Annotated in this window: 420 protein-coding genes, 2 tRNA genes and 1 riboswitch (2 of these 423 cut by a window edge); of the genes, 225 read left to right on the forward strand and 197 right to left on the reverse strand. The window is 42.2% G+C overall.

Annotation, left to right across the window (positions count from 1 at the left end):
- From J3P43_RS03530 to J3P43_RS03540, 3 genes are all read right to left on the reverse strand, one after another.
- On the reverse strand, nucleotides 1–1,770 hold the 5' portion of the coding sequence (locus J3P43_RS03530) for a mucoidy inhibitor MuiA family protein (RefSeq protein WP_255899097.1). 105 nt of this gene lie to the left of the window's left edge; the window shows 1,770 of its 1,875 coding nt (coding positions 1–1,770); it begins with the start codon at nucleotides 1,768–1,770; the stop codon falls past the left edge of the window.
- A 236-nt stretch (nucleotides 1,771–2,006) separates the two neighbouring features.
- The gene (locus J3P43_RS03535; RefSeq protein ID WP_255899100.1) at nucleotides 2,007–3,608 is read right to left on the reverse strand and encodes an ABC-F family ATP-binding cassette domain-containing protein; all 1,602 of its coding nucleotides are present in this window, start codon (nucleotides 3,606–3,608) and stop codon (nucleotides 2,007–2,009) included.
- 299 nt (nucleotides 3,609–3,907) lie between these two features.
- Complete coding sequence (locus tag J3P43_RS03540; protein WP_255899102.1) at nucleotides 3,908–6,100, reverse strand: hypothetical protein; 2,193 nt, start codon at nucleotides 6,098–6,100, stop codon at nucleotides 3,908–3,910.
- 324 nt (nucleotides 6,101–6,424) lie between these two features.
- Between J3P43_RS03540 and J3P43_RS03545 the strand changes: the two genes are divergently transcribed.
- The 3 genes from J3P43_RS03545 to J3P43_RS03555 all read left to right on the forward strand — a co-directional run bounded on the left by J3P43_RS03545 (nucleotide 6,425) and on the right by J3P43_RS03555 (nucleotide 8,357).
- A complete protein-coding gene (locus tag J3P43_RS03545) occupies nucleotides 6,425–7,009 on the forward strand; it encodes a Crp/Fnr family transcriptional regulator (RefSeq protein ID WP_255899105.1) in 585 nt (194 codons plus the stop codon).
- Between the two features lie 56 nt (nucleotides 7,010–7,065).
- On the forward strand, nucleotides 7,066–7,803 hold the full coding sequence (locus J3P43_RS03550) for an SDR family oxidoreductase (protein WP_255899107.1): 738 nt from the start codon (nucleotides 7,066–7,068) through the stop codon (nucleotides 7,801–7,803).
- An 86-nt stretch (nucleotides 7,804–7,889) separates the two neighbouring features.
- The gene (locus J3P43_RS03555; protein WP_255899109.1) at nucleotides 7,890–8,357 is read left to right on the forward strand and encodes a response regulator; all 468 of its coding nucleotides are present in this window, start codon (nucleotides 7,890–7,892) and stop codon (nucleotides 8,355–8,357) included.
- Nucleotides 8,358–8,597: 240 nt separating this feature from the next.
- Here the strand turns inward: J3P43_RS03555 and J3P43_RS03560 are convergent, their stop codons facing one another.
- Both J3P43_RS03560 and J3P43_RS03565 read right to left on the reverse strand, forming a co-directional pair.
- A complete protein-coding gene (locus J3P43_RS03560; RefSeq protein ID WP_255899111.1) occupies nucleotides 8,598–9,365 on the reverse strand; it encodes a M90 family metallopeptidase in 768 nt (255 codons plus the stop codon).
- Nucleotides 9,366–9,444: 79 nt separating this feature from the next.
- Complete coding sequence (locus J3P43_RS03565; RefSeq protein ID WP_255899114.1) at nucleotides 9,445–10,425, reverse strand: T9SS type A sorting domain-containing protein; 981 nt, start codon at nucleotides 10,423–10,425, stop codon at nucleotides 9,445–9,447.
- Nucleotides 10,426–10,658: 233 nt separating this feature from the next.
- Here J3P43_RS03565 and J3P43_RS03570 point away from each other — a divergent pair, with 233 nt between their 5' ends.
- Together J3P43_RS03570 and J3P43_RS03575 are read left to right on the forward strand one after the other, a co-directional pair.
- Entirely contained in the window at nucleotides 10,659–11,198 is a 540-nt protein-coding gene (locus tag J3P43_RS03570) for a helix-turn-helix domain-containing protein (protein ID WP_255899117.1), read from the forward strand.
- A gap of 100 nt (nucleotides 11,199–11,298) precedes the next feature.
- Nucleotides 11,299–12,714: an amidohydrolase family protein gene (locus J3P43_RS03575; protein WP_255899121.1), complete on the forward strand. Its 1,416-nt coding sequence runs from the start codon at nucleotides 11,299–11,301 to the stop codon at nucleotides 12,712–12,714.
- 117 nt (nucleotides 12,715–12,831) lie between these two features.
- Here the strand turns inward: J3P43_RS03575 and J3P43_RS03580 are convergent, their stop codons facing one another.
- Nucleotides 12,832–13,230 carry a VOC family protein gene (locus J3P43_RS03580; RefSeq protein WP_255899123.1) on the reverse strand — a complete coding sequence of 133 codons (399 nt, stop codon included), beginning with the start codon at nucleotides 13,228–13,230 and terminating at the stop codon, nucleotides 12,832–12,834.
- 115 nt (nucleotides 13,231–13,345) lie between these two features.
- Nucleotides 13,346–13,852 (reverse strand): putative immunity protein, encoded by a 507-nt coding sequence (locus tag J3P43_RS03585; protein WP_255899125.1) that lies wholly within the window; start codon nucleotides 13,850–13,852, stop codon nucleotides 13,346–13,348.
- A 246-nt stretch (nucleotides 13,853–14,098) separates the two neighbouring features.
- On the opposite strand from J3P43_RS03585, the gene J3P43_RS03590 reads away from it, so the two are divergent.
- From J3P43_RS03590 to J3P43_RS03605, 4 genes are all read left to right on the forward strand, one after another.
- Complete coding sequence (locus J3P43_RS03590; protein ID WP_255899128.1) at nucleotides 14,099–15,217, forward strand: glycosyl hydrolase 53 family protein; 1,119 nt, start codon at nucleotides 14,099–14,101, stop codon at nucleotides 15,215–15,217.
- A 501-nt stretch (nucleotides 15,218–15,718) separates the two neighbouring features.
- Entirely contained in the window at nucleotides 15,719–16,819 is a 1,101-nt protein-coding gene (locus J3P43_RS03595) for a Gfo/Idh/MocA family protein (protein WP_255899131.1), read from the forward strand.
- Between the two features lie 517 nt (nucleotides 16,820–17,336).
- Entirely contained in the window at nucleotides 17,337–18,998 is a 1,662-nt protein-coding gene (locus tag J3P43_RS03600; RefSeq protein WP_255899133.1) for a glycoside hydrolase family 28 protein, read from the forward strand.
- A 246-nt stretch (nucleotides 18,999–19,244) separates the two neighbouring features.
- A complete protein-coding gene (locus J3P43_RS03605) occupies nucleotides 19,245–19,763 on the forward strand; it encodes a GNAT family N-acetyltransferase (RefSeq protein WP_255899136.1) in 519 nt (172 codons plus the stop codon).
- 209 nt (nucleotides 19,764–19,972) lie between these two features.
- Here J3P43_RS03605 and J3P43_RS03610 read toward each other — a convergent pair whose 3' ends face one another.
- Entirely contained in the window at nucleotides 19,973–20,314 is a 342-nt protein-coding gene (locus J3P43_RS03610) for a transposase (protein WP_255899139.1), read from the reverse strand.
- Nucleotides 20,315–20,621: 307 nt separating this feature from the next.
- Here J3P43_RS03610 and J3P43_RS03615 point away from each other — a divergent pair, with 307 nt between their 5' ends.
- Nucleotides 20,622–21,392: a glycoside hydrolase family 11 protein gene (locus tag J3P43_RS03615; protein ID WP_255899142.1), complete on the forward strand. Its 771-nt coding sequence runs from the start codon at nucleotides 20,622–20,624 to the stop codon at nucleotides 21,390–21,392.
- 119 nt (nucleotides 21,393–21,511) lie between these two features.
- On the forward strand, nucleotides 21,512–22,039 hold the full coding sequence (locus J3P43_RS03620) for a hypothetical protein (protein WP_255899145.1): 528 nt from the start codon (nucleotides 21,512–21,514) through the stop codon (nucleotides 22,037–22,039).
- A 319-nt stretch (nucleotides 22,040–22,358) separates the two neighbouring features.
- Here J3P43_RS03620 and J3P43_RS03625 read toward each other — a convergent pair whose 3' ends face one another.
- Nucleotides 22,359–22,550, reverse strand: coding sequence for a hypothetical protein (locus J3P43_RS03625; RefSeq protein WP_255899147.1), 192 nt, complete (start codon nucleotides 22,548–22,550; stop codon nucleotides 22,359–22,361).
- An 89-nt stretch (nucleotides 22,551–22,639) separates the two neighbouring features.
- Nucleotides 22,640–23,107: an REP-associated tyrosine transposase gene (locus J3P43_RS03630; RefSeq protein ID WP_369414775.1), complete on the reverse strand. Its 468-nt coding sequence runs from the start codon at nucleotides 23,105–23,107 to the stop codon at nucleotides 22,640–22,642.
- A gap of 261 nt (nucleotides 23,108–23,368) precedes the next feature.
- On the opposite strand from J3P43_RS03630, the gene J3P43_RS03635 reads away from it, so the two are divergent.
- Both J3P43_RS03635 and J3P43_RS03640 read left to right on the forward strand, forming a co-directional pair.
- Nucleotides 23,369–23,743 carry a DoxX family protein gene (locus tag J3P43_RS03635; RefSeq protein WP_255899149.1) on the forward strand — a complete coding sequence of 125 codons (375 nt, stop codon included), beginning with the start codon at nucleotides 23,369–23,371 and terminating at the stop codon, nucleotides 23,741–23,743.
- A complete protein-coding gene (locus J3P43_RS03640; protein WP_255899152.1) occupies nucleotides 23,736–24,095 on the forward strand; it encodes an iron chaperone in 360 nt (119 codons plus the stop codon). Before J3P43_RS03635 ends, J3P43_RS03640 begins: the two co-directional genes overlap by 8 nt.
- 326 nt (nucleotides 24,096–24,421) lie before the next feature.
- Here J3P43_RS03640 and J3P43_RS03645 read toward each other — a convergent pair whose 3' ends face one another.
- Entirely contained in the window at nucleotides 24,422–25,108 is a 687-nt protein-coding gene (locus tag J3P43_RS03645; protein ID WP_255899155.1) for a phytanoyl-CoA dioxygenase family protein, read from the reverse strand.
- A gap of 447 nt (nucleotides 25,109–25,555) precedes the next feature.
- Between J3P43_RS03645 and J3P43_RS03650 the strand changes: the two genes are divergently transcribed.
- A complete protein-coding gene (locus J3P43_RS03650; protein WP_255899157.1) occupies nucleotides 25,556–25,894 on the forward strand; it encodes a hypothetical protein in 339 nt (112 codons plus the stop codon).
- Nucleotides 25,895–25,926: 32 nt separating this feature from the next.
- On the forward strand, nucleotides 25,927–27,306 hold the full coding sequence (locus tag J3P43_RS03655) for a sigma-54-dependent transcriptional regulator (RefSeq protein WP_369414776.1): 1,380 nt from the start codon (nucleotides 25,927–25,929) through the stop codon (nucleotides 27,304–27,306).
- Nucleotides 27,307–27,311: 5 nt separating this feature from the next.
- Here the strand turns inward: J3P43_RS03655 and J3P43_RS03660 are convergent, their stop codons facing one another.
- From J3P43_RS03660 to J3P43_RS03675, 4 genes are all read right to left on the reverse strand, one after another.
- Nucleotides 27,312–29,780, reverse strand: coding sequence for a hybrid sensor histidine kinase/response regulator (locus tag J3P43_RS03660; RefSeq protein ID WP_255899159.1), 2,469 nt, complete (start codon nucleotides 29,778–29,780; stop codon nucleotides 27,312–27,314).
- 368 nt (nucleotides 29,781–30,148) lie between these two features.
- Complete coding sequence (locus J3P43_RS03665) at nucleotides 30,149–30,661, reverse strand: hypothetical protein (protein ID WP_255899162.1); 513 nt, start codon at nucleotides 30,659–30,661, stop codon at nucleotides 30,149–30,151.
- 420 nt (nucleotides 30,662–31,081) lie between these two features.
- Nucleotides 31,082–32,884: a response regulator gene (locus tag J3P43_RS03670; protein WP_255899164.1), complete on the reverse strand. Its 1,803-nt coding sequence runs from the start codon at nucleotides 32,882–32,884 to the stop codon at nucleotides 31,082–31,084.
- 266 nt (nucleotides 32,885–33,150) lie between these two features.
- The gene (locus J3P43_RS03675; protein ID WP_255899166.1) at nucleotides 33,151–33,273 is read right to left on the reverse strand and encodes a hypothetical protein; all 123 of its coding nucleotides are present in this window, start codon (nucleotides 33,271–33,273) and stop codon (nucleotides 33,151–33,153) included.
- Between the two features lie 395 nt (nucleotides 33,274–33,668).
- Here J3P43_RS03675 and J3P43_RS03680 point away from each other — a divergent pair, with 395 nt between their 5' ends.
- Nucleotides 33,669–34,181: a hypothetical protein gene (locus J3P43_RS03680; protein ID WP_255899170.1), complete on the forward strand. Its 513-nt coding sequence runs from the start codon at nucleotides 33,669–33,671 to the stop codon at nucleotides 34,179–34,181.
- A gap of 395 nt (nucleotides 34,182–34,576) precedes the next feature.
- On the opposite strand, the gene J3P43_RS03685 is transcribed toward J3P43_RS03680, so the two are convergent.
- The gene (locus J3P43_RS03685; protein WP_255899172.1) at nucleotides 34,577–34,792 is read right to left on the reverse strand and encodes a DUF1349 domain-containing protein; all 216 of its coding nucleotides are present in this window, start codon (nucleotides 34,790–34,792) and stop codon (nucleotides 34,577–34,579) included.
- Nucleotides 34,793–34,804: 12 nt separating this feature from the next.
- Between J3P43_RS03685 and J3P43_RS03690 the strand changes: the two genes are divergently transcribed.
- On the forward strand, nucleotides 34,805–35,356 hold the full coding sequence (locus J3P43_RS03690) for an REP-associated tyrosine transposase (RefSeq protein ID WP_255899175.1): 552 nt from the start codon (nucleotides 34,805–34,807) through the stop codon (nucleotides 35,354–35,356).
- A gap of 343 nt (nucleotides 35,357–35,699) precedes the next feature.
- On the opposite strand, the gene J3P43_RS03695 is transcribed toward J3P43_RS03690, so the two are convergent.
- The 3 genes from J3P43_RS03695 to J3P43_RS03705 all read right to left on the reverse strand — a co-directional run bounded on the left by J3P43_RS03695 (nucleotide 35,700) and on the right by J3P43_RS03705 (nucleotide 39,769).
- Nucleotides 35,700–36,032, reverse strand: coding sequence for a hypothetical protein (locus J3P43_RS03695; protein ID WP_255899178.1), 333 nt, complete (start codon nucleotides 36,030–36,032; stop codon nucleotides 35,700–35,702).
- A gap of 225 nt (nucleotides 36,033–36,257) precedes the next feature.
- Nucleotides 36,258–37,724 (reverse strand): hypothetical protein, encoded by a 1,467-nt coding sequence (locus J3P43_RS03700; protein ID WP_255899180.1) that lies wholly within the window; start codon nucleotides 37,722–37,724, stop codon nucleotides 36,258–36,260.
- 41 nt (nucleotides 37,725–37,765) lie between these two features.
- Nucleotides 37,766–39,769 (reverse strand): SIR2 family protein, encoded by a 2,004-nt coding sequence (locus tag J3P43_RS03705; protein WP_255899183.1) that lies wholly within the window; start codon nucleotides 39,767–39,769, stop codon nucleotides 37,766–37,768.
- Between the two features lie 655 nt (nucleotides 39,770–40,424).
- Here J3P43_RS03705 and J3P43_RS03710 point away from each other — a divergent pair.
- From J3P43_RS03710 to J3P43_RS03720, 3 genes are all read left to right on the forward strand, one after another.
- Nucleotides 40,425–43,586 (forward strand): ATP-dependent DNA helicase, encoded by a 3,162-nt coding sequence (locus J3P43_RS03710; protein ID WP_255899186.1) that lies wholly within the window; start codon nucleotides 40,425–40,427, stop codon nucleotides 43,584–43,586.
- Nucleotides 43,587–44,640: 1,054 nt separating this feature from the next.
- A complete protein-coding gene (locus J3P43_RS03715) occupies nucleotides 44,641–44,847 on the forward strand; it encodes a hypothetical protein (RefSeq protein WP_255899188.1) in 207 nt (68 codons plus the stop codon).
- The gene (locus J3P43_RS03720) at nucleotides 44,847–45,299 is read left to right on the forward strand and encodes a DUF6036 family nucleotidyltransferase (protein ID WP_255899190.1); all 453 of its coding nucleotides are present in this window, start codon (nucleotides 44,847–44,849) and stop codon (nucleotides 45,297–45,299) included. The genes J3P43_RS03715 and J3P43_RS03720 overlap by 1 nt, the downstream gene beginning before the upstream one ends.
- Nucleotides 45,300–45,321: 22 nt before the next feature.
- Here the strand turns inward: J3P43_RS03720 and J3P43_RS03725 are convergent, their stop codons facing one another.
- Both J3P43_RS03725 and J3P43_RS03730 read right to left on the reverse strand, forming a co-directional pair.
- Nucleotides 45,322–45,807, reverse strand: coding sequence for a hypothetical protein (locus J3P43_RS03725; RefSeq protein WP_255899193.1), 486 nt, complete (start codon nucleotides 45,805–45,807; stop codon nucleotides 45,322–45,324).
- Nucleotides 45,808–45,902: 95 nt separating this feature from the next.
- Entirely contained in the window at nucleotides 45,903–46,544 is a 642-nt protein-coding gene (locus J3P43_RS03730) for a hypothetical protein (RefSeq protein ID WP_255899195.1), read from the reverse strand.
- Between the two features lie 408 nt (nucleotides 46,545–46,952).
- On the opposite strand from J3P43_RS03730, the gene J3P43_RS03735 reads away from it, so the two are divergent.
- Entirely contained in the window at nucleotides 46,953–47,939 is a 987-nt protein-coding gene (locus J3P43_RS03735) for a pyruvate dehydrogenase complex E1 component subunit beta (protein WP_255899197.1), read from the forward strand.
- 261 nt (nucleotides 47,940–48,200) lie between these two features.
- On the opposite strand, the gene J3P43_RS03740 is transcribed toward J3P43_RS03735, so the two are convergent.
- A complete protein-coding gene (locus J3P43_RS03740) occupies nucleotides 48,201–48,677 on the reverse strand; it encodes an Lrp/AsnC ligand binding domain-containing protein (RefSeq protein WP_255899199.1) in 477 nt (158 codons plus the stop codon).
- 366 nt (nucleotides 48,678–49,043) lie between these two features.
- On the opposite strand from J3P43_RS03740, the gene J3P43_RS03745 reads away from it, so the two are divergent.
- Together J3P43_RS03745 and J3P43_RS03750 are read left to right on the forward strand one after the other, a co-directional pair.
- Entirely contained in the window at nucleotides 49,044–49,544 is a 501-nt protein-coding gene (locus J3P43_RS03745) for a hypothetical protein (RefSeq protein WP_255899201.1), read from the forward strand.
- Nucleotides 49,545–49,715: 171 nt separating this feature from the next.
- Nucleotides 49,716–49,988, forward strand: a complete 273-nt coding sequence (locus tag J3P43_RS03750; RefSeq protein WP_255899203.1) for a helix-turn-helix transcriptional regulator — start codon at nucleotides 49,716–49,718, stop codon at nucleotides 49,986–49,988.
- A 197-nt stretch (nucleotides 49,989–50,185) separates the two neighbouring features.
- Here the strand turns inward: J3P43_RS03750 and J3P43_RS03755 are convergent, their stop codons facing one another.
- Nucleotides 50,186–52,021, reverse strand: coding sequence for a TlpA family protein disulfide reductase (locus tag J3P43_RS03755; RefSeq protein ID WP_255899205.1), 1,836 nt, complete (start codon nucleotides 52,019–52,021; stop codon nucleotides 50,186–50,188).
- Between the two features lie 61 nt (nucleotides 52,022–52,082).
- Nucleotides 52,083–53,621 (reverse strand): YifB family Mg chelatase-like AAA ATPase, encoded by a 1,539-nt coding sequence (locus J3P43_RS03760; protein WP_255899207.1) that lies wholly within the window; start codon nucleotides 53,619–53,621, stop codon nucleotides 52,083–52,085.
- 176 nt (nucleotides 53,622–53,797) lie between these two features.
- Between J3P43_RS03760 and J3P43_RS03765 the strand changes: the two genes are divergently transcribed.
- Together J3P43_RS03765 and J3P43_RS03770 are read left to right on the forward strand one after the other, a co-directional pair.
- Complete coding sequence (locus J3P43_RS03765) at nucleotides 53,798–54,436, forward strand: MBL fold metallo-hydrolase (RefSeq protein WP_255899209.1); 639 nt, start codon at nucleotides 53,798–53,800, stop codon at nucleotides 54,434–54,436.
- A gap of 1 nt (nucleotide 54,437) precedes the next feature.
- Nucleotides 54,438–55,667 (forward strand): FtsX-like permease family protein, encoded by a 1,230-nt coding sequence (locus J3P43_RS03770; RefSeq protein ID WP_255899211.1) that lies wholly within the window; start codon nucleotides 54,438–54,440, stop codon nucleotides 55,665–55,667.
- Between the two features lie 13 nt (nucleotides 55,668–55,680).
- On the opposite strand, the gene rfaD is transcribed toward J3P43_RS03770, so the two are convergent.
- Genes rfaD through mqnB form a run of 3 tightly spaced genes read right to left on the reverse strand, consistent with a single transcriptional unit; the run spans nucleotide 55,681 to nucleotide 58,147 of the window.
- Complete coding sequence (gene rfaD, locus J3P43_RS03775; protein ID WP_255899213.1) at nucleotides 55,681–56,646, reverse strand: ADP-glyceromanno-heptose 6-epimerase; 966 nt, start codon at nucleotides 56,644–56,646, stop codon at nucleotides 55,681–55,683.
- Complete coding sequence (locus tag J3P43_RS03780; RefSeq protein WP_255899215.1) at nucleotides 56,643–57,509, reverse strand: menaquinone biosynthesis family protein; 867 nt, start codon at nucleotides 57,507–57,509, stop codon at nucleotides 56,643–56,645. The genes rfaD and J3P43_RS03780 overlap by 4 nt, the downstream gene beginning before the upstream one ends.
- Nucleotides 57,506–58,147: a futalosine hydrolase gene (gene mqnB, locus J3P43_RS03785; RefSeq protein ID WP_255899217.1), complete on the reverse strand. Its 642-nt coding sequence runs from the start codon at nucleotides 58,145–58,147 to the stop codon at nucleotides 57,506–57,508. Before mqnB ends, J3P43_RS03780 begins: the two co-directional genes overlap by 4 nt.
- Nucleotides 58,148–58,228: 81 nt before the next feature.
- On the opposite strand from mqnB, the gene J3P43_RS03790 reads away from it, so the two are divergent.
- The 4 genes from J3P43_RS03790 (at nucleotide 58,229) to J3P43_RS19655 (ending at nucleotide 64,041) form a co-directional block, all read left to right on the forward strand.
- Nucleotides 58,229–58,642, forward strand: a complete 414-nt coding sequence (locus J3P43_RS03790; RefSeq protein WP_255899220.1) for a 6-pyruvoyl trahydropterin synthase family protein — start codon at nucleotides 58,229–58,231, stop codon at nucleotides 58,640–58,642.
- Between the two features lie 10 nt (nucleotides 58,643–58,652).
- On the forward strand, nucleotides 58,653–59,294 hold the full coding sequence (folE, locus tag J3P43_RS03795) for a GTP cyclohydrolase I FolE (RefSeq protein WP_255899222.1): 642 nt from the start codon (nucleotides 58,653–58,655) through the stop codon (nucleotides 59,292–59,294).
- 104 nt (nucleotides 59,295–59,398) lie between these two features.
- The gene (gene fabD / locus J3P43_RS03800) at nucleotides 59,399–60,283 is read left to right on the forward strand and encodes an ACP S-malonyltransferase (protein ID WP_255899224.1); all 885 of its coding nucleotides are present in this window, start codon (nucleotides 59,399–59,401) and stop codon (nucleotides 60,281–60,283) included.
- A gap of 56 nt (nucleotides 60,284–60,339) precedes the next feature.
- Nucleotides 60,340–64,041 (forward strand): sensor histidine kinase, encoded by a 3,702-nt coding sequence (locus J3P43_RS19655; RefSeq protein WP_255899226.1) that lies wholly within the window; start codon nucleotides 60,340–60,342, stop codon nucleotides 64,039–64,041.
- Nucleotides 64,042–64,056: 15 nt separating this feature from the next.
- Here the strand turns inward: J3P43_RS19655 and J3P43_RS03810 are convergent, their stop codons facing one another.
- Nucleotides 64,057–64,971: a DUF8428 domain-containing protein gene (locus J3P43_RS03810; RefSeq protein WP_255899228.1), complete on the reverse strand. Its 915-nt coding sequence runs from the start codon at nucleotides 64,969–64,971 to the stop codon at nucleotides 64,057–64,059.
- Nucleotides 64,972–65,201: 230 nt separating this feature from the next.
- On the opposite strand from J3P43_RS03810, the gene J3P43_RS03815 reads away from it, so the two are divergent.
- The 4 genes from J3P43_RS03815 to J3P43_RS03830 all read left to right on the forward strand — a co-directional run bounded on the left by J3P43_RS03815 (nucleotide 65,202) and on the right by J3P43_RS03830 (nucleotide 71,273).
- Complete coding sequence (locus tag J3P43_RS03815) at nucleotides 65,202–66,770, forward strand: glycoside hydrolase family 10-like protein (protein ID WP_255899230.1); 1,569 nt, start codon at nucleotides 65,202–65,204, stop codon at nucleotides 66,768–66,770.
- A gap of 156 nt (nucleotides 66,771–66,926) precedes the next feature.
- Entirely contained in the window at nucleotides 66,927–68,066 is a 1,140-nt protein-coding gene (locus J3P43_RS03820; protein WP_255899232.1) for a glycosyltransferase family 1 protein, read from the forward strand.
- Nucleotides 68,067–68,080: 14 nt separating this feature from the next.
- The gene (locus J3P43_RS03825; RefSeq protein WP_255899234.1) at nucleotides 68,081–70,288 is read left to right on the forward strand and encodes a family 1 glycosylhydrolase; all 2,208 of its coding nucleotides are present in this window, start codon (nucleotides 68,081–68,083) and stop codon (nucleotides 70,286–70,288) included.
- Between the two features lie 541 nt (nucleotides 70,289–70,829).
- Complete coding sequence (locus J3P43_RS03830) at nucleotides 70,830–71,273, forward strand: lipocalin family protein (RefSeq protein WP_255899236.1); 444 nt, start codon at nucleotides 70,830–70,832, stop codon at nucleotides 71,271–71,273.
- 110 nt (nucleotides 71,274–71,383) lie between these two features.
- On the opposite strand, the gene ffh is transcribed toward J3P43_RS03830, so the two are convergent.
- The 8 genes from ffh to ruvX all read right to left on the reverse strand — a co-directional run bounded on the left by ffh (nucleotide 71,384) and on the right by ruvX (nucleotide 77,708).
- The gene (gene ffh / locus J3P43_RS03835) at nucleotides 71,384–72,727 is read right to left on the reverse strand and encodes a signal recognition particle protein (RefSeq protein WP_255899239.1); all 1,344 of its coding nucleotides are present in this window, start codon (nucleotides 72,725–72,727) and stop codon (nucleotides 71,384–71,386) included.
- Nucleotides 72,728–72,872: 145 nt separating this feature from the next.
- Nucleotides 72,873–73,862 carry a DUF3078 domain-containing protein gene (locus J3P43_RS03840; protein WP_255899243.1) on the reverse strand — a complete coding sequence of 330 codons (990 nt, stop codon included), beginning with the start codon at nucleotides 73,860–73,862 and terminating at the stop codon, nucleotides 72,873–72,875.
- A 46-nt stretch (nucleotides 73,863–73,908) separates the two neighbouring features.
- Nucleotides 73,909–74,232: a hypothetical protein gene (locus J3P43_RS03845; protein ID WP_255899245.1), complete on the reverse strand. Its 324-nt coding sequence runs from the start codon at nucleotides 74,230–74,232 to the stop codon at nucleotides 73,909–73,911.
- Entirely contained in the window at nucleotides 74,229–74,990 is a 762-nt protein-coding gene (locus J3P43_RS03850; protein ID WP_255899247.1) for a peptidase associated/transthyretin-like domain-containing protein, read from the reverse strand. The genes J3P43_RS03845 and J3P43_RS03850 overlap by 4 nt, the downstream gene beginning before the upstream one ends.
- Before the next feature lie 54 nt (nucleotides 74,991–75,044).
- Entirely contained in the window at nucleotides 75,045–75,872 is an 828-nt protein-coding gene (locus tag J3P43_RS03855) for a glucosaminidase domain-containing protein (protein ID WP_255899249.1), read from the reverse strand.
- Between the two features lie 7 nt (nucleotides 75,873–75,879).
- Complete coding sequence (locus J3P43_RS03860; RefSeq protein WP_255899251.1) at nucleotides 75,880–76,554, reverse strand: glucosaminidase domain-containing protein; 675 nt, start codon at nucleotides 76,552–76,554, stop codon at nucleotides 75,880–75,882.
- A gap of 4 nt (nucleotides 76,555–76,558) precedes the next feature.
- Nucleotides 76,559–77,194: an O-methyltransferase gene (locus tag J3P43_RS03865; protein ID WP_255899253.1), complete on the reverse strand. Its 636-nt coding sequence runs from the start codon at nucleotides 77,192–77,194 to the stop codon at nucleotides 76,559–76,561.
- A gap of 94 nt (nucleotides 77,195–77,288) precedes the next feature.
- Entirely contained in the window at nucleotides 77,289–77,708 is a 420-nt protein-coding gene (gene ruvX / locus J3P43_RS03870; RefSeq protein WP_255899255.1) for a Holliday junction resolvase RuvX, read from the reverse strand.
- Nucleotides 77,709–77,837: 129 nt separating this feature from the next.
- Here ruvX and J3P43_RS03875 point away from each other — a divergent pair, with 129 nt between their 5' ends.
- The 3 genes from J3P43_RS03875 to J3P43_RS03885 are packed head-to-tail and all read left to right on the forward strand — an operon-like array spanning nucleotide 77,838 to nucleotide 80,775.
- Entirely contained in the window at nucleotides 77,838–78,989 is a 1,152-nt protein-coding gene (locus J3P43_RS03875) for a DNA polymerase III subunit (protein WP_255899257.1), read from the forward strand.
- Entirely contained in the window at nucleotides 78,990–80,303 is a 1,314-nt protein-coding gene (locus J3P43_RS03880) for a PSP1 domain-containing protein (protein ID WP_255899259.1), read from the forward strand.
- Nucleotides 80,296–80,775, forward strand: coding sequence for a gliding motility lipoprotein GldH (locus tag J3P43_RS03885; RefSeq protein WP_465263374.1), 480 nt, complete (start codon nucleotides 80,296–80,298; stop codon nucleotides 80,773–80,775). The genes J3P43_RS03880 and J3P43_RS03885 overlap by 8 nt, the downstream gene beginning before the upstream one ends.
- Before the next feature lie 34 nt (nucleotides 80,776–80,809).
- Here the strand turns inward: J3P43_RS03885 and gldD are convergent, their stop codons facing one another.
- The 4 genes from gldD to J3P43_RS03905 form a co-directional block, all read right to left on the reverse strand.
- A complete protein-coding gene (gene gldD, locus J3P43_RS03890) occupies nucleotides 80,810–81,391 on the reverse strand; it encodes a gliding motility lipoprotein GldD (RefSeq protein ID WP_255899263.1) in 582 nt (193 codons plus the stop codon).
- Complete coding sequence (locus J3P43_RS03895) at nucleotides 81,391–82,170, reverse strand: shikimate dehydrogenase family protein (RefSeq protein ID WP_255899265.1); 780 nt, start codon at nucleotides 82,168–82,170, stop codon at nucleotides 81,391–81,393. Before J3P43_RS03895 ends, gldD begins: the two co-directional genes overlap by 1 nt.
- A 17-nt stretch (nucleotides 82,171–82,187) precedes the next feature.
- Nucleotides 82,188–82,952 (reverse strand): phosphosulfolactate synthase, encoded by a 765-nt coding sequence (locus J3P43_RS03900; protein ID WP_255899267.1) that lies wholly within the window; start codon nucleotides 82,950–82,952, stop codon nucleotides 82,188–82,190.
- A gap of 89 nt (nucleotides 82,953–83,041) precedes the next feature.
- Nucleotides 83,042–84,445, reverse strand: coding sequence for a tetratricopeptide repeat protein (locus J3P43_RS03905; protein WP_255899270.1), 1,404 nt, complete (start codon nucleotides 84,443–84,445; stop codon nucleotides 83,042–83,044).
- Between the two features lie 281 nt (nucleotides 84,446–84,726).
- Between J3P43_RS03905 and J3P43_RS03910 the strand changes: the two genes are divergently transcribed.
- The 4 genes from J3P43_RS03910 to J3P43_RS03925 are packed head-to-tail and all read left to right on the forward strand — an operon-like array spanning nucleotide 84,727 to nucleotide 87,909.
- Nucleotides 84,727–85,068, forward strand: a complete 342-nt coding sequence (locus J3P43_RS03910) for a hypothetical protein (protein WP_255899273.1) — start codon at nucleotides 84,727–84,729, stop codon at nucleotides 85,066–85,068.
- A 42-nt stretch (nucleotides 85,069–85,110) separates the two neighbouring features.
- Nucleotides 85,111–85,827: a peptidylprolyl isomerase gene (locus J3P43_RS03915; RefSeq protein WP_255899276.1), complete on the forward strand. Its 717-nt coding sequence runs from the start codon at nucleotides 85,111–85,113 to the stop codon at nucleotides 85,825–85,827.
- Between the two features lie 4 nt (nucleotides 85,828–85,831).
- Nucleotides 85,832–86,602 (forward strand): exodeoxyribonuclease III, encoded by a 771-nt coding sequence (locus J3P43_RS03920; protein WP_255899278.1) that lies wholly within the window; start codon nucleotides 85,832–85,834, stop codon nucleotides 86,600–86,602.
- A gap of 2 nt (nucleotides 86,603–86,604) precedes the next feature.
- On the forward strand, nucleotides 86,605–87,909 hold the full coding sequence (locus tag J3P43_RS03925) for a M20/M25/M40 family metallo-hydrolase (RefSeq protein ID WP_255899280.1): 1,305 nt from the start codon (nucleotides 86,605–86,607) through the stop codon (nucleotides 87,907–87,909).
- Here the strand turns inward: J3P43_RS03925 and J3P43_RS03930 are convergent.
- The 5 genes from J3P43_RS03930 to J3P43_RS03950 all read right to left on the reverse strand — a co-directional run bounded on the left by J3P43_RS03930 (nucleotide 87,906) and on the right by J3P43_RS03950 (nucleotide 94,218).
- Entirely contained in the window at nucleotides 87,906–88,394 is a 489-nt protein-coding gene (locus J3P43_RS03930) for a GNAT family N-acetyltransferase (RefSeq protein ID WP_255899282.1), read from the reverse strand. The two genes, J3P43_RS03925 and J3P43_RS03930, sit on opposite strands and share 4 nt — an antisense overlap.
- A complete protein-coding gene (locus J3P43_RS03935) occupies nucleotides 88,394–88,960 on the reverse strand; it encodes a thiamine pyrophosphokinase (RefSeq protein ID WP_255899284.1) in 567 nt (188 codons plus the stop codon). The genes J3P43_RS03930 and J3P43_RS03935 overlap by 1 nt, the downstream gene beginning before the upstream one ends.
- A 21-nt stretch (nucleotides 88,961–88,981) precedes the next feature.
- The gene (locus J3P43_RS03940) at nucleotides 88,982–89,617 is read right to left on the reverse strand and encodes a thiamine phosphate synthase (protein ID WP_255899286.1); all 636 of its coding nucleotides are present in this window, start codon (nucleotides 89,615–89,617) and stop codon (nucleotides 88,982–88,984) included.
- A 5-nt stretch (nucleotides 89,618–89,622) separates the two neighbouring features.
- Entirely contained in the window at nucleotides 89,623–91,281 is a 1,659-nt protein-coding gene (gene pafA / locus J3P43_RS03945) for an alkaline phosphatase PafA (protein WP_255899288.1), read from the reverse strand.
- A 480-nt stretch (nucleotides 91,282–91,761) separates the two neighbouring features.
- A complete protein-coding gene (locus tag J3P43_RS03950; protein WP_369414777.1) occupies nucleotides 91,762–94,218 on the reverse strand; it encodes a TonB-dependent receptor in 2,457 nt (818 codons plus the stop codon).
- A 610-nt stretch (nucleotides 94,219–94,828) separates the two neighbouring features.
- On the opposite strand from J3P43_RS03950, the gene J3P43_RS03955 reads away from it, so the two are divergent.
- A complete protein-coding gene (locus tag J3P43_RS03955) occupies nucleotides 94,829–97,729 on the forward strand; it encodes a DEAD/DEAH box helicase (protein ID WP_255899290.1) in 2,901 nt (966 codons plus the stop codon).
- Here J3P43_RS03955 and aat read toward each other — a convergent pair.
- The 9 genes from aat to J3P43_RS04000 all read right to left on the reverse strand — a co-directional run bounded on the left by aat (nucleotide 97,710) and on the right by J3P43_RS04000 (nucleotide 105,726).
- Nucleotides 97,710–98,357, reverse strand: coding sequence for a leucyl/phenylalanyl-tRNA--protein transferase (aat, locus tag J3P43_RS03960; RefSeq protein WP_255899292.1), 648 nt, complete (start codon nucleotides 98,355–98,357; stop codon nucleotides 97,710–97,712). The two genes, J3P43_RS03955 and aat, sit on opposite strands and share 20 nt — an antisense overlap.
- 162 nt (nucleotides 98,358–98,519) lie before the next feature.
- Entirely contained in the window at nucleotides 98,520–99,665 is a 1,146-nt protein-coding gene (locus J3P43_RS03965; RefSeq protein WP_255899294.1) for an acyltransferase family protein, read from the reverse strand.
- 172 nt (nucleotides 99,666–99,837) lie between these two features.
- Nucleotides 99,838–100,500: a TonB family protein gene (locus tag J3P43_RS03970; RefSeq protein WP_255899296.1), complete on the reverse strand. Its 663-nt coding sequence runs from the start codon at nucleotides 100,498–100,500 to the stop codon at nucleotides 99,838–99,840.
- Between the two features lie 72 nt (nucleotides 100,501–100,572).
- A complete protein-coding gene (gene rbfA / locus J3P43_RS03975) occupies nucleotides 100,573–100,947 on the reverse strand; it encodes a 30S ribosome-binding factor RbfA (protein WP_255899298.1) in 375 nt (124 codons plus the stop codon).
- 16 nt (nucleotides 100,948–100,963) lie between these two features.
- Complete coding sequence (hflX, locus tag J3P43_RS03980) at nucleotides 100,964–102,166, reverse strand: GTPase HflX (RefSeq protein ID WP_255899300.1); 1,203 nt, start codon at nucleotides 102,164–102,166, stop codon at nucleotides 100,964–100,966.
- A gap of 73 nt (nucleotides 102,167–102,239) precedes the next feature.
- The gene (trpC, locus tag J3P43_RS03985; RefSeq protein ID WP_255899302.1) at nucleotides 102,240–103,046 is read right to left on the reverse strand and encodes an indole-3-glycerol phosphate synthase TrpC; all 807 of its coding nucleotides are present in this window, start codon (nucleotides 103,044–103,046) and stop codon (nucleotides 102,240–102,242) included.
- 2 nt (nucleotides 103,047–103,048) lie between these two features.
- Nucleotides 103,049–103,627, reverse strand: a complete 579-nt coding sequence (locus J3P43_RS03990) for an anthranilate synthase component II (protein ID WP_255899304.1) — start codon at nucleotides 103,625–103,627, stop codon at nucleotides 103,049–103,051.
- Between the two features lies 1 nt (nucleotide 103,628).
- Complete coding sequence (locus J3P43_RS03995) at nucleotides 103,629–105,056, reverse strand: anthranilate synthase component I family protein (RefSeq protein WP_255899306.1); 1,428 nt, start codon at nucleotides 105,054–105,056, stop codon at nucleotides 103,629–103,631.
- A 217-nt stretch (nucleotides 105,057–105,273) separates the two neighbouring features.
- On the reverse strand, nucleotides 105,274–105,726 hold the full coding sequence (locus J3P43_RS04000; protein WP_255899309.1) for a cytochrome B: 453 nt from the start codon (nucleotides 105,724–105,726) through the stop codon (nucleotides 105,274–105,276).
- A gap of 132 nt (nucleotides 105,727–105,858) precedes the next feature.
- Here J3P43_RS04000 and J3P43_RS04005 point away from each other — a divergent pair, with 132 nt between their 5' ends.
- The 5 genes from J3P43_RS04005 (at nucleotide 105,859) to def (ending at nucleotide 109,153) form a co-directional block, all read left to right on the forward strand.
- Nucleotides 105,859–106,062, forward strand: a complete 204-nt coding sequence (locus tag J3P43_RS04005; protein ID WP_255899311.1) for a hypothetical protein — start codon at nucleotides 105,859–105,861, stop codon at nucleotides 106,060–106,062.
- Between the two features lie 76 nt (nucleotides 106,063–106,138).
- The gene (locus J3P43_RS04010) at nucleotides 106,139–106,516 is read left to right on the forward strand and encodes a response regulator (RefSeq protein WP_255899314.1); all 378 of its coding nucleotides are present in this window, start codon (nucleotides 106,139–106,141) and stop codon (nucleotides 106,514–106,516) included.
- An 80-nt stretch (nucleotides 106,517–106,596) separates the two neighbouring features.
- Complete coding sequence (gene msrA / locus J3P43_RS04015; protein ID WP_255899316.1) at nucleotides 106,597–107,220, forward strand: peptide-methionine (S)-S-oxide reductase MsrA; 624 nt, start codon at nucleotides 106,597–106,599, stop codon at nucleotides 107,218–107,220.
- 48 nt (nucleotides 107,221–107,268) lie between these two features.
- Nucleotides 107,269–108,516, forward strand: a complete 1,248-nt coding sequence (locus J3P43_RS04020) for a M16 family metallopeptidase (protein ID WP_255899318.1) — start codon at nucleotides 107,269–107,271, stop codon at nucleotides 108,514–108,516.
- Between the two features lie 73 nt (nucleotides 108,517–108,589).
- Nucleotides 108,590–109,153, forward strand: a complete 564-nt coding sequence (gene def / locus J3P43_RS04025) for a peptide deformylase (protein WP_255899320.1) — start codon at nucleotides 108,590–108,592, stop codon at nucleotides 109,151–109,153.
- 81 nt (nucleotides 109,154–109,234) lie between these two features.
- Here def and J3P43_RS04030 read toward each other — a convergent pair whose 3' ends face one another.
- The 3 genes from J3P43_RS04030 to J3P43_RS04040 all read right to left on the reverse strand — a co-directional run bounded on the left by J3P43_RS04030 (nucleotide 109,235) and on the right by J3P43_RS04040 (nucleotide 111,399).
- Nucleotides 109,235–109,870: a carboxypeptidase-like regulatory domain-containing protein gene (locus tag J3P43_RS04030; protein WP_255899322.1), complete on the reverse strand. Its 636-nt coding sequence runs from the start codon at nucleotides 109,868–109,870 to the stop codon at nucleotides 109,235–109,237.
- Between the two features lie 137 nt (nucleotides 109,871–110,007).
- Nucleotides 110,008–110,286, reverse strand: a complete 279-nt coding sequence (locus tag J3P43_RS04035) for a NifU family protein (protein WP_255900191.1) — start codon at nucleotides 110,284–110,286, stop codon at nucleotides 110,008–110,010.
- 42 nt (nucleotides 110,287–110,328) lie between these two features.
- Nucleotides 110,329–111,399: an Mrp/NBP35 family ATP-binding protein gene (locus tag J3P43_RS04040; RefSeq protein ID WP_255899324.1), complete on the reverse strand. Its 1,071-nt coding sequence runs from the start codon at nucleotides 111,397–111,399 to the stop codon at nucleotides 110,329–110,331.
- 149 nt (nucleotides 111,400–111,548) lie between these two features.
- Between J3P43_RS04040 and J3P43_RS04045 the strand changes: the two genes are divergently transcribed.
- The 4 genes from J3P43_RS04045 to J3P43_RS04060 are packed head-to-tail and all read left to right on the forward strand — an operon-like array spanning nucleotide 111,549 to nucleotide 115,217.
- A complete protein-coding gene (locus J3P43_RS04045; protein WP_255899326.1) occupies nucleotides 111,549–113,690 on the forward strand; it encodes a transglycosylase domain-containing protein in 2,142 nt (713 codons plus the stop codon).
- A 40-nt stretch (nucleotides 113,691–113,730) separates the two neighbouring features.
- Nucleotides 113,731–114,285 (forward strand): hypoxanthine phosphoribosyltransferase, encoded by a 555-nt coding sequence (hpt, locus tag J3P43_RS04050; protein ID WP_255899328.1) that lies wholly within the window; start codon nucleotides 113,731–113,733, stop codon nucleotides 114,283–114,285.
- Between the two features lie 37 nt (nucleotides 114,286–114,322).
- On the forward strand, nucleotides 114,323–114,979 hold the full coding sequence (locus tag J3P43_RS04055) for a phosphatidylserine decarboxylase family protein (protein WP_255899330.1): 657 nt from the start codon (nucleotides 114,323–114,325) through the stop codon (nucleotides 114,977–114,979).
- Between the two features lie 22 nt (nucleotides 114,980–115,001).
- Entirely contained in the window at nucleotides 115,002–115,217 is a 216-nt protein-coding gene (locus J3P43_RS04060) for a hypothetical protein (protein WP_255899332.1), read from the forward strand.
- Between the two features lie 65 nt (nucleotides 115,218–115,282).
- Here the strand turns inward: J3P43_RS04060 and rplS are convergent, their stop codons facing one another.
- From rplS to J3P43_RS04075, 3 genes are all read right to left on the reverse strand, one after another.
- The gene (gene rplS, locus J3P43_RS04065) at nucleotides 115,283–115,627 is read right to left on the reverse strand and encodes a 50S ribosomal protein L19 (protein WP_305121717.1); all 345 of its coding nucleotides are present in this window, start codon (nucleotides 115,625–115,627) and stop codon (nucleotides 115,283–115,285) included.
- Between the two features lie 101 nt (nucleotides 115,628–115,728).
- A complete protein-coding gene (locus tag J3P43_RS04070; RefSeq protein ID WP_255899334.1) occupies nucleotides 115,729–116,400 on the reverse strand; it encodes a hypothetical protein in 672 nt (223 codons plus the stop codon).
- On the reverse strand, nucleotides 116,397–116,663 hold the full coding sequence (locus J3P43_RS04075; RefSeq protein ID WP_255899337.1) for a hypothetical protein: 267 nt from the start codon (nucleotides 116,661–116,663) through the stop codon (nucleotides 116,397–116,399). Before J3P43_RS04075 ends, J3P43_RS04070 begins: the two co-directional genes overlap by 4 nt.
- A gap of 138 nt (nucleotides 116,664–116,801) precedes the next feature.
- Between J3P43_RS04075 and J3P43_RS04080 the strand changes: the two genes are divergently transcribed.
- A complete protein-coding gene (locus J3P43_RS04080) occupies nucleotides 116,802–117,143 on the forward strand; it encodes a hypothetical protein (protein ID WP_255899340.1) in 342 nt (113 codons plus the stop codon).
- Here J3P43_RS04080 and trmD read toward each other — a convergent pair.
- The 3 genes from trmD to J3P43_RS04095 form a co-directional block, all read right to left on the reverse strand.
- Nucleotides 117,140–117,817 carry a tRNA (guanosine(37)-N1)-methyltransferase TrmD gene (trmD, locus tag J3P43_RS04085; RefSeq protein WP_255899342.1) on the reverse strand — a complete coding sequence of 226 codons (678 nt, stop codon included), beginning with the start codon at nucleotides 117,815–117,817 and terminating at the stop codon, nucleotides 117,140–117,142. The genes J3P43_RS04080 and trmD overlap by 4 nt on opposite strands.
- Before the next feature lie 85 nt (nucleotides 117,818–117,902).
- Nucleotides 117,903–118,427 (reverse strand): ribosome maturation factor RimM, encoded by a 525-nt coding sequence (gene rimM / locus J3P43_RS04090; protein WP_255899344.1) that lies wholly within the window; start codon nucleotides 118,425–118,427, stop codon nucleotides 117,903–117,905.
- A 76-nt stretch (nucleotides 118,428–118,503) separates the two neighbouring features.
- Nucleotides 118,504–119,109: a 30S ribosomal protein S16 gene (locus J3P43_RS04095; protein WP_255899346.1), complete on the reverse strand. Its 606-nt coding sequence runs from the start codon at nucleotides 119,107–119,109 to the stop codon at nucleotides 118,504–118,506.
- A 207-nt stretch (nucleotides 119,110–119,316) separates the two neighbouring features.
- Between J3P43_RS04095 and J3P43_RS04100 the strand changes: the two genes are divergently transcribed.
- On the forward strand, nucleotides 119,317–120,711 hold the full coding sequence (locus J3P43_RS04100; RefSeq protein ID WP_255899348.1) for a PAS domain-containing protein: 1,395 nt from the start codon (nucleotides 119,317–119,319) through the stop codon (nucleotides 120,709–120,711).
- On the opposite strand, the gene lpcA is transcribed toward J3P43_RS04100, so the two are convergent.
- Genes lpcA through J3P43_RS04125 form a run of 5 tightly spaced genes read right to left on the reverse strand, consistent with a single transcriptional unit; the run spans nucleotide 120,671 to nucleotide 126,816 of the window.
- On the reverse strand, nucleotides 120,671–121,237 hold the full coding sequence (gene lpcA / locus J3P43_RS04105; RefSeq protein ID WP_255899350.1) for a D-sedoheptulose 7-phosphate isomerase: 567 nt from the start codon (nucleotides 121,235–121,237) through the stop codon (nucleotides 120,671–120,673). The two genes, J3P43_RS04100 and lpcA, sit on opposite strands and share 41 nt — an antisense overlap.
- A complete protein-coding gene (locus tag J3P43_RS04110) occupies nucleotides 121,238–123,031 on the reverse strand; it encodes a M2 family metallopeptidase (RefSeq protein WP_255899353.1) in 1,794 nt (597 codons plus the stop codon).
- A gap of 1 nt (nucleotide 123,032) precedes the next feature.
- Nucleotides 123,033–124,007: a 6-phosphofructokinase gene (gene pfkA, locus J3P43_RS04115; RefSeq protein ID WP_255899356.1), complete on the reverse strand. Its 975-nt coding sequence runs from the start codon at nucleotides 124,005–124,007 to the stop codon at nucleotides 123,033–123,035.
- Between the two features lies 1 nt (nucleotide 124,008).
- The gene (locus J3P43_RS04120) at nucleotides 124,009–126,039 is read right to left on the reverse strand and encodes a protein-disulfide reductase DsbD family protein (RefSeq protein ID WP_255899358.1); all 2,031 of its coding nucleotides are present in this window, start codon (nucleotides 126,037–126,039) and stop codon (nucleotides 124,009–124,011) included.
- A 6-nt stretch (nucleotides 126,040–126,045) separates the two neighbouring features.
- Nucleotides 126,046–126,816, reverse strand: a complete 771-nt coding sequence (locus J3P43_RS04125; protein WP_255899360.1) for a biotin--[acetyl-CoA-carboxylase] ligase — start codon at nucleotides 126,814–126,816, stop codon at nucleotides 126,046–126,048.
- A gap of 46 nt (nucleotides 126,817–126,862) precedes the next feature.
- On the opposite strand from J3P43_RS04125, the gene rsfS reads away from it, so the two are divergent.
- From rsfS to J3P43_RS04140, 3 genes are all read left to right on the forward strand, one after another.
- A complete protein-coding gene (gene rsfS, locus J3P43_RS04130) occupies nucleotides 126,863–127,237 on the forward strand; it encodes a ribosome silencing factor (RefSeq protein ID WP_255899362.1) in 375 nt (124 codons plus the stop codon).
- Nucleotides 127,238–127,258: 21 nt separating this feature from the next.
- The gene (gene ftsH / locus J3P43_RS04135; protein ID WP_255899364.1) at nucleotides 127,259–129,352 is read left to right on the forward strand and encodes an ATP-dependent zinc metalloprotease FtsH; all 2,094 of its coding nucleotides are present in this window, start codon (nucleotides 127,259–127,261) and stop codon (nucleotides 129,350–129,352) included.
- 86 nt (nucleotides 129,353–129,438) lie between these two features.
- Nucleotides 129,439–130,080: a LutC/YkgG family protein gene (locus J3P43_RS04140; RefSeq protein WP_255899366.1), complete on the forward strand. Its 642-nt coding sequence runs from the start codon at nucleotides 129,439–129,441 to the stop codon at nucleotides 130,078–130,080.
- 371 nt (nucleotides 130,081–130,451) lie between these two features.
- On the opposite strand, the gene infB is transcribed toward J3P43_RS04140, so the two are convergent.
- The 3 genes from infB to rimP form a co-directional block, all read right to left on the reverse strand.
- Entirely contained in the window at nucleotides 130,452–133,472 is a 3,021-nt protein-coding gene (gene infB / locus J3P43_RS04145; RefSeq protein ID WP_255899369.1) for a translation initiation factor IF-2, read from the reverse strand.
- Nucleotides 133,473–133,553: 81 nt separating this feature from the next.
- Nucleotides 133,554–134,789 carry a transcription termination factor NusA gene (gene nusA / locus J3P43_RS04150; protein WP_255899372.1) on the reverse strand — a complete coding sequence of 412 codons (1,236 nt, stop codon included), beginning with the start codon at nucleotides 134,787–134,789 and terminating at the stop codon, nucleotides 133,554–133,556.
- Between the two features lie 3 nt (nucleotides 134,790–134,792).
- Nucleotides 134,793–135,257 carry a ribosome assembly cofactor RimP gene (gene rimP / locus J3P43_RS04155; RefSeq protein ID WP_255899375.1) on the reverse strand — a complete coding sequence of 155 codons (465 nt, stop codon included), beginning with the start codon at nucleotides 135,255–135,257 and terminating at the stop codon, nucleotides 134,793–134,795.
- 193 nt (nucleotides 135,258–135,450) lie between these two features.
- Here rimP and J3P43_RS04160 point away from each other — a divergent pair, with 193 nt between their 5' ends.
- A complete protein-coding gene (locus J3P43_RS04160; RefSeq protein WP_255899377.1) occupies nucleotides 135,451–135,789 on the forward strand; it encodes a phage holin family protein in 339 nt (112 codons plus the stop codon).
- Here the strand turns inward: J3P43_RS04160 and J3P43_RS04165 are convergent.
- From J3P43_RS04165 to panC, 5 genes are all read right to left on the reverse strand, one after another.
- A complete protein-coding gene (locus J3P43_RS04165) occupies nucleotides 135,786–137,018 on the reverse strand; it encodes a TlpA disulfide reductase family protein (RefSeq protein WP_255899380.1) in 1,233 nt (410 codons plus the stop codon). The two genes, J3P43_RS04160 and J3P43_RS04165, sit on opposite strands and share 4 nt — an antisense overlap.
- Nucleotides 137,015–138,148 carry an acyl-CoA dehydrogenase family protein gene (locus J3P43_RS04170; RefSeq protein WP_255899382.1) on the reverse strand — a complete coding sequence of 378 codons (1,134 nt, stop codon included), beginning with the start codon at nucleotides 138,146–138,148 and terminating at the stop codon, nucleotides 137,015–137,017. Before J3P43_RS04170 ends, J3P43_RS04165 begins: the two co-directional genes overlap by 4 nt.
- 10 nt (nucleotides 138,149–138,158) lie before the next feature.
- Nucleotides 138,159–138,653 carry a D-glycero-beta-D-manno-heptose 1-phosphate adenylyltransferase gene (gene rfaE2, locus J3P43_RS04175; RefSeq protein WP_255899385.1) on the reverse strand — a complete coding sequence of 165 codons (495 nt, stop codon included), beginning with the start codon at nucleotides 138,651–138,653 and terminating at the stop codon, nucleotides 138,159–138,161.
- A 101-nt stretch (nucleotides 138,654–138,754) separates the two neighbouring features.
- Nucleotides 138,755–139,105 carry an aspartate 1-decarboxylase gene (gene panD, locus J3P43_RS04180; RefSeq protein WP_255899387.1) on the reverse strand — a complete coding sequence of 117 codons (351 nt, stop codon included), beginning with the start codon at nucleotides 139,103–139,105 and terminating at the stop codon, nucleotides 138,755–138,757.
- A 60-nt stretch (nucleotides 139,106–139,165) separates the two neighbouring features.
- The gene (gene panC / locus J3P43_RS04185) at nucleotides 139,166–140,005 is read right to left on the reverse strand and encodes a pantoate--beta-alanine ligase (RefSeq protein WP_255899390.1); all 840 of its coding nucleotides are present in this window, start codon (nucleotides 140,003–140,005) and stop codon (nucleotides 139,166–139,168) included.
- 146 nt (nucleotides 140,006–140,151) lie between these two features.
- On the opposite strand from panC, the gene J3P43_RS04190 reads away from it, so the two are divergent.
- The 4 genes from J3P43_RS04190 to J3P43_RS04205 all read left to right on the forward strand — a co-directional run bounded on the left by J3P43_RS04190 (nucleotide 140,152) and on the right by J3P43_RS04205 (nucleotide 145,318).
- Nucleotides 140,152–140,976, forward strand: a complete 825-nt coding sequence (locus J3P43_RS04190) for a glycogen/starch synthase (RefSeq protein WP_255899394.1) — start codon at nucleotides 140,152–140,154, stop codon at nucleotides 140,974–140,976.
- 14 nt (nucleotides 140,977–140,990) lie between these two features.
- On the forward strand, nucleotides 140,991–142,391 hold the full coding sequence (locus J3P43_RS04195; protein WP_255899396.1) for a DUF4270 domain-containing protein: 1,401 nt from the start codon (nucleotides 140,991–140,993) through the stop codon (nucleotides 142,389–142,391).
- Between the two features lie 67 nt (nucleotides 142,392–142,458).
- Nucleotides 142,459–144,294: a glutamine--fructose-6-phosphate transaminase (isomerizing) gene (gene glmS / locus J3P43_RS04200; protein ID WP_255899399.1), complete on the forward strand. Its 1,836-nt coding sequence runs from the start codon at nucleotides 142,459–142,461 to the stop codon at nucleotides 144,292–144,294.
- Between the two features lie 85 nt (nucleotides 144,295–144,379).
- Nucleotides 144,380–145,318, forward strand: a complete 939-nt coding sequence (locus J3P43_RS04205; RefSeq protein ID WP_255900196.1) for a hydrogen peroxide-inducible genes activator — start codon at nucleotides 144,380–144,382, stop codon at nucleotides 145,316–145,318.
- Here J3P43_RS04205 and J3P43_RS04210 read toward each other — a convergent pair.
- From J3P43_RS04210 to J3P43_RS04225, 4 genes are all read right to left on the reverse strand, one after another.
- Entirely contained in the window at nucleotides 145,315–145,485 is a 171-nt protein-coding gene (locus tag J3P43_RS04210) for a hypothetical protein (RefSeq protein ID WP_255899401.1), read from the reverse strand. The genes J3P43_RS04205 and J3P43_RS04210 overlap by 4 nt on opposite strands.
- Nucleotides 145,486–145,553: 68 nt before the next feature.
- Nucleotides 145,554–146,165: a superoxide dismutase gene (locus J3P43_RS04215; protein ID WP_255899404.1), complete on the reverse strand. Its 612-nt coding sequence runs from the start codon at nucleotides 146,163–146,165 to the stop codon at nucleotides 145,554–145,556.
- Nucleotides 146,166–146,242: 77 nt separating this feature from the next.
- On the reverse strand, nucleotides 146,243–146,719 hold the full coding sequence (locus J3P43_RS04220; RefSeq protein ID WP_255899406.1) for a nucleoside deaminase: 477 nt from the start codon (nucleotides 146,717–146,719) through the stop codon (nucleotides 146,243–146,245).
- 6 nt (nucleotides 146,720–146,725) lie between these two features.
- On the reverse strand, nucleotides 146,726–147,061 hold the full coding sequence (locus J3P43_RS04225) for a tRNA-binding protein (protein WP_255899408.1): 336 nt from the start codon (nucleotides 147,059–147,061) through the stop codon (nucleotides 146,726–146,728).
- A gap of 80 nt (nucleotides 147,062–147,141) precedes the next feature.
- On the opposite strand from J3P43_RS04225, the gene J3P43_RS04230 reads away from it, so the two are divergent.
- Nucleotides 147,142–148,326 (forward strand): class I SAM-dependent rRNA methyltransferase, encoded by a 1,185-nt coding sequence (locus J3P43_RS04230; RefSeq protein WP_255899410.1) that lies wholly within the window; start codon nucleotides 147,142–147,144, stop codon nucleotides 148,324–148,326.
- Here J3P43_RS04230 and J3P43_RS04235 read toward each other — a convergent pair whose 3' ends face one another.
- From J3P43_RS04235 to J3P43_RS04250, 4 genes are all read right to left on the reverse strand, one after another.
- Nucleotides 148,327–149,115 (reverse strand): TerC family protein, encoded by a 789-nt coding sequence (locus J3P43_RS04235; protein WP_255899412.1) that lies wholly within the window; start codon nucleotides 149,113–149,115, stop codon nucleotides 148,327–148,329.
- Between the two features lie 316 nt (nucleotides 149,116–149,431).
- Nucleotides 149,432–149,986, reverse strand: coding sequence for an AAA family ATPase (locus J3P43_RS04240; RefSeq protein ID WP_255899414.1), 555 nt, complete (start codon nucleotides 149,984–149,986; stop codon nucleotides 149,432–149,434).
- A complete protein-coding gene (gene pnuC / locus J3P43_RS04245; RefSeq protein ID WP_255899416.1) occupies nucleotides 149,968–150,582 on the reverse strand; it encodes a nicotinamide riboside transporter PnuC in 615 nt (204 codons plus the stop codon). The genes J3P43_RS04240 and pnuC overlap by 19 nt, the downstream gene beginning before the upstream one ends.
- Nucleotides 150,583–150,667: 85 nt before the next feature.
- Nucleotides 150,668–151,189, reverse strand: a complete 522-nt coding sequence (locus tag J3P43_RS04250) for a hypothetical protein (protein ID WP_255899419.1) — start codon at nucleotides 151,187–151,189, stop codon at nucleotides 150,668–150,670.
- Nucleotides 151,190–151,264: 75 nt separating this feature from the next.
- Between J3P43_RS04250 and J3P43_RS19660 the strand changes: the two genes are divergently transcribed.
- Both J3P43_RS19660 and carB read left to right on the forward strand, forming a co-directional pair.
- The gene (locus tag J3P43_RS19660; protein WP_255899421.1) at nucleotides 151,265–152,248 is read left to right on the forward strand and encodes a TonB family protein; all 984 of its coding nucleotides are present in this window, start codon (nucleotides 151,265–151,267) and stop codon (nucleotides 152,246–152,248) included.
- Nucleotides 152,249–152,451: 203 nt separating this feature from the next.
- On the forward strand, nucleotides 152,452–155,271 hold the full coding sequence (gene carB / locus J3P43_RS04260; protein ID WP_255899423.1) for a carbamoyl-phosphate synthase large subunit: 2,820 nt from the start codon (nucleotides 152,452–152,454) through the stop codon (nucleotides 155,269–155,271).
- A gap of 63 nt (nucleotides 155,272–155,334) precedes the next feature.
- On the opposite strand, the gene radA is transcribed toward carB, so the two are convergent.
- The 4 genes from radA to J3P43_RS04285 all read right to left on the reverse strand — a co-directional run bounded on the left by radA (nucleotide 155,335) and on the right by J3P43_RS04285 (nucleotide 159,824).
- Nucleotides 155,335–156,723: a DNA repair protein RadA gene (gene radA / locus J3P43_RS04265; RefSeq protein ID WP_255899426.1), complete on the reverse strand. Its 1,389-nt coding sequence runs from the start codon at nucleotides 156,721–156,723 to the stop codon at nucleotides 155,335–155,337.
- 125 nt (nucleotides 156,724–156,848) lie between these two features.
- A complete protein-coding gene (locus J3P43_RS04270) occupies nucleotides 156,849–158,399 on the reverse strand; it encodes an Rne/Rng family ribonuclease (RefSeq protein ID WP_255899429.1) in 1,551 nt (516 codons plus the stop codon).
- 249 nt (nucleotides 158,400–158,648) lie between these two features.
- Nucleotides 158,649–159,488 (reverse strand): tetratricopeptide repeat protein, encoded by an 840-nt coding sequence (locus J3P43_RS04280; protein ID WP_255899432.1) that lies wholly within the window; start codon nucleotides 159,486–159,488, stop codon nucleotides 158,649–158,651.
- A 6-nt stretch (nucleotides 159,489–159,494) separates the two neighbouring features.
- Nucleotides 159,495–159,824, reverse strand: a complete 330-nt coding sequence (locus J3P43_RS04285; RefSeq protein ID WP_255899477.1) for an HU family DNA-binding protein — start codon at nucleotides 159,822–159,824, stop codon at nucleotides 159,495–159,497.
- A gap of 155 nt (nucleotides 159,825–159,979) precedes the next feature.
- Between J3P43_RS04285 and mutY the strand changes: the two genes are divergently transcribed.
- The 15 genes from mutY (at nucleotide 159,980) to J3P43_RS04360 (ending at nucleotide 174,129) form a co-directional block, all read left to right on the forward strand.
- On the forward strand, nucleotides 159,980–161,029 hold the full coding sequence (gene mutY / locus J3P43_RS04290; RefSeq protein WP_255899480.1) for an A/G-specific adenine glycosylase: 1,050 nt from the start codon (nucleotides 159,980–159,982) through the stop codon (nucleotides 161,027–161,029).
- Between the two features lie 27 nt (nucleotides 161,030–161,056).
- Nucleotides 161,057–161,500 (forward strand): single-stranded DNA-binding protein, encoded by a 444-nt coding sequence (locus tag J3P43_RS04295; protein WP_255899483.1) that lies wholly within the window; start codon nucleotides 161,057–161,059, stop codon nucleotides 161,498–161,500.
- A gap of 430 nt (nucleotides 161,501–161,930) precedes the next feature.
- The gene (locus J3P43_RS04300) at nucleotides 161,931–162,611 is read left to right on the forward strand and encodes a GNAT family N-acetyltransferase (RefSeq protein ID WP_255899485.1); all 681 of its coding nucleotides are present in this window, start codon (nucleotides 161,931–161,933) and stop codon (nucleotides 162,609–162,611) included.
- 3 nt (nucleotides 162,612–162,614) lie between these two features.
- Nucleotides 162,615–163,811 (forward strand): argininosuccinate synthase, encoded by a 1,197-nt coding sequence (gene argG, locus J3P43_RS04305; protein WP_255899488.1) that lies wholly within the window; start codon nucleotides 162,615–162,617, stop codon nucleotides 163,809–163,811.
- On the forward strand, nucleotides 163,801–164,781 hold the full coding sequence (gene argC, locus J3P43_RS04310; RefSeq protein WP_255899490.1) for an N-acetyl-gamma-glutamyl-phosphate reductase: 981 nt from the start codon (nucleotides 163,801–163,803) through the stop codon (nucleotides 164,779–164,781). Before argG ends, argC begins: the two co-directional genes overlap by 11 nt.
- Before the next feature lie 33 nt (nucleotides 164,782–164,814).
- The gene (locus J3P43_RS04315) at nucleotides 164,815–165,171 is read left to right on the forward strand and encodes a four helix bundle protein (protein WP_255899492.1); all 357 of its coding nucleotides are present in this window, start codon (nucleotides 164,815–164,817) and stop codon (nucleotides 165,169–165,171) included.
- A gap of 41 nt (nucleotides 165,172–165,212) precedes the next feature.
- Entirely contained in the window at nucleotides 165,213–166,373 is a 1,161-nt protein-coding gene (locus tag J3P43_RS04320) for an aspartate aminotransferase family protein (protein ID WP_255899494.1), read from the forward strand.
- 69 nt (nucleotides 166,374–166,442) lie between these two features.
- Nucleotides 166,443–167,402 (forward strand): Rossmann-fold NAD(P)-binding domain-containing protein, encoded by a 960-nt coding sequence (locus J3P43_RS04325; protein WP_255899496.1) that lies wholly within the window; start codon nucleotides 166,443–166,445, stop codon nucleotides 167,400–167,402.
- Nucleotides 167,402–168,190 carry an acetylglutamate kinase gene (argB, locus tag J3P43_RS04330; RefSeq protein WP_255899498.1) on the forward strand — a complete coding sequence of 263 codons (789 nt, stop codon included), beginning with the start codon at nucleotides 167,402–167,404 and terminating at the stop codon, nucleotides 168,188–168,190. Before J3P43_RS04325 ends, argB begins: the two co-directional genes overlap by 1 nt.
- A gap of 1 nt (nucleotide 168,191) precedes the next feature.
- Nucleotides 168,192–169,010, forward strand: a complete 819-nt coding sequence (gene proC / locus J3P43_RS04335; protein ID WP_255900199.1) for a pyrroline-5-carboxylate reductase — start codon at nucleotides 168,192–168,194, stop codon at nucleotides 169,008–169,010.
- On the forward strand, nucleotides 169,010–170,071 hold the full coding sequence (locus J3P43_RS04340) for a M20 family metallo-hydrolase (RefSeq protein ID WP_255899501.1): 1,062 nt from the start codon (nucleotides 169,010–169,012) through the stop codon (nucleotides 170,069–170,071). Before proC ends, J3P43_RS04340 begins: the two co-directional genes overlap by 1 nt.
- 21 nt (nucleotides 170,072–170,092) lie before the next feature.
- Nucleotides 170,093–171,424: an argininosuccinate lyase gene (gene argH, locus J3P43_RS04345; protein ID WP_255899503.1), complete on the forward strand. Its 1,332-nt coding sequence runs from the start codon at nucleotides 170,093–170,095 to the stop codon at nucleotides 171,422–171,424.
- Nucleotides 171,425–171,433: 9 nt separating this feature from the next.
- Nucleotides 171,434–172,690: a pyridoxal phosphate-dependent aminotransferase gene (locus J3P43_RS04350; protein ID WP_255899506.1), complete on the forward strand. Its 1,257-nt coding sequence runs from the start codon at nucleotides 171,434–171,436 to the stop codon at nucleotides 172,688–172,690.
- Between the two features lie 292 nt (nucleotides 172,691–172,982).
- Nucleotides 172,983–173,201 (forward strand): hypothetical protein, encoded by a 219-nt coding sequence (locus tag J3P43_RS04355; protein ID WP_255899509.1) that lies wholly within the window; start codon nucleotides 172,983–172,985, stop codon nucleotides 173,199–173,201.
- Nucleotide 173,202: 1 nt separating this feature from the next.
- Nucleotides 173,203–174,129, forward strand: a complete 927-nt coding sequence (locus J3P43_RS04360; protein WP_255899512.1) for a hypothetical protein — start codon at nucleotides 173,203–173,205, stop codon at nucleotides 174,127–174,129.
- An 88-nt stretch (nucleotides 174,130–174,217) separates the two neighbouring features.
- Here the strand turns inward: J3P43_RS04360 and J3P43_RS04365 are convergent, their stop codons facing one another.
- A complete protein-coding gene (locus J3P43_RS04365; RefSeq protein ID WP_255899514.1) occupies nucleotides 174,218–174,934 on the reverse strand; it encodes a hypothetical protein in 717 nt (238 codons plus the stop codon).
- Between the two features lie 52 nt (nucleotides 174,935–174,986).
- On the opposite strand from J3P43_RS04365, the gene J3P43_RS04370 reads away from it, so the two are divergent.
- Entirely contained in the window at nucleotides 174,987–175,694 is a 708-nt protein-coding gene (locus J3P43_RS04370) for an SAM-dependent methyltransferase (protein WP_255899516.1), read from the forward strand.
- On the forward strand, nucleotides 175,691–177,283 hold the full coding sequence (locus tag J3P43_RS04375; RefSeq protein WP_255899519.1) for an FAD-dependent monooxygenase: 1,593 nt from the start codon (nucleotides 175,691–175,693) through the stop codon (nucleotides 177,281–177,283). The genes J3P43_RS04370 and J3P43_RS04375 overlap by 4 nt, the downstream gene beginning before the upstream one ends.
- 25 nt (nucleotides 177,284–177,308) lie before the next feature.
- Here J3P43_RS04375 and J3P43_RS04380 read toward each other — a convergent pair whose 3' ends face one another.
- The 7 genes from J3P43_RS04380 to J3P43_RS04410 all read right to left on the reverse strand — a co-directional run bounded on the left by J3P43_RS04380 (nucleotide 177,309) and on the right by J3P43_RS04410 (nucleotide 182,465).
- Entirely contained in the window at nucleotides 177,309–177,911 is a 603-nt protein-coding gene (locus J3P43_RS04380; RefSeq protein ID WP_369414778.1) for a MiaE family protein, read from the reverse strand.
- A 17-nt stretch (nucleotides 177,912–177,928) separates the two neighbouring features.
- Nucleotides 177,929–178,513, reverse strand: a complete 585-nt coding sequence (nadD, locus tag J3P43_RS04385) for a nicotinate (nicotinamide) nucleotide adenylyltransferase (RefSeq protein ID WP_255899521.1) — start codon at nucleotides 178,511–178,513, stop codon at nucleotides 177,929–177,931.
- A gap of 79 nt (nucleotides 178,514–178,592) precedes the next feature.
- Nucleotides 178,593–179,162, reverse strand: coding sequence for a guanylate kinase (gene gmk, locus J3P43_RS04390; protein ID WP_255899524.1), 570 nt, complete (start codon nucleotides 179,160–179,162; stop codon nucleotides 178,593–178,595).
- A gap of 51 nt (nucleotides 179,163–179,213) precedes the next feature.
- On the reverse strand, nucleotides 179,214–180,089 hold the full coding sequence (locus J3P43_RS04395; RefSeq protein ID WP_255899526.1) for a YicC/YloC family endoribonuclease: 876 nt from the start codon (nucleotides 180,087–180,089) through the stop codon (nucleotides 179,214–179,216).
- 58 nt (nucleotides 180,090–180,147) lie between these two features.
- The gene (gene rnc, locus J3P43_RS04400; protein WP_255899529.1) at nucleotides 180,148–180,876 is read right to left on the reverse strand and encodes a ribonuclease III; all 729 of its coding nucleotides are present in this window, start codon (nucleotides 180,874–180,876) and stop codon (nucleotides 180,148–180,150) included.
- 79 nt (nucleotides 180,877–180,955) lie between these two features.
- Nucleotides 180,956–182,209, reverse strand: a complete 1,254-nt coding sequence (gene fabF, locus J3P43_RS04405; RefSeq protein WP_255899533.1) for a beta-ketoacyl-ACP synthase II — start codon at nucleotides 182,207–182,209, stop codon at nucleotides 180,956–180,958.
- A gap of 19 nt (nucleotides 182,210–182,228) precedes the next feature.
- Entirely contained in the window at nucleotides 182,229–182,465 is a 237-nt protein-coding gene (locus tag J3P43_RS04410) for an acyl carrier protein (RefSeq protein WP_008508386.1), read from the reverse strand.
- 149 nt (nucleotides 182,466–182,614) lie between these two features.
- Here J3P43_RS04410 and J3P43_RS04415 point away from each other — a divergent pair, with 149 nt between their 5' ends.
- The 3 genes from J3P43_RS04415 (at nucleotide 182,615) to J3P43_RS04425 (ending at nucleotide 188,199) form a co-directional block, all read left to right on the forward strand.
- Complete coding sequence (locus J3P43_RS04415) at nucleotides 182,615–183,028, forward strand: IPExxxVDY family protein (RefSeq protein ID WP_255899536.1); 414 nt, start codon at nucleotides 182,615–182,617, stop codon at nucleotides 183,026–183,028.
- A gap of 56 nt (nucleotides 183,029–183,084) precedes the next feature.
- Nucleotides 183,085–184,515, forward strand: coding sequence for a pyruvate kinase (gene pyk / locus J3P43_RS04420; protein ID WP_255899538.1), 1,431 nt, complete (start codon nucleotides 183,085–183,087; stop codon nucleotides 184,513–184,515).
- 378 nt (nucleotides 184,516–184,893) lie between these two features.
- A complete protein-coding gene (locus J3P43_RS04425) occupies nucleotides 184,894–188,199 on the forward strand; it encodes a vitamin B12-dependent ribonucleotide reductase (protein ID WP_255899541.1) in 3,306 nt (1,101 codons plus the stop codon).
- A gap of 130 nt (nucleotides 188,200–188,329) precedes the next feature.
- Here the strand turns inward: J3P43_RS04425 and J3P43_RS19665 are convergent, their stop codons facing one another.
- From J3P43_RS19665 to rplM, 8 genes are all read right to left on the reverse strand, one after another.
- Nucleotides 188,330–188,569, reverse strand: a complete 240-nt coding sequence (locus J3P43_RS19665) for a PLDc N-terminal domain-containing protein (RefSeq protein ID WP_369414779.1) — start codon at nucleotides 188,567–188,569, stop codon at nucleotides 188,330–188,332.
- 23 nt (nucleotides 188,570–188,592) lie between these two features.
- Entirely contained in the window at nucleotides 188,593–190,350 is a 1,758-nt protein-coding gene (locus J3P43_RS04430; RefSeq protein ID WP_255899543.1) for an ABC transporter ATP-binding protein, read from the reverse strand.
- An 88-nt stretch (nucleotides 190,351–190,438) separates the two neighbouring features.
- The gene (gene frr / locus J3P43_RS04435; protein ID WP_255899546.1) at nucleotides 190,439–191,002 is read right to left on the reverse strand and encodes a ribosome recycling factor; all 564 of its coding nucleotides are present in this window, start codon (nucleotides 191,000–191,002) and stop codon (nucleotides 190,439–190,441) included.
- A gap of 23 nt (nucleotides 191,003–191,025) precedes the next feature.
- On the reverse strand, nucleotides 191,026–191,733 hold the full coding sequence (gene pyrH / locus J3P43_RS04440; protein WP_255899549.1) for a UMP kinase: 708 nt from the start codon (nucleotides 191,731–191,733) through the stop codon (nucleotides 191,026–191,028).
- A 156-nt stretch (nucleotides 191,734–191,889) separates the two neighbouring features.
- Nucleotides 191,890–192,729, reverse strand: a complete 840-nt coding sequence (tsf, locus tag J3P43_RS04445) for a translation elongation factor Ts (RefSeq protein WP_255899551.1) — start codon at nucleotides 192,727–192,729, stop codon at nucleotides 191,890–191,892.
- 99 nt (nucleotides 192,730–192,828) lie between these two features.
- On the reverse strand, nucleotides 192,829–193,683 hold the full coding sequence (gene rpsB / locus J3P43_RS04450) for a 30S ribosomal protein S2 (protein ID WP_255899553.1): 855 nt from the start codon (nucleotides 193,681–193,683) through the stop codon (nucleotides 192,829–192,831).
- Between the two features lie 18 nt (nucleotides 193,684–193,701).
- Nucleotides 193,702–194,088, reverse strand: a complete 387-nt coding sequence (gene rpsI, locus J3P43_RS04455; RefSeq protein WP_255899556.1) for a 30S ribosomal protein S9 — start codon at nucleotides 194,086–194,088, stop codon at nucleotides 193,702–193,704.
- Between the two features lie 13 nt (nucleotides 194,089–194,101).
- The gene (rplM, locus tag J3P43_RS04460; protein WP_255899558.1) at nucleotides 194,102–194,545 is read right to left on the reverse strand and encodes a 50S ribosomal protein L13; all 444 of its coding nucleotides are present in this window, start codon (nucleotides 194,543–194,545) and stop codon (nucleotides 194,102–194,104) included.
- Nucleotides 194,546–195,113: 568 nt separating this feature from the next.
- On the opposite strand from rplM, the gene J3P43_RS04465 reads away from it, so the two are divergent.
- Entirely contained in the window at nucleotides 195,114–195,845 is a 732-nt protein-coding gene (locus J3P43_RS04465; RefSeq protein WP_255899561.1) for an acyl-CoA desaturase, read from the forward strand.
- Nucleotides 195,846–195,926: 81 nt separating this feature from the next.
- Nucleotides 195,927–196,337, forward strand: coding sequence for a large-conductance mechanosensitive channel protein MscL (gene mscL, locus J3P43_RS04470; protein ID WP_255899563.1), 411 nt, complete (start codon nucleotides 195,927–195,929; stop codon nucleotides 196,335–196,337).
- A gap of 234 nt (nucleotides 196,338–196,571) precedes the next feature.
- Here the strand turns inward: mscL and aspS are convergent, their stop codons facing one another.
- Nucleotides 196,572–198,317 (reverse strand): aspartate--tRNA ligase, encoded by a 1,746-nt coding sequence (gene aspS, locus J3P43_RS04475; RefSeq protein ID WP_255899566.1) that lies wholly within the window; start codon nucleotides 198,315–198,317, stop codon nucleotides 196,572–196,574.
- A 43-nt stretch (nucleotides 198,318–198,360) separates the two neighbouring features.
- Nucleotides 198,361–199,149: a diaminopimelate epimerase gene (dapF, locus tag J3P43_RS04480; RefSeq protein ID WP_255899568.1), complete on the reverse strand. Its 789-nt coding sequence runs from the start codon at nucleotides 199,147–199,149 to the stop codon at nucleotides 198,361–198,363.
- A gap of 178 nt (nucleotides 199,150–199,327) precedes the next feature.
- Here dapF and J3P43_RS04485 point away from each other — a divergent pair, with 178 nt between their 5' ends.
- The gene (locus J3P43_RS04485; RefSeq protein ID WP_255899570.1) at nucleotides 199,328–200,857 is read left to right on the forward strand and encodes a Do family serine endopeptidase; all 1,530 of its coding nucleotides are present in this window, start codon (nucleotides 199,328–199,330) and stop codon (nucleotides 200,855–200,857) included.
- Nucleotides 200,858–200,922: 65 nt separating this feature from the next.
- Nucleotides 200,923–201,603, forward strand: a complete 681-nt coding sequence (gene pdeM / locus J3P43_RS04490) for a ligase-associated DNA damage response endonuclease PdeM (protein WP_255899572.1) — start codon at nucleotides 200,923–200,925, stop codon at nucleotides 201,601–201,603.
- Here the strand turns inward: pdeM and J3P43_RS04495 are convergent.
- Entirely contained in the window at nucleotides 201,569–202,630 is a 1,062-nt protein-coding gene (locus J3P43_RS04495) for a TlpA family protein disulfide reductase (RefSeq protein WP_255899574.1), read from the reverse strand. The two genes, pdeM and J3P43_RS04495, sit on opposite strands and share 35 nt — an antisense overlap.
- A gap of 267 nt (nucleotides 202,631–202,897) precedes the next feature.
- On the opposite strand from J3P43_RS04495, the gene J3P43_RS04500 reads away from it, so the two are divergent.
- From J3P43_RS04500 to J3P43_RS04510, 3 genes are all read left to right on the forward strand, one after another.
- Nucleotides 202,898–203,695, forward strand: coding sequence for a succinate dehydrogenase cytochrome b subunit (locus J3P43_RS04500; RefSeq protein WP_255899576.1), 798 nt, complete (start codon nucleotides 202,898–202,900; stop codon nucleotides 203,693–203,695).
- A 22-nt stretch (nucleotides 203,696–203,717) separates the two neighbouring features.
- Complete coding sequence (locus J3P43_RS04505) at nucleotides 203,718–205,652, forward strand: fumarate reductase/succinate dehydrogenase flavoprotein subunit (protein ID WP_255899579.1); 1,935 nt, start codon at nucleotides 203,718–203,720, stop codon at nucleotides 205,650–205,652.
- An 80-nt stretch (nucleotides 205,653–205,732) separates the two neighbouring features.
- On the forward strand, nucleotides 205,733–206,500 hold the full coding sequence (locus J3P43_RS04510; RefSeq protein ID WP_255899582.1) for a succinate dehydrogenase/fumarate reductase iron-sulfur subunit: 768 nt from the start codon (nucleotides 205,733–205,735) through the stop codon (nucleotides 206,498–206,500).
- Between the two features lie 76 nt (nucleotides 206,501–206,576).
- Here the strand turns inward: J3P43_RS04510 and J3P43_RS04515 are convergent, their stop codons facing one another.
- Both J3P43_RS04515 and J3P43_RS04520 read right to left on the reverse strand, forming a co-directional pair.
- The gene (locus J3P43_RS04515) at nucleotides 206,577–208,427 is read right to left on the reverse strand and encodes an energy transducer TonB (RefSeq protein WP_255899585.1); all 1,851 of its coding nucleotides are present in this window, start codon (nucleotides 208,425–208,427) and stop codon (nucleotides 206,577–206,579) included.
- Nucleotide 208,428: 1 nt separating this feature from the next.
- Nucleotides 208,429–208,800: a BlaI/MecI/CopY family transcriptional regulator gene (locus J3P43_RS04520; RefSeq protein WP_255899587.1), complete on the reverse strand. Its 372-nt coding sequence runs from the start codon at nucleotides 208,798–208,800 to the stop codon at nucleotides 208,429–208,431.
- A gap of 118 nt (nucleotides 208,801–208,918) precedes the next feature.
- Here J3P43_RS04520 and J3P43_RS04525 point away from each other — a divergent pair, with 118 nt between their 5' ends.
- Nucleotides 208,919–210,319 carry an MBL fold metallo-hydrolase RNA specificity domain-containing protein gene (locus tag J3P43_RS04525; RefSeq protein WP_255899589.1) on the forward strand — a complete coding sequence of 467 codons (1,401 nt, stop codon included), beginning with the start codon at nucleotides 208,919–208,921 and terminating at the stop codon, nucleotides 210,317–210,319.
- Nucleotides 210,320–210,625: 306 nt separating this feature from the next.
- Here the strand turns inward: J3P43_RS04525 and J3P43_RS04530 are convergent, their stop codons facing one another.
- Entirely contained in the window at nucleotides 210,626–211,660 is a 1,035-nt protein-coding gene (locus tag J3P43_RS04530) for a LacI family DNA-binding transcriptional regulator (protein WP_255899591.1), read from the reverse strand.
- Nucleotides 211,661–211,958: 298 nt separating this feature from the next.
- Here J3P43_RS04530 and J3P43_RS04535 point away from each other — a divergent pair, with 298 nt between their 5' ends.
- Nucleotides 211,959–213,305 carry a pectate lyase family protein gene (locus J3P43_RS04535; RefSeq protein WP_255899593.1) on the forward strand — a complete coding sequence of 449 codons (1,347 nt, stop codon included), beginning with the start codon at nucleotides 211,959–211,961 and terminating at the stop codon, nucleotides 213,303–213,305.
- Between the two features lie 49 nt (nucleotides 213,306–213,354).
- Here the strand turns inward: J3P43_RS04535 and J3P43_RS04540 are convergent, their stop codons facing one another.
- Entirely contained in the window at nucleotides 213,355–214,143 is a 789-nt protein-coding gene (locus tag J3P43_RS04540) for a gluconate 5-dehydrogenase (RefSeq protein ID WP_255899595.1), read from the reverse strand.
- A gap of 163 nt (nucleotides 214,144–214,306) precedes the next feature.
- Here J3P43_RS04540 and kduD point away from each other — a divergent pair, with 163 nt between their 5' ends.
- The 10 genes from kduD to J3P43_RS04590 all read left to right on the forward strand — a co-directional run bounded on the left by kduD (nucleotide 214,307) and on the right by J3P43_RS04590 (nucleotide 228,489).
- On the forward strand, nucleotides 214,307–215,080 hold the full coding sequence (gene kduD, locus J3P43_RS04545; protein ID WP_255899598.1) for a 2-dehydro-3-deoxy-D-gluconate 5-dehydrogenase KduD: 774 nt from the start codon (nucleotides 214,307–214,309) through the stop codon (nucleotides 215,078–215,080).
- A 31-nt stretch (nucleotides 215,081–215,111) separates the two neighbouring features.
- On the forward strand, nucleotides 215,112–215,942 hold the full coding sequence (kduI, locus tag J3P43_RS04550; protein ID WP_255899601.1) for a 5-dehydro-4-deoxy-D-glucuronate isomerase: 831 nt from the start codon (nucleotides 215,112–215,114) through the stop codon (nucleotides 215,940–215,942).
- A 320-nt stretch (nucleotides 215,943–216,262) separates the two neighbouring features.
- Nucleotides 216,263–217,930 (forward strand): glycoside hydrolase family 28 protein, encoded by a 1,668-nt coding sequence (locus tag J3P43_RS04555; protein ID WP_255899604.1) that lies wholly within the window; start codon nucleotides 216,263–216,265, stop codon nucleotides 217,928–217,930.
- A gap of 12 nt (nucleotides 217,931–217,942) precedes the next feature.
- Complete coding sequence (locus J3P43_RS04560) at nucleotides 217,943–219,847, forward strand: glycoside hydrolase family 88/105 protein (RefSeq protein WP_255899607.1); 1,905 nt, start codon at nucleotides 217,943–217,945, stop codon at nucleotides 219,845–219,847.
- Nucleotides 219,847–220,944, forward strand: coding sequence for a pectate lyase (pelA, locus tag J3P43_RS04565; RefSeq protein ID WP_255899609.1), 1,098 nt, complete (start codon nucleotides 219,847–219,849; stop codon nucleotides 220,942–220,944). Before J3P43_RS04560 ends, pelA begins: the two co-directional genes overlap by 1 nt.
- Before the next feature lie 90 nt (nucleotides 220,945–221,034).
- Nucleotides 221,035–222,687 carry a UxaA family hydrolase gene (locus J3P43_RS04570; protein ID WP_255899612.1) on the forward strand — a complete coding sequence of 551 codons (1,653 nt, stop codon included), beginning with the start codon at nucleotides 221,035–221,037 and terminating at the stop codon, nucleotides 222,685–222,687.
- A gap of 50 nt (nucleotides 222,688–222,737) precedes the next feature.
- Nucleotides 222,738–224,138: a glucuronate isomerase gene (gene uxaC, locus J3P43_RS04575; RefSeq protein WP_255899615.1), complete on the forward strand. Its 1,401-nt coding sequence runs from the start codon at nucleotides 222,738–222,740 to the stop codon at nucleotides 224,136–224,138.
- Nucleotides 224,139–224,264: 126 nt separating this feature from the next.
- The gene (locus J3P43_RS04580; RefSeq protein WP_255899617.1) at nucleotides 224,265–225,284 is read left to right on the forward strand and encodes a sugar kinase; all 1,020 of its coding nucleotides are present in this window, start codon (nucleotides 224,265–224,267) and stop codon (nucleotides 225,282–225,284) included.
- Nucleotides 225,285–225,457: 173 nt separating this feature from the next.
- Nucleotides 225,458–226,903 carry a tagaturonate reductase gene (locus J3P43_RS04585; RefSeq protein WP_255899619.1) on the forward strand — a complete coding sequence of 482 codons (1,446 nt, stop codon included), beginning with the start codon at nucleotides 225,458–225,460 and terminating at the stop codon, nucleotides 226,901–226,903.
- Nucleotides 226,904–226,998: 95 nt separating this feature from the next.
- Nucleotides 226,999–228,489 (forward strand): UxaA family hydrolase, encoded by a 1,491-nt coding sequence (locus J3P43_RS04590; protein WP_255899622.1) that lies wholly within the window; start codon nucleotides 226,999–227,001, stop codon nucleotides 228,487–228,489.
- A 315-nt stretch (nucleotides 228,490–228,804) separates the two neighbouring features.
- Here the strand turns inward: J3P43_RS04590 and J3P43_RS04595 are convergent, their stop codons facing one another.
- Entirely contained in the window at nucleotides 228,805–229,254 is a 450-nt protein-coding gene (locus J3P43_RS04595; RefSeq protein WP_255899625.1) for a NanQ anomerase/TabA/YiaL family protein, read from the reverse strand.
- Between the two features lie 90 nt (nucleotides 229,255–229,344).
- The gene (locus J3P43_RS04600) at nucleotides 229,345–230,370 is read right to left on the reverse strand and encodes a sugar kinase (RefSeq protein WP_255899628.1); all 1,026 of its coding nucleotides are present in this window, start codon (nucleotides 230,368–230,370) and stop codon (nucleotides 229,345–229,347) included.
- A gap of 228 nt (nucleotides 230,371–230,598) precedes the next feature.
- Between J3P43_RS04600 and J3P43_RS04605 the strand changes: the two genes are divergently transcribed.
- The 4 genes from J3P43_RS04605 (at nucleotide 230,599) to J3P43_RS04620 (ending at nucleotide 239,709) form a co-directional block, all read left to right on the forward strand.
- A complete protein-coding gene (locus J3P43_RS04605) occupies nucleotides 230,599–231,258 on the forward strand; it encodes a bifunctional 4-hydroxy-2-oxoglutarate aldolase/2-dehydro-3-deoxy-phosphogluconate aldolase (RefSeq protein WP_255899631.1) in 660 nt (219 codons plus the stop codon).
- 20 nt (nucleotides 231,259–231,278) lie between these two features.
- Complete coding sequence (locus J3P43_RS04610; RefSeq protein WP_255899634.1) at nucleotides 231,279–232,643, forward strand: MFS transporter; 1,365 nt, start codon at nucleotides 231,279–231,281, stop codon at nucleotides 232,641–232,643.
- A 269-nt stretch (nucleotides 232,644–232,912) separates the two neighbouring features.
- On the forward strand, nucleotides 232,913–234,535 hold the full coding sequence (locus J3P43_RS04615; protein ID WP_255899636.1) for an NADP-dependent glyceraldehyde-3-phosphate dehydrogenase: 1,623 nt from the start codon (nucleotides 232,913–232,915) through the stop codon (nucleotides 234,533–234,535).
- A gap of 209 nt (nucleotides 234,536–234,744) precedes the next feature.
- Nucleotides 234,745–239,709 (forward strand): LamG-like jellyroll fold domain-containing protein, encoded by a 4,965-nt coding sequence (locus J3P43_RS04620; protein ID WP_255899639.1) that lies wholly within the window; start codon nucleotides 234,745–234,747, stop codon nucleotides 239,707–239,709.
- Nucleotides 239,710–239,809: 100 nt separating this feature from the next.
- Here the strand turns inward: J3P43_RS04620 and uxuA are convergent, their stop codons facing one another.
- Nucleotides 239,810–240,973, reverse strand: coding sequence for a mannonate dehydratase (gene uxuA / locus J3P43_RS04625; protein ID WP_255899642.1), 1,164 nt, complete (start codon nucleotides 240,971–240,973; stop codon nucleotides 239,810–239,812).
- A gap of 1 nt (nucleotide 240,974) precedes the next feature.
- On the reverse strand, nucleotides 240,975–241,787 hold the full coding sequence (locus J3P43_RS04630; RefSeq protein ID WP_255899644.1) for an SDR family oxidoreductase: 813 nt from the start codon (nucleotides 241,785–241,787) through the stop codon (nucleotides 240,975–240,977).
- A 192-nt stretch (nucleotides 241,788–241,979) separates the two neighbouring features.
- On the opposite strand from J3P43_RS04630, the gene J3P43_RS04635 reads away from it, so the two are divergent.
- The 3 genes from J3P43_RS04635 to J3P43_RS04645 all read left to right on the forward strand — a co-directional run bounded on the left by J3P43_RS04635 (nucleotide 241,980) and on the right by J3P43_RS04645 (nucleotide 245,883).
- On the forward strand, nucleotides 241,980–243,029 hold the full coding sequence (locus tag J3P43_RS04635) for an Ldh family oxidoreductase (RefSeq protein ID WP_255899646.1): 1,050 nt from the start codon (nucleotides 241,980–241,982) through the stop codon (nucleotides 243,027–243,029).
- Nucleotides 243,030–243,106: 77 nt separating this feature from the next.
- Nucleotides 243,107–244,036, forward strand: coding sequence for a glycoside hydrolase family 43 protein (locus tag J3P43_RS04640; RefSeq protein ID WP_255899649.1), 930 nt, complete (start codon nucleotides 243,107–243,109; stop codon nucleotides 244,034–244,036).
- Nucleotides 244,037–244,209: 173 nt separating this feature from the next.
- Nucleotides 244,210–245,883, forward strand: coding sequence for a sodium/sugar symporter (locus tag J3P43_RS04645; RefSeq protein ID WP_255899652.1), 1,674 nt, complete (start codon nucleotides 244,210–244,212; stop codon nucleotides 245,881–245,883).
- A 69-nt stretch (nucleotides 245,884–245,952) separates the two neighbouring features.
- Here the strand turns inward: J3P43_RS04645 and J3P43_RS04650 are convergent, their stop codons facing one another.
- Both J3P43_RS04650 and J3P43_RS04655 read right to left on the reverse strand, forming a co-directional pair.
- Complete coding sequence (locus J3P43_RS04650; RefSeq protein ID WP_255899655.1) at nucleotides 245,953–246,393, reverse strand: hypothetical protein; 441 nt, start codon at nucleotides 246,391–246,393, stop codon at nucleotides 245,953–245,955.
- A gap of 167 nt (nucleotides 246,394–246,560) precedes the next feature.
- Nucleotides 246,561–246,953: a rhodanese-like domain-containing protein gene (locus J3P43_RS04655; RefSeq protein ID WP_255899658.1), complete on the reverse strand. Its 393-nt coding sequence runs from the start codon at nucleotides 246,951–246,953 to the stop codon at nucleotides 246,561–246,563.
- A gap of 297 nt (nucleotides 246,954–247,250) precedes the next feature.
- Here J3P43_RS04655 and J3P43_RS04660 point away from each other — a divergent pair, with 297 nt between their 5' ends.
- Nucleotides 247,251–248,984 carry a cellulase family glycosylhydrolase gene (locus J3P43_RS04660; RefSeq protein ID WP_255899661.1) on the forward strand — a complete coding sequence of 578 codons (1,734 nt, stop codon included), beginning with the start codon at nucleotides 247,251–247,253 and terminating at the stop codon, nucleotides 248,982–248,984.
- A gap of 46 nt (nucleotides 248,985–249,030) precedes the next feature.
- Here the strand turns inward: J3P43_RS04660 and J3P43_RS04665 are convergent, their stop codons facing one another.
- The 14 genes from J3P43_RS04665 to J3P43_RS04730 form a co-directional block, all read right to left on the reverse strand.
- Nucleotides 249,031–250,539 carry a carbon-nitrogen hydrolase family protein gene (locus J3P43_RS04665; RefSeq protein ID WP_255899664.1) on the reverse strand — a complete coding sequence of 503 codons (1,509 nt, stop codon included), beginning with the start codon at nucleotides 250,537–250,539 and terminating at the stop codon, nucleotides 249,031–249,033.
- Between the two features lie 109 nt (nucleotides 250,540–250,648).
- Complete coding sequence (locus J3P43_RS04670; RefSeq protein ID WP_255899667.1) at nucleotides 250,649–252,022, reverse strand: alpha/beta hydrolase family protein; 1,374 nt, start codon at nucleotides 252,020–252,022, stop codon at nucleotides 250,649–250,651.
- Nucleotides 252,023–252,115: 93 nt separating this feature from the next.
- Nucleotides 252,116–253,411, reverse strand: a complete 1,296-nt coding sequence (locus tag J3P43_RS04675; RefSeq protein ID WP_255899670.1) for a sensor histidine kinase — start codon at nucleotides 253,409–253,411, stop codon at nucleotides 252,116–252,118.
- A complete protein-coding gene (locus J3P43_RS04680; protein WP_255899673.1) occupies nucleotides 253,395–254,576 on the reverse strand; it encodes a sigma-54-dependent transcriptional regulator in 1,182 nt (393 codons plus the stop codon). The genes J3P43_RS04675 and J3P43_RS04680 overlap by 17 nt, the downstream gene beginning before the upstream one ends.
- A complete protein-coding gene (locus tag J3P43_RS04685) occupies nucleotides 254,560–254,769 on the reverse strand; it encodes a response regulator (RefSeq protein ID WP_255899676.1) in 210 nt (69 codons plus the stop codon). The genes J3P43_RS04680 and J3P43_RS04685 overlap by 17 nt, the downstream gene beginning before the upstream one ends.
- Nucleotides 254,770–254,778: 9 nt before the next feature.
- Complete coding sequence (locus J3P43_RS04690) at nucleotides 254,779–255,924, reverse strand: ABC transporter permease (RefSeq protein WP_255899679.1); 1,146 nt, start codon at nucleotides 255,922–255,924, stop codon at nucleotides 254,779–254,781.
- 17 nt (nucleotides 255,925–255,941) lie between these two features.
- Nucleotides 255,942–257,195, reverse strand: a complete 1,254-nt coding sequence (locus tag J3P43_RS04695) for an ABC transporter permease (protein WP_255899681.1) — start codon at nucleotides 257,193–257,195, stop codon at nucleotides 255,942–255,944.
- A gap of 104 nt (nucleotides 257,196–257,299) precedes the next feature.
- Entirely contained in the window at nucleotides 257,300–257,968 is a 669-nt protein-coding gene (locus J3P43_RS04700) for an ABC transporter ATP-binding protein (protein WP_255899684.1), read from the reverse strand.
- A gap of 159 nt (nucleotides 257,969–258,127) precedes the next feature.
- A complete protein-coding gene (locus tag J3P43_RS04705) occupies nucleotides 258,128–258,412 on the reverse strand; it encodes a hypothetical protein (RefSeq protein ID WP_255899687.1) in 285 nt (94 codons plus the stop codon).
- Nucleotides 258,413–258,446: 34 nt separating this feature from the next.
- Entirely contained in the window at nucleotides 258,447–259,904 is a 1,458-nt protein-coding gene (locus J3P43_RS04710; protein ID WP_255899690.1) for a TolC family protein, read from the reverse strand.
- A 23-nt stretch (nucleotides 259,905–259,927) separates the two neighbouring features.
- Nucleotides 259,928–261,172, reverse strand: coding sequence for an efflux RND transporter periplasmic adaptor subunit (locus tag J3P43_RS04715; RefSeq protein WP_255899693.1), 1,245 nt, complete (start codon nucleotides 261,170–261,172; stop codon nucleotides 259,928–259,930).
- A gap of 285 nt (nucleotides 261,173–261,457) precedes the next feature.
- A tRNA-Pro gene (locus J3P43_RS04720) sits at nucleotides 261,458–261,531 on the reverse strand.
- A 104-nt stretch (nucleotides 261,532–261,635) separates the two neighbouring features.
- Entirely contained in the window at nucleotides 261,636–262,643 is a 1,008-nt protein-coding gene (locus J3P43_RS04725; RefSeq protein WP_255899696.1) for a patatin-like phospholipase family protein, read from the reverse strand.
- A gap of 262 nt (nucleotides 262,644–262,905) precedes the next feature.
- Nucleotides 262,906–264,723: an AsmA family protein gene (locus J3P43_RS04730; protein ID WP_255899699.1), complete on the reverse strand. Its 1,818-nt coding sequence runs from the start codon at nucleotides 264,721–264,723 to the stop codon at nucleotides 262,906–262,908.
- Nucleotides 264,724–264,889: 166 nt separating this feature from the next.
- Between J3P43_RS04730 and miaB the strand changes: the two genes are divergently transcribed.
- The 9 genes from miaB (at nucleotide 264,890) to J3P43_RS04775 (ending at nucleotide 273,967) form a co-directional block, all read left to right on the forward strand.
- Nucleotides 264,890–266,302, forward strand: a complete 1,413-nt coding sequence (gene miaB, locus J3P43_RS04735) for a tRNA (N6-isopentenyl adenosine(37)-C2)-methylthiotransferase MiaB (RefSeq protein ID WP_379125799.1) — start codon at nucleotides 264,890–264,892, stop codon at nucleotides 266,300–266,302.
- Nucleotides 266,303–266,360: 58 nt separating this feature from the next.
- Nucleotides 266,361–267,590 (forward strand): sigma-54 interaction domain-containing protein, encoded by a 1,230-nt coding sequence (locus J3P43_RS04740; RefSeq protein ID WP_255899701.1) that lies wholly within the window; start codon nucleotides 266,361–266,363, stop codon nucleotides 267,588–267,590.
- Nucleotides 267,591–267,593: 3 nt separating this feature from the next.
- A complete protein-coding gene (lptE, locus tag J3P43_RS04745; protein ID WP_255899705.1) occupies nucleotides 267,594–268,109 on the forward strand; it encodes an LPS assembly lipoprotein LptE in 516 nt (171 codons plus the stop codon).
- A 32-nt stretch (nucleotides 268,110–268,141) separates the two neighbouring features.
- Nucleotides 268,142–269,977 carry a DUF8458 domain-containing protein gene (locus J3P43_RS04750; RefSeq protein WP_255899709.1) on the forward strand — a complete coding sequence of 612 codons (1,836 nt, stop codon included), beginning with the start codon at nucleotides 268,142–268,144 and terminating at the stop codon, nucleotides 269,975–269,977.
- Between the two features lie 8 nt (nucleotides 269,978–269,985).
- Nucleotides 269,986–270,315 carry a preprotein translocase subunit SecG gene (secG, locus tag J3P43_RS04755; protein WP_255899712.1) on the forward strand — a complete coding sequence of 110 codons (330 nt, stop codon included), beginning with the start codon at nucleotides 269,986–269,988 and terminating at the stop codon, nucleotides 270,313–270,315.
- A 212-nt stretch (nucleotides 270,316–270,527) separates the two neighbouring features.
- Complete coding sequence (locus J3P43_RS04760) at nucleotides 270,528–270,803, forward strand: co-chaperone GroES (RefSeq protein WP_255899715.1); 276 nt, start codon at nucleotides 270,528–270,530, stop codon at nucleotides 270,801–270,803.
- Between the two features lie 136 nt (nucleotides 270,804–270,939).
- Nucleotides 270,940–272,583: a chaperonin GroEL gene (gene groL, locus J3P43_RS04765; RefSeq protein ID WP_255899718.1), complete on the forward strand. Its 1,644-nt coding sequence runs from the start codon at nucleotides 270,940–270,942 to the stop codon at nucleotides 272,581–272,583.
- Nucleotides 272,584–272,731: 148 nt separating this feature from the next.
- The gene (locus J3P43_RS04770; RefSeq protein ID WP_255899721.1) at nucleotides 272,732–273,121 is read left to right on the forward strand and encodes a GxxExxY protein; all 390 of its coding nucleotides are present in this window, start codon (nucleotides 272,732–272,734) and stop codon (nucleotides 273,119–273,121) included.
- A gap of 60 nt (nucleotides 273,122–273,181) precedes the next feature.
- A complete protein-coding gene (locus tag J3P43_RS04775) occupies nucleotides 273,182–273,967 on the forward strand; it encodes a mechanosensitive ion channel family protein (protein ID WP_255899724.1) in 786 nt (261 codons plus the stop codon).
- Here J3P43_RS04775 and J3P43_RS04780 read toward each other — a convergent pair whose 3' ends face one another.
- Genes J3P43_RS04780 through J3P43_RS04805 form a run of 6 tightly spaced genes read right to left on the reverse strand, consistent with a single transcriptional unit; the run spans nucleotide 273,968 to nucleotide 280,020 of the window.
- Entirely contained in the window at nucleotides 273,968–275,314 is a 1,347-nt protein-coding gene (locus J3P43_RS04780; RefSeq protein ID WP_255899727.1) for a DUF58 domain-containing protein, read from the reverse strand.
- Nucleotides 275,315–275,329: 15 nt separating this feature from the next.
- Nucleotides 275,330–276,307, reverse strand: coding sequence for an AAA family ATPase (locus J3P43_RS04785; protein ID WP_255899730.1), 978 nt, complete (start codon nucleotides 276,305–276,307; stop codon nucleotides 275,330–275,332).
- Nucleotides 276,308–277,489, reverse strand: a complete 1,182-nt coding sequence (locus J3P43_RS04790) for a DUF4350 domain-containing protein (RefSeq protein ID WP_255899733.1) — start codon at nucleotides 277,487–277,489, stop codon at nucleotides 276,308–276,310.
- A complete protein-coding gene (locus tag J3P43_RS04795) occupies nucleotides 277,489–278,154 on the reverse strand; it encodes a DUF4129 domain-containing protein (RefSeq protein WP_255899736.1) in 666 nt (221 codons plus the stop codon). The genes J3P43_RS04790 and J3P43_RS04795 overlap by 1 nt, the downstream gene beginning before the upstream one ends.
- A gap of 50 nt (nucleotides 278,155–278,204) precedes the next feature.
- The gene (locus J3P43_RS04800) at nucleotides 278,205–279,068 is read right to left on the reverse strand and encodes a hypothetical protein (RefSeq protein WP_255899739.1); all 864 of its coding nucleotides are present in this window, start codon (nucleotides 279,066–279,068) and stop codon (nucleotides 278,205–278,207) included.
- The gene (locus J3P43_RS04805) at nucleotides 279,052–280,020 is read right to left on the reverse strand and encodes a stage II sporulation protein M (protein ID WP_255899741.1); all 969 of its coding nucleotides are present in this window, start codon (nucleotides 280,018–280,020) and stop codon (nucleotides 279,052–279,054) included. Before J3P43_RS04805 ends, J3P43_RS04800 begins: the two co-directional genes overlap by 17 nt.
- Before the next feature lie 91 nt (nucleotides 280,021–280,111).
- Here J3P43_RS04805 and J3P43_RS04810 point away from each other — a divergent pair, with 91 nt between their 5' ends.
- Nucleotides 280,112–280,849 carry an RDD family protein gene (locus J3P43_RS04810; RefSeq protein WP_255899744.1) on the forward strand — a complete coding sequence of 246 codons (738 nt, stop codon included), beginning with the start codon at nucleotides 280,112–280,114 and terminating at the stop codon, nucleotides 280,847–280,849.
- Here J3P43_RS04810 and J3P43_RS04815 read toward each other — a convergent pair.
- The 3 genes from J3P43_RS04815 to J3P43_RS04825 are packed head-to-tail and all read right to left on the reverse strand — an operon-like array spanning nucleotide 280,822 to nucleotide 282,528.
- Nucleotides 280,822–281,109, reverse strand: coding sequence for a DUF2752 domain-containing protein (locus J3P43_RS04815; protein WP_255899747.1), 288 nt, complete (start codon nucleotides 281,107–281,109; stop codon nucleotides 280,822–280,824). The genes J3P43_RS04810 and J3P43_RS04815 overlap by 28 nt on opposite strands.
- Nucleotides 281,110–281,141: 32 nt before the next feature.
- The gene (gene lipB / locus J3P43_RS04820; protein ID WP_255899749.1) at nucleotides 281,142–281,843 is read right to left on the reverse strand and encodes a lipoyl(octanoyl) transferase LipB; all 702 of its coding nucleotides are present in this window, start codon (nucleotides 281,841–281,843) and stop codon (nucleotides 281,142–281,144) included.
- A complete protein-coding gene (locus J3P43_RS04825; protein ID WP_255899751.1) occupies nucleotides 281,833–282,528 on the reverse strand; it encodes a 4'-phosphopantetheinyl transferase family protein in 696 nt (231 codons plus the stop codon). Before J3P43_RS04825 ends, lipB begins: the two co-directional genes overlap by 11 nt.
- 123 nt (nucleotides 282,529–282,651) lie before the next feature.
- On the opposite strand from J3P43_RS04825, the gene dcd reads away from it, so the two are divergent.
- From dcd to J3P43_RS04905, 16 genes are all read left to right on the forward strand, one after another.
- The gene (dcd, locus tag J3P43_RS04830) at nucleotides 282,652–283,188 is read left to right on the forward strand and encodes a dCTP deaminase (RefSeq protein ID WP_255899753.1); all 537 of its coding nucleotides are present in this window, start codon (nucleotides 282,652–282,654) and stop codon (nucleotides 283,186–283,188) included.
- Between the two features lie 98 nt (nucleotides 283,189–283,286).
- Nucleotides 283,287–285,998, forward strand: coding sequence for a carboxypeptidase regulatory-like domain-containing protein (locus tag J3P43_RS04835; protein ID WP_255899756.1), 2,712 nt, complete (start codon nucleotides 283,287–283,289; stop codon nucleotides 285,996–285,998).
- Nucleotides 285,995–286,756, forward strand: a complete 762-nt coding sequence (locus tag J3P43_RS04840; protein ID WP_255899759.1) for an enoyl-CoA hydratase/isomerase family protein — start codon at nucleotides 285,995–285,997, stop codon at nucleotides 286,754–286,756. The genes J3P43_RS04835 and J3P43_RS04840 overlap by 4 nt, the downstream gene beginning before the upstream one ends.
- A 40-nt stretch (nucleotides 286,757–286,796) precedes the next feature.
- The gene (locus J3P43_RS04845; RefSeq protein ID WP_255899762.1) at nucleotides 286,797–287,093 is read left to right on the forward strand and encodes an ATP-dependent Clp protease adaptor ClpS; all 297 of its coding nucleotides are present in this window, start codon (nucleotides 286,797–286,799) and stop codon (nucleotides 287,091–287,093) included.
- Nucleotides 287,094–287,197: 104 nt separating this feature from the next.
- Nucleotides 287,198–289,663, forward strand: a complete 2,466-nt coding sequence (locus tag J3P43_RS04850) for a TonB-dependent receptor (protein WP_255899765.1) — start codon at nucleotides 287,198–287,200, stop codon at nucleotides 289,661–289,663.
- A 155-nt stretch (nucleotides 289,664–289,818) separates the two neighbouring features.
- Nucleotides 289,819–291,102 (forward strand): L-fucose:H+ symporter permease, encoded by a 1,284-nt coding sequence (gene fucP, locus J3P43_RS04855; RefSeq protein ID WP_255899767.1) that lies wholly within the window; start codon nucleotides 289,819–289,821, stop codon nucleotides 291,100–291,102.
- A 5-nt stretch (nucleotides 291,103–291,107) separates the two neighbouring features.
- Nucleotides 291,108–291,872: an SDR family NAD(P)-dependent oxidoreductase gene (locus J3P43_RS04860; protein WP_255899770.1), complete on the forward strand. Its 765-nt coding sequence runs from the start codon at nucleotides 291,108–291,110 to the stop codon at nucleotides 291,870–291,872.
- Nucleotides 291,873–291,889: 17 nt separating this feature from the next.
- Nucleotides 291,890–292,747, forward strand: a complete 858-nt coding sequence (locus tag J3P43_RS04865) for a fumarylacetoacetate hydrolase family protein (protein ID WP_255899772.1) — start codon at nucleotides 291,890–291,892, stop codon at nucleotides 292,745–292,747.
- Nucleotides 292,734–293,570, forward strand: a complete 837-nt coding sequence (locus tag J3P43_RS04870; protein ID WP_255899775.1) for an amidohydrolase family protein — start codon at nucleotides 292,734–292,736, stop codon at nucleotides 293,568–293,570. The genes J3P43_RS04865 and J3P43_RS04870 overlap by 14 nt, the downstream gene beginning before the upstream one ends.
- Nucleotides 293,571–293,591: 21 nt before the next feature.
- Nucleotides 293,592–294,380 (forward strand): L-fucose dehydrogenase, encoded by a 789-nt coding sequence (locus J3P43_RS04875; protein ID WP_255899778.1) that lies wholly within the window; start codon nucleotides 293,592–293,594, stop codon nucleotides 294,378–294,380.
- 12 nt (nucleotides 294,381–294,392) lie between these two features.
- Nucleotides 294,393–295,409, forward strand: a complete 1,017-nt coding sequence (locus J3P43_RS04880) for a zinc-binding alcohol dehydrogenase family protein (RefSeq protein WP_255899781.1) — start codon at nucleotides 294,393–294,395, stop codon at nucleotides 295,407–295,409.
- A gap of 602 nt (nucleotides 295,410–296,011) precedes the next feature.
- Nucleotides 296,012–297,298, forward strand: coding sequence for a PQQ-dependent sugar dehydrogenase (locus tag J3P43_RS04885; RefSeq protein WP_255899784.1), 1,287 nt, complete (start codon nucleotides 296,012–296,014; stop codon nucleotides 297,296–297,298).
- A gap of 9 nt (nucleotides 297,299–297,307) precedes the next feature.
- Nucleotides 297,308–297,760 carry a c-type cytochrome gene (locus tag J3P43_RS04890; protein ID WP_255899787.1) on the forward strand — a complete coding sequence of 151 codons (453 nt, stop codon included), beginning with the start codon at nucleotides 297,308–297,310 and terminating at the stop codon, nucleotides 297,758–297,760.
- Between the two features lie 10 nt (nucleotides 297,761–297,770).
- The gene (locus J3P43_RS04895) at nucleotides 297,771–298,754 is read left to right on the forward strand and encodes an aldo/keto reductase (RefSeq protein WP_255899790.1); all 984 of its coding nucleotides are present in this window, start codon (nucleotides 297,771–297,773) and stop codon (nucleotides 298,752–298,754) included.
- 50 nt (nucleotides 298,755–298,804) lie between these two features.
- On the forward strand, nucleotides 298,805–300,019 hold the full coding sequence (locus tag J3P43_RS04900; protein WP_255899793.1) for a multidrug effflux MFS transporter: 1,215 nt from the start codon (nucleotides 298,805–298,807) through the stop codon (nucleotides 300,017–300,019).
- A 98-nt stretch (nucleotides 300,020–300,117) separates the two neighbouring features.
- Entirely contained in the window at nucleotides 300,118–301,089 is a 972-nt protein-coding gene (locus J3P43_RS04905) for a pectinesterase family protein (RefSeq protein ID WP_255899795.1), read from the forward strand.
- Nucleotides 301,090–301,099: 10 nt separating this feature from the next.
- Here the strand turns inward: J3P43_RS04905 and J3P43_RS04910 are convergent, their stop codons facing one another.
- The 4 genes from J3P43_RS04910 to J3P43_RS04925 all read right to left on the reverse strand — a co-directional run bounded on the left by J3P43_RS04910 (nucleotide 301,100) and on the right by J3P43_RS04925 (nucleotide 305,867).
- A complete protein-coding gene (locus J3P43_RS04910) occupies nucleotides 301,100–302,167 on the reverse strand; it encodes a branched-chain amino acid aminotransferase (RefSeq protein ID WP_255900203.1) in 1,068 nt (355 codons plus the stop codon).
- Nucleotides 302,168–302,261: 94 nt separating this feature from the next.
- Nucleotides 302,262–303,530, reverse strand: a complete 1,269-nt coding sequence (locus J3P43_RS04915) for a chloride channel protein (protein WP_255899797.1) — start codon at nucleotides 303,528–303,530, stop codon at nucleotides 302,262–302,264.
- 26 nt (nucleotides 303,531–303,556) lie between these two features.
- On the reverse strand, nucleotides 303,557–304,849 hold the full coding sequence (locus J3P43_RS04920; protein WP_255899800.1) for an HAD-IB family phosphatase: 1,293 nt from the start codon (nucleotides 304,847–304,849) through the stop codon (nucleotides 303,557–303,559).
- A gap of 46 nt (nucleotides 304,850–304,895) precedes the next feature.
- The gene (locus tag J3P43_RS04925; protein ID WP_255899802.1) at nucleotides 304,896–305,867 is read right to left on the reverse strand and encodes an NAD-dependent epimerase/dehydratase family protein; all 972 of its coding nucleotides are present in this window, start codon (nucleotides 305,865–305,867) and stop codon (nucleotides 304,896–304,898) included.
- A 157-nt stretch (nucleotides 305,868–306,024) separates the two neighbouring features.
- On the opposite strand from J3P43_RS04925, the gene J3P43_RS04930 reads away from it, so the two are divergent.
- Together J3P43_RS04930 and J3P43_RS04935 are read left to right on the forward strand one after the other, a co-directional pair.
- On the forward strand, nucleotides 306,025–307,209 hold the full coding sequence (locus tag J3P43_RS04930; RefSeq protein ID WP_255899804.1) for a formimidoylglutamase: 1,185 nt from the start codon (nucleotides 306,025–306,027) through the stop codon (nucleotides 307,207–307,209).
- A gap of 6 nt (nucleotides 307,210–307,215) precedes the next feature.
- Complete coding sequence (locus J3P43_RS04935) at nucleotides 307,216–308,352, forward strand: TlpA disulfide reductase family protein (protein WP_255899807.1); 1,137 nt, start codon at nucleotides 307,216–307,218, stop codon at nucleotides 308,350–308,352.
- On the opposite strand, the gene J3P43_RS04940 is transcribed toward J3P43_RS04935, so the two are convergent.
- Both J3P43_RS04940 and purD read right to left on the reverse strand, forming a co-directional pair.
- Nucleotides 308,345–308,923 carry a hypothetical protein gene (locus tag J3P43_RS04940; RefSeq protein WP_255899810.1) on the reverse strand — a complete coding sequence of 193 codons (579 nt, stop codon included), beginning with the start codon at nucleotides 308,921–308,923 and terminating at the stop codon, nucleotides 308,345–308,347. The genes J3P43_RS04935 and J3P43_RS04940 overlap by 8 nt on opposite strands.
- 163 nt (nucleotides 308,924–309,086) lie before the next feature.
- A complete protein-coding gene (purD, locus tag J3P43_RS04945; RefSeq protein ID WP_255899813.1) occupies nucleotides 309,087–310,361 on the reverse strand; it encodes a phosphoribosylamine--glycine ligase in 1,275 nt (424 codons plus the stop codon).
- 68 nt (nucleotides 310,362–310,429) lie between these two features.
- Here purD and J3P43_RS04950 point away from each other — a divergent pair, with 68 nt between their 5' ends.
- From J3P43_RS04950 to J3P43_RS04965, 4 genes are all read left to right on the forward strand, one after another.
- Complete coding sequence (locus J3P43_RS04950) at nucleotides 310,430–310,933, forward strand: hypothetical protein (RefSeq protein ID WP_255899816.1); 504 nt, start codon at nucleotides 310,430–310,432, stop codon at nucleotides 310,931–310,933.
- Between the two features lie 172 nt (nucleotides 310,934–311,105).
- On the forward strand, nucleotides 311,106–314,414 hold the full coding sequence (gene secA, locus J3P43_RS04955) for a preprotein translocase subunit SecA (protein ID WP_255899818.1): 3,309 nt from the start codon (nucleotides 311,106–311,108) through the stop codon (nucleotides 314,412–314,414).
- A gap of 110 nt (nucleotides 314,415–314,524) precedes the next feature.
- Nucleotides 314,525–315,709: a M20 metallopeptidase family protein gene (locus tag J3P43_RS04960; protein WP_255899821.1), complete on the forward strand. Its 1,185-nt coding sequence runs from the start codon at nucleotides 314,525–314,527 to the stop codon at nucleotides 315,707–315,709.
- Between the two features lie 24 nt (nucleotides 315,710–315,733).
- Complete coding sequence (locus J3P43_RS04965) at nucleotides 315,734–316,687, forward strand: hypothetical protein (RefSeq protein ID WP_255899823.1); 954 nt, start codon at nucleotides 315,734–315,736, stop codon at nucleotides 316,685–316,687.
- Between the two features lies 1 nt (nucleotide 316,688).
- On the opposite strand, the gene J3P43_RS04970 is transcribed toward J3P43_RS04965, so the two are convergent.
- A complete protein-coding gene (locus J3P43_RS04970; RefSeq protein WP_255899825.1) occupies nucleotides 316,689–317,153 on the reverse strand; it encodes a hypothetical protein in 465 nt (154 codons plus the stop codon).
- Between the two features lie 55 nt (nucleotides 317,154–317,208).
- On the opposite strand from J3P43_RS04970, the gene dnaG reads away from it, so the two are divergent.
- From dnaG to J3P43_RS04985, 3 genes are all read left to right on the forward strand, one after another.
- The gene (gene dnaG, locus J3P43_RS04975) at nucleotides 317,209–319,137 is read left to right on the forward strand and encodes a DNA primase (RefSeq protein ID WP_255899827.1); all 1,929 of its coding nucleotides are present in this window, start codon (nucleotides 317,209–317,211) and stop codon (nucleotides 319,135–319,137) included.
- A complete protein-coding gene (locus J3P43_RS04980; protein WP_255899829.1) occupies nucleotides 319,137–319,493 on the forward strand; it encodes a YraN family protein in 357 nt (118 codons plus the stop codon). The genes dnaG and J3P43_RS04980 overlap by 1 nt, the downstream gene beginning before the upstream one ends.
- Nucleotides 319,494–319,581: 88 nt before the next feature.
- Nucleotides 319,582–320,565 (forward strand): glutaminyl-peptide cyclotransferase, encoded by a 984-nt coding sequence (locus J3P43_RS04985; RefSeq protein WP_255899831.1) that lies wholly within the window; start codon nucleotides 319,582–319,584, stop codon nucleotides 320,563–320,565.
- Nucleotides 320,566–320,679: 114 nt separating this feature from the next.
- On the opposite strand, the gene J3P43_RS04990 is transcribed toward J3P43_RS04985, so the two are convergent.
- The 7 genes from J3P43_RS04990 to J3P43_RS05020 form a co-directional block, all read right to left on the reverse strand.
- Complete coding sequence (locus J3P43_RS04990) at nucleotides 320,680–321,105, reverse strand: QcrA and Rieske domain-containing protein (RefSeq protein WP_255899833.1); 426 nt, start codon at nucleotides 321,103–321,105, stop codon at nucleotides 320,680–320,682.
- Nucleotides 321,106–321,108: 3 nt separating this feature from the next.
- A complete protein-coding gene (locus tag J3P43_RS04995) occupies nucleotides 321,109–322,041 on the reverse strand; it encodes a DUF5777 family beta-barrel protein (RefSeq protein ID WP_255899835.1) in 933 nt (310 codons plus the stop codon).
- Nucleotides 322,042–322,048: 7 nt separating this feature from the next.
- The gene (locus J3P43_RS05000; protein WP_255899837.1) at nucleotides 322,049–322,606 is read right to left on the reverse strand and encodes a YceI family protein; all 558 of its coding nucleotides are present in this window, start codon (nucleotides 322,604–322,606) and stop codon (nucleotides 322,049–322,051) included.
- Nucleotides 322,581–323,792 carry a porin family protein gene (locus J3P43_RS05005; RefSeq protein WP_255899840.1) on the reverse strand — a complete coding sequence of 404 codons (1,212 nt, stop codon included), beginning with the start codon at nucleotides 323,790–323,792 and terminating at the stop codon, nucleotides 322,581–322,583. The genes J3P43_RS05000 and J3P43_RS05005 overlap by 26 nt, the downstream gene beginning before the upstream one ends.
- Nucleotides 323,789–324,358: an RNA polymerase sigma factor gene (locus tag J3P43_RS05010; protein WP_255899843.1), complete on the reverse strand. Its 570-nt coding sequence runs from the start codon at nucleotides 324,356–324,358 to the stop codon at nucleotides 323,789–323,791. Before J3P43_RS05010 ends, J3P43_RS05005 begins: the two co-directional genes overlap by 4 nt.
- A 378-nt stretch (nucleotides 324,359–324,736) precedes the next feature.
- Entirely contained in the window at nucleotides 324,737–326,395 is a 1,659-nt protein-coding gene (gene pgi / locus J3P43_RS05015) for a glucose-6-phosphate isomerase (protein WP_255899846.1), read from the reverse strand.
- Nucleotides 326,396–326,443: 48 nt separating this feature from the next.
- Nucleotides 326,444–327,232 (reverse strand): COG3650 family protein, encoded by a 789-nt coding sequence (locus tag J3P43_RS05020; RefSeq protein WP_255899848.1) that lies wholly within the window; start codon nucleotides 327,230–327,232, stop codon nucleotides 326,444–326,446.
- A 156-nt stretch (nucleotides 327,233–327,388) separates the two neighbouring features.
- Here J3P43_RS05020 and prfB point away from each other — a divergent pair.
- Nucleotides 327,389–328,463, forward strand: a protein-coding gene (gene prfB / locus J3P43_RS05025; protein WP_255899852.1) for a peptide chain release factor 2 whose coding sequence is annotated in 2 segments (ribosomal slippage) — nucleotides 327,389–327,448 and nucleotides 327,450–328,463 — 1,074 coding nt in all. Because the reading frame shifts where the segments join, the coding sequence is not laid out codon by codon here.
- Nucleotides 328,464–328,505: 42 nt separating this feature from the next.
- Here prfB and J3P43_RS05030 read toward each other — a convergent pair.
- Nucleotides 328,506–329,372, reverse strand: coding sequence for a transglutaminase-like domain-containing protein (locus J3P43_RS05030; RefSeq protein WP_255899854.1), 867 nt, complete (start codon nucleotides 329,370–329,372; stop codon nucleotides 328,506–328,508).
- Between the two features lie 104 nt (nucleotides 329,373–329,476).
- Between J3P43_RS05030 and J3P43_RS05035 the strand changes: the two genes are divergently transcribed.
- Nucleotides 329,477–330,262 carry an O-methyltransferase gene (locus tag J3P43_RS05035; RefSeq protein ID WP_255899856.1) on the forward strand — a complete coding sequence of 262 codons (786 nt, stop codon included), beginning with the start codon at nucleotides 329,477–329,479 and terminating at the stop codon, nucleotides 330,260–330,262.
- A 44-nt stretch (nucleotides 330,263–330,306) separates the two neighbouring features.
- Nucleotides 330,307–331,683 (forward strand): OmpA family protein, encoded by a 1,377-nt coding sequence (locus tag J3P43_RS05040; RefSeq protein ID WP_255899859.1) that lies wholly within the window; start codon nucleotides 330,307–330,309, stop codon nucleotides 331,681–331,683.
- A gap of 27 nt (nucleotides 331,684–331,710) precedes the next feature.
- Here J3P43_RS05040 and J3P43_RS05045 read toward each other — a convergent pair whose 3' ends face one another.
- On the reverse strand, nucleotides 331,711–332,841 hold the full coding sequence (locus J3P43_RS05045; protein ID WP_255899862.1) for a BamA/TamA family outer membrane protein: 1,131 nt from the start codon (nucleotides 332,839–332,841) through the stop codon (nucleotides 331,711–331,713).
- Between the two features lie 161 nt (nucleotides 332,842–333,002).
- Here J3P43_RS05045 and J3P43_RS05050 point away from each other — a divergent pair, with 161 nt between their 5' ends.
- The 19 genes from J3P43_RS05050 (at nucleotide 333,003) to J3P43_RS05140 (ending at nucleotide 352,816) form a co-directional block, all read left to right on the forward strand.
- Entirely contained in the window at nucleotides 333,003–333,977 is a 975-nt protein-coding gene (locus J3P43_RS05050) for a deoxyhypusine synthase family protein (RefSeq protein ID WP_255899864.1), read from the forward strand.
- A gap of 297 nt (nucleotides 333,978–334,274) precedes the next feature.
- The gene (locus tag J3P43_RS05055; protein WP_255899866.1) at nucleotides 334,275–335,636 is read left to right on the forward strand and encodes a c-type cytochrome; all 1,362 of its coding nucleotides are present in this window, start codon (nucleotides 334,275–334,277) and stop codon (nucleotides 335,634–335,636) included.
- Between the two features lie 44 nt (nucleotides 335,637–335,680).
- Nucleotides 335,681–338,737, forward strand: coding sequence for a TAT-variant-translocated molybdopterin oxidoreductase (locus tag J3P43_RS05060; RefSeq protein ID WP_255899869.1), 3,057 nt, complete (start codon nucleotides 335,681–335,683; stop codon nucleotides 338,735–338,737).
- A 29-nt stretch (nucleotides 338,738–338,766) separates the two neighbouring features.
- Nucleotides 338,767–340,230 carry an NrfD/PsrC family molybdoenzyme membrane anchor subunit gene (gene nrfD, locus J3P43_RS05065; protein ID WP_255899871.1) on the forward strand — a complete coding sequence of 488 codons (1,464 nt, stop codon included), beginning with the start codon at nucleotides 338,767–338,769 and terminating at the stop codon, nucleotides 340,228–340,230.
- Between the two features lie 2 nt (nucleotides 340,231–340,232).
- Nucleotides 340,233–340,769, forward strand: coding sequence for a DUF3341 domain-containing protein (locus tag J3P43_RS05070; RefSeq protein WP_255899875.1), 537 nt, complete (start codon nucleotides 340,233–340,235; stop codon nucleotides 340,767–340,769).
- Nucleotides 340,762–341,349: a c-type cytochrome gene (locus tag J3P43_RS05075; protein ID WP_369414781.1), complete on the forward strand. Its 588-nt coding sequence runs from the start codon at nucleotides 340,762–340,764 to the stop codon at nucleotides 341,347–341,349. Before J3P43_RS05070 ends, J3P43_RS05075 begins: the two co-directional genes overlap by 8 nt.
- Before the next feature lie 19 nt (nucleotides 341,350–341,368).
- Nucleotides 341,369–342,604 (forward strand): quinol:cytochrome C oxidoreductase, encoded by a 1,236-nt coding sequence (locus J3P43_RS05080; protein WP_255899879.1) that lies wholly within the window; start codon nucleotides 341,369–341,371, stop codon nucleotides 342,602–342,604.
- Nucleotides 342,605–342,640: 36 nt separating this feature from the next.
- On the forward strand, nucleotides 342,641–343,951 hold the full coding sequence (locus J3P43_RS05085; protein ID WP_255899882.1) for a cytochrome c oxidase subunit II: 1,311 nt from the start codon (nucleotides 342,641–342,643) through the stop codon (nucleotides 343,949–343,951).
- Nucleotides 343,952–343,967: 16 nt separating this feature from the next.
- Complete coding sequence (locus J3P43_RS05090; protein WP_255899885.1) at nucleotides 343,968–345,860, forward strand: cytochrome c oxidase subunit I; 1,893 nt, start codon at nucleotides 343,968–343,970, stop codon at nucleotides 345,858–345,860.
- 76 nt (nucleotides 345,861–345,936) lie between these two features.
- Nucleotides 345,937–347,007 (forward strand): COX15/CtaA family protein, encoded by a 1,071-nt coding sequence (locus tag J3P43_RS05095; RefSeq protein ID WP_255899887.1) that lies wholly within the window; start codon nucleotides 345,937–345,939, stop codon nucleotides 347,005–347,007.
- Nucleotides 347,008–347,880, forward strand: coding sequence for a heme o synthase (gene cyoE, locus J3P43_RS05100; RefSeq protein ID WP_255899889.1), 873 nt, complete (start codon nucleotides 347,008–347,010; stop codon nucleotides 347,878–347,880).
- Nucleotides 347,881–347,882: 2 nt separating this feature from the next.
- Nucleotides 347,883–348,479 (forward strand): cytochrome c oxidase subunit 3, encoded by a 597-nt coding sequence (locus J3P43_RS05105; RefSeq protein WP_255899892.1) that lies wholly within the window; start codon nucleotides 347,883–347,885, stop codon nucleotides 348,477–348,479.
- Between the two features lie 99 nt (nucleotides 348,480–348,578).
- Nucleotides 348,579–349,280, forward strand: coding sequence for a cytochrome c oxidase subunit 3 (locus J3P43_RS05110; RefSeq protein ID WP_255899894.1), 702 nt, complete (start codon nucleotides 348,579–348,581; stop codon nucleotides 349,278–349,280).
- A gap of 19 nt (nucleotides 349,281–349,299) precedes the next feature.
- Complete coding sequence (locus tag J3P43_RS05115) at nucleotides 349,300–349,653, forward strand: cytochrome C oxidase subunit IV family protein (protein WP_255899897.1); 354 nt, start codon at nucleotides 349,300–349,302, stop codon at nucleotides 349,651–349,653.
- A complete protein-coding gene (locus tag J3P43_RS05120) occupies nucleotides 349,646–350,359 on the forward strand; it encodes an SCO family protein (protein ID WP_255899900.1) in 714 nt (237 codons plus the stop codon). The genes J3P43_RS05115 and J3P43_RS05120 overlap by 8 nt, the downstream gene beginning before the upstream one ends.
- Entirely contained in the window at nucleotides 350,359–350,898 is a 540-nt protein-coding gene (locus J3P43_RS05125) for a DUF420 domain-containing protein (RefSeq protein ID WP_255899903.1), read from the forward strand. The genes J3P43_RS05120 and J3P43_RS05125 overlap by 1 nt, the downstream gene beginning before the upstream one ends.
- A 95-nt stretch (nucleotides 350,899–350,993) precedes the next feature.
- Nucleotides 350,994–351,269, forward strand: a complete 276-nt coding sequence (locus J3P43_RS05130) for a hypothetical protein (protein WP_255899906.1) — start codon at nucleotides 350,994–350,996, stop codon at nucleotides 351,267–351,269.
- A 42-nt stretch (nucleotides 351,270–351,311) separates the two neighbouring features.
- Entirely contained in the window at nucleotides 351,312–351,974 is a 663-nt protein-coding gene (locus J3P43_RS05135; RefSeq protein ID WP_255899909.1) for a DUF2461 domain-containing protein, read from the forward strand.
- Between the two features lie 8 nt (nucleotides 351,975–351,982).
- Entirely contained in the window at nucleotides 351,983–352,816 is an 834-nt protein-coding gene (locus J3P43_RS05140; protein ID WP_255899911.1) for an OmpA/MotB family protein, read from the forward strand.
- A gap of 151 nt (nucleotides 352,817–352,967) precedes the next feature.
- Here the strand turns inward: J3P43_RS05140 and rfbC are convergent, their stop codons facing one another.
- From rfbC to J3P43_RS05155, 3 genes are read right to left on the reverse strand one after another with little or no spacing between them, the layout of a single operon-like run.
- The gene (gene rfbC / locus J3P43_RS05145; RefSeq protein WP_255899913.1) at nucleotides 352,968–353,516 is read right to left on the reverse strand and encodes a dTDP-4-dehydrorhamnose 3,5-epimerase; all 549 of its coding nucleotides are present in this window, start codon (nucleotides 353,514–353,516) and stop codon (nucleotides 352,968–352,970) included.
- Nucleotides 353,516–353,818, reverse strand: coding sequence for a DUF4286 family protein (locus J3P43_RS05150; protein ID WP_255899915.1), 303 nt, complete (start codon nucleotides 353,816–353,818; stop codon nucleotides 353,516–353,518). The genes rfbC and J3P43_RS05150 overlap by 1 nt, the downstream gene beginning before the upstream one ends.
- Before the next feature lie 26 nt (nucleotides 353,819–353,844).
- A complete protein-coding gene (locus J3P43_RS05155) occupies nucleotides 353,845–355,659 on the reverse strand; it encodes a tetratricopeptide repeat protein (protein ID WP_255899918.1) in 1,815 nt (604 codons plus the stop codon).
- A 241-nt stretch (nucleotides 355,660–355,900) separates the two neighbouring features.
- Between J3P43_RS05155 and J3P43_RS05160 the strand changes: the two genes are divergently transcribed.
- From J3P43_RS05160 to J3P43_RS05170, 3 genes are read left to right on the forward strand one after another with little or no spacing between them, the layout of a single operon-like run.
- Nucleotides 355,901–357,790: a S9 family peptidase gene (locus J3P43_RS05160; RefSeq protein ID WP_255899920.1), complete on the forward strand. Its 1,890-nt coding sequence runs from the start codon at nucleotides 355,901–355,903 to the stop codon at nucleotides 357,788–357,790.
- 8 nt (nucleotides 357,791–357,798) lie between these two features.
- The gene (locus tag J3P43_RS05165) at nucleotides 357,799–359,475 is read left to right on the forward strand and encodes a sensor histidine kinase (protein ID WP_255899922.1); all 1,677 of its coding nucleotides are present in this window, start codon (nucleotides 357,799–357,801) and stop codon (nucleotides 359,473–359,475) included.
- Between the two features lie 2 nt (nucleotides 359,476–359,477).
- A complete protein-coding gene (locus J3P43_RS05170) occupies nucleotides 359,478–360,167 on the forward strand; it encodes a response regulator transcription factor (RefSeq protein ID WP_255899924.1) in 690 nt (229 codons plus the stop codon).
- A gap of 35 nt (nucleotides 360,168–360,202) precedes the next feature.
- On the opposite strand, the gene J3P43_RS05175 is transcribed toward J3P43_RS05170, so the two are convergent.
- The 9 genes from J3P43_RS05175 to J3P43_RS05215 form a co-directional block, all read right to left on the reverse strand.
- On the reverse strand, nucleotides 360,203–361,105 hold the full coding sequence (locus tag J3P43_RS05175; protein ID WP_255899927.1) for a UbiA prenyltransferase family protein: 903 nt from the start codon (nucleotides 361,103–361,105) through the stop codon (nucleotides 360,203–360,205).
- A 23-nt stretch (nucleotides 361,106–361,128) separates the two neighbouring features.
- Nucleotides 361,129–362,385 (reverse strand): metallophosphoesterase, encoded by a 1,257-nt coding sequence (locus J3P43_RS05180; protein ID WP_255899929.1) that lies wholly within the window; start codon nucleotides 362,383–362,385, stop codon nucleotides 361,129–361,131.
- 29 nt (nucleotides 362,386–362,414) lie between these two features.
- Nucleotides 362,415–363,917, reverse strand: coding sequence for a MoxR family ATPase (locus J3P43_RS05185; RefSeq protein ID WP_255899932.1), 1,503 nt, complete (start codon nucleotides 363,915–363,917; stop codon nucleotides 362,415–362,417).
- A gap of 53 nt (nucleotides 363,918–363,970) precedes the next feature.
- Nucleotides 363,971–365,068 carry a vWA domain-containing protein gene (locus J3P43_RS05190; RefSeq protein WP_255899934.1) on the reverse strand — a complete coding sequence of 366 codons (1,098 nt, stop codon included), beginning with the start codon at nucleotides 365,066–365,068 and terminating at the stop codon, nucleotides 363,971–363,973.
- A 76-nt stretch (nucleotides 365,069–365,144) separates the two neighbouring features.
- A complete protein-coding gene (locus J3P43_RS05195) occupies nucleotides 365,145–366,023 on the reverse strand; it encodes a carbohydrate kinase family protein (RefSeq protein WP_255899936.1) in 879 nt (292 codons plus the stop codon).
- A gap of 118 nt (nucleotides 366,024–366,141) precedes the next feature.
- On the reverse strand, nucleotides 366,142–366,666 hold the full coding sequence (locus tag J3P43_RS05200) for a fasciclin domain-containing protein (protein WP_255899938.1): 525 nt from the start codon (nucleotides 366,664–366,666) through the stop codon (nucleotides 366,142–366,144).
- Nucleotides 366,667–366,825: 159 nt separating this feature from the next.
- On the reverse strand, nucleotides 366,826–367,962 hold the full coding sequence (gene hemW, locus J3P43_RS05205; protein ID WP_255899940.1) for a radical SAM family heme chaperone HemW: 1,137 nt from the start codon (nucleotides 367,960–367,962) through the stop codon (nucleotides 366,826–366,828).
- 110 nt (nucleotides 367,963–368,072) lie between these two features.
- A complete protein-coding gene (locus tag J3P43_RS05210) occupies nucleotides 368,073–368,417 on the reverse strand; it encodes a YgaP family membrane protein (protein ID WP_255899942.1) in 345 nt (114 codons plus the stop codon).
- Nucleotides 368,418–368,717: 300 nt separating this feature from the next.
- Nucleotides 368,718–371,231 carry an AsmA family protein gene (locus J3P43_RS05215; RefSeq protein ID WP_255899944.1) on the reverse strand — a complete coding sequence of 838 codons (2,514 nt, stop codon included), beginning with the start codon at nucleotides 371,229–371,231 and terminating at the stop codon, nucleotides 368,718–368,720.
- A 139-nt stretch (nucleotides 371,232–371,370) separates the two neighbouring features.
- Here J3P43_RS05215 and J3P43_RS05220 point away from each other — a divergent pair, with 139 nt between their 5' ends.
- From J3P43_RS05220 to J3P43_RS05230, 3 genes are all read left to right on the forward strand, one after another.
- Nucleotides 371,371–371,778, forward strand: coding sequence for a hypothetical protein (locus J3P43_RS05220; protein ID WP_255899946.1), 408 nt, complete (start codon nucleotides 371,371–371,373; stop codon nucleotides 371,776–371,778).
- A gap of 60 nt (nucleotides 371,779–371,838) precedes the next feature.
- Entirely contained in the window at nucleotides 371,839–372,816 is a 978-nt protein-coding gene (locus J3P43_RS05225) for an alpha/beta hydrolase (RefSeq protein WP_255899948.1), read from the forward strand.
- 146 nt (nucleotides 372,817–372,962) lie between these two features.
- A complete protein-coding gene (locus J3P43_RS05230) occupies nucleotides 372,963–374,477 on the forward strand; it encodes a malate:quinone oxidoreductase (RefSeq protein WP_255899950.1) in 1,515 nt (504 codons plus the stop codon).
- Nucleotides 374,478–374,580: 103 nt separating this feature from the next.
- Here J3P43_RS05230 and J3P43_RS05235 read toward each other — a convergent pair whose 3' ends face one another.
- Nucleotides 374,581–375,291, reverse strand: a complete 711-nt coding sequence (locus J3P43_RS05235; RefSeq protein ID WP_255899952.1) for an arylesterase — start codon at nucleotides 375,289–375,291, stop codon at nucleotides 374,581–374,583.
- A 105-nt stretch (nucleotides 375,292–375,396) separates the two neighbouring features.
- Here J3P43_RS05235 and J3P43_RS05240 point away from each other — a divergent pair, with 105 nt between their 5' ends.
- The 4 genes from J3P43_RS05240 to J3P43_RS05255 are packed head-to-tail and all read left to right on the forward strand — an operon-like array spanning nucleotide 375,397 to nucleotide 379,546.
- Nucleotides 375,397–376,083: an ABC transporter ATP-binding protein gene (locus J3P43_RS05240; RefSeq protein WP_255899954.1), complete on the forward strand. Its 687-nt coding sequence runs from the start codon at nucleotides 375,397–375,399 to the stop codon at nucleotides 376,081–376,083.
- Nucleotides 376,084–378,633, forward strand: coding sequence for an ABC transporter permease (locus J3P43_RS05245; protein ID WP_255899955.1), 2,550 nt, complete (start codon nucleotides 376,084–376,086; stop codon nucleotides 378,631–378,633). It begins immediately after the preceding gene.
- Nucleotides 378,634–378,646: 13 nt separating this feature from the next.
- Complete coding sequence (locus tag J3P43_RS05250) at nucleotides 378,647–379,135, forward strand: YdeI/OmpD-associated family protein (RefSeq protein ID WP_255899957.1); 489 nt, start codon at nucleotides 378,647–378,649, stop codon at nucleotides 379,133–379,135.
- Nucleotides 379,136–379,144: 9 nt separating this feature from the next.
- Nucleotides 379,145–379,546: a hypothetical protein gene (locus J3P43_RS05255; protein WP_255899959.1), complete on the forward strand. Its 402-nt coding sequence runs from the start codon at nucleotides 379,145–379,147 to the stop codon at nucleotides 379,544–379,546.
- A 5-nt stretch (nucleotides 379,547–379,551) separates the two neighbouring features.
- On the opposite strand, the gene J3P43_RS05260 is transcribed toward J3P43_RS05255, so the two are convergent.
- Entirely contained in the window at nucleotides 379,552–379,782 is a 231-nt protein-coding gene (locus tag J3P43_RS05260) for a hypothetical protein (protein WP_255899961.1), read from the reverse strand.
- A 112-nt stretch (nucleotides 379,783–379,894) separates the two neighbouring features.
- On the opposite strand from J3P43_RS05260, the gene J3P43_RS05265 reads away from it, so the two are divergent.
- The 8 genes from J3P43_RS05265 to porN all read left to right on the forward strand — a co-directional run bounded on the left by J3P43_RS05265 (nucleotide 379,895) and on the right by porN (nucleotide 389,826).
- Nucleotides 379,895–380,407, forward strand: coding sequence for an ExbD/TolR family protein (locus J3P43_RS05265; RefSeq protein ID WP_255899963.1), 513 nt, complete (start codon nucleotides 379,895–379,897; stop codon nucleotides 380,405–380,407).
- Nucleotides 380,408–380,571: 164 nt separating this feature from the next.
- A complete protein-coding gene (locus J3P43_RS05270; protein WP_255899965.1) occupies nucleotides 380,572–383,109 on the forward strand; it encodes a PAS domain S-box protein in 2,538 nt (845 codons plus the stop codon).
- A 94-nt stretch (nucleotides 383,110–383,203) separates the two neighbouring features.
- On the forward strand, nucleotides 383,204–384,217 hold the full coding sequence (locus tag J3P43_RS05275) for a DUF4271 domain-containing protein (RefSeq protein WP_255899967.1): 1,014 nt from the start codon (nucleotides 383,204–383,206) through the stop codon (nucleotides 384,215–384,217).
- Between the two features lie 3 nt (nucleotides 384,218–384,220).
- Nucleotides 384,221–384,988: a uroporphyrinogen-III synthase gene (locus J3P43_RS05280; RefSeq protein WP_255899969.1), complete on the forward strand. Its 768-nt coding sequence runs from the start codon at nucleotides 384,221–384,223 to the stop codon at nucleotides 384,986–384,988.
- Between the two features lie 197 nt (nucleotides 384,989–385,185).
- Nucleotides 385,186–386,499, forward strand: coding sequence for a T9SS ring complex lipoprotein PorK/GldK (gene porK, locus J3P43_RS05285; protein WP_255899971.1), 1,314 nt, complete (start codon nucleotides 385,186–385,188; stop codon nucleotides 386,497–386,499).
- Between the two features lie 56 nt (nucleotides 386,500–386,555).
- Nucleotides 386,556–387,377: a type IX secretion system motor protein PorL/GldL gene (porL, locus tag J3P43_RS05290; RefSeq protein WP_255899974.1), complete on the forward strand. Its 822-nt coding sequence runs from the start codon at nucleotides 386,556–386,558 to the stop codon at nucleotides 387,375–387,377.
- Between the two features lie 42 nt (nucleotides 387,378–387,419).
- Nucleotides 387,420–388,952: a type IX secretion system motor protein PorM/GldM gene (gene porM, locus J3P43_RS05295; RefSeq protein WP_255899976.1), complete on the forward strand. Its 1,533-nt coding sequence runs from the start codon at nucleotides 387,420–387,422 to the stop codon at nucleotides 388,950–388,952.
- Nucleotides 388,953–388,959: 7 nt separating this feature from the next.
- A complete protein-coding gene (gene porN, locus J3P43_RS05300; RefSeq protein ID WP_255899978.1) occupies nucleotides 388,960–389,826 on the forward strand; it encodes a type IX secretion system ring subunit PorN/GldN in 867 nt (288 codons plus the stop codon).
- Nucleotides 389,827–389,863: 37 nt separating this feature from the next.
- On the opposite strand, the gene uvrC is transcribed toward porN, so the two are convergent.
- The 4 genes from uvrC to ade form a co-directional block, all read right to left on the reverse strand.
- Nucleotides 389,864–391,717 (reverse strand): excinuclease ABC subunit UvrC, encoded by a 1,854-nt coding sequence (gene uvrC, locus J3P43_RS05305; protein ID WP_255899980.1) that lies wholly within the window; start codon nucleotides 391,715–391,717, stop codon nucleotides 389,864–389,866.
- Between the two features lie 16 nt (nucleotides 391,718–391,733).
- Nucleotides 391,734–394,058 (reverse strand): penicillin-binding protein 1A, encoded by a 2,325-nt coding sequence (locus J3P43_RS05310; RefSeq protein WP_255899983.1) that lies wholly within the window; start codon nucleotides 394,056–394,058, stop codon nucleotides 391,734–391,736.
- 1 nt (nucleotide 394,059) lies between these two features.
- Nucleotides 394,060–396,840, reverse strand: coding sequence for a type IX secretion system periplasmic lipoprotein PorW/SprE (porW, locus tag J3P43_RS05315; protein WP_255899985.1), 2,781 nt, complete (start codon nucleotides 396,838–396,840; stop codon nucleotides 394,060–394,062).
- Nucleotides 396,841–396,956: 116 nt separating this feature from the next.
- On the reverse strand, nucleotides 396,957–398,594 hold the full coding sequence (gene ade / locus J3P43_RS05320) for an adenine deaminase (RefSeq protein ID WP_255899987.1): 1,638 nt from the start codon (nucleotides 398,592–398,594) through the stop codon (nucleotides 396,957–396,959).
- An 18-nt stretch (nucleotides 398,595–398,612) separates the two neighbouring features.
- Here ade and J3P43_RS05325 point away from each other — a divergent pair, with 18 nt between their 5' ends.
- The 9 genes from J3P43_RS05325 (at nucleotide 398,613) to J3P43_RS05365 (ending at nucleotide 405,781) form a co-directional block, all read left to right on the forward strand.
- On the forward strand, nucleotides 398,613–398,906 hold the full coding sequence (locus J3P43_RS05325; RefSeq protein ID WP_255899989.1) for an AtpZ/AtpI family protein: 294 nt from the start codon (nucleotides 398,613–398,615) through the stop codon (nucleotides 398,904–398,906).
- Nucleotides 398,903–399,310 (forward strand): hypothetical protein, encoded by a 408-nt coding sequence (locus tag J3P43_RS05330; protein ID WP_255899991.1) that lies wholly within the window; start codon nucleotides 398,903–398,905, stop codon nucleotides 399,308–399,310. The genes J3P43_RS05325 and J3P43_RS05330 overlap by 4 nt, the downstream gene beginning before the upstream one ends.
- Entirely contained in the window at nucleotides 399,307–400,455 is a 1,149-nt protein-coding gene (gene atpB, locus J3P43_RS05335; protein ID WP_255899993.1) for a F0F1 ATP synthase subunit A, read from the forward strand. Before J3P43_RS05330 ends, atpB begins: the two co-directional genes overlap by 4 nt.
- 31 nt (nucleotides 400,456–400,486) lie before the next feature.
- Nucleotides 400,487–400,702, forward strand: coding sequence for an ATP synthase F0 subunit C (atpE, locus tag J3P43_RS05340; protein WP_255899995.1), 216 nt, complete (start codon nucleotides 400,487–400,489; stop codon nucleotides 400,700–400,702).
- Nucleotides 400,703–400,820: 118 nt separating this feature from the next.
- Nucleotides 400,821–401,330 carry a F0F1 ATP synthase subunit B gene (locus tag J3P43_RS05345; protein WP_255899998.1) on the forward strand — a complete coding sequence of 170 codons (510 nt, stop codon included), beginning with the start codon at nucleotides 400,821–400,823 and terminating at the stop codon, nucleotides 401,328–401,330.
- Between the two features lie 46 nt (nucleotides 401,331–401,376).
- The gene (atpH, locus tag J3P43_RS05350; protein ID WP_255900000.1) at nucleotides 401,377–401,913 is read left to right on the forward strand and encodes an ATP synthase F1 subunit delta; all 537 of its coding nucleotides are present in this window, start codon (nucleotides 401,377–401,379) and stop codon (nucleotides 401,911–401,913) included.
- A 145-nt stretch (nucleotides 401,914–402,058) separates the two neighbouring features.
- Complete coding sequence (gene atpA / locus J3P43_RS05355) at nucleotides 402,059–403,633, forward strand: F0F1 ATP synthase subunit alpha (protein ID WP_255900002.1); 1,575 nt, start codon at nucleotides 402,059–402,061, stop codon at nucleotides 403,631–403,633.
- A gap of 88 nt (nucleotides 403,634–403,721) precedes the next feature.
- Nucleotides 403,722–404,603: an ATP synthase F1 subunit gamma gene (gene atpG / locus J3P43_RS05360; RefSeq protein ID WP_255900004.1), complete on the forward strand. Its 882-nt coding sequence runs from the start codon at nucleotides 403,722–403,724 to the stop codon at nucleotides 404,601–404,603.
- 185 nt (nucleotides 404,604–404,788) lie between these two features.
- The gene (locus tag J3P43_RS05365) at nucleotides 404,789–405,781 is read left to right on the forward strand and encodes an aldo/keto reductase (protein ID WP_255900006.1); all 993 of its coding nucleotides are present in this window, start codon (nucleotides 404,789–404,791) and stop codon (nucleotides 405,779–405,781) included.
- Between the two features lie 49 nt (nucleotides 405,782–405,830).
- Here the strand turns inward: J3P43_RS05365 and J3P43_RS05370 are convergent, their stop codons facing one another.
- Entirely contained in the window at nucleotides 405,831–406,004 is a 174-nt protein-coding gene (locus J3P43_RS05370) for a DUF6496 domain-containing protein (RefSeq protein ID WP_255900008.1), read from the reverse strand.
- Between the two features lie 107 nt (nucleotides 406,005–406,111).
- On the opposite strand from J3P43_RS05370, the gene J3P43_RS05375 reads away from it, so the two are divergent.
- Both J3P43_RS05375 and J3P43_RS05380 read left to right on the forward strand, forming a co-directional pair.
- Entirely contained in the window at nucleotides 406,112–406,330 is a 219-nt protein-coding gene (locus J3P43_RS05375; RefSeq protein WP_255900010.1) for a hypothetical protein, read from the forward strand.
- Between the two features lie 78 nt (nucleotides 406,331–406,408).
- Nucleotides 406,409–407,047 (forward strand): hypothetical protein, encoded by a 639-nt coding sequence (locus tag J3P43_RS05380; protein WP_255900012.1) that lies wholly within the window; start codon nucleotides 406,409–406,411, stop codon nucleotides 407,045–407,047.
- Here J3P43_RS05380 and gldB read toward each other — a convergent pair.
- Nucleotides 407,044–408,075, reverse strand: a complete 1,032-nt coding sequence (gene gldB, locus J3P43_RS05385; RefSeq protein WP_255900014.1) for a gliding motility lipoprotein GldB — start codon at nucleotides 408,073–408,075, stop codon at nucleotides 407,044–407,046. The two genes, J3P43_RS05380 and gldB, sit on opposite strands and share 4 nt — an antisense overlap.
- A 57-nt stretch (nucleotides 408,076–408,132) precedes the next feature.
- Between gldB and J3P43_RS05390 the strand changes: the two genes are divergently transcribed.
- The 5 genes from J3P43_RS05390 to J3P43_RS05410 all read left to right on the forward strand — a co-directional run bounded on the left by J3P43_RS05390 (nucleotide 408,133) and on the right by J3P43_RS05410 (nucleotide 413,434).
- Nucleotides 408,133–408,738 carry a porin family protein gene (locus J3P43_RS05390; RefSeq protein ID WP_255900016.1) on the forward strand — a complete coding sequence of 202 codons (606 nt, stop codon included), beginning with the start codon at nucleotides 408,133–408,135 and terminating at the stop codon, nucleotides 408,736–408,738.
- Nucleotides 408,739–408,752: 14 nt separating this feature from the next.
- Nucleotides 408,753–410,393, forward strand: coding sequence for an NAD+ synthase (locus tag J3P43_RS05395; protein WP_255900018.1), 1,641 nt, complete (start codon nucleotides 408,753–408,755; stop codon nucleotides 410,391–410,393).
- Between the two features lie 58 nt (nucleotides 410,394–410,451).
- Nucleotides 410,452–411,219 carry a TatD family hydrolase gene (locus J3P43_RS05400; RefSeq protein WP_255900020.1) on the forward strand — a complete coding sequence of 256 codons (768 nt, stop codon included), beginning with the start codon at nucleotides 410,452–410,454 and terminating at the stop codon, nucleotides 411,217–411,219.
- Nucleotides 411,220–411,264: 45 nt separating this feature from the next.
- Nucleotides 411,265–412,317: an asparaginase gene (locus J3P43_RS05405; RefSeq protein WP_255900022.1), complete on the forward strand. Its 1,053-nt coding sequence runs from the start codon at nucleotides 411,265–411,267 to the stop codon at nucleotides 412,315–412,317.
- A 76-nt stretch (nucleotides 412,318–412,393) separates the two neighbouring features.
- Nucleotides 412,394–413,434, forward strand: coding sequence for an arabinan endo-1,5-alpha-L-arabinosidase (locus J3P43_RS05410; protein ID WP_255900024.1), 1,041 nt, complete (start codon nucleotides 412,394–412,396; stop codon nucleotides 413,432–413,434).
- 13 nt (nucleotides 413,435–413,447) lie between these two features.
- Here J3P43_RS05410 and J3P43_RS05415 read toward each other — a convergent pair whose 3' ends face one another.
- From J3P43_RS05415 to J3P43_RS05445, 7 genes are all read right to left on the reverse strand, one after another.
- Complete coding sequence (locus J3P43_RS05415) at nucleotides 413,448–415,535, reverse strand: xanthine dehydrogenase family protein molybdopterin-binding subunit (protein WP_255900026.1); 2,088 nt, start codon at nucleotides 415,533–415,535, stop codon at nucleotides 413,448–413,450.
- A 6-nt stretch (nucleotides 415,536–415,541) separates the two neighbouring features.
- On the reverse strand, nucleotides 415,542–415,994 hold the full coding sequence (locus J3P43_RS05420; protein WP_255900028.1) for a (2Fe-2S)-binding protein: 453 nt from the start codon (nucleotides 415,992–415,994) through the stop codon (nucleotides 415,542–415,544).
- A 151-nt stretch (nucleotides 415,995–416,145) separates the two neighbouring features.
- Nucleotides 416,146–416,235 (reverse strand) — tRNA-Ser (locus J3P43_RS05425).
- Between the two features lie 83 nt (nucleotides 416,236–416,318).
- The gene (locus J3P43_RS05430; RefSeq protein ID WP_255900030.1) at nucleotides 416,319–419,534 is read right to left on the reverse strand and encodes an error-prone DNA polymerase; all 3,216 of its coding nucleotides are present in this window, start codon (nucleotides 419,532–419,534) and stop codon (nucleotides 416,319–416,321) included.
- Between the two features lie 10 nt (nucleotides 419,535–419,544).
- Nucleotides 419,545–421,047: a Y-family DNA polymerase gene (locus J3P43_RS05435; protein ID WP_255900031.1), complete on the reverse strand. Its 1,503-nt coding sequence runs from the start codon at nucleotides 421,045–421,047 to the stop codon at nucleotides 419,545–419,547.
- Between the two features lie 9 nt (nucleotides 421,048–421,056).
- On the reverse strand, nucleotides 421,057–421,803 hold the full coding sequence (locus tag J3P43_RS05440) for an ImuA family protein (RefSeq protein WP_255900033.1): 747 nt from the start codon (nucleotides 421,801–421,803) through the stop codon (nucleotides 421,057–421,059).
- A 212-nt stretch (nucleotides 421,804–422,015) separates the two neighbouring features.
- A complete protein-coding gene (locus J3P43_RS05445; RefSeq protein WP_255900035.1) occupies nucleotides 422,016–422,903 on the reverse strand; it encodes a PepSY-like domain-containing protein in 888 nt (295 codons plus the stop codon).
- 211 nt (nucleotides 422,904–423,114) lie between these two features.
- Between J3P43_RS05445 and J3P43_RS05450 the strand changes: the two genes are divergently transcribed.
- Together J3P43_RS05450 and J3P43_RS05455 are read left to right on the forward strand one after the other, a co-directional pair.
- On the forward strand, nucleotides 423,115–424,086 hold the full coding sequence (locus J3P43_RS05450; RefSeq protein WP_255900037.1) for a polyprenyl synthetase family protein: 972 nt from the start codon (nucleotides 423,115–423,117) through the stop codon (nucleotides 424,084–424,086).
- Between the two features lie 4 nt (nucleotides 424,087–424,090).
- Nucleotides 424,091–425,161: a TerC family protein gene (locus J3P43_RS05455; RefSeq protein ID WP_255900039.1), complete on the forward strand. Its 1,071-nt coding sequence runs from the start codon at nucleotides 424,091–424,093 to the stop codon at nucleotides 425,159–425,161.
- Nucleotides 425,162–425,207: 46 nt separating this feature from the next.
- On the opposite strand, the gene J3P43_RS05460 is transcribed toward J3P43_RS05455, so the two are convergent.
- The 3 genes from J3P43_RS05460 to recJ are packed head-to-tail and all read right to left on the reverse strand — an operon-like array spanning nucleotide 425,208 to nucleotide 429,185.
- Nucleotides 425,208–426,725: a GH3 auxin-responsive promoter family protein gene (locus J3P43_RS05460; protein WP_255900041.1), complete on the reverse strand. Its 1,518-nt coding sequence runs from the start codon at nucleotides 426,723–426,725 to the stop codon at nucleotides 425,208–425,210.
- Nucleotides 426,712–427,476: an LPS export ABC transporter ATP-binding protein gene (gene lptB / locus J3P43_RS05465; RefSeq protein ID WP_255900043.1), complete on the reverse strand. Its 765-nt coding sequence runs from the start codon at nucleotides 427,474–427,476 to the stop codon at nucleotides 426,712–426,714. Before lptB ends, J3P43_RS05460 begins: the two co-directional genes overlap by 14 nt.
- Nucleotides 427,473–429,185 (reverse strand): single-stranded-DNA-specific exonuclease RecJ, encoded by a 1,713-nt coding sequence (gene recJ / locus J3P43_RS05470; RefSeq protein WP_255900045.1) that lies wholly within the window; start codon nucleotides 429,183–429,185, stop codon nucleotides 427,473–427,475. Before recJ ends, lptB begins: the two co-directional genes overlap by 4 nt.
- A gap of 97 nt (nucleotides 429,186–429,282) precedes the next feature.
- Here recJ and J3P43_RS05475 point away from each other — a divergent pair, with 97 nt between their 5' ends.
- The gene (locus tag J3P43_RS05475) at nucleotides 429,283–430,053 is read left to right on the forward strand and encodes an MBL fold metallo-hydrolase (protein ID WP_255900047.1); all 771 of its coding nucleotides are present in this window, start codon (nucleotides 429,283–429,285) and stop codon (nucleotides 430,051–430,053) included.
- A 65-nt stretch (nucleotides 430,054–430,118) separates the two neighbouring features.
- Here J3P43_RS05475 and J3P43_RS05480 read toward each other — a convergent pair whose 3' ends face one another.
- A complete protein-coding gene (locus J3P43_RS05480; RefSeq protein ID WP_255900049.1) occupies nucleotides 430,119–430,706 on the reverse strand; it encodes a YceI family protein in 588 nt (195 codons plus the stop codon).
- A gap of 101 nt (nucleotides 430,707–430,807) precedes the next feature.
- Complete coding sequence (pruA, locus tag J3P43_RS05485) at nucleotides 430,808–432,442, reverse strand: L-glutamate gamma-semialdehyde dehydrogenase (RefSeq protein ID WP_255900051.1); 1,635 nt, start codon at nucleotides 432,440–432,442, stop codon at nucleotides 430,808–430,810.
- A gap of 132 nt (nucleotides 432,443–432,574) precedes the next feature.
- Here pruA and lpxK point away from each other — a divergent pair, with 132 nt between their 5' ends.
- Genes lpxK through J3P43_RS05500 form a run of 3 tightly spaced genes read left to right on the forward strand, consistent with a single transcriptional unit; the run spans nucleotide 432,575 to nucleotide 436,474 of the window.
- Nucleotides 432,575–433,627, forward strand: a complete 1,053-nt coding sequence (lpxK, locus tag J3P43_RS05490) for a tetraacyldisaccharide 4'-kinase (protein WP_255900053.1) — start codon at nucleotides 432,575–432,577, stop codon at nucleotides 433,625–433,627.
- A complete protein-coding gene (locus tag J3P43_RS05495; protein ID WP_255900055.1) occupies nucleotides 433,608–434,423 on the forward strand; it encodes a purine-nucleoside phosphorylase in 816 nt (271 codons plus the stop codon). Before lpxK ends, J3P43_RS05495 begins: the two co-directional genes overlap by 20 nt.
- On the forward strand, nucleotides 434,423–436,474 hold the full coding sequence (locus tag J3P43_RS05500) for a putative porin (protein WP_255900057.1): 2,052 nt from the start codon (nucleotides 434,423–434,425) through the stop codon (nucleotides 436,472–436,474). The genes J3P43_RS05495 and J3P43_RS05500 overlap by 1 nt, the downstream gene beginning before the upstream one ends.
- 9 nt (nucleotides 436,475–436,483) lie before the next feature.
- Here the strand turns inward: J3P43_RS05500 and J3P43_RS05505 are convergent, their stop codons facing one another.
- Nucleotides 436,484–437,665, reverse strand: a complete 1,182-nt coding sequence (locus J3P43_RS05505; protein ID WP_255900204.1) for an asparagine synthetase B — start codon at nucleotides 437,663–437,665, stop codon at nucleotides 436,484–436,486.
- 199 nt (nucleotides 437,666–437,864) lie between these two features.
- Here J3P43_RS05505 and J3P43_RS05510 point away from each other — a divergent pair, with 199 nt between their 5' ends.
- Nucleotides 437,865–438,302 (forward strand): peptidylprolyl isomerase, encoded by a 438-nt coding sequence (locus J3P43_RS05510; RefSeq protein ID WP_255900059.1) that lies wholly within the window; start codon nucleotides 437,865–437,867, stop codon nucleotides 438,300–438,302.
- An 86-nt stretch (nucleotides 438,303–438,388) separates the two neighbouring features.
- Nucleotides 438,389–438,886, forward strand: a complete 498-nt coding sequence (locus J3P43_RS05515; RefSeq protein ID WP_255900061.1) for a DUF5606 family protein — start codon at nucleotides 438,389–438,391, stop codon at nucleotides 438,884–438,886.
- Nucleotides 438,887–439,035: 149 nt separating this feature from the next.
- Here J3P43_RS05515 and rlmH read toward each other — a convergent pair whose 3' ends face one another.
- Nucleotides 439,036–439,509, reverse strand: a complete 474-nt coding sequence (gene rlmH, locus J3P43_RS05520; RefSeq protein WP_255900063.1) for a 23S rRNA (pseudouridine(1915)-N(3))-methyltransferase RlmH — start codon at nucleotides 439,507–439,509, stop codon at nucleotides 439,036–439,038.
- Nucleotides 439,510–439,623: 114 nt separating this feature from the next.
- Here rlmH and J3P43_RS05525 point away from each other — a divergent pair, with 114 nt between their 5' ends.
- Together J3P43_RS05525 and J3P43_RS05530 are read left to right on the forward strand one after the other, a co-directional pair.
- Entirely contained in the window at nucleotides 439,624–440,097 is a 474-nt protein-coding gene (locus J3P43_RS05525) for a methionine-R-sulfoxide reductase (protein WP_255900065.1), read from the forward strand.
- A gap of 93 nt (nucleotides 440,098–440,190) precedes the next feature.
- The gene (locus J3P43_RS05530) at nucleotides 440,191–440,550 is read left to right on the forward strand and encodes a septal ring lytic transglycosylase RlpA family protein (RefSeq protein ID WP_255900068.1); all 360 of its coding nucleotides are present in this window, start codon (nucleotides 440,191–440,193) and stop codon (nucleotides 440,548–440,550) included.
- A gap of 48 nt (nucleotides 440,551–440,598) precedes the next feature.
- Here the strand turns inward: J3P43_RS05530 and J3P43_RS05535 are convergent, their stop codons facing one another.
- Together J3P43_RS05535 and yidD are read right to left on the reverse strand one after the other, a co-directional pair.
- Nucleotides 440,599–441,129 (reverse strand): hypothetical protein, encoded by a 531-nt coding sequence (locus J3P43_RS05535; protein WP_255900070.1) that lies wholly within the window; start codon nucleotides 441,127–441,129, stop codon nucleotides 440,599–440,601.
- Nucleotides 441,130–441,138: 9 nt separating this feature from the next.
- A complete protein-coding gene (gene yidD, locus J3P43_RS05540; RefSeq protein WP_255900072.1) occupies nucleotides 441,139–442,299 on the reverse strand; it encodes a membrane protein insertion efficiency factor YidD in 1,161 nt (386 codons plus the stop codon).
- A gap of 231 nt (nucleotides 442,300–442,530) precedes the next feature.
- A riboswitch (cobalamin riboswitch) is annotated at nucleotides 442,531–442,669 on the forward strand.
- Between the two features lie 108 nt (nucleotides 442,670–442,777).
- Between yidD and J3P43_RS05545 the strand changes: the two genes are divergently transcribed.
- The 5 genes from J3P43_RS05545 (at nucleotide 442,778) to J3P43_RS05565 (ending at nucleotide 449,461) form a co-directional block, all read left to right on the forward strand.
- A complete protein-coding gene (locus tag J3P43_RS05545; RefSeq protein WP_255900074.1) occupies nucleotides 442,778–443,749 on the forward strand; it encodes a ribonucleoside-diphosphate reductase small subunit in 972 nt (323 codons plus the stop codon).
- Between the two features lie 100 nt (nucleotides 443,750–443,849).
- The gene (locus J3P43_RS05550) at nucleotides 443,850–446,228 is read left to right on the forward strand and encodes a ribonucleoside-diphosphate reductase subunit alpha (RefSeq protein WP_255900076.1); all 2,379 of its coding nucleotides are present in this window, start codon (nucleotides 443,850–443,852) and stop codon (nucleotides 446,226–446,228) included.
- A gap of 39 nt (nucleotides 446,229–446,267) precedes the next feature.
- A complete protein-coding gene (locus tag J3P43_RS05555) occupies nucleotides 446,268–446,504 on the forward strand; it encodes a cysteine-rich CWC family protein (protein ID WP_255900078.1) in 237 nt (78 codons plus the stop codon).
- Nucleotides 446,505–446,560: 56 nt separating this feature from the next.
- Nucleotides 446,561–447,304 (forward strand): 3-oxoacyl-[acyl-carrier-protein] reductase, encoded by a 744-nt coding sequence (gene fabG, locus J3P43_RS05560; protein ID WP_255900080.1) that lies wholly within the window; start codon nucleotides 446,561–446,563, stop codon nucleotides 447,302–447,304.
- 51 nt (nucleotides 447,305–447,355) lie between these two features.
- Entirely contained in the window at nucleotides 447,356–449,461 is a 2,106-nt protein-coding gene (locus J3P43_RS05565) for a hypothetical protein (protein WP_255900082.1), read from the forward strand.
- A 2-nt stretch (nucleotides 449,462–449,463) separates the two neighbouring features.
- On the opposite strand, the gene J3P43_RS05570 is transcribed toward J3P43_RS05565, so the two are convergent.
- From J3P43_RS05570 to carA, 4 genes are all read right to left on the reverse strand, one after another.
- On the reverse strand, nucleotides 449,464–449,733 hold the full coding sequence (locus J3P43_RS05570) for a hypothetical protein (protein ID WP_255900085.1): 270 nt from the start codon (nucleotides 449,731–449,733) through the stop codon (nucleotides 449,464–449,466).
- Between the two features lie 220 nt (nucleotides 449,734–449,953).
- On the reverse strand, nucleotides 449,954–450,256 hold the full coding sequence (locus J3P43_RS05575; RefSeq protein WP_255900087.1) for an FtsB family cell division protein: 303 nt from the start codon (nucleotides 450,254–450,256) through the stop codon (nucleotides 449,954–449,956).
- Between the two features lie 221 nt (nucleotides 450,257–450,477).
- The gene (eno, locus tag J3P43_RS05580; protein WP_255900089.1) at nucleotides 450,478–451,773 is read right to left on the reverse strand and encodes a phosphopyruvate hydratase; all 1,296 of its coding nucleotides are present in this window, start codon (nucleotides 451,771–451,773) and stop codon (nucleotides 450,478–450,480) included.
- A gap of 167 nt (nucleotides 451,774–451,940) precedes the next feature.
- Nucleotides 451,941–453,050 carry a glutamine-hydrolyzing carbamoyl-phosphate synthase small subunit gene (gene carA / locus J3P43_RS05585; protein ID WP_255900091.1) on the reverse strand — a complete coding sequence of 370 codons (1,110 nt, stop codon included), beginning with the start codon at nucleotides 453,048–453,050 and terminating at the stop codon, nucleotides 451,941–451,943.
- A 259-nt stretch (nucleotides 453,051–453,309) separates the two neighbouring features.
- On the opposite strand from carA, the gene panB reads away from it, so the two are divergent.
- The 8 genes from panB (at nucleotide 453,310) to hemH (ending at nucleotide 459,910) form a co-directional block, all read left to right on the forward strand.
- Nucleotides 453,310–454,125 (forward strand): 3-methyl-2-oxobutanoate hydroxymethyltransferase, encoded by an 816-nt coding sequence (gene panB, locus J3P43_RS05590; protein ID WP_255900093.1) that lies wholly within the window; start codon nucleotides 453,310–453,312, stop codon nucleotides 454,123–454,125.
- Nucleotides 454,126–454,133: 8 nt separating this feature from the next.
- A complete protein-coding gene (locus J3P43_RS05595) occupies nucleotides 454,134–454,847 on the forward strand; it encodes an RluA family pseudouridine synthase (protein ID WP_255900096.1) in 714 nt (237 codons plus the stop codon).
- An 8-nt stretch (nucleotides 454,848–454,855) separates the two neighbouring features.
- Entirely contained in the window at nucleotides 454,856–455,467 is a 612-nt protein-coding gene (locus J3P43_RS05600; protein ID WP_255900098.1) for a 1-acyl-sn-glycerol-3-phosphate acyltransferase, read from the forward strand.
- 3 nt (nucleotides 455,468–455,470) lie between these two features.
- Nucleotides 455,471–456,562: a glycosyltransferase family 2 protein gene (locus J3P43_RS05605; RefSeq protein WP_255900100.1), complete on the forward strand. Its 1,092-nt coding sequence runs from the start codon at nucleotides 455,471–455,473 to the stop codon at nucleotides 456,560–456,562.
- Nucleotides 456,559–457,197 (forward strand): carotenoid biosynthesis protein, encoded by a 639-nt coding sequence (locus tag J3P43_RS05610; protein WP_255900102.1) that lies wholly within the window; start codon nucleotides 456,559–456,561, stop codon nucleotides 457,195–457,197. The genes J3P43_RS05605 and J3P43_RS05610 overlap by 4 nt, the downstream gene beginning before the upstream one ends.
- Nucleotides 457,198–457,229: 32 nt before the next feature.
- On the forward strand, nucleotides 457,230–458,078 hold the full coding sequence (locus J3P43_RS05615) for a 4-hydroxy-3-methylbut-2-enyl diphosphate reductase (RefSeq protein ID WP_255900104.1): 849 nt from the start codon (nucleotides 457,230–457,232) through the stop codon (nucleotides 458,076–458,078).
- A 36-nt stretch (nucleotides 458,079–458,114) separates the two neighbouring features.
- On the forward strand, nucleotides 458,115–458,783 hold the full coding sequence (locus J3P43_RS05620) for a fatty acid desaturase (RefSeq protein WP_255900107.1): 669 nt from the start codon (nucleotides 458,115–458,117) through the stop codon (nucleotides 458,781–458,783).
- Between the two features lie 80 nt (nucleotides 458,784–458,863).
- Complete coding sequence (hemH, locus tag J3P43_RS05625; RefSeq protein WP_255900109.1) at nucleotides 458,864–459,910, forward strand: ferrochelatase; 1,047 nt, start codon at nucleotides 458,864–458,866, stop codon at nucleotides 459,908–459,910.
- Here the strand turns inward: hemH and J3P43_RS05630 are convergent.
- A complete protein-coding gene (locus J3P43_RS05630; RefSeq protein ID WP_255900110.1) occupies nucleotides 459,900–461,129 on the reverse strand; it encodes a 3-deoxy-D-manno-octulosonic acid transferase in 1,230 nt (409 codons plus the stop codon). The genes hemH and J3P43_RS05630 overlap by 11 nt on opposite strands.
- A gap of 130 nt (nucleotides 461,130–461,259) precedes the next feature.
- Here J3P43_RS05630 and J3P43_RS05635 point away from each other — a divergent pair, with 130 nt between their 5' ends.
- On the forward strand, nucleotides 461,260–461,373 hold the 5' portion of the coding sequence (locus J3P43_RS05635) for a UDP-glucose dehydrogenase family protein (protein ID WP_255900112.1). It continues 1,200 nt past the right edge of the window; the window shows 114 of its 1,314 coding nt (coding positions 1–114); it begins with the start codon at nucleotides 461,260–461,262; its stop codon lies off the right edge, out of view.

Here is a 461,373-nt window from a genome sequence, read left to right on the forward strand (position 1 = left end):
TGTAGCCGGATCAAGCTTGCCGCCCGATAATTCCTCGCTTTCAACCGTTACTTCGCTGGTGTTCGAGACCGGTATCTGGTCTTCGACAGTTAGCTTTATCGGATATGCTTTTCTGCTGAGAACGTCAAGAGAAAATGACCGTACAGCTTTCTGGTTCGATCCCATAAAACTTTTCTCGTTCTGACCTTTCTGCGCAACCCGCTTTACAAGTACATTCTTATCTGCCCCAAGAGAGATTACTAGTGTATCATTTGTATTCTCAATGTTGATGAGTGTTTTACCCAGAAAAGCGCCATCAAAAAACACATTGGCCTCGCCGCTTAGAAGATTAAGGTCGTTGATACCTGTGACAGAAGCAGTGAGATAAGCCTCTTGTTTGATTTTAGGTACGGCGTGGTACCGGTAATCGGCAGGCAGCTCATGCTCGGCAATCTCTACGGTTAATTGCTTGCCATCGCTATAAATTGAATAGGGTTGAGCGACTTCAAACTGAACGTTCGTCTGACTTTGCTGAACCTGCACTTCTAAAGGCACTGATTGTTTTATAAGAGAGGATGTTCCCCTGATTTGCACACCGGCTACGCTACCTGTTAGTTCCATTTTTCGTTCTGCACCATAACCCACAACTGCCACCTCGTTTAAAGACTTTGAATCCTGGTTCAATCGTACATTCATTTCGCTGGAATAAGCCACCTGTTCATGGCTTACGTAGCCAATGTAAGAGAACTGCAGAGTAGAGCCTGGTGCCGGGACACTTAAGGTATAATTGCCGTTAACATCGGTGTTCGAACCGATCGAGGTCCCTTTAATGCGTACGCTCACCCCAATCAGAGGGGCGCCGTCTTTTGAATCAGTAACCTTACCGCGAACGCTTGTGAGATCTGCAGCAGGTGTATGCCTGCTGATATTGTATCCAACCTGGTACGGTCTTAGAGAGGGTTTTCTGCCACCAACTGAAGGGTCTCCTGAAGAGAGGGTAAGTTTTACATCCTTCCATTCTTCTCCGCTTTGTTGGGAAATATTGGCTCTGTAAATCAGATTGATGGGTTTATTCACATCAGTAGCACGCAGATCGTAAGTAGGGTACCAGCTTGCATTCTTCACCAGATAAGTGAGGACGAAGCTACCGGAAGTGCTTGTTCCGGACGACACCTTAACCACTATGTTACTTGTTTTATTACCAGGTTTTCCGGCTTCTTCATTTAATTGGTTTTCGAGCTTTTTGATCCCGATATTCAATCGTTGAATTTCTTTCCTGGTGCTTAGTTGTTTAACCTTGTTTTCTGAAAGACGTGCTTTCTGGAAGTCGAGCGCCTGCTTTAACTTGTTCAGGTCTAGTCCGGCACCACCATTGCCAACACTCTGGTTGCTGGCCAGCATATCTTCTTCCTTCTTCAGTATTGCGATAATGTTGTCCTGAATTTCCCTCTGGTCGCGTAATTCTGCAATCTGGTCCTGTAGCCGGGTTAAGGATCCTCTGAGTTCCTGCTCCTGCAGAAAATCTGTCTGCTTGTTTACCGCCAGAATTGTGAAGTTACCTGCACCCTTAACCTGGATGCTTTGCTCATCAATTTCCGCTGAGAGGCCTCTGAAGGTAAGTAATGATGTTCCGGCCGGTATCTGTGCCTGAGCACTACGCTCGATTTGCGCCCCCTGAAGGAAAACAATTACACGCTGGATTTTAGAATCGGCAGTTACTGCTTTTTCTTGCGCCTTAGATAACGAACCCGAGAAAAGGAGGTATAAGATTGGAATATAGATCTTAGTCATAAGGGATAGGTTTAGTACAAGTATATGATTTAAGATTCAACAAGGTGCAAGATTCCATAAATCCTGGTGGAGTTTGTATTGAGGAGCCTAATTAATGAGCTCCGCCCCGCTCTCTTGCCTGGCTTAGTCCCTGGCTTTGATATTTTCTAAAGAGTTCGCCAATGCTTCCTGATTTCCGGTTTCTAAAGACGTGGACTCGTCTACAGCACCTGCTATCTCATTCTAATTCCTATACATTAATTCCTTACTTCATTTAAATCAATAACCCTTTCTATTCCTACCTGTTCCAGGAATAATTCGTCGTGCGATATTACGATAAGCGTTCCTTTATAGTCGCTGACAGCGGTTGTCAGAATTTCAATGTTCTGGATATCGAGGTTGTTAGTAGGTTCGTCGAGCACTATGATGTCGGGTGCCTGGTTGCTGATGGTTAAGCAGCAAAGCATGAGGCGCATTTTCTCTCCGCCGCTAAGAGAGCGGCAACACTTGTTCCAATCGTCTTTAGCGAAGAGGAAACGGCTGAGCCGGATCTTTACTTCATGTTCTTGCAGAGCGGCGAGGTTGAAGCGCTGCGCCTGTTCATAAACACTGATGTCATTTCTGATCAATGAATAATCCTGATCGATATAAACGGATCGATGAGCTGTATGCCGGATGCTTCCGGATGCAGGTTCGAGCTGACCCAGGAGGAGTTTTATAAGTGTGGTTTTACCCGAGCCATTGTCACCTTTAAGGGAAATGCGTTCTCCGCTTTTAATCCAGATGTTCAGAGGCCTGGTCCAAAGCGGCTTATCGCCGAAACGATAATTGATATCCACTGCAGTAAACAGGGTTTTGCCCTGATGCAGGGTAGCATCGTCGAAGCCAAGTTTTATCTTGTCAATATGGGGTAGCTCCTTACGTAATTCACTGAGATCCTGCGATATAGAACTCAGTTTTTCGGTATGCACTGCTTTGAGTCGCGAGGTGCTGTTTTCTGCATTATTACGCAGCGTATTCATCATGATTTTAGGAACCCCTGCTTTTTCCTGCTTTTTCTTTCCGCGGGCGTCGAGCTTTTGCTGCCGCTCAAGGGTTTCGCGTTCTGCTTCCCTGGCCTTACGCAGGGCCTTTTCCTTGCTTTGCAGGCTCATGTAGAGGGCATTCTGCTCAATTTGCTTCTGATTCTCGTAGAATTCATAATTGCCGCCATAAAGAGTGATTCCGACGTTGCTTAATTCGTAAACAGAATGGAGCAGATTGAGCAGTTTACGGTCATGACTTACCACTACCATCGTAGCGTTGCTTGTGCGGATAAAATTGTAGAGCGCCTGCCTTGCGGCCTGGTCGAGATGGTTGCTGGGTTCGTCCAAAAGCACTATTTCCGGGTGGTGAATAGAGATTCCGGCAAGGAAGACTTTGGTCTTCTCTCCCCCGCTTAGCGAAGCCATAGTTTGGCTCAGTTCAAGGCCTTCCAATTGCCACCGTGCGAGGGCATCTGCGCATCGCTCTTCAACGCTCCAATCGTCGTTAAGGGTGGCGAAATTCTCATTGCTGGCGTTGCCTTTAAGGATTTCTTGTAAAGCATTAAGTTTATCCTCTACCTGCAACGCAGCGGCAATAGTCAGATGATTATACTGCCCAAAGTGCTGAGGGATGTAATACGGTTTCGAGACTACTTTTAAAAGGCCGCCTGATGCAGGCAGCGCGCCCGCCATGATCTTTAGCAGCGTGGATTTTCCGGCACCGTTGTTGCCAATCAGGGCAATTTTATCGTGCTTGTTAATAGCCAGGTTGATGTTCCCGAATAGCATTTCTTTATCCGGGTGGATATACGTAAGTTCTTGGGTAATAAGCATAAAACTTCTTTCCAGGGAGTGAATAATTTAAGCCAATGGATGTTACCGGCTTTGTTTTATTTGCTGAAAGAAATTAAATCCTACATGAGTATGATGATTGGTGTGAGCTGCAAATTTAATAATTTGTTTTGGTCTGAGGAAACTTGGAGTGGCGCAAGGGTGTTAGTTCTGGTTTAAGAGTTTAGGGAAGATCTTAAACGGTTGAGCAGGTGTATGCAGCAAGCGCGATGAGTTCTTGTTTGACATCAGGTTACAGATGAGAGAATGATGGGGTGCAAAGTTATGAACCTTCGCCAAGTTCAACGGGCTTTAACCTCAAAAATAGTGCTCCCTGAAATAGGACCCATGTTTTCCGTTACACCCTCAACGAGCACTTTAATTTTGTGAGGTAGTGTAGAGTTGAAAAACGAAAGTTGTACTTCACCTGCGTCGCTGGTAATCACATTTGGCTCCCAGTGAATAGTTGTTCTGATGTCTGAGTGGACGTTTAGATTTTCATAGTCAGGAGTATAAAAGTCACGGCCGGTATAAAATGTATTTTCAAGCTCCTTGAGGGCGTTTAAAGTGTTACGTGACACTGCACTGTTGGAGGTCAGGAACATAACAACAATATCCTGTATCTCAATAACACCATATGGGTCAGAAGTAGTGAGTGCAGATTCTGAGCGATCGATACCACGCTTAATTTCTATTTTCTCAAAAGCATCAATGGGCATGTTGAGGTATTTCTCGTAATAGCTATTCCTTGTCGCATCGTCGGTGAACGGCAAACTAACGCCATCAACAACCAATCTGGGATAGAGAACCTTTCCGCGCCTTCCTGTAAAATATACATTAAGTTCATTGTCTGTAAGGACAGAAGGCGAGTAATGAAGCAAAAAATGTCTGAGATTCTTGTGATCGTAATCTTTAGGCTCTACGAAAAACACCTCGCCAGGGGCAAAGGGAACAAACGATTGATCCAGCAAGCGAACGGATTGCCGACCTTTTATAACCACCTCCTTCAAGATAGTACTATCTTTGGATACCAAAGGGATAACTCTTTCAGGCTGGCCCCTTAAAACAATTTGATCCTTATGCCGATTCTCATCGAGATAACTTTCCTTCTTTACTCTCGTCTCCTTATCCAGCAGCCGGCGCCAAATAAAATCTCGCCATCCCTGAGTTAATAAAAGAAAATCAAGTTTTTTATCGCGTTGGGGATTGCTCTCGTCGAAGTACTGATTAACATTTTCAATCTCGCCTTTTAGTTCTGATTTTAGTTGGAGGTAGCTTAGAATGTTTGTTTGGTTCTCCCCCGCAGCTTCTGCATCGATAACAGCGATTGACAAATTGGCTAAAACCGGCTTACTATCTTCGTCTACAACTTTAATAGAGACAGTTGCTTTTTCTTTAGGATTGTACCTTACTTTATTCGTGCTTACTGACACGCGGGGTTTTTGGGCGGTCTCAATATAAACTAAGCGCTCACAATGCGGCCTGGAGGTAGAATCGGCAAGTCTGATTTCTGTTATTCCGGCGGGCAGATTGCTTTTTTTAATTTGTATAAGAAGTTCGGCTTGGCGTAAAACGATCTTGCTTGTGTGACTAATTCTACCTTTGGACCGAAGAGAAATCGAGAAGCTCCGGTTCAAATTCTCATTGAGGAAAGTATCATTCGTTTTCAAGGTTATAGCCAAAACAGAATCTTTGTTTTCTGCATGCAAAACAATCCCCTTTTGCAGCGCAGGGGGAAGAACAACATGAAAAGACTCTCCACTTTGAAATTTACCTCTGACATAATACGTCATGTTTGAAAGAGGCTTCAGAATAAATACACCCTGGCCTGAGTTATCGCTTTCTAAATTCAAGATAAGTTGTCCGGAAGAATCAAAAACTTGTCCAGAGGCGGCCATCCCCTTGCCTCCTTTTTTTGTGGTAAATGCTACCATTCCTGGCACATTCTCTACCATCGATCCACTTTCCGGAAAAAACTTTACAGCAATTTTCTGGGAAGCAGTAATAATCTCTTCCCATGCGGATGATACTACAGCAGAATTCCCACGGGCCGTTTCTGAAATGGTCGTTGCTCCTGTAGGTTTTGAGATCTGAATTTTTTTTTCGAAAAGAAGATTATCGCCAAAATAACTTATTAAGGTAGTATAAGCCCTGAGCAGATAGGGGCCTGACTGTAAGGTCGGGTCTAGTTTAAAGTCGCCTTTACCAACGCCGTTTTTTAAATAAATCTTCTCCTGTGCAATTGTGACAGATTCGTTGTTTATGAGTTCTACCACTAAGGCATTGCTTGACCCGGAAAGCATATTAGTTTGACCATTTAGTAAATACGCTTTAAACCAAAGGTTTTCGCCGCTCCAAAAATGTTCGCGATCGGTATGCAGATACACTTTTTCAAAAATAATGCTTGGGAGAGGCTTAGCGGCTTGCTGACATATAGCCTCGTGAGTGAACAGGAGCAGCAGGGGCGTTATTTTAAGATAAAATGTCCTTATCATGGATGCAACGTATACCCACTAAAAAAATGCAAATCGAACGTGAATTTACAATTTCTTTTGAAATACGGGACGGTTAGAAGATCCAAATTTAGCTAGATAAGATCTTGATCTTCTTTCTGGTTTAAAAGGTCAGCGGAGGTGCTCTTAAATCATTTTTTGAAATCACGACTCCGCCCGGCGGGTTAGAAAAAAGTCTTTCTGACTGTCTCTGTTGTAAACAGGATGGATGTATCTACACATGAGTGAACAACACACTCATTATAACCTGGACACTTGCACGGCATTTATCAATTTGTATCTTCGGGCTAACAAGAATGTCATAGTATGTCCGGGAAATCAGATCTTGAAGAACTTCTGGTAAAAGTTACCGGCCTGAAGGAAGCGGAAGTAACCGCACTGTTCGGCATTTCAAAACCCCTGAGCCTGGCAAAAGGAGAGCGTTTTATTGAAGCGGGCCAGATTCCGAGATATATGGGATTTGTAGTTAAAGGGCTTTTTCGTTATGTGTATCTGGATGATGAGGGTAATGAATTCACCAAAAATTTCTTAGCCGAAAATAGCTTCATCACCTCGTACTCTGCCATGGTGCAACAGCAGCCCTCCTGGTTTTCTATAGAGGCGCTTGAGGATTCGGAAGTACTAAAGTTCGATTTCCTAAGCTGGAAAAAGATAAGCCAAAATAATCCCCAATGGGACCGGTTTCTACTGCAAATGCTGGAAAAGGCTTTCATTATTAAAGAGAAACGCGAGCGGGAACTTCTATTGCTTGACGCTGAAAGCAGGTACAGAATTTTCAGAGAAGAATTTCCGGGACTCGACAAGCGGGTTAAGCAACACATCATCGCTTCATATCTTGGAATCAAACCCGCATCCCTTAGTCGCATCAGAAAACACGCCGCGTTAACATAGGTTAATGTTTCCTGCAAAAGCTTCCTGTAGTATTGCAGCTGGTTTAAATGAGCAACATGAAACTTACAGGAAATACTATTCTGATTACCGGCGGCTCGTCGGGCTACGGCCTGGCTTTGGCCAAGAGGCTGGCTTTACACAACAAAGTGCTGATATGCGGACGAGATCTCCACAAACTGGAAGAAGCAAAACGGGCGGTCCCCCAAATCGATTTTCTGCAATGTGATATTTCCCAATCCGCCGAAATCTCGCGGCTAGTAAGCTGGGTGAATACTGATCACCCTGAATTGAATGTACTCGTCAACAATGCTGCTGTTGTTCACCAGGAAAACTTCCTCACAGATGATGAGACGCTCGACAAAGCCGAGCTTGAGTTCGCCGTCAACCTGCTTGCACCTATCAGGTTAAGTAAATTACTTCTGCCAGTACTTTCCGGCAACTCATCGCCGGCGATCATAAATATCACGACCGGTCTTGTTTACATTCCCAGGGTTAAATACACTTACTACAACGCCTCGAAAGCGGCACTTCATTCTTTCAGCCAGGTTATAAGAAGCCAGTTAAGTGCATCTCTGGTTAAAATAATCGAGATTTTGCTGCCCGTAGTCGACACACCCTGGCACCAGGGCAATCCTCCAAAAATTGCGATCAGTGCCGACACCGCCGTCGCGCTGTCTCTTAAGGGCCTTGAAAAAGGGAAACTGGAGATCCGGGTAGGAAAAGTAAAGTTACTCTACCTGCTGGCCCGCATGGCTCCGGCATTTGCCTTTCGAAAATTAAATGCGCTTGAGTAGCGTACCTGCTGAACAGCGGGGTGAAGATTTATTGGTCGTACCGATGATTAAAACCGGAAGGAATTTTTAATCAATTGCGAAAACTCATGTTATCTTCATCTTCGCCGGATATTTTTACAGCACAAATTGAAAGGAGAGACAAGATGTGTCAGGTATTAATAGTTGATGATGATCCGGTCCACCATTATCTTGCGCAGTATCTATGCAGGAATCATCCGGAAATTAGCAGTCTGAAATGTTTTTTGAAGCCGGCTGATGCCCTTGATTTCATTACAAAGGGATTGTTAAACAGATCTCAGGTACCACAGATAATTTTACTCGACGTCAATATGCCTGATATGGACGGCTGGCAATTCTTAGAAAGCCTTCACAATATTTGTAATAACACCGAAACCCCTATTAAAATTTTCATGCTTTCGGCGGCCCCTCATTTCAAAAGTGAGCAGCTTAGATCTCAGTACCGATTTGTGAAGGGCTATTTTACAAAGCCTCTAACTAAAAATATGCTCGATCGGTTGCTTGTACCCGAATATAGCCCTAAGGAGTTTCATTAATCTTAGCGTGGTATGATGGCATACGATTTTGTGTTTAGTTCCGTAACCCGGCTCTGCCTGAATTATTCTCTCTTCTAAATAGGTTTAATCGTGCTTTTACTGATGGCTTTGGCTCGTCCTGGGTATGGTCAGGGTAAAGGCATCCTACGTTCATCCTACGTTTTAGGCAGGATGACGCCTGGTAGGTGATGGAATAGGGATAACGCCACGGAGGGGAGTGCAGGGTTGGAAGAGTTGAAGTTAAGGAACCGGATTATACATTTTATCAGCAAAGGAATACAATTCCGGATATCTTCTTTTCATCTTTTCCGGCTTCTCGAAAAAATATTCAGAAAGTACTGCAAAGAATTCCGCATCGTTTGTAAGAGCGTAGGGGTCTATATCTGATTTACCCTTTTCAATACGCTTCATTTCTTTGTGGATGGCTTTAATCCAGGGACTGAAGTAAGCGCTGCTTAACAGAAGTTCAGGAACTCCGTCGACGTCTCCGTCGGCCATATCCAGCAAATGAACAAACTCATGGATAGCTGTATTCCTGGCGTCATTATCGATCCGGAATCCCTCCCTCAGCGCATTTTTTGAAAGAATCATCTGCCCGTGCATAAATCCGGTTCCAACAACACCAAGGACCGTGCGGTCTGCCCCCTGGAACTGAAAATCCTGATTAAATGTATCGGGATAGAGAATGACGCTGGTCAGATTGCGGTACTCCCAGTTTCCGAATTTAAATATTGGGATAATGGCACTTGCCGCTACCAATATCCGGTCCACATCCTCTACTTCGGTGCCTACCCCTTCGATATATACCTTACTGATGAAGGCTGATATCTTCTGTTCGAACTTTATTTTTTCGTCCTCATCGAGCTTGCGGTAAAATGCTATATGATCATTAAGAAGCGAAGCGATATGTTCTGGCAGCGCGGGATTTTTCGGGTTCGCCGCCCCGGGCTTCTTCCATACAAAGAGTAAAATCAGGGCAACTGCAAGTATCAGGGCGGCAATAAGCATTAACTAAGATAGTAAATACCAGGTGTCAAAGAAATCTAATTGGCTTTGAATGGTAAATTTCTCCAGGCCGATTGCTCATTTATTGTTTAATAACGGTGCGACTCATTACTCTTCCGTCTGCCAGTTGAGTTTTTAACACGTAGCTGCCGGGAGGGACATCTGCATATATTGGGATAGTGTGGACTCCGCTCAGTAATCTTTTTGTATGTTGCTGAAGTACAGAGCCTTTCATATCTATAAACGAAATTATTACGGTTTGTTCTTTGTCGAGTGTAAAACCGACGCTTAAACTATTCTGGAATGGATTAGGGAAAACTACAAATGGCTCGTTCGCAGACAAAGCGGGATTTTTTAGATTGCCGAGATCAGAAGCAAATATTCTGGCACTATCCGGAGCAAAAGGTTTAGCTGCTGACTTTTCCTGACGAACAACAATTTTATCTATTTCCCACGCAGACTTTAAACACTGCTGAAAACCTATGGTATTCCCCGGGATTGGTTTGGTAAATTGCTTTAAGATCTCCTGGTCATTAACCTTGAGAATGACAAAGCCGTTGTTCTGGATGATCTCATATTTGTTAGTGTTTGTGAAGTCGAAGTCTTTCAACAGTACAGGGTTGATATCCTTCCTGACAAAATACGACCATTGAGTATCGAAATAATCCAGATCAACTCTACCCTGGCGGTGAAAAGATAGCTGATAAAGACCTCCGGTTATATTTCCAGAAGCCGACCTGTTTCTGGAACCCCATTGAATATCAATTAATTCTAAAATATCACCTCCACTCACGAATCTGGCAAAAAGAGTAATTGAAAAATTTTTTAAAGTATTAAGCTGTGGAATAGTTTTACTATACCAGAGGCAGCCATTCCTTTGGCGGTTCTTCTCGAATTTTTCAAGATGAAGTACACCACCATTTATTTCTACTAAAAAATCGGAATTCTTTTTTAGCGCCCATTTATTCTTATTGTCTTTGAAATCTTCTCTCAACAGAATTCTGCCCTGGCTGAAAGCCTGGCACTGGGAAAAAATTAAAATCAGGAGGAAAATTCTTTTCATGTAATGAAGATATAAAAAAGAAATATATCTCATGTTGGCACAAGTATGCAGCGCTGGGCCGTGGGAGGGGCCTATTTGACCCGGATTTAGTTCAATGATGGAAGCCTTAGGGAGACATCAGCCAAGCAGGGATCATCGTTTTGTTGGTGGGGCACAAACAAAGGAAAAAGTGTCCATAAATCAGTGAACCAATATTATTATCTTACCCCGCCGTTCGGACGTTTGCATTTTATATGTCGAAATTACTTGCCATAAGACAGAAGCAAAATTTAACTCAGGAAGAGCTGTTTGAAAAAACGGGGATTTCCGTACGAACCATTCAACGTATCGAGGCTGGCACCACTCCTAAAGGGTATACTCTGAAAGCGCTGGCGAAAGGATTGGGCGTAAGTGAAGATGACCTGGTTGAAAAAGAAGAAGTAGCTTCCCCGGATGAAACTAAATGGCTGAAACTGATCAACCTTTCTGCTTTGCCCTGCATGTTTCTACCTCCTTTAAACATCGTTGCTCCGCTGCTCATCATGCTTATGAAAAAACAATTTACACCTGTCACCCGAAAGGTTGTAACCATTCAGATTGTTTGGACACTCATAGCACTAATCCTGATCTCCACAGTGATGATGCTGAACGACTGGTTTGGGATTAGAAGTAAATACATGATGCTCATACCCGTAGTCTGGCTTCTTGTAAACAGCCTGGTGATACTTCGAAATGCGGCCGAAATTGATAAGAACAATAGGTTGCGCATATCAACAGGTTTCAGCCTGATATAGCCTTTTTTACGAATTGGCAGGGGTTTGTCGGGTTTTTGGCGGCCCCTAAGTAATAGGCGGCCCTAAAATTTTCTATTTCTTTGGTGCAAATAAAAAACCGATGAATAAGATCGAAATCATGTTAAGAGCCGCGGCCGCCGTGAAACTATTTACGTTTACTCTCGCAATGTTGATATGCCTAACTTCTTTTGGGCAGGTACCAGAATTTGACCTTGTTATAAAGAACGCAAAAGTGTTCGACAGCAGAACAGGAGCCCTTTTACCGAACCGGACGATTCTAATCAAAGGCGGAACCATTATTAAAGTAAGCAGAAGCAGAAATAAGTATTCAGCTGTGAAAACCATCGACGCAGCCGGGAAACTGGTAACGCCTGGATTTGTCGACACTCATATTCATCCCACTGATGTTTATCGCTCTTTTGGCGCCCTGCCTGAATACTTTCCAAAAGACTCTCTGGAATTATTCAGAAAGCGACTTTCAGATACTTATTTGCCATATGGCGTGACAAACGCAATGATTATGGGACACTCTGAAAAGTGGTTGCCACCGATACTTAGCTGGCAAGCTGACCCTCGGCCAAACCACCTGAATATCTACACCGTAGGTGGTGCCCTGATTTCAAACGAAGGTCGAAAACCATATATTAACCACACTATTGTGAGTTCTCCTTCAGCCGCAAAACAGAAGGTGGTAGAATATCACAATTCAGGCATAAGGCATATAAAACTTTATTGGAAGCTGCGAAGACCAGAATTTGAAGCGGCTTTTAAAACTGCCGATAGCCTGAATATGAAAATATACGGGCATATTGACCAGAATGTAATGTTTATAGATTCAACCTTAAGTATTGGTTTGCGTAACTATGAACATCTTTTGACCCTGGTGAACAGCGTTCTGCATATGAAAAATGACGGCAAAGATTTTCAGTCGGAAATGCAGAGGCAGTACCGTCCGGGTGCTGCAAGAAACGGTCAGTTAGAGCGCCTGGAGATGTTTCGATTTATTCACGACAAAAAGCCGGGACTGATTGATGCCCTGATAGACAAGCTTTCGAAAAGCAATGCTACTTTTTCTACATCGATCCATTTGATGGCGGAGCCATTTGGACTAACTTATTTTCCAGGCAAGCAGGATACTTCGTTATCCGCAGTGCAATTAGACAGATGCAAAGAGAACGTTAAATTATTTATGGGCTTTGTGAAACAGGCATCCGACAAAGGAATACAACTTCGGATAGGCACTGATTGGCCAAGTGGTGGTAAGGCCTTTATTTCTGAGCAACTGCTTTTATCGGAATATGGGGTTAAAATTCCTAAAATTCTTCAGATTTCAACAATTAACGGAGCAAGGGCTCTGGGGCTAGAGAATACCTATGGCTCAATTGAAAAGGAGAAGAAAGCAGACCTGCTTATCTGGGATAAAAGTCCGTTTGATAATTACAGGAATTTTCTTGCAGAAAAGATCATTATTAAAGATGGGGTAGTTTTCAAAAATGAGAACGAAATTCAGTTATAAAAATAACGGCCCTAACTCTTCTCCCGCGGTTATTGGTGTTGTTGTTTGCTTATAGGTCTAAGTTCATAAATGGCAGTTATCGGCTTGTGGTAATAACGCCCACAAGCCAGATACTGGTCACTTTCTGTGAAGCAGCATCCACGAGGTTCCAAATCTGTCGCGCAGCATAGCAAAGCGATGCGCAAAGAAAGTCTCTTCCATCTTCATGAAGATTTCACCTCGGTCGGACAACAAAGCATAGATTTTTTCAGCTTCTTCTATACTATCCAGTGTAAGTGAAAGGTAGGCGCTCCTCATCGGCTCAGCGTGTGGAATGTCTGCTCCCATGAGTGCTGTCCCGCCTATCTCGATCTCTGCATGCATTATCTCATCTTTTCTTTCTTCAGAAATATTGGCGTTTTCCGGCAATTGTCTGAAGGTGGCAATGGAGGTAATTTTACCACCAAGGTATTGTTCATAAAAGAGAAATGCCTCCCGGCAATTTCCTTTGTAGTTGATATACATGTCAAGTTTCATGCGCCATTGTATTAGTTATTATAAAGCTAGAAAATTGACATAACAGTTTTATTTTCCAGCGGTTTTAATTCTGCCATCAGCGCAAGACCAAAAGAGTGGTGAGAGCTTAAATCCATTACATTTTGAAGCTTTCTGCCTTCTTCGTCATTGTTTTTAAGACAAGGCTTGCAACATCTGCAGGCAGGATCTTTTGTAATGACTTTCTTTGCCACTCCCGCTCTTCTTCTACTGCTTTACCGGCACGATTAAGGGCTCTTAAAGCATACAACGCTGCACCCATTGAATGATCGGCCATATGAGCCGTAGCTACGCCTTGTCCGATAGAACGTGCTACTGCAATTTCAACAGCGTCTGAGCTTTCTCTGGCTACTGCATGTGCTGCTAACGAAGCTTTCATTGCAACCCCTGTTGGTACCTTATTCTTTTCCCAGTGTTCAGCTACTTGAAGGGCGTAAATCAACCGGCTGTCAACTGTTTTGATGAGGGGCAATACCCGCCGGGCACACTCTCTGGCCCATCCCATTAACCTACGATGATTTTGTTTAGAAAGAGGACCTCCCCGGTGCTCTGCTATAAATGGATAACGAGCCGACTGCTTTGCTGCCTGATTATTAGGTCTCATTACTTTCATTCTTAATAGGTTTTGACAACGCGGGCTGTTTCCTTTCCACAAGTATCTCCTTTATGGCTTGATAATGGCAACACAACAAAAAGCGGAGGTATTTGAGCAAGAAAGTTACAAACTTTCCTGCATAGTAAAGCTAATTTAGGCCATCAATGGGTACGCAACAAGCCTGGATCAGAAGTAGTTCGTTAAATTTATAGTTGTATATTTCATCCCGGGCAAACCAACAACCAATTAAACAGCATGAAAATACGCCAAAGAATTTTTAGCAAGCCCTCAATCTTCAGCTTGCTGTTTTTTATTATTTCATCCACTATTTCGGCTCAAAACCTGCCGTATCAGAATGATTATGCGTTCGGGCTTGATTTGTCTTTTGTGAAATCCCGGGAGGACAGAGGAGAAAAATATTTCGACATAGATGGCACACAGAAACCTGTCTTGCAAATCTTCAGAGATCATGGCTACAACTGGGCCCGAATCATGATCTGTAACGAGCCTGCCCGGCTTCCCCAGGATCTGAAATACGTCATCGCAGCCGCTAAAGATGTGAAAAAGTACAATTACCATTTTACGCTTGACATGATGTTTTCAAATGACTGGTCTAACCCGATGGTGCAGCCAACACCATCGTTATGGGCGGGTATGACACATAAGAAAAAGGTGGAGGCCGTTTATGAGTATGTGCATCACGTAGTTTCGTCCTTAAAGGCAGAAGGTGTGTTGCCAGAAATCATTCAAATAGGAAATGAGATTGGAAATGGCTTTCTGTGGCCGGAAGAACGCATAAACTATGCGAAACCCGCGGAGAGTAAGTGGCAAAATGTTGCGGATTACCTTAAGGCAGGGGCCAAGGCCATCAGGGATGTCGATGGCAAGGATAAAAAGGTCAAAATTATGATCCACGTTGACCATGGGGGAGATATCGAGTTCTCAAAGACATTTTTTGACAATATGAAAAAATCGAAGGTCGATTATGATGTCATCGGATACTCTTTCTATCCCTGGTCTCACGGCAATTTAATGGATTTGAGAGAAAATCTGAGAATGACGGCATTGCGTTATGGAAAAGAGATCATTGTAATTGAAACAGGTTATTACTGGAAGAAAAATACATCCCACGAAGATGTCGCTTTTCCCTTTCCAGAAACTCCTGACGGCCAGAAAGAATGGTTTCAGGCGGTTAATGATGTGGTTATGAATGTACCCAATGGTCTGGGAAAAGGCGTGTTCTGGTGGGAACCGATGCAGCGGGGCAGAGGTTTTTTTGACGATCAAACACGTATAGGCAAGCCCATTTTAAAGGCTTTCGAAAAATATGTGTTTCCTGCTCGCAGGTCGGACAAGCAAACGAGGATACAATAGAGTTTAATGAAGATTGGGCTTCCTTCCAGGTTTCGCTGAAGTTAGTGTCTAGTGCTGATTTAAGTCGCCCTTCGGAAGAGTTGAACCAGGGGGAGTGCGACATTTTTCATTCGCGGTTTATCTATCAAACTCTAAATGGCCACTACCAACCATCCGTTTTTTATAAACTGTAATGGAAGTATTGATGAACTCACAGTACTCACCCGCTAGCCCGACAGAGGCTAAAAGTTCTGGCAAATTGATTAGGTAATACGGCGTTTAATGGCTTGTTGGTGACAACACCAACAAGAGCAGAGATTCGTTACAGAAAAAGCTTAATTATTAGAAAACCGAATGGCTAATACTATATTTATATTCATTATAGCCAGACAGTTTCATTGACAGCAGCCGGAAGAGTAGCAATGCCATGCAAATATCGCCATAAGGCATACAACACTAACTGATCGGCAAATTGGAACGAAACTGAACCTGGTTAGGGACTTACTTTATAAACCCTTACTTATGACCTATTCAAGAAGAGACGCCATTAAAACTATGGCTTTAGCAAGCTCGGCACTGATATTTTCTCCGAATTCATTATTAGCTGCAACAAGACCCGGAAAAGAGAAATTAGGTGTCGCACTTGTTGGCCTGGGCTATTACTCTAAAGATTTGCTGGCTCCCGCCTTACAGCAGACAGCCAACTGCTATCTGGCGGGAATTGTTACCGGAACTCCTTCGAAAGCAGAGGATTGGAAACAGAAATACAACATTCCCGACAAAAATATTTACAATTATCAAAATTTCGATTCAATAGCCAACAACCCCGACATTGATGTGGTATATGTAGTGCTTCCGCCTTCAATGCACCATGAGTATGTATTAAGGGCCGCAAAAGCCGGGAAGCATGTGTGGTGCGAGAAGCCCATGGCAATGACTGCCAGAGAATGCCAGGAAATGATTGATGCTTGCCGTAAAAACAAGCGTTCCTTAGCGATCGGGTATCGTCTGCAGCACGAGCCCAACACCCAGGAATACAGAAGAATAGTAAACAATAAACTTTTGGGCAAGGTAAGAAAAGTTGAAGCTGCTGCGGGCTATCACGATAACAGGACCAATCATTGGAAGCAAAGCAGGGAAATGGGTGGTGGTGCTCTTTACGATATGGGAGTTTACGCTATTCAGGGGGCAAGACTTGGAACGGGAATGGAACCGCTTGCCGTATTATCTGCCGAGACATCTACCACCCGCCCGGAAATCTATAAAAATGGGCTGGATGAAACTGTTGTAGCTTCGCTGGAGTTTCCCGGGGGTGTAATTGCTGATATCAAGACCAGTTTTGGCGAGAATGTCAACTTCCTGAATATCCATTGCGAGAAAGGCGATTTAAACTTAGCACCCTATTCGGGATATAGTGGAATCAGGGGAACGAGTCCATTGGGTGAAATCAGATTTCCTTATCAGGTTCCGTGGCAGCAGGCGAAACAAATGGATGATGATGCCCTCGCCATTATGCAGAGTAAAAATGTTATCGTGCCGGGAGAAGAAGGGTTGCGAGATATCAAAGTGGTTGAAGCTATCTACAAATCGGCTGCAACCAGGCAGAGAGTGAATCTTTTGTGATACTGCTTGATTTCGGCTGCCAGGAACAGAAAGCAATGCCACTTCATCGCTCCACAAATCAACGCTTAAAGAATTACGTTTCCTCAAAGGAGTCAGAAAAGCACCTGCTGTGAAGAATTGTGGATGGTAGGTAATTTGATTGCTTCTGCATGTTGTCTTTGGGCTTGTGGAAATTAAAGCCGGACGAGTCCTGGTTTTCATGGTAAATATTTAAGCCGCCCGCGGAAAACTTAAACCAGAGAGGGTGAAATAATTAATCGAGAATCAAGTTTATAAGAATTGGGACAAGAGATTGTTGAGTATATCGAAAAGGTTAGCGAAGGGATGTGTACAGAAGCACTAAGGCATCAAGAATGTGTATGATCCCTAAACAATTTCAATTGAATTACCAACCGGCTTGTTTCCGTGCTTAATTTCGTTATCTGTAAATAATATAGAATTTGTTAGATTACGCCAGCTGCTTTTATTACGTGGATAGTATAAAATTCAGTAACTCTAAGGGCTGTTAAAGATCCATATGAAAAGAAATCATCCAATACAATCCGCTTCAATATTATTTCTACTGCAATCCTTCCCTGCTAAGTTGAAGGTGGTAGCCAAATTAAGAACGCTCAGTTCCATTTTTGCCCTATTTGCCGTTATGCAAAGCAGCTTTGCACAAGGAAACAATTCTCTTAATTCAATTCCCACAAAAGATGAAGTAGGTGCGTTAAGAATGCCCGATGAGATTGCACCTGTACATGCACCATTTCCTATGCCTCAATTCAGAAAGCCCACTTTTAAATCTCTAACAATGAATATTACGGAGAAGGGAGCAAAGCAGGGCGTCATGACTACAAAAGCGATACAAACTGCTATTGACGAGGTACATAGTAAGGGCGGCGGTACCGTGGTTGTTCCAAAAGGGATTTGGAATACCGGCCGCATTATCCTGAAAAGTAATGTAAACTTTCATATCTCTGAAGGGGCCGAACTGCGTTTCAGTGGCGAGATTAAAGACTACTTACCTGTAGTATTTACGCGTAGTGCAGGTGTTGAGGGGATGTCGCTGGGAGCTTGCATTTATGCAAACGGTCAGCAGAACATCGCCATTACAGGTAAAGGTAAGTTGGTTGGGCCTGCTCCGGGATCTGTAAGAAAACAGAATATAGGGTATGGAACATTTGAAGAAAGAGTACCTTTTGAGAAGCATCCAACGCAGCGGATATTTGATGGAAGTAACGGAGGCCCGATCTTCCTTCCCACTTTTATTGGCCCGATTAATTGTAAAGATGTCTATATAGAAGGCATTTCATTGAGAGAAACAGCTTTCTGGAATATTGTTCCGGTGTATTGTGAAAATGTCATCATCCGCGGTGTGGACGTTTATTCAGTTGGTATTCCAACGGGTGATGGAATGGACATAGAATCCTGCAAAAATGTTTTGATAGAATACTGTACGCTGGCGGCGGGCGATGACTGCTTCACCATCAAGTCTGGAAGAGGAGAGGATGGGATGCGTGTTAATAAACCTTCGGAAAATATAGTGATAAGATATAGCCTTGCAAAGCAAGGTCACGGAGGCGTCACTACGGGGAGTGAAACTGCAGGCATGATCAGGAACGTGTATGTGCATGACTGTGTTTTTGATGATACCGATACCGGTATACGTTTTAAAACACGGAGGCCAAGAGGTGGTGGTGGAGAAAACTTGTATTACGAACGAATCAGGATGAACCTGAGGGGAACTGCCATTAATGTAGACATGTTAGGAAGCAGTATGTATGTAGGTGCCCTTGCAAGCAGGGATAATTCGGTTGTAAATAAGTTAACGCCCTTATACAGGAATATTAGTGTAAAAAATATTATTGTAGAACAGTCATCACAGTTTCTGAAGGTTAATGGTCTGCCGGAATCACCTTTAAGCAATTTATTAATTGAAAATGCCACTATTCGTTCTAAAAAGTTAATCACGCTAAACGATGCAAAGGGTGTTGTTTTGAAGAATATAAAAATAAGCAGCGACGATAATCTTATCCAGGTACTGGATAGCAAGAATATTGCATTCGAAAACGTGCATTTCGATGTGCCGGGGAATGAGGTGGTGACAGAGATTAAAGGCGATAATGCCGGCAATATTGAGTTTAAGGATTGCATACCCCCAAAGCCACGAGACTGGGAAACATCATCTCATCAGTAATGGTAATGCTTTAGCTTTTCAAAAAGGATATTATCGTATGAAGAAAAAGCGGGTTTGCTGAAGGTTGACCTGTTGTAGGCAACATGCCGGTCATCGTAAAGATTATGTAGTCATTCGATAGACCTAAACCGGTGAGAACCAAACAAATCCACTTGAAACGACTTAATTAACATACAAAGGAAACACTGTATGTCAGTAAAAATTGCCCTACCATCGGATGAAGCTCAGGCTATCGATACATTAACTTTGGCATTCAGCACTGATCCAATGGTGCGTTGGTCACTACCCGACCCGGCAAAATATCTGGCAGTTTTCCCTTTAATGGCGAGGGCTTTCGGCGCAAGCGCATTCGAGAGGGGGACGTCTTATGTCGCTGATGGCTTCGCCGGCACAGCCCTATGGTTGCCCCCTGGTATTGAACCCGACGAGAAAGCCCTTCTGAGGCTGTTAGACGAAAACGCTCCCAACGATATCAAAGACGATATGCCCCGGATTTTTGAGCAGATGCAAAAATATCATCCAACCGAACCGCATTGGTACTTGCCGTTGATAGGTGTCGATCCTGTGTATCAGGGTGCCGGAGTCGGCTCGGCGCTGATGACTGAAGCGCTCAAGGCCGTTGACCAGGACGGATTAATTGCATATCTGGAATCTTCGAACCCCAGGAATATTTCCTTGTATGAGCGTCACGGGTTCGAAGTTATTGGCGAGATTCAATCTGGCGGCTCTCCCGTTGTACACCCCATGCTACGAAGAGTACAATAAATAATCATCCTATAGATTCCATCGCGTTGGTTCGTGTCTCGCGAACCGGTAATCACTTTTGCCTTTGTTGGTGTTGTCACCGACAAAACCACTAACCGTTGAAGTGCGTCACTAGATTAAACTCGTCTGAACCGTCGACATAAAACCGAGCAGATGAGTATTTATAATCTTCCGGATGTTCAGTTAATTTCCATTTCTCCTGAACGGGATTATTGTGAATGTACACCATTTTGCATAAACACTTCATCGCTCCACAAATCAACGCTTAGTGAACTACGTTTCCAGAACTGGTACTTTCTGTCGGTGGAATTTACAAGAAATTCGTTCAGCATTGGGTTTGCAGAATCTGCCAGTCTGAACTTCATCTGCTGAGATGTGAATTTAAGAAAGCGCATCTGTACTACATCTCTTTTGAAGCCATCTTGTATTTGCCAGATTAAGTGAATATGATTTGGCATGATTACATAGCTGTGAATGATAATGCTGCCTTCTTTCTTTAAGAATTGAAGGCTTTTGATGACGAGGTCTTTGAAGTCATCCTTTTTAAGCAAATGTTTCCATTCGAAGATCGTTGCTGTGAGAATTGTGGGTGGTAGGTGTAATTGAGTGAATCTATCAAAATTCTGGCAAATTTGTTAGGCAATACGACGTTTATCGGCTTGTTGTTGACAACACCAACAAGAGTGAGGTGGTTACGAAAGTTGCAAATTTCTTTATCGGACAAAGCAGCTAATCTCTGAAAGAGCTACAGCAGGCTTCAATTTAGCAAGCACATTTGTGTAACAATTATGATGATTATTGACATTGTTACAAATGGAAAACCTCTTAATTCGCAACACTAATTAATTAAAAACCTATATGAAAAAACAAAACTTAATGCCAAGGGCAACCAGGAAGGTTGCCTTCGGAGCGGTTGCAATGATTCTATTTGCTGGCTCATCAGTATTAACAAGCTGTAAAAAGGAATCAGCAGATGTAGAGGAAGAAATGCATGCTACCCAAAATGCTTCTAAAGCTAATCCTACTGTCAAAACCTACCAGTCGGGTACTCACAACGGTTTTTTCTGGTCGCTTTGGAAAAGCGACGGAGCAACCGGCACCGCTAACTACACCAATGGTTCCGGCGGTAATTACGCGATTTCATGGAGCGGCTTCAATGGAAATTTCACCTGCGGAAAAGGGTATAATGCGGGTTCCCCAACGCTTAAAATCGGCTATAATTTAGGAGCTTATACCAACTCCGGCGGTGGCACCTTCGGTTGGTACGGATGGAGCAGAAGCCCTTATTATGAGTACTATGTTAACGAAACCTGGGGAACTCATTCACCTCACGAGGGAACTTTCCTTGGCGCTTTCAACAGCGATGGCACCGCGTATAATGCCTGGACAGTTTGGAAAACCGGACAAAACATTGATGGTGGCAACGGGTTCAGACAAATTTACAGCTCCCGCGTTTCCAAAGTTCCTGTACCTAGCGGAAACCGTACGATTACTTTTGCCAATCACTATAACTACTGGAAGAGCAAAGGCTATACTCTTGGACAAATGAACATCCCGGCGATTATGGTTACCGAGACATGGGGTTCTAATGTTAGTGGTTACTCTAACTGCACTATCTGGGGACTTTAAACACCGATTGTTTTCTAGCATGTAAATACTGCCCGGTGGTAATAGCCGGGTAGTATTATCTAATATGTTATCGCCTGTTGGGGGTAAACTTCCTTTTAATAGTATTCAATATTAGTACAATGAGATCATTCTTATTTTATTTTCTTGTGATTACCATCTTTGCTCTCTTTTCCTGCGAATCAGAGAGTCGTAAAACCGCTGAACCAGAAGACCATAACATATCCTTGCTCGGAAAATGGTATAGATTTTCAAGAGAAAACGGATACACCGAATTTGATATAGATTCGCAGAACGTAGTGTTTTATAATCAGAAGGTAGGCAGGTTTGAGCTGCCTTATACCGTAGAAAATGATTCTTTGAAATACCTCACCAATAAGTACGCAGGTAAAATTACACACTATGGCGATTCCATACATCTGGAAGGGAATGACCAAACTACAGCCAGTTTATACCGGTTTAAAGACCCAAATATTCCATTTAACTCTATACCGGAGGAAACAGATTCTCTATCATTCAGATCATATCAAAAAGGATTCGATGAAAGACTGGTCCGTGAGTTTGAGAAAGCAGGAATAGAGATTTCTGATGGAATGGGAAGATCTGAGGATACCGGATATGAAGAATTGCTAAAAAAGAAAGTTCGGTAGGTCAGCTAGTTAAGTGGGAGAGTAGATATTTGCGGATCATGATAATTATGCTGGCGGTTGATCATTATGAGCAAAGAATGTATCGCTCATTTACAATTAGCGTTTCGCAGTGTATAGTCAATTTACAAATAATTCAACTGTAGATTAAAAGCCGGACAAGACCACTTATATAACTATTTTAGGGTAAGACAGGGTAAGACACAGGACGAGACAAAATCATACACTCCTCATACACTATCCATACTTGAACTATACATAAGCTATACGGAGCGAGAGCGAGTGTCGGTTTGTTGGTGACCATTCCAAACAGGAGCAGAGACTAAAGTGCTTTCGCGAGGAAAACAATGCCCGCTATCAGGCACATGATAATCAGCATCCATGTCCGAAATGAACGCATGCTATTTATTCCGTCAGCAAGTTCTCCTTCGTACTTGTCCCAACTGCGTATTTTATAAAGGATACCCGCCCCTAAGAGAAAAGCAATCCCTACTAACAGAGTTTTAGCACCCATCTACTAGATCAATTATTTGAACAATCCTTGCTCTTCGACATGTTCTGCAAGGCATGTCGAAGAACAGATAAAAGAGGATTTGTAATCCTCTAAACCGCCAGCTCTAGTAAGCTTTTCCTTACTCCATAAATTTCACCGCAACTGCTATAGAGAAACTCTTCTTCCTTCTCTACCAATCCAGCACGAACCGGATTTAAATGGATATAATTTAATTTGGTATCAAAAAACTCCTGCGAGAAGATTTCTTCACCATGATACCCTTCTTTCCAGAACCAAATTTTATCTTCTTTCTTTAAGAGCCAAAGCAACCAAGATTTTCTGCTTTCTCTCGGATTATCTTTAATGGCTTCGAAGATCTTCTTGGAAATGTATTTCTTAAAATCTCGGATTATATCACTCAGGCTATCTTTGTTAGTGCTCACAATCATATGAATATGGTTGCTCATCAGAACCCAAGCATAAACTTGCAGGCCTTTTGTTGCCTGACAAAACCGAATGCTCTCGAGTAAGATGTCTATATATTCTTTTCTTGTAAACACGTCTGCCCATTGATGCACGGTACAGGTAATAAATATTGGCCTTGTTGATTTTTGATGGTATAGGCAGATCCCATACTTCGAATATGAGATTTATATAGGAATTTTTCTATACCGGGATTGCAAATCCCTTTTTATCTAGAGTTCGACATGCCCTGCGGAACATGTCGAACAGCGGCAATTGCCGCTAAATACCCTTAAATTGTCGTAAAACCCCTGCTGATAACTATAACATCTTTAGCAGTTTTGGAGCATAATAAAATTATAAACAAGGGAACGTAAATGAAAAAGAACAAAATTATTTTTTGGGCATCTACAGGTTTTATTTTTCTGTTTGAGGGACTTATGCCACTAAGCACTTTATTGTTTGCCCCTCAGTATTTTAATGCAGGAACTAAACCGCTTGGTTATCCCGACTACTTTGCCTATGCTCTGATAATATTTAAGGTACTGGGAGCAACAGCGCTGATAATTCCAAAGCTACACTCTAAGTTGCGAGAGTGGGCTTATGCAGGCTTGACGTTCAATTTAATTTTTGCGTTAATAAGCCATATTGTAGTCGACGGAGAACTTGGAAACATCTTGACTCCGGTTATAATCGCTGTGATATTGGCGATCTCATATAGTTATAACGAAAAAATCAGAAACAATGGCTAAAACGGACTTTAAAACAATTGACGAATATCAGTGCAGTTTTCCTGCTGAAGTTCAGGAAAGGATGCAAGCAATCCGCGAGATTGTTCACCAAGTGGCACCCGAAGCAGAGGAAGTGATTAGCTATCAAATCCCCGCCTTCAAAACGGGGAAGAAATTCTTGATATATTATTCAGCCTATGCAAAACATATTTCGCTGGCAAGTCCCTGGAGTGAAGCGTTATTAAAGGAATTCGCGAAAGAATTAAAAGGGTTGAAAGTAAGCAAATCCGCTATACAGTTTCCAAACGAAGAGCCCTTGCCATTAGGTCTAATAAAGCAAATTGTGACGTTTAGAAAGAATGAAGCAGGCTAGGGGAGCTGCTACACGAGCGGTGTAAATTGGTGAAAGACACTGTCATTTCGCAGAGGGATGCATAACTTTCTTCTCCGAGTCTCTCATCCGGAATTGCAATAGGTGGTCAGGAGACTCAGGGGAAGGAACGAGCAGCTTGCTAAAGGTTGAGCTTTTGTAAGTGGCAAGCCGGACGGAGCCATGGGTTTTTATGGTAAAGATTTATTCGCCCTGCGGAAGACTTAAACCAGAGGGGACCACCAATTTAATTGGGTAACGGACTACCGCGAGGACTTTTAAGTTACTCGTTTTGTTGGTGGGGACACCAACAAAGGGGGAGAGGGTGGTCAATGCCATTGGAGTCCATTCCCCAGGTTGTATCCATATTCAATTTGAAGTATCCTACGGGATCTGCTACATGTTGAATACGGTGAATCGTGTAAGATCAGAGGATTCATAAACATTATTCCAAACCTTTTTACACGGCAGAGAACTTTTGTGCTGCGTTCAAGTATCGATGGTATCTCTCTTTGCGGAATGATGCCTTTAACGTGACTGCCAGGAATTACATTTATCGCTCCATTGGTCTCATCGCAATCATCAAGATGTAAGCGCAAGGTAACCAACTTGCTCATCACTTCTGCAGGTGGCTGTACGTGAGGAATACCCGCCTCGACCGACCAATTCTTATACCCTTGAGTTTCTATCTGTTTACTAACCGCAATTTTCAAGTCCTGATGCCAGGGAATAATCCAATTATTTTCTGGTGTTTTGTCCAGAATAAATGCTTTAACAGGAAACATCTCCTCCCGACAAAGCTTCCGTAGAAATTCCCGGATTTTATCACAATTTGCCAGGTTGTACACAGGTTCACAAGAATCTAAAAGGCTTGATGAACTTACTTTATTATTGCAATAATCAAAGGCACCCAGTCTAACCAGAGCAGTTTCTAAGTGCAATATCTGCGCTCTTTCCAGAAATTGGTTGTCTATTACAAACCCCTTCTCGTTTAACTTTGATGTAATGCTTTCCATGCTTGCCAACAAATATACATGCTAATTTACTCCAAACCTGCGACTTGAGTTTGCTGAAGGTTGAGCTTTGGTAAGTGGCAAGCCGGACGGAGCCCTGGTCTTCATGGTAAAAGATTTAAGTCACCCCGCGGAAGACTTAAACCAGAGAGGGATGGTAGGTGTAAATTCTGGCAAATTCATTAGGCAATACAGCGTTTATCGGCTTGTTGGTGACAACACCAACAAGAGCAGCGAGAAAAGCTAGACGGATAGGAGTTTCGATGATCGATGGTGCTTTACGTTAACATAATCTGCTGACTTCTCCCCCAGCATGTAGAGAAATTCCACAAATTATTTTAACAACGATTGGTGTTAATCAATTGGCTGTTAGGGTATTAATAGTTTTGTGCCAATTCTGGCACTGTTCTGTACTATAAGAGAGCAACAATACATTAAGTAATCTAAATTATGAGAAAATTAATTTTATCAGCAGCCTCAGTAGCAGTATTGGCTTTCGCCGGAACAACAGTTAAAGCAAATACTTTAAGTCGTTTTGAAACTACCAACCTTAGTATTCAGGATAGTCTCGCCAAAGACGAAAACCTTACTAAAACCGCTGTTAAACTGGAAGAAATACCGGATGCCGTAAAAGCAGTTTTAAAATCTGAAAAGGTGAAAGAGTGGACTCCCTCGGCAGCGTTTTTAGTTAAAACCAAAGAGGGTCGGGAATATTATCAGATAGACGTGGCGAAAGGTCAGGAGAAAGGAACCCTGAGAATCGACAAGGACGGCAAGGCAGTTCAGTAACACACCCTTATATACAATTAAATATAACCTTTATGAAAGCCGGAAATGTTCCGGCTTTTGTATTTTTGCGGGCAGGCAAAAGATCTATGGCAAAAATTCTGGTTATTGAAGACGATCTGACTTTTTCTCAGCTCCTGGAGGGCTTCCTGAAAAAGAATGGTCATGAGGCCGACCTCCGCCATGATGTGAAGAGCGGTATAAAAGCGCTGGATCAACAGCAATATGATCTGCTATTGGTCGACTACCGCTTACCTGATGGTACAGGCCTTGAGGTATTAACTGCCAGCAGAGAAAAGTCCTACGGCAATCCTGCAATTATAATGACCAGTTTCAACGATGTGCGTACTGCGGTAGAGGCTATGCGTTCTGGAGCTTTCGATTATATCACTAAGCCGGTAAATCCCGATGAGCTGCTCATGAGAATCGGCGAGGCGCTGGCACCTAAGAAAGACAAATCCTTTACACCACACTCATCTGCCGAATTTATACAAGGCAGCAGTCCGCAGGCTGCAAAACTAAAGGAATATGTTGATCTGGTAGCCCCTACCGATATGTCGGTGATTATACAGGGCGAAAGCGGAACAGGTAAAGAGTATTTTGCAAGGGCTATTCATCAGCGTAGCAAGCGATCTCAAAAGCCCTTTATAGCGATAGATTGTGGCGTGCTTTCAAAAGAACTGGCCGTCAGTGAACTCTTCGGTCATGTGAAAGGAGCTTTTACAGGCGCATTAACAGATAAGAAAGGAAAGTTTGAAGTAGCCGGGGGCGGTACAGTTTTTCTGGATGAAATTGGTAATCTTGACTATGAAGTACAGGTAAACCTGCTTCGGGCTTTGCAGGAAAAAGTAGTTGTGCCTTTGGGAAGCAACCGGCCGGTGTCTGTAGATATCCGCATCATAGCTGCTACCAATGATGATTTGCTGACTAGTGTAAGCCAGGGTAAATTCAGAGAAGACCTTTATCACCGGCTCAATGAGTTTAAAATGCACTTACTTCCACTTCGTGCAAGGGGCAAAGACCTTGGATTATTTACGAAGCATTTTATTGAAGTGGCTAACAGCGAACTCAACCGCGATGTTACACGTCTTTCTGACGAAGCATTGGATGTTTTTCAGCGTTACGACTGGCCCGGAAATTTACGCGAGCTCAAAAATGTAATTAAGCGGATGGTTCTTCTCAGCAAAACCCGAGAAGCGGGGATAGAAAGCCTTCCCGACGAGATGATGTTTTCAATTACTCAGTCGCCTAAAGTAAGCGGAACGGATCTGAAAGCGATTAATGAGATGAATGAGAAAGCACTTATTATGGAAACACTGCAAAAGGTAAAGTATAACAAGTCGATGGCGGCTAAATTGCTGAATATAGACCGTAAAACGCTTTACAGTAAAATTGAGAAATACGATTTAGAGTGAAATTCTCAGGCATGCTGAGTAAGCGTACCGGCCTTCATTTCAATATCTATTACGTTTATCAATTCTGCCAGTTCGTTTAGCTGATCTCTCATTTCTTGCTGACGGAGAATACCATTTTGTGAATCGATTTCAAGTTTTCTGAACGCTAGTGCAAGTTCTTTTGCTCCCATCTGCGCAGTTCTGCCTGCAATGCGATGCAATACGAGGCTTAGCTGATTTTTATCTTGTTTTTCCTCTGCGACTGTGAGAAGTCGTATATCCTCCTCCGAATCTACTATGAAACGCCCGACCACTTTTTTCAGTTGCAGCTCGTCTCCAAAAGTCATTTTCTGCAAGGCCTCTATATTCCAGCGATTCTCTGTTTCCTGATGATAGTTTCCTGATCGGAGTAAGTTGAGAAGCTCTTCTTCCCTGAACGGCTTCATCAGCAGGCCATCAAATCCTTGCGACATGACCCATGCACGCTCTTCGGGAAGCACCTGTGCCGTTACCGCATAAATTTTCACCTGGGCGGGAATCTTGCTTCGCAGAATAGCACAAAGTTCTGCTCCGTTCATACGTGGCATGCGGATATCCAGTAAAATGCAACATACTTCTTCATCCCAGGGAGCATCAAGAATCTTTTCGGGAGCATCAAAGCATACATGTGAAATTTTATGGTTCTCCAGTAGTGATGAACAGAGCTGGAGGATAAAAGCATCATCATCCACTACCCATACCTTGCCTTTAAGCAAGGGTGTGCTTTGAACGTTTAGCGGCTGTCTAAAGGCTTGACTTTCTGTTAACTCAAACCTTAAGTATAAAGTGAAACAACTTCCTTGTCCTTTTTTACTTTTAACATAAATTCGTCCTCCCAAGCCTTCGGTTATCGCTTTTACAATGCTAAGACCAAGTCCCGAGCCAGAAGATATTTGCTTGTCGGAAGAACTTCCCTGATCAAATTCATTAAACACCCGGTTTAGGTCCTCCCCGGCAATTCCGATACCTGTATCTTCCACGCTAAACATCAAAAAAGCGCTTCCGTTATGGCGCTTGCTGGATACACGGAGCGTAATCTTTCCCTTATCGGTGAATTTTATGGCGTTACTCAGTAGATTATAAAGAATCTGCTTTAACCTGAAAGCGTCTCCATTTAAGTGTTCTGAAGGTGGCAAGTCAAATTCGGTATGCAGCTCGAGTGATCTTTCATGGGCAGATAAGCGCATTACAGATACCACCTCTTTCAAGAGTTCTGTCAGATTAAAAACGGTATTGTCAAAGCTGAGCTTACCCGAGATGATCCGGCTGTAGTCAAGCACTTCATTAACTATTTGCGAGAGGTGGGTTGACGAGTGGTAAATGGCATCAATAGTATGATCACTGTGTTTCCCCTTCTTCAGGAGATCTGTGTAACCAATGATAGCCTGCAGAGGAGTTCTGATCTCATGACTCATGTTAGCTAAAAACCGCTGCTTTGCCGAACTATGGTATTCGGCCTCATCTTTTGCAATCTCCAGCTGCTTACGATAGGCGTTGCTCCTCGAAATGTCGGTCAAAATAAAGAACATCAGAACAGCGGTAAGGAAGAGGAAGGTTACTAGAATGATGTTAATATATTTAACACTAAGACCAACCACTTTCTGGGCACGCAGATTATTTAAAGCCGACTGGTTCATCGCGTCTTCTTCAACCTGTTGCAGAATACTCAGCATTTGGTTTGTAAGATTATTGCTTGCAAGAGCAAGTTGCGTCTCACGGTTAACAAACTTCTCACTTTGCTGATGCTGTTTCTTTTCCATGCTCAGCACAGCCTGCTTAACTGTCTTTAGTGTGTAATCCTGGCCGGCCGGAGTTATGGTATCTATTGTAATAGCCAATTCTTCGTTAATCACCTTCTCCTGACTTTTCTTTTTTCCAAAAAGCCGAGAGAAGAACCCCTTTTGAGCCTCTCTTTCAACAGGTAATACCGTGGTGGTAGAAACTTTTTTCTGGGTGGTATGAACAGTTGCACTATCCTTTTTATTAATCTTATCCGAAAGTATTCCGTTTAGAGATTCTAGCTGATAGGCTAGTTCATCATTATTTACAAGCTGCTCCCTGATATGCAGGTAATCTAAGAACAACTTATTACGCTGTGATAATAACTGTCGAAGAGAGTTGATGTGTTTTACCTGGGTGGGATTATCCTTGTAAAGCCTGCCAAGTGTATCGAGAGTAAGGCCTAGTTTGCTAAACTCTTTTATAAATGTACCCTGATAGGTTTTTTTATCAATCGCCATTGTTCTTTGCAGCTGGTCCATACGGGTTACTCTACCTGATAGATGGCTGACAATGGTTAGCTTTTCATTCGGCGCAGATAGATCTTCGACGGTTTGAAGCATCTCACTAAAGGTGTACTTGCTTATGTTCCAGGCTAAAGCAAGTGCAATACAAGCAATAGTAAAAGCTATTATCACTTTGCCTTTTACCGGAGTGTTAAAAAAGATATTTTTCATCTAAACAAGGAAAGCCGTTTTATTTAACGCCTGGAAGCTCAATTTATTGATAACTAACAAAGAGTTTTTTGACAGGATAGTTTTGGTTACTGGTAGCAACTCACAGCAGAGCTTTGCTGCCAAGTTATCAAATGGCATAAGAACAGGGACAAGTCAGCTTGCCTGGACGGACCTGATTCGAAACAGATTCGGTGATCTTACGTTTGTGAGCGTAGGATGTCCGAATCGTTCCCGAATCAGACCTGAATCTATTAAGACAAAGACAGATCGAAGAACCGTAAACAAAGTTCTTTCATTAGGACATGATACTTGGGTCAAACTGGGGGGAAGACTTAAACCAGAGAGAAGGAAATCCCTCATAGCTTTAATTACTTTGGCCAAATCTTCCCACCAAAGTCTGTGGTGACAGAATCTGCCTCAGCGAGATAGGAGCTTTTGAATTTTGTGGTGTTTACAAACTCCTTTAATTGCATAGTAAGGCGTTGTTTTACTTGCTCAACGCTTAAATTTGAATATTCGGTTTTAGGTAAAACGAAATACATGTTTTCTGGTTCGTAATCAACCCGGGTGGAAGAGCTATTTTCATTGGTGTACTTATTTAATCCCACGAAGAAGATGGTATGCTCGTCTGGTGACTCGAAAAGTCCAAAGTTGTAATTCTTAACAGGTTTCGTTGGAGGCTCATTTTCACAGATATTCGTTAGCCAGTCATCAAGGTTATCAAAGTCCGACTTAAATTCGGGTGGAGGAGGTATTACTTCATAAAGTTCCTCGCCTTCTATCACTACGTGCTCTGTGGTTACCTCTTCCACATTTTTCTTTGAATTACATGCAGTGAAAAAAGGAGCGATTAGTATAAAGGAAATTAAAGTTAGTTTCATAGAAGCGTAGCATATGACAATACCTTGGCGTACAAGGTAGAAAAAAGCATTGAAATCTAGCAGCACAAGCGGGTGCCTTGGTTCGTGTTGTCACACTACAAAATTCTGGCAAATTGCTGAAGTAATAGGATGTTCATCGGCTTGTTGGTGACAACACCAACAAGGGCGGAGTTACTTGTTTTGTTGGTGGGGACACCAACAAAGGGGAAAGACTTAATTCGCCTTGCGGAAGACTTAAAAACAGAGCGAGCAAATTCGTGGGTAATACGACGTTTATCGGCTTGTTGGTGACAACACCAACAAGAGCAGAGAGAAGCCGACCATGTAGTGAAGACCCAAACCAGAGGCGGAAATAAAATAGGATTGTTCTACTCATCAGGCATCCGTTTTTGTAGGAAGTTGTAATCTTCTCGTGCACGTTCACTCTGCCTTGTTTTTCTTCGAAATTTCCTTCAGGGCCGAAATAAAGGACTCGATTTGTATAGGTTTAGACAGATAGCCATCCATTCCGGCGGCAAAACATGCTTCCCTGTCTTCGGGAAATGCATTGGCCGTCATTGCGACTATCTGAGGCGCATACTTTCCTTCACTACGGATTCGCCTGGTTGCTTCCAGCCCGTCGATATTGGGCATAAGAACATCCATCAGGATAAGGTTATACTCCTTTCTTTTCAGCATTTCGAGCACTTCTGATCCATCATTTGCTATATCTGGCTGATAACCTAGCTTACTCAAAATCTTCACCGCAAGTTTTTGGTTAATAAGATTATCTTCTGCCAATAGAATGGCCAGGGGGGTTTCTGCAGCAAATTGTTCATCAAAAACCGAGGAGCTTTTTACAGGTTGCTTTATCAATTGCATTTCACTGGCAAATTGTTGCTGTAACAGGGTGAACGCTTGCTGGGGCTTGACAGGTTTAGACAAGATCGTTGTTTGCGATAGGTGTTCTTGTTTTTTGAAATTTCCATCGTTGGCCGCAGCCATCAGAATTACCGGCGATCGAAACTGTATCTTTTTAAGTTCCTTCATTAATCCCTGTCCGTCCATTTCGGGCATATTGAAGTCCGTTATAAGCAGGTCGACCGGATTCTCAGTTTTTACAAGGGCTAAACCCTCTTCAGCCGAGGAAGCTGACAGCACACCAAGGCCCCATTCTTCCAGCATAAGTTTCATATTAGAACGGCTGGTTTCGTTATCGTCTATTAAAAGCACCTTCTTGCCCCTAAAATCCTCCGCTATTCCTTTATCGACAGTTTCTGTTTTGGCTACCTGTGTCCGGATCGTAAACGTAAACGTTGTTCCCCTCCCTACTTCGCTCTTAACACTTATGGTACCATTCATTAAATTAATCAGCCTTTCGCTTATTACCAGCCCTAAACCGGTGCCTCCATATTGGCGGGTGGTTGAAGAGTCTACCTGCGAAAAAGCCTTGAACAGTTTTGCTAATTTTTCTCCTGGAATCCCAATTCCTGAATCGCGTACTTCGAACTTCAGTTCTATCTCCTCTCCGATTTTCTGAACCAATGAAACACCAATAAAAACATCTCCCTTCGGGGTGAATTTGATCGCGTTCCCGGTAAGATTTATGAGTATCTGCCTAAGCCGCAGGTTATCGGCATGCAAACGGTTTGGAATTTGTCTGTCAATACGATAAACGAGGTCAATATTTTGTTCTGAGGCTTTAAGTGAGAACAGATCGAACACCTCTTCGATACAGTTGCTTAGAGTAAAGTTCGCCGGATCCAGCTCCATATTACCGGACTCAATTTTGGAGAAGTCGAGAACGTCATTGATAACATTTAACAGGGCCTTTCCGCTATTCCTGATAATATCCGCATATTCCTGTTGTTCTTTATTCAGATCCGTTTCCAGAAGCAGATCGGCCATGCCGAGCACTCCATTCATCGGGGTCCGTATCTCGTGGCTCATTGTGGCAAGGAAAGTGCTCTTGGCAAGATTAGCCTGCTCAGCTTTTTCCCGTTCTTCAGTTAGCCGAAGGTTCAGACTGTATAAATGTTCGGCCTGCGACTTAAGTTCTTCAGACTGGGCCTGTAGCTCTTCATTCAAGTCCTGCAGTTTTTCAGCTAGCTCTCTAACGGTGTTTTGTGCCTCCTTTTCGGCAGTTATATCCCGGGAAATGGTATGGACTCCAATAACCTCTCCATCGAGAATTACAGGCACCTTAGTAACATCAATGTAGTGCACAATGCCTATGCTTTCCATAAGTAGTGTCTGCTCAAACTTAGTGGCATTTCCTTTCAAGGCTTCTCGCTATTCGACATGTTCTGCAAGGCATGTCGAAGAACAGATAAATGAGGATTTGTAATCCTCTAAACCGCAAGCTCTAACAAACCTTTCCTCACTCCGTAAATTTCACCGCAGCTACTGTAAAGATATTCTTCTTCCTTTTCTACCAACCCCGCACGAACCGGATTCAAATGAATGTAATTCAATTTCCGCCTTTGTTGGTGTTGTCACCAACAAAACGACTAACCCTTGTAATGCGTCACCAGATTAAATTCGTCTGAACCGTCGAAATAAAATCGTGCAGATGAAAATTTATAATCCTCGGGATATTCAGCTATTAAGCCGGATGGATTCCTGGTTTTCATGGTAAAGATTTATTCGACCTGCGGAAGACTTAAACCAGAGGAGACTTAGCATTTAAGTAAAAGGTCCGAGCTGCAAGCTCGAACCAGCACGCGCCTTATGCTCGCGGTAGCTGGGGGGAATTTAAATCCACGCTGGTTTAAGGTTCAGCGCAGCGCTCTTAAACACCATAATTGAAGTCAGGACTCTGTCCGGTGACTTAGAAAAATTTATATTTTAGCCGGACCTTATCTTTTACCTATGCTACCCGATATCGGTTTGGAGATAATTTGAAACCTCACTTTATTACTTTTGCTGTTAATAGGTCCGAACTGCCAGCTCAAAGCAGCACACGCCTATGCTCGCTACCTGGGAAATTTCAACTATATTAGACCTCCAAAATCTTAACCCCCAATAAATGAAGATTGCCACAGTTCTTTTTATTTTAATTTCGAACGCAAGCTTCTCACAAGCGATCCTGTGGAAAGAGAATTTTAAGTTAGATTGGAAAAACTTTAAGGGACCAACTGAAGATCAAGATGTTGCTGCAGTTACGCATTGTGGAATCAGGGTCAAGCCAACCGTGAAGGTATTGGTTAAAGGAAAAGCGACTTACACGGCGTTTGCCGAATTTACTTGCGACTCATCTTTTTACTTCCCTCAAAAAGTAGACTCGTTGGTACTTGCACACGAACAACTGCATTTTGATATAGCCGAGCTATTTGCGAGAAAGCTACGCCAAAGATTTACTGACAGGGGTTTCATCACTCCAGTAGAAGCCCGTAACCTATTTAATAAACTTCATAAAGAATACTTCGATTTCCAGTCCAGGATAGAGGAAGAGACTTCACACGGGACAAAGCTTGAAGAAGAGAAAAAATGGGAACAATTCGTAAGCAATGCGATTAGAGAACTTAATAAATATAAATAGGTCACAAACATCTAATCAATGGAGCCCTCGTTTTCAGGGTAAGATTTATTCGCCCTGCGGAAGACCCTTTACTGGTTTAAGAGTTCAGCGCAGCGCTCTTAAATCATCCTTTGAAAAATCAGGACTCCGTCCGGCGATGTAGAAAAATATTTATTTAGCCAGACCTTTTCATTTACCTATGGCTACCTGATACTGTTTTGGAGATGATTCAAAACCTCACTTTATTACTTTTGCTGTTAAAAGGTCCGAGGTGCAAGCTCGAACCAGCACACGCTTTATGCTCGCGGTAGCTGGGAATTTAGCCAAAACGAATTCATGAAAAACAGATTTTAACCTTCCAAGAACACGAACTTTTTGAATCGTCAGACGACCGTTTTTTGGTAAGAATTTTTTTATTACTTACCTAGCCTGAAGTCGGTTACGCTTTTTTGACTTAGACTTAGTTCTTCAAAGATAGATGAAGACCCGGCCTTATCCACAGGACATTGAGTACTTATACCTACATACAAAATCTCGGGATAATCATTTTCATGCAGACGTACCATTTGCCATTTCTGGTTATCAAGAGAGTAATAACAGGCAATAGTTTTAGTATCAGATGATATCTTCATATATACAAATGGTTGCTCAACGATAATCGGTTTGGAGATAATACCAAGCCCCATTTTATTACTTTTTCCGTTGTAAACTGGATTGACGTTTTTACACGTGAATCGTACAAGCAACTACTCATTGAAAGTCTGGACTTCTGTATTAAAGAGAAGGGCCTAATACTACATGCCTGGATTATCATGAGCAACCATGTTCATTTAATTGCATCGGCTAAAGGAGGTTTTGAGCTTGCTGCCCTTATCAGAGATCTCAAAAAGTTCACCAGCAGGATGATTATTGAAAGTATTGGATCAAACGGGCAGGAAAGTAGAAAAGAGTGGATGATATGGATGTTCAAGAGAGCAGGTGCAGCAAACAGCAATAATAAAGTTTACCAGTTTTGGCAACAGGATAATCACCCGATTGAATTAAGTACAAATGAAATGATGGACCAACGGTTAAACTATCTTCATGAGAATCCTGTACGGGCTGGTATAGTTAATTTTGCTAGCCATTACAAGTACAGCAGCGCAGTTGATTATTATGAAGAACGACTTGGCTTACTAAACGTTGAACTATTATAGGTGGCAAGCCGGACGGAGTCCTGGTTTTCTGGTGAAGATTTAAGTCGCCCTGCGGAAGACTTAAACCAGTAGGGGAATTTTTCTATACCGGGATTGCAAATCCCTTTTTATCTAGAGTTCGACATGCCCTGCGGAACATGTCGAACAGCGGGAAGCTGGGGGTACCTTAATTATAGCTAAGCCTGACTTTAGTAGCTCCGTTTCTGGAATAGCACTTTAAAATAGTTTCTAACGCTGTTATATCCTTGGTAAATGCGCTAGTACTTAAATATCCAGAATCATTTGGATAACCAAACATAGGATGCTTTTGATGATCTTGCTGCGTCTTGTTCATCCTTTCGTTCTACGCCGAATCAGTGGAAAAGCCATAGATTGCGTCAACAGGGTTGTATTTCACATGTTTGTGATAATTGGGGTTGGCTCTTATCTTACTTTTTAGACTAGATAAAAGCCCCTGCATCTTTCTAATTTCTAACCAATAAGCGCTTGATGGTTTAGGGTTATCAACAAAGTCATAATGCTGGAATAATGAAAGGTCGATTTTAAGAACCTTCTCGACTTGTGATGCCATACTTTTATCGCCGTATCCACCTATCTGCTCAAAAAAGTGAGATAATCCCTCTGGGAATTGGCCCTCACAAGAGGTTTTGACATTCGCTTCTATAGAATAATACATGCCTCTGCACCCTGAAGTATTTGTACTAAAGGAGGCATTCAGACTAAATAGAATTAGCAGGAAAAATTTCACGTAAGAAGATAATGCCTAAAGATAATATTTTTCGGCTTTATCTGGTATTCGACATCTCCTGAGGAACATGTCGAATACCGGGGGTGTTAGTTGTGCAACAGCCACGACACGCTCGAACCAGCAAGTTGAACACGCTCGCGACAGCTTGGGAATTTATTCCCTCTCCTTAATTATCCTTTCCCATTCGTCATTGTGTTTTTGAACATATTTTTCTAGTCCGTCAATTGGGTAATATTCATATGTGAAGTTGTAAGTTGCACTTTCTTTATTCTCAAGGTTAGAAAAAAGGAAGTGGATATACTGGAAGTGAAACTTCGAGCTTAACTCTAAACCTAACCGTTGTTTTTCTTTGTACATCTCTCCATTGAACGTTTGGAGGAATTGGCAGTAGTAATATAATCCTTCGAGATAATAGTACTTAATATGGGAAAGGTTAAATAGCGCGTTTTCAAAGTGCTTAGTTTTATCTTCCTTGCTTGTTGACGCGAATGCATACATTAACTCTTTTAATCCCCTCGTATAAGGGTTCGTCACAACAAGTTTCTGAATGACTTTTTTGTCTAATTTTTTTACCTTGGATAAGGTGTATGTGCATTGCATTATCTCTAAATGCTCATCTAAATAAAGTGAGTTGATATACTGTTCCAAGTATGGAATATTAAGCTTTTTAAACATCAACTCATATTCAAAGTGGTAAAAGCCATCTTTTTTTCTCGAGATATTGCTAATAATCCCTAGATAAAAGAAATGTGCGTCTAGATATATGTAACAATCGTCATTTATTATGCATGAATTAATCCTTTGTAAGGTATACCCTTCCATACTATGCACATTCGATATAATGTTTTTATATCGTCTTTCAATAAAGTCTTCCTCACTAAATACTCTACTCTCCATCTCCTCCACGGATAGTAACTCTGCTAAATTATTATAGGACACGTCAAATTCATTATGATAAAAGGTCATATTATAATTCAAGACATTAATTAATAACTCGGCATTAGGCAGATCCGCAAAGTATTCTAGTGTATCGTCTAGCTTTCTTTGAAACTCTTGGATCTGTTTTTCATTCACGATAAAATCCTCCAAATTATAGATATAATTTAAAAGCCACTTCTTTTCAGAAACAGGTCCCCCTTCAATTATTTCAATATCTTGAATATATGTGAGTACCTTTAGCAGATTGTTCTTATACAAGCTATAGAACTTTAGGGCTTCCGACCGAGATCTGCGCTTCTCTAAAAACTCGATGATGTCTAAAATATAGCAATTAAATGCGTATGCGTCCAAGCAGTACTTCTGTTTTATTTCTTTAGGCCTTTTCGAGAATTGATGCTCAGCAAAGCGGCGTATAATCGGCTGAAGTTGAAGCGTTCCATTATAGTCTTCTACTAATGATTTGTCTCTTAAAGTTCTTAATTCTTTATCGCTAATGCTATTCGAAGAGTTGTTTTTTTCAAAACATCTTTTAAAATTTGATAAGCTTATACCATCAGGGAATAAATTAAGGAGTTCAAATGCTAATTTTTCTTTGTTGTTTAATGTAGTATATGAATAGTTTATGGACTGATAAATGGATTTGGTCCTTTCAATATTTAAATCTGCGTTGTTTTTGAACACATGATTATAGTCCTCATTAGTGGATTCAAAAAAGTGCTCTTTTAATTGCTCCTTAAGCTGATCTTTTTAAAGCTAGTTCTAGATTTCGTAACTAGCTTAATTGCGAGAGGATTATTATTTAATAAGTCTTCTAGAATTTCGGTTCTCAAAATTCTGATTTCTTGCTCACTCGTTACAACCCCATAATATTTTATAAATAAAGATAAAGCGTCATCCGTAATTAAAGGTGTAAGCGAATACACATCTTCAAAATCCTCTGATGGACTCAACTTTTCTCGAGAGGTTATCACGATATTAGCATAGTCTGTTGCAAACTTCAAGAGATCGATAACTTTTTGATAGTCGTCCTCATTTATCGAGTTAACTACCGTTTCGAAATTGTCTAAAATAATAAGTAAGTCGATTTTTGAAAAGCTGTAATTTTCAACTAAGTACTCTCTGAAATTTAAGATATTAGTTAAATTAAAGCCACTAATAAGGATTTCCTCGAAATCTGCATAGCTCTTTACATTCTCGCATGATTTGAAGGTTACTCCTTCGTGGTAGTATCCCCGGTTGTAAAGTTCATAGGCTACCTTTTTTATTAGAGTTGTCTTTCCTGTTCCTCCCGATGCTTTTACATTTAAAAATTTATTCGATTTACCGATGCTTATTAACTTCAGCGCAATCGCTGATTGCTCTTCAACTCGCCCGATTATGTTGCTCAAACACTTTTTCCCAATAGATAAATCTTTTAGGTTTCCGTAGATAGATGATATAATTGCGGAGCCCTTATCCACGTTGCTATCTAATAATTTAGTCAACCCGATGTTAATGTCGTTGTCGATTATATCCAAATCCCCATTCTTAATGGCTTTATAGATAAACTTATTTAGAACGGCAGTTTTGAAGGAAGAAATATTTACTAAGTTGAACTCTGGAACCAGTTCTACTTTCTCATTAGTAATTAAAATTATAGAAATTTTATCGTTGGGTATGCTTGATAAAATCTCAAATGGACTTAATAAATCACTTTTTAGATTATCATCTTCGACATATAGTTTAGATTTAAAAACTTTGGTCACAATGATTAATAAATCGTAATCTTCAATTGTGGACAACGTTTTTAAGTTTAATGTCCCTAGATACAAATTGGCATCTAAAGCATCTAAGCTATTTAAAACTTTTGAGATGTCGTCCTTGAAATCAAGGTCAAGCGGATCAGGGGAAAGAATGGCAAATTTATGTCTGGCATTAGGCTTCACCTCAATTTGGGGGGCCTTAGGTGAACTAATTAGTAGATTTTTATAAGTGATACATGTATCAAGGAAGAAATCTACTTCGTCGTAATTGTTCAAGGTTATAGTCTCCAAAAAGGCATACTTCTGAAACTTTAATGGCTCTGTCGATAAAATAAAATGCTTGTTGTTATTAACAAAAACTCTGTCTAATGTGTCGAAAATCAAATTTATGTCCGGGTCATTAAAGCTGAAGCCTATAAATAAAATTGTCTTTTCTGCAAAGATAGACTTAAGTTTTTCCTTAGCGGCTGTGACTACGGAATATAACTTTTCATATTGCTCCTTAAATAATATGCAATTATCAGGTTCAGAAAAACTACCATGTAATTTGAAGATATAAGGCTTATTACTTTTATTTATTTCACTGATATTATAAGTTGAAGTATAAATTGAAGGTATTATGGAATTGTCCGAGGCTTTTTCAAATGCATTGTCAAAGTTTGTTGTGATTATTTGACCGGATAGTAAAAGAAGCTTCTTGTGCAGGGCTAAATCCCCTTCCTGAATGTTAAAGTTTGAGGAAACATATTTGTTTATTTCGTGGTGCTCCGCCCGAAGTTTGTCCAGTACATCACTAGCGGACATAAGTTTATTTCGTAGCAATGGAATAAAAAGCTTATAATCTTCACGACCTATTGCGGTTATAACGTCTTCTACTAACTTGCTCCAATTAGGAAGGTTAAACTTTTCGGATAACCCAGCTCCTGCAAAAATGATTAGGTTATTCGCTTTAATTGCGTCTTTAATTCTTTGAGGTAATTCCATTAGTAATGTGAAGGTTAAATGTAGCCAGAAATCGGTTCGATGCAAATATGTCAAAACATTTTAAACAATTATCAAGTTAATGTGTATCGGAGGAATTATTGTTATTTACATTCAAGTCTTCTTCTTGGCGCAACGGCTAGGTCCATATGAAGATGACTTACCCGTGATTTCAATGAGGTTACAACCGCCTTTGTTCTTCTACAATCATTTTAACTCCTCAATGCCTCTTCTTTCCTTATAAGTAAATGAATACAATAAGTGATCGAAAGTATTAGACGGAATTACGATAGGCTGATTAATATTCTACAATAGGAATGTTTCGTCAATTCTAAATGCCTTAGAACAGAGCAATCGCCTTCGTTCATAAACCCGGGTGCAACGGATACCGGCCTCCGCGCCTAAGGCCTGCAGGCGTATGAGTGAAACACGGGGCTTCCAGAACATAGCAGCAGCTGCCTCCCGTTTCCAAATCCTTCTTCTAAAAAACAAAAGTCATAGTAGGTTTCTACATCCATTAGATTTCTCCCTCTGGTCGAAATGACAAAGGCGCCGAGATGACAATTGAAATGACGAGTGCCGTAACCACCCAACCGCACCCACCCCCTTTTTACACTCCCCTACCAAAATCCCCAACATTTCCCTACCTTCATACTCTATGCAAATCCTCTCAAAATACAACGAGAACTTTCAAAAGGCCCTTTCGCGATTAAACGAGAACCAGCTAAAGGCGGTGAATCGGATTGATGGTCCGGTGCTGGTGATTGCCGGTCCCGGGACGGGAAAAACGCAGATTCTGGCGGCGCGGATTGGTAAAATACTGCTGGATACGGATACGCAGCCTCATAATATTTTGTGCTTAACGTATACTGATGCGGGTGCGGTGGCGATGCGGAAGCGGCTGTTTGAGTTTATTGGTCCGGAGGCGTACCGGGTGAATATTTATACCTTCCACGCGTTTTGTAACGACATTATACAGGAGAACCTGGACTATTTCGGCAAGCTGGAGCTGGACCCGATTTCGGACCTGGAGCGCATCGACCTGTTCCGCCGGCTGGTAGACAGCTTTGGGAAGGACCACCCTTTGAAGCGTTTCCGCGGGGATGTGTATTTCGAGATTAGCCGCCTGCAGGAGCTGTTTTCGATTATGAAGCGGGAAGACTGGAGCGCCGCGTACATTGAGGAAAAGATTGAGGAGTTTAAGGAGCTGGTGGGCAGCTGCGAGCCGGATTCGATTTACTATAAGATTTATAAATACGCTAAAAAGTACCTGAATAAAGAGGCGGGTTCGCTAAAGCCTGCTTATACGGAGCTGTGTGAGAAACTGACGCTGCTGAAGGCGGCGGTGCATGAGTATCCGCGTTATCAGAAGATGATGCAGGAGGCGGGCCGCTATGATTACGACGACATGATCATTTGGGTTCTCGACGCTTTTAAAAAGGACGAGAATTTTCTGCTGAACTACCAGGAGCGTTACCAGTATATTCTGGTTGACGAGTACCAGGATACGAGCGGTGCGCAGAATGAGCTGATCAGCCTGTTAATCAGCTACTGGGAAAGCCCCAATATTTTTGTGGTGGGCGACGATGATCAGTCGATTTTCCGCTTCCAGGGGGCCAATGTGCAGAATATTACGGATTACAGCTCGCGTTATGCGGATGCGCTTTACCATGTGATGCTGACGGATAATTACCGTTCGAGTCAGCATATTCTGGATACGGCGCGGGTGCTGATTGAGCATAATACCGAAAGGGTGAATTTGCCGGGGCTGAGCAAGTTTTTGCTGTCTAAAAATGAGCTGCACATCAACAGCACTGTATTGCCGGAGATTAAGGCTTACCAAAGTCAGTTTCATGAGTTTGCGGCCATTACGGATAAGGTTTCGCGACTGATTGAAGATTGTGTTTCGCCGGAGGAGATTGCGGTGATTTACAAGGAGCACCGTTCGGGACAGGAGCTGGCGAGGTATTTCCATTTAAAAGGCATCCCGGTGAATACCAAGCGGAAAGTGAATATTTTAACGGAGCCTTTCGGACAAAAGATTGTGAATTTGCTGCGCTACATGGCGATTGAGAACGAGTTTCCGTTTAACGGGGATGAGCTGCTGTTCCAGATTATGCATTATGATTTTTACGACATCGCCCCGATGGATGCGGCTAAGATTAGTGTGGAGGTAAGCGATTACAATAAGAACCATAAAGACAAGACTTCGATCCGATCGAAGATTCAGCAGATTGCGGCTAAAACCGGTTTGACCTTATTTGATACCGAGAGCCATAAGCAGATTAAGCGCCTGAGCGATGATCTGGAGTTTTGGATCAAGGAGGCAAATAACCTGACACTGCAAAACCTGTTCGAGAAGATTATGGTGCGGGGCGGGATTTTGGCATATATTCTGAAGTCGCCGGATAAAACCTGGCTGATGCAGGTGATTTCGTCGCTGTTTAATTTCCTGAAGGAGGAGACGCGGAAAAAGCCAGATTTGAAGCTAAAGGATTTTATCGTCCTGATAGATTTGCTGGAAGAGAATGATCTGTCGCTGGAGCTGAACCAAACGATTTTCCACCAGCAGGGGGTGAACTTCCTGACCTGCCATGGTTCCAAAGGTTTGGAGTTCGAGCATGTATACCTGATTGGTAGCAACAGCAAAGTGTGGGAGAAGAAGAAGAGCCGGAGCATGGGCTACAAGCTACCGGATACGGTGTTTTCGTCGATGCCTTCGTCGAACCATGAGGAGGAGCTGCGCCGTTTGTTTTACGTGGCGATTACGCGTGCGAAAAAGCATTTAACGATTTCTTTCCCTGAGCTGGATACCAAGGGCAAGGATTTGGAGCCTACGGTGTTTATCGGGGAGATTTTGTCGAAAACGGATCATACCATTGTTCGGGAACCGGTTAGCGATGCGGTGCTCACGGAGTTTTTTGTGCTGCAGTTTACCGAGGATGATAAGCCTTCGATCGGCCTGATTGATACCGAATATGTGAACCAGCTTTTGCAGAACTACTCGCTGAGTGTGACGCATTTGAATAATTATTTGGATTGTCCGCTGAAGTTCTATTTCCAGAACTTAATTATGGTGCCGAGCGGCAAGAATGAAACCATGACGTTTGGATCTGCGGTGCATTGGGCGCTGAATAAGTTGTTTCGCAGTCTGCCGGAAAATGGGAATGTGTTTCATGGCTTGCCTCAGTTCTTAAAGGATTTTGAGTGGTACATGAAGCGCAACCGCGAAGCCTTTACAGATGAGCAGTTTAAACGCAGAATGGAGTATGGCGAGAAAATTCTTCCGGAGTTCTATAATAAGTATGTGGAAAGCTGGGAGAAAATTACGGTTACGGAGTATGCGATTAAGCAGGTGGAGGTTGATGGTGTGCCGATTAAAGGGGTGCTGGACAAGCTGGAATTTCATGGTTCGCAGGTGAATGTGGTGGATTATAAAACGGGGAACTATGAACGGGCACGGGCTAAGTTTGCTGCGCCGAATGAGAAAGATCCGGTTGGCGGGGACTACTGGCGGCAGGCGGTGTTCTATAAGATCTTAGTGGAAAACGACCGCAGGAAGAACTGGGAGGTGGTGAGTACGGAGTTTGATTTTATTGAGCCGGTGAAGGAGGAGTATGTGAAGCATAAGGTAGTGATTGAGCCGGAGCACCTGGCTGTGGTGAAAGGGCAGATTAGGGAGACGTATCAGAATATACTGGAGCATAAGTTTACGGGGTGTGGGAAAGAGGATTGTAGCTGGTGTGGGTTTGTGAGATCGAATTTTACGAAAGAGGTTGATTTGGTGGATGGGGATGTTGATGAGTTGGAGGAAAGGTAGGCAGCTTGTACTCCTCTCCAACGGGAGGACTTGTCCCGATTTTCGGGAGAGTGCGTTGGGGTTGTGAAGTGGCGGGTGAGGGTTCTTGTTTGGTTATACTTCCCAATATCTGGTATCAAAGACTACTTAGTGGATGCTTCCTGAAACACGATTTTAGGATCCGCTCATGGCCGCGGAGAGGCCTAGTTACTTTCCCTTGATGGAAAGTAACCAAAGATCAAGAACAAAAAAATGCTCGGCCGCCTTTTTGTTCGGGCCAGCGCTCGTGCTTCGGTTACTTTTAAAGAAAGTTTTAGGGATGTCTTTCTTGGGATTTGAGGTTTCAGGGTGCTGAATTAAAGATTTGCAGGGGAAAAGTGGATTGTTTTGGCGTGGGTTTGTGAGGAGTAATTTTGTGAAAGAGGTTGATATTGTGGAAGGGGTTGAAGAGGAAGAGAAATAGGCGTTTTGCTTATGCGCCCTGTACTCGTCTCCAAGGGGAGGACTTGTCCCGATTTTCGGGAGAGTGCGTTGGGGTGGTGTAGTGGCGGGTGAGGGTTCTTGTTTGGTTATACTTCCCAATATCTGGTATCAAAGACTACTTAGTGGATGCTTCCTGAAACACGATTTTAGGATCCGCTCATGGCCGCGGAGAGGCCTAGTTACTTTCCCTTGATGGAAAGTAACCAAAGATCAAGAACAAAAATATACTCGGCCGTATTTTTGTTCATCCCAGCGCTCGTGCTTTGGTTACTTTTAAAGAAAGTTTTAGGGATGTCTTTCTTGGAATTTGAGGTTTCAGGGTGCTGAATTAAAGATTTGCAGGGGAAAAGTGGATTGTTTTGGTGCGAGTTTGTGAAGAGTAATTTTGTGAAAGAGGTTGATTTGGTGGATGGGGTTGAGGAGGAGCCTCGCCCTTGATCCCTCTCCAAAGGAGAGGGGTTGGTGCTTTAGCATGGCTGAGTGAATTAAGTTTAGAGTTTTTTAAAAAGATTATAAATGAATTACCAGCCAAGTACTCCCTTCTCCTTTGGAGAAGGGTTGGGGATGAGGCATAAAAACCCTATTTTTGAATATGTCACAATTCAGGTTAGACAGAACAGCATTTAAGGGTCAAACAGCGGAGGAAGCTTCAGCTTCTCACGCTAAGTACTATAAAACACTTACCTGGCAGGAAAGGCTTAGAATTGCCAATTATCTGAATAGCATAGCTTATAATTACCCGGAGAATAATCCGCCACGTTTAGACAGAACTAAATTTAGTGTAAGGGCAAGAGGCTAATGGGTAATGTTTTCAATGAAGATTTCAGGGATTTCATCAAGGCACTTAACACAAATAATGTACGGTATATTCTGATTGGCGGGTTTTCAGTTATTCTTCACGGCTATTCGAGAACCACCGGAGACATGGATATTTGGGTGGAGAGAACTCATGATAATTATGCGTTATTAAAAAGAGCTTTTTCGGACTTTGGAATGCCTGTGTTTGATATGACGGAAGAAAACTTCCTTCATCATACAAACTGGGATGTGTTCACCTTTGGGGTTCCTCCTTCTGCTATTGATGTTATGATTAATGTAAAAGGCCTGAATTTTTCGGAATGCTACGAAAAATCAGTTTATTTTCATGAGGACGATCTCGAAATAAGAACAATTCATGTTAGTGATTTAATTAAAGCTAAACAGTCATCGGCCAGACCTAAGGACCTGGATGATTTGCAAAACCTGGGGTGATAGGATCCTGTTTAAGTACGCATCAGTTTTGTGTCGATACTCCTTCCTCTGCCAAAAATCTCTCAATCCCTATCTTAAATAACGAATCATTCAAATCCCCTCTTGGGATCACCTTTTCAACCTTTACCGTGAACAGCAGATAATGCCCTTTGGTATGAGATGGTTTCATCACATTCAGGATGGTTTGCATGGAATCGAAGTTCAATTTGAAGGTGGCGCTGTCGCCTTCGCTTAGCATGGAAAGACCGCTGAAGATGTCTCCTTTGAAAAAAGGTTTCTGCTGCTCAAGCAAGGCGGGTTTGCCTGATTTAAATGAATTTGCGATAACGGAATCTTCTTCGGTGCGGTGAATGAAGTTAACCGAAAGAAAATCGCCGGGTTTAATGGATTGGCCGGGTTTGTCGGTATGGATCAGGTATTTCATATCGGCCGGACCGTTTTGATATCCGCCACATGAATGTAAGACGATCAAAATAATACTACTGAGATAGATAAATAACTTTTTCATAGGTGTTTGAATTAGAAAAACCGCCTCATTACCAAGGCGGTTCTCTATTACAATTTGATTCAGGCGGGTGCCTGATGGGCTTAATTTGTTAATGATTATACGCCGTCCCGCTGGAAAGCTCCTACAAGACGGGCATTTCTCTGTCCGTTTACTGTAGTCCACTCGCTTTCGTAGTTTAGTCCATAAGGCCAGAAAGAATGGCCGTCTGCGCTGATAGTAGAGCTTGGGCTTTCGCCCACAAAGCTTCTGATCATTTGCAGGCCATAGTATCCGGTGTATTTTCCGTTGCTGCGAAGTTCGTTCCAGCGGGTTGTAGTTCCAACGCCCTGGGTGTGTGCAATCTCGTGCATGGCGCAGCGCTGGGTCATGTAGGCGCGGTTCGCTCCGAAGCGGATTGTTCCGTTAGAGTTTCCGTCGGCAGTGGGTACACCAGTGTTATATTCTACGCGGAGATTTCCGCTGCAGTAGGTAGTTTGACCGTTATACATTGACACGGCAGCGTTCATAGCAGATGTGATCCTGTTATAAGCATCTATCTGATCGGCGGTAGGGTTAGAGGCCCGCACCAGGTACCAGGTTATCGTTGCTTTTGTTTCGGCGCTGCTTTTTTGCGAGGTCGCAACCGATCGTTCGGAAGGGGCAGCGGTTTCTTGTTTTTTGCAACCTGAGAAGCTAAGGCCGCATGCAAGCAGCACTGTACAGATTAATTTGAGGTTTGAAATTGGTTTTAAATTCATCGGTTTTGTTGTTTGTTTTTAAAATAGGTTTTTTGGACTGCCCATAAATTGTAAAGTTTTTATCCCAATAGGGTGCTTTTCATAGTCTTGTTTTTCGGTGCAGGCTCCGGGGGGCTGCTTAGGTATATTGCAAGTGTCGGATAATAAGGCCGTGATTATGAGGGGTTAACTCGGAAAAAGTAAGGGGCGTTCAGGTTTCGGGATGAAAAGAACTACAAAAATGTCTTCGCAAGACTGCTAGGCACGTAACAGGAGGGCGCCCCAGCTTTTAAGGAATCCGGTATCTGAAAAGATGGTTTTAGGAGAAAACTTGGAAAACCGCTAAAATTTATCCAAATCTCATCCCAAAACCACCTCTTTTTTTCAAACTTTAAGATTATATTTGCCCCCGAATTTATTTTACATATAATGAGAGAAATACAGTTCAGAGAAGCACTTCGCGAAGCATTAAATGAGGAAATGCGTAAAGATGACAAGATCTTTTTAATGGGTGAGGAAGTTGCTGAATATAATGGTGCCTATAAAGTGAGCCAGGGGATGCTGGAAGAATTTGGTCCCAGGCGTGTAATCGATACTCCTATTGCTGAGCTTGGCTTTGCTGGAATCGGCGCTGGTGCTGCAATGAACGGTCTGAAGCCTATCATTGAATTCATGACTTTCAACTTCTCTTTGGTTGCGATTGACCAGGTAATTAACGGCGCTGCTAAAATTCTTTCGATGAGTGGTGGCCAGTTTGGTTGCCCAATTGTGTTTCGTGGCCCGACTGGTAATGCCGGTCAGCTTGGAGCGCAGCACTCACAAAACTTTGAGAACTGGTATGCCAATACTCCGGGATTGAAAGTGGTAGTTCCATCTACACCTTACGAGGCAAAAGGGTTATTAAAATCATCTATCCTTGATCCTGATCCGGTGATCTTCATGGAATCTGAAGTAATGTACGGTGATAAGGGAGATGTTCCGGCTGAAGAATATTATATCGAAATAGGTAAGGCCAATGTATTGAAAGAAGGTACCGATGTTACCATAGTAACGTTTGGTAAAATGCTTTCAAGAGTGGTTAATCCGGCAGTTGAAGAATTAACGAAAGAAGGAATCAAGGCAGAAGTGATCGACTTACGTACTGTTCGTCCGATTGATTATGATACCATTATCAACTCTGTTAAAAAGACTAACCGTTTGGTGATAGTTGAAGAAGCATGGCCATTAGGCTCAATTGCTACTGAAATCACCTTTAAAGTACAAAAAGATGCGTTCGATTACCTTGATGCTCCGGTATTGAGAGTAGTTTGCGCAGACGTTCCTCTTCCATATGCTCCAACCCTGATCAAAGAAGCTTTGCCAAGTGCAGAGAAAGTGATCAAAGCGGTGAAGAGTGTTTTGTACCAGGAGAAATAGTATTAGCTTTTAAGCGAAGTGAAAGGTCAATCGAATAGGTTGACCTTTTTTGTGAATGCTGCCCTTGGATTGCAGCGCCCTTTGTCATCCTGGGATTTTGTGCTATGACGCCGGTAACTTTCCCAAAAGTTCCAAATTTTTGGAAAGTTTAAACATCCAGTATTTCGAGAGCTCTTCGACTCCGCTCAGAGTAACACAATTTTAGTATACAAAAAAAGGTCAATCTGGTTAGATTGACCTTTTTTAATGATTCAAATTTTTTTACGACTCCAGGCTTATTTGCCGTTTAATGCTTTCCTCCAGAGAAATAAATGTTTCGGTTCTCTGTATCCCTTCAACCGCCTGAATACTGTCGTTCAGTACTTCACGTAAATGGTTGGTATCTCTGCAAATTATCTTGGCAAACATACTGTAAGCTCCTGTACAATAATGAAGCTCGACAATTTCTTTTACTTTTTTAAGCTTCTCTACAGCATCTTTATATATAGAGCCCTTCTCCAGAAAAATCCCCAGGAAGGCACAAACATCATAACCTATTTTTTGTGCATCAATTAACAGGTTTGAACCTTTTATGATACCGAGGTCCTGCATTTTCTTCATCCTGACGTGTATGGTACCGCCGGATACTATTAAACGCTTGGCAATCTCTGTATAAGGAATGGTCGCATCTTCCATTAACAGAGCAAGAATCTGCATGTCCAGATTATCAATTTCTAAATTTGGGCTTCTTTTTTCCATACAAATTTTAAAAGATATTAATTAAGCGTCTAAGTAAATAAAAAGTTAACAAAAATTAAAATATATTGTTGGAATATTTGCAACAAAGATGCATTTTATTTTAAATTTGTACTAAGTAACGTAAAAATAGTTACAAAACACTGTAGGGTGGTGAAACAGGCAGACACACCTCCTTGTCTCGGTGGCGGAGATTCTGGGAACGCCTTAACGGTTCAACCACTCCTTGAAGGTTCGATTCCTTCCCCTACAGCTCCTTTCGTTTAATTTAGGTTTATAATTGGTTAGTTTTTAAGCTCCTGCACACCAGGGGCTTTGTTTTTGGGGATTGGCCGGGAAAGCTTACCTTTAAGAATCAATGTAATTCTTATGAACCAGTCACGACAGCTTTCTCAAACTCCCGCAAAGTTCTTAATGACCATGTCTATTATATTCTTTGCGATGCTTGCCGCTCAGATTCTTTTTGCCCTGGTGGTTAGCTACCTTAATAGTAACCGGGATATGGAAGCTCAGGCGTCTGACCGGCCCTTTTTATACGTAGTGCCCATAATGGCTGTAGTTTGCTTCATCTTATCTAAAGTGATGTTTGATCAGATTCTGAAGCAGGCTAAGCTTAAGGAGGCTTTAAACGAAAAAGCAATGGTATACCAGGCCGCTTTTCTTACACGTCTCGCCCTTCTTGAAGGAGCATCGCTCTTCGGCATAGTTACGTATTTTCTAACCGGGAATATCTTTCTCTTGAGTGTTTCTGCCTTAGTGATATTATATTTTTTAACGCTGCGCCCCACAAAAGAACGTGTCAGCAGTAATCTTGCCCTCGACTATCATCAGCAAAAGCAGTTCGACAATGCTGATGAAATAATGCAATAGGCTTAATTTTTCCGTCAATTGAGTTTTAAAGGAGCTTCTTAGCGGGTATTCTTATATCTAATTCGTATTCGGCTTAAAAACAGCCGTTTGGGAAACCAAGGATAATAGTTAATTTTGAGTTAGAGTTTTAGATGATATAACACTTGCTGATTTTTAATTCAGCGCTCTTAAATGGAAAGATATTTCAGTAAGAAAATAAAAACCGTTCGGCTAAAGCTGGGATACAGTCAGTTTGATTTTGCGAAATTGCTCCAGATGAGCCAGATCGAATTGCATAAAATCGAAAGTGGCCAAATAGCACCCAGAATAGAAATATTAAGCAAGTTTGCCGAGGTAGCTTTTTATGAAATTATATCTCCTTTTAGAAAAAAGGGGAAAGGGAAGGAGGATGAGCCGGAGCCGTTTACTGTCATCCCGGGTGAGGAAGAAGATATAAACAAATAAAAAAAGCCAGGTAATACCTGGCTTCTTACTTATGAAAACATCCCGTTTGAGAAGGATAGTCTGAGATAATAACTCCGTACCAAAGGAAAAAGTATATCAAGTATGGCTGATTGTGAAATTATTTTTTACCCTGCCATGCTATCCCTGTCCAAACTCCTGTAATGGATAGCCTCTGCCAGATGCTCCAGTTTAGAATTTTACTTTTGAGTAAACAGTTTAGGTAATTCTTTTTCCAGGTTGGACATCGGAAAATCATCATTTAAGACCTGCCCCTCCTGATTAATTACAACGTATCTCGGTATTCCGTTAAATCTGAACAATTGACGGAGATATAAAAAGTCATCTGATTTTAGGCGATAGGTATTCACAAGCTCCTGGTCGCTTACAAAAGCGTTATAGGCCTTCAGCGGAGATTCATTATCTGTTGTGATGAAAATAAACTCCAAATCCTTTTTTCCTTTATATGTCTGACGTGTGATTTTGTGATGTTTTATAGATGCTATGCAAGGCGCACAAGTGGTGGCCCAAAAATCAACTATAAGCACTTTACCCTTGAAAGGGTCAATGATTTTTCGAAATATTTCTGTGCCTTTTTGATTAGGCAATTCGTATGCTTGTTTTGCGTTTTCGGGGTATGACTTATGGAAAAATATTTCTGCTTCCTGAATGATAGACTGATGACTAAATCCCTTTTCAAGCTGTGTTAAATAGGTACGGGCCATATCTTTTTGCCCTTTCATCTGTCCGAAATTGAAATTCAGGGATCGCACTTTAATGATATCGTACACCAGATTCGGCTTTAGCTGAAAGATATTCGCCATGATGGAATCTTTGTATTTCCATCCTTTATGAAGGGAAGCTACACGCGCTTCATTTGCCATATTTTGATATTTACGGTTGTATTGATCAAAATACGTGCTGTATTTTTTTTGGAGCGCAAAGTTATTGATATTCATCTGTTTAAGCAACTCGTCTTTTTCTGTTTTTTCTTTGCTTGCATCATATTTAACTCCCAGTGCTTGATTCGCTTTAATATACACGGAGTCATCTTCAGAGAGCACTATCTTTATATCGGTCGATAAAAAGTGGTGGAAGGGTTTTTTCCTTACTTCAGAGCTTCTTCTAAAATGCAGCGGATTACTAAATTCGAACCGGTTGACGAATGTGGAAAATCCCGAGGTCACTAACAGAGCCGGATCGTTTAAAGAAAAGTTTTGTAGGAAGTTAAAAAACGACTTCTCAACGGGAGCTTTCAAAATCTTAGATGCAGTGTCGTTTCTCGCACTCGACTCTCTGTATGAAAGGTAGTTAAAAAAAGAGGTAGCATACATCAAAACGATTTCTTTCCGTAGTATATTTTCGGCCTGGGGACTGAAATGCTGCTTTCTGAAATCTTGTTCAAGTTGTTTTTCACTTTCTTTCCAGGAGGCGAGCAAGCTTTCCTTAAACTCTGCAGGGCTAAGTTTATTGGCGCTTCGTACTAGGTCGCGGTCGGGGGTTTTTAATGTGATTTTAGATAATCCTTCGCTGATTTCGGCGGATGGCCCTCTGTATTGGGTAGTCCGGAATTTAGAATTGTCTTCGGTCAATGGACCATTCCAATCTAATATTACGGCAAGTGTTTGCCCTGGTTCCACATAAAAGTTGAACATCCTGCCTTGAAAGAGAGCATGCGTATGTTTAGGGTGGTTCATCTGTATTTTGGCTTCAAATCGACCATCCTCCTTAACTATTATAGCAATCGGGGTATCTTCATTTGTAATATTGTTACCGGCGTAGCTAATACCGGTTGTGAATAACTTGCGGTCGTAATTTTTGATATAGCCTATGATTCTTGCAGTATCCCTTGTGAAAAAAGCCGAAGAATTATAATCAACCAACGTCTTAACTTTTCCCTTTGCAAGTTCAGCGTCCAGCCAATTTTGGATGCTGTCAGGAATCTCATTTGCGATTACGATGCGGGAGGCTTTCGCCGAATGGGCTAGCGACAATTGGGTGAAAATTATCAGTGCGGTAAGTAAATATTTGCTCATGTGATTAGTTGGGTGGTTGTTAATTAAGTGATATGATGAAATGGTATTATGCTATGACGTATTACCCTGCCCAACTATCTCTGTCTAAACTCCTGTAATGTATCGCTTCTGCCAAATGTTCCAGCGTAATCTCATCGCTCGAATCCAGATCGGCAATCGTTCTTGATACTTTTAAGATCCTGTCGTATGCTCTGGCCGAAAGCCCTAGTTTCTCCATTGCTTTTTTAAGGAGTTGCTGCCCGGCATCGCTGATCCTGCAGATCTCTCTCACCGTTTTTGGGCTCATCTGGGCGTTAGCGTAAACATCAGCCTTGTCTTTAAAGCGTTCTGTTTGAATTTCGCGGGCTCTGATAACACGTTCGCGGATTAGCACACTGGCTTCCGCCTTTCTGTCGGAGGATAACTCATTAAAATCTACGGGAGTGACTTCCACATGCAGATCTATTCTGTCTAAAAGTGGTCCTGATACTTTACTAAGGTACCGCTGCACTACCCCTGGTCCGCAAACACATTCTTTTTCGGGATGATTATAGAACCCGCAGGGGCATGGGTTCATCGAAGCCACCAGCATAAAACTTGCGGGATAATCCACGCTAAATTTAGCCCGGGATATTGTTACCCGCCGCTCTTCGAGCGGTTGCCGCATCACTTCGAGCACGGTACGTTTAAACTCAGGTAATTCATCCAGAAACAGAACACCATTATGTGCCAGTGAGATTTCTCCGGGTTGTGGATGTGCGCCGCCGCCAACCAGCGCGACATCACTTATGGTGTGATGCGGCGAACGAAATGGCCGGATCGTCATCAGCGAATCTGCAGCTGCAAGTTTACCGGCAACCGAATGGATTTTGGTGGTTTCGAGGGCTTCATGCAGATTCAGGGGAGGAAGCACCGTTGGCAGTCTCTTGGCAAGCATAGTTTTTCCAGCGCCGGGCGGACCGATCAGAATGACGTTATGGCCGCCCGCTGCAGCAATTTCTAATGCCCGTTTGATATTTTCCTGGCCTTTTACATCCGAGAAATCGCTTTCATAATTGTTGATGTTATATAAAAACTCATCACGGGCATCTACTACGGTAGTGCTAAGTGAGGTATCGCCGTTAAAAAACTCTACTACTTCTTTGAGGTTTGTTACTCCGTAAACCTGCAGATCTTTAACAATTGCTGCCTCGCGGGCGTTGGCTTTCGGAATAATTAATCCCTCAAAGCCATCTCTCTTTGCCTGGATAGAAATGGGCAGAGCGCCTTTTACCGACTGGATATCGCCATCGAGCGAAAGCTCTCCAAGGATGAGATATTTGTCCAGCCGAGCGTTTTCAATCTGGCCCGATTCAGCAAGTATCCCGATTGCAATAGCAAGATCGTAAGACGAGCCTTCTTTGCGAATGTCGGCCGGGGCCAGGTTTACTACTATTTTCTGGCGCGGCATGCGATAGCCGCAGTTGGTGATGGCGCTTTCAACCCGCAGCAAGCTTTCCCGCACGGCGTTATCGGGTAATCCTACTATGAAATATTTCGTACCGCTGCTGATATTAACTTCAACGGTGATGGTAGTGGCTTCAACTCCATAGACAGAGCTTCCAAAGGTTTTAACTGGCATATAAGGCAGGTTTCAGTTGCCCGAATATACATTTAAATATAAAATCAAGAAAATCTGGACTTTACTGCCGGGTAATACATACGCCGGCGGGTATAGGCATAAAACAATCCTGCGCCCGTATCATTATAATCAAAGATACTCTCTCGTTTGACGCATTTGTTATTACTTTTGAAACCATGATAGAAGTCAGATCCTTTGTTTGCAATCCCTACCAGGAAAATACTTACCTGTTATTTGATGAAACAAAAGAATGTGTGATTATAGATCCCGGAATGTATACCGGGGCAGAGCAAAATGCTGTTTTGAATTTTATAAAAGAAAAGCAACTCAAACCGGTATTGTTGTTGAACACACACTGTCATATCGACCATGTATTGGGTAATAAGTTTGTTCATGATACTTTTGGACTTTTGCCTCAATTTCATCAAGGAGAATTGCCTGTATTAACTGCGGTACCAGCATATGCGCCTCAAATGGGAATCCGTTATGATGTTTCTCCAATGCCTCAAACCTTTCTCGAAGAAAGCGGATCCATCACCTTCGGCCACAGTACTCTCGAACTGATATTTGCGCCAGGCCATTCTCCTGCACATTTATGCTTTTACAGCAAAGCTGATGCGTTTTTAATAGGTGGCGATGTACTCTTTTACGGGTCTATCGGGAGAACCGATCTGCCCGGAGGCAACTTCGATACTCTTATGAAAAGCATTAAGGAAAAACTGCTGGCCCTTCCGGATGATTGTGTCGTTTATCCGGGGCACGGAGGCGAGACAAGCATAGGGTTTGAAAGAGTTAACAATTATTATTTAAGATAATTTGAGTACCTCCTTTTACATAGCCAAACGATATCTCTTTTCAAAGAAGTCGCTTAACGCGATAAACTTTATTTCAAGCATCTCTATGCTTGGCGTTTTTGTGGGAAGCGCTGCACTGGTGATCATTTTATCTGTTTTTAATGGTTTTGAGAGCGTGGTGCTATCGATGTACAACAATTTCACACCCGAGATAAGAATTGAACCAGCAACGGGAAAGACCTTTAATCCCCAGACAGCGGCCTTCAAACAGCTCAGGGCAGATAAGCGAATTGAAAACTACACCGAAGTATTGCAGGAACGAGCCTTGTTGAGATACGGGGATGCACAGTATATAGGTTTAGTAAAAGGGGTGAGCGAGGATTTTTTTAAACGAAAACGCCTGGACAGCACCCTGGTGGAAGGGGATTATCGTCTAAAAGAGAACGACAGCACCTTCTATGCGGCAATCGGCTCCGCAGTGAAGCTTTACCTCACAGTAAATATTCACGACGACTTTTTGGATTTGCAGATTTTTTCGCCCAGGAAGAATGCAGGGAATTCTATAAACCCGGCCGACGAATTTATGGCAAAAGCGATTCACCCGGTAGGTGTTTTTCAGATACAGCAGGCTTTCGATGAATCGGTACTGGTACCCATCGAGTTTGCCCGCAACTTGCTGGAGGAAGAAACCAACGTATCATCCATCGAAATCTATTCCAAACCAGGCGAAGACATCGACGATCTGCAGGAAGACATTGTGGAAACGCTTGGTAAAGATTTCTTAGTTAAAAATCGTATTGAACAAGATCAGCAGCTCTATAAAACGTTGAATATGGAGCGTTGGGCAATATTCTTTATCCTCACGTTCGTGGTAGTTATTGCCATCTTCAATATTGTGGGCACATTGACCATGCTGGTGATCGACAAAAAGAAAGACATAGCAATACTGAGCAGTATCGGCGCCAGCACCGCATTGATACGCAAAATATTTTTCCTGGAAGGAATGATGATTGCGCTTGTGGGTTGTATTGCAGGTATGCTTACGGGGCTGATATTTTGTTTAGCACAAAGGGAGTTCGGCTTTATAAAAATGGGCCAGGACTCTTTCATTACGGATGCTTACCCTGTCGGATTAAATATCAGCGACTTTATCCTGGTATTTTTAACGGTTACCCTGATCTCTATCATCGCTTCGGGAATTTCATCGCGTTTAAGCGTAAATAAGATCTACGACCTGAAGGAGGATCTGTAAAGACCAGCTCCTTCTATAAATATTCGCCTTTGCTCAGGTAATTCTGTACGTAATCCTCTACCCCTTCTTCAAGTGAGTGGAAAGGCTTATGGTAACCGATAGATTTCAGTTTATCCATTTTGGCCTCTGTAAAATACTGGTATTTGTCGCGGATGTCCTCAGGCGTTGGAACAAAACTGATTTTAGGCTCTTTTCCTAAAGCTTTAAACGTGTTTGTTGCCAGGTCGAGGAAGGTTCTGGCCGTACCCGAGCCGAGATTGTAGATTCCGGAATCCTTACGGTGATGCATCAGAAAATACATTACTTCAGTAACGTCCTTCACATACACGAAATCGCGCATTTGTTCGCCGTCTTTAAAATCAGGGTTGTGCGATTGGAAAAGCTTCATCTCGCCTGATTTCATGATCTGATTATAGGTATGGAAAATCACCGAGGCCATCCTTCCTTTGTGATATTCATTCGGGCCGTATACGTTGAAGAATTTTAATCCAGCCCAAAAGAAAGGCTTCCGATCTTGTTTTAACGCCCAGATATCGAAATCATTTTTAGATTCTCCGTAAGGATTCAGAGGCTTTAATTGTTCAAGCCTGGTTTCATCGTCATCGTAGCCCACCTCACCAAGGCCGTAAGTAGCGGCCGAGGAAGCGTACACCAGCGGCAGCCCGAACTCAACACAAGTGTTCCAAACATCTTTAGAATAGTCGAGATTGAGACGGTTAAGCAAAGCATAGTCAAATTCGGTGGTATCGGTTCTCGCACCTAAATGAAAGACAAATTGCACATGAAGCTGATTTTCTCTTAACCAGCTAACAAAATCCTCGCGATCAACCTGTTTGGTGAAGCGTTTGCCTGCGAAATTTTTATTCTGTCCGGCGTCTGAAAAGTCGTCGACCAATACCAGATCGTGATAACCTTCACTATTAAGTTTCTGTACTAAACAACTTGCTATAAACCCTGCTGCACCTGTAATAACGATCATAATTTGAATAGCCCTTTAAAAGGCGAATGATTTAAAAATAAGTCTTCTTTAATTTCGGGAATCACACCCAGGCTCCGGGCTTTTTCAAAAAGCGTTTCAATCGCCTTCCTGCCTTCCTGCCCCAAATCTATAGAATATTTGTTTACGTAAAGCTCAATATGTTGATACATCACTGCTTCATCCATGGTTTGTGCATGCGAGCGGATGTAGGCAATTCCAGATTTTGGGTTGGCAAATGCAAATTCAACACTTCGTTGTAAAACACGATTAACTTTGAGCTTAACCTCTTCGGGGAGTTCCCGTTTGATCACTATTCCGCCGAGAGGGATTGCTGCACCTGTTTCTTTTTCCCAATATTCGCCCAGGTCAATTACTTTATGCAGTCCTTTATCCTGATAAGTAAAGCGGTTCTCGTGAATAATCAAGCCTAAATCAATTTCGTCTTTTAGCAATGCATCTTCAATTTCTGAAAATCGCATTTCAATTTTATTCTGGAGACTGGGGTAGGCAAGACTTAACAGGAAGTTAGCCGTAGTATATTTTCCGGGGATGCCTACACGAAGGTTTGACGCATGTTCGGCAGGAGATGTGTCGGGGTGCTTGCTTATTAAAAGCGGCCCCACTCCGAAACCCAGTGCGCTTCCCGAATCGAGCAGGGCATAGTGGTCTGCTACGTAGGCAAAAGCATGAAAACTAAGTTTGGTGATATCAAGTTCTGAGCGAAAAGCTTTTTGATTAAGCGTTTCCACATCATCGTAAAAAACTTCAAATTCCAAACCTTCTGTATCTATTTTATGATGGATTAAGGCATCAAAAATAAAGGTGTCATTGGGGCATGGAGAAAATCCTAAAGTCAGTTTCATGGCAGATCGTTTAATAGTTCTATCAATACGGCGTTTAAGTTCTGTATGGCTAAAGGTATTTTCCAGGTATCGCGGTTACGCCGCTCGACATAATTGGATATAGCTCTTACTTGCAGGCAGGGAAGGTTAGACTGGTTGCAGGCATAAAAAAAAGCTGCGCCTTCCATACTTTCCACCTGCGGATTTAGCCGTGTAACGGTTGTATAAATGCTTTCATCGTTCCCGTGAACTTTGTTAACCGTTATTCCTTTTGCTTTTTTTAAAGCGTCGATGTTGCGGTGTTCAAAGGTATGTTCGGGTTTCACGCTTGATCTGCCAAAGCCCAATTCATCTATCGTTAAAAAATCTTCGCCATCTTCTGCTCCGAGTTCTGCAAAGCAATCGAGGGTAACCGCTACAACCTCGGCTGTCTTTAGTGAGCGGTCGAAAGCGCCTGCTATACCTGCATTAATGGCCAGATCGTATTGGTTTAAACCAAGGGCTCTGCCCATTGCGAAGGCTGTGGCAGTCATACCCACGCCCGTAACAAGGATGTCCAGGCTATTTCCTTTAATGGTTCCGCCATTCTCAATGATATTGAAATGCGATAGAAGAGGTTCAATTTCTGATGCAGTTGCCGCTACCAGCAAGATTTTCATGGCGCAATTTACAAAATGCAGATATTTGAATTGCCATGCTTGGGTACAGTTTAAGTATATTTGCGTCCTTAACTGTAAAAAATGATATACATTACACGCAGAGAGCGGTTTAGTTCTGCGCACAAATTATTCAGACAGGAATGGAGCAATGAAGAAAACCTGGAGGTTTTTGGAAAATGTTCAAACCCCAACTGGCACGGACACAATTACGAACTTTTTGTAACTGTGAAAGGTGAGATTAACCCGGAAACCGGATTTGTGATTGATTTGAAAGTTCTTAAACAGATTATCTTAACCTACGTTACCGATAAGCTTGACCATAAAAATGTAAACCTCGACGTGGATTTTATGAAGGATAAAATGGCTTCTACAGAGGTACTTGCCGTAGAGATATTTAATCAGCTAAAACCACATGTAGAGGCGCTTGGGGCACAATTGCATAAAATTAAACTATGCGAGACCGAAAATAATTATGTTGAATATTTTGGCGAGTAAATCTTAAAATATGGACGAAGACCAGATACACCAAATTGCTAAAGGAAACGAACTTGACGGTTATTCAAAAATAGACAGATATAATCAGGAGAAGATCGACCGGATTTCTAGCCATTACGGTGGAATTTTATCAGATCTGGGTGAGGACCCATCCCGTGAAGGACTTCTTAAAACACCAGAGCGCGTGGCTAAGGCACTGCAGTTTCTAACCCATGGCTATGATCTAAAGCCGGAAGAAATTTTGCGTAGCGCGATGTTTCGGGAAGAGTACAGCCAGATGGTTGTTGTAAAGGATATTGAAGTGTATTCTATGTGCGAACACCATATGCTCCCTTTTTTCGGTAAAGCTCATGTTGCGTACATCCCCAATGGACATATTGTGGGTTTAAGTAAGATTCCAAGAGTAGTGGACGCTTATGCGAGAAGATTACAGGTACAGGAACGCCTGACCAATGAGATAAGAGATTGTATCCAAAGCACGCTCGAGCCTATGGGAGTTGCCGTTGTAATTGAATGTAAACATCTTTGCATGTCGATGCGTGGTATTCAGAAGCAGAACTCGGTTACTACAACATCAGCTTTTACGGGTGCTTTTGTGAACGAAAAAACAAGAGCAGAGTTTTTAAGATTGATAACGGCTAGTTTAGATTAGTCCTGGCCACAAAGGCACAGGCAAAGTATCATTATAAGAATAAACCACCACATCGATAGAGGGCATACTTGGCGCCTTTGACTCTTTGTGGCAACAAAAAATACATGAACGCATACATTTTTCCGGGACAAGGAGCACAATTTCCAGGCATGGGCAAAGATCTTTACGAAAGTTCTGACCGTGCAAAAGAACTGTTTGAACAAGCCAATTCTATTCTTGGCTTTAGGATCACCGACGTGATGTTCAATGGAACCGAAGAGGATTTAAAGCAAACGAATGTTACTCAGCCAGCCATCTTTCTTCATTCTGTAATTCTTGCAGACTCGCTCGGTAAGGATTTTAAGCCCGATATGGTTGCAGGCCATTCCTTAGGTGAATTCTCGGCATTAGTTGCTGCAGGGGCCCTGTCTTTTGAAGATGGTTTGAAACTGGTTGCAGCAAGGGCAAATGCCATGCAGAAAGCTTGCGAAATTCAACCTTCTACCATGGCTGCAATTTTAGGCCTGGATGATTATACGGTAGAAGAAGTTTGCCAGCTGGTGAGTGAGATTGTAGTTCCCGCGAATTATAATTGCCCCGGCCAGCTCGTTATATCAGGAAGTATTGAAGGTGTTGATAAAGCCTGTGCTCTTTTAACCGAACGCGGAGCTAAGCGTGCATTAAAACTCAACGTGGGTGGCGCATTTCACTCGCCTTTAATGGAAGCCGCCAGAGCTGATCTCGAATCCGCTATCGAAGCTACGCAAATAAAAGAGCCGGTTTGTCCTGTGTATCAGAATATTGATGCAAAGCCTTATCGCGATCCGGCAAGTATAAAGCATAATCTTACCGCGCAATTAACAGGTGCAGTTCGTTGGACACAAACGGTTAAAAAAATGCTTGAAGACGGTGCAACGTCGTTTACAGAAGTAGGACCTGGAAACGTTTTACAAGGATTGGTGAAAAAAGTTGACCGGGCAGTTGAAACTAAAAGCGCTACGTTGAGTTAAGCAGTGTAAAGGATAGAGCCAAACGCAGGCTCAGTTACCTATTAACCTAATCATTTGTGAGTGCTACCTTTAAAATAAGGCTTTTGCTTTTTATGCTTACGGTGAGTTTTGCCGTAACTGCTATCACTATAAATTTCACCTTTAACAAGGAGGAAATTTTAGAGTTCGATGCTAAAATTATCGAGAGCAATCTTCATAAAAAGGAAAGATTCGTAAAAGACTATTTGAGCGGTCCGCTTTTCGACTCTTTACGTAACATTCATAATAATCCCGGATATGCGGTAAAGATCATTTCTGAATTCAGAGATGAGAGGATAATTTATCTGCATACCTATAACAATCATCAGCTTGCATTTTGGGGGGGCATTAGAATTGCCCCTGTTACGGACGCTGGTTTGAGGGAAGGAAGCAATCTGCTTAGTACCCAAAACGGCTATTATGAGGCTATTAAAAGAACTTCCGGAAAGTTTTCGGTAGTGGCAATTATCCCCCTCAAAGCTCATTACAGTTATCAGAACAAGCATCTTCGCAACGAATTTTCGAGGGATTTAATTACCGAAAATAATCTCGACATAGCCACCATCAATGATGAAGACACTTATAACATCCGGAACATTGATGGAATCTACCTCTTCTCTGTTAAGCTAAAATCCGCTATTACCAATTCATTCTATTCAAAGCTTGAGTTGTGGATGTGGATCTTCGCCGTTTTTCTGGGTACCATTTTTATCAACTACCTCTGTATCTCTTTAGCCAATAAAGGCTTTGTAAAGTGGTCTATTCTAGTCTTTTTTCTATATTTTCTGGGCCTCAGAATACTTACTCTTGAGTATGCCTGGATCGATACTTATTTCAACCTGCCAATTTTCGACACCAGACATTTTAGCGCCGGTTATTTTTTTCCTTCACTGGGAGACTTTTTACTGAACGCTATTATGGTAAGCTGGTTTATCGGGTTTATACACAGTTACCGGTACGACATTGAGCTATCAAAAGGGCGGGTAAATAAAACCGGAGCGTCTCTGATTTTCATCCTGTTAGGTGCGATCATTTATCTGGTAGCTTTTCAGCAGAATGAAATCTTTTTTCAGCTGATCACCATGTCGGATATTAATTTCGACGTTACCAATATTTTATATCTTAACTCTTACAGCTGGCTTGGCATCCTTTTAATGTGCGTGGCTATCCTCAATATTTACCTTCTCATAGAAATTACGCTGGTAGTTGGCGAACAGCTGCCCCTGAGTAACCAGTTGCGATTCAGGATATTTATTACCTGCACAGCAGTTTTGTTTCTCCTGGCCTCAGCACTTGGGGGTGCCAGTATTTTTATCCTGTTATTTGCAATAATCATAGCCCTGCGAGGCTGGGCTTTCTATTACAAAAACCACAGCTATAAACTTGCGATCTTTCTGTTCAGTTTATTACTTTTCTCTATAATTTCCTCTATCAAGCTGTCTACCTTTCAGTTTATCAAAGAACGCGAAGACAGAAAGCAGATCGCTTTTCAACTTCAGTCGGCAGACGATCCCAACGCGGTACTTCTGTTCTTCTCGCTTGAACAGGAAATATTGAAGGAAGAGTTTATCCGCCAGTTTTTTAAGGCCGGCTCCACCGATCGAAATGCCCTTAAGCAAAAATTGCGGAATCTGTATTTCGATGGGTATTTGTCCAAGTATGAGATTACTGCACTGCCTTTTAATCCCGACGAAAAATCTTTTTTCAACGATAGCACCAGTTTGCAGTCAGTTAAGAATCTTGTCGTAAACGGGTCTATTAAGGTTTCTGAAAGTTTTTACAGGGTGGCTAACACCTTTGGCTTTCAACACTATTTTGCCATTTTACCGGTCAGGGAGGGCGACAGAAATCTGGGTACTCTGGTTGTTCAGCTAAAAGCTAAAACCTTCGAAGACCCCGCTTCCTTTCCCGAAATATTAGCGGATGGCAAAGTAACTCCAAATCCTAAATTAAACGATTACTCCTTTGCCTTTTATCGCGCAGGCCGGCTAATCAGTCAGAAAGGCGACTATAACTACACTCTTGCCAACCTCCATTTTAAAGGTGAGAAGAGCCAGTTTATTTTCACAGAACGAAATGGCTATAATCATGTGATCTACCAGCCAAATGACAGCAAACTGATTGTTGTAAGTAAACCCTCAACAACCTGGATAATGAAACTGGCGTCGGTTTCGTTCTTGTTTCTTGTTCTTATTACTTTTTCGGTTATTATCGTAATTGTTTACCAGCTGTGGGTGGTGTTTCACGACGACAATTTCCGCCTTAATAATTACAGCTGGGATTATCTTTTGTCCAGAAACCGGATACTATATAAAACCCGTATTCAGGCCTCGATGGTTATAGCCATTATTTTTACCCTGTTAGTGGTTGGAGCTATTACTTATTTCAGTATAGGTAATCAGTTTAGAATGCAGCAGGAGGACGACTTGCTGACTCATGCATCCCGGATAAATGAAGCACTGGAGAACAACGATGCTTATGCAAATATTCAGTTAACAACAAACGAGTCTCTTTTAAATTCCTTTGCAAACATTAACGCTACCGATTTAAACCTGTATGCGTTAAACGGGGCGCTCATCTATTCAACACATCCGAAAATATACGAGCAGCATTTGATTGAAAGACGGATGAACACGATGGCTTACGTATATCTCAATAAATACCTGCGCTCTGAATACCTTAACTACGAGCGTATAGGTGATATGGAATACATAGCCGCTTATAAACCGGTTCGGAATAACAACAACGAAACGGTAGCTTATATGAGTTTACCTCATTTCTCGAACGAACAGGAATACGAGCAACGGATAGGATCGTTTTTAAATGCGCTTATTAACGTATATGCTCTGGTGCTTCTTATTATAGCGTTGTTCGGCGTTTTTCTGGCAAACCAGATTACCCACCCTCTTACTATTGTGGCTAAGAACCTGAGCGAAATAGCGATTGGCAGCAAACATGAGCCTATCCAGTGGAAGAGTAACGATGAAATAGGTTCTCTGATTCAGGAATACAATAAAATGATTGCCGCTCTGGAAGAGAGCGCTCAAAAACTTGCCCGGTCTGAACGTGAAAGTGCCTGGCGCGAGATGGCGAAGCAGGTTGCTCACGAAATCAAAAATCCGTTAACTCCTTTGAAGCTCGGAGTACAACTCCTGGATAAGTCATGGCGCGAGAAAGACGTTAACTTTGATAAGAAATTCGAGAAGTTCAGTAAATCGTTTATCGAACAGATCGATAGTTTGAGCCTGATTGCGTCAGAGTTTTCGAACTTTGCTAAAATGCCTGATACCCCTTTCGAGAATGTAGATTTAGGTAAGCTGATCGAAAAAACGATCAACGTTTTCGATCAGACAGAAGATCTGGAGATTATCTATACCGTAAATGCCGATAGGGACGTAATTGTTAGAGGCGGCAAAGACCACCTGCTGCGAATCTTTAATAACCTGGTTAAAAACGCCATCGAAGCTATTCCCGATTTTAGAAAAGGGGTAATTAGGATCAAACTCGAGACAAAAGGTAATAATGCTTTGATTGAAATCTCAGATAATGGTAAAGGTATTCCTGATAAGCTTCAAACAAGCATCTTTAACCATAATTTCACTACCAAAAGTTCGGGTACCGGATTAGGGCTTGCGTTTGTTAAACAGGCGATAGAAAATATGTATGGCTCGATAAGTTTTGAAACAGAAACAAACAAGGGAACCACATTTTATATTGTGCTTCCCCTGGCTAAATCGTGATATTTATTTTTTAGATTATTTCAAAGTAAGAGTGCTCTTTCCCATGGTATACCCATCGGCATAAAGTACAATGGTGTAAGTGCCTTTTTGAAATTTGTATGGATTAGTCCAGTCAATATTATAAACCTTTCCATCGTTCGCAAACTCAATTGCGGTTTTATAAGTGTACTGTAGTTCCTCGCCATCGGCAGAAAAAAGGCTGCTATTGTCTGAGATTACAAGGTTTCCGCTTGGATCAACAATGCGCATGTAAATGTCATGCATTCCTTTTTCGGCAATCGGATTGTCTGCTGCCGTAAAACTTACACGTAGTTTTTTTGCTGTGCTCGCCTTGCTTACATCAGTTTCTTTCCCGCTGTTGCGTATTCTTAACGGAGTTACGCCGATGTTCGCCACTTTAAGCGCTGAAGCTACTTTTACCTTCGAGCTAAGTTCTGTGTTTTTCTGCTCAAGTTCGGTTGCTCTGGCCGATACGTTGCCCACGGTAGTTTTGAGACTGTCGCGTTCAAACGATAACGCTCTGTTTTCCTTTTTTAAAGCGTCTATATCGGCGGTGTATCGGTTCACCAGGTATTTTAACTGTGTTACGTCCTTTTTCGCTTTTGCAAGTTCGCCCTGAGTTAACTGTCCCTTTTGGAGCTGGTCGCGCAGTTCAGAGATTTTTTGGCGGGCCAGATCCTGTTCTTCCTGCATGCTGGCAGTAAGTTGGATATTAGCGTTGGTAGCTTTATCAAGTTCAGCTTCGATCTTGTCGATCTCTACTTCCATCTTTGATTTTTCGTCGGTTATCGTAACTACCAGATCGTCTTTTTTTCGGTCGCGGTAAGCCATATAGACATTGGTTCCCAATAAGGCAGCGATCACAACGATCAGGAAGTAAATTTTATTCGAGTCTTTTTTTGGAGTTTGTTCTGGATATGTATTTTCCATGTTGTAACAAAGTTAATGTCGGTCTGGCAAATAGATTTATGCTTTTATAACTTTCAAAAGAGCCGATTATTGCATAATAATTACAAACCCCGCTAAAGTTATCAGCAAAGATAATATTTTATCTATACGCAGATGCTGATTTCAACGCCGGAGGATGCACAAAATGTGATTTTAGATAATAAAACTCGGTTCTGGTTGTTTCATAAGTATATCTTTGTACACTTTAAATTATGTCAAAAAGCGTCTTTTCTGCAATACTGTTTGTTTTTTTTGTGGCCAATTCTTCATTTGTATATACGCCATCAGAGAGCATTCAGCGAACTTTAACATCGCCCGAGGTTTCACAAAAGAGAGAGTTCAGAGGGGTTTGGGTAGCTACCGTGGTTAACATAGACTGGCCGTCAAAAGCCGGTTTGAGTTCTGACATGCAACAGCAGGAAATGATTGATCTGCTCGACGCACATCAGCGCTCGGGCTTAAATGCAGTGATGTTCCAGGTTAGGCCAAGTGCTGACGCTTTTTACGGAAAAAGCCGTGAGGTTTGGAGTAAATGGCTCACTGGCGATCAGGGACGTGCTCCTTTACCATACTATGATCCTTTAGAATTTGCGATAACTGAAGCGCATAAACGTGGTATGGAACTGCATGCATGGTTTAACCCTTATCGTGCAGCTTTTAGTTTATCGGATAAAGTACATCCCGACCACATCAGCAGGAAGAAGCCCGAATGGTTTTTCAACTACGCCGGTAAGAAGCTTTTTAATCCGGGTTTACCCGAAGTGAGGGCCTATATCGTGCAGGTTATCCTGGATGTTGTAAAAAATTATGATATAGACGGAGTTCATTTTGACGATTATTTCTATCCGGGTCAGGAAGGTGGTCGGCCAATACCCGATACCGAAGCGTACATCGCATATGGACGGGATTATAAGAACATCAAAGAATGGCGTCTTAGTAATGTGGATACGCTGATCCATACTTTAAGCGATAGTATAAGATTTGCTAAAAAACATGTAAAGTTCGGAATTAGCCCGTTTGGTATCTGGCAAAACAGAAGCCAGCATCCGGAGGGATCTTTAACAAATGGAGGCTCGTCTTACGTGGAGATGTATGCTGATACCAGGAAATGGTTGCAAAAAGGTTGGATAGACTATATCAATCCTCAGTTATACTGGCCTTTTGAGCATCGGCTTGCAGCGTTTGAAATTCTGCTCGAATGGTGGAGCAACAATGCTTACGGACGACATTTATATATAGGGCAGGCTGCTTACCGGACAATGGAGAACGTGCAGGGCTTCAGAAATAAAAGAGAGCTTCCGAGCCAGGTACGTGCCATAAGAAATAACCCCCGGGCTCAGGGAAGCGTCTATTTCAGTTCAAAGTCTTTAACTAATAACCTTGCCGGATTCCAGGATTCATTAAGGAACGATCTTTACCGTTACCCGGCTTTGCCTCCTCAGATGCTTTGGAAAGACGATATCGCTCCCCAGTCGCCTACGCAGCTAAAAGCTTATTTGGCCAGTCCGAATACAGCTCAATTAACCTGGGAAGAACCTTTAAAAGCCCGTGATGGAGAAACCGCTTACGGCTATGTAATTTACAGGTTTGATCAGGGTGAAGAAGTAAATTTGGGTGATGCTTCAAAGATTCTGAAGATCAGTTTCGATAATACAATCAGGTCGTACCGCGATAATACTCTAAAAAAAGGTGTTGGTTATCAGTATATTGTAACTGCTATAGACAGGTTAAAGAATGAAAGTTTACCATCTAACTCAGTGGCGGTTCAAACTTTTAACTGATGTTTCAACTTCTGAGGTTGATGTTTCGTAAATAGAACAAGAAGGTTAGTTGTGGTTAATAAAATTTAAAACCTAATTTATTTTTCAATATTTGGTGTAAAACGTCAAACGTTTTTTTGCGATTCGTGTTAAATCTCTTACAAAAACAATGAATCAATGAAACGTGTACCTGAAAACCTACTTGTATTTTCTCATTTAAGATGGGATTTTGTTTTCCAGCGCCCACAACATCTATTGACTCGCTTCTCAAAAGAATTTAATGTCTACTTCCTTGAAGAACCGATTCACGATGTTCCGGAAAATGAGGATAGCTACCTATCTGTCAGTAAACGCGCTGATAAATTATGGGTCTTAGTGCCACATCTACCTCAGGGTATAGATAAAAAGCAAAGTTTAAAGATCCAGAAAGAAACTTTAAAAACGTTTTTAACAAATAAATCCTTATCCGATTTCATTTTCTGGTACTATACACCAATGGCTTTGGAGTTTTCGGGCGACTACAACCCTGACATCACCATTTACGATTGCATGGATGAGTTATCTGCATTCAAGTTCGCACCTCCAGAGCTGATACATCTTGAAAAAGAATTGCTAACCCGTGCCGATGTGGTGTTTACCGGCGGGCACTCTTTATACGAAGCAAAAAAACATCAGCATCAAAATATACATCCTTTCCCAAGTAGTATAGATAAGGCACATTTTGGCCAGGCCCGTAAGAATATGGAGCAGCCGGCTGATCAGAAAAATATAGCGGGACCTAAGTTTGGGTTCTATGGCGTAATCGATGAGCGCTTCGATTATGAACTAATTGGAGAGGCAGCGAACTTGCGTCCCGACTGGCAGTTTGTTTTAATTGGTCCAACCGTAAAAATTGACCCTGCAGTTCTTCCTAAAAATAAAAACATTCATTATTTAGGCGGTAAATCATACGATGAACTCCCTGCTTATCTGGCAGGATGGGATATTGCTATGATTCCGTTCCTGTTGAATGAATCCACCCGCTTTATCAGCCCTACAAAAACCCCGGAGTATCTATGTGCCGGAATTCCTGTCATTTCAACACCAATTCGTGATGTGGTTAATCCTTACGGCAAAAAGAACCTGGTGAGTATTGTAAGCAATGCCAGCGAGTTTGTTGCTGCAGCAGAAAATGCCTTAACGGGACCTAAACAAGAGTGGCTTCAAAACGTAGATGCTTTCCTTGCAAAACGTTCATGGGATCAAACTGCATCAGATATGATGGAGATGATTCGCAAAGCGATGGGCAGAAAAGTATCTGTGCCGCTTAGTGCTTAACTAAACTGAAATCTATGAGTATAACATCAGATGTAGAGGTCTGGGCAGGAATCGAATGTACGATTAACCGGGTACGAGACTCTTATTTTGATCAACTCAACTATGCTGATCATTATAAACGCCAGTCAGATCTTGATCTGTTTGCCGATCTGGGAATTAAGAAAATCAGATATCCCATTTTATGGGAAAGGCATAAGCCAGAGGCAGATACAAATATCAGCTGGGATGCAACCGATAGATCTTTAAATAGATTGAAGGAATTGGGCATTCAACCAATTGCCGGGCTTGTGCACCATGGAAGCGGCCCGTCGTATGCGTCGATAGAAACAGAGCAGTTTGCTACCGGGCTGGCCGAATTTGCCTTGCAAGTAGCACAAAAGTTTCCCTGGATCGAATATTATACACCGATTAATGAACCGCTCACTACTGCGCGGTTCTGCGGCTTATATGGGTTTTGGTATCCGCATCAAAATACCGATAAAGACTTTATCAGGTTACTGATGCACGAAACGAAAGCTACTGTGCTGGCAATGCGTGCTATCCGAACCATTAATCCCCAAGCAAAACTAATACAGACCGAAGATCTGGGAAAGACATACAGCACCCCATTATTGAAATATCAGGCTAGCTTCGAAAACAAGCGTCGCTGGCTGAGCTTCGATTTATTATTGGGCAGAGTAGATAAGGAGCACCCTTTGTACCGCTATATCACAGTGAAATGTGGTGTGAAACCCGAGGAGTTGCAGTTTTTTATCGATAATCCTTGTCCTCCGGACATTCTCGGATTTAATCACTATCTGACGTCCGAAAGGTATATTGATGAGAATCTAAAGAAATATCCCCGACATACCCGTGGGGGCAATGGCCGTCATAAGTATGCCGATGTTGAAGCCGTTCGTGTTGACCTGGATGAGAAAACCGGAGCTTATCAATTGCTTCGAGAAGCCTGGGATCATTTTAAACTTCCTATGGCTATAACGGAGGTTCATCTGGGTTGTACCCGCGAGGAACAACTTCGATGGGTAAAGGAGATGTGGGATACCGGCAACCAGTTGAAATCAGAAGGTGTGGATATGCGGGCCATCACTGCCTGGGCGGTTTTGGGTTCTTACGGATGGAACAAGTTACTTACAAAGCGTAAAGGGAAATATGAACCTGGAGTATTTGATCTGAGGGCCAGCCAGCCGCGGCCTACTGCACTTGCGAAATTAATAAAATCTTTATCAACGGGCGCCGAGTTCAGCCACCCTGTGCTCGAAAGCAAAGGATGGTGGCGAAAGGATTTTAGAGTGCTGTACTTCCTTAATAATATCCGAAAAATTAGTAATGAATCGAAAACATCGCAACCGCTGTTGATTCTGGGTAAAACCGGCACTTTGGGCAATGCATTCGCCAGGGTCTGCGAATTGAGGGGAATTCATTATCAGTTGCTGGATAGAAAGGATTTTAACCTGGTCGATCTGGCTGAAATGGAAAGTGTGATAAAAGAAAAGCGACCCTGGGCCATTGTAAATGCAGCAGGTTATGTTCGCGTAGACGATGCTGAAACCGAATGCAGCAATTGTTATACCGCGAATACTCATGGACCCGCAAATCTGGCCATCTTATCGTCACGCTATCATTTCAAGCTGTTAACATTTTCGTCTGACCTGGTTTTTGACGGATCGAAAAACCAGTCGTACCTGGAAAGCGATCCGGTAGCTCCTTTAAATATTTATGGGATTAGCAAAGCACGGGCCGAGCAATTTGTTTTAGAACGCGATCCTTCTGCGTTGATCATACGGACAAGTGCTTTTTTCGGTCCATGGGACAAGTATAACTTCGTTACAAATGTCTTGTCGTCGTTAAAAAACCAGCAATTTGTGAAGGCTGCTAGTGATGTCCTTATTTCGCCAACCTACGTACCCGACCTGGTGAACACCAGTCTTGATCTTTTGTTAGATGATGAATCTGGCATTTGGCACCTGGCCAACCGCGGCGAAACCACCTGGGCCTCACTTGCAACGCAGGTTGCCAAACTTGGCGGATTTGATTCAAATCTGGTGACGCAAACGCCGCTGGCAGACTTTAACTACCCGGCCAAACGGCCAAGATATAGTGTGCTGAGCAGCGAGCGGGCGCTTCTTATGCCCGATTTAAGCGACTCGCTTACCCGATACTTTTACGAAAGAAAGGTTAATAGCAGTGCCGATGACTTGGTGATTAGTACAAAAGCGGGTTAAATCCCCGCTTTTACCTCATTTTCCTCTCAGGAAGATAAATGTTCAAAAAAGTCTGTTCCGATCAAATAATAGGGTTCTTTACAGCAACTTCTTAAACGGTATTGGACCGGAAGATTGGGAAACATCTCGCTAACTTACAAGACTATCAGATTCTTTAGCGATACATGATTTTTAATTAGGTCTTGTGTGTTTAGTTTTTTTTGCCTATAAAATCTGTCTCGTTCAAACAGAACTTCCCTTTAATGGTTATATAAGTACATTAAGTTTATGGAAAAAACTCTACAACAAACCCGTTTGACGTTGACGTACAAAGGCTTATAACCCATAGCGTTGACGTAAACAGTATAAGTTAAGGAAGGTTACATTTTTATCTCATCGCTCTCAGATAAAAATTCCTTATTCAATGCTGTTTAGCAAAAACTTCTAAGTTATTGCCTGAATAAGGCCGGTATGCATTGCAGCGAACGTTGTATTGGGATTCTTGTGAGCAAATTCCAGCGAAATGTTTATTAATCTATTTACAAACACTTAAAAAAAACACATGAAACGATTAAAACTTCTACTATTAGCAACTACCATTGTAGCTATTGGGCTAACAACCAGCTGCCGGAAGAAAAAGAATGAAGAAGCGCCAAAAGTTGACACTCAGGCTCAGATTGAAGCCAAGTCTAAGATTACCGGAAAATGGTTTATAAAGAAAGCCGTATTCACTTATCCAAACACGCCGGAGCCGGTAATTTATGATCACTACGACGCGACGCAGTTTTACCAATTTAGCTCGGATGGGAACCTATTAATATCATATGAGGAGAAGCAAGGCACTTTCACTTATAAATTTAGCGAGGATGCCAGCACCTTAAGTATTTTTAATCCTCATCCAAATGATGTCTATAAGGTGAAAGTGTTGACTGCAACAAATCTGGTTATCGAGAAGGAACACACTATAGATCCTATAATGACCGAAGAGATCACCCTAAGCAAATAAGTTAAAAATAAGAGGCTGACTTAAATTCATTCAGTTACTGTGCTGACCTATCGGGAATTAGTTTGGCGAAAAAGTCAAAGTCATAGCTGGTTTTTAAGACAGCCCCTTATTTATCTTTTTCCGAATGGCATTTTCGGCATGCCCTTCATCATCTTAGCCATTTGCGCCGGGTTGCTAAACTGCTTCATCACCTTCCGCATATCCTCAAATTGCTTGATTAATTTATTTACTTCAGTCAGGTTGCTTCCAGATCCTTTGGCAATTCTGGCTCTGCGGCTTTGATTAATGGTATCGGGATTTTCACGCTCAAACGGCGTCATAGAGCGGATAATAGCTTCAATAGGCTTAAAAGCATTATCATCGATATCCATGTCCTTAACCGCTTTTCCCACTCCGGGAATCATGCCCACCAGATCTTTCATATTACCCATTTTCTTAATCTGCTGGATCTGACCAAGAAAATCGTTAAAATCGAATTTATTCTTCCTTATTTTTTTCTGAAGTTCGGCAGCTTCTTTTTCGTCGAACTGCTGTTGAGCACGTTCCACAAGGGATACAACATCACCCATTCCCAGAATTCTGGAGGCCATCCTGTCCGGATAGAACACGTCGAGAGCGTCCATTTTTTCGCCGGTACCAATAAACTTGATGGGTTTATTTACAACAGATTTGATTGATAGAGCAGCTCCACCACGGGTATCACCATCAAGCTTCGTTAACACGACACCAGAAAAGTCGAGTCTGTCATTAAATGCTTTAGCCGTGTTTACCGCATCCTGACCGGTCATCGAATCTACTACGAATAGAATTTCGTGAGGATTGGTACTTTGTTTAACCGCAGCAATTTCATTCATCATTGCCTCATCGATGGCAAGGCGGCCCGCGGTATCAATAATCACCACATTGTTCCCGTTGCGTTTAGCTTCGGCAATTCCTTCCTGTGCAATCCCGACAGGATCTTTTGATTCAAGGTTAACATAAACTGGCACATCGATCTGGCCGCCTAACACCTGTAATTGGTCTATGGCAGCCGGGCGGTATACGTCGCCTGCTACTAAAAGTGGTTTTTTCCCTTTTTTCGTTTTTAAGAAATTGGCCAGTTTTCCGCTAAAAGTTGTCTTACCGGCTCCGTTTAAACCTGCTATTAATATGATGGTGGGATTTGCATTGGTTTCCAGTTCGCTGGCCGAGCCGCCCATAAGTTCGGCAAGCTCATCGTTCATTATTTTAGTAAGAAGCTGACCAGGAGAGACCGCAGTCAATACGTTTTGCCCTAAAGCTTTTTGTCTTACATCATCAGTAAAAGCTTTGGCGGTTTTATAATTTACGTCGGCATCAAGAAGGGCTTTTCTAATTTCCTTCATGGTTTCGGCCACGTTAATCTCGGTAATTGTTCCCTGCCCTTTTAGAACCTTAAATGCTCTGTCGAGTTTATCCTGTAAGTTTTCAAACATGTTTTTTCTGCTTTAAACAGCCGGCAAATTTAACGATTTTTAACCTCCTAACTAATTTATTTGTTGCAGATTGGGCTAAAATGCATACCGGGCTTTTATATCAATTAAGTTTTGGATTTCTGCCGCTCTGGCAGCGCACAAACTGTTATTTCGGAATTTTATACATGATGCCAAGAGAGAATGTCTGGCTTGCCTGAATCCGCGTGCTGGCATCATCATCATACACGGCAATTCCGGCTACGGTTACATTTACCACTTTATTGATTTTGGCCAAAAGTGTAACGTCGAGGCGCTGATCGATGCGTCGGAGCTGTTCGTAATTCGCAAACATGGAGTAACGGCTCTTTAAGCTCATATTTGTCGCAATGTCGCGTTCAAAATTGGTCACCAGCTGAAAGGCGAGCTCATTTCTGAAATTTTGTCCGGGAGTAACCCCAAAGTTTTTGGGATTGGTAAGATATAGATCTTTATCAAGTACAAACGTTTGTCTGGCTGTTCCGGTACCGATCCGCAGCCAGAATGATTTGGATGTCTTATACTCGAAACCAATGGATTCTGTGAGATACCCCGGCGACATAAACCGCGAAATAATGGTTTGTATTTCCTCACCCTCTTTATCTTTTTTGAACGAATAGCCGAGATCAAATTGGGATTCGAAATTCAGGGAACCGAAAAACGACCAGTGCTTGGAAAGCTTCAGGGCGACTTTGTTATCCCAAAAAATCCTGTCGTTGGTTTTTCGTTGTAATTGCCCTTTGTTCTTGAGTTTACCATATTGCAAGATCACTTCAGTCACAAAGTTTTTATCGTCTTTTGTGTAGTCTGCTTTAAAATTGCTTTGCGCACCAAACGCAATAGAGTTAACCCCCCCGCCCCGCCAATTTTCGCTAAAGGCCGCCTGGTTCATATTGATGCCAAAGGCTGTCCAGTTCTTCCAGTAATTAATTTTGAGTTTCAGGTCCGATTCGGCAGATTGAACTGGCAGGAGCTGTAAAGTCGGTCTTCTAACCGGAAGGATATTCTTTTTGGGATACAGCCTCAGATTCTCAAGACCGCTGGTATCAGCTTCTGTTTTCTGGGCAAGCGCTTGAAGAGATAAACAACTTAACAGGAAAAAGATCAGAATACGACACATTGTGACAAAGAAACTCAAAAATTGCGAATTTTGAAAGTTTGACCGACTAGAAGAACCTGATCCACTGGCAGTAGCTTCTTTGTGTCAGATACTCAAGGTCGGATTCTTTTGAATAAGCTTCCTTCTCAAATACGATATTGCGATATGCGCGGTCGTGGTTCAAGTAGCGCATGAGATTGTAAAAATAATGTAACAGGTAAAGAAGGTAAAAAACAACGAAAAGTAATTCGATCTGCTGGACCAGATGTATCTTTTCATGGTTAATGAATACCTTATCTTGCTTATACCGGCCTTTTTTGATCAATATAAACGGGAAAATTGCCATGCCTGCGATTGGCAGAAACGAAATACGTACGATTGGAAACTTCATTGCCCGGGTTGTGGTACCAAAGGGGGGAGTCTGTTCGCCTCCGGGTCTTTCTTATAGCGCTGAAACGTCGATTTAATATATTCAATCAAGGCGTAATCGTTTGCTGCCATTATAAAATTATACGAAGGCCGGTACTGTTGCATAAAATCCTTCAGGGATGGGCCGCTGAGGCCGGTAGTACTACCAACCAATCGGGCCGAATAGCGATAGTTAATCAACTGGTCGTGATAATCGCGTTCAATAATTTTTTGAAGATATCTTGCGTTCCTTCCTTCGCGGCTGAGCAAACTCCAAAGGGCATCAATACCTAAACCTGCGCCTCCGGTACCATTGGCGCCACCTATCTGCAGAATGTCTTTGGTACTACCCTTCCGGTATGCGTCTTTATTTTCTTCCCGGTTCCGGGCCAGTCGTTCTTGCGGGCTTAATAACGTGGTATCTGTTATCGTTACCTGGTCAAGCAAAATGCTGTTTCGCTTTAAGTAAAAGAGGATTGTCGATTCTGACCTTACCTTTATGGTGTCTACGAGGTAGCCAGGCAGTGCGGCTATTAATATATCGCCCGGAGAGGCGATGGTGGTAAATTCACCTTTACTGTTATTATAAAAACCCTTGTCGGTATTGGTATTGTAAATGTATACGCGAGACAGACGTTGCTTGCTATTTGCATCAAATACAATTCCCTGCACCTGGTTTTCCTGCGAAGAAACCTGGTAGACGTTGCAAAGAAAAATTATAAAAAGAAATGCGCGTTTCAAGCCTTAAAGCTAAGTTTCTTTGCAGAGAAAAACTGCGGTTTAACAAAAATTAACTTATTTTGAAACCAGTAAAAGCTGCCCTAGTTTTACCTCGGCGACCTGTAATGAGTTCAAAATTTTGATATCGTCAACTGTTAAACCAAAACGGCGGCTGATGGAATAAAGTGTATCACCTTGCTTCACCTCGTAGATTTTCATGGCAAGTGGTGTTTTTTCCGCATCAGTTATTGGCTTTTTAGGCTCTTCTTTTATAATCTCGGTTATTACTTTCTCCTCGCGTGTCGATTGCGCTAAGACGTTCTTTTCTGCTCTGTCATATTGATCAAGCTGATAGCGCTCGATCAGATCGATCAAAAGCTGCGCATATTTTGGATTGGTAGCATAACCAGCCTGTTTCAGACCGTGTGCCCAGCCTCTGTAGTCATTGCGGTCAAGCTGAAACAATGAAGTATAGCGGGCGCGCTTAAGAAATTCGGTATGGTCCCGATAAGACTCTTCGGCACTTTGGTACACTCTGAAACATTCGCCTGCAGCATCATCATCTTTAAGAATCGTTGGACCCGTCCAGGTAGTGTTACACTTTATACCGAAATGGTTATTGGCTTCGGTGGCAAGCGTGCTGTTGCCGCTGGCCGATTCAAGCAGGCCCTGGGCAAGTGTAATGCTGGCAGGGATACCGCTTTTTAGCATTTCTTCGATTGCGATTCCTTTATACTGCTCTATGTATTGGAGCGATGTAAGGTTTTTAGTTAGTGTGTTTGTTTTGAAAACCTTAACCGGCTCCCTGGTGGGCTTACTGGTTTCTTTCTTTACAATTACTGCTTTGGTTGTTGTACAGGACATTGAGAGCGCCGCACAAGCTATTAAAATATAAATCCTCATCAAATCTTTAAAAATACAATTGCTGCCCTATCGAGAGCATCGATGTTTTTAATCCGTTTTTTTGTTTAATCGCTTCTACAGATGTTTTAAAGCGTTTAGCTATAAGTTGCAGAGTGTCGCCTTTTTTTACGGAGTACACTACCGTTTTGTTTCCTTTATTATCCTCATTCTGAGACGTTTTTTGTTCTGCAAAGATCATTGGACTGCCTGCCGAATCAAATTCGTACAGCTTATATGTTTTTATGATGGCCATTACCTGACTTGCCCAGGTTCCGCTGGCGGCGTACCCGCCTCTTTGAATGCCGTAAACCCAGCTTTTATAGTCGTTTATGGGGTATCGTGTAAACAAACCCGAAAATCTTCTTTTTAACAGGCCGGCGAAGTCTGTGTATGACTGATCTACGCTTTCATATCCTTTGTAGGCCGATTTGATGGGTTTGGGGCCACTTTTGCCTTTCATTCCAAAGTGATTGTTCAAATTTCGGGCTATTTTACTGTTTCCACTGGCAGATTCGTGTATGGCTATGCCAAGTACAATGCTTGCTGGAATTCCATATTCATTCATTGTACGTATAGCAGCTTCTTTGTATAACTCAACGTATTTTCTTGCTGCCGACTGTGCTGATGCTGTTATGCTGATGCATAATACTGATAAGCAAATGATTAGAGTTTTTTTAATCATGATTTTACAGTTTACGGATTATGAATAAACCATCGCGCACTGGAAGAATTAACTTTTCTGTACGGTGGTCGTTAGTTACTCTGTGGTTAAATTGGCGAATGTTTTCAGTGTCTTTGTCATTCGCATCCGAAGTGATCTTTCCACTCCATAGTACATTGTCTACTATGATGAGGCCGCCCTTTCTTACTTTATCAAATACTAAATCATAATAAGTCTGATTGTTCTTTTTGTCTGCATCGATAAATACAATATCGAAGGTTTCGTCTAATTCCGGAATGATTTTTGTCGCATTCCCGATGTGATATTTTATTTTGGTGTTGAAACGTGAAGTGTTGAAAAATTGTTTCACACGGTCTTCAAGTTCCTCGTTGATGTCTATTGTGTGGATGATGCCTTCTTCGCTTAATCCTTCAGCAAGACACAAGGTGGCGTATCCCGTGTAGGTTCCGATTTCAAGTATACGGGAAGGAGAGGTGATTTTGCTTAAAAAACTTAGGACACGACCCTGGTAATGCCCTGAAAGCATTCTCGGCATAGGTACCTTTAAATGCGTTTCACGGTTTATGTATCTCAGCAGCTCCGGTTCGGGTTCACAATTCTGCTCGAGATAGGTCTGCAGTCCCTCGGTAAGCAGTTCCATCGGCCGCAAATATATGACTTTTCACCTCGCGACCAAGTAAAAATTTTACAAAACGCTGATTATCAAGCTAGAACGAAAATTGCTTTCTTCTGAATTAAGAACTTTGTTTTATCTGAAGGTAGTATTGGAGGATGATAGTAGCCGAAATGGTATCAATACGTTCCTTGTTTTGCCGGTCAGATTTTTTAAAGCCGCTTTGAGCGATAGTAGCGGAGGCCATTTTGGAAGTGAATCGCTCGTCTACAAGTTCAATCTTAATTTGGGGGAAGTTTTTTTTCAAGGTTGTAACAAATCCCTTTACGTGCTGAGCTGATTGCGAGGGACTTCCGTCCATTTGCTTTGGTTCACCCACCACAAAGCACTCCAGCTCTTCTGCCGCCAGATATTTTTTTAAAAATTCAACGATATCTTTTGGATGAATAGTAGTGAGGCCGGTGGCTATAATCTGAAGGGGATCGGTGACGGCTATACCAATTCGCTTAGTGCCATAATCAAAAGCCATTATTCTGGACATGGAGTGAGATATGAGATTTGAGACATTAGATTTGAGAGAATCAGAGTATAGCTAGAATGCGTGAGTCTCACATCTCAAATCTAACATCTCATATCTATTTCCTCAAATCTATTTCCTATTTTGCAACCTATGCAGTTTTCTGAGATTGTAGGCCAGCACGCGGTGAAACAACATCTTATTCAGTCGGTTCTTGAGAACAGGGTTAGTCATGCTCAACTGTTTTTATCACCCGAAGGTTCGGGTGGCTTACCTCTGGCATTGGCTTATGCGCAATTCATTTCCTGCCAGAACCGTTTGCCGGATGATAGCTGCGGGGAATGTTCGTCTTGCAGAAAATATAAAAAGCTCATCCATCCCGATTTACATTTTTCATATCCTTTCTTCGCTAAACATAAGGATGATACTTCCTTAAGCTTTATCGAAGAATGGCGTGAGGCATTTCTTTCCAACCCTTATCTAAGTCTTGACGAGTGGCGAAGCCAGGTCGAAGCAGAAAATAAGCAAGCCAATATCAATATTGCCGAATGCCATCAGATTATAAAAAAACTTAGTATGAAGCAATTTGAAGCTGAGTACAAAGTTTTGATTATGTGGCTGCCCGAATATCTGGATAAAGCTGGTAACACCTTGTTGAAGCTGATTGAAGAGCCACCACACAAGACATTGTTCTTATTAGTTGCCCAAAATCAGGATCAGATTCTCAATACAATTTTATCCAGAACTCAGCTTGTTAAGGTTCAGCGCTTGTCTGATAAAGATATTACAGAGTATTTGGTAGAAAAAAAGGGGTTTAGTGAAGAGCAGGCAGCCAGGATCGCTTATTTAAGTGAAGGAAATCTTCAAACAGCGTTGACCTTAAGTGCTGAAGAGGGCAACAACAACTTTGGTGTTTTTTCGGATTGGCTGAGGATGTGTTTTTCTAATAAGGGTATGCAGGTGATTGATTTTGCAGAGAATGCGGCCCGATTTGGGCGCGAAAATCAAAAAAACCTGCTTAAGTATGGCATCAAACTTCTGCGCGAGTCGATGATGGTTTTATCAGGTGCAGAACATCTTGTGCATCTTCCTGGTAATGAAAAGGAATTTGTTGTTAACTTTAGTGCCACGCTAACTATGGCAAAAGCCGAATCAATTATCAACGAGCTCGAAAAAGCTCACTATCATATAGAGAGGAATGCAAATCCTAAAATCTTATTTTTAGATGTATCTTTGCAGTTTATAAAGATTTTAAAGTTTAATACGCTTCCGCTGGTTGGCGGAACTCAACATATATATAACTAAATGGGATGTGGTTCATGTTCAACGGGCGGATGTACGCCTGCTGGCTGCAAAAGTAACGGCTCGTGCCTTACTAACGGTTGCAGCAAACTAGATGTTTACGACTGGCTGTCGCATATGGACATGCCATCTAACTATAAAGCTTTCAACATCGTTGAAGTCAAATTTAAAGGTTCAAGGAAGGATTTTTATATCAATCATGAGAACCTGTACCTCGAAAACGGCGAGCTGGTAGTTACCGAAACGGCTACCGGGGGTTATGATATCGGCCATATTTCTCTTACCGGAGAGCTGGTCCGTATACAGATCAAGAAGAAGCATATGCGACTGGATGATATCGCCAAAAAAATAATTCGCCGTGCTACCCCTGCCGACGTAGATAAGTGGAAAGCAGCAAAGGATCTGGAATGGGAAACCATGCACAAGGCTCGTACCCTGGCTATAGCGCTGGGACTTTCTATGAAACTAAGCGACGTGGATTATCAAGGCGATAAAACCAAAGCTACCTTCTATTATACCGCCGAAGGTCGCGTTGATTTTCGCGAGCTGATCAAGAAGATGGCTGAAACCTTCCGGATAAGGATTGAGATGCGCCAGATTGGAATGCGCCAGGAAGCCAGCCGCTTAGGCGGAATTGGATCCTGCGGGCGCGAGTTATGCTGTTCTACCTGGTTAACCGATTTTAAAACAGTGTCAACTTCTGCGGCCCGGTATCAGAATCTATCGCTTAACACACTGAAATTAGCCGGACAATGCGGGAAGCTGAAATGCTGCCTTAATTACGAGCTCGACACTTATATGGATGCTCTGAGGGACATCCCTGATGAAGTGGAAAGGCTTGAAACCGTTAAGGGTACTGCAAGGCTGCAAAAAACTGATATTTTCAAACGTTTAATGTGGTTTAGTTATCCGAAGGAAGAGAACTGGATTCCGGTAGAGATTAAACGGGTTAAAGAAATTCAAAAGCTGAACCGGGAGGGTATAAAGCCCGAGGATTTGCGCGACGAAGCGGTTGACTTACAGGCAGCGCCAGTGTCTAAAGTTCTGGATTATGAGAACGTGGTGGGGCAGGATAGTATTACCCGGCTGGATGAAAGAAGGAATAATAATAACCGCAAGAAAAAGAAAAAGAGCGGAGGAGGCGGCCGGCCACAGCCTGAAGGTGCACCAGCGGCAAAATCGGCTGATACAAATGTGGTAGCCGAAGGTGTGGTGAAGGCAGAAGGAACCAATCAGCCGAATCAACAAAATAGAAACCGTAATCGTAATAAACGCCGATTTAACAACAATAACAACAAGCCGAAGCCGAATGAATAGGTCGATTGCTGTTTTAAGGTTAATGATTTCTTTATTTGTGGTCGCGGCTCTTCAGGGCTGCACAGATAATGCTGTAATAGACGTTAATCATGAGATTAGCAACCGGAGGTGGAGTTATATCAAGAAAGTGTCTATCCCGGTTAAGATCGAGGACAATAGTAAGGCCTACAACGTTTATATGAATTTGCGCCATACTGCAGATTACCGATATTCCAACATCTTTGTATTGATTCATCAGAGATCGCCCGACGGGAAGAAAGTTACCGAGCGTAAAGAATTTCAGTTGGCCTATCCCGACGGTGAATGGCTGGGTAGCGGATCGGGTAATCTCTATACCTACCAGTTGCTGTTTAAAGAGCGATATCGTTTCCCTTCTCCCGGAACTTATATTTTTGAGTTTGAGCAAAATATGAGGGATAATCCTTTGCGGGAAGTGCGGGATGTTGGGATACGGGTGGAGCCAGCGGAATAGTAAAAGATTCCTTCTCAACAAGGCTGAAAAAAACTCAATTCTTCCACCTAAAAGACTTGATCAAAACATCAATATCCTTCTTTACAAAATCCAAAACTGGTTGTATCGAATCCTGGCGGGGCTGCTCATGAAAGTACAGTGCGCCACGTAAATAGTTTTTGGTACTATCCGTTAGAAAGAATTGGATAGACGAGGCGGTGTTTCCCTTGATGGTATAATAGATGCCGTAAACCCTGTGGTCGGGGTAATTAATATAGGCTTCATCAATCGCGGTAGCTTTAACGGTATGTGTAAAGGCAAGTTTTCGGGCGTCTTCCACAAGAGCATTAAAAGTCTCTGTCGACGTAAATGGCTGGTAGCTTAAATGAATCCGGCTATTAAACTGCGGGAAGGCTACATTTAACCAGCACGGCCGGGCATTTTTTGAACTATCGGCAAATACGGAGGCATAAACGGGGTAGTCAAACGTGTAGTTACAGGTCCCCTCATATTTCTGATAGGCCTTTTCCGGCAGGTCTATTTTAAAGTATCCTCTCGGTTTCGGCGTATAATCTCCACCAGAAAAACATCCCGTAAGGATGATAGCTATCAGGCATATGGAGAAAATATATTTCATTAGTTATTCCAGATTTCCCAGGCTTTTTCTGCCTGAAGATAAAGCATTTCCTCGCCATTTTTTATGGTGGCTCCGCTTTCTCTGCCCCGTTTTAAGAATTCAGTCTCGGCAGGGTTATAAACCAGGTCGTATAATACATGCCGGTCTGTGATGTATTCATAAGGAATTGCCGGACAGGATGAAATATCTGGTGCCATCCCAAGCGGAGTGGTATTTATGATCAACAGGCTCTCTTTCATCAACTGCTGGTTGAGCTGCGCATAGTTGATTTGTCTGCGGGTAGCTTTCCTGGATACGATGGTGAAATCAATGTTTAATTTATCCAGCACATAGGTTACTGCTCTGGCTGCTCCGCCATTTCCGAGCACCAGGGCTTTGTTGTGATACTTTTTAAGCAGTGGCTTTAACGAAGCTTCGAAGCCATATGCATCTGTGTTATGACCCTCAAGTCTAACCTTCATCGAGGTAATTTCACCTGTAAAAAAAGATTCGACCGGCTTTTGCTTGATTATCTTTATGCAGTTAACGGCATCAATAGCTTTGGCTTCGGGTGTAACTTTATCAAGATAATACATTATCCCGATTTTATGAGGAATAGTTACGTTTAGTCCGCATAAATCTGGATTGGCCGTGATTAAGCTTTGAACATCGCTAATATTTTCAAGCGGAAAAAGCTCATATGAGCAATCTGTCAAGCCCTCACGTTCAAACTTCTCGGTAAAATATTTTTTCGAAAATGAATGTCCTAATGGGAATCCGATCAATCCAAACTTCTTCATTGCCTTTCCGGATAAAATTATAATGTACCGAGGAAGTGATTAAATGTGTCGCCCCGCAAACCTAAACGAATAGTTTCCAATGGAATAACCTCTGCCGGGGCAATATTTCCCAGATTAACGTTAGCACCTATTAATTTGATGAACCAAACCTGCTGGTCTTTCTGAGGTGCTTCCCAGATAATCTTCTCTTGTGGAATCTGGGTTAAAATTTCGTCGATCAATCCCTCTCTTACTTCCCCGGAATCGCGGTAGATACCAACGTTCCCACCCTCTCTTGATTCTGCGATCAATTTCCATGAACCCGCTTCAAGTTCGGCATTCATCAGCTTGATCCATTTATATGGAGCAAATATCTTTTGCGCATCCTTAGACCCTACTTCCGATATTACAGTAACTTGCTCGCTCAGTTTGCTGATATATTCACATTTCACCTCGTGTGGGATATCAATAGATCCATCTGATACTTCGGCGAACTTCATACCAAACTTATCCAGCGTACGGCGGTAATCGTCAAATTGATTGCGAATTATAAATGCTTCAAAAAGTGTCCCGCCGAAATATACGGGGATATTAGCGTCGTTATAGACCTTAAGCTTATCAACAAGATTTGGTGTAACAAAGGAAGTAGACCATCCTAGCTTAACAATATCGCTGTGCGGGCCTGCGACTTCTAAAAAATTTTCAACTTCCCTGATACTTAAGCCCTTGTCCATAACCATGGTTATCCCATTATCACGTGGCTTTAACGTACGCTGAGGAATGTCGTTTAAACTATAATTCATATTTATCGCGAATCTCAAAAAAAAATCCAATCCCGGATTTGCGCCCAAAGGTATTGGATTTCTTTTATACTTTAAATATTAATGCTCAATCAGAGCAAGTACTTGTTAATTACATCAACAATTATTTTGTTGTTCTGTAGTTGCGGTAAATATTCAAAAAGGATCTCGTGTTTCGACGGATCGATCTTTAATGCCAGTTCCAGAAAGTTCAGCGCTTCTTTGGACTGGCCGTCAGCAAATAAGTAAGCTACCATTCGATAATAGAGCTCGGCTGCATCGGGATTGTTTTTTATCGCGTCAGAAATGGTTTCGATAGCGCCGATAAGATTATTTTGCTCATATAAAATAGAGGAGTAATCAAGCCAGGCCTCTACGTCAAGAGGATTGAACTCTAACACCTTTTCATAAGCTTTTTCGGATTCTTCGAGTTTTCCTAATTTATATTGTGCATCCGCGATAGCAAACCAGTAATCAGGGTTTTTGTCGTCAAGAGCCAGTGCTTTTTTGTAAAAATGTAAGGCCTCAAAGTTCCTGTCTTCGAAATCGAGCGTAACGCCAATACCAAACCACGCGTCTGCAAGCTTAGGATCAAGCTTTACAGCTTTTTTGTAATAAGAGCGGGCTTCTTCCATCTGTTCAAGCTTCTCATAACATTCGCCAATAGCGCAATATGTGTCTGCGTTAGGCGGTTCGTATTCAAAAGTTTGTTTATAGACTTCAATAGCTTCGGTAAATTTATCCAAATGCACCAGGCAGTTTCCTTTATTGAAGTAAGCCGATGAAAAGTTTTCCTTTATTAGGATAGCATAATCGTAGGCATCAATTCCTTTCTCGTAAAGGCCCATTTTATGATAGGCATTCCCAAGGTTGTACCAGGCAGCATACGAATAAGGCTCCGTGTCGATATACTGGTGGTAAAACTGGATGCTTTCTTCCTGCTTATCCAATACATCATAACAAAAAGCAAGTTCGTACAACGCGTCCTGGTTTTCCATGTTTTGCTCCAGGCATTTTTTAAGGTAAGAGATAGCGTTCTCATACTCACCCATATTCTGGAAAACAAGTGCAATTTGCAGCAAGATATCATCTGTGTGCTCGGCTAATTCCAGTGCTTTCTGGTAATTCTGCAGTGCCTCCTCATGGCGCTCGAGTGCTTCGAAAATATTTCCCCTGATAATATAAATATCCGCTTCAGAGGGTTCGAGTGTTTCGGCCTTCCGAAGTGCTTCGAAAGCTGTGTCGAGCTGGTTGGTAACTACAAAAAGCTGTGCCTGCTTTATAAAGAAAACTGCAGCAAAAGGGTGCTGATTGACCGCATATTCTACCACCTGAAGTGCTTTAATAGGGTCGTTTTTCTCTATATAATAATCGATTATATTTTCAAAGGCCTGTGCATCAAAAAAATACTGATCCTGATTCCGGATCATTTCCTCATATCTTTCTACTGAAAATTTAGGATCTTCAGAGAACTCAAATTCAAAATCTTCTTCCATTCAACAAAAGTTAAGAACAATCCTGAGAGCAGGTAATAAAAGAACCCCAAAACTTAGGCTCGGTTTTTAAACCACTATTAAATTAGCTTTTAACCTAATTAAGCATTTAATTATTTATCAACATATTCCGAACTGTTAGATAAAATAATTGAAACACTATTAATAGCGATATAATTTAAAGTGAATAAGTTTTCTGTTACCAGTGTGTTCTTTAAATTAAATATACAAAAACTCAGCCAAGAATCCTACTTAAGAATCTGCTTAAGTATCTTTGCAGAATTATGACGCCAGCAGAAATAAATATTAAATGGAAAGCCTTACAAGAGCAAATCGCGAGGGATTTTGATTCTGAAGAACCCGACTTAAAAGTGATGCTGTTTTTGATTGGTGTACAGGAACTGGGAAAAGGGCCCCGCAAATTTTCAAAACGTCAGAAAGAAGAGCTGATGCACATTGCTAACTGCCGGTTATTTAGTGAAATGGGCTTTTATGAGCTTGAGGGCCTTGATCAAGATGGCTGGCCACACTGGAAACTGGCTAAACCAATTCCTAATTATACCTTACTTGAACAAGAGATGATCCTGAAGTCGCTGGTTATAAACTACTTTGAAGAAAATACCTGATCCCGGATTTTTACGTTTCTAATCCACACACAATAAATACAAATGAAAAGGCTTTTATTACTGATTTTATTTTTTTCTGCCACTTTAGCATATGCTGCCAAACCAAAGACGTACTACGTTCGGATTAAATCTGATAAAGGTGAATCAATTGTGCGGCTGTATAACGAAACACCGAAACATCGCGACAACTTCGTAAAGCTGGTTAAGAGGGGGTTTTATAACGGCACATTATTCCATCGGGTGATTAAAGATTTCATGATTCAGGGTGGCGACCCGGATTCAAAAGGAGCCGCTCCGGGCGTAATGCTTGGCAACGGAGGTTTGCCTTATACTGTTCAAGCTGAGTTTAACCCGTCGTTATTTCATAAAAAGGGAGTATTGGCCGCAGCCAGAGATGATAATCCAGCTAAAGCGTCGAGTTCAACACAGTTCTATTTAGTTCAGGGGCAGGTGTTCAGCGATGCCAAGCTGGATGAGATAGAGAAGTTTAGGCTCCAGGGAAGAAAGATACCTCAAAGTCACCGGGAGGCGTACAAAACCATCGGCGGCACTCCTCATCTGGATCAGAATTATACCGTTTTTGGCGAAATTGTGAAAGGCGTTGAACAATTGGATGCTATTACCGCTGTTGCTACCGATTCAAATAACCGGCCGGTTTCTGATGTGAAAATGCAAATCACTCTGTTAAAAAAACGCGAAGTGAAAAAACTCGAGAAAGAGCTGATTAAGGCATCTTTCAAGAAAAAACTTATCATGTAGGCAGATGAAGATTGTAACCTATAATGTAAATGGAATTCGCTCTGCATTTAGTAAAAACTGGCTTTTATGGCTCCAGACGGTAGATGCTGATGTAGTTTGTCTGCAGGAAATCAAAGCAAATCCGGATCAGCTGGCTGAGCTTTTAACCCATATAGAGCTTATGGGATACGAGCATTACTGGTATCCGGCACAGAAGAAGGGATATAGTGGTACCGCAATTTTAACCAGGCAAACGCCGCTAAAAGTGGAATATGGCTGTGGACACTGCGATTACGACTTCGAGGGTCGTATTTTGCGCGCCGATTTCGAAGGGCTTTCGGTAATGAGCACCTATTTTCCGTCCGGCTCAAGTGGTGATATCCGTCAGGATTTTAAATATCGTTTTCTCGAAGACTTTCAGCAATATATCGACACGCTGAAACAGGAGCGTCCAAAAATGGTTATCTCTGGTGACTATAATATTTGCCACAAACCTATTGATATTCACAATCCGAAATCAAATGCCAACTCGTCTGGTTTTCTACCAGCCGAGAGAGAATGGATGGAGAATTTTGTAAGTACAGGTTTTATCGATTCGTTCCGGTATTTTAACCAGGACCCGCACCATTATACCTGGTGGAGTTTCAGAGCGGGAGCGAGAAAGAAGAACCTGGGCTGGCGTATTGATTATAATATGGTAAGCAAAGAGCTTGAGCCTCATCTAAAACGTTCGGCTATTCTGTGTGAGGCGGTACATTCTGACCATTGCCCGGTTTTGCTCGAATTAAATATCTAAACATGAAAGTATTTTCTCTGATGGTTTTCGTGCTTTTTCTGTCTTCCTGCGTTTTGCAGAAAGATGTTGAACGCCTGGTGAACCAGAAAGATGTAGAAAGAATTATTCGCACGCTTGCGGCCGATGATATGCAGGGCAGGGCCGTATTCTCGCCAGGTATTGAAAAGGCAGCAAAGTTTATCGAGACTGAATTTCAGGCTATTGGTTTACAGCCGCTGGATGGATTAAGCGATTTCAGGCAGGATTTTTCTATGCTGAATATCTCGCCTTCTTTGATTAGCGCCACTGTGAATGCTGAGCCTGTAGAAGAAGATAATATTGTAGTGGTTACCGATCAGCCTGCATTGAACTGGACGCAGGCTAGCGGAGTCGCGGTTCATTATATCAAAGAAGGAGAATCTTTTACATCCCGGTACGGAGATATTATGAAGCAGGGCAAACCTGCGGTTGTTTTTGTTGCCAACGAGTTTGTGAGTTCTTTTAAGCAGATGCACCGTTATTTTATGGGCGACAGAGTAGTAAAAGAGCAGGTTAAAAAGCCTGAGATGGTTTTTATTTTGGGTGCTCCGGATGTAAGCGAATTTAATATCCAATTTGCCAATAAAATAGAGAAGTCGCCTCTTTTTAATGTAGCGGGGGTAATTCCAGGAAAGACAAATCCTGATGAATACGTGATCTTCTCTGGTCATTATGATCATATAGGGATTATCGAAGAAGCAGCCGGAGACTCGATTGCTAATGGTGCCGACGATGACGCATCTGGAGTGACTGCGGTTATCACGCTGGCGCGTTATTTCAAAAAGTTAAACAATAATGCACGCACTTTAATATTTGTGGCCTTTACGGGAGAAGAGTCTGGAATGCTCGGTTCACAATATTTCTCAACCCAACTTAAGCCCGAGCAGGTTACGGCCATGTTTAATATAGAAATGATAGGCAAGCAGTCTAAATTCGGCCCCAACACCGCATTTATTACAGGCTTCGAGCGATCGGACTTCGGAGCTATTTTACAAAGAAATCTCAGCGGCACCGGCTTTGCTTTTCATCCCGATCCTTATCAGGCGCAAAACTTATTTTACCGCAGTGATAATGCATCCCTGGCAGAACTCGGCGTTCCTGCCCATACCATTTCGACGGTTCAAATAGATCAGGACAAATATTATCACACTGTAGATGACGAAGTAGAAACTCTCGATATCGGCAATATAACGGCAACGATAAAAGCCATTGCATTGAGTTCCAGGTCGATTGTGGATGCTGTAGAAACACCGAAGCGGGTTGCATTAAGGGAAAGAAAGACTCCCTAAACAGGCATTCTCATAATATAATCGTTGAGGAAAAACGTGTGATAAGGGATATCTACTTCCTTCACAATTGAGAATCCATACTTTTTATAAAATTCCAATGCGGGATTGGCGCGGTTAACATTGAGCTCCATTATCTCTCCGGCTCGATCGATAATTTCTTCCCTGATATAGTTCAGCAACTTTTTGCCAGTGCCTTTCCCTTGTTCCTGAGGTAAAATATATAGCTTGTGGATTTTATAAACCGCAGGATTCGATTCAACTAAGGAATAAGAAGCGAACGCCACAGCCTGCTCTTCTTTCTCGGCAAGGAGAAAATGTACATCCTGATCAAACTGTTCGCTCAGACTTTCAAGAGAATACATGTCATTTAACATGAATTCTATCTGAGATGCCGAGAGGATTTCGCGGTAGGTGTTTTTCCAGATAGTGTTGGCGAGGCGATTAATTGCAGGGATGTCGGTTTTTATTGCAGTGCGAATTATCATTACAACGTTTCGGCAATAAAAGTAAAAGACTGGTCGAATGTCATGGTATAAAACCCTTCTTTTTCAGTTTCGAAAACATGTTCGGTGATCGGAATCAAACCATCAACTCTGAGGTTGTTGGCTTCGAGCAGGATTTCTATTTCTTCGCCTGCTGTTTGCCATTTACTAAATCCCGGTTTCACCGGAAAGATCTTTTTAAAGGGCGTAAACACAACAATATCGATCCTTTCGACATAGAGTGCATAATCTTTCGCAACAAATGTATCTGTAATGATATTGACCGCCGGGTATTGTTCACCAGTCAGAAATTTCAATGCATCCTGCAAGGGATTATCTTCGGTGTGGATAACAACTGTTTGGGGTTGGGCGATATACGACTGACTCTTGCTTATCACCCCATCTATTTTGATCCCCAGAGAATCAACCGCTTCAAACATCGCCTCATCAACGATCACGGTAGGGCTCCACTCCAGCAACTGTCCCAGGTTTTCATGGTCAAAACCCTCGAAGTTCATGATGAGTAACGCAGGCTCCTGTTTCTCCCGTATGATATGGTGCGACGACATAGAAGCTAAAGTACTGAAGTCTTAATATAGTTTTCGATAAATTTCTTTGAAAGCAGCAGCAGGATTTTCTGCTTTACTAACTGCGGCGGATATCGCTACGCCAAATACACCTGTTTCTGCTATTTTTTCCACGTCCTCTATTCGCACTCCGCCTACCGCTAAAACAGGAATTTTGATGTTGTTTTTCGCCATACTTTCAGTGATAGATTTATATCCTTCGAGCCCTAACACAGGGTAATCGTTTGGCTTAGTATCCGTTAGGCTAAACGGCCCGCAACCAATATAGTCTACCGCCTGGCTGGCGGCTATTCGTAAAATGTCATCAAACGTATTGGCAGAAGCCCCCAGAGTTTTCTCTGTTCCAATGGCTTGCCTGATGGCTTTGAAATCAGCCTGCATATCTTCTATATGTACGCCTTGAATATCAGCCTTGTCGAGCAGATGGATATGATCTGTTATAATAAGTGTTGCTCCCCAGTCGTCGCAGATGGCAGCTATTTGATGTGCTTCGTCCAGAAGTTCGTCATCATTTTTTGTAAAACAGCGGTATTGCACCCATTTGCAGCCCGCTTCGCAAGCTAATTGTGCCTGAGTTATATGGCTTCTGTTCTCTAAATCCTGGGTTAAGTAATGCAGTTTGGAAATGAATTTTTTCAATGCTGTTATTTTAATACTTCTGTGATAGGTTGTCCGATATTTCCGTTAGGTTCCTGGATATGTAGCAGCGCTGATAGAGTTGGCGCAACATCACTCATGCTTACCAAACGATGCGTTTTTCCTTTTTTTACTCCCCAGCCCATAAAGATTAATGGAATGTGCGTGTCGTACGGATTCCAGGTGCCGTGAGTGGTGCCCGTTACCTCGGTGCCGTAGCCCTGATAGTAACCCGCATTCAAAATAATTTGAATTTCGCCGCTGCGCTTTTCGTTGTAACCGTTTATAATACGTTGCTTTAACGCATCGGGAATAGGCTCATTACCGATGTTTTTCAGATCTACAACATACGTTACGGCTTTTTGGCTTTTATAATACGCAATAACATCCTTTTTTACGGCGCTTAAGTCGATCCCTTTTTCGCTTATTAGAGGATAATTGAAATGTACCTGATAATTAAAAAGGTTCCTGACGATTTTGTCGCTGCCATATTTCTTTGCTAACAAGTCGTTTAATTCGTTAAGGCCACGGCTGGAGTTGTTAGTTCCGTTCCACAATCCGCCGGGAATTTTATGGTCGTTTAAAAAGTTGGGATTGTGTGCTGCACCATGGTCAGCCGAAAGAAAAAGAGTATACTCACCCTTCCCAATAGCTTTGTCGAGATAGGTTAAAAAGTCGGCTACATCCTTATCAAGTCTCAAATACATGTCTTCAACCTCCACCGAATTGGGACCGAACTGGTGTCCAAGATAATCTGTTGACGACAGGCTAACGGCCAGAAAATCGGTAAATCCGGATGCCCCTAATTTCTCATTTTGAACGGCTGCTTTCGCGAAATCCAGCGTAAGCGTATTGGCAAATGGTGTATTTCTGATGGTATTCCAGTCGCTGCTCCGGTTTACCGGAATATCGTGAGGAAAAACAGGGGCCTCTTCGTTCTTGTATTTCCCTTCGTATCGCGGCGAATTGTCCGGCGAGCTTTGTTTATATGTTTCTATGGGATATAAGGTGGTCCATTTTTGAGTAAGATATTTTTCGACCAGCTTCTGCCCGTTAAAGGCTTCCACCCATTGGGGAAGGTTGGCCCGGTAGTAGCTGCTGGTTATCCAGTTTCCTGTTAAGTCGTCGTACCAGTAGGCAGCATCAGCAGAGTGTCCGGCCGGCAAAATTCCGCCTCTGTCTTTCAATGCAATTCCAATAGCTTTTGAGCGGAAGTTGGTAGCCAGTTTAAGTTCATCTGCCACGGTTGAAGTAAGCATATTTCTGGGCGACATTTTTCCGGCGTTCGATGTGGTGCCGACTGAAGTTACGGTAGAATCTGATGTGCAATACATGCGCTTGCCGGTATTTTGCTCTATCCAGTCGTTGCCTGCAATGCCGTTTATTGAAGGCACAGAGCCGGTATAAAGACTGGCATGGCCACATGCGGTGTAAGTAGGTATGTAAGTGATCTGGGTGTTTTCGCAATTGAATCCCTCAGCAATCAGGCGTTTAAATCCCCCCGAGCCGTAGCGATCGAAGTAGCGGTAAAGAAAGTCCCAGCGCATCTGGTCAACAACCAAACCCACCACAAGCTTTGGCCGGGGTACACTTGTTGATTTTTGTTGAGAATATGAGGCCGCGTAGAATGTTACTAAAAGGGCTAAAAGGCAATATTTCAATTTCATTGATTACAAATAACGTTAACACAAATCTCGGCTTTAAGATTTAATGTAGTGTTAATTTTGAGATATTATAATGATTCAGGCAGTTTATATCTTGAAGTTAGGCCTGTGAGACACAGGCGCCGGAATATCCGCACGTCAAATCAGCGAAAGGACTGTTGTTTTTGCTTCCTATCCATATTCTGTGTTCACGAACATCCACGGTTCAATGGTCTGTGAGACACAGAACACGGGAGAGATACCTCCGCCCACGGTCTGTGTCTTCAAAGAACGTTTACAATGCGGATATAACAGCTATAGTGAGACACAGACCAGGATTATAGGAAAGCCACTTATGCATCCAGCTAACACGCTATCCTCCCCTCCTTTTTTCAAGGAGGGGACTAAGGGGTGGTTTCTTCGCTTGTGATTTGTGTCTTTCCTACGATTAACAAACAGGCTTCAGATCTACAAAACACGCATCATCCTGGTTGATCCTACCCATTAAAACTTCACGCTCAACGATAACAGAAAGTTAGTCCCCGCCTGCGGGTAATAGTAATTCTCGGCAACCAACGTCCCTGCATAAATATAACTAAAAGCGTAGCCATTGCTCTCATAGCGCTCATTCAGAAAGTTGTTGATTAAAAGAGCCAATCCAACATCCTTTAATCCTTTATACGCGGTATTATATCGCAGGCGAATATCATTCACAAAGAATGCATCGAGTCTCCGCGATTCATTTTGCGTATTATCCAGGTACTGCTTATCGACATATTTACTCAGGATTGCAATTTCTGCATTCCTGAAGGGTTTGTAAGCAAGTTCGCTTGAGCCGATAAAAGAGGGCGAGAAAGCAATATCCTTGTTTTCGAAAACATTGCGTTGTTCTGTTACCGTGCCATCCTCGTTATATACCGGAATCGCTTCTACGAAATTTTCGTTCTTGTTTCTGCTCAGAGCCGCGCTAAAATTCCATTGCAGCGCCGGTATTATCCTCCACTGTCCGTCAAATTCCAGACCCAATCTGTAGCTCTTGTCAACATTCTGACGGATGGGTTCACCCACATCATTTATTTTTCCGGTGAGTACCAGCTGGTCGTTATAGAACATACCATATGCATTTAAACCGGCGCTATAGTTTCCGCTGTTGCGACGATAGCCGAGCTCTATGTTTTTGAGATTTTCAGATTTCAAACGGGTTGCCGAGTAGATATAATCATCACGGTTGGGCTCTTTGTTGGCTACCGCGATAGAAGCATACACATTGCTAAGTTGATCGATTTGATACGTTAATCCAGCTTTCGGGTTAAAAAAGTGAAGCTTATCTTTTTGATTTAACTCCCGGCGATATTTGTCGGTCCCCGTTATGGTATAGCGCACGCTGCGGGTTTGAAGGTCGGCATACAGATTGAACTTGTTCAGCTGATAATTTACCCTCCCATAAACATTAAAGTCAGTCTTAAATCCATTACCATCATAATATTTTTCACGAATGTTGCTGTTTGGGGAGTAGCTCGACCAGATTACTTCTCCAAAATGCTGGCCGTCGTATTCATTATATGCTCCGCCAAGGCTTAAACTCAGATCGCTCGAAGGATTGTAATTTAAAGAATAGGTCACTCCATAAAAATCGTTATCCAGCCAGCGGCGACGGATCAGGTCCGTTTCAGAAATGGTAGTACCACCGATAATCAGATCCGCCAGGCCATAACTTTCAAAGGCCTGCGAGTTTTTGAATTCTTCGAAATAGCCTCGTCCATAGGTATAATGAAGGGCGGTGTTTACGTTTAATTTATTTGAGAAGGTGTGGGTGTATAGAAGCTGATAATGGTCTTGAGTATAATTATCAGTCTGATCATCGTACAGAAATTGGCTGTATTTTCTGGGGCCGGAGTCAAAAAGATTGATAGAATCGGCTATTGTATGATAAGCCGAGCCAAGATTATTGTAGTAATGATTTAACAGGGCGTCCTTATCGCCTCGTAATTTCGCTTCGGGTACCCCATTCCAAACCTGGAAAGTTTTTTCTGAGCCCGAAAACACGTTTGCACGGATCAAATCTTTCTTGCCATAGTATCCTCCGCTTAAAAAGTACGAACGTAGTTTTGACGAACCCCGGTCGATGTATCCGTCCGACAAAATCCGCGAAAGCCGGCCATCGAAGGTGAATTTTCCTTTTATCAAGCCGGTTCCCACCATTACGGTATTTTTAACTGTGCCGAATGAGCCGGCCGAATTATTCAGCTCGGCATATGCCGAGTCGCGCAGGGTAGTGGTTTGAATGTTCAAACTTCCGCCAAAGGCACCTGCGCCGTTCGTCGAAGTGCCCACGCCGCGTTGGATTTGAATGTTATCAACCGACGAAGCAAAATCAGGCATGTTTACCCAGAAGGTACCCTGACTTTCAGAGTCATTGTACGGAATTCCGTTCAGCGTAACGTTTATCCGGGTGGGGTCGCTTCCGCGGATACGGATTCCGCTGTAGCCGATACCGGCGCCTGCGTCTGAAGTCACTACAACAGAAGGAGTTTGATTTAGCAGGTAAGGCAGATCCTGTCCCAGATTGTTCTTTTCGAGTTCATTGCGGTCCACGTTGCGGTAAGTGGTGGCAGAATTACTTGTGGCCCGCGTAGAACGTACTATAACTTCGTCGGTTACTACGCCGCCGCGTTCTAAAGAAACCCTTAACTTCTCGTTAGAATTTAATACTACCTGCTGACTGAAAGTACGATATCCCAGGTATGAGATGGTTACTAAGTAGGTGCCTGCTTTAAGGTTCGGGATGTTAAAATCACCCGATGGGTTTGATACTGTTGTAAGGCCTCCCGCAGCAACACTTGCTCCGGCTAAAGCTTGTTGGGTCGACCGGTCAGTAACTGTTCCGCTGATAGAAAATTGGGCTAAAACCAGTTTTGGCAAAAGCATTGCCAGCATGGCGAAGATGTGAATAGTTTTCAATTGAATGTGTTTAAGTTAAACCTGATATACGGCGGGGTTCGCATATCTTAACTTGTTTTACCTCCCTACGCCGGCATTACCCGGATCAGGTGCTCCTTGAAGGTCGAAGGGTTAAGGGCCAATGGTAAAGGGGATAACCTTTTACCTTTCAGCTTTTACCTTTTAGCTTCTTAGATGGGTGTAATCTCAGCCTGTTTTTGTGCTTGGGAATAATTGCAAGCAATCATTCTTTACAAACAAGGCACCCCTTATGATGGGGCAAAGGTAGAAATTTCCTGCTTAGATACGAACTGGGTTCCGCACTTTTATCAATAGGCTTCTGTATTTTATCGGTAAGCCTCCGCGTTTTATCAATAAGCATCCGGGATTTATCAATAAGCTTCCGCACTTTATCATCAGGCGCCCGCGTTTTATCAGTAGCCCCCGCATTTCATCAATAGCCGCTCCTGGTTTGTGAGCAGGCCGGGTTTTACCAGGTTAAGGTGCATAAGTTCACAACTTTACAGTTCAGCTACAAACTTTGTAATCTCCTCTTTGCTTTTCACCATAATTCTCTTTAAGTTTATCATTTTTTATCTGCTTACTTAGACAACTTTTTCACCATTTGTCAATGTTACGCGTAGATAGCTCCAAACCCTGTAAACTAGTTTATTCACTCTGTAAACACGATTTCTTAGGTTATTTAATCGAACCTCACGTGGTGCAGCTCAATCAGGACGGAGATTTCTCTCTTACTCATCAACGTTTATTCTCTACTACTGCCAAAGAGTTTTCTAATATCCTCGACGAGACCGATATTAAGCTAATTAAGATCCTGGAAGAAACAGAGCAGGGCCATATTATCCGCCGTTATCACAAAAAGCCGGTCAGGCCGGTTGAGTTTTTCAGTAAGACTTTTGATCAGAAACTTTACGATATCATCAGGCCCAAGATTGAAAAGCGAATGGTAGAAGCGTTCAGGCTTTTAACCGATAGAGCCTTGTTTTCTATGAGTAAGGAAGGCTGGCCGGTTGAGAGGAAGATTCAGATAGCCGATGAGGCTGCGTCCGTACTTTTCCATTTTAGAAAGGGTGAAGAAGAAACCCGGTACTTTCCAACCATAAAGTTTAAAGGCATCAGGATCGAGTTTATGTTTAAAGATGCACAGGTGGTGTGTAACGAACCCGGCTGGCTGCTTTTAGAAGATGTTCTGTATTTCTTCGAGGGGGATATTGAAGGAAAGAAATTACAGCCCTTTCTGAATAAACGGTTTATATCTATCCCCAAATCGTCAGAAAAGGCGTACTTCCAAAAATTTGTAGGGCCTCTCATTGAAAAGCATCACGTGTACGCCGAAGGGTTTACCATCAATACTGAAAAGTTCGATGCTATCCCGGTGCTCAAGGTGATTTTTATCCCTGGCGGAATCTCTCAGCTTCAACTTTACTTTAAATACGGCAGTTACGTCTTCCCGGCTGGTAGCACTACTAAAGTTACGGTACGCCTGGAAATGGAAGGCGATAATTATGTTTTCCATCGCATAAAGCGCTCCCTGAGTTGGGAGAAGTCTAAACTTGATGAAATTATTGGCCTTGGTTTGGAAACCGCCAGTTCTTTATTTCTCAACCTGGAAGTGAAAAAGGCTTTTGCAGAGGATGAAGACGCATCTTTTAGCGTGATCAACTGGTTAAACGAAAATCATGAAGAACTTAAGCAGAAAGGCTTTGAGATTGAACAGCCCGATGGTAATAAACGCTTCTTATTTGGAAGCAGTAAGGTAGATCTGGAGTTTAAGGAAGGTAACGACTGGTTCGACCTGAACGCCGTAGTGCATTTTGGGCCTTATCAAATTCCCTTCATGGATTTGCGTCATCACATTCTTCACAAGATCAGGGAATTTACTTTGCCTTCCGGCGAAGTTGCGGTCATCCCCGAAAAGTGGTTCGCTCAATTCGGTAACCTCCTTAATTTTACAGAAAAGGGCGAACAAGGGTTAAAGCTTAAAAAGCATCACATTGGCCTGATAAACGATTTCGCAAACAGCGACCTCGCATCTGTTACAATGGACAGGAAACTTCAGAAGCTGGCCGGTTTTGAGGAGATAGAGGATGTTGAAGTGCCGAAAAACTTTAAGGGACAGCTGCGCTCGTATCAAAAAGCAGGTTATAACTGGTTTCAGTTTTTGAGGAATTATAATTTTGGCGGCTGTCTGGCCGATGATATGGGGTTGGGAAAAACCGTACAAACGCTGGCATTACTTCAAAAAATAAAAGAAGAGCATGCCGAAACCGGAACACCAAGTACTTCCTTAATCATTATGCCAACCTCTCTGATCTATAACTGGGTGAAAGAGGCCGAGAAATTTGCGCCTTCCTTACGCATTCTGGAACATACCGGCACTTTCCGAAGTAAAGATGTAGAGCGTTTTATGCGTTATGATGTGGTTTTTACAACCTACGGAATTACCAGGGTGGATATTGATTATATTAAAAACCTGTATTTCAATTATATCATCCTCGACGAAAGTCAGAATATCAAAAATCCTGCATCAAAGGCATATAAAGCAGTAAAACAGCTTAAATCAAAAAATAAACTTATTCTGAGCGGTACTCCGGTAGAGAATTCGGTAAACGATCTGTGGACACAGATGTCGTTCATAAATCCTGGTTTGCTCGGCAACCAGCACTTCTTTCAGAATGATTTTGTAACGCCTATCGAAAAAAAGAGAGACGAAGAAGCCGCAAAAAAGTTGCAGGCGCTGATCAAGCCCTTCGTTTTACGGCGCACTAAAGATCAGGTAGCTACTGAGTTGCCACAAAAAACGGTGCAGTTATTTTACTGCCAGATGGGCGAGGAGCAGGCACAATATTATGAGGATGTAAAATCAGAGTACCGTAACGACTTATTGCGTTCACTTGAAGATGGAACCTTTGCAAAGTCTCAGATTCAGGTTTTGCAGGGATTAACCAAGCTACGGCAGATAGCTAACCATCCTTCCATGATTGATAAGGATTATGAGGGCGAGTCCGGAAAGTTTGAAAACGTTATTCATACGCTTCAAAACGTGTTGTCGCGAGGACATAAGGTATTAGTGTTTTCTCAGTTTGTAAAGCAGCTGGAAATTTACCGGAACCATTTTGATACAGAGAAAGTACGCTATGCTTATCTTGACGGCTCAACACAAAACCGGGGTCAGGTGGTCGAAGAATTCCAAACCAACAATGAAATTAAGCTGTTTTTGATCTCATTAAAAGCCGGAGGCGTGGGATTAAATCTTACCGAAGCTGACTATGTATTTATGCTCGATCCCTGGTGGAACCCGGCCGTTGAACAACAGGCGATCGATCGTACGCACCGTATCGGCCAGACCAAAAAAGTATTTATTTATAAGTTTATCACCAAGGATACTGTGGAAGAAAAGATCCTGGCGCTTCAAAACAGAAAACGTTCAGTTGCAGAGTCACTGATTACCACAGAGGAGAGTTTTGTAAAATCTTTAAGCGCCGAAGATATCAGAGAGATCCTGAATTAGGGCCCAATATCTGCATATATTCTTTTCGTGAGATAAATTCCGCACCCATGCTTTCCAGGTGCGGTGTGTGGAACTGACAGTCAATCAGGGAGTATTTTTTGTTTTGACAAAGCCAGGTAAGTGCTGCTTTCGAAGCATTGCTAACCCGGCTAAACATACTCTCACCACAAAATACATTTCCTGATTTTACGCCATAAAGCCCGCCAACCAACTCCTCATCCTCCCAAACCTCTATCGAGTGGGCAAAGCCTGTTTTATTTAAACGGATATATGCCTCTTGCATTTCTGGTATTATCCAGGTACCATCCTGATCTTTTCTCTTGGCCGCTGCACAATTTTTTATCACGTCCTTAAATGCAGTGTTTTCGGTGATCCTGAAAGTGCCTGACTCAAGTATCTTACGCATGCTCTTCGAAATTTTTACCTTTTCGGGGAACAATACAAACCGCTCGTGCGGAGAATACCAGAGGATTGGGGTATCTTCAGAGTACCAGGGAAAGATTCCGAGACTATAGGCCAGTTGCAGACGTTCTACCGAAAGATCGCCGCCAATGGCCAGAAGCCCGTCCTTTTCGGCCAGTTCGGGATCGGGAAACAGGAGCAGTTTGTTTTCGAGTTTAAAAATCACAATTAAAATTGAACCGAAGTTAAACCATCAGCCGGATAAACAGTCAAAAATTAAAGTAGATTTTAGAGATACATTTAGAAAAGTTTTGGGGTTATAGTTTAGATTTAGTTTTAATGCAAAACGGCCGATGCGAATCGGCCGTTTTGTTTTCTTAAAGTTTTCTTACGCCGCCTCGGTCTCAACAGCAATCCTGCGCTCCTGAGCGGAGACCTGGATCGGTGGAAATGCTTCGGAAATCACTTTCTCCGGTTTCTTTAGTCCTATCATCCATGAAAGGTTGGAGCTTTGTAAGGCTTTAACAGCCACAAACGTCAACGTATACACCAGAAAGAATCTGGTAAACTGGTACTCATACATGTCCATGATGCTGAAACTGGCAAGTGTCCTGATATCGATCTCCCCCATCACTAAAGGAAGGAAACTAAATACCAGGATATAATGAATGAGTGAAATGCCATAGGTGGTTTTCCGTGGTTGAAGAAAGCTCAGCCAGTTGAAGTTTTTAACTCTCAGGATCAACGCAAATGCTGACAGAGAAAAGATAATATTGCTGATACGTAAGGTGTTAATTGGGTCTATACTTTTTACAGAATATAAATATGCAGCTTCCTGAACTCCCAAAAACACAGTGATAGCTATAAGCAGTACGAACCAGCGGCGGGAAATTTTCGTTATGAATTCGTCGATTTTACTTAAATGGAGATTTATTTGTACTCCAAGCCAGTAGAAAAATACAAAGCCGAATATTGCCATGGTATGTAGTGGCATAATCCATTCGGTGTACACATTAACGCTGTAAAAACTTGTCAGTAAAAAGAGTGCAAACCCAAATTTCCACGAACGTATCATGTTTTTGCTTAAAAGCAGTACGGCAGTGCAAAAAAGGAAGTTGATAATAAACCAATAATTAGAATGCAGATATACGGTTTTCGCTCCCCACCAAACAGTAGAGATAGCCAGCTTTAGAGAAGCACCCGAATTTAGATGGATTATAGCTGGGATAATGGCCAGTATGGACAGAAACGCCAGCGACCAGAAGAGCCATGGCTTGAAGATGTTATGAATCCGGCGCTTTAAATAGTCGGCAGCGCGATACCGTTCGCTATTCTCCGCAAACAGGAACCCCGCGATAATAAAAAAAGAAATAGTACCAAACTTTACCAGCTGAATGCTTGTCAGATAGGCCCAGAAGGTTGCTGAATCTGGTGTATATACATAAGAACCGATATAGGAAGTATGCTCTGTCACAATTGAGAGCATTGCAATGCATCTGATATTATCAACGAACTGATAGGCCGGTTTTGCCATTAAATTTTAAGATTGATCGAAAAACTAAAACAACTTGAGAGCGCTCTAGATGTGATAAATCTGTAACTTGATGGTATACGCAGCCCGAAGCGGAAAAGTTTAGTTTTTAGTTAATATTCTTCTCATCTTTTTGGGTAAGCCACATTTAAACGAAAACCATAGGAAGATGTGCTTATTGACAATGCTCAGCTAAGATTTGATCAGCTTTGTCGCTTCCTAATTTCCGAACAAGATTAAAATCCTCACAAGCAGATTCCTTGTCGCCCTGACGAAGTTTTTGTTGCGCCTGCCTGATCGTGCGGTCAAAAAAACGATCATCGTAACCTAATTGCTGTTTCAACTCGAGAATTCTTGCTTCGTCTTCGGCAGAATAGGATCCGCCGGATTTCTTATCGTAAAAGTTAATCACTGCTTTGGTGAGATCCTGCTTTGCCTTGTAAGCGACTATGGCATCCCTGATGTCTTCGGCCGACCGTTCGTTGCAATTATATTCTTTTAGTGCGAAGTTGATCGGAATAACGATGGATTGCGTGGTGTCGAATGCAGCCGGAACCTTCCATAAGCCAGACGTGAGCCGAACGATCCTTAAAGCCTCGATATCTAAGTCGACACCAAAGCCTTTTTGAACTTTAGATCCGAAAATTTCCCCTTTTTTTGTCAGTTTAAAACGGATATTCACCGTTCCTTGAAGGCAGTTTTGCTTTGCGTATTCGGGATAAAGCATATTCCTGGCGATAAAGAGGTTCAACCCTCTTTGGCCTCCCTTGAATTCGGGCACATTAGTAAAATTACCCGGGGTGGATAGCCAAAGAATCAGTGCCAGAATTAAATTCATCACCTAAAGATAACGAATAAGATGCGGCTTTAGTTGGAGATGTACCCAAGAATAATTTAGGCGTTCCCAATATTATTCTTCCGTGTCGGGCTGTCGCGGCTCCTTGCTGATTTTATCAAATATTTGATCCATCCGCTCTACGTACGAGTTAGTATCGTCTAGGAAAAATTCAAGCTGCGGTACAATCCTCGCCTGGTTTTTAATCCTGGCGCCTAGCTTATACCTGATCTCGCTTGCGTGAGCCTTGATAGTATTCAGAGCAAGCGTTGTATTGGCGTTATTAAAAAAACTTAAAAAAACCCGTGCAATGGCGAGGTCGGGTGTAATCCGAACTTTGGTTATCGTAACCAGGGTGTTCGGTAGAAAGTTCATCCCTTCGCGTTGAAATATTTCTGCTAAATCTTTTTGAATAACCCCTGCGAACTTCTGCTGACGTTTTGATTCCATAGTGTAATTCTTAATTTTAGTTTTCGCCTTCTATATCAGGATATAACAAGGCATCGTAAGGGTATCTTTCCTGATGGATAGCTTTTACTTTGGTATACAGTAAATTGCGGAACTCATCGATATTCTCTTTGTTGATCGCCGAGATAAATATTGCAGGACTATTATGTTTTCCCATCCAGCTATTCCGGAACTCGTCAAGACTTAGAGTTTCTCCGGTTTCCATATCCGGCTCGGGCCTGTAAGCATCTATTTTATTAAATACCGTAATCACCTCCTTGTCTACCGCCCCGAGATCTTTTAAGGTTTCGTTCACCGTTGTAATCTGATCCTCAAAAGTCGGGTGCGAAACGTCCACTACATGTATCAGGATATCAGCCTCGCGTACTTCGTCCAATGTTGATTTAAAGCATTCTACCAGGTGATGCGGCAATTTACGGATAAACCCTACAGTATCCGAAAGCAAAAAGGGAAGATTTTCGATCACCACTTTTCTAACAGTAGTATCCAGGGTTGCAAACAGCTTGTTTTCTGCAAATACATCCGACTTGGACAACATATTCATGATGGTAGACTTACCTACGTTTGTATAACCTACAAGCGCAACCCTAACCAATTGTCCGCGGTTTTTTCGCTGGGTTTCGTTCTGCCGGTCTATAATTTTCAAGCGTTCTTTAAGAAGCGCAATTTTATCCTGGATAATCCGCCTGTCCGTTTCAATCTGGCTTTCACCAGGTCCTCTCATTCCAATTCCACCTTTTTGGCGTTCAAGGTGAGTCCACATCCTGGTTAATCGCGGAAGCAGATATTGTAGTTGAGCCAATTCCACCTGCGTTCGGGCTTGAGAAGTTTGGGCCCTCGAAGCAAAAATATCGAGAATGAGATTACTTCTGTCAAGGATCTTAACCTGCAATTCACGTTCAATATTTCTAAGCTGCGACGGACTTAATTCATCATCAAACACCACAATGTCGATCTCCTCTGCCTTTACATATTCAGCAATTTCTTCCAGTTTACCGGTGCCTACAAAGGTCGCGCGGTCGGCTCGCTGCATTTTTTGTGTGAAAGTTTTCTCTGTTATCCCGCCCGCAGTGTCTACCAGAAATTCAAGCTCCTCCAGATACTCGCGCTCTTTCTCCTCCGTTTCGTTTGGGGTAATTATCCCAACCAAAACAGCTCTTTCGGGTTTTACTGCGGTATCAAAGAATTTTTGTTTGCCCATATTTTATACATCTATTTGGTGATTGCTGCACATTAAGGTAACAACAAAACGGGAATACTGATTTAGCTAATCGTTATGCGTTTATTTGTGCGACAAAATCTTTCATCGCCTCACCTGGATTTGCTTCTCTCATAAAGTTTTCGCCAATCAAAAATCCATTAAAGCCAGCCTGCTTCAGATCGCGAATGGTTTTAGGGTCACTGATTCCGCTCTCTGATATTTTCAAAAAATTGTCTGGAATAAGGTTCACCAGGTCGTAAGAATGTTGTAAGGATACCGAGAAGTCGGCCAGATTCCTGTTGTTCACACCCACTGCGTCCAGGTCGTCGCAAACACTGCGCTCAAGCTCTTCCTGATTATGCACTTCGAGTAAAACACTTAGTCCCAGATTTTTAGCCGTATTCGCAAATTTCGCAATAGATTCAGGTGTTAAAATTGCTGCGATCAACAAAATGATGTCTGCACCAATAGCTTTTGCTTCAATTATCTGGTACTCGTCCAGAATGAACTCCTTTCGCAAAATCGGTATTGTATTCGCTTCCCTTGCTTGGAGAAGATCATTTATCCGGCCTCCGAAGAACTGCGAGTCTGTTAAAACTGATAAGGCAGAAGCGCCCGCATCTGCATAGCCCTGAGTAACATTCGCTGCACTGACCTGATCGTTTATTATTCCTTTTGACGGCGATGCACGTTTAAATTCAGCAATAATTCCTGTCTTCTCGGGCGATAAAACAAATTCCCTTAGTGAATAGCATTCACGATGGAAAAGGTCTTCTTCTTCAAAACGGCTAATTGGAACTCGGGCCCGCGCTTCAGCTATCTCCGTTAATTTATGCTTTACGATTTTATCGAGAATGGTTGCACCTGTTTTTTCTGCCATGATTAATTAGTTGCAGGGTTATCTAACCAGTTTTTTATCATTTGTTTACCGTTTTCGGTAAGTACAGATTCGGGGTGAAATTGTACCCCGCGAACGTCGTATTTAAGGTGGCGAAGGCCCATGATAACTCCTTCAGTATCTTTTGCCGTTACCTTTAAATCGTCGGGTAAGCCCTCGCGGCTAACGGCCCAGGAGTGATATCTGCCCACATTAAAAGTATTCGGAAGCTGGTCAAATAAGCGTTCGCTCTGATCCAAAACCTGCATAGCGGTTGCCCTTCCGTGAACCGGGTACGAAAGGTTATAAAGGCTTCCCCCGAAAACTTCTGCTATGGCCTGTACCCCAAGGCAAACTCCCAGGATGCTTTTGGTGGTCGAATAGGTTTTTATAACATCAAGTAACAATCCAGCCTCTGACGGGATGCCTGGACCCGGAGATAAAACAATTTTATCAAAAGCTTCTATGTCTGCCAACTCAAATTTATCATTCCTCCAAACCGTAGGTTCATGGCCGCATTCATTTAGTAAATGAACCAGATTAAAGGTAAAGGAATCATAATTATCTATTACTAATATCTTCATTTTAAGCCTTTTCTAAAGATGGTACAATTGTCTCCGCCAGTTTAATGGCCATCCGGAGTGCCATGATCTTATTGTTTACTTCGGTTAGTTCACTTTGCGGGTCAGAATCTGCCACAATTCCCGCACCAGCCTGGTAGTGAAGTACATTGTTTCTGCTCATAAGCGACCGGATCATGATGGCATGATTGAAGTCGCCATTAAAGCCCATAAAACCGATGGCTCCGCTGTAAAAACCGCGTGGTCCTTTTTCGAACTTATCTATCAGGGTCATGGCCATATATTTCGGAGCCCCGCTCAAGGTGCCTGCCGGGAAAGTGTCGCCCACAACGTTAAAAGGATCCGAGCCGGGTTTAAGCTGCCCTGTAACTTTTGACACAAGGTGAATAATATGTGAATAATATTGAACCTCTTTGAAGGCTCTTACCTCTACGTTCCGGCAATGTCTGCTAAGGTCGTTTCGAGCCAAATCTACCAGCATTACATGTTCTGCACTTTCTTTCGGATCATTTTCCAGCTTTTCTGCCAGTTCGGCATCCATAATATCGTTGCCGGTACGCCTGAATGTACCTGCAATCGGGTAAATGGTAGCTTCGTTATTTTTTATAGTGAGCTGCGCCTCAGGAGAAGAGCCGAATAGCTTAAAATCTCCATAATCAAAGTAAAACAGATACGGCGAAGGGTTTATTGAGCGTAATGCCCGGTATACATTAAATTCATCCCCTAAAAACGATTGTGAAAACCCTCTCGAAGGAACGATCTGGAAGACATCACCACGATATATATGCTTCTTTAGGTCGTCAATAACCTTTAGAAATTCGTCATCTGTAAAGTTCGAACTCTCATCGCCCTTGCTCTCAAAACGATATTCGGGAAAGTTTTTATTTTGGATAAGATACTGGATTTTTTCTATGCCCGAATCTTCATCGGCCGAGGTACGGTGTTCGAAAAGATAAAGTTCATTTTTGAAATGATCTATTGCAATTACATATCGGTAAACATGATATTGCAGCAGCGGAATATTTCTTGGTCCCGAGCGGTCGGTTTGTAGTTTAATGTCTTCAAAATGTTCGATGCTCTCGAATGTAAAATAGCCGAACAAACCATTCGAGATAAATTTAAAAGGTGTTTCTTCTGTCGACGTAAAACTGCTTCTGAACGAAGTCACCTCCTGCATTAAATCCAGTTCGGGGCTTGCCTGTTTGCTAACAGTGGTGCCGTCTGGATAGTAGCACGATAAGGTGCCCTCATTCATAGATATTCCGGCAATGGGGTCGCAGCAAACATAGCTCATGCTGTTTTCTCTGCTGTGATAATCAGAGCTTTCTAAAAGAATACTGTTCGGAAATACATCCCGCATCCGAAGATAGATACTCACCGGGGTGGTGGTATCTGCCAGTAACTTTTTATAAGAGGTATGTAATTTGTACATAGTATTTAATTATTCCTTCCTTAACAGAATAGGATAGACCAAAAAAAACCCGACGGAATTCGTCGGGTTGATATATAATGTCGTTTTAGTGCTTTTTACGAAACATATCTTTACCAGACGCGAGTTGCATCCTGCCACCACCAATTTCTGATATGTTTAAAATTCATCATGAGCACAAAAATAGAAAGAAAAACAAAACTGTCAATAGTTTTCCCCATTATCTTATTTGCCATGCTTCTCTGTCGCCTATCATGGTAATGGCCACAAAAATAATGATTAGTGCGATGCTATAAAAAATGGCCACTTTTCGGTGTTTTGCAACACTATCCAGCAGTTTTTTCGATTTTGAATGTCCGATCGTGATTAACGCGATTGCAATGAGCATCATCACAGTATGCTCAACCGTCCAGTAACGCAGATTAGAATCTTTCATCGCTACAGACATATCGCCGGCTTTGGCAAGCGGACTCATGAAATACAATATCAAACCCAGAAGAAATTGGATATGTGCACTAATCAGCGCAAAGAGATTGATTTTTCTATTTCCAGGGCTGTAGTTTTTTTTGCCTAACCATCCGGCAAGGCTGGAAAGGATTGCAATAACCAAGGTTATCAGAACAACATATCTCCAACCCGAGTGAGCCTTTAAAAGCAAAGAGTAATATTCCATAGCTGTATTTTTTTTTCGAAATTAAGAAAAATGATCAGTTATTAAGACGTGATCCATAATTAACAAAGCCTTGATATCAACTTCGTTTTAATTTAAAAGACCGCGCATACTTTTGTGATAAATACGTCTGCTATGTTAGTTTTCACACCATATAAAGATATTGAAGAAGTACTTAAGTATTTTATCGACTTTCTCCCTGAGCCTCAATCCAAGGGAATTTCCTCAGTTGTAAAATATGCCAGAATCGACAACGAGAATGTGATTTTACGCGCAAAAAAAAGCAAATCGTATCTTGGTTTTTCCTGGAACTTCGAAATCACAGTCGGCGGCGTCTAAGGTCTTTTTCCATTTCTTATTTTTACAAACAAGTGCTGCCGGCTATTGTATTATAGATGCAACACTTAAGATAAACATGGACAAAAGAATACTAGTTATAGAGGATGAGGACAATGTGCGGGAAACGCTTGATCTGATTTTAACGAACGCCGGCTTTAGCGTACAAACCTCTGCTACGGGAATTAACATTTTTAATATCATTGAAGAATTTAAAGCGGATGTTATTCTGCTGGATGTAATGCTGGAAGAGCTTGACGGACGAGATATTTGTAAAGCCATCAAACAGAATCCCGCAACTACCCATATTCCCGTAATTATGCTTTCTGCTGTGCCAGATATTTACAATGCGATATCGGATGTGGGAGCGAACGATGTGATATCAAAGCCATTTGACGAGAAAATACTTCTCAGCCGGATTGAAAGGCAGCTGACGAATTCAAATATTCATTTATAGGAGATTACCGATCTGTCAGGATTTTTTTTGCGTACTTAGGGAATATATTATTTTCTAAGATTTTTCGTTTTTAATCCGATATGAGATATTTTTTGATCACTATTCTTTTTGCAGCATTATTTGCCTGCAATTCTACCGGTCAACCCACAAAACCTGTGCAACTGCCTCAGATGCAATCAAAAGCTGTTGCAGTTTTTGCTGAAGGATGTTTTTGGTGTTCAGAGCATATTTTTGAGGAGATTGCCGGGGTAGATTCGGCCGTTTCCGGGTATACAGGCGGCCGGACAAAAAATCCCACCTACGAAGAAGTGTGCACAGAGACCACCGGCCATGCAGAAGCTGTGATGGTATACTATGATCCTAAAAAAGTTTCCTACACTGATTTACTTGACGCTTTCTTTACATCGCACGATCCAACCACCAAAAATCGGCAGGGACCCGATGTTGGAACATCTTATCGTTCCGCCATATTTTACAATACACCTGCAGAAGAAGAGATGGTTCGAAAGGCTATTATGAAATGGACTCCAGCATTTAAGAATCCTATAGTAACCGAGGTTTCGCCGCTGAAGGTATTTTACAGAGCAGAAGAGTATCATCAAAATTATGCTGCGGTAAACCCCGGTAACTCATATATACAAAACGTATCGATGCCACGTTTCGAGGCGTTTAAGCGAGAATGTAAATTAAAGCTAAAGGAATAAATAATATCGAACATCCATTACTCTGATATTATTTATCTTGCATCCCACATGGATTATCAGGTCTTCAGCCTGCCCAACGGCATCAGGCTTCTACATAAATCAACCCCTTCGTTATTATCGCATGCGTGTATCATTATCAACGCAGGTTCGAGAGATGAGAAAGCCGGTAAAGACGGCCTGGCCCATTTTATTGAACACCTTCTTTTTAAAAAAACAGAAAAGCGAAGTACAAATCAAATTCTCAACCGATTAGAGCTTGTAGGCGGCGATTTGAACGCCTATACGACCAAAGAATATACCTGCATACACGCCTCTTTTTTGAATGCTTACCTTGAAAGGGCAATAGAACTTTTTCAAGACCTTGTTTTTCACTCGGTATTTCCTGAAGAAGAATTAGTTAAGGAGAAAAGTGTAATTCTTGATGAAATTGCATCGTATCAGGACCAACCAGAGGAAGCTATTCAAGACGATTTTGAAGACCTCTTATTTGCCGGACACGCCCTTGGCCGTAATATTTTGGGAACAAGTGAAACGGTAAAAAACCTTCAAAGGCCAGATATTCTGAACTTCATCGAAAGTAATTACAATACTCATGAGATTGTAGTGGGCGTGTTAGGTAATTACGATTTCAAAAAGCTTTGTAAAGTCTTTACTAAGCTGTATTCACACATTCCTGAAAACAAAGTGAGCCTGACACGGGCCCCTGTTGCTGGCTACCAGCCTCAATTACAACGCTTAGAAAAAACGATCACTCAAACGCATTGTATTATCGGTAACCAGGCCTATTCTATTCACCATAAAAATAAAACCGGATTATTGTTGCTGAACAACCTTCTTGGAGGGACTGGAATGAGTTCGAGGCTAAACCTGCAGATCCGCGAAAAACATGGTATAGCCTACACTATTGAATCAAATTATACCGCTTTCACAGATACAGGAATATTCTCCATTTACTTTGGAACTGATGCAGAGAAGTCAAAAAAAGCCCATGCATTGGTGATGAAAGAGTTGAAGAAGCTTAGAGAGAACAAGCTGTCGGCCGTGGCTTTGCACCAGGCGAAGCAAAAGTTTACCGGGTTAATTGCTTTGGGCGAAGAAAACCGGATCGGCTTGATTATATCGATGAGTAAGAGCCTTACAGACTATGGGAAGGCCGATACGCTGGAAGAGATCTATGCTAAAGTTAACGCAGTTACCTCAGATCAGGTCCTTGAAATTGCAAACGAAATATTTGATCCATCTAAACTAACCACCCTTGTATTCGAGCCTTCGGATGAAATGGCTTTGCAAGAGTGATCTCAGCAAGGAAACATACTTTTTGAGATAGCCGCTTAGTGTCCAATCCACGCCGATTTATTATTTTTGTATCATGAAGTTACCGATTATCGCATTTGGAGATCCTGTATTGAGGAAAAAGGCTGTAGAAATTACAAAGGACTATCCCAATCTTAAGGAAGTGATCGACAATATGTTTGAGACCATGTATAATGCCAGCGGAGTTGGAATTGCGGCGCCCCAGGTAGGACTTTCCATAAGACTTTTTGTGATTGATTTAACAGATAAGGAAGAGCCTGATTTGAAAGACTTTAAGAAAGTCTTTATAAACGCACAGATCTTAAAGGAAGAAGGAGATAAGTGGAACTTCAATGAAGGATGTTTAAGTATACCGGACATCAGAGAAGATATTAGCAGGAATCAGACGGTTACTATTTCATACTTCGATGAGAACTGGAATCAACATACGGAAACCTTCTCCGGGTTTAAAGCACGTGTAATTCAGCATGAGTATGATCATATAGAAGGGAAGCTCTTTACAGATAAATTGAGCCCTTTGCGTCGGGCGATGATTAAAAGTAAACTTGATGCAATTTCAAAGGGAGCTGTGAAAGTAGATTATAAAATGAAATTTCCGGCAGCTTCTAAAAAGCGCTAGTGTCAGCTCAATAATATATGACGTGTATTTTAAGTGTTACGTTAAAATTATTGAGTTTTGCCTTTTTTAATTTTGACTTAACTAGTTGTTAGACCGGCTTTTATCACCACGCATTATCTGCTGGATTAATGCTCCCCATGCGAAAGGATTGGTAAGAGCGTTAGCGCCCTGCATATTCATATTCTTATTGCTCAGTGCAATATGGTTGTTTTGAAAGTTAAGGCCATTCATTTCAATCGCATCACGCGGAAGTGTTTTAGCCATAGCCAATATTGAAGTGCGGGCTACATTCTTTTTGGCAATTTCCAGGTCATCGTCTGCAAATTTCATCGACATAAACGCTCTGTTAAAGTCGTCGAGACTTGCCCAGGGTAATACCCGAACCATCGGAAGGTTAATGGCCTCCGCTTTCATTTTTATTATTACCGTATATCTTTTATCAGTATTTCTCGGAATCACGAGTGCTTCGCGGCGGTAACCAATAGCGCTAAATACTATAGTGTCGCCTTCGTGGGCAACAAAAGAAAAATATCCCTGGTGGTTGGCAGACACTACTTTTCGTTTATCGGTCATATTTGTTACCGAAACGTAAGGTACTACCACATTAGAGTCAACATTATATATCACGCCCGAAAACTGCACAATAGGGCGGTCCTGGCCTCTGGAAATTCCAGTAAGCGCGAAAAGAAAGATCAATATGGAAAGCAAGTGCTTCATCAATGTAAACCTAACAATAATTGTGCGAGAGTTATGTTAAAAACTGTTAAGATAAGCTTGCGGATGCCCGATAGAATGTCACATAAAAAAAGCGATACCGTTTTATAACGCGATCGCCTTTGCATTATTTTAAATATTTAACTCACCGTTTGAGGCATTACAGCATTTGGATCATCCATATCTGTAAGGTTCACAGCCTCTACACCTTCAATTTCGGGCACCGCTTTCTTAATTGCCTGTTCAATACCTGCCTTAAGGGTCATGATACTCATGGGGCATGAACCGCAGGCTCCAAGCAATTTAAGCTTTACTATATTTTCGGGAGTAATCTCCTCTACAGACACATTGCCGCCATCAGCCTCTAAATAGGGGCGGATAGAATCCAGAGCACTTTCCACTTTTTGCAACAAATCCATCATTAATCTTTTTATAAAATTACAAAAATTTATTTTTTAAACCTATTCTGCCGGCGCCTTGGCATTTACGATCGACACCTGTTGCGCTACCCTTTCTGCCAGATCTAAAAAGGCTGCCGACATAGGGTTATGTTCATCTAAGATTACTGGACTTCCCGAGTCTCCAGCATCGCTGATGCTCTTAACCAAAGGTATTTCACCTAAAAATGCAGTGTGGTACATCTCCGCAAGCTTTCTTCCGCCGCCTTCACCAAAAATATAGTATTTGTTATCAGGAAGCTCGGCCGGCGTGAAATACGACATGTTTTCTACAATCCCCAATATAGGAACATTAATCGCTTCCATTAAGAACATTCCAATGCCTTTTTTAGCGTCCGACAAGGCAACATTTTGCGGTGTTGTGACAATTACAGCCCCTGCAACCGGGTAGGTCTGTGTGAGTGTAATATGGATGTCCCCGGTGCCTGGAGGAAGATCGACTACCAGGTAATCAAGCTCACCCCAGTCTGCATCGTTGAATAACTGCTTAATGGCGTTTGATGCCATTGGCCCGCGCCATGGTATTGGTTGATTAGGGTCAGTAAAAAAACCAATTGACAACAGCTTTATGCCGTATTTTTCAATAGGCTCAATTCTGGTTTTGCCTTCCGGGGTTTGAGTGGCATTAGGCCGGGCCGTTTCGAGTCCAAACATTATTGGAATGGAAGGCCCATAAATATCTGCATCTATAAGCCCAACGCGGGCACCGCTTTTCGCAAGTCCAAGCGCCAGATTTGTCGAAACAGTAGATTTTCCCACGCCGCCCTTTCCTGATGCTACCACGATAATGTTTCGTATATTACTTAGCGGCTGATTCTTTTGAGTCGTGACCCTGGAAGTCATTTTTACATCTACTACTATCTCCTTGCTTATAAAATGACCAATAGCATTTCGACAAGCGTTTTCAATTAAGGCCTTCAGCGGGCATGCCGGTGTTGTTAGAACCACCGAAAACGTGAGGTGATTGCCCTCGATAATAATATCTTCGATCATGTTCAGGGTTACCAGGTCTTTCTTCAGGTCTGGCTCTTCAACATGGCTTAATGCGCTTAAAACTTGTTCTTTTGTAATCATTAAGGAGTTATGAGATGCAAATTTATGAAACCTATGCCTATTATACTTGTTTGCATAATGATTTTGCAGATATTTACACTCTGGAAATAAAACTCTTCCTTAATCGTTTTTTAAGTTCTGTTTAATGAGATACAAAGGCTTGCTTATACATGCGTAACCGGATTTCCCCTAAATACATTAAGATCATTGTTATCTCTCTGTTATGCCTCCTGTTGTTGTTTTTTATCGGAATTTTTATCGCCTACTCCAAACGGGAAGCGATATTAAATGCGGTAATTGCAAAAGCGGTTATTAAGGCTAAAAGAGATTACAACTTAAACGTAACGATTAGTGATCCCCATTTCGAAGGGTTGACCAAAGTGGCATTCTCCAATATTTCCGTCGTGCCTCAGGGGAGGGATACGCTGGCCAACATTAACGACTTGCATGTGGGTGTTAAGCTGTTTCCGCTAATTAGTGGTGATATTAAGCTTGCGAGCCTGAGCATAAAAAACGGCCGGATAAATCTGGTGAAACGAGACAGTATCAGAAATTACGATTTCCTTTTCAGGAAGAAAAATCGCGACAGCACAAAAACATCAAAAGCAGATCTGGCTGCTCTGGCTAATCGGCTGCTTAACCAGGTTTTGCATAAGATTCCGGACGAAATGTCTGTGGCAAACCTGGATGTGGTGATTAACCATGATGAGGACAAGCTGCGATTTTTTACCACTTCGGCTACGATTGATGATGGCCAATTAAAGTCGAATATCAGGGTAAATGATACTGAAGCATTATGGCACCTTGATGGTACGGTAGAACCCGGCGACAAGCATCTGGCATTTAAGTTGTATGCCGAAAGGACAAAGGTAGAGCTGTCTATGATTGAGAAGAAGCTTGGCCTGAAGCTTAACTTCGACACCGTTTCTGCGCAGTTGAAAAAAGCTGTAAAAGACGGCGACCAGTTCCGGATATATGGATCCTGGGCGATCAAAAACCTGCTGATTAACCATCCTAAGCTGGCGGCTAATAATATTGTTGTTCCAAGCGGTGCCATTGATGCAGATGTTGTGATCGGAGAGAATTTTATTGCGCTCGACAGTACTTCGGTTATTCACCTCAAGAACATTAAAGCTAATCCGTACATTAAATACACTAAAACTCCCAAAAAGACATATGCTTTAAAGCTCAAAACTGATGATCTGAATGCTCAGGAATTATTTAATTCTTTCCCGGTAGGGTTGTTTGAATCGCTTGAAGGGATTAAAGTAGCAGGGAAGCTTCGCTACAACCTCGATTTTTTCCTGGATTCTAAAAATCCTGACGCCGTTCGTATCAATTCATCGTTACACAAAAGCAAGGATTTCAGGATATTGAAATGGGGAAAAACCAATTTGCAAAAAATTAACGCGCCATTTGTGTATACGCCTTATGAGTATGGTAAACCGATGCGGAATATAACTATTGGTCCGCAGAACCCTGATTATGTGCCCATTGGCCAAATCTCTCCAAATCTTCGAAATGCCCTTTTAACTGCTGAAGATCCATCGTTTTATAGCCATAATGGTTTTGTTGAAAAAGCTTTCCAGCGGTCTATTGCCACCAATTTTAAAGAAAAGGCGTTTAAAAGAGGTGGAAGTACTATTTCTATGCAGCTGGTAAAAAACGTTTTTTTGAGCCGCCAAAAAACCCTGGCTCGTAAAGTGGAAGAGATTTTAATTGTATGGCTGATTGAAAATAATCGGATCTCGTCTAAGCAAAGAATGTTTGAAGTGTATCTCAATTTGATTGAATGGGGAAACAACGTTTATGGAATTGGTGAGGCCGCGAGATATTATTTTGGAAAGCACCCCTCTGAGCTTAGTCTTGGGGAGAGCATCTTCCTGGCAAATATAGTACCGAGGCCTAAAAAAGGGCTTTATTTCTTCGAAGCGGATGGTAGTCTGAGCCAGAGCCTGAGAGGTTATTTTAAATTAATCGGTGGTTTAATGGCCAGGCGTGGGTATACCAGCCGAGATACTAACGCCTATGGATTTTACGGCGTTCGCTTAAAAGAAAGTCTGCGTCGCAGAGTGGACCCGGTAGACTCGATCGCAATCGATTCTTTGTATGACGATGAAGGCGTTCAATATAAAAGCGAAGGCGGATTTTTCAGGAGTTTGTTTGGTCGCAGAAATCAGGATACGGTACAAATAGATCAAAAAAATCGCACTTTTATTAAAAAAGATAGCATCGCATCGCCAGCCGAGTTGAGACAGCAACGGCGCGAGCAACGCCGCAGAGAGCGTGAACAGCGAAAGAACGGCTCTTAATTTACTAACTTAGTTGACGGAAGACCAATCACATTGTTGAATGAAAATTGAAATAGAAGACAAAGAATTTGATTTGCTTTTGGAGTATGATCAAATTAAGAAGAGAACGAGATTTCTTGGCATTCAACTTAATGTAGATTATGAAAACCGGGTGCCAATATTTTTGGGGGTTTTAAATGGCAGCTTTATCTTCATGGCTGATCTGGTGAAACAAATTAACATATCTTCGGAAATCAGTTTTGTTAAAGTGTCATCATACAATGGAAGTGACACCAGCAGCGGAGTTGTGAAGGAAGTGATCGGACTCGATTTAAACTTAAAAAATCGCGATGTAATCATAGTTGAGGATATTGTAGACACAGGAATAACCCTGCGCTATCTTCTTGACAAAGTAAATGAACAAGAGCCTGCATCTGTTTCAGTTTGTACTTTACTGTTAAAGCCACAATCTTTAAAGGTTGATATTGAGGAAATTGGCTATGTTGGCTTCGAAATCCAGAACGAATTTGTGGTTGGTTACGGCCTTGATTATAAAGGTTTGGGCCGAAATTTAACCGATATTTACCGCGCAATATCTATTCCTTCTGAAACCTAATTGGTAATATTTTAGCATCTTTGAAAAATTTTATACAATGACAATCCACAAAGAAGGCTATACCTCACTCGCTTTAACTGTTCTGGTTATTTTTATCGCAAACGCTTTTGTGCATTACTATTCACCAGATGCAGAATGGTTACGCTGGTTGGTTTACATTATCTCTTTTATTCTTTTTATCACTATCCTGCAGTTTTTCAGAAGCCCAAGTCGTAAATGGGCTCAAAACGATAAACATATTATCTGCCCGGCAGACGGCAAAGTAGTAGTAATTGAAGAAACCGAGGAAATAGAATACTTCAAGGATAGAAGAATTCAGGTGTCCATTTTTATGTCGCCGATTAATGTGCATGTAAACCGCAACCCCATTTCCGGGATTGTAAAGTTTGTGAAGTATCATAAAGGAAAATACCTCGTAGCATGGGATCCTAAGTCTTCTACCGATAATGAGCGCACAACGATTGTTATCGAAAGCAAGGAAGGTATACCGGTGTTATTCAGACAGATTGCAGGAGCTCTTGCACGTCGGATTGTTTGGTATGTTAAAGAAGGTGATGAGGTTAAACAAGGTGATCAGTTCGGATTTATCAAGTTTGGATCCAGAGTTGATGTGTTTCTTCCTTTAGGTACAAAAATTAATGTTAAGATAGGCGATACTGTACAAGGCGGTATCACCGTTTTAGGAGAATTCTGAGTTTTAGATTAATTAGAAAAGAATGAAAAAGATTTTAATTGCATTAACATTGTTTGCGTCTGTAACGGTTGCTTCGGCTCAGACAAAGAAACCAGCTCAAAAAGCTGCTGCTAAAAAGGAGTGCTGCGAAGTTAAAAAAGAATGCTGTGTAAAAGAGGAGGTAGCTGGTTGCTGCAGTCCTGGCAGCAAAGCTAAGGCGATCGTGTCTGCTAAAAAAGTCCCTGCAAAAAAGGGGTAATAACTTTAGCGGGCATAAAAAAAAGCGTCTCGATTATTCGGGACGCTTTTTTTATGTTCTGTAAATTATCTTTTTGATTTGATACGAGCAGCTTTACCTGTTAATGCACGTAGGTAGAATAATTTAGCTCTACGAACTTTACCACGGTTATTTACTTCCACTTTCTCGATGTTTGGAGAGTTGATAGGAAATATACGCTCTACACCCACACCGTTCGATACTTTACGTACAGTAAAAGTTTCGTTTGCACTTACACCATTGCGCTGGATCACAACACCCTGATAAATCTGGATACGCTCTTTATTTCCTTCGCGGATTTTATAGTGTACACTTACAGTATCTCCAGATTTGAATGCAGGAACTTCTTTTTTTGCAACTGCCTGCTCTTCAACAAATTTTACTAAATCCATGATTTTAAGCTCTTAATACGATTTTTATTCCCTAAAAATCGGACTGCAATATTAGGGAATTTATTTCAATAATAAAAGTGAGATTTAAAATTATTAAACATTCAAATGTTTTTAATCACAGGGATACTGAAATATAGTTTTCCGCCCGATTTTTCGCAACTTTCTGACCATAGGTTGCCTCCATAGAAGTGCAATATGTCATAGCATAACCGGAACCGATCCGCGACTTGAGATGGAGGGTTAGGGCCTTGGCTGGCCGAAAGCCCTTCAGCCATGCTTTGATATGTTGCGGGTTTAATTCCGGAGATGCAAATGATAACCTCATCTTGTTTATGGGATGAATGAAGTAAAAGGTTCTCCGATGAAGAAAACTCCAATACGATTGTCAATAACTCGTGGAGCATGAGGCCAAAAAGACTGAGGTTAATCTTAGCGCGCCTTAAGTTCTCAATATTGCTGATTATCACCCCATTTACACCGGCACTCGAACTAAGTATTTTTGTGACAAGATCTGCTTGAAATTTTATGTTTGCCGAATAAATTACATCACCCAGCAAATAGGCCTCGCTCCATTCCATCAGCTTTTTACATACCAGCGAAGAGGAACTCAAATAGACAGTTATTTCCGCCAGTATTTCATGGCAACCATCTGTTTGGGTTATTTCTTCACCCAGTTTTTTTAAACAGCGGTCTAGTTTTTGCACCGGGTTTTGAAGCTCACTTGCCAATACTAATAGTCTGAAGTAAATTGACCGGTGTTTTTGATCAATCATTCCTTGCATTCTTTTAGTAACTCCTTTAGTGGTTTAAATTCTGGTGTAAAGTTTTCAAGTTCGCCGCTTTTTAATCCGAGTATTTTTTCCAGGAGAACCACTTTCTGATGTGGAATATCCTGTGGATCGGTGAGTTTAATATTCCGATAGTTTGAGAATGTGTTTAATGAAACATCAATTGCTTTTGGTATAACTTTCAACGCTTTGCGATAGTCCTTCATCGGAAGCTGTAATAGAATGTCGTTGATGCGATACTTAAACATAAATTCAAAAGTTTGTATATTTATACCAAAATATTGGGTGACACATCTAAATATTTGAGGCAACTCTAATTTTTATAGGTAATAATTACCAATAAAATTAGCAATTAGAATTGATAAATAAAATTTTTGTTTATTTACATGGAGTTAAAAAAAATTGTGGATACGGCGCTTAAAGATCAAAACCGATCTTTGAGCTGGCTGGCGGGAGAAATGAACAAAACTTTTGACGGCTTAAAGCTGAGTTTGGTTAAAGGTTCATTAAAGTACACCGATATTAAAAAGATGGCGGAGATATTGAAACTTCCTGCGGGTTATTTTTTTGGTGAAGATCGTTTTTCAGGGAATATAGTAGAGGAAGAGAAAGGGGACTATACCGCACAAAAAGGCGAGTTGAATGCTTGCAAAGAGCTTGCTGCTACTCTAAAAAGTCAATTGGCTGATAAGGAAAAAATAATAGAGTTACTGAGTCAAAGCCGTTAATCATTGAGAAGGTCCGGCCTGCGCTGCTTAGTACGTTCCAGTGCCTGCTCATCTCTCCAGGCATCAATCTTAGCAGCATTACCGCTTAAAAGAACATCAGGAACCTTGTGCCCCTTCCAGTCAGCTGGTCTGGTATAAATAGGTGCATCCAACAGATCGCCCTGGAAAGAATCTGACAACGCTGATGTTTCATCCGACAATACTCCAGGAAGCAGCCTTACCACGGCATCTACAAGTACCGCCGCTGGCAATTCACCTCCTGAAAGCACATAGTCCCCTATAGAGATTTCGCGGGTAACAAAGATGTCGCGGATGCGCTGATCAATGCCTTTATAATGTCCGCAGAGGATAATTAAATTCTTTTTCGATGAAAGGTGGTTGGCAATGCTCTGAGTCAGGACTTCTCCATCCGGACTCATAAAAATCACCTCATCATAATCACGTTCTGCTTTAAGCTTTTCTATGCATGCGGCGAAAGGTTCAATAGACATCACCATGCCGCTCCCGCCGCCGTAAGGGTAGTCGTCAACGCTTTTTTGCTTATTGGTTGCGTAATCTCTAAGGTTGTGAACCACTATCTCCGACAAGCCTTTTCTCTGCGCGCGTTGTAAAATGGAGTGGGCAAAGGGACTTTCAAGTAAACCAGGGAGGACTGTGATGATGTCAAAACGCATATTGCAAAGATAAGTACAGGGTAGGAACAAAACTTAAAAGCTTTTCAAAGGCTTTTAGTAGTGACGAATAAACCCGAAGGTATGCTTAGTTTGTGTAAATCTCAATTAAACCGTCTGGTAATATCACTTTGACAATTCCAGCTTCCTCATCAATCTCTTGGATAATATCCTCATTTAATGGAAACATAATCTCGGTAAACTTATACGGAACCACGGCAATAAATTGCTGTGGATACTCATGCACTTCGATAATTTCGCCTAGTTCACCGTGGTTTTCATCATGTGCGATGAATCCTTTTAAATCAGTATAGAAAAACTCACCTTCTTCTCGTTCCGGCATTTTTTCATTAGGCAAATAGACTTTTTTTCTAATCAGTTTTTCAGCTTTCTCGATAGTGTCCACATCTTCGAAGTAGAAATAGCCAGTCCTGTTAGCCTGGATTTTGTAACTGGAAACGAAGAATGGAATAAGCTTGTTATTTATTTCGAGAAACACAGATTCGAGCTCGAGATCTTCGAACTGATCAAACTCAAAATACACTTGCACCTCCCCTTTAAGACCTTTGGTTTTAGTGATATATCCGATATAAAATCCGTCTTCAATTTTCATTGTTTTTCAATTTGGGACCTAAAATAAAAACGCCACTACGATGATTCGTAATGGCGTTCTATTGAGCTTAGAAAAATTATTCTGCTTTTTCTGCATCGTCAGCTGGAGTTGCCTCCGCTTCTGCAGCAGGTTCAGCAGCAACTTCCGGTGCCGCTTCAGTTTCCACTGCTTCTGCAGTTGGTTCAGCATCAGCAACAGCTTCTTCTTCCACTTCTTCGGCAACAGGAGCATTTTTTGCAGCTAATGCAGCAGCCCTGTCTTGTTTTTTCTTAGACTCGGCAGCCAAAGCAGCTTTTCTTGCTTCTTCTTTTGCTGAGGTCAAAGTTTCTTTTTTGCCTTCAATTTTAGCACCTTTTCCTTGTAACCACTCGTTAAATTTAGCTTCGGCCTGCTCTGCAGTTAAAGCACCTTTTTTAACGCCTCCTTCAAGGTGTTTTTTGTAAAGTACACCTTTATAAGAAAGTATAGCGCGGCAAGTGTCAGTTGGTTGAGCACCACTGTTTACCCATTCTAATGCTTTCTCAAAATTGATGTCAATTGTAGCTGGATTGGTGTTTGGGTTGTAAGAACCTAAACGCTCAATAAACTTTCCATCGCGTGGAGAGCGAGAATCTGCTACTACTACATGGTAAAAAGGCTTTCCTTTTTTACCAAATCTCTGCAATCTGATTTTAGTTGCCATTGTTTATGTATTCAACATAGTTCCCGGAGTTCATTCTGCGGGGCTGCAAAAGTAGGTATTTATATTAAATTAAAAAAGACAAATACTTATTTTTCAGCATGGTAAGAAGATTTGGACATTTTTTATTATTATTGAATGTTATAAACCTTTTTTTATCACATTAGAGTGCGTGTATAGCACCCGATCGTAGATCGAACAACAATCTTCATGCAAAATCTTGGTAAAATCTTATCGTCGATAAATGATGCGGTTTGGTCGTTCGACTTAACAAGTAACAAGTTCATTTACATCAACAACCGGCTTGCAGAACTTTATCAAATACCTTTAGACACTATTGAAGAAAGTTCGTCATTCTGGTTAAAATATGTTCATCCTGATGATCGCTTATATGTGCTGACCGAAAGTGCACCGGCTTTTACCGGCAGGAACGTAGAGATTGAATATCGATTGCTCATAAAAGACCAAATAAAATGGGTTTGCGATAAACGGGTTGTTCTGCTTGATGATGCCGAAAAGCCAATAGCTATCACTGGGATTCTATCAGACATCACTTCAAAGAAGACTTCTGAACTACGATTATCTGATGCTAAAAAAGTATTCAGATATCTGTTTATTAACAACCCCAATCCTCTGTGGATTTACGACCGTAAAACCCTCAGATTCCTCGCGGTAAATAATGCAACAATAGCCCGCTACGGTTACTCGAAAGATGAGTTCTTATCAATGACGATTGGTGATATTCGGCCTCAGGAAGATTTACCAGAACTATTTGAACACGTATATAACGTAAAAAATGCTTTTTCTAATCCGTCACGATATTGGCGGCATAGGAAGAAGGATGGCAAAATAATATACGTTACTATCTCTGGCCATGGGATAAATTACAACGGATATGATGCAGAAATGGTGATGGCAACTGATATGACTATTGAAGTAGAGAGCAGAAATTCTATCGCCCTGGCTAAGGAGAACCTCGACGCGTTAATTAATAGCATTGCTGAAGACATATGGTCTATTGATACGGAGTACCGCCTTATATCCGCAAATAACTCTTACAAAAAAACTGTTGAAGAAGCGCTTGGCAGGAAAGTCACTTTGGGTGAATCAGTCCTTATGCCGGAATACCATTTGTACGATGCATCCCAATGGAAAAAATATTATGATAAGGCTTTAAAAGGCGAAAGCTTTTCTTTTACCGAGTTTATTAAGCTTCCAGGCAAGGAAACATTTTGCGCCGAAACAAAATTAAATCCGATTAGAAGTGAAAGCAAAATTATTGGTGTAGCCTGTACTTCCGCCAATATTCAGGAAAGGATTGATGCACATAATTTTGTGATTGAACAAAATAAAAAGCTTCGCGAGCTTATATCCATTGCTTCTCATGAGATCAGAGGGCCTGTTGCAACCTTATTAGGACTCATTTCAGTTTTTAACCGGGACAACCCTACAGATCCCTTCAATTTGGAAGTGATGCATCTAATGACGGACGTGACCCGGAATCTGGATAGTGTTCTGTACAAGCTGGTTGATAAAAGTTATTCTTTACGCGAGAATCGAAAATCTACACATGCTTCTCCACATAATCGATCAGAGAATGAATAACTTTTATGTGTATTTCCTGGGCTCTGTCAGCAAACTCAGAATAGGGTGCGCGTATTTCGACATCGCATAATGCCGCCATTTTTCCACCATCTTTTCCCGTCAGACCTATAACTTTCATACCGCGTTCTTTTGCGGATGTGATAGCATTCAAGATATTTTCTGAATTGCCGCTGGTGCTTATGGCAAACAGTACGTCACCTTCCCGACCAATGGCTTCAACCATTCTGGAAAATATAAATGCATATCCGTAATCATTGCTTACGCATGAAATATGTGATGGGTCGGAGATTGATAAAGCCGGAAGCGCCCTTCTGTCTCCCCGGTAACGTCCCGAAAGCTCTTCAGCGAAATGCATGGCATCGCACATGGAGCCCCCATTTCCACACGACAATATTTTTTTATCATTCTTTATGGCATTCGCCAGTATTTTACCAGCTTCTCCAAGTTTACTGAAGTTTTCTTCGGATGACAGAAAAGTGATTAACACACGTTGTGCTTCGAGAAAGTGTTGTTTGATTAGATCCATTTAAACAGATTCTGATAAAGTGTGTTTCCTGCCTTTATTTTGCGTTTTTAACCATTGCACTAAAGGTTCAAAATAATCGAGCATAGGCTTGGCGCTTAATTCTGATCCCGTCTTCTCTTTCAAAACGCTGTTCCAGTCTTTGCTGGCTCCGGGGTACATTATCTCTTTCAGAAAATTGCCAACTTCTTTATTTCCGTAGTAGTTCGTTGCTCTCGGGTTTTGCTTCAGAATGTTTTTGGCGATATGGTCATGCAACTGAAAAAGGGTGATGAAAGATAACGCATAATCATAGTATTGGGCTGCATCGTCATTAATGTGAGTTTTTGAGGCAGCGTCACAGTATTCCTCGCCACGCGCAGCGGGGGGAACAATGCCCTGGTATTTTTTTGCCAATTCCCACCATTTTGCATTAAATTTATCAGGAGGCAGGTTGCCAGCGTATAATTCTTTTTCAAATTCGGTCATAGTGCCGGCAGAAAAAGGAATGAATACCGCATAATTCAAAGCTTCTTTCAGCAAAGACCGGATCTCATCGGTTTTACTACCCGGCGCTATTAGTCCTTTTGCTTCCAGATAAGGCTTTTGTTGAGAAGCCAGGCCCATCAAGCTTCCCATAGCTTCATGATACGCTCTGTTAGCCCCTTCCCGTAGCAAAGGAGGGACGTCTTTATTCGTATAGGTCATGTAGTAATAAATATGCCCCAGTTCATGGTTCGACGTTTCGTGCCATTCAGAATTGGGTTCAACGCTCATTAAGCTACGAACATCGTTTTGAAGATCCATATGCCAGGCAGAGGCGTGATTATTCTTTTTGTAACCAGCATTAGCGGGCAGGGGGTAGAGACTTGATTTTTGCCAGAAGGATGCAGGTAATGAAGGGAACCCAAGGCTCTTATAAAAATCTTCACCATCTTTTACGATCCATTCTGCCGACTTGGTTTTCAGCACCGAATCCGTATTCATTCCCTCAACAGTAACCATAGCGCTCCAGTCTTGTGCCCAACGGTTTGGCAGCCAATGGGCGGGCAGGTAATCCGGAACTTCGGCCTGACCGTACTTTTGTGCTAATTCGTAACGTGCATAGGTGTGGAGCTCACGGTATAAGGGGCGAAGCTCTTTATTCAACCTTTGGATCAGGTTCATCATCTCTTCGGTTGTCAATCCATAATCAGATACCTGATACTCAAAATAATTTTTGTAGTCTAAAGCCTGAACGGTTTTGTTTCGCAGTTCGCGAAGGTTAACCAGGCCCGTTTTAAGGCCCGTGCCTACCTCTTTACTTGCTTCCCAGGCTTTCAGACGCTTTGCAAGATCTTTTTCATCTTTTAGAATCGCGTCTATTTCATTCGTGCTTACTTCTTTATTGTCGATTTTAAAGGTAAAGCCAAATAGCTTCTCTGTTTGAGCATTTTCCGCTTTAATACGCTGTTTTACCAGATCAGAGACGGTTTCAGGATTGTCGGCAGCGATGTATATGATCTTCTTTAGCTGTTTAACCTGCAGTTCCGTCAGATCGCTTTCTTCGGTCAGAAGTTTTTTCGCGGTCTCGATGTTCTCGCTGCTTCCTGTAAAGGCGGCGAAGGCCTCCCCTGTGCGTTCCACCAGCCTTGCGTTGGTGCTGTCGCCTTCAACGATCTTAGTGTTAGCCCCCCACTCTGCTTCGGCAGCTGCAGCCGAAAGTCGCATATATTCTTTGGTATACTGATCTAAAAAAGATTGAGCCTCTTTCTGCTTTTCTTTATTTGAACAAGCAGAAAATACAAGGAAAGCGAATAAATAGATCAGTTTTTTCATGTTAGAGAGATAAAATATCGACTATTTTTAATAAGTAGGGATTTACTTCCGAAATATGTTTAATCGCATTATGGAAAGGGGTATAATGAATATTGCCGTTTACGCTTCCTATCATTTCGCCTTTGCGGCCATTAAGCAATGCTTCAACGGCAGCAACACCTACACGACTGGCTAAAACCCGGTCGGCGCAGGTTGGGCGTCCGCCTCTTTGAATATGTCCTAAGATAGAAAGGCGGGTATCGTAATTCGGGAATCTTTCTTTGATTAAGGAAGTGATTTCAAATCCGCCCATGTTATCACCTTCGGCTACGATTATAATTTTAGAAGCCTTGTCTTTTCGACCTTCTTCCAGGCGCTTAAACAGACTTTCTATATTGGTTCTCGACTCGGGAATGAGGATAGCTTCGGCACCGGCGCCAATACCGCTTCGCAAAGCGATAAGGCCCGAATCTCTTCCCATCACTTCTACTATAAAAAGCCTGTCGTGTGATTCTGCGGTATCCCGGATCTTATCAACCGCGTCAATCACGTTATTTATAGCGGTATCGTAGCCAATAGTATAATCTGTACCAATCAGGTCGTTATCTATAGTTCCCGGGATCCCAACGATCGGGACATTATATTCCTGAATAAACGCATGTGCGCCTGTAAAACTTCCTTCACCCCCAATTACGACTACCGCATCGATTTCGTTTTTCTTTAATTGCTCATACGCCTTGGCTCTGCCCTCGGTTGTTCTGAAAGCCTCACTTCTGAAAGTCTTTAAAATAGTACCGCCACGCTGAATGATATTAGCTACAGATTTGCGGTCCATATTTATGAACTCGCCATTTACCATTCCTTCGTAGCCGCGCATAATGCCGGTTACTTTTAAGTTATAATAAAGTCCAGATCTCACTACAGCTCTGATCGCAGCATTCATTCCCGGAGCATCACCTCCCGAGGTTAGAACACCTATGTTTTTTATTTCGCTCATATTACAGTTTGTTGAAGGCAGCTTTACCACTCTCAAGGAAATTTATGTAATTTTTTATATCTAAATTAAATGCTTGCGGCGGAACCAAGGTTTCGCCATCAGGGTTTACGATAACATAATAAGGCTGGGAATTTGTTTTAAACTTCTTTGCCTGTAAATCGCTCCACTTATTGCCCAAAGTTTTGATTTTTTTACCGCTTTCTGAAACATATTTTTCGTTTTCGGCCAATTCTGTTTTATCATCAACGTATAATGAAATTAACACGTAATCATTTCTGATGATATTATCTACCTGAGGGTCGCTCCAAACACTTCCCTCCATTCTGCGGCAATTGGTGCAGGTGTGTCCTGTGAAATCGATGAGGGCCGGTTTATTAACCTTTCTCGCATAAGCTAGCCCTTCTTCAAAATCGTAAAAAGCCTCAAATGTGTGGGCCGGGTGAAAAACGCCGGCATATTTTTTGGGGATTTCACTGGTCTTCGGTTTTTGGCTGTATAAATTAAAGTCCTGGGTTCCGATCGGGGGTAACCAACCACTTAGTGTTTTTAATGGAGCTCCCCACAGTCCGGGGATCATATAAAGGGTGAAACCCAGTACCAGCATGGCAAAAAAGAGGCGGGTTAATGAAATGAAGCCGACTTCTACATCATGGGCCAGTTTGAATTTTCCTAATAGATACAGTCCCCATACGCCAAACACCACAATCCAGATAGCCAGGAATATATCTCTGTCGAGGACGTTCCAATGGTAGGCGAGGTCTACGTTTGAGAGAAATTTAAAAGCAAGCGCCAGTTCCAAAAATCCTAAGGAAACTTTCACCGTGTTCATCCATCCGCCTGATTTTGGAAGCTCCTTTAACCATGAGGGGAAAATTGCGAAGAGCGTAAAGGGGATGGCCAGAGCGGTAGAGAAGCCCAGCATACCCATAGCAGGGCCCAGGTACGTCCCATTTGACACTGTTTCGACCAGCAATGTTCCAATAATAGGGCCTGTGCACGAAAAAGATACCAGGGCCAGGGTGAACGCCATGAAAAATACCCCGATTAAACCACCCTTATTTGATTTTTCATCCATCTTGTTAACGAGAGATGAGGGCAGAGTAATTTCGAATGCTCCAAGGAACGAAATCGCGAAAATTAACAAAATAGCGAAGAAAATCAGATTGAATGTCGCACTACTGGCGGCTTCATTTAATGCTGAGGCACCAAATGCAATAGTAATTAAGAGCCCGAGAGCAACATAAATAACAATTATCGACAGGCCGTAGATTGTAGCGCTTTGAATTCCTTTAGACCGGCTGCCAGTTTTTTTCGTGAAGAATGACACGGTTAAAGGTATCATCGGGTAGATACAGGGCATAAAAAAGGCCAATAAGCCTCCTAAAAATCCTGCAATGAAAATCCCGGCCAAGGTATTGTCTGCTTGCGTTGCTGCAGTAAGGCTGACAGCATCCGGGCTGTCGGTTGCGTCGCCGGCCGGCGACGCAACCGTATCGCTGGTTGATGAATCCGGTAGAGGTACCGCCGTATTGTCTGTAGCTGGATTAACGCTTAATTGGGCTGGAACCGGAGCAGCAGCAGCTTTTACAGATACCGGAATATTAAATTCAACTTCCTCTGGCGGCAGACACTTTTCATCGTTGCAGACCATAAATTCTAGAACACCCTTTACGGATGTAGCACGCTTAACTTTTATGAGTTGCTTGAAAATTACCTGTTTCTCATGCCATGCGATTTGCATGTTAAAGTTCTTGTCAAAACTGCTGGTCGCTTTGGGACTCTCGATCACCTTGCCACTTAAAGAATAATCTGCTGATGGGCTAAATTTAAAACTGGTAGGAACAGGTCCTCCTTCGGCAATAAATTGTGAGTAAACATGCCAACCTGGCTGAATATCAGCTTTGATAATTAGCTCCGCCTTTTCTTCGTCAACTGCATTCGACGAAAACGTCCATTTAACCGGGTTTTCGATCTGCGAAAAGGTGTTGAGGCTACAAATTAATAGTCCCAGTAAGGTAAGTAAGTTCTTCATTACATTCTAATTGTGTACAAACGCAATCTCTTTAAAATTAAACCTGCGTATTTCGCCGGCAATCAATATTTCCAGCAACCCATTTTTGTCCGTTCCGGTGATGGTGCCATCCACTTCCTCTTTACCAATCCTAAATCTATGACTTTCGTTTAATCGGTAGAGACTTTTGATATAATCCTGATCAATACGATCAATTTTACCAGCTCGCAGCTGGAGATAACGCTGTTCGATGGAATTACAAAGGTCATTTAGCAGGTCGTTTAAATCATAATCCTTTTGTAAGATTTTCTTTAGAGATGTAACATTCTTAACTTCTAGGGGGAAATCGGTCTGATTAACATTCAAACCGATCCCGATCACAGAATACTTTAAGGTGTTGCCGCGTAAAATGTTCTCTATCAGAACGCCGCCGATTTTTTCATCCTTAAAGTAAATGTCATTTGGCCATTTAATTTTTACGTTTTCTCCAATAATACTTACAAGTGTATCGTTAATAGCAATACTAACAGATTTGTTAAGCAAGAATTGGCTGTCTGGATTTAAGAAAGTGGGAAGCAGTAATAAACTGAACGTTAAATTTTTACCCGGTTCGGCGAACCAGGAATTGTTTACCTGTCCTCTTCCGGCAAATTGTTCTTCTGCCAATATAACAGTGCCTTCAGGTAATGGCGTGGATTTTGTCAATTCATTCTTTAGAAAATTGTTTGTTGAGTCAACACGCTTTAACGTTACCAGATTTTGGCCAACAAATAGTCTTGAAAAAGTGTTATTTTGCAAACTAATCGGGAGTAAATTTTAAATTTATCAAAACTAATTTTTTTTAATGTTAAAAAACAAAGCAATTAATGAATCCACTTTCACTTCAGAGCTTGCTATACATGGCATACAGGAAAAGAAGGGAAATGAAATTGTGAGATTAGATTTAAGAAATATAAACAGTTCGGTTGCAGATTATTTCGTAATCTGCCACGCCGAGTCTTCAACCCAGGTAAAGGCGATTGCCTCAAGTGTTGAAGAGGAAGTTTTCAAAGCATCAAAGCAGCATCCGTACAGGATCGAAGGACTTGAACATGGAGAGTGGGTTTTACTGGATTATATAGATGTGGTAGTACATATCTTCAAAACAGATAAAAGAGAATTCTATGGAATAGAGGATTTATGGGGTGATGCCGAAATGAAATATTATAAAAGCGCCTAAGCGCAACATCTATAATTTAAAATGAAAGAAGTAAAACCAGAAAATAAAAAACCGGCACGTAAACGCCCACCAGGGAAAAAGATAGTTCCGGCACCTCCAAAATTTAACATAATGTGGCTTTATGTAGCCATTATTATCGCATTGTTTGCGGTGCAGTATTTTTGGAATAGTTCCACCACTAAACAGATAAACTATCAGGATTTTGAGACTAAAATGCTTGCAGCACGCGACGTGCAGAAGCTGGTTGCTTACAAAAGCAATGACCTGGTAATTGCTGAAGTCTACATTAAACCAGACAGGCTTAAGCTTCCAAAATATAAAGAGGTCCGTGGCGAGGGAAACAATTTTAATATGTCTCCCAATGGCGGTCCTCAGTATAAATTCAACATTGGCTCGATAGAAAGTCTTGAGAAGAAGATTGCGGAAGCAGAAAAACACCTTCCTCCAGATCAACGGACACCCGTTATTCCGGAAAGCAGAGATAATTTCTGGGCAAGCTGGTTTATGTCGATCATTCTGCCGGTATTACTACTTATCGGTTTTTGGGTATTCATCATGCGCCGGATGGGCGGCGGAGCCGGTGGTGGCGCAGGCGGCCAGATCTTCAATATAGGAAAGTCAAAAGCGACCCTGTTTGATAAAGAATCGCAGGTTAATGTAACATTCAATGATGTAGCAGGCCTGGAAGAAGCCAAGTTAGAGGTTATGGAGATTGTCGATTTCCTTAAGAACCCTCAAAAATATACTAATCTGGGCGGTAAGATACCTAAGGGTGCATTGTTAGTAGGTGCCCCGGGTACAGGAAAAACCTTGCTTGCAAAAGCCGTAGCAGGTGAAGCCCAGGTTCCGTTTTTCTCTTTATCCGGATCAGACTTCGTAGAGATGTTTGTTGGGGTGGGGGCATCACGCGTTCGTGATTTGTTCCGCCAGGCCAAAGACAAAGCGCCATGTATCATCTTTATTGATGAGATAGATGCCATCGGACGTGCCAGAGGAAAGAATAATATTGTTGGTGGCAACGATGAACGCGAGAATACACTAAACCAGTTATTGGTTGAGATGGACGGGTTTGGTACCGATTCTGGTATTATTATCATGGCAGCTACCAACCGCCCCGATGTGTTAGACTCAGCGCTTTTACGTCCGGGACGATTTGATAGACAGATATCAATCGATAAGCCAGATTTAGTAGGCCGCGAACAAATCTTCAAGGTTCACCTTGCGCCGATAAAGCTGGCAGAAGAAGTGGATCCTAAAAAACTTTCGGCTCAGACACCGGGTTTTGCAGGTGCAGAAATAGCTAACGTTTGTAACGAAGCTGCTCTCATTGCCGCTCGTAAAGATAAACCGGCTGTAGATATGCATGATTTCCAGGACGCTATCGACCGCGTGATCGGTGGTCTGGAGAAGAGAAACAAAATTATCTCTCCTGAAGAGAAACGAATTGTTGCATATCATGAAGCCGGCCACGCAATTGCCGGATGGTTCCTGGAGCATGCCGATCCTTTGGTAAAAGTTTCGATCGTTCCGCGCGGTGTTGCTGCACTCGGTTATGCCCAATATCTTCCCAAAGAGCAGTTCCTGTATACTACAGAACAACTTATTGATGGAATGTGTATGACGATGGGCGGCCGGGTTGCCGAAGATATTGTGTTTGGTAAGATCTCAACAGGTGCTCAGAACGATCTAGAGCGTATTACCAAACTATCATATGCCATGATCACCCTTTACGGGATGAATGACAAAGTAGGTAATATCTCTTTTAACGATCAGCAGGATCAGTTTAATAAGCCATATTCCGAAAAAACATCCGAACTTATCGATGATGAAGTACGCAGCTTAATCAGCTCAGTATATGATCGTACCAAGGATCTGCTGAATGATAAGCGGGATGGATTGGAGAAGCTTGCTCAAAAGCTTCTTGAAAAAGAGATCCTTTTCCAGAGCGATTTGGAAGAAATACTCGGTAAGCGTCCGTTCGAAAACCGTACAACTTATGACGAGTTTGTAAATGGTGACGACAGCGGAAACCAATCTCTGGTAGCAGAAAATCTGCATCCCGAGCCAGTTGGCGACACGACAGAGCCCTTGAAAAGCTCAGACACCGATTTATAATAAATCATTTTAAAAGCTGAAAGCCCTGGAATTACCGGGGCTTTTTCTTTGAAATAAGCTTTATATGCTTCACTTTTGTAATCGAAATGAAAGAAACCACCTCCAGAGAAAAGATGCTCAAGAAGATACGTAAGGCTTTGTTGGAAAAGCGCGACAATCCGTATCCAAATTTAGAGGAAACACCTTTATATGAAGATTACTCTGACTTGCTGGAAGTTCTTTTTGCCGAACAGCTTACCCTGGTTGCCGGTAAGTTCATTTTTTGCGAAGATGAGGTGCAGTTCATAGAAAATCTTCTTTTACTAGCCGACGAAAAAAGCTGGAGGAAAATTTATTGCTGGGAGCCGCCACTTCAGGAAGTGCTGAGTCAGTATGAATTTCCATTTTATAGCACCGACACCGACTTTTTGCAGGCAGAGGTAGGAATTACGCTGTGCGAATCTCTTGTAGCCCGTAATGGTAGCGTTTTGGTCTCTAACGGGAATGCGGCAGGCAGGCGTTTGAGCATTTATCCGCATCACCATGTTGTGGTAGCTTACACGTCGCAATTGGTGTTAGATTTGAAAGATGCCTTCAGGAATTTGAAAGTAAAATATGATGACAAGCTCCCCACCATGGTCTCGAACATCACTGGCCCAAGTCGTACCGCCGATATTGAGAAAACACTTGTATTAGGCGCCCATGGTCCTAAAGAACTTATCGTGTTCCTATTAGACGACTCGATGTAATATTTGGAAGGGTTCTGTATACTGCTTCGTTTTCTGCGGCCCGGCTATCCACTATAGTTTTTATTTGGCAGCCCTCCTCCTCGGCAATAAAAAGCTGCCGTTTCTATCCGGCTTAAAATGTTACAGTGCTATTCTATCGGATACTTCTATCAAGTCCTCCGCTCGTCGGGACTTGTAATCTTAGGTCTTAATTTGGGACTTACAATCCCCTACATACAAACCAGACAGTCAAACACCGACTCCTCGCTACCGCTGATTGACGGCTACTGTTGCTGCCCGGTTCATACGCCCAGACCAGTACCAAAATCGCCTAAAAGGACAAAAGGCGATACAATTTTGTTGCACCGCCTTTCTCTATATTTACAAACGCGTTAGAGTTTCCTCTTAACTTCCACCTGTTCGTAGGCTTCAACAATATCGCCTTCTTTAATATCATTAAAGTTTTGGATGTTCAAACCGCACTCATATCCTTTAGAAACCTCTTTCACGTCGTCTTTGAAACGTTTTAACGATGCAAGCTCGCCAGTGTAAACTACTACGCCATCGCGTATGATTCTGATCTTACTGTTCCGGTTAATTTTACCGTCAAGTACCATACAACCGGCAATCGTACCAACTTTGCTAATTTTGAAGGTTTCGCGAATCTCAACGTTCGCCGTGATCTGCTCTTCAAACTCAGGCGCAAGCATACCTTCCATGGCAGCCTTCACTTCGTTTATCGCATCGTATATGATAGAATATAAGCGGATGTCGATCTCTTCCTGCTCAGCAAGCTTACGTGCGCCGCTTGACGGACGAACCTGGAAGCCTATGATAATCGCGTCAGAAGCTGAAGCCAGCAACACATCAGATTCTGAAATCTGACCTACCGACTTATGGATAATATTGACCTGGATCTGCTCTGTAGACAACTTCAATAAAGAGTCTGACAATGCCTCGATAGAACCGTCCACATCACCTTTTACAATGATATTAAGCTCCTTAAAGTTGCCGATCGCCAAACGACGGCCAATTTCATCAAGGGTAATATGTTTCTGAGTACGCAAGCCTTGTTCGCGCTGTAACTGCAAACGTTTATTTGCAATCTCTCTCGCTTCAACCTCACTAGCCAGCGCATTAAATTTATCACCTGCGGTAGGAGCGCCTTGCATACCAAGAACCTGAACCGGAGTTGAAGGCCCGGCCTTGTCAACTTTCTGACCGCGTTCGTTGGTTAAGGCTTTTACTTTACCACTAAAACTTCCTGCTAAAATTGGATCGCCCACTCTAAGAGTTCCGGCCTGGATGAGAACTGTTGTTACTATACCACGCCCTTTATCTAAAGCAGCTTCAATCACTGTACCTGTAGCCCGCTTGTTCGGATTAGCTTTGAGCTCTAAAAGCTCTGCTTCCAGCAATACTTTTTCAAGTAGTAAATCAACGCCCATACCTGTTTTACCAGATATCTCTTGTGATTGATACTTTCCGCCCCAATCCTCTACCAGGATATTCATTGCAGATAACTGCTCACGGATTTTATCAGAATTGGCACCGGGTTTATCCACCTTACTGAAGGCAAATACAATCGGAACTCCTGCTGCCTGAGCATGATTTATAGCTTCGCGCGTCTGAGGCATCACTGCATCGTCTGCTGCAATTACAATAATTACAATGTCGGTTACCTGAGCACCACGAGCACGCATCGCCGTAAAGGCTTCGTGACCTGGTGTATCCAGGAATGTTATTTTACGGCCGTCTTCAAGAGTCACCTCATAGGCGCCGATGTGCTGTGTTATACCACCAGCTTCGCCACCCAGAACGTTGGTTTTACGTACAAAGTCGAGTAGAGATGTTTTACCATGATCCACGTGGCCCATCACAGTTACGATTGGAGCGCGTGGTATTAAAGCCTCTTCGTTATCTTCCTGCTCCAGGCTGGCTTCTTCATCTTCAGGTTTAACAAACTCGATGACGTATCCAAACTCATCGGCTACAATGGTTAAGGTCTCTGCATCCAGACGCTGATTGATCGATACGAACATACCCAGGCTCATACATGTAGAGATTACCTGGGTTACAGGAACGTCCATCATGCTGGCCAGTTCATTTGCCGTTACAAACTCGGTAGTTTTAAGAACTTTGGATTGCAACTCGTTTTCTAAAGCAGCATCTTCAGCAGATTGAGCTACGTCATCACGTTTTTGACGACGGAATTTGGCCCGCTGAGCAAACTTTCCAGATTTACCAGCGCCGCTTAAGCGTGCCAGAGTTGCTTTAATCTGATCTTGTATTTCTTTTTCTGATGGTTCTTCTTTCGAGCCGCTTGCCGCGCGCTCACCCATTTGCTGTTTTCTGCCTCTGAAGTCAGGACGTCCGGGGTGTTGTGATTTGTTTTCAGAACCTGGCCCGGTGGTTGGGCGTGTTCCCGGCTGACCCGGAGTGGCAGGACGAGGCGTCTGACCTTGTCCAAATTGTCCCTGAGGTGCTTGTCCCGGCTGCCCTTCTTTACGTTTACGCTTACGTTTATGATCGTTACCCGTTACGTTCGAAGATGAAGCTACAGGCTGATCTTTCCTGCGATTTGATTGTTGCGATGATAGATCAATTTTACCGATAACGTTAGGCCCGCTAAGGCGTTGTGCCTTCGCCCGGATTACATCATCTGCTTCGTCTTCAATTGGCGCGGCAGGTGTTGCAGGTGCTGCAGGTGCTGCAGTCTGTTCAGCCACCGGAGGTTCCGGTGTAGCCACTGGTTCGGGCAGGGGAGTTTCTTTAACAGGCTCTTCGACCGCTTTTGGCTCTGCTGCGGGTTCCGGCGTAACTATTGGCTTAACCTCTTCCTTAACAGGTTCCTGTTTAATTTCGGGCTCTGGTGTTGGTGCTGGCTCTGGTGCTTTCGCTTCAGGTTCAGGACTGGCGACAGGTTTTTCCCCTTTACCTTCTTCTTTATTCTCAGAACGCCCTTTGTTATTAAGGGCGTCTAAATCTATTTTACCTACTACTTTAACTCCAGGCAGTGAACTTTCGTCCTGAGCTGGTTTTGGCTCTGGCTCTGGCTTTGGTTCCGGTTTTGGCTTTTCGGATGGTGACGGGATAAAAGAACCTGTATTTTTAATCAGGATCTCCTCATGTTCAAAATCACTTCCCCGGCGAGGTTCTTGTTTTTCAGGTGCAGAAGGCGGCACATCGTCACGACGTATTTTTCCGATAACAATTTGTCTCGCTTCCTCCCGAACGATTTTATCGCCCTGGTACTCTTTCAAAAGAGCTTCGTACATCTCCTCGGTGAGCTTCGTATTTGGCTTAGGATCTACCTTATAGCCCTTTTTTGTTAAAGACTCTACCGCGGTTGACAAGCCGATATTCAGCTCCTTTGCAGCTTTGAGTAAGTTTATGCTTTTACCTTCTGACATTAAAAAAAATTACCTCTTAAAAAATTTGTACAAAAGTACGTTTTTATATTGTTATTGAACAGCTAAACATGCCTAAAGTGTTTATTCAAATTCGGCTCTCAATATTGCTACTACTTCTTTTACTGTGCTTTCCTCTAAATCGGTGCGTCTTACCAGTTCGTCGACAGATAGCTCGATAACTGATTTGGCGGTATCTAAGCCGATTCTCTTAAATTCATCAATAATCCAGCCATCAATTTCGTCTGAAAATTCTTCTAAGTCTACATCTTCGTCATCTACGTCAGATTCTCTGTAAACATCAATCTCATAACCGGTAAGCTTACCAGCAAGTTTGATATTATGGCCGCCTCTTCCAATGGCTAAAGAGACCTGATCGGGCTTCAAATATACAGCCGCTCTTTTATCTTCATCATCCAGTTTTATTGTCGTGATTTTTGCAGGGCTTAACGCACGTTGAATATATAAAGAATTGTTATTGGTGTAATTGATCACATCAATATTTTCATTTTTAAGTTCGCGCACTATCCCGTGTATACGCGAGCCTTTCATTCCAACGCAAGCTCCAACAGGGTCTATTCTGTCGTCGTAAGATTCAACCGCAACTTTAGCGCGTTCGCCTGGTTCGCGGACGATCTTTTTGATGGTGATTAACCCGTCGAATATTTCGGGAACCTCCATTTCGAATAATCTTTGCAAGAATTCCGGAGCAGTACGCGAAATGATGATTTTAGGATTAGCGTTGATCATCTCAACCTTCGAGATCACTGCACGAAGCGAATCGCCTTTTTTGAAATAATCGGCAGGGATTTGCTCTGTTTTCGGCATGATCAACTCGTTGCCCTCATCGTCAAGCACCAATGTTTCTTTTTTCCAAACCTGATAAACCTCGCCGGTTATTATTTCACCTACTCTGTCTTTGTATTTTTTAAAGATCTCGTCTTTCTCAAGCTCAAGAATTTTTGATACCAGAGTTTGACGGGCAGCCAGGATTGCCCGGCGGCCAAAGCTCTCTAGAGTTATTTGTTCTATAAAATCGTCGCCAACTTCTAAATCAGGATCAATTTTATGTACTTCAGCAAGTTCAATTTCCAGATCATCATCCTCAGAAAATCCATCTTCCATCACGGTTCTAGTACGCCAGATCTCCAAATCCCCATTGTCAGGATTCACAATTACGTCGCAATTCTCATCAGTTCCGTACTTTTTACGGATCATGCTGCGAAAAACTTCCTCCAGAACGCTAATAACCGTCGGCCTGTCAATGTTTTTGAAATCTTTGAATTCCTGAAAGGAATCAATTAAATTAATATTGCTCATTTTCTACTTAAATGAAATTAAAACCTTTGTTTCTGTTATCTCATTAAAAGGGATAAAACTTTCTCTAAGTTCAGCTTTCTTCCCTTTTTCTTTAATCTTTTCTTCTATGATAATGCCTTCGTCGTTAAAACTTACGAGTTTTCCCTCGCGTATTTTCGAATCAAGCGACTTAACGCCAACGTTACGGCCTATGTTTTTTTGATATTGGCGCATTAATGTTAAAGGAGTATCAAGTCCCGGAGATGACACCTCCAGGTTATAGGCCTCCTCAATTACGTTCTCTTCTTCCAAATGATATCCAACATGGCGGCTTATTGCTGCACAATCGCCTACCGCAATCCCATTATCGCCGTCGACCAGAATTATAAGCTTTCCGTTTGGATGCATTTTAACATTTACCAGGAACAGCTCGGGTCTGTCGGCAATTTTCTCTTCAACTAAATCAATTACCCTTTGCTCAATATTCATTTAATGCCTACAAAAAGTACCTAAAATAAAAGAGGGGACACACGTCCCCTCTCTTCAGATATGCAAATATAAAATTTTTTATTGGTACAAAGAGAATTTTTGATACGCAAAATTTTGACGGACTGAACTAATTAAAGGCTTAGATCTTAAACTTAAACGAAATTTATATGTTGTACTGTAAAATAAAGCTGCAATGAAACTAATTATTGAAATTTTATTAATGGGCGTGGCAGTGGCAGTTGCCGCCTTTTTATTGCCCGGTGTACAGGTAAATGGTTTTTTAAGCGCTATTATAGCCGGAGTGTTGATTGCTCTTGCCAATGCAACCATCGGCACCATTTTGAGACTGCTTACGTTTCCCATCAATATTTTAACGCTGGGGATAATGTCTTTTATTATTACGGTGTTGATGGTGTTGCTGGTAGATAGCCTCATGGACGGATTTAACACCGATGGTTTCTTTTCAGCCTTGCTTTTCGCGATTGTGCTGGCGCTAATCAAAATGGTTTTCGGAATGTTCAGCCGCGACTAGCCTTCCTTTAGCAAAAGCTGTATCCGCTTTTCAAATTCGGCTGTAAGATCGGTATAGTGCTTGCCTGTCCCCGGGCCGCTAAAACCGGTATGAATAGTGCGCACCAGCCCTTTTTTATCTATTATAATAGTGGTAGGAAATGCCTTGAATTCGTTTAGCGAGGGCATGCTTTTTAATACTTCTTTATTGGTAAACCCGGTAACAAGCAGCGGGTAGCCGATGTTAAACCTTTGTTTCAACTGTTGTACCCTGGTTTTGGCTGTTTGAAAATCAGAGCTGCGCTCGTAGGCCAGGCCTACGATCTCTACACCCTTAGTTTTGTATTCTCTGTAAAAGGGGGCCAAAAATGCTGTTTCGTCCATGCAGTTGGGGCACCATGAACCGAGAAATTGAATGATAACAACCTTGTTTCTGAATCGTGGATCACTTAGCGAAACTTTATTTCCTTCGAGGTCAGGAAATGTAAAGGAGATCCTGTTTTCGCCCGGCTTTAACTTTGTCAGCGAATAGGCATCGGGGAGGCTTGCGTTTTGATCCTTTTCCGCCTGCCAGTTTTCGATTGAGGTCAGTCCGGAATGAAACTTTCCATCCACAATCCTGTCGTTCTTAATAGTGCCTGTGAAAAGATAGGCATTCGAACCATCGAAGGTAGATAAGTATACTTTATTGTCGCGTATTGTACCTTCAAGAAAGCGGTAATCTCCGGTGCTTGTTAGAAACGTGCCAGTGAGTTTTTTGCCTTCGTAAGTAAATTCGCCTACAGCAAGTGTAGAATCGCTTCCTGCGGGATCCTTAAATATGGTAGACCAGCGGCCCTGGATATCGACTTCAGGTGTCAGGTTTTCTTCTTCAAAAAAGCGCCATTCGACCCCTGGTTCTGCACTGAATTTCATCGCAGGATGTTTGTTAGGAAGATATTTTATCCATTTGCCCTGTAATCCATCGCTTGAGAACTTTGCCCTGATCTCAGAATCAAAAAGCGGTAATTTTACGAAAAGTGAATCGGCGGTTCGTGTGATATTTTCTACTTTAAACCGGTCTTTGCCATTAATAATATGGATAGTCGGGCTGTCATCAGGACCGCTAAGTTCGAAGTTAAATGGAATCTCTGTCCCGTTGCTGGTTTCTAATACGGCTCGCCAGATGCCTTTGTGTAGCTGATCAGAACTGTTGCAGCCTGCAAATATCAGACAGATAAGAAGGATAAAAAAGGCCGGTAGTGCTTTCATCTTAACAGGTTACGCGAAATGATTAATTTTTGAATTTCTGACGTCCCTTCGTAGATCTGCGTCACTTTTGCATCACGCATCATTCGCTCGACGTGATATTCTTTGACATAGCCATAGCCGCCATGGATCTGAACCGCCTCGATGGTAGTTTTCATAGCCACTTGCGACGCGAAGAGCTTTGCCTTGGACGAAGCGGTGGCGAAAGGCAGATTTTGGTCTTTTAACCATGCCGCTTTCAAGCATAATAAGCGCGCGGCTTCTATGTCGGTTGCCATCTCGGCCAGTTTGAAGCGGATAGCCTGATGGTCGGCAATTGGCTTTCCGAACGCTTTTCGATCTTTTGAATAAGCCAGCGCCAGTTCATAAGCGCCCGCAGCAATTCCAAGTGCCTGCGCGGCAATACCTATTCTTCCGGCTTCAAGTACCCGCATCGCAAATTCGAATCCAGAACCTTCAGATCCCAAAAGGTTTTCTTTTGGAACTCGGACGTCAGAGAACATCACCGAATGGGTGTCTGAGCCGCGTACGCCCATCTTGTTTTCTTTCTGGCCTACCGAGAAACCATCCATTTCTCTTTCAACAATCAAAGCATTCATATCCGAATCACCCGGGCCGGCTTTCGCAATGACTAAATAAATGGAAGCGCTGTTTCCGTTAGTGATCCAGTTCTTCGTTCCGTTCAGGAGGAAATAGTCGCCATGGTCGGTAACCCGTGTGCTCTGCGCCTGTGCATCGGAGCCTGCTTCGGGTTCAGACAGGCAAAATGCCCCGAGTACTTCGCCGGTAGCCAGGCGTTTTAAATATTTTTCCTTTTGAGATTCTGTCCCAAATTTTTCGAGGCCATAACATATCAGGGAGTTGTTTACCGACATGATAACGGCCGTTGATGCATCTACTTTTGAGATCTCTTCGATAGCCGAGATGTAGGAAATGGTATCGAAGCCAGCGCCATGATATTCGGGCGAAACCATCATCCCCAGAAAACCCAGTTCGCCCAATTTTTTTATTTGTTCTGCAGGAAACTTCTGGAGTTCGTCCCGCTCAATTACACCCGGCTTTAATTCAGTCTGCGCAAAATCCTTTGCCGCCTGTTTTATCATCAATTGCTCAGATGTAAATTGAAACAGCATGCGTTTTTATTTAAACTGAATTTCGAATTTTTTGCTCAATGGCAGAGGTGGAGTATCCGGCAATATAATCGATAGTTTTCACTTCTCCACCATTAGCTGTTACCAGATCGGCACCTACTATTTTGTCAATAGTGTAATCAGCGCCTTTAACCAGTACATCAGGCTTAATTGCTTTTATAAGCTCGTAAGGAGTTTCTTCATTGAACAAAACAACCGCATCCACAAAGAAAAAAGAGGCCAGAAGTTGTGCACGGGATGTTTGATCAGTAATTGGTCTGTGAGGCCCTTTTATTGAGGAAGTGGAGCTGTCGCTGTTTAAGCCGATGATCAGTTTATGGCCGAGATCAGATGCTTTAGCCAGGTAATCTACATGTCCTCTGTGCAGCAAATCGAAGCATCCGTTAGTGAATACAGTTTTTTTGTCCTGAAATTTCCAGATACTTAAAAGTGGGAAGAGCTTGTCAAGGGTAAGTATTTTGTTTTCAATTAAAGTAAGATTGTCCATTTAAATATTTTGATTTTTACCGGTAACGAAGTAAATCAGTTTTTTTGGTAAAATGATCAACTCGTCAGGTTTCTTGAAAATAAATTTCTGGACAGAAAGTTTTACTTAATCAGCCGATTGTTGTCATCTGGGAACACCAATATAGGATTATACTTCCTGGCCTCCTCCATAGGAAGATGTCCGTAAGACATTATAATCAAAATATCGCCTACCTGAGCAAGTCTTGCGCATGACCCATTCAAGCAAACTTTTCCGGAACCGCGTTCGCCTTTAATTACATATGTTTCAAACCGTGCTGCGTTGTTATTATTAACAATCTGGACTTTTTCATTCGCAATGATATTCGCTGCGTCCATTAAGTCCTCGTCAATAGTGATACTTCCCACATAGTTCAATTCCGCCTGCGTAACCCGCACCCTATGTATCTTTGACTTTAATATCTCAATAACCATATACAAAAGTAAAAAAGATTAAATTATCCCGGGCAGATAATAGATTAAGCTACAAAGCATTTACTTTAAGATTATATTATCGATTAACCTGGTTTCGCCAACTTTTGCCGCTACCAGGGCGATTATCGACCTGGTGTCCTTCGACGGTGTGGGTAAAAGTGTGTCGGCATCGCATATTTCGAAATATTCGGGCACCACACCCGGCTCCGAGTCAAGCATCAGCCATGCGTTCTCTTTGAGTTGGTTGATGGTCAATAAATCGAAATGTTTTTGTACATAAAATAATGCTTTTGAAAGCGAAAGGGCCTGTTGTCGTTCGGTTCGGGATAAATGCACATTTCTTGAGCTGAGAGCCAGTCCGTCATCGTCGCGAACAATCGGGCACATAACCAGTTCGGAAGGCAGTTCGAGCGCTTTGACCATATGTTCCAGTACCATCACCTGCTGAAAATCTTTCTGACCGAGAAAAACAAAGTCGGGGTTAGCGATATCAAGCAGTTTTTTCACGATTTGAGTAACCCCCTGGTAATGGCCGGGGCGGAATTTACCTTCGAGTGTATTTTCGAGATAACCCAGGTCCAGATTCCAGGATTCCTCGCCGGTGTACATTTCATCTACCTCGGGGAGGAAAAGTATATTGCATTTTGACTGCTGAAGCAGCTTTATATCACTTTCGACCGGGCGTGGGTACTTTTGGAGGTCATCGGAGTTATTGAACTGCGTGGGATTGACAAAAATACTGGCTACAACCACATCCGTCAGCTCACCTGCTATTTTAATGAGGGTCATATGCCCGGCATGTAAAGCCCCCATTGTTGGCACGAAACCGATAGTTTTATTTGTTTGCCTCAATTCTTGAAGGGCTTCGGCCAGTTGGGCCTTAGAGGTGAGTATTTCCAATGTATATCTTCCGGTGAATATCCGGCAAAGGTGAGCATTCGCAAAAAAATATCAAAGACACTTGCGTAATTCGTTGATATATCATAAGATAATGCTTATATTTGCAGTCCGAAACACTATTCTATTTTTTTATCTAACATTTGGAGATGGCAAAAACGAAGTTACTGTTTATTACCCACGAGATGTCGCCTTTCCTCGAGTTAACAAAAATTTCTGAAATAACAAGGCAGTTACCACAGGCAATGCAAGACAAAGGTTTGGAGATCCGAATCCTTATGCCTCGCTTTGGAAACATCAACGAACGCAGAAATCGCCTTCACGAAGTTATCCGTCTTTCAGGAATGAACATCATAATTGATGAAAATGATAACCCGCTGATTATTAAGGTTGCTTCTATCCCTGCCGCGAGAATGCAGGTGTATTTCTTAGACAATGAAGAATATTTTCAGCGAAAGCAGGTTTTTAGAGACAATGGAAATAAATTCTATGCCGATAATGACGAAAGAACAATTTTTTTCTGCAAAGGCGCATTAGAAACTGTAAAGAAATTAGGCTGGTCGCCTGATGTGGTTCATTGCCACGGATGGATGAGCTCTCTGGTTCCGGTATATCTTAAAACCACTTATAAGGATGACCCAACTTTTAAAAATGCAAAAGTTGTTTATTCTGCATACAATAACTGTTTTACAGAGAAGTTAAGTGCTGATTTTCCGAAAAAAGCAATTATGAATGGTATGACAGCCGAACATACTGAGGCTTTCAACGCCTGCGATAATGATGCGCTACATATAGGTGCAATATCCTACTCAGATGCTGTTGTTTTCGGCGATGCTGAAGTAAGTGCCGAAGTGTTAAAGTTTGTTAAAAGCAGTCAGAAACCAGTATTGCAATACGAATCTACTTCAGATTACGAAAATTATTACAACCTTTACGAAGAAATTGCAAACGAAGAACTCGTTTCTTTAGCTTAACAGGGAAATTAAACATGAAATATTTTAAACTGGACTTATTAACCTTGTTAGTAAGTCTTTTTATTTTTAGCAGTTGCGAGAAAGATGGAACGATAGGGCTTGATATAGCTCCTCAGGATTCCATAAAGAGCATTTTTACGGATACAGCAACAGTTAATACGCTAACAGTTGCCGAAGATAGTATCATTACTTCCGGGATCGCTCAAAATGCGTTCGGCTATCTCAAAGATCCAATATTTGGAACAACCGAAGCTAACCTTGCACTGGGTTTGAGTCTTCCTTCCGAAAATTATAGTTTTGGGAGCAATCCAACTTTAGATTCTGCAGTGCTGGTACTTAAATATGGTGATGAATTCTATGGTGATTCTATCTCATCCAAGTATGTAATCAACGTTCATCAACTGCAAAAAACCTTTAATTCAGCTGCAAGTTATTCAAACCGGGCAAATTTCGAATATGACGGAACGGGAATTGTTGGCGAACTTGGGAGAATTAATGAGGTGCGTGCTTTTAAATGGAACGATAGTACTTTGATAAATGGAATTATAAAGGGTGCCCCAGATAAGCCCACGATGGTTGCTCCGCAACTTAGAATTCCTTTAAAATCCACTTTCATCAATGATAATTTCATCAATGCTGATCCGAGTAAGCTAAAAACCAATGCGGCCTTTTCAAATTTTATAAAAGGTTTATTTGTTACGATCAGTAAATCCGAGTCTACAGGTAACGGCGGTATTGTATTTTTTAATCTTCAGCCAGCAAATGTAACTGGCTTAGAGATTTATTATAAGACACTAACTGGTACTGTTAAGGATACCTTGGTGGCTAAATTTGGAGTAAACGGCGCATCGCAAATCAAGCATGATTATACGGGAACTCCGATTAAGACGCAAATAGATAATCCCTCTCAGAGCTATTCTACCGTTTACGTTCAACCCTTAGCTGGCGTAAGAACAAAACTTAAGTTTCCTCATATAAAGGGATTAGCTTCTAAAGGAAAAATCTCTATCAACAAAGCAGAATTAGTTATTCCGGTTATCGCAGGTACGTATAATGCGCTTAAACCTGCACCCAGACTTACACTGTATAGAACGGATATTGCTGGTCAGAGGAGGCCCGTTCCTGATAATGCGATTAATCAGGATCCGAGGTTTTTAGATGAGCGCACGTTCGGCGGTTTTTATAATGCGACTGATAAGACCTACACTTTTAACATAACTTCCTATATTCAGGATTTAGTTACCCGGGAAAAGGTGATACAGTACGATACCTATATTGCACCGATCGATTTGCCCTTTACGGGGCAGGCTAATGTCTTTCCATCTGCAGTAACTGCTGCCAGGTCAGTGCTTGGCGGAAAGGGAAATGCAGACTCACCGATCAAGTTGAAAATTACTTATACAAAGCCGAACTAACATTCGGCTTTTTTTCTTTTACAGATTTCTAAATTTCGTAGCTTAGTAGGCTAAATTTATTTCTATCATGTGTGGAATAGTTGGATATATAGGGCATAGAAATGCCTGGGACGTAATCATAAAAGGCCTTCACCGTCTGGAATATCGTGGATACGACAGCGCCGGAGTCGCTTTGATGAATCACGATCTAAAAATTTACAAGAAGACCGGAAAAGTTAGTGAACTTGAAGGCTTTGCTAAGGATAAGGACGTAAGCGGAGCTATTGGAATGGGGCATACCCGCTGGGCAACGCATGGTATACCGTCTGATTATAACTCGCATCCACATACTTCGGGCGATGGTCGCCTTTCGATCATTCATAATGGTATTATCGAAAATTATGCGGTTTTAAAGGAGGCACTTAAGCAAAAAGGGCATGTTTTTGAAAGCGATACCGATACTGAGGTTCTGGTTCATTTCATCGAAGAAATTCAAAAAGCGAATAAGATTGATCTGTGCGAAGCAGTGCGTGTGGCTCTTCATGAGGTTGTCGGCGCTTACGCGATTGTAGTGATGAGCAAGGATGAACCAGATGTATTGATTGCTGCCAGAAAAGGCAGTCCGATGGTGATCGGCGTTGGTCAGGATGAATATTTCATCGCATCAGATGCATCGCCTATTGTCGAATATACTAAGAACGTAATTTACCTTAAGGATAGCCAGATCGCTTACATCAAAAGAGATGAACTGGTGATTAAAGGTATTGACAACCGGGTGGTATCACCTTATATCCAGGAGCTTGCTTTAGAGCTCGAGATGTTAGAGAAAGGCGGATACGACCATTTCATGCTGAAGGAGATTTACGAGCAGCCACGATCAATAAGAGATTGTATGCGTGGCCGTATTTACCCTAACGAAGGTAAGGTTCAGTTGGGCGGAATTAAAGATTATGCCGATAAGCTAAAAAATATCGACCGTATAATTATTGTTGCTTGCGGTACCTCGTGGCATGCCGGATTAGTTGGTGAGTATTTGATCGAGGAATATGCCCGCATACCTGTTGAAGTCGAATATGCATCAGAATTCAGGTATAGAAACCCGATAATTTCAGAGAAAGATATTGTAATAGCTATTTCACAATCTGGTGAAACTGCCGATACGATGGCGGCTATCGAACTTGCTAAAGAAAGAGGCGCAACGATATTCGGGATATGTAATGTAGCAGGGTCATCCATCCCCCGTATTTCTGATGCGGGAGTTTATACACATGCTGGTCCGGAAATAGGGGTAGCGTCTACTAAAGCATTTACAGCGCAGGTTACTGTACTTACTCTGATGGCCTTCTTTATGGCACAACAACGCGGCACAATAAAAGAAAGTGCGCTGGTAAGTCTGCTGACAGAGTTAGATTCAATTCCTGACCTGGTTGACAAATGTTTGAAAGCAGATAATCATATCATCGAAATTGCAACGGCTTTAAAGGATTCTTCCAATTGTTTGTTTTTAGGCAGAGGCAGTGGTTTTCCGGTGGCTCTGGAAGGAGCGCTAAAGCTCAAAGAAATCTCTTACATACACGCTGAAGGATATCCTGCGGCAGAAATGAAGCATGGCCCTATTGCACTGATTGATGCCGAGATGCCGGTTATTGTAATTGCGACCAGAAATTCATCATATGAAAAGGTTATCAGCAACATTCAGGAAGTGAAGGCGCGTAAGGGTATCGTGATTGCGATCGTTACCGAAGGGGACAAAGAGGTGAGGAAAATGGCTGATTATGTAATTGAAATTCCGGATGCCAATGAGGCTTTTTTACCCCTGTTAGCTACTATACCTTTGCAGTTGCTATCTTATCATATTGCAGTAATGCGGGGTTGCAATGTGGACCAGCCAAGAAATCTTGCAAAGTCGGTGACAGTAGAATAGTTACAAAAAGGCAGGCAACTGCCTTTTTTTTGCCTTTGTCTTATAGATAAAAACAATATTATTTGATATTAAATCATTTATGAGTATGACACTTGTTCAGTTGGAGTACATCGTAGCGGTTGATACACACCGAAATTTCGTGCTTGCGTCTCAAAGCTGTTTTGTAACGCAACCCACCCTTAGCATGCAAATTCAAAAACTTGAAGAAAATCTGGGGATTAAGATTTTTGATCGTAGCAGGCAACCGGTTGTACCAACAGAAATTGGCCAACAGGTAATTGCTCAGGCGAGGATAATTTTGAACGAAAGCAGACAATTAACCGAGTTGATTAAGGTGTTTAATAATGAGCTTTCGGGCGAATTGAAGATAGGGGTTATACCTACGGTAGCGCCGTATTTGCTCCCTCAAATTATCCCTGGTTTCAGCAAAAAGTATCCTAAGGTGCAGCTAATGATTTGGGAATATACCACAGAACAGATCATTCAGAACCTCAAAGTCGGACTTCTTGACTGCGGAATATTGGCGACGCCTTTAGAAGAGCCGACTTTATTTGAAATCCCCCTTTTTTATGAAAGCTTTGTAGTTTACCTCTCGTCCTCAAGCCCTTTGATGAAGAAAAAGGAGATAAGTAATAAAGACATAGACTTTGACGAACTCTGGCTGCTTAATGAAGGTCATTGCATGCGTAACCAGGTTCTTAATATTTGTCAGCGAAAGAAAGCCGGAGAGAGTAACAAACAATTTGAATATAATACCGGAAGCGTTGAAACGCTGAAGCGGATGGTAGATCTAAACAGTGGTATTACTATCCTGCCAGAACTTAGCCTGAAGGATTTATCGGAAGAACAAATCAGTCGTTCCCGGCGTTTTGTGTCACCGGTGCCGGTAAGAGAAATAAGTATCGTTACGCACCGGAATTTTTTAAAGCGCGGAGTTATCAAGGCTCTGGAAAACGAGATTTTAGAGGCGGTTCCTAAAGAGATGCATGAAAAAAATAAGCGAAAGGTTTTGGATACCTTTTAAGTTCTTCTTCTGAAAAAACGAAGTATCCAGATAATTACTGCGATAATAGCTACAACAATAAAAATCCCTACGTATATCCCTGCCTGAAAGATGTCGGCTATAGCTTCGCAACCAGAAAGCAGAGTAACTGTGAATGCTGCAAGAGTTAAGATCAGTGTGTTTTTCATAGTCTGCAAATAAAAAAAGTAGTGTATATTAAATACACTACTTTTAAAGAAATAGTTTTTATTACAGATTATTTCTTGGCTGCAGAGTAGCGTTCAGCTACTGCATCCCAGTTAATCACATTAAAAAATGACGCGATGTAATCAGGACGACGGTTTTGATAATTCAAGTAATAAGCATGCTCCCAAACATCCAGTCCTAAAATTGGAGTTCCTTTCACATCAGCAACATCCATTAAAGGATTATCTTGATTTGGGGTTGAAGACACTTGCAGCTTTCCATCAGCGTCAACGCTTAACCAGGCCCAGCCGGAACCAAAACGTGTTGCTCCAGCTTCGCTGAATTTCTTTTTGAAATCTTCGAATGAACCAAACGCTTCATTAATCGCGGTAGCTAATTCTCCAGAAGGCTGACCGCCACCATTTGGGCCGATCACTGTCCAGAATAAACTGTGGTTATAATGACCGCCTCCGTTGTTGCGAACGGCAGGAGCATATTGCGAAATGCTCGCCTGCAGATCTTCTAATGATTTCGATTCTGCATCAGAACCTGCAATTGCGTTATTGAGATTGGTAACATAAGCATTGTGGTGTTTTCCATGATGGATCTCCATTGTTGCTTTGTCGATATGAGGTTCTAATGCGTCGCTTGCGTAAGGTAACGCTGGTAATTCAAAAGCCATAATATTATCGTTTTAGAGGTTAAAAATTTGAAAGACACAAATATAACTTATGCTTAAAATAATTGTTCAGCGGGATGTCAAGTTTTATTTCTTTTAGACAAAAAGAAGTCTTTTACCAGCGATCCACATTCCAATTCTTTAATCCCACCTATAATTTCGGTTTTAGGATGCAGGATGTTGTGGTTTATCCGGCGAAAGCCGCGCTGGACATCCGGGGCGCCGTAAACTATCCGGCTTATTTGGGTCCAGTATGATGCGCCGGCGCACATTACACAAGGCTCGATGGTAACATAAAGAGTGCAATCTTTTAAATATTTTCCCCCTAAGTAGTTAGCTGCAGCAGTAAAGGCCTGCATTTCTGCATGGGCTGTTACGTCATTCAGCTTCTCGGTAAGGTTATGTCCTCTTCCAATTATTTTGCCATTTGAAACTATTATTGCCCCGATAGGCACCTCGTCGAGACTTAAAGCTAGCTTCGCTTCTTTAATAGCCTCAGTCATAAAAAAATCATCGGGCGCCATCGTGGGTTCATCCACAAAGCTTACGTATCTCATAAATATCTAAACTAATTTGGCGCCGTTAGGAACCGGTTTTTCAACCGAAGCCAGAACTATATCGCCGTTTTCGTCGGTAAATCCGGTAACCAGAAACTCCGACATAAATCTTCCTATTTGCTTTTTGTGGAAGTTGACCACCCCTACAATCTGCCGGCCAACCAGGTCATCTTTTGTGTAATGTTTGGTTATTTGAGCGCTGCTCCACTTAATGCCGAATTCACCAAAATCGGCTTTTATTTTAAACGCAGGTTTTCGGGCTTCCGGAAACTCCAGTACTTCTAATATTGTTCCGGCTCTTAATTCAACCTTTTCAAAGTCGTTCCAGGAGATTATTTCCATGGCTTCAAAAATAGGAGGTCTCAAGGTTAAATATCCCTAAAAGTTCTAAACTTTTTGGGCTTTTAATATAGATTTGCGGCATGGCGGAAGCACGGTTAAAAAAAGGAAAGGAAAAAGCAGTTAAACAGTTGCATCCCTGGGTATTCTCAGGTGCTCTGGAATCTATCAAAGGAAAACCTGTTAACGGAGAGGTTATTTCGGTAACTGATGCAAATGGGGATTTCCTCGCGAAGGGATTTTATAATAGCCAATCGCGTGTAGCTGTAAGGTTGCTGGAGTGGAAGGACGTTGAAATTGATGAAGTTTGGTGGCGCAGCAGGATCGCCAACGCCGTTAAATCGCGTGAAGGCCTACTGCATTCTGCTAATACTAATGTATGTCGCATTGCCTTTAGCGAGGCAGACTACCTTCCGGGATTGATAGTTGATAAATATGCGGATTACCTGTCTGTTCAAATTCACTCTTCAGGGATTGAGCGGGTAAAAGCGGTGTTGCTGGATGAACTTGAGAAGCAATTGCAGCCGAAGGGAATCTATGACCGGAGCGATGCGTCGGCACGTGCCCATGAAGGCCTGGATCCATCCAGCGGCATTTTATCAGGAGAGAACCCACCCGAGTATGTTGAGGTGCTCGAAAACGGGATAAAGTATTTAATCAACATATCTGAGGGCCAGAAATCAGGCTTCTTTTGCGATCAGCGGGATAACCGGAAGATTGTTGCCAGCTATTCTGAAGGGAAACGAGTATTAGACTGTTTCTCATACTCGGGTGGTTTTTCGCTGAATGCACTGAATGCTGGCGCCGCATACGTCGTAAGTGTCGACAGTTCTGCGCTGGCTATTGAAACCCTGGCCCGGAATATAGAATTAAACTGCTCTGATCGTTCTAAGCATCAATCTGTCCAGGCAGACGTTAATAAGCAATTGCGTGCTTTTCGCGATGCGGGGGAAAAGTTCGATATCGTGGTTCTCGATCCACCGAAATATGCTCCAAGCCGTTCGGCCTTAGATAAAGCTTCCAGAGCTTACAAAGACTTAAACAGAATGGGCATGTCTTTGCTAGACAGCGGCGGATTGCTCGCGACTTTTTCCTGTTCTGGTGCTGTGGACATCAACCTTTTTAAACAAATTCTGGCTTGGGCAGCTCTTGATGCTGGCAAAGAGGTTCAGTTTATAACCCAGTTTTGCCAGCCCGAAGATCATCCTGTAAGAGCATCCTTTCCCGAAGGTGAATACCTCAAGGGATTGCTTTGCCGTATCGTTTAGTTATTCCCGGTAATCGGCATTACCGGGGCTATTGTGTAACTGAACAGGTTTTGATTTTGCGCGCATTTTAAGATTAAGCATTTCTACCAGTACCGAAAAGGCCATCGCAAAATAAATGTATCCTTTCGGGATATGTTGTTCAAAGCCTTCGGCCAGTAATGACACTCCTATCAGTAACAAGAAGGATAGCGCAAGCATTTTAACTGTAGGGTGCTGATTGACGAACGAACTGATACCTCCTGCGGAAACCATCATGACAATTACCGCGATTACTACCGCAGCAATCATTACCAGAATTTCATCGGCCATACCTACGGCCGTGATTACTGAATCGAGTGAGAAAACTATGTCGAGTATTAGTATCTGGAAAATTACGCCGCTAAAAGAGTGAACTTTCCCGCCCTCAACCTGGTGGTCTTGACCTTCAAGTTTTTCGTGGATTTCGCTGGTGCTTTTATAGATTAGAAATAAACCGCCGATAATCAGAATTAAATCTCTGCCCGATATCGCCATTTTTTCGAGGAGACCCTCTTTAGATACGCCGATCCAATCACCAGGATTAAACAGGGTGGCCGTCAATCCCATTACCCAATTTAAAGATAGTAGGAGCAGTACGCGGGTGATCATTGCCAGAGCTAGTCCTAATTGCCGGGCTTTTTTCTGCTGATTTTCAGGTAATTTACCAGACAGTATCGAGATAAAAATGATATTGTCGATGCCTAGTACAATTTCAAGCACTGTTAAAGTTACAAGAGAAATCCAGATCTCCGGATTAGATAGCAATTCCATATTTTGTTGTTAAAGTTTAATCTGCGAATAAACAAAAAAACCCTCCAAATGCTGGAAGGTTTTTTAATCATTAATTTAAAAAGAACGTATGTATACTTAGAAGGACTAAGTCGATTGAAAACGGGCTCTAATTCCTGCACTTTTAACCGCCTTTGAGCCGATGATTTTTAATTAGAGTGGCGGTTACCTTTGTTGTTACAAAAAACTATACCAGTTTTTTTTTCTTAGTGGCAAACATACACTAATTGTCGAGAATTGTTTGTTAAATTTTGTTAAAAGATAGTTAAGTAACCTTTACGATACCCGGAGGCGGCAATTATTGCTTAGGTTTTAATTTATCTTCAAGAAGGTATTCGTCAATAAAATCGATGGCGTTTTTAAGTCGCTGAGAATCAGTGCCTGAAATTGTGGAATATTTTGCACTAAGCGAGTTTAATTCCATATGCCAGACTTTCATAAAATACTCACGCAGGTGGGGGAAATCTCGCAAAGGGTCGTCTTGCCAGGGAAGATCGATATCCATCAGGAGATATAAATCGTACGGGTGCCGGGGGAGCTCATCAAGCACTTCCTGAGGCGCTTTACCAAAGGTATAGTCGCTCCAGATTTTAACGGTTATAAAAGTTGTATCACAAATTAAGATGTCTTTAGCTTCAGATATTAACTGCTTTTCAAGCTCAAGCTGGCCTTTAAACATATTCAATTCATCTTCCCAGGTGCAGGGGGCAGTCAGCTTTTCGCAGTATTCTCTGGCAAATTCAGGCACCCACACCGTGTTATAATGTTCTGCCAGCTGCGCCGAAATAGTAGATTTACCGGTAGATTCCGGCCCCACTACCGCAATTTTCTTTATTAGGCAGTCTGCTTCCATGATCGCCTCCAGTCTAAATAGCCGATAGTTGCCAGCCCGAGATATAACGTATATAAAACCGCCGTAAGGGCCAGGTTTTTGTAGAGGAACAAAGGAATGTAGCAAATGTCAACCACAATCCATAAAATCCAGTTTTGCAGCACCTTCCGCGTCATCAGCAGTTGAGCAACGAAGCTTATTGCGGTGCATGTGCCATCGATATAAGGGACGTCTGTATCGGTAAATTTGTCGAGGAAAGCGCCAAGGCCGAATGAAAGGATCACGATTGCGGTAACCACCATCAGATATTCAGTTTTACCCAGAGATACTATCGGTTTCTGGTGTTGCTGTTTGCGCCGCACCCAATAATACCAGCCATAGACGCATGTGCCTAAAAAGTATAATTGGAGGAGGGCATCACCATAAAGTTTATATCGGTAAAATATCACTACGTAAGCCAACACACTTAATATCGCAACCGGCCAGTTCAGAATATGTTGCCTGGCGGCGAGATATACGCAAATAAAGCCGGTAATGGTTCCAAACCACTCAAGACCAGAAGTTTGTACTAACTGGGTCCAAATAAGTTGCCAGAAAGTAGCTTGGCAGAATATCACGGTAGCAAATTTAGCTTTCTAAGGCGTATAAAAAAACCCTCCTGATAATCAGGAAGGTTTAAATTGTTATGAGAACCTTAAAAAATTATTGAGTAGTAGCAGGAGTTGAAGTAAAGTTTAAGGTAGCCCGAACGCTAACATCTGTGTTCAAAGTATTCCGGAGGGTGTATTCCATTCTCACGCGGGCAGTCGAACTTTTAATAACATCATCCAAAAAGCGTGAATTATCTATGTCGAGAACAATGCTTGAACCTGCATTGGCAGATACGTCGTTACGTGTGGCAACCAGCACTTCACCAGAGCCGTCTCCCTTTGACAGATATAATCTTATCGTGCTAAACACTCCAAGGTTCTGATTCGATGGACTGCTAGCGTCGATTTTCGCATTGCTTATTCTTACTTCTTTGATTTGAGCATTAGAGCTTCCGCCGAAAATCTGATCGGCGCTGCTGGCCGGGCTTACTGCAGAGCGCATGCTTCCTGTGCTCGTCCCTGCCGGAATAATCAGGGTTGCTGTATAAGGGAGGGTGGAGCGGACGATAGATTGCACCGTAGCACATGCAGAAAGTATGGAAACCGCAACAAAGCCTAAAATTAACTTTTTCATATTCGTGTGTTTTCATGTGTAACAGTTATGCGGTTAAAAGGTTTTTTTGTTAATTTGAAGGAAAAAGTCGCTATTGTGAAACATTTACTCTTTTTGGTTCTACTCGTAAGTCTGTCAGCCTCAGCTCAGAAAATTAATACCTTTTATTTTAAAAAAGAGGATGTTTTTGTTGGCACAAAAGATGAAGCCGATTATATACGGATCATAACAGTGGCACTAACAAAAGGGGAATTTTCGGACGTTAAAGAGTATTACAGAAATGATCTTTTGAAGCGGGAAGGAAAAAGTTCTTCATCCGGGCCGCATATTTCCTGGGAAGGGAACGTCGTTTCATACGATACTACAGGAACTAAGGTGTCAGAAATCACCTATAAAAAGGGACTTCTTTCAGGAGAGGCTTCATTTTATTATACTAACGGCCAGTTAAAAAAGACTTTGGTTTATGGCGTTGATATGGGAATGGACAAAGTAATTGATATAAGAAGAACTATCAAATATAAGCTGGCAAATTATTATGCCCCGAACGGTACAGAGCTTCTGAAAAACGGTAATGGTTTCATATCCGAAGTTGACACCGAAAATGATTTAGCCGAGGAAGGAAATTATGTAAATGGATTGAAGGATGGAATTTGGAAAGGTGTGTTTAAAAAAGACAATGCCTATGAAGAAGTATTTAAGGACGGAGAGTTTGTTTCCGGTAAGGTTAAACTGGCAGATGGAACAGTGAATGAATATAGCAAAGACGCCGAGCTGCCTGACTATCGCGGAGGGATGACGAAGTTTTACGAATATTTCGCACGGAACTATAAATATCCTCCGATGGCCCGAGAGGGTGGTATTGGTGGTAGGCTTTTAATCTCATTCGTAGTAGAGAAAGATGGTAGTCTGAGCGGTATTAACCTGCTTAAAGATTTGGGGTACGGCACCGGAGAGGAAGCTTTGCGCGTAATCCGCGAAACGCGAAGATGGGTTCCGGGGAGGCAGCATGGCGTGCCTGTAAAGGTGTCGTTCACATTGCCCATCCAATTACAGATGACCAGCTCACCTTCAAGAAAATAAGCTTGATTGATTTCTTTTTGAGTCTGAATCCGAATTCCTTGGGTTACTGCGACGAATATTAATAATCGAGCAAAAAAAGTATTTAAAATACCCCTTCAAATTTATACCTTTGCATCCCGACAATAAAGTCGGGATTTCGGTCAAACGCTCCCCGGCAGTTTAAATCATATTTTAAATTTTGACTTACAATTTTCCCCTGTAAAATGCCAAAAGACACTTCCATTAAATCAGTATTGATTATCGGTTCAGGACCAATTATTATCGGTCAGGCTGTAGAATTTGATTATTCAGGTTCGCAAGCTGCTCTCTCCTTGAAGGACGAGGGGATTGAGGTTTCCATTATAAACTCCAATCCGGCTACTATTATGACTGATAATGTAATTGGTGACCATGTTTACTTATGGCCCTTAACCTGCGAAAGCGTTGAGAAAATATTACAGGAACGTCATATTGATGCCGTATTACCTACTATGGGTGGGCAAACAGCATTGAACCTTGCAAAGGAAGCAGAAGAGCGCGGAATCTGGAAAAAATATGGTGTGCGGATTATCGGTGTAGATATTGCTGCAATTGAAAAAACCGAGAATCGCGAAGAGTTCCGCCAGTTAATGGTCGATATCGGTGTAGGTGTAGCTCCTTCAAAAATTGCTAACTCTTTTCTGGAGGGAAAAGAAGCAGCCCAGGAGATTGGCTTTCCACTGGTTATTCGTCCTTCCTATACCATGGGAGGATCGGGAGGTGGTTTCGTTCACAAAAAGGAAGATTTCGACGTAGCCTTAAGCCGCGGTTTACAGGCGTCGCCAACTCATGAGGTATTGGTTGAAAAAGCCGTAATTGGATGGAAGGAATACGAGCTCGAATTGCTTCGTGATAACAAAGACAACGTAATTATCATTTGCTCCATTGAGAATTTCGACCCGATGGGAATCCATACCGGCGACTCGATAACTGTTGCTCCGGCAATGACATTAAGCGACCGCTGTTACCAGGATATGCGTAACCAGGCGATAACGATGATGCGTGCCATCGGAAATTTTGCCGGCGGTTGTAATGTTCAGTTTTCTGTTAATCCCGCAGATGAGTCTATTATTGCTATCGAAATTAATCCAAGGGTATCACGCTCTTCGGCTTTAGCATCAAAAGCAACGGGCTACCCGATTGCAAAGATTGCTGCCAAGCTGGCGATCGGGTACAACCTCGATGAAATAGAAAATCAGATAACCAAAACCACATCTGCATATTTCGAACCAACTCTCGACTATGTCATCGTAAAGATCCCTCGCTGGAACTTTGATAAATTCAAAGGGGCCAACATGGAACTAGGTTTGCAGATGAAGGCGGTTGGAGAAGTTATGGCAATCGGCCGTACATTCATAGAAGCGTTGCAAAAAGCTTGTCAGAGCTTGGAGATCGGGCGGGCAGGCTTGGGCGCTGATGGACGGCAGAATCGTAACCTCGACGAAATCATGTACGGCCTGGAGCATCCTAGCTGGAACCGTCTGTTTTTGGTGAAAGATGCGATGACGCTTGGTGTTCCGATGGAATCCATCCGTAAAGTCACTAAGATAGATAAGTGGTTCCTGTTGCAAATTCAGGAACTTGTTCAGCTTGAGCAGGAACTAAAACGCTACTCTCTAAACAATATCCCTAAAGAATTTTTCTTCACTCTTAAGCAAAAAGGATTTTCGGATGTCCAGATCTCCTGGTTACTAGGCAATGGAACTACCGAGGATGAAGTTTACGAGCGCAGAAAGGAGCTGGGAATTAAGCGGGTATATAAAATGGTAGATACCTGTGCTGCTGAGTTTCCAGCACAAACGCCATATTATTATTCAACCTTCGAAGACGAAAATGAATCAACTCCAAGCGATAGAAAGAAAATTATTGTTTTAGGATCCGGCCCGAATCGGATTGGTCAGGGTATCGAATTTGATTACTCTTGTGTGCACGGATTATTGGCAGCTAAAGAAAGCGGCTTTGAATCGATCATGATTAACTGTAATCCTGAAACGGTTTCAACAGATTTCAATATGGCTGATAAGCTTTATTTCGAGCCTGTTTTCTGGGAGCACGTTCGTGAGATTATAGAGCTTGAAAAGCCGGAGGGTGTAATTGTTCAGCTGGGTGGTCAAACTGCTCTTAAAATGGCTGAAAAGCTCCATCAGTACGGGATAAAGATTATTGGTACATCTTACGATAATATGGATATTGCTGAAGATCGCGGCCGTTTCTCCGATTTATTGAAAGATTTGGGAATTCCTTATCCAAACTATGGTGTAGCAGAGGATGCTGAAGAAGCATTGGTAGTGGCAAAGAAAGTGGGTTATCCGGTATTAGTTCGTCCGAGTTATGTATTAGGCGGACAAGGGATGAGCATCGTGATAAACGATGAAGATCTGGAAACTGCTGTAGTTAAATTACTAGGCGACCTTCCGGGAAACCGCGTTTTAATTGACCATTTCCTTGACCGTGCAGAAGAAGCGGAGTCTGATTCAATATGTGATGGCGAGGATGTGCATATCGTAGGATTAATGGAGCACATTGAGCCTGCCGGTATTCACTCAGGCGATTCAAGTGCTGTATTGCCACCTTTCAACTTGTCGGATAATGTGATTCGTCAGATGGAGGAATATAGTATCAAGTTAGCGAAAGCATTAAATGTGATCGGCTTGTTAAACATCCAGTTTGCAATAAAAGACGAGAAGGTATATGTAATTGAAGCGAATCCAAGAGCTTCGCGTACGGTGCCTTTCATCGCGAAAGCGTATGATGTGCCTTATATCAACATAGCTGCTAAAGTGATGCTCGGTGTTAATAAGTTGAAAGACTTTAAGATTGAGAGGAAGCTTGTTGGTTATGCCATTAAAGAGCCTGTATTTTCTTTCGATAAATTCCCTGAGGTTGAAAAACAGTTAGGACCGGAGATGAAATCAACAGGCGAGGCGATAAGGTTCATTAAAGATCTGGAAGACCCTTACTTTGTTAAGTTATACAAAGAGAAATCAATGTATTTGAGTAAATAATATTGAAAGCCGGTTGAGAAACCGGCTTTCTTTTTTGAATACATTTTTATTGGCGATTATAAATTACCCAAACAACGAACTGAACACCTCCTCAATCTTCGAAACACTTTTTATTTCAATGGAAGAATAGCGCTTCACATCCAAGCCTTTTTGATTGTATTTAGAAATGTAAATCTGCTGAAATCCGAGCTTCTCAGCTTCCGCAATTCTCTGCTCTATTCTATTTACTGCTCTTATCTCGCCAGAGAGGCCAACTTCGGCTGCAAAACAGACTTTCGTAGATACCGATATGTCTTCATGAGATGAGATAATAGCGACTACTACGGCCAGATCAATCGCCGGATCCTCTACTTTCAGCCCACCCGCTATGTTTAAAAATACATCCTGCGCACTTAACCGAAAGCCACAACGTTTTTCGAGAACGGCCAGCAACATATTCATACGTTTGGTATCAAAGCCCGTGGCAGATCGCTGAGGGGTTCCGTAAGCAGACACGCTGACCAAGGCCTGGGTTTCGATCAGCATTGGTCTGGCGCCTTCCAGCATCGCCGATATGGTGATTCCACTTAATTCCTCATCGCGTTGTGAAAGCAGGATTTCGGAAGGATTTGAAACTTCCCGGAGGCCGCTGCCCTGCATTTCGTAAATTCCCAGCTCGGAAGCAGAACCAAACCGATTTTTAATAGCCCGCAGAATGCGATATACATGATGCCTGTCGCCCTCAAATTGCAAAACGGTGTCTACCATGTGCTCGAGGATCTTAGGTCCTGCAATGGCTCCATCTTTCGTAATATGGCCTATCAGGAAAACTGGCGTTGAGGTTTCTTTTGCAAAGCGAAGAAGCTCTGCAGTACATTCGCGAACTTGTGAGACGCTGCCAGGGGTAGATTCAATATGAGCAGAATGTAAAGTCTGGATAGAATCAATAATTACAGCCTGCGGTTCGAGAATCTCTATTTGTTTAAATATGTTTTGGGTTGAGGTCTCTGTTAGAATATAGCAATCCCCACCTTTTCTTTTTGATAAGGGAGCTAGGCGTTCGGCACGCATTTTTATTTGTTGTTCGCTTTCCTCGCCTGAGACATAAAGAATTTTCATCCCCGGAAGGTTAAGAGCTAATTGCAGCATCAGGGTGGATTTTCCGATTCCCGGTTCTCCGCCTATAAGTACCAAAGATCCCGGAACGATGCCTCCGCCTAACACCCGGTTAAATTCTGAATCGGGAGTAATTAATCTGCTCTCTTCTGCAAATACAATTTTATCAATCGCCGAGGGTTTCGCTACTCTTGAATTCCCGGAAGCGGTTTTCCATTCGGGCACAGAGCTGTTCCCTTTCTGGATAACTTCTTCCACGAAACTATTCCATTGATTACATGAGGGGCATTTACCCAGCCATTTGGCGGATTCGTACCCACAACTCTGACAAAAATATGCTGATCTGGTTTTAGCCAACTGATTGATGTGAAAATGTGTTATGTGCAAATGTGCAGATTATCCGTGCAAATGGAAAAGATTAAGAAATTAAAATGTGCAGATGTTCGCATATTTGCTCATCTGCACATCTGATAATTTGCACATTATAATTTAATCTCTTCTTCCTTAGAATTCAGGAAGTGAAACTCGGTGAGGTAGTAAGAAGGCTCGCCTTTTACTTTAATTCGTTTACCATATTTGAAGAACCACTGCCACTGGCGTGAGTAGATGCCTTTTTTAATGTAGGCTTCAATGTATGGGTGCACGCAAAGCGTAATATTTTTCTCGTTTTGCTCATTGAGGATGTAGTTGAGATTGTTCTCAATATCATCCATTAAAATGATGCTGGCTTTGATTTCTCCTGTGCCGTCGCAGGCCGGGCATTTTTCGTTGGTAACGATGTTCATTTCTGGTCGAACACGTTGCCTGGTAATTTGAACCAATCCAAACTTACTTGGGGGCAGAATGGTGTGTTTTGCCCGATCAAGAGACATTTGTTCCCGCAGGTATTCAAACAGTTCTTTCCGGTTGGTTGGTTTGTGCATATCGATAAAATCGATCACAACAATTCCACCCATATCGCGTAAACGCAATTGTCTGGCAATCTCTTTAGCGGCTTCTTTATTTACCTGGAACGCATTTTCTTCCTGGTTTTCCGGATGAGCAGTTCGATTTCCACTGTTTACATCGATTACGTGTAGAGCCTCTGTATGCTCTACCACAAGATAGGCCCCACCCGGTAAATTAACTGTTTTGCCAAAAGCTCCCTTAATCTGTTTATCAACTCCGAAGTGTTCGAATATCGGCTCTCTTTGCTTATAGAACTTTACAATGCGTTCTAGCTCCGGAGAGATTCCCTGGATATAAGAGCGAACCTCTTCGTATATGGTTGGATCATTAACGTGGATATTTGCAAAGTCTGCGTTTAAAATATCCCTCAGAATGGTAGAGGCTCTGCCCATTTCTCCGAGCACTTTTTTAGAAGGTTCGGTAAGAGGTAGCCGGGTGGCAAACGATTCCCATTTTGCGATGAGATCAAGTAGATCCTTCTGGAGTTCGGCAACGCCTTTTCCTTCAGAAACAGTTCGGATAATTACTCCGAAATTTTTTGGTTTAATGCTTTCAACAATCTTTTTCAGGCGATTTCTCTCAGAATTATTTTTAATTTTTTTCGAGATAGAAATCACGTCAGAAAAAGGCACTAACACTACAAATCTTCCCGCAATGGAAAGATCTGAGCTTAAGCGCGGGCCTTTTGTTGAAATAGGTTCTTTAGCAATCTGAACCGGCAACAACATATTGCGATTCAGAATTTCAGAAATTTTGCCGGACTTGTTTATATCCTGTTCCAGCTTAAAACTATTTAGCAGTTTCTCTTTGTAACTGCCATTCTTTACAATCTTAGTCAGCTTAATAAGCGACTGCACCTGTGGCCCCAGGTCAAGATAATGCAGAAAAGCATCTTTTTCATAGCCCACATCCACAAAAGCAGCATTTAGCCCGGGCATGATCTTTTTGATCCTGCCAAGGTAAATATCACCAACAGCATAATTGTTGTTAATGTGCTCTGTGTTGAGTTCTACGAGTTGCTTGTCCTGCAGTAAAGCTATAGTCACCCCGTTGGGGGTTGAATTGATGATTAATTCTTTTACCAACAGCTACTCTTTTATGGCGGGGGTTCCCGCCAGGGTACAACACCAAATGAATTATAAACACAAGAACCTCCTGACGCAATGCGTGGAGGGTAATATTTATATGCTCCATGGTTAAACCATGGGCCTATAATTATTTCTTCTTATGTCTATTCTTTCTTAAACGCTTTTTGCGTTTGTGGGTAGCCATTTTATGTCTTTTTCTTTTTTTACCGCTTGGCATAACTTGAGTTTTTAAATGTTTTTATTTAATTATTTCTTTAATTCTTGGATTTTGTGGTCAACAAACCTGCTTAAATCAGGGTCGGCAGCCAGCTCTTTACTTTTTTCGTAAGCTGTAATGGCCTCGTCTTTTTGTCCCAGGTTTTCGTACGCTGAAGCTAAATAGAACCATGCATCTGGCGTTGGTTTAACTTCAATCACGGTTTTAAATCTGTTGACAGCTTTATCAAATTGGCCTGATTTAATTGAGAAAAGTCCCAGGTTTAAATTGGCCTTCACATTCTTTGGATCTTGCTTCACAACATCTAAAAGTAATGTGATCCCCTGCATTGGGTTAGGTGTTCCGCTTACATAAGCAACCCCTAATCCTGTTTTTGCATCCAGGCTGGCAGGTTGCAATTCCAGTGCCTTTTGATATGTTTCAATAGCTTTTTGTACTAAGGCAGGTTGTGTTAAGCTATCCTTTTCAGCCTGGTAAGCATCCGTAAATAAATCACCAGCTTTGAGCCAGTCTGCATAATTGTTGCCTGTCTGTGCAAGTATTTCGTAATAAAATGCACCTGGAGCGGGCTGATTGATGTCAACCCATTTTGTCGCAAGTTGTCTTTGCAGCTCAGTTTTCTCAGACGCATCGGCAGCTTTGAGCTGATTCTCGAGTTCTGTGATTTGCTGAGCAAAATTTGCGTTCAGTTTTTGTTTCGCAGTTTCAGAAACCGTTTGAATGGTTAGAACAGAAACTTTGGCTGCATTCTCCGCCTCTTCTCCCGAGTGTTGCCCTTCTTCTTTAACTAACCCTTTAATATCTAAAGAAAGCAAAAGGCCCATCAGAACCACTACTAATCCAACAACTGCTATTTGCTTTCTTTTCATTTAAAATTATGCTTCTGCGCCAGCTGCTTCTTTAGCTGCAGCTTCTAATTTCGTTACATTACCGTTTTTTACTTTCTCGACAAACACTTTGGCAGGTTTGAAACTTGGAACGAAATGTTCCGGGATAATAATTGCTGTGTTTTTTGAAATGTTACGTGCTGTTTTTGTTGCCCTTTTCTTAACTACAAAGCTCCCAAAACCTCTAACATATACATTCTCACCTTCTACCATAGAAGTCTTCACCACTTTAAAAAACGCCTCTATCGCTTCTTGTACATCTAACTTCTCAATTCCAGTCTTACTAGATATTTCTGCGATAATCTCTGCTTTAGTCATGTCTAATTTAATTAAACTTTATTTGTAAATACTTAATTGTTTTGGGGTTGCAAAAGTATTGCTTTAAATTGAATTCGGGAAATAAATCAAAAAAATATTACGCTGTCCCAACTCGCGCTCCGTAATTACCTTTGCAGTATTCTTAAATTTTATAGATGAGCTTTATCGATGAAGTGATTGGATGGTATCTTGTAAATAAACGCGATTTGCCTTGGCGGAATACCACAGATCCGTATATAATCTGGTTGTCGGAGATTATTTTGCAGCAAACAAGGGTTGAACAAGGCTTGCCCTACTTCTATCGCTTTGCGGAAAAATATCCAAGCGTATCTGAGTTTGCTGCTGCCACGGAAGATGAGATATTGAATCTGTGGCAGGGGTTGGGTTATTACTCGCGCGGCCGGAACATGCACCGCACGGCGCAGATGGTTATGGAAGACCACGCAGGCTATTTCCCTAAAAAGTATGATGAGCTGATAAAATTAAAGGGTGTAGGTGAATATACGGCAGCGGCCATTTCTTCCTTTGCTGCTAACGAAGCAAAGGCAGTAGTGGATGGAAATGTTTTCAGACTACTTGCCCGGTACTTCGGTATTGAAGAACCGATCAACTCTCCGAAAGCTAAAAGGGTTTTCACAGCGCTGGCAAACGAGCTTATTGATGAAAAAAATCCTGCAACAAGCAACCAGGCTTTAATGGAATTCGGGTCCTTACAATGCAGGCCTAAAAATCCTTTGTGTGGTTCATGTCCGCTGCAGCCTGACTGCGAGGCATTTAAAAAAGGTTTAACAGATATCCTTCCGCTTAAGCTGAAAAAGCAAGTATCCAGAAACCGATACTTTTCTTATGTTTTGCTCTTATCTGACGGGAAAATATTGTTGAATAAACGGGGGCCGAACGATATCTGGCAAAATCTGTATGAACTTCCTCTTATTGAAACCACTGAAGCGGAAGACGCTTTAAATATAGTAAGTACCCAAGGGTTCAGAGATATGTTCGGTAGGGCTGAGATTAAGAGTGTCTATGGGCCGGTGAGGCACGTTTTAAGTCACCAAAAAATCCACGCACAGTTTATTGTAATCGATACGATAGCAGGCCAGGTTGATTTAAAAAAAGACAGTTTGTTTTTTGCAGATATCGCCCAGCTCGAACATCTGGCGCAACCAAAATTAATTTTTTCTTTCCTCAAAAAATTTCTAAATTGAAGTTTAATTCATTTGTAAACTAAATCAATGTCAGGAGTTAATAAAGTTATTTTAGTTGGACATTTAGGCAAGGATCCTGAAGTTCGGCATCTGGAAGGCGGCACTACTTTAGTTAATTTTCCATTAGCTACGTCCGAGACGTATAATAAAGATGGGAAGAAAATTGAGCAAACCGAATGGCATAATATCGTAATGTGGCGGGGCTTGGCCGATGTTGCTGCAAAATACCTGCAAAAAGGCAAGCTGGTATATATTGAAGGTAAAATCCGCAGTCGAAATTACGAGGATAAAGAAGGCAATAAAAGATATATTACCGAGATTATTGCTGAGAATTTCACAATGCTTGGCCGCAAAAACGACAATGAAAACAATGAAGGTCATCAACCAAATAACCACGTTCACACGAATGCTAAGCCAGAGAAGCAGCTGGTAGATTTTAATGACGATGGCTCTGATGATTTACCTTTTTAGACGATATTCATTCAGCAAGCGAGTGGCTAGCTGAATGAATGTTTTTCATCCCTTTCTCTGCATCTCCTCCTCTGACCCAAAAAACATACATTAAATTTACATTACGTGTTGTGTTTGTTGATTTTAATTCAATACTTTTGCATGCTTTAAACCGTTTAATACACTGTAAGTCAAAGCATAGAAATGAACGTATTCATAACCATAACTACAGAGCAGCTTCCATACACTAATGGGTATGTAAGCCGTATGGTACGTGAGAATAACAGCAGTGAACGTTTAGTGCTTAGACACCGACGACCCTTCATGCCAAGGGTTTGATCCCTGGCATCCCACCCGGCTCTCCATTTAAGTGGAATTTTAAACAACAAATTTTCCTGAAAACTGTAAAAGCGTAATGCTTTTTTGTCCGCCAAGCGGATTTTTTAAAAAAATGAACGAAAACGATTTCTCTATAGTAGTAGCATCTGAGGCCCATGCAGGTTATGCGCAGCAGATATGTGATGAGATGGCTGAGTCAGCGAAAGCCCGGGGAACTGGTATTGCCAAACGCAGTCCGGAATACGTGGCTAATAAAATGCGCGAAGGAAAGGCTGTAATTGCTCTACACAAAGACGGTACCTGGGCGGGGTTTTGCTACATCGAAACATGGGACGGCGAGTTTGTAGCCAACTCGGGATTGATCGTAAATCCTATCTATCGTAAAGCCGGACTGGCTAAAGCAATTAAGAAAAGAATATTTGACCTTTCGAGAGAAAAGTATCCTGATGCAAAAATATTCGGGCTGACTACCGGTTTAGCTGTAATGAAAATTAATTCTGAACTGGGATATGAGCCGGTTACTTACTCTGAGCTTACCAAGGATGAAAATTTTTGGAGCGGTTGCAGAAGTTGCGTGAACTTCGATATTTTGACGATGAAGGAGCGCAAAAACTGCCTTTGTACCGCGATGCTTTATGATCCGGTTGAGAAGAAGAAAGATGCGGAAGAGAAAGCAAAAAAAGACATGACCCATAAGGCCTCATTGTTAGAGCGGATTGAAGAAACAATTAAGAAATCTTTGAAAGTGGTTGCGGTTTATATTAATCTTGTACCCAAATTCTTACACTTATAAATAATGAAGAAGAAAGTTGTTTTGGCCTTTAGTGGCGGTTTAGATACATCATATTGTGCAATCTATCTGTCTAAAGACCTTAATCTTGAAGTGCATTCCGTGATTGTCGACACCGGTGGTTTTAGTAAAGAAGAGCTCGAGTACATCGAAAAGCGTGCTTACGCCCTGGGAGTAGCATCTCACCATGCTGTTGATGCGGTTAAAGGATATTATGAAAGTTCTATCCGTTACCTGATTTATGGAAACGTACTGAAGAATAATACTTATCCACTTTCTGTAAGTGCCGAACGAGTTACACAGGCTACCGCGATTGCAGAATATGCGAAAAAAATCGGTGCAGATTATGTTGCTCATGGTTCGACGGGAGCGGGTAATGACCAGGTTCGTTTCGACATGATTTTCAATATTCTTTGTCCGAATGTTGGAATCATTACACCAATCCGCGATTTGAAATTATCCCGCGAAGCCGAAATAGAATACTTAAAAGCCCACGGAGTTGAGTTTAATTTCGAAAAAGCTCAGTACTCCATCAATAAAGGTATCTGGGGAACTTCGGTAGGCGGAAAAGAAACGCTTCAGTCTAAAGGCATTCTGCCTGAAGAAGCATGGCCGACTCAAGTTACTAAAACTGATGCTGAGCAGGTTGAAATAGAATTTAAGAAAGGTGAGTTAGTTGGTATAAATGGTCAGCAATATTCACATCCTGTTGATGCTATCCAGGCATTGCAAGCAATAGTAGGCCCTTACGGAATAGGTCGCGATATCCACGTTGGTGATACTATCATCGGAATTAAAGGCCGAGTAGGATTTGAAGCAGCTGCCCCAATGGTGATTATAAAAGCTCATCATCAGCTAGAAAAGCACACTCTTACCAAATGGCAGTTAAGCTGGAAAGATCAGCTTGCGATGTTTTATGGTAACTGGATGCATGAAGGGCAGTTTCACGATCCGATTATGCGGAACATGGAAGTTTTCCTCGCTGATACTCAGAAAACGGTTAGTGGCAAAGTATTCGTTCAGCTAATGCCCTACCGTTTCCAGGTAATCGGCATAGAATCTAAACACGATTTAATGGCCAGCAAGTTCGGTAGCTATGGCGAAATGAACGAAGGCTATACAGGAGATGATGTAAAAGGCTTCTCTAAGATATTTGGCAACCAGGTAAAAATTTACCACAGCGTGAATCAGGATGAAAATTAAAGCTGGAATTGTCGGCGGCGCGGGTTATACAGGAGGAGAATTGCTTCGCATTTTGGTAAATCACCCAGATGTCGAAATTTCTTTTGTGCACAGTAACAGCAACGCAGGCAATTATATCTACGATGTTCATTCAGATTTAATTGGTGACACAAATCTGAAATTTACAAGTCAGCTCTCGCAGGATATCGACGTGCTTTTTCTATGTGTTGGACATGGCGATGCAAAGAAGTTCCTCGATGCGAACTCGATTGATGACCGAATTAAAATCATTGATCTGAGTCAGGATTTTAGACTGAGTCAAAATTCAAAATTCAAAAGTAAAAACTTTGTTTACGGCCTGCCGGAACTAAATAGAGAGACGATCAGATTAGCCCGGAATATTGCAAATCCTGGATGTTTTGCCAGTTGCCTGCAATTAGCAATGCTTCCGCTTGCTAAAGCTGGATTGCTGACAAACGATGTGCACATTTCGGCAACTACCGGATCTACCGGCGCAGGACAAAGCCTTTCTCAAACTTCCCATTTTAGCTGGAGGAATAACAATCTTTCTGTTTATAAGGCTTTCGGTCATCAGCATTTAAACGAGATCGGCGAAAGCATCAAACAGCTTCAGCCATCGTTTGACGCCGAAGTGAACTTTATTCCCTATCGGGGGGATTTCACACGAGGCATTATGGCCTCTGTATACACCGAATGTGAATTGAGCCAGGAAGAGCTGGACAATTTATACCAACAGTACTATGCCGAACATGAATTTACTCATGTCAGCAAAAAGAATATCGACTTAAAGCAAGTCATAAATACAAATAAGTGCCTGGTACATGTCGAGAAACATGGAAACAAAGTCATGATACTGAGCATAGTTGATAATTTATTAAAAGGGGCATCAGGGCAGGCAGTTCAGAACATGAATTTGATGTTCGGCTTTGACGAGAGAGCAGGACTGAGGCTTAAAGCACAAGCCTTTTGAGCAGAAAGGGTGAAAGCTTAAAGCAGAAAGCTCATGCGAGACTATAAAAAACTTGAAGTATGGAAAAAGGCACATCAACTAAACTTGTTTGTGTACCGAGATGTACTTCCTTTATTTCCAAAGCATGAAACGTTTAGCTTAGCTTCTCAAACTAAGCGAGCAGCTTATTCTATTCCGATGAATATTGTTGAAGGGTGTGGTAAGTATACCGAAAAGGACTTTACTAATTTCCTCGATATAAGTTTAGGCTCAACGCATGAACTGGAATATTGCTGTCTGTTGTCCAAAGATTTAAATTATTTGCCAGAGGAGTTATTCGTAAGTGTAAACAATGAAGTAAATCAGGTGAAAGCAATGCTTATAGGCTTAATCAAGTCTATTCGCGGCTAGAAGCTTTATGCTTTCAGCTTTTACCTTTAACCTTGAATATCATGAAACTATTTGACGTTTATCCCATAAACAATATTGAAATTGTTAAAGGACAAGGAAGCCTTGTTTGGGATAAAAATGGCCAGGAATACCTGGATCTTTACGGCGGTCATGCTGTAATCTCTGTCGGACATACTCATCCGCATTACGTTAACCGTCTTACCGATCAGTTAAATAAGCTTGGTTTCTATTCAAACTCAATTGAAATACCCCTTCAAATTGAATTAGCTGAGAAGCTTGGCAAAGTTTCCGGAAGGGAAGATTACCAGTTGTTTTTAATTAGCTCGGGAGCAGAGGCAATAGAAAACGCTTTAAAGCTGGCTTCATTTTACAATGAACGGAAGAAGATAATCTCTTTTACAGGTGCTTTTCACGGCCGGACCTCACTAGCAGTAGCGGTTACTAACAATCCAAAACTTGTAGCTCCGGTAAACGAGAATGAAAATGTAATTTTCCTTCCTCATAACGATGAGGCCGCTTTGGAAAAAGCCTTTGCAGAATCAGGAAACGAGATATGTGCGGTTATCATTGAAGGAATTCAGGGCGTTGGTGGAATTAAGGTTGCAAGCGAAAGCTTCCTTCAAAAAATCCGTTCGCTTTGTGATCAGTATAACTCTGTATTCATTGCCGATTCGGTTCAATGTGGATACGGAAGAAGTGGCAAATTTTATTCTCAGGATTACGCAGGTGTCGATGCTGACATTTATACCATGGCAAAAGGGATGGGCAACGGTTTCCCGATTGCAGGAATCTCAATTGCTCCAAAGTTTAAGGCATGGCATTATATGTTAGGTACCACTTTCGGTGGAAACCATTTAGCTTGTGCGGCTGGTTTAGCAGTTCTTGAAGTGATGGAGCAGGAGAATCTGATGCAGAATGCCGCAGAAGTGGGAAGTTATTTACTAACTGAGTTGAAGAAATTCGACAGAATTAAAGAAGTACGGGGCCGGGGTCTAATGATCGGTATTGATTTGCCAGATGAATTGAGTCATGTTAAAAAGGAGCTTTTGTTTAAGCATCACATTTTTACAGGTGAAGCTAAGCCAAATGTGATTCGTTTGTTGCCTGCACTGAACTTAAGTAAGGCTCATGCTGATAGATTCCTTGAGGCATTTAGCCAGGAGCTAAAAGCAGAAAGTCTAAAGCAGAGAGCTACTGCATAAGCATATATATATATAAGGCGATTTTTAGAAAGCTTTCAGCTTTCAGCTTTTACCTTTAACCTTATAAAGATGAAACTATTCACTTCAGTACATGATGTTGCCAATGTTCCTGCTATCGTAAAAGAAGCACTCGAACTAAAGGCAAATCCTTTTGCTCATCAGGAGCTTGGAAAAAATAAGACAATCGGGTTGATTTTTCTCAACCCCAGTCTGCGTACCCGCTTGAGCACACAGAAAGCTGCGCTCAATTTGGGTATGAATGCTATTGTAATGAACATCGACAAAGAAGGCTGGGCTTTAGAAACCCGCGATGGAGTTGTGATGAACGGAACAACCGTAGAGCATATTCGCGAAGCAGCCGGTGTAATGGGAGAGTATTGTGATATTCTGGGTATCCGTTCTTTCCCAAGTTTGAAAGACAAGGAGGAGGATTATACCGAAGACATTTTCAACAAGTTCATTAAATACTCCGGAATTCCTGTGATAAGTCTGGAGAGCGCCACGCGTCATCCTTTGCAAAGCTTCGCCGATCTAATCACCATCGAAGAGCATAAAAAAACAGCGAAACCTAAAGTTGTTCTAACCTGGGCTCCGCATGTTAAGGCACTTCCACAGGCTGTTCCGAATTCATTTGCAGAATGGATGTGCAAAGCGCAGGAAGAGGGAATGATTGATTTTGTGATCACGCATCCGGAAGGCTATGAACTGGCTGAGAATTTCACCCCAGGTGCTAAGATCACGTATAATCAGGACGAAGCTTTATCGGGTGCTGATTTTATTTATGTGAAGAACTGGTCCAGCTATGAGGATTACGGCAAAGTTTTAACTGAGGGCGAAGGCTGGATGATGACACAGGAAAAGCTTAAAATTACCAATAAAGCAAAGGTAATGCATTGTCTTCCTGTTCGTCGCGATTTAGAATTAGGTTCTGATATTTTAGATAGCGAAGATTCATTAGTGATTAAAGAAGCTGCTAACCGGGTTTGGGCTGCCCAGGCTGTTATAAAGGGAATTTTGGAGGAACTGTAATGAAGTCACTTTACGTCATTAAAATTGGTGGAAATGTAATTGATAACTCGGAGAACCTTTATAATTTTCTGAACGACTTTGCTGGAATCGAAGGACATAAAATTCTGATTCATGGTGGCGGTAAGCTTGCGACCGACCTATCTCATGCCATGGGCGTTGAGCCAAAAATGGTTGATGGCAGGCGAATCACAGATATTGAAACCTTACGTATCGTGACCATGGTTTACGCTGGCTTAATTAATAAAAACATCGTTGCGCAGTTGCAGAGATTTGAATGTAATGCTATCGGCTTAACTGGTGCAGACGCAAATTTAATTCGTGCAAACCCTCGTCCTGTTAAGGAAATAGATTATGGCTTTGTAGGCGATTTACATGAAGGCTCTGTTGCCTCGGGTAAGTTAAGTGATATCCTGGAAACAGGTTTAATTCCGGTATTCTCAGCTATCACCCACGACGGTGAAGGCCAGCTATTAAATACAAATGCAGATACTATCGCTTCAGCTATTGCGATTGCGTTATCTTCGATATACGAGGTAAGTCTCGTATATTGCTTCGAGAAAAAGGGAGTGCTCACAAATGTTGCTGATGATGAATCGGTTATCCGCGAGATAAGTTCCACTGAATTTGAAAAATTAAAGTCTGATGGAATCATCGCCGGTGGCATGCTCCCCAAGTTGGAGAATGCTTTTAAGGCGATAAATAGCGGAGTGAATGAAGTTTATATCGGGAAATCCGATGAACTGGCACTTCTTAACGAACAATTATTCGGTACACGATTATTTGCATAATATGGAGACGAACGGAAATATAGCCATACTTGGCAGCGGTAATATGGGTTTGGCTTTCGCCGATGGATTAGTTAAATCTAATACCTATAAACCGTCTCAGATCATTCTGACAAGAAGGAGCATCGGTAATCTATCGAAGCAGGCTGAGGAAGGATATCAAACTACAACAAATAATTTTGAAGCTGTTCAACAGGCTTCAATCGTTGTGCTTGCTGTTCTTCCTCAGCAAATCGATACGCTTTTAGCTGAAATTTTACCGGCTATCAGTGCTGATAAACATTTGGTGATTTCAGTAATCACGGGTGTTTCTTGTCATGCCATCAAAGCAAAACTTGGTGAAAATGTTCAAGTGGTCCGCGCAATGCCGAATACCGCAATTTCCATTGGACAATCGATGACCTGCGTAACCACCGAAGACGCGAGGCAGGAAAATGTTGATCTTACTAAAAAGCTTTTCGAAACCGTAGGGTCTGTGGTTCAGATCAATGAAGATTTAATGTCGTCTGCAACCGCGCTGTGCGCCTGTGGTATAGCATTCTTTCTGCGTGCGATACGGGCGGCATCGCAAGGAGGAGTAGAGATAGGTTTCCATGCAGAAGATGCCTTAAAGATGGCTGTCCAAACAGCCAAGGGAGCCGCAGATCTATTACTGATCCATGGAACCCATCCCGAACACGAAATTGATAAAGTAACATCGCCGAAAGGCTGTACTATCGCAGGATTAAACGAGATGGAGCATCAGGGTTTTAGCTCTTCGCTAATCAAAGGGATAAGATTATCTGCTTTAAAAGCAGGAGGTTTATATACTGAATCCAAATAATGACTGAAACGCTCGCAGAAGAAAGTATTGAGTTACTGAAACGGTTAATTTCTATTCCTTCCATTAGCAGGGAAGAGAATAAAACCGCGGATACAATTGAGCTTTTCTTCAATGAGTGTGGCCTTAATCCCAAGAGAAGTCAGAACAATATCTGGAGCGTTAACCAGTTTTACGACGCTTCAAAGCCAACGATCCTTTTAAACTCCCACCACGATACCGTAAAGCCGAATCCCGGTTACACTCGGGACCCTTTTTCGCCTGATGTTGAAGATGGGAAGTTATATGGATTGGGAAGTAATGATGCAGGTGGCTGTTTAGTATCGCTGATTGCAACCTTCCGATACTTTTATAACCAGCCAGATCTTAAATATAACCTTTGTGTTGCTGCAACAGCAGAGGAAGAGATCTCCGGAAAAAACGGCATTGAATCTCTGGTACCTGAGCTGGGTCCTCTGGATTTTGCTATAGTGGGGGAGCCAACATTGATGGATCTTGCTATCGCAGAAAGAGGCTTAATGGTTCTTGATTGTGTCTCACATGGAAAAGCTGGCCATGCTGCCCGGGAAGAAGGAGAGAATGCCATTTATAAGGCCTTAAAAGATATTGAATGGTTCAGGATGTTTAAGTTTCCGAAGGAATCGGAAGTTTTTGGTCCTTTGAAAATGTCAGTTACCGTAATTAATGCGGGTTCGCAACATAACGTGGTACCAGCAAAATGTGATTTTGTGGTTGACGTTCGCGTAACAGACACTTACCGGAACGAGGAAGTAGTTGAAATTATAAAACAACACGTTGAATGTGAAGTAACTCCACGTTCAACCAGATTAAAGCCTTCGTCGATCAGTAAAGATCATCCTTTTGTTCAGGCAGGATTAGCTCTGGGAAGAAAAACATACGGCTCACCCACAACAAGTGATCAGGCGCTGTTAGATATCACATCAGTAAAGATTGGCCCTGGTGACAGCGCCCGTTCACATATGGCTGATGAATTTATTTATATTAATGAAATCCATAAAGGAATTGAGTTGTACATTGCGATGCTCGAAGAGCTGCTAAAGTAAGCTCATCAAATACTATTTATAATGAAGTTGTGGCAAAAAGATAAGCAAGTAGAAAAGTCCGTAGAAACCTTTACGGTAGGAAAAGATCGTGAGCTCGATGCCGAGATGGCGGCTTTCGATGTTCTTGGTTCCCTTGCTCATACCCGTATGCTTGAAAGCATAAATTTACTTAGTAAAGAAGATCTGGATACCGTTCAAAAGGAGCTGAAAAATATCTATAATGAAATTGCTGCCGGCGAATTTACCATCGAAGATGGGGTCGAAGACGTTCATTCACAGGTAGAATTACTGTTAACTCAACGCATTGGCGAAGCCGGCAAAAAAATCCATAGCGGCCGGTCGCGTAACGACCAGGTGCTGGTAGACTTGAAACTATATTTCCGTAGCCAGATTCAGCGCACAGTCGAAAATACTGAAGCATTATTTCGGCAATTGATCACACTTAGCGAGGAGCACAAGAACAAGCTGCTTCCGGGATATACGCATCTCCAAATTGCCATGCCTTCGTCCTTCGGATTATGGTTCGGCGCTTATGCCGAAAGTTTGGTGGATGATTTAGAGTTGATGCTTGCTGCATGGAAAGTGTGCAATAAAAACCCTTTAGGGTCAGCAGCGGGATATGGTTCGTCATTTCCGTTGAACCGTACCATGACTACGGAATTGTTAGGCTTCGACTCATTAAACTACAATGTTGTTTACGCCCAAATGGGACGTGGAAAAACCGAACGCATCCTGGCGCAGGCAATGTCGTCCATAGCGGCAACTCTTGCAAAGCTTTCCATGGACGTAACATTATTCATCAATCAAAACTTCGCATTTATCAGTTTCCCAGATGAACTGACCACAGGTTCGAGCATTATGCCTCACAAAAAAAATCCTGATGTTTTCGAACTGATGCGTTCACGTTGCAATAAAATTCAGGCTTTGCCAAACGAAATTGCCTTGATGACAACAAACCTTCCTTCAGGTTATCACCGAGATTTACAGTTGCTTAAGGAGAACCTTTTCCCGGCTTTTCAATCTTTAAATGAATGTTTGGAGATGGCTGTATTTATGCTTCAAAATATCTCTGTTAAGGATGATATCCTGAAGGATGAAAAGTACCTCTATCTTTTCAGTGTAGAGGCAGTAAACGAAGAAGTTTTAAAAGGTGTTCCTTTCCGGGAAGCATACAAAAAGGTTGGTCTGGAGATCGAAAAAGGAGAGTTTAAAGCTCCGGAAAAAGTACAGCATACACACGAAGGAAGTATCGGAAATCTTTGCAATAAAGAGATTGGTGCTGCTTTTCAATCCACGTTAAGTTCTTTTAATTTTAATAAAGTAGAGCAAGCCATTCAACAGCTTGTTTCATAATATAACACCATGTCAGTATCGCGTTTAGCACAAAATCTTAGAGGGTCTGAAATTATAAAGATTGCAGGCGAAATAAATGAGTTAAAGAAACAGGGACAAAATATCGTCAACTTAACCATTGGCGACTTTGACGCTAATATATATTCTATTCCGGAAGAGCTTCAGCAAGGAATTGTTGAGGCATACGCTGCTCATCAAACCAATTACCCTCCCGCAGATGGAATGTTGAATCTCCGGGAAAGCGTAAGCGGCTTTTTAAAAGAAGAGCTGGGATTGAGTTATGCAAGCAATGAAATATTAATTTCGAGCGGTTCAAGGCCTATTATATATGCCACATACCTGGCTTTAATAGATCCGGGAGATAAGGTGTTGTTTCCTGCTCCGTCATGGAACAACAACCATTATTGTGATCTAACCAGTGCGAATGGTGTCGCAATTCCAACCAGGGCCGAAAATAATTTTATGCCTACGGCCGATGATCTGCGCCCCCATATTTCCGGCGCAGCCATGCTGGCTTTATGCTCCCCGCTAAATCCTACCGGAACTATGTTTTCCAAGAAAGATTTAGAAGCGATCTGCGACTTGGTTCTGGAAGAAAACCGCAGTAGAAAGGCTGGTGAAAAGCCGCTCTATATTCTGTACGATCAGATTTATTCCATGTTAACTTTCGGCGAGCATCAGCACCACGATCCTGTTACTCTGCGGCCAGAGATAAGAGACTATGTGGTGTATGTCGACGGAGCTTCAAAATGCTTTGCCGCCACCGGAGTCCGCGTTGGCTGGGGTTTTGGTCCAGGCAATGTAATCGAAAAAATGCGCTCTATTGTGGGGCACATGGGTGCCTGGGCTCCAAAGGCCGAGCAAGTGGCTATGGCCGAGTATCTGAAAAAGAAAACGGCGGTGGCAGATTTTTTAGGCAACTTCAAACAAAGAGTTACCCAAAGCCTTGATGCGCTTCATAAAGGTTTTCAGCACTTAAAAGCCGAAGGATTCGATGTGGATTCTATTGAGCCTATGGGCGCTATCTATCTTACTTTAAAACTCAATTATTCCGGCAAAACTACTCCCGATGGAAAAGTTCTGAATAACAGTAACGACATCAATTTCTATTTAATAAAAGAGGCTAAAGTTGCGCTTGTTCCCTTTTCATCATTTGGTACCGGCCCCGAAGTGAACTGGTTCAGAGCGTCTGTTGGGGCTTGTTCCTCCGAAGAGATTGCAGCAATGATTCCTCGCGTAAAAGAGGCTCTGAGCAAGCTGAAATAAATTCAGTTCCAAGCTTTCCAAAAGCTCTAAGCTTTTGGAAAGTTGTTAGATAGACTCTTTTGAAAACGTCGGCCGGCATTTCATCGCTTCGTGCAGCCCCGTTTTTCGTTGCAAGTCCGCCCTTTCGCTCTGCCCAATTCGGCGGGCTTTACACTGCAACCGGGTTTAACGGGTCCTTTTTCTTTTTCATCGCTTCCAGACTCCGTCGCATCCTTCAGGATACAAACTTTCGGGTATTTTTTGTGTTTAAATATTAAGGCTTTTAATTTAAAAACAAGTCAACCCTCAAAACATGAAAGTTATAAAGTTTTACTATGGTCTGCTAATCTTGCCTGTGGCATTAATACTAAGCTCCTGCTCTAATAATTCCGCCAAGGCAGATGACCCTAAAGTATTAGTAATGGACTCCATTTCGACCGAACTGGAGAGTACAAACAAGGAGCTGGATGAAAAGACCTCAAAATTAGAGGAATCTTTAAAGAAAGCTGAAGAATTAGAAACCAAGAAATAATATGGAAGCGAAAAATATTTTGAAGATCGCCATGCTTCCGCTTGTACTATGTGCAATCATGGCGTTTACCAGTTTCCCTCCCCAGGGGAAGGGAAACAACGAGGACAAGGGAAATAAATCTCAAGGGCAATCGCAGGATAAAGGACACGGAAAAAGCGATCAGGGGCAAAAAGGTAACAAGTCCGAAACAGACCGTAGTCAGTCGCCACGCAAAGGCCATTCAAATGCAGATAATCCTGGCAACAGAAATAACTCGCGCGCTGAGGCGGACAACCGCGACAGTCGCGGAAATAGCGACAACAGGGGTAAGGTCGGGAATGACAACGGAAATAGCCGCGGCAAGGCTAATGGGAATGACGCGGGATTTAATCGTGGAAATGGCAACTCAAATGCCGACTTCAAATCTCGTGGCAACGGCAACAGCCGTAACATGAATGGAAAGAGAGATGTAGATATAAACTGGAATCTAAATGATTTTGATAACAGATGGAATCCAAAAAATAGCAAAAAGGTAACTATCTGTCACAATCCCACTGGAGATTCCAATAACGGAGTTACTATCAGGGTTTCCGAAAACGCTCTACAGGCACACCGTAACCACGGTGATCAAATAGGCGAGTGTAATATCAATTATTCTGATCGCTGGTCGGGCGATTATATCCGGTCGCGCGAGAATGTTTATAATACTTATGAGCAAACCTGGGAACGAATGTCGTACGGTGAGGCTTTGCTGAGGTTAGCCGCTGCAAAGATCCTTGGTTTAAGAACAGACCTCGACAGAAATCGCGCAACCTGGTCTGCATCTGAAATACAGCGCCGCGAAACTCTTATTTACGATCTGGAAAACAATAGCGTGGCGCTTGACAATCAGCTGGAGCTAAGCCGGCAAAGGCTCGACTCCGACGTTAATATAATTATCAGTTTGTAAGAGAAACGAATATATTCTATCTAATACGTTGCCGTCTAAACATACCTAATGAAAAAGGTGCTTCACCAGTGGTAGAGCACCTTTTTTGTTAAGCGGCTGTGGAAATATGTTTAACTAAACTCCGTTTTGCCAAGGGCAGCAAAGTTTGCTCGAGGGGGAAGGTGATATCGCTTTCTACATGATATACCGCCGGGTTCGGAAACTCTCGCCGCCTAACTATAAGATCGTTTTTTATTCCTTCGGGAGTGTAAACGAAGCTCCTTTCGTAGCTTGTTATAAAAGCGGTATTTATTCCCCTGTATTTTTCATCTTTCCCTTCGAAAATAGTCACCTGGTATTCGTAGACATTTGTCGAGCGCTCATCACCATTTCTTAGTAAAAGATATCCCTGGTAAGGATATAAAGGCAATACGCCAATCGGCTCAATGCTTAAGCGACTTTCCACGAAATCATAGATCTCTTTCCCTTCGGCTATAGCGGGATCAAGCTTATTCAACGAAAATCCAATGATGGTTTCGATCTCATGCATCAGCGAGTCATCTTTTACCATTTTTTCGTAGGTTAGCTTAACCGCTTCGATATCTGCATGCGACAGGCGCTCGGGGAAAGCTTTTTGCAGCGCAGTCTTGTTCTCTTTGAATTTTAACAGGTTGTTATAATGAAACACCAGATCATTCAAGTCCGGATACAATCTGGTTTTATGAAAGTGCTGATTGATCTGTTTTAAATAAGCAAGCAATTGATACTTCTTGCGTTCAAAATCCACCGAGCCTTCTATAAACCAATTTACACTTAATGAATTCATATATTCTCCTTTCCTGTACAATAAATAAAGAAAAAAAAGCAAATTTGCAAGGATGCCTAAAGGAACTCTATTTCTGATTCCGGTGCCTTTAGCCGAAAACTCGGCTGATAAGGTCCTCACAAATTATCACTCCGACCTTATAAACAACATTTCTGTCTATATAGTTGAGAACGAAAAAACCGCCCGTTTCTGGTTAAAGAATATGGGATTAAAACTTCCGCAAAGCGAACTGCTGATTCATGTTTACGGCAAGCATTCGGAAAAGGTTGATATGAGAAGCTATTTTATTGAGCTTGAAGCGGGTAAAGATGTAGGTTTGATGAGTGAAGCCGGTTGCCCCGCGGTAGCCGATCCCGGCTCTGATATAGTCGCCGAAGCACATAGACGGGGAATAAAAGTTGTTCCGATGGTTGGGCCGAGTTCGATTATTCTTGCGTTGATGGCATCTGGATTCAACGGACAGAGTTTTACTTTTCATGGTTATTTACCGATTGATAAAGCTCAGCGCAGCAAACGAATAAAAGAGCTCGAAAATAGTGCTCTAAGACATCGTCAAACCCAGATATTTATCGAAACGCCTTTCCGGAATAATCAAATGCTTGATGATATTCTGAAGACTTGCGGTACGCGAACACGTGTCTGTGTGGCTTGCAATATCACCGGGGTAGATGAACAGATAATCTCACAACCTGTAGAACAATGGAGAAAGCAAAAGGTTGACTTTCATAAAAAGCCGGCAATCTTTTTGATCTCAGAATGAACAACCTACCAGCCCATAGTCCCGTAATTATCGTAGGGGCCGGCCCTTCGGGTTTAATGATGGCTGCACAGTTATTACGCTTTGGAATTCAACCTGTCATTATCGAAGCAAAAACTGCATTAAATACTGAGTCGCGCGCGTTGGCAGTACAGGCCAGGTCCCTGGAGATCTTTAGACAAATGGGCTTGGATAAAGTGGCTTTAGACCAGGGAAATGTGGCTAAAGGGCTGGAACTTTATCAGGATACAGAGAGAATAGCTGATATCGAGCTGTCAAGTTTGGGGGAGGGAATAAGTTTTTTCCCATTCGCGCTCATACTCGAACAAAGTAAAACCGAGCGTATTCTGGTAGATTATCTCACGGGTAATGCCTGCCCCATTTATTGGGACACACAAGTTCTGGGCCTTTATCAAACCGATAAGGTGGTGAGCGTTAAAGTTAAACGTTCTGCAGGGGAAGAGATTATTTCCTGCGACTGGCTTATCGGAGCCGATGGTGCCGGCAGCAAGGTTAGAAAGTCGTTGAATATCTCTTTTTCAGGGGGCACTTACGAAAATAAATTCTTTCTGGCTGATATGAAGATAGCCGGCGAGAAATCCACTGATTATATCCGTGTTTTTTTGAAAGATAAGGGCTTTACAGGAATATTCCCTATGAAGGATTCCAGTTATCGCTTTATCGGAACAATCCCTGCAGCCCTGCAGGCTAAACCAGATATTTCCTTCGATGATTTACGGCCTTATCTAACCTACGATCTGGGTTTTTCCCTCGAGGGCGATCGCTGTAATTGGTTCTCTACTTACCAGCTGCACCATAGAATGGCAGAGAAATTCAGAAATCAACGTTGTTTTCTGATTGGCGATGCTGCGCATATTCATTCGCCGGCGGGAGGACAGGGAATGAATACCGGTCTGCAGGACGCATATAATCTGGCCTGGAAGCTGGCGGGTGTAATTAAAAACCGTTATCCCGATTCCATTTTAAATACATACGCAGAAGAGCGAATGCCGGTAGCTAAGACTTTACTTAAAACCACCGACCGTCTTTTTGGTATTGGTATTGGCCAAACCTGGCTGATAAGGAAGCTTAGGCGTTGGTTTCTTCCCTTGATATTGAATCGGATCCGGAAAACTGAACGGATAAGCCGCCAACTATTTGGAGTAATCTCCCAAACCGGCATCAGTTACCGTAACGGTTCTCTATCTGTTCATCACGGTGGGTCTAAGGCAGTGAGGGCGGGCGACAGGCTGCCGTTTATAAAGTTTTTTGATGAAAAACTGAAGCAGGAAACCGACCTCCATGCCTGGTGCGCGCAAACAGGGTTTACGTTAATTGTAATAGGTAACTTGGGTCAGAGAGATATTCTGGCTATTGCGAAGTGGATAAAGCTCAGTTATCCCTTGGATCTGAACTTCTTTTATCTGCCATATTCCGAGCGTAACCAGCCTTTATTTGATTGTTTTGAAATGAATGAAACCAGTAAGAAAGCGATTGTAGTGCGTCCGGACATGCATATAGGCTATATCAACGATGTGGTGGATGTAGAGTTGTTAGCCGGATATTTCCAAGAAATTGTGAGATGGAAATAGTGCTGTGCTTTAACGAAATCGTAGATCAGCCGTGTATCGTTTCACTCTTGCCATAATTTTGGATTACCTGCGCTTCGTAATTAAGCAGTTCTTCCCATCGTGTATCTACATCAATTGTTTCTGCATATTTTTTCGCCAGTTTGATAAACATGGCATAATGACCGGCTTCACTTATCATCAATTCATGATAGAAGTCAGAAAGCTGTGGATCATTTATATTTTCGGACAATACTTTGAACCGCTCGCAGCTACGTGCTTCGATCATTGCCGAGAAAAGTAAGCGGTCGATAAGCTGTGCCTCACGGCCACCGCCTTTAATCACGAATTTTGCGAGTTCGTTCACGTAGTTATCCTTTCTTTCGCGACCTAAAACATAGCCCCGCTCTAAAATGATATCGTGTACCCGCTTAAAGTGGTCCATCTCCTCCCTAACCAGTTCTGCCATTTCCTGAACAAGATCTGAGAGATTGGGGTTTTGTACAATCAGCGTGATCGCGTTGCTGGCAGCTTTTTGCTCACAGAAAGCATGGTCTGTAAGAATTTCTTCGATATTGCTCTCTACCACGTTTTTTACCCACTGCGGATCCGTCGGCAGCTTTAGTTTAAGGATTGTTTTTTCGTTACTCACGCTATAAATTTAATTACTTAAGCCCCGATCCGGCGATATAAATTTTTTGCTTCAATGAAGTTAAGTACTGCGTCGGGCACAAAGAATTGAACGTTTTTACCATTTTGAATACCCTTCCGGATAAAAGTAGATGAAATTTCCATTTGAGGCGTATCGGTTATAGTAACCGCGGGGTGCGAGGTTAGCTCCAGGTTTTCAAATCCCGGTCGGGGATAAACGAGGATTTTATAATCTCGCAGGATGATCTCGTAGTTTTTCCACTTCTTTAATGATGCGAGATTATCCGAACCCATAATAAGATGAAACCGGTGTTCGGGATACCGTTCGGTTAAATGGCTTAAAGTATCAATAGTATAGGATGGCTGGGGAAGCTTGAGCTCAACATCGCTTACTTTAAGATTTTCGGCATGCTCTGTGGCGAGCTTGGTCATTTCCAGTCTGTCGTACATATTGATCAGATCTCCCTTGCTTTTTAAAGGATTATGAGGCGACACAACCAACCATACCTGATCCATAGATGTATAATGGGCAATATAGTTTGCAATGATGAGATGCCCTATATGAATGGGGTTGAATGAACCGAAGAAAAGCCCTATGTCCATAGTACAGATCAAATTTTCTTAATAAACAAAACGCCGGGCCTTCCGGATGGTTTTCCGTTAAGGCATGAGGGCAGAACGGTTAGCTCGATATAAAATTTCTAACAATATCTTCCGCTTCTTTGCAGGCTGTTTGCAGGTCGTTATTACGGAGAATGATATCAAATTTATCGGCATAGGCCAATTCTTTTCCCGCCTTATCAATACGTTCTTTCAGTTTTTCTGCGCTGTCTGTTCCCCTGCTTCCCAGCCGCTGAATCAAGATTTCGAGAGACGGCGGTTGTACGAAAATGGCTAAGGCCTGTTCTCCAAATTTCTTTTTTAGCCTAAGGCCGCCTTCTACGTCAATATCAAAAACTACTACTTTGCCTGCACTCCAGATACGTTCGATTTCAGATTTTAGTGTGCCATAAAACGTGCCCGAATACACTTCTTCAAACTCGATGAACTCGTGTTTGGCTACTTTGTGCAAAAACTCTTCTTTGGTGATGAAATAGTAATCCTTGTTATTGATTTCCTCGCCGCGGCTCTGTCTGGTTGTGGCAGAAATAGAAAATTCAAGCTCGGGGAATTTATTTAACAGATAGTGTACAATAGTGGTTTTACCCGCGCCCGAAGGAGCCGAAAATATAACGAGTTTGCCGTTATCCATGTATGATGAGTTTAATTGGCTGCAAGATGCACACCGGTTTCTCCTTAGGGTTTATAATACGTTTAGTAATTGTTCTTTTACCTTTTCCAGTTCTTCCTTCATGCCCACCACGATCTGCTGGATTTGCGCATCATTAGCCTTCGAGCCTATCGTGTTTATTTCTCTGCCGATTTCCTGGGAAATAAATCCAAGCTTCTTTCCGTTGGCATCCGGCGATTTCAGGGTTTCTAAGAAGTAGTCGCAATGGCTGGTTAATCGTATTTTCTCTTCAGTGATGTCAAGCTTATCAATATAAAATATCAATTCTTGCTCCAGGCGATTTTGATCATAATTCTCCTTGCCTACATTCTCTTCGAGTAAAAGTGTCAGGCGCTCTTTGATCTGTGGAATGCGTTTTGGTGCGATCTCTTCTATTTTTCGCAACGAGTCGTATATGCTCTTTACTCTTGCTATCAGATCCTGCTGCAAGACACCTCCTTCGTCGCTTCTGAATTTCTGAAAATCAAGCATTGCCGCGTTAAAGGTTTTATGCATTTGAAGCCATTCTTCATCGGAAATCGTGTCTTCATCGTATTTAACTACATCAGGGAAGTTAAGCGCCATTTGCAGAAGGTTGCTTCCTGAATCTCCTAATTCATCCGCAGCTTCGCGTAGTTGTTTATAGTAAGCTTTTAGCAGCCCGCTATCAATCGAAGCCGATTTTTTTTGCGTTTCCGAATACTCGACAGTTACAGCCACATTTACCTTTCCACGCTCAATTTGCTTGCTGCATTCATTCCTAAGAACGAACTCTTTGTCTGAAAAAGATTTTGGAAGCTTGAGTGCCAGTTCAAGAAATTTGCTGTTTAGAGATTTAATCTCGACAGTATATTTGGCGTTTGCAAAATCGGTTACTGCGATACCATAACCGGTCATTGATTTAAGCATTGGCAAAGATATAATTTATTAATTAACCTAAACCAGTGAAAGAAGTTCTGAGAGAAGCCTAAATACAAAGGGCTTCGCAGGCTTTTTCTGCCGCGAGTTTTTCTGCGTTTTTCTTATTATAGTCGCGGCCCGAGCCCATATTCTCGCCATCAACAGATACTTTTATAGTAAACAGTTTTGCACTGTCGCCTTCGGCATTAGCAATAAGTTCAAAGGTGACATCCTTCCCGTGTCGCTGGCACCATTCTATCAGTTTACTTTTGAAGTTAGTTTCGGTGTTTTCGAGGGTGTGGATGTCTATATGGGGTTTTATAATATGATTTAGCAGGAAATTTTGAGTGAAATTGTATCCCTTGTCTAGGTAAATTGCACCGATGAGCGCTTCAAATGCATCGCCAAGCAATGATCCCTGTTTGTTGGGGTAATTGACGATCCGGTTGTCGAATTCAATTAATTCGCCCAGCCCAAGTTTTCTGGCAAGCTGATTAAGATTTGCCCGGTTTACGATTTTCGAGCGCATTTCGGTGAGAAAGCCTTCGTCTTTATAGGGATAACGTTTAAACAGCTCTTCGGCAATAACCGATCCAAGTACGGCATCGCCTAAAAACTCCAGCCGTTCATTGCTGTTTTTGGTTCCATTTTTTAGAACCACGGCTATAGAACGGTGCCGAAAGGCCATTTTATAGAGCTTAATATTTCCCGGAACGAACCCTAAAAGATTAGTCAACCTTTTAACATACTCTCGGTGAGGAGAAAAGTAAAGCTTATAGACTTTCGAAAACAGCATCGTTATGTTAATAAGATAATATTAACCAGTTTGGGAATAAATAGCAGTGTTATTATTTGATATAACACTGCTATTTTAATTATGCTTCATATTTTTTGAAGATAACTGATGCATTGTGTCCTCCGAAGCCAAACGTATTGCTTTGTGCTGCTCTAACGGTACGTTTTTGAGCAACATTAAACGTTAAGTTCAAACTTGGATCTATTTCAGGATCATCAGTAAAGTGATTTATTGTAGGTGGGATAATGTCATTCTGAATCGCTAAAATACAAGCAATACTTTCAATGGCGCCGGCAGCACCTAATAAATGCCCGGTCATTGATTTAGTAGAGCTGATATTCAGCTTGTATGCATTTTCACCAAATAAATCGATAATGGCTTTTGATTCGCTGATATCGCCCAATGGCGTTGAGGTACCATGAACGTTGATATAATCGATATCAGCAGTGGTTAAACCGGCATCGTGCAAAGCATTCGTCATCACCAGACGTGCACCTAAGCCTTCCGGATGTGGCGCTGTAATATGATTGGCATCGGCACTCATGCCTCCTCCAATAATTTCAGCATAGATTTTTGCTCCGCGGGCTTTTGCATGCTCCAGTTCTTCCAGAATTATCGCGCCTGCGCCTTCACCTGCAACAAAGCCATCGCGATCCTTATCAAAGGGGCGGGACGCAGTTGCCGGATCGTCGTTACGCGTAGAGAGGGCATGCATGGCGTTAAAGCCACCCATTCCAGCCTCGTTTATAATCGCTTCAGAACCACCTGAGATAATTACATTGGCCATTCCGAGCCTGATGTAATTGAACGAATCTATTAGTGCATTTGTTGAAGATGCACAAGCAGAAACGGTTGAAAAATTTGGTCCGCGAAGACCGTATTTGATCGAGATATGACCCGGAGCTATGTCCAGAATCATTTTTGGAATAAAGAAAGGATTGAATCTGGGGGTGCCATCACCCTTAGCGAAATTCACCACTTCATCCAAAAACGTTTTTAATCCTCCAATACCTGAACCCCAGATTACTCCAATACGATTGGTATCTAACTCGCCAAATTGCAGGCCCGAATCTTTTACAGCTTCATCTGTAGCTGCAAGTGCATAATGCACAAAAGGGTCTAACTTTCTGGCTTCCTTGCGATCTAAGAAATCTTCGGGATTGAAGTTTTTTACCTCACAGGCAAACTTTGTTTTAAAGTTTGTAGTATCGTATTTGGTAATTGGAGCGGCTCCGCTTACTCCATTAATCAACCCGTTCCAGTATTCCGAAACGGTATTTCCTATGGGAGTAAGCGCACCTAACCCTGTAACTACAACTCTTTTTAGCTCCATTTATACTGAGGCAGCGAGATTATTTTACGTTTTTTTCTAAGTATGCGATAGCCTGACCTACTGTGCCGATAGTTTCAGCCTGGTCATCAGGAATAGCAACATTGAACTCCTTTTCAAACTCCATGATCAATTCCACGGTGTCTAAAGAGTCAGCACCAAGATCGTTAGTAAAAGATGCTTCAGGCGTCACTTCACTTTCATCCACACCTAATTTTTCTACGATAATTGCTTTTACTCTTGAAGCGATATCAGACATAGTTTCTATATTTTAATGGTTAAATAATTCTGTGCAAAGAAAAATAAATTCTAATTAATATCAAACCTTTTTGTTTTTGCCTAAAAACTGGCCTGACATGCTCATTCTGCGGGAATCTTTATTAATTTCGTTTTTCTAAAGATTTAAAATTGAATCGGCTTACTCTAAAATACGAACTCGACCTTGATTTTGTTTTAATTGCCATCACTTCACAACTGAAAGATTATATGCTTTGTTTTAAATTAAACAGGCAACTGAACATTAATTTATACAAGATAGATGAACTTGTAATCGAAAGCAATTCTAATGAAATATTTTTTTCGCGATACCAGTATCAAATACCTGAATCAGAAACGGATGTATATTTGTTGGCAAATAAAGGTGATCAGGGATATTTGATTCCGGAAATGAAGCGGGTTGATTATTTTATTTTGATACGCAATTATATCAGCGAAGAGGAAGTTGAACAGATGATTGACGATATAAATAAGCTTCCGGAAATCCTTGCTGCGATAGAAGTTGATCCAAGAAAGTTGAAATCTAAAGAAAATCTGATATTTTAGCCGAAATTATTAATAGTGTATTAAATACACCAATAGAAGTAAAATTGAAATAAATAATGAAACAAATACATAAACGGACCAAAATAGTTGCCACGTTGGGCCCGGCATCGTCGAACAAAGAGGTATTACTTAGTATGATTAAAGCCGGAGTTGATGTTTGCCGCTTAAATTTTTCTCATGGAAATCAGGCAGATCACCAGGCAACTATTGATACTATTCGTGAAATAAATAAACAATACAAAACCCATATTGGTATCCTGGCGGATTTGCAAGGTCCTAAAATCCGCATAGGAATGGTGCAGGATGGAGGCATTCACCTGATAAACGGCAGTAAAATTGAAATTACTACCAACGAATTGCTGGGTAACGACAAGCAAATTTATATCACTTATCAAAGCTTTCCGAGAGACGTAAGGGCCGGAGAGATCATTCTTTTGGATGACGGTAAGATTCAGATGCGTGTTATCAGTACCAACAATAAAGATACCGTTACCTGTGAGATCGTTCACGGCGGTATTCTTACTTCCCGCAAAGGCGTAAATCTTCCCAATACAAAAATTTCTATTCCAAGTTTAACGGAAGAAGATTTAAGCAATCTTGAATTCGCTTTGCAGAATGATGTGGAATGGATCGGTTTATCGTTTGTTCGTACGGCAGAAGACATCATAGAGCTAAAAAGAATTATCACACGCAGTGGTAAAACTGCACGTGTTATCGCTAAGATTGAAAAACCGGAAGCGATTGATAATATAGATGCAATCATCTCGGTTACGGATGGTTGTATGGTTGCCCGTGGTGATCTTGGAGTTGAAATGCCAATGGAGCAGGTTCCCGTATTGCAGAAAATGATTGCCCGTAAATGCCGCGAAGCATCTAAGCCGGTAATCGTGGCAACGCAAATGCTCGAAAGTATGATTACTACTCCGCGCCCAACACGTGCAGAGGTGAACGACGTGGCAAACTCGGTGTTGGATGGTGCAGATGCGGTGATGTTGAGTGGTGAGACATCCGTAGGTGAATTTCCGGTGATTGTTATTGAAACGATGAGCAAGATCATCAAGAATATTGAGGATTTTGCTTATCCGTACCAAACTCCTAAAAAACTTAATCCTAATTCTCCAACTTATATTGCTGACGCAGTTTGTGGTTCGGCAGTTTACCTGGCCGAAAAAACAAATGCAGTTGGATTGGTCTCGATGACTTCTTCGGGATATACTGCTTTCGAGATATCGAGTCATCGTCCAAAAGCCGGCACATTCATTTTTACCAGTAATCGTACTTTATTAAATACTCTTAGCCTGCTTTGGGGAGTAAAAGGTTTTTATTATGATAAATTCGAAACTACTGATAAATCTATCAGTGATGTAAATCGCATCCTTAAAGAAGAAAGAATGGTAGTTACAGGTGAGGTGGTAATCAATACCGCCGCAATGCCGATCGAGAAAAAAGGGAAAACAAATATGATCAAAGTGACTGTGGTCGACTAAGAGAATATCATTCAATATGAAGACAAGCCGGACACAGTTCCGGCTTTTTTTATGGGGTTCCGGTTTGGCCGGGTGAGTCCCGCTAAATAAGGGTATCTATCCAATCTCTTTCCCAATACGTTTTCTGGCGCATTTTGCGTTTCATATAGGTGTTTGTTTTTTTAAAAAAAATAACCTGGTTTTTGAAGTTATCAACATAATAAATATCTAATAACCATGGCCTTATCTATAAAAGTTATCACAATTAAGGGCACACCAACAACCTGTGGAAAAGTCTGATTTCAATTAAGAAGGGCAGACAGATAAATTTGATAAAAACTCCTTATAGTTTTTTCAGGTGAGGAAATAGTTCAATACCAACAACATAATATTACAGAGATGGGCAAAAATAATGCAACCAAAAAGGGAACTGGGAAAGGCTTACAGTTTCAACGCTACTTCAGTAAGGAAGGCGTAAATGTTTATGATTTGTTTCAATATGAGAAACGTTCATCGGTAATCCGGAATCCTGCAGGTGATGCGGTGTTCGAAATGAACGATGTTGAAGTACCGGGATCATGGAGCCAGGTTGCAACCGATATTCTTGCTCAGAAATATTTCCGTAAAGCAGGTGTTCCTCAGCCTGACGGAACCACCGGTTCTGAAAAAAGTGTAAAACAGGTTGCCCATCGTATGGCGCATTGCTGGAAAAGCTGGGGCGAACGCTACGGCTACTTTGCTTCAACTAAAGACGCTGATATTTTCTACGATGAGTTAGTATATACTATCGTAGGTCAGCTAGCCGCTCCAAACTCGCCTCAGTGGTTCAACACCGGACTGCATAGTTCATATGGCATTACAGGAAAGCCTCAGGGGCATTATTATGTTGACCCGGAAACCGAAGTGCTTAGCAAGTCAACTTCTGCATACGAGCGCCCTCAGCCTCACGCTTGTTTTATTCTTTCTGTAACCGACGATTTAGTAAACGATGGTGGTATCATGGATCTTTGGGTTCGTGAAGCACGTATCTTTAAATACGGTTCTGGTGTAGGAACCAATTTCTCAGCTATTCGCGGAGAGAACGAAAAATTATCCGGAGGTGGCTATTCTTCAGGCTTGATGTCGTTCCTTAAAATCGGCGATCGCGCCGCAGGTGCAATCAAATCTGGTGGTACAACCCGTCGTGCTGCTAAAATGGTGTGTTTAGACTTAGATCACCCCGAAATTGAAGGTTTTGTGAACTGGAAAGTAGAAGAAGAGCGCAAAGTTGCAGCATTGATCGCTGCAGGTTATTCTTCTGATTACGAAGGCGAAGCTTATCGTACTGTTGCCGGACAAAATTCAAATAACTCGGTTCGTATCCCTAATTCATTCTTTAAAGCGCTTGAGAGCGGAAAAGAGTGGGATTTAATTGGCCGTACGAACGGTAAAGTGGTTAAATCAATTTCTCCCGATAAATTATGGCAGGATATCGCTTTTGCTGCATGGGCTTGTGCTGATCCGGGTGTTCAATATGATACAACCATCAACGAATGGCATACCTGCCCTGAAGGTGGACGCATTAATGCATCGAATCCATGTTCGGAGTACATGTTTTTAGATAATACTGCTTGTAACCTTGCTTCAATCAACCTTGCACATTTCTTTAACCCGGAGACTTTAGTGTTTGATGTTAAAGGATTTGAGCATGCTTGTCGTGTGTGGACAGTGGTTCTTGAGATTTCTGTTTTAATGGCTCAATTTCCGTCTAAAGAAGTTGCGCAGTTATCGTATGATTACCGCACACTTGGTTTAGGTTTCGCTAACCTGGGCTCTATGTTAATGGTTGCTGGTATTCCTTATGATAGTGAAAAAGCGCGTGCAATTGGCGGTTCTATTTCGGCTATCATGACTGGTACTGCTTATGCAACTTCTGCTGAAATGGCGAAAGAGCTTGGTTCTTTCAAACGCTACGAAGACAATAAAAAGCACATGCTTCGCGTAATGCGCAACCATCGCTATGCGGCTTATAACGCAACTGATGCTTACGAAGGATTGGAAATTGCGCCTCCGGGAATTGATCAAAAATATTGTCCGGATTACTTGCTTTCTGCCGCCTGCAACGCATGGGATAAAGCAGTTGAATTAGGCGAGAAATATGGCTACCGTAATGCTCAAACAACTGTTATCGCCCCAACCGGAACAATCGGTCTGGTAATGGATTGCGACACCACAGGTATTGAGCCAGACTTCGCTTTAGTGAAGTTCAAGAAATTATCTGGTGGTGGTTATTTTAAAATCATTAACCAGGGTGTTCCATCCGCTTTGCGTAACCAGGGTTATAAAGAGCATGAGATTGAAGCAATTGTTAACTATGCTAAAGGTGCTGCTACTTTAAAAGGCGCCCCTCATATTAATTTCGACAGTCTTGCGGCAAAAGGATTCACTCAAGATGAGTTAGAGAAAATCGATAAATCTCTTCTTGCAGCGTTCGAAATCGGATTTGTGTTTAACCAGTGGTCATTAGGTGAGGATTGCTTGAAACGTCTCGGATTCAAACCTGAGCAATACAATTCTCCAGACTTTAACATGTTGCGTGCCTTAGGCTTTAACCGTCAGCAGATCGCAGAAGCAAATGAGTTTATTTGCGGAACAATGACGATTGAAGGTGCTCCATATTTAAAGGAAGAACATTATCCGATCTTTGATTGTGCTAACAAGTGTGGATCAAAAGGTCAGCGTTACATCCATGCAAGTGGTCACATCAAGATGATGGCTGCTGCTCAACCTTTCTTGTCAGGTGCGATTTCTAAAACTATCAACCTTCCGAACGAAGCTACTGTTGAAGAGATTAAAGAGTGTTACGAGCTTTCGTGGAAATTAGCTTTAAAAGCTAATGCGCTTTATCGCGATGGTTGTAAACTATCTCAGCCGCTTTCAACCAAATCTTCTGATTCTAAAGAGGATAAAATGGATGCAATTGAAGAAGTGTTGGGTGAAGCGGCTAATGTTAAATTAAGCGATCTTACGGCTGATCAGGTTTTGGAAGCAGCTCGTGCAATACTTGAAAAGTCGACTGATACCAAATTCAAACGTCAGTTGTCTTCTGTAGTTGAGCGTAAAAATCTACCATCTAAACGTGGAGGTTTCACGCAAAAGGCATCAGTAGGCGGACAAACAGTATTTGTTCGTACAGGAGAATATGAGGATGGGACTTTAGGAGAGATCTTCGTGGATATGCACAAAGAAGGTGCAACTTTCCGCTCGCTGATGAACTGTTTTGCTATTGCTATATCTGTGGGCTTGCAGTATGGTGTTCCTCTTGAGGAGTTTGTTGATAAGTTTACATTCACTCGTTTTGAGCCATCTGGTATGGTTGCGGGCCACGACAACATCAAGAGCTCGACTTCGATTATTGATTATATTTTCCGCCTATTAGGATACGAGTATCTGCAACGTACAGATTTAGTTCATGTGATTACAGAACAGAATGCTGTATTAGGAAATCCTCAAATGGAAGATACCGACACCAATCCACAGGATAACAATTATTCGGATGTTAAATCTGATAAAGTATCGGGGGATAAAGTATTGAAACCAGTTTTGGATATCTCTGGTGGTGGTCAGTCTGACGCTCCGGCCTGCGGTAACTGCGGACACATCATGGTTCGTTCAGGAACTTGCTACAAATGTTTGAACTGCGGTACGCAGGGAGGATGTTCGTAAGGTTAAAGACGAAAACTAAAAAGTTAAAGCCCTGCCAGATAATGGTGGGGCTTTTTTATTGAGGAAGTTTGCAGTTAAGACGGGTTAGGTCTAAATCGTCGCTGCAATACAAATTCCAGAATGGTCTGTCTTATTTTCTTGAGTCGGATAGTATTTTTTGATTTCTTCCTATAAGCAAATAGATCAAGGAGCCTAGCATGGGTAGAAAAAGCACGATCAAGATCCATATTAGTTTACTTGTCGAGTCCTTAAACTCTGATCTCACAATATCAATTATGCAAATAAGCATTAATATGAAGGGGATGCCAGCAGTAAAAAGGATTAACAGGATCTCTGGCAACCCAAGGCCAAGAAATAGTAGATAGGTCATATTAAGTTTTTATCAAGATAGTATTAATTAAGCTCAAATACTTCTTTCTCTCCAATCTGTTGCCTCCACATCGCATAATACAATCCTTTCTCTTCCAAAAGTTCAGCATGTTTCCCAGATTCGATGATGTTTCCACGTTCGAGAACGAAGATCTTATCAGCATGCATAATTGTAGAAAGACGGTGGGCGATGAGGATCGTAATTCTCTCTTCCATATTCGAAACATCCCTGATCGTCTTGGTAATTTCTTCTTCGGTTAAAGAATCAAGCGCTGAGGTCGCTTCATCGAAGACGAGAATATCCGGCCTTCTTAGTAATGCTCTTGCTATTGATAAACGCTGCTTCTCTCCGCCGGAAACTTTTACACCACCTTCTCCGATCACGGTGTCCAGGCCTTTATCAGCCCGAGCTAGTAAGGTATGACAAGCTGCTTTATTCAACACGTCCATACATTCCTCATCACTTGCATCGGGTCTGACGAATTGAAGGTTCTCACGAATGGTTCCCGAGAAGAGCTGGGTGTCTTGCGTAACGAAGCCTATGCGCTCGCGTAAGCGATCTAAATCAATTTCTTTAGAAGATGTATTGTTGTAAAGTACATCGCCCTCCAGCGGCTGGTATAAGCCTACCAACAGTTTCACCAAAGTTGTTTTTCCTGATCCAGATGGTCCGACAAAAGCTACTGTCTCTCCTGCATCTGCTTCGAAAGAGATATTTCTTAACGCATTTGTGGTTGCTGTTCTGTGCTTAAAGCTTACGCCATCAAAAGAGAAACGATTAATACGCTCAAAATGAACTGGTTTTGCTGGTTTGATATCAATGGGAGTCTCTAAAATGTTTCTAAAATTTGCCAGCGAGACTTCGGTCTCCCTCCAGGTCAGGATTACATTTCCTAACTCTTGCAATGGTCCGAAAAGGAAGAATGAGTAAAATAGAAATTGGAAATATTGGCCCGGCGAAATAGAGTTATCGAAAATCAATATTAGCAAAATAACTACCATGATACTTCGTACCATATTTACAGTAGTGCCCTGCACAAAGCTCATACTTCTTACATATTTTACTTTCTTAAGCTCTAGCCCAAGAATCTTGTAAGTAGTATTATTCAGGCGTTTTATCTCCTGGTCGGCTAAACCGAGACTTTTTACCAATTCAATGTTTCTTAATGATTCTGTAGTTGAACCTGCAAGTGCAGTAGTTTCGCCGACGATCTTCCTTTGAAGGGTTTTAATCTTTCGGCTAAGCACCAGACTTAAGATTGCGATCACCGGAATGGCAGCAAAATAGACAAGTGTTACTTTGTAACTTACGGTTAGGGAATAGACAATAACGAAGATCATCCCAATCAGGCTCACATAGAGGATACTGATAAAGGACGTAATGAATTTCTCTACGTCCTGACGTACTTTTTGCAAAATCCCCAAGGTTTCACCACTTCTCTGGTCTTCAAACACCTGATATGGTAGTTGCAGAGAATGCTGCAAACCATCCGCATACATTTTTGCCCCCACTTTCTGAACTATAATGCTCGTGAAATAATCCTGAAAGTTTTTGGCTATGCGTGATACCATGGCTGCACCGACAGATAAGCCGACCCAGGTTAGCGCCAGCGAGATGTAAGCATCACGTGTAAGCTCGTCTTTCTTTTCAATCAATTCGTCGACAATTCTGCCTGTGATATATGGATCGAGTAAAGAAAAACTTTGATTGATGGCTGCAAGAAAGAGCGCTAAAAGCACCACTCCGCGATGCATGCTTAAATACTTTACGAGTAGTTTCATTATATACAAAAATGAAAAAAGGAACGAGCTAATTAACTCATTCCTTTTATTTTGACTTTTAGATTAAATATTAGTAACGCTTCCGCGTTTAAACAGTCATAATGTCTTTTTCCTTGATCTCCACCAGTTTATCCACTTTAACAATATAGCTGTCGGTTAATTTTTGAACCTCAGCCTCGCCGCCTTTAATCTCATCTTCCGATACACCCTCTGATTTCAGGCGCTGAATTTTTCCGTTTACGTCTTTGCGGATGTTCCGGATGGCGATGCGTCCTTTTTCAGCTTCTTCCTTGGCTTTTTTGAAAAGGTCTTTACGACGCTCTTCGGTTAAAGGGGGAACATTTAAACGAATCATTACGCCATCATTCTGAGGGTTTAAGCCAACATTTGAATCTATGATTGCTCTTTCGATAGGGCTCAATAATGATTTCTCCCATGGCTGGATTACAAGTGTCCGGGCGTCTGGAGTGGTAACGCTTCCAACCTGCTGCAATGGAGTGGGGTTGCCATAATAATCTACCATAATGCCGTCAAGCATGGCCGGTGAAGCTTTGCCTGCACGGATTTTTGTTAATTCAGCATCGCAGTGATCAACAGCTTTGTCCATTGTGGTTCTGCAATCGTTCAACTGCTTCTTTATAAGTTCATTCATCGTTCAGTATATGAGATTTATAATTATCCTTTAACCAAAGTTCCAATAGAGTCGCCGTTAGCTATACGCATGAAGTTTCCAGCTTTGTTCATGTCAAAAACAATAATTGGAAGCTTATTTTCCTGGCATAAAGTAAACGCTGTCATATCCATTACGTTTAAGTTATTATCGTAAACCTCCTGGAATGTAATGTTTTCATACTTCGTCGCCGTCGGATCTTTTTCCGGATCGGCAGTGTAAATACCATCAACGCGTGTTCCTTTTAATACAGCATCAGCATTAATTTCGATGGCGCGAAGCGAAGCAGCTGTATCGGTGGTGAAATACGGATTTCCTGTTCCCGCGCCGAAGATTACGATCCTTCTTTTTTCCAGGTGTCTTACAGCCCTTCTGCGAATAAAGGGCTCGCAGATCTGCTCCATTTTAATAGCAGTCATTAACCGGGTTTTAACGCCTGTCTTTTCCAGAGCATCCTGTAAGGCCATACTGTTAATAACGGTAGCGAGCATCCCCATATAATCGGCCTGCACACGGTCCATTCCGCCCTTTTCAGCACTTAGTCCCCTGAAAATGTTTCCGCCCCCTATCACGATAGCTATCTCTAAACCTGTATCGTGAACTGCTTTAATATCCTGGGCATATTGCAAAACACGGTCGCTGTCTATACCATACTGTTTATCACCCATTAATGATTCTCCACTTAACTTCAGGAGGATGCGCTTATACTTCATCTACGACAATATTTTGGCGAATTTAAGAAAATAGTGGGTTAGTTAATTAACGATTGGCGAATTAGTCGGCTAAAAAAAAATGCACATGTAGAGATGAAACAAAAAATCCCCGCCAGTACTGGCAGGGATTTTCCTTAATTCTTAGTTAATCGGCTATTAAGCACCTAACTGCACACGCTTAAACGCAGTGACAGTTAAACCACTTTGAACGCTATTTAAAAACTGAGCAACAGTTTTTGAAGGATCTTTAACAAACTCCTGATTCAATAAAGTAGAATCTTTATAGAATTTGTTCAATTTACCAGCAGCGATTTTTTCAACCATTTCTTCAGGCTTACCTTCAGCACGGATTTGCTCTTTGGCAATTTCAAGCTCACGCTCGATAGTTTTTGCATCCACATCACCTTTATCTAAAGCAACCGGATTCATCGCAGCAATTTGCATTGCAACATCCTTACCGGCAGCATCAGCGTCGGCAGCGTTAGCACTTAAAGCCACTAATACACCTAAGCGGTAGTTACCGTGGATGTAAGCGATCACTTTTTCACCGGTAACAGTTTCAAATTTAGAAACGCCGATTTTCTCACCGATTTTACCGGTTTGATCTAATAGGGCATCAGAAATTTTAGTTCCGTTTAAGTCAAGGCTGCTTAGCTCTTCAACAGAAGAAACATTTTTGTCGATCGCTAATTCAGCAATGCTGTTGGCAAAAGCGATAAAATCAGCATTCTTAGCCACGAAATCAGTTTCGCAATTCACTTCAACAATAATTCCGCGTTTTCCATCGGCTGTAGTTTTAGAAATAACCACACCTTCGTTAGACTCACGATCCTGACGGCTTGCAGCAACTTTAGCACCTTTTTTACGAAGGTAATCTATCGCAGCTTCAAAATCACCGTTAGATTCTGTTAAAGCTTTTTTACAATCCATCATACCTGCACCTGTTTGCTGGCGCAGTTTATTTACGTCTGAGGCAGAGATTTGTACTGTAGACATGTGTTTTTGTATTTAACCTCAAACCTCCGCCGGTGGGCGGAGGTTGAGAAGATTTAAATTTTATTTGTTTGATTATCACAAACCCTTAGGGCTTGGGGCTTACTCAGCGCCTTCAGCAGCCGGAGCTTCGCCTTCTGCAGTAACGTCAACCGCAGCAGCTTTACGCTCACGACGACCAGATGATGCGCCTTCTTCTTTCACCTCAGGAGCATCAGCTTTCGCTTTAGCTACTGCAGCTTCTTTTTCAGCTTCGTCTTCTTTCTCACGTTTACGCTCATCCAAACCTTCCTGGATAGCTTTGATAATGATATCAGTAATCAATTGAATTGATTTCGTAGCATCATCATTTGAAGGAATAGGGAAATCGATGTTTGAAGGATCTGAGTTAGTATCTACCATTGCAAAAGTAGGTACATTCAGTTTCAATGCCTCAGAAACAGCGATGTGCTCTTTCTTAACATCGATAAGGAACAATGCAGCAGGAAGACGATTTAAGTCAGCAATACCTCCTAAAAGGGTTTCTAACTTGATACGCTCACGCTGAATCATTAATTTTTCTTTCTTAGAAAGTACATCGTAAGTTCCGTCTTTAGTCATCTTGTCGATGTTAGACATCTTTTTGATCGACTTACGTACAGTTGCGAAGTTAGTTAACATACCACCTAACCAACGCTCGGTTACGAAAGGCATGTTTACCGAAGCAGCCTGTGCAGCAACGATATCCTTAGCTTGTTTTTTGGTAGCTACGAATAACACTTTACGGCCAGATTTAACGATTTGTTTAATCGCGGCAGCAGCTTCTTCTAATTTTGTTAAAGTTTTATTTAAATCTATGATGTGGATGCCATTACGCTCCATGAAAATGTACTGAGACATTTTTGGATCCCATTTGCGGGTAAGGTGACCAAAGTGTACACCTGCATCCAATAAATCCTGATATGTTGTTCTTGCCATTGTCTGATCCTCCTGAGATTAACGTTTACTAAATTGAAATTTCTTACGGGCTTTCTTGCGTCCTGGTTTTTTACGCTCAACCATACGCATGTCACGTGTTACTAAGCCTTTAGCTCTCAATGAAGGTTTTGTTTCCGGATCTAATTCAACAATAGCTTTTGCAATTGCTAAACGAACTGCTTCCGCTTGTCCTTTAACACCACCACCAGCAACGTTTACAGTAACGTCAAATTTTCCGGCAGAACCAGAAACCTCGGTAGACTGTGTAACGATGAATTGTAATGGTAAGGTTGGGAAGTACTCTTTGTAATCTTTACCGTTAACGGTAATGCCGCCGTTACCATCTTTAAGATAGATACGGGCAACTGCTGTTTTTCTTCTGCCTGAAGTGTTTGTTGTTGACATTTCTTTCTCTTAATTAAAGTTTAACTTCTTTTGGACTTTGTGCTGCATGTGGGTGAGTAGTACCCGCATACACATGTAGATTTTTGTACAAAGCACGTCCCAAACGATTTTTAGGCAACATACCACGTACAGCTTTTTCAACTATACGCTCAGGATGTTTAGCCAATAACTCTTTCGGAGAAATGAAACGCTGACCGCCTGGATAGCCTGTGTAACGTACATAGGTTTTATCACCCATTTTGTTACCGGTCAGTTTAACTTTGTCTGCATTGATAACAATCACGTTATCGCCGCAGTCTACGTGTGGGGTGTACGAAGGCTTATTTTTTCCTCTGATCACCATAGCGATCTTAGATGATAAGCGCCCCAAAATCTCGCCTTCAGCGTCAACAACTATCCATTGTTTGTCGACGTTTGATTTGTTAGCAGAGACAGTTTTGTAACTTAACGTATTCACTTGCTTGATATTAAATTAATTAAAAATTTTAGTATACCCCTCAAAAAGGGATTGCAAAGATAGGAGGAATTAAGTTAAGGGCAAAGTAAAAAGAGAAAAAACCTCACCCGCCTTTGCGCGGGGGCTGAGGCGCCCTCTCCTGAAGGAGAGGAGTCTGGGTGGCCTGTATAGCGTATAAGTAGTTAGATATAATAGGTAAGCTATAAATCCTTCAAAGTCCTCTCCTTCAGGAGAGGGTTTAGGTGAGGTAAATGCACCTTCCGTCTTTGTAGAAAATGTAGCCCCGCTTTCTGCTCCAAATCCTCATTCACCGCTTTTAAGGGCGGTTCACTCCGGGTTTTCCGCGGCAATCGGGTTTAAGATGTTGGGGCGGTTCTCCGTAGGAAGGGTTTAAACTTGCCAAAGTTCAGAACTTTTGACAAGTTAGTCGGCCGTTCTTATCCTCTCAAAGTCATTAATTCCAATTATTAATTTTTAATAAACCAAGATTCTTACTTTTGCGTTTTATATCCGAGATGCCGAAAACAGCAGCCTCTTATAAATTGAATCTCTATTAATTTTTTTATTTGTGATTATTCTAATCTTCTTTCTTACCCATTGGTTCCTGTCTTTATTTTTTCAGACCTTTTTTCTTCACCGTTACGCATCGCATAAAATGTTTACTACCAGCAAGTTCTGGGAGCGCACTTTTTATATCATGACCTGGGTTTTTCAGGGGGCATCTTTTTTAAACCCTAGAGCTTACGCTATACTTCACCGTATGCATCACGCCTATAGCGATACCGAAAAGGATCCGCACTCGCCACACTTTTTCCGTGACGTGTTTCAAATGATGTGGCATACAAAAATTATTTTTCAGGAGTATGTAAAATACAACCGAGAGCCGGAAACCCGTTTTAAAGGAAACTATCCTGAATGGAGAACGGTAGATATTATGGCGTCATCCATGTGGTCGCGGTTGGGCTTTGTGGCTTTTTACATTGCTTTCTATGTCATCTTCGCAACAAGCTGGTGGATGTTCTTGTTACTTCCCATCCATTTCGTAATGGGGCCGCTACACGGAGCACTAGTAAACTGGTGTGGGCATAAATATGGATATTCAAATTTCGACAACGGCGACCATTCAAAAAATACTACACCGTTTGACTTTTTTATGTTAGGTGAATTATTTCAGAATAATCACCATATGCACCCAAATAGTCCAAACTTCGCTAAACGCTGGTTTGAGTTAGATCCGGTTTATCCAGTACTGAAGTTTATGCACTGGGCAAGGATTATCAAGCTTAGAAAAGCGATATGATTTTAGACAACCTCCTCAACGGAGGTTTTTTTATGCTCTTTATTTTTTTTATGAGTAGCTTAGGATATTAAATCACAGATTATGGTAATCATTAAAGAATTTAAAGAGTTTGCTGTTCGCGGCAACGTAATCGATTTGGCTGTCGGTGTTATTATCGGGGCTGCTTTTGGTAAAATTGTTACATCTCTGGTCGATGATATTATTATGCCGCCGCTAGGCTATATCATGGGTGGGGTTGATTTTGCCGATAAAAAGATTATTCTTAAAGCAGAAGATGCTGCCAATAAAGTAGCCGAGGTTTCAATTAAATACGGAAACTTTATCAATGCGTTAATTCAGTTTCTGATTGTTGCGTTCTGCATTTTTTTGATTGTAAAGTTTATCAATACTCTGAAAAGGAAGGAAGAAGTTGTAGAGGTTGCTGTTGTGCCTGGCAAAGAAGAGGCTTTGTTGAGTGAGATAAGGGATATTCTTAAAAGTCAGAAAGGATAGATACAGGAATTTGAGGAATCGGTCTACGTAGTGAGCGTTTAATATAAGTACTTAGCTCGTTGTAGTCCCAAGGCAGGGTGAAGGGATGCTCATCCTCCGTTCATCCTACGTATTTGCAAAGATGGAGGATGGGCCTAAAAACGTGAGGTCGCATTTTTTGCGACCTCACGTTAAGAAATAACGCCTCTAGTCATCAGATGTTGGCAATCCGTCTAAGCCTATAACTAACTATTTCTACACCGTCGTCTTTATACTCAACTCCTTCAACTGCTCATCCGAAATAGTCGACGGCGAATCAATCATTACATCCTTACCAGAATTGTTTTTCGGGAATGCTATCACATCGCGGATAGAATCTAAACCGGCAAAGATTGAAACCAAACGGTCAAATCCGAATGCGATACCACCATGCGGTGGCGCACCAAACTCAAACGCTTCCATTAAAAATCCGAATTGTTTTTGAGCTTCCTCCGGAGAAAATCCGAGATGCTTGAACATTAGACTTTGTAGTCCTCTGTCGTGGATACGAATAGAACCACCGCCAATTTCGGTTCCGTTGATTACCATGTCGTAAGCATTGGCACGAACTTCTCCTGGTTTAGTATCGAGCAGACCGATGTCTTCCGGTTTTGGAGAAGTAAAAGGATGGTGCATGGCATGGTAGCGATTGTGTTCTTCATCCCATTCTAATAAGGGGAAATCAACTACCCAAAGCGGTGCGAATTTATTTTTATCGCGCAAGCCTAAACGGTTGCCCATTTCAAGGCGTAGCTCATTTAATTGTTTGCGAACCTTATCAGTGGTTCCAGCCATAACTAAAACTAGATCTCCCGGCTCAGTTTGAAAGGCTGCCGACCATTGCTTTAAGGCTTCTTCGTTAAAAAACTTATCTACAGACGATTTTAAAGAGCCATCGGCATTGTGACGCATATATATAAGGCCGGTGGCGCCAATTTGAGGCCGCTTGATGAAGTCTGTTAACTCGTCCAGTTGTTTACGGGTATATTCAGCACAACCTTTGGCATTGATACCAACAACCAGTTCTGCATTATCGAACACCGGGAAGCCTGCGCCTTTGGCAATCTCGTTTAACTCAACAAACTGCATCCCGAAGCGGGTATCTGGTTTGTCAGATCCATAAAGGCGCATCGCATCAGCATAATCCATACGTGGTACAGAACCAATGTCTACACCTTTTACTTTTTTGAATAAGTGATTAATCAATCCTTCAAACAGATTTAAGATATCTTCCTGCTCAATAAAGGCCATCTCGCAATCAATCTGAGTGAACTCAGGCTGACGATCAGCACGCAGATCTTCATCGCGGAAGCACTTTACAATCTGAAAGTAACGGTCGAAGCCCGATACCATCAACAACTGTTTGAAGGTTTGAGGCGATTGTGGAAGCGCGTAGAACTCACCTGGATTCATCCTGCTGGGTACCACAAAATCCCGGGCCCCTTCCGGAGTGGATTTAATAAGAACCGGTGTTTCAACTTCCAGGAAGTCTTGCTCGTCCAAATATTTTCTAATCTCCTGCGCCATTTTATGACGAAGGATTAAGTTATTTCTAACTGGTGTACGGCGCAGATCAAGGTACCGATATTTCATTCGTAACTCATCGCCCCCATCGGTCTCGTCTTCGATCAAGAAGGGAGGAAGCTTTGCTTCATTTAATATCTCAATAGAAGAAACTTTTATTTCTATATCCCCGGTAGGCATCTTTGGATTTTTGCTGGTCCGCTCAATTACCTTTCCGGTAACTTTAATCACATATTCACGTGACAGGCCGCGGGCTTGCTCACACAGATCAGCATCTTCATCCATGTTTACCAGGAGCTGGGTAATTCCATACCTGTCGCGAATGTCGATAAAAGTCATTCCACCCAGGTCGCGTGATTTTTGCACCCATCCTGCAAGGGTTACATCTTTGCCTAAATCATTGATAGTTAATTCACCGCAGGTATGTGTTCTATGCATAAAAATATCGTTAGGGATGCAAAAGTAACTTTTTTGGAGGAATTTATATCAAATTGACATATCCTTCAAAAACAAACTTTGCCGGCCCCTCCAGAAATATATTATTGAACACTTTTCCATCGTAATTAAAGCGGATATTTAAGTTGCCGCCTAATACTTTGATCCTCGTGTTGTTCTCTCCAGTATGATTTTTGTGTTTAGCCATGGCCAACGCTACAGCAGTAACTCCGGTTCCGCAGGCGTAAGTTTCGTTCTCAACCCCACGTTCATAAGTTCTTACGAACAAATGATCTCCAAAGTCCTCAATGAAATTCACATTTATACCTTCCGACCGGTAATTGTCGGAATTTCGGATCGCTTTGCCCTCGCTAAATACATCTTTATCAGCCAGGTTGGTTGTGCATTGCACATAATGAGGAGATCCGGTGTTTAAAACATAAGCATCTCCGTCTTCGTCAATGTCTTTAACGTCAATCATTTGCAAGCTCACCCAGTCGCCGGCCTCTGAAATTTTGGCATAATGCCAACCATCGACTGCCAAAAAGTTGGTTTCATCTTTAAAGATGTTCAGATGTTTTGCGAAGGCTACAATGCATCGTCCTCCGTTGCCACACATACTGCTTGGTTTACCATCGGCATTATAGTACACCATTTCGAAATCAAAGCCCTCAGTGTTTTGAAGAAACATAATTCCATCGGCTCCAATGCCGAATCTCCTGTCGCACAAATCGGCAAGAATTTGCGGCTGTTGGTGATTAAACGTATTTTGTCGATTATCTACTAAGATAAAATCGTTGCCTGCGCCCTGGTATTTAAAGAAATGTAGTTTCATTAATACAAGATTACGAAATTGTGGAAGGTTTTTTGTGCTCATTAAATCACCAGCGGGTAAATTCTTAAACTCTGTGTTTAACAATTTTTAACAGATTTGCCGATATACCAGGGTTGCATTTCACGTTTAACTGGTATTACTTTTGACAGAAGAAAAAAAACTAAGAAATAATAAATATATGAAGAAGATAGGGATAACACTTTTAACTGCATTTATTGGCGGAGCAGTTGCGATTGGTGGTTATAAACTAATCGAGAATCAGAACGCTGAGAATATGACGCTTGAAGAGCGGCAAAACGTATATTTCACGAAAAATCCTCAAAATATTTCTTCGGCCGGAGATGTGGATTTTGTTCAGGCGGCTGCTGCGGTTACACCGGCGGTAGTTCATATCAAAACTACATACGACGGATCCTCATCGTCAAGAAGTATGGAAGACCCTTTTGGCGGCATGTTTGAAGAATTTTTCGGCACTCCAAGGGGAGGAGGTCGCCAAAGAATGCCTCAATCGGCGTCTGGTTCTGGTGTGATCGTAACCCCAGACGGTTACATAGTTACCAACAACCACGTAGTTGACAAGGCTAGTAAAATTGAGATTATTTTGCCAGACAATCGCTCGTACACCGCCAAGGTTATCGGAACTGATTCAAATACCGACCTTGCATTAGTTAAAGTGGAAGCTAAAAACCTTCCAGTTATAAAACTCGGTAATTCTGATAATGTTAGAGTAGGCGAGTGGGTTCTGGCAGTGGGGTATCCTCTATCTCTTCAGACTACGGTTACAGCCGGTATTGTAAGCGCAAAAGGACGGAGCATTGGGATTTTAAACGAAAATAATCAACGTAATTATCCTAACCGTGAGCAGCAAACCAGCCCGGTGGCAAGCTCGGCTATTGAATCATTTATTCAAACAGATGCTGCAATTAATCCTGGCAACAGCGGTGGAGCTTTGGTGAACACAGAAGGCGAGCTTATCGGAATAAATACTGCTATCGCTTCTCAAAGAGGAGGGTATGAAGGATATGGTTTCGCTATTCCGATAAATCTTGCCAAAAAGATTATGGACGACTTTATCAAGTTCGGCTCGGTTAAAAGAGGATTTATTGGTGTTACTTTTAGAGAATTAGACGCCAGTGTGGCTAAAGAGCTTGGGGTAAATCAGATTAGCGGCCTTTATGTAAATGAAATAATGGAAGGCGGTGGCGCTGAGGCAGCAGGTTTGAAAAAAGGTGATATTATTACAAAGGTAGATGGTAACAAGATTCTTTCCTCTTCGGATTTGCAGGAGAAAGTTGGGCGCTTACGTCCCGGCGATAAAGTACAATTGAGCTATTTGAGAGACGGGTCTGAGCGAAGTACTAGCGTCACGCTAAAAGGTGAAAGCTCTGTTAATATAGCATCCAACTCTAATGCAGCCAACAAAATTATTGCAGCATTAGGTGGTAACTTTGCATCGTTGACACCGGCTCAAAAGCAAAAATATCGTGTTAATAACGGCGTAGTTGTTACCGGTGTTCGTCAGGGCGGGTTGTTGCATGAGAACCAGATTACCAGGGGAACTATCATTACGCATATTAATGGAAAGGCAGTTAATTCTCTGGACGATATTCAGGCTGCAGTGCTAGCTTCCAACAGCAATATTATGCGCATTGACGGTATTTCTACCGATGGTGTAAGATTCTGGGGAACATTTGAAATCGCGCGATAATTAGCAGCATATATTAAAACTCTAAGCCCTTCGTTTTAACGGAGGGCTTTTTTTATTTTTACAGAATGAATCTGCAGGGGCTGCGCTGGGCTTTTTTAAATCAACAACTTATCTTTCTGCCACAAAAAGCTATCTTCTGGGAAGAAGAAAAGGCTTTGATTATTTCAGATCTCCATATCGGAAAGGTTGGCCATTTCAGAAAGGCTGGTATCGCCATCCCGAAGCTGCTGGAACAGGAAGAGCTTGCCGTTCTTTCAGATCTGATACACCAGTATCGCCCCAGTCAACTAATTTTTTTAGGAGATCTGTTTCACAGCGATATAAATAACGACTGGAATTGGTTGCAGTTGTGGCGTGAAATGTTCCCCGCGCTCAGAATGCTTCTTATCCAGGGAAATCACGATGTTCTCCACCGCGATTATTACGAACAGGCTAATTTTGAGTTGTATGATAAGCTGGTTATTGGGCCGTTTTTATTCGTACACGATAAGTCTGATTATGATAAGACCCCGCCAGAGAATGCTTATATCTTAAGTGGCCATATTCATCCTGCGGTTCGTTTGCGTGGAAAGGCCAGGCAAAGTGTATTGCTGTCGTGTTTTTCATTTGGTAGAAATGCAGCAATTCTACCCGCTTTTGGAAAGTTTACAGGGAAGTGCTGCTTAAAGGAAAGTGAGGGCGATACCGTTTTCGGAATCCTGAAAGACAAGGTTATTCTATTGAAGCCTGTTTCAGAAAGTCATTAATATAAATATTTACACTCTCCACCGGGACGTCAAAGTCGACTATCTTTAAGTCTGGTCCGATAATTATATAACAGGGGAGTTTGTTAGTGTAAAAGTTTTCAAAGTTTTTTGAGTAGGCACCTTTAAAATCTGCCACATGTAACCAGCTTAAGCCATTTGCCGCAATTGCTTTCTTCCACCGCTCTTCTTTTTTATCAATAGCGATACCGAGTATTTCGAAGCCGTTAGTATGATTTTTATCATAAAGGAATTTCAAATGCGGAATGTCATTTAAGCTCGGATTATTCCAGCTTGCCCAGAATGTTAACAGGGTCAGTTTGCCTTTTAGCAGATTCCTGTTAAACGGTTTTCCATCTGGCATGCGGCCTTCGATTTTTGGCATAGGGGCGCCCGGCCGGATTCGTGTATATCCTTCAATTTTATTCTTTGCATTTTCTGAATACGCTGTTTCGGTTACTTCAGGATCAAGGAGGCGAAATAATTTATCATAATAGCCTGGGTTCTCTCGCATATCTTTCTCACTAACTTGATTTAGAAGATATCCTGATACCGGCGATTTAGAATGTTTTCTTACAAAATTCTCCAGGTTTGAGAGGTCAGGTAAATCTGACAAATAAAAGTAAGATAGCTCATTTTGAAACTTAACCTGAGTTTTTACAAGAGGATACCTTTGGATACTTGCCGAATCTAACACAAAATTGTATTCGCCCTCTGCAAGATAAATTGGATACTCCACAGTTTTATTTTTGCCACCGCTAAACAATATTTTCAATTTAAAGAACTCTGCCCGGTCCGGTATGGCTGATATCTGGAATTTTTCGTCGACGATATTTGCATCCCACAACTTACCATGCCCGCTGATTTCTATTACTGCATTTTTGATGCCTTTTACGCGGCCATTTATGGTCGTTTCTTTTTGATGACATCCGGTTAGTAAGGATAAAATAAAAATTGCCCATGCATAAGGGATGATTGTTTTCAAAATAAATGGGTTTTCTAGCTTAGTGTTTAGTTTTTGAATAGTCATTTTTTGTGATTCGTAAAATCTTTGTATTTAAATCGAAAAAAACGATATTTTTCGAGTTTAAAAATGATTTTATTAGGCGATATATGCGATGAATTCAATTTATTTTGAATGATTTTTCCAAATTCACTAAAAACTATAATTAGTCATTTTCTTTTTTAGAACGTTTCTAAATAAATCAAAACTCTTTCGAAAGCTAAAATTGGTTATATATGTAAGCCCATTTTGAATACTTTTGCATCTCTTAAATATTAAATCTAACAAAAAGTAATGAGCAGTTTCACTAAAACTTTCTCCACCACCATGGGAAAGAAATTGATTATGAGCTTAACGGGTCTTTTTCTGGCCCTGTTTCTCGTCGTCCATCTTATCGGAAACTTACAGCTGTTTAAGGATGATGCGGGTAAGGCCTTCAATGAGTATTCATATTTTATGACTCATTTTTTACCAATTAAGATCATTTCGTATGTTCTTTATCTTTCAATTGTGTTGCATGCGCTTTATGCTCTGTTCATCACTATAAGGAATAACAAGGCCCGGCCTGTAGGCTATGCGCAATATAATGGCTCGGCAAACAGTTCCTGGAGTTCAAGAAATATGGGAATATTAGGTACCATACTTCTAATCTTTATTGTGATTCACATGAAAAGTTTCTGGTGGGAATATCACAATGGAGATCTTCCATATGCCCGTTACGAAATGAGTTTATCGAATCCTGCGGATGTAACTTTCACTCCGCTGCCCTTTGATGGAAACCCGCTTGTACATTCAGAATATGTAGACAGTCAAAGCGGCAAAGAAGTGGTTGTAGCAAAAGATCTTTATAAGATTGTGGTTGACGCCTTCGGTCGCTTATGGTATGTTATTCTTTATGTATTATCCATGATTGCTATGGGCTTTCATCTTTACCACGGTTTTCAAAGTGGCTTCCAAACATTAGGGTTTGATCATAACAAGTATTTCCCTGCAATCAAATTTCTTGGCTTATGGGTGTTTAGTATTATAATTCCTGCCCTGTTTGCTGCAATGCCTATATATATATATTTAAAACAATTCGGCCTTATTTAGGCACATAAAATAATTTTCTGCGATGATTTTAGATTCTAAAATACCAGAGGGACCTTTAGCTGAAAAGTGGTCCAAGCATAAATTCAACTTAAAACTTGTTAACCCTGCCAATAAGAGAAAATATACTGTTATTGTAGTTGGTAGCGGTTTAGCAGGTGCTTCGGCTGCTGCTTCCCTGGCAGAGCTTGGTTATAACGTAAAAGTTTTCTGTTTTCAAGACAGCCCTCGCCGGGCGCACTCTATCGCCGCGCAAGGTGGTATCAATGCTGCCAAGAATTATCGTAACGATGGTGATAGTGTTTATCGCTTGTTTTACGATACCATTAAAGGCGGTGACTACCGTGCACGGGAAGCAAACGTTCACCGTTTAGCTGAAGAGTCGGTCAATATTATTGATCAATGTGTGGCTCAGGGTGTACCATTTGCACGCGAGTACGGCGGATTACTGGATAACCGTTCTTTTGGAGGTTCTCAGGTATCACGTACGTTTTATGCTCGCGGCCAAACCGGACAGCAACTGTTGCTAGGGGCATATTCTGCTCTGAACCGTCAAATTCATGAGGGTAAAGTGAAAATGTACAACCGCCACGAGATGCTTGAGCTGGTGGTAGTTGATGGTAAAGCTCAGGGTATAATTACCAGAGATCTTATTTCAGGGAAATTAGAAACTCATGCAGGCCACGCGGTTCTTTTAGCCACTGGTGGTTACGGAAACGTATTTTATCTTTCTACAAACGCCATGGGTAGCAACACTACTGCAATCTGGCGTGCACATAAAAAAGGCGCTTTCTTCGGAAACCCTTGCTATACGCAAATTCACCCCACCTGTATTCCTGTAAGTGGTGATCACCAGTCTAAGCTTACGCTGATGTCTGAGTCGTTGCGTAACGACGGACGTGTTTGGGTTCCAAAAACCCAGGCAATGGCCGAGCAGATCCGTAAAGGGCAATTAAAGGCGAGTGATGTGAAGGAGGATGACAGAGATTATTTCCTGGAGCGCAAGTATCCATCTTTCGGAAATCTTGTTCCCCGCGATGTTGCTTCGCGTAATGCCAAAGAAGCAGTTGATGACGGACGTGGTGTTGGTGGGTCGGGTAAAGCAGTTTATCTTGATTTTTCTGATGCGATTCAGCGCTTAGGGCAGCCGGCAATTCAGGCCAAATACGGTAACCTGTTTGATATGTACTATCAGATTACCGACGAAAATCCTTACGAGTTACCAATGCGTATTTATCCTGCGGTTCACTACACGATGGGCGGCCTTTGGGTAGATTATAATCTTCAGACTACTATCCCGGGATTGTATGCTTTGGGTGAGTGTAATTTCTCTGACCACGGAGCAAACCGTTTGGGAGCTTCTGCTCTGATGCAAGGCCTGGCCGACGGATATTTTGTGATACCATATACTTTAGGCGATTACCTTGCGGGAATTGGTCCGAAGCCGGTTGATACCAGTCATCCCGCTTTCGCTGAAGCGCAAAAAGCTGTGGAGAACAGGTTAAACACCCTTTTATCACTAAAAGGAAATAAAACCGTGGATGAATATCACCGTGAGTTGGGTAACATTATGTGGGAATACTGCGGTATGGCACGTAACGAAGCCGGACTTACGAAAGCTAAAGGTCTTATTCAGGCTTTAAAAGCAGATTTCTGGAAGAACGCAATTGTGGTAGGAAAGAATGAAGAATTGAATATGTCGCTTGAAAAGGCCGGCCGTGTTGCAGATTTTATCGAACTTGGTGAGCTTATGGTTGACGATGCCTTGCATCGCAGAGAATCATGCGGAGGCCACTTCCGTGAAGAAAGCCAGACCGAAGAAGGTGAAGCACTACGCGATGACGATAATTTTGCTTATGTAGCCGCATGGGAATTTACAGGCGAAAATATGCCAGAGCAATTGAACAAAGAGCATTTGGTATACGAAAATGTTAAGTTGACACAACGTAGTTATAAATAGAATCAAGATATAAGAAACAGAGACAAGAAGGAACGGATTAGTCTTGATTCTAGCTTCTTGACTCTCAAATCTAACAACAGATGAGCGGAAACATGAATTTAACCCTTAAAGTCTGGAGGCAGGCAAATGCCAGCGACAAGGGAGGATTTGTTACTTACAAAGCAGAAAATATTTCTCCGGATATGTCATTCCTGGAGATGCTTGACGTAGTAAATGAAGATTTATTAAAAAAGGGTACAGACCCTATCCATTTTGACCACGATTGTCGCGAAGGTATTTGCGGAATGTGTTCATTATATATTAATGGTCGCCCGCATGGGCCAAAGCGTGCAATCACCACTTGCCAATTGCATATGCGCAGTTTTAAAGACGGTGAAACCATCACTATTGAACCATGGCGTGCAACAGCTTTCCCGGTTATTAAGGATCTGGCGGTTGATCGCTCTGCATTCGACAGAATTCAGCAGGCTGGTGGTTATGTTTCGGTGAATACTGGCGGTGTGCCTGATGCTAACGAAATAGCTATTCCAAAAGTGATAGCGGATGAAGCGTTTAACTCGGCGACCTGTATTCAATGCGGCGCTTGCGTAGCGGCTTGTAAAAATGCCTCTGCGATGCTTTTTGTTTCAGCTAAGGTATCTCAACTGGCATTATTACCTCAGGGACAGCCAGAGCGTTACCGTCGTGTACAATCGATGGTTGCGCAAATGGATGCCGAAGGATTTGGTGGTTGTACCAACACTGGAGCCTGCGAAATTGAATGTCCGAAAGAGATCTCAATGACGAATATAAATCGGATGAGACGCGACTTTTTCACGGCTAAGCTTTTTAAAGAAGAAGAAATTTAAGTAGTTTTGTTGCCACGAGGCAAGGAGGAAATTTAAAGAGCCCTGAGGTGAAAACGTCAGGGCTCTCTGCTTGTAGTTACTTTTTTGAAGTAATAATTATGACGCCGTTTTTGCCTTTTTCACCGTATATCGCGGTAGCTGCGCTGTCTTTTTGTACTGAAATGGCTTCGATACGGGATGGCTGGATCTTTTGAAATTGTTCTGATGTTATTTCCTTTCCATCCAATATATAAAGAGGTTTCTCCTTAAGGTTAGATCCATTAATTCTAAGGCTCAAATTATGTGAGGGGTCCGGTTTCCAAATACGAACGTTCTTCCCTTTTATTCCCTCTGCAGTAGTAATAGAAAGGGTGCCATTTGTTGAGCCATCATCATTCTTAGTTACCGATATGCTTCGGATATCCGAGGCTTTAATTCCAAGTAAGTCGGCATATTCAGCTTCCGTAGCAGTTCCAAAATTGAAGCCGGAAGGTATATCTTTTTGAAATCGTTTACCGTCAATAAAGATCACCGGGTTAACCCCCGCTCTGAATACTGGACCGTTCGGCTGACTGGGTGTACTTAAGCCTTTTTTGTCCTCAGAGTTCTTTTCGTTTGATTCGTAATTGAGCATTAGAGGCAAGGTATACTGTACCCGCACAGGTTTTCCATTTTGGATCCCCGGAAGCCATTTTTGTGAGCTTGATAGCAGTCTAACGGCCTCCTCTCCGGTGCCATGTTTTAAATCCCTAAGCACGCGGATATTGGTGAGTGTTCCATCTTTCTCGACTACAAAAGTGACTATTAGTCTGCCTGAAACTTTTGCTGTCTGTGCCTCTTTTGGAAATTTATACTCCTTTCCAATCCATTTGTAAAATGCTTCCATTCCGCCAGGATACCGGGGCATTGTTTCAACTTCGGCTACCCCAAGTAAGCTACTATCCCGATCAATTTCAGGCTGAATGATTTCTGCTAATCGCGGCTTTTCTGACTTTGCTAAAATATCCTCATTAGAAACTGCCTCAGTTTGGACGGTACCAGCTGTGCTTTGAATAAAAATTTCTTTGTTGCCAGTTATTTTAAGTTCACTCGCGGCCTCTATTGAGCTTTCAATTTTAGTAAGGCTTTCCGACTTGATGGTCGCCGAGGAAAATATGACCATCGAAGCAAACAGCGGAGCAGCAAGCCCATATTTTAGCAGTGCCGTTTTTCGGGATTTGGTTTTGTAAAGCATCATGACTCGTTTTTTTAGGAGTGACTGGTTGAAAAAATTGTTCGTTAGTTGTTCTTTCCGGATTCCAAAGACGTTGCTTACCAGGAGAAGAGCATAGTCAGATTTCCCCTTCTCGGCCGAGGCCACCTCATCTGCAATAAATTCGTGGATAAATTTTACAGATCTTTTGTATCCATATACTACCGGGTTAAACCAGTTTATAATATTGATAAGCTCAAAAAATATAACGTCTGCAGAATGTAATTGGGATGCGTGAACTTTTTCATGCTTTACAATCGATTCCCTTGACGGAAGATCTTCCGATACTTTTATTTTAGTGAAAAACGATTGAGCCCGGCTCCCCTCCTTAAAGCTCCTATTAACTTTCGATAGCTGCCATATAAACCGGCAAAGGAAGAAAAGAGCTCCACTCAGATAGATGATGCTTAGCCATTCCATCAAACTGAGGTTACTATCTGTCGCTGCAGGTGCACTTAAAGTAATTACCGGCGATACTGCAATTACATAAGTTACCTGTTCAATTTCTTTGGTTACAAACATGGATCGCACCCAATCCGACTGCACAGCCGGTATGATAAACGATAGTACACCCGATGCCAGCAGGAATATCCTGTTCCATTTAAAGAACGTCTCATTCTTTAACACAAGTTCATAGAATGCGTAAAACAAGATCAGGTAGATATTTACCTGGATGAGGTAGGATGGCCAATTCATATTATTTTTTCTTTAGGTTTTGAATCAGTTTTAAGATCTCGTCGGCTTCCTTTAAGTCGATCTTTTCTTTCTTCACAAAGAATGAAAACATGTTTTCTACAGAGTTGCCAAAGTATCCGCTAAGAAGCTTTTCGGTGGCGAAGCTTTTATATTGCTCTTTACTTACCACCGGGAAATATCTGTGACTCTTGCCAAAAGCTTCGTGCTCAACAAATCCTTTAGTCTCTAATATTCTGATGATGGTAGAAACTGTATTGTAAGCAGGCTTAGGCTGGGGTAGCTCATCTATCACCTCCTTCACAAATGCTTTTTCCAGCGCCCATAATATCTGCATGATCTGTTCCTCGGCTTTTGTAAGTTCTTTCAATTCCATAATATTCATCTTCTTAAACAAACGTAAAACTAATTATTTAGTTTTCAAAACTATTTTGTTAGTTTCTTTGAAAAAACATCTAAATGCTTTTGATGTTAAGTTAACACATACATTTCAAATGACGATAACCTTTCACGGTGCAGCCCAAAACGTTACAGGGAGCAAGCACCTAATACAATTACAGAGCGGCACACAAATATTACTCGATTGCGGAATGTTCCAGGGACTAGGAGAAGAAACCGATGGCCTCAATGAGCATTTCGGCTTCAGACCCGATAAAGTGAATTATTTAATCCTTTCACATGCACATATTGATCATTGCGGGTTAATACCTCGTTTGGTTGCCGAGGGCTTTAAGGGGACAATTTACAGTACTGCGCCGACTATGGATTTAGCGCGGATTCTGTTAAACGATTCGGCGCATATTCAGGAGCAAGATGCCGAGTTTAGCAATAAGAACCGCGCCCGTAAGGGACTACCCTTGGTCGACCCATTGTATACTGAAGAAGATGTGATGGAGACAATGCGGCTTTTTAAGATAGTTGAGTATAATGAAGACTTCGAGATCGATCCGAGGATAAAATTAAAATTTACCGATGCCGGCCATATTCTCGGCAGTGCAGCAGTGCACCTTACAATCATTGATGAAGGAAAGGAATATCGGATAACATTTAGTGGAGACGTTGGACGGTATGGAGATCCCTTGCTACAGAGCCCTCAGACATTCGACCAGGCAGATTTCATACTTCTGGAATCGACCTATGGCGACTCACTGCATAAAGATTTAGAGGCTATCGAAGGCCAGCTTCAGGAGGTTATCCAGGAAACATGCGTGATTAAGAAAGGAAAGCTTATTATCCCGGCATTTAGTGTTGGTCGTACCCAGGAGCTGTTATATGCCTTGAATGCACTTGAGATTAAAGGCACTCTGCCAGATCTGGCTTATTACGTAGATAGTCCCCTTTCTGAAAAAGCCACTAACGTGCTTAAAGAACATACCGAAGTTTTCAACAAAAAGGTTAAGGAAGTTTTGAAAAGCGACGACGACGTATTTCATTTCAAAGGACTCAAGTTTATTCAATCGGTAGAAGAATCAAAAGCGCTGAACGAAGATCCGCGCCCCTGTGTAATCATTTCTTCTTCGGGAATGGCAGAAGCAGGAAGGGTAAAACATCACATAAAGAATAATGTTGAAAATTCTAAAAATACCATTCTTATTGTGGGTTATTGCGAGCCCTCGTCTTTGGGTGGGAGACTGGTAGCCGGAGCTAGGGTTGTAAGGATTTTCGGCGATGAATTTGATGTCAGAGCTGACGTAAGAGTTATCAAATCGATGAGTGCGCACGGCGATTATGAAGACCTGTTGCGGTTTTTATCGTGCCAGGATCCAAAAGAAGTAAAAAAAATATTTCTCGTGCACGGCGAATACGATGTGCAGCAAATATTCAGGCAAAAGCTTGTTGATGCGGGTTTTTCGACAGTAATCATCCCTGAACAACATCAATCAGAGTACCTGTGATGTTAAAAGCACGTTTTTATAACTCCTTTTAAAGAGGGAATTTGAAAGCGAAGGCTTGCTTGTTGTTTGCCGGGCGCTATTTCGATCGTGTCTTTGCTTTTATATCCAATTATCAATAAGGCAGGAATCAATAGAATCAAAAACGGTGATATTGCTTGTGTCTTTTTCATGGCGTTCATCTTGTATATCAAATTAACAGGATGATTTCGGTGTGTGAAAACTAATTAGACTAAGAGGGTGATGTTATAGATAAACCGGTTCTTTTAAAGGGCTAACGTTCGTCGGTTAATCTGGGGTGTTCGAAGATTAGAGCTTCCGGTTCGTCGAACTATGGGTGATAAGCTGCGTATTTAAGGTTTTGGTTTCAAATTCAGTTACCGGATGTTTGCTTTCAATTAACTTAATAAGCAGTTGAGTGGCCTGTTGTCCCATTTCAAAAGCAGGTTGTCTCACTACTGTAATCGGGGGCGAGAACAGAGGCGCAACATTCGAATTCGTGAAGCCCGAAATTCCGATCTTGCAGCCGTATTCAAGGTCCAGTTTTCTAAGTGCCAGCAAGGTACTTGTAGAAATTTTGTCCTGGGCGATGAACAGCGCGTCGGGTCTTTCTTTCAGTTTAAGGATATCTTTAACTGCAGCATCAATCTCGTCCTGAATTAAGCCACTGTAACTGCAATATTTAACATACGACTCGTTAAAAGGAATTTGATGCTTCTCCAGAGCCGCTTTATATCCTTCCAGTCGCTCGCGTGTAATGGAAAGGTGCGCCGCGTTGGTGAAATGCCCTATTTTAGTGTATCCCGATTTAATAAGAAACTCGGTAGCTTCAAAACCTCCCTGAAAATTATTCGCTATTACTTTGTGGGTGTTTATCTCTTCGCTCACGCGATCGAAGAATACGATCGGTAGACCTTTTTCATGCAAAGATTTCAGATATGAAATATCGTTACTTTCTGATGATAGCGAAATCAATAATCCATCTACCGACCTCGAAGCAAGATGTTCTACGTTCAGCACCTCACGTTCATGGTTTTCGTTGCTTTGAGTAATGATGACATGGTAGCCTGAATTGTAGGCAATAGACTCAATACCGTTAATGGCCTGTGAAAAAAAATTATTCGCAATCTCGCAAACCACTACGCCGATAGAATGACTCCGCCTCTCTTTTAAACTTAAGGCTATTGGGTTTGGACGGTAATTGATTTTTTCGGCATACTCCAGAACTATCCGCTTGGTTTCTTCACTAATTTCGTAACCGCCTCTAAGTGCCCGCGAAACCGTGGATGTAGAGAATCCTAAAGCTTTCGCGATGTCTTTTATAGTGGTGGTTTCAAACCGCATTCGGTGTTTTATTTACTTGTCGAAGTTAATGAAATGAAGGTAAGAATAACAAAGTGATTTGGGGAAAGTTTCTGCCTACATCGTTGCCGGGAACGATTGCATTTTTTTTTATAACCAGGCCTGCAAAACTTTAATAAAAAGTGTTTAAACTTGTTATTAGATAAACCCAAGTAATAACCAGTTACTTAGGCGGTGGTAACCGCAAGAAATCTTTCTTATCCTAGCAAATCACGGGTAACGTCACAGATTCGGCGAACGAGCGTTAAGATAATTACTGACGCCCAAATCAAATAACAAAATGAATAGAATTATAATCATCGCTGCCGCTTTTCTGCTTTGTAGTTGTGCTCCGCAAGTTCTGAAAACAGCCAGCGACGGGCAACCCATTGCTTTCCCCGGTGCTGAAGGCTTTGGGAAGTATACCACCGGTGGTCGTGGAGGCAAAGCAATCATTGTATCCAACCTTAATGACGCTGGAGAGGGAAGTTTACGAAAAGCCATCCAGGCTAAAGGGCCGCGGACGGTGGTATTTGCGGTCTCGGGCACCATAGCTTTAGAATCTCCTCTGGATATAAATAATCCGGATATTACCATCGCGGGTCAATCTGCTCCGGGGGATGGAATTTGTTTAAAAAATTACTCACTCAATGTAAAGGCTGATAATGTTATAATACGTTATCTCCGGGTGAGGATGGGCGACGAGAAGAAATACCAGGGAGACGCTCTGGGAGGCGTTAAAGGCAATTCGAATATCATCATCGATCATTGCTCGGTAAGCTGGGCCACAGATGAGACTGCTTCATTTTACAATAACAAAAATTTCAGCATGCAATGGTGTATTATATCCGAGAGCCTGAATGCTTCGGCTCATGCTAAAGGCGAACATGGTTATGGCGGCATCTGGGGAGGCCGTGGAGCTAGCTTCCACCATAATTTATTAGCGAGCCATAAAAGTCGTACGCCGCGTTTTAGTGGCTCCTCAACTACTAAAAATACGCCCGACGAGCTGGTAGATTTCAGGAATAACGTGATTTACAATTGGGGTGAAAATAATATTTATGGCGGTGAGGAGGGGAGATATAATGTTGTCGCCAATTATTTCAGGTCGGGCAAGGCAACCGATTCATCTAAAAAGAACCGGATGTTGCAGCCATGGTCGCCATATGGTAAGTTTTACGTTGCCGGAAATGAGATCAGTGGTTATCCGGCTATAAGTGATGACAATTGGAGTGGAGGTGTTCAGGCAGATCATCCCGATTCGGCAAAGGCAGATGTGGCTTTTCAGGCGGTGCCCATCACCCAGCACACCGCGAGGAAGGCATTCGACCTGGTGCTGGCGCATGCCGGGGCCAGCCACAAGCGTGATATTGTAGATTCAAGAATAACCCAGGAAGTTAGAAACGGAGTATCGGTATCAGGAAAAGCAAATAATGGGATCATTGATTCGCCCAATGATGTAGGAGGATGGCCCGAACTGAAATCTCTGACGGCTCCGTTGGATTCTGATAAAGACGGAGTGCCGGATGATTGGGAGAGAAAAAATAAACTTAATCCGAATGATCCCTCAGATGCTGCCAAAGTAGCTGCTAAAACTTTCTACACTAATCTGGAAGTTTATTTAAACAGCTTGATAAAAAGTATTTAAAAAACATCCTATAAGCTGATTAGCTTACAGGATGTTTTATTGCTTTATATTATTCATTAGCCGCTTTTCCAAGCGTAGCTAAGATACCGCCGTCAACATAAAGAATATGCCCGCTTACAAAATCCGAAGCTTTAGAAGCTAAGAAGATAGTGGCTCCTTGTAAATCTTCGGGTTCTCCCCATCTTGCTGCCGGTGTGCGGCTGATGATGAAGTCGTTAAAAGGATGTCCGTCTACGCGGATAGGTGCAGTCTGCGTAGTTGCAAAATAACCCGGACCGATACCATTTACCTGAACATTGTATTGAGCCCATTCTGTCGCAAGGTTTTTTGTAAGCATCTTCAATCCGCCTTTTGCAGCAGCGTAAGCGCTCACCGTTGCTCTTCCAACCTCACTCATCATAGAACAGATGTTGATGATTTTGCCAGATTTGCGCTGAACCATAAATTTACCTACCTGTTTCGACATGATAAATGGTCCTGTAAGGTCGATTTTGATTACCTGCTCCCAATCGGCGACTTCCATTTCTAAAACGGGGATGCGTTTAATAATACCTGCGTTGTTAATCAGAATATCGATCGGGCCAACTTCTTGTTCAATTTGAGCAACACCTTTAGCAACTGCAGCTTCGTCGGTTACGTCGAAAATATACCCGTGACATTTTATGCCGTTTTTAGCATATTCTTCAATTGCTGTATCGAGCTTTTGTTTATCAATGTCGTTGATAATTATTTGCGCTCCAGCTTTGGCGAGCCCGGTTGCCATAGACATCCCCAAACCATGGGTTCCGCCTGTAATAAGGGCTCTTTTTCCAGTTAAGTCAAAAAGAGATAGTGACATGTTATCGTGTTATTTAATGATGGTTTGAATTAGAAGATGCAATGTTATGAAAATTGCTCCGGATAAAAAACCTTTTAACCCCAGAGCACTTAAACGAAACAAAACTGCTACATCCTTTTTAAATCTTATCAGGAAAGAGTAATTTGCGGCATTCCGTATAAAAATGACAAACACACCTCTATTATTTAGCTTAGAAGGAAAATTGGCGCTTGTTACCGGGTGCAATCGTGGAATCGGCAGAGCGATGGCTGAAGCGCTGGCAGAAGCAGGCGCTGATATTATTGGGGTGTCTTCATCTCTTGTCCAAACCGGCAGCGAAGTGGAAAAATCGGTTCATTCGTTCGGGCGGACTTTCAAGGCTTACCAATGCGATTTCGGCGATAAAGGTCAGGTAAAGCAATTCCTGGAAAAAGTTTTGGCAGAGAATCCAAAGATCGATATCCTGGTTAACAACGCCGGGATAATTTTGCGGCAGCCTGCCGCCGAGCATTCTGACGATTACTGGTACAAGGTTATAGATGTGAATCTTAATAGTCAATTCATTATTACGCGCGAGATTGGCGCCAGTATGCTGAAAAACGGATCGGGTAAGATTATATTTACTGCATCTTTGTTAAGTTTCCAGGGTGGCGTAAATGTTCCGGGATATGCCGCAAGTAAGGGAGCCATAGGTAGTTTGGTAAAAGCTTTTTCCAACGAGTGGGCAGCGAAGGGATTGAATGTAAATGCTATTGCGCCCGGGTATATCAGCACGGATAACACCGACGAATTAAGGAACAATCCGGAAAGAAGCAAATCAATACTCGACCGCATACCAGCCGGCAGGTGGGGTGAGCCCGAAGATTTCAAAGGGCCTGTTGTTTTCCTCGCTTCAAAAGCTTCTGATTATGTTCACGGAACCATCTTAACGGTAGATGGCGGATGGATGGCACGATAAATATAAACTCAATTTATAATACTATATGTTAATGAACCAACGATATGCTCAGGGCCCAAAAGAGGTTGCGGGCCTTAATACAGCAGAGCTGAGAGAAAACTTCCTGGTAGATGATCTGATGCAAAATGATCAGTTCAACTTCACATATTCGCATTTTGACAGGGCGATTGTTGGAAGTATTGTGCCTGCAAGCAAGGAGCTTGAATTACCTACTTACGATAACTTACGTTCAGATTATTTTCTTGAGAGAAGAGAACTTGGAGTGATTAATGTTGGCGGCAACGGGGAAATAGTTGTAGATGGAACCGCTTATTCATTAACGAAGCTGGATGCACTTTATATAGGTAAAGGCGCTAAATCTGTAAAGTTTAAAAGCCTTTCGGCAGATAGCCCGGCCATGTTCTACATGTACTCAGTTCCTGCTCACAAGGAATTTCCGGTTCAGTTAGTTAAGAAGGAAGACGCATTTCCGACAACTATTGGCAGCAAAGCCACAGCTAACGAGCGTACAATTTACAAATATATCCACCTGGAAGGAGCGAAAAGCTGTCAGCTGGTAATGGGATTAACCGTTTTACACGAAGGCAGCGTGTGGAATACTATGCCTTCGCATGTACACGACAGAAGAAGTGAAATTTATTTTTATTTCGATGTTCCGGATAATCAAGTGGTTTTTCACATGATGGGTCAGCCGCAAGAGACGCGACACCTTATCATGCACAACCATCAGGCAGTAATTTCTCCACCCTGGTCTATTCACTCGGGAGGTGGAACGGCCAACTATGGCTTTATCTGGTCGATGAGCGGCGAGAATCTCGTTTACTCGGATATGGATGCCGTAGCCATGAGAGATTTGAGATAAAGACCAAAATGCATACAACTCTTAATGGTATCCCGAATCTGAGATGTTAGAGTTGGTCATGAAAAGGTTACAGAGGCTGGTTATATCAATAACCGGCCTCTTTTTGAATCTAGCAAGCCGCTGAGCCGTTTTCGGGAACGATTGCGTAAATATTCTTCTTCAAATCCTGTTGCTTTTGCCTTAATCTTGCTAAACTTGTTGATAAGTTGGCAGCAAGAAATACACTAACTGATAAAGCCGGTCCAGAATCTGTTTCCCCAAAGCTTTTTAATGTATTAAAACTGCAGCTGGTCCGTTATAAGATCAAACTTTAATTTATAATGAAACATACACTTACTATATTATCTCTTACTGCTCTCGTTTTTGCATCGTCGGCAAGTTATTCTCAGCAGGGAGCTAAACCCTGGCCATCTAAACTGCCTGTTGTTAAAGCGCCGGTATTTAAAAAAGACACACTCAGTATTGTAAGCTTCGGAGCCGTAAGCGACGGTATTACATTAAATACTAAAAGTATCAATGATGCCATCGAAACCAGCTCAAAAAAAGGGGGGGGCGTAGTTGTGGTGCCCAGGGGGTTATGGCTTACCGGCCCTATCGAATTAAAAAGCAATGTTAATCTGCATTTGAAAGCAGATGCCATGCTTTCCTTTACTAAGGATTTGTCGCAATACAAACTGCTATCAACCAACTGGGAAGGTTTAGCCGCCATTCGCAATCAATCTCCCATTTCCGGCACTAATCTGGTAAATATAGCCATCACCGGAAAAGGGATAATAGATGGCAGTGGTGATGCCTGGCGCATGGTTAAGAGGGGGAAGCTGACCGAGAGTCAATGGAAAAATCTGGTAGCGTCAGGTGGTGTTTTAAGTGATGATGAACAAATCTGGTATCCCACAGAGAGTTCTCTGAAAGGATCAAAAGTTAAAGCAGCGGGGGTTATCGCGGGTGGCAAAACAGCTGATGATTTTGCCGAAATAAAGGATTTTCTCCGTCCGAATTTAGTGGTACTGGCTAAATGTAAAAACATTTTATTAGAAGGTGTTACCTTTCAAAACTCACCGGCATGGAACATCCATCCGTTAATGTCCGAGAACATTGTGATCCGCGACATTTATGCTAAAAACCCCTGGTATGCACAAAATGGCGATGGATTGGATATAGAATCATGTAATAATGTTCTGGTCGAAAATAGTGTATTTGATGTTGGAGATGACGGGATATGTATTAAATCCGGCAGAGATGCAGAGGGGCGTAAACGGGCAATGCCAACTCAAAACGTGGTGATCAGAAATTGTGTGGTTTATCATGCTCACGGAGGTTTTGTAGTAGGCAGTGAAATGTCTGGAGGCGCAAATAATATTTATGTTTCAGACTGTACATTCATCGGAACAGATATCGGACTTCGTTTTAAAACCACTCGTGGACGCGGTGGTGTGGTAGAGAACATCTTCATCAAAAACATCAGCATGAAAGACATTGCCGGCGAGGCATTGTTATTTGATATGTACTATGCGGCTGTTGATCCGATTCCGGCCGCCGGCGAAAATCGTCAGGCACCTAAGGTTCAGGTCCTGCCGGTTACAGAAGAGACCCCATCTTTCAAAAATATTTATATCAACAACGTGGTAGCAGACGGAGCCGCTAAGGCAATATTTATTCGCGGTTTACCCGAAATGAATATTCACAATATCTTCCTTGAAAATATGACTTTGCAAGCCAATAAGGGGATAGAAGTGGAGGAGGCACGAAACATCCACTTTAAAAATGTCAATGTTATCAGCAAGGACACAAAACCGGTTGTAAATATTCTTAACAGCAATTCTATTTTCTTCGACGGGTTTAGATATAAAGAAGGTGCGGCCTTGCTGTTTAATGTAAAAGGTGATCGCAGCGCTAATATCTCTGTTGCCAATACTAATGTTAAAGGCGCCGTTAATCAAACAGAATTTTCTCAGGATGCTAAAAACCAGTCGCTGACTATAAAATAGACCTTATTAATAATGAAAAGAACTTATTCAATATTCGTTTTATTATCACTTTTAAGCTTTCAGTCCATCTCACAAACTAAGCCCGTTTCCGAACGTATGGCTGCTACCGTTATGGATATTTGGGCAGATTCTCTTTGGACGGGCCGCCCCTTTAAGTGGACATACGACCAGGGAACCATACTCGAAGGGATCTCGGCAATCTGGCACCGTACCGGCGATGGAAAATACTTTAACTACATCAAGAAAAGTATGGACCATTTTGTACAGCCCGATGGAACGATCAGAACTTACTCCAGTGATAGCTATAACATAGACAATATTAAAAATGGCCGCGCCTTGATCTTGCTATACAAAGTAACGGGTCAGGAGAAATACCTTAAGGCTGTTCAGTCATTGCGTCAGCAGTTGAGTACCCATCCGCGTACTGCCGAAGGTGGGTTCTGGCATAAAAAAGTTTATCCGCATCAGATGTGGCTTGACGGATTGTATATGGGCCAGCCTTTTTATGCCGAATATTCAGCTATGGCCCACGACTGGTCGGCGTTTAACGATATCGCTACCCAGTTTATCCTGATGGAAAGAAACTCCCTCGATCCTAAAACAGGGCTTCTTTATCACGGTTATGACGAATCCAGGGAACAAAGATGGGCCGATCCGGTAACGGGCCGTTCACCTCATTTCTGGGGTCGGGCAATGGGCTGGTACGGAATGGGACTTGTAGACGCTCTTGAATATTTCCCGGCCAACCACCCCAAGCGCGATTCTGTGATCGCCATATTGAACCGTTTTGCAAAAGCAGTTCAAAGTGTTCAGGATCCCAAATCAGGCGTTTGGTACGACATCCTCAATATGCCAACAGGTAAGGGGAATTATTTAGAATCTTCTGCTTCCGGAATGTTCGTGTATGCTTTGGCGAAAGGTGTGCGTCTGGGTTTTCTTCCCGAAAACTATATGAACGTCGCGAAAACCGGATATAATGGGATGCTGAAAGAATTTGTTGAAACAGTAAATGCCGACAAAGTAAATCTGACTAAAACGGTGAGTGTGTCTGGTTTGGGTGGCAATCCTTATCGGGATGGTAGTTATGAATACTATTTGAGAGAAAAGGTTATCACCAACGACCCTAAAGGAGTTGGAGCATTTATGATGGCTGCCAATGAAATGGATCTGGCTGCACTATCCAAAACCGGCAAAGGAAAGGTAGTAACTCTTGATACCTACTTCAACAACGAGATCCGTAAGGATGTACTTGGAAAAAATTATAAATACCACTATACCTGGGATGACGCAGCTAACAGCGGATTTCGGGTACTTGGTAACCTGTTTAACTATGCGGGGGCAAAAACCAATACCTCAGCTGTTGCGCCTACAGCTGCGAATCTGAAAAACTCTGACGTTTATATTATTGTTGATCCGGATACTGAAAAGGAAACTGCAAAGCCAAATTTTGCCACTGCGAAGGATGCCGACGAACTTTATAAATGGGTAAATGACGGTGGTGTGCTGGTGTTGATGACCAATGACTATACTAATGCAGAGCTGGTGAAATTTAATACCATTGCCAATCGCTTCGGGATCCATTTTAATCAAGACATGATTAATGCGGTTAAGAACGATGCTTATGAGACAGGAGCTTTCGTTATTCCTGCAAAGCACCCTATATTTAAAACCTCTAAGAAAGTTTATATCAAAGAAATCAGCACTCTGAAGCTTTCTCCGCCGGCCAGGCCTGCCTTCACGTCAGGTAAAAATGTGGTTATGGCTACCGCGAAAGTTGGTAAAGGAACTGTATTTGCAGTTGGCGACCCATGGTTATATAATGAATACGTTGATGGCCGCAAATTGCCGGCACAATATGAAAATTTTAAGGCCGCAAACGACTTGGTGAACTGGTTACTTGCTCAATCAACAAATTAATGAAAACTAAATTAGGTTTGGCAGTTCTTCTGATTGCACTGACAGGTGCAGCAGGCCATTTGAATGCACAGGAAAAAGACAATGTAAAGCCTGGAGAAGGGAAGAGCTCACAGGCTGGTCAGGAGCTTATAGCGAAAAACATGCTTGCCTATCAACGCAGCAGTGGCGGCTGGCCAAAGCACATCAATAATGTTAAAGTAGACTACACCAGGAAGCTGTCGGCTGGTGATGAAGCCGCTGTAAAAGACGATGCTTCCCGAAATGATGCTACCATCGATAATGGAGCTACGGTTAAAGAAGTTCGCTTTTTGGCAGAACAATATAAACTCAGCGGAAACAAGGCTTATTTAGACGCCGCGGAAAAAGGAATTTCCTACCTTTTAAAAGCCCAGTACAATAACGGCGGCTGGCCTCAATTCTTTCCCGATACCAGCGGATACAGAAAGCATATTACTTACAATGATAATGCGATGATCAATGTCCTGAATCTTCTAAATGATGTAAGTGCTGGTGCGGGAGCTTTATCCGCTGTTGATAAAACTTTGTCGGCAGCATCCAAGATCGCTGTTGAAAAAGGCATAGAATGTATTTTGAACACTCAGGTAAAGGTTGGTGGAAAGTTAACAGCCTGGTGCGCCCAGCACGATAAGAATACTCTGCTTCCCGCCAAGGCAAGAAGTTATGAATTAGTATCCTTAAGCGGCAGTGAGTCTGTAGGAATTCTTCAGTTCCTATTGAGTCAGCCCAATCCTTCGGAAAGGATGAAAGCTGCTATAACAGCTGGAGTAAATTGGTTAAATGCTGTTCAAATTAAGGGCATTAAATATGAGGTTGTACCCGATGCTACGAAGGCGAGGGGGTACGACAGACTTCTGGTTAAAGATCCGTCAAGCGTGATATGGGCGAGGTTTTATGAGGTAGATACCAACGAACCTTTTATATGCGGTCGCGATGGAGTTAAGATAAAAGACCTGAAGGATTTGGAGTATGAGCGGCGGGCCGGCTATGCCTGGTATGGAACTTGGGCGAAAAGTCTTTTAGATAAATACCCTGCCTGGGCAGCTTTAAATGTTATAAATTCCACGCCAGCTAAATAATAATAAATAAGTTTGCGACATATTTAACCTTAGGCAGAAGAATTAAGTACAGTCGAATCTTAGCCTGCCTGTTGTCATATCCACTATAAAATGAAACAACGAGTTTTAAAAGTACACCCTCAGGATAATGTGTTAGTCGCTTTGACTGACTTAGAACGTGGAGAGGTTATAACTTTTGAAGACAAGGAATATCTATTGCAAGACAGAGTTCCTGCCAAGCATAAATTTTCTACCGGGGCTCTTGAGCCCGGCGACGAGGTTACCATGTACGGGGTTTTAGTCGGGAAAGCGCAGTCTGCGATTCCTCAGGGTGGATTGATATCTACAGCTAATCTGGTACATGCAGCCAACGACTTCAGCATCGGCGAGCGAAAAGCCGAGTGGAATGCCCCCGATGTTTCAAAATATAAATCAAAAACATTTTATGGCTTTCATCGTCCCGATGGAAGTGTAGGAACGGCAAACTATTGGCTGGTTGTCCCCATGGTTTTCTGCGAAAATCGCAACCTGGAAGTTCTTGAAGAGGCGCTGGTTAAACAGTTAGGTTACGGCCGAAATGAAACCTACGCTAATCAGGCCAAACAACTGATCAATTTGTATAAGTCAGGATCGGATGTAGACAGCATTCTAAACAGCCAGCTTTCGGAAGTTGACTACGTTTCCAAATCAGAGCGGCTATTCCCTAATGTTGATGGCGTGAAATTCCTTAAACATGCCGGTGGCTGTGGCGGTACGCGTCAGGATGCTATTGCTTTATGCGGACTTTTGGCCGGATACGTTACACATCCAAATGTGGCCGGTGCAACCATCATGAGTTTGGGATGTCAGCATGCTCAGGTCGACATTTTAAATGAAGAGATAAGGAAACGTGATCCAAATTTCAGCAAACCGCTGTATGTTCTCGAACAGCAAAATATTGGTTCGGAGTCGGAGATGCTGAGCTTAGCCATCAAGCAAACCTTTGCGGGATTGGTGCAAGCCAATCAAATAGAACGCCGGCCAGCGCCATTAAGTAAGTTATGTGTTGGGTTAGAGTGCGGTGCGTCCGATGGCTTTTCGGGTATTTCTGCGAACCCTGCAATGGGCTATACGTCAGATTTGCTGGTTGCCCTGGGCGCCTCAGTTATCCTGGCAGAGTTCCCTGAACTTTGCGGCGTAGAACAGAACATAAGCGACCGCTGCGTCACTACTGAAAGTGCCGAGCGCTTTTCGCAGTTAATGAAAATTTACGCGCAGCGAGCGGAAGAAGCCGGTTCAGGTTTTGACATGAACCCTTCTCCCGGAAATATTAAAGATGGCTTGATTACTGACGCCATTAAGTCGGCAGGTGCTGCTAAAAAGGCCGGAACATCTCCGGTTGTTGAAATTCTCGATTATCCCGAAAAGGTAACTAAGCCGGGTTTAAACTTGTTGTGCACACCAGGAAATGATGTCGAATCGACTACAGCCGAGGTGGCATCCGGCGCTAACATTGTTTTGTTCAGCACGGGCTTGGGCACACCTACCGGTAACCCGGTAGCACCTGTTGTGAAAATAGCTACTAATTCACCTCTTTATAAAAAAATGAATGATATCATTGATTTGAACACTGGGACAATTATAGAAGGTGATGAAACCATTGAGCAGGCCGGTGAACGTATTCTCGACTATATTATTCGGGTGGCCAGCGGCGAGGTTGAAGTTAGTGCGGTAAGGCACGGACAAGACGATTTTATTCCCTGGAAACGAGGGGTATCATTATAGTTTAAAATTTAAAAACGTAATATCGCTTTCGCGATGAAAGCACTTTAGTTATGAAGAAATTTTTAGATCAGGATTTTCTACTGAATACAGAAACAGCGAAGCAACTTTATCATGACTTTGCTAAGGACATGCCTATTATCGACTATCACAATCATTTGATACCCGATCAGATAGCGAATGACATTAATTTCGAGAATCTAACCCAGGTTTGGCTTTACGGCGATCATTACAAATGGCGCGCCATGAGAACCAACGGTATTGATGAAGCCTATATCACCGGCAATAAAAGTGATTATGAGAAGTTTGAAAAATGGGCAGAAACTGTGCCCTACACTTTGCGTAATCCGCTTTACCACTGGACTCACCTGGAGCTTCAAAGGTACTTCGACGTTCATGGGGTTTTAGACGGCAAGTCGGCCAGAAGAATTTATGAAGAATGTACCGCAAAGCTTCAAACCAAAGAGTATTCGGTTCAGGGCTTGCTTAGAATGCGGAAGGTTGAAGCAGTTTGTACTACTGATGATCCTATTGATTCGTTAGAGTGGCACCAAAAATTAGCTAAGGATGGCAGCGATATAACAGTTCGTCCTGCATTTCGTCCCGATAAGGCAATGGCTGCGGATGATGTAGCCGGGTTGAATGCCTACATTGCTAAGTTAGAAGCGGTTACAGATATATCCGTCGGCGATTACGATACCTATCTTTTAGCAATTAAAAAGCGCCATGATTACTTCGCGGCCAATGGTTGTTCGATATCGGACCATGGTTTAGAGCAAATTTATGCTGAAGACTATACAGATGAGGAGATAAAGGCGATTTTTTCTAAAATTCGTGCTAATCAGGCGATCACTTACCAGGAGGTTTTGAAGTTTAAATCAGCTATGCTTTTCCAGTTTGCCATCTGGGATCATGAAAAAGGATGGGTTCAGCAGTATCACCTTGGCGCATTACGCAACAATAATACACGTATGTTAACTCAGCTTGGTCCGGATACGGGCTGGGATTCCATAGGCGATTTTAGCCAGGCCAGACAGATCTCTAAATTTCTGAATAAGCTTGATACTGAAGACAAGTTGGCTAAAACGATCCTATACAATTTAAATCCGGCTGATAACGAATTGATGGCTACAATGATCGGAAACTTTAATGATGGTTCTGTTGCCGGAAAAGTGCAATGGGGTTCTGGCTGGTGGTTCCTTGACCAGAAAGACGGGATGATTAAGCAAATGAATGCACTTTCTAACATGGGCTTATTGAGCCGTTTTGTAGGAATGCTAACAGATTCACGCAGCTTCCTGTCTTTTCCCCGTCATGAGTATTTCAGAAGGATTCTGTGTAATTTGTTTGGTGATGATATCGAGAACGGAGAAATTCCAAATGATATCGAGTGGGCTGGAAAAGTAGTGAAGGACATCTGTTACTATAACGCCAAGAATTATTTCACGCTGTAGAAGTGTTGCCGGTAGAACTTTCCAAAAGTTCTAAACTTTTGGAAAGTTGCGCATCCGGTTTAACGTTCGCAAGTTGAGCTTTAAAAAAACTTAACAGGCCGCCACTGCAGCCATTAATATTGAATTGTGATAACTAAAGTTTTGTGTTTCGGAGAGCTGCTGTTACGTGTCTCTCCAGCACCCAATGACGAAGCAGAAAAGAACCCTTTCCTCCTGTATATGGGAGGAGCAGAGGCTAATACTGCTACGGCCCTGGCAGGTTGGAATGTGCCGGTTAAATACTGCACGGTTTTGCCTGACAACTTTATGTCTGATTATATTATTGATTATTTAGAATACAGGGGAATTTATACGTCCTCAATAGTGAGATCGGGCAGCAGGGTAGGTGTTTACTACCTTAACCGCGGTGCCGATTTGAAAAGCAGCGTAGTTTATGATCGGGACCGCTCGTCGTTTTCGGAGTTAAAGCGGGGGATGATCGACTGGGACAAGGTTCTGCGCGACGTATCCTGGTTCAACTTTACGGCTATTAGTCCTGCGCTGAATGAAAACGTGGCAGATGTATGCCTTGAAGCACTGGAAGCAGCGTCGCGAAAAAATATTACTATTTCTGTTGATTTAAATTACCGTTCGCGGTTATGGAAATACGGCAAAGCCCCAATTGAAGTAATGCCTGCCCTGGTAGAGCATTGCGATCTGGTGATGGGAAATATCTGGTCTGCTAACAGTCTTTTAGGAACTTCGATTGATGATAATATTCACGAGAAGGGGACGAAAGAAGCATACCTGGAACAGGCCAGAGCAACGTCGCTCGAGATAATGAAGAAGTTTCCAAAGTGCAAGTCGGTGGCAAACACTTTTCGTTTCGACAACGATCAGCAGAACTTGTTGTATTATACCAGTTTGTTTACCGATGGGAAGCAGCTAAACTCGCAGGAGTTTAGAACAAAGGGTGTGATTGACAGATCTGGGAGCGGTGATTGTTTTATGGCCGGACTGATCTACGGATTTTATAATAAGCACAACACGCAAGATATTGTTGACTATGCTACAGCTGCTGCTTTTGGAAAATTGCAGGAGCAGGGCGATGCAACCGAACAAGATGTGTTTGGGGTGACCAAGCTTAGGACGGAAAACAGAAAGTAGGCCGATTGGTGGAATCCAGCCAAGGGCTGAACTTTCCAAAAGTTCTAAACTTTTGGAAAGTTGTGGGTTCGCCCGCGTGAGGGATTGAAGCAGTTAGCCCGGTTCGCCAGTTGGCGGAGTGCTCCTGGTTATAGATTTTGAATTTTAACTTTTGAATTTTTAAATATTATACAATGCTATTAAACAAAACCACGTACACAGGATACAAAGAGCGTCCTGAAAAAATTCTTCAGTTTGGTGAAGGTAATTTCCTTAGGGCTTTTGTTGACTGGATGTTCCACGAGTTAAATAAAAGCGGAAAATTCGACGGCTCTGTGGTGGCGGTACAGCCTATTGCTAATGGTATGGCCAACATGCTCAACGATCAGGATGGATTGTACACCTTGTACTTGCGCGGATTGAAAAACGGAAAGCCGGAAAGCACGCACGAAACTATTGATGTGATTAGCCGTGCGATTAATCCATATGAAGACTTTGACGCCTATTTGAAGACTGCCGAGCAGCCTGAAATGCGCTATATAATATCGAACACCACCGAAGCAGGTATCGCTTACGATGATGCAGACGTAGCAACCGCAACGCCGCCAAATTCCTATCCGGCTAAACTTGCTGTTTGGTTAAACCACAGATATAAAACCTTTAACGGCGACGCTTCGAAAGGTGTGCATATCATTCCCTGCGAGCTTATTGAAAAGAACGCAGATAATTTAAAGCGTATTGTACTTCAAATTGCTGATACATGGGCTTTGGGCGACGGTTTTGTGAACTGGTTAAATTCTGCATGTACCTTTAGTAATACATTGGTTGACCGCATTGTTCCCGGGTACCCGAGAGAGCGTATCGCAGAAATTACTGAAGAGCTTGGTTATGAAGATAAGCAGGTGGTAGAAGGCGAGCACTTCCATTTATGGGTAATTGAGGCTCCGGAATCGCTTCAGCAGGAATTGCCTTTTCCTTCCATCGGACTAGACGTTAAATACGTGACGGACATGACCCCTTACCGTACACGTAAAGTTAGAATCCTGAACGGTGCACATACTACTTTGGTTCCTGTTGCATACTTATATGGCTTGGATACCGTTAGAGAATCAGTAGAGCATCCGGTAGTAGGTAAGTTTATTAAGGATGCAATTTTTGAAGAGATCATTCCAACCTTAGACCTGTCAAAAGAAGAATTGGAGCAGTTTGCAAACGATGTAATTGATCGTTTCAGAAATCCTTATATCAAACATTTGCTGATGAGTATTTCATTAAACTCGTGGTCTAAGTTTGAAACAAGGGTATTGCCTTCGCTTCTTGAATATAAAAACAGACACGGCGCCGTTCCGCAAAAGCTATCATTTGCTCTTGCTGCAACTATCGCTTTTTACAGAGGAAAACGCGGCGAGGAAGCAATTTCTTTAAATGATGATGCCGTTCTTTTAGAATTGTTAAAAAATGCATGGTCGAGATACGATGGCAGCGACGAGTCTTTAGAGTCGGTTGTTGTTGAAGTACTGGGCTTTGAGAAGAATTGGAAAATGGACCTGAACAAAGTGGAGGGCTTAACTGCAGCTGTTACTAAGCATTTGCAAAGCATTGTAAACAGCGGGATGGAAAAAGCCATTGAAACTGTTTAAATAGTAACACTTTTAAGACAGAATTCAGCGTCAATTATCTTATTTTTGTAGGGTAAACTACTGATTTACTGTTGGTAAGAAATATATGAGATACAATGAAAGAGTTTATTAAAATACATTCGCGCGATAATGTGATCATTGCACTAAAAGATTTTAGTGTAGGTGATGTGATTGAAGTTGAGGGCAAGCGCATTATCGTGTTAAACGATATTGAAAAGGGGCACAAAATAGCTACTGAAGAGATCGCTAATGGAACCGATATTATAAAATACGGTTATCCTATAGGTCATGCTACTGCCGATATTAAAATGGGCGAGCATGTTCACGTGCAAAATGTGAGAACTAATCTAAAGGATGTATTTGATTATAACTATAATCCGAACTTGATTGAGCAGCTTCCTCATCCAAACCGAAATCTTACGTTTAACGGCTATCGCCGTAAAAACGGAGATGTGGGTATTCGCAACGAAATCTGGATTGTTCCGACAGTAGGTTGTGTAAACGGTATTGCCGAGCAGATTATCCGTGAGTTTAAGATGGAAGAAAACCCAACTGACATTGACGGTATTGAGGTGTTTAAGCATAGTTATGGATGTTCGCAACTAGGTGATGATCATGAAAGTACTCGTTTAATCCTTGGCGACATTGCCCTGCACCCCAATGCCGGTGGTGTTTTAGTTCTGGGTTTAGGATGTGAGAATAACAAGATCGACGAGTTTATGATCTCCTTAGGAGATTACGATAAAAGCCGGATCAAGTTTCTTTCCAGCCAGAGTACTTCTGACGAGGTGGAGGATTCAAAAGCATTATTAAAAGAAATATACGAGCAAATTCGTCAGGATAAACGTGAGCCTATTCCGGTTTCTGAACTTCGGGTTGGCTTAAAATGTGGTGGATCTGACGGTTTATCCGGTATTACAGCTAACCCTTTGGTGGGCTATTTTTCTGACTGGTTAATCAGCCAGGGAGGAACGACTATTCTTACTGAGGTTCCTGAGATGTTCGGTGCTGAGCAAATTTTGATGGATCGTTGTGTGAACCCAGAAGTTTTTGACAAGACCGTTCACCTGATCAATGACTTTAAACAATACTTTATAGATCAGAAGCAACCAATTTACGAAAACCCGTCTCCGGGAAATAAAGCAGGCGGTATTTCCACCTTGGAGGACAAGTCGTTGGGCTGTACTCAAAAAGGTGGTATTGCTAATGTAGTCGACGTATTAAAATATGGCGAGCGTTTACACAAAAAGGGGTTGAATTTATTATCTTCTCCGGGTAACGATTTGGTTGCTACCACAGCTTTAGGTGCATCTGGCTGTCATATCGTATTATTTACCACTGGTCGCGGAACACCGTTTGGAAGTTTTATTCCAACTTTAAAAATTGCGACTAATTCTGAGCTGGCTACCAAAAAGCCTCATTGGATTGACTACAATGCAGGCCCATTAGCGGAAGACAAAACTTTCGACGAGGCTTTAGAAGAATTTGTAGATAAAATTTTAAGAGTAGCCAATGGCGAGAAAGCGCATCATGAAAAAAATGGCTTCCGTGAGATTGCGATTTTCAAGACTGGGGTGACTTTGTAAAGAAATTAAATATCATTTTAAAAGGAGTATCATGAAAGTGGTGCTCCTTTTTTTGTAACGTAAGTTTTGGGCCTACTAGGCTGAAGAGCGCAAGATGGGAAAGCTTACTGCCTTCGCGTCTTTGTAGCATAGAGTAAAGTTGCCACAAAGGCTCTAAGGCGCAAAGAAGGAAAACTTCGTGCCCTGACGTCTTTGTATACAAAATAAATAGCCGCCGACACTCTACGAGCGGAGAGCTCCCGCCTTGGTAGCCAAAAAAGGAAAAGGGATACACCCTCAAGCATATCCCTTTTCCAACTGAGAAAGCAATTTTTCTTATATCTTCACCTTCACCACTAACTTCTTGATCACTCCATCCCCAATCATCGGTGCGTGCACATCCTCAGGGAAGAAAATTCCGAATTGATTATCAGTTAACTGGAAGTACATATCAGGCGTTTCATTATAAAAAGTTACGTCTTTTTCAGGATTATACTCCGCTCTAAAGTTCTGACATTTGGAAATGGGTTTCCAGCCAATAGTTTCTGTTCCGCTAATGCAGAGCTGAATATCAATGGCTTTTTGATGGCACTCAAATTTCTCAAGCGATTCGGCAGCTGTTTTACCACCTTTCGTGCTCATAATAGCCTTCAACCCGTCCTGGATTTGGTAATTTCCATCTTCAAGGGTGGTCAGGTCCTGATTGCTTATCCACTCAAACGCTGCAGAGAAAAGCGGGTTCAGGCTATTGTATTTTGCTGAGTTTTCTAATGAATCTATTATCATGGTTATATTTTAATTAGTTAAACAAAAAATCCGTCTTACCAAGCAGTAAGACGGATAAGCTCTATACTTCCCCCTTCAGGGGGTAGGTGGTTATCTTTGCACCCTGCCAGAAGCATCACCTTTCATCAAGGTTGCAACTTCAGAAAGTGTAGCATGGTTTAAATCACCAGGAATGGTGTGTTTCAATGCCGAAGCCGCAACACCAAATTCAGCAGCGTCTGCCATAGACATGCCGGTAACTAAGCCATGAATTAAGCCTGATGCGAATGAATCTCCAGAACCAACACGATCCACGATACGTACTTCGTATTGTTTTGTGTGGTAGAACTCATTGCCATCATAAACCAAAGCAGACCATCCGTTATCTGATGCGCTGTGGCTCTCACGTAAAGTAGAGGCAATGAATTTAAAGCCGAATTTTTCCTTCATTTGTTTGAATACAGATTTGTATCCGTCAAGGTTTAATTCGCCTTTAGTAATATCAGTACCTTCAGATTTAAAACCTAAAGTAGTTTCAGCATCTTCTTCGTTACCGATACAAACATCAACATATTTACAAAGCTCAGTCATTACCGATTGTGCTTTTTCTTTGCTCCAAAGTTTTTTACGGTAGTTAAGGTCGATACTGGTAGTGATACCTTTCGCTTTAGCCGCTTTTAATGCATCTAAAGTTAAAGCAGCAGCTTTGTCGCTCAATGCAGGAGTAATACCAGTTGTATGGAACCAATCTGCACCTTCAAAAATAGCATCCCAATCAAATTCAGAAGCATCAACTTCAGAGATAGCAGCATCCGCACGGTCATAAATTACTTGAGAAGCTCTGGCAGAAGCACCAGTTTCAAGGAAATAAATGCCTAATCTTTTTCCACCGCGAGCCACATATTGTGTATCTACACCATAGCGGCGTAAGTGATTAATTGCAGCCTGTCCGATAGCATTATCAGGAACTTTGGAAACAAATACTCCGTTAGAACCATAATTAGTTACAGCTACAGCAACGTTTGCTTCACCACCGCCATAAGTTACATCAAAGCTATCGCTTTGTACAAAACGCTCGAATCCCGGAGTCGACAAACGCAACATGATTTCTCCAAGGGTTACTACTTTTTTAGACATAGTGTATAATATAATTTTTTAAAGAGGTTGATAATTTCAAATTATGAAAGGCCAAAAATACACTTATTTAGAAGAGTGTAAGTATAATTCTACCAATAATTTGCGATAAATTGCCGGGAACGATTGCGTAAAATTATTCAGACACCAATTTCTATCTTCGTGTTTTTAAGGTTTAATTTCTATTTTAGCCCGAATTACATAACCTTAAATAATAAAATTTTTTTTAGCATGGATAAGAAGGCTGAACTTTTAAAATTAGTGCCAGAACAGGGTATTCTTCCACTTTATTTTCATAAGGATACACAGGTGAGTATTGAACTTTTGCGAGCACTTTACAAAGCGGGCGTAAAAACCGTAGAGTACACTAACCGTGGCGAGGCGGCTCTGAATAACTTCAGAGAAATGAAAAAAGTCTGTGAAACTGAATTAAAGGGTATGTATTTAGGTGTTGGGACTATTAAAAATGCCGAGTCTGCGCAGGCTTTTATAGACGCTGGTGCCGATTATATTATTAGTCCGGGCCTGGTAGAAGACGCAGCCGAAGTTGCCGATAAGAACAATATGCTTTGGGTTCCGGGATGTATGACACCAACAGAAATTATCAGAGCTGAGAAATTGGGAGCAAAATTTGTTAAATTGTTCCCTGGAAATATTTTAGGACCATCTTTCCTTTCGGGAATTAAGGCTCTTTTTCCCGATTTATTATTTATGCCTACAGGCGGTGTAGATACAAGTAAAGAGAATATATCTGGTTGGTTCAAAGCTGGTGTATGTGCAGTGGGTATGGGAAGCAATTTGGTTACTAAAGAAATTATGGAAAACCAGCAGTACGATTTGCTTACGCAAAACACTATTAAAGTATTAGAAACAGTTAAATCTTGTAAATAAATTAATTTAACAACCCAAAAATGAACCACGAAAAGATCGGGAAATACAGATGGACGATATGCGCCATGCTATTTTTCGCCACAACTATTAACTATTTAGACAGACAGGTATTAAGCCTATTGCAGCCTTTGCTGGCCGACGAGTTCGGCTGGTCAAATACCGATTATGCGAACATTGCAGCAGCTTTTCAGTTCGTATATGCTATTTCAATGCTGTTTGCCGGTCGGTTAATCGACCGTTTAGGTACTAAATGGGGATTTGCCCTGGCACTTATTATCTGGTCAATTGGCGCCATTATCCACGCTTATGCGGTGAATATTGGTACTCTGTTTACTCCGTTGGCAGCAATACTTGGCTTCTCTACTGTATCTGTTTCCGTTCTGGGATTCATTATTGCCCGGGCTGTTCTCGGATTTGGAGAATCAGGAAACTTTCCAGCAGCTATTAAGGCAACAGCCGAGTATTTTCCTAAAAAGGAGCGCTCTTTCGCTACCGGTATCTTTAATTCAGGTTCAAATGTTGGCGCTATCCTGGCTCCGCTTACAGTTCCATGGATTGCGGCACACTGGGGTTGGGAATTCACCTTCTGGATTATCGGAGCGATTGGCTTTTTATGGCTTATTTTCTGGTTTATTTACTATGAAACTCCTGCTAAGCAAAAGCGTTTAAGCCAGGCTGAATACGCCTATATCCATAGCGATGTAGAGCCTGTGCTAGAAGCCGATAGTACAGCTTCGGCAGAAAAAGTGTCCTGGTTCAGCCTGTTGGGATTCAAGCAAACATGGTCATTCGCTTTCGGTAAGTTTATGACGGATGGCGTATGGTGGTTCTTTTTGTTTTGGCTGCCCGCTTATCTCAAGGCCCAGTACGGTATGGTCGGAACCGATATCATGCTTCCAATTGCGGTACTTTATAGTATGACAATGTTCGGAAGTATAGGCGGCGGATATTTTCCAACCTATTTCATAAATAAAGGTTACAAACCGTACGATGGACGTATGAGAGCCATGCTAGTTATCGCCCTAATTCCTTTAGTGGTATTGGCGGCTCAACCGCTCGGACATATCAGTTTCTGGTTCCCGGTTATTTTAATCGGTATTGGAGCTTCTGCTCACCAGGCCTGGTCGGCGAATATCTTCACAACCGTTTCTGATATGTTTCCTAAAAAAACCGTGGCCTCCGTTATTGGTATTGGTGGTATGGCAGGTGGTTTAGGCGGCGTGTTTATGACTAAACTAGGTGGTTATATTTTTGACAAATACGAGGCTTTAGGTGATATTGAAACCGGGTATACGATCATGTTCGCAATTTGTGCATTGGCTTACGTAATTGCCTGGTCTGTTATGAAAGCGCTTGTTCCAAAGATGAAAGCAGTAGAGATCTAAGTTTATCTCCACTTTCTATACAGTTTTTCACAGAAGCCGCTTCGATTAATCGAAGCGGCTTCTGTATTTATGAGTCTTTGCTGCCTGGATGCGTTAATACTTTACTTCAAATGTTCAGCGAATTTTAATATTTTGACACTCAGATGCTTTCCGAAATGTGAAGCATTCGCTCAAAATTGTATGTTTGCTGCCGTTAAAGCATCTCACAGTATGTCGCAAATGTTCCCTGTGGCATCTGTCAGCATTAATTTTAATAAATTATAAATACATTGGAAACAACTTTAAACCTAGAATCTGTCTTTGTAGAAGAAAGCCAGATCCCCCAAGAATTTCTGATTGAAGAAATTCATCAGAGAGAATTTCTGAGTTGCGGTGAATTAAAACCCTGGAACGGTGAGGTTCACTCCGTTTATTCTCCCGTTTGTGTTCACACTTCAGAAGGCCTCAAACGAAAGCTTATCGGAACTTATCCTGTATGTACCCAAAAAGAAGCTATCGATTCGTTGGATGCGGCGGTTGAGGCTTATAATAACGGACGTGGGGTATGGCCAACCATGGGTGTTCAGGAAAGAATCGCTTGCGTAGAGAATTTTACTCACAAGATGATTGCGCAGAAAGACATTGTTGTTAAATTAATTATGTGGGAGATTGGCAAATCCTATGCCGATTCTATCAAGGAATTTGACCGTACGGTCGAATATATCTATGCTACGATTGATGCTCTAAAAGATATTGACCGCGATTCTTCCCGCTTCCAGATCGAGCAGGGAATTGTGGCACAAGTGCGCAGGTCGCCCTTAGGCGTAGTGTTGTGCATGGGGCCATTTAATTATCCCCTGAACGAAACCTTCACCACATTGATTCCTGCCCTCATCATGGGTAACACCATTTTATTTAAACCACCTAAGCATGGTACATTATTGTTCTACCCTTTGCTTCAGGCTTTCAAAGAGAGTTTCCCCAAAGGAGTTGTCAACACCATTTATGGCCGTGGTCATAATATTGTTCCGGTACTAATGCAATCAGGAAAAATTAATGTATTGACCCTTATAGGATCAAGCAAGGTGGCCGACGAACTGAAAAAGATGCATCCCAAGGTTAACCGGCTACGTGCGATTTTGGGCTTAGATGCTAAGAACGCCGCCATTATTACCCAGAACGCCGATGTGAAGTTAGCCGTGAGTGAAACTGTGCTTGGTTCCCTTTCTTTCAACGGGCAACGCTGCACTGCCCTCAAAATAATCTTCGTACATAAATCTATTGTCGACGAGTTCTTAAGTCAGCTGACTGCCGAAGTGGAAAAGTTGAAGTACGGTATGCCCTGGGAAAAAGGCGTGGCTTTAACTCCTCTTCCAGAGCCGCATAAACCTGCCTACCTTAAAGAGTGTATTGATGACGCTGTTGCAAAAGGTGCGCGGGTGGTGAACGAAAACGGCGGTGAAACATGTGAGTCTTTTGTTTATCCGGCTATTGTTTATCCCGTAAATAAAGAAATGAAGCTTTATCGGGAAGAGCAATTTGGTCCGGTGATACCTGTGTTGGCCTTCGACGACTTAGAGGAGCCGATCCAATACCTTATCGAGTCTACACATGGCCAGCAGGTGAGTGTTTTCAGCAACGACGCGGAAGAAGTGGCTTCGTTAATTGACCCGCTGGTGAACCAGGTAAGCAGGGTAAACGTAAACTGCCAGTGCCAGCGCGGACCGGATGTGTTTCCGTTTACGGGCCGTAAGGACAGCGCAGAAGGTACCTTATCGGTAGTTGATGCTTTAAGGTCTTTTTCTATCCGCTCACTGGTTGCTACGAAACTGAACGAGAATAATAAGCACCTGCTAAATGAGATTGTGAGCGCCGAAAATTCAAACTTCCTAAGCACGAAATTTATATTCTAAATATCGACACTTGATAGCTTAAGCCCCTTTTTCATAAGGGGCTTTTTTTGTAACGTTTTTTTTACGTCCAGAGGATACAATAAATCGCCAAAACCATAACTCTACAGGTTGCCGCTGTGTAGTTTATCTGTTAAGTTAGCAAAAGTAAACCTGTTCCCCGGCAATCGACCTTGGGAATTATTTTGCGCTAAACCAATAAACGCCTTTATATGAAAATTTCTACTTTATTGTCCTGGCAGCAGTTTCTGCTCGTTATCATGATTTTTTGTTTGCAGTTGGGAGGCCAGGCTAATGGCCAGACGCTTGCGTTTCCGGGTGCAGATGGCTTTGGGCGGTACGCTCAGGGTGCGCGTGCTTCTGCAACAAAGGAAGTGTACATTGTTACTAATTTAAACGACAGCGGGGCTGGTTCTTTCCGGGATGCGGTTAGTAAACCCGGTCGGGTGGTAGTTTTTGCGGTTGGCGGGATCATTCGTCTGGCTACCGATGTAGTTGTGGCTGCTAACACCACCATAGCAGGCCAGACTGCTCCTGGCGACGGGATCGTAATTGCCAATAAGCGTGTAACCTTCACCAGTTCTAACAATACGATTGCGCGATTTTTAAGAATCCGTTTAGGGGCCACCGGTAATTCGGGAAAAGATGTTTCCGGACTAGCCAGCGGCGCAAATATGATTTTTGATCACATGTCTTTTACCTGGGCAATGGATGAGGTTTTCTCTATCAACTATGATGGAAAAGGTACTTCGATAGACAATATCACTATTCAAAACTCGATTATCGGGCAAGGCTTGCATCGTGAGAACCATTCTGCAGGCGGGTTAATCCAGACTCCGGATGGTGGCAAAATTAGTTTGCTTAAGAATCTATATATCAGTAACAAAACCCGCAACCCGAAAGTTAAGGGCGTGAACGAATTCGTCAACAATGTAGTTTATAACTGGGGTAACGGAAACCGTCTGGGTGATCAAATGAATTATGGCTGGTCTGGAGAGGGGTACATCATGGGTGGTTCTTCGGGTGTTTCTGAAGTGAATATTATCAATAATTATTTTATGAGCGGGCCACTCACTCCTCCAAGTGAACAGAGTCCGTTTTCAAGAGGTACAGGGTCTTTTTATTTGTATGGCTCAGGTAACTATTTCGATCACAACAAAAACGGAGTTTTAGACGGAACAGAAGTTCCTTATGACAGCACTGCGGTTGGATATCCTGGTATTACGTCAAACGCATTTAAAACACAACCTTTCCCTTACCCTGCAGCCAATCCAACATTAACTGCAGCGCAAGCTTATCAGCATGTAATTGACAATGTAGGTGTAACTTACCCGCACAGAGATGAATTAGATGCTTTTTTGGTTGATGAAGTAAAATCAAAAGGCACGAAGGGCTTTTATGTATACAGAGAGACGGATCTTCCTTTAGCAAATGGGGGACTGGGCAACGTATTCGGTGCTACAGCGCCGCAAGATACTGATAGCGATGGTATGCCTGATGCATGGGAAGATGCTCATGGCCTTGACAAAAATAATAAAGCCGACGCCGTGGCTATGAGCAGCACGGAGGGTGGCTATATGAATATCGAGGTTTATGTAAATCAATTGGCTGTGAGCACCCCTACCACTTTTCTAAGGCCTCCTTCCAATCTGGTAGCCGGGGATATCACACAGAACTCTTTAAAATTGAGCTGGACTGATAATTCTGACTCGGAGACAAACTTCATCCTTGAGCGTTCTATCAACGGAACAAGCTTTAGTGTTATTGATACAATTGCTCCAAACATTACTACATTCAGCGATTCTGGTTTAGAACCTAACAAAACTTATTATTATAGAATAAAAGGCATCACTCTGACAGAGGTTTCTGAATACGCTTCACTTACTACCAAGACAGCAACGCCTCCTTCGGCACCGGCTGTTCCTGCCTCCCCTTCGCCGGCTAATGGCGCAACAGGTATTGATACTCTAAGCCGCAACCTTACCTGGACGGGAAGTCTCAATACGCTTTCATATAAAGTGTATTTCGGCGCCGATACAGGTAACCTCGCATTTAAAGGAGATGTTACTACAGCGTCTTTTCCTATAACAGGCCTGGCAGAAAATACCGTCTACTTCTGGCGTGTGGATGCGGTGAACGACTTAGGAACCACGACCGGAGATGTTTGGTCGTTTAAAACGATGAAGGTTTTTCCAATGGGAATTATTGGAGACTGGCGCTTTGACGAAACAATCGGAACTGTAGCCGCCGATAGCAGCGTGTATAATAACGATGCTGAAGTAAGCGATGTTCCCGATTATGATTGGGAAGCCGGAAAGATTCATAACGCCATTAATCTGAAGACTATGACAGCGGCTTCGGGTGTCCTGGTCCCTCATCAGGATCATCTCTTATTGGACCGAAACTCCTTCACTTTTGCTTTGTGGGTAAAGGGTCCTGCTCAATCTTCCGTATCGAAGTATCTTTTCCATAAAGGGACATTTATAAAGAATACTGCAACCGGCGCCACCGGTAAGTGGTTTGGAGTAGAGTTAAAAGATGGAAAGCTGAATTTTTCGGTGGATGATGACGTAACGAAAAGTAGCGTAAGCGCAAATACTTCGGTGTTTTTTAATAACGAGTGGAATCACCTGGTGGTTGTAAGAGACGTAGCCGCTAAAGAGCTAAGAATTTACAGTAATGGAGTTCTTATTGCCGAAACTGCTGATAAAACAGTCGGAGGCATAGGAGGCGACGAGCCATTGGTAATTGCCAATACAAATTCTTTTAATGCTCCTTTTGCTGGTATGCTCGATGAGATGAAGGCATTTAATTATGTCTTAGCTGAAAATGACATACTGCGTCTTTATCACACAAGTCCTTTGCCCTTGAAAGCATTCGCTCCAAGCCCGGCAAATAGTTCAACCACTACGACTACTACTCTGGCTAACACCAGCTGGAAAGGCGGTATCAACACCTCATTATACAAGCTTTATTTTGGCACAGCAAGTGATAGCCTCACCTATCTGGCAGATGTGGATGTAACTTCACCTTCTTATCAGTTAGCCCGTTTAACTCCTAACACCACCTACTTCTGGCGGGTAGATGCTATTGGCCCTAACGGTATTGCAGAGGGTGATGTCTGGTCGTTCGAAACACCATATCCGCAAGGCTTAGTCGGAGACTGGAAGCTTGACGCTACCTCAGGTACAGCTATTACAGATAGTTCGCCTTATCAGGTAAACGGAACATTGCAAAATATTACAGACTATGCATGGGAAGCAGGAAAGGTAAATAACGGCTTAAATCTGAAGACTGTTACAGCCAGTTCGGTGATAAAAGTTCCGCATAAAGACAATATTGGATTTGATAAGAACTCCTTTAGTGTGGCACTATGGGTTAAAGCTTCTCAGCCGGCAGTGCCTACAGTATCGTCTTACCTGTTTCATAAAGGTACGTTTGCCAGAAACACAAGCACTGGCGCAACGGGTAAATGGTTTGGGGTTGAAATTAAAAACGCGAGACTTACCTGGAACGTTGACGATGATGTAACAAAGAGCTCCACTTCTTCTACCTTAAGCAGCAGTACGTTTTTAAATAATACCTGGGTGCATATGGTATTTGTGAGAGATGTAGCCGCCAAAAAATTAAGAATATACAGAAACGGAGCCCTTGTAACGGAAGCTAACGACAATACCGCTAATGGTATCGGCGGAACCGAACCTTTAAATATTGCGAATTCTAATGATCTTAACTCTTCATTTAAAGGAATGCTGGATGAAATTAAGCTGTTTAACTATGCTTTAACCGCATCGGATATCGCTGGTTTGGCTGCCACGAAAGAAGCTCAGACCATTACCTTCAACGCGATTGATCCCAAAAAAGTAGCTGATGAAGATTTTGACGCTGGCGCCGCATCAACGTCAGGCTTGCCGATAAGTTATACCAGCTCTAACACTAATGTGGCGACCATTGTAGATGGGAAAGTTCATATCCTCGCAGCGGGCTCGTCCACTATCACTGCGTCACAACCGGGTAATGCTTCGTACATCGCTGCCTCGCCGGTAAGCCAGGTTCTTACCGTTACTAAAAGAGAACAAAGCATCAGTTTTACAGCCCTTCCATCAAAGGTTTACGGAGAACCTGATTTTACAGTTTCTGCTATCGCGACATCCGGACTGCCTGTATTATTCAGCAGTTCAAATCCGGCAGTAGCTACCATTGAGAATGGCTTGGTACACATAACAGGAGTTGGCTCGACGGTGATCTCAGCGTCTCAACCTGGCGATAGCACCTATAGCGCTGCCGCGTTTGCAAATCAAGGTCTGATTGTAGTGGCTGATACTATTGCTCCAACGGTTCCTGCAAATATTGCCGCAACAGCAACAGATTCGACTGTTACACTTACCTGGGAACCATCTACCGACTTTATTGGTGTAACAGGCTATAAGGTTTATAAAGATGGAAGTCTGGCAGATTCAGCCTTAATAAATGGAACTACCTATACTGTTCGGGGATTAAGCCCGTCGGTTATGTACGCGTTTACAGTTATCGCTACCGATAATGCCGGCAATTTATCAGCCCCGGCAAGCATATCAGTTACCACTCCAGACACACAGGCGCCTTCTGTTCCTGCGGCATTGCAGGCAGATAAATCAGTGGCGCACAAAGTAGCTTTAAACTGGGGAGCATCAATGGATAATGTAGCTGTAATTGGCTACCATGTTTTCAGAAACGGCGTTCAGCTAACCTCTGAATTAGTAACGGCAAACAGTTTTCTGGCAGAGCGCCCCACAGGAAAGAATGTTTATGAGTTCACGGTGAAAGCAGTTGACGCTGCCGGCAACATTTCTTTAGCCAGCAACAGCGCTGTATCGGCAAATGGTGTGATAAAAGATAATTCTGTTGCCTCTGTTAGCTGGGCTGCTCAAACTCCCGTAGCTCTCGATTCAGAAGGGATTATGACCTATCCAAATCCATCACAGGGTAGCTTTAAGCTGAATGTAAACAGCAGTCAGAATGGTAAGATTGTTATTTCTGTATTCAATACATCCGGCACTTTAGTTCAAAGTATCAGCGATGTCAAAAATGGATCTTATCAGAAAGATCTGTCACTTACAGGGCTGTCTGCCGGAACTTATATTGTGCGAGTAAATGTTAACAGCTTTGTGCAGTCGAAAACGATCATCATTAATTAACCCATACTCATTTAAAACAAGAAGAGGACGTGCATGCACGTCCTCTTCTTGTTTTATTGGGTCAGGTCATCACTCAAACAACCTGCTTCTTCGCAATAAATTATATCGACCTGGCAATCCCCATTTCCAATCCCCTCAATTCAGCCAAGCCTCTTAATCTCCCAATTCCCGAATAGCCCGGATATGTCTTTTTCTTAAGGTCATCCAGCATTTGGTGGCCATGGTCAGGCCGCATCGGGATTGACACATTTTTTCTCCGCATCAACAAAACCAATTCCTTCATTACAGAGTACATGTCTGCATTTCCTTCCAGATGGTTAGCTTCATAAAAATTGCCTTCTTCATCTCTTTGTGTACTGCGCAGGTGTATAAAATGAATATTGTCGCCCATGCGCTTTACCATGCCGGGTAGGTCATTGTCGGGCCTAACCCCATACGAACCGGTGCAGAAGCATAAGCCGTTTGCTTTTGAAGGCGCTGCTTCAAGCAATTCTTTTGCGTCTTGTTCAGTACTTACAATTCTGGGTAAACCTAAAATCGGATAGGGAGGATCATCGGGGTGGATTGCCATTTGCAGCCCTTCTGCCTCAGCAACCGGAACTACCTCACGGAGAAAATGGAATAGATGTTCTTTCAGTTTTTTGGCATCAATGCCTTTATACGTATCCAGGGCTGTTAAAATTTGCTCTTCAGTAAAACGCTCTTCACTTCCCGGCAAGCCTTGCAGGGCGGTATTGAATAAAGTATCACGTTCTGCTTCAGTCATTTTTTCGAAGCGTTTTTTCGCTTTTTCAATCTCGTCAGTGGTATACTCCTTTTCAGCTCCCGGCCTTTTAAGAAGAAACAGATCAAAGGCAATAAAAGCAGATTTCTCAAAGCGAAGGGCTTTGCTGCCATCTTCAACAACGTATTCCAGATCGGTACGCATCCAATCTAAAATCGGCATGAAATTATAAGTCACTACCTTTAAACCACAGGCAGCCACATTTTTCAGGCTTACCTTATAGTTTTCAATATACTGCTGGTAATTTCCTAATTGTTTTTTGATGTCTTCGTGTACAGGCAAGCTTTCAATTACGGTCCAGGTTAAACCGGCTGCTTCTACTTCTGCCTTACGCTTGTTAATTTCTTCAACTGTCCAGATTTCACCGACCGCAATATGGTGCAGTGCAGTAACAACTCCGGTGCAACCAGCCTGTTTGATATCAGATAAACTAACCGGGTCAATCGGCCCGTACCATCTCATTGTATGTTCTAAATTCATATTAAACTCCGCTAAATGCGTTAAACCCTCCGTCAATGTTTATTATTGAGCCGGTAACAAAGCGCGATGCATCGCTAAGCAGCCATACCAAACAACCGCTCAATTCTTCGGCATTGCCAAAACGTTTAAAAGGTGTCTGTTTTAAAATTGTATTTCCTCTGTCGGTATAACCCCCATCTTCTGTGGTAAGCAAGGTCCTGTTTTGTTCAGTTAAGAAAAAACCCGGTACAATTGCATTCATACGAACGGCATCCCCATATCTGTTGGCCAGCTCCACTGCAAACCATTTAGTATAAGAATCTATTGCCGCTTTGGCCAAGCTGTAACCCATTACGCGGGTTAACGTCCTTTGCGCACTAACAGACGAAATATTAACGATACTACCCTTACTCTCTACCAGCGACGGACCGAAAATTTGGGTTGGAATTAATGTTCCCATCAGGTTTAAGTCCATTACCTCTTTCATTCCTTCCATATTTAGCTTGAAAATATCATCGCCGGGTTGTACTACTGCGCTGGGCCTGTTTCCGCCAGCTCCGTTTACAAGTCCATCTATGCGTCCGTACTCGCTAAGCATCTTATCGCGGGCTGCGGTCAATTGTGCCTCGCTGGTAACGTCGGCGATAAGCGCAACTGCCTTCCCGCCCTTTTTTATGATCGCTTCAGTACGCTCCTTAGCAACAGCTTCATTCCTTCCCAAAACCCCGACAATCCCACCAGCTTCGGCAATGCTGTTGATAAACGAATGACCCAGTACACCGGTAGCACCGGTAACAACTATAACTTTATCCTTTAATGAAAACGGATTCTCCATGTGTGTTTAATAATGGTTGTGAAAGTTTTGCAAACATATTAATTTGAAATCACTTAGCGACAGTTTAATATGAATTTGAAAACGGCGGGACACTATTCCATCCGTGGCTGCAACCCCCGTTTACGTTAGAGGTTTTAGAAAAGGAAAAACATTATTCCGCAACACGAAGTATTTGTATTTTCGAAAGAGATAATGATACCCTCAATACATAAATTTAAACCAGAAGAGCTCGCTGCTTTTGCTTCTTCCGTACTGGATACAGTTGGCCTCGAGGAAGAAAAATCGGCGATTGTTGCCGAAATTTTGCTCGAGGCCGATTTGATGGGTCATACTACTCATGGCTTGCAGCTTTTACCGGCCTATGTGAAGGCGCTCGCCGATGGCACTATGTTGAATAGTGGAGAGCCCGAAGTTATCCGCGACGCACAATCGGCAATCACCTGGAATGGTAAATATTTACCAGGCCCGTGGCTGGTCCGTAAAGGAATTGACCTGGCATTAAAGCGGATTAAAGATCATCCTGTTGTAACCGTAGTTATCCAGCAGAGCCACCATATTGCATGTTTGGCAGCGTATATGCAGAAGGTTGCAGAAAAGGGACTGATGATTATGCTGTCGTGCTCTGATCCGGTTAATAAAACTGTAGCTCCATTTGGCGGCACAAAAGGTGTTTACAGCCCAAATCCAATTGCAGCCGGAATCCCGACACACGCGCAACCAATTATTTTGGATGTAAGTATGTCTGTAACATCAAATGCAAACATCAAACGCAGTTACGACGAAGGTAAAGGGCTCCCGCATCCATGGCTTTTGGATAGCCAGGGCGAGGTAACAGATAATCCATCGACCTTCTATGATGATCCGCCATCTACCATCTTGCCCCTTGGCGGGATGGATTCGGGATACAAAGGCTTTGCACTCGGAATTCTGGTGGAGGCACTAACCTCTGCTTTGGCGGGACACGGTCGTGCGGACGAGCCTTCAAAATGGACCGCATCCGTTTTTCTACAGATTATCGATCCTGCTGCCTTTGGCGGGACAGAAGCCTTTTTGAAGCAGACACAGTTTTTAAAGGATTCCTGCGCCGGATCTTCCGACCAAGTCAGAATGCCAGGAGAGAGAGCGCTGAACCTACGCAGCGAGCAGTTAAAAACCGGAATTTGGTTATATCCTGCGACTGTAACAGCACTTGAAGCACTCGCCGCAAGGTATTCCGTCTCGTTTCCCAAAGCGCTCAATTAAATCTACTTGAAAAATAAATTTTGAAGCAAAGATGCTTAGAAGCATTATATTTATCCTTGCAAACACACTGTATTGTCATGATGCGTAATTTACTTCTTACATTTTCTCTTTGTGCAACGCTGTTTTCCTGCTCTGTAGCGCAAAAGAAGTCGGCCTATGTTTTTTCTTATTTCAAAGGCAACGGGGCGGATGGTTTACACCTGGCCTACAGCTACGATGGACTCACCTGGAAGGCGCTAAAAGGCGATAGTTCGTTTTTAAGACCTCTTATAAGTAAGGACAAATTAATGCGTGATCCCTGCATAGTCAAAGGAAAAGACGGCATATTTCATATGGTGTGGACGGTGAGCTGGACCGCAAAAGGCATTGGATACGCTAATTCAAAAGATCTGATCACCTGGTCTGAGCAAAAATATATCCCGGTAATGGAACATGAGGTAGGTGCCAGAAATTCATGGGCCCCTGAGATAACTTACGATAAGAAGAATAAGCAATACATGATTTATTGGGCAACTACCATTCCTGGGCGTTTTCGGGAAACTCAAGTGACTGCTGACGATGGCTTAAATCACCGGATATATTACGTAACCACCAAAGATTTTGAGACTTTTAGTCAGACGAAGCTTTTGTACGACCCCGGTTTCAATTCGATTGATGCTACTATTGTAAAGGATGGTAAGCGCTGGGTAATGTTTATAAAAGATGAAACACGTGAGCCGGCTCAAAAAAATTTAAAAATCGCTTACGCCAGTACGCTTACCGGACCATATTCAAAAGCAAGTGAGCCATTTACTGATAAGACATGGGCGGAGGGCCCCACTACATTGAAAAAAGGGGATACCTGGATAGTATATTATGATAAATACACCTCTCACACGTACGGTGCCCTAAGTTCCACAGATTTGAAGAACTGGACTGATATTTCTAATAAAATTTCGCTGCCCAAAGGAATACGCCATGGCTCGATCTTGAAAATAAGCAAAAAAGAGCTTGCCAAGCTGCTTTAGAGGCTTTTTTGTGATAAGCGGCTTCAAAAAAAATTATTATAAATATTTAAAGAAATATTTATACTTTGAGCACCGCAAATATTAAGTGTTTTAATGACACTAAGTAGCTAGAAAATAATCACATTGTAAATGCATAAAGCTTTAATAATCAAAAAGTAATAACCTAACCAAATATGAATACACTAGACACGAAAGATTACATTGTTTTTTTAATTTACTTTGTTATAGTGGCAGGCTACGGCTTGTACATCTATAATAAGAAGAAATCTGAAAGCAGTGGCTCTAAAGATTATTTCCTTGCCGAAGGTTCTTTAACCTGGTGGGCAATCGGAGCATCCCTTATCGCTTCAAACATTTCTGCCGAACAATTCATCGGAATGAGCGGCTCCGGATTCAAAATGGGTCTGGCTATTGCTACTTACGAATTAATGGCCGCTATCACCTTAGTGATTGTTGCCGTTTTCTTCATTCCGGTATATCTCAAGAACAAGATCTTTACTATGCCTCAGTTCCTGCACCAGCGCTATAATGGCACGGTTGCAATGATTATGGCCGTTTTCTGGTTGTTGTTGTACGTTGTTGTAAATTTAACCTCGATCCTTTATCTGGGTGCACTGGCAATTAACAGTATTTCCGGACTTGATTTAACCATGTGTATGTATGCACTGGCTATCTTCTCTATTGTGATCACTTTAGGTGGCATGAAGGTAATTGGTTATACAGATGTTATCCAGGTATTCTTCCTGATTCTGGGAGGTTTAGCCACTACTTACCTTGCATTAAACCTGGTTGCAGAGCATTACGGAGAAGTTGGAGTGTTGAAGGGGTATAGCTTAATGACTACTAAAGCGGCCGATCACTTCGATATGATCTTCGACCAAAGCAATCCTAATTTTATCGATTTACCCGGACTAACGCTTTTAGTTGGTGGTATGTGGATTGTGAATCTAAACTATTGGGGATGTAACCAGTACATCACTCAACGTGCATTAGGCGCGGATTTGGAAACAGCACGCGGTGGTATATTATTCGCGGCTTTCTTGAAATTGTTAATGCCGGTTATAGTGGTATTACCTGGTATTGCGGCTTATGTATTATACAGAGAAGGCGCTGGAAGTTTCCAAACCGACATGATGCATGATGGTGAGCTTAACCCTGACAGAGCATATCCTGTTCTTCTTAACTTGCTTCCTACAGGATTGAAAGGTTTATCATTTGCGGCCCTTACAGCTGCAGTTGTGGCATCTTTAGCCGGTAAAGCAAATAGTATTGCAACCATCTTTACTTTGGATGTTTATAAAAAATTATTCAATGAAAATGCCAGCGAGAAAAACCTTGTAAACACAGGTAAGATCACCGTTATCGTTTCTATGATACTTGCTGTAATCATTGCACCGCATCTTGGTATCGACAAAAAGGGGGGGTTCCAATATATTCAGGAATATACCGGCTTCGTGTCGCCCGGTATTTTTGCGATGTTTATTCTAGGTTTCTTCTGGAAAAAAACTACTTCAAACGCGGCGTTGTTTGCAACTATAGGTGGTTTTGCAATGTCATTAATACTCAAGTTCCTGCCGGGATGGACCGATTTATCCTTCCTTGAGCCAGCAGGCTTCGCGGTGGCTGTAAACGGAGTTTACGAAATTCCTTTCCTTGATCGTATGGGATTTGTATTTATATTCTGTATCATCGGTATGTACATCATCAGTATGATTGAGAACAGCAAAGGCTTACGTCCAACTGGTTTGGAAGTGGACACTACCATGTTCAAAACTACTACCGGTTTTGCAGTAGGATCTCTGATAATTATTGGTTTACTGGTAGCGATCTACGGGATCTACTGGTAGGAAGATAACTTTCAAAGGAAAGCCTTCTCCCAAACGGGGAAGGCTTTCTTCGTTTCTGTAGTTTTTTTATTATTTAGCCAGCACTTCGCCTGTAATCCATAAAGGTCCTTTACAGTCATCGTTCACAAATTGCGATAGCATTTTTTCTGAACTGGAACCCAGAGCGGTTACCTGTCCTCCGCTAAGTTTAATTGTATCGCCCACCCTTGCGACTATAATCCCTTTCTTATTTAGTATGTTAACCTTAGCCTCCTTTGTTTGCATCGAAAAACCATATGGCCATACAATAAGGTTTTCTCCTACTTTCAAACATTTCTCCTCCAGTTTTAATGGCCCCGATAACCAGGCTTGCATCGATGCTTTTGCCGGCGTTTTTTGTACGGGGAAGAATGGGACGGAAAAAGACGACTTAAACAGACTTTTACTATTGTTGGGGTGTGTAAAGATAATCAGACATATAACAGTGATGATTCCCAGTCCAATCACCGAATTCTTTTGATTCTCACTCATCTAATGCGAATATAGGAGTAAACGTATTTTCCCTTCAATTCATTACACGCTTGTCTATACTTGCAATAAAAAATCTCAAATGTTTGCAGGACTGGTTTGTGCTCGGGCTCGGACGGACCTTGAAACCCGGCATGCAGTCGGTAAGCAACAGGGGTTAGAACGTGTTATTAGCAGGCACAGCTGAGTTCCTGGCCGGCGCTGGATTCTGTTCCTTCGGTTGCATAACCATCTAACTTCCACCATTCGATGCCGCCTATAAGTTCTTTTACTTTAAAGCCCAGTTTGCTCATGTTAAGTGCCCCTTTTGTAGACGCGTTGCATCCTATTCCGTCACAATACACTACGTAAATAAAATCTCTGTTCAAAAGCCTGGTTGTTTCCTCATTCATTTCGCGGTGCGGGATATTAATGGCGGCAGGGATATGTTCAGACTCAAAAGCAAAAGCTTTCCTTGCATCCAGGGCCAGGATTTTTTCTCCGTTGTTAAGGGCTTCAAACAGATCAGAAGGATCCATTTCAAATGCGAGTTTGTTTTCGTAAAAAGTAATCTGGGCGGTCATCTGATATTTATATTGATGTATCGTAAAGTTACATGACAAATTGCTTCCAGAAAAATAATTCCTCATCTACTATAGTGCATTGTTAGAATCTTTAAAGCTGATACTTGGGCATTTTTTTTCTACAAAATACCCAGCGCAATACTTCTCGAAGGTATTACCCACTTCCAAAGCTTACATTTTCTCCTTACAACATTTGTAGCCCCATTTAGAAACAATTTGGTACCCGTTACGACTACCAAAATATTTATTTTTGTTCGTAAACCGTTCAAATAAACTGCTACACCAAAGCTACTTACAATGAAAAGACTGATTTCTGTTTTTTGCCTGTTAATTATACTTTCATCGTGTAAAAAAGACAAGCCGGATAGTATAAATACGCTCACTGTAAGTTCAAATCAGGTAGCTTTTGGCGAACAAGGGGGAAGCATAGACATTGCCATCCAAACTAACGCCGGCTCCTGGAATATTAGTAACCCGGCTACCGAATGGCTAAATCTTTCTGCAACAAGCGGAGCAGGAAGCAATACATCGGTTACCATTACTGTAAGCTCGAAAACGCTTACGGCCAGAACCGCTACGCTTGTACTTACTGCTGGTGATGCCCAGCCCGTTCAGATAACTGTGTCGCAGGCTGCTTCAGGACACCTTTATGCCGTGGAGGCGGATTTTAGCAACATTAGTTTTGATAAAACAGGTGGCTCGAAATCATTGAAAATCACAACCGATGCTGTAAAATGGGAGCTAAGTGCGGGAACTGCCGACTGGCTACAGTTTAGTCAGACGACCGGCAATACCGGAATCACCACTATTACTGTAACTGCCCTGGCAAATGCGGGTAGCGCCAGAACCGGAACCATAAGTCTGGCCGCCACAAACGCTGCGACGGTTCAAATTTCAGTATCGCAAGACGGTACTTTGTACCCCAGTTATAACACTTCGGCCCTGCCGGCAGATGCCACCGGTATGAGCAGTACAGCCTCTCAAATCGCAGCAAAGATCAAATTGGGATGGAATATTGGAAACTCACTGGAAGCCACCGGCAGTGAGACTGCATGGGGTAATCCGCGTGTTACAAGAGAGTTAATTCAGTTGGTAAAGCAAAGCGGCTTTAATGCGATAAGGATTCCTTGTTCCTGGAACCAGTATATGGAAAATACAGCAACTGCAAAGATCAAGGCTGATTGGCTGAACCGGGTTAAAGAGGTAGTTCAGTATTGTGTGGACAACGACATGTACGTGCTGTTAAATATCCATTGGGATGGCGGATGGCTCGAAAACAACGTTACCCCCGAAAAGCAGTTTGCGAACAACGCTAAACAAAAAGCATTTTGGGAGCAAATAGCCACCCACCTTAGAAATTTCGATGAGCATTTACTGCTGGCGAGCGCCAATGAACCGAATGTTGAAAATGCCAGCCAAATGGCGGTACTTCAGTCTTATCATCAAACTTTTGTTGATGCTGTTCGCTCTACGGGGGGTAGAAACAGCCATCGAGTGTTAGTAGTTCAAGGTCCGTCTACAGATGTGGAGAAAACAAACACCCTGATGTCTACGCTGCCAACTGATCAAATCCAGAATAAGATGATGGTGGAAGTTCATTATTACACTCCCTATCAATTCGCCTTGATGACAGAAGATGCCGGCTGGGGCAAAATGTTTTATTACTGGGGCAAAAACTTTCATTCTACAACAGATATACAACGTAATTCAACATGGGGTGAAGAATCTACCGTGGATGCGATGATGGGGCTAATGAAAGCCAAATTTGTGGACAAAGGGATTCCCGTAATACTGGGTGAATATGCTGTTGGACGCCGTACTTCTTTAACAGGCAGTAATCTTACCCTTCATCTGGCCTCCAGAGCCTATTATTTAAAATATGTTACCCAGCAGGCTAAGGCAAATGGTATTATCCCTTTCTACTGGGACGCCGGCGGCATAGGAAATAATGGTTCAGGCCTGTTCGACCGAAGTAAAAATATGGTGTTTGACCAACAGGCTCTGGATGCGTTGATTGATGGCGCAAAGTAGATTTTAAAGAATCCCGTCGTGACTTATACAAGTTAAAAGGGTCCGGCTATTTTAACAGCCGGACTTCATAAAGGTCTTTTCGCCTGTCTTTCAAAATTTTAACAGTGCCAAAGTGGTGCAACTCGTCAAGCAAGTGCAGGTCTACATCAACCACAAGCATCATCTCGGTATTTGGCGTGGTTTCAGCTTTGACGGCATTGGTGGGAAATGCAAAATCAGACGGGGTAAACACAGCCGACTGAGCGAACTGGATATCCATGTTATTTACTTTTGGCAGATTTCCAACGCAGCCCGCTATTGCTACATAACATTCGTTCTCAATAGCCCGTGCCTGGGCGCAATGCCGTACTCTGGTATATCCGTTTTGTGTATCCGTTAAAAAGGGTACAAATAAAATCTGCATTCCCTGGTCTGCATAAATTCTGCTTAGCTCAGGAAATTCAACATCATAGCAAATGAGGATGCCTATCTTTCCGCAATCGGTGTCGAATACCTGAATCTTATCGCCACCAACCATTCCATAGTATTTTTGCTCATTTGGGGTTATGTGAATCTTTCTATACTCCTCCGTTTTGCCTGTCCGGTGGCATAAGTAGGTGGCATTATAGAGTTTGCCATTGTCCAGAATTGGCATGCTTCCGGAGATAATGTTGACATTATAGGAAACAGCATACTCGTGAATTTTCAAAACGATCTCTTCCGTCAGTTCCGCAAGTTTCCGCATCGCCTCCATTTCTGGCAAGTGATTATACGGCTGCAACAAAGGCGTATTAAATAGTTCAGGGAACAGAATGAAATCCGATTTATAGCCGCTCACCGCATCTACAAAAAATTCTACCTGCTCGTAAAATGTTTCCATGTCTGGGAAAAGACGCATTTGCCATTGCACGAGGCCGATGCGGATCGTTTTTGCCGAACGTGCAGAGGCGTCTATTCCCTGGTAATAGATATTATTCCACTCAATAAGCGTAGCGAAGTCTTTTGATTCGTGATCGCCGGGAAGATAGTTTTTAAGTACTTTTCTAACGTGGAAGTCATTCGAAAGCTGAAAAGTTAACGTCGGGTCATACAATTCCTTCGCCTTTACCCTATCGATATACTCCCTTGGGCTCATGGTATCGGCATGGGCGTGATAACCGGGGATTCTACCGCCAGCTACAATGCTTTTGAGGTTAAGCGTCTCGCACAATTCTTTTCTTGCTTCATAGAGTCTCCGGCCAAGCCTTAAGCCTCTGTATTCTGGCGACACAAAGATTTCTATGCCATATAACGTGTCGCCGGTTGGATCATGGGTAGAAAAAGTGTATTCTCCCGTGATTAATTTATAAGTATGTTTATCGCCGTATTCGTCATAATCTACAATGATAGATAGCGAACAAGCCACCACCTTATTATCAACTGCAATACATAATTGGCCTTCCGGGAAGAGTTTAAGCAATTTCGCAATGGTTTGCTTGCTCCAGATCTGCCCGCCGAGCGTATCATATGCCTGCAGCATTGATTCTTTCAGGTCTTCATAATCCGCCAGTGTAAGCTTTCTCGTTTCGATATTCATAATACAATTCTACTCTTTAATGAACACATAAGAGCTAAAAAAGTATTGTCAATAACGAAATTAGTATAACAGGTGCTGATGTGGGGGCAAACTAACTTTACCGAAGATGTTAATTTTTATTTGTCTGACTGATAATCCAGCGTGTCATTTCATTTAATACAGCCGGCGAGAATGTTTCTTCGATCTCTCCATATTCGGTTGTTAAGCAGGTTCTGCATTGTTGAAACAGGTGATTTAACGTTGCATATTCTTTAATAGTCACTTTCTCGTTCCCACCTACAGCCAGTGCATTTTTTATTCCGGCAAGGTTCTCCTGAGCGGGAACTTGTAAGTCTTTCTCCCCATTTAAAGCTAATACCGGGATTTTAACTTTTTTTAATACCGGGATTGGATCATACCTAAGTAAACCTACCATCCATGGATTAACCAATTGCCGGGTGATGTCGTTTATTTGATTCTCCGGAACTTGATTGCCTAGCTGAGTTTTGAAGTAAGCACTAATTTTAGTGGAGAGTGTTGAATCATTAACCGAAGATTTCAAGATAATCTCATAAGCACCTTTAAATAATTTCTGGCTCTGCAGAATTGCTGTTTCGGGAATTCCCATTTGCTGCTCTATTCTTTCTTTTTGCAGAAGCATTAAGTCAGATCCTCGCATCCCGGGCCCAGCCAGCAACACTATAAAGTTTACATCGGGAGATTTTACTGCCACTTGAGGCGCAATGATACCACCTTCGCTGTGACCTATTAAACCTATTTTCTGTTTGTCTATTTCTTTTCTTGTTTTTAAATAGGCAACAGCGCTTTCCACATCGGATATAAAGTCTGCAATTGTTGCTTTTTGAAAGTCTCCCTGAGATTTTGCGAATCCACGATCATCGTATCTGAGCACTGCTATCCCATTCTTTGTAAGATGATCAGCTATTACCAGAAATGGTTTATGTCCAAACAACTCTTCGTCTCTATTTTGAGGGCCGCTTCCGGAAATAAGGATCACAGCGGGATAGTTTCCCTCTTTCCGGGGTAGCGTTAAAGTTCCAGCCAGCGAAATATTGGCTTTGGTGTTTTTAAATATAATTTCTTCTGAATGGTAAGAATAAGGCATGATGGGATCTTGTGGTCTTTTGTTTGCCTGTAGTTCTCCTTTTGATAATTCCAATGGAAACTCGTGTCCTGCCTGTTTAAAAGTTCCCTTTAGAATATTGCCACTTAATACGCCATTATATTCTATTTGGGCACTTACAATCTCCAGTCGTAATTTAGAATCTTCAAAAGTTGTTGTAGTTACAGGAATACCCCTGGCTCCCTGATCAGGGCTATCCATAGTTGAAGTAAAGCCTGCTCCGGTTTTATTTATATTGAAGACGATCCTTAGTTGGCTTGCGCCGAATTTTAGTGCTCCGTTCCACCGACCGGTAATATCTTGTCCATGGGTGGAAATTATACTGAGGAGCATAATTATAAAAGTGGCTGTTGTTTTCATGGTTTTGTGATTAGAGCTGATATGCAGCAGGTACTAAGTAATGCAAATGTGTTTAAACGACAAATATTTCATAAAGATCCGAAAGAATCTAACTTACCCGAAAAAGATCTTGAACTCCGTCCAGTGCGCATCGCTTTCCAAAGAAAAGCGGAGGTTGTGGTTATATAATATTTCCCTGGTAAGCATTAATCCAATTCCCTGCCCATTCTTCTTGGTGCTAAAGAAAGGAGAGAATAATTGATCACTTACTTCTTTTGAAATACCAGAGCCGGTATTAGAGATTGTAATAATCCCGGCACCACTTGATACGTTTACGCTGACCTTGCCGGCGTTTTCAACCGCCTCGATAGCATTTTTAAAAATATTGATAAACACCTGTTCCATTTGCTGGTAATCTACAGCGAAATAAAACTCACCCGATTCAAGCTCCCACACCCATTCCACATCTTTTATTTTAGCCGCGGGTTCCATCAGGATTTGAACGGAACGAAGTAGAGAGACAAGGTCGGTTTCAAGCTTCGTTGGTTCGGGTACTTTAATTACTTTCGAAAAGTTAGACATTACGTCGCTCAAATTTGTATTCCTTTTAATGGAAACAGATAAGGCATTAGCATAATCGTTCCGGTCATCGTCTACCAATTGATCTTTATAATTAAGGCAGCTATTTAAAATCGAATTGATGGCACCAATCGAATTATTTACCTCATGCGACATCATCTTGATTACCTTCTCATAAGCGTTCTTTTCTTTGAGATAAATCTCTCTGGTTAATTCTTCTATGGTGATGAAAGCTCTTTGGTAACCTTTATCAATGAAAATGGCTTTATGGCATTTATAAGATTTAATCCCGTTAAGGTTGATTACTCTTGAAGCGTTAAGCTCCAGTGAGACAATCTCCTGGGATAATTTCCCTTCAAGGTCTTCCAATCGCTTTCCCGAAACATTTTGTTGCTGGCCGATGATCTGGGCCGCAACTGGATTTACAGAAGTAATATGCCCTTTAAAGTCTAGAATTATAATCCCGGAAGGGGACGCCTCGATCAACTTCTCGAGGAAACTGCTTTTTTCAATTTGTTGTAATCGTTCACTCCTTAACTGATCAATCATGAGATTGTATACCGAGATTAGTTCATCCATTTCCTGGTGTCCAACCGTATTTAACTTGGAGCTGAAATCTTTGTCTTTCAAGGATTCGATCCCTGAAGATATAATATCAAAGGGGCGACTGATTGATCTGTAAAGCCAGAAGGAAGTGATCAGGGAAATCATGATCAATGCTTCTGCTATAAAAAATGAGTTCCTGTTTTCAGCATAAAGCCCCACCGCCAGGTAAATAAAAACCGCGTGGATCACTAGGCTAAATAGCAGGAACTTAGTTTTGAGTTTCATAGGGGATATTATATTTTTCAAGCTTTCTGTATAAAGTACCCCTGCTTAACCCCAATGCTTTTGCCACCCTGCTAATGTTGTTTTGATGGAAGACCATGGCATTTTTAATCATTGATAATTCCATTTCGTCGATGGAAAGCGTGCCAACCGGGAGGCCGGAAGAAAGATTTGCAGCTTGCCGCTGTTCAAGATGCTGCTCAAAATCTTTCACTTCGAGTGTGTCCTTTTCGCTCAATAAAACTGCGCGCTCAACGAGGTTTTTAAGTTCGCGAATGTTCCCCGGTAGGGGAAGATATTTTAACCAGTTAGACGCTTTTGTGTCAATTTTCAGATTTGGACGATCATAAATTTCTTTCAGGTTTTTGAGAAAGTAGTTTGCTAATAACGGAATATCGTCAGCCCTTTCCCGGAGAGGCGGGAGGCGAACGATAATTAAGTTAATACGATAATAAAGATCCTCACGGAATTGATTTTCGGCAACCATCGCTTTGAGATTCCGGTTTGTTGCGCAAACCACACGTACGTCTACAGTTTTGCTTCGGCTGTCACCCAAAACTTCGTAGGTCCTATCTTGTAAAACTCTGAGCAGTTTTACCTGGCTGTTTAGATCCAGATCGCCAATTTCGTCCAGGAAGATAGTTCCCTTGTTGGCCAATTCAAATCGGCCCACTCTGTCGTTTCTGGCATCAGTAAACGCACCCCGTTTATGGCCAAACATCTCACTTTCAAATAAGCTCGATGAAATCCCGCCCAGGTTTACCTTTACAAAGGCTTTGTGACTACGATTACTGTTATTGTGGATTGCTTCTGCAATCAGTTCTTTCCCTGTTCCGCTTTCGCCCATTATCAGCAACGAAGCGTCAGTTTTGCTTACTCTGGCGATGGTTTGCAAGATCTCGATCAACTGCGGATCCTCACCCACGATATTTTCAAAGCCATACTTTTCATTTAGCTTTTTGCGGGTTAATGTGCCTGGGCTTTCAGGTTCGTCTGATAAGTTTAAAGCAGTTTTTAGGGCCTGCATCAGGTGTTCATTATTCCAGGGTTTATTGATAAAGTCGGATGCTCCTCCTTTCATTCCTTCGACAGCTAAATTGATAGAACCCCAGCCCGTCATTAGGATCACTGGTAAGGAAGGTTTTCTCTTTTTAATCTGTTGAAGCATCTCTAATCCAATCTTTACCGGTTGTATCCATCGAAAAATTCATATCGAGTAACACAGCTTCGATTGGTTTTTCCGCAAGGTGTTTTAAAGCTTCATCCTGGTTTTCGGCAGTAACGGATTTAAAGCCTCCCTGTTTTAAAAGGAGGCTTAATGAGGTGCGTACTGCTATATCATCGTCAATAATTAAAATCATATTCAATAACTAATCTTCATGCAGGGCTGTTGCAGGTTGAACTTTAGCTGCTTTTAAACTTGGATAAAGAGCGCAGCTTAACATCAATAAATATAAGAATAGAGCAGACAGAATAAGGCTCAAAGGTCCGTAATAACCTTCCATGTACGATCCGAAATACTGCATTATTAGTAATTGGGTTGCAATTAACACTCCCGGCACAATGCCTAAGGTAGTAAGAACCATTGTTTCTCCGAGAAACTGCTTTAAGATGGCGCTTGAGCTTGCACCCATGGCTACACGCAAACCAACCTCCGCTTTTCGTTTTGACAGGTTGTAGGTGAATACTCCTGAAACTCCTAAGAATACATTTAGTACTAAGAATGCAAAAACAATTAATGCAACGCTTAGCTGGATATAATCAAGCTTGTGGGCATATTTCTTCAACCAGATTAAAGGCTGATTTCTAGAGATTTTAAATTCAACAGGAAAGTTTAATTCTTTTCTGATCTTGGCATCAAGTGAGAGGAAGTCTGTATTATCCCGGGTTTTAAGTACAAACCTCGATACTGTTTTATCATCTGCTAACCGTTTGAAAAAGCCAGGTTGCACATCTGCGGAAGTGTTTTCCTTAAACGATTTTGAAACACCTATGATCACTGCCTGAGTCTCCCCAAAACTGAATGTCTGACCCAGAGGGCTGGAACTTCCAAACTCACGCTCGGCCAGGTCTTTTGTAATTACCACCGGAAGTTTAGCCGCTCCATTATCTTTTGACGAAAACCACCGACCTTCCAGTAGCTTGATATCCAAAGCTTTTTGATAATTATCATCGACCTCAAAAGACATCGCCTTTGAAACTTGATTTTTATACTTTACATCTTCTTCTTTACCCCAGCGGTAAAAGGGAATAGCTTGTGCCACACTTACCGTTTCAATCTCCTTTACGGAGGTTAGTTTTTGTTTAACAGCGTCAATAAGCTCTGCCTTTTGTGCCTCTGTTGCGTTCGGGAACTCCATTTCAAGCACCCATGCATTTTCATAAACATAACCCAGAGGTTTAAAGTAGTTACTGAATTTTTTAAGGTTTAGCCCGATAAAAAGAAACAGGGCCAAAAAGGATACAAAGAGTTGAAGTAAAAGGAAAGAGTTTTTCCCTTTTCTTTTCCATATCATTTTAAAAAGGTGCGAGATCATAAGTTGTTTCCTCCTCTTAAGGCTTTTATAACATTTAAACGCGATATTTTCCAGGCAGGATAAACTCCCGATAATAGACCGAACAACAGGCAGCTGAACAGGCTGGATGCAAACACTCTCCAGCTCAATATAAGAGACCCCTCGGGGATTTTAAATAAGGGATCGAAAGAATTTATTACAACAACTAAGAGTTGTGAAGCATAAATTGCTAGTCCTAAGCCCACGAGGCCCCCTACCAAAGTAATAATGATGTTCTCAATAACTAACTGATTAATTACTGCCCTCGAAGTAGCGCCAAAAGATTTCCTGATGCCAATTTCTTCGGCCCGCTCGCCAATGCGGCTTAAGTTTAAGTTGATCAGACTGATAGCTGGAATCAGCATAAAGAGTATTAGTACCACGATTAGAGCGATGGCAGTTTTTCCATACTCGGGTTCATCATCTCTAAAAGAACTGCTTTTCGAAAATTGCTCAAGAGCAGTGAATGCATATGCTTTTACGGAGTCGACTCCCGAAACATGGTTTCTTATTTTTCGCATACGGCCTCTAAGCTCAGTCCTAACTTTTTTTAAGTCCGAAGTTTTTGCCAGGAGCATAGCACAATATGAACCGCTGATTTCGTTGGGTTTACTGTAAACCGAAGTGTCTGTGGTTAAGGGTAAATAAATATCAGCGTATGCTTTGCTATATCCAACTGCAGGTTCAACCACTCCGATCACTTTGTAACTATTGCCGTAAACCGCGATGCTTTTGCCTACAGCTTGCTGATCGTTAAAGAAATACTCTTTGGCCTTTTCGGTAATTACAGCAACTCTTGCTCCTGTTTTAACTTCTGTTTGGTGAAAAGGCTTTCCTTCTAAGAAATCAAAAGTCATAATCTTCCAGAAGTTTTCGTCTGTAAGCTTGAGATGATGCCCTTGAAGTCTCCCATTTACATCCGACACATAGCTTATGTCAGTAAAGGCCGATACATATTCAGTGCTTTCGAGTCCGGCAACATATTTTTCGATAAATGGATAACTTGGTGCAGACGCTGTCTCTTTACCCGCCTTATACATCGAAACTTTATCGAAAATCAGGGTTCTATTGCGATTCACTTCTGTTGCATTGGCTCCAATTACTGAATCGATGAACGAAGCGAATACAGTGACCATCATTATGGTGAAACTTATTCCGATTAGACTGAGCGCCGTGTAATACTTCTTTCGAAGCATTACTTTAAAGGCGATTTTTATATAATTTTTCATCATATTTTTATTGTTTTTTAATGGAGATGAAGCTATCATGGGTATTCCATTTCTGTTTTGAGTGGCATACTCATGATGGTTTTAACATGATTTTTCAGTTTGATCTGTTAGTTTACTTGCTGGCCATCAAAGAAGCGGATGATCCGCTGAGTTTTGTTAGCCATGTGCTCATCGTGGGTTACCATTACAATGGTAGTTCCGTCAGTTTTATTTAGGTTGAGAAGGATATTGATCACTTCTTCTCCCATCACGCTGTCCAGATTTCCTGTTGGTTCATCAGCTAGAATAATCTCCGGATCTCCGATAATGGCACGAGCTATTGCAACGCGCTGACGCTGCCCGCCGGATAGCTGGTTTGGGTAGTGCTTCATGCGGGCGCTTAGACCAACTTTTTCCAACGCTTCCATTGCACGTTTGCGTCTTTCAGATCCTGATACTCCGTCTCTGTAAAGCAGCGGAAGTTCTACATTATCGAGCACTGATAGATCGTTGATCAAATGATAGCTCTGGAAAATAAATCCAAGCTTTTTATTTCTGAAGTTTGCGAGCTTTTTATCTCCAAATGAAGTAACGGCTTGTCCGTCAAGGCTGATCGTGCCTGCAGTTGGTGAATCCAATAAGCCCATTATATTTAAAAGTGTACTTTTTCCACATCCCGAAGGTCCCATGATGGCTACAAACTCACCTTTGTTAATTCCTAAATTCACTTTGTTAAGCGCAATGGTTTCGATGGTTTTTGTGCGGTATACTTTTTCTATGTTTGATAATTGTATCATATTCTTAATGCTTAGGGTGCTACTATTTTACGATTTTATAATCAGTTATCAGAAAGTGCAGTTCAGCTCCTGGGGGTCGAAAAGTTACTTTTAACTTTCCGTTTACGCCCTCTAAGGTGATTGATGCGTCATCTTTTGGCCCATCTGGTCCTTTGCTGCTCAGTACTTTGTATTCCGTTTTGCCGGTACTAAGAAGTGTGTCCCATTACATTCAGTAATTGATTGAATGGTGCCTTCGATGCTCATCTCTCTTCCATTTACTGAGCTTTTAATTATAATGTTCTCTTTGTCGAAAGTGATGGTTCCTTCTGCTTTTATTGGAGTTGCCGAACCGCCTCTGATCTCGCTGAGACCATTAAAATTTGTTGTGATGTTTTTGTCGCATTGTGCGAACGAGAAAGCTGCGAAGAAAGCGAATACAGCCGTTAAAATTTGACTTTTCATTTTTTTGAGTTTGGGGTTAAAATTTATGGTCTGTTTAGTTTGTTATTCTTTTGTTGTTTGCAAAGTCGTAGAGTGTAAGTACGCGGAGGCCGAAGTAGGCATTCCAAAAGCTTTTAAGCGATTGGATATAATCTCTGCGGGCTTGGTCTTTTTCCTGTAAAGCGATGTTTAGGTCGGTGATACTCAGGTCGGCTAACAGATATCTTTTTCTTGCAATTTCGAAGCGCTCTGCAGCTGTTTTATCTGCTTCGGCATTGGTTCCCATTTGTTCTTTGATCATTTTTAACTGCCTTACCTGGGTGTAGATTTCCTGATCGAAATCAATTTGAGCTTGTTTTACTGAAGCTTCTACCAGTTTCTTATTAGCCTGTGCCGTTTTAATTCTGGAAGCTGATCTGCCCCAGTCCATGATGGGGATTTGAAATCCTAGCTTAATCACCTGCTGATCTTTTGCGCTTCTGTAAATGCCTGGCATATCAGCAGCTGCATTGGTTAATCCAAAAGTTCCGAACAGATTAGCCTTTAAGCCGTTCTCTCCCTTTGCTTTGGCGATGTCTTTATCAGCTTCTAATAATGAGCGTTGAAATTCTACCGTTTGCTGGCGATTGTTTCTTGCCTCACGTAGGGCAACTTCCTCAGCCACATCAAAAGCGACCAGTTTTTCAGGAAGGATAAGTTTTATAGGATTAGCAGAAGACAATCCAATGAAAGATTTAAGCTCAAGAATCGCGGTTTCGGCATTCACATTGGCCTGACCTACAGCTTTTTTTGCATTTAAAACGCCTAGCTTCAAGCGAAGTAACTCGTCTTTAGATAGTCTTCCAAGTGTCACTTTAGTCTCGCCAATTTTAAAAAGCGTTTCATGGTTAACCAGATTCCTGGCAGCGATATCAGAGTTGATTTGAGCGATAAGTAGGTTAAAGAAGTATTCCGATGCATCACGTGCAATTATTTCAACATCCTGAACATATTTTCTTTGCGAAGCATCAAAACGTAAAGGCTCTATCTTTTTATCCCATGCAAATGGATTGAAAGCAAACAGTGGCTGATTGAATCCTACGATCAGAGGATTTCCATTGAAGCGGGTCTCTCTGCGATCGAAGTCTCTGAACCGAAGCATGTTCGAGCCAACAAAGATCTGCCCGCCGGTTAAACCAATGTTTTGAGTGATGCCTAAGTTTAATTGCGAATTATCGTTCATCACAGATTTAAACTCTACCGCACCGTTTGGCTGCATTACCGGAATGTTTGTTTTGCTAAACTGTGGCAACACACCATCAAGGCTTAATTGCGGATTGTAGTTTGACTTGAAAGTTTTGTACTCCCAATATTGAGTTTCGCGGATAGTAGCAGCCTGTACTGCTGCAGTAGAGTTCGCTTTAGCAATCTCGATAACCTGCTGTAAATTCAGTTTTACTGTATCAGCAGTGCTCTGGCTTTTGCTAAGAACGGGCATAGCTATCCCGGCAAGTAGTATAATGGACTTGAGCATGGCGTTTTCTGGATGTAGGGTGATTATTTTACTTCGATTGATTTAAGGTGCATGTATTCCTGCATATCTGAAGTGATTACGCGATCGCCGGCTTTGATACCCGACAGAACTTCAACATAATCTGAGTTTCTTTCTCCGAATTTCAGGTTTCTGATCTCAGCGTTTTTGCCATTCATCACAAAGATCTTTTGTTCTTCTGAGCCGTTAAATGCAGTGCCATTTTTTACTCTGATTGTGTTGCCTGTGTAAGAGGTAACAACAAACACATCAGCCTTTAAATTCGGGCGAAGCAGTTCGGAGTTTTTATCGTTTAGGGTAATGGAGAATTTCACTGTTCCATTTTGGACTGCAGGTTGTACATTGATGATTTTCCCGCGAAGGTCGGCGTTATTGATGCGGACAATCGCGGTTCTTCCAGCCTTAACTTCATCAGCATAAGTTTCAGAGATAGTCGCTTCAACTTTAAAGCTGCTTAGGTCTGCAATTCTTACTAACTCCGCACCTTCCGCAATCTCCGCACCAACTTTATCATTGATCCAGGTGATCACTCCACCGCGTGGAGATGAAATTGAAGCTTTTCTTAACTTATCGCTTATCTGATTGATGTCTTTTTCACGAATGTTGATTTCATAGCCCAGGCTTTTTAAGTCTGCCTTCATCATAGCCTGCTGGTTATTAATCTGATTTTTGATCTGTTTTAATTCGAGCTGAGCAACACTAAGGTTGAGGTGAGCTTGTTTTACATTTTCTTCTGTGCTTCCGCCGATGTTTAATAAAGACTGCTCGTGTGCAAGTGCGGTTTCGAGACTGCGAATTCTGATCTGTTTGATTGAGTATTGAGTTTTTAAATCGTCCAGATCTTTTTCCAGGGCCAGCGCCAACTGATTGATTTTATTCCGGTTTACCCGCTGCTCCTCATTTAATTTTTCGTAAATAACCAGAGATGATTCTTTAGTCAGTTGCAGGATAGATTCACCTGTGCTTACCGACTCACCTGCATTACGGAACACTGTTTCAATTTTTGAATTGATAGGAGCGGTGATCGATACTTCATATTCTGGGATGATCAATCCTGATGCAGGAACGGTTGCTTCAATTGCTCCAGACTCGGCAACCGAAATAGTTATTCCACTGTTTTTAACAGTTGGAGAAACGAGGTTTTTGAATTTTACAAATCCGAAAGTGATTACTGCGATAATTACTAGTGCAACGAGATAGATTTTTCTTCTCTGTTTGATTTGTTGGTGCTTTGATATTTGGTAGTCCATGATTGGTATTTTGGAACTATATATTCAAGGCAAATGCCAAATATAAATTATTGACTATCAGGTAGTTTTTATTTTTTGGTCTAGGTGACCTGTTCAAAAATGGACAGTATGTTTTAAGGTGGACAGGAAGTCTAGCCGTGCAGTAAATGTAGTTACCTGCGAGGCATATATCGAGGTGCAGAGAAGATACATCAGAAGGTATACAACGTTATTTTTTAAAAGCGAAAAAGCTCAAAATATTTGGCTAAGAACCTTCACTTTGAGCTTGTTTTTATACTTTTTTAGTCGGGATGGCCGGATTTGAACCGACGACCTCCAGCACCCCATGCTGGCGCGATACCGGGCTACGCTACATCCCGAATGATGTTTGGTATTGCGTTGCAAATATACTATTTCAAGCTAATTTCAGAATATTTTAAGGAATTACCGAAATCGTCGTAATTTTTCGCCGATGCTGGAAATCCTAGTTCATCTCCTCAATAAATTGGCGGGCGCTTTTTCTCCCGCTGTTTAGAAGGCTTTCTTTTTGCGTAGCTGAAAGCTTTTTTACACGTGGCCCTATATTGGCCGATGATACGGAGATTGTTCTCTTCCAGTCGGCATCAGTAAGCGCATTACGATTGAGATTTTCAAGAACCATTACATAAAACGCTTCCATATACACGCTGAACCCCGTGATTCGGATTGGTGCCAGTTCTTTGGTTTTGGTATCGTATTCGATCTGTGTATCTGAATCTATTCTTATACCAATCGTTTCGGGATTAGGAACCCTGCCAGCCGCATCGGTATGGTCAAACATTTGGATTGGAAAGTTGCCAATTATTCCTCCGTCAACAACAACGTCAAGATCAGTTCTCTTCCCCGGCTTTTTTATTACCGCACCGCTACTGTCAATAAATACTGCCTGAAAATAGAGCGGGATAGACATAGAGACTCTTACTGCGTCTTTCACTTTCATATTCGGGTACGTCTCGTGCGAAAAAATCAGAAGTTTTTGCTTGTTTAGACAGGTAGCCGTGATATAAAGATCTTTATAGCCCTGCGTATGAAGTTCGGAAAAGGTAATTTCTGCGTTCCCGGTTTTTCTGGCAATAAGTCTACCGAGCCAGTCGCTAAATTCATCTCCCCGGTACCAGCCGTAATGTTTTTTCATCCGGTGAATGCCTCCGAAAAAAATGAAACGGCCATCATTAAACTTATTAAAATCGGTAGTGTAAATAAGGTTATTTATTTCGGCCGCAGAATATCCCAGCGCAAGCGGCAACGCAATGATAGCACCCGCAGAAGTGCCGCCTACTTTCTCAATGTCGTCGAGAAGCGATGCTTTTTCAAATTCTTCCAATATCCCTGCATAAGCAATACCTCTGATGCCAGCGCCTTCAAATACGAGATTTTTATAAGGGTAAACCTGGGCGTAAGAAAATGTAGAAACGAGGCCTAATAAAATTGCTAAAGTTCTAAATGGTTTCAATGTTTTTTCCTTTTATATAGAATAAAGCAGAATAAATATAACGTTTAATAGATTAATACCGGTATAATGGATTCCCATAAAGAATCCCCCTTCCGTGTGTGCCAGCATATACACGACCGTACTTTTTAGGATCGCCGGTAACTTGAAGGATTTGTCCGCATCGATCTAATGTTGCGTAACACCTTTAATAGAGCATTCGCACCATTAGGCGATTCTATGGTTTTCCGGAACCATTTTTACCAAAAAATCAGGGTTAATTTAGTCATCGTTCCAGGCTGTTACTTTTTCGCCGCTTTCTCCGCTCTTCGCGTTGAAGCTTTCGAACTTCTCTGTTTTTTTCAGGCTGTGCTTGTTTGATTTTTTCAAACTGATCTTTGAGGGCCTTCTCCCTTTCAGCGGTCATTCCGATATTTTCTTTGATGCCGCTGAAAAGGGTTTTCCAGATCATACTGTAAAATGATACTGAATCGGGACGGGTGTAGCGAATGGTACCGGTTCGCAGCGGTTCGCCTTTAGATGGATTGTCTTCTTTAAGCAAAAGGTTATTCGCTACCAGGGATAAAATGGTGCTTCGCTGAAGCCTTTTATTGCGGTTAAGTTTCAGGATTCCGATGTTTAAGTCGCGATAAAAAATGGTCATGGATCCCAGGGCATTCCGGTAGTCCCCTTTTACCGAGAATATTGCGGAGTCTGCCGCTCCGGAACTTATATCAAGCAAGGCTAATGGTCGGGTGATCTGGTTGAAGTACTTCGCCTGCATTTTATGGAGTTTGCCTGCATAGTTATATTCCTGCACCGGCGAATTGAGGTTAAAGTTTATGTTAAAATCAATACGGCCTTTGCCGTAAAAGTAGGCACTGAACTTCCCCCTTGCCCAGCGGTTCTTTCGCAGGGCTGCAGAGTCGTTCGTGATGTTCAGGATGTGTCCGTTTAAAGCTGTAAACGAAATTCTTCCGGTTTTAGCCGTGAACGGATCGTATTCTGAGTAAGTGAGTCGTGACTGGCCGATTCTGACCGTATCAATTACAGAAACCAGTCGCAGGCTTTTGACCAAAAGCTGGGGGAAATTTTCTCCCAGGTCGCCTTTTGGTTTAGGCTGTTGCTTATTCATAAAAACATCTAGTTTGGCACCATCAAGCTTAAATGAAGAGGCGAGCAACTGCCGTTTATCTGTTAAGCTTTTATAGTCTATTCCATTCAGTCTCGCCTCGTCTACAGCAATCCGATACCTTGCTTTTTTAAAAGGCCATTTTAAAGAAAATTCTATTTCAGGATACTTGGGGATAACCTGAAGGCCGCTAACTGAGGCGTATTTATCGAAGGTCGACATCTCCAGCTTGTCGAACTTTACGGTATACATGCCATCATTGCTGGTAAACTGGTTGTTCAGAATTTCAACCTGCACATCCTTTGTGTGATACAGCCGCGATTTGTCGAGATGACTTAACGAATCAATTAAAATATCCTTAATCGTGATAGACAGGTTTTGGACACTATTGATCTCAATTTTTTGTAGTCGCCTGTCGATATATTTGAAATCAATATCCCGGAAGGCCACCCTCTCTACTTTAATGGCATGTAAATATTTAGATAAGCGCTGCCAGGTGGTACGTGTATCCACTTTGGATGAATCTTTGCCGAAAGTTTTCTCATAATAAACCCGTATACTGGGATTCTCAACAAGGATGGCGTTAATAACCAGATCACGCTTCAAATACACTTTTAAGGGATGGACACGTTTTAGTCGAAGCACTTTTACCTTAATTTCATACAAATGGCTGGGGCTTATCTTATCTCTTTTAAAACGCTCATATACCGCAGGGTCGGCTTTAAAACTGATGTTTTTTAAGGTGACATTTCCACTGAACGGATTGATAGATAATTTGGAGAAGGAGATGCTGTATAATCCGTTGGTGGAAGTTTTAATGGTTTCTTTAAGGCGGGCAGCAACCAGTGGCTCGATCTGATAATAAATATAAACAGAGACGCAGAGCATGATAGATATCAGTATGGCAGACAGTATTGATATCCATTTTATCTTCTTTGCTAATTGTTTTTTCGCTTCCGGACTTGTTTGCATCCCTTCGGGTCATCTGCTGTTCCTAAACATACATTTTTTACATGAAAAACAGAACTGCCATCCTGTCATTATTAAAATTGTAGTACTTTTGCAGTCCAAAATAATGATAATGCTTACAGGTGAAAAAGATATTGCCCCTATGTTTGAGATGAAGGAACCTGCCCGAATGCTGGCAGGCGGGCATGATGAAGCAAGACAGGGCGAGGCGCTATTGCTGGAAACTGCTCCGTTAAAACATAACGGTCGCAAGCTTTATATCGAAAGTTACGGTTGTGCGATGAATTTTTCAGATAGTGAAATTGTCGCATCTATCATGACGGATATGGGGTTTCAAACCACTGCAAATTATAAAGAAGCCGATGTTGTTTTCATAAATACTTGTTCAATCAGAGAAAATGCTGAGCAAAAGGTTCGTAACAGGCTGCGCGAGTTTGGCGCGGTAAAAAAACAGAATCGCGGCCTTATAGTAGGGGTGCTTGGATGCATGGCCGAGCGTTTAAAAGCAAGATTTTTGGAAGAAGAAAAATTGGTTGACGTAGTTGTTGGTCCCGATTCTTACCGCGATCTCCCAAATCTTATCGGAACAGTAGACGATGGAAATAAAGCTGTAAATGTATTGCTTTCGCGGGAAGAGACTTACGCCGATATCAGCCCCGTTCGATTAAATTCAAATGGAATAACTGCCTTCGTATCTATTATGCGAGGCTGTGATAATATGTGCTCATTTTGTGTGGTGCCTTTCACCCGCGGAAGAGAAAGAAGCCGTGATCCGCATTCAATTGTACAGGAGGCGCGCGATTTGTTTAATGAGGGGTATCGCGAAGTAACTTTGCTTGGACAGAACGTGGATTCATATAAGTGGTCTGATGAAGCAGGTACAGAACGAGTAAATTTTGCAGGATTATTGGAGCTTGTTGCTTTAATCAGTCCAGAGCTTCGTGTTCGTTTTTCAACGTCACATCCTAAAGACATTACTGATGAGGTGCTGTTCACTATCGCGAAGCATGAAAATATTTGCAACTACATTCATCTTCCTGTTCAATCCGGAAACTCAAGAGTTCTTGATCTGATGAACAGAACTTACGATCGCGAATGGTATATGGAGCGGGTGAGTGCCATCAGAAGAATCATTCCTGAATGCGCGATTTCAACCGACGTGATCACCGGCTTTTGTACAGAAACCGAAGAAGAACATCAGGAAACTTTAAGTATGATGGACTACGTAGGCTATGATTTCGCTTATATGTTTATGTATTCAGAACGTCCCGGGACTCTGGCCGCAAAGCGATATAAAGACGATATTCCAGAGGATGTGAAATTACGACGCCTGCAGGAAGTAGTTGCAAAGCAGCAGCAACATTCTCACGAACGATTAAAACTACAGCTAGGCAAAGTTCAAAAGGTGCTGATAGAGGGCTTTTCAAAAAAATCAAAGCAACATTATGCCGGCAGGAACGACCATAACGCTATGGTCGTGTTTCCGGTAAACGAAAAATACAAGCCGGGCGAGTACGCGTATGTTCTTGCTGAGGAGTGTACTACGGCTACTTTGCTCGGTACTATCGTAGATCCCTCTTAGTTAGGGACGGTGCAATTGCATCTGCAAATTTGCACATCAATTCATTTGTACATTTAAAATGGATATACAAGACATTAAAAATCGTTTCGGAATAATAGGAAATTCACCCCTTTTAAACCGGGCTATTGATATTGCGCGTCAGGTGGCGCCAACTGATATTTCGGTGTTAATTACAGGTGAGAGTGGGAGCGGTAAAGAAGTTTTCTCCCACATCATTCATCAGCTTAGTGCCCGTAAACATGGTCCTTTTATAGCAGTAAACTGCGGGGCCATACCCGAAGGTACTATTGACTCAGAACTGTTTGGTCATGAAAAAGGCTCTTTCACCGGCGCTCACGAAGCACGTAAAGGATATTTCGAAGTAGTAAACGGAGGAACAATCTTTCTTGATGAGGTTGCCGAACTGCCCCTGGGCACACAGGCCCGTCTTCTCAGGGTTCTCGAATCGGGCGAATATCTGCGCGTAGGTTCTTCTAAAGTTCAGAAGACTGACGTGAGGGTAATTGCTGCGACCAATGTGAATGTATTTGATGCGGTTCAGAATGGAAAGTTCAGGGAGGATCTGTATTATCGCTTAAATACCGTTCCTTTAAAAATACCTGCTTTGCGAGAACGAAAAGAGGATATTCACTTAATATTCAGGAAGTTTATCGCAGATTTTACCAATAAATATCGCAGCCCTTCGGTTCAGCTTGACCCGGATGCACAGCAAATGCTTATTAATTATAGCTGGCCGGGTAACGTAAGGCAGTTAAAGAATGTTGCAGAGCAGATTGCAGTTCTTGAAAAGGACAGAAATCTCACCGTTCAAAGTTTAAAGCAGTATATTCCGCAAGAAAGTGGTAATTTGCCAATGCGGGTAAGTCAGGATAAAAAAGAGGATATCTCTGAGCGCGACATATTATATAAAGTGCTGTTCGATATGAAGCGCGATATGGTAGAATTAAAAAAGCTGGTTGCAGAGATTATTCAGAATGGAGGAAACGCCGCAGCTATTGCCGAAAATCCTCAACTTATCCATCAGTTGTATAGTGATATCGATCTGGCTGGTCCGGCTACAAATCCGCCGATTGTAACCATTCATCGCCCGGAGCATGACAGTAAAAATTTCGACTACAGTCATCATACCGAAGAAGTAGAGGAATCGTTATCATTGATAGAAAAGGAGTCTGATCTTATAAAAAAAGCCTTGAAAAAGCATAAAGGAAAGCGCAAGCTTGCAGCCCAGGAACTGGGAATATCCGAAAGGACTCTGTATCGAAAAATCAAAGAGTTAGATCTTAATTAATGCATGAAATATATTAAAAAAAGACTTTTCGTACTGTTTATTCCAATGGTATTGGTATGCCAGTCGTGCTGGTTGTACAAGTTTGGTACGGCAAATATTCCCCCAAATATGAAGACCGTATCTGTGGGTTTCTTTGAAAATGTTGCGCCAATTGTAGTGCCGACTCTCAGTCAGGCTTTTACAGAAGAGTTGAAGACTCGAATCAGAACGCAGAGTGAATTAAATATTTTAAGAGAGAATGCCGATGGGCACTTTGAGGGGAGTATCACAGATTTTAGCTATACCAACGTGGCAGTTACCGCGAACGAAAAGGCTAACCTGGTTCGGCTTACCATCACCGTTAAAGTAAAGTATACTAGTACCCTGGATGATGAGCAAAGCTTCGAACAAACCTTTAGTCAGTTCGAACAATTTTCGCTCGACAATGGTTCTATTCAATCACAAGAGCGCACAATTATACCAATCGTAACCAAAAGACTTACCGAAGATATTTTCAATAAAGCTTTTGCAAATTGGTAATGCGTTTATTAGTTTCATCTTTTTATTAGGAAGTGGCAGATTTAAGTTTTGTAAATACCCGCGAGTTCTCAAGGTTGATATCTAAGCCTTCCACTTTAACGGTCTTTGATATGAGCATGTTAGAGGATCTGGTAGAACTATATCCTTTTTCATACCCGCTTCATATCTCCTATGCATTTGCATTAAGAAAATTTAAACCAGAAAAATTCGACGACTACCTTTCCAAGGCTGCCATTCATACACCCGACAGGGCGGTACTTTATAAAGTAATAAATAATATTGATGAGTTCGAGAGCCGGTCAACCAGTGGCGTCTCGAGCTCGTTACCAAGTCTCATTCCAGACGAATCAATTTCTGAAGATACCACAGATACCACCAGTCAACCAGTTGATGCGGAAGAAAAAGGCACAGTACCAGATGAAGCCGTAGAGCCAGTTTCCGAAACGGAGCCTAAAGAGCATGATACAGAAGAGCTCAATCCGGTGGTGGAAGAGTTTGCCGGGATTGAAACTCCAGAAGCAACTTACCGGGAAGAGGAAACAGGAGAGGATGCCAATTTAGAGCCTTCGGCAATTGAATCAGAATCTGTAACCGATCTCGTGTTGGAGGAGAAAAAGGAAGACGAAACCGAAGCGGTTGAAATTCCTGAGCAGGCTTCGGAAGAAGAAACCACAGATCAGGACGAAGCGTCTGAGTCAGAAATCCATACCGATGCCGAAACTTTGGAATCAACCGAGACAGAAGCAGAAGAAGATACAACAAGAGAATCGGAGCCTGATGAAGTGATTTTGGAAGAATCTGGTTTAACCGAACCTGTGTACGCTGAGGAGATTTTGGTTCAAAGTTTGCAAGAACCAGAATCTGCACCTGAGATTGAAACAATAGAGACTGCCGAAAGCGAGTTTTACTTTGACCTCGAGACCGATGCTGAGGTGGAAAGCAAAGAAGAGGAAGATCAGATGTCAGATCCGAATCTAACAGCAGAATCCAGCGAGACAGGTGCTGTCGGGACTGAGGAAGGTGATGAAAGGTCAGGTTCTTTCAGCCCTGCTTTACAATATTTTGATAATACGATCGAAACGGTTATTCCGCACTTCGAACACCCGGAATTTGAGGGAATACAAAAAGAAGACCCACAACAGACAGAAGCGAATTTCTCGCCGGCAAATCAAGCCGGGGGTGAAACAGCGGAACCTGCCGCAGCACAAAATGAAATTATCGGAAACATTGCTTCCACAGACTATTTTGTGTTTGATAAATCGGTAATTGATCCTTTACAAAAAGATGATGATGTAGAGCAGGAAACATATTCCGAAACGGGATCAGCGGCTGTACCTCTGGGAAAAGAAACCATTACCCGCTACGACGACGATAAACTTCCCTTTTCCTTTCTATGGTGGCTTGATAAAACCCGTAAAGAACATGCGGACATTTATCAGCCCTATGCTCCTTCAAAATCCATTATCACGCCTCAGGCGGTTAAAAAGCGTGGTGCCGGGCAGCTAGACCAGCAGATCATGGAGAATATCTTTCACATTCAGCCAGAGATCAACGTTTTCGAAAACCAGCCAGGTCAGCCGGTACATTTCGGTATTAAACGGCGCGAGGATCAGATCATAGAAAAGTTTATCACAGAAGACCCACAGATTCGTCCGCCTAAAGCTGAACGTCTGGATACAGAAAATAAGGCTAGAAAAAGTTCGGAGGATAACCTCGACCTTGTTTCTGAAACTCTGGCCAGGATATATACTGATCAGATGCTTTATCATAAGGCAATTGATATCTACCAAAAATTAAGTTTTAAATTCCCGGAAAAAAGCGCTTACTTTGCAACCCAAATTCGTGAAGTAGAAAAGAAATTCAATTAAAATATAAGATGTATATCACACTGGTTATTCTTGCAATTATTGTTTGTGTACTGTTGGCTCTGATTATTCTGATTCAGAATCCGAAAGGCGGTGGCCTGTCTTCTGGTTTTTCCGGTTCAAACAACGTAATGGGCGTTCAACGTACAGGCGATTTCCTTGAAAAAGGAACCTGGGTGTTAGTTATTTCCTTAATGGTTATAGTGTTGGTATTGAACATGGTGCCTCCGGGTGGTTCTGCCAATTCAACTGAGTCGATTCAGAATGAGGTTTCAAAACCTGCCGGATCTTCGCCAATGACACAACCTCTTCCAGGGATAGGCGATACAACGAAGAAGTAATTTGCTTAACTTTTATATGAAGGCTTCCTGATAAGGAGGCCTTTTTTTATGGCTGACATTTCACTGACAGCATGACATTGAGTAGGTTAAATGCATATTAAGCTTTCGTTTAAAAATGCAATTTTGACAAGTTAAATATCATTTTTTCATATTTCGGGGCTTTGGCACAGAAAGTGAGCAAAAGGGAACAGAAACAAAATAATATCAAAACTATGGCATTAAATATTAAACCAATTGCAGACCGAGTAGTGGTGGAAGCTGCTCCTGCAGAAGAAAAAACAGCATCTGGCATCTATATCCCCGATACGGCTAAAGAAAAGCCTCAAAGAGGAACTGTAGTAGCTGTGGGTGATGGCAAAAAAGACGAGCCTTTAACTGTGAAAGTTGGTGACGAGGTTTTATATGGCAAATATGCCGGTACTGAAATTACCCATGATGGTAAAGAGTACCTTATCATGCGTGAATCTGATATTTACGCGGTACTTTAAAAAGAGATGTGAGATTTGAGAGATCGGAACAGATCAGTCATTAAATCTCCATTACGATACAAATTGAAGCAATAACACGAGAATTAGGAGGCATAAGTCTCACATTTAATATCTCAAATCTAAAATCTAAAAGACAATGTCAAAATTAGTAAAATACAATGTTGATGCACGCGACTCACTGAAAAGAGGAGTTGATATCTTAGCAAACGCGGTTAAGGTTACTTTAGGTCCTAAAGGCCGTAACGTAATTATCGATAAGAAGTTCGGTTCTCCATCTATCACAAAAGATGGTGTTACTGTAGCTAAAGAGATCGAACTAAAAGATCCTATCGAAAACATGGGAGCACAAATGTTGAAAGAAGTTGCTTCTAAAACTGCTGATATCGCGGGTGACGGAACAACTACTGCAACGGTTCTGGCTCAGGCTATCGTTACAGCAGGTATAAAAAACGTTGCTGCGGGTGCAAATCCAATGGATTTGAAACGTGGTATTGATAAAGCTGTTTCTGCTGTTGTTGCGAACCTTAAAACTCAATCTCAAACTGTTGGCGAAGACAACAACAAAATCAAACAAGTTGCTTCTATCTCTGCAAACAACGACGAAGTTATCGGTTCGTTAATTGCTGAAGCAATGGGTAAAGTTGGTAAAGACGGTGTGATCACTGTTGAAGAAGCTAAAGGAACTGAAACTGAAGTGAAAACTGTAGAAGGTATGCAGTTTGACCGTGGTTACCTTTCTCCATACTTCGTAACCAACGCAGATAAAATGGAAGCAGAATTAGAGAATCCTTACATTTTGATCTACGACAAAAAGATCAGCAGCATGAAAGAATTGCTTCCTGTTCTTGAAAAACAAGTTCAAACTGGCAAGCCTTTGGTTATCATTGCGGAAGACTTAGACGGAGAAGCATTGGCTACATTGGTAGTTAACAAGATCCGTGGCTCACTGAAAGTGGCTGCAGTTAAAGCTCCAGGTTTCGGCGATCGTCGTAAAGCAATGTTAGAAGATATCGCTATCCTGACTGGCGGTACTGTTATCTCTGAAGAAAGAGGTTACAAATTAGAAAATGCCGACCTTTCTTACTTAGGACAAGCTGAAAAAATCATCATCGACAAAGATAACACTACAGTTATCAATGGCGCTGGTAATCCAGAAGATATTAAAGCTCGTGTTAACCAGATAAAATCTCAGGTAGAATCTACTACTTCTGATTACGATCGTGAGAAATTACAAGAGCGTTTAGCTAAACTTTCTGGTGGTGTTGCAGTACTTTACGTAGGTGCAGCTACAGAAGTTGAGATGAAAGAGAAGAAAGACCGTGTTGACGATGCTTTACACGCAACCCGCGCTGCGGTTGAAGAAGGTATCGTAGCTGGTGGTGGTGTTGCTTTCATCCGTGCAGTTGAGTCGTTAAAAGACCTTAAAGGTGTTAACGAAGACGAAAATACTGGTATTCAGATCATTCGTCGTGCTATCGAAGAGCCACTTCGCCAGATTTGCGAAAACGCAGGTATTGAAGGTTCTATCGTAGTTCAAAAAGTTAAAGAAGGAACTGCTGACTACGGTTACAATGCACGTACTGATGTTTACGAAAATTTAATCGGTGCCGGTGTTATCGACCCAACTAAAGTTTCTCGTGTAGCTTTAGAGAATGCGGCGTCTATCGCAGCTATGTTATTAACTACTGAGTGTGTACTTGCTGACGAGGCTGAAGAGTCTGCTGCAGGCGGTCACGGTGGTATGCCTCCAATGGGCGGCGGCATGGGTGGAATGATGTAACAAAATTTCACGCAGAATATTCTCAATAGCCTCGAAGCCTAGCTTCGGGGCTATTGTTTTTGGCAGGATTTTCAGGATGATAGAATTTTCAGAATGTTGGCGATATGCTTAACTTTCGCAAAAAAACACGATCATCCGTTCTGCTTCAGTGGAAAAAGACAAATTAACATATGCTGTAATTGGGTGTGCCATGAAGGTACATAACACACTTGGCAACGGCTTCCAGGAAGTAATATATCAACGCTGTCTGGCGATAGAATTGAATAGAGCTGGCTTGGATTTTCAAAGAGAATTAGAGCAAACTATTTACTATGATGGCATTGAAGTGGGAACGAGGAGAGCTGATTTTATTGTGGAAAACACAATCGTCGTTGAATTGAAAGCTTTGTTTGAACTTGAAAATGTCCATTTTGTTCAAACCAAAAACTATCTTATAGCATATGGATTTAAAAAGGGATTGCTGATAAACTTTGGAGGAACCAGCCTTCAATATAAATTGGTTTTTAATACAAACAATATCTATAAGTGTTCCAGCTAAGCGATCACATCAATTCTATCATTCTAAAATCCTGTAAATTCTGAATTAAGACAATTACGCATGAACTGGGATAAATTCTACGACAAAGCCTACGATTTCATTCTTCTAAACGGCCCGAAGCTTATATCGGCGATCATTATACTCTTTATTGGCTTATGGCTAATAAGGCTCATCAAGAAGTGGCTGATCGCAGGCATGCAAAAGAGAGATCTGGACCCTTCGCTGCAGCCTTTTTTGCAAAGTATGATCATTATCTCGTTGCAGGTAATGCTGATCATCGGAATCATGCAAATCGCAGGTTTTACGCTTACCATTTTCACCACGGTGATCGGTGCATTTGGCGTTGCAGCGGGTCTAGCATTGTCGGGTACGCTTCAGAACTTTGCAAGCGGAGTCTTGATCCTTGCCTTGAAACCCTTCAGAGTCGGTGATAATATTATAGCGCAAGGGCAGGAAGGAACGGTGAATTCTATCCAGATATTTTATACCGTAGTAACCACATCCGACAATAAAACGGTGATTATTCCGAACAGCAAATTATCCAATGAAATTATCATCAATACCAGCAGGGAAGGTAAACGCCGCCTCGATATAGAACTCAAACTAAATTACAAAACTGATTTTAACGAGGTAAAGCCGATAATTGAGGAAGTAATTAAATCTTCAAAAAGTATTCTGAAAAGCCCGGAATCAAAGATTGGAATATCTGCTCTCGAGCCTGACGGATACAAAATAACCGTCTACATCTGGGTTAATCCACATGGCTTTACAGACTCGAAACTTAAGTTTCAGGAGAAGCTGATAGACGATTTGAAAGTTGCTGGTGTGTTGTTGCCCGGGATGTAATCAGATCGTTTGCCTTACTTTGATTTCGAGGTAACGGTTAATAGTATTTATGGTAAGGTTTTGAGGGGATGTCAAAATGGACTGGATACCGTGCCGGGCAAGTTCGAGCACAATCTGCTTTTTTTCGTAGGCAAACTTATCTGCGATGGTTTTGATATAAATTCCCTCGACATCGCTCGCTGGCTCTTCACTCAGCTTTTTCAGTTCCGTATTCTCAAAAAATACGATAAGCAGTAAATGGAAACGCGCAATCTTTTTCAGATATGGTAATTGCCTTTCCAGCGATGACATGCTTTCAAAGTTGGTAAAAAATACTACCAGGCTACGCTGTTTTATAGTATGCCGCACCGTAAGGTATAAGGCTTCCATATTAAGTTCGAGGTAGCGCGTTTTCTCTTTGTAAAGAACATCCAGAATTTTATTTAGTTGGGCAGGCTTACGGTCGGCGGGAAGTACCGCCCCGATCTTTTCTGATACGGTGATAATGCCTGCCTTATCATCCTTAAGCATTGCGATATTAGAAAGGGCAAGCGTGGCGTTGATCGAATAGTCCAACAGGCTTAGGCCTTCAAAAGGCATTTTCATCGACCTTGATTTATCGATAATACAATAAACATTCTGCGACTTCTCATCCGTAAACGAGTTTACCATTAAATCTCCCCGGCGTGCACTGGCTTTCCAGTTAATGGTTCTATAATCATCTCCCGATACATAGTTTTTGACGCGCTCAAATTCCATACTATGGCCTAATCGGCGTATTTTTTTTATCCCTGCCTCAAGAAGGCGGTTGGAAATAGCCAATAATTCAAACTTCCGCATTTGGAGAAAGGATGGATAAACTTTCAGGGTTTTGCTTTCCTCAAATGTAAAGCGCCTGCTGATTAAACCCAGCGGTGATCTGGTGTAAATGTGAATATCGCCAAAATCATATTCTCCCCGTTTTAAGGGTTTTAGTGTGTATTCAATTATTTTTTGCTGTCTGGGAGCCAACCTGCTTTTAAACCAGATGTCTCTTTTTTGAAATTGGAAGGGAATTTCATCAATCACGCCAATTTTAATTGGAAACGGATAGAAGTTTTCCAGGTGGATTATAATCTTATTATCATCGCCATTGCTTAGTCGCTCAGCAGTGTTTCTCCTTGCAAATATTCCCGATTCGATCCTGTAAAGCAGGACGATATCAGTGACAATCAGTAAAATAATCGCTAAGAATACTACAAGGGGGATATCTCCCAGCCATGGGAAGAAAAAAGATAGAACAAACAAAATCACGACAAAAGTCAAACTGGCAAACAGCAGGTTTGTCAGAAACAGCTCTTTATAGAATTTGGAATAGAAGTTATTCAATGTTTGGGAATTAGACTATCTCGGAACTTCTATTTTGTGAATGATCTGGGCCAAAACATCGTCGGGTGATACTCCCTCCATTTCTTTGTCGGGGGTCAACATAATACGGTGGCGTAAAACAGGGTTTACCGAGCGTATTATATCATCCGGAGTTACGAAGTCTCTTCCATTCATAGCTGCCAAAGCTTTGGCGCTGGTTACCACGGCAAGTGTTGCGCGCGGCGATGCTCCCAGATAGAGAGATTTGCTACTCCGCGTATCGTGAATAATCTGTGCAGTAAACTGAAGTAATTCTGGTTTTACATAGAGCTGTCTTACCTGGCGTCTTAACTCAATAATTTGCTGAATGCTTAACACAGGCTTAATTTCCTGCAGCTTCTCATCTGTTTTTTGCTGATGTTGCTGAACTAGGATCTGAGTTTCTTCTTCCAGGCTCGGATAGCTCACTTCAATCTTAAACAAAAACCTGTCTAACTGTGCCTCGGGTAGTCTATAGGTTCCTTCCTGTTCGATGGGGTTTTGGGTGGCCAATACCATAAAGGGTTCATCCATTTTGTAAGTTCGGCCATCCATCGTGATTTGCCGCTCTTCCATCACTTCAAACAGGGCTGATTGGGTTTTTGCCGGAGCCCGGTTTATTTCATCAATCAAAACAATATTCCCGAAAACGGGACCCTTTTTAAACTCAAAAGAGGCGTCTTTCGGGTTAAACACCGAAGTTCCTAACACATCGGAAGGCATCAGATCCGGAGTGAACTGAATTCGTGAAAAGTTAGCGTCGATACATTTGGCGATTAGTTTTGCTGTGAGTGTTTTCGCTACTCCCGGAACCCCTTCTATCAGGATATGGCCGTCGGCTAAAATTCCTGCAATGAGAAAGTCAATCATCTCACTCTGGCCTATAATTACTTTGCTCAGCGAGGTTCTGATAGTATTTACTGCCTCGCTTAGCTGACTCAGGTCGGTTCTGTTCTCAAAAATGTTTTCTTCCATTTATTGCTTTGATTGATATTGAAACTCTTCGATAGTATTGTTTAATGTAATAAGTTGCTGGTCGCTGATTTTACTTTGTGCCTGCAATTCAAGGATATATTTTAAAAGACGATGAATCATATCCTGATCCACGCCGGATTTTGCCGAAAGTAAAATTGCGAAATCCTTATTCAGTGTATTCGTTTTAAGTCCATATTTCGACCGGATTTCTTCAAGGAAGTAAGTGACCTTTTTCTGGGCAATGTTTGAATTGTTGCGCTGCTGATAATAAACCTGGCCCACAACTTTCACAAACTCGACGGATGAATTTTTCAATGGCTCAATAACCGGGATGATTCTCTGCCGGCGCTTAATTTCGTATAATACAAATGCCATTAAACTAAAGAGGGCTATATAATATGCCCAGCTAAGAGCCGGATAGGAGAAAAAGACCCTTAAGGGTGACTGCCCCTCATCAATAGCTCCCAAAGCAGAATATTCGTCCCAAATAATTTGTGGTTTTTGCGGCAGATGAGAGAGTGCTTTAGCTACATATTCTGCACCGTCGGGCTGTAACATGTTATAATTGGTGAAAAACATGGGGCTGGCTATTATATATAAAGCTCCGCGCCCGTATTGGTATTTTATAAAATTGGCATGTTTGTTCCCATTTACGCCTAACACCACGGCTTTTGAAGTGTCGTAGCGACTGAAATATTGTTCGCCAATACCTTTATCGAATGTGTGTTTTTTGGCGGGGTTAAGTGATGTATTCGTAAAGCTCACTGGTATTCGGCCGCTTGCCAGCTTACGTTCGCTATTTACCTTAAGATTCAAACTGTCGGTTAAGTAGGAACTCAGATTGAAGGATGCGATGAAAACGTTGCTGCCTGCGTTCATGTATTTCCGCATTTCCTTAAAATCATATTCGTCCAGCTTAACATCCGGCGCAATCAGAATGTAGTTGCCCTGGGCCTTTTCGTCTTCCAGTATCACATAAGGCGCATCCCGCAGAGGCCGGACTTCAGCCTCAGGAAAAATATCGTGTAGGCGGTTGTAAAGAATGTAGGTTCCGAACGGGATTTTATCTTTTTTATCAAAGGTAGGTTTCCAGTTTATCGGTTGGGGGCGGTTATATTGAGCAATAATATAAAACGTCAGCAGGCTAAAAGCAATTACCAGATAAATCTTCAGGTCTCTCATCACAAAGTGGCGTTAAAATCCTGAAACGAACGATTGATCTTTTCATAAAGCGGGGCGTCAATCCGGAAGCTTCCATACCAAATATATTCAAACCGGTGGGTTAGCCTTCTAAACTCTTCCTTATGGATTGGGTTCTGCAATTCCTGGATATAATGGCTGTTCGTTTTATCCAGTTCCCATTTTATTCTTCCGCGACTGTTGAGTGTTTTGAGCGTTCTTAAATACAAAAGACGGACGGCCAGCCGGAGGTCGTTATTTTTCAACGCCCGGTCGAGTTCTTCCTCAAAAGAGATCTGGTGAATATTTTCAAGACTCTCGGCATATGGCACTTCAATTTCTGTGGATTTTCCCGTGAATAAATGCGCAAGATCCATCCCCGATAGTTTGATGATCAAAAATATCAAAGCCGCTATTCCAAGTCCGATCATCAAGTATTGCAGGAACGTGCCGGTTCCCGAATTGGTAACCGTTTCTTTGAAAAGGCTCCAGAACCAATCCCAGAATTGGTCCCACCAACTGGGTGAAATGTCCGGCTGAACTTCTCCGTAGTTAAATTCTTTATTAAGACGGTACTCTTTGATAGCATTGGAGTCGAAGTTTCTTAAGGTAACGCTGCCCTCTATCGCCGAAGCGGACTTCCTCTGCGAGAAAACCGGAAATGGCATTGTCAAAGCCAGTAAATAAAGGATAGAGGTGCTCAGATTGCGCATAAAGACTAATATTGCTCTTCAGGCAAGTCACTGTCGGGTTTATTCTGGCCGATCATATCGACTCTGTCCATCAAACCTGTTCCTTCTTTCAATTCTACCAGATTAAAATAGCAGAGTGCCACAGCAACATAAGGCAAAAAGTAAAAGATCTGGACCGCCGTTTCTAATACAGTATTCAGTATCACGATAGGTCCAGAAACGTCGGTTTTGGTGATGAACACAGATCCTGCAGTTAATAATGCAACGGGCAAAACCACGACCATTGTGGCAGCTACCATTACCAGCATAACAATAAACATGGCGCCAAAGGTCGTCCACCAATGGTCTTTAACCAGTTTAAACCCACGATCGAATGCGTAGCTGAATGATCCATTTTCGAACACAATAATTGCCATAATGATGGATGTAGGCGGCCATAAATAAATTCCTGGAATCACGCAGAGCATTAAACCCACAACAAGTAAAATAGCGAGCAGAACACCCGAACCCAGTACCCGGAAAAAGAAGTATTTTACGCTTTCCCAAACTTCTTCAACCGCGGGCGCCTCATTGCCCTTCTGTACGTATAAATTGATAAAGCTGAAAACGGTTGCCGAAATAGATGTGTAAAAGAGCAGCATAAAAACCATACTGACAGCATACTCCCACCCCAGAACCGTTTTTGGGCTTTCCGCTTCACCGCTGGCAACGCCTTCTTGCACCCGCAGGGCATAAAACGTTGCGGCTACAATACTGGCTACCAAAAAGAATCCGCAAATAATAAAAATGGATTTTAAAAGCGGTTTAAGATTCTGTTTTGAAAATACGAATGTATCGTTAACAAGCTGGCCGAAATCACGGACCTGGCGAAATTCAATGTTCTCTCTCATTAAGGTTTGGGTTAGTTTTTTGATATATAAGGTTAGGATAAATTACAACATACCAGATAATAAAGATGAAGGATGCCGCAAGAATAGAAATACTTAGCCATACAGGCATCTCGGTATGGCGGGTGATGTAACCTTCAAGAAAGGCCGCGCAAAGAAAAATCGGAACCAGGCCGATAATAATTTTGGTGCCTTCTTTTGCGCCGCGTTTCAAAGACTCGACACGCGTAAAGGTTTTTGGAAAAAGAATACTGTTTCCAAGCACCAGTCCGGCGGCCCCTGCTATTACAATGGCCGAGATCTCGAGAGTTCCGTGGATCCAAATAACCAAGATCGACTGCCAGCCCAAACCATGACTGAAGAAATAATATTGGAATGCACCCAACATGATACCGTTCCTTAGCAAGGCGTATAGCGTGCCAACAGACAACAAGCAGCCCAGTACAAACATTGTGAATGACACATAAATATTGTTCATAGCGATGTAGATGAACATGGTAAGCGAATCGTGCTTTTTATAAACGCCAAAAGGATCGCCTTTTTCAATGTTATCGTTGGTCATGTTCACATAGCCGTCGCCCAGAATCAGCCTTACGAAAGTATCGTCGTATTTCGCAGAAAGTGCCCCTATAGCGGAAAAAGTTAGAAAAAATAGGAGGGAGTAAAGTAAGGGTTTCTGATGATTCTTAAAAAGCAGGGGTAATTCGGATTTCCAGAAGAGAAAGAAGCGATTGCTTTTTTCTTTCTTATTGCGATAAATAGACTGGTGGTATCTGGAGGCCAGGCCGTTTAAATAAGCTGTGGTTTTTGATTTGGGATAGAATGTTTTGGCAAAAGCTAAGTCATCAGTTATGCTGATAAACTGTGATGCCATCTCGTCGGGATTCTGAGTATGTAATTTTTCATACTTCTCCCATTTACTCGAATTTTGTTTAACAAACAGGGCTTCCCTCATCGTAATTCCAGGCAGGAATAATTTCAGTTAAAATAGTTACAATATTTAAATACGCAACAAAAAAATTAAATTAGGGGATTATATTTGATATATGCACACTATCCGGATCACAACCCCTCAAAATATTGACATTGACTATGAATATGCTGGATTAGGAGAGCGGATCTTGGCAAGGTTAATTGATCTTGGAGTCTTCTTTGTGCTGTTCCTCGCTGCAGCTGCGTCAGAAGGAGTCTTTCATCAATTCGATAATCTTTTCAAAGGATTTCCAATTGCGATGGCATTTTGGCTTTTGCTGCTTGCTTTCTATGATTTAATATGTGAAGCTTTTTTTAACGGACAGAGTGTTGGAAAACGAATAATGAAGATAAAAGTCATCAGCCTCGACGGTTCTCAGCCCTCTTTCGGGCAGTATCTGATGAGATGGCTTTTTAGGATCGTTGATTTTGGAATTACCTTTCAATTAGGAGCGTTGGTTTCTGTTGTCCTTACCGAAAAAAATCAGCGAATTGGCGATCTCGTAGCCGGCACTACTCTCATCCGGACCCATCCAAGAACAAACTTCAATCAGGTAGCTTTCGCTCCTGTAGATGAAAATTATCAGCCCGTTTTTCAGGAAGCCAGTCAGCTGCGTAACTCGGAGATTGTGCTTATTCACGAGGTAATTGAGAATGTAAGAAGAAGCGATAATTTCCCCTTGTTGTATCAAACGGCAGCACGACTTAAGCAGCACTTAAATATTGTAGCTCCGTATGGCATGGACGATCTGGCTTTTCTCGAAACCCTGGTTAAAGATTATAATTACGCCGCTGTAAGAGAAGAAGTTTGATCGATCAATTTGATCGTATAAGAAAGAATAATAACCCCGGCCGACGCGTATAAAAGCACTTTTCTCAGCATTTGTAATTCCTTAACGGGATAGAAAATCTCGAAAGCACTGACCAAGGACAAAATCAAAATGAGTACCGCTGCTGGGTACAGCTGCAGACTGATAACATAGTCTCCTCGAAACAATGCCATCACAGAGCGCTGGAAACCGCAACCCGGGCAGTCGAGTCCTGTGATATGTTTAAAGAAGCAGGGCAGCATGCTTGTGTCTTATTTCCGAAAATAAATATTTTCTATTCATCGAGCTCCATTTCAAATAAAGTGGCTATGTTTTTTTTTAGTTTAGCAGCAACCTCCTCCATATCGGGTTTATAACCAAGTTCCCTCTCCATAGAGGTTACGTCTTTGTCATCAATTCCGCAGGGAACAATGTTTTTGAAATAATTTAAGTCGGTATTTACATTAAATGCGAAACCGTGCATGGTTACCCAGCGGCTGCATCTAACGCCCATTGCACATATTTTTCTGGCTTTCTCATTGTCGGCATCCAGCCATACCCCCGTGAAACCGGGAAATCTTCCGGCTTCAATGTTATATTCTGCAAGCGTCAAAATGATAGCTTCTTCCAGCGTTCTTAAATATAAATGGATATCCGTAAAGAAATTATCGAGGTCTAAAATCGGGTAACCTACAATCTGCCCGGGACCGTGATACGTGATATCTCCGCCGCGGTTTATTTTGTAATACGTTGCGTCAGCGTTCTTCAGGCCTTCGTTATCAAGTAAAAGATTTTCTTGCTTGCCGCTTTTGCCGATGGTGTACACATGCGGATGCTCGACAAAGATTAGATAATTTGCTGTTGGCTGGTCCGAGTCATGCTTCCGGTTAGCGATCTTCGATTCTACTATTGCACTGAAAAGTTCTTCCTGGCGGTCCCAGGCTTGCTGGTAATCTAATAATCCCCAGTTCTGAAAATAGGCTTTCTTATTTTTCATTGACCTGGGTTTCGGTTATATCTGGTATCGAAGTTAAAATCTCGCTGCAGCCTGCTACATAGCCTATCATATAATTCTCAAACTTTTCATAAAAAACGTCGAAGGTTTTACACTCCTGATCGGCTTCCAATTTTGCTTCAAAGCTTCCCTTTTGGTTGAAAGGAAATGGCTGTAGCCGGATATGGTCTTTAAAAGATACATTCCGCTTGCCTTGTAATTTGTAGACGGCTTCCTTGGCGCACCAGCAAATGTATAAATGCTCAATTTTGTGTTTGTCTTCAATAAAATCCAGTTCCTCTTTTACTAAGAATTTCTTTGCAACCCGTTCAATTTTATCTTTAATGATTTCTATGTCTATGCCCACCGGTTTATCTTTACTAATCATTACTGCAGCATAGTCAAAAGAATGGCTGAACGAGATATGATAAGGTGAGCCTGGTAAATATGGTTTTCCGTGCTCGTCTACCTGGCAATCAATATAATGTTTGGTATTGAGGAGCTGTCGTAAAAGAGTTCGCGTACTCAGCCAGTGCAAGTTTCGTTTGCCATTGTTCAGGCCGTTCAATACTTTTTGCTCGTGATCGCGAAGTTGTAGCTGGGCGTATAATTCTTCCGCCGACTCCTCTATCTTCCAGATAGCAAATTCGGTGCTGTCGTCAAGTTTTTTGTGGTAGGCAAGTGCCATGATTCAAAATCGAATACTAAATATACCTGTTAGAGCGCTTGTTTGTTTAACAGTTTCTGAATATCAAAAAGCTCGTAAAATTATCTTAAAATAATCATACTTTAGGCCAAACCTTCCGTAATTATGATTATTTCAGATAAACGCATTCTAGAGGAAATTGAAAAAGGAACTATCATTATAGAACCTTTCAAAAGAGAGTGTCTTGGCACCAATTCGTACGACGTTCACTTAGGGAAATATCTGGCAACCTATAAAAACAGAGTGCTTGATGCCAAGGTTCACAACGAAATAGAACATTTCGAAATTCCAAAGGACGGTTTTGTTTTGCAACCCAATACTTTGTATCTGGGCGTTACGGTAGAATATACAGAAACCCACAACCATGTGCCTTTTCTCGAAGGCAAATCGAGCACCGGGCGTCTGGGAATCGATATTCATGCTACCGCGGGTAAAGGTGATGTAGGTTTTTGTAACACCTGGACACTCGAAATTTCTTCTACACAGCCGGTACGTATCTATGCCGGAATGCCCATCGGTCAACTTATTTATTTTGAGGTAAGCGGAGAGATTGATACTTTCTATAATACCAAGGGAAATGCTAAATACAACAGGAAAACAACCAAGCCTGTAGAAAGTATGATGTGGAAAAATACCTTTTAGAAAATTTACGTTATTGTTTGTGGATATCAGACTCATTTTTAGTAAATTGAGATTGATATACCGGTTGCCTTCAAGACATTCCGCTTAAGCATTCTCCGATGAAACAACGATACGTAGCCTTTCTGTTGATGCTTTTTTGCTCAGGATTAAGCTATGGTGTGGTTAACGATGACGATCCCTTAAAAGCATTTCTTCAAAAGCTTGAAGAATACCGAAACAAGCATCAGTCGGAAAAGATCCATATCCACACAGATAAGCCCTATTACAGTATCGGAGATACCATCTGGTTTAAATCGTATGTAGTAAGTGCAGAAAGTAATCAGCTCTCTGCCCTGAGCAAGGTTGTTTATGTGGAGCTTATAAACGAAAGAGACTCGGTGAAAAAAGCCCTGCGCCTGCCGCTTGTTGCAGGGTTGGCCTGGGGAGATTTTACTTTGTCCGATTCATTGTCTGAAGGGAATTACCGTTTGCGCGCCTATACCAATTGGATGCGTAATTTCGATGAGGCATATTTTTTTGACAAGGTTATTAAGATTGGTAATTCTTTTTCGAGCGAGGTAGTTAGCGACGTTAGCTACAGCTATTCAAAAACCGGAGTTCGCGAACATGTCGACGCTAATATAACCTACAAAACTTTAAAGGGTGAGCCTTTACAGAACAAGGATGTAAGCTACAATATAGAACTCGATCATAGAAAAATATTGAGTGGTAGCGGCAAAACCGACAATCTTGGCAATCTTAAAATAAGGTTTACAAACGCACAGCCTTTCATTCTCAAATCCGGAAAGATTAATACACAGCTTAAGATCGATGATAAAACGCTGGTTAGTAAATCTTTTCCTGTTAAAGCTACATCTTCTGATATTGATGTTCAGTTCTTCTCCGAAAGTGGCAGTCTCGTAACAAATATTCGCACAAAAGTGGCCTTTAAGGCCATGGGCGCCGATGGCCTGGGAAAGAAAATTACCGGCTATGTAAAGGATAGCGAGGGGAACAAAATCGCCGAGCTAAACTCCGAATACGCCGGGATGGGAAGTTTTTCATTCACTCCCCTTTCGGGGAAAACCTATGAAGCGATAGTGAGTTTTGAAGACGGGACAGAAAAAACCATCAGTTTACCCCGGGCTACCAGCGAAGGCTATGTTATCAGCGTAAGCGATACCGACGACGAAAGCATCAGTATCAGAATCCTTGCCTCGGTTAATGTTGATATGGCACAAGAAGACATTATACTGCTCGGGCAGCAGAATGGGGTTGTGCATTATATGTCGAGAAACAAGCTGAATAATAGTTTAATGTCGGCTAAGCTTTCAAAGAAGCGCTTCCCTTCGGGCATTATACAATTTACTTTGTTTAATAAAGCTTTTCAGCCCCTGGCCGAGCGCCTGGTTTTCATTCAGCATCCGCCCGGGCTTACCATGAAGGTGAGTACCGAAAAAGAGGATTACAAGGCCAGGGAAAAGGTGAATATGTCTTTTTTGGCTGTTGATTCGGTGGGAAAAGCCAGTCAGGGCGCATTTTCTGTATCCGTAATCAACGAGAGTCAGGTGCCATTTGACGATGTGAACGAAACGACCATTCTTTCGAACCTTCTGTTGAGTTCTGAACTTCGCGGCTATATTGAAACTCCCAATTATTATTTCGTTGATGCTACACCGGCAAAGCGGCGGATGCTCGATAATCTGATGCTTACACAAGGATGGAGAAAGTTTGCTTGGAAAGATATTACATCGGGTAATTCACCACATTTAGTATTTAAGCCTGAAGTAAATCTGAGTATAACCGGCCGGGTGGTAAATTATAACGGTACACCCGCGGCAGGAGCTAATGTAACCTTGTTAACTTCCGCCGGAACTGTGATCGTCATGGAGAAGACAACGGATGCATTGGGAAGGTTCGCTTTTAGCAATTTAAGCTTTAATGACAGCACGTCGTTTATTATACAAGCAAGAACGGTTAAGGGAAAAAAGAATGTTGATATAGAAATAGACCGGATTCCGCGTGCTATTGTGACTAAGAGTGTAAATGCAGCGCAGGTAGAAGTAAACGTAAATCAGTCGTTAATGCCGTATCTCGCTACACGAAGCGAGCAATTTGCCGAGATGCGGGAAAAAGGTTTGTTGGGCCGAAGCATTCTACTTGCTGAAGTGAAGGTTATAGACTCAAAACCTAAAGCAAAAAATTCGAGTAACCTTAACGGCGCCGGAAATGCCGATGCTATACTTACCGCCACAGATTTACGTGACTGTCAGAGTTTAGTCCAATGTATTCACGGAAGAGTTGCCGGTCTGATAGTTCAAAACGGGATTGCATACTTAACACGAAATATGCAATCATCATTTTCGGGACCCGTACCCATGCAGCTTATTATCGACGGGATGTACGTAGAGCCAGGGTTTCTATCGTCCATATATCCCGGAGATGTAGAAAGTATCGAAGTGCTTAAAAGCATTGGTAATACCGCCATTTATGGTATTCGCGGAGGCGGGGGTGTATTGATAATTACTACCAAGAGAGGTGAACGTAATCTGTCGGCCCGTAACACTGCGCCTGGAGTAGCGTCTTTTTCTCCACAGGGACTCTATGCTGCCAGACAATTTTATTCTCCAAAGTATGACCAGCCGTCTATAAGCTTGCCCGATTGGCGGTCGACAATCTTCTGGACTCCTAACATATTAACGGATACAGAGGGCAAGGCCTCGGTAGAGTTTTTCACAGCCGACAAACCAGGTACTTACAAAGCTGTTATAGAAGGTCTGGATTTGAAAGGTTCTTTGGTCCGCCAGATATATCGATTTAGCGTAAAATGAATTTAATTAAGGTTACTGTAAAAGAAAAAATTGCTCTGATAACTCTGGATAAGGGGAAAACTAATGCCATTAATTTAGCAATGGTAACAGAGCTTAAGGATATATTTCAGAGTATTGAAAAAGATGATAATGTTTCGGGAGTTATTTTAACCGGGCACGGCGACTATTTTAGCGCCGGCCTTGATCTGGTAGAACTTTTTGACTATACGGAAGACCAATTAAAATTGTTCTGGGAACAGTATTTTTCACTTATTTACATCCTCGCATCTTTTAAGAAGCCACTTATTTCGGCTGTAAATGGACATGCGCCTTCCGCCGGAACAATACTTTGTTTGTGCAGCGATTACCGGGTAATGGTTGAGGGTACGTATTCTATTGGTCTAAATGAGATAGCATTAGGCATCATTGTGCCCGACAGCTTTTTCCAATTATATACCTCATGCATAGGCAGAGGTAAAGCTAATCGCTATCTGCTCGAAGGCAGAACAATGCAGCCGGCAGAAGCCCTGGCAATTGGCCTGGTGGATGAAGTAGTAGACAAAGATGTTCTGATAAACACCGCAGTAAGGCAAATGCAGAAGTATCTTCAACTAAATCGCGCAGTATGGCAGGAAAGTAAGCTTAACCTCAGGAGAAACCTCACTTTTGCGGTGCAACCCCATCAGCCCGACCTGATAAAGAAGATTCTCGAAGAATGGTGGGCACCCTACAACCGCTCTATTTTGCAAACCATTATACAGAATTTCAAAAAAGCTTAAATTTGTGCAGTCAACTTAATTGATTGCTTAGCATTTCAACATGAACATCTATAGTGCCGGAACAGAAACAGAAGTAGAATCGTTTACCCTCGAGGAGATTTTGGCGGGGATCAAGGTAAATCACCGTTTAATACTTTGGAACGACGATGTCAATACCTTTGAACATGTTATTTACTGCCTGGTTAAATATCTTGATTATAACCCTTCACAGGCCGAAAAGATAGCTTGGACAATTCACAACGACGGAAAATGTGCTGTTCTGGAGGGGTCGTTTACTGAACTGGAGGTGTACCGCAAAATTTTGCAACAGGAAGGCCTTACTGTATCTATCGATTAATCAGCCCTCAAACCACACAAATATTACCGTAATAAAGTGGTTACTACCGCTTTTTTTATAAGGGTTAGCTTTTCTTTGCACGTTCTTTGTGAGAACACAGCGAAATGAAGCAAATAATAAATATAATAGCATCAATAGTACTCTTGTCCCAAGCCTCTCTGGCACAAACGGGCTCTTTAAGCGGCAAGGTTGTCGATTCAAATACTAAGGCAGCGCTTGACTTTGCAAGCATTGCTCTTGTAAATTCAAGCGATGGTCAGACAGCCAAAGTTTCTCAAACCAATCTCGAAGGTAATTTCAACATTTCAGATATCGCGATAGGAACCTATCGCCTAAAAGTAAGCTTTGTGGGATATCAGCCTTTCTCAAGTGATATCATTACAATATCTTCCGAGGCTCTGCAGGTCAATCTTGGCCAGATCAACCTCATCCAAAATAAGGCTAATGTGCTAAAGGAAGTGGCTATTCAGGGTCAGCGAAGCGCAATGCAGTTGGGAGTTGACCGAAAAGTTTTTAGTGTCGACCAGAGCCTGGTAAGTGAAGGCGGTTCTGCAACCGATCTTCTTGCTAATGTGCCAACTGTTTCTGTAGATATAGACGGCAACGTTAACTTACGAGGATCAGGAAGTGTGCGGGTGTTAATTGATGGTAAGCCATCTGCCATTGGTGGGGGCGATATTTCAACAGTGTTGCAATCTTTACCCGCAAGTTCGATTGAAACTATCGAACTTATTACCAACCCGTCTTCTAAATACGATGCAGAGGGCCAGACCGGGATTATCAATATCGTCTTAAAGAAAAACAAGAAAGTCGGAATTAATGGCGCCGTTGCCCTGTCTGCCGGAACCCAGGAAAATTATAACGCAAATACCAGCTTAAGCTACCGCGATGGTAACGTAAACCTATATGGCAATTATAGCTTTAGATATGGCACCCGTATTGGTGGGGGCTTCAATAATACTTCGTTCATCAATAGCGGACAAACGTTTAACAATTCAACAGGATCCAGAAATAACGTTGGCAACAATGCCAAAGTAGGCGTCGATTTTTATCTGAATAATAAAACGACGATTGGTGCTTCGGCGAATTTTAACGTTCGTGACAGCGAAGACAGCGAAGATATCAGTTACATCTACCAGAACTACAGCCTGGGTAAAAATGGAACGAGTTTTCGCAAATCAGAAGAAGAAGGGATAGATAAAGGCTACGATTTGACGCTTGATTTTAGCCGAAAGTTCAAGAAAACCGGACACGAACTGATCGCAAACTTTAGCTTTGGCGAAAGCTTTGAAGACGAGGGCTCTGTTTTGAATCAGGATTTCTTCGACACTCAGGGTTTTCGAAAAGATACACTCGACAGGCGGATTACCGACAATACCGAAAAACGCAGCAATTACAACATTCAGGTAGACTATACCCTTCCGCTGACAACGGAACAAAAGTTCGAAACCGGATACCGAACCACCATCGGCTTGGGAGAAGATGGGCAGAACTCAAGAAGGTACAACCTTCAAACTTCAAGTTTTGAGCAGGATTTTTCATTAACGAATGACTTTAACTCTGAAGATATTGTGCATGCTTTGTATGCAAACTACCAAAATCAGGTGTCAAAAGGCTTCGGATTTCAGGCGGGATTGCGGGCAGAACAGGCCTATCTTAATACAGAGTATATCGGCCGCGACCGAACATCCTTAGCTGAAACAAGATCGCCTGGTAAGCTCGATTATTTAAGGGTTTATCCCAGTATTTTCCTTACACAAAAGTTTAAAGGCGAAAATCAACTGCAGTTAAGCTATACTCGTCGTGTAAATCGGCCCAGAGGCTGGCAGGTAAATCCGTTTCTGGATGTTACCGATCCGAATAACCAGCGCAAGGGAAACCCGAATCTAAAACCTGAGGATATTCATTCAGTTGAATTTTCCTATATGAAATACTGGAAAGCAATAACCTTAACCTCCACGCTTTTTGCCCGCCAGGTAAATGATGTGGTGCAAAGTTATCGAACCAGGCTTAACGGAGATACAACGTTATCCCAGTTTATAAATATCGCCAAAACCCAGGCTTCCGGTCTTGAAATTATTTCGAGGGCCGATATTGCCAAAGGCTTTAATGTTACCGCCAATGTCAATGTCTTTTATAACAGGTTCTTCGGAAACGAGGAATATAACTTGAAGTCAAACGATGGTTATAACTGGAATACTAATCTGAGTTCAAATTTTCAGCTTCCTTATAATTTGTCGGGCCAGATTAACATGCATTACATGGGTCCGCGGATAACCGCTCAGGGCCGGGGAAAAGAAATGTTTGGTTTAGATGCGGCGCTAAGATTGGAGATGTTGAAGAAAAAGGCGAGTCTGTCGTTCAATATGCGCGATGTGTTTAATACAAGAAAATGGGGGATGATCACTCAAACAGATCAATTGGTATCTGAGTTTCAGCGGAGAATGCAGGGCCGCCAGGCAACGCTTACATTCAGTTATCGATTCGGCCAGTCTGATTTGCCACAACGCAACAGGCGCAACGATCGCGATCAGCAGCAAGCCCCACAAATGGAAGAGCCGGTGTTTTAATCAGGACTCCATTATTAAATGAAGCTGATGCGTTATCCAAGTATTAAGGCATATATTCCATTCTGCTTGAAATAATAGAATATATAAGAATAAAATTCAATATTCGCTCAAAGATTCTTTAATTGCAGCATCAATTAAAGTAAACCCAAAAGTCGATGTCAAAAAAAAATCAATACTTGTTTCCATTAATATTGGTAACATCCCTGTTCTTTTTATGGGCATTTCTGCACAATATTAATCCAATTCTCATTCCGCATTTAAAGAAAGCATGTCAGTTAACAGACACGCAATCTTCGTTTATCGACATTTCGGTGTCGCTCGCCTATTTTTTAATCGCTATCCCCGCCGGGATTTTCATGCAAAAATTCGGGTACAAAAAAGGAGTTTTGTTCGGGTTAGCATTATATGCGATAGGCGCATTATTGTTTATTCCGGCAGCAGATTCAAGAAATTATACCTTCTTTCTTGCAGCCATATTTATTGTTGCAAGCGGAGCCACTTTTCTTGAGACTGTTGCGAATCCATACATCACTGTCTTAGGCGATAAGGAAACCTCCGAGCAGCGATTAAATTTCGCCCAGTCTTTTAATGGCGTTGGTGCTTTTCTGGCGCCAATCATCGGCGGACAAGTAATCTTGTCGGGGGTTGAATATTCGAGAGAGCAGCTTAATGCGATGAGCCCTGGGGCTTTAAATGCTTATCTGCAAACCGAGGCTGATGCAGTTAAAACGCCGTACACCGTAATTGGCCTTGCCGTAGTTGTATTAATCATCCTGTTTCTGTTCACAAAACTCCCCGAGGTAAAAGCAGAGGATAGCGAAGAACATATCGGGAGTAGTAATTTCTCTCTAAAAGTTCTGAGACATCGTCATTTGAAAATGGCTGTGCTGGCTCAGTTTTTTTACGTAGGTGCCCAGGTTGGCGTAGGGAGTTTTTTTATACGATATGCCCGTTATGTTGCAGACATGAGTGAGAAAAATGCAGCCTTTGCTTTCGGCTCCATCGCGATGGTGGGATTTATGGTCGGGCGTTTCTTTGGAACATTTATGATGAAGTACATGAAACCAGCTAAGTTATTAAGTCTGTACTCTGCTATAAATGTGCTGCTCCTTCTTGTCGCTGTACTGGCAGATGGGAAAGTTGCCTTATATTCTGTAATGGCGATACCGTTTTTTATGTCGATCATGTTCCCTACTATTTTTGCCCTGGGGATAAAAGGGCTGGGCGAAGAAACGAAGATTGCTTCTTCATTTATCGTGATGGCGATTATCGGGGGGGCGGTAGCGCCTGTGTTGATGGGCTTGATTTCTGATCAGACAGGAAGTATTCAAGTTGCCTACATCGTTCCGCTGTTATGCTTTTTGGTGATTCTGTATTTTGGCTTGGAGGGACATAAAGTGAAGGAGCCCAGGCCGGGTGTTGATTTGGATAAAATATAATTGAAATGTTTAGTCTTAAGGAAAAAAATGCAATAATTACAGGCGGCGGAAGCGGCATCGGAAAGGCCATCGCCCTGCTTTTCGCACGTCAGGGTGCAGTTGTTCATATCATCGAACTAAATTCTGATAATGCACAACAGGCAGTTGACGAAATTAAACAGCAAGGAAACGAAGCTTTCGCATATAGCGCCGATGTGAGCAAGCAAGATCAGGTACTTGCAACTATTCAGCAGATCGGCAAAGTTGATATCCTTATAAATAATGCCGGTATTGCACATGTTGGCAATGTTGAAAATACCAGTCCGGCAGATTTTGACCGGGTTTACGATGTAAATGTCAAGGGGGCTTACAATTGCTTGTATGCGGCAATTCCCCTGATGAAAGCACAAGGTGGCGGCGCTATTTTGAATATGGCCTCAATCGCGTCTTCTGTGGGTATAGCCGACAGATTCGCGTATTCGATGAGCAAGGGAGCAATTCATGCTATGAGCATGTCGGTTGCCCGCGATTATTTGAAGGATAAGATCCGAAGCAATTCTATTTCACCTGCGCGCGTTCATACTCCCTTCGTCGACGGATTTATAGCGAAAAACTATCCCGGTAAGGAGGAAGAAATTTTTGAAAAGTTGTCAAAAAGCCAGCCTATAGGGCGTATGGGACAGCCAGATGAGGTAGCAGCATTGGCGCTTTATCTTTGTTCTGACGAAGCCGGATTTATCACAGGGTGTGATTATCCCATTGATGGAGGATTTATAAAACTAAATAACTAAGGCAGCATTTATACGATATGAAACTTATAAGATTCGGAGAACTGAACAAAGAAAAACCAGGGGTAATAATCGATGAGGTATACTACGATGTATCGGCTCTTGGCGAAGATTTTAACGAAACCTTTTTCGAAAGCGACGGGATAGCCAGGCTTGAGAACTTTTTGGAGGTGAATCGGGGTAAGTTGCCGAAAATTCCCGAAGGAAGCCGTATTGGTTCTCCGGTAGGAAGGCCCTCAAAAATCGTATGTATCGGTTTAAATTACGCTGATCATGCCAAAGAAACAGGTGCACCTCTTCCGCCAGAGCCTGTAGTATTTATGAAAGCGAGTTCTGCGTTGGTCGGTCCGTTTGATAATATTGTTATTCCTAAAAATTCCGAGAAAACGGATTGGGAGGTTGAATTGGCTTTCGTAATCGGTAAAAAGGCCAGTTATGTGGAAGAGTCGGAGGCTATGGAATACGTTGCCGGATATTGCCTGCATAATGATGTTTCTGAACGTGCTTTCCAGCTTGAACGTAATGGTACCTGGGATAAAGGAAAAGGTTGCGATACATTTGCGCCAATTGGTCCGTTTTTGGCCACTAAAGATGAAATCAGTGATCCGGATAACCTTCGCCTTTGGCTAAATGTTAACGGCCAGAAGATGCAGGACGGAAACACCAAAACGTTTATCTTTAAAATACCTTTCCTCGTTTCATATTTGAGCCAGTTTATGACGCTTCTACCCGGAGATATCATTTCGACAGGAACGCCTGCCGGCGTAGGTTTGGGATTTAATCCTCCGGTTTATTTAAAGCCTGGCGATGTAGTTGAACTGGGGATCGACGGATTAGGAACTTCAACTCAAAAAGTTGTTGCGTATGAAAAAAATTGATTCTCATCAGCATTTCTGGCGCTTTGATCCGGTAAGGGATTCGTGGATAACCGATAACATGAAGGTTGTTCAGCGGGATTTTTTGCCGGCTGATCTGGCTCCGGTTTTGATGGAGAATGGCATCGACGGTTGTGTAGCAGTTCAGGCAGACCAGTCTGAAGAACAGAACGCATTTTTGCTCGAACTGGCGGCAGATAATTCTTTTATAAAAGGGATAGTAGGCTGGGTTGACCTACGGGCAGAAAATATAAAAGAGACGCTCGAGTTTTACAAAGGATATGATAAAATGAAAGGCTTTCGCCATGTTCTGCAGGGCGAGCAAGACCGTTCACTAATGCTACGAGATGAGTTTAAGAGAGGTATTTCTATGCTCGAAGGGTTTGGATATACTTACGATATCCTAATATATACCGATCAGATAAAATATTCTGAAGAATTGGTAACGGCATTTCCCGATCAGAAATTTGTAATCGACCATATCGCAAAGCCCGACATTAAAAATCAAAATATTGATGACTGGGCCGCTGATATGAAAGCACTTGCAGGACATGAAAATGTTAGCTGTAAGATATCCGGCATGGTAACCGAAGCAGACTGGCAACATTGGAAAGCCGCTGATTTTGAACCCTATCTCGACGTAGTATTTGAAGCCTTTGGCTCTGGGCGGGTAATGTTTGGTTCTGATTGGCCTGTTTGTGAAGTTGCTGGCGGATATGGAAAGGTGATTGGACTGGTGCAGGGTTATACCTCAAAGTTGACTCAAATCGAACAAGAGCTTTTCTGGGGCGGAAATGCCATAAAGTTTTATAATTTAACGAATTAACATCCGCTCTGCGGAATAATTATGGATTTACAGCTTAAAGATAAAGTAGTTATAGTTAGCGGCGGGGCCAAAGGTATTGGCGCCGGTATCGTAAAAACTCTTGCGAATGAGGGTGCTATTCCGGTTATTGTCGGCAGAAATGCCGAGGATAACAAACAAACTCTGGCTGAGATTGAAACTGCCGGAGGAAGCGGATTTCAGGTGGCTGCAGAGCTTACTAAGCCGGAGGAATGCCAGCGGGTGATTAATGAAGTGATCGCAAAGTTTGGAAGAATTGACGGCCTTGTAAATAATGCAGGGGTGAACGACGGCGTTGGGCTCGAAAATGGAACGTATGAAAAGTTTATGGAGTCGTTGCATCGCAATGTTGTTCATTATTACTTATTAGCTCACTATGCTTTACCCGAGCTGAAAAAAGTGAAAGGGTCAATCGTAAATATTACATCGAAAACTGCCGAAACAGGCCAGGGGGGAACATCAGCTTACGCCGCCGCGAATGGGGGCCGCAATGCTTTAACCCGCGAATGGGCAGTTGAGTTGTTAAAATATGGCATCCGTGTAAATGCAATCGTAGTAGCAGAATCCTGGACACCGGCGTACGAAAAGTGGATAAAGACACTTGCTAATCCCGAGGAGAAACTGAAGGAAATTACGGATAAGATTCCATTAGAGAATCGCATGACCACGCCCGAAGAATTGGGTAATACAACCGCATTTTTGTTATCGCCCTGCTCAAGTCATACAACAGGTCAGTTAATTCATGTTGACGGTGGTTATGTGCATTTAGACCGTGCACTGGCAAACGCATAAGAGAGAGATATCATGAAAACCTTAGTTTGTACAACCCCTGGGTCGTTTGAATATCAGCAGGGTGAGCATCCAGCGCCGACGCCGGGGCATTCTATTTTAAAAATTAAGAGAATTGGCATTTGCGGGACAGATTTGCATGCCTTTGAAGGGACACAGCCTTTTTTTGAATACCCCCGCATTTTGGGTCACGAACTTGCCGCCGAGTTTGTAGAAGGAGATAATGCTGAAGGCTTTCAGCCGGGCGAAGCCGTTACTTTTATACCTTACTTTTACTGTGGGGAATGTATTGCCTGCCGCTCTGGCTTGCCAAATTGTTGCGCAAGTATTAAAGTTTGCGGTGTGCACGTGCATGGAGGAATGGCCGAGTATCTTTCAGTTCCGTCTTATTCATTAATTCATGGCGAAGGGCTGAGCTTTGATGAGCTTGCCTTGGTAGAACCTCTTGCTATTGGGGCACATGGCGTTAGAAGGGCGGATGTGAAGAAGGATGAATATGTTTTGGTTATTGGAGCAGGACCTATAGGACTGGGAATAATGGAATTCGCAAGAATTGCCGGTGGAAAAGTGATAGCGATGGATATAAACGATCAGCGTTTGGCTTTTTGCAGTGAAAAGCTGAATGTTCATCATACCATAAACGCTATCCAAGACGATGTGGTTGCCAGGCTTAAAGAAATTACTAAAGGAGATTTCCCTACTGTAGTAATTGACGCAACGGGAAGTCTCAAGGCCATAAATAATGGCTTTCAGTATATGGCTCATGGAGCACGCTACGTGTTAGTCGGTTTACAGAAAAACGAGATCATAATCAGTCACCCTGAGTTTCATAAGCGCGAAGCAACTTTAATGAGCAGCAGAAATGCCACGCGTGATGATTTCGAACATGTTATTGCGTGTATGAAAAACGACCTGGTTAACCCTGCCACTTACATTACGCACAGGGTTGGTTTTGATCAGGTTAAAGACGAATTTAAAGGCTGGCTTGATCCTGCAAATGGCGTTATTAAAGCCATGATCGAGGTCGATTAAATAGAACCGACAGGCAGATTATACTATTCATCTCGTTATCGCTCTGGTTTTAGATGAATAGTATAATTTATTTTGCTAAAAAACGGAGATAGACGCATATCTTATTGGTGGAAAGTCTAATGACCACCGCACATGGTGTCTCAAGAAGCTGTAAAAAAATTAAGGAATTAATACGTCAGTTATTACTAAGGGCATTTACTTCCAGATGTCCGCACAGCAGAGGCCGTAGTTAAGTATCACTTATTTTGTTTATTAATTTGCATTGTACAGGCTTATCAATACATTTGCTATTCAACAAAGTTGAATCTTGTTCAATTGAAGTGAGAGGGTGCCAGCTAATTGTTTGTGAAACGGCTTCAAAATACTAATCCGCTTCGCTCTAAACGCAAGTTAACGAATATTGGAAAGATTGAAATGGCAATTCCGTATATAACCTGCCAATTATAGGCCGTATTTTTGATAGAAGGATAGCGTCATTTAAACCGGCAGTCGGATAATAAAAGATCGGAAAACTTAGGAATAAACACTAAAACTAATTAATAGCAGTTAAAATAACATTGACTTGGAAAAAAGTAGTTTTTGTTGAGGCTGGATTATAAATAATGAACATATTTGAAAAATTAGACTACACGATTTTGAACTATAAAATTAATTTATCGGGCGCCGTAATCGGCTGTGCGTTACTTGCCTTAGTTTCACATCAGACCAAGGCCCAAACTGCTGGCTTAACAATGCCAGCTGGTTTCAAAGCGGAAATTATAGCGGAAAATACAGGCCGGCCGAGGCATATTACCGTTACTAAAAAAGGAGACATCTATGTTAAGCTTTTTAGAAAAGTTGACGATAAAGGAATCCTGATGTTGCAAGATAAAGACGGCGACGGCAAGTACGAATCAAGAACCAGCTTCGGAAATTATATCGGTACGGGTATTTATTTAAAAGATTCATATCTCTACGCCTCTTCAGACGAAGGAGTCTTTCGATATAAACTTGATGCCAACGAGCATGTTATTAATCCGGATAAACCGGATACACTGGTTAAAGGCCTTGTAAGCCGCCGGCAGCACGAAACAAAATCGTTGGTGCTTGATAATGATGGAAACATGTACGTGAACATTGGTGCGCCATCAAACTCTTGTCAGGTCAACGACCGCCAGCCGGGTTCGCCAGGGCAAGTCAATTGCCCGATTCTTGAAACGGCAGGTGGCATCTGGCAATTTAAAATCGATAAGATGAATCAGAGCTATGCTGAAGGAGTAAGATATGCCACCGGACTGCGAAATGTGGTTGGACTTGACTGGAACAAGCAAAACAATGCTTTATTTGTGATGCAGCACGGAAGAGATCAACTGACTATGTTCCCCGAATATTACGACGTTAAGCAGTCGGCAGAGCTGCCCGCTGAGTGTATGTATATGATAAAACAAGGGGATAATGCGGGCTGGCCATATAGTTATTATGACCCATTTCAAAAGAAAAATATTCTTGCTCCCGAATATGGCGGCGACGGTAAAAAAGAGGCCGATAGTAAGTTTATTAATCCAGTAGCTGCTTTCCCTGCACATATGGCGCCAAACGGATTGCTTTTTTATACTGGAAATATGTTTCCCGAACGATATAAAAACGGAGCGTTCGTAGCATTTCATGGTTCATGGAACCGCGCTCCCGAGCCGCAGAAGGGCTTCCTCGTTGCGTTTATTCCGTTTAAAGATGGCAAACCTTCCGGCGAGTGGGAAACGTTTGCTGATGGCTTTTCGGGTTCTCCTGAGAAAACTGCTTCGGGTCGGGCAGATCATAAGCCTTGCGGGCTTGCTATGGGGCCAGATGGGGCTTTATATGTAACCGATGATTCTAAAGGCGCTATTTATAAGATTTCGTATAACAAATAATCATTCAACGTGAAAAGAATATCATTAACTCTGCTTATAATTTCAGTTTTTATATCAGTTATTGCGCAGACGAAAAAGCCTGTCGCAAAAAAGCCTGCGTCTAAGGCTAATGCAGCTTCTGCCGCTGTCAGTCCTGCTGTCATGGAAAGAGGAAAAGTGGTTTATAACACGTATTGCGTGGCATGTCATCAGCCTGATGGAGGGGGGGTACCCAGCATGAACGCACCAATTGTAAAAACCCCCCATGTGTTGGGTGCTAAGCCCGCATTGATCGATATTATTCTTAAAGGTATGCAAGGGGTTGATATTCTGGGTGAAAGCTATTCAAATGTAATGCCTGCTCATAATTTTTTAACAAATCAGCAAATTGCTGATGTTCTTACTTATGTTCGTAATAACTTTGGCAATAAAGCCAGTGGAGTTACAGCAGCAGAAGTAGCAGCGGTTAGAAATAAAAAATAGAGTAATTACAATGCATTACAGAAAGTTCCGGAATGTCTCGGTATCCGAAGTGGGATTGGGCACATGGCAGTTAGGCAGTGCCGATTGGGGAAATATCAGAGAGGAAGACGCCTTTGCCATCCTGAATCGTTTTGTCTCATTAGGAGGGAATTTTATTGATACCGCGGATGTATATGGAATGGGTATCAGCGAAAGCTATATCGGAAAGTTTTTAAAAACTACCGACAGGGAACTTTTCGTTGCCAGTAAGCTGGGAAGGCGAGGCGATGGCACGAACGGCTGGCCTCAAAACTTTTCTTACGACGGGATGCGCTCGCATATCGAATCGTCATTAAAGAATCTTGATCTGTCTTCCCTTTTTTTAGAGCAGTTGCATTGTATTCCAGAAGATGAACTTCGTAAGGGAGTCGTTTTTGGCCACTTGAGAAAATTTCAGCAGGAAGGCTTAATTCAAAATTGGGGAGTTAGTGTTGAAACTGCAGAAGAGGCTTTATTATGCCTCGAACAGGAAGGGTTGGCTTCACTCCAGATTATTTTCAATATTTTTCGCCAGCACTACGCTGATGAGTTTTTCGAAAAAGCTGCCGAAAAGGGTGTCGCTCTGATTGTGCGGGTTCCTCTTGCCAGCGGCTTGCTTAGCGGGAAGTATAATCTGGGCTCATTTTTCGCAAAAACCGACCATCGTAATTATAATGCCAACGGCGATTCGTTTAATGTTGGCGAAACCTTTTCTGGTATCGAATTCTCAAAAGGCGTCAAGTTGGCTGATCATATTTCGGGCATGCTTCCGGATGGCCGCACAGCGCAATGGGCTATTCGCTGGATATTGGATCACCCACAGGTAACAACTGTTATTCCTGGTGCAACCCGGGTTGCTCAGGTAGAGAGTAATATTGCTGCTTCAGACCTGGTACCTCTTCCAAAAGATACGCACAGGCAGCTTCAGGAACTTTATGAAGATGAGATCAAACCTTTTATCCGGGGACGATTTTAATCAGATTTTCAAACCAGTATGGCAGCTTGAGCCTTAATAGGCTTAATCAGATGCAGAAAAAGACTTCCACCGCTCTTATTTTAACGCTCGGTCTGCTTAGTGCAACAAGTTCTTTATCGATCGACATGTATTTGCCGGGCTTTCCGGCTATTGCAGAAGACCTGAATACTTCGATCCCACAAGTGGCGCTATCTCTAACCAGTTATTTTGTTGGGATAGCGGCAGGGCAGTTATTCTTTGGACCTATAATCGACCGCTATGGTAGAAAAGGCCCGCTGATGTTCGGCGTTGTTTTGTATTTTCTTTCTTCCCTCGCGTGCGCGCTTACCACTTCGGTGGAAGGCTTAATAATCTTTCGTTTTTTGCAGGCCCTTGGCGGCTGTGCCGGCATGGTTATTAACCGTGCCATGGTACGCGATCTGTACGACAACTCAGAAACAGCACGGATCTTTTCGATCTTGATGTTAATTATGGGAGTATCACCCATAATTGCCCCTACATTTGGGGGCTACATTACAGCGGGTTTTGGCTGGCGCTATGTTTTTGTCACTATCACTTTTATCGCCCTGTTACAGCTTATATCATCGTGGCGGGTCTTGCCCGAAACCCGCGGAGCCGACCGATCTGCTTCGCTGCTGCCCAAGCCGGTTATCAGCCGTTTTTGGTTAGTGTTTAAGCAACCCCAGTTCTTAACTTATGCGCTCACAAGCGGATTTGGCACTGCGGCTATGTTCGCTTACATTGCAGGCTCTCCTTTCGTTTTTATGGAGCTCTTTGAGGTTTCAGAAACTCAATATGGCTGGATCTTCGGGGGAAATGCTTTTGGGCTGATTTTCTGCAGCCAGTTCAACAGGTATCTTTTGCGGCGATACACCAGTAAGCAGATTATTTTACCTGCCGTGATCTTCCAATTCCTTAGCGGAGTACTTTTGGCGCTGGGTGTCGTTACCGGATATGCGGGTGCCACCGGTGTCTTTACTTTAATATTCCTGTTCGTAATTATGCAAGGCTTCATCACACCCAATGCCACCTCGCTATTGATGGAACCTTTTGAAAAAAATACCGGAATTGCCTCAGCCCTCAGCGGGAGCATGCTCATGATCTTTGCCGGACTGTCTTCGGCAACGGTTAGCAGCCTGCATAACGGTACAACCTTGCCTATGGCGGGTGTAATTGCGGGTTTTTTGGCGGGAAGCTTTTTTTCGATTGTGTTAGGGAGATTGATGATTAAGAAGGCAAGAGGACAGGCGCAAACCGAGCTTTGATAGCTGTAAAAGCTTTCTTTAGAATTTATTTAATACCTCGTTTCAGGCTCATAGAAACTTTGTAGCGGAGCTTTAAAAAATTATAGCTTATTTTGAGAATGACATTGCAATGTAAATCCCCAATCTTATTCTTTATCGCTCTGCTATTAAGCTCTCAGGCCTTATTCGCTAAGGTTGTGGCCTACGATTTTGTGGTGGCTCAGGATGGCAGCGGGAATTTCAAAACTGTGCAGGAAGCCATTAATGCTGTTCCTGATTTTAGAAAAAGGATAACGACTATTTACATAAAAAAGGGAGTTTACAAAGAGAAGTTAGTACTCCCTGGTTCGAAGCAGCTTGTTAAATTGATTGGAGAGGATGTGCAGCAAACCATCCTTACTTACGACGATTTTGCGCAGAAGAAGAATCAGTTTGGCGAGGAAAAAGGTACTTCCGGCTCATCTAGTTTTTATATCTACGGTGATGGCTTTACGGCAGAAAATATCACATTTGAAAATTCATCAGGGCCGGTGGGGCAAGCGGTAGCTGTTTGGGTTGCCGGCGATAAGTCTGCTTTCAAGAATTGCAGGTTTCTTGGTTTTCAGGACACACTATATACTTACGGAAAAGGCAGCCGGCAGTATTATAAGGATTGTTATATCGAAGGAACGGTAGATTTCATTTTTGGATCCTCAACGGCTTTGTTCGACGAGTGTGAAATTTTTGCTAAGAAGGGCGGCTACCTCACGGCTGCTTCTACGCCAGATACTACCAGGTTTGGTTACGTATTTCTCAAGTGTAAAATTAAGGGCGATGCTCCCGACAATAGTTTTTACCTCGGCCGGCCTTGGCGCCCTTATGCAAAAACCGTTTTTATAAAGTGTAATTTGGGAAAGATAATAAAACCTGAAGGTTGGGATCATTGGGGCAAGGAAAGCAACAAGCAAACTGCTTTTTATGCAGAATATAAAAGCAAAGGGCCCGGAGCGGCCCCGTCAAAAAGAGTGAGCTGGTCACATCAGCTTAGGGATGAAGAAGCTAAAACTTACACGATTGATAATATCTTCAGAGGTTGGCAGCCTTTTAAATAACGAAGGCCTTTCAGGATATTACATAATTCCAGCCCATTTCATCCGGTCCGTACCCGTAACGAATATCATTTAAGGTTTTAAGTACCTTGTTTGAAAACTCGGCCTGAGACTGATCGGGTAAGGTGTAAAGCTGACCTTCGTACCCTATGCTTGCTATTGGAGCTATTGTAGCTGCTGTACCAGCACCAAAAGCTTCGGTAAGTCTTCCGCTTTTCAGTCCTTCAATCACTTCAGTTACAGAAACTCTGCGCTCTTCAACCGGCACGCCCCATTTACGGGCAAGCGTTAATACACTGTCTCGTGTTACACCTTTTAAAATGGTATCTCTTGTAGAAGGAGTTACAAGCTTTCCGTCAATTACAAACATTACATTTGCTGCGCCAAGCTCTTCTACAAAAGCATGCTCACGGCCATCGGTCCAGATGATCTGGTCGAAACCTTCTTTTAACGCTTCCTGAGCAGGAAACAGAGATCCGCCGTAATTACCGCCCGCTTTCGCGAATCCAAATCCTCCTTCACTTGCGCGCGAGTATTTAGTTTCGATTTTAACTTTTAAAGGCTTGCTAAAGTAAGCGCCTACCGGGCAGGTTAAAATGATGTATTTATAAGTTTTAGACGGTGCAACGCCAAGATACGGGTCTGTAGCGAACATGTATGGTCTAATGTAAAGCGAATGATGGGCGGCCTTAGGAATCCAGTTTCTGTCAATATTTACCAATGCCGCAATGCTTTCAAGAAAGATTTCTACCGGTAGCTCGGGCATGCACATACGCTGTGCCGAAAGATTGAATCGCTCTGCATTTTTCTCGGGCCGGAAAACCACTATTTTGCCGTCGGGATGACTATATGCTTTCAAGCCTTCAAAAAACGTTTGCCCATAATGTAATGATGCGATAGCAGGACTTAGCGATAAGTCCCCGTAAGGCATTATCTGAAAATTTTTCCACTCGCCGTCTGCATAATCGGCAACAAACATGTGATCGGAGAAAATATGCCCGAAGGGTAGGTTGTTAAAATCTGTTTCCTGCAGGCGTGAAGCAGTAGTTTTTGCGACTTTTATATCAAGCGTATTTTGCACGGTTCCGTCTTTAAAATCCAACAGGTACAAATAAACAGATTTTGCACGATTTTATGCCAATGGTTTTTTAGATATCTTACTAATAAAGATTTATTTACAAATCTTTGAGGTGTTTCCCTTTTTGCGCTGTCCAGAGAAGATGTTTTGGAGTTCCAATAAGTTGCGAGGTATAGATTCCGCTATGTCCCGAAAATAGATAAGCTGTCATACAAACAATAGCAATAAAAAGAGCGTGTTCACCCCCAAATAATTCAATTCCCATGAAGACGCAGGCAAGGGGAGTGTTGGCGGCGGCGGCAAAGACCGCGACAAAACCCATGGCGGCCAGAAGGTCCGTTGGGAGTGGTAAAAACAGCGAGAGGGCGCTGCCTAATGTTGCACCAATAAAGAACAGAGGAGTAACCTCGCCTCCTTTAAAACCTGAACTTAAAGTGATGGCCGTCAATAAAATCTTAAGGAAAAATAAATGCGAGGGTTGCACGGCGGTAAAGCTTTCCACAATCGTTGGTAATCCTAAACCGGCTAATCGGAAATCGTTTAAGCTCAGCAGAAGAATAAGAATAATTATCCCTCCGGCAAATGGTCTGAGTGGAGGATAGGGTATTCTATTAAAATATGCTTTCAGAAAGGGAATAAGTTTATTGAAAAGCCAGCCTGCCATGGCGAAAATAATACCGGCCAGGATGCAAAGGAGAAGGTTTTTAAAGGAGATCGTGCTTGTAGACAGGATGGAGTATTGTAAATGCTCTGCTCCCCACATGTCGCAAACCAGATCGGCCACGACTGCTGCGAAAAGCGATGGAACCAAAGCTTCATAGCGCATTTTGCCTATGATGTATACTTCGAGGGCAAAGACGGTTCCCGCCAGAGGGGTGCCGAATACCGAAGCGAAGCCGGCACTTATACCACAAATCAACAGTATTTTCCGGTCTGCCGCTCTAAATGGGAATAACTTATTTAACTGGTCGGCGAGAGCCGCACCCATTTGCACAGCTGTTCCCTCTCTGCCTGCTGATCCGCCTCCAAGGTGTGTTAAAAGTGTGCCCAGCAGAACCAGCGGAGCCATGTGCCACGAAATTACTTTTTGCGGCTGAATAATCTCATCTATGATCTGGTTATTGCCTTTTTCTACGGTTGTTCCCAGGTAATGATAGATCAGTCCGATAATAAGACCAATTACAGGTAAAAGATAGTAAAGCCAGAAATTTTCTTCTCTAAAGTTAGTTACCCCGTCTAATGAGATGAGAAATAGTGCAGATGCGCTGCCTGCCAGACCGCCTGCAATGGCCGCAATACAGAGCCACTTCAAGGTAAAGCTGTACAGGTGGAAATACTTCGATGAAACCAGATTGGAGAAATTCATCTAAAAGCTTTTCGTCATGTTTAAATCTAATACAGAATCCTAAACTTTATAGTATCCGAGATCTCTTTTAATTCTTTAAGCACTTGTTTGTCGTACTGAACGCTCACATCCGTGATTACATAGCCAATTGTAGAGTTAGTCATTAAAAACTGGCTAAGAATATTAATGTTATGGTTTGCGTAAATCTGATTTATCTGGGCGAGTATACCTGGTACATTTCTGTGAATATGCAACAGGCGGTGTGCATTTCCTACTTTAGACAGTTGAAGATTAGGGAAGTTTGCACTTAGGTAAGTATCGCCCCGGTTGATAAAATCAGACATTCGTCTCGGAATAGACTGAATGTTTCTCGGATTATCTCTCGGGTCATCAAACACTACAATTCCCATTTCTGTTGCCAGTTTATGCGAGAATTGTTGTTTGCTGTTCCCCAGATATCCGATGGTTTTTAGCTTTATCGCCTCTTTGAGCTTCGCATCTTCAACTTTCTCTCCTTCAGCCAACAATAGCATCCCCACATCAGGTACATATTTTTCTTCAAACGTGGATTTATGGCGAATTGAAAAACCATCTTTTTTCAAGATCTGAATAGATTCGTCTGGAACTTCGCCTACAATCAGACAAAGGATACGGTTTTTGGGATATGAGATAGCCCTTGGTAACTGATTGATATATAAAAATTCATCGAAGCTTGGCGTTACGTGGTCGGCTTTTTCAAGGATGCTCTGGCGGGCAATATTTTCGGTAAAAGCATAGAACTTTTGGATGAGTCCTGATTCTTTCAATTGAAAGTCTGAATAGCCGTCGCCAATACCAAAAATATTTCCTTCAAGCTTTAGCTGCTTTAAAAGTTTTACTTTTCCACCTTCTTCAGACAGTGGATTACTGTCGTCGTAGCCAACAATTTTGCCGTCTACATCGAAAAGGAAAGTGTTGGCATAAATATTCTCTTTCTTAATCCCGTAAGGAAGAACTACTGGCGTAATAAACTCTTTAAATCCGCCTGATACGATTAAAACATCATCAGGATGGTTTTTGAAAAAAGTTTTGTTTCTCGAAAATGACGAAGAAACCAGTTTCTTGAGTCGTGACACCAGCAACTTTAAGTGATCGCGATTAGCTTCAAGTACTTTTACTCTTTGAGTCAGGCTTTCGCGAAATGAAAGGCGGCCTTCCATCGCAGCATTGGTTAGATCCTCTATTTGTTTATAAATAGCTTCACGGTTGGGATTATCCTGAAGTGAAATTCGCGCGAGTTCATCTAAAGCCTCTACCTGGGTAAAAGTGCTGTCAAAGTCAATTATATAGTAATTCTTCATTGTGTGGAAAGCCTCCTTTAAATCGCTGCAAATGTAGTAAACCTCTTTATTTCTTTAGGGCATCACATATCTCTTTAATACTGATTTTAATCGGCTTGTAAGTAAAATCCGGGAAAAGTTGTCCGAATTTCGCGTTTGAATAAGCACTTTTCTTAAAAGCATTGCGGGCGGTATCCTTAGTAAGGCCATATTTTTTGCCGTTAAACAGGGATAGCAGTCCTGCTCCGCGCCAGGCTAGTTCCATCATCCAGGGTTTGGCGTTTATGGCCGGCGGCGTATGATCAAAATTTTTAGCAGCCTCAGTTAGAATTTCTTTGAGGCTCCGGTTTTCTGCGTTGATTATAAAACGTTCTCCGGAAATATCGCTTTTCATCAGTAAGATCATCGCTCTGGCCACGTCTTCCACATCAACAAAGCCGTTCGTTCCGTTGGTGTAAAATTTTATTCCTTTTCTGACCGTCTCAAATATCTGACCGCTTCCTTTGGTCGCGGCATTTTTGCCAATGATGATAGATGGGTTAACGATCACTGCGTTCAGTCCTTCAGCCATTGCGCGCCATACTTCCATCTCGCTTTCGTATTTCGAAACCGAATAGCCTTGCTGGGTTCCGTCAAACTGCCATTGATTTTCTTCAGTGATCAGCGAACTGTCTTTCGATTCGCCGACTGCGGCCACCGAGCTCACGTGTAACAGTTTTTGTATGTTTTTGTCGAGGCAAAGATTTACTATGTGCTGAGTGCCCTCTTTATTGATGGTTAGTTGTCTCTTTTTGTCTTCGGCCGTAAACGACAACAGTGCAGCGCAATGATACACTTGTGAAATGCCATCCAGAGCCTCCTCGAGTGCAAAATAATCGAGAATATCGGCTTCGAACCATCGGATAGACTCACAGTTTTGTAAGATCTGAGGAATAGATGATCCGGACCTTTTTAAGGCACGCACATTTTCGCCGCTATCCAGCAGTTGTTTAACTAATTCAGAACCTAAAAACCCAGTAGCACCGGTAACCAGTATCATCCAAGACGGAATTTTGAAATTTAGTTCAAACTTACAACAATTTATTTTCTGAAAGGGCAGCATGGGGACTGGAGCGAAAAGCATTTTGATAGATGGATTTATCCGAATAAAGCAGATATTTGACCGAACAAGTTTGTGAAGCTCAATAAACCCTTACATGTCTTTATCCGATTTCTTTACACCTGTAGATTCTAATAAGGTAAGTTCTCATGCAGAATTTTTTACCAGTCAGTTAGGCGCACTCAGCGAAATATATCTCCAGGAATTTCCCGATTTAGAGGCCGAGAAGTTTGATATTGCCATTTTTGGTGTGCTTGAAGACAGAAATGCGGTGAACAATCAGGGGTGTGCTCTTGGCCCTGATTATGTGCGCGAGAAGTTTTATGCTTTATACCAGGGCCCATATAACACACGGATTGCAGATTTAGGAAATATTAAGGCTGGAAACACTGTATCTGACACTTATTTCGCCGTTAAGACCATAGTGGCAGAACTGGTGAAAAAGAACATCCTTCCGCTAATAATAGGCGGTGGTCAGGATCTGACCTATGCGCAATACATGGCTTACGAGGCGCTTGAGCAAAAAGTTGATCTCGTTGTTGTTGATCCCAAATTCGACCTGGACGACTCGGAACACGATACTTCTGTTGAAACCACTTCGGCATCTTATTTAAATAAAATATTCCTTCATCAGCCCAACTATCTTTTTAACTATAGTAACATCGGGTATCAAACCTACTACGTTAATCAGGAAAGTTTACGCGTGATGGAAAAATTGCTGTTTGATGTAAATCGTTTGGGAGAGTTTTATGGTAATGTTACGATGTCGGAACCCATTGTCAGGAACGCAAATCTCCTTAGTTTCGATATTTCAGCCATTCGGTCTTCGGATGCCTGCGCAAATGCCAACGCCGGCCCCAATGGCTTTTACGGGGAAGAGGCCTGCCAGATTTGCAGATATGCCGGAATGAGTGATAAGCTATCATCCGTCGGGTTTTATGAATTTAATCCTGCTTACGATGCCAACGGGCAAACAGCAACCCTACTGGCGCAAATGATATGGTATTTTGTCGATGGTTTTTATCATCGTAAAAAGGACCTGCCCTTACAGCCGAAATCGCAATATCTTATTTACAGAGCTGCATTGAAAGATAATACTCATGAACTGGTATTTGTGAAGAGCAAAAAGACCGACAGATGGTGGATGCAGGTGCCCTATCCGGTAGGCGCTTCAAAGAACGAACGTTATCATTTAGTCCCCTGCAGATACGAAGATTATCAAATTGCCGTTTCAGGAGAGATGCCAGATTTATGGTGGCGTACATATCAGAAACTTAATTAGCAACAAATGCGATTTAACTTATTTTTTCTTTTTCTTTTTCTTTTTTTATCGGCCACATCGAGCTTTGCCCAAAAGCAGAAATTCGAGCTTAAAGGTACAATTGACCCAGAGCTGTTAGAAGGAAAAAAATTATATTTCAGCCGGGTGAAAATGTACGGCGCCTCTAAACCCGATGTAATGACAGTGTCTGTAGCGGGTGGGAAATTCCTGGTGAAGGGTGAGATTGAGGAGCCTGAACAAGCAGTTTTGTCTTTTAACAAGGAGGCTAAAGCTGATTCGTCGGCATTGTCGTTTCTGATTGACAAAGGTACATTGTCGGTAGCTATCGGCGATAAGCTGCCATCTGCAAAGGTGGTAGGTTCTAAAGCTGATCTCGATTTCAAAGCATATTTAAAGAAGCAAAGTTCTGATACCAATGAGTTTAATGAACTTTATCTGCAACTGATGGAGCAGGCAAAAAAAGGAGCCAGCCGCGATTCGCTTCAATTGGTTTTCCAAAATGCCTACGAGATATATAAAAAGGAGATTCAAAATATCCGGCTGGACTTTATTAAATCTAACCCAACAGCATTCATCAGCGTACTGCTTTTGCCGGAGGTTGCCGAATATTCGCAGGACTATAAGATGGTTGATGCTCTGTTTAATCAATTAAGCGCAGATGTTAGAAAAACCCCATCTGCTAAAATTATTCACGAACGTTTCAGCAAGGATAGGCAGCTTGCTGTCGGCTCGGTTGCTCCGGAATTTTCTCAGGCTGACGTTGATGGAAAGCTTGTTAAACTGACAGATTTTAGAGGGAAGTACGTACTGGTCGATTTTTGGGCTTCGTGGTGCGGGCCCTGCCGGCAGGATAATCCTAACATTGTTCGGGTTTACAACCAGTATAAAGAGAAGAACTTTACCGTATTAGGAGTTTCTTTGGACCGTGCCGAAGGCAAAGCAGCCTGGTTGAAAGCAATTAAGGATGATAACTTAACATGGCCCCAGGTATCTGATCTGAATTTCTGGAAGAATGAGGTTGCTTTGCTGTATAATGTTACCTCAATACCTCAAAACTTCCTTCTTGACCCTCAAGGTAAAATAATTGCAAAAAATTTGAGGGGCGAACAGCTGGAAAATGCGTTGTCGGAAATTCTTAAATAGAATAACCGATTATTACAAACACCAATCCGGCAAAAGAGATAAGCAGGGCCATTTTTCCAAAGAGGATTCCGAGAATTACCCCCACAACAATGAGCATAAAACCTATCCACAGATAGGTTCTTGATGCCTTAATATCATTTGTCGGCGCTACAATATTATTCTCGTCAATTACTTCTGCATGTGCGATTTCCTCATGAGCATCGGCAGAGGTCGATTTAACAGTTGTTTTTGACTTATCAGGACTTACAGCTTTTTTAGACCGAGCTTTTGAAGGTTGTTCCGTCAGACTTCCTGAATTTTTCTGACTTGGGGTTTGATTTTTTGAGTTCGATGACCTCACTGTCGATCGGGCCCTCAAGCTCGGGGCTCTCGTTGCCGCAGGCTTAGAAACCGGTTTTGTCACCTCGCGGCTTTTTACAAGGCTATCAAAACTTAGTTCTTTGGGCTTTTCTGCCGCGATGACTTTGATTGTAACTTGTTTTACAGAATCTTGAACCAGGCCTTTACCATTTAAAGCATAGGCGGGCTGCAGAATCCCCGCAAGCAATATAAAAAGGTATAGAATTCTCAATTACAATTTTTTACAAATATACACTATAACATTGTGCCAAAGTATACCCACAATTGGGTATTGGCTATACAAGGCGTTTACCACCGTTTAAATTTCGTCTCAAAATTCAAAAATTGATCCTAAAATGGGAAAATCCTCAACAGTTGTTGAATGTGTTTCTCGTTTAAAGCAAATCGAAGCCTATATCCAGTCTGAAGTACCGCCCGTCATAGTAAATCCTGCCGGCATCGGCAACCGCCTGTTGTACCGCATCAAACATGGTGTCCTGTAAAGAGGTTACCGCAAGCACACGGCCTCCTGCGGTTTTAACTAAGCTATCATCCAGTACTGTACCGGCGTGAAAAACGTACGACTCTCTGATGTTTTCCAGCCCTGTAATAACTTTTCCTTTCATGTATTCGCCCGGATAGCCGCTCGAAACAAGCATAATGGTAGCAGCAGTTTTAGGAGAGATCTTCAGCTCCTTTTCACCCAAATTCCCCTGGGCCACACCTAATAACAGGTCCAGGAAATCACTTTCTATCCTAGGAAGCACACTTTCCGTTTCCGGATCGCCCATGCGTACATTGTATTCGATTACCTGGGGCTCACCGTCATCGTTCATCAGGCCAATAAAAATAAAACCTTTATAAGGTATATGATCATCTTTTAATCCTTTGATGGTAGGCTTTACTATGGTTTCCTCCACTTTTTGCATAAACGCGGCGTCTGCAAACGGAACCGGGGAGATTGATCCCATTCCGCCGGTATTCAAACCGGTGTCGCCTTCACCCACCCGTTTGTAGTCTTTTGCTTCAGGCAGTATTTTGTAGCTATTCCCGTCCGTCAGAACAAAAACCGACAATTCGATTCCCGATAAAAACTCCTCAATTACTACTGTGCTGCTTGCCTCTCCAAATTTGGCGTCCTGCAGCATCGCGACCAATTCTGTCTGCGCTTCTTCAAGGGTTTGACATATCAATACGCCTTTTCCTGCCGCCAGACCATCAGCTTTTAATACGATGGGAAGTCTGTGTGTTTCTAAATAAGACAGGCCTTCACTCAAAGAATTTTTAGTAAAGGTTGCATAGGCTGCCGTGGGTATATTGTGCCTCTTCATAAAGGACTTCGAGAAGTTTTTGCTTCCTTCAAGCTGGGCGGCCTGCTCTTGTGGTCCGATTACCGGGATGGATTTTAAATCGCCGTCAGCCAGGAAATAGTCATGTATTCCTTTTACAAGAGGCTCTTCTGGTCCTACAATGACAAGATTGATGGCATTTTCTAATACGAATTGGCGAATTCCTTTAAAATCAGTGATGGATAAATTAATATTTTTTCCAAACTTGCCCGTTCCGGCATTTCCAGGGGCGATATATAGTTGCTTACAAAGTGGACTCTGAGATATTTTCCAGGCAAAAGTGCTTTCTCTTCCGCCAGAACCTATTAAAAGAATGTTCATTTCGCAAAGATAAAATTCTATATTGTTAAAGGGAATTATGGATATTGTATTTACCAACACCTCGACCGATGTTTGACGAAATCGAAAAGTTGCCCGTTTATCAAAAAGCGCGCGAAATCTTAATACTTGCGGAGCATATTTGTGATTCGTTAAAAGACGATGACCAGAAGGAGCATATTGAACATCAGATATTAAGTAATGCCTCTGTTCTTGGAGCGAAGATTGCCGGTGCAGCCGGATGTGAGTCGTATACTTTGAAAATGGAAAATCTCCTGAAAATTAAATTTGCCGTAAGGGAAATGTTTGAAGGGATTCTTTTCGCACGCTTGATCAAAATTAATCCCAATGATTACGTTCAATTAATGCGTGATGCTATTGAAGAGTTTAGAATAGAGTTTGTGAAGTGGATAAGAACGTTCGATCCGACCGGTGATCTGAAAGACGATTGGGCCATACGGTATGTGGTCGACCGCTCCGACGATTATACGGTAAAAATGGTCTCAGATGAAGTGAACCCAGATCCTGATGATTCAGGCAGCACCTGGTTTGATTGGGATGATGATGATTTATAATACTGATTCCATTTAAAGCAACAACTTCCTCCCGCTTTCTTATTATTTAATTGATTGCTTTTCTAGGCGATAATTCGCCAAAATAAAATTAATTTTGCTTGCTTTATGTCATAATGACTTGCTTGGCGGTCATGGCGTAATTATTGATTAATACACGATTCAATCTGTAGACATGTTAGGTTTTTTAAATAAATTATTCGGAAGCAAATCCGAACGTGATATAAAACAAATTCAGCCGCTGGTAGAACAAATTAAGGCGGAATACTCTAAACTGGCTTCGATAAGTGATGACGAGTTAAGGCAAAAAACAGCCGACTTTAAAGCAAAGATCGCAGAAGCACTGGCCGCGGTTGATAAAGAGATTGGGGAATTAAAATCAGAGGCCGAAAGCTCTGATATATCGATCCACGAAAAGACGGATATTTACGAAAAAGTTGATAAGTTAATAAAGGAGCGTGATAAGCAGCTTGAAGTTGTACTGATGGAGATTCTGCCTCAGGCTTTTGCGGTAGTTAAAGAAACAGCCCGGCGTCTTACCGAAAATAAGCAACTGGAAGTAACCGCTACCGACTTCGATCGCAATCTGGCGGCAAAAAAAGCCAATGTGGTTATCAACGGCGATAAAGCTATTCACCACAATACCTGGCTGGCAGCCGGGACAGAGGTGGTGTGGAATATGATCCATTACGATGTACAGCTAATCGGTGGTATTGTATTGCATCAGGGAAAAATTGCCGAGATGACAACGGGGGAAGGAAAAACCTTGGTGGGAACCCTTCCCGCATATCTTAATGCCCTTTCGGGACAAGGGGTGCACATCGTAACAGTGAACGATTACCTGGCCCGTCGTGACTCAGAGTGGAATGGTCCTTTGTTCGAATTTCATGGCTTAAGCGTTGATTGTATCGACAGGCATCAGCCGAATTCCGATGCCCGAAGAAACGCATATTTAGCAGATATCACTTTCGGAACCAACAACGAATTCGGCTTTGATTATTTGCGGGACAATATGACGCAAGCGCCTGAAAGCCTGGTGCAGCGCAAATTACATTTCGCCATGGTGGATGAGGTCGATTCTGTATTAATTGACGATGCCCGTACACCATTGATTATTTCCGGCCCGATACCGCGAGGCGATGAGCACGAGTTTTATGAACTGAAGCCACGTATCGAACGCCTGGTAAACGCTCAGAAGACTTTCGTGAATACAGCCTTGAACGAGGCTAAAAAACTGATCACCGAAGGAAAACCGGGCCCTACAGAAGGCGGTTTGGCGCTTTTAAGGGCACATCGAGGCCTGCCTAAAAGTAAAGCTCTGATCAAATTCCTTAGTGAGTCTGGAAATAAACAGGTCCTTACCAAATCCGAAAACTACTACATGCAGGATCAGAATAAAGAGATGCATAAGGTAGATGAAGAGCTTTATTTTGTAATAGACGAAAAGCAGAACCAGGTAGAGCTTACCGAGAAAGGAATTGAACTAATAACGACTGCTGGTGAAGATGCTCATTTCTTTGTAATGCCCGATGTGGGAACGGAGATTGCTGAAATTGAGAAATCAACCTTGAGCACTGAGGAGAAATTGGCTAAAAAGGATGCTTTAATGCGTGATTTCTCGGTGAAGTCTGAGCGTATCCACTCCGTGAATCAGCTTTTAAAAGCATATACACTTTTTGAAAATGATGTCGAATACATCATCGACGAAGGAAAGATAAAGATTGTTGACGAGCAGACCGGCCGGGTGATGGAAGGCCGTCGTTATTCTGATGGTTTACATCAGGCTATCGAAGCAAAAGAAAATGTGAAGGTCGAAGATGCATCCCAGACATATGCTACCATCACGCTTCAAAACTACTTCAGAATGTATCATAAGCTTGCCGGTATGACCGGAACGGCTACAACTGAAGCAGGTGAGCTTTGGCAGATCTATAAACTGGATGTAGTGGAGATTCCTACCAATGTTCCAATGCAGCGTAAGGATATGGAGGATAAAGTTTATCGGACCATGCGCGAAAAATACAACGCAGTAACCGACGAAATTGCTTCATTAACCAAGGCTGGGCGACCCGTATTAGTTGGTACAACATCGGTCGAGATTTCTGAGTTGCTTAGCCGGATGTTAAAGCTCCGCGGAGTACGACACAATGTGTTAAACGCCAAGCTTCACCAAAAGGAAGCGGATATTGTTGCCGAAGCAGGTAAAGCAGGTACAGTAACCATCGCCACCAACATGGCAGGACGTGGTACCGATATTAAACTTGGCGAAGGCGTTAAAGAAGCCGGAGGTTTGGCAATTGTAGGTACAGAACGACATGAGTCACGTCGTGTAGACAGGCAATTACGTGGTCGTGCCGGACGTCAGGGAGACCCGGGTTCTTCTCAATTCTTCGTATCTCTTGAAGATAATTTAATGCGTTTGTTTGGTTCTGAAAGAATTTCAAACATCATGTTAAGGATGGGTATTGAAGAAGGTGAAGTGATTCAGCATTCGATGATCACCAAATCTATTGAGCGTGCGCAACGAAAAGTTGAAGAAAACAACTTTGGTATCCGTAAACGGTTGCTTGAATACGATGATGTGATGAACTCGCAGCGTTCGGTTATTTATGCAAAGCGTAAAAATGCTCTGTTTGGCGAGCGTTTAGAAGTAGATTTAAGCAATACATTTTACGATACTGTTGAAGATATCGTAACAGAATACAAAGAGACTGCCAATTTCGAAGGCTTTCAACTGGAATTTATCAGGATCTTTTCGGTAGACCCGGAAATAGATGAAAATGAGTTTTCAACTACATCTATTCAGAAATTAACCGATCGGATTTTCCAAAAAGTAACGGAGTTCTATCAACGTAAAACTGAAGCCATTTCGCAGCAAGCATATCCTGTACTCAAACAGGTGTTTGAAGAGCGGGGTGAGTTTATTGAAAATATCATCGTTCCGTTTACAGATGGTTTGAGAGGAATGCAGGTCGCTGCAAATCTTAAAAAAGCGGTGGAGACCAAAGGTATTGAGGTCTTTAAGTCTTTCGAGAAAACAGTGGTTCTGGCGCTGATAGATGAGGCCTGGAAAGAGCATTTACGTGAGATGGATGAGTTGAAGCAGTCTGTACAGAATGCGGTTTACGAGCAAAAGGATCCATTGGTGATTTATAAGATGGAAGCCTTTAACTTGTTTAAACAAATGCTGGTGACTGTGAATAAAGACGTAGTAAGCTTCTTATTCAAAGGTGGAATCCCATCTCAGGAATCTGAAGAGGTGCGAGAAGCTCGTCCAAGGCCTAAGCAGGATCTGTCAAAATTAAAGGTTTCAAAGCCTCAGCTTGCTGCAGTAGCAAGCGGAGGTGGTGCTCCGATGGAAGACACCCGCGAAATTCAAAAGACGATGCCTGTTCGAGCAGAAGTTAAAATCGGGCGAAATGACCCTTGTCCTTGCGGAAGCGGAAAAAAATATAAAAATTGCCACGGAGCAGGTTTGGAATAGACTTAAATAGCCCGTTTGTAATCTCGACGATAGGAGAGACCTCTTGAGGTAACAAAATTCTTCTGCCTTCGCGGAAGATAATGTCAGGCAAACAAACGGGGTAATAAAATATGTTGAAAGAAAAAATTCAGGCGTTAGCAGAGAGTATTCATAATGACGTGGTAAGTCTTAGACGACACTTACATCAAAATCCTGAGCTTTCATTCGCCGAATATCAAACCTCGGCGTTTGTGAAATCACAATTAGATACCTTGGGTATTTCATGGACTGCTATGGCCGATACCGGGGTGGTTGCATTAATTAAGGGCGATAAGCCTTCTGATTCTGTAGTAGCTTTGCGTGCAGACATGGATGCTTTGCCTATTGTCGAGGTTAATGATGTTCCCTATAAATCTAAAAATGAAGGTGTGATGCATGCTTGCGGACACGATGTTCATACTTCTTCCTTATTAGGTGTTGCAAAGGTGCTTCAAGCTTTACAGCCAGAATTTGGTGGAACCATAAAGCTTATTTTCCAACCAGCCGAAGAGAAACTTCCCGGCGGAGCGAGTATTATGATTAAAGAGGGGGTTCTCGAGAATCCTAAGCCTCAGGCCGTCATCGGCCAGCATGTAATGCCCTTAATTGATGCCGGAAAAATCGGAATCCGGTCGGGGAAATATATGGCATCCACAGACGAGCTGTATGTCACCGTGAAAGGAAAGGGCGGGCACGCTGCGCAGCCTCAGCAAAATATCGATCCTGTTTTAATCACCTCGCACATAATTGTTGCTTTGCAACAGATAGTAAGCCGGGTTTCAGATCCTAAGCTTCCTACAGTTTTGTCATTTGGTAAAGTGATCGCTAACGGAGCTACAAACGTTATCCCAAACGAAGTTCAGCTCGAAGGAACCTTTAGAACCATGGATGAAGAATGGCGTGCCGAGGCTCACAGAAGAATGAAAAAAATGGCCGAGGGCATAGCCGAAAGCATGGGTGGAACTTGTGACTTTAAGATTGTGAATGGCTATCCTTTCCTGGTAAACGAAGAGCAGCTCACCGAACGAGTGCGCAACTTTGCAGTAGAATACCTTGGCGCAGAAAACGTCGAGGATCTGGATATCTGGATGGCGGCAGAAGATTTTGCGTACTATTCTCAGGCAGCCGACGCCTGTTTTTATCGCTTAGGAACCCGGAACGAAGCAAAAGGAATTGTATCATCAGTGCATACTCCGACGTTTGACATAGATGAAAATGCTTTAAAAACCAGTGTCGGATTAATGACTTACACCGCGTTAAGGCAGCTGGGTAATTAGAAGCCCAAAAACGGGTTGGATGAGATGAAGAAAATTTTTATAACGCTGCTTTTTTTTGCCGTTGTGATTTCTGCGAAAAGTCAGCAAATTCCACGTTTTAATCCTGATACAGTTATTACTATCACCCTCGATTCGGCTATAAATATCAAGTCGAAGAGAATAAGTATTGAAACTTTTATAGATAAAATCATAACCGATACCAGCTTCTATGAAGCTTTTCGGGACATGAAAAAGTATAGTTTCACTGCCGAAAACCGGGTGTTTACCTACAATAAAAAGAACCGGGTAGAAGGGAAGATTTACAGACGTATTTTCCATAATAACGACGGCCCTTACAAAATGCAGCTCCTTAGTAAGCAGGATAGTGGCAAGTTGTTTAAGAAGAACGGAAAGTACCAGTTGTATACAGTGGAAATGTTTGACTACATTTTCATGAATGCCTATAATTCCGATTTTGTGCCTTCTGCATCATCTGGTTCCGGAAAAAAAGCCGGTGGTAGTAATGAGTCGTATAAAGACAAACTAAAAACTCTCATTTTTAGTCCCGGGCGACCGATAAAAGGCGTTCCCTTTATCGGGAATAAAACGGCCATCTTTACGCCGAATATGCGTCAGTATTACGATTATTCTTTCTTTAGCAGCACCTATCTTGATACTATACCGGTGTATAAATTTGTAGTTAAGGTTAAACCCGATCTATCTAACTGGACGAAAGATGGATTAATGATAAAGGAGCTGACTACTATTTTTGATAAGCGGAATCTTCAAATTATGGGTAGGTACGTCGATATGAAATACGACAATCTTGCGTTTGATTTTGATGTTCAAATGAATATTGAACTTGGATATTTTGATAATAGAGAGGTTCTTCTTCCTACAAAAATTAGTTATCAGGGCAACTGGGATATTCCTTTGAAAGCTCAGGAACGGGCAAGCTTTTTGATTTTACACAAGGGCTACCGATTAGGGAAAAAATAAATTACTTTTTCCATTCAGGCGGTGGAACAAAAATGTATTCCTGCAGAGAAGCTTTAAGGTTGGTGGTGCTGTCGATGGTAATCTTTTTGGTAGCTTTTTTAAAGGAAACGTCCATCGCTGCACAGAACACTATAATACCGGCGCCTATTCCTGCTGTTTTTAGTCCTTCAGAAAGATTGGACTGAAAAGGACTGGCTGCGATGAAGCCTAAGCCCACCCATGAAGGATAAAAGTAAAATGGAGATTTTTTTTGGCGAAATACTTTTATCTTTCTCAAGTCGCAGTAACACATGTTATATGTTTTTCCCCTATATACCAACGTTGCAGAAGTATCGTTGAGTTCTGTTACAAAGCCTTTAATACTTTTCGAGTTAGACGAGTAGGCTTCAATGTAGTAGTTTTGCTTTTTTTGAGAACTCGCGGTTAGTACTGACAGGACCAGCACTATCAGGCAGAGATTTTTCATTGATTTTAATATTGGACAGGTAAAGTATAAAAAAATACTTAAACTCGTAACGCTGATGATTGCCAAAGAAACCGTCGATAAGATTTTAGATACCGTTCGCATTGAAGAGGTAGTAGGCGACTTTGTGCATCTCAAAAAGAGAGGTACGAGCCTGATTGGTAATTGCCCCTTCCATAATGAAAAAACGCCTTCATTTCACGTCTCGGTAAATAAAGGGATTTATAAATGCTTTGGATGCGGTAAAGGCGGCGATTCTACCCGCTTCATCATGGATCATGAGAAATATTCATATCCAGAAGCATTAAAGTACCTCGCCAATAAATACAATATCGAAATTGAGGAGATCGAAGCCTCTCCGGAGCAGCAAATTGCCGATAGTCGTCGCGAAAGTTTATTTGTTATTTCGACTTGGGCAGCGAAGTTCTTCAGCGAGACCATGTGGGAAACCCAAGCAGGTCAAACTATCGGACTGGGCTATTTCAAAGAACGTGGGTTCCGTGATGATATCATCAAAAAATTCGAGCTGGGCTATTCTCCTGACGAATGGGGTGTTTTAGGCGAGAAGGCAATCAGAGAAGGCTTTAAGGAAGAGTTTTTAGAAGAAACGGGGCTGTCTATCCGTAGCGATAAAGGTGGACTTTATGACCGCTTCCGCGGAAGGGTGATGTTCCCGATTCATAACTTTACCGGGAGAATTATTGGATTTGGCGGTCGGACTCTTAAAACCGATAAAAATGTTCCAAAGTATGTAAACTCACCGGAGAGTGAGATCTATCATAAATCAAACGTTCTTTACGGTCTCTTTTTCGCGAAAAAAGCCATTCGCGATCTAGACAACTGCTACCTGGTGGAAGGTTATGCAGATGTTCTTTCGGTGCAACAAGCCGGAATCGAAAATGTGGTGGCTTCTTCGGGAACCTCCCTTACTATAGAGCAAATCAGGTTAATTTCGAGGTTTACAAAAAATATCACTATCCTTTTTGACGGCGACGCAGCCGGGATTAAAGCCTCACTTCGTGGTCTGGATATGATACTGGAGGAAGGGCTGAATGTGAAAGTGGTGCTCTTCCCGGAAGGAAATGATCCTGATTCGTATGTGCAGAAGCTGGGAAGTGCCGCCTTTAAAACATTCCTGGAGAAGAATCAAAAAGATTTTATACTCTATAAAACATCCATTCTTTTAAAGGATGCAGGTAACGATCCAATAAAAAAGGCGGGCATTATTCATGATGTAGTAGATAGCATCGCTAAAATACCTGATGGTATAAAGGCCTCTGTCTTTATCCGTGAGTGCAGTTCTTTAATGCAAATTGAAGAGCGCGTTTTAATTGCTGAACTAAATAAGCTAAGGCTTAACAAGAATAAAAAGGAAAGCAGCCGGGCTGAGCCGCCATCTGGCCAGCCGGAAGAATTGCCACCACCAGATGGGTTTTTAGATTCGGATAATTATACCGACAACGACGAGTTTCAGGAAAGGGAAATTATCCGTCTGTTATTAAACTATGGTCACGAACTGGTGCACTGGGACGGTATAACCGACACTTACATTGCACCTTATGTAATTTCCAACCTGGCCGACGTCACCTTCGATAATCCTCAGTGTAAAGCAATTCTGGAACAATATAATAAGCAAATCGAAAACGGGGAGTTGCCGACTGTTCAGGATTTTATTCAACACCCTGATCCTAAAATATCCGAGATGGCTATTTCACTTGTTTCTTCTCCGCATAATTTAAGTGAAAACTGGTATCTCAAACGTAAGATTTATGTGCGTAATGAATCTGAGAACATGAGGGCGACCATTCTGGGCGGTATATTTCATTTGAAGAAACGTAAGATTGATCGCATTCTTAAGAATATACGGCAGGAAATCCAGCAGGAGACGAACGAAGACAATCAAACGATATTAATGCAACGTTACATGCGTGTAAAGGAAGTGGAAAAAGGGATATCAAGTTTTCTGGGATCTGTGATTTTAAAATAATGGCGGTTCACAATATTTTAGGCCAGCAAGGCGAAACCATCGCCAGAAAGTTCCTCGAAGAAAACGCCTACGAAATCCTCGACGAAAACTGGTGCTTTGGTAAAGCCGAAGTCGACTTGATAGCCTATCGCGACAAGCGTATTGTTTTTGTTGAAGTAAAAACCCGTACCACTACAGGTTTCGGTCAGCCCGAAGATTTTGTCAATGAATCTAAACAAATTCTTTTGCAAAAGGCAGCAGAAGAATACCTTTACCTTATGAATTTCAAAGGTGAAATTCGTTTTGATATTATTTCTATTCTTTTCGGAAAGAATGGAGAATATAAACTGAAACATATTGAAGATGCTTTTTGGTAGATTAACACAACGGCTTTTTTTTCTCTGTACGATAATAGCTTCAATAATCAGTTCTTGCAAGAGATCGGATAGCCTGCCCATTTCTTTTGTGTCTCCAACCGAAGGCGCCCGGGTAGTTTCAGGTGAAAGCGTTATACTTAAAACTAACGTAGAGCCCGGCAAATTTGATTCTATAAAGTATTTGGTTGATAACGAGTTGGTTGGCAGCCGAAGAGACACTCAAGGGGTTAAGTTTTCAACGTCGGGTTATCCATTTGGAGGTCGCTTGTTAACGGCCATCATCTATGCTGGTACAGATTCAACCGAGATAACATCAAATATTCAGTTGCTGCCTTCAAAAGCTCCTAGTAAGTACAGTTACGAAGTGGTGAATACATTTCCCCACGATACTAGTTCGTATACCCAAGGACTGGAATATCATGATGGTATTTTATTTGAAAGTGACGGAATGTACGGTGAGTCAAGTCTGCGTAAAGTGGATTTGAAGACAGGGCGCGTTTTACAAAAAGTGGACATTCCGGCTCAAACTTTTGCTGAGGGGATAACGGTGATAGGCGACAAAATTATTATGTTAACCTGGCAGGAGCGTATCGGGTTCGTTTATGATAAAAATAGCCTTAGTAAAGTATCCGAGTTTCCACATAATTCAGGGACAGGTGAAGGTTGGGGCCTGGCTTTTGACGGGAATCATATTTTAAGTACTGACGGTTCAAATATTATTTATTTGTTAGACAAAAACACCTATCAAAGAGAAGGTATAATACAGGTATACGATAGTAAGGGTCCTGTTGACAGTCTGAATGAGTTAGAATATATTGACGGTAAGATCTACGCAAATATCTATCAGCAAGATCGAATAGTTATTATTGACCCTAAAACCGGTGGTGTAGAAGCCGAAATAAATTTGCAGGATCTGGCCCCGTATGCAGACCGGCTTGAGACCGGGTATGTTCTTAATGGCATAGCCTGGGATGCTCAGGGCAGGCGTTTATTTGTAACCGGCAAAAAGTGGAATAAGCTTTTTGAGATTAAGGTAAATAAACCGGGGGCGACGGTTGCAAGCAATCTCTAACTACAGTGGTTGGTCTGAGTACTTCGACGGCTCAGCATGCGCCATCAAAGTTAATGCAGCATCCACCTAATACGTTATTCTCTCTCCTTTTTAAGGGCTGGGTTTATCGATTTATCAACTTTTGGTCGCTATTAACGTCGTGCCGGTTAGAGTCACCGGATATACCCTTAATGGTGTAGTAGCAGGGCCTAATAATATAGTTCCCGCACTGCTAAACTCTGCACCATGATTCGTGCACTTTATTCTATTCTCTGCCTGTACCCAAATCAGCTGTCCTGCTTCATGTGTACAAACAGGTGCAGTTGCAATAAAAGAATTCACACTGTTGCTTGCAGCTATTCTGAAGAATAAGATCCCATTAGCAGTTACTTTACTCCCGACTGCTGGTAGAGAAGCAATTTCTACACTGGCTGTGGTGCCGGTACCCGTCCCAGGATCCTGATCTCCATCACCTTTCTTTCCACAGGCCTGAAAGCATGTACCTGCACATACCATTGCAAAGCTGATTCCCAGGGTTTTTAAAAATTCATCTCTTTCCATATGCTAGTAAATTTTAGATTGAATATCAGGGTTTTTCGATTTGCGAAGGCTAAAATTTCTTGACATGGTGAAGCCAAAACGCACTCCACCATTGTTCCACGATTTTTGAGTGTCTGGTATAAAGCTGTTTTCAATGATATACTCCGAGTTCATGAAGTTCAGGGAAAAAACATGGCCCCCAGTTTCGATTTCAAGCCCAACTCCTAAAGGGTTAAAATAATGGTCAAATAGTCCTTCAGGTCTCCCAAAGGCATTCACCAGTTGATAATCGCCAACCAGCGACAGTCGTTTGCTTAGCTTAAATCGTCCGGCGAAACCAAGGCTAAAAAGATTTTGATTGTCGCCAGTGCCAACATGAAGAGATCTTAGTAAATAAGTTGGCGATATTTGAACTGAAAGGCGTTCAGAAAATTTTCTGGAAATTAGAGCCTGGAAAACATAACTGGTTCTCGTGGAATCGTCGTTAAATTCATTCTCAAACTCTTCTTCTCTGGTGATGATTCCTGCCTGCGCCAGCAGTGTAAGCGTTACGGGGGAGGCTCCTTTACTCTGGCCAATTGCTTTTTGCTTTGCAAAAAAATTAAACAGTTCATTGTGCTTGCTTCGTCCTATACCGAGCGTAAGCCGATCGGTTAATCCATAATCGAAGCCGATGTATAGATCCGTGGCTACATCTAGTCCGTAAAGTGTGTGCGAACCTCCGAAATTCCCTCCAACATCGCCAAAATGATGCCGGATCCTGAGATCGAGATCATATTTCTTTTGTGTTTCGGTCGAGTGAGATAATACTATTCTGGTAGATTTAAATGTAGCTGAAGCTTGGTTTCCCAGGTATTTTGATGAGTCCAGCGAGCTTAGCAATGAATCAGCGTCCTGTGCCCGCACAGCCGGAGCAAGAAAGATCAGACCGAGTACGGTGATGAAAAGTTTGTTCATAAAGGTTTTAAGGTTTTAGTGTGGCGTCTATATTCACTTTAATAACTTCGGCTATTTTGGTCATCACCAGCTTAGGTATTTTAATGTTATGGTCAGCGCAGGCTACATCAAAGCCGGCGATCAATTGTACTGTGCCATTTGTAATCCTTATTTTCCCTGGAATAGTGCGTTGCTTCGGTACTCCGTGAATGAGGAGTATTCCGGTTGCAGTTACATTATATTCGCCTTCTTTACTAAAGTCTATTGACTGATTTATCTTGCCATTAAACTTCGCATAAGGATATTTGTCGCTTTCCATGTAGTTCTCATTGAAATGTTCCTGCATCAAACCCTTCGAAAACTCAAAGCTTTTAATGGCAACCTGGAAAGCAATGCTCGCGGTTTTTCCGATTAACACTGCTACGCCATTGTCAGAGGCGGCCTTGATATCCTCAATCGGTGTAGAGGAAAAGAAGCGCACTCTGGCATTTTTACTGGTGAAGTTTTGTGCTAAGGCAGGCATATTTAGTCCTGCCACTATTACTAAAGCTAAAAGCAACTTACTTGATTTTTTTACTGATATCATAAGTTAGATTTAATGAGATTCCACTTGATTTCAGGCGCACGTTTCCCTCGCCCACACCGCCCAAAGGTAGTTTTAGATAAGGTTCTATACCCACACGGATGCCGGATGGTTTCGGCCTTATTTCGTAACTGCCAGAGAGGGTAAGGACACTTAAGTAATGTTGGTTTTCATTGTTTTTTACCAGCAGATAGTCTTTATAGCCAGAATAATGGTTATACCGGAAGTTGTATTCCTCCCTTAGCATCAGGTAAGATGAAAGCCCTGAAGCCACACGTATTTGTTTATTGCCTGTTTTTACCAATGAGTAGGATACTTGTAAAGGAATCTCGAGAATATTGCAAGAGGCATCAATGCCTTCAACTTTACTGGCACGGGAAGAATTTTGCATATGGTAACTATAGCCATTTGCAGAATAATTTTTGGGCCCGTATTTAACTCCGGAGCTCAAAGTAATTCTGTCAGAGATTGAAGCATTGAGCAAGAGGCCGAAGTTTAGAGTGCCTTTGCTGCCCTCAAAAGATTTGATGGCGCTAAAGTCGGGTCCGGCCATCGCAGTAACGCTGAAGGTCAGTTTTCTGCGTTTCGGAATAGCTTTATCGTTGGCTGTTTGAATGCTGTCGATAGAGGCGGCGTTGGGGTTCTCTTGTGTAACTAACTCTGGTTCGGTTGTAGTGACTGGGGGCGCCGAGGATTGTGCAATAACCACAGAGCTGTCTGAACTCATAGGTTGCGGGTCTTGAGGCACCGAACTGTAGACAAAGACGTTATTCTTTGTAAATGCTTCATGATTTTTTATACCTCTCAGGGGGATATTAGTTTTGACACGAGGTTCAGAATCAGTGAAGTCCGTGTTAACAGACGGTTTTTCTCCCGATTCTGTCCTTGTAGTAACTGATACGGATGTGTTCATATCGGCAGATTTAGTCTTCTGCCCGATGTTTTTCGGGTGTTTAGCAAGCTTGTTTTGTTGATCTTTAATTGCATTATTATCGAATAGCAAGTAAGCTCCTCCGCAAAGCAGTAAAAGTAAAACCACAAAGCTGCTGTTTCTGATAAAAACAATTCGGTCCCTTCTCCGGAGCTTTTGCTCCATTTTATTCCAGGCAGATTCGTCGAAATCATAATCAAATGATTCCGTTTTTTGCTTCAATAGCTCATCGAACTGCTTGTCTGATAACTCTTTCATGATATTTTATACATCCGCGTTCCCGCCTCATCGTCGTCAACTGCATTCAACATTTCTTTCAATCTATGGCGGGCCTTAAACAGGTTCGATTTTGATGTCCCTACTGAAATGGAAAGCATAGCAGCAATTTCCTCATGAGTATATCCATCTATTACGAACAGGTTAAAAACCGTGCGGTACGTAGTAGAAAGCTTCTGTACCAGTTTGATTAAATCGTCATAATTTATCCTTGATAAAATATGCTCTCTTTCTTCGAGCTCATGACTGCTGTTTAGTTCCTCCATCTTCGTACGTCGGATTCTTTTCCTGTAATAATCTATCGAGGTATTAATCATGATGGTGCTAAGCCAGGAATTGAAGGGCCGGGTGTTATCGTATTTTCCAATATTGGTGAATACTCGCATAAACCCATCATTCACAATCTCAACCGCTTCCTCCCTATGTTCGGCATACCGAAGGCAGATTTTTATGGAAAATCCAAAATATTGACGGTATAGATCCTTCTGACTTTTTCGGTCTCGGGATTTACAGCCGGATATAATTTGTTGAAGTTGAGATGAGTCCATCAATAATTAACTCAATATAACCAGAAGTACGGAGTTTATTATGGGGTGGTTGCTTCGGGAGGGAATTTTTTTAATGAAGGAGGCAGTATTTCACTTGTAGAAGACGGCTGGAATATCAACTTATGTTAAGCTGGCGATGGCTTCTAAGCCAGACTAGCCCCCTACCCTGGGTTTGCCTAAAAGTATTGTTTACTTTTTATGGGGCTTTTATTTCAAAGACGTTCCATCTCGCACTTAAACCTGATGGCAGGGAAAAGCCCGGAATGAAGCCTCGGTCAGCGCGCCGAATGAGGACTTGGACCGAACAGCAGGACTACAGAATCTACAGAGACCGGCTGTTCGTTTTCAAATTATCAAAAAATCACCACAGTGCTGTGCTTATTTCGAATCTCTTCGCCAGCTTTTATACTGGTTTATTAAACCGTTTGTGGATGCATCGTGTGAGTCGATTTTAGTATCGCTCTCCAATTCTGGTAAAATCTTGTTTGCCAGTTGTTTCCCCAATTCTACGCCCCACTGATCGAAACTGAAAATATTCCAGATGATGCCTTGTACAAAGATTTTGTGCTCATACATGGCGATAAGCGCACCCAGAGTTTCGGGGGTTATTTTCTTTACGAGGATGGAGTTGGTTGGACGATTCCCCTCAAATACCTTGAAGGGGGCTAGTTTCTCTATTTCTGCTTCTGATTTTCCTGATGTCTTTAATTCTGCTACCACCTCTTCATATGTTTTGCCATTCATCAATGCTTCGGTTTGTGCAAAGAAATTGGATAACAAAAGGGTGTGATGGGAGCCGATTTTGTTATGCGACTGAGCCGGCGCGATAAAATCGCAAGGGATCAGCTTTGTTCCCTGGTGAATTAACTGATAAAATGCATGTTGCCCGTTTGTTCCGGGTTCACCCCAAATCACTGGTCCGGTTTGATAATTGACGGCCTCGCCATTCCGGTCTACATTTTTACCATTGCTTTCCATGTCGCCTTGCTGGAAATACGCTGCAAAGCGGTGCATATATTGATCGTATGGCAAAATAGCATGGCTTTCTGCTTCGAAGAAATTATTATACCAAATACCAAGTAAAGCAAGAATCACTGGCATGTTCTGCTCGAATTCTGCTTTACGGAAATGTTTATCCATTTCGTGTGCACCTTTTAACAATGCTTTGAAATTGTCGAAACCTATCCCTAACGCAATTGAGGTACCTATTGCACTCCATAATGAATATCTTCCTCCTACCCAATCCCAGAATCCGAACATGTTTTTGGTATCTATTCCGAACTCCGAAACTGCTTTTGCATTGGTAGAAAGAGCGGCGAAATGTTTGGCAACACCTTCCTGTGCCCCCCCGTTGTTCAAAAACCAGGCACGAGCGCTGTGTGCATTGGCCATCGTTTCTTGTGTAGTAAAGGTTTTAGAGGCGATTAGAAATAACGTTGTTTCGGGATTTACTTTCTTTAAAGTTTCGGCTATATGTGTGCCGTCTACATTGGATACAAAGTGGAGGCTTAGGTGGTTTCTATAAGCCTTTAATGATTCATACACCATTACCGGACCTAAGTCAGAGCCGCCAATGCCGATGTTCACAATGTCGGTAATTGCTTTGCCGGAGTAGCCTTTCCATTCGCCCGATATCACAGAATTGCAAAACATTTCCATTTTATCCAGAACTGCTTTTACATCGGGCATCACATCAACTCCATCCACTACAATGCGTTCATTTCCCTGATTTCGCAGAGCAATATGTAACACGGCACGTCCTTCAGTTTCATTGATTGGTTCAGCAGCGAACATAGCGTCAATAGCTTCTTTCAAATTACACTCTTTAGCCAGCTGCGTTAACAGAGCCATGGTTTTATCAGAGATCCGGTTTTTTGAATAATCTAAAAGAATATCGTTAAACTGAAGCGAGAACTTGTTGAAACGTTCAGAGTCTTCTGCAAAAAGACTGCGCAGATGCTGATTGCTTACTTCGATAAAATGATCGGTTAAATATTGATAGGCTTGAGTTTCTGTGAAATTTATTTTAGGAAGCATACATTAAAATTTGGACGAAGATAAAAATCTTGGCTGATTTAGCGGCGGCTATTGATTCATCACCACCTTATCGCCCTTTTTTATGGCGCAGCCTTTAAGGGTTTTTCCGCTGATGGTAGCCTGAGCCGAGTAGTTATACTTTCTGTCGGACATGCCGTCGCTGCAGGTTTCTTTTGTAATAAGGATTTTGATCGACTGCTTTTTGTCGTTCGTGGTCTGGTAAATTAATGTGTTTCCGGACGCTTTTGCGGCTTTATATGGGAATACATAGGTTTTTTCGCTGCCAACGTCCTTAAGCGCAATTATTTTCTCGGAAGGAATAATATCAACTGACCAAAAAGGCTCATTTCCCAGCGCAACAAACTCATATTGAAAGCAATCTGTGCTGAATGATTTTTGTTTAGCAGTTTTCACTTCTGTTACCGCAAGTACATTTTCATATTCTGCAGCATAGCCAACTGTTGATTTGCCTTTTAGATAGCCTTTAATCTCTACGTAAATGCTCTCATAAGGATAAGAAAGAAAGCCTTCCGTTTGTTTGTAACTGGCGTTCAGCTTATTGCTTTTATCTTCCAGCCAGTAAACTTTTGAAAGGTTGTTACAGTCGCGAAAGGTGCTTACTTCATTGCCAGACGTGTATAGGCCCTTGAACAATTTTATTTCTTTGGAAATTGGAGTTTGAGTGGATGCAGGAGTTAAGGGGGTATCCTCAATCGTACCGTCTGATTGCAGGCTGTCAGTTACCGAGGTGTCTCCGGGGTCTAGGGAAGCTGATTTGTTTGCCGGGCCGCATCCAATCCAGATAATCAGAGCGGCGATGAGGGATAGCATTTTCATTTTCTTTGTTTTCGGCCGGCAATCCGGGGCAATCTAGATTAATTATATAACAAAAAAGGGTGTAATTGTTCGGCTTTTTTTTGAATTGTTAAGCTCGCTCATAAGGTTTCTAAACCTTATAGATATACATTCCATCCTTTTCTATACTTTTGCGACATGACTAAAGAGCAGTTACAGGATTTAAGGGACAGAGTAACGTCCCTGAGGAGGCATCTTTGACATCGACAAGAAGCTTGATGAACTCCATATCGAACAAGAGCTAACCCTCACCCCCGACTTCTGGGATAAACCCAAGCAAGCTGAAAAAGTTCTGCACTCCATCAAAGCAAAGAAGGTCTGGACAGACGGCATTGTTGAGGTCGACTCGGCTGTAGAGGATGCTGCCGTGATGTATGAGTTTTTTCAATCTGGAGACGCTACAGAAGATGAACTAAAAGAACAATATCAGATAGCACTTACTAAACTCGAAGAACTTGAGTTTAAAAACATGTTGAGCGCCGAGGAAGATCAGTTTAATGCGGTTCTTCAAATTACGGCTGGTGCGGGTGGTACAGAGAGCTGCGACTGGGCTCAGATGCTGATGCGAATGTATATCATGTGGGGAGAGAAGAATGGATACAAGGTAACTGAACAGGATTTCCAGGAGGGGGAGGTTGCCGGAGTCAAATCGGTAACTCTTCAGATAGAAGGTGAATTTGCCTATGGGTACCTGAAAGGCGAAAATGGAGTTCACCGCCTGGTGCGGATTTCGCCCTTCGATGCAAATGCAAAACGTCACACATCATTTGCCTCTGTGTATGTTTATCCCTTAGTTGACGATACTATAGAAATTGAAGTAAATCCGGCAGATATCGAGTTTGAAACCTTCCGCTCTGGTGGTGCAGGCGGGCAGAATGTAAACAAGGTGGAAACAGCCGTTCGATTATATCACAAACCTTCCGGAATCATTATCAAGAACCAGGAATCTCGCTCACAACTTCAAAATAAGGAAAATGCAATCCGCTTGCTGAAATCTCAGTTGTATGAAGCCGAGATGCGGAAACGCCAGGAGGCTTCTGCGGCGATAGAGGGAAGCAAGAAGAAGATAGAATGGGGGTCGCAGATCAGAAGCTATGTTTTGGATGATCGGCGGGTAAAAGATCACCGAACAAATTACCAAACCTCTAACCCCCAGGCGGTGTTAGACGGTGATATAAATGATTTCATTAAGGCGTATTTAATGGAATTCTAGCATGCTTAAGCTTTCCAAAAGTTCCAGACTTTTGGAAAGTTTTTATTTCTCTGTTTCTACAACAGCGAGCAACTCTTCAATCTCTTTTACCTTATCGTCATATCCTAACTTCGAATAGGAAGAAATCAAATTTCTCAATATCCTTCGAATGATATCCTCGTTTTTACAGGGTTCATAATACTCTTTCGCCGGTGTGAGGTTCAATTGCTTCAGGAAGGAATCCACGTCTTTTCTGCTAAAAATGAACCCCTTGTTAAAGGCATTGATATAAAACAAAACACCTTCTTCCGATATGTATTCTTTCGCCTCGTCGATATAAGCAAGGATAAAATGTTGCGGTAAATTTACCCCGTAAATCGGGATGTCAAGCTTCTGCGCAATTACCGAATAAATAATGGCGAGCGAGATCTGGTTCCCTTTTTTGCTCTCAAGTACCTGACTGATGTATGAGTTTTGAGGGTCCTGGTGATTGGTGGTATTCCCCGAAAAATTATAAATACTGTATAAAACATGATTAATAATTTTTACCTTCTCAATGGCGCTCATATCGTACACCATCTGCAGCCAGATCTCCCTCTTTATTTCCTCAATCTGGTTGATTATTTTTAGAGGATCCATATCAGGGTACTGGTATTTATTAAGGATGATAACCCCCTGAAGCAAATCGAAAGCGCCTCCATGATACCATAGCTCCAGCTCTTTTTTAACCGAGTGATACTGGATTTTATGCACAAGATTCTCGATCCGCTCTTGCAGAACCGCATCGAAAGATTGCTCCCAGGCGCTTTCCAGATATTCTATTACCTCGTTCCCATAAGATAGCAGCTTTTCTTCGACATGCTGCGCTATCTCTTCATCCGGATCATCAAGCAATTTTATTAAAGATTCGAGTTCCTTATTATTAATCATCTTTTACTAAAATATAAAAATGCCTGATACAGTTTACGCCGGCTGAACTTTTTTTGACAACTATCATAATGATATCGCTATAGATTTATCTAATTTTGGCGCACATGATTAATTGGCAATTGCTCAAATCGTATATCAGGCATAGGTTAAAAGCGAAAACTCGCCATGGAATTCATTCCCCTTTTGTATATAACCTGGTCGATAAAGTTATTTATGACTTTAAGTCCCGCAGGGAATATGAACCGCTTGAGTCTTTAAGACAAGCGTTATTATCAGACCCCCGCCAGATTACTATCACCGACCTTGGAGCGGGTTCGCATGTAAACAACAACAAACAAAAGCAGGTGAAAGAACTTGCAAAAAATGCACTTAAGCCTAAAAGACTGGCCCAATTAATTTATAGACTTGCTAACGATCGCCAGCCAGCGAATATTATTGAGTTAGGTACTTGTTTGGGTTTAACTACTGCATATCTTGCCAAAAGCAGTCCCGAAGCCCAAGTTACCAGTATTGAGGGATGTCCTCAAACAGCAGCGCTTGCCCGCGAGAATCTGGATAAACTGAAAATTGAAAATGTCAAGCTGCTAACAGGCAACTTTGATGCGTTGATGCCTGGGCTCATTGAACAAACAGAATCGCTCGACTTTGTGTTTGTAGATGGAAATCATAGAAAAGAGGCCACGTTGAATTATTTTAACTGGTGTCTTGCCCGGGTGAACGACAATACTGTGCTCATTTTTGATGACATCTATTGGAGTAAAGGGATGGAAGAGGCCTGGGATGAAATAAAAAGCCACCCGAAAGTGAGTGTAACAGTCGACCTTTTTTGGATTGGATTAGTTTATTTCAAAAAGGGTCAGGAAAAAGAGCATTTCTATATTAAATATTGAAAGTACGGGTTATATTTAACCGCCAAAACCGAATTTTAAACCATATGCGCTCACGTTTTTTCTGGATATTTTTCTGCGCTCTTGTTACCGGATTAAGCAGCACTGCTCAGATACGTGTATCGCGTATCGACATCAACAAATGGGTAAAGGACAATTTTGCCGGGCAGGGAGTTGTAATTGGTAATATCAAGGTGCATGGCAACCCACTTTCGATGGGTGCATTTAGTAGCTCTAATAATGCTATTGAAATTCAAAAAGGCCTTATTCTGTCTACCGGTGCAGCGTCTTCTGTAGCCGGATTAAATAATAAATCCAACCAATCTTATTCTTTCGGTGATGCCGAAAAGGATGCCGATCTTCAAAAATACATCAAGCCCAATTTATACGACGTAAGCATGATCGAGTTCGATTTTGTTCCGCTTGCAAATAAACTTCAGTTCAGATATCAGTTCGGATCTGAGGAGTATCCGGAATACGTAGGGTCGACTTATAACGACGTTTTTGGTTTTTTCGTTTCGGATGACAGCAGTAAAACAAACATCGCTTTAATCCCTGGGAAGAACGTTCCGGTAAGTATTAATACAGTGAATCATCTTACCAATGCCCAGTATTTTATTGATAACAACGTTTTTTTAAATACTAACAAAAGGGAAGCGCCGGTTGTAGAAGAGGAACCGCGCCGGGGTGTTTTTGGCAATATCTGGAAGGGCTTTAAAAGCATATTCGGTGGAAGTAGAAGCGATGAGGCAGGCGATAACGCCATCCGGAATAATCCGGCACTTTATAAAAAGACGAGGACTTCCGTATACAGATACCTTCAGTTTGATGGGATAACTAAAAAGTTAACGGCAAGTACCTATGTTATCCCCTACCAAAAATATCACATGAAAATCATCATCGCCGATGTGGCCGATAATATATTCGATTCGGGTGTTTTTATGGAGGATAAAAGCTTAACGGTTACTCAGGATACATCGCATGTCACATATGCCGATTACTCGGGCATTTCGAAAGTAGCCAACACCACACAGTTAATAGCCGGAAAAAAACTCCAGGATATCTTGCCTGACACGGTTTACATCCCAAACGCCACTATTTACTTTAAATCGGACAAGGCAGATGTCCTTCAATCTGAAATGAAGAAGCTGAAAAATGTGGCAGCCCTGTACGACAGAATCAAGGAACGGTATGTTATAAGAGTTGCAGGGCATACGGATAGTATAGGCAATCTGCAGTATAATATGGCGCTTTCGCGGAAGCGGAACGAATCTGTGATGGATGCATTACAACAAATGCGGGATATCGAAGTGCCTATAGAAATTACCGAAGATGCGTTTTTAAAACCCGTGGCTAAAAATGATACAGAAGAAGGGCGTATGAAAAACCGGAGAGTAGAAATATTCTTTGTAAAGCGGGATTAGTAGAACGACTTTAATGAAGGTGCTGCATCAAAACGCTTCCCCCAAAGCCAGATAAAAACCTTTCTGTCGTTCTTCACCATTTCGCTTCTCACCAAAGCCGTAGTCCATTCGTAAACTTAAGCCTCTTACCGTGTCGAAGAAGTAGCGTAACCCGGCACCATAACTGGGTTTAAATCTTTCAAAGTCTAAACGGGTGTTGTAAACAGTACCCGCTCCGGCAAAGCCCACAAAGCCAACTCTCGGAATTGGCCGGTATCTAAGTTCTATTTGGGTAGCAAGCAGATCATTGTTGCGGTAACGACCGGTATAATATCCACGCATCATCGCATCATTGCCCAGTTGCGGCAGCAGATAAAATGGTGCAGAGCCTCCTCCCAAAGTTTGATAATTCAGGTTAAAGCCCAGAACGGTTTTCGGGTTATAGCTTTTAAATGTTCTGAAATCTAATTTTACCAGGCTTCCTGTATAATTTTCACCGCCAAAAATATCGGGAGCATACGAGTAATTAAATTTTAGGAAGGTTCCTCTTGTTGAATAAACATTGGAGTTTCGGGTATCAATTATCTGTGAAAGTCCAAGGAAAAGAACTTCGCCACCATCTCTGTCCCGGATACCTGGACTGGTTTGATAAATTCCCCCGGGTTCCTTATCGCTAAACTGGTGATTTTCATAGCTGATATTCAGGCCGGTATAGCTGCCTCTCCTCATTAGTTTTTCAGCTTCCAGGCCTATTCTCACAAGTTTTTGAGTGATTTTTTCCTCATCGGCTTGTGTTGTTCTGTCGCCAATTCCATAAAAGTTAAAGGGGAAATTTTTATATCGCAAATCGCCAATATAATGATAGCGGTTTTGCTTTGACCAAATATCTGGCTTTAGCGTTACCATCGATTGTTTTTTGGTAGTAAACGAAATCAGGCCGGCAACGCTTGAGTTTCGTGTGCTGGTGTCTTTATCCGTATAAAAAGATGCAAGCGATACTAACCCATAATTGAATCCGGTTTCCTGAGTATAGCCAAATGCCGGCAAAATGAGAAAGCGACTTCTTTGAGTACTGTCGTTTTTATCCGAAAGAAAGCGCTCCAGTATCTTTTTTTGACTGAAAGCATTACAAATTTGCAGACAAAAAAATATTGCGATTGAAAATAAAAATTTCTTCATCGATGCGAATATAGCTTTTGTAAAAAAAAGATGAACAATTACCGGTGGTTTTCATTAATACAGCATGATTCGGAAGCGGTTACGTTGAGGCTACTTCGTGCAGCTAATAAAACAATTTTACTCTAGGAAAAATAGTAATTTTAGCGCTTTAAAAATTTACAATGGAAAGAGGACCTATATCGAAATTTATAGAGCACAATTATCGCCACTTTAACGCAGCGGCTTTGGTTGACGCCGCAAAAGGCTACGAAACGCATTTGCTTGAGGGCGGTAAAATGATGATCACCCTTGCCGGCGCCATGAGTACTGCCGAATTGGGTATTTCTCTGGCGGAAATGATTCGTCAGGGAAAAGTGGACATCATCTCTTGTACCGGAGCCAACCTGGAAGAGGATGTGATGAACCTTGTGGCGCATTCGCATTACAAAAGGGTTCCCAATTACCGCGATTTAAGCCCCCAGGAAGAGTGGGACTTGCTCGAAAATGGTTATAACCGGGTAACAGACACTTGTATTCCTGAAGAAGAAGCTTTCAGGCGTATCCAAAAGCACATCCATAAAATCTGGAAAGATGCTGAGGACAAGGGCGAGCGTTATTTTCCTCATGAATTTATGTATAAGCTCTTGCTTAGTGGGGTGATGAAAGAGCATTATGAGATTCCGGTTGAAAACAGCTGGATGATTGCCGCAGCTGAAAGAAATCTGCCGATCATTGTTCCCGGATGGGAAGACAGTACCATGGGAAACATCTTTGCATCGTACGTTATTAAGGGCGAGCTTAAAGCCAGCACCATGAAGAGCGGTATTGAATATATGGCTTGGTTATCAGACTGGTATCAAAAGAACTGCAGTGGCAAAGGCATTGGCTTCTTCCAGATAGGAGGTGGGATTGCCGGCGATTTTCCAATCTGTGTGGTGCCAATGCTTTATCAGGACCTGGAAATGCATGAAATTCCTTTCTGGAGCTATTTCTGCCAGATTTCAGACTCTACCACTTCCTACGGGTCATATTCGGGCGCCGTTCCCAACGAAAAGATTACCTGGGGTAAGCTTGATATCCATACTCCCAAATTCATTGTTGAGTCTGACGCGACCATTGTAGCGCCACTTATTTTTGCCTGGATTTTAAAACAGTAAGTTTGGTTTGCAATAGCATAAACTGTATTACAACGAATGACCTGTATCATTATATACACAACTCTGATCAAAAATCAAAAAAGTGTTTAAACGGACATTCGACATTTTCTTTTCAAACCGCCTCAGAAAAAATTCTGGGGCGTTTTTTTAATAATTTAGAATGATTATAAATTAGTATTATAGGTCATTGCAGTGTCATGCATCGACTAATTAATTATACTTTTGTCCTCCGAAAATGTTGGGGGAATCTCATTCAGCTTTCGTATACATATCAAATTTTAAAGAGTAAAATATAATATGAGGAGCATCTCATTGTTTTTTAGAAGTGTTGCAAAATCATTATTCCTAGTATCTTCTTTAAGTATCGGTATCCATGCTTATGCACAAAATAACACGGACGCCAATGCTGCTGCGGGGCAGGCTACATCAGGATCGGCAGCTGCCGGAGCGCCTGTAGTTGCAGCTGCTACAGCAGGAGATGCAGGTGCTGGCGGAGCTATTTTCAAACAGAAATGTACCAGCTGTCATGCTATTGACCGTGCGGTGGTTGGTCCCGCATTGAAGGGTATTTCAGAGCGCCGCGACAGGGAATGGCTGACTAAGTGGATAAAGAACTCGCAGGCATTAATTGCTTCCGGCGATCCGGAAGCTGTTAAGCTGTTTAACGAGTATAACAAGTTAGTGATGACTCCATTCCCCGAGTTGTCTGATGATGATATCAGCAATATCCTTGCTTTTATCGACGCAGAAGCAAATAAGCCAGCCGAAGCGGCAGGTGGAGCTGGAACCGCTGAAGGAGGTGCCGAAGGTGGTTCTGAACAAGGTGTCAGCGATTGGATGTTAGGCGGGATAATTGTCCTTGTTCTGGTAGCTTTATTTGTAATCCTTGTTTTAAACCGGGTAATCAAAACCCTGGAGCGCCTCTTGCTTCAAAAACAAGGTGTAGTGGTAGAGGAAGTTGAATCTGAGAGCACCGCTGTGCGTTTCAGAAGATTGGCTAAAAACAAGAAGTTTGTTGGTTTTGCAGTATTGCTTCTTGTCATCTTCCTTGGTTCTGTAGGATGGAAAGCGATGTGGGAAACTGGTGTTCACCAGGGATACCAGCCCGAGCAGCCAATTAAGTATTCTCACGAGTTACACGCCGGCACATTAAAGATCGATTGTCAGTATTGCCACTTTGGCGCTTACAAATCTAAAAATGCCTCTATTCCTTCGGCCAACGTTTGTATGAACTGCCATAACTATGTTACCGCAAGCGATAAATACAATGGCGAAACTTCTCCGGAAATAGCTAAAATATATAAGGCTTTAGATTACGATCCTCAGTCTAAAACTTATGGAGACAATCCAAAACCAATTCAATGGATTAGAATTCACAACCTTCCTGATTTGGCTTATTTCAATCACTCCCAGCACGTAACGGTTGCTGGAATTAAATGCCAGGAGTGTCATGGTCCTATTCAGGGCATGAAGGAAGTTTATCAATATGCGCCACTTACGATGAAATGGTGTATCAACTGCCACAAAACAAAAGATGTGAATTATAAAGGAAATGCTTACTACGATAAGATAGTAGCTGTTCACGATCAATTGAAAAAAGGTGTTCAGGTAACTCCTGCTATCCTGGGCGGTATCGAATGCGGTAAATGCCATTATTAATAATTTTATAAAAAGAACTTAGCACAACAGTTTATATAGCTTAAATGGAAAGCAATAAAAAATACTGGAAAGGTTTAGAAGAGCTGAAAACAACTCCCGAGTTTGTGGAGAATAACAAAGGCGAATTTGCCGAGTCGTTGCCAATAGAAGAAATATTAAGTGATGCGGGCTTAAAAGCTCCAACTCCACGTCGTGATTTCTTAAAAGCGATGGGTTTCGGTTTAGGTGCTGTTACTCTTGCAGCTTGTCAGAAAGCTCCTGTTCATAAATCAATTCCTTATTTAATTAAACCTGAAGAGGTTACTCCCGGCGTAGCTAACTACTATGTATCAAGCTACAAAGGCCATGGTATATTAGTTAAAACCCGCGAAGGCCGTCCCATAAAATTGGAAGGAAATCCTGCGTGTATCCTAGGCGAAGGTCGTCTTGATGCCGTTACTCAGGCTTCAATTCTCGATTTGTATGATGTATCTAAACTAAAAGACCCCAAGTTAGATGGTAAGGACGCTACCTGGGCTTCGGTTGATACTTTCGTTAAAGGTGAATTGAATAAGATCCAGGCTGGCGGAAAAAAGATCAGAATCGTTTCATCGACAGTAAACAGTCCGTCTACAAATAAAGTAATCGCAGATTTTGTAGCAAAATATCCTAATACAAGACATGTTCAGGTTGATGCTGTTTCTTACAGCGGAATTCTTGGAGCAAACCAGGCTAGCTTCGGCAGGGCGGTTTTACCTCATTATCATTTCGACAGAGCTGATGTTATTGTGAGTTTCGGTGCAGACTTCCTGGGTACCTGGATCTCTCCGCTAGAATTTAACCGTCAATACGTTGTTAACCGTAACCTGGCGTCTTTAAAAAATAAAAAAATGTCGCGCCATGTTCAGTTTGAGGCTGGAATGAGCATGACAGGTACAAATGCCGACGTTCGTGTGGCATTGAAGCCGTCTGAAGAAGGACTTGCATTGTTAAACCTTTACGCAGTTCTTGGCGGCGGCGGCTCAGCTCCTAAATTATCCAATGCAAAGGCTGCAACAGCTTTAGGATTGGTTGCCAAAGAGCTTCTTGCAGCAAAAGGCAGAGCTTTAGTGGTAAGTGGATCTAACGATATCGCTACTCAAACTATTGTTAATAATATCAATACCTTATTAGGTAGCTATGGTACAACCATTGATATTACTAATCCTTCATACCAGTATTTAGGTAATGACGCTGACTTCGTAACTCTTATAGCTGAAATGCAGCGAGGTGAGGTTGACGGAATCTTCTTCCTGGACAGCAACCCTGCGTATAATTCAGTACTTCCGAAGGAATTTGCTGAGGGGTTATATAAAGTAAAACTTAAAGTTTCTTTTTCAGAGCGTCTTGACGAAACTGCTGCATTATGTAATGTGATTGCTCCGGTTCCACATTTCTTAGAAACGTGGGGAGATGCAAACGCGGTTGCCGGATACTATACTATTGTTCAGCCAACTATCAATCCGGTTCACAACACCCGTCAGGCCGAGCAAAGCTTATTAATCTGGTCTGATAACGCAATCAAGAACTATTATCAGTATGTAAAAAATAACTGGGAAACCAGTATACTTCCCGGCGCAGGCCTAAGCTGGAAGCAGTTATTGCAAACCGGTGTTGTAAATTCTGGCGCTGGTGCCAATGCTCCGGCCGCAGCAAGCAATGCTGCTCCTGCGGTTAACGCCGGAAATGCTGCTCAGGCAATCCTTGCCGCTTCTGCTGCTCTGGCAAAAGGAGGCGAAAGCGTTACCGAGCTTACCATCTATGAATCAGTAGGCTTACGCGATGGTTCATATGCAAATAATGCATGGTTACAGGAGCTACCTGACCCGGTTTCTAAGGTAACATGGGACAATTATGTTGCCTTAAACCCTAAATATGCAGATAAGTTAGGTGTTACGGAGTTCGATTTAGTTGAAGTAAAGGCAGATAATTATTCGGTTGTTCTTCCGGTTCTTTACCAACCGGGACAAGCCATCGGAACCGCGTCTATCGCAGTTGGTTATGGCCGCACCAAAGCAGGTAAAGTTGGGGATGAAGTAGGTAAAAATGCCTATCCTTTCCTTAAGCTTCAGAATGGTTCGTTACAAAACGCTGTTGCGGTAACAATTTCTGCAGCAGGAGGTAAACGCGAGCTCGCTCAGACACAAACACACCACTCCTACGAAGGACGGAATATCATCCGCGAAACAACTTTCAATAAATACGTTCAGGATCCTCATTCAGGAACCGGAAAGCACGGAGAGCATCCAACATACGATCTTTGGCCTGAGCATAAGCAAATAGGACACAGCTGGGTAATGGCTATCGACTTAAATGCTTGTACTGGTTGTGGCGCATGTGTGGTTGCTTGTAATGTAGAGAATAACATTCCTGTTGTAGGTCGTGATGAGGTTATCAAACGTCGCGAAATGCACTGGATCCGTATTGACCGTTATTACAGCTTCCAGGATGATCAGGGTGCCAGTCTTACCAAAGAAGACCAAATTGGTGATCTTGCAGAGGGCGATAGTACGCTTGAAGACGTGACAGTGATCAATCAGCCAATGTTATGTCAGCATTGCGATCACGCACCATGTGAAACGGTTTGTCCGGTTATTGCTACCATGCACTCTTCAGATGGTCTTAATCACATGGCTTATAATCGTTGTGTAGGTACACGTTATTGTGCGAACAACTGTCCGTATAAAGTGCGTCGCTTCAACTGGTTTAACTACTGGAACGATTCACGTTTCGATAACTACATGAATAATGAATTTACACAGTTAGTTCTTAATCCTGATGTTACTACACGTTCACGTGGGGTAATGGAGAAATGTACGATGTGTATTCAACGTATCCAGGGTGGAAAACTACAGGCTAAGATTGAGAAACGTCCTTTAAGAGACCTTGAGATCCAAACTGCTTGTCAGCAGACCTGCCCAACTAATGCTATTATTTTCGGAGACAGGTTTGATCCAAACTCGGCAGTAAGCAAAGCATTGGGTAATGAGCGCACATACTATGTGCTAGAAGAACTGAATGTTCAGCCAGGAATCGGATATCAAACAAAAGTTAGAAATACAACGGAAGCACAACAAGCTTAATTGATTAATATTAAGAGTTTTACAAGATTATGTCAGCACATAACGAATCAATATTAAGAGAGCCATTAATCACGGGTGAGAATATAACCTATTCTAAGATCACCGATGATGTATTGGTTCCGGTTGAAAATAAGCCCAATAAAGCCTGGTGGATAGGATTTACCGTTGCAGCTTTATTCGCACTTTTATGGGTGGTATCAGTAGGGTATACATTTTATGTAGGTATTGGTGCTTGGGGATTAAATAAAACAGTAGGTTGGGCATGGGACATCACCGGTTTCGTATGGTGGGTTGGTATCGGTCACGCCGGAACGCTTATTTCTGCGGTACTTTTGCTGTTCCGTCAAAACTGGCGTAACTCCATTAACAGGTCTGCGGAGGCGATGACAATTTTCGCGGTTATCTGTGCAGCAACCTATGTTGTGTCTCACATGGGGCGTCCATGGTTGGCATACTGGCCGTTACCGCTTCCGAATCAGTTTGGTTCGCTGTGGGTTAACTTTAACTCACCACTTGTTTGGGACGTATTTGCAATTTCAACTTACTTCTCGGTATCCCTTGTTTTCTGGTATACCGGCTTATTACCTGATATCGCTACTATCCGTGATAGAGCTGCAGGAGTTCGTAAGAAAATTTATACTATCCTTTCTTTCGGATGGGCTGGATCGGTTAAAAACTGGCAGCGTTTTGAAGCAGTCTCTTTAATTCTGGCTGGTATCTCTACTCCGCTGGTACTTTCGGTACACACCATTGTATCTATGGACTTTGCAACATCACTTGAACCGGGATGGCACACTACCATTTTCCCTCCCTACTTCGTTGCAGGAGCGATTTTCTCTGGTTTCGCCATGGTACAAACGCTTTTGCTGGTGGTAAGAAAAGTAATGAACTTCGAGAACTACATCACCATGTTCCATATCGAGTCGATGAACAAGATCATCATCGTTACGGGTTCTATAGTGGGTGTAGCCTATTTGACTGAGTTATTCATTGCCTGGTATTCTGGTGTAGAATACGAGCAGTATGCATTCTTAAACCGTGTTAGTGGTCCATACTGGTGGGCTTACTGGAGTATGATGACCTGTAACGTGATATCTCCGCAGCTTTTCTGGTTCAAGAAGATACGTACAAGTATTACGGCATCATGGATTTTATCCATTGTGGTAAATATCGGTATGTGGTTTGAGCGTTTCGTAATTATCGTTACTTCTCTTCACCGCGATTATCTGCCATCAAGCTGGGTAATGTTTTATCCGTCGATAGTGGATGTTTGCGTCTTCCTCGGTTCTATCGGGTTATTCTTCACATTGTTCTTGTTATTCTTAAGAGTATTGCCTGCTATCGCCATAGCGGAGGTGAAATTGTTACTGAAGAGTGCTAGTGACCAGGTGAAACAAAAACAGATTGCTGAAGGACATGTGAAGAAGGAAGAGGGCGAGGCGTACCAGGAATCATTAACAAAATACGATAGTGTAGATTACCTAAAGGTTTAACAATGAGCAACACGAAATATATTTTAGGTCATTTTGCAGATCCTGATGATATGATGCACGGGATTGAAAAACTGCAGGAAAATAATATCAGCATCTATGATGCATACACGCCGATGCCGATACACGGTATCGAGGCAAAATTGGGTTATAAGCGGTCGCGTTTGCCGATCGCCGCATTCTGCTTCGGAATTACCGGAACATGCGCAGGGTTCTCTATGATTTATTATATGCTGGTTTACGACTGGCCGATGAACATAGGTGGTAAGCCGGCTTTCGCAATGCCAAACTTTGTTCCAATTTGTTTTGAGCTTACAGTATTGTTCGCCGCTTTCGGAATGATGGCTTGTTTTATGTATGCGAACCATTTCTTCCCGGGACGCGCTCCGAGGGTAATGGATTTGAGAGCCAGTAATGATAGGTTTGTTCTTGCTATTGATGCAAAAACAAATCCATATCCTGAGAAAATTGTCGATTTATTAAATGAAGCCGGTGCAGTAGAAATACTTCACAACGAAAGGAAATATGTTAGTTATGAATAAGCTTAGGATCTTAAGTCTGACTTTTTTAACTGTTGCATCTGCTGCCATTATTTCGGCCTGCGGAGATAGCAAAAGCCAGGGATGGGAGTATGCCCGTAATATGTACGATCCTATTGCTTACAATCCGGATCAGCCAAATAAGAATTTTTCGAACCAACAAACAGCACAGTTGCCACCCGACGGAACAACACCTGTGGGTTACGACAGAGTAGTTGAAGAATATCCTAATACACTTGAGGGATATAATGCAGCAGGGGCAAGTTTGACAAACCCGGTACCTCGTACTCCGGCTTCTTTGAAAGAAGGTAAAGCATTGTACAAGAATATGTGTGCACATTGCCATGGGGCTACCGGAAATGGTGACGGCAGCGTCGTTACTGTAGGAAAGTTTCCTCCTCCTCCGTCATACTCAACCGGTAATTCATCCCGGGGCGGTGCCATGAGTGCATTAACAGATGGAAAGATTTTCCATACCATTACCTACGGTGTAAACCTTATGGGCCCTCATCGTACACAACTGTCTCCTACAGAGCGATGGAAAATCGTAATGTATGTTCATGAATTGCAAAAAGCTCAATAGTTAAAGTTTTAGCCAAAAAATGGGAACTCACAATCATACAACACATAATTTCAACGAACAATTCGAATTCTCGGGTAAAGCTAAAACCTGGAGTTTGGTTGCTATGCTCATTGGTATAGTAGCAATTGCGTATGGATTCTTAATCGATTCTTCCGAGCATCATTCTGAACGTACCTTTGCAAACCTACTTTTAATGGGATACTATTTTACTTGTATCTGCGCAGCTGGAGCTTTCTTTTTGGCTCTTCAGTTCGTCGCTCAGGCAGGTTGGTCGGCTGGTTTACTTCGTATACCGCAGGCTTTTGCAAAAGTTTTGCCGGTTGCTGCTTTTATCCTGATCCTGATCATCATCGCGGGTCTGTTCAGTCACAATTTATATCACCATTGGCATCTGGAAGGAATATCTGATGAGAAACATGCAAACTTTGATCCCATCGTAGCAGAAAAATCTAGTTTCTTGAATGCGCCATTTTTCCTGCTGCGTCAGGTAGTGTTTTTATCTATATACAGCATCTTCGCAGTATTACTTACCAGGTATTCAAATGCAGAAGACAAATTAGGGGGATTAGCGAATTATAACAAAAGCATCAAAGTAGCTACTATATTTCTGGTGATCTTTGGATTTACACAACCCATCTGGTCATTTGATACCATTATGTCTATCGAGGCTCACTGGTTCTCAACCATGTTCGGATGGTACAACTTTGCGGCTCTTTGGGTGAGTGGCTTATGCGCTATTACTTTAACCATTATCCTGTTAAAGAAATCAGGACATCTTACCTGGGTTAACGAAAATCACTTACATGATCTTGGTAAGTTCATCTTCGCGTTCTCTATCTTCTGGACTTACGTATGGTTCTCTCAGTTTTTATTGATCTGGTACGCAAACATCCCTGAAGAAACGGTTTACTTCTACAAAAGATGGGAAGATGAGTACAAGTTCTGGTTCTGGTTAAATATCGTGATCAACTTCCTTGCGCCAGTTCTGATTTTAATGACCAGAGATGCAAAGCGTCAGACAAATACACTGATGTTCGTTTGTATCCTGTTACTATGCGGACACTGGTTGGATTATTACATGATGATTATGCCTGGAAGCCTGGAAGAGCATCGCGATTTTGGAATCACGGAAATAGGAATAGCGATTGGTTTTGTAGGATTGTTTACATTTTTGATGTTAACTAAACTTGCCAGCAAGCCTTTAGTGCCTCAAAACCACCCATTGTTAGAAGAGAGTTTACATCACCAGATTTAAGGTTGAGGTATATATTAACGAATTGCAGATAAGAAAATGAAGCTTAATAAATTTATAAAACTCAGAGTATTTTTCATTGCAGCGTTCCTTTTTATGGCAGCTGTTACGGGATCTGCTTTTGCACAGGGCGCATTAGAGGAAACTACTCCCGGCGATCAGGTGGCAACTGATACATCTCAACAAATAAATTCTTCAACAGGCTCTATTGGTGATACTCCCGTAGAAATTATTGAATCTGCTGAAGACGATGAAAGCACTGTTGAAGCGGTTGTGGAAGTGAAAGACAACTCTGAATTATACAAATCAGTAAGTTATTACCTCCTTTTGTTTTTCTTGCTATGTGTATTTCTTGCCATTATTGGTAAAGTACTTAAGGTGTACGAACTTACCAGTGAGATACATGGAAAAACCAAGAAGCTGAACTGGGATAAGATCCAGGGTGTATTATTTGCCATAACTTTGGTTCTTGGACTTTACGGAACCTACTGGTCTTATAAAGTTTGGGGTAACATGGCTTCCGGAGAATCTGCTTCAGAACATGGCTTAGTGCTTGATTCAATGATGATGACAACCATTATCATCACTACCATTGTCTTTGTAATAACCCAGATCCTTTTATTTGGATTCGCATATAAGTATTCATCGAACGAAAAACGTAAGGCTTACTTTTATCCTCATAACAATACCATCGAACGGTTGTGGACGATCATCCCGGCTATAGCTCTTACAGTATTGGTATTATACGGGTTCTTTACCTGGCGGGCAATTACCAATCCTGCCGATGAAGAGATAAAACGCGCAGTGAATATCGAAATCACCGGCGAGCAGTTTAAGTGGAATGTTAGATATGCAGGTGAGAATAATCAATTTGGAGAAAGAAATTATAAGCTTACCAGTCCGACCAACGCGTTGGGAATAAATTTCAAAGATCCGAAAAGCTGGGACGACAAGCTGGGTGGCGAGATTGTGCTACCCGTAAACAAGCCGGTTCGTTTCACTATTCGTTCTAAAGATATTCTGCACAGCTTTTATCTTCCGGATTTCCGTGCTCAGATTAATGCTGTACCAGGAATGCCTACATACTTCCAGATGGTTCCGCGTCTGACTACCGAGCAGATGCGCGAGAAGACTAATAACGCAGCATTTAATTACACGCTGTTATGCGCAAAAATTTGCGGTGCAGGACATTATAACATGCAATATACAGTTAGAGTTGTGAGTGAGAAGGAATACGCAGAGTGGCTGGCTAAACAACCTCTTTTCTTTACTGATGATGTAAAGAAAGAATGGAAAATAGCCGGGAACAACGAAGCTGCAGAGAACAATAAATTAGCATTAAATAAATAATTCGATAAAACGAGATATGGCAAGCACAGCGATTCAGCATACATTAGAGCATTCTGGACACAGCCACGATGATCATGGGCATCACCATGAGACTTTTCTGACTAAATATGTTTTTAGTCAGGACCATAAAATGATTGCAAAGCAATTCCTTATCACCGGTATTATTATGGCGGTTATCGGGATGCTTCTTTCTATACTTTTCCGTATCCAGCTTGGCTGGCCTGATCAAAGCTTTCCTTTACTGGAAACATTTTTAGGCAAATGGGCAGAAGGCGGAAGGATAAAGCCTGATTTCTATCTCGCTTTAGTTACTATCCACGGTACCATCATGGTATTCTTCGTCTTGACGGCAGGATTGAGCGGTACCTTTAGTAATCTATTGATCCCTTTACAACTAGGCGCCAGGGATATGGCGTCGCCTTTTGTAAACATGTTGTCTTTCTGGTTCTTCTTTACCGCCTGCGTTATCATGATGGCTTCTTTCTTTGTTGAGAGCGGACCTGCAAGTGCCGGATGGACTATTTATCCGCCTTTATCGGCCCTGCCGCAAGCCATTTCTGGTTCGGCAGCCGGTATGACCTTGTGGTTAATAAGTATGGTGTTTTTTATCGCTTCTTCTTTAATGGGAGCATTAAATTATATCAGTACTGTACTTAACATGCGTACTAAAGGAATGGATATGTGGAAAATGCCTTTAACCATCTGGGCGTTTTTCCTTACCGCAATTTTGGGCGTTTTATCTTTCCCGGTACTTGTATCAGGGGTAGTGCTTTTGATATTTGACCGTAGCTTCGGTACAAGCTTTTACTTGTCTGAATTAGTAGTTCAGGGACAGGTACTTCCGCAACAAGGTGGTAGCCCGATTTTGTTCCAGCACTTATTCTGGTTCCTGGGGCACCCCGAGGTGTATATTGTTATTATGCCGGCGATGGGTATCGCTTCTGAAGTAATGGCTACAAATTCTCGTAAGCCAATCTTCGGGTACCATGCAATGGTTTATTCATTAATTGGTATCAGTGTTCTTTCATTTATTGTATGGGGACACCACATGTTCGTTACCGGGATGAACCCTTTCCTGGGCGGAGTATTTATGATCACTACGCTCATTATTGCGGTTCCATCGGCGGTGAAAACATTTAACTGGCTTGCAACTATCTGGCGCGGTAATATTCGTTTTACTCCGGCAATGTTGTTCGCAATAGGTTTGGTATCTTTCTTTATCTCTGGAGGATTGACTGGTATTTTCCTTGGAAACGCTGCTCTGGATATACCGCTGCACGATAGTTATTTTGTTGTGGCTCACTTCCACCTGGTAATGGGTTCGGCAGCTATTTGCGGGATGCTTTGCGGAGTATATCACTGGTTCCCGAAAATGTTTGGAAGGATGATGGACGAGAAACTGGGGTACCTGCATTTCTGGTTCACATTTATCGGTGCATACCTGGTTTTCTTCCCAATGCACTTTATGGGATTAGATGGTGTTCCTCGTCGTTACTATGCGTTCACCGAGTTCGAGTTCATGAAGGAATGGTTAACTGTTAACACGTTTGTGTCATGGGCGGCAATTATAGCGGCAATTGGTCAGATAGCTTTCCTTTGGAACTTCTTCCATTCAATTTTCTATGGAAAGAAAGCGGTTCAAAACCCATGGGAATCAAGTACCTTGGAATGGACAACCCCAGTAGAGCATCTTCATGGTAACTGGCCTGGCGAAATTCCAACTGTTTATCGTTGGCCATATGACTATAGCAAGCCTGGTCATACTACAGATTTTATTCCGCAGACTACGCCTTTCTCTCAAACTATGAGCTCTAATTTGCCTCACGATTTCGAAGGGAATCCTGAAGCTGAAAGAATTCAGATAGAATGGCAAAAGAAGCAACAGGCAGAAGCTGAACAAGGAGTTTAATTTAAAACTTAAATAGGGTTTGGGGTATCTGCTGTAAGTGTTCACTTACTGGATACCCCAAACTTTTTATAAAACCATGTATCCCTCTAGCGAAAGAAGATTTCTGGCGATCAACCAGCTTAGCATAATATCTCTTTTTGTGCTGATTTTAGCCGGAGGGGTGGTGCGAAGTACTGGTTCTGGAATGGGCTGCCCGGATTGGCCGAAGTGTTTTGACAGAATTGTTCCGCCTACAAAATCATCGCAGCTTCCGCCAAACTACCAGGATAAGTTTGTTCAGAAGCGACTTGAGAAGAATAACCGATTTGCTAAGAGTCTTGAAATGCTTGGATTTGGTGAGATGGCCGCAGAGATCCGAAACGATAAAAGCATTCTTGAACCGGAAGTATTTAATGCGGGGAAAACCTGGACAGAATACGTAAACCGCTTAATAGGTGCCATTACAGGACTTTTGTTATTGGGATGTGCTGTATTTTCTATCACATATCTTAAATCGCGGAAAAGAATAGTGGTGTTAAGTGTGTTCAACCTTCTGCTGGTTATATTTCAGGCCTGGTTAGGCTCCATCGTGGTTTCCACTAATTTGCTGGCGTGGATTGTAACGGTTCATATGCTTGTTGCTTTGGCGATTCTTGCAATCAGCATTTATACGTTTTTCCAGGCCCGGGTTTTAAGAGAGCGAAGCTTTCTGGCCAACCAGGAGCCAGGAGCAATCAAAATTGTCGCCATAATCGCTTTATGGCTTACAGTGTTTCAAATAGCTTTGGGAACAGACGTTCGCGAGCAAATTGATGCGATTGCCGCATCGTTAAATAATTTAAACAGGGCCGAATGGGTACAGCGAGTCGGCTTTGAGTTTGACCTTCATCGCGATCTTGCAATTTTGGTTTTCGTGTTCAACTTTGTGCTGCTTGTTTTGATCCGGAGGAAATATATGGGAAGTACTTACCATTTCCGGTACATGACATATATTATTCTGTTAATAGCAGTGCAAATTGTAACGGGTACCACGTTATCGCGATTTGCGTTACCGCCAGTGGCTCAGGCGGCCCATTTACTTCTGGCCTGCCTGTTGTTTGGAGCGCAGTATTACCTGCTTTTGTTATTGAAGCAGAACAGATTATATAAATCGAGAATTATAAGATAAGTGGCAGAAGGAAGCTTTATTTCAGACTTTAAGAAACTCATTAAGCTTAGGCTTACTTTCCTGGTTGTGTTCTCTGCATCGGTTTCTTTTTTAATCGGATGTAAGGAGCAAGACAATTATAATTGGTTTAACTGGCTGATATTAACCATCGGCGGCTTTTTAGTGACCGGTGCAGCAAATGGGTTTAACGAAATTATCGAAAAAGATCTCGATAAATTGATGACACGAACCAGCGACAGGCCTATACCGGCTGGAAGAATGACTACCGGACAAGCTTTGGTATTAAGTCTTTTTATGGGCATAGCGGGGACGTTGATTTTGGTTAGGCTAAACTTTTTGACGGGTGTATTATCGGTTTTTTCCATTTTGCTTTATGCCTTTTTGTATACACCTTCTAAAAGGAAATCGCCCATAGCAGTATTTATTGGAGCCTTCCCGGGGGCATTACCGCCGCTTATCGGATACTTTGCCGCTTTTGATAATCCTCAGATTTCCTGGATCCCAATCATCTTATTCTTAATACAGTTTGTCTGGCAGTTTCCGCATTTCTGGGCTATTGCCTGGGTATTGGATGATGATTATAAACGGGCAGGCTTCAGATTGTTACCAACAACCCAGCGGGATAAGATAAGTGCGGCAATGACCTTTTTCTCGACACTGGTGCTGATTCCCGTGAGCCTTCTGCCCACCATCATGGGTTTCGGCGGTTATGTCATCGGCGCTGTATCACTAGTCGCAGGACTAATATTCAGCTGGTTTGCCTTTAACCTGTATCGGAAGCTTGATATTGCCTCGGCCCAGAAAGTTATGTTTGGCTCTTTTTTCTACCTTCCTCTAGTTCAGTTAGTATTGTTATTTGATTTTATTCCATAATTATGACGACTTATAGTATGGCACAGAAACCTTTTGAAAACGACAGGGAGAACCTGAAAGCTAAGAAATTTATGATGTGGCTCTTTCTGGTTTCATCATTTATCTACTTTGCCGGCTTGACCAGCGGGTTTATAGTATATACCGCTGAAGATCCATCTCGCGGGATAAATACTATTCTTCCTGATGTATTTAAATACAGTACCGGAGTGATAATTTTAAGCAGCCTCACCATGCATCTTGCATACCTGGCAGGTAAGAAATTACAGTTCAGGATGCAGAATCTATATTTGTTGATAACAGCCGTTCTTGGGCTTTTCTTTTTCGTTTTCCAGTTCCAGGGCTGGGGCCTTCTTTTTAACCGTGGAGTAGTGTTTTCGGGAAACCCAAATGCGTCACAATCTTTCATTTATGTGTTCATTGCCTCGCACTTATTGCATATCGCGGTAGGTATGATTTTGCTTTTGAGAGCCGTACGTCTTAAATTCTCCAGGATCGATCCCGTAAGGAATACTTTCAGATTAGAGATCACATCTATATTTTGGCATTTTATAGATATACTATGGATTTATTTATATGTTTTCTTACTTTTGAACCAATAAAAACGTCCCGAATATTGTCCACAAACAACACGCACAAATCGGGATGTTCTTTGTGGCCTTTTTAAAAAACAAACAAAGACTTTCACAAAAAATAACAGAATGAGTACTACTATCTCACAATTAGACGAAGTTAAAACGGGTGCCTGGGATGGCGGAAAATCACCGGTAAATGCCGAGTATGGCAAGCTGATGATGTGGTTCTTCCTGCTTTCTGACGCATTTACATTTTCTGCTTTTTTAGTTTACTACGGTGCGCAGCGTTTCAGCAAACTTACATGGCCTGATCCCGATATCGTTTTCCAATCAATTCCCGGCATAGCTGACCACGGTTACCCACTTGTTTTCGTGGGAATAATGACCTTTATCCTGATCATGAGCTCTGTTACCATGGTACTTGCGGTAGAAGCTGGTCATCGTAATTCAAAAAAGGAAGTAGTTACCTGGATGATATGGACCATTATTGGCGGCGCCACTTTTTTAGGTTGCCAGGCTCTTGAGTGGACTCACTTACACCATGAAGGTTTTTGGTGGGGATCAATTCCCGATGCGGCAACGGTTAAAAGTTTGGGTGCTGATAACGTAAGTGCTACTCAGTTTGCGAATCTGTTCTTCACTATCACCGGCTTCCACGGCTTCCACGTTTTTAGTGGAGTTGTCATCAATATCATCATCACTTTGATGGTTATCAACAACGTGTTTCAAAAGCGCGGCACTTATCTTATGGTTGAAAAAGTCGGCTTGTACTGGCACTTTGTAGACCTTGTTTGGGTGTTTGTATTTACCTTCTTTTATCTAGTTTAATTTTTAATATCATAACAATATGGCTTCAGAGCATACACATACCACAGAAGGACACGAGCACGGCGAGCATGCGGGCATGACCAAAAAGAAAATCTGGACAGTGTTTTTTTACCTGCTAGGTATAACCGCGGTAGAGTTCATTATAGCATTAGTGCTAATTCCTAAAGGCATTATGAGCCAGGGTGTCGGTAACTTCATCTATATCGCCCTTACCCTGCTTAAAGCATTTTACATTGTTGCTTATTTCATGCACCTTAAGTTCGAAAAGTACGGCCTCATAACCTCTATAGTACTTTCACTTATATTCATTGTATACCTCATTGTACTTATGTTAAATGAAGGAACATACCTGAACCTGATGATGAATGAATAATAAATCTTCATTCAAAAAGATTTTGATCCTGGTGAGCGTATTGGCCTTACCAGGATTTTTATATTATTTACTACAGGAAAAAGGCAAGAACAGATATAAAGCGCTCGATATTTTTGGCCCCAAACAAGTTGCAGGCACCTTTCATACCAGGCGAGGGGTAAAGATCCCCGATACCATTTATCACCGCATTCGTGATTTTAAGTTGCTAAGTAATACCGGAGATAGTGTTGGTATTCCAACCGACAGTAACAAAATAGCTCTGGTAAATTTCTTTTTCACCCGGTGTAAAACTGTTTGCCCCGATATGAATGCAAAAATGGCCGCGATCGTATCTAAGTATCAAAATAATAAGCGTCTGCAGTTCTATTCTATTTCTGTTGATCCCGGGTTTGATACTCAGGAAGTTTTGAATAAGTACGCGCAAACATTTAATGTAAAAAACAAAAAGTGGAGCTTCCTTACGGGAGATAAAGACTTTATTCTTGAGCTTGCCAGAAAGGATTTTCTTGTAGATGCTCTACCCTCGCGGGTGGGTACGCATGAAATTATTCATAGCCCGATGCTGATTCTTGTAGACCCCGATAAAAAGATCCGGGGGTACTATGATTCTACACACAAAGAGCAGATGGCCAAACTGGAAGACGAGGTAACAGTACTTATAGCACAGCAACTGTTAAAGGAGACTTCTTTAAAACCACGTAGATAATGAATGATAAACTTGCTTTCCGGTTAGTTACTGCTGTTTCTATAGTTGTATTTCTTGTGATTGTGATTTTGCAAAGCCGTATAATAACTGTTTTTCCTGTGGGTTCAGAAATTCCTTCTTGGGTGTTTTTTCTGCCTAAGCTAAACGCGATGATAAATGGAACATGCAGCGTGCTGTTATTGATCTCATTATACCAAATAAAACGCAGGAATATCCAGGCTCACAAGATTTTAAATATTACCACTTTTATCCTTTCATCGCTGTTTTTGGTGTCGTATATCATTTTTCATGCAACGGGTATTCGCACAAGTTACGGCGGAGAAGGAGCCATTAAAGCTTTTTATTACTTTATTTTGATCACGCACATCATTCTTGCCGCAGTTGTACTTCCTTTAGTTCTCTTAAGCTTTTACAGCGGTTTGCGAATGAATGTAGCGCGACATAGGAAATTAGTTCGCTGGAGTTACCCAATATGGCTATATGTAACGATTACAGGAGTAATTGTTTACATAATGATTTCCCCTTATTATGCGCTGTGATGCTTTAATGGAATTTGAACAATAATGATAAGCTGCGTATGTCTGGCCGCACATTTGCACATCATTAATTTGCATATTTACCTTATCTTTGCACAATGAAAACTATTAAGTATTGTGCGGTAATAATTTGTTTTCTGATGTCGGTATCGTTCACTCAAAACGTTCAGGCGCAGTGCTCTATGTGTTCCCTTAATGCCGAGAATTCGGTGAAGCATGGAAATCATCAGGGAAAGTCACTAAATAAAGGCATTCTGTATCTTCTTGCCATGCCATATCTTGCGGTTGGGCTAGTGGGGTTTATCTGGTATAAAAAGTATCGCCGTAAGGATATTCTGATTGATATTAAAGACGAAAAGATCAATCTTAATTAAGCAGCATTCGCTAATTGCTGTTGAATTATTTATTTTCATCCCATGATCGATGCGTCGACCCTGAATTTTCTTAGAGACCTGTCCGGGCACAACGAGCGCGATTGGTTTAACTCGCATAAAAAGACCTACGAAGCTGCACGTGAAAATATCCTTGAGTTTACATCAAAACTTATTTCAGGCATAGCATCATTTGACAATACTGTTCCGGCAGATTTAAGCCCGAGGGACTGTGTAATGCGAATCTATCGCGATATACGTTTTAGCAACGACAAGACTCCATTCAAAACCAATTTTGGAATTGCTATATCTTCAAATGGCAAGAATTTCAAAGGACCGGGATATTACGTCAATATTCAGCCTTCCCGATGCTTTATAGCAGGTGGCTCCTGGTTTCCCGAAGCTGATGAACTTAAAGCCATTCGCCAGGAAATTGATTATAACGGATCGGAGTTGAGGGCAATTCTGGCGGAACCAGGATTTCAAAAAGTCTTTGGCGAATTAGATCGCGAAGCAGTTCTTAAAACCACACCAAAAGGGTATGCCGCCGACCATGAAGATATCGGGCTTTTGAAGCTCAAGAGCTTTACTGCAAGCGCTGAGATTGCCGATAACGCCATAACAAAATCCGGAGCTGTAAGCACTATCAGCTCGCGGCTGGAAAAAATATACCCGTTGATGGTTTTTTTGCGTAACGCTATTTCTTAATATTGTATATGAATAAAATTCTTCTCTTGTTATTTGCCGTTTTCTGCCTAAGCTCATGTATTGTAATGTCGACCAAAAAGTACCAAACATTGATTGCAGAACGCGATTCTTTGTCGGCTGGTTGGAGCGATGCGAATGTGCGGATTGAAACACTTGAAGAGGAGATCGCCAGATTGAAGGGCGACACTTCCCGGATCAACAACCGAATGGCAGAGTTGGAAGGAAAGCTCACCGGACTTGATGCCAATTACGCGTCGCTCCGCGCAAACAGTTCTTCGGAGATAAAGAAGCTTTCGGCCGATCTCGAGCGTCGTGAAGCCCGGCTTAAGGAAGTAGAAGAAATTCTTCGCAAGCGCGATGCAGCAACCAACGCATTGAAAGAGAAGCTCCAAAGCGCCTTATTAGGCTTCCAGAAAAGTGGACTGGCAGTTGATATAAGAAATGGAAAAGTATACGTGTCTTTAACCGATAAACTGTTGTTTTCTAGCGGAAGTATTGTGATCGATGATAAGGGAAAACAGGCGTTGGCGGAGCTTGCCAAGGTACTCAAAACTCAGCCGGAAATTAATATTTCTGTAGAGGGCCATACGGATAACCAACGGGTGGTAAATCTGGGTCAGATTAAAGATAATTGGGATCTGAGTGTGCTGCGTGCTACATCGGTAGTTCGTTATATGACTGATGAGCAAAGAATCGAATCGAACCGTATTACAGCTACAGGTAAAGGCGAGTTCCAGCCTGTGGCGGCAGGTAACTCTGCAGAAAACAGGAGCCGGAACAGAAGGATTGAAATCGTGCTTTCACCTAAGCTGGACGAGTTGTATGATTTGATCAAGGAATAATCTGCAATACAACGGAATGTACAGAGCCGCTGCTTTTCGGTATAAGCCGGATTGCAACGGCAGCTTTTTATTGGCCGGGGTAGCGGGTAGAAAATAAAAACTATAGTGGAAAGCCGGGCTGCAGTACACAGACCGTACCGCAGCACCCTTACTAAAATGGGCTCTCGAAGTCGCTAAACAAAGGCAACACCTTGTCTTTTTCTGAGAGAATCACTTCCTCTTCTTTTAAACCCCAGTCAATATTTAATTGAGGATCGTTCCACAGAACTCCGGTTTCGGATTCCTTGTTATAAAGATTGGTTACCTTATAAGAAAAGATGGTGTTGTTTTCCAGAGTAGCAAAGCCATGCAGAAAGCCCGGCGGAATCCAGAGCATTTTGAAGTTCTCGGCACTAAGTTCAACACTCACATTGTGCCCATAGGTTGGTGAATTTTTACGGATGTCGACAGCAATGTCGATCACACTTCCCTGAATTACCCTAACCAGTTTCCCCTGGGCAAATGGATTAGCCTGCGCATGTAAACCACGTAATGTTCCACGCTGAGAACAGGATTGATTGTCCTGTACAAAGTCGGCGGCAATTCCTGCTTCTTCGAAGATCCTTTTATTAAAGCTTTCGAAGAAATATCCGCGGTCGTCTTGCCATACTTTGGGCTCTATGATTAATACGCCCTCAATTGAAGTTTCGGTAAAGGTCATTAGTTGATGAATTCCATTATGGTGCTAAAATGGACTGACTGATTTTTAAATTTTGCCGTGAGTGAATCCAGCAGGGCAGATGCATGATTGTCTTTAAATTGGTTATAATTTTGAAGGTTATCTGCAATGAATTGAAGGCAATAGGTAAATCCTTCGTTCGGCGAGTCGAGTACTTTCAAAGTACGGTTAGACACTAATAAATTGCTGGATAGCGCTTCTGGAACAAAGGTTTCATTCACCCATTGAAGCCATTCTGCTTCAATTCCCTCGTCAATAATCACCGTGATATTATAAAGAATCATTTGCGAAGATAATTCCAATCTTTTTGCTAACCAAGATTATCTCCCCTCAAGGTTCGGAAACGTTTTCTGGCTTCGGTTACGTAAAGGCTGCCGGGAAAGTCGGTGATTATTTTCTGATAATACTCCATGGCTTTGGCGTTATTGTTCATGCTGGTTTCATATGTTTCTGCAAGCATGAAAAGTGCATCATCTGCCCAGAGGTCTGTGCTGTGATTAGCGATAATCAAATTAAGTTGTTCAATTGATTTATCCAGAAGGTTTTGCTTTTGATATATGCGTGCTTTCGACATCAGAATATCATCCTCCAACGAATTCTTAGGGTAGAGAGTATTTATGCTGTCGAGTGTTTTTAATGCCTTGTCGTATTGATTTGTAAAAATCAGAAAATCTGCTTTCGCGTATTTGATCAGTGCATTGGTGTCAGCTTCCGACTCTGTGTTTTCTGCAATCAGCAGGCTCAGATTCAATGCGTCGTTGGCAATCAGTTGGGATGTAGAGCTTTTCAATACATCTAATTGCGCCTTACTCCAGATAAAATCGCCTCTGTAATAGGATAACTTAGCGTTTTTAAATTTCGCTTCCTGACCGATGGGTTCGTTGGCGAATTCTTTTTCGACCTGGCCATACGTTAGTGCAGCTTCCCATATTTCGCCTGTCAGCACGTAAATGTCGCCTAACTCGAGTTTAGTCTGGCCGATCACCGCTTGTTGAAGTCCGGGTATTTTTATTACTTCTTCGAGCAGGCTTTCAGCGTTTTTTGGCTTGTTGAGGTAGAAAGCCTGAAGGGATGCAAGCTGTCGCATGGCAAAAACAGTGTTCCGGCTTTTTCCAAATTCGCCGAGCAGGGCTATGTAATCTTTCTCGAGCAGCAGAAGTTCGGGTTGACTTAATTTTGCGGAGGTTAGCCGCAAATTTTTGGTATATAAGATCTGCATTTTTGCCGGCACATAATGCGGGCCTGCCGGGCCTTTTGTGAGCAGATACTCCAGTGCTTCAATAGCTTGATCGTAAGCCTTATTTGATAGAAAAACGGATGTCAGGTCATAAACACGATCGCCGTCTTCTTTTAATCGTTTATCGAGGGCAATAATCTGCTTCAATGCCAGGTCAAACTCTTTTTGTTGAATATATTGCCAGGCCAGCATCTCGGCATACGCCACGTTTTGAGGTTCTTTTTGTAGTTTTTTAAGTAAGGCGGCTCGCAACAGGTCATAGTCTTCGGCCGACTCGAACAGGTTGGAGAAAGTGCTTTTTGCCTGGTGGATCAGTTGGGTCGAGGGATCCTTTCCCATAAGGTTAACATACTCCTGAACCAGCATGGGTTTGTTTTTTTGATAACGGTAAAGAGCCAGAAGGTCAAAGGCAAATGCGTTCTCATCATTGAGAATCTTTCGGCCGCTGTGCAGGGTTTTTACAGAAAAATCGTAAGCATCAGCACGATAGAAAGTGATTGAGAGATCCCGGATTGTGTTCTCGTCCTTAGGGAGATCTTTTATAAGGCTATTATACCATTCATTTGCTTTTTCTACCAGACCGCGCTCTTTTAAAATTCTGCCGAAATCTACCCGGAAACTGAAATTGTCTTTATGGGCGTTCATCATTTTCCTGACAAGCTTTTCTGCGTCATCGTATTGTTTCAGCTTAATCAAGGTGTTTAAATAGGGATCGTAATATTGCAGCTGATTTCTACCCTGATTAAACAGTTTTTGATAAATGCTTAAAGCTTTTGCGAAGTCGCCACTTTGATAATACTGCAAGCCCAGTACGTCTTCGGATGCCACTTGCGCCGACCCCGAAATGTAAGTCGATAACAGAAGAAATGCAATGAGTATTTTTTTCATACCTGAGTGTAAAGTGGGCGATCAGCTCTGGTTATTGAGTCTTAATGATAAAGATAACGAAAATGGCGATGTTTCATTTTTCAGGGCCGGATTTTTATATGTCAATCAAAAATAGTTCCTTAGCTACATGGTAATTAGCTGTATTCTAATTGTTACTTGTTCCAATTAATAAAAGGTATATTTTAGTAATTTAAACCCTCATAATTTCCGTTAGGGAGATATATTTCGGTGAGTTTTTTATATGCAGAGACAGTTGAAGAAATGGTTAAGTGTTATCGGGATGTTCCTGTTGGCGGCGTGTTCAGGCGAGCGGACTGCTAAGAAAATCCCATTGGACGATTTCTTTAAAAATCCGGTTAAAACTGCATTCAAGTTGTCGCCAGACGGAAAGTACATTTCCTATCAGCAGCCTTACCGTAACCGCATGAATATTTTTGTTCAAACAATCGATGGCAAGAATGTTACGCGGGTTACTAATGAAACTGAGTATAATATCCGACACTACTTTTGGGTAAATAATAATGAATTGTTATTTACTAATGACAACAACAGAAACAAGAGCGCACATCTATATGCCGTATCCCGCAACGGGGAGAACTTTAGGGGACTGTTGCCCGTAGATTCAGTGCGCGTACGGTTTGTGAATTCGGACAATGTAGTGAACAACGAGTTGCTCATTGCACTTAATAAGCGAGATTCGACCATTTTTGACGTTTACCGCTTAAATGTAAGTACCGGAAAACTTACTCTTGCCGAACAAAACCCCGGAAACATTATCCATTGGTTTGCAGATGATTCTGGCATTTTACGCATGGCACTCGCGGGTGATGGCGTAAACGAGACACTGCTTTTCAGAAACTCTGAGAAGGAGAAATTCAGACCGGTGATTACAAATAATTTCAAAAATAAGATTGCCCCGGTGGGATATTGCAATACTGTCAAAAGCCGGATCTATGCACTTTCAAATCTAAACCGCGACAAAACCGCGCTGGTTGAGTTCGACTGCGCCACCGGGAAGGAGACCAAAGTTATCGTTTCGCACCCGGAGGTTGACATTAGTGAAGCGGGATATTCGCCATCGAAACATAAGCTTCTTTATGCCGGATACGAAACATGGAAAAAGGAGCGAAAATACCTGAATGACTCTGTAGCTGCGGTATATAAGCATCTGGAAAAATTGCTGCCTAACACGGAAGTGAGAATTGTAGATAAGGATTCGGCAGAACAGCAATTTATTATTAACACCTTTACAGATAAGACTCCCGGCGCGTTTTATCACTATTCCATCAAAACAAAAAAGCTTGTAAAACTTAGTGACATTAATCCGTCAATACCTAAAGATGAGATGTGCAGCATGAAGCCTATCTCGTATACATCGCGAGACGGTCTTACCATAAATGGCTACCTTACTCTTCCCTTAGGGCGCAGAGAAAAGAATCTCCCTTTAATTGTAATTCCACATGGAGGGCCTTCTTTCAGAAACTCCTGGGGGTTTAATTCTGAAGTTCAGTTTCTTGCAAACCGCGGATATGCCGTGTTTCAAGTGAATTTTAGAGGCTCAAAGGGTTATGGAAAGAAATTTTGGATAGCTGGCTTCAAAAAGTGGGGCAGTGAGATTCAAAACGACATTACTGATGGTGTTAAATGGCTGATCAACGAAGGTATCGCCGATCGAAAGCGTATTGGTATTTATGGTGCGGGATTTGGTGGATACAGCGCTTTGCACGCCCTCTCTTTCGAGCCCGATCTTTACGCTTGCGGGGCATCGCAATCCGGGTTTCTTAACTTATTTACGTACATAAAAGCGGTTCCACCACATTATCGTCCCACACTTCAAATGTATTACGAGATGGTTGGTAACCCCGAGAATGAAATAGACCAACTACGTGCCATATCGCCTGTTTTTCACACGGATAAGATTAAAGCGCCATTGCTTATCGCTCAGGATCTTAAAGACGAGCGGGTAAATATTAATGAAACGAATCAATTTGTAAAAGAACTAAAGAAGAGGAAAGTTCCAATCACCTATATTACTAAAGAAAGCCGGGCATTTAACTTTCGTAATCCCGAGAACCGGGTGGAGTTCTATAAAGAGCTTGAGAAGTTTTTCGCAGCTAATTTGCGGAAATAGTTGAACCTATGGGAAGTCTAAAGGAATATTATTACCGTAAGAATAGTCTTCTCAATACCGTATTTTTAGTATTCATCAGTATTTCTCTTTTTGTGGCATTGTGGCTTGCTCATAACTTAACAGAAAAATTTGTTGAAAATGAGTTTAATACGCAAAAAATTTCGGTCCTTGAAGAGACGGTTAAACCTTACAATGATTTCTTTTCGAAAAAGGTTCCCGAGATCTCTTTTTATCAGGGTTATCTGGACTCGGCCTCAGTAGTTAAGTATGCTGATACGGTGCTGAGCAGGTATCCCTTCGTAAGCAGGATTATATTTTATGATACTCAGGTGGGCAACCGTTCGGTCCAGAACGCCTTCAGGGTCAATAACTTCTCGATGCATCCGCGGGTTATTTACCAGTTAGGGCGCGACGTTCCTCCAGATTCTACCGTATTGTACCGAAGCCCGGGTGAGAAGCCCGCCATTAGAGCTGTAGACGAATTTAACAGAATGGCAGTAAAGTTTTCGGCCTTTATAGAGGGGCTTGATACCGCAAAAAACCTTGCGGAAACCGAGCCTTTTGATGTGTTCTATAATATAACGCATAACCCCAGTAGGATAACGTTTATGAACATACCCCGCGAGGAGGATTTAAAGAACTTTCACGAACTAATGTTTAAGCCTCAGGGGAAGTCGGCGGTGTACGAACAGGATATTTTGTCTTTCCGTCTTAATCCTTTAAAGTTAAAGATTAAAAATAATCATCCCGAGCTTTATGAAGATATCAGCATTAAACCCATTGTTTTCGAGTCTGTTGACACCGATCCCAACCTTTTAACCACCGATTTGTCCTTATCCGGAGCGTTTGCTGCATATAAATTATTTTTTAGCTCCAGGACGAGCCACTTATCAAGGGAGATAAACCGGCGGTTTTTGCCGGTAGCGCTATCAATTTTATTGATCTATAGTGTTTTAGGCTTTATTGCCTATCTCATTTATCGAAATCTGAACATAAACAGCAGGATGTTTAAACTTCAATACGATTTCATAAATAACCTCACTCATGAGTTTAAAACGCCCTTAAGCGTAATAAAAATTGCCGGAAATAATATCCGAAGCGCCAATACACTTTCGGATAAAGAGCGGTTTAGATATGGCAAAATCCTGGATGAGGAAGCAGATAAGCTGAACGATTTGATGAATAAGCTATTGTCGTTTACTCAAATTGAGAATCAGTCCATACAGATAAAAAGCGAAGAACTTAACCTCGAAGTGTTTGTTCAGAATCTGATTGATGCGTACCAGATTAAATATCCTGATTATCAGATAACTTACGATATCCGGAAAGTGGAGACTTTTAAGACGGACCCGGTGCTGATGGCCAGTATTTTTCAGAATCTGATAGAGAATGCTTACAAATACTCGTTGCCAAAAAGGAAGGAGCTGCATATCGATATTGCTCTTGAACGCAGCAAAATAGTTTTTCGCTTCGCAGATCAGGGCATCGGAATACCGAAAGAAGAAATGGAGAATATATTCAGAAAATTCTACCGTATTCAAAGTCAGTACAATCAACAGGGAAGTGTGGGTTTGGGACTGGCCTTTTGCAAGGAGCTGGTTAATTTCATGAAAGGTGATATTTTTGTTAAAAGTAAAGTCGGAATAGGTTCCGAGTTCACTATAGTTTTACCCTACGAACCATAAATATGAATAATAAAGAGATAAAAGTTGCAATTGTTGAGGATGACGAAAATCTGCGTTTCCTCGTGTCACATCGCTTACAAGCCGAAGGTTATATCACTTTTGAAGCTTCGAATGGTAATGATGCTGAAGAGCTGATTATGGCCGAAACTCCCGATATAGTGTTGCTTGACTGGATGCTTCCGGGAAAAGAGGGTTCGGATGTCTGTAAAGACGTTCGTGCAAAGGGTTTTGAAGGTATGGTGATTATGATGACTGCCAAGGCACAGGATGTCGATAAAATTGATGCGTATAATTTTGGTGTGTCGGATTACGTAACCAAGCCCTTTAATATGGATGTGTTGGTTGCCTTAATTGAGAACAAAGTGAAATTTGCGATCAATAATGAGAAAACGGAGAGCCATAAGTTCGGCAATATGGAGCACCATCCAAATACTCATTCACTTCTGAAAGCCGGTAAAAAGATTGAGCTAACTATTCTTGAGAACCGTATTCTACTTTATTTTCTTAAAAATGCAAATAAAGTTATTCATCGCGATGAGCTAATGATGGTGGTTTGGGGTTATAATTCTGATGTAAATACGCGTACGCTGGATATGCATATTGTTCGCCTGAGGAAAAAGATCGAAGATAATCCGGATACGCCGAACTACCTGCAAACGGTAAGAGGGATTGGGTATAAATTTGTGTTTTAGCTGGCTTTGAACAATAATCAGCTCTTGTTTGAGGCTTAACTAAAAGCAACGCTGAACGCAACAAGGAATACGAATTGTAAGATCATGGTTCCGTCTAAATACAGGAAATAATAATACTCATTCTTCTTCCATTCGGATTTAAAGATGAGCCAACCTGTTATCAGGATTGTGAAGACTAATGCAAAAAAATCACTATTTATGTTTCGCGTAAACAGAAACAAAAGGCAGATATAGGCAAATAACAATAGCTGGCATACTAAATAGGATTTTCTTTCACCGAGTATCACCGGGATAGTTTTAAGGTCATAGCTCTTATCCTGAAAAAGGTCGCGGATATCAAAAGGGACGGTGATAGCTGCAATAAACAGGAAGCGTTTTGCTACCAGGAGGATTGTATCGCTTGGTGAAACGAAGAATGACTGGCTGTTGCCCAACTCCACAATTGGCAGCAGCACGCAACTCAGCGACCAGATAAGCGCTATCAGGAACAGTTTTAACCCCGGGACGTTTCGAAGTCCGAAGCGTTTTTCGCCTACTGTAAACAAGGGAAGGTTGTAGCTCACAGCTATTACTCCTAGAAACAATAAAAGCACTTGCGAAGCCGGAGCCAGAAAAAGTGTAATCACCATCAGTGATAAAACTGCGATTAGCGTCAGGGTTATCATTAGCCTGTAATTACGGTGTGTCCAGCGCACCCTTCTGAACGGGGATTTCCTTGGTTCGGCAGGTTTGGCCATAAAAGTGCTGAAGTTATACAGAGCTAAAGTGGCAAAAAATAATATTCCGAGAACTTGTTTGTCGCAGGGAATCCCTAGGAGGTGATAGGTAACCTGGGCCTGGGCAACAGCACAAAGGGCAATGAAAAGATTGCTGAAAAGCAGGAAGTCTAATGCCTTATAAAATAGCTTATAAATAGAACTGGGGCCAGGTTCGGACATTCAAGTTTTTGTTTACAAGAGGTTTACGACTGCTGTAACTCAAATATCGTAATTTCGGGCAATATTCCAACCCTTCCGGGATACCCCAGGAACCCATACCCAACGTTAACATAAAGTTGTTGCTGTTTTTCTGAATATAAGCCAGCCCATTCTTTGTAGATATATTCAACCGGACTCCATTTAAACTCTTCGGTTTTAACACCAAACTGCATTCCGTGGGTATGGCCGCTAAACGTTACGTCAATATCAGGATGATTCAGGATCTGTGCTTTCCAATGAGAGGGATCGTGCGACATAAGCAATTTTACCGGCAGGTCTTCGGTGCCTTTGAGTGTTTTTATTAAATCTCCCTTCTGAATAAAGCGACCGGCACCCCAGTTCTGGCATCCCAAGATACCTATTTCTTCATTTCCCACTTTCACACGACGATGTTCATCCAGAAGCAGATCCCAACCCATTTGCTGATGCACTTTTATTAAGGCTTCAAGGTTTTTTGCCTTCGCCGCCGAGGGCTGTTTGCCGTAATAATAATCGCCGTAATCATGATTTCCGAGCACCGAGAATACGCCCAAAGGAGCTTTAGCCTTCGAGAAAATAGCTTGATAGTCGCTCATCTCAGAAGCCTGGTTGTTTACTAAGTCTCCTGTAAATAATATAAGGTCAGGCTTTTCGCCGAGCAGCATTTCTACACCGCCGAGCACAGCCTTCGGATTGTAGAAGCTTCCCGAGTGAACGTCTGATATTTGAGCGATTTTGAGCCCATGGAAGCCTTTCGGCAGATTTTTTAAGTAGAGTTTTCGACGGGTGAGCTGGTAGTCGTAAGCTCCAGAAATAATGCCCCAGCTTAATGATGCTAAGGGAACTGCTGCTACCAATAGCCCCGATTTTACAATAAATTCTGAACGGGATATTTTGTTGTTCTGTGGTTCTGCCGAGTTCTCAATAGGCGCGCTGTTTTTTTTCAGCTTTCGCGATAACCAGATAATCCCTCTGCGGATGTCGTCGATAAAGAGGAACGGAAGGAAGAAGAGCTTGGTTGCGAACGTCAAAAAAAACGCCACCAAGATTACGGCTCTGGCTGTAAGTTTGATATTAAAATACACTCCTGCCAGAACGCCAAAGATCAGCACAATACTATATCCCCAGTAAAGCCAGGTAAATGTTCTTCGATGTTTATCAATAATCCTGATTTTAGCGCCCAGCAGCGCTTTAAAAATATACCTATCTGTGATAAGGAGCAAAATGCTGATAAACAGCAGTGTAAATAACCTGTCGGACATGTAGTTTCTTAAAAATGCGGAATTAGATATTAATGATCGTTGAAGTCTTCATCTTCATCTCCAACATCAAAGCGGGCGTTAAACAAACTTCCCAGCATATCTTTGAAAGTATACCCGTTATCGAGGTACGATTTACTTACCTGAGAAAACTCAGACAAGCCGTGTAATAGAAATTCCATTAACAGTAATTGTTGTGTATCTATTAGACTTGGATGGAACTTTTTTATTACATCGCGTAAGCCGGGAACGGAATTCAGCGATTTTTTATAATCCTCTTCCGAAAGATCATCTACAATACTTATACTGTTTCCTATACCAAACCAATTGATTATTTCTGTATAAGGGTTGGATTCTTTTGATCGCTTTAGTTTTTCAGGATCAGGAAAATATTGTGCCATTAAGGTTTTGATGGCTTTACCCACAAGAATGTTGGCTACTTTGGCCGGACCCTCCTGTTCGCCTTCGTAAACAAGCTCGATTTTTCCTGTAATAGCGGGAATTACACCTAGAAAGTCCGAGATTCTTACAAACGTTCGCTCTTCGCTATTGATAAGCATACGGCGCTCGGCAGTGCTAATCAGGTTTTCGTAGGCAGATATAGTTAATCTGGCAGATACACCTGATTTTTTATCTATATATTCTGAATTACGTGCCTCGAAGGCGATCTGTTCTATAAGGTCCTTCACCAGTCCGTCAGACTCTACCTTTAAAAGTTGTTCTGGGGTAAGACGGGCTTCCTGTTGTGTGATCTTCCTCGAGATTTCTAAACTACGCGGATAATGAGTTAAAATCTGACTTTCGATGCGATCCTTTAATGGAGTTACTATCGAGCCCCTATTTGTATAATCCTCAGGATTCGCGGTAAATAGAAATTGTACATCGAGTGGAAGGCGTAATTTGAACCCTCTGATCTGGATGTCTTTTTCCTGGAGGATATTAAATAGTGCAACCTGGATTCTGGCCTGCAAATCGGGCAATTCGTTGATCACGAAAATGCTTCGGTGCGCACGTGGTATTAATCCGTAATGAATTACGCGTTCATCAGAATAAGTGAGCTTTAATGAGGCAGCTTTAATTGGATCCACATCTCCAATCAGGTCCGCTACGGTAACATCCGGCGTGGCAAGTTTCTCAGTATAGCGCTCGTCGCGATGAAGCCATGCGATTGGCGTTTTATCGCCGTTTTTTTCAATCTGCTCTCTGCCAAACCAGGAAATCGGATTGAATGGATCTTCATACAATTCTGAGCCTTGTATATATGGTACGTACTCGTCCAGCAGATTCACCATCAGCCTCGCAATACGGGTTTTAGCCTGTCCGCGTAAGCCTAAAAGTAAAATATTATGTTGCGATAGAATTGCCGTTTGCAGGTCTGGGATCACGGTGTCTTCATACCCAACAATGCCTTCAAAGCCAGCTTCCTTTTTTTTCAAAAGCGCGATCAGGTTTTCTCGCAGCTCCTGCTTTATTGTTCGGGATTTATACCCTGCGGTTTTTAATTCGCCTAATGTTTTTATATCGTTTAAATTCATCTTGTCTTTAATAGATTCGGAGGCAATAAGCAGATGGGCATATGGTGCATTTGTTATCTTACCGTTCTTCTCCTGTTTCGAATGTAGTCTTCAAAAATATATTCTCCTAAACCTTTCAAAGAGCTGTAAAACGCTTTACCGCCGTTTATCTCGGTAAACTTGCGTACAAACTGTTGCAAATAGGGATCTTTGGCAATCATAAAAGTAGTTATCGGAATATTTAGCCGCTTACATTCTGCAGCTTTGTTAAGGGTTTTATTTACCACTTTACGATCAAGTCCGATGCTGTTTTTGTAATACCGGGCACCCTCTTTCAGGCAGGTAGGCTTTCCATCGGTAATCATAAAAATTTGTTTGTTATGAGTTTTTCGCCTCCGAAGTATATCGGCTGCCAATTCCAGCCCCGCATAGGTATTGGTATGGTATGGCCCTACCTGCAGGTATGGCAATTCCTTTAACGTTATCGGCCAGGCATCATTACCAAACACCACAATATCCAGAGTGTCTTTAGGATATTTGGTTTTAATGAGTTCGGCGAGCGCCATCGCCACTTTTTTTGCCGGGGTGATTCGATCTTCACCGTAAAGGATCATCGAATGTGAAATGTCGATCATAAGCACGGTAGAAGATATAGATTTATAATCTTTTTCCTCTACTTCGAGATCTCTTTCAGTTAACGTAAAATCGCCTATTCCGTGATTTATCTGAGCATTATGAATAGAGGCGGTCATGTCTATCTGGTCCAAACTGTCGCCGAACTGAAACTCCCGCCTGTCGGCGTTTTTTTCTTCACCTATTCCAGAGATATTGGTATTATGGTTTCCCTTTCCGGCTTTCCGGAGCTTTCCAAAGATTTCTTCTAAGGCCGATTTACGGATATTTTGCTCGGTTTTGCCGGTAATTTTAAATCCGCCTTTTTCATCATCCGAACTCAGGTAGCCTTTGTTTTTCAAATCATCGATAAAATCCCCCATTCCGTATTCGTCATTGGTGAGATTGTATTGTTTGTCGAGTTCATTCATCCAGGCAAGGGCCTCGTTCGCGTCGCCAGAGGTATAGTTGAGCAACTCTAAAAATAGTTTCAGCAGCTCATCAAAGCCTCCTTTAGGAAGTTCGTCTGGAATATATTGAGAAAAAGAGTGACCCCGCATACCTCGCTTTTACTAGTACTAACGATATAACGAATTTAATGGTTTGTATTGCAGGGCATGTTATTGATATGTCAAATTAAAATTTGTAAATCTGATCAACATCTGACAGCTTGTATTCAGGATTGGCACCCCGCCTGGAGGCGACCAGGGCACCGGTTGCACAGGCTCTGGTCAGAATCTCATCCACTGGATTTTGTTCAAGATATCCGTAGATAAACGACGCCAGAAAAGCGTCGCCAGCACCTACGGTATCCAGTACCGGCACTTCAAACCCGGGGTGCGTAAAAATCTTACCCTTGTGCAGAATCATTGCTCCGTTTTCGCCCAGAGTAAGGCAAATTGTATTGGTGGCGGTGAGATCACCCAGATGGATTAGCTGATTGCCGGAAGTGCCTTTCAGACCGTAAAAGTTTTTTAGGTAGTCGAGCTCATGTTCATTTATTTTTAACACATCGCATTTTCGCATTAAGACTTCGAGAGTATGTTTTTCGAAATGCGGCGGGCGTAAATTCATGTCAAAAATGCTGCACTTACTTGTATCTAATAGCTTCATCAGCGTTTGACGACTTATTTCAGATCTGCAGGCAAGGCTGCCAAACACCAGCGCCTCAGCTTCGTCAGTAAGCCCGGCTATGCCATCATTCCAAAAAATCTCATCCCAGGCCACTGGTTTTTTAATAATGTAGCTTGCCTGTTTGTGTTCATCGAGGCTCACATCAACCACGCCCGTGGCGAGGGTTTTATGTGTTTGCACATATTCACCGGATAAATGGGAAGCGGCTAAAAATGTTCTCAAGTCACCGCCATCTTCGTCATCACCCACACTGCTAATGAGTTGGGTAGCGGCGCCATGTTTTTTGAGATGGATAGCCACGTTCATCGGGGCACCGCCCGGTTTCTTTCCTGTGGGGAGGTTATCCCATAATATTTCTCCAAAACAAACTATTTGAGACATATCTTGAATGCTAACGCTGATAAAATATGAAGGTAAATGTTTTGAACTGTTAATATCAAAAAAAGGCAGATCCGCCGGTATGCGACAGCCTGCCTTTTTTAAACATTGATAATGAATTCTAAGGCATAATTACTGTGTCGATAACATGAATTACACCATTTTTTTGAAACACATCACTAATGGTCACTTTAGAAACTCCCCCTTTCTCATCTTTTAAAACCAGAAGCTCTCCCTGCATCATTGCCCAAATTCTTCCACCGTTTACGGTTTTAAATTCGGCAGTGCCCTTTCCCTTTTTAATCGCTTGGGCGATGTCGGCAGCGCTATATTTTCCCGCCAGGACATGATAGGTGAGAATCGAGGTCAGCATCGCCTTGTTTTCAGGTTTAACCAGGGTGGCAACGGTTCCGGCAGGCAATTTGTCGAAGGCCGCGTTTGTTGGAGCAAATACTGTAAATGGTCCGGCAGATTTTAGCGTTTCCACTAACCCGGCGGCTTTAACTGCGGCAACAAGCGTGGTGTGATCTTTGGAATTAACAGCGTTGTCTACGATGTCTTTGGTAGGATACATCGCCGCACCGCCGACTATAACTGTGTTTTGTGCTAAGACCTGGTTTGTAAATGCACTAGCTACTAATGCCATTACGATAGAACTTTCTTCATGTTGTATAAGGGTTTAACTTGCAATCATGAAGAATTACGGACTTATTCTTTGTTTGGATTTTTGGAGATTGGTAATTTAATCAATCGTCTCATACAAAGGATTCTATCTTTAGAAATTCCTTCGGGTAAAGCGTTAATATTACTCCTTTTCGCTCACAAACAGGTCGGACGCGATTTTGTCTGCAAATAGCTTCCCTTCCTTGGTAAGTTTCGCCGAGTCGTTTTGATGTATGATATGACCGGCTGCTATTAAGGATGAGAGGGAATCTTCAATTTCACGTTTATAATCACCACCAAAATCGTTTTCAATTTTTGTAAGGCTCATTCCCCACATGGTTCTTATCGAGGTCATGATGTATTCATTAATTCGATTCTCTACAGTTAATATCTCCTCTTCGGCGGGCACCTTACGATCTGAGATAGACTGAATATATCTGGAATTGTTGGCGATGTTCCACTGTCTGCTTTCTCCATTAAAAGAGTGAGCCGAAGGCCCTATTCCGAGATAAGAAACACCCCGCCAATAGTTAGTGTTGTGTTTCGAGTAACAGTCGGGTTTAGCAAAATTAGAGGTTTCATAGTGTTCAAATCCGGCTTGCTGAAGCTCATTAATCAATGTCAGGTACTGGGCAGCGCTTTGAGACTCGCTCATGGGTATTTGTTTTCCCTTTTTTATAAAGCTGGCGAGAGCTGTTTGAGGCTCTATCGTCATGCCGTAGGCGGAAATATGAGGGATACTTAATTCAAGCACCTTACTGATGTTAGATTTCCATTTCAGGTCGGTCAACAGCGGAAATCCGTATATCAAGTCGACGGTTATGTTTTCGAAGCCGGCATCCTGAACCCGCTTTATACAACTCTCTGCTTCTGCGGCATTGTGGGCACGATTCATCCAGATCAGGTCTGCTTCAAAGAACGACTGGATGCCAATGCTGAAGCGGTTTACGCCCGTTTGCCTCAGAGCCTTCACTTTTAGATTATCCAAATCGTCAGGATTGGCTTCAACTGTTATTTCAGCATCAGAGCTGACAGTATGGTGCTGCCCAATTTTATCAATAAATTTTTGTATTTCTTCTCCACCCAGAAGGGAAGGGGTTCCTCCACCGAAATAAATGGTTTGTATGCTCTCTTCGCCAAGATAGCTTTGTTGCAGATCAAGCTCTGCAAGCATAGCGTTCACGAGCTCATCTTTATTTTTGAGAGATGTGCTGAAGTGAAAATCGCAGTAATGACAAGCCTTTTTGCAAAATGGGATGTGGAGGTAAATTCCGGCCATCCACAAAGATAAGACAAATCATCAGGCCTGAAGGATGCGTTGCAACGCGAATGCACTATTTATAAATGTCCCCCGCTATTAACTAAGAGCGGGGACATTTATCAAATTTCCTAATAAGATTCTCCCGGCATTGCTGTAACCGGAACTGTTGGCGACCCCGATGTACTCATCGCCGCATTTTGATTCATATTGGCAGTCATTTCCTGCTCATCCATTTTCTCTTTAACAGGACAATAGCCGGTTAATCCCCTATACAAAAGGGCGCTGCCCAAGCCTAGTTCGGTTAAGGCCAGAAATGGATGTGAAAATACATTTGTAATTCCCTTAAGTGCAATAAATGCGCCAGTACCCACCGAAATAATCCGTTCCGTCTGACCCACGTTTGCGTTTGAATTCTCTTGAAGAATTGAACTGTTTAGAGTATCCGATACTCTGTTAATTATTGAATTTTCCATGATTTTTAGATGTTTAAAAAGATAACCTCTTAATAAAGGGACTGTTTCTGATTTTTTTAGATTGTTTTACCGCTTAAATTCTTTAATCTGCCGACTTTCCGCGTTAACTCACCTAATAAATATTGTCGTTCAATAGTCTTTGCTATACTTTGGTAACGAAGTTCGGGATTATGAAAGCAATACATTCTATTCTGGTGGCTCTGGCCTTGTTATTATTTTTTCACTCGTTTTCAGAGCGAGGGTCGGATTTGTTTAAGAAAAATGCAATTGTAATAAAATAGGCCAGGAGAAGCCGTTTTGCTAAAGAGCATTCCGTCCCTCTTTTCGTGCCTCTCTGCGCAAAGCCTTTTGCCGGTTTTTTTCCGTCTTTTCTTTTTCCTTCACTAACTCTTCTTTGTCATCCTCTTCGTCTTTTTTACCGAGTTTAAATTTCACATTTCCATTTTCATCATCCTGAGCCCTGACATTAATAACGATACCATTGTCGAAGCGTTTGCGTTTCAGGCTGTCTGATAAGCCAATATCTCTTTTCGGATTTCGAAGCGGTATCCGCAAGGCGATGTCGGTTCCTGTAGGCATTCCATAAATACCTTCGATATAAAGATTCAGGACGCTTGACTCGATATACATCGGTCTGATTTGAATGGTGCTTCCTTTAATATCGAACGTATTTCTTAAGCGGGTGAAGGTGATGTTAGAAAAATCACGGTTAGGGAAAGCAAAGTTTCCGATTTTTTGCATTGGCTCAAAGTTTAGCAGCGCCCCGTTTTTGATCTCAAAACTCACACTTCCATTAAACGACCTGGGAATAATTTGCCCGTTTTCACGCATTAAACCCGAAATGTTAGTGGAGGAGTTAAACCCGCCCTTTAGATTTTGAAAAGCGATGGCATCTTGTCCGAAATTTTCAAAAGCATAAAATAGTTTGGGCAGATCTACATTCACAATGCGGGTGCTAATGTTAAAGCGATTAACGGCACGGCTCTGGTCAATGTTTCCTTTAATCTGCAAGCGGCCGCCTGCATGATTTAAACTCACATCCTGCAATTCTATCTCAGATTGTTTCAATAATATGCTGGAGTGAATTTTCGATGCAGAAAACCTTCGGTAAACCAGCTGATCAGCTTCCAGGTCTAAATGTACATTTGCTTCCGCCAATACCTTGTCCAGCTGGTTAAAGAGCCGGGTAGCCGACTTTTTATTGGTATTAGTTGAGTTAGAAGATTTTCTCCTTCCAAGAAAAGCGAGAAATTCAGATAAGTTGATCCGCGGACTTTTTACATGCCAGTCGAGCTTTATTTTTTTAGGATCGGTATAGTACAGGTTCAAAAAATTGAGAAGAGAACCTTGCATCACAAAAGTATTGCTGCCAGTCTTTGCGTGTAGATTTTCGAGAAATAAATCTTGTCCCCTGAACCTGAATAAACCTTTGATGCCCGAAAATGTCAGATTACGAGGGTGGTAGGCAATCGTTGCATTCGATAAGCCCAAGGTACCGTAGATAAAGGGCTCCGTGCTATTGCTTTTGTTATAAGGAGCACGATAAAACAGGTTTAATTTTGCATAACCGTTGTGGAAATGAAAGCTTTTTGAACCAGAAACCTGGTTTAATTTTTCTAAAGCAAAATTAGATTCGAACCTGCCTTCAAAAATAGGTCTTCGCAGGTTCACAATTCGTACGGTGTCTGCCTGGAAGGGTATATTAAAATAGGTTCCTTTAAAATCCGAAAATCCGATCACGGAATTAGCATCATTAAAGCCTTTTCCTTTTTTAAACTCGTTATCGAAATATCCCGTAAAGCTGCAATTTCGGATTGTTTCACCAGAGAAGGAAAGTTCATTGTTTTTTACCCTCCACGAGACCAATATTTTCGGATCGCCCTTGCTTTTTAAGCTTCCCATAATTATGGCTTGAGCAAAAAAAGGCTTTCTTAACGTATAGGCATCAAGTTTGGATGCAATGTTCTTAGCCAGAAATGAGGAAACTTTTTTTAACTCAATTTTGGGTGCGGCTACCGATAGTTTAAAATCGGAAGTTTGTTCTGTAGACCGGAAATGGCCTCCGATCTCGAAATGTTCTTTTCCTATGCTAATATCCTGAACGGGGATTTCTAACACCTTAGACAATTGGTTGTAACTCATTTCCAGATTTGCCTCCACCAACTGATTTTTGATAAAACTTCCCCGTCTGGTATTAAATGCCAGTGAGTTTACTTCGGTGTTTAACCGGATACTGCCTTTCCAACCATCAGACCGATACTTGATTTGAGCAGTCAGATGTCGGATATCGAAATTGAAATATTTATTGCGCTGTTGATTTTCCTGTATAAAGGAGACGTCTTTGAACTCTACCAGTTTGATTTGCTTACGCTTCCCTTCCCGTTTGTCATCGCTTCCAGGTGTTAATATGGTATTGTTACTATTTCCAGCTTTGTCTGTAAACAGGTAGATCTTACCATCGTGAATGAAAAGTTTTTGTATGACGGTATTTCCGCCGATTAACGCAAAAACGTTTAGAGAAACGAAGATTTCTTTGGCTTCCATCAGGTTGTGCCGGTGCTTATCAATCAGGCTATCCTGCAACAAAACATTTTTTAGAGAGACAGATACGCCAGGGAAGCCCTGAATCAGCGCAGGTTCCATGCTCTCAATGGTTAGTTTGCCATTAATATCGTTGTTCAGTTGAGCGGTTACCGTTTCCAGAAGCTCTTTTTTATTAACAGTAACAAAGGCGGCAATGCCCAGCCATAACAGTATAAGCACACATAAAACAGTTCCGCCTATTTTGAGGGCAATTTTTAATGGTCTCGACATAAAAGATAGATGATTCGATATTCAGGTATTTAATATACAACAGCTTAATACATAACATGTTCCATCGGTAGTAAAATATTACACTTGTGAGGGATTTATATCTTGAAAACAATAAATTGTGCGTATTGTACTAGTTAAAATGGAACTATCCACACAAATAATATGGCTCTTCATTTTGGCTATCCCGGTAGCATGCATTGCCTGGACAGTCACGCATGAGGAGGTTTTTAAGGAACCGAGAGAGTTTTGTGTCGACCGATCGCAAAATTCCAGGCGTCTGATTGAGCGTAAATTTTTCTATCTCTTTACCTGCGAATATTGCTTCAGTCATTACGTAACCATCTTCTTTCTGATTGTTACAAATTTTCAACTTCTGTTTGACGACTGGCGGGGGTATTTAATATCCGGCTTTGCTTTGGTCTGGGTGGCCAATGTTTATATGAGTCTCTATGCTCTTATCAGGATAGATTTAAAGAAAGGGCGCCTGATAACCAAAATCGAGGAGCAGAAGATGCAGGATGAGGACGAGCCGTCTCCAGAAAAATAAGTTTTGACTATAATCGTTTTCAAATATCATCCGTATGGAGTATTGCGCTATTTTTACTTTATGACCAGAACTTTTCTACTTTTTATCCTGATTGTTGGCGTGTTTTTTTCAAGTGCAGCCCAGGAACGGGTGAGAGACACCTCATTTTCAGTCTACAGTACGTTTATCAAAACCAGGAAAAACCATCCCGAGATTTCCATTGCTAGTCCGCCGCTTTCAGCCACTGTTAAAGTAAAGACTGGTCTTGTTTACCAAAAAGTTAATGGCAGAAGGCTGGAGCTGGATGTTTTTTTTCCTAAAGAGAGATCGAAATCTGGTTATCCGGCGGTTCTCATGATTCACGGTGGAGGCTGGCGCTCCGGAGATCGCTCGCACAACACTCCTACGGCCAAAGTTCTGGCCGAGAATGGTTATGTAGCGGTTTCGGTAGAATACCGCTTGTCGACCGAGGCAACTTACCCGGCGGCGGTTCACGATCTGAAAACAGCGATAAGATGGATCCGCGCTAACGCAAGAAAATATAATATTGACACCTCGAAAGTCGCTACCTGGGGCTGTTCGGCAGGAGGACAACTCGCCGCTTTACTCGGAACAACAGCAGGAAATGCCAGGTTAGAAGGGCAGGGTGGATATACTAAACACTCAAGTGCGGTACAGGCTATAGTAGATGTCGACGGCACACTGGCATTTATACATCCTGAATCCGGTGAGGGCAATGACAGCCAGGGTACTTCTGCCGCCACTTATTGGTTCGGCTTCCCCAAAACCGAACGTCCTGACCTTTGGTATGAAGCTGCTCCTTTAAGCCATGTAAGCAGTAAAACCCCTCCGATATTATTCATTAACAGCTCTGTAGACCGTATGCATGCTGGCCGAGATGATATGATCAGGAAACTGAACTCATGGAATATTTATTCAGAAGTGCATACATTTAAGGATGCTCCGCATCCCTTCTGGCTGTTTAACCCCTGGTTTCAGCCCACTGTGAGTCATACATTGAACTTTTTAAACAAGGTGTTTCAGCATAACCAAAACTGATCGTACCCATTCTTTGTTCACACACAAACCCATCTCATTTGTTATAAGTTTTGCGATAAGCAATATTTTAGGGAATTTCGCGCCACAAAATAAAAGGGGCCGGAAATTTAGCAGGATTGATGGTTTGGGCTTAAGACAGCAAAGAGATGACAAAAAGTAATAAAGTAAAAAAGAAGAACACTGATGTAGTGTTAATCGGTGCCGGGATAATGAGCGCTACTCTCGGGGTTATGTTGAAAGAGCTTGATCCTGAACTGACGATTGAGGTTTTTGAACGGATGGATATCGCGGCAGCAGAAAGTTCCGACGCCTGGAATAATGCCGGGACTGGCCATTCTGCATTTTGTGAACTCAACTATACACCTGAGCTTGAGGACGGCAGTATTTCGACAGAAAAGGCGGTTAAAATTGCCGAATCATTTGAAATTTCGAAGCAGTTCTGGGCTTATCTTGTTCAAAATAATCGCGTAAAGCTACCCGAAAGCTGGATTCAACCTATTCCGCATATGAGCTTTGTGTGGGGTAAAAAAAACGTCAATTATCTTAAGAAGAGATATGATGCACTTCAGCAGAATCATCTTTTTCAGGGGATGGAATATACCGAAGACGCAGCCAAATTGAGTGAATGGATCCCTCTGATTATGGCAGGTCGGGATGACTCTGAAAAACTTGCGGCTACGCGTATGGATATCGGAACTGATGTGAATTTCGGTGCCTTAACCCGTTGCATGTTCAATCACCTTAAAACATTACCCGGGGTAACCGTAAATTTTAATCATGAAGTACGCGATTTGACCCAAAAGGACGAATGCTGGCACATTAAAGTGAAGGAACTGGCGAGTGGTGACAAGAGAAAACTTAAAGCAAATTTCGTTTTCATTGGGGCTGGGGGAGGCTCTTTGCCTTTGCTGTTGAAGTCTGGTATCCCGGAAGGAAAAGGATTTGGCGGTTTCCCGGTAAGTGGTCAGTGGCTTCGCTGCACCAATCCCGAAATAATTGAAAAACACTATGCTAAAGTATATGGAAAGGCTCCCGTAGGCTCTCCGCCAATGTCTGTTCCGCATTTAGATACCAGAATTATCAAAGGAAAAAAGGAATTGCTTTTTGGGCCGTATGCAGGATTTACAACTAAGTTTCTGAAAAATGGCTCGGTGCTCGACCTTCCTTTGTCTATTAAGGCGGCCAACCTTGTGCCTATGCTTGCAGCAGGAATCAAAAATATCCCGCTCACAAAATATTTAATCGATCAGGTACGTCAGTCGCCCGAAGACAGGTTAGAGGCATTGCAGGAATTTTTTCCGGAGGCTAAACTTGAAGACTGGGAGCTTGAAGTTGCCGGACAACGTGTTCAGGTGATTAAGAAGGATCCGGTTGAAGGTGGTATCCTGGAATTTGGAACAGAAGTAGTGAGTGCTAAGGACGGATCTATTGCTGCTTTACTGGGAGCATCGCCGGGTGCCTCGACCGTGGTTGCCATTATGATAAATCTGTTAGGCTTGTGTTTCAAAGAGCGCCTTCAGTCTCCGGAATGGCAAGAAAAGCTAAAAACTATGATACCTTCTTATGGAAGGATGCTTGCCGACGATCCGCAACTTTTAGATGAAATGCGTAACTGGACAAGCGAAGTGTTAGGTTTAAAGACCGCCGAATACGCGCAATAGCCTTGACCCTCACGAGACTGTCGTTTCAATCAGGGTTACTTGATCTGAAGCGACAGTTTCTTAACTTAAGGCGCATTCCTTTTTAGCCAGCGTGCGTACCCCGCTACAATTCTTCCTTCAATACCTCCCAAACATTTTCAGCCACAATTCTATAACCTTCTGCCGTTGGGTGTATTCCGTCTCTTAAATTCAATTTTACGTTTCCGGCCACACCTTCGAGCATAAATGGCACAAACGGAATATTATTTTTTTCAGCTACTTCCCTAAATATGCCCCTGAATTCAGCTACATATTTTCCGCCCATGTTTGGTGGCACTTCCATTCCTAATAGAATCCGCTTTGCATTCGGGTACCTCGATTTAACGGTATCTAAAATAGATTGTAAATTCTTTTTGGTTTCCGTTACCGGGATGCCCCGCAGTCCGTCATTTGCGCCAAGTTCAAGTACAAAAATATCGATCTGCTGTTTCAGAAGCCAGTTTATACGATTAACACCACCAGACGTGGTTTCGCCACTAAGCCCGGCATTAATTACCTTGTAAGGAAGTTGTAATGAGTCAATTTTACGTTGAATTACCGCCGGGAATGCGTCTTCAGAATCTTCCAGGCCATACCCAGCCGTTAAACTGTTGCCAAAAAATAATATCGTTTTTTTCATCACGGTATCTGCGCCCTCTTTTTTATTCTTATTACCGGTTAGCTTATTGTTATCGCTGTTGCAAGCGGCCGTTAATACCACTATCAAAAATAGTATTGATTTTAAGAACTTCATTTGTGCTTGTCTTTTGCCAATAGTAATAGTTATTCTAAACATGCCGGTGTTGCTTTGGTTTAAGGATAAATGCTTTTGAAATGTAATAATTGTAAAGATTTTTGATCAAACTTTTGTGCTCTTGTTTAAGCCTTATAACTTACGAATGTGGAGAAAATTCTGAATATTGAAAATCTTGGTAAAATATATACCAGTGCAGGCCGCAGTTTAACTGTTCTTGATAAGGTAAATCTGTCTGTCGAAGCAGGTTCGACCGTTTCAATAGTTGGCCCCTCGGGCAGTGGTAAAACAACGCTGCTGGGCCTGTGCGCTGGTCTGGACCGATCTACAACGGGACTTGTAGAGCTTAATAATATCCGTATCGATCAGTTGGGCGAAGATCAGCGTGCACTGGTCCGGAATAAGTATGTTGGTTTTATATTTCAAAACTTCCAGTTACTCCCCACCTTAACCGCAGTCGAGAATGTCATGGTTCCTCTTGAACTGCGTGGAGAGAAAAATATTCGCCCAAAGGCGCTCGACTTGCTTGATAAGGTTGGCCTGGCCGATAGAAGCCACCACTATCCATCCCAATTATCGGGCGGCGAACAGCAGCGTGTATCTCTTGCCAGGGCCTTTTCGAACAGTCCCCGAATCTTGTTTGCCGACGAGCCCACGGGTAACCTCGACGCAGAAACCAGCGAAAAAGTGGTGAAGCTTATTTTTGACCTTAACCGCGAAGCTGGAACAACCCTTGTTTTGGTTACACATGACATGGAGCTGGCTTCAAAAACTCAGCGCATCATCAGAATAAAGGGCGGAGTTATCATTGCTGATGATTTAACAAAATCATAAATGGAGGAGCAAAAGGATAAAACACGCCTCAATTTGCCCTGGCTATTTAAAATGGCATGGCGCGACAGCCGACGCAGTCGTCCACGCCTGTTTCTTTTCGTTTCCTCGATTATATTAGGAATAGCCGCATTGGTCGCTATTTATTCATTCGGCGACAACCTCAGAAAAGATATCGATAACCAGGCCGCCAGCCTTCTGGGCGCCGATCTCTCTATCTCAAGCAATAAGCCAATACCCGAAGATATAGGCCGCCTGCTCGACTCTCTGGGTAACGACCGCTCAGAACAGCGCAGCTTCGCGTCCATGATATACTTCCCTAAAAGTCGGGGTACGCGCCTGGCTCAGGTGAAAGCTTTGGGCGGAAACTTCCCATATTATGGTAGTCTTGAAACTAGTCCGGTGCAAGCCGGAATGAGCTTCCGGAAAGGAAAAGAAGCGCTGGTGGATAAAACCTTGATGATGCAGTTCAATGCCAGCGTCGGCGATTCCGTAAAAGTTGGCGAAGTTACTTTCAAAATTGCGGGTATTTTAGAAAAGGCTCCCGGCCAAACTGGAATCTCTGCCTCGGTCGCACCGGTGGTTTATATTCCCTCCAAATATGTTGAACAAACGGGATTGTTGAAAAAAGGTAGTCGTATCAACTATCAGTATTTCTATAAGTTTAATAAGCCCGAAGAAGTCGAGGGCTTAGTAAAACGCCTCGAACCGCAACTTGAAAAAGCTGATCTTAACCATCAAACGGTAGAGGAACAAAAACGAGACACCGGCCGGTCTTTCGAAGATCTTACCCGTTTTCTGTCGCTCGTAGGCTTTGTTGCACTTTTGCTTGGATGTATCGGAGTGGCTAGCGCCATTCATATTTACATTCGCGAAAAGCTGGCAACGATAGCCATTCTACGCTGCCTCGGAGTAAAAGCATCGCAGGCTTTTATCATTTACCTGATCCAGATAGTTGGAATAGGACTAATCGGTTCGATTATTGGCGCCGTACTAGGGACGGTTGTTCAACAGGTTTTACCGTTTGTCTTAAAAGACATATTGCCTGTTGACATATCGGTGATCATCTCCTGGAGAGCCATTTTCCAGGGCGTCGTATTAGGAGTGATCATCTCGGTTCTTTTCGCTCTGCTCCCTTTAGTCTCAGTAAGAAATATCTCGCCTTTAAACACCCTTCGGATCTCTTACCACGAGACACATCTGTTTAAAGATCCCCTAAAATGGCTGGTGTATGCCTTGATCCTGCTTTTTGTAGTTGGCTTTTCATACCTGCAACTGAACAGCTGGCGCGAAGCCATATATTTTACCATCGCGGTGGTTGTTGCATTTCTTATTTTAACCGGCACTTCAGCATTATTGATCTGGCTGGTTCGCCGGTTTTTTCCTTCTTCATGGAGTTATCTATGGCGCCAAGGATTAGCGAATTTATTCAGGCCAAATAATCAAACCCTTATCCTGATTGTCTCCATCGGCCTGGGCACCGTTTTTATAAGTACTCTTTTCCTCGTTCAGGATATTTTGTTGAACAGGGTAGCGCTCTCGGCAAGCGGAAATCAACCCAATATGGTGCTTTTTGATATTCAGACCAATCAAAAGCCAGCGGTGGCAGCCTTAACCAGGAGCCATGGATTGCCGGTGATCAGCGAAGTTCCCATCATCACTATGCGGATTGAAGAGGTGAACGGCTATTCGGCCGCGGATGTGAGAAAAGACAGTACTATCAAAGTTTCCAGACGCGCCTTCAATTCGGAGTTAAGGGTTACCTACCGGGATACCTTATCTGCCTCCGAACGGATCACGAAAGGTAAGTGGATTGGGAGAGTAACTCCCGAAGGATTGATCAATGTTTCTCTGGAAGAGGGTTACGCCAACCGCATTCATGTAGGGATTGGCGACAAGATAACGTTCAACGTGCAGGGAGCGCTTATTCCAACGGTAGTGAGTAGTTTCAGAGAAGTGGATTGGAATCGGATCCAGACCAATTTTAGGTTAGTATTCCCAGCTGGAGTACTCGAAGATGCGCCGCAATTTCATGTGCTGATGACTCGTGCCCCCGATAGCAGAGCCTCTGCAAAATTTCAGCAGGCGGTAGTTCAGTCTTTCCCTAATATCTCTGTGATCGATCTTGAATTGGTGTTAAGTGTTCTGGATGAAATATTAGATAAAATAGGGTTCGTTATTCAATTTATGGCGGCTTTTAGTATCATCACCGGATTAATAGTGCTGGTCGCCTCGGTCCTGATCAGCAAATACCAGCGCATACAGGAAAGTGTTCTTTTGCGGACCCTTGGAGGAAGTAAAAGGCAGATTTTAATCATTACTGCTTTAGAATATTTTTTTCTGGGAGCCTTTGCTGCTGCTACTGGAATCATATTGTCCCTTGCGGGAAGCTGGGCACTGGCGAAATTTAGTTTCAAAACTTCATTCAGCCCCGACCTCCTTCCTTTATTAATATTGTTCTTCCTGATATCCTGTTTAACAGTTATAATTGGCTTGATAAACAGCCGGGGAATTTTAAACCGGCCACCCTTGCAAATATTAAGAGGAGATTGAAAACTGATTTGTATTGGAAGAACAACCATTAGTAAAGCAACGCCTGTTGTTGGAACGGTTTCCCGGAAAGGGCGGCTGGACCTACGCCCGTCTTCCTGAAATTTCAGGGGGGAAGAGAAATCATTTTGGCTGGCAAAAAGTGCGTGGTTTTATTGACGGATTTGAAGTAAAGCAGTTCCATCTCATGCCCATGGGAAAAGGGCAGTTAATGATCGCTTTAAAAGCCGAGATTAGAAAAGCTATAAAAAAGAACGAGGGCGATTGGGTAGATGTAGTGCTTTATTCTTTGGAGCAACCCTTGCCGTTACCTGAAGACTTTGAGCTTTGCCTGCAAGATGAACCTGTCGCCCTGGCGAATTTTAACAAGCTCAGTGAAAATCAGAAAAAAGAATATCTGGAATGGATTTATGCGATCAAATCCGAACAGGTAATTGTAGATCGCATGGCTTCTGCCATAAATAGATTAGTTTTGGGTTTACCATTCATTGCAGGTAAAATCTAATATAAGAACATGAAATTATCAGTCATCGTGATCGCCATTATTGTGGCTATGATAGCTTCTTCCTGTGAATCTTCGATTAAATCCGAAGAACTTTACGGCGAATGGAAATACGTAAAAGTGGAGAGCCCCCGTGAAGATCCTCCATTATTGATGGAAGAAGACGATCTTAAAGTAGATCATCCCTCTATCAAGTTTTCCAAAGGAAACCATCTGGTTATTATGTGGGGTGGCAAAAAGCTTTCTGATGGAACGTTCAGGATGGAAGATCGAATGATTCGCTTTAAGGAAAATCTTGATGGGGACGCAACTCGCGAGTTTCCGTTCTTAATTACAGAGTTTTCAAAAGACCGCATGGTGTTTGAAACCATGTCGCAGGACCTTACCCGTGTTACCGCGGTCAAAGTAAAATAGGCGCATTATGACACCCTGTAGCCGTTTAATTGCTGGGTTATGCGATGTTCCAGATCTTGGTCAATATTGCCCGGGTTCGTTTCTAACTCCCAGCCACCATCTTTTGTGGGTTTAAAGGAAGCAATCAGCTCGCCTTTTTTCAAGATGTCATAAGTTTTTGCCTCCCGTTCTGTCTGCACTTCGAAATCAGCAAACGATCCGTCGCTGAGGAGTACCTGTAAATCATATTTTTCCATGGCAAATATTTGAATCTTATTAACCAAATAAGTCCGGGGCGGTTTTAAAAAAGATAATAAGAATTATGGAATGCCGCCTTTACTAACATCGTATAGTTATAAACCAAATCCCATGGCAGAATTAACCAATTCCAACAGTATTTCCGGCCGCCGAACCAGCTTAAAACAGATTCCGAAAGTGGATCTCACCGCAATGGTCGATCTGGCTTTTTTGCTCATTACATTCTTCATGCTTACCACTTCCTTGTCTCAGCCAACCGAAATGCAGATCAGCATGCCTGTAAAAGGAGCAGCGCCAGTCGGTGTAGCCGGCGACAGGACTATGACGGTATGCCTGGGAGCCGATAACAAGGTATTATGGTATATGGGTACCACCGAAGATCCCAAAGAAATAAGTGTTACCAGCGCGTCGGCAATCAGACATGTCTTTCTTAGTAAAATGCACTTTGTGATGAAGACTACCGGTCTGCCTTTAATTGTATTACTTAAGCCAGATAAGAAATCGACATTTAAAAATCTGGTGGATGTGATGGATGAAATGGCTATTGCTAAGGTGCCTGTTCATGCGATTGTAGATATTACCTCCGGGGACAGAGAGATGCTGGCGGGAAACGGAGATGATTAAAGACCCTAATTCAGTTCATTATATCCTGAGAGATAAGCATTGTGCCGTAACTTTTGCTTACGATTTAACGTAAGGATGTTTAAATGTAGAGGAGAATTTTTCTTTCTTTTCTACGTTCATTTATTCTCAAACAGGAAGCCGTCTTCCTCAGGATCGTTGTATGTATGAATTTAAATGCGGTGGAGTTTCTTGACCTGTCCCAGGAATTATTTTGTGTTTTAGGAACCGATGGTTATCTCACCAGAGTAAACAGGGCATTTCAGGAAGCTGTGGGCTATTGCGCAAGCGAATTGCAATCGGAGCCTTTTGTGCATTTTCTTCATAAGGACGACAGGGTTAGCTTTCGGTCTTATTGCAAAGCGCTTGAGTCAGGCCTTACGGTAGCTGTTCACGAGAATCGGTTCCACTGTGCCGATGGTTCCTGTAAATGGTTTTCATGGAAGGGTGCCAAACCAGCGACAGAAAATTGCATCTATGCATTCATACGCGATGTTTCTGATCAGAAACATCTGGAAGAGCAATTACAAAGGGAGTTGCAAACTAATCGGGATATTTTCGATTCATTGCCTGATATGGTTTGCAGTTTTGACAGTCAGGGTATTTTCCTGTCGGTGAACCAGGCATCTGAAAGGATATTGGGGTATAGCCCGGAAGAAATGTTGGGCCGGTCTTTTATTGAATTCCTTCATCCTGCCGACAAAGAAATTACCCTAAACACAGAGTCTGATCTTTTAGCCGGGATTGAGTTTACCAATATAGAGAACCGTTACATGCATAAAAATGGTTCAATCGTTTGGATGGCCTGGTCCTCTGTTTGGTCAGCAGAACGCCAGACTTACTATGGCATAGGCAGGAATGCTGCAGAAAGGAAGAAGCGTGAAGATGAGATTAAGTTCAATGAAAAACGATATAAAGAATTAGTGCAAACCGGCTCTGATGTAGTGGTTATTTTAGACATCAAAGGAGTTTGTTTGTACACCAGTCCGAGCGTTACCAACGTTTTAGGTTACGATCCTCAATTTCTGACGGGCATGCAGATGTGTACGCTTATTCACCCTGACTATCAGCCAATAATAGAAACCGCCGTAAAAACAGTCTCCCAGCAGTTTCGGGTGGAGCTGCCTTTGTTTAAATTCAAAAACGCAAAGGGCGAATGGCGCTGGATTCAGACAATCCTTACTAATCTGATAAATGAAGATACGATAAACGGGATTGTAGCCAATTCAAAAGACGTTACCGAACAAATAGGGGTTGAAGAACAAAAGGAGAAAGCCATTAGCCGAGTCAAAAATCTGATAGAAAATTATACTCAGGGCTATTTCAGTTTGGATAAAGACTGGGTAATTAAAGAAGTCAACCCGGCAACAATCAAGCTCTTGAACATGCCCGAAGAAATGCTGTTAAATCAGTCTTTAAGTAATTTGTTCCCCAATCATGAGTCTAATTTTTATAAACAATATGAAATAGCGGTCAGAGAGAACCGTTTTGTTGAATTCGAAGAAAAGATGTTCAGCTCTAACCGCTGGTTCCAGATTGCTGCTTATCCTTATGAAGGCGGACTGACAGTGTTTTTTAAGGAGATTACTGCCGAGAAACTTCAGCAATTGCTTGTTAATCTCGAGAAGGACGTTTTAGAGTTCTACATCGGCGGGAAGACTACTTTACAGGAAACCGCAAATTGTTATTTACATGGATTAGCAGACATCTACAATTTCAAATGTTTTTTAAGCCTCTACGATAGAAATAAATGCTTATTAGTGCCATTTTCTGCTCCTGGATTGCCCTCAGAATATCTTGACCCGCTTCAGGAAGGCTTCGCTATCGCTCCCGACATGGGCTCGTGCGGGGCTGCCGCGTTTGCAAAGGAGCTTTGTATTGTGAGGGATATTTCGACTCATCCTAATTACGGCCCTTTTAAGGAAGCTCTAATCAAAAACGATTTGCGTTCTTGCTGGTCGCTTCCGCTGATTGATGCTTCTGATAAGTTATTGGGTACGCTTGCAGTCTATCATAATATCGTTAAAACTCCTGATGATCAGGAAAAAGATTTAGTGAAGCGGGTAGGCGCCTTTTTACAGATCCTGATCGAAAGTCACCAGGTCAAGCAGAATCTACTAGTCAGCAACGACCGTTATAAATACATCTCATTGGCAACTCAAGACGCTACTTACGACTGGAACCTGCTGAATGAATACATTTATTGGGGAGAAAGCACCCAAAAACTCTTCGGCTACACCGAGAAAAAATGTAAAATAGGTGATTGGGAGTACCGTCTTCACCCGGCAGAGCGGCTTGCTATAAATAAGTCTCTTGATGATGCTCTCAACGATCCTGAAATAACCTATTGGCATCAGGAATACCGCTATAGACGCGCCGACGGATCCTACGCTTTTGTGAGTGAGGACGGATATATTTTGAGAGACCAGAACGGGAGCCCTGAGCGAATGGTGGGAGCTTTAAAAGATATTTCAAAGCTGAAAGAAAGCGCACATCAGATTTTAAAGCAAAACAAACGCCTGCAGGAAATCGCAACCATAAACTCTCATCATATTCGAAAGCCTCTGGCTAATATACTCGGGATCATTCACGCCTTAAAAGGAGCGGAGGAAGAGCATATGTCTGAACTTTTATCGCTGCTCGAACAAAGCGGCGACGAACTGGATAAAATCGTAAGAAAGATCGCCAAGAAAACGCTTGTCTGATATTGCAGGTTCACTTGTTGAATTATGTTAGGAAAACCAGATTATAATCAGGTTATTTGCACAAAAAGCTGAATAAAGGTAATTCGCTCGGTTAATGTTTAGAAAAGGCTTTGTTTTCTTTATAATGTTTGTGCTTGCCGGCTTGGGTTCTGTTGCTCAAACCGATTCATCTTTTAACCGCCTGCCTACAAGATCAGCACCTCAATATAGACGGCCTGTCTTCCGAGATTCCGCATCCCTTGCCAGATGGCAGGCCGAAAAAGATTCGATCAGGCGGGTAAAAGACTCGTTAAAAGCGGTTGGCGATTCCCTGAGTATGGTATGGTTAAAGCGCCCTGATCCTAACAGGCCTAACCAATTTCTCGACAGCCTAATTGAAGTTTATTCGATCAAAGATCTCAATTTCCAGGTCTGGTCTAAAAGGTTTCCAAAAAAAGCAGATCGTTACGACAAAGGTAAGCCCAGGGCGAGAGGTGAACTTTGGATTATTGCCTTTGTGTTTATTCTGCTTTTCTGCTTCGCCTTATTGAAAAATGCTTTTTCGAAGGAGCTGTCTGCAATTGTTCAGGCCTTTTACAGCAACCGGGTTCTCGGTCAGATTAACAAAGAGGAGAAGTTTTTTAATTCCTGGCCCTTTATCTTCCTGTACCTTCTGTTTGGTTTTACCATTGGTATGTTTCTTTATCAATGTGGTAAATATTTCCAAATATCCTACAATTACAGTGGCTTTGGATGGTTCTTGCGCCTTTCTTTAATTGTGATTGTTTTATTTACCGCTAAAATCGTTATTCTCCGTGTGTTAGGCTTTTTGCTCGATGCCGGTAAAATCGCCAAAGAGTATATCTCTATTCTGATCTTAAGCTACTTTAACGCCGCCTTGCTCTTTCTGCCAATTGTTATTGCGTTTTGTCTCACTCCCGCCAGATTCGCTCCCGTTTATATTTATTTGTCATTCATTTTAATAGGCTGCATCTTCTTGTTTCAATTTCTGCGGGCGGCAACCAATATTCTAACAAATTACCGCTTTCCGATAATATATTTAATTTTCTATCTTTGTGCCCTCGAAATTTGCCCATTATTAATTCTAATAAAAGCTCTTAGGTTTTAAAATATGCAATCAACAGACGCAAGAAAAAAGAAGGTGAAGAGTATCCTGGTAACCCTGCCAAAGCCAGAAACAGAGAAGTCGCCTTATTATGATCTCGCGAAGAAATTCAATGTAAAGGTTGATTTCAGATCATTTATACATGTTGAAGGCGTTCCTGCAAAGGATTTTCGCAAAGACAAAATTAACTTTGCTGATTATACTGCCGTAATTTTCACCAGTAAAAATGCTGTTGATCATTTCTTCCGCGTATGTGAAGAAATGCGATATGACGTTCCTGCCGAGATGAAATATTTCTGCCTGTCCGAAACCATTGCATTATATCTCCAGAAATATATTCAATACAGAAAGCGCAAGATCTTTTTTGGTAAACAAACCGCCAGCGATCTGGCCGAGGTGTTGAAAAAGCACGCAGCAGAACGATTCCTTTATCCTTGTTCTGATGTTGCTGCCGAAGAGACTCAAAAATTTTTACAGGAGCACGGCTACAATTTTACCCAGGCAGTTTTATTCAGAACTGTATGCAGTGATCTTTCTGATCTTGCAGAGGTTTTTTATGATGTGATTGTTTTCTTCAGCCCCTCAAGTGTTCAGTCGCTGTATAAAAACTTCCCTACTTTTGAGCAAAATAATACCCGTATTGCCGCATTTGGGGTAAGTACTCAAAAGGCAATTACCGAACGTAACCTTATTGTTGATATCCCGGCACCCACGCCGCTGGCGCCAAGTATGACCATGGCGATTGAGCAATATATCAAGCAGGTGAATAAATAAACCCCTTCGTATTTAAAAAAAAATCATTTTTTCGGTAACATTTCCTTAGGCAATAGCGTAACAGGATATCTGAAACTTATGGCTTATAACAGATTAATACTGAAAAATTCCTAAGTTTACTGTTGAATTTAATTTTTAATAAATATTTTTATTACCAATAATTTCAAAGTTAAAAAGAAGGTATGCCTTTAAATACAATGAAAAAACTTTACGTTATCGCTCTCATTATCACTACGGCCTTCTTCTACGGATGCGGAAGAGGATCGGGTGGGGAACTTGTTGGTGTTAAAACCAAGAAGGTTCCAACAAAAACCATTCCGTTAGGTATGGTCTATATTCCTGCCGGAACGTTCGTAATGGGACAGACCGACCAGGATATAACCTTTGCTCAAATTGCACAAAACAAACAGGTAACCGTTCAGGCCTTTTATATGGATGAAACGGAGATCACTAATAGCGAATATCGTCAGTTTGTGAACTGGGTGAGAGACTCGATCGCTATTAAAGATTATCTGCAGGATCCTCAATATTTCATCAAGCCTAAAAAAGGCGCTGCTGCAGATCCGGGTGCACCTCAGTATATTGACTGGAAAAAAGCGGGAAATATCTGGAGCAACAAAAAAGGTTCGGCTGGAAATGCTGCGAAATTGCAGGACATGTATTACCAGGGCCCCGACCGTGTTTTTGACCGTAACGAGATCGATGTTCGCAAATTAAAATACCATTTCGCTATCATGAAATTAAGGGAAGCTGCTAACAACCGTGGTGTTAAAGGCAGAACCCGTTCAGATAATATTCTACGCGATACCGTGGCTATCTATCCGGATACATTGGTTTGGCTTGCCGACTTTGCATATGCTCAAAATGAGCCACTAACTCAGGGGTATTTTTCTCATCCCGCTTTTAAAGACTATCCTGTTGTGGGAGTAACATGGCGTCAGGCTCGTGCATTCACCGTATGGAGAACGCAGTTATATTCGGCATATGCTCAAAGTAAGAAGTTGCCGCCGTACACCCGTGCAGATTATATGCTGCCAACGGAAGCTGAATTTGAATATGCAGCAAGAGGGGGCAGAATAGGAAACGATTATCCCTGGGGTGGTCCGTATATAAGAAATGCAAAAGGCTGTTTAATGGCTAACTTCAAGCCCGGCCGCGGAAATTACATCGACGATGGCGGACCGTTTACAGTTAACGTAAAATCATATTTCCCTAACGACTTTGGTTTGTATAACATGGCAGGAAATGTGGCCGAGTGGACTTCATCCGCGTTCGACGAATCTGCATCAACGTTTACGCACGACTTAAACCCTACCTTAAACTATGAGGCGAAAGCCGACGATCCTGAGGTACTAAAACGTAAAACTGTACGTGGCGGCTCGTGGAAAGACATCGGATATTTTTTACAAAACTCAAAAAGTACTTACGAATATCAGGACACCGCTAAATCCTATATCGGTTTCCGTTGTGTAACTGCATATCCTGGAAGAGATATCAGGGACAAAAAATAGACTCAAAAACATACAATCTAAATTTTAATCTAGTAACATTCTCAATCAAAACTTTTATGGCTGGCAAATCATCTTTTAAAATGGAACCCCTTCACACGGCAATTTCTTGGGGAGCAAGTGTGGTAATTATTGGAGCATTATTTAAAATCCTTCACTTAGGTGGAGTTTGGGGTAACTATATGATCGGCGCCGGTTTAGGTGTAGAGGCCTTTCTTTTCTTCTTAACAGGATTTTTTGCGCCGCCAAAGGATCCGGCATGGCACAAAGTATATCCAGAATTGGCTGACGAGTTTGATGGCGAACTTCCAAAGTCAACCGCTCGTGCTACCGTAGCTAGCTCTGCTGCAGCTCCTTCGTCTACTGCTGCATTAGATAAAATGCTTGAGGACGCTAAAATTGGTCCTGAATTAATCGAAAGCCTGGGAACTGGTTTAAGAACCTTTGGTGATAAGGTTGCTACTATTTCAAACGTGGCGGACGCATCTACTGCGACAAACGACTTTACAAACAAGGTAAAAACTGCAAGTGCAAGTTTTGATAATTTGAGCGTATCTTTTGATAAAGCATCTGCCAACTTACAGGAGATGGCAAATTCAAATATTGATTCAAAGGCTTATCACGATCAGGTAAATAACCTTGCTAAAAACCTGTCTGCACTAAATGCAGTATACGAACTTGAATTGCAGGATTCCAGCGCTCATCTTAAATCAATGAACAAATTCTACCAGAATCTTTCATTAACCATGCAGAACTTTAACGAGTCAATGGATGATTCTAAACAATTTAAAGAAGAAGTTAACCGTTTGGCTAAAAATCTTTCTTCTCTAAATGCTGTGTACGGAAACATGCTTTCCGCTATGAATCAGCCACGTGTTTAATTACTAATTGTTTAATTGATTAAAGAAAAATCTAAATAGCGCATGGCTGGAGGTAAAGAATCTGCAAGGCAGAAGATGATTAATATCATGTATTTGGTATTACTCGCGATGCTTGCATTAAACGTTTCGGACACAATATTGAATGCCTTTAAGAACATCAATGATAGTTTGATGGCATCAACAACGAATGTGGAAGCGAGCATAAGTCAGTTAATGACTTCATTTGAAAATACAAAATTAAAAGAACAACCCGATAGGGCGAAGCCTTTATACGACAAAGCAAAACAAGCTTTAGCGATAGGTGAAGATTTGAATAAATACATTGAGAACCTTAAAAAGGAATTCACAACAGCTGGTCAGGGTATAGATCCTGAAACTGGCGATCTTGTAGAACGTTCAAATCAGGATATTGCTCCGGGTATAATGATTAACCAGAAGAAAGGTGCTGCGTTGAAAGCTAAAATCAACGAGACGGATGCGAAACTTAGGGCATTAGTTGATCCTAAGGAACGCGGCGGACTTACCTTCTCTTTAACAGCAACTGATCCGACAGAACGGGTGAATGGTGTAAAGAAATCATGGGAAGAAGTGAATTTTGGAGAAGGAACTCCATTAACAGCGGCGATGACCATTTTAAGCAAGATACAAACCGACGTAAAAAATGCTGAATCGGATGTGATCAAGAGACTTCTTGGTAACCTCGATAAAGCACCGGTAATTCTTGATAAATTCTCAGCTGTTGCTGTGGCTCCGTCTTCTTACATTATCGCTGGTCAGCCATATACCGCCGAGGTGTTTTTAACCGCTTATGATTCGCAGGCTAGCCCGCAAATCACTATTAACGGTTCCAATATTTCTGTTAGAGACGGAAAGGGGATTTATAATGTTCCTACTAGTCGCGAAGGTATATTTTCTTATAAAGGGTCAATCACTTTAAGACAGGCCGACGGAACATTCAAATCATATCCTTTACCAGAGCAGAAATACCAGGTTTCACGCCCATCAGCGGTGGTATCACCTACGGCAATGAACGTGTTTTATATTGGTGTTCCTAATCCCGTTTCCATCTCTGCTCCTGGTATCCCTAAAGAAAATTTACGGGTGAGTATGAATGGTGGAAGTATTTCTGGCTCAAATGGAAACTATACAGTCCGAGTTAGTTCTGCAGGAACAGCAAAGGTAAATGTATCGGCAGAAATTAATGGTAAAGTACAGAGTATCGGTACACAGGAGTTTCGTGTTAAACGTATTCCCGATCCCGTACCGCAGTTTGCTGGAAAAACGAGTGGAGCTTTAAGTTCCGTTGCTATAAAAAGTCAAAATACTGTATTTGCGAAGCTACTTAATTTTGATTTTGATGCTAAATTCACAGTCACGTCGTTTACTTTAATAATTCAAAGAAAGGGTTCAGATGCTCAGGTTTTAAAAGCTTCAGGCAGTTCATTGACTCCTGATATGCAGAAGGCGATGAGGCTTGTTGTACCTGGGTCAAGAGTGTTTTTTGAAGATGTGGAGGCCGTGGGACCGGACGGTGCTAAACGCATGATCGGTGCTATTGCATTAAGTGCTAACTAATAAGATTATGAAAAGATTATTATTTCTGTTATTGCCTTTGTTGTGTGGAGCGAGTGTTTTTGCACAGGAGCCAAATTTGGGTAATTCAACTAAACCGATCCAAAAGGAAAAGCCGCTTGACGGACACTACAAGGCAGATAATCTTGCAAACGCAAAGGTTACACCTTATGCCAACCTGCGGGAGGCTGATGTAATGTACCGTAAACGAGTGTACAGAGAGATTGATTTGCGCGAAAAGATGAACCGTATCTACGCTTCACCTAAAGCTCGGTTAATAGATATGATCATGGATGCTATCACTTCGGGTGAAATGACAGCTTACGCACATCCTATAGGCGGAAATCCCGACGAGAATGAATTCACCACTATCTTAAAGCCTGAAGAGGCCATGGCAAAATTTGCGGATAGCGTGGTGATTCAGCAATATGATGCTAACGGAGACCCGATCGGGAACGGATCAAAAGTTGCCGGGGAGTTTAACCCGGACAGTATTGTGAAATTTCAAATTAAAGAAGACTGGATTTTCGACAAACAGCGTTCTGTATATGAACCTAGAATTATCGGTATTGCGCCAATGGTGAAGATCAAGGCAGCCGGTCAGGATTTAGGCGAGCAGCCTGCATTCTGGATCTACTTCCCTGAAGCACGCCACACTTTTGTAACCAAGGAGGTGATGAGCAGATCAAACGATGCAACCGGCTTGAGCTACGATGATATCTTTATGAAGCGTATTTTTAGCAGTTATATCGTTAAGGTGTCGAATCCGGATGATCTTCGGATTAAAGACTACGCTCAGGGTATTGATAAGCTTTATGAAGCCGAGCGTATTAAAAAGGAATTGATCGATTACGAACACGATTTGTGGTCGTATTAAGACCATGTCAAATATCAGACCTATAAGGTTTCAAAGTTTATAGGTCTTCTTTAACTTCATAATCCTCTGCTAATTCGGCAGGGGATTTTTTGTTAATATCAAAATAGGTGATAACGGCTTGAGCCTGTTTGGTGTTGACAATTTTCCGCAGTTCTTCTTCACTTGCTTCCCTTACCTTTTTAACTGATTTAAAATGCTTCAATAAATTATGGGAAGCTGTTTTACCAATGCCAGGAATCCGCTCGAGTTCAGTTACCAGAGTCCCCTTATTGCGTTTATTACGATGGAAGGTTATGCCAAATCTGTGCGCTTCGTCCCTTAATTGTTGAATGATCTTAAGCGTCTCAGACTTTTTATCCAGATACATGGGATATTGATCGCCCGGATAAAAGAGTTCTTCGAGCCGCTTCGCTATACCGATTACTGTGAGCTGGCTTTCAATCCCCAGTTGTTTCAGGCTTTTCATGGCCGACGACAGTTGTCCTTTTCCACCATCGATGATTACCAGTTGCGGTAACGGTGTTCCTTCTTCCAGCATCCGTCTGTAGCGTCTAAAGACTGCTTCTTCCATGGTAGCGAAGTCGTTTGGCCCTTCGACCGTTTTCACGTTAAAATGGCGATAGTCTTTTTTGGAAGGCTTGGCATCTTTAAATACAACGATTGCAGACACGGGGTATTTGCCCTGGAAGTTAGAGTTGTCGAAACACTCAATATGGCGTGGTAGTTGATTTAAGCGAAGATCTTTCATCATCTGGCTTAGCAAACGTTCTGTCCTTACTTCGGGATTTAGTTTTTCGTATTGATCCAGCTTTTCACGTTTGAAAAAGGCCACATTCTTCTGTGACAAATCAAGCAGCTTCTTCTTTTCGCCTAATTTTGGAACCGTAAACTTAATTTTAGGGTCGTCTAACTCAAGTTCAAACGGAACTATAATTTCTTTTGATGTACTGTTAAAGCGACTTCTGAATTCGGAAATTGCAATCGACAGCAAGTCTTCATCTGTTTCATCCAAACGTTTCTTTATTTCAAGCGTCTGCGTTTGGATAACCGTGCCATTCATCACCTTAAGATAATTCACAAAGGCGTGTTTTTCGTCGGTGGCGATGTTGAACACATCAACATCCGAGATTGAGGAGTTTACAATAGTAGACTTGCTCTGATATTTTTCGAGCAGGTCAAATTGCCTTTTCAGGCGGTGTGCCTGTTCAAAGTTCAGCTCCGAAATAGCTTGTTCGAGCTCTGCTTTAAGTTTCCTTATTACTACGCCCGTCTTCCCGCTAAGGATATCTTTGATGTCTTCAATGGCCTTGTCGTAGTCTTGTTCGTCCTGATAAGCCTGGCACGGACCTTTGCAATTCCCAATTTGATATTCAAGGCAGACTTTGAACTTCCCGGCTGCGATGTTTTCGCTGCTTAGCGGCAAATTACAGGTGCGCAGAGGGTACAATTCCTTAACGAGATCGAGAATGGTATGCATCATGCTGATAGATGCATAAGGCCCCAAATATTTCGAGCCATCTTTAATAATATTCCTGGTCCAGTAAATCCGTGGGAAACGCTCATTTTTAATGACAATCCATGGGTAGGTTTTGTCGTCTTTCAACAACACATTATACCTTGGCTGATGCTTTTTGATAAGGCTGTTTTCGAGCAGCCAGGCATCGATCTCGGTATCGACAATGGTGAAAGTAATGTTCGCTATTTTACTAACCAGAACCCTGGTTTTTGCATTAATGCGATAATTGTCTTTATTGAAGTAAGAGCTAACGCGATTCTTAAGGTTTTTAGCCTTACCGATATAAATTAATTCACCAGCCGCATCCCAGTATTGGTAAACGCCCGGTTTAGGGGGTATTTTACGAATAGCCTCGCGGTGATCGAACTTTTCCATAGCCGGGTGATCGAATCTAAGGTTTTGGACCGACAGGCTTTGCCGAAGGATTTACAGGCTTTGCAGGAACAGGGGCTGGCTTGGTTATAGTGCCAAGCGGTTTTGCCGGAGTCACCAAAGAATCTGCACCCGCTGGGGGTGCATAAGCTTCGCAATTTAGGGCGATACTAACTCCGCCTTGAGGTGCTTCAAAGTCGCCTTTGGTATATTTTAGTTTTGAGTCAGCGTAGACCTTCTGCATATAAATTGCGAACACCGGTAGTGCCGAATTTGCACCTTCTCCCTGATTAGTAGAAGAGAAATGTATCGCCCTGTCTTCTGCACCGGTCCAAACGCCTGTAACCAATTCGGGGGTGATACCAACAAACCATCCATCAGAGTTATTTTGCGTTGTGCCTGTTTTACCTCCAATGGGATTGTTAAGTTTGTATCTATAACGCAGTCTGACGCCTGTGCCATTTTGAACCACCCCTTTCAGCATATCAACCATTACATACGCTACCTGCTGATTTAATACTTCGCGAACCTGAGGTTTGTTCTCATATAAAATATTGCCGTTTTTATCTTCCACCCTCAATAAATAAATTGGTTCAGTCCATACACCGTGGTTCACAAAAGTTGAATAAGCGCCAACCATATCGTATAAACTTGCGTCGAAGGCTCCTAAACAAATGGAAGGATAAGCCGGCACATCGGAGGTGATTCCCATTTTTTTAGTAAGGGTAGCTACGGCGGTGGGTCCAACCTCTTTCATCATATAAGCGGTGATCCAGTTTTCTGAATGTGCTAATCCGGTTTTAAGGGTCAATGCTCCTGGTCTAGGATTATGGGCTCTTGGGGTATAAGGTTCGCCGTAACCAGTGATAGTTACGGGTTCATTAAGGACTTTGTAGCAAGGCGAATAGCCTTCGTTTATAGCGACTGCATACGTAAAAGGCTTAGCGGTTGAACCCACCTGGCGAGTTCCCATTTTCACCTGATCGTATTTGAAATGTTCGAAGTCAATTCCGCCTACCCATGCCCGTACATAGCCGGCATTGGGACCTGTAGGTTCCATCGACATTAAGGCGTTTCGAAGCAACAACTTATAATATTTTATCGAATCCATCGGAGTCATAACGGTATCGATATCCCCTTTCCAGCTATAAATGCTCATCTTGGCGGGCGTTTTAAAGTTCTTTAGAATATCTCCTTCTGTTAAACCTTCTTCGCGGAGCTGCTGATATCTGTCTGAACGCTTTAAGCCTTGTTCGAGTACTTTTTCTGCTTCCTGAAATTTAAAAGGGTTTCTGCCTCTCCATGAGCGGGTAAATTCTCTCTGAAGCTGGGAAATGTACTCTCTCTGGGCTTCCTCAGCATACCGTTGCATGCGGGAGTTGATTGTGGTATAAATCTTTAAACCATCCCGATCCAGGTCATAAGGCGTGCCGTCTGCCTTCTCAATTTCTTGTTCCTGGAAGATTTTTTGAATGTCTTTTTTCAAAACCGCTCTGAAATAAGCGGCTCTGCCCACTGTATGATCTACCGGATTAAACCGCACCACCAAAGGTTTCTGTTTTAATTCTTCGGTATCACCATCGGTGAGAAAACCTGCTTTGTTCATGTTATTGAGAACAGTGTTGCGTCTTTGCAGCGAACGTTCGGGATTTCTGATCGGATTGTATAAGCCTGTTCCTTTTAACATTCCGATTAAAACTGCAGCTTCTTCGGGCTTCAACTTATCAGGCGTGGTGTCGAAGTACGTTTGGGCTGCGGCCTTAATTCCGTAGCTGTTGTATGCGCCAAAGTCAACGGTGTTGAGATACATCGTTATGATCTCTTCTTTGGTGTATTGGCGTTCAAGTTTTATAGCAGTTATCCATTCCTGTAATTTTTGGATGATCCGTTTAAATGGATTCCGGGCCCTGCCTTCATCAGAGAAGAGATTCAACGCCAGCTGTTGGGTTATCGTACTTCCGCCTTGTTTATTTCCAACAAGGTTATAAAACAGGATGGTAAAGGTTCGTTTAAAATCTATACCCGAATGATTATAAAAGCGGATATCTTCCGTGGCAATTAATGCATTGAGAACGTTCGGGGAGATTTCATCATATTTGATGTTGGACCGGTTCTGAACAAAATAATTCCCTAATACAACGCCATCATCGGATATAATTTCTGAAGCCAGGTTACTTTTGGGGTTTTCGAGGTCTTTAAACGTGGGCAACGCGCCAAACAATCCAAGCCCAATGCTAAAGAGTAAAATTATACCAAAGGAGATGCAGCCGATGACGATTTTCCAGAATGTTACGGTATAGCGGCTCAGTTCCTGTTTTGTTAATGCGGTATTCTTCTTCTGCATGTTAGTTGCTGGACTTATAAAACTCAGTATATGAATCTATTAATTGCCTGTTTTTTAGTTTTTCCAGGCTTTCTTTGGTGATAACGAAGGTAGTATATTGATCTGCAGGAACCTTCATAATATCTTTCAAAACCGGACTTATCGTATTTTCGTACGATTTCGCCTCCTCAAAGGTCTGAAAAGTTCCAATGAAAATTAACTGATTTTCATTATTTACCTCCTGTAACTGGTGTCGCAGGGGTACTCCCTGATAACGGGTTCTATTGAACTGCCCAATTCCAAAGCGGGAGGAACTCAAATTTGGACGCGGGTCGGTTACGTTAATCACAAGGTAATATTCGGCCGCACCGGGTAAACTAAACGGGCTGCTTGAAGTGGCAGCGGGAATATTTGCCGATTGAGCTGCCGGAGTGTTCGTTTCCGGACCGGCTGCTGTGTTCTGTTGTGCGGTGGCGTTTGCTTGCGGTGTGTTCTGTTGCGGAGTAGCCGTTTGTACCGGGTTGGTTTGAATAGCAGTCCGCTGCGCTTGCTGAACTTCGGGCTCCTCCACAAAGGATGGCCTGTTCGGGTCGAAGTTCAGTAACGCAGTATTCCTTGCAGCCAGCATCAAGCGATTTGCCTCAATATATTGTAAATGTTCTCTGGCCAGTGGAGTTATTAAAGAGTCGTTTGGATAAGCGGTAATTAACTGATTAAGCGCATTCTCAAACGCCGGTAATTTTTGAGTGTGGCCCACGGCCAGCGTATTGAGGTAAGCTAATTGCGGAGATAACTTATTATTACTGTAGAGCTCTTCTATCCTTTTAATACCGCTTAATACTTCAGGGTATTTCTGTTCTGAGTACAAGCCGAATACATGATTGTAAGCTGTATTAAGCGCACGCTCTTTTTCATCCTCTTCACGAGAGTAGTTAGGATCGCGAATAGCTTTAGCAAAAGGTGAATCCGGAAATTTAGAAAGAATCAATTCCTTGTACATGTTTGATCTTTCCATATTCCCGGGTTGGTAAAGCCTGTACAAATTGTAGTATACAGGTAAGGTATAAGAGCTTTGAGGCGAGTGCTTTAAAAGGTCTTCGTATGTTCTGATGGCGGTTTTGTCGTCTCTCAGTTCATCTTTGTAAAAATTACCGATGTCGTAATAGGCTTCTGCTACGCGCTGATTGGACAACTGCATTAAGGGCTCTGTTAAAGGCAGGTTATTTAAATAATTCTGACGGATAACCTCAGGGTCAAGCGTATTCGTGCCTGCGGTGAGGGTGGCCCCGATCGGTACATCCGGATCCGTAGACATGCTCTGAGTGCTTTCTGCAGCCGTTTTCGAAACCCGGCGCCAGTTGTCTTCGAGGCGTCTGTTTCCCCAGCGACGTTTAAAGTCTGAGAATCCTTGTCCGATAGCTGCGGTATTGTTGAAATAAAATTTGCCTTCTGTCGAACTCGCGGCAGCCGCGTTATCAATACCTGCAATGAGGTTGTTTACGGGTGTTTGCTGGTTTACCTGATTTAAGGCTCGTTCGGTTTGCTGGCGTACGATTTCTCCGATGCGTTCTTCACGCTGCGCATCTGTTAAACGCGCAAGCGTTTGCAAGGTATCTTCTCTCGCAATAATTTGGTAGCGCTTAGCCAGCAGGTCTAGATTGCTGCCTTTCTTTCTGATCAGATCGTAGCCCGGATATTTTGGAGAGAGTGTGCTGACTGTGCTGTCATAGTAAGCTTTAGCCCTCACGTAGTCGGCGTTGTCGAAGTAAAAATCGGCAAGCTTGAGGTATGTGATGCCCTTTTGATTCAGATTCGTAGTACTGCTCCGGATAGAGTTATTATAATTATCGATAGCTTCTTCAATCTGATTGTTCTCAAAGTGAATATTTGCAATATGATAATAGATCTGGTCTGTAAAGTCTTTGTTCTTATCCTGTCTCAGTAAAGATTTCAGGCGCGTGATTCGGTCTACATCTTTCCCGCTTTGTTCATCCTCAATCCGAATCCGGTTCAAATTAGCATTGAATGCCATTTCAAATGGGGCATTGCTCTTTACAACAGCGGTAAAGTTGTTATAAGCATCGGTATATTGTCCTCTTTCGTCCTGAAGCTGAGCAAGAATGTATCTCCAGCGAATTTCATTTTGCTTGCTGCTTCCTGCGTCAAGAGCGTTTTTTAATGCATTAATGGCCTCGTTCTCTTTTCCTGTCGTAATCAGAAGTTGTGCCTGTGTGGCGTAAACTTCTGCCCGTGTCTTCCTGGAAGTTTCGATATATTTCAATGCAGTGTCTACTGTATTGGATGCTTCTGCGATGTTTTCTAATTGTAACAACGCGCGGGCCTTCCAAACCAGAGATTCCTGACGAATATCGTGTTCCTGTGGGTAGTTCTCCTTTAAATAGCTAAAATATTCGGCGGCATTAAAAAACTGCGATTTTAAGTAATTTGCTTTCGCCACAAGCAGGTATGCATCGTCAACGTAATGACTATGCAGTTTTTCGTTGACTATAACTGTGGCTTTTTTGATGATAGAATCGAGGTTGGTAACCTCTCCGGCCGATAGACTTTCTGAAGGCTCCTTATAAATGGTTAACAACTGAGCATAATTATCAATATAACCGCTCTCAATGTTTCTTATACTTTGAGACAAAAGGATATTGGCATTATAGATGACATTATACTTTGCAGTGAGGTTTTGCATTCCACGACTGGCGACCGAATCTTTTGGGGAAATACAACTCGTGTATATTCCGGTTAAACCAAGAAAGGCGCAGATGAAAATTGATAGAAATTTTGATTTCAAGGCCGGATTTAATTTGACTTAATACATTAACAAGCTCTTTGCAAAATTATTATCTCAGGCTGGTTATGTCTTTAAGCTTGTTTAATAATCTTCCAAATATAAACTATTGACGGGTTTTATTCAGAACATTCTAGCTTCGTAAACTCAAACTTTTCCCCGTCAAAAAGGCCGAGATCGCTAAGTTTTAACGAGGGAATCACCAGGAGTGCCATAAAAGACAGACTCATAAAGGGTGAAGACAATTTACATCCCAGCTGCTTCGCGAACAGATCTATGGATGTGTACAGATCTGCAACTTCGTGTCCGTTTTTTGTAGTCATAATCCCGCCCACTGGCAAAGGCAAAACCTTGGCTTCTGTATCAGATACCGCTGATATTCCCCCTTTACAAGATATAATATGGTTGACGGCCTTTGTAATTAACTCGTCGGAAGTGCCTACGGATATAATATTATGCGAATCGTGGGCTATGGAAGACGCAATAGCGCCGTTCTTAAGTCCGAAGTTCTTAATAAATGCAACAGCAGGAGGGGCGTCTTTATAACGATTTTTTACAATGATTTTTAATATATCATTGTCGGAGTCCGATTCAATAAAGCCATCTTTTATAAACGCGTCGACTTCAAGCCTGTTTGTGATCAGCTGTCCATCGAGGGCCTCTATGACCGCTATTCTGGAGCCCGAAGCGTTTACTTTAATTTCTGTCGGCTCAATCGGATTGCAGTTGAAATTATTAATAGCCTCCGCGTTCAGGGGTTTGATAAGCGATTCTCCATCAGAAGCAACCAGGCAGCCATTTATATAGGTCTCTTTAATGTTGAAGTCATCAAGGTTGTCTACTACAATAAAATCCGCAGAATCGCCTTCTTTTAATAGGCCCACATCAAGTTTATAATGCTTAGCCGGATTTATGCAAGCCGCCTTCAATGCTTTGAATAAATCAACACCTCCGTCAAGAGCTCTTTTGACGAGCTGATTGATATGTCCAAGTAACAGACTATCGGGATGTTTATCGTCAGAACAGAACATGACAGAATCCTCATGGTCGTTCAGCAGGTCGATCAGCGCATCAAAGTTCTTTGCTGCGCTTCCTTCTCTGATTAGGATTTTCATTCCAAGTTCTAATTTGTTGAGTGCTTCTTCCCTGGTGAAACATTCATGATCTGTACTGATGCCTGCGGCAATGTATTGAGCAGCCTTTTCGCCCCTTAGGCCAGGTGCATGACCGTCGACGGGTTTGTTGTATTTCTGAGCTATTTTTATTTTTTCATAAACAAGCGGATCGTTGAATAATACTCCCGGCCAGTTCATCATTTCGGCCAGATACTTTATTTTGTCTGATTTTAAGAGTTCTTCAACTTCGTCGACCGAAATTTCAGCTCCGGCGGTTTCGAAGGTCGTGGCAGGAACGCAAGACGGAGCACCGAAATAGAACTTGAAAGGCACTTGTTCACCGTTTTTAATCATGAAGTTCACGCCCTCAATGCCGCATACGTTGGCGATTTCATGGGGGTCAGAAATTGTAGCTACGGTGCCATGAACAACGGCCATCCGGGCAAATTCGGAGGGCACCAGCATGGAGCTCTCTATATGTACATGCGCGTCGATGAAGCCTGGCAGGATGTACTGATCGGTGGCCTGACTACTTTCTGCAATGTTATTTATGTGCCCATTAATAATGGTTACCGTTCCCGGGTAAATCCTTTTATTGATAATATCTACTATTTGCCCGCTTACTGCTCTGCTGTCAATCATTACTATACATATTAATGTATGAACGATAAAAGTACTACTTTTGAAAATTATTCATCTAAGCGTATGTCTGATAACGAACCAGAAAAAGGTAAACCAATTCCTGCACGCAAGGGCTTACTTAATAGCTACGCCAAATATTCTGCTATGGGTTTTCAGATGTTTCTGGTGATCGGAGTATTCACTTACGCCGGATATAAGATCGACGAGCGGCGGCAAGCGAAAACGCCTTTAGCGACTGCTTTTCTGAGTTTGGCGGGCGTTTTTATTGCCTTGTATCTTATTATTCGTTCAATAAGGAGGATTAAGTCGTGAGTTGGAAGCATTTTATTGCAATTTTTTCATGTTTGGTGGTGGTTTCAGGGCTTGTTGCGTGGTTTTTTGAACATAAAAATGCCGATGATGTTATTTTAGTTCCTAAATTTTGGGTGATTTTTGGTTTTTTATCTGGGTTGACAATTATTGCCTACGGAATATCTGTTTTTGGAATCAAAAATGGGGGCGAAAACTCTGTTTATATTATTATGTCGGCCATAGTAATTAAGCTGCTTTTTAGTATGATGTTTGTTGCGGTTTACTTGCTGAAATTCAGGGTAAATAGCCTGTTTTTTGCCCTCGAATTTTTTTCTTTATATTTCTTATTCACGTCCTTTGAAGTTTATGCACTGTTGCGTAACTTGCGCCACCAAAATAAAACGGAAAAAACTCGAAATAAATGACGTTTACCCACATTTTGAATTCAAAAAAAATTAGATTTAGTGCTGTTTTAGCGTTTATTTTAGTTTTTGTTAGCCTGAATGTCTCGTCGCGAGCTCAGGAAGCGGCACCTCACACGCTTGCTGATACTACTTTTTCTTCAACTGTTGAAAGTGATGCACATATAGCAGGTACGGAACATACTGAAGGGGATGGAGAGCACGAAAAGTTCGATCCAACCTCAGCTATTATGGAACACATTGCCGATTCGCATTATTGGCATTTGTGGGGGCACACTTCTTTACCTCTTCCTGTTATTCTTTTTACAGATAAAGGTGCGGAGGTTTTTTCTTCTTCTCAATTTCATCATGGCGAGCAGGCATATCAGGGGAAGCACTATACTTATAAGCTTATAGAAGACAAGATCTTTGCGGTAAACAGTGGTGGCGAAATTGACAAATCGGCCTCGTCTAATGTATATGATTTTTCCATAACAAAAAATGTTGCGGCTATCTGGCTTGCTGTTATTTTGTTGATTCTAATATTTACTTCTGTTTCAAGGGCTTACAAAAAGCGCGAAGGTATGGCTCCAAAAGGTTTCCAATCGCTAATTGAACCTGTTATTCTATTTGTACGCGACGAGATTGCCAAACCAAACATTGGTTATAAGTACAATAAGTTTATGCCTCTGTTATTAACCATGTTCTTTTTTATATGGATAAATAACTTGCTTGGACTATTTCCGTTATTCCCGGGAGGGGCGAACGTAACCGGTAATATCTTTATGACTTTTGTTCTGGCTTTTATCACTTTGCTGGTAACTAACCTGAACGGAAACAAATATTACTGGAAGCATATCTTATTGCCAGACGTACCATGGTGGTTGTACCCGATTATGATTCCGGTAGAAATCATTGGTGTAATCTCTAAGCCTTTTGCGTTGATGATTCGTTTATACGCTAACATCTCAGCGGGACACATTATCGTACTCAGCTTAATTTCGTTGATCTTTATTTTTAAGTCGTTGGCAATAGCGCCGGTATCTGTAGCTTTCGTGTTATTCATGGATGTTTTGGAGTTGCTGGTTGCGTTTCTGCAGGCGTTTATTTTTACCATGCTTACAGCTTTGTTCATTGGAACAGCGGTTGACGAGCATGCACATCATTAGTCTCATTTTTAACTATATAAATTAAACAATTATGGTAGGTTCAATCGCTGCAATAGGTGCAGGTTTAGCAGTTATCGGTGCTGGTATCGGTATCGGTCAGGTTGGTGGAAAAGCTATGGAAGGTATTTCTCGTCAGCCAGAAGCTGCTTCAAAAATTCAAACAGCTATGATCATCGCTGCAGCCCTTGTAGAAGGTGTTGCTTTATTCGGTGTGGTAGTTGCATTGTTGGGTAATAACCCACAATAAGAATTCAGAGCCCGGAGGCAGACGATTGGTCTTCCTCCGGCTCTTGTTATTGAATTTAATTTGAATAACCCTGGAGTTTAATTGATAGTTAAGCTTCTCGAAGATAGATTATATTAAAATGGAAGAATTGTTCGAAGGTATTTTAAATCACCATTTAGGATTTGTGGTTTGGGCAACGGTAGCGTTTTTGCTTCTTTTAATTTTATTAAAAACGTTTGCCTGGAAACCAATATTAGGTGCTATCCATGAGCGTGAGCGCTCGATAGAAAACGCTCTTGAGTCTGCCCGAATGGCTAAAGAGGAAATGCAAAGCCTGATAAGCGAAAACGACGCGTTGTTGAAAGAAGCGCGTGCGGAACGCGATCTTATCTTAAAGGAAGCAAAAGAGCTTAAAGATAAAATGATAGCCGAAGCAAAATCAACTGCACAGGCTGAAGGTGCGAAAATGCTTGAAAAAGCGCAGGCTGAAATTGATTCACAAAAAGCAGCAGCGGTAGCTGAGATTAAAGGTCAGGTTGCTGAACTTTCGTTACAGATTGCCGAAAAAGTTTTACGCCAGCAAATGGCTGATAAGAGCAAACAGGAAGCCTTGGTTTCTGACTTGCTGCAAGATGTTAAATTAAACTAAAGCCTGGATTCGCAGGTTTTTGAATTTTGATTTTTGACTTTATACTATGTCTGAAATACAAGTAGCATCGCGCTACGCCAAATCATTAATAGACCTTGCTGAAGAGCAAAATTCTTTAGAAGCGGTAAAAGCGGATATAGAGTCGTTCGTGAATGTTACCCGCCAAAGTTCGCAGCTGCAGGCCGTTCTTAAAAATCCGATAATTGGTATCGATAAAAAGAAGGCTATTCTTAGCCAGCTTTTCGGACCTAACTCGAGTAAGGTGGTATTGTCGTTCTTTAATATCGTGGTGGCCAAAGGCCGCGCAGAAATTCTTTACGCTACAGCGAAGGAATTTATGAACGAATATAACAGACGCCAAGGTGTGCTTACGGCAGTGGTAACTTCTGCAGCTCCGCTTACAGAAGAGCAGAAAAGTAAGATTGTTAGCCTGGTGATCGAAGCGACTAATAAAAAGATTGTATTGGAAACCAATATCGACCCCGAATTAATAGGCGGGTTTGTGTTGAAAGTTGGCGATAAACAGGTTGATACCAGTATCGCCAGTAGCTTAACTAAATTAAAGAAGGAATTTGCTCAGTAGGTTTTTTAACCGAAGCGAGATAAACCCTGAAAGCTAAACCTGATTGAAGGGGAAAGCCCGCGGAGCGGCTTGGAACGGAAAGCAGGACTGAATTGACAAAAGAGAACAGAACAAAGATTTACAACAAAAACTCATAAATAAAACTATGGTAGAGGTAAGACCAGATGAAGTATCGGCAATATTGCGTCAGCAGTTGTCGGGCTTTAAATCAGAGGCTGAACTAGAAGAAGTTGGTACCGTGTTACAAGTAGGTGACGGTATTGCTCGTGTTTACGGCCTTACCCAGGTTCAATCGGGCGAGCTGGTTGAATTTGAGAACGGTTTACAGGGAATCGTATTAAACCTTGAAGAAGACAACGTAGGTGTTGTATTGCTGGGAGATTATAGTGAGATTAAAGAGGGTGATACGATTAAACGTACAAGAAAAATTGCTTCGCTGCAAGTTGGTGAAGGAATGCTTGGCCGTGTAGTAAACACACTTGGACAGCCAATTGATGGTAAAGGTCCTATCACTGGTGAAACATTTGATATGCCGATCGAGCGTAAAGCTCCGGGTGTTATCTATCGCCAGCCGGTAACTGAGCCATTGCAGACTGGTATCAAAGCTATTGATGCGATGATTCCTGTTGGCCGTGGACAGCGTGAGTTGGTAATTGGTGACCGTCAGACTGGTAAAACAGCGGTTTGTATCGATACCATCATTAACCAAAAAGAATTTTACGAAGCTGGTCAGCCGGTTTATTGTATATATGTTGCTGTTGGACAGAAAAGCTCTACAGTAGCTCAGATTGTTCGCACGCTTGAAGAGAATGGTGCAATGCCATATTCGGTGGTAGTTGCGGCGTCTGCTGCCGACCCTGCTCCAATGCAGTTCTTTGCTCCGTTTGCGGGTGCTGCGATTGGTGAGTACTTCCGTGACACCGGACGTCCGGCATTGATCATCTATGATGATTTATCGAAGCAGGCGGTTGCTTATCGTGAAGTATCTCTATTGCTTCGTCGTCCACCGGGCCGTGAGGCTTATCCTGGAGACGTGTTCTATCTTCACAGCCGTTTATTAGAGCGTGCTGCTAAGATCAATGCTTCTGATGCGATCGCTAAAAATATGAACGATTTGCCTGAGTCTATCAGACATTTAGTAAAAGGTGGCGGTTCATTGACAGCGCTTCCAATTATCGAAACTCAGGCTGGTGACGTATCGGCGTATATTCCGACAAACGTGATCTCGATTACTGACGGTCAGATCTTCCTTGAGTCGAACTTGTTTAACGCAGGTGTTCGTCCGGCAATTAACGTAGGTATTTCGGTATCTCGTGTGGGTGGTAACGCTCAGATCAAGTCGATGAAAAAAGTTGCGGGTACGTTAAAACTTGAGCAGGCACAATACCGCGAGCTTGAGGCTTTCTCTAAATTCGGATCGGATTTAGATGCTGCAACTAAAGCTGTACTGGATAAAGGTTCACGTAACGTGGAGATCTTGAAGCAAGCACAGTTTTCACCAGTACCAGTAGAAAAGCAGGTTGCCATTATTTATATCGGAACTAAAGGATTATTACGTCAGGTTCCGGTTGACAAAGTGAGGGAGTTCGAAAAAGAATACCTGAATCAGTTGGAAGCTCGTAATCCAGAAGTTTTACAGGCTTTGAAAGCTGGTAAACTTGATGACAGCATCACTTCTGTATTGGAAAGCGTTGCTAAGGATCTTGCTGGAAAGTACTAAGAGAGATATGAGACATTAGATATGAGATATGAGGAAAGGGACATAAGTCTCACATCTCGTATCTCACATCTCACATCTAAATTAAAATATGGCTAATTTAAAAGAAGTAAGAAATAGAATCTCATCGGTAAGCTCAACGCAGCAGATTACCAAAGCCATGAAAATGGTTTCGGCTGCTAAGTTGAAGAGGGCTACAAATGCGATTATTCAGTTACGTCCATATGCAAATAAGCTTAGAGATATCCTTTCTAATCTTTCTGCAAGCCTGGAAGAATCCAGCTCTCCTTTTATTCAGGAGCGTGAACCCAACAAAGTTCTGATTGTGGTGGTGTCTTCTAACCGTGGTTTAGCAGGAGCTTTTAATGCGAATGTTATTAAAACTGCTAACCAGTTAATTGCTGAAAAATATTCTGAGCAATTGAGCAAAGGTAATGTAAGCATTGTAGCAATCGGGAAGAAGAGCCAGGACTTTTATGAGAAAAGGAAGTATAATGTAATTGGCAACAATAACGAATTATATACCTCTTTAACTTTCGAAAATGCTTCTGTAATTTCTGAAGCTATTATGAAGGGTTTTGCGAGTGGGGATTACGATAGGGTAGAAGTTGTTTATAATCAGTTTAAGAACGCTGCCATGCAGATTCTTGTAGCTGAGCAGTTGCTGCCTTTGCCACGTACAGTACAAGTTGATGAAGGTGCTTCTAAAACTGATTACATTTTGGAGCCATCACAAGAGGAAATTGTAAACGAGTTAATACCTAAGTCGGTTAAAATCCAGTTATACAAAGCTATCTTAGATTCGCATGCTTCTGAACATGGGGCCCGTATGACGGCTATGGATAAAGCAACTGAAAATGCCGGTGACCTGTTGAAAGCATTAAAGCTTTCATACAACCAAGCTCGTCAGGCGGCTATTACTACAGAGCTTACCGAAATTGTGAGTGGCGCAGCAGCTTTGACAGGCGGATAAAAGTCTTTGAATAAAATCTTGAAAAAGTCCTGATTATGAAAATAGTCGGGACTTTTTTATTTTGCCGGAGTTCTGGATGGCTGTTTCGGGACAGACCTGCGGCTCTACAAGTGGAACTTGCCGGATTTAATAACAGAAAATAAACTTAATAAGAATACTCCTGTTTCACCTATAAGAACTTTTTTATGGAATACAGAAAACTTGGCGAATCGGATTTGGAGCTATCGGTGATAACCTTTGGTGCCTGGGCTGCAGGTGGCTGGATGTGGGGCGGGACAGAGCGCGCAGAGTCAATAGACGCGATACGTGAAGCCTATCATCAGGGAGTGACATCTATAGACACTGCCCCCGTATATGGCCAGGGCCTGAGTGAAGAGATAGTAGGCGAGGCGATAAAAGGCTTACAGCGAGACAAAGTACAGATACTGACCAAGTTTGGTTTGCAGTGGGAAAATAACAGTGGAGAGTTTTACTTTAAGAGTAAGAACAATCAGGGTAAAGATATTAACATTTACAAATACGCAGGTCGAGAGGCAGTTTTGAAAGAGTGTGAAACCAGCCTTAGGCTTTTGGGTACTGATTACATTGATTTATACCAGATACACTGGAACGATCCAACTACGCCTATCGATGAGACAATGGAGGCCGTGGAACTTCTGATTCAGCAAGGAAAGGTTCGATATGCCGGCGTATGCAATTACACTGCTGATCAAATGCAGGAAGCAGAGAGGACAGTGGCAATTGTTTCTAACCAGGTGCATTATAGCATGGTGAACCGTAAAATTGAAGAAGTGGTTGTTCCGTATTGTATCGCAAATAAAAAATCTATTCTGGCTTACAGCCCCATGGAACGCGGACTGCTCACCGGAAAGATCAAGCCCGGACATATTTTTTCAGAAGGGGATCACCGTTCGGCCAACCGGTCTTTTTCGCCGGAAAATATTGTTCAGGTAAATACCTTTTTAGATAAGATAAAGCATCTGGCTAAAGACAAAGGAGTAAGCCTGGGGCAACTGGTGCTGAAGTGGACCATTGAAAAGCCTGGTATTACCATTGCCTTGGCAGGAGCCAGAAATGCGGAACAAGCTGTTCAGAATGCCAAAGCTGCCGACATTCATCTGTCTGCCGACGAGATGAATTATATTAATATGCATCTGGAAGACCTGATCCTGGTTTAGGCATCGGGAAGACATGCCTGTTGTTGAGTTTGCTTCTCGGGGGGGCTAGTTATTTTTTCTTTGGAACCTTTGCGCCTGCTTCCCGGGCTTCGGACAAACCGATCGCTACAGCTTGTTTTTTTGAGGTCACCTTCTTTCCTGTTCCGGTTTTTAATTTTCCTTCTTTCATTTCGTGCATGGCTTCTTCAACCTTTTCGCCTGCTTTTTTTGAATACTTTGCCATATTGTGCTTTTTTGATTAACCAATCATTTTTGGCAAAAGTTTTTAAAAGCTTAAAAGCCTTTTTAGTATTGATTATGATTCGTAATTTCGCCGGATAAAATTTAGAAATGGAAAATCCGATCGAGACGTATAACAAAAGCAAGAACTCAGAAAATGCTAACAATCCAGCTCATTATACTTTAATGGCCATTGGTGTTTTTGTAACTGTTTTAGGTGCAGTGCTGCGTTTTATTGCTCCCTGGACTTTTGTAGATATGCTTTCAAATATCATCCTGGTTATAGGCGTTATTATTTGTCTTAAAGCAGTATTGGCTATTTTGAAATAGGTTGATGAAGGTGCTTGCAGAAAGCATCCGCTTTTTTCTGTAGCAGACTAGAACCTTAATCATTACGTTTAAGATATAATGAAACGACTAATCTTATATCTTCTTCCATTTCTGCCTTTGCTCTCTGCAGGGCAGCCTATCAGTATCGGAAAGGTGATAGTCGATTCAAAGAAAACCTTTCATTTCACTCAGGGAGATTCTTCCGCATCTTTCATTATCGACACACTCATAATGAAAGACAAGGCACGGCTAGTATTTTATGCCAAAAAGCAGGTTAAATTGCTGGTAAAGCATGCAGTTATTGGAAAAGATTGTCTTATCTCCGGTAACGACAGCAAGAATAATGGCACCAATATAGAGTTGCTTATAAACTTTGCGCAACTAAAAAGCCTTTTTATAGATGTATCGGGAGAGGATGCCAAGGTAGCTAACCGGCACTACGATAATGGAAACGGTGGCAATTTGGTATTATCTTATCTGGAAAGCGGTAAGAAACCACAGATTTCCGACAAGCGGAAGCCGGGTTACGTGTCTGTTCTCAGTAAGGCTGGCGGTAGTCTAGTTAACCCTCAGAACGACATGGTGGTAATTATGGACAGGCTTAGGAATGGTACAGCCGGGCGCCCCCTGGGCCAGTTTCCGAATGGACGTATTTATTCAGGTAACATGGGGACCGATGGGAAATCTACAATAAAGGCCTTGTCGAGTTTAAATTAGTCTGGCCGGTATTTCGATTTGTCGAGGATTTTTTGAAAGTCATTATCCGCCATTAGGTCCTGTAATGTAACCGACGGGTTTTTATCCATGTATTCCTTAACAATTTTCCATCCTGTGAAAACAGCCAGCTTCGGTGCCGATTCGTTTTTGTTTCCTATGCCAGGGGTAAAAGGAGCCTCGGTAAGATATTTCTGAAACTTCATATAATCGGTTTCATACAGCAGATTCTGTTCAAGAAAATATCCCCAAATCCCGGCTTCATATTCTTCTGCCCATTTCATTTGAGCTGAAGTATAGCCAATCTTAAGAGAGTCTGCTACTTTTGGCATCAGTGCATCCATTAAAAACAACACCTTTCCATTATGCACCATTTTTTGCATTAGGGAAGTGCTTTGATCGGGCTCGGGAAAAAGCTCCTCTCTGATATAAGCCTCCATCACTCTTGGTGTAATATTTTCCGGAGTGAAGCGTCTGGAAAGATATGCCGGGATGCTGCCTCGAAGTGCCGGATAAAACTTTGAATCGGCGCCTAAAAACATATCCAGCCCAAGTCCTATATAATTGTTTCCAATAATAGTTTGATACGAGAATCCCGAAAAAAAGCTCATTAGCCTCGGGATATTTTGTTTAGGATAGTAGTATTTAACATGCTTAAATGCATCAGTAAGTTCTTCTTCCTGCTTCTGCATATCCGGGAATTTCGCAGCAACTTCTTGTTTTAAGGCATTAAAGTCTGTGTCGGATATCACCGTTATCAGATTTTGATAATAGCTTTTGTCGTTGGTTCTGCCTACCCCAAGGATATTCTCCATATAGTCATGGTAAAAGATGCCGTATGTTTTTTCCATAGCCGGAAGTCGCGACGACATGTTTTGTGGCGTGAGTGCACTTATTTCCTTGTCGAACCTTTGAATTTTGATATCAAGGTCGATATGGCTTACATCAACGTCTTTTTCGTCCTTACAGGCAAATAGAACCAGAGCAATTAAAAAAAACAGGTACTTTTGAAAAGTGCTTTTTGTATCCATCTTTGTGTATAAAGCGAAAATAGCAAAAACACCAGACACACATTATAAATTTGAACTATGAGATACAGATTAATGCTCGCAATTTTATTAAGCCCGGTTTTTTGTATCGCGCAGGAAACGGAAAATAGTTTTCAATTGGGATTTACGTTGTCTCCGACGTTTAGCTGGCTGACAAATGAAGGCGCTTTGGAATCGAGCGGAGGAAAAGCAGGTTTTTCATACGGCGTTTTAGCTGATTTTGGATTTGCAAAAAATTATTTTTTCTCGACGGCCTTCACCTTAACATCATTGAAAAGTGAAGCTCATAACACCGTTACACAGGCCGACGATATTTTCAAGTTACAATACATTGAAGTGCCCTTGTCTTTAAAACTGAAAAGTAACCCTTCTGAAATGGGGAGGTTTTATGGACAGTTCGGACTTAGTACAGGTATAAATGTTTCGGCCAAAATGGATGGACAGGAGGGAGATAATATATCAATTTCATCGGCCGTAAACAATTTTCGTTTGGGACTGATCGCTGGCGGCGGTGCAGAATGGAAGGTTGGCAGAAACCTAAGTGCTCTTACAGGCGTTACCTTTAACAACGGATTTACGAAAACCTTTAAAGAATTCGATTCAAAAAATCCTTTTGTCACTTTACATCTGGGGATGTTTTTTTAATGAGCGGATAAGTTATGAAGATAGCACTGGCACAACTTAATTATCACATCGGTAATTTCGAGTCAAATACAAAAAAAATTATTGCAGCTATAGGAGATGCGAAACTAAAAGGTGCAGATCTGGTAGTTTTTGCCGAGTTGGCGGTTTGCGGGTATCCTCCCAGGGATTTTCTGGAGTTTACGGAGTTTGTCGAATTATGCGATCATTCGATTGAAGAAATTGCCGCCGCTTGCACGGATATCGCCTGTATTATTGGCGCGCCTACTAAAAATCCGAGAATAGAGGGCAAAGACTTATTTAACTCGGCATATTTTATAGAAGGCGGAAAGATCACTCAGGTGGTAAATAAAGCCCTGTTGCCTACTTACGATGTGTTTGATGAATACCGTTATTTCGAGCCTTCCGTAAGTTTCTCGTGTATAGAATTTCAGGGAAGGAAAATTGCGCTGACCATCTGCGAAGATCTATGGAATATCAACGATAATCCGCTGTATATCTCGGCTCCTATGGATGAGTTGGTTAAAGAGAGTCCGGATTTTATGATAAATATCGCCGCTTCTCCTTTTTCATACAATCATGATGATAACCGGTATAAAATCTTAAGCGACAATTGCAAAAAGTATCAGTTACCGTTGTTGTATGTAAACCAGGTAGGTTCTCAAACAGAGATAATATTTGATGGCGGCTCACTGGTTTTTAACGCCCAGGGGGAAATGCTTGATCAACTGAATTACTTTGAAGAGGATCTCAGAGTTTACGAGTTTGACGGAACAGCCATTACCGGACTCGAAAAAAAGGAGCATAATCCACTTCCGGATATTGAGCAAATTCACCAGGCACTTATCCTGGGAATCAGAGATTACTTCCATAAATCAGGTTTCAGCAAAGCAGTATTGGGCCTATCGGGCGGAATCGACTCTGCCTTGGTTTGCGCCCTGGCGGCAGAAGCGCTTGGGCCCCAAAATGTGATGGCAGTGTTAATGCCTTCTAAGTATTCTACCGGGCACTCCGTTCAGGACGCTTTAGACCTGGTACAAAACCTTGGTTGTAAACATGAGATAATAGCAATTAAAGATGCAGCCGACGCCTTCGAATCGATGCTCGCACCGGTATTTGAGGGATTGCCATTCAATGTCGCCGAAGAGAATATCCAGGCTCGTTGTCGCGCCGTTATTGTGATGGCATTCTCGAATAAGTTCGGATACATTCTTTTAAATACTTCCAACAAGAGCGAATGTGCAGTTGGATACGGAACACTTTACGGAGACATGGCCGGCGCAATCGGGGTACTCGGTGATGTATATAAAACTCAGGTATACCAACTAGCTAATTTTATTAATCGCGAACGCGAAATCATTCCGCAAAACAGTATTGTCAAACCGCCATCTGCAGAGCTGCGCCCTGATCAGAAGGATAGCGACAGCTTGCCCGAGTATGATGTGCTGGATAAATTGCTGTTTCAGTATATTGAATTAAAGAAAAGCTCCCGCGATATTATAGCTCAGGGTTTTGACGAGCAATTGGTGAGAAAGGTTATTGCCATGGTGAATAAAGCTGAGTTTAAAAGATATCAGACTCCGCCAATCCTGAGGGTGTCTCCAAAAGCATTCGGGATGGGAAGAAGGATGCCGATAGTTGGAAAGTATTTGTCTTAATCGTCTCTAAACACAGACAGCGTTTTGAACGCTGTCTGTGTTAATTTAATATAGTTCAATGATTCTTACCGACACACACACACATCTTTATTACGAACGAGATCCCGAAAAGAGAAACTCTCTGATGCAACGCTGCCTTGAAAGCCAGGTTAGCCGTATTTTTCTTCCCAATGTGGATTCGGACTCAATAGGTATGGTAACAGAATTAGTGTCGGAATACCCTGATAATTGTTTTGCCATGCTCGGTTTACATCCCTGTGATGTGAAAGAGGGCTATAAAAGTGAGCTCGAAATAATTGAGAAGGCAATATCACAGACGAAAATATATGCCATAGGCGAAATTGGGATAGATCTTTATTGGGATAAGTCGACATTGGCTATTCAGCAGGAGGCTTTCCGCTTACAGATTGCTTGGGCGAAAGAATTGAATTTGCCCATCGTAATCCACTGTCGGGATGCCTTTGATGAAGTGTATGAGGTGCTTCTATCTCAAAAGGACAAAACGTTGAGGGGAATATTCCATTGTTTCACCGGGACAAAAGAGCAGGCAGATAAAGTAATCGACCTGGGTTTCTATCTGGGCATTGGCGGTGTAGTTACCTATAAAAATTCGGGTTTAGATAATGTGCTTGAACAATTAGACCTCAAAAATATCGTTCTTGAAACAGATTCACCGTACTTAACGCCCGTGCCATTTCGGGGGAAGCCGAATGAAAGCAGTTATCTTACATACATTGCTCAGAAGGTTGCGGATGTTAAGCGTGTTTCGATAGATGAGGTGGCTGCGATTACCACAGAAAATTCAAAAAACATTTTTGGAGTTTGACAACGCCTTTCCTTTTATATCTTTAGACAATATTTGAGTTTGGGAATGACTAAGGTTTTAATTATTTACACCGGCGGAACTATTGGGATGGTTCAGGACAAAATAACTGGTGTGTTAAAGCCCTTAGATTTTGAGCACATCACCGAAAATGTTCCCGAATTACAGCGCCTCCCTTATCAGATCACCGTCCATTCTTTTGATGAGATTATCGACTCGTCGAATATGTCTCCCGCCATCTGGATCGAACTGGCCGAACTTATAGAAAAGAACTACGAGGCATACGATGGCTTTGTAATTCTTCATGGCTCCGATACCATGGCTTTTACGGCATCGGCATTAAGTTTTATGCTCGAAGGCCTTAATAAGCCTGTAATCTTCACCGGCTCACAATTGCCTATCGGGGAGATCCGAACAGATGCCAAAGAAAATTTAATTACGGCCCTTGAGATTGCCTCGGCAAAAACAGCCAGCGGGAAGGCCCGTGTGCCAGAGGTGTGTATTTATTTTGATTTTCAGTTATTTCGCGGCAACCGCTCGTTTAAATATAATTCGGCAAAGTTTGAAGCTTTCCGTTCTCCCAATTACCCTGTATTGGCAGAGGCCGGCGTGCATCTGCGATTTAATGATAATGTAATTCGAAAATGTGATGAATGTGTTTTCAGGGTTCATAAAAGATTAAATAACTCCATTGCAGTACTCAAGCTCTACCCCGGTATTAGTAGTGAAACGGTGGGGGCTATTGTGGCGTCGGCCACAGATGCAATTATTCTGGAATCTTTTGGAGCAGGAAATACCACCACCGACAAATGGTTCCTCGATTGCCTTCAAACGGCGATAAAAGGAGGAAAAGTGATTCTGGATATCTCGCAGTGTAAAGTGGGAACCGTGGAGTTAGGACGCTATGAAACCAGTCGCGATTTAAAAAGCATGGGGGTGGTTAGTGGCTTTGATATGACTTACGAAGCGGCTGTTACCAAGTTAATGTTTCTGTTAGGGCGGGGATTTACATATGATCGTATTTCTGCTTTGCTTGAGACTGATTTGCGAGGCGAGCTTAGTAAAGTTAGCCCGATGAACTGGACGAAGGCGGTGTTTTAATCTCCTGTTCCACATTGTCGTTACGGTTTGTAATTTATATTGGTTAATGTTACTTTTAAGCTTCAACCGTACTATTATGAACCTTCTTAAAACTTCCCTGATTGTTTTTTGCTTTTTCTTTCGAAATGATCTTGTTGCACAGCAAAGAAAGGATAGCATAATAGAAAACAACGGCTTAAAGGGAAACCTCGGAGTGCATGATCCTGTAATGATTAAGCGGGGCGATACTTATTATGTGTTTGGGACAGGGATCTCGGTTAAAACTTCTAAAGATAAAATAAACTGGGCCAACGCGCCGGGAGTTTTTCCACGTAATCCGGGATTACCTTGGTGGAAAAACGATATTCCTGATCATAACGGCCACATCTGGGCTCCCGATATTCACTACCGCGACGGAAAATATCATTTATACTATTCTGTGTCGGCCTGGATGAATTTCAATTCCAGCATCGGTTATGCCACTAACACCACCCTGGATAAAAATGATCCTAAGTACAAATGGGAGGATCATGGCCAGGTGATAAGTTTCAAAAACGGGGGAGAGGGCGTAAATGTGATTGACCCCAATATCTTTGTCGAAAAAAACGGCAAGGTCTGGCTGCTCTATGGTTCGTATAAATCGGGTTTGCGACTGGTTGAACTTAATCCAAAAACAGGCAAGCTTTTCGATGAGAACCCCAAACTGATAACGCTCACTTCCAGCCTGGGCGAAGGCGTGTTTCTGGTAAAAGGTCCGGAATATTATTATATATTCGCTTCGAGGGGCAGATGTTGCGCCGGGAACGAGAGTACTTATCAAATAGTGATGGGACGCTCAAAAGATATTGCAGGTCCTTATCTGAATAGGGAAGGAAAGAGTTGGGTAGACAACAATTACACTGTTTTCCTGGCCGGCGACGAGGCTGAGCCCGGGCGTGGCCATAATGGTATTTTTGCCGAAGGCGATACTACTTATATGGTGTATCACGCCTATACCCGGGCACATAAGGGTGCTTCTTTACTCAATATCAAACCGCTGTATATGACTGGGGATGATTGGCCAACTTTGATGCCTACTCCGAAGCTCTTTGCAATGGATAAATTCCAAAAACGGGTATTCATAGGCGATAAGAAATAGGACAATAAAGATGCTATGCTAATTTGCCTGTAGGAAGTAAGGGTAGCACCGTTAAACCAGTGCCGGTTGCGTCAAGGATGGCATTTCGAATGGCAGGTGCCACACCCACGATGGGCGCTTCTCCTGCACCCGCCGAAGGTAAATCCGTACGGTTAAGCATTACCATTTCTATCTTAGGCATGTCTTTAAAACGTGGAACCCGGTAGGCTGACAGGCTTGGATTAAGGATTTTCCCTTTCTCAAAATCAATGGCTTCGAACAAGGCACCGCCCAAGCCTTGAACAATACCACCCAGAATCTGATTCTCCAGATGATGCGGATTAACGATTGCTCCACATTCGAAAGCCTCGGTCAGGCGGATAATTTTCACAGACTTATTTGCTAAAACTTCTACCTCTGCACAAGTGGCTACGTAGCCGCCTTTTTCAAAGCCGCAGGCTATGCCATAGCCTCGTCCGGCCGGGGGCTTCGAACTCCAGTTAAACGATTTGGCAGCTGCTGTTAGAACTGCTTTGAGGCGGTCGTTGTCAGTGTTTTTTAATCGAAACTCAAGCTGGTCAATATCAACCATCCGGGCCATATCCGCAATATGCGATTCACGTGCAAAAACATTTGCTGTAGAGGCCAGCCCGCGATATGAGCCTTGTTTTAACGGTGTTTTTGAGGGAATGTAGGAGTTTTGCTGATTGGCAATTCTATACTGCGTATTTATTCCTGCGTTTCCGGAATTATAGTTGTCAAATTTCCAGGCATTGATACTTCCATCTTTTTTAAAGCCGGCATTTACTTCTATAACTCCTGCCGGACGGAAGTAAGCCCAGGTAAACTCTTCTTTTCTGGTCCATACCACCTTTACCGGTTTCTTGGCTGCTTTTGCTAATCGGGCTGCTTCCAGAGCTGCTTCTGCACTGTGCTTTCCGCCGTATCCGGAGCCAGTGTCGGGCATTATCACCCTCACCTTGTCTGGCGGCAGGTTCAATGCGTTCACCAAATCTTGTTTTACTCCGAAAGGCCGTTGGGTTCCGGTCCAAACCGTTAGTTTGCCATCTGTCCATTGTGCCAAGCCAGCACGTGGTTCGAGAGGTACATGAGCAATATAGTCGATATTGTATTTCGCGCTGTGTTTAAGTTCGGCAGAAGCCATGCTCTGCACAATATCTGCATTGGCCTCTTTTTTGCCATTTCTGGCATTTTTTACCAGATAATCAAATATTTCCGACCGCGAAGGTTGCTCCGATTCTTCCCATTTGGCTTTAATCGATTGCAACGCTTTCTCTGCAAGGTGTACGGTACTGGCTGCAACTCCTACAAAATCTCCTTCCTGTACCACAATAACACCAGCCATAGCTTTTGCCGCCGCAAGATCGACATCCACTAATTTTGCCTCATAAGAAGGAGCTCTAAGGATTTTGCCATGCAACATCTCAGGCAGCTTCATGTCTGATACATATTTGTGGCTACCCGTGATAAAAGAGCGTCCATTGACTTTTGGGATTGTCTTTCCGGCTATTTTCCAGTCTTTGCTGGATGATAATGAAACCTGATCAGCAATTGGTAAGATTATTTGCTGACCTTGGGTTAACTGGCCGAAGCTGATCTTTTTTCCATTTGAATCTGAAATAAACCCAGCTTCAGTTTTCAGTGTTTTTGAGTCGGTTTTCCAATTTTTGGCAGCCATATCAAGCAAGGCCTGACGCGCTGTTGCGGCGGCCTTGCGAAGCTGGGTTCCCATTTGAGGTGTGCTTCGGCTACCGAAAGTTCCTGCATCGTAGGGAACCAGGTCCGTATCTCCCATGATCATTTTTATCGAATCAAGCGGCACATGCAGCTCTTCGGCAACTAATTGCGAAAGCGAAGTGCGAATATTTTGTCCCACTTCAACTTTTCCGGTAAACACGCTGATAGTTCCATCTTCAGAAATATGTATCCATGCCCCTACCTGGTTAGCGGGGAGAGCGGAGGTTGGTGTAACAGATTCTCCGGCAAGTGCGAAAATATCCTCCAGTACAAAGGCAACCGCCAAACCACCGCCAAGAAGTTTGAAAAATTTACGGCGGTCAATAAGTAGATTCGGCTCTTGTTTTTCTTCCAAAGGTTCCATCGCTGATTATTTATTTGCCGAGGCTAGTTGAATAGCTTTTATAATATTGGGATAGGTTCCACAGCGACAGATGTTACCGTTCATGGCCGTGATAATTTCCTCTTCGCTTGGCGAAGGATTGGTTTTAAGCAGAGCAGCTGCCGACATTATCATCCCCGAGGCACAATATGAACACTGAAAGGGATCGGCTTTTAAGAATGCTTGCTGCACTGTATGGAGCGAACCATTGACTTCAAGACCTTCAATAGTAGTAATGGATTTCCTCGTTACCGAAGCAGCAGGGATTACACATGAACGAACAGGCTTTCCGTCAATATGCACCGTACAAGCTCCGCAAGAACCTTCTCCGCAGCCGTATTTACTTCCTGTTAGGTCGAGATAATCGCGCAAAACGCTCAATAAGTCAACACCGGCTTCGACAGCAACTTCATGGGCTTTGCCATTTATGTTCAATCGCATAGGTTAAATACTTGAGTAGAAGTAAATTTACATAAAGAGGTAAGGATATGCAGAGCTTAACAGATAAGTTACTTAATGTTGTTTGGATAGTTTAAGGGATACAATTGTCAATAAAAAGTCCTTTACTTGAATGTAAAAGACTTTTTTATTCTGGCGGAGAGACAGGGATTCGAACCCTGGATACCCTTGCGAGTATACCAGCTTTCCAAGCTGGCTCATTCGACCACTCTGACATCTCTCCTTTGGAAGGTTGCAAAAGTAACAAATTTTGCGTTTGTTTTTGAAAAAAATGGCGGCCTTAGAAAGAAAACAGCATCAACAACATTATTTAAAATTCCTCGCTTTTGGGAATATCTCGTTATCTACAGCCTCTCTTAGTGGGATCATCTTATTCTCTGCCGGAAAAGCAGTATTTTCATCAGCGCGTGGCAGCGCTAATACAGCAAGATCTTCTGCCTGTTTAATTCCTTTTAGCATCCCATTTAAATTAAAGCACCGCTGAACAATCACGTGGATCACTTTCCCTTCAATTTGTACTCTTCCTTCTACCATTAATAGCCTGGAGCCAAGAATCTCTTTCCTGTATTGATCAAAGAGTTTCTGAAAAACTACCAGGTTAGCGGAGCCGGTTTCATCCTCAATGGTAATGAAGCAAATGCCGTTTGCTGTCCCCGGACGTTGACGTACTAATATTAAACCCGCAATTTTCACAAGCGTTCCGTCTTTGATTGTACCAAGTTCCTGTGCGGAGATAATATGCAATAGTTTTAGCTTCTCGCGGATAAAACTTAAAGGGTGTGCCTTTAACGATAAGGACAGGGCTGCATAATCCTGAATAACATGTTCACCTTCTGTCATTAAGGGAAGACTGATCTGCGTTTCAGTAGTACTTTCCGATGCTTGTCCCTCGAATAATGCAATGGGTCGGTCGTATAAAGCCGAAACTTCCCATAGGGCCTGGCGGCGATCAAGGCCTATGGATCGAAAGGCATCCGCATCGGCCAGTATTTGCAGAGTGGATTGTGAAATTCCAATATCCATTAAGGCCACGATGCTCTTATATCCTGCTGTCCGTGCATTGACCAATGCTTCCATGTCTTCCGCTTTCAATCCTTTTACCTGCCGGAAGCCAAGACGGACGGTATAATACCGGTCTGTTTTCTCTTCTAAGGTATTATCCCAATAAGAGAAATTGATATCTACAGGCATAAACTCAACTCCATGTTTTCGTGCATCGATAACAATCTGCGCAGGCTGGTAAAAGCCCATTGGCATGCTGTTAAGCAGTGCGGCTGCAAACACATCAGGATAATGGTATTTAATCCATGAAGAAACATACACCAGCAATGCAAAACTAGCTGCATGACTTTCAGGAAAGCCATAACTGCCGAAACCCTCTAACTGCTTGAAAACGCGTCTGGCAAAATCTTCCTTATAACCTTTTGCCATCATGCCATCAACCAGCTTCTTTTCGAACTGGCTAACCAAACCTTTCGCTTTAAAGGTTGCCATGCTTCGTCGCAGTTCATCAGCTTCTGAGGGTGTAAAACCCGCTGCTACGATAGCTATTTCCATGGCTTGTTCCTGGAAGAGAGGAACGCCTAAAGTTCTTCCAAGAATATCTTCTAACTCTTTAGATGGATATTCTATTGGTTCTTCCCCATTTCTTCGGCGCAGGTAAGGATGTACCATGTCGCCCTGTATAGGGCCCGGTCGCACTATTGCTACTTCAATAACCAAGTCGTAAAAGCAGTTTGGCTTTAACCTTGGAAGCATCGACATTTGTGCCCTGCTTTCAATCTGGAAAACACCGATTGTATCGGCATGACTGATCATTTCATAAACCTTTGGATCCTTCTGGGGAATATTGGCGAGTGTTAGATCCTGATCATAATGCTTCTTTGCAAGATCAAAAGCTTTGCGGATGCAGGTCAGCATCCCCAATGCAAGAACATCCACCTTTAAAAATCCTAGGGCCTCGATGTCGTCTTTGTTCCATTCTATATTCGTACGATCTTCCATTCGTGCATTCAGAATAGGGCACAGATCGGAAAGTTTGCCTTGAGTGATCACAAAACCGCCGGTATGTTGTCCTAACTGTCGTGGGAAACCAATCATCTGGCTGGTGAGTTCAAGTACCTTTCGTAAATGAGGGTCGCGGGAATTAAACCCCTGTTCAGCCAGCAGTTTCTCATCAAAAGCTTCGTAAGAGCTCCAGACCGAGGCGGAAAGGCGACTAATCGTATCCACAGACAAGCCCATAGCTTTCCCTACATCTCTAACGGCACCTTTAAAATGGAGCTGGGTAACAGTAGCAACCACAGCAGCACGGTCGCGGCCATATTTAGTATAGATGTATTGCATTACCTCTTCACGCCGTTCATGCTCGAAGTCTACATCAATATCAGGTGGCTCGTCGCGGGCATCAGACATAAAGCGGGCAAAAAGGAGTTTAATTTCGGTAGGGTTAACTGACGTAATTCCTAAACAAAAGCAGACCGTAGAGTTAGCCGCAGATCCACGGCCCTGGCATAAGATGTTACGCTCTCTGGCAAATCGCACAAGATCATAAACAGTCAGGAAGTAAGAAGCATAGTTCTTTCGCTCCATAAACTCCAGTTCATATTCGATCTGTTCTCTGATCTCTGGCTTCATGTCTTTACCAAACTTCTCTTTTGCGCCCTGCCATGCGAGCATGACCAATTCCTCCTGCGGTGTACGCCCTTCCGTAGTGATTTCATCAGGATAAACATATTTTAGTTCGCTAAGCGAAAACTGGCAGGCTTCAGCAATTTCTTGTGTACGTGCGATGGCATCAGGATACTGCCTGAAAAGTCGTTGCATTTCATCTATCGGCTTCATGTACCTTTCTGCATTTTGATGAAGCCTAAAGCCGGCATTGTGAATAGTGCATTTTTCGCGGACGCAGGTTAAAATATCCTGGAGTTCTCTTCGCTCTAAACTATGATAATGCACATCATTAGTTGCTACCAACGGTATTTGCAGTTGTTCGGATAATTGTGACAGCCGGAAAAGTTTTTTGTTATCATCTCCCTGATACGACCGCATAGCAGCGATGTAGAGGTTGTCTTCAAAAGCCTTGTTATATTCTTTTAGTTGCTGTTCAAAAGAAGGATCAAAGTGGAACGTTTCATTAAGAGCAGCAGGTGGGATAACAATTAATTTAAGACCCTCAGCATGTTCAAACACATCCTCTTTATACAAAATGCATTCTCCTTTTTCTGCACGTAAGTTGCCTTTGCTCAGTAATGCCGAAAGCCTGCTGTACGCTTCACGGTTTGTAGGATAAGCCAATAAAGGCGGACCATCCATCAGATCTAATCTGCAGGCAGGGATTAAAGTTATTCCTTTAGCTTTTGCAGCCACATGTGCGCGGACAATCCCTGCCAATGTATTTCTGTCGGTAATAGCAACTTTTGTATAACCCAATTCGGCCGCATGTTGCACCAGTTCTTCTGGATGAGAAGCACCCCGGAGAAAGCTGAAATTGCTTGTTACCTGTAATTCTGAGTAGCTCATAACCCAATTTTCATGCAAAAAAGCCATGTAAATACCACTGTTTTTTTTCACTTGTATCATAATGCCCGGATCGAAACAACCAGTATCGTTGCCCGTTCCGATCTTCTACGTTATAATAATCTCTATGCTCTCCACCTTCCAGCCACCATTCCCGTTCAATTCGTTCCGGGCCATCAGCCTTCCTGATATGGTGCACCTCACCTTTGTATCGAAACATTAGCGGAGGATAATCCGGTATGGGTGCAGTTACATCAACCGGTGCAGGTGTGGCTAAAAGTCTCAGCGGCCTGGGCCTGTCGCTGCGCCATGTGGTAATTGCCGGCTCCTGTAAAGATGCTGCCGGCTTGATGGATCGCTCCGGCCAGTAATGTTCATCAGGCAGATAACGGTGAATGGTCCCTGTTCCAACTTTGGCTGTTATCCGGTCGAGTAATTCTGCTACTTTCTCGTCATCCAGACCAGGATTGCCTCCCCATAAAGCTTCTTGAAGAATCGAAACCCCCTCCACCTTCAGCGCTTCCAGTGTAAAAAGCTCAATGCCTAAGCCGGGAGCAATAGAGCTTATTTTTAGCTCGAATAACTTAAAAAGATGCTGAACATGATGAGATGCTTTATTCGTTCCAATTTCTACCTGCTGAATTTTGCCGTCCACACGATAACACTTTAGTATTGCTGTCCTTATTCCTTTACCCTCCTGCTGAAGACGCAGGCAAAGCGTTTCCAGTAGTTGCTTAATGGCAATCTCAATTCCGGCGGCTGTACGAATAGGCTCCATACATGGCAATCGTTCCTGCCATGGTTCGGGTACTACTATTGGCTGAATATATTCTTCTGTCTGACCTAGGGCTTGTGCCAGTCTCAACAACAGATCCTCACCAAAGCGTCTGCGCAAAGCGGAACGAGGCATGCCGATGAAACTTCCAATCTGATACAAACCCAGCTTTTGTAATCTTGTCAGAATATTAGAGTCTAACCGTAAGGCCGCTGCCGGAAGAGGCAACAGTGCAGAAGCCTGAGCACCGCTTTCAATAACCGGGCTTACCTGACCAAAACGGGAAACTGCCCATGCCGTTCCTACAGTATCCGCTATCGCGGCACGTACATCATATCCAGAACCACGCAATCGTGTTACAATGTCTTTCAAATATGTTTTTTCTCCTCCCCAGAGATGGGTACAGCCGCTAATATCAAGGATTAATCCATCCGGCAGATCAAGCGCCACAAAAGGTGTGTAACGGATACACCACTCTGCAAGTGCTTTCAGCAAGCGTTTCTCACGAGCCGGCTTTTCATCAAACACCAGTAGATCCGGAATCATCGCTTTTGCATCAGCTACAGCCATTCCCACTTGTATACCTTGTGATTCGGCTAGAGAGGTAGCCGCCGTAATTACCTTGCGATTATGTTCTGTTGCCGCCAAAACAAAAGGTAATTGCTTCAGTTCTGGCCGGTGGAGTGTTAACCAGTCTGTCGTTAAATGACGGAACCAAATTGCAGCATATCGTTTTTGCATCTCATCCTCCTATCCGGTTTGTCGTGTGTATTCCTCTGCGATTGATAGTCCTGTACTTTCCCTAATCACCGGCACAAACTTTCCTGCACACCATTCAATGGTCCATGATCCGGGATTGCCATTGCGTACTTTCAGTAATTCTACATTCCATCGTGGAAAGCCGAGGCCTGGCATACCTTCTTCCAGTTCAGTGGGCAGGGGAGTAATCTTCCAGCGGGCCACACAAGCTGTCGTACTCAGCTTTTTCGTGTTTTTTCTCAGGAGAAATCCCGTTACCTTGCTTTTTTCAACCACCAGTTGCAACCTTCGGGATTCTGTAAAACTCAGGTCGCCAATTTCTGCCACCACTGCCGCAAGCGAGCTGCATTTTAAGGCTTCTTCCATTACCCATAGAATATCTCTTTCGCGGGGAAGATCGATAAAGACAATGCGGTCGGGAGCTACACCAAAGTTTTTTAAAGCTGGCGGAAACACAGATCGGGAGGTGCTAACCCATAAACAAATACTGCCTTGCTGCATCAGTACTTTTAGCAGGCCCCCCAGGAAACCCGCACAAGCAGCAGCATGTTCCTGTTGCTCTGTTAGAAATTCATGTATCGCTCCTGTTGGAAAAACTGCATTAGGAAAGGCGGCCTCTAAGAGCTCCAGTCCTGCAAACCGAACGGTGCATGCCTGGGGAATATTAATACCTTGCCACTGCAAAATATTTTTTTGCAGATTAGTGATGATATCCTTTTTGCTGGCAAGTATATTCATGATTAATAATAAGGACAACAAAAATAATGCTAAAAATATTAGCATTCACTAAAAAAGATAAAATGTTTTGTAAGTGCATTTTCCTGAATGGAGAATGTGTATGTCAGCCTGAATTGCTACTGTATTATTAAGGTTCTGTATGGGGATAAAAAAGAAAACAGCATCCATAATTAAAAGGATGCTGTTTAGATATATATATGTGTGTGGGATGCTTATCTGATGACTACAGTTTTTACAAGGTTTCCACTAGCATCAAAATGAAGCGCATATTTTGTGTCGTTCGAATCGATGAACACTACGTACGCTTGAGTGGTTGAATTTACCTTTACTTCATAGGCTCTGTGAAAAACATATCCTGGGTAGGTAGATAACAGGTAGTTCGCGATGTTTGCCGAGAGTTGAGCCTGTGTAATGGCTGCTTTTCTACCTGCTTTTAAAATCAGCTGGGCACGTTTAACAAATATGCTGCTAGAATTGAACAAGGTAGCATAAAGTCCGTTATTTGCCGAGATCACTACGATATCACCATTTTTTCCTGCATGAGCAGCTAATAAAGTATCTTGTGGATAGCTGATTAAGAAGTATGTTTTTACTGCTGCCGAAAGTGAACTCAAAGCAATGGTATCCCTGTGCTTTCCGTCGCGTCCATCGAAGCGGCCACCGTGTTTCCAGCCCTTTCCGCTAAATTGCCCCCGCTCTCTTTGTTCGAATATCCTGATAAAGTTTCCGTCTTCATCGAAAAGTAAACCAACGGGTTTTTCATTGTATTTGATTACTACGATATAACCTTCAAGCGAACTGTTCTTTTTGATTTTGAATGCTTTGAAATGTGTAAACCCGCTATAGTTTGCATTAAGATAGGTGTTGATGTTTGTGTGTAGGTCGCTGGTAGCAACCGAGTCTTTTTCAGCACCTGCAGGAACAGCGTTTACAATAAATACAGCATCAGAAGAAGCAGTTGCTTCAGCAACCATAATGGCGTTGTTTTCTTCTGCCTCATTGTTTTCAGGAACTTCTGTCTGCTTCTCGCAGGAAGTTAATGCGAATAAACCCGCTATCGCAAAAACCGATAAGTTTTTAAAAAATGTATTTGTTTTCATGCGTATAATAATTTAAGTGTGTGTTATTGTTTTTTTGATAGAACGAAACTAGACCGGCAAGATGAAGGGAAGATGAAGAATTTTGATTTTTTTCAAAAAAAGTTATCAGATCATAAAAGGATTAATACAAATGCTCATTTAACATCTGCATTTTTTAAACTATGTTTGCAGCAATGCGCGGTGCGTAGCATTTTCATGCATTTTAGGCTTCATGTCAAAGCTCGACGAGATAAAAAAACCCATAGAAAAAGACCTCGATTTATTTGAAGATAAATTTAAAGCTTCAATGAAGAGCTCTGTACCCTTGCTCGATCGTATCACACATTACATTGTGAAACGGAAGGGGAAGCAGATCCGCCCTATGTTTGTGTTCTTTTCTGCCAGTCTTGCTGGTGGCATTACAGAAGCAACACATCGTGGGGCAGCGCTGGTAGAATTACTTCATACGGCTACTTTGGTTCACGACGACGTGGTGGATAATTCTTATGAAAGACGTGGTTTTTTCTCTGTCAATGCTCTCTGGAAAAACAAGATAGCTGTTTTGGTAGGAGACTTTTTACTGGCAAAGGGCATGCATCTTTCTTTGCAAAATTCTGATTTCGGTCTGCTTCAGATAGTGAATCATGCGGTTCAGCAAATGAGCGAAGGAGAGTTGCTGCAAATGGAAAAAGCTCGTAAACTCGATATCAATGAAAGTATATATTACGAGGTTATCCGTCAGAAAACGGCTTCTCTGATTGCTTCTTGCTGTGCGGTTGGAGCCGCTTCGGCGGGTGCCAGTCCAGAGATGATAGAAAAGATGCGAGTTTTTGGCGAAAACGTTGGGATGGCCTTTCAAATAAAAGATGATCTGTTTGATTTTGGTACCGACGATGTAGGAAAGCCTTTGGGCATTGATATAAAGGAGAAGAAAATAACCCTCCCTTTAATATACGCGCTAAGCAAATCTTCTAAAGCTGAAAAACATAGGATTATCAACCTTGTTAAAAACCATAATGAGGATGCTCAAAAGGTCCAGGAAGTAATTTACTTCGTTCGGAACAGTGGTGGGTTGGCGTATGCAGAAATGCAGATGCACAGGTATCAGGAAGCTGCTTTTGAGGTTTTAAATGGTTTTTCAGATCACGAGGCAAGAACGGCTTTAGAGCAATTGGTAAGATTTACTACCGAACGAAAAAAATAATTTTATGTCGAACGAATTGGTGTTTTTTGGGGGTTTCCTGGTTTTTATTATTCTGATGTTGTCTATAGATCTCGGCATGTTCAATAAAAAAGATCATGTAGTGAAGCTTAAAGAGGCAGCAATCATGAGTTTCATCTGGGTCTCATTTGCAATAGGTTTCTATTTTCTTCTGTTGACCGAGGGCCACCAACTACACGGGATAACCAATTTTGCTGAGCTGGAAGCGCTTACAGAAGCTCATCTCCACAATATTAAGCTTAACCCCAACGACTTTGTGGGGAGTCTGCAGTTGTACAAACAAAATCTGGCTATCGAGTTTATTACAGGCTATGTAATTGAATATGCCCTTTCGGTTGATAATATTTTTGTGATGGTGTTGATTTTCAGCGCTTTTGGAGTGAATGAAAAATATTACCACCGGGTGTTATTCTGGGGTATTATAGGGGCAGTAGTAATGCGGTTCCTGTTTATTTTTCTAGGCGCAACCCTTATCGATCGGTTTGAATGGATCTTATATGTATTTGGCGCTTTCCTGGTTTACACCGGGATTATGATGTTCATTCAGAGAGATAGCGAAACCCAGATTGATCCGGAGAACCACAAAGTTGTGAGGCTGGCTTCGAAGTTTTTTGCTATCCATCCAGAGTTTGTCGGTAACAAATTTTTTATCCATATCAATGGAAAACGATTGGTAACGCCTCTCTTTCTGGTATTACTTATTGTTGAATTTACCGATCTCATTTTCGCTGTAGATTCTATTCCCGCGATCTTTGCTGTAACGAAAGATCCATATATCGTATTCTTCTCCAATATTTTTGCAATTCTGGGCTTGAGATCGATGTTTTTCCTATTAGTGAACATTATTCACAAGTTCCATTATCTTAAAGTCGGACTGGCGGTTCTGCTCGTATTTATCGGAGTAAAGATGCTGGGGCACCACTGGTTACAAGGCTGGGGATTCAAAACTTCCCATTCCTTAATCATAATTGTTACAATCTTGACAGTTAGTATTGTGGCTTCGCTTATATTCCCGAAACGAAAGGAACATCACTCTTCTGATGCTAATGGTGTTTAATGCAGAGGAAACACTATGTATTGAAGCTGAATCAAAATAGAGGAGTTCAGGTTTGGTTGTCCATCATCGCTAAAATCTCCTCGACATACTTGCGCTCATTGGCCAATCTTGGTACTTTGTGCTGTCCGCCTAATTTGCCTTTATTTTTCAGCCAATTATAAAAGGTTCCTTCTGGAGCGAGGTGTATTGTCGGCCTGCGAAGCGCCATATCTTTAAAACGCTTAGCATCATAGTCGGAATTAATTTCGCGGAGAGTATTGTCCAAAATATCTGTAAACTGCCCGATATTATCAGGTGCTTGTTCAAACTCAATAATCCATTCGTGTCCTCCGGCATCATTACCCTGGAAATAGATGGGGCATGCTGTATAATCACGTATAGAAGCCCCGGTTTCGCTGCAGGCCTTTGTTAGTGCTTTTTCTGCATTATCTACTATCACTTCTTCTCCGAAGGCATTGATGAAGTGTTTGGTTCGGCCTGTGATCTGTATGCGATATGGAGATAAAGAAGTGAATTTGATTGTGTCGCCAATAGTGTATCTCCACAAGCCTCCATTGGTAGAAATTATCAGAGCATAATTTTTATTGAGCTCCACTTCATTTAATCCCAGTGTCCTGGGATTTTCTTCACCAAAGTTTTCCATTGGGAGAAACTCATAGAAGATGCCGTAATCCAGCATCAAAAGCATTTCTTCAGAGTTGGATTGATCCTGTATCCCGAAAAATCCTTCTGAAGCATTATAAGTTTCCAGGTAATACATCGAGTCCGATGGAATAAGTCTTTTAAACTGTTCCCGGTAGGGGGTGAAGTTTACCGCACCATGAACATATAACTCCAGATTTGGCCATATTTCGAGCAGGTTGTCTTTACCGGTGATCTCCATTAATCGTTTTGCAAGAACAACGGTCCAGGTTGGAACACCTGCCATATTCGTTACGTTCACGTCCTTTGTGGCATGAGCAATCTTTTCAATCTTTTCTTCGTAATTATCTAACAAAGTGATGGCAAGTTCGGGGGTACGCATATATTCTGCCCACATTGGCAGATTTTTTAGCAACACGGCAGACAAATCCCCAAAGGAAATATCTCCGCTCTGAGTAACCTGATGGCTTCCGCCCAGAGTTAATGCCTTACCGGTAAAGATCTGTGCATTGGGGCGGTTGTTGCAGTAAATGGCGAGCATGTCTTTCCCGCCCTTGTAGTGGCATTCTTCCAGCGACTCGTGGCTAACCGGAATAAATTTACTCCTGTCGTTGGTTGTACCCGACGATTTGGCAAACCACTTAATTTCTGAGCCCCAGAGAATATTTTGCTGCCCCTGGAGCATCCGCTCTATATAAGGCTTTAACGATTCGTAATCTTGTATAGGAACCCGTTCTTTAAATTGTTCTTGATTACGGATGGATTCGTAGCCATATTTCTTTCCCCATTCGGTATGCTGTGCCTGGCTTATAAGATTGCCAAAAAGCTCATCCTGCACATCGTGCGGATACTTAATGAACAAATCTATCTGGTGCATCCTTTTCTTGATAAACCAGGTAGCAATGGAGTTAACTATTGTCATTCGGTAAAGAAGGTTTAGTTATGTTTTTTCTTCGCAATTCGAAGTGCTGACCAAGATAGAATTTTCTGGCCATTTCGTTGTTTGCAATCTCTTGCGGGGTGCCTGTTAACATGATTTTACCTTCGGTAAGCAGATAAGCACGGTCTGTTATCGAAAGAGTTTCTTGCACATTGTGATCGGTGATTAGAATTCCGATGTTTCTATGTTTAAGTTTAGCTACAATAGATTGGATCTCCTCCACCGCAATCGGATCCACACCGGCAAAGGGTTCATCCAGTAAAATGAAGTTTGGGTTTGCGGCCAAAGCACGTGCTATTTCAGTCCGCCTGCGTTCACCACCCGATAGCAGATCGCCGCGGTTTTTTGCAACTCTGTGTAAGCTAAATTCGGTAAGCAGTTCGTCTAACTTGTCTTTTTGCTCTGCTTTGGTATATTTCCCCATTTCGAGCACTGCCTTGATATTATCTTCTACAGAAAGCTTCCTGAAAACCGACGCTTCCTGCGCAAGATAACCGATTCCTTTTTGCGCCCTGCGATACATCGGATCACCTGTTATTTCTTCATCCTCGAGATAAACATGACCTTCATTAGGTTTTATTAAACCTACAATCATGTAAAATGAAGTAGTTTTTCCGGCACCATTTGGCCCAAGCAATCCTACAATTTCGCCTTGCTCAACATGGAACGAGACATTATTTACAACGGTTCGCTGCTTGTATTTCTTTACCAGGTTTTCTGCTCTGAGGATCATTTCGTTCTGTCTGCGCTGCTGCGAATTCCTTTAACATTTAATTGTACAGAGCGTTTCTCTTTCCATACATTTTCTTCGATGGTATAACATATATCGAAGGGCTGTCCTCTTTGAACTAGGGAAAGATGCTCGCCCAGGTTAAATCCGATACATTCAAATGCTGGCGAATCTTCTTCGCAAATGCACAATTTTAAGTGATTATTGCCAACTATAGAAGCGTTCCCATTTAATTTAACATTTTTTGTGAGGAATATTGGTGCCAGGTTCATGGGCCCGAAAGGAGCAAACTGGTTTAATATTCTGAACAGTTTCCCGTTAATGTCTTTTAATTTGATTGTTGCGTCGATACTAATTTCCTGAATCAGCAATTCGGCCGGAATGGTTTGAGATACCACGTCTTCAAACCGTTGTTGTAATGCGGGAATGTTCTCGGGTTTTATCGTTAAGCCAGCTGCATATTTATGGCCTCCGAACTGCTCAAGTAAATCACTACAGGAACTTAAAGCTTCGTATAAATCGAAACCTAAAACTGAGCGGGCGGAGCCGGCAGCATGGCCGTTAGATTTCGTTAACACGATGGTGGGCCGGTAATATTTCTCAGTGAGGCGAGAGGCCACAATACCTATTACTCCTTTATGCCAGTTTTCGTCATAAACTACGGTGGTCTTACGATTTAACTGTGTGGGATCATTGTCTAGCATAGCCAGAGCTTGTTCAGTAATAGAACTGTCGAATTCCTTACGTTCAGAGTTTTTAAGATTGATTATCAGACTCTGACTTTTTGCTGCAACATCGTCATCGGCAATCAACAGGCTAACAGAGTGTTTAGCATCATCAATCCTACCTGCGGCGTTAATTCGCGGTCCAATCATAAAAACCACATCCGAAATGGTGTATTGCTTTTTTCCTGATATTTCAATCAGAGCCGCAAGTCCGTTGCAGGGTGATTCATTTAATTTTTTTAATCCGTACCAGGCCAGGACTCTATTTTCACCGGTAATAGGTACAATATCTGAGGCGATACTTACTGCCACCAGATCAAGATAGCAGCAGATTTCCTCAAAGGGAATGTCATTTTTCTGCGCATAAGCCTGAACAAGTTTAAATCCTATTCCACAGCCAGAAAGTTCTTTAAACGGGTAGTCGCAATCGGCACGTTTAGGGTCAAGAACTGCAATCGCATCGGGCAGAATCGAGCCGGGTGTATGGTGATCGCAAATGACAAAATCAATCTTTAAAGTATTGGCGTAGTCAATTTTATCGACAGATTTAATGCCACAGTCTAAAGCGATAATGAGACTGTACCCATGCTCTGCAGCATAGTCTATCCCCTGGAAAGAAATCCCGTAACCTTCTTTATACCTGTCGGGGATATAATAATCGAGGTGCTTGTGATATTTTCTGAAGAAGCTGTAAACCAACGCTACCGAAGTGGTACCATCTACATCATAATCGCCATATATGAGGATCTTTTCTTCAGCAAGGATAGCTTTCTCGATACGCAGGATAGCTTTCTCCATATCGGCCATCAAAAACGGATCGTGGAGATGGCACAGGTCGGGCCTGAAAAAGCAACGGGCATCTTCAAAAGTAGTGATGCCCCGGCCCACCAAAAGTGTGGCCAGTACTTCGTCTACCTGAAGTGATTGCATTAAGTCCTGTATGGCTTTTTGATTAGTTACTTCCTGCTCTACCCACCTTTTTTGCATATCTTTGTCAAGGTCTAACGGGTAAATATACTATATAAATGGAAATTTACAGGACCTCAGTTTGTAAGTATTTCATTCTCAATTAGCATTTTTTTCTGTGAAAGTTTACGCGCTCCACGAAGGGTCTTATTCTGTCGATAGCTCCAAAAAGTTTATTCCATTTGATCCGGCTATTCATAGTCCAAAAGATCGCCCGGCATCATTATTTGTTTATGTTCAGCCATTTCTGTTAGAAACGTCAGGCGGTTTAATGGTATTAGACGCCGGCCTGGGCTTTAAAAATGAGAGTGGCGAGTTAATTATTCATGAAAATATACGTAAGGCCGGATACGACTACCGGGATGTGAAATATTTGCTGATGTCGCATCTTCATTACGATCACTCCGGCGGAATGATCTATGAACGGGATGGGAAGATGGAACTTACATTTCCGAATGCCGAATACGTCATTCAGCGCGGCGAATGGGAAGCTGCATTCAGTTCTTCATCAAAGTCATATCGCACAGAGATTTTTGATGTGGTGCAGCGCAGCGGAAGCATTCATTTTATTGAAGGAAACGGAAAGCTTGACAACGGTATAAGCTACGAGCTCACTGGCGGTCATTGCGAGTTTCACCAGGTGTTTTTGATTGAGGAAGGGGATGAAAAGATATTTTTCGGTGCTGATATTCTGCCTGAGCCAGAACAGCTTTTAAGGAAATTTAAGGCGAAGTATGATTTTGACGGAGCCCGGGCAATGGAGTTGCGTGAAGTTTACGGAAAGATGGCTGCTGAGAATAACTGGACATGCTTGTACTATCATGCCAAAAGTCAGACCATTACAAAAGTTGCTGAAGAAGATGGCGGGTTCAAAATTATACCCGTATAAATAAAGAATCCGGGATTAACCCGGATTCTTACCAACAAAACCAACCATAAAAAAAAGATCTTTGTTTACTTGGTGGCTACCAAATTGATTGATAACTCAAATTCATCATCAATCGCTTTGTCGCCTATATCTCCAAAAAAGCTTTTGGAGCGATATTTAATGTCGTATTTGGTTCTGTCGACTTTTACTCCCTTAGCTACTGCGACAACTACATTTTTTTGTCTTTTTACAGTTGCCGGGAAGGTAATTGAGTTTGAAATTCCCTTAATGCTTAGATTTCCCGTAATATTTACGCGGTCAGTTCCATCAGGAGTTATTTTTGTAATCTCGAAGGTTGCCGACGGATGTTTTGCCACTGAAAAGAAATCATCTCCTTTCAAATGGTTCAAGAGATTTTTATTAGAATTTCCCTGAAGATCTGTAATGACAATCGATGTCATATCTATCGCGAAACTTCCTCCCTTTAATGCTTTGCCATCATAGTCCAGTTTTCCTAAAGCAATTCCTATGGTCCCTTTATGGCTTCCACCAACTTTACCGGCTACCCATTCAATGGATGATTTTTCGGTGTCAACCTTAAATGTTTCAGTTGCAGGCTTAAAAGCAAGGAAAATTAATAATGATGATAATGTAAGTAAGGAGAAGGTTTTCATATCTTATAATGTGAAATACAAATGTATTCAATTTAGATGTTCAAACGCATATTAGGGTTTAATATTGTTGTCATTTATTGGTTACAAAAAGCAGGGTAAGATTATTCTTCCTGATGAAAAGGATACCGGTAATCTTTAGCAGGGGCAAAAGTTTCCTTAATGGTGCGGGGCGATACCCAGCGCAGCAAATTAATCATAGATCCCGCCTTATCATTTGTTCCGGAACCGCGGGCGCCGCCAAAGGGTTGTTGCCCCACCACGGCTCCTGTGCATTTGTCATTGATGTAAAAATTACCAGCAGCATTGCGCAGGGCGTTTGTGGCTTTTTCTATCGCGTACCGGTCTTGAGCGATTACCGCGCCTGTTAAAGCGTAAATGGACGTATTGTCAATTACCGTGAGAATGTTATCAAACTCAGCATCACGATATACATGAATAGTAAGAACCGGGCCGAATAGCTCTTCGCACATCGTGATGTAGTAAGGATCTTTTGTTACTATTACCGTGGGCTCAATAAAATAGCCCTTAGATTTATCATAATTTCCTCCGGCAATAACATCCAGAGATGGGTCGCTTTTAGCGGCATCAATCGCTTTGCTTAGTTTATCGAACGACTGCTCGTTAATTACCGCATTCACAAAATTGCTAAAGTCTTCTACGGGCCCCACCTTAATGGTGGCCAGTTCTTTCAGTATTTCCTCTTTTATTTCCGGCCATACCGATTCGGCGACATAGATTCTGGACGCAGCTGAGCATTTTTGTCCCTGGTACTCAAAGGCTCCCCGGATAATAGCAGTGGCAGAAACCTGGATATCTGCCGAACCATGAATCAGGATGAAATCTTTACCTCCGGTTTCGCCAACAATACGCGGATACGACCGGTACTTGTGAATATTGGTCCCGATAGTTTTCCAGATTTCCTGAAATACTTTCGTGGAGCCTGTAAAGTGTATTCCCGCAAAGTCGCGATGGTTGAAAATTACTTCGCCCGCATCAGGTCCATGGACATATATCAGGTTGATGACGCCATGGGGTAATCCCGCTTCGCGGAAAATCTGCATAATAACATTAGCTGAATATATCTGGGCTTCGGCAGGTTTCCAAACTACCACATTGCCCATTAATGCGGCCGAGGCAGGGAGGTTGGCGGCAATAGCAGTAAAATTAAAAGGTGTTAATGCAAATACAAATCCTTCTAAGGGACGTTGTTCTACACGATTCCAAACTCCTTTAGCGTTAGCAGGAGGCTGCTGTGCATAAATCTCAGCAAGGTATTGAACATTAAACCTTAAAAAGTCAATTAACTCGCAGGCCGCATCTATTTCTGCCTGATAGGCGTTTTTGGATTGTGCCAGCATGGTAGCCGCATTCAGCTGATATCTGTAAGGGCCGGCGGCCAATTCGGCTGCTTTTAAAAATATGGCGGCACGTTGTTCCCATGCGAGATCGGCCCAGGCATGTTTTGCTGCAAGAGCGGCCTTAATCGCCTGTTCAACGTGGCTTTTGTCGCCTTCGTGGTAATGGCCGATTATCTGCTGATGATTATGAGGCGGTCGGACTTCCTTTTTTACACCGGTACGTATTTCTTCGCCACCAATATACATGGGTATATCTGCACGAGTTGCGTAGGCTTTAGAAAGTGCATCCTTCAAAAGCTTGCGTTCAGCGCTTCCCGGAGCGTAATTAAGAACAGGTTCGTTGATGGCTGGTGGTACTTTGAAAAATCCTTTGCTCATAATGCAAGTTAATAAAAATTAGATTTACGACCTGGTATAGACGTTCAATTATAACCATCTGATCGCGGCTTTGTTGCGTATTTAAAAGTTGAACCATCTTCATTCAAAGGCTGTAATTAGTATCTTTACCTCATGCAATATCTGCGACTTCTGTTGCTTCCTTTTTCTCTTATTTACGGTAGTGTTATCTGGCTTAGAAACAAAGCCTACGATTTTGGGATATTCAAGTCTGCTTCTTTCCAGGTAAAAGTGATCAGTGTTGGAAACCTGGCTATTGGAGGCGCCGGAAAAAGTCCGATGGCCGAATATTTGGTTCGCTTGCTGCAAAATCGGTTCAGGATGGCCGTTCTGAGCCGCGGATACGGACGGAAGGCTGTTGGCTTCAGGCTGGTGGATATTGAAGATACCCCTGACTTGGTAGGAGATGAGCCCCTGCAATTTAGAAGGAAGTTTGATAATATTACAGTAGCGGTAGCAGAAAAGCGGGTCATAGGTTTAACAGCCCTGCAACCCAACCATGATGTGGTCATTTTGGACGATGCCTTTCAGCATCGGGCTGTAAAACCAGGATTAAGTATTTTGCTTTTCGACTACACGCAGATTAGTAATCCTCTGGTAGTGCTCCCTGCCGGGAATCTCCGCGAGCCCTTTGCGAACCGGAAACGGGCGCAAATCCTGGTAGTATCGAAATGTCCAGCCGAGTTTTCGGAAGCTGAAAGTGAGCAGGTAAAAAATAGAATACATCCCCTGTCGCATCAAAGTTTGTTTTTCTCCTATCTGAATTATGGGAACCTTGTTTCTATCTCTTCCAAGCCGGAAAAGCACTTGTCGGCAATTGAGCCGCGGTCCACTGTATTTCTCTTAACCGGGATAGCTAATCCGGTTCCCCTGTTAAAAAAAGTTAAATCCCTTTCCAGGGATGTTATTCACCACGATTACCCCGATCACCACACTTTCAGCACAAAAAATATTGCTAAACTTGCAAGCGAGTTCAGAGCCTGTCCATCGGATGAAAAGATCATCATCACAACCGAGAAAGATGCCCAGCGTTTGCAGCTGCCTGAGTTACTCGAACTTTTAAAAGATTTACCGGTTTATTACCTGCCGGTTACTGCCAGATTTCATCAGGCCGATGAAGCCCGGTTTAATAAGTTAATTGAATTGTATGTTGAAGGAAATATATAGCACCACTGCCTACATCAAAAGCCGCATTGGAGATTTTGAACCTGAAATAGGCATTATTCTTGGAACTGGCTTGGGCGCGCTGGTAAACGAGATAGAAATCCAGCATAAGCTGATGTATTCAAATATTCCAAACTTTCCGATTTCTACCCTCGAGTTTCACTCAGGAAGATTGATTTTCGGGATGCTTGAGGGGAAGAAAGTGGTGGCCATGCAAGGACGCCTCCATTACTACGAAGGATACGACATGCAGCAGATTACTTTTCCCGTTAGGGTGATGAAGATGCTGGGGATCACTAAGATATTTGTTTCTAATGCCAGCGGATCGCTCAATCCGGATTTTAAGACCGGCGATCTGATGATCATCGAAGATCATATCAATCTGCAGCATGATAATCCTCTCAGAGGCAGAAACTTTGAAGAGCTGGGACCGCGGTTTCCGGATATGAGTCAGCCGTATAGCAGAGACCTGGTTCAAAAAGGCCTCGACATTGCTGCGAAGAATAACATCCGCTGCCATAAAGGTGTTTATGTTTCGGTAGCGGGCCCAAATCTTGAAACAAAGGCCGAGTATCGCTATTTACGGATTATTGGCGGTGATGCAGTAGGAATGAGTACAGTCCCGGAGGTTATCGTGGCCAATCATATGGGATTGCCTGTTTTTGCCATATCTATTCTGACAGATGAAGGCTTTCACGATGTGCTTGAGCCAGTATCGGTAGAAGATATTATCAAGGTGGCTGAAGTAGCCGAGCCGCAAATGACAAAAATATTTAAAGAATTGATCGCCTCCCTGTAATGAAGAATCTTTTCCTTGTGAGTGTATCACTACTTTTTATTTTGAGTTCGATCGACCTGGCGGCTCAGACAAGGCCGGCGCGTCCGGGCCGCAACGGAACGCCCGGCAAACAAGATGCAAAAGCTGAACTCGACTCACTGCGTAAGCTGGAAGACGAGGGAAGAGATACCTTGATCATCACTTCGAGGTTTATACGTTACACTACGCTCGGGCTTTTACGGGATAGCACCCAAACTCTGCCTCTGGATACTAGCTTCCGCCAGTTTCATAATTACAATCCATTGAATCAACCCCATCAGCCCACCATTAATTTAGGCAACCTTGGTTTAGCCTACCGGGAGATGTTATATACTCCTTCGTCCACAATTGGATTTGATCCGGGGTTTCATGCGCTTGATTTATATCTTCTTACACAAGATTCAATCAAATATTATCGTGCAAGGTCGCCGTTTACATCTTTGAGTTATATTAACGGACAGCTTAAAGAGCAGTTTTTTAAGGTTACGCATTCACAAAACATTAAACCCAACTGGAACTTTGGCGCCAATTATTTTCGAATCGGATCAGAAGGTTTTTACCGCAATCAAAAGGCCGACCACCTAAACGCAGCGGCATTTACCTGGTATGAATCGCCGAACAGGCGATATAATTTACTTGCAAACGGACTTTTCAATACATTGCGGGCGGCCGAAAACGGTTCGATAGTGAATGAGGAGATTTTTAGTGCGGAAAGACCCAAAATTAGTGGTTCTGAAGTAGTGAGGATAGGAAATGGAAGTCCAAGGTTTGATAAAAAAAGTTCACCTCATCAGGAATGGAAGCACAAAGAGTTTTTTGTAAAGCAGTTCTATTATTTAGGCAGACTTGACAGTTTGGAAGAAAGTACCAACTCAAATATTCTTCCTACCCAGAGGGTTTCGCATGCGCTCACGTATTCGAACAAAGTATATAAGTTCTTTAAAAATGAGAAGCAAAATCCTGCTTATCCGGTTTTTCCGAAAATTCACCCGGACTCAAGTTTTGCCGCTGGTGTTCCTCTAACCCTGGATTCTACCCGGGTAAGAAACCTGCGGAACGAATTTATGTACAGCTTTTATCTGAGAGGCCGTTCGGTGAGTTTTATAAAAAATGAAATGAAGCTTGATGTTGGTCTTCAACACGATCTTTATTGGTATAACCAGCTTGACTCGTCTGCTAACTTTCACAATATAACCCTAAAAGCTAATGCGGGATATCAATTTAGCGACCGGGTTTCCATAAATGGAGATATACAGCAAATTGCGCAGGGGAAAAATGCCGGCGACTATCTCTATAATGCGCAAACACAAATACTCCTGAGCAGATCTGTAGGGCGAATTGTTTTAGGGGCGTTCTTGCAGAATAAGTCGCCCCAGCAGATTTTTGAGCAGGTAGATTACACTTATCACAAATGGCGCGAGAATTTTAAGCGAACCAAAACCAACAGCCTGTCGTTCGCATATCTTAACCCGAAGTTTGGTTTTACCTCAAGGGCAGATTACTATCTCATCAGCAATCACCTTTACTTTACTTCGGCGGCACCGACCGATACCAATCAGATTCGCCCGGTGCAGTTCGATAAGAATATCAATTTACTGAAAATCACTCTTGGCAAGACAAGCAGGTTTGGCAAGTTCACCCTAGAGAACTTTGTGGTATATCAGAAAACAGATTTTACAAGCGTTTTGAGAACCCCGGAGCTATATACGTATAATAGTTTTTACTTTGGCGCGCGATTATTCAAATCCATTACCACCAATCTCGGGTTTGACGCACGGTGGAACAGTCCGTTCCCGACCCAGTCCTACGCAATCAATGTCAACCAGTTTTATAATTCAGAACCGGCAGTTGAATTTTCGTCGTATCCAATCGTCGATGTTTGGGCCAAATTTGCTTTAAAACGGGCTAATATCTTTCTGCGGTATGATTATATCAACCAAGGCTTGCTTTCGAAAGGATATTATACAGTGAACCGGTATCCAATGCCTAACAAACTGCTGAAGTTTGGAGTAACCTGGAATTTTTACGATTAACGTATTACTTTAGGTTTTTTGTTTCTTCTTTTTGGCAGCAGGAAACAAAACATTGTTTAAAATCAGCCGATAGCCCGGCGAATTAGGGTGAAGGTTTAAGTCCGTTTGAGGGTCGCCTACACGATGTTGGTAATCTTCCGGATCGTGGCCCCCGTAAAAAGTAAACTGACCTTTGCCTACTTGTCCGTGAATGTATCTTGCCTCGTTGACGGTTTTCGTTTCGCCCATCACCAACACGTCTGGTTTTAGATAGTTTTTTCTGAAGGCAGTAGTTTGTCCCATAAATCCCTTAATCACTTTATCATGGTTTTGGGTAAGCATCGTTGGAACGATGTCCCACTTAGCAGAAAAATCAAATAATGTAAAAAAATCCTGAGCTTGATCAGGGATCCGGTTGCCCGGAACGTCTATCGTAGAGAACTCGTAGTTTGTTGGGTTTAAATCCAGCTTAAAGTTTTGGAACGCAAAAGTTTGTGTAAAATCGAGTTTTGACTGAGCGTCGGGGTCCGCGCCATCGCCATCAAACATGCTTTCGCAGATGTCGAGGCCTTCGGCGGCTAAGGCAATATCGAAGCTATCAGTACCAGAGCACATGGCAAATAAAAACCCGCCGCCTGCACAAAACTCTTTAATCCGCTTTGCTACTGCAAGTTTCATTTGTGATACTTTTTTAAACCCGAGTTTTTTAGCCATTTCTTCCTGACGTTTCACATCCTGAATATACCAGCTAGCGGCCCTGAACTCAACCCAAAACCTTCCGTACTGACCGGTAAAATCCTCGTGATGCATGTGCACCCAGTCGTATTTCGGGAGATCCCCTTTCAGAACTTCTTCATCATAAATAAGGTCGTAGGGGATTTCTGCGTAGGTTAAAACCATGGTTACGGCGTCGTCCCAAGGTAATTTGTTTTTTGGGGAGTAAACGGCAATTTTAGGTGCTTTTTCAAGTTTAACCATATCCATGTTTACAGAAGGATCGGTAATTTCATTTAGTATCGAAGTTACTTTTGCATCGGCTATCACTTCATAAGAGATGCCCCTTATTTTACACTCTTTCTCCAGCTGTTCGGCATACTTCATTAAAAAACTTCCGCCACGATAATTAAGCAGCCATTCGGCCTCGATCCCATTCTTTAATGTCCAGAAGGTAACGCCATAAGCTTTGAGGTGATTTCTTTGTCCCTCATCCATCGGAATAAGGATAGAAGCTGCCCGCATATTAAGCGATAAAGCAAAAAACAGGATTAGAACCGGCCACTTAATCATGAATGCAATAACGTAATTTATTGGCTTAAAGGTATAATATTGAGACGAATTATCGATTTTAAAAAAGTGATTACCCAATGCAACATAATTAATTACCTTTGCCCACTCGTTAAAATTGAAACTTATGAGTAAAGCAATAATTAAAACCGAAAAAGGCGACATGACCGTAGAATTCTACGATAAAGATGCGCCTAACACTGTAGCTAACTTTTTGGGATTAGCTAAACAAGGATTCTACAATGGCGTAACATTTCATAGGGTTATCCCTGATTTTGTTATCCAGGGTGGCGATCCGACAGGCACTGGTGCAGGCGGCTCTGGTACAAGAATCAAATGCGAGTTGACCGGCGAAAATCAGTATCACGACAGAGGGGTATTGTCTATGGCTCATGCCGGACGTGATACAGGAAGTTCTCAGTTCTTTATTTGTCATAGCCGCAACAACACGGCGCATCTTGACCGCAATCATACCTGCTTCGGTAAGGTGATTGAAAATGTGGATGTGGTAGACGATATACGTGCAGGCGATAAGATCTTATCAATAGAAGTTATTGAAGAATAAAATAGAGTGTCTCAGAAGCCGCCTTCAGCTCAAAGCTGGATATAACGGCTTTTGAGATATTCTTGTCAGGACCAAATTTCAATCGAATGAATTTAAAAGGATTAGTTGCAGTTTCCGGAAAACCGGGTTTGTATAAAATTATCGGACAAAACAAATCTGGCTTTGTACTCGAAAGTTTAGATGAGCAGAAAGCCAAGCTTATTGTTAATCTAACAACAGCAAAATTAGCTTCGTTAGAAGATATAACCGTTTTTGGCGACGATGACGATATTAAGCTGGCAACAATATTCGAAAACATGAAAAGTTCTGCGTCTATTCCTGACCCGAAAGCGGACGGTACTACTCTTAGGAAGTACTTTCGCGAAGTTGCCCCGAATCACGATGAGGAGCGGGTATATGCTTCGGATATGAAGAAAATAATCACTTGGTTTAGTCTGATTAAAGATCTTCCTTTGTTTACTGAAAATCCGGAAGGAGAAGCTGAAGCAGCTCAAAGCGAGGCCGCAGTTGAACCCGAACCTACAGCGGTTGAAGAAGCTAAGCCTGTAAAAAAGGCTGCAAAGAAAACTAAGAAGGCTGAATAATCAGCTTTCTTAGAAAAAATAGGCTATTGCCCAACATATCGCAAGAGCAATTAACAGCATCAGCCAAAATCTTTTTTGTTCTATCCCGGGGTCGGTGCCCTTATACCTGAAATTTCGTTTGTTTGGTAACATATGTCTCTGATGGTCTTTTACTCGTGATGATATGGCTCTCCCTTTAGGATGCTGAAGGCTCTATAAAGCTGCTCTACAAAAAACAACCGTACCATCTGGTGTGAAAATGTCATTTTAGAAAGGGATAATTTCTCGTTCGCAAGGGTATGAAGATTGTTCTCGAATCCATATGGCCCTCCCACAATGAAAACCAGATTTTGTACGCTCGACAGCATTTTCTTGCTGATAAATCCGGAGAATTGCACCGATGAATATTCTTGGCCCTTTTCATCCAGTAGAACAATATAGTCGGTATTACTCAGATTTTTCGAGATCATATCGGCTTCTTTGGCCCTTTGTTGGTCTTCAGAAAGATTTTTGGTGTTTTTTAGCTCAGGGAGCTCAATCATTTCGAACTTTACATAATGCTTAAGTCGCTTAATGTATTTCTCGACCCCCTCCTTCAAATAGCTGTCTTCAGTTTTTCCTATTACCAAAAAAGTTATCTTCATATTTGCTTTTACAATTTGAACAAATGTAGTCCTATATTTGATTTTAGTCTGGAATTAATATCTCATAAAACTAAATGACGGGATTTATGCGTATATAATAGAAAGAATAATAAGATGAACAAAACGGTATATATTTTAGTATGTCTCTTAGGCATCGCATTTTATTCCTGCGGACAAGAAAGGAAATTAGAGAAGGGCAACCCGGCAAAGACAGAAAAGAGTATGGAATATAACAAGTTAACACCAGAAGAAGAACGTGTAATTGTGCACAAAGGAACAGAATATCCTGGCACAGGAAAACTTTTAAACAACAAAGAGAAGGGGACTTATACCTGCAAGCGTTGTAACAACCCTCTTTATTTGTCGGATAGCAAGTTTGATTCTCATTGCGGCTGGCCCAGTTTTGACGATGAAATAAAAGGAGCTGTGAAACGTATTCCGGACGCCGATGGCATGCGAACCGAGATCGTTTGTGCGAAATGTGGCGGGCATTTAGGGCATGTGTTTTTGGGAGAGGGTTTTACCAATAAAAATACCCGCCATTGCGTAAACTCTGTTTCTATGGACTTCGTGCCGGCTAAACAGTAGCAACCCACTGCACCTTAAAAGTTTTTAACGAGAACATCCCAAAAGTGGAAAACTTTTGGGATGTTCTGTTTTTAGGAATTCTACTTTTACGGGATGAGAAATAGGGTACTAATTCTTATTATTCCTGCCTTGATGGGGGCGTCCGCCTGCTCAGAAAAAGCCACTCAAACTGGTAAAGCTTCTTACTACGCCAAGAAGTTTAACGGTAGAAAAACCGCCAGCGGCGAAAAGTTCAGAAGTTCAAAAAAAACCGCCGCCCATAAAACCTTGCCTTTCGGCACAAAAGTTAAAGTTAAAAATCTTAATAATGGAAAATCGGTTAAAGTCAGGATCAACGATCGTGGGCCGTTCGTAGCCGGGAGGATTATTGATCTTTCGAGAAAAGCAGCCAGAAAAATAGGGATGCTTGACGAAGGGGTGGCTGCTGTTGAGATTAAATACAAAAAGAAATAGAATTTCAAATCGACCTTGGACAAATCAGAAGGTCGATTTGAAAATTAGTTATTTTACTTCTACCGTTGATGTAACAGCTATAGAAGCAGCTGCCTCATATCCTGCAGGCACCATGGCATCCTTTCCTTTCATTGTTAGAAACAAGATGCAAACAGCTATCCCAAGGATAATTGATAGTGTTTCCTTGCTTTCTCCTTCTTGAAAAACATTTCCCATGCCCAATGGAAGATCTTGCCCGTCAACAGCCTTAACGGATTTTAATTGAATTTCAATCAAGCCTTCTTTTCCTAGCCCCTTGGCTTTTTGTGCTCTTAGAACCTGGCCTTTAGCAGGCGATCCAGCCGCTATCACTACTTTGTCTCCAACTTTGACATCATATTTTACTTTAAAGTCAATTATCTGGCCGGGTGTAATAGTTGCTGAAGAGATGGTTGATGCTGTTTCGAGCGCCACCGAAGTCCCCGCATTGATAACGACACCATCTGCGGTCATATTGAATGACATGCAAAGCACTGAAACGATTAAAAGTAAAGCTACTTGCCTGATGAAAAATGATTTTTTTAAGATTGATTTTAACATGATAAGGGTTTAAGGGTGTATATTATAAACTAATTTATTGCTTAGGTTTTGCCTCTGATTTTCGTTATAGCGTTTCGCACTTTTACTTGATCCATAGATATTGCCAATGTAGAAGCTTAAATTAAAGACTCCTGTAAGCATACTCATACCGTAGTTTTTATTTTTAATGTTTGAGTATGTGGCATACGTTAATAGACTATTAATTATAAATGCCGAGATAGCTGTTTGCTTATGTCCGGCATAGGCATATCCAGCACCGGGTACTATCGATATTAGCGCCGCAATACCCGGTTTTTTCTCTTTTAAAGGGAGGGCGCTTCTTATCAACGCTAGCTTTTGTTGGACGAGCTGTTGTGAGAAAGGAAGAGTTTTGAGGTGCTCAAAAGCTTGTTGCGATTCCTTCCATTTATGTTGCTTTGCAAATAACGTAGCCTGAAATGCAATAAGTTTTGCTTTTTGATAGCTGTTTTCTGTGTTTGTTATAGCCTGATTCGTTATTTCGATTGCTTTACTGAAGTTGTTGAGATAAGAGTAGTTCACAGAAAGCTGATAAAGTATCTCAGAATTTGATTTTAAATTTATGGGGCACCGCATCTCATAAGCATAAATGGCTTTTTCGAATTCACCTAAGGCTTTCAGGCATATCAATTCATTAGTAAAGAGTTCTGAATTGATTTGTGATGATGAATGCTGGATGCGCTTTATTTCCAACAGAGCTTCGTGAAACAAGCCGTCGTTAATTAGCGATTTTATTAATAATACGGGGGTCTGGGTATCTTGAACAGAATCAGAGTAAGAATAAAAATAGGTATTACCTGTATAAAATAATTCTGCTGGAGGAGTGTGGTAATAAGGATAGTCTAGTTTCCTGAATCCATTATTCCGTAAAGTCAGAGAATAATTACCGTGATCGTGTCCGCAACGCATAAGTCTGTCAGACACCAGGAGAAACGCTTCTGCAAAACTTTTTTCTTTGAATGATTTTAATCCAAAGTTGGAGCAGCTCGGATACATCGGACATTCCTGGCCTCTTATCTCACTTATATATTTTTGATAAAACTGTATGTAATCTGTTGTTGACGACTCTTTATTTTTAACAGATTGCTTGAAGTAGCTTGTTTTACTGGTCAAGGTGCTTCCATCCACCTGCTCCATAAAGGGTTGGCACATAGTAGTGGTTGCAAAAAGAATGAACGCGCAAAGGGCTATCGCCTTTCGTAAAACAAGGTAGAACAAAATATGATAAACTAAAACTCGTAACGAAGGTATAAACAATGTTTATATTTTAATAATTTTTAGAAACTCTGATTAGAATACGGTAGAATGTCAACAACTTGTTGTCTGTTTAAAACTTTCGGGCGCAATAAATTATTCAGATTCTATCTTTGTTTCAATAAGTTCTTTAACATATATCATTTAGGTTCATAGTAAGCAATGCCGAGCTATGATTAAAAGGGAACCGGGTTTAAATCCCGGGCTGACGTGCAACTGTAAGTATTTTTAATATAAGCCAGACACCTGCCAGAATGATTTTGTCAAAACTTTCACGTATAAGGTTTTGGCGAAAGCTCGTCTCCATGAAGCATTCGCTTGTGGAATACCCGTCTTTTGTCAATTCCTGTTTCGCATCATTAAAAAATTAAAAACTATGCAACAGGACGAAGTATTATTAAAAGAAAACAAGGATCGGTTTGTAATCCTGCCAATCAACTATCCCGCTATCTGGGAGATGTACAAAAAACATGAAGCAAGTTTCTGGACTGCCGAAGAGATTGACCTGTCGGGAGATTTAAAGGATTGGCAAAGCCTTAATTCCGGAGAGAAGCATTTCGTTTCGCACATTCTAGCATTCTTCGCCGCCAGCGACGGGATTGTTAATGAAAATCTCGCCGTAAACTTTATGAATGAAGTTCAGGTGCCCGAGGCACGCTGTTTTTACGGGTTTCAAATCATGATGGAGAACATCCATTCCGAAACCTATGCTCTACTTATTGATACCTATATTAAAGATGGTACTGAAAAAGAATACTTGTTCCATGCCATAGAGACCGTTCCCTGTGTTAAGAAGAAAGCAGAATGGGCGCTCAAATGGATTGACAATGGAACTTTTGCCCAACGCCTGGTGGCCTTCGCAGCCGTTGAAGGAATCTTCTTTAGCGGAAGTTTTTGCTCGATCTTCTGGTTGAAAAAGAGAGGATTAATGCCGGGACTAACCTTTAGTAATGAGTTGATTTCAAGGGATGAGGGACTTCATTGCGAGTTTGCCTGCCTGCTCTATGGGATGCTTAAAAACAAGCTTTCTCAGGAAGAAGTACATCAGATAATTTTCGATGCTGTCAGCATCGAAAAGGAGTTTATAACAGATGCACTCCCCGTTGCCCTTATCGGGATGAATGCAAACTTGATGAGCCAGTACATAGAATTTGTTGCCGATCGCTGGCTGGCAGAGCTTGGCTATGAGAAGCTGTTTCTGGCAACTAACCCTTTCGATTTTATGGAGATGATATCCCTGCAGGGCAAGACTAATTTTTTCGAAAAGCGTGTAGGCGATTATCAGAAAAGTGGAGTGCTGTCCACAAACGAAAACAGTCAGGCTTTTTCTCTCGACGAAGATTTCTAAATATTAGACTTGCGATGTGAGACTCTAGATATGAGTATATCTGAAGCCATCTCACATCTCACATCTCGAATCTCATTTCTCACATCTCAAATCTCCCACAATGTTTGTAATAAAAAGAAACGGACGAAAAGAAGCCGTAAAATTTGATAAAATCACTGCACGTATCGAAAAACTATGCTATGGATTAAATCCGTTGCTAGTTGATCCTATAGACGTTGCCAAGAAGGTAATTGAAGGGTTATTTGATGGGGTTACCACTTCAGAGCTCGATAATCTCGCGGCAGAAACCGCTGCGTCATTAACCACTAAGCATCCCGATTATGCATTACTGGCATCCCGCATTGCCGTGTCAAATCTCCACAAGAATACTACAAAGTCATTTTCGGATACCATGCGCAAGCTGCATCAGTATATCGATCCCAAAATCGGAAAAGCGGCGTCGCTTATAGCCGATGACGTGATGGAAGTTATTGAGGCAAATTCCGGAATTCTCGACAGCACTATTATTTATGACCGGGATTTTGGCTTCGATTATTTCGGTTTTAAAACTCTCGAGAAATCCTATCTGCTGAAACTTGATGGCGAAATAGCCGAGCGCCCCCAGCATATGTTTATGCGTGTGGCGGTAGGGATTCATAAAAGTGATATAGATAGTGCGATTAAAACCTATAACCTGATTAGTGAGCGCTGGTTCACACACGCCACACCAACACTGTTTAACGCCGGTACTCCTAAACCGCAAATGTCATCATGCTTTCTTTTGACTATGAAGGATGATAGTATAGATGGGATTTACGACACCTTGAAGCAAACGGCTAAAATTTCGCAAAGTGCAGGAGGAATAGGTATAAGTATTCATAATGTACGGGCAACCGGCTCATACATCAGCGGTACAAATGGTACAAGCAATGGTATTGTTCCCATGCTTCGCGTTTTTAATGATACAGCCAGATACGTTGATCAGGGTGGAGGTAAACGCAAGGGAGCTTTCGCAGTTTATCTCGAACCATGGCATGCTGATGTTTTTGAATTCCTGGATTTAAGAAAGAATCATGGAAAGGAAGAAATGCGTGCCCGCGATTTATTTCTCGCACTGTGGATTTGTGATTTGTTTATGAAGCGGGTGGAAGCGAACGAAGACTGGAGCCTCTTCTGTCCGCATGAAGCGCCCGGATTACATGAATGCTACGGCGAACAATTCGAGCAATTGTACATTAAGTACGAACAGGAAGGCCGGGCGCGGAAAACAATCAAGGCTCAGGACCTTTGGTTTGCTATTTTAGAAGCACAGGTCGAAACCGGTACTCCCTATCTTTTATACAAGGACGCGGCTAATGCAAAATCCAATCAACAAAATCTTGGAACTATCAAAAGCTCAAACCTTTGTACCGAGATCCTGGAGTATACTTCTGCAGACGAAGTCGCAGTTTGTAATCTTGCTTCACTTGCGTTACCGCGATTTGTCATTAACTGCATTTTTGATCATTCAAAGCTATACGAGGTGGCCTATCAGGTTACTTTAAATCTTAACAAGATTATAGACCATAATTATTACCCCGTAGATGAAGCTCGTAACTCGAACCTGCGACACAGACCAATTGGTTTGGGTGTTCAGGGCCTGGCGGATGCTTTCATTCTGTTAAGGTTGCCATTCGAAAGCGAAGAAGCCCAGCAATTAAACAGAGAAATATTCGAGACCATATATTTTGCTGCGATGACCGCATCTAAGGATTTGGCGATTAAAGAGGGCGCATACGAATCTTTTAAAGGATCGCCGCTTTCGGAAGGAAAGTTCCAGTTTGATTTGTGGAACGTCAAGCCGGCAAGCGATCGCTGGGATTGGGAAAATCTTCGTCTTGATGTAATAAATCATGGCGTCCGAAATTCGTTATTAGTAGCACCAATGCCCACCGCCTCAACCTCTCAAATTCTGGGCAATAATGAATGTTTTGAACCTTACACATCAAATATCTACACTCGCCGTGTTCTTAGCGGTGAGTTTATCGTGGTGAACAAACATCTTTTAAAAGACCTGGTAAACCTCGGTTTGTGGAACAGCGACATGAAAAATAAGATCATTGCAGCGAACGGTTCGATCCAGGATATCCCCGAAATTCCGCATAACATCAAAGCCTTATATAAAACAGTTTGGGAGATTAAGATGCGCACTATTATCGACATGGCAGCCGATAGAGGAGCGTATATTTGCCAGTCTCAGTCGCTGAATTTGTTTATCAATTCGCCAAATACATCAAAACTTACGTCGATGCACTTTTATGCCTGGAAAAAGGGCTTGAAAACAGGGATGTATTACTTACGTACCCAATCTGCTTCGCAGGCAGTTAAGTTTACAGTTGAAAAGCAAGGCGGGAAAAGTATCGAACCTGTCATTCCTATAGAAGTAGAGGCCGTTGTCGACGAAATTCCAGACGGTCCGGTTTGTTCAATGGACGAAGGTTGTATATCTTGCTCTGGATAGAACCTATCGAGGTGGAGTGAGTTATGTAATAGACCGAGTATGAATAAGCACGAAATTATTCCTTGCGAGCGTTGTGGTAATCGTACAGAGTGTAAAGCTAACTCTTATACTAAATGTCAGTGTGCTACTGTTCAGTTAAATCTGAACGAAGTTCAATATGTGAGTGAAAACTTTGACGGGTGTTTATGTGCGGCCTGTCTGTTCGATTTGAAGAACGAATATCTCCGTTTAATTAATACTGTTACACAGGAAGTCGCGAATGTTCCAAATTCCTGATACAGCCTTTCTGTGTTTCTGCAAAAAGTTCTAACTTCACGGCCAAATTAAATCGTATGAAATTACTTGAGGGAAAAACAGCGTTGATTACAGGAGCATCGAAAGGCATTGGCCGTAAAATAGCCGAGAAATTTGCTGAACATGGTGCCAACGTAGCCTTTACATATTTATCATCTGTTGAAAAAGGACAGGCTCTTGAACAGGAATTGCAAAGTTCGGGAACTCAGGTAAAAGGGTACCGTTCTGATGCATCAAAATTCGATCAGGCAGAGCAATTGATTAATGATATCGTTGCTGATTTTGGAACTCTTGATATCGTAGTCAACAACGCAGGTATAACAAAAGACGGCTTATTGATGCGCATGAGTGAACAGCAGTGGGATGAAGTTCTTGAGGTGAATTTGAAATCTATCTTTAACGTAACCAAAGCAGCGTCGAAAATCATGATGAAGAACCGCAAAGGAGTTTTCATTAATATGAGTTCTGTTGTTGGAGTACAGGGTAATGCTGGTCAGGGTAATTATGCTGCCTCGAAAGCCGGAATTATTGGTTTTTCGAAATCAATGGCAAAAGAACTTGGTTCCAGAAACATCCGTACCAATGTGGTTGCACCTGGTTTCATCAAAACTGAAATGACAGAAGTTCTTGATCCAAAAGTAGTTGAAGGTTGGGAAGCCGGAATTCCGCTGAAGCGGGCTGGTGAGACAGAAGATGTAGCCAATGCCTGTGTGTTTTTAGCGTCCGACCTGAGCGCTTACATTACCGGTCAGGTTATCGCCGTTGACGGTGGAATGTTATAATTGTAACGATTAGGTTTAAACGCCGATAAGTGTTATTCCTTTAAATAAAAAATGGCATATTTACGTTCTGTAGATATGCTATTTTTATTTCAGCTTCAGTTTACCGCAACTACCTATTTCTGGATGCTGTTTTGCATTTTGCTGGGCATCGGCTATGCGTTTTTGATGTACAGGCCATCACAGCTCAGCCTACAGAACAAGATCCTTTTCGCCCTGCGCAGCCTTGCTGTAGCGGTTATAGCATTTTTGCTTTTCGCTCCAATGATAAGGTTTATGGGCAAATCTACCGAAAAGCCTCTTATTATACTTGCTCAGGATAATTCTGCTTCAATTTCTGTTTCTCCTGCCCGGGGATTTAATCTTCCCCAATACAGCCAGCAGTTTAGAGAATTGGCAGAAAAGCTTTCTAAAGAGTACGAGGTAAAGTCGTTTACGTTCGGTGCTACCTTAAAGCCAGGTTTGAATACGGGTTATAAAGAAGCCATGTCTGATATCAATACGCTGTTTAGACATGTAAACGAACAGTATTTAAACAGAAATATCGGTGCGCTTATCATTGCATCTGACGGTATTTACAATCAGGGCGGCAATCCTGAATACGAGGCCGAAAACTTAAAATCGCCAATATATTCAATTGCGTTGGGGGATACCGTACCTAAAAAAGATTTATTGGTAGCTAATGTTAACTACAACAATATCGTTTATCTGGAAAATGATTTTCAGATCGAAATAAGTGTCGAGGCTTTTCAAAGCCGTGATGCCACCAGTCGTCTTACTGTTTCAGATGCATCAGGAACGGTTTTTTCACGAGGAATTTCAGTCAACTCTAACGATTATCGTCTAAGCATTCCGGTAACGCTTTCCGCCAGGAAGAAAGGTATACAGCGCTTCAAAGTAAACCTTTCGCCGGTGTCTGGCGAGCTTTCAGTTCAGAATAACAGCCAGACGTTTTTTGTCGAGGTGATAGATGGAAAAAATAAGATACTTATCCTCGCAAACTCCCCGCACCCGGATATTGCTGCCATCAAACAGTCGTTAGAGCTTAACAAAAGTTACGAAGTTAAGAGTGCGCTGATAAGCGAATACAAGCCGGCTGATCTCGCTAACGCGGGATTGGTAATTCTCCATCAACTTCCCTCCGCAAATTCGGATATAAAATCTGTTTTACAGCAAGCCGCATCAAAGCCTCTCTGGTTTATTTTGGGTGCTCAGACCCATGTGCAGGCCTTCACACAGGTCCAGGATTTATTAAACATAAGTTCTGCAGGAAGCACAGAAGAGGTAGTTGCAAGAGTCAATACTGGCTTTTATGATTTTACCTTATCAGAGCACACCCGCAACAGTCTGCAAAACTTCGCACCTTTAATCGCGCCCTTTGGAAATTATGGGATAAAAAGTCAAGCCTCTGTTTTATTGAGCCAACAAATTGGTAAACTAGCCACAGACAGACCATTGTTGCTTTTTTCTAAAGCCGGCGATAAAAAGATTGCGGTGCTTGCGGGTGAAGGTATTTGGAGATGGCGGCTTGAAGATTTCAGAGAAACGGGTAATCATGAGGCTACTACCGAGTTACTTACCAAAGTAATTCAGTTTATGGTGAGTAAAGATGATAAGCGTAAATTCAGAGTTTACCCCTCCAGGAGTACCATCGACGAAAGCGAAAAGGTGATTCTAAATGCGGAGCTGTATAACGACAATTATGAATTGATCAACACTCCGGATGCCTCCATTACCCTAAAGCACAGCAATAAGAAAACTTACCCTTATTTGTTCAGCAGAACCGGAAACGGCTATATTCTCGACGCAGGGGTGTTGCCGCCCGGCGAATATACTTATACTGCTAATACGCAATTAGGGAGGGAAAAGCATACCGCGTCCGGGCAATTTGCAATCATTCAGCAACAAACCGAATACCGCCAAACCACAGCGAATCATCAGTTGCTTTATAACCTTGCACAGTTAAATAACGGAGAGATGATCTATCCATCAGAAATCAATATCCTTATGGATAAGATCCAAAAGAACGAACTGATTAAAACCATTTCGTATGAGGATAGGAAATATGAAGATCTTATAAGCTTGAAGTTGATTTTCTTTCTGATTCTGGCGCTGCTGTCGGCAGAATGGTTTATCAGAAAGCGTAATGGAGAAATCTGATCTTAATCTTCAGTTTTCGTCAGGTAGAACCTCCGAATAGTTTTTTTACTGGTCCAGTGACCGGAGATTAACCCATCTGCGTTTTCTTTCCCGATAAAAACCGAGCAATGAGTGTTATTGTCGAAACAGTCAAGCTTCCATACTAAGGTTTGAGTATTGAAGCTTCCAACCACCCTGAATGTTTTGCTATTTATTGCTTCGTAATAAGAGCCTTTTACCGGTATGGAAAGATTTTTGTAACGTTTGGCGTTGTTGCTGGATTCTAAAGACATTTTGATGTAAGAGTATCCGATAATTTCTCCTATTAGTTTAACTTTTAGGCTGGACCTTACGTGTGTTTTTGGCAAAGCTGGTTTCTTAGAAATACTTGAAAAGCATTTCTGTGGACTTGCAAGTGATATCACGAAAAAAGTGAATACTGCGAAACCGATGGCTTTGTATTTTTTCAATGAAAATTTCACTAATAAGAAAATGGAATTTAGGAAAAAAGATTTAATCTGTCTCAGATTTTTCACGAATGATGACATATACATCCTCGTCATCTTTCTTCATCAGATATTTTTCGCGGGCGAATTTTTCCAAACGCTCTCTGTTGGTGCTAAGCTCATCTAAATCCGTTTTTACTTTTTCTATCTCTGCGATATAAAAAGCCTTTTCATTTTTAAATTTGTTTAATTGAGAGCGGTACTCATATTGAGAAAGCAGGTCGTTGCGGTCAAAGAATAACATCCAGGCCACGAAGCATATGCTTACCAAAAAGTATTTATTGCTGAAGAGTTCTACGATTCGTTTCATTTGGTAGTACAAATATAAAAATATAGCTGAGTTTTCCAAATGTTGCGGTTTGTATTTGCGGCCCCGCTGTATAATCGTCGGATGACTGAAATGCTAATCGTTACTACCAGGCCTTATCCAAAGTCATCCGATGACTAATATTCGACAAGAACCTTCATCTTCCGTTTTCTAAAATAAAAAAAGCCCGCGGACGGGCTTTTAAAACAATGTATAGCAGTTTATTACTTCTTCAAAAACTTGAAGTTTTTACCGATGAACTTTGCGTTCTCGCCTAATTCTTCTTCGATGCGAAGCAACTGGTTGTACTTTGCTATCCTGTCTGAACGTGAAGCAGAACCAGTTTTAATCTGACCGCAATTTAATGCAACCGCCAAATCAGCAATAGTAACATCCTCGGTTTCGCCCGAACGGTGCGACATTACCGAAGTGTAGCCGTTAGTTTGCGCTAATGAAACCGCGTTAATCGTTTCAGTTAATGAACCAATCTGGTTAACTTTTACAAGGATTGAGTTTCCGGTATTGTTATCGATACCTTGTTGAAGGCGTTTTACATTGGTTACGAATAAATCGTCGCCAACTAATTGAACTTTAGCGCCAATTCTTTCGGTCAATAATTTCCAGCCGTCCCAGTCATCTTCTGCCATACCATCTTCAATAGAGATGATTGGATATTTCTCAGTTAGCTGAGCCAGGTATTCAACTTGCTCTGCGCTGCTGCGGATAGCACCTTTTTCACCTTCAAATTTTGTATAGTCGTATTTTCCGTCTTTGTAAAATTCAGAAGCAGCACAATCAAAAGCTAAGTAAATATCTTCACCAGCTTTGTAGCCTGCTTTCTCAATAGCCTGGATAATGGTTTCAACTCCATCTTCAGTTCCTGAGAATGTTGGAGCAAATCCACCTTCATCACCAACAGCGGTAGAGAGGCCTCTGTCGTGCAAAATCTTTTTCAGGTTATGGAAAACTTCAGTACCCCAGCGTAATGCTTCAGAAAAAGATGGCGCGCCTACCGGCATGATCATAAACTCCTGAAATGCAATGGGTGCATCAGAATGTGAACCACCGTTAACAATGTTCATCATTGGGATTGGTAGTGTGTTAGCATTCACTCCACCAATATAACGGTAAAGCGGCTGACGACTCTCCTGAGCTGCTGCTTTTGCAACCGCTAATGAAACACCTAAAATGGCGTTCGCGCCGATCTTGCCTTTGTTTTCGGTGCCATCTACTTTCAGCATGATAGCATCAATAGTGTTTTGTTCAAACACGTCTAAACCTTTAAGCTCTTTAGCGAGTATCTCGTTTACGTTTTTTACAGCCTCTAATACACCTTTTCCCATGTATTTAGATTTATCATTATCGCGAAGCTCTACTGCTTCGTGCATACCGGTTGAAGCACCTGAAGGTACTGCAGCACGGCCAAGAATTCCGTTTTCTGTAACTACGTCTACTTCTATAGTAGGATTGCCCCGCGAATCAAGGATCTGACGGGCGTGAACGTCTAAAATTATGCTCATTGTTTAAGATTTATCGTTTTTACTAGTGTTATTAGGCCATGTCTTAGTGTATAAACAACACTATATGGCATTTTTGCCAAAAATAGGTTTTTTTAAGCGTTTTTTAAGCAGATTTGTACCGATTGTTTAAATAAAAACCCGCTAATGTTAGAGGCGGGTTGAATCATTTACTGTTTTTCGCTATCCATAAAATTCACAAACTGGTCGAACAGGTAACGAGAATCATGCGGACCAGGTGAAGATTCGGGGTGGTATTGCACCGAAAATGCTTTTTTATTTTTTACTCTGATTCCCTCAATTGAATTGTCATTCAAGTTAAGGTGTGTGATTTCTACTTTGTCTGAGTTTCTCACATCTTCAGCAACAACTCCGAAACCGTGGTTTTGAGATGTTACTTCGCAGTGGTCGATGATGATATTTTTAACCGGATGATTTAAGCCACGGTGACCGTTAAACATTTTAACGGTTTTAATATCATTGGCTAAAGCCAGGAGCTGATGACCCAGGCAAATTCCAAATAAAGGTTTGTCTGCTGCAAGGGCTTTTTTAACGGTTTCTACAGCATAAGGCATTGCCGCCGGATCGCCGGGGCCATTCGAAATGAAATAGCCGTCTGCACCCCATTTCTCCATTTCTTCAAATGGAGTTTTGGCCGGGAACACTTTTACATAAACATCCCTGTCGTCGAAGTTTCTTAAGATATTCTTCTTCACACCGAGATCGAGAACCGCTACTCTATGCTTGCCTTGCTCGTTCCCATAGAAATAAGCCTCTTTTGTGGATACCTGAGAAGAAAGCTCCAGCCCATCCATAGAAGGTACTTCTGCCAGCTTTGCTTTTAATTCTTCCAGGTCTAAAATCTCGGAAGAGATAATAGCGTTCATTGCCCCTTTATCTCTGATGTGGCGCACCAGTGAACGTGTGTCAACATCAGAGATTCCAACAATATTTTCTTCCTGAAAATAATCCTGAATAGATTTTTCCGACTGCTTCCGGCTAAAAGCGATATTAAAGTTTTTACATACCAGACCGGAGATTTTTATATCGCCTGATTCGATCTCTTCATCATGTACACCATAATTGCCGATATGGGCGTTTGTGGTAACCATAATCTGGCCGAAGTAAGAAGGGTCTGTGAAAACCTCCTGGTAACCAGTCATGCCGGTGTTGAAACAAATTTCGCCAGTAGTAGTGCCAATTTTTCCTGCAGCTTTCCCATGATATACGGTTCCGTCTTCAAGCAATAATACAGCAGGTAATTTGGTGTAATATGTCATTTTTTATGTTGTTTTAAATGTTGTTGTTCTACTCCCGCGAGCGTGTCAGACTTGATAAAAGAGTTATAACCTCGAAAAAAAAGGAAAAAATCAGGTTTTCCGGAAGAATTTCCGGCTGCTGAGAGCAACAGGCTGAAGTGGTTTACTTCAAATTTCACGGGGGACAAAAGTACAAAAAATCTCAGCTTTTGAATGATAAAAGCGAAAAAAACTTCAGTTTGATTTTTACTTTCTACCTTTGAGAGATAGATCTACAAACATGTCTGTACATAAAGAAATAAAACGCATCACCACAAATACGCTTCAGGAAATGAAGCTGAAGGGTGAAAAGATTGCCATGTTAACGTCCTACGATTTTTCTATGGCGAAGATTGTTGATGAGGCTGGTGTTGATGTGATTTTGGTTGGCGACTCGGCATCGAACGTAATGGCCGGACATGAAACAACCTTACCGATAACACTCGACCAAATGATCTATCATGCGGCATCGGTGGTGCGCGCTGCCCGCCGTGCACTTGTGGTGGTAGATTTACCCTTTGGTTCTTATCAGGGAAACTCAAAAGAAGCCTTGAATTCTGCTATTCGTATCATGAAAGAATCGGGGGCTCATGCGGTCAAATTAGAAGGCGGCTTAGAGATTAAGGAATCAATCGAGCGAATAATAACCGCTGGAATCCCTGTGATGGGGCACCTTGGATTAACCCCCCAGTCTATATATAAATTTGGGACGTATACGGTAAGAGCAAAAGAAGAGGCCGAAGCTCAGAAACTAAAAGAAGATATTCTGGTGCTTCAGGAGGCCGGCTGTTTTGCTGTGGTTCTAGAGAAAATTCCTGCTGCACTGGCCCGAGAGGCAAGTGCTTCGGTTCGTATCCCCACTATAGGTATCGGCGCCGGCGTTGACTGCGATGGCCAGGTATTGGTTATTCATGATATGATGGGTTTGAACAAAGGATTTCGTCCGCGATTTCTTCGCCAGTATTTAAATTTATATGAACAAATGAACGGCGCCGTAAAAGCATACATTACGGATGTAAAAAGCAATGATTTCCCGAGCGAAAAGGAACAGTACTAAATTAGATTATGAGACAACAGTTCCGTTATATAAGTTCTGATATAACCGACAAGGATATTCTTTATGAGGATAATCATTTGATAGCGATAAACAAGCGCGCCGGGGATATTGTGCAGGTTGATGATACTGGTGACGAGTCGCTTGACGAAAAGGTTAAGAAATATCTGGCAAAAAAATACAGCAAGCCTAATGGCGCTTTTTTGGGAGTGGTTCACAGATTAGACAGGCCGGTGAGCGGAGTAATACTTTTTGCAAAGACCAGCAAGGCGCTCGATCGGATCAATGCGATGTTTAAAGGCCGCGAAATGCACAAAACCTATTGGGCGGTCGTACGGCAGCGTCCTGTTCCTGAGAGTGGAAACCTGGTACATTGGCTGGTGAAAAATCCACAGAAGAACGTCACCAAAGCCCACGATAATGAAGTTGCAGGCAGCCTTCGCTCTGAACTGAACTACAAACTGATAGGAGAGTTAAACGGTTATTACCTCATTGAAGTTGATCCGATAACAGGCCGGCCTCACCAGATCCGGGTGCAGCTGTCAACCTTGGGTTGCCCTATAGTTGGCGATAATAAATATGGATATCCCAGAGGTAGCTTAAAGAAAAGCATCTGTCTTCATGCCAAGAGACTGCAGTTTGTCCATCCGGTAAAGAAAGAACCTGTAGATATCTCCGCACCCTTACCCAGGGACGGGTTTTGGGAGAAGTTTGAAAGTTTCTGATAGATCGAATGATTAAAAAGCTGATCGTCACATTTTTCAACTGGTACATTGATCGGATTATTGCAAGGCATTTCAATTCCTTCTCTTTCAATAAACTTACTCTGGATCAATCCCGGTCTGTCTTGCTTCTCGCAAATCATTTTTCCTGGTGGGATGGTTTTTTGATGTTTCAGGCTAACAGGCTGTTTTTTAAAAAGAACTTCCATGTGATGGTTACCGAAGAAAACTATAATAAAGTAGCGTTTTTGAAATATCTGGGAGCTTTTCCGGTGAAGAGAAACTCCAGAAATGTATTCCATTCTCTTGAATATGCGGGTGAACTTCTTGACCATCCGGAGAACCTTGTGCTCATCTTCCCGCAGGGGAAACTTTATTCGAACCACGTAAATGAAGTAGTATTTGAGAAAGGCCTGATGCAACTGATCAGTTTTTCCAAAAGAAACTTTCAATACCTTTTTGCAGCTTCATTCGTTGATTATTTCGAAAAACGAAAACCTTCTGTAACCTGTTACCTTAACACCTGGGAAGGTGCTGAATTTACAAGTCTGCAGTTAATTAAAGATGCATATAACAAACATTACGAAACCTCACGGCAAGAGCATAACCAAGTCACGATTTAATAAATGCTGATATTTTATGTGGTATTTTTCTTTCTTATCATAAGATTTGCCGTAACGATTTTTAATTTTATTTCAAATCCAAAACTTCCTCCCTCTCCGGTGAATTACACCGATTTGGTGTCTATTCTTATCCCCGCAAGAAACGAAGCCGATAATATTCTAAACCTGTTAGAATCTATCAAATTGCAAGATTATCAAAACATCGAAGTGATTATTCTGGATGATGATTCTTCTGATGAAACCTATACAATATGCGCCGATTTTACTGTCGGCGATCCGAGATTTCGGGTTCTCCGTGGCTTAGATCTGCCGGAGGGATGGCTTGGTAAAAGTTTTGCCTGCCACCAGCTCGCGGAAGCTGCCAAAGGAAACTATCTGTTGTTTTTAGATGCGGATGAAGTAATTGCGAGCGGACTTATAAATAGTTCGCTTCATAGAATGAAACAAGGAAAGTTAGCGCTCCTAAGTTTATTCACGAACCAGTTAATGCCTGGCCTGGGCGAGCGGATGGTGGTTCCTTTAATGCATTTTTTATTGTTAAATTCATTGCCTCTGCGATTGGTACGACTGTCTACTAATCCGGCGTTTTCGGCCGCCAGCGGCCAGTTTATGCTTTTTGAATCATCCCTGTATCAGGCGCATCAATGGCATGCCCAGGTTAAGGATAAAGTTGTTGAGGATATTGAAATAATGAAACTGGTAAAGGCTTATCAATATCCCTCCGAAACCCTGCTGGCAAATGGATACATCTCATGCCGCATGTATTCCGGGTTCACGCAGGCCATAAATGGCTTTAGTAAAAACCTCCTGGCAGGATTCCGGTATAATATTGCGGGACTAATCTGTTATCTGTTGCTCATAATAGTCGGGCCGATCTTTATCGCATTGTTTCTTAATTATGCCTTGTTGTTTTTTGCGATTAGTTTAATAATTTTAACAAGAATAATGATTTCCCTGGCAAGCGGCCAGAATGTATTCTGGAATATCGTTCTGCATCCGCTTCAGATGTTTTCGCTCGTGTTGATTTCAGCCATATCTATAAAACGATACCTTTCAAAGACCGTTAACTGGAAAGGACGAATAATCAGATCATGAAAATCGCTTCCACATATGTTTGTGCGTTTCTGGTTGTATTGTTTCACGCTGTAGGCCTTTGGGGCTTTCTACATCCCGAGTATGTTATCCTTTTTAAAAGGCTGGTTCCCTTTCATTTATTGCTGATGTTGGGATTGATGATTATAAGTCATCACGACCGGAATAAATATTTCTGGACTTTCCTTCTTGCTGCTTATACGGCTGGCTTTGTAATCGAACTTTTAGGAGTAAATACCGGAGCTATTTTTGGAAATTACACCTATGGTACAACCCTGGGGCCCAAGTTTGCCGATATTCCTTTGCTGATAGGAGTGAACTGGATCCTGGTTATTTATTCTACCGGCGTATTCATGAAGGAGTTTAAAATTAAAAACCATATTATACGGGCATTAGTTGGAGCGCTTTTAATCACAACTCTCGATGTGTTAATAGAGCCCGTAGCAATTAAATTCGACTATTGGAGCTGGGAGAACTTCGAGGTGCCATTTCAGAATTATGTAGGCTGGTTTATTTTTTCCTACATTATGCTGCGGTTCTTTTTTCTGATGAAATTTCATAAAACAAACTTTGCTGCGGTTATTCTTTTTGTGGTGCAGTTTATCTTTTTCTTCCTGTTAAACATCAAAACGGTTTAAAAACATTTTCGCTATTTTTGTATTGCACAATTATGAGTTATAACCTTCAGGTAACGATCGACAGGGATTCGGGTTTTTGTTTCGGAGTAGTGTACGCGATTGACATGGCCGAAGAGATTCTGGAAGAAGACGGTTATTTATATTGCCTTGGGGATATCGTACATAATGACGAAGAGGTAGAGCGCTTAAAATTATTGGGATTAAGGATCATTAATCATGATGATCTGAAGAATTTGCAGAATGAAAAGGTTTTGATCCGTGCACACGGCGAGGCCCCCGAAACGTATCGCACGGCGCTCGAAAATAATATCACCTTGATTGATGCCTCTTGTCCGGTGGTACTTAAGCTGCAGAATCGTATAAAAAATTCTTACGACGATAACGAGAAAATATTAATATTTGGAAAGCATGGTCATGCAGAGGTAGTTGGCTTGCAGGGACAAACGAATAATGAAGCTATTGTTTTCCAGGATATTGCAGAGCTGGATGCGCTTGAGTTGCCACAACAGATCACTCTATATAGCCAAACCACTAAAAGTACCGATAAATTCTACCAGATAAAAGACGAGTTGATAAGCAGAGGATATGAGCTGAAAGCGAATGATACTATTTGCCGCCAGGTCTCCAACCGCTATTCAGACCTCGAGAAATTTGTTCAGAATTTCGATAAGATAATTTTTGTATCCGGAAAGAAGTCATCCAACGGGAAGGTGCTGTATGAGGTGTGTAAAAAGTATAATCCTCATACCTTTTTTATTTCTCAGGTCGATGAGCTTACCGAGATAGTGTTTAGCCCAAACGAGAAAATCGGCATTTGCGGAGCTACATCAACTCCAATGTGGCTGATGGAAAAAGTAAAAGCAGCACTCGAAGCCTATTGATTCGTTAAAAGCTCTAACAAGCTTTATTTAATGCCTATGAAAACCCGGTCGAATGCAGGTGTTCTGATTGCTTTCCTGGTAATATCAAGCTGGAGTATCTCTTTGTATTCGCTTCTTACATGGGATTTTTCCTGGTCAAATCCACTTACATATTTGATGGTTCTTGTACAGATGCATCTGTATACAGGGCTTTTTATTACGGCACATGATGCTATGCATGGCACGGTATCGTCTTCTGCGAGAACGAATTTCTTCATCGGACAGCTTTGTACAGCCTTGTACGCTTCGTTTTCTTTTGCTAAACTTAATAAAAAGCATCACCAACACCACCAGCATGTTCATACAGAAAATGATCCGGATTTTCACGAGGGGAACTTTCTCTCATGGTATTTTAAGTTCTTGAAGGAATATATCTCCTTCTGGCAGATTCTAGCTATGGCGCTTATTTATAATTTTCTAAAGTTCTGGGTCGAAGAGTCCAATCTGCTCGTTTTTTGGGTGTTGCCTTCTTTACTCAGCACGTTGCAACTTTTTTACTTCGGTACCTGGCTTCCGCATCATGGGGCTCATGATAATCTTCATCAGTCGCGGTCGCAAAGCAAAAATCACCTGAAAGCATTTTTTAGCTGCTATTTTTTTGGTTACCATTATGAGCACCATGATTCGCCAGGTGTTCCCTGGTGGCGCTTATGGCAGGCAAAATAATTGTATTCTTTACGTCAAAACCTGTGCTGGATAAACAAGTAAATTTTTCCAGCTCTATATTTGCAAACCAAAAATTATAAATGAGAAAGCAAGGGGTTTTATTGGTTAATCTGGGCACGCCCGACAGTCCATCAGTTTCTGACGTCCGAAAATATCTTGATGAGTTCTTGATGGATGAAAGGGTTATTGATATTAACCCGGTTAATCGCACCCTTTTGGTAAAAGGGATAATTGTTCCTTTTCGGGGACCGAAGTCTGCTAAAATTTATAAAGAGGTTTGGACTGAAAACGGCTCTCCTCTGCTTTATTACAGCATCAGACAGAAGGAAATGTTACAGGATAAGTTGGGAAACAAATATGCAGTTGAACTTGCTATGCGTTACCAAAGCCCCTCTCTTAAAACTGCACTCGAATCGCTAAAAAAGCTGCAGGTTGAGAGTATTCGTGTGGTCCCGATGTTTCCTCAATACGCTTCCGCCTCTACAGGGTCCGTAATTCAAAAGATAATGGAGCTGGTAAGTAAGTGGCAAACTATTCCGAATATTTCTTTCGTTAATTCTTTTCATGATAACGATGGAATGATCGAAGTTTTCGCCGAAAATGCCAGAAAGTATCAGCCAGAAACGTTTGATCATATATTATTCAGTTTTCACGGTCTACCCGAACGGCAACTTACAAAAGCCGATCACTCCGGGAAATATTGCTTGCAGACACCAAACTGCTGCGCCCGGTTAAACGACGTAAATCGTTTTTGTTACTCCGCTCAATCACATGATACAGCCAGACTGATAGCTGAAAAGTTAAATCTTCCGAAAGAGAAGTACACCGTTTGCTTTCAGTCGCGTTTGGGGAATTCTCCCTGGAAGAAGCCCTATACCATCGAAGTTCTTGAAGATCTTGCGAAAAAAGGTGCAAAGCGATTACTGGTATTCAGTCCGGCGTTTGTAGCCGACTGCCTGGAAACCAATTTTGAGATATCCCGCGAATACCATGAAGAATTTCGCAACTGGGGCGGCGAAAAAGTACAGCTTGTAGAAAGTTTGAACGACCATCCGAAATGGATAGAAGCACTGGCTGGCATTGTTCTGGGAGAACCGATCGATCGCATTCTTCAGCCTAGTGAATAAGGATATTGATATATTCCATTATTTTACCGGTAGCTCCTTTTTCCGTTTCAACGTACAATTTGGCCATTTCGCCGGCACGCCCTCGTTCCGACGGCTCCTGAAGCTTCATCATAATGGCATTTAAATCAGCTGCATTTTTTATAGTGAATCCCGCCCGACGTTCAATTAAAGCCCTTGCCTCACGGAATCTCTGATAATTTGGTCCGAATATCACAGGTACCCCAAAGGCCGCAGCTTCTAAAGTATTGTGAATACCCACACCAAAGCCTCCGCCTATGTAAGCAATATCTGCATATTGGTACAGCGCAGACAGCATCCCGATGTTGTCTATGATCAAAACCTGAGGATTTGTTTCTGTCGTATTTTTAAGCCTAGAATATCTGACAGAAGAACCAGCCATTCCGATAAGAGAATTAATTTTCTCCTCTTTAATTTCGTGGGGCGCGATGATAAATTTCCATGATGGATATTGACCGAAAAGAGCTGCAATGATTTTTTCGTCCTCCGGCCAGGTGCTTCCCGCTACAAAAACTTTCGCATCTGCGCAAAACGATTGCACTTCATCGAAGGTTTTCGGATTTCCGGCGTTTTCGGCAACACGGTCAAATCTGGTATCACCGCTGACAGTTACTGAATGGATGTTAATGCCGGATAATAATTTTTTGCTGTTTTCGTCCTGCACAAAGAAATGATTCACAAAACTTAGTAACTTTCTGTTTAGACCTCCATACCATTTAAAGAAGGGCTGCGATTCTCTGAAAATTGCAGAAATTACAATCAAAGGGATGTTTCTCTGATTTAGTTCATTATAAAAATAGTACCAAAATTCATATTTTGTAAAAATTGCCAGTGAGGGATTTATAAGTTGTACAAACCTTTCCGCATTTTTATTTGTATCTAAGGGGAGATAAAAAATATGGTCGGCTTTTTTATAATTCTTTCTAAGTTCGTATCCCGAGGGGGAAAAAAACGTAATGATGATTTTATGCGCGGGATATGACTCTTTAGCACATTCGACAACAGGTCGCCCCTGTTCAAACTCGCCTAGGGAAGCAAAGTGAAACCAGATAGACGGAGAGTTGGGGTCAACTTCCTTTGAGATTTTTTCAAAGAGGTTTTTTCGGCCCTGTAGCCATAAGTGTGCCTTGGGATTAAAGTGCTGATAAATAATTATTAAAAAATGATAGAATCTAATGCCAAGGTTGTAAAGAAACAGCATGTTTAATTGCAAAAAAATTATCTTCGTCGAAATTAGTGTTATGTAAATAAATTATACCATAAAAATAGATATAAATCAAACCGTCGTCCGCTAACTGGCGGATAACCACTAAAAAACAAATTATATACAAATGAAAATCGCTGTTGTAGGTACCGGATATGTAGGCTTGGTAACGGGTACATGTTTGGCAGAAACAGGTAACACTGTAACCTGTGTTGATATAAATCAGGAAAAAGTCGATAAA

Origin of the sequence: Paradesertivirga mongoliensis, from assembly GCF_024436395.1 — a bacterium.
Lineage (GTDB): Bacteria > Bacteroidota > Bacteroidia > Sphingobacteriales > Sphingobacteriaceae > Paradesertivirga > Paradesertivirga mongoliensis.

Excerpts from the sequence above, each read along its gene's own strand:
- J3P43_RS04250 (WP_255899419.1), bottom strand. The coding sequence starts at position 151,189 with ATGAAAAAGTTAATTTTAGGCTTTGTTGCGGTTTCCATACTTTCTGCA.
- J3P43_RS03675 (WP_255899166.1), bottom strand. The coding sequence starts at position 33,273 with ATGAAAACCAGGAATCCATCCGGCTTAATAGCTGAATATCCCGAGGAT.
- J3P43_RS04865 (WP_255899772.1), top strand. The coding sequence starts at position 291,890 with ATGAAACTTATAAGATTCGGAGAACTGAACAAAGAAAAACCAGGGGTA.
- J3P43_RS04710 (WP_255899690.1), bottom strand. The coding sequence starts at position 259,904 with ATGCTCAAGTCCATTATACTACTTGCCGGGATAGCTATGCCCGTTCTT.
- J3P43_RS04965 (WP_255899823.1), top strand. The coding sequence starts at position 315,734 with ATGAAGAAAATTTTTATAACGCTGCTTTTTTTTGCCGTTGTGATTTCT.
- J3P43_RS03710 (WP_255899186.1), top strand. The coding sequence starts at position 40,425 with ATGCAAATCCTCTCAAAATACAACGAGAACTTTCAAAAGGCCCTTTCG.
- rsfS (WP_255899362.1), top strand. The coding sequence starts at position 126,863 with ATGTTAAAAAACAAAGCAATTAATGAATCCACTTTCACTTCAGAGCTT.
- J3P43_RS05055 (WP_255899866.1), top strand. The coding sequence starts at position 334,275 with ATGAGGAGCATCTCATTGTTTTTTAGAAGTGTTGCAAAATCATTATTC.
- J3P43_RS03955 (WP_255899290.1), top strand. The coding sequence starts at position 94,829 with ATGTTACGCGTAGATAGCTCCAAACCCTGTAAACTAGTTTATTCACTC.
- J3P43_RS03545 (WP_255899105.1), top strand. The coding sequence starts at position 6,425 with ATGTCCGGGAAATCAGATCTTGAAGAACTTCTGGTAAAAGTTACCGGC.
- J3P43_RS04665 (WP_255899664.1), bottom strand. The coding sequence starts at position 250,539 with ATGAATATCGAAACGAGAAAGCTTACACTGGCGGATTATGAAGACCTG.
- J3P43_RS05455 (WP_255900039.1), top strand. The coding sequence starts at position 424,091 with ATGTCGAACGAATTGGTGTTTTTTGGGGGTTTCCTGGTTTTTATTATT.
- hemH (WP_255900109.1), top strand. The coding sequence starts at position 458,864 with ATGAGAAAGCAAGGGGTTTTATTGGTTAATCTGGGCACGCCCGACAGT.
- kduI (WP_255899601.1), top strand. The coding sequence starts at position 215,112 with ATGAACCAACGATATGCTCAGGGCCCAAAAGAGGTTGCGGGCCTTAAT.
- J3P43_RS04160 (WP_255899377.1), top strand. The coding sequence starts at position 135,451 with ATGAAACTAATTATTGAAATTTTATTAATGGGCGTGGCAGTGGCAGTT.
- J3P43_RS05620 (WP_255900107.1), top strand. The coding sequence starts at position 458,115 with ATGAAAACCCGGTCGAATGCAGGTGTTCTGATTGCTTTCCTGGTAATA.
- J3P43_RS05070 (WP_255899875.1), top strand. The coding sequence starts at position 340,233 with ATGAGCAACACGAAATATATTTTAGGTCATTTTGCAGATCCTGATGAT.
- J3P43_RS05630 (WP_255900110.1), bottom strand. The coding sequence starts at position 461,129 with ATGCTGTTTCTTTACAACCTTGGCATTAGATTCTATCATTTTTTAATA.
- J3P43_RS05395 (WP_255900018.1), top strand. The coding sequence starts at position 408,753 with ATGAAGATAGCACTGGCACAACTTAATTATCACATCGGTAATTTCGAG.
- J3P43_RS05410 (WP_255900024.1), top strand. The coding sequence starts at position 412,394 with ATGAACCTTCTTAAAACTTCCCTGATTGTTTTTTGCTTTTTCTTTCGA.
- J3P43_RS03965 (WP_255899294.1), bottom strand. The coding sequence starts at position 99,665 with ATGGCAAAACCGGCCTATCAGTTCGTTGATAATATCAGATGCATTGCA.
- gldB (WP_255900014.1), bottom strand. The coding sequence starts at position 408,075 with ATGGATACAAAAAGCACTTTTCAAAAGTACCTGTTTTTTTTAATTGCT.
- J3P43_RS05565 (WP_255900082.1), top strand. The coding sequence starts at position 447,356 with ATGGCATATTTACGTTCTGTAGATATGCTATTTTTATTTCAGCTTCAG.
- J3P43_RS04825 (WP_255899751.1), bottom strand. The coding sequence starts at position 282,528 with ATGGCACTTGCCTACCACAAAAAACTTGACGACAGCACCGAATTTGCT.
- ruvX (WP_255899255.1), bottom strand. The coding sequence starts at position 77,708 with ATGTCCAGAATAATGGCTTTTGATTATGGCACTAAGCGAATTGGTATA.
- J3P43_RS04600 (WP_255899628.1), bottom strand. The coding sequence starts at position 230,370 with ATGTCTAAAAAAGTAGTAACCCTTGGAGAAATCATGTTGCGTTTGTCG.
- J3P43_RS04905 (WP_255899795.1), top strand. The coding sequence starts at position 300,118 with ATGACATTGCAATGTAAATCCCCAATCTTATTCTTTATCGCTCTGCTA.
- lpxK (WP_255900053.1), top strand. The coding sequence starts at position 432,575 with ATGCAATATCTGCGACTTCTGTTGCTTCCTTTTTCTCTTATTTACGGT.
- J3P43_RS03885 (WP_465263374.1), top strand. The coding sequence starts at position 80,296 with ATGAATAGGTCGATTGCTGTTTTAAGGTTAATGATTTCTTTATTTGTG.
- J3P43_RS03720 (WP_255899190.1), top strand. The coding sequence starts at position 44,847 with ATGGGTAATGTTTTCAATGAAGATTTCAGGGATTTCATCAAGGCACTT.
- J3P43_RS03755 (WP_255899205.1), bottom strand. The coding sequence starts at position 52,021 with ATGAGCAAATATTTACTTACCGCACTGATAATTTTCACCCAATTGTCG.
- J3P43_RS05280 (WP_255899969.1), top strand. The coding sequence starts at position 384,221 with ATGCAATCAACAGACGCAAGAAAAAAGAAGGTGAAGAGTATCCTGGTA.
- J3P43_RS03995 (WP_255899306.1), bottom strand. The coding sequence starts at position 105,056 with ATGTACAAATTACATACCTCTTATAAAAAGTTACTGGCAGATACCACC.
- groL (WP_255899718.1), top strand. The coding sequence starts at position 270,940 with ATGTCAAAATTAGTAAAATACAATGTTGATGCACGCGACTCACTGAAA.
- mutY (WP_255899480.1), top strand. The coding sequence starts at position 159,980 with ATGAGCTTTATCGATGAAGTGATTGGATGGTATCTTGTAAATAAACGC.
- J3P43_RS05615 (WP_255900104.1), top strand. The coding sequence starts at position 457,230 with ATGAGTTATAACCTTCAGGTAACGATCGACAGGGATTCGGGTTTTTGT.
- J3P43_RS03585 (WP_255899125.1), bottom strand. The coding sequence starts at position 13,852 with ATGAGACCTAATAATCAGGCAGCAAAGCAGTCGGCTCGTTATCCATTT.
- J3P43_RS04110 (WP_255899353.1), bottom strand. The coding sequence starts at position 123,031 with ATGAAAAAACTGATCTATTTATTCGCTTTCCTTGTATTTTCTGCTTGT.
- uxaC (WP_255899615.1), top strand. The coding sequence starts at position 222,738 with ATGAAGAAATTTTTAGATCAGGATTTTCTACTGAATACAGAAACAGCG.
- ffh (WP_255899239.1), bottom strand. The coding sequence starts at position 72,727 with ATGTTTGAAAACTTACAGGATAAACTCGACAGAGCATTTAAGGTTCTA.
- J3P43_RS04535 (WP_255899593.1), top strand. The coding sequence starts at position 211,959 with ATGAATAGAATTATAATCATCGCTGCCGCTTTTCTGCTTTGTAGTTGT.
- J3P43_RS03970 (WP_255899296.1), bottom strand. The coding sequence starts at position 100,500 with ATGAATTTAATTCTGGCACTGATTCTTTGGCTATCCACCCCGGGTAAT.
- rfaD (WP_255899213.1), bottom strand. The coding sequence starts at position 56,646 with ATGATCGTTATTACAGGTGCAGCAGGGTTTATAGCAAGTTGTTTAGTA.
- J3P43_RS04595 (WP_255899625.1), bottom strand. The coding sequence starts at position 229,254 with ATGATAATAGATTCATTAGAAAACTCAGCAAAATACAATAGCCTGAAC.
- J3P43_RS05170 (WP_255899924.1), top strand. The coding sequence starts at position 359,478 with ATGAATAATAAAGAGATAAAAGTTGCAATTGTTGAGGATGACGAAAAT.
- J3P43_RS04165 (WP_255899380.1), bottom strand. The coding sequence starts at position 137,018 with ATGAAAGCACTACCGGCCTTTTTTATCCTTCTTATCTGTCTGATATTT.
- J3P43_RS05370 (WP_255900008.1), bottom strand. The coding sequence starts at position 406,004 with ATGGCAAAGTATTCAAAAAAAGCAGGCGAAAAGGTTGAAGAAGCCATG.
- J3P43_RS05165 (WP_255899922.1), top strand. The coding sequence starts at position 357,799 with ATGGGAAGTCTAAAGGAATATTATTACCGTAAGAATAGTCTTCTCAAT.
- J3P43_RS03665 (WP_255899162.1), bottom strand. The coding sequence starts at position 30,661 with ATGAAACTAACTTTAATTTCCTTTATACTAATCGCTCCTTTTTTCACT.
- J3P43_RS05110 (WP_255899894.1), top strand. The coding sequence starts at position 348,579 with ATGAGTACTACTATCTCACAATTAGACGAAGTTAAAACGGGTGCCTGG.
- J3P43_RS05020 (WP_255899848.1), bottom strand. The coding sequence starts at position 327,232 with ATGAAAATGCTATCCCTCATCGCCGCTCTGATTATCTGGATTGGATGC.
- J3P43_RS05255 (WP_255899959.1), top strand. The coding sequence starts at position 379,145 with ATGAAATTATCAGTCATCGTGATCGCCATTATTGTGGCTATGATAGCT.
- J3P43_RS03570 (WP_255899117.1), top strand. The coding sequence starts at position 10,659 with ATGTCGAAATTACTTGCCATAAGACAGAAGCAAAATTTAACTCAGGAA.
- J3P43_RS05135 (WP_255899909.1), top strand. The coding sequence starts at position 351,312 with ATGATCGATGCGTCGACCCTGAATTTTCTTAGAGACCTGTCCGGGCAC.
- yidD (WP_255900072.1), bottom strand. The coding sequence starts at position 442,299 with ATGTGCCAACCCTTTATGGAGCAGGTGGATGGAAGCACCTTGACCAGT.
- lptB (WP_255900043.1), bottom strand. The coding sequence starts at position 427,476 with ATGATCCTCAGAGCAGAAAACCTGGTAAAGAAATACAAGCAGCGAACC.
- gldD (WP_255899263.1), bottom strand. The coding sequence starts at position 81,391 with ATGAAATATATTTTCTCCATATGCCTGATAGCTATCATCCTTACGGGA.
- J3P43_RS03600 (WP_255899133.1), top strand. The coding sequence starts at position 17,337 with ATGAAAAGAAATCATCCAATACAATCCGCTTCAATATTATTTCTACTG.
- J3P43_RS04620 (WP_255899639.1), top strand. The coding sequence starts at position 234,745 with ATGAAAATTTCTACTTTATTGTCCTGGCAGCAGTTTCTGCTCGTTATC.
- J3P43_RS04925 (WP_255899802.1), bottom strand. The coding sequence starts at position 305,867 with ATGATACTGGTTACCGGTGCTACTGGGTTTTTAGGTTCTGAATTAGTT.
- pdeM (WP_255899572.1), top strand. The coding sequence starts at position 200,923 with ATGAATCTGCAGGGGCTGCGCTGGGCTTTTTTAAATCAACAACTTATC.
- J3P43_RS04995 (WP_255899835.1), bottom strand. The coding sequence starts at position 322,041 with ATGAACAAACTTTTCATCACCGTACTCGGTCTGATCTTTCTTGCTCCG.
- J3P43_RS04280 (WP_255899432.1), bottom strand. The coding sequence starts at position 159,488 with ATGAAAAGAAAGCAAATAGCAGTTGTTGGATTAGTAGTGGTTCTGATG.
- rfaE2 (WP_255899385.1), bottom strand. The coding sequence starts at position 138,653 with ATGGACAATCTTACTTTAATTGAAAACAAAATACTTACCCTTGACAAG.
- J3P43_RS03620 (WP_255899145.1), top strand. The coding sequence starts at position 21,512 with ATGAGATCATTCTTATTTTATTTTCTTGTGATTACCATCTTTGCTCTC.
- J3P43_RS05555 (WP_255900078.1), top strand. The coding sequence starts at position 446,268 with ATGAATAAGCACGAAATTATTCCTTGCGAGCGTTGTGGTAATCGTACA.
- uvrC (WP_255899980.1), bottom strand. The coding sequence starts at position 391,717 with ATGGAAAAGTTCGATCACCGCGAGGCTATTCGTAAAATACCCCCTAAA.
- J3P43_RS05185 (WP_255899932.1), bottom strand. The coding sequence starts at position 363,917 with ATGAATTTAAACGATATAAAAACATTAGGCGAATTAAAAACCGCAGGG.
- recJ (WP_255900045.1), bottom strand. The coding sequence starts at position 429,185 with ATGCAAAAAAGGTGGGTAGAGCAGGAAGTAACTAATCAAAAAGCCATA.
- J3P43_RS05390 (WP_255900016.1), top strand. The coding sequence starts at position 408,133 with ATGAGATACAGATTAATGCTCGCAATTTTATTAAGCCCGGTTTTTTGT.
- J3P43_RS03540 (WP_255899102.1), bottom strand. The coding sequence starts at position 6,100 with ATGATAAGGACATTTTATCTTAAAATAACGCCCCTGCTGCTCCTGTTC.
- uxuA (WP_255899642.1), bottom strand. The coding sequence starts at position 240,973 with ATGAATTTAGAACATACAATGAGATGGTACGGGCCGATTGACCCGGTT.
- J3P43_RS04055 (WP_255899330.1), top strand. The coding sequence starts at position 114,323 with ATGACAATCCACAAAGAAGGCTATACCTCACTCGCTTTAACTGTTCTG.
- panB (WP_255900093.1), top strand. The coding sequence starts at position 453,310 with ATGTCTGTACATAAAGAAATAAAACGCATCACCACAAATACGCTTCAG.
- J3P43_RS04355 (WP_255899509.1), top strand. The coding sequence starts at position 172,983 with ATGAAAGTTATAAAGTTTTACTATGGTCTGCTAATCTTGCCTGTGGCA.
- def (WP_255899320.1), top strand. The coding sequence starts at position 108,590 with ATGAAGTTACCGATTATCGCATTTGGAGATCCTGTATTGAGGAAAAAG.
- J3P43_RS05155 (WP_255899918.1), bottom strand. The coding sequence starts at position 355,659 with ATGAAAAAAATACTCATTGCATTTCTTCTGTTATCGACTTACATTTCG.
- J3P43_RS05060 (WP_255899869.1), top strand. The coding sequence starts at position 335,681 with ATGGAAAGCAATAAAAAATACTGGAAAGGTTTAGAAGAGCTGAAAACA.
- J3P43_RS04950 (WP_255899816.1), top strand. The coding sequence starts at position 310,430 with ATGTTTGACGAAATCGAAAAGTTGCCCGTTTATCAAAAAGCGCGCGAA.
- J3P43_RS04590 (WP_255899622.1), top strand. The coding sequence starts at position 226,999 with ATGAAAGAGTTTATTAAAATACATTCGCGCGATAATGTGATCATTGCA.
- tsf (WP_255899551.1), bottom strand. The coding sequence starts at position 192,729 with ATGTCTACAGTACAAATCTCTGCCTCAGACGTAAATAAACTGCGCCAG.
- glmS (WP_255899399.1), top strand. The coding sequence starts at position 142,459 with ATGTGTGGAATAGTTGGATATATAGGGCATAGAAATGCCTGGGACGTA.
- J3P43_RS05380 (WP_255900012.1), top strand. The coding sequence starts at position 406,409 with ATGAAACGACTAATCTTATATCTTCTTCCATTTCTGCCTTTGCTCTCT.
- J3P43_RS04030 (WP_255899322.1), bottom strand. The coding sequence starts at position 109,870 with ATGAAGCACTTGCTTTCCATATTGATCTTTCTTTTCGCGCTTACTGGA.
- J3P43_RS05225 (WP_255899948.1), top strand. The coding sequence starts at position 371,839 with ATGACCAGAACTTTTCTACTTTTTATCCTGATTGTTGGCGTGTTTTTT.
- J3P43_RS04695 (WP_255899681.1), bottom strand. The coding sequence starts at position 257,195 with ATGATGAAAAATTATATAAAAATCGCCTTTAAAGTAATGCTTCGAAAG.
- J3P43_RS04570 (WP_255899612.1), top strand. The coding sequence starts at position 221,035 with ATGAAACAACGAGTTTTAAAAGTACACCCTCAGGATAATGTGTTAGTC.
- J3P43_RS04395 (WP_255899526.1), bottom strand. The coding sequence starts at position 180,089 with ATGCTTAAATCAATGACCGGTTATGGTATCGCAGTAACCGATTTTGCA.
- J3P43_RS03725 (WP_255899193.1), bottom strand. The coding sequence starts at position 45,807 with ATGAAAAAGTTATTTATCTATCTCAGTAGTATTATTTTGATCGTCTTA.
- J3P43_RS04670 (WP_255899667.1), bottom strand. The coding sequence starts at position 252,022 with ATGAAAACAACAGCCACTTTTATAATTATGCTCCTCAGTATAATTTCC.
- J3P43_RS05125 (WP_255899903.1), top strand. The coding sequence starts at position 350,359 with ATGAATGATAAACTTGCTTTCCGGTTAGTTACTGCTGTTTCTATAGTT.
- J3P43_RS03990 (WP_255899304.1), bottom strand. The coding sequence starts at position 103,627 with ATGAAGATATTAGTAATAGATAATTATGATTCCTTTACCTTTAATCTG.
- J3P43_RS05235 (WP_255899952.1), bottom strand. The coding sequence starts at position 375,291 with ATGTTTAGAATAACTATTACTATTGGCAAAAGACAAGCACAAATGAAG.
- nadD (WP_255899521.1), bottom strand. The coding sequence starts at position 178,513 with ATGGACATAGGGCTTTTCTTCGGTTCATTCAACCCCATTCATATAGGG.
- J3P43_RS04790 (WP_255899733.1), bottom strand. The coding sequence starts at position 277,489 with ATGAGAGACCTGAAGATTTATCTGGTAATTGCTTTTAGCCTGCTGACG.
- J3P43_RS04100 (WP_255899348.1), top strand. The coding sequence starts at position 119,317 with ATGCAAAATCTTGGTAAAATCTTATCGTCGATAAATGATGCGGTTTGG.
- carB (WP_255899423.1), top strand. The coding sequence starts at position 152,452 with ATGCCAAAAGACACTTCCATTAAATCAGTATTGATTATCGGTTCAGGA.
- rlmH (WP_255900063.1), bottom strand. The coding sequence starts at position 439,509 with ATGAAGATAACTTTTTTGGTAATAGGAAAAACTGAAGACAGCTATTTG.
- J3P43_RS04635 (WP_255899646.1), top strand. The coding sequence starts at position 241,980 with ATGATACCCTCAATACATAAATTTAAACCAGAAGAGCTCGCTGCTTTT.
- J3P43_RS03670 (WP_255899164.1), bottom strand. The coding sequence starts at position 32,884 with ATGGAAAGCATAGGCATTGTGCACTACATTGATGTTACTAAGGTGCCT.
- J3P43_RS04525 (WP_255899589.1), top strand. The coding sequence starts at position 208,919 with ATGACGATAACCTTTCACGGTGCAGCCCAAAACGTTACAGGGAGCAAG.
- J3P43_RS03635 (WP_255899149.1), top strand. The coding sequence starts at position 23,369 with ATGAAAAAGAACAAAATTATTTTTTGGGCATCTACAGGTTTTATTTTT.
- J3P43_RS03920 (WP_255899278.1), top strand. The coding sequence starts at position 85,832 with ATGAAGATTGTAACCTATAATGTAAATGGAATTCGCTCTGCATTTAGT.
- J3P43_RS03860 (WP_255899251.1), bottom strand. The coding sequence starts at position 76,554 with ATGATTAAAAAAACTCTAATCATTTGCTTATCAGTATTATGCATCAGC.
- J3P43_RS04675 (WP_255899670.1), bottom strand. The coding sequence starts at position 253,411 with ATGAAACTCAAAACTAAGTTCCTGCTATTTAGCCTAGTGATCCACGCG.
- J3P43_RS04715 (WP_255899693.1), bottom strand. The coding sequence starts at position 261,172 with ATGGACTACCAAATATCAAAGCACCAACAAATCAAACAGAGAAGAAAA.
- J3P43_RS03625 (WP_255899147.1), bottom strand. The coding sequence starts at position 22,550 with ATGGGTGCTAAAACTCTGTTAGTAGGGATTGCTTTTCTCTTAGGGGCG.
- atpE (WP_255899995.1), top strand. The coding sequence starts at position 400,487 with ATGGTAGGTTCAATCGCTGCAATAGGTGCAGGTTTAGCAGTTATCGGT.
- J3P43_RS05365 (WP_255900006.1), top strand. The coding sequence starts at position 404,789 with ATGGAATACAGAAAACTTGGCGAATCGGATTTGGAGCTATCGGTGATA.
- J3P43_RS05525 (WP_255900065.1), top strand. The coding sequence starts at position 439,624 with ATGAACAAAACGGTATATATTTTAGTATGTCTCTTAGGCATCGCATTT.
- J3P43_RS05450 (WP_255900037.1), top strand. The coding sequence starts at position 423,115 with ATGTCAAAGCTCGACGAGATAAAAAAACCCATAGAAAAAGACCTCGAT.
- J3P43_RS04810 (WP_255899744.1), top strand. The coding sequence starts at position 280,112 with ATGCACACTATCCGGATCACAACCCCTCAAAATATTGACATTGACTAT.
- J3P43_RS04230 (WP_255899410.1), top strand. The coding sequence starts at position 147,142 with ATGGCGGAAGCACGGTTAAAAAAAGGAAAGGAAAAAGCAGTTAAACAG.
- purD (WP_255899813.1), bottom strand. The coding sequence starts at position 310,361 with ATGAACATTCTTTTAATAGGTTCTGGCGGAAGAGAAAGCACTTTTGCC.
- J3P43_RS03550 (WP_255899107.1), top strand. The coding sequence starts at position 7,066 with ATGAAACTTACAGGAAATACTATTCTGATTACCGGCGGCTCGTCGGGC.
- msrA (WP_255899316.1), top strand. The coding sequence starts at position 106,597 with ATGAGATATTTTTTGATCACTATTCTTTTTGCAGCATTATTTGCCTGC.
- J3P43_RS04650 (WP_255899655.1), bottom strand. The coding sequence starts at position 246,393 with ATGAGTGAGAATCAAAAGAATTCGGTGATTGGACTGGGAATCATCACT.
- J3P43_RS05550 (WP_255900076.1), top strand. The coding sequence starts at position 443,850 with ATGTTTGTAATAAAAAGAAACGGACGAAAAGAAGCCGTAAAATTTGAT.
- J3P43_RS04900 (WP_255899793.1), top strand. The coding sequence starts at position 298,805 with ATGCAGAAAAAGACTTCCACCGCTCTTATTTTAACGCTCGGTCTGCTT.
- argB (WP_255899498.1), top strand. The coding sequence starts at position 167,402 with ATGAAGTCACTTTACGTCATTAAAATTGGTGGAAATGTAATTGATAAC.
- kduD (WP_255899598.1), top strand. The coding sequence starts at position 214,307 with ATGACAAACACACCTCTATTATTTAGCTTAGAAGGAAAATTGGCGCTT.
- J3P43_RS05595 (WP_255900096.1), top strand. The coding sequence starts at position 454,134 with ATGAGACAACAGTTCCGTTATATAAGTTCTGATATAACCGACAAGGAT.
- J3P43_RS05150 (WP_255899915.1), bottom strand. The coding sequence starts at position 353,818 with ATGATTCTTTATAATATCACGGTGATTATTGACGAGGGAATTGAAGCA.
- J3P43_RS04205 (WP_255900196.1), top strand. The coding sequence starts at position 144,380 with ATGACACTTGTTCAGTTGGAGTACATCGTAGCGGTTGATACACACCGA.
- fabG (WP_255900080.1), top strand. The coding sequence starts at position 446,561 with ATGAAATTACTTGAGGGAAAAACAGCGTTGATTACAGGAGCATCGAAA.
- J3P43_RS05215 (WP_255899944.1), bottom strand. The coding sequence starts at position 371,231 with ATGTCGAGACCATTAAAAATTGCCCTCAAAATAGGCGGAACTGTTTTA.
- J3P43_RS05270 (WP_255899965.1), top strand. The coding sequence starts at position 380,572 with ATGAATTTAAATGCGGTGGAGTTTCTTGACCTGTCCCAGGAATTATTT.
- J3P43_RS05005 (WP_255899840.1), bottom strand. The coding sequence starts at position 323,792 with ATGAAAGAGTTATCAGACAAGCAGTTCGATGAGCTATTGAAGCAAAAA.
- J3P43_RS03730 (WP_255899195.1), bottom strand. The coding sequence starts at position 46,544 with ATGAATTTAAAACCAATTTCAAACCTCAAATTAATCTGTACAGTGCTG.
- J3P43_RS05190 (WP_255899934.1), bottom strand. The coding sequence starts at position 365,068 with ATGCGGGGTCACTCTTTTTCTCAATATATTCCAGACGAACTTCCTAAA.
- J3P43_RS03650 (WP_255899157.1), top strand. The coding sequence starts at position 25,556 with ATGAGAAAATTAATTTTATCAGCAGCCTCAGTAGCAGTATTGGCTTTC.
- J3P43_RS04655 (WP_255899658.1), bottom strand. The coding sequence starts at position 246,953 with ATGACCGCCCAGATTACTTTTTACGAAAACAAACTCGCATTTGAAATG.
- J3P43_RS03790 (WP_255899220.1), top strand. The coding sequence starts at position 58,229 with ATGATATACATTACACGCAGAGAGCGGTTTAGTTCTGCGCACAAATTA.
- J3P43_RS04295 (WP_255899483.1), top strand. The coding sequence starts at position 161,057 with ATGTCAGGAGTTAATAAAGTTATTTTAGTTGGACATTTAGGCAAGGAT.
- rimM (WP_255899344.1), bottom strand. The coding sequence starts at position 118,427 with ATGAAAATTGAAGACGGATTTTATATCGGATATATCACTAAAACCAAA.
- J3P43_RS05610 (WP_255900102.1), top strand. The coding sequence starts at position 456,559 with ATGAAAATCGCTTCCACATATGTTTGTGCGTTTCTGGTTGTATTGTTT.
- J3P43_RS04685 (WP_255899676.1), bottom strand. The coding sequence starts at position 254,769 with ATGATTTTAATTATTGACGATGATATAGCAGTACGCACCTCATTAAGC.
- secA (WP_255899818.1), top strand. The coding sequence starts at position 311,106 with ATGTTAGGTTTTTTAAATAAATTATTCGGAAGCAAATCCGAACGTGAT.
- J3P43_RS04240 (WP_255899414.1), bottom strand. The coding sequence starts at position 149,986 with ATGGAAGCAGACTGCCTAATAAAGAAAATTGCGGTAGTGGGGCCGGAA.
- J3P43_RS03655 (WP_369414776.1), top strand. The coding sequence starts at position 25,927 with ATGAAAGCCGGAAATGTTCCGGCTTTTGTATTTTTGCGGGCAGGCAAA.
- J3P43_RS05445 (WP_255900035.1), bottom strand. The coding sequence starts at position 422,903 with ATGAAAACAAATACATTTTTTAAAAACTTATCGGTTTTTGCGATAGCG.
- J3P43_RS03660 (WP_255899159.1), bottom strand. The coding sequence starts at position 29,780 with ATGAAAAATATCTTTTTTAACACTCCGGTAAAAGGCAAAGTGATAATA.
- J3P43_RS04370 (WP_255899516.1), top strand. The coding sequence starts at position 174,987 with ATGCCTAAAGGAACTCTATTTCTGATTCCGGTGCCTTTAGCCGAAAAC.
- J3P43_RS04610 (WP_255899634.1), top strand. The coding sequence starts at position 231,279 with ATGAACCACGAAAAGATCGGGAAATACAGATGGACGATATGCGCCATG.
- J3P43_RS04605 (WP_255899631.1), top strand. The coding sequence starts at position 230,599 with ATGGATAAGAAGGCTGAACTTTTAAAATTAGTGCCAGAACAGGGTATT.
- J3P43_RS04430 (WP_255899543.1), bottom strand. The coding sequence starts at position 190,350 with ATGAAACTACTCGTAAAGTATTTAAGCATGCATCGCGGAGTGGTGCTT.
- J3P43_RS03895 (WP_255899265.1), bottom strand. The coding sequence starts at position 82,170 with ATGAAGAAGTTTGGATTGATCGGATTCCCATTAGGACATTCATTTTCG.
- proC (WP_255900199.1), top strand. The coding sequence starts at position 168,192 with ATGGAGACGAACGGAAATATAGCCATACTTGGCAGCGGTAATATGGGT.
- J3P43_RS03555 (WP_255899109.1), top strand. The coding sequence starts at position 7,890 with ATGTTATCTTCATCTTCGCCGGATATTTTTACAGCACAAATTGAAAGG.
- J3P43_RS05090 (WP_255899885.1), top strand. The coding sequence starts at position 343,968 with ATGGCAAGCACAGCGATTCAGCATACATTAGAGCATTCTGGACACAGC.
- J3P43_RS03840 (WP_255899243.1), bottom strand. The coding sequence starts at position 73,862 with ATGTGTCGTATTCTGATCTTTTTCCTGTTAAGTTGTTTATCTCTTCAA.
- porK (WP_255899971.1), top strand. The coding sequence starts at position 385,186 with ATGAAAAAACTTTACGTTATCGCTCTCATTATCACTACGGCCTTCTTC.
- J3P43_RS05575 (WP_255900087.1), bottom strand. The coding sequence starts at position 450,256 with ATGAAACGAATCGTAGAACTCTTCAGCAATAAATACTTTTTGGTAAGC.
- J3P43_RS04795 (WP_255899736.1), bottom strand. The coding sequence starts at position 278,154 with ATGCCATTTCCGGTTTTCTCGCAGAGGAAGTCCGCTTCGGCGATAGAG.
- J3P43_RS04930 (WP_255899804.1), top strand. The coding sequence starts at position 306,025 with ATGTCTTTATCCGATTTCTTTACACCTGTAGATTCTAATAAGGTAAGT.
- J3P43_RS03575 (WP_255899121.1), top strand. The coding sequence starts at position 11,299 with ATGAATAAGATCGAAATCATGTTAAGAGCCGCGGCCGCCGTGAAACTA.
- atpH (WP_255900000.1), top strand. The coding sequence starts at position 401,377 with ATGTCTGAAATACAAGTAGCATCGCGCTACGCCAAATCATTAATAGAC.
- J3P43_RS04800 (WP_255899739.1), bottom strand. The coding sequence starts at position 279,068 with ATGAGAGAGAACATTGAATTTCGCCAGGTCCGTGATTTCGGCCAGCTT.
- J3P43_RS04325 (WP_255899496.1), top strand. The coding sequence starts at position 166,443 with ATGAAACTATTCACTTCAGTACATGATGTTGCCAATGTTCCTGCTATC.
- J3P43_RS03925 (WP_255899280.1), top strand. The coding sequence starts at position 86,605 with ATGAAAGTATTTTCTCTGATGGTTTTCGTGCTTTTTCTGTCTTCCTGC.
- J3P43_RS04980 (WP_255899829.1), top strand. The coding sequence starts at position 319,137 with ATGGCGGTTCACAATATTTTAGGCCAGCAAGGCGAAACCATCGCCAGA.
- atpB (WP_255899993.1), top strand. The coding sequence starts at position 399,307 with ATGACGTTTACCCACATTTTGAATTCAAAAAAAATTAGATTTAGTGCT.
- J3P43_RS04870 (WP_255899775.1), top strand. The coding sequence starts at position 292,734 with ATGAAAAAAATTGATTCTCATCAGCATTTCTGGCGCTTTGATCCGGTA.
- J3P43_RS05180 (WP_255899929.1), bottom strand. The coding sequence starts at position 362,385 with ATGTCCGACAGGTTATTTACACTGCTGTTTATCAGCATTTTGCTCCTT.
- J3P43_RS04195 (WP_255899396.1), top strand. The coding sequence starts at position 140,991 with ATGAAATATTTTAAACTGGACTTATTAACCTTGTTAGTAAGTCTTTTT.
- J3P43_RS04235 (WP_255899412.1), bottom strand. The coding sequence starts at position 149,115 with ATGGAATTGCTATCTAATCCGGAGATCTGGATTTCTCTTGTAACTTTA.
- J3P43_RS05115 (WP_255899897.1), top strand. The coding sequence starts at position 349,300 with ATGGCTTCAGAGCATACACATACCACAGAAGGACACGAGCACGGCGAG.
- J3P43_RS05345 (WP_255899998.1), top strand. The coding sequence starts at position 400,821 with ATGGAAGAATTGTTCGAAGGTATTTTAAATCACCATTTAGGATTTGTG.
- J3P43_RS03750 (WP_255899203.1), top strand. The coding sequence starts at position 49,716 with ATGGAAAGATATTTCAGTAAGAAAATAAAAACCGTTCGGCTAAAGCTG.
- fabD (WP_255899224.1), top strand. The coding sequence starts at position 59,399 with ATGAACGCATACATTTTTCCGGGACAAGGAGCACAATTTCCAGGCATG.
- trmD (WP_255899342.1), bottom strand. The coding sequence starts at position 117,817 with ATGCGTTTTGACATCATCACAGTCCTCCCTGGTTTACTTGAAAGTCCC.
- J3P43_RS04070 (WP_255899334.1), bottom strand. The coding sequence starts at position 116,400 with ATGATTGATCAAAAACACCGGTCAATTTACTTCAGACTATTAGTATTG.
- J3P43_RS05080 (WP_255899879.1), top strand. The coding sequence starts at position 341,369 with ATGGGAACTCACAATCATACAACACATAATTTCAACGAACAATTCGAA.
- J3P43_RS03825 (WP_255899234.1), top strand. The coding sequence starts at position 68,081 with ATGAGTATAACATCAGATGTAGAGGTCTGGGCAGGAATCGAATGTACG.
- J3P43_RS19665 (WP_369414779.1), bottom strand. The coding sequence starts at position 188,569 with ATGACCTATCTACTATTTCTTGGCCTTGGGTTGCCAGAGATCCTGTTA.
- J3P43_RS04365 (WP_255899514.1), bottom strand. The coding sequence starts at position 174,934 with ATGAATTCATTAAGTGTAAATTGGTTTATAGAAGGCTCGGTGGATTTT.
- lipB (WP_255899749.1), bottom strand. The coding sequence starts at position 281,843 with ATGAAAAATAAGAAAGCCTATTTTCAGAACTGGGGATTATTAGATTAC.
- J3P43_RS04005 (WP_255899311.1), top strand. The coding sequence starts at position 105,859 with ATGTTAGTTTTCACACCATATAAAGATATTGAAGAAGTACTTAAGTAT.
- J3P43_RS05260 (WP_255899961.1), bottom strand. The coding sequence starts at position 379,782 with ATGGAAAAATATGATTTACAGGTACTCCTCAGCGACGGATCGTTTGCT.
- nrfD (WP_255899871.1), top strand. The coding sequence starts at position 338,767 with ATGTCAGCACATAACGAATCAATATTAAGAGAGCCATTAATCACGGGT.
- miaB (WP_379125799.1), top strand. The coding sequence starts at position 264,890 with ATGCTGGCAGGCGGGCATGATGAAGCAAGACAGGGCGAGGCGCTATTG.
- J3P43_RS04895 (WP_255899790.1), top strand. The coding sequence starts at position 297,771 with ATGCATTACAGAAAGTTCCGGAATGTCTCGGTATCCGAAGTGGGATTG.
- J3P43_RS03875 (WP_255899257.1), top strand. The coding sequence starts at position 77,838 with ATGCAGTTTTCTGAGATTGTAGGCCAGCACGCGGTGAAACAACATCTT.
- dapF (WP_255899568.1), bottom strand. The coding sequence starts at position 199,149 with ATGAAACTACATTTCTTTAAATACCAGGGCGCAGGCAACGATTTTATC.
- rfbC (WP_255899913.1), bottom strand. The coding sequence starts at position 353,516 with ATGACCTTTACCGAAACTTCAATTGAGGGCGTATTAATCATAGAGCCC.
- mqnB (WP_255899217.1), bottom strand. The coding sequence starts at position 58,147 with ATGAAAATCTTGCTGGTAGCGGCAACTGCATCAGAAATTGAACCTCTT.
- J3P43_RS04530 (WP_255899591.1), bottom strand. The coding sequence starts at position 211,660 with ATGCGGTTTGAAACCACCACTATAAAAGACATCGCGAAAGCTTTAGGA.
- J3P43_RS04970 (WP_255899825.1), bottom strand. The coding sequence starts at position 317,153 with ATGAAAAATCTCTGCCTGATAGTGCTGGTCCTGTCAGTACTAACCGCG.
- atpA (WP_255900002.1), top strand. The coding sequence starts at position 402,059 with ATGGTAGAGGTAAGACCAGATGAAGTATCGGCAATATTGCGTCAGCAG.
- J3P43_RS04880 (WP_255899781.1), top strand. The coding sequence starts at position 294,393 with ATGAAAACCTTAGTTTGTACAACCCCTGGGTCGTTTGAATATCAGCAG.
- porN (WP_255899978.1), top strand. The coding sequence starts at position 388,960 with ATGAAAAGATTATTATTTCTGTTATTGCCTTTGTTGTGTGGAGCGAGT.
- J3P43_RS05040 (WP_255899859.1), top strand. The coding sequence starts at position 330,307 with ATGCGCTCACGTTTTTTCTGGATATTTTTCTGCGCTCTTGTTACCGGA.
- J3P43_RS04805 (WP_255899741.1), bottom strand. The coding sequence starts at position 280,020 with ATGAGGGAAGCCCTGTTTGTTAAACAAAATTCGAGTAAATGGGAGAAG.
- J3P43_RS05130 (WP_255899906.1), top strand. The coding sequence starts at position 350,994 with ATGAAAACTATTAAGTATTGTGCGGTAATAATTTGTTTTCTGATGTCG.
- gmk (WP_255899524.1), bottom strand. The coding sequence starts at position 179,162 with ATGGATAACGGCAAACTCGTTATATTTTCGGCTCCTTCGGGCGCGGGT.
- hpt (WP_255899328.1), top strand. The coding sequence starts at position 113,731 with ATGAAAATTGAAATAGAAGACAAAGAATTTGATTTGCTTTTGGAGTAT.
- J3P43_RS05095 (WP_255899887.1), top strand. The coding sequence starts at position 345,937 with ATGTATCCCTCTAGCGAAAGAAGATTTCTGGCGATCAACCAGCTTAGC.
- J3P43_RS04555 (WP_255899604.1), top strand. The coding sequence starts at position 216,263 with ATGAAACATACACTTACTATATTATCTCTTACTGCTCTCGTTTTTGCA.
- J3P43_RS05535 (WP_255900070.1), bottom strand. The coding sequence starts at position 441,129 with ATGTTAAAATCAATCTTAAAAAAATCATTTTTCATCAGGCAAGTAGCT.
- J3P43_RS05460 (WP_255900041.1), bottom strand. The coding sequence starts at position 426,725 with ATGACAATAGTTAACTCCATTGCTACCTGGTTTATCAAGAAAAGGATG.
- nusA (WP_255899372.1), bottom strand. The coding sequence starts at position 134,789 with ATGAGCAATATTAATTTAATTGATTCCTTTCAGGAATTCAAAGATTTC.
- rpsI (WP_255899556.1), bottom strand. The coding sequence starts at position 194,088 with ATGTCAACAACAAACACTTCAGGCAGAAGAAAAACAGCAGTTGCCCGT.
- J3P43_RS04140 (WP_255899366.1), top strand. The coding sequence starts at position 129,439 with ATGAAAGAAACCACCTCCAGAGAAAAGATGCTCAAGAAGATACGTAAG.
- J3P43_RS04860 (WP_255899770.1), top strand. The coding sequence starts at position 291,108 with ATGTTTAGTCTTAAGGAAAAAAATGCAATAATTACAGGCGGCGGAAGC.
- J3P43_RS05530 (WP_255900068.1), top strand. The coding sequence starts at position 440,191 with ATGAGAAATAGGGTACTAATTCTTATTATTCCTGCCTTGATGGGGGCG.
- porM (WP_255899976.1), top strand. The coding sequence starts at position 387,420 with ATGGCTGGAGGTAAAGAATCTGCAAGGCAGAAGATGATTAATATCATG.
- J3P43_RS05510 (WP_255900059.1), top strand. The coding sequence starts at position 437,865 with ATGAGTAAAGCAATAATTAAAACCGAAAAAGGCGACATGACCGTAGAA.
- frr (WP_255899546.1), bottom strand. The coding sequence starts at position 191,002 with ATGAATGAACTTATAAAGAAGCAGTTGAACGATTGCAGAACCACAATG.
- J3P43_RS04760 (WP_255899715.1), top strand. The coding sequence starts at position 270,528 with ATGGCATTAAATATTAAACCAATTGCAGACCGAGTAGTGGTGGAAGCT.
- J3P43_RS04075 (WP_255899337.1), bottom strand. The coding sequence starts at position 116,663 with ATGTTTAAGTATCGCATCAACGACATTCTATTACAGCTTCCGATGAAG.
- J3P43_RS03765 (WP_255899209.1), top strand. The coding sequence starts at position 53,798 with ATGATAGAAGTCAGATCCTTTGTTTGCAATCCCTACCAGGAAAATACT.
- J3P43_RS03810 (WP_255899228.1), bottom strand. The coding sequence starts at position 64,971 with ATGGAAAATACATATCCAGAACAAACTCCAAAAAAAGACTCGAATAAA.
- pgi (WP_255899846.1), bottom strand. The coding sequence starts at position 326,395 with ATGCTTCCTAAAATAAATTTCACAGAAACTCAAGCCTATCAATATTTA.
- J3P43_RS03935 (WP_255899284.1), bottom strand. The coding sequence starts at position 88,960 with ATGTCGTCGCACCATATCATACGGGAGAAACAGGAGCCTGCGTTACTC.
- J3P43_RS04020 (WP_255899318.1), top strand. The coding sequence starts at position 107,269 with ATGGATTATCAGGTCTTCAGCCTGCCCAACGGCATCAGGCTTCTACAT.
- J3P43_RS05430 (WP_255900030.1), bottom strand. The coding sequence starts at position 419,534 with ATGAGCTACTCAGAATTACAGGTAACAAGCAATTTCAGCTTTCTCCGG.
- J3P43_RS05050 (WP_255899864.1), top strand. The coding sequence starts at position 333,003 with ATGGAAAGAGGACCTATATCGAAATTTATAGAGCACAATTATCGCCAC.
- J3P43_RS05605 (WP_255900100.1), top strand. The coding sequence starts at position 455,471 with ATGCTGATATTTTATGTGGTATTTTTCTTTCTTATCATAAGATTTGCC.
- eno (WP_255900089.1), bottom strand. The coding sequence starts at position 451,773 with ATGAGCATAATTTTAGACGTTCACGCCCGTCAGATCCTTGATTCGCGG.
- rimP (WP_255899375.1), bottom strand. The coding sequence starts at position 135,257 with ATGAATATTGAGCAAAGGGTAATTGATTTAGTTGAAGAGAAAATTGCC.
- J3P43_RS03705 (WP_255899183.1), bottom strand. The coding sequence starts at position 39,769 with ATGGAATTACCTCAAAGAATTAAAGACGCAATTAAAGCGAATAACCTA.
- J3P43_RS03715 (WP_255899188.1), top strand. The coding sequence starts at position 44,641 with ATGTCACAATTCAGGTTAGACAGAACAGCATTTAAGGGTCAAACAGCG.
- J3P43_RS03535 (WP_255899100.1), bottom strand. The coding sequence starts at position 3,608 with ATGCTTATTACCCAAGAACTTACGTATATCCACCCGGATAAAGAAATG.
- J3P43_RS03900 (WP_255899267.1), bottom strand. The coding sequence starts at position 82,952 with ATGAATTATAGTTTAAACGACATTCCTCAGCGTACGTTAAAGCCACGT.
- J3P43_RS05085 (WP_255899882.1), top strand. The coding sequence starts at position 342,641 with ATGAAGCTTAATAAATTTATAAAACTCAGAGTATTTTTCATTGCAGCG.
- J3P43_RS05210 (WP_255899942.1), bottom strand. The coding sequence starts at position 368,417 with ATGGAAAATTCAATAATTAACAGAGTATCGGATACTCTAAACAGTTCA.
- panD (WP_255899387.1), bottom strand. The coding sequence starts at position 139,105 with ATGGTTATTGAGATATTAAAGTCAAAGATACATAGGGTGCGGGTTACG.
- J3P43_RS03695 (WP_255899178.1), bottom strand. The coding sequence starts at position 36,032 with ATGTATTATTCTATAGAAGCGAATGTCAAAACCTCTTGTGAGGGCCAA.
- J3P43_RS04095 (WP_255899346.1), bottom strand. The coding sequence starts at position 119,109 with ATGGCAACTAAAATCAGATTGCAGAGATTTGGTAAAAAAGGAAAGCCT.
- J3P43_RS04730 (WP_255899699.1), bottom strand. The coding sequence starts at position 264,723 with ATGCAAACAAGTCCGGAAGCGAAAAAACAATTAGCAAAGAAGATAAAA.
- J3P43_RS04190 (WP_255899394.1), top strand. The coding sequence starts at position 140,152 with ATGGCAAAAACGAAGTTACTGTTTATTACCCACGAGATGTCGCCTTTC.
- J3P43_RS04215 (WP_255899404.1), bottom strand. The coding sequence starts at position 146,165 with ATGGCTTTTGAATTACCAGCGTTACCTTACGCAAGCGACGCATTAGAA.
- J3P43_RS04315 (WP_255899492.1), top strand. The coding sequence starts at position 164,815 with ATGCGAGACTATAAAAAACTTGAAGTATGGAAAAAGGCACATCAACTA.
- hflX (WP_255899300.1), bottom strand. The coding sequence starts at position 102,166 with ATGGGCAAACAAAAATTCTTTGATACCGCAGTAAAACCCGAAAGAGCT.
- J3P43_RS05480 (WP_255900049.1), bottom strand. The coding sequence starts at position 430,706 with ATGAAAACCTTCTCCTTACTTACATTATCATCATTATTAATTTTCCTT.
- J3P43_RS04875 (WP_255899778.1), top strand. The coding sequence starts at position 293,592 with ATGGATTTACAGCTTAAAGATAAAGTAGTTATAGTTAGCGGCGGGGCC.
- J3P43_RS05175 (WP_255899927.1), bottom strand. The coding sequence starts at position 361,105 with ATGTCCGAACCTGGCCCCAGTTCTATTTATAAGCTATTTTATAAGGCA.
- J3P43_RS03615 (WP_255899142.1), top strand. The coding sequence starts at position 20,622 with ATGAAAAAACAAAACTTAATGCCAAGGGCAACCAGGAAGGTTGCCTTC.
- J3P43_RS05325 (WP_255899989.1), top strand. The coding sequence starts at position 398,613 with ATGAACGATAAAAGTACTACTTTTGAAAATTATTCATCTAAGCGTATG.
- J3P43_RS04045 (WP_255899326.1), top strand. The coding sequence starts at position 111,549 with ATGCGTAACCGGATTTCCCCTAAATACATTAAGATCATTGTTATCTCT.
- J3P43_RS05545 (WP_255900074.1), top strand. The coding sequence starts at position 442,778 with ATGCAACAGGACGAAGTATTATTAAAAGAAAACAAGGATCGGTTTGTA.
- J3P43_RS03845 (WP_255899245.1), bottom strand. The coding sequence starts at position 74,232 with ATGAAGTTTCCAATCGTACGTATTTCGTTTCTGCCAATCGCAGGCATG.
- J3P43_RS04700 (WP_255899684.1), bottom strand. The coding sequence starts at position 257,968 with ATGATACAATTATCAAACATAGAAAAAGTATACCGCACAAAAACCATC.
- pruA (WP_255900051.1), bottom strand. The coding sequence starts at position 432,442 with ATGAGCAAAGGATTTTTCAAAGTACCACCAGCCATCAACGAACCTGTT.
- infB (WP_255899369.1), bottom strand. The coding sequence starts at position 133,472 with ATGTCAGAAGGTAAAAGCATAAACTTACTCAAAGCTGCAAAGGAGCTG.
- J3P43_RS05245 (WP_255899955.1), top strand. The coding sequence starts at position 376,084 with ATGGAGGAGCAAAAGGATAAAACACGCCTCAATTTGCCCTGGCTATTT.
- J3P43_RS03815 (WP_255899230.1), top strand. The coding sequence starts at position 65,202 with ATGTCAAAAAGCGTCTTTTCTGCAATACTGTTTGTTTTTTTTGTGGCC.
- J3P43_RS04540 (WP_255899595.1), bottom strand. The coding sequence starts at position 214,143 with ATGTCACTATCTCTTTTTGACTTAACTGGAAAAAGAGCCCTTATTACA.
- fabF (WP_255899533.1), bottom strand. The coding sequence starts at position 182,209 with ATGGAGCTAAAAAGAGTTGTAGTTACAGGGTTAGGTGCGCTTACTCCC.
- J3P43_RS05000 (WP_255899837.1), bottom strand. The coding sequence starts at position 322,606 with ATGATATCAGTAAAAAAATCAAGTAAGTTGCTTTTAGCTTTAGTAATA.
- J3P43_RS04035 (WP_255900191.1), bottom strand. The coding sequence starts at position 110,286 with ATGGATTTGTTGCAAAAAGTGGAAAGTGCTCTGGATTCTATCCGCCCC.
- J3P43_RS05105 (WP_255899892.1), top strand. The coding sequence starts at position 347,883 with ATGACGACTTATAGTATGGCACAGAAACCTTTTGAAAACGACAGGGAG.
- J3P43_RS03760 (WP_255899207.1), bottom strand. The coding sequence starts at position 53,621 with ATGCCAGTTAAAACCTTTGGAAGCTCTGTCTATGGAGTTGAAGCCACT.
- J3P43_RS04740 (WP_255899701.1), top strand. The coding sequence starts at position 266,361 with ATGGATATACAAGACATTAAAAATCGTTTCGGAATAATAGGAAATTCA.
- J3P43_RS04410 (WP_008508386.1), bottom strand. The coding sequence starts at position 182,465 with ATGTCTGATATCGCTTCAAGAGTAAAAGCAATTATCGTAGAAAAATTA.
- J3P43_RS04920 (WP_255899800.1), bottom strand. The coding sequence starts at position 304,849 with ATGAAGAATTACTATATAATTGACTTTGACAGCACTTTTACCCAGGTA.
- J3P43_RS03905 (WP_255899270.1), bottom strand. The coding sequence starts at position 84,445 with ATGGAAGAAGATTTTGAATTTGAGTTCTCTGAAGATCCTAAATTTTCA.
- dnaG (WP_255899827.1), top strand. The coding sequence starts at position 317,209 with ATGATTGCCAAAGAAACCGTCGATAAGATTTTAGATACCGTTCGCATT.
- J3P43_RS04850 (WP_255899765.1), top strand. The coding sequence starts at position 287,198 with ATGAAGCAAATAATAAATATAATAGCATCAATAGTACTCTTGTCCCAA.
- J3P43_RS04010 (WP_255899314.1), top strand. The coding sequence starts at position 106,139 with ATGGACAAAAGAATACTAGTTATAGAGGATGAGGACAATGTGCGGGAA.
- J3P43_RS05435 (WP_255900031.1), bottom strand. The coding sequence starts at position 421,047 with ATGCAAAAACGATATGCTGCAATTTGGTTCCGTCATTTAACGACAGAC.
- ade (WP_255899987.1), bottom strand. The coding sequence starts at position 398,594 with ATGATTGACAGCAGAGCAGTAAGCGGGCAAATAGTAGATATTATCAAT.
- J3P43_RS04990 (WP_255899833.1), bottom strand. The coding sequence starts at position 321,105 with ATGGAAAGAGATGAATTTTTAAAAACCCTGGGAATCAGCTTTGCAATG.
- J3P43_RS04645 (WP_255899652.1), top strand. The coding sequence starts at position 244,210 with ATGAATACACTAGACACGAAAGATTACATTGTTTTTTTAATTTACTTT.
- J3P43_RS05405 (WP_255900022.1), top strand. The coding sequence starts at position 411,265 with ATGACTAAGGTTTTAATTATTTACACCGGCGGAACTATTGGGATGGTT.
- J3P43_RS04220 (WP_255899406.1), bottom strand. The coding sequence starts at position 146,719 with ATGAGATACGTAAGCTTTGTGGATGAACCCACGATGGCGCCCGATGAT.
- J3P43_RS05600 (WP_255900098.1), top strand. The coding sequence starts at position 454,856 with ATGATTAAAAAGCTGATCGTCACATTTTTCAACTGGTACATTGATCGG.
- J3P43_RS04360 (WP_255899512.1), top strand. The coding sequence starts at position 173,203 with ATGGAAGCGAAAAATATTTTGAAGATCGCCATGCTTCCGCTTGTACTA.
- J3P43_RS04300 (WP_255899485.1), top strand. The coding sequence starts at position 161,931 with ATGAACGAAAACGATTTCTCTATAGTAGTAGCATCTGAGGCCCATGCA.
- pfkA (WP_255899356.1), bottom strand. The coding sequence starts at position 124,007 with ATGAGCGAAATAAAAAACATAGGTGTTCTAACCTCGGGAGGTGATGCT.
- J3P43_RS04835 (WP_255899756.1), top strand. The coding sequence starts at position 283,287 with ATGAAACAACGATACGTAGCCTTTCTGTTGATGCTTTTTTGCTCAGGA.
- rpsB (WP_255899553.1), bottom strand. The coding sequence starts at position 193,683 with ATGGCAAGAACAACATATCAGGATTTATTGGATGCAGGTGTACACTTT.
- J3P43_RS03880 (WP_255899259.1), top strand. The coding sequence starts at position 78,990 with ATGGGATGTGGTTCATGTTCAACGGGCGGATGTACGCCTGCTGGCTGC.
- J3P43_RS05500 (WP_255900057.1), top strand. The coding sequence starts at position 434,423 with ATGAAGAATCTTTTCCTTGTGAGTGTATCACTACTTTTTATTTTGAGT.
- J3P43_RS04515 (WP_255899585.1), bottom strand. The coding sequence starts at position 208,427 with ATGAATTGGCCATCCTACCTCATCCAGGTAAATATCTACCTGATCTTG.
- argH (WP_255899503.1), top strand. The coding sequence starts at position 170,093 with ATGAAGTTGTGGCAAAAAGATAAGCAAGTAGAAAAGTCCGTAGAAACC.
- J3P43_RS03780 (WP_255899215.1), bottom strand. The coding sequence starts at position 57,509 with ATGAAACTGACTTTAGGATTTTCTCCATGCCCCAATGACACCTTTATT.
- J3P43_RS04785 (WP_255899730.1), bottom strand. The coding sequence starts at position 276,307 with ATGGAAGAAAACATTTTTGAGAACAGAACCGACCTGAGTCAGCTAAGC.
- J3P43_RS04485 (WP_255899570.1), top strand. The coding sequence starts at position 199,328 with ATGAAGAAGATAGGGATAACACTTTTAACTGCATTTATTGGCGGAGCA.
- J3P43_RS05035 (WP_255899856.1), top strand. The coding sequence starts at position 329,477 with ATGATTAATTGGCAATTGCTCAAATCGTATATCAGGCATAGGTTAAAA.
- J3P43_RS03910 (WP_255899273.1), top strand. The coding sequence starts at position 84,727 with ATGACGCCAGCAGAAATAAATATTAAATGGAAAGCCTTACAAGAGCAA.
- porL (WP_255899974.1), top strand. The coding sequence starts at position 386,556 with ATGGCTGGCAAATCATCTTTTAAAATGGAACCCCTTCACACGGCAATT.
- J3P43_RS05415 (WP_255900026.1), bottom strand. The coding sequence starts at position 415,535 with ATGGAACCTTTGGAAGAAAAACAAGAGCCGAATCTACTTATTGACCGC.
- J3P43_RS04630 (WP_255899644.1), bottom strand. The coding sequence starts at position 241,787 with ATGGAGAATCCGTTTTCATTAAAGGATAAAGTTATAGTTGTTACCGGT.
- J3P43_RS03680 (WP_255899170.1), top strand. The coding sequence starts at position 33,669 with ATGAAGATTGCCACAGTTCTTTTTATTTTAATTTCGAACGCAAGCTTC.
- J3P43_RS04120 (WP_255899358.1), bottom strand. The coding sequence starts at position 126,039 with ATGAAGAACTTACTTACCTTACTGGGACTATTAATTTGTAGCCTCAAC.
- lptE (WP_255899705.1), top strand. The coding sequence starts at position 267,594 with ATGAAATATATTAAAAAAAGACTTTTCGTACTGTTTATTCCAATGGTA.
- J3P43_RS05375 (WP_255900010.1), top strand. The coding sequence starts at position 406,112 with ATGGAAAATCCGATCGAGACGTATAACAAAAGCAAGAACTCAGAAAAT.
- J3P43_RS03580 (WP_255899123.1), bottom strand. The coding sequence starts at position 13,230 with ATGAAACTTGACATGTATATCAACTACAAAGGAAATTGCCGGGAGGCA.
- mscL (WP_255899563.1), top strand. The coding sequence starts at position 195,927 with ATGGTAATCATTAAAGAATTTAAAGAGTTTGCTGTTCGCGGCAACGTA.
- rplS (WP_305121717.1), bottom strand. The coding sequence starts at position 115,627 with ATGGATTTAGTAAAATTTGTTGAAGAGCAGGCAGTTGCAAAAAAAGAA.
- J3P43_RS04960 (WP_255899821.1), top strand. The coding sequence starts at position 314,525 with ATGTTGAAAGAAAAAATTCAGGCGTTAGCAGAGAGTATTCATAATGAC.
- pyrH (WP_255899549.1), bottom strand. The coding sequence starts at position 191,733 with ATGAAGTATAAGCGCATCCTCCTGAAGTTAAGTGGAGAATCATTAATG.
- J3P43_RS04340 (WP_255899501.1), top strand. The coding sequence starts at position 169,010 with ATGACTGAAACGCTCGCAGAAGAAAGTATTGAGTTACTGAAACGGTTA.
- J3P43_RS04705 (WP_255899687.1), bottom strand. The coding sequence starts at position 258,412 with ATGAAAAGTCAAATTTTAACGGCTGTATTCGCTTTCTTCGCAGCTTTC.
- J3P43_RS04680 (WP_255899673.1), bottom strand. The coding sequence starts at position 254,576 with ATGCTTCAACAGATTAAAAAGAGAAAACCTTCCTTACCAGTGATCCTA.
- J3P43_RS03855 (WP_255899249.1), bottom strand. The coding sequence starts at position 75,872 with ATGAGGATTTATATTTTAATAGCTTGTGCGGCGCTCTCAATGTCCTGT.
- J3P43_RS04840 (WP_255899759.1), top strand. The coding sequence starts at position 285,995 with ATGAATTTAATTAAGGTTACTGTAAAAGAAAAAATTGCTCTGATAACT.
- J3P43_RS05420 (WP_255900028.1), bottom strand. The coding sequence starts at position 415,994 with ATGCGATTGAACATAAATGGCAAAGCCCATGAAGTTGCTGTCGAAGCC.
- J3P43_RS05160 (WP_255899920.1), top strand. The coding sequence starts at position 355,901 with ATGCAGAGACAGTTGAAGAAATGGTTAAGTGTTATCGGGATGTTCCTG.
- J3P43_RS04320 (WP_255899494.1), top strand. The coding sequence starts at position 165,213 with ATGAAACTATTTGACGTTTATCCCATAAACAATATTGAAATTGTTAAA.
- J3P43_RS03590 (WP_255899128.1), top strand. The coding sequence starts at position 14,099 with ATGAAAATACGCCAAAGAATTTTTAGCAAGCCCTCAATCTTCAGCTTG.
- pelA (WP_255899609.1), top strand. The coding sequence starts at position 219,847 with ATGAAAACTAAATTAGGTTTGGCAGTTCTTCTGATTGCACTGACAGGT.
- J3P43_RS05515 (WP_255900061.1), top strand. The coding sequence starts at position 438,389 with ATGAATTTAAAAGGATTAGTTGCAGTTTCCGGAAAACCGGGTTTGTAT.
- J3P43_RS04040 (WP_255899324.1), bottom strand. The coding sequence starts at position 111,399 with ATGATTACAAAAGAACAAGTTTTAAGCGCATTAAGCCATGTTGAAGAG.
- J3P43_RS04505 (WP_255899579.1), top strand. The coding sequence starts at position 203,718 with ATGATTTTAGATTCTAAAATACCAGAGGGACCTTTAGCTGAAAAGTGG.
- ftsH (WP_255899364.1), top strand. The coding sequence starts at position 127,259 with ATGAAAGAAGTAAAACCAGAAAATAAAAAACCGGCACGTAAACGCCCA.
- J3P43_RS05440 (WP_255900033.1), bottom strand. The coding sequence starts at position 421,803 with ATGAATATACTTGCCAGCAAAAAGGATATCATCACTAATCTGCAAAAA.
- J3P43_RS04500 (WP_255899576.1), top strand. The coding sequence starts at position 202,898 with ATGAGCAGTTTCACTAAAACTTTCTCCACCACCATGGGAAAGAAATTG.
- aspS (WP_255899566.1), bottom strand. The coding sequence starts at position 198,317 with ATGCATAGAACACATACCTGCGGTGAATTAACTATCAATGATTTAGGC.
- J3P43_RS04885 (WP_255899784.1), top strand. The coding sequence starts at position 296,012 with ATGAACATATTTGAAAAATTAGACTACACGATTTTGAACTATAAAATT.
- dcd (WP_255899753.1), top strand. The coding sequence starts at position 282,652 with ATGATTATTTCAGATAAACGCATTCTAGAGGAAATTGAAAAAGGAACT.
- J3P43_RS03565 (WP_255899114.1), bottom strand. The coding sequence starts at position 10,425 with ATGAAAAGAATTTTCCTCCTGATTTTAATTTTTTCCCAGTGCCAGGCT.
- rbfA (WP_255899298.1), bottom strand. The coding sequence starts at position 100,947 with ATGGAATCAAAACGTCAGCAGAAGTTCGCAGGGGTTATTCAAAAAGAT.
- J3P43_RS03595 (WP_255899131.1), top strand. The coding sequence starts at position 15,719 with ATGACCTATTCAAGAAGAGACGCCATTAAAACTATGGCTTTAGCAAGC.
- J3P43_RS04660 (WP_255899661.1), top strand. The coding sequence starts at position 247,251 with ATGAAAAGACTGATTTCTGTTTTTTGCCTGTTAATTATACTTTCATCG.
- J3P43_RS03915 (WP_255899276.1), top strand. The coding sequence starts at position 85,111 with ATGAAAAGGCTTTTATTACTGATTTTATTTTTTTCTGCCACTTTAGCA.
- J3P43_RS05075 (WP_369414781.1), top strand. The coding sequence starts at position 340,762 with ATGAATAAGCTTAGGATCTTAAGTCTGACTTTTTTAACTGTTGCATCT.
- J3P43_RS05570 (WP_255900085.1), bottom strand. The coding sequence starts at position 449,733 with ATGTCTTTAGAATCCAGCAACAACGCCAAACGTTACAAAAATCTTTCC.
- fucP (WP_255899767.1), top strand. The coding sequence starts at position 289,819 with ATGTCAAAAAAAAATCAATACTTGTTTCCATTAATATTGGTAACATCC.
- J3P43_RS04495 (WP_255899574.1), bottom strand. The coding sequence starts at position 202,630 with ATGACTATTCAAAAACTAAACACTAAGCTAGAAAACCCATTTATTTTG.
- J3P43_RS04375 (WP_255899519.1), top strand. The coding sequence starts at position 175,691 with ATGAACAACCTACCAGCCCATAGTCCCGTAATTATCGTAGGGGCCGGC.
- J3P43_RS03930 (WP_255899282.1), bottom strand. The coding sequence starts at position 88,394 with ATGATAATTCGCACTGCAATAAAAACCGACATCCCTGCAATTAATCGC.
- J3P43_RS04520 (WP_255899587.1), bottom strand. The coding sequence starts at position 208,800 with ATGGAATTGAAAGAACTTACAAAAGCCGAGGAACAGATCATGCAGATA.
- J3P43_RS05045 (WP_255899862.1), bottom strand. The coding sequence starts at position 332,841 with ATGAAGAAATTTTTATTTTCAATCGCAATATTTTTTTGTCTGCAAATT.
- J3P43_RS05310 (WP_255899983.1), bottom strand. The coding sequence starts at position 394,058 with ATGCAGAAGAAGAATACCGCATTAACAAAACAGGAACTGAGCCGCTAT.
- lpcA (WP_255899350.1), bottom strand. The coding sequence starts at position 121,237 with ATGGATCTAATCAAACAACACTTTCTCGAAGCACAACGTGTGTTAATC.
- hemW (WP_255899940.1), bottom strand. The coding sequence starts at position 367,962 with ATGGCCGGAATTTACCTCCACATCCCATTTTGCAAAAAGGCTTGTCAT.
- J3P43_RS04350 (WP_255899506.1), top strand. The coding sequence starts at position 171,434 with ATGTCAGTATCGCGTTTAGCACAAAATCTTAGAGGGTCTGAAATTATA.
- pyk (WP_255899538.1), top strand. The coding sequence starts at position 183,085 with ATGAAACAAATACATAAACGGACCAAAATAGTTGCCACGTTGGGCCCG.
- J3P43_RS05505 (WP_255900204.1), bottom strand. The coding sequence starts at position 437,665 with ATGGATGAGGGACAAAGAAATCACCTCAAAGCTTATGGCGTTACCTTC.
- J3P43_RS05200 (WP_255899938.1), bottom strand. The coding sequence starts at position 366,666 with ATGGCATTAGTAGCTAGTGCATTTACAAACCAGGTCTTAGCACAAAAC.
- J3P43_RS03820 (WP_255899232.1), top strand. The coding sequence starts at position 66,927 with ATGAAACGTGTACCTGAAAACCTACTTGTATTTTCTCATTTAAGATGG.
- J3P43_RS05230 (WP_255899950.1), top strand. The coding sequence starts at position 372,963 with ATGACAAAAAGTAATAAAGTAAAAAAGAAGAACACTGATGTAGTGTTA.
- rnc (WP_255899529.1), bottom strand. The coding sequence starts at position 180,876 with ATGCTGTTTTCGAAAGTCTATAAGCTTTACTTTTCTCCTCACCGAGAG.
- J3P43_RS04640 (WP_255899649.1), top strand. The coding sequence starts at position 243,107 with ATGATGCGTAATTTACTTCTTACATTTTCTCTTTGTGCAACGCTGTTT.
- J3P43_RS04775 (WP_255899724.1), top strand. The coding sequence starts at position 273,182 with ATGAACTGGGATAAATTCTACGACAAAGCCTACGATTTCATTCTTCTA.
- J3P43_RS03645 (WP_255899155.1), bottom strand. The coding sequence starts at position 25,108 with ATGGAAAGCATTACATCAAAGTTAAACGAGAAGGGGTTTGTAATAGAC.
- pafA (WP_255899288.1), bottom strand. The coding sequence starts at position 91,281 with ATGAAATTGAAATATTGCCTTTTAGCCCTTTTAGTAACATTCTACGCG.
- J3P43_RS04285 (WP_255899477.1), bottom strand. The coding sequence starts at position 159,824 with ATGACTAAAGCAGAGATTATCGCAGAAATATCTAGTAAGACTGGAATT.
- J3P43_RS05140 (WP_255899911.1), top strand. The coding sequence starts at position 351,983 with ATGAATAAAATTCTTCTCTTGTTATTTGCCGTTTTCTGCCTAAGCTCA.
- J3P43_RS03830 (WP_255899236.1), top strand. The coding sequence starts at position 70,830 with ATGAAACGATTAAAACTTCTACTATTAGCAACTACCATTGTAGCTATT.
- J3P43_RS04080 (WP_255899340.1), top strand. The coding sequence starts at position 116,802 with ATGGAGTTAAAAAAAATTGTGGATACGGCGCTTAAAGATCAAAACCGA.
- J3P43_RS05195 (WP_255899936.1), bottom strand. The coding sequence starts at position 366,023 with ATGTCTCAAATAGTTTGTTTTGGAGAAATATTATGGGATAACCTCCCC.
- J3P43_RS05400 (WP_255900020.1), top strand. The coding sequence starts at position 410,452 with ATGATTCTTACCGACACACACACACATCTTTATTACGAACGAGATCCC.
- J3P43_RS04915 (WP_255899797.1), bottom strand. The coding sequence starts at position 303,530 with ATGAATTTCTCCAATCTGGTTTCATCGAAGTATTTCCACCTGTACAGC.
- J3P43_RS04560 (WP_255899607.1), top strand. The coding sequence starts at position 217,943 with ATGAAAAGAACTTATTCAATATTCGTTTTATTATCACTTTTAAGCTTT.
- carA (WP_255900091.1), bottom strand. The coding sequence starts at position 453,050 with ATGACATATTACACCAAATTACCTGCTGTATTATTGCTTGAAGACGGA.
- J3P43_RS03865 (WP_255899253.1), bottom strand. The coding sequence starts at position 77,194 with ATGGAACTGCTTACCGAGGGACTGCAGACCTATCTCGAGCAGAATTGT.
- J3P43_RS05010 (WP_255899843.1), bottom strand. The coding sequence starts at position 324,358 with ATGGACTCATCTCAACTTCAACAAATTATATCCGGCTGTAAATCCCGA.
- J3P43_RS05120 (WP_255899900.1), top strand. The coding sequence starts at position 349,646 with ATGAATAATAAATCTTCATTCAAAAAGATTTTGATCCTGGTGAGCGTA.
- J3P43_RS04585 (WP_255899619.1), top strand. The coding sequence starts at position 225,458 with ATGCTATTAAACAAAACCACGTACACAGGATACAAAGAGCGTCCTGAA.
- J3P43_RS04425 (WP_255899541.1), top strand. The coding sequence starts at position 184,894 with ATGGGCAAAAATAATGCAACCAAAAAGGGAACTGGGAAAGGCTTACAG.
- secG (WP_255899712.1), top strand. The coding sequence starts at position 269,986 with ATGTATATCACACTGGTTATTCTTGCAATTATTGTTTGTGTACTGTTG.
- atpG (WP_255900004.1), top strand. The coding sequence starts at position 403,722 with ATGGCTAATTTAAAAGAAGTAAGAAATAGAATCTCATCGGTAAGCTCA.
- argC (WP_255899490.1), top strand. The coding sequence starts at position 163,801 with ATGAAAATTAAAGCTGGAATTGTCGGCGGCGCGGGTTATACAGGAGGA.
- J3P43_RS04935 (WP_255899807.1), top strand. The coding sequence starts at position 307,216 with ATGCGATTTAACTTATTTTTTCTTTTTCTTTTTCTTTTTTTATCGGCC.
- J3P43_RS03560 (WP_255899111.1), bottom strand. The coding sequence starts at position 9,365 with ATGCTTATTGCCGCCCTGATACTTGCAGTTGCCCTGATTTTACTCTTT.
- J3P43_RS05275 (WP_255899967.1), top strand. The coding sequence starts at position 383,204 with ATGTTTAGAAAAGGCTTTGTTTTCTTTATAATGTTTGTGCTTGCCGGC.
- J3P43_RS04845 (WP_255899762.1), top strand. The coding sequence starts at position 286,797 with ATGAACATCTATAGTGCCGGAACAGAAACAGAAGTAGAATCGTTTACC.
- J3P43_RS03735 (WP_255899197.1), top strand. The coding sequence starts at position 46,953 with ATGAGAGAAATACAGTTCAGAGAAGCACTTCGCGAAGCATTAAATGAG.
- J3P43_RS04510 (WP_255899582.1), top strand. The coding sequence starts at position 205,733 with ATGAGCGGAAACATGAATTTAACCCTTAAAGTCTGGAGGCAGGCAAAT.
- J3P43_RS04060 (WP_255899332.1), top strand. The coding sequence starts at position 115,002 with ATGAAAAAGATTTTAATTGCATTAACATTGTTTGCGTCTGTAACGGTT.
- J3P43_RS03740 (WP_255899199.1), bottom strand. The coding sequence starts at position 48,677 with ATGGAAAAAAGAAGCCCAAATTTAGAAATTGATAATCTGGACATGCAG.
- J3P43_RS05265 (WP_255899963.1), top strand. The coding sequence starts at position 379,895 with ATGGCAGAATTAACCAATTCCAACAGTATTTCCGGCCGCCGAACCAGC.
- J3P43_RS03640 (WP_255899152.1), top strand. The coding sequence starts at position 23,736 with ATGGCTAAAACGGACTTTAAAACAATTGACGAATATCAGTGCAGTTTT.
- J3P43_RS04225 (WP_255899408.1), bottom strand. The coding sequence starts at position 147,061 with ATGGAAATAATCTCCTGGAACGACTTTGAAAAGGTTGAATTAAGAGCC.
- J3P43_RS05495 (WP_255900055.1), top strand. The coding sequence starts at position 433,608 with ATGTTGAAGGAAATATATAGCACCACTGCCTACATCAAAAGCCGCATT.
- J3P43_RS04815 (WP_255899747.1), bottom strand. The coding sequence starts at position 281,109 with ATGCTGCCCTGCTTCTTTAAACATATCACAGGACTCGACTGCCCGGGT.
- J3P43_RS03745 (WP_255899201.1), top strand. The coding sequence starts at position 49,044 with ATGAACCAGTCACGACAGCTTTCTCAAACTCCCGCAAAGTTCTTAATG.
- J3P43_RS03685 (WP_255899172.1), bottom strand. The coding sequence starts at position 34,792 with ATGAAGATATCATCTGATACTAAAACTATTGCCTGTTATTACTCTCTT.
- trpC (WP_255899302.1), bottom strand. The coding sequence starts at position 103,046 with ATGGCAGAAAAAACAGGTGCAACCATTCTCGATAAAATCGTAAAGCAT.
- J3P43_RS04210 (WP_255899401.1), bottom strand. The coding sequence starts at position 145,485 with ATGAAAAACACACTGATCTTAACTCTTGCAGCATTCACAGTTACTCTG.
- J3P43_RS04170 (WP_255899382.1), bottom strand. The coding sequence starts at position 138,148 with ATGCTGTTTCAATTTACATCTGAGCAATTGATGATAAAACAGGCGGCA.
- argG (WP_255899488.1), top strand. The coding sequence starts at position 162,615 with ATGAAGAAGAAAGTTGTTTTGGCCTTTAGTGGCGGTTTAGATACATCA.
- J3P43_RS05220 (WP_255899946.1), top strand. The coding sequence starts at position 371,371 with ATGGAACTATCCACACAAATAATATGGCTCTTCATTTTGGCTATCCCG.
- folE (WP_255899222.1), top strand. The coding sequence starts at position 58,653 with ATGGACGAAGACCAGATACACCAAATTGCTAAAGGAAACGAACTTGAC.
- J3P43_RS05030 (WP_255899854.1), bottom strand. The coding sequence starts at position 329,372 with ATGATTAATAATAAGGAACTCGAATCTTTAATAAAATTGCTTGATGAT.
- J3P43_RS04000 (WP_255899309.1), bottom strand. The coding sequence starts at position 105,726 with ATGGAATATTACTCTTTGCTTTTAAAGGCTCACTCGGGTTGGAGATAT.
- J3P43_RS04690 (WP_255899679.1), bottom strand. The coding sequence starts at position 255,924 with ATGATATGGAAAAGAAAAGGGAAAAACTCTTTCCTTTTACTTCAACTC.